The sequence below is a fragment of the Teredinibacter sp. KSP-S5-2 genome (assembly GCF_032773895.1).
GTDB lineage: Bacteria > Pseudomonadota > Gammaproteobacteria > Pseudomonadales > Cellvibrionaceae.
Genome location: NZ_CP120416.1, coordinates 3,718,701 through 4,180,073, shown reverse-complemented (window position 1 = coordinate 4,180,073; position 461,373 = coordinate 3,718,701). Strand labels below are relative to the sequence as shown.

Below are 461,373 nucleotides of genomic sequence, written 5' to 3'. Positions count from 1 at the left end.
ATCCATGTAATCCGGGGCTTGTTCTAAAGCCCCGTTCTTTGTGTTTCCGCTAAATAAAAATCTCTTTCACGTTACTTCTGGACAAGCTCATATCAAACGTTATGTTGTTGAGCCCAGGATTGGTATATGCCTGTTCGATAATTTTCCTGTTGAGTGGTGAGTTTATTTCGTCCTGAATAAAATCATCCATAGATACCCACTTGGCTTCAAGTACTTCTTCTGTATCTTGTATGGCAATTTCATTGGTTAGAGCGGAAAGCTTGCATACGACATATATATTAGCGTTGTTGAATTTGTAGGGGTAGCCCGCGAGGAAGCCTGAGACTGATCGAAATTCACTGTCTACGCCGGTTTCTTCTTTAATTTCACGTATGACTCCTTGACGAATGGTTTCTCCTGCTTCAAGTATTCCGCCTGGTAATTTATACCCTTTATAAACGGAGTTTCTTTCTCGTATTACCAGGATTTCCTTGTTTGCATTGATTACCATGCCGCCGACGCCAACCGTGTGAGTGGGGGCAAAAGGTGCATAAGCATTTGGAGTAAGACGTTTGATCAGGGTGATTTCTGTTTCATGGCAGTTGTGAAAAACAAACCCGAGCGCTGTCGCGCAATGTATATATTTTGATTGATTTATTGGTAGGGTTAGCCAGATGAGTTTTTTATCTTTTTTCTCCCATAGGTTTATTTCCTCTATGAGATTTTTAGAAAATGATTCAAGGGTTATTTCTTTTTCGATATTGCATATCTCGATACCGTGAAATTCATTTTCAATAATTTTCATATTTTTTATCCGGATGGGAATTTTTTTTAATTTGCGCTTTTATTCGGAATTTTGCCTGTTTAATTAAACAAAAGTACGGTTAACGAAATGTGAAACTTCTATTGGAATAATTTTATTTTATAGTTCGTCAAGGGAGTGTAGTTTCACCCAGAGGAATACTTTATGACAATAAAAAATCTAATAGTGGTTTCGTTTTTTGTACTTTCCGCTAGTTTATTAGCAAGCCCATCCTTTTCGCAAGATGATATTGATGTAATCCGTAATGCGGAAGAAGATGCGGTTGCAGAATTGGATTCTGATGATGTCGACGACGATCTAGATGATGATGACGAAGCGGAAGACGAAGCGGAAGACGAAGCGGAAGACGAAGCGGAAGACGAAGCGGAAGACGAAGCAGAAGACGAAGCAGAAGACGAAGCAGAAGACGAAGCAGAAGACGAAGCAGAAGACGAAGCAGAAGACGAAGTAGAAGATGACGTTGAAGACGAAGTAGAAGATGACGTTGAAGACGAAGTAGAGGATGACGTTGAAGACGAAGTAGAGGATGACGTTGAAGACGAAGTAGAAGATGACGTTGAAGACGATGTGGAAGATGAGGTTGAAGAAGAAGTAGAGGAATCTACTATCTAGCGGTTGACAGCTGAGATTGTAAAATTTGTGCTCAAATAACTTGTGACCTTGGAGGGAGACTAATTACAATGATTGGTCTCTCTCGTTTTTTGTATATGATGTAATGAATAGATTTATTGTTCGGGCGTTATCCCTGTTTGCACTTGTGAGTGTTTACTCTTTTGCCGAGGAGGAAGAAACAGGTTATTTTTTCGATTTAGAGTTAGGGGCAAAGTACTATTCGGATATCGTTATAGACGACACTGGTGAGCGCTCAAATGAGGCTGATTATGCGACGTGGAGCGCATTCGCAGTTGAATATAAGAATGAAATGGAGCATCGCAATGTTAGTCTGAAATATCGTGTTTCGGACAAGCGTTTTGATACACAAACCCAGTACGATACCCAAATGCATATTGCTACAATTCAGGGTGATTATCGGCTGGCTGATATTCGTTTTGGTCTATCCTATCGAGAGATTTATACTCTTACCGATGGGACGGAATTCCTAAAAGCTTCCCAGATTTCTCCCTTCGCTTCCTCCTTTGTTTCAAAGCATAATTTTCTGCGTGGAGCCTTTATTTACGAAGATAAAAGGCTGGATAACTATAAAGCCAAAAGCGGAAATAAGACGGCACTAACCATGGACTGGTATTATTTTTTCGGTGGTTTCAAAAGTTACTTGGTCACAGGTTATAAATACCGTGATTTTAGTGCGAATGACCCAGTAAATTCCTATGTGTCGCAACGGGGAAAGCTGCGTTATAGTAAGCGGTTGGGAAAGCACAAGCTTTCAGCGGGTGTGAAAGCGGAAAATCGCAGTTACTCCGAAGTTTCCGGTAATTCAGAAGACCGTTACGATTATGAGATGGAGTGGGAGTATCGAATTACATCTCATATAAAGTGGGCGACCGAAGTTCAGTACGAAGAGCGCAGTTACTCTGATGGCAGCCCCGGTGAAACAGAATATATAGCTTCAAGTATTGTTAAACTTAATTTTTAGGTTTGTTCCCCTGAATCAGGCCAGAGCCGTACACGTGATCTCTGCCTGGTTCGCCGAGATCGATAACCTGTTCCTGTAATATTTTTTCTTTCTGATTGGGGTTGCTGGCTAGAAGGGCGCTGACAAAGGGTGTTGCAAAGGAAGTTCCTGAAGAGCTGGTGTAGCCTCCGCCTACTTGTGCGTGGGCGATATCCATTCCTGGCGCAGCAATATCCACATGCTTGCCTCTTCCTGCCAGTCGATATACCTTGTTTGTTTTGGGTGAAACGCCTGTAACGCCAATAACATCTTCATAGGCAGCAGGGTACACAGGTGCGGATGTTGGACCGTTATTTCCAACAGCGGCCACTATGGTTGTGCCTTGCCGTATAGCCTTTTTAACCGCAGTTTCAAGTAGCGAGTTTGCTGGCCCGCATAGGCTTAAATTGATGATTGGGACTTTATTGCTAACCAGCCAGTCAATTGCCTGAATAATTGCCAGCGTTGAGGTGGTTTCCCCTTTTTTCGGATGATTAAAGAACACCGATGCCGAATATATTTTTGCCTTTTTTAAAAGACCTTGATAGTTGTTCGACTGGCCGCAAAGAATGGATGTGACTGCGGTTCCGTGTTCCATGGGTTGTTTGCCGCGAATAAAACTTTTTTGAATGATTTCGCAGTTAGTAAATGCGGCGTGCTGTGCGTCGACGGCGGTATCGATGATGCCAATCGGGTTGTTTGTATTTTCTGTAATATGCAATAACTGATTGGGATGATAGCTGGCAGGCAATATCTCGGTCGTTTTTGTTGCGGAGTTATTGCTATAAAGATGGTTTCTATCAATCACAAGTGATTCGATTTCTTTTTCGCTGGTGAGCTGGATTTTCCCTTCGGAGAGCTTGAGAGCATCTGAAGTGGATAGCTTTCCCAGTACCATATCCAGTCCGCTCAAGCGTCTATGCTCGATGAAACGAAAGCCGCTTTTTTCGAGTTTTTCAATGCTTTCTTCTTCGACCAGAATTAACCATTCTCCCTTTATGCTTTCCTCTCCGTCTTCATCTAGAATCAGGTCAATATCAGTTATTGGCTGGTCATAAATGAAATGATCGAGGTCTTCGCTGTCTTGCTCGTCAAGGTCGGAATCATCGTCTAGATCCTGTTGGTTATTGTCTCCGTCCAGATCTGATTCTATATCTTCGACTTCATCTTCCAGTAGATCGTCGTCGCTGACTTCGTTATCCACGGAATCTTCTGTTTCCTCTTCGATATCATCGTCGAGTTCCTCCGCCAGATCCCCTTCGAGTTCCTGCTCAAGATCGTCTTCCAGAGTTTCTTCCGTTTCCTGATCAACGGATTTTTCGATATCGTTCTCTAATTCCTCTTCTAATTCGGCTTCAATAGAATCTTCTATGTCGGATTCGGCTTCTTGTTCCACCGCCGCTTCTATTTCATCATCAAGCTCTTCTTCTACCTGAGCCTCAATATTGTCTTCCACCTCCTGTTCCGTGGCTTCATCTATTGCCTGGTCCAGCTCGCCACTAATCTCGTCCTCTACGGTCTGTTCTACCTGGTTTTCAATGGTTTGTTCTATCTCCCGCTCAATATCGTCGTCCAGGTCATCCGCCTCATCGTCGTCGTCATCATCTTGAGCATAGGCAGGCATTACGGGACTTACCGCGAGTATGAGCGAGGTTGTACCGAGGAATAGCACGGATAAAAGCAGTGCCCGCAGGAGGATTGTTTGGTATTTCACAGTGTTTTTGTACCGCTTGAATCTGATAATTGTGTGCCAGTATAGATATTTCTTGGTCGTCTATAAATAGAATACGATCACAAGACTTTATATATTCCCAGGAATAAAAGAAGTAAGTCGGTCGTTTAAATAATAAGAACAATGAGGAGTTATTCATGGGAATAGGAGACGATGTTCCGCGCGAGGACATTGTTAAGGTATTACCTAGATTGCGCAGATTTGCTTATTCACTTACATCGGACTATGACGACGCCGATGACCTTGTACAGCGAGTTGTTGAAAAAGTACTGAAGCGCCGGGTTCCAGAAAACGCAGATTTACTGCGTTGGTGCTACCGTGTGTGCAAAAACCTATGGGTGGATGAGATTCGCTTTAGAGATGTGAGACGTCGTGCCATTGATGAAAAATGGTTGGATGTACCTGAAGCGGTCAATGGTGAAGCCGAAATGATTGGCTGGCTGGATGCAAAAAAAATACGGGCGGTCATGGACAAGCTGCCAGAACGTCAGCGGTTAACAGTAAGTCTGATCACCATTGAAGGAATGAGCTATGCTGAAGCGGCAGAGTTTTTAGAAGTGCCAGTGGGGACGATAATGAGTCGATTAAGTCGAGCCCGGCAGGAATTACATAGAAGGCTGGTCGAGCATCGATTAGCCGCAGGAGAATAAGCATGATAGATGATGAATTGCTATCGGCGTATCTTGATGGGGAGCTTTCTGAGCATGAAGAGGCGCAATTACAAAAGCGTCTGGTAGCAGATCAGTTGCTTCGTGAACGTTTGCAAGAGCTCAGTATTATTGATGTTTATGTGAATCGAGCCTTTGATGACATCAATGATCAACCGGTACCTGATAGCTTAACCCAACTGATGACTACCCCGTTCATCTCTGAGCGTTTGGTTCGGTTTGTGCCCACTATTATTGCCCAGCAGCCTGTGCGTGCACTTGCTGCCAGTGTTTTGGTTGGTCTTATGGTTGGCATATCGTATTTAAATATTTTTTCATCCGTGGATTCTCCGTCCGATCAGATCGCAGATATTCGTAGCTGGATTGAGGGTGATACTTTAGGTGGCTTACTTGAGCAAACAAGCTCAAATCAGACTGTCTCATTCGAGCAGGGTGCCAGTTTTCATGCGGTATTAAGTTACATCTCTAAAGATGGCCGCCCTTGTCGAGAGTTTAAACTGTCCAAACAAGGCAAGACGGGGCATGGTGTGGCCTGTCGTTTCGAGCAAGAACAGTGGCAGGATGAACTCTTTATTGTTGAGGCCGTTGCAGTACCTACGGATGGCTATACTCCAGCTTCTGGGCAGGCTGTGTCCATTGTTGATGCATATATTGATAATGATATTAGAAGCATCGCCTTAAACGCTGCTGAAGAAAAAACGCTTATAGATAATCAGTGGCAAATGAACTGATTTACTTTACCGCCATTCATATGAAAAGCCATTTGCATGCAAATGGCTTTTTTATTTAATCCTTATATTTCATTCTGCTCGCTGAATGATTACTTTCATCTTGCCGGGTTGTTTTAGCAAGTCTATGCCGGATTCTATCCTGCCTAAGCGAATGAGTCCCTTTGCATGGCCAAAATGACGATAAAAAATAGCCAGGTTCCCCCAGGGGGCGTAATAGGTAATATCCCCTGCTTGGGGGGTAATCCCTTCCGGTGCGCCGTCGACAGGTAAGCGCTGTGGTAAGTCGCTTATTTTTTCGGTCTGATTGTAGTCATTTAAGGTTAGCGTTAAAGGCAGTAAAGAGATAAACGATTTTGAGGTTGCGTTATCGTAGAGGTCTGCCGTGACCTGTGTGTTATTAATCAGGATGAATACTTTCGTCATCGATTCCTTCTTCTCCTCTGCCGGCTTAGGTGGTGTCTCTCCCGATAGGCTGGTCAAACTAAAAAACAACAACACGCTAGTGAGGCCATGTATCAATAACGCTCTGTATTTAGTCTTTCTCGGGCAAACTATACGGGTCGAAAACATGGGCTTATTCCAGGTACTGTGCGTTTGTAACAGGTTCTAGCCAATCTACATTTTTGCCATTTAGTTTTTCCTGTACAGCAATATGGCTCATGCCTGTGTTACTGGTCGCGCCGTGCCAATGCTTGTGTCCTGGTGGGCACCATATTGTATCGCCAGCATTGACGACCACTTTGGTTTCTCCCTCGCATTGCGTCCAGCCCTGTCCGGCAGTCACAATCAGTAGTTGTCCAAGAGGATGTGTATGCCAGTTGGTGCGGGCTCCGGGTTCGAAAGTAACGAGTGCGGATGTAATTCGTGATGGCTCCTGAGCCTGTAAAAGAATGGGGTCTATACGTACATCACCGACAAACCAGTCTTCAGGGCCTTTAATAGAGGCTTGTGAGCCATTTTTTATTAGTATCATCTTTTTCTCCTGAGTTTCGTTTTTTGTTTCTGCGATAACTGGGCCGGATACAATGCTCAGGCCATATAGAACACAAATAATTGCGAAATGAATTACCGATTTTGATGGACGCACAAAAGGGAAAATTGAGTAATGGGTCATCGTTCTTTTTCCTTTCAGTAAAATAAAACATAGCCATGAAAAAATGTTGTTTAATTTTTCTCGTTCAGGTGTTGGTTGAAAAAAGATTCCAACTTACTCCACGGAATAACGTTTATTCCGTCATATAAATCTACGTGTCCAACACCGGAAACCAAAAACAGCTCTTTGGGTTCGGCCGCACGTTGGTAGGCGTCTTCGCTAAATTCCAGAGAGTGTGCTTTCTCTCCGGCAATAAACAACAAGGGGCGAGGTGAAATCGTCTCAATATCATTAAAGGGGTAAAAATTCATAAACTTGGTATTACTGGTTAATGTCGGGTGTGTAGTGAGTTCGGGGGAGGAATTCTCCGGTGTAAATTTGCCCCTCGCTGTGCGATAAAAATCGTAAAACTCTTTGGCGATGGGGTGTGAGTTTTCGTCAATTTCATGGGGAGAACCGCCGGTGTATTGTATTTTTCCCCCGGAAAATTCCACATATCGTTGTTCGGCGGCCTCAGCGATGATGTGCTTGCGCTGATCAAGGGATAATGACTTGCCGTACATGTGTCGGCTAAATGTGCCCATATCGTACATACTCACGGTGGCAATGGCTTTTATACGCGGGTCGATTTTGGCTGCACTAATGAGGAATCCGCCGCTGCCGCATATTCCGATACCACCGATTCGATTTCGGTCTACTGCACTGTGACTGCCCAGATAGTCGACAGCAGCACTGAAGTCTTCGGCATAAATATCTGGAGATACCGCATTGCGGGGCTCGCCTTCGCTTTCGCCCCAGAAAGATAAATCCAGGGATAGCGTGATAAATCCGTGCTCCGCCATTTTTGTCGCGTATAAATTAGCGCTTTGCTCTTTTACTGCTCCCATTGGGTGGCCGACGACAAGTGCGGGTTGTTGACTATTGGGGACAATATTTTTAGGGATGAATAGATTACCCACTACATTCATTTTGTATTGGTTTTTAAAAGAAACTTTCTGCTTGATAACCTGATTACTGGTATAGAAATTATCTGATCCGATTGACATATCAGTCTCCGCAAAAGTGAATGCACTAATAAAGATCCCAAGTAACGTGATGAGTTGTTTCATGAGGTTGTCCTTGGCGTATGATTGATACAGTTATTCTCCTGCGTTGCTGCAGAATATCGTTAGAGTAATCCACTTGAATTCTTGCCTAATCCTCTTGGTGTCCATCTTTTTGGTAGCGAACTCCAATATCTGCATATAGAGTTTCCTTTGAGGAGGTATAGAAAGCCTATGGTTAAAAAACGGGACTACAGTGAACAGCTCTGCCCATTGCAGCAGGCGATGTCCAGAGTTATCTCTAATTGGGTCGAAGGGCCTGATGACTGGGCTACGCCAGTTCCGAACTTGGGTTTTTTCAGACGGGAAGAGCTCACGGAGCCATGTTTTTGCCTTATTGAACCAAGCGTGGTGTTAGTTGTGCAGGGGACAAAGCAAATTCTGGCGGGCAATGAAGTATTTCCTTATGACACATCTAATTTTCTGATTACATCGTTAGATTTACCGGCTAAATCGCAAGTGTTGGATGCGAGCCCTCATAACCCTTGCCTGGGGTTAGTCTTAAAGTTGGATATTCGCATTTTGGCGGAGTTGATCGCGCAGAGCGGTTTACTGCATCAGCGAGAGCAGGCATCCGGAATGAGCATCGGATTAGGAGCGATGACGCCGGCGATTATGGAGCCGTTAAAACGTCTGCTTGACCTGATGGATGAACCTGAGGCGATTGATGTGTTATCTCCCATTATCCAGCGGGAAATACACTACCGATTACTGTTGAGTGACCAAGGTTCCTTGTTGCGGCATATTGCCTCGGTGGATAGCCAGGGACATCGAATCGCCAAGGCTGTCGATTGGTTGAAAGGAAATTTTGCTTTGCCACTTCGTGTTCAGGAACTGGCTGCTAGAGTTCAGATGAGTACACCAACGTTCCATCATCATTTTCGACAACTTACTGCTATGAGCCCATTACAGTATCAAAAATGGTTGAGATTGAATGAAGCAAAACGACTGATGATTAACGAGCATATGGATGCGTCCAGTGCTGCCTTTAACGTGGGATATGAAAGTCCTTCGCAATTTAGTCGAGAGTACAGTCGGTTGTTTGGCATGCCGCCAAAGAGAGATATACAGGAAATGCGCCGCCGTGCAGATGGTATCGGATAGAGATCAAAGCGTATGGTGTTCTGGTTTTTGGCAGTGGAAAGTTGACGTGCATACAGGATTTGTCTGGGTGCATTAGTTCAATATTATTCGGGAATAAATCGTGTTGCCTCTACAGGTTAATGCCCAATTAAATGAGCACCTTATACGGGTGCTCTGGACGAAAATGTATCTGAACTCATGCTATTTAATATGGTTTTTCACGTATTAATGAGTTGCTAAGTTCTGTTCTTGAAAAATGGTTGTACTAACCTGGGTTAGTTTGACTATTTCCACTTTGATTTTATTGGGTCCGACTATCTTGTCTACGAGATATTGCGAGAACGGCCAATAATATAAATCGGCAGTGATTGTTAGAGGGAAAGAAATGTCGTTGTGTTCTATTTCGCTGACGTATTCAACATCCATATGTCCCATCGGTAAAATACGTGTGTCGGATAGAATACGGTCTGCTTCCCATACGTTAATATCCACTTCCTGATTGTTTTTGTCCCCCAATACCGCTTTGAAATTTTTCGTTCCTTTTTCTGTGTGGCCGTCTTTAACTTGACCAAGGCGATAAATAGTTTTTCCGTTGGCATCCTTAACTTGATAATCAATCCATATTTCTCGGCCTTCTGGAAACCCTGTTGGTAGTTTGTGCCCGGCACCAATATTGGTGACACGTATTTTTGTACGCAGCGAGTAATTACCAAGTTGTGTCTCTGTGATTTCCATCTTGGCCGAACTTCTTAGCATCTCTCTGGCTTTTTCTGCCATCCCTTCATTGCCGAAGTGGGTATGTAATGTGGAGTTACCGCCGGAAAAATAATGCGAAGCTACGCTTTCTCTTTCTTTTCCCATAATCGCTGATTTCACCATTTTAGCTTCCGGTTTCATATGGCAATCCTGGCATTCAATACCTTGAGCGTTGTAAATACTGTCTCGCCACTCATCGTAAGTACGCTCAACTGCAAGCTGATTAAAAGGATGGGTGACGTTATGACAGGTTGCGCAAAATTCCGATTTAGTATGCAGCTCGGAATACGCTGTGTCGTGGTAAGGTGATTGAGCATCACTGCGGGGGCCGAATTTAAGCGGCCTACCGTATTTTTTTGGCGTGAGAACATAGGCCCCGTTGCCGTTGCCGTTTGATGCAGACATGTTGTGGCAGCTTTCGCAATCCACACCTGGGCTATGGGCTTTGTCTTGACCTACTGCGACAGCGTTGCCTGTCGTGAGTCCGATAGGGGTATGGCAGCCTATGCAGAAGTTATCGATAGCGCCATTTGTCGCTTTGCTCGCCATCTCTAATAAGGATCGGTAAATCGGGTCTTCCCAGGATTTTGCCATAACGGAATTTTGCCATTGGGAATAGATTTCCTGATGGCAGCCGGCGCATGTTTCAGTTTTTTCAAAAGCATGTTCTGGCATTGGGTTAGCAGACGCCTTGGCTCTGGAAGGGAAAAAAGGCGCTTTTTCGTCTTTTTCTATCAATTGTGTATCCAGGCCATTAATGTTTAAAGGAATCTCAACAATTCCTGGTGTGGATGAAGAGTGTTGCGCGTCGGAAGCTTTGTTTTCTGCCCAGGTTTTGTTGCATAAGACAATGCATAAAAAAATAATGACAGTCACCCGTATAGAAAGTAGTTGTTTCATTTTATCTCTCCAGATTTTTTTAATTATTATTTCTCTCGATGGATGAGCTTGGATTTAGCCATCCTGAACTGTGGTTTGAGATGTCGTTTTTTATAGTTGTTAAATTAGTTTTTTCTTATTTTTATTTCTGGTGCGTTGTCAATAGTAATGGATTTTAATGAAGATTAGACAAATCTTTTTTGTTGATTATGGATATGGTAAAAAATAATTTATGATGGATTTGTGAGGCGTGATAAAGATAAGAGCCATGATCTGGGACTCTTATCTTTATAGAGGGGATTATTTTGCGTCTTTTAATATTTTTTTCGCGTTATTTCTCTCCAGAATCCTATTCCGGTATTGTTTTATTGCTTGATATTGTTCAGGTATTTTAAATTCCCCAGGGAGGCGGAACATATAGTCAACTATTGGCGCGAGAAGTGCGTCTGCAATTGTGAAATGATCAGATGTGACAAATTTGTTTTTTGATATTTGTTCTTCGATAAGTGATAAGCAGTAATTCCGGTTTGGGATGGCACCTTTAATCTTCTCGATTTGTGTCTTTTGGTTGTTCTCATTAATTTTAATAAACTCGACAAGATAATCCCGGATAAGCGCCTTATCGATATACGTGGCAATATAAGAACACCATTGTAAATGTCTGGCTTTTTCTTTTGGTGTATCCGGTGTCAGCGAGGGACCTTCCCCGATGTCGTTTAGGTAATGACAAATCGCGATGCTTTCTGTTAGTTGGAATTCACCATGGATTAGCACAGGCACTTTGGCAAAAGGATGGATTGATTTTAATTTATCGGATGGGAATTCGATTTGCTGACCATCGATATTGAGTCCAAATTCATAGTCCACCTGTTTCTCTTCGCAGGTTAACAGGACACTTCGCAGAAAAGTGCTGAACTGTGGCCCAACAATATAGATGTTTTGTTTCATGTAAATTCTCCCAAGAAATTGTTTGCTAAACGGCGAGGGTCAATTTACGCTTTGTCAGAATATGATCAAGAACATATTTTGATGTTGTACAAGGGGAATGGGTTATGGCCTGGAAAGAGACACATAAGCAGGCGACGAGAGAGAAAATACTGGCGTCGGCGGCCAAGCTTTTTGCGGTCAAAGGCTTTGAGGGGGTTGGTATCGACGAAGTGATGCAGGATGCAGGTCTGACCAGGGGAGCGTTTTATGCTCACTTCTCATCCAAATCCAAGCTGTATGAGGAGTCTATACTCAATTCAGCCAAACGGGTTCGTTCGAGATTATTGCCCGATGAGGGATATTGCTTTTCTCTGAGTGATATTGCCAACAGCTATTTGGGGCAGGAGCATTTCAGGTCTTTGGATATGCGTTGTCCATTGTCGTCTCTGATTACCGATGTTACTCAGCAGGATGAGGTTGTTCGCGAGGTCTATACCCGGGTTTTTAACGGCTTTGTAGGGCGTCTGGTTAATGAGACGGGGATCTCCCGTGAGGATGCGTTGCAGAAAGCGGTATTGATGGTTGGCGGAATGGCTATTGCGCGGGCGCTGACAGACGAGAGCTTGAGTGAGGAGTTGCTGGAAGTATGCAGTGCTTCTGTCGCGACGTCTGGTACATTTGCCTGATCTATACCAATGCATAGTTAGTATTATTGACCGATAATGGATTAACTTTATGTGGCCTTTGTATTGAGTGATGGGTGGCTTGTTTAAGCGCCTGCTCTGGTGGGCTGAGGTTTATATCGAAGATAAGGCGGTATTTTTATGACAGATATGGTGGTTAAGCTTTACGATAATCCACTTAAAAGCGACCCTAAAGTCAGTGGGGAGCACGGTATTTCCATACGTAGAGGTATGGCGCTGGATAAGCAGGTAATCTGCGATTTTGTTGACCAGCATTTTCGCGATGTCAGCCCTGGCTGGGTGGATGAGTGTGCAGCGGCATTGTTACGCCAGCCTTCTTCTTGCATGATTGCGGTTCATGAGCAAAAGGTTGTGGGTTTCTGTTGTTATGATGCGACAGCGAAGGGCATGATTGGACCTCTGGGTGTGGATAGTAGTTACCGTGGTAAAGGGATTGCAACTGAATTGCTATACGAATGCATTCAGGCAATGAAAGCGGACGGTTATGCCTATGCGGTGATTGGTTGGGTCAGTTCAGAAGACTTTTATGCCAGAGCCTGTGGTGCAGTGTCCATTCCCGATTCCCACCCCGGCGTGTATTCGCGTAAAGTGGTCATCTGATTTTTTGTACAGAAACAATTCAGTCTATAAATACTGGCGCAAATTTATTTTTGCGCCATTTTTTTTGTTAACATTCGTTGACTGGCCTGTAAAAAAAACAGCTAAAAACTGGAGCCGGGTTGTTGCAGAAACTCAATTTCTTCGGCTGTAGATTGTCGTCCCAGAATTTTATTCCGATGTGGATAGCGTCCAAAACGTTCGATTATTGCTTTGTGTTTTAATTCAAAATCCAAGTTATTTTTTTCGCCATTTTTTTCAAACAATTCAACAGCCTGTTCGTGAATGATTAGAGACTCACTGTGCATATATGGCATGTACAGGAAACTGCGTTCAGCGGGGTTTAGCGCTTTGTCTGCGCCAAGGTGTACGGCTTCCTGGGCTAACGCAAGGGCCAGGGAATCTGTCGTGAAGGCCTGAGCTTTATCGCGATAGATATTTCTCGAAAACTGATCGAGTACGATGACTTCCGCCAGCCGTCCATGTGGGGAGTGTCGCCAGGAGAAAAGCTCGCATGCACTCGCTTGATTGTGTATCAATTGAAAGCGGTCGCGAATGTCCTGATCCAGAGTGGTGTCTTTCTTCCACCAGTGTTTTGGGGTTAGTTTACTAAACCAGAAATCAATCACTTTCGTGTGCATGCTCACAGCTCCGTTACAAGGCTGAAGGTTTATACAAGGTTTCCTTGATTGTAATCGTAGATGGCCTGCTCAATCTCTTCCGATGTGTTCATCACAAATGGCCCCCAATTCACTATGGGTTCTTTTATGGGTTTTCCCGAAAGAATCAGGGCGCGGCCGCCAACTTCTTCGGCATGCAGAATGACATGGTCTCCCTGGCTGAGTTTGGCCATCGAGTGGGGAAGAAGCTGAGCGGTACGCACGGTTTCTCTAATTTGTAATCTACCTTCGAACGTGTAAATCAGTGCGGTGTTCTCTTCTTTGAGTGGCAGTGTGACGGTTTCTCCGGCAGCAACATGAACATCATAAAAATCCGGTTGTGTCGATTTACCTTGTATTGGGCCTGATACGGCATCCTGTTCCAGGGAAAGCGTTCCAGCAATAATTTTAACCGTACTATGTGTGCCTAAATTTACAATTGGAATCTCCGATGCGGAAAATTCTTTATATGCCGCCGGCTGCATTTTTTCTTTGGCTGGCAGATTTAGCCACAGTTGAAAGCCGTGCATTTTACCTTCGGTTTGCTCGGGCATTTCGGAGTGAATAACGCCACGTCCGGCGGTCATCCATTGCACTGCTCCCGGTTCAAGAACACGCTCGTTCCCCATATGGTCCCGATGTCTCATCCGTCCTTCCTGCATATAAGTGACAGTCTCAAAGCCTCTGTGTGGGTGCTCAGGGAAGCCGGCCATATAGTCGTCGGCATCATCGGACACGATTTCGTCTAACAACAAAAACGGGTCGAAAGCTTGTAGGTTGCTTTGTATTGCTGTGCGCAAGATTTTAACGCCCGCACCATCTTTTGTTGGGTGTGCCTGGTAAAGGGTTTGTAGATTGCGCTGTTTCATGAGAATTGCCCTCGGTTGTGGGGTCGGTTGAAATCAAGTTCTGGCCCGGCTGGAATAATATGCGTCGGGTTGATGGTTGTGTGGCTGCCGTAATAGTGTGCTTTGATTTGCTGCATATCCACCGTGCCCGCGATACCGGGTATCTGGTATAGCTCCCTCAGATAATTTGACAGATTCGGGTAATTTTCGATCTGGCGCAGGTTGGTTTTAAAGTGACCGTGGTACACCGCATCAAATCGAATTAATGTGGTAAATAATCGCCAGTCGGCTTCCGTCAGTCTGTTACCTGTCAAATAACGTTGTTTACCGAGCTTTGCGTCCAAATTATCCAGTGTGTTAAACAGCGTGCGAAACGCTTTTTCGTAGGCTTGCTGCGTGGTGGCAAAGCCGCACTTATACACACCATTGTTCACTGTGTGATAGACCAGATCATTTATGCAGTCGATTTCCTCGCGAAGGTCAGCAGGGTAATAATCCTCTGTGTTTCCGGTAAGCGTGTTGAAGGCGGAGTTAAACATCCGAATGATCTCTGCTGATTCGTTGCTGACAATGGTGCTGTTGAGCTTATCCCACAACACCGGAACGGTGACTCGCCCGCTATAGTCTGCTTGGGCTGCCTGGTATATCTGATACAGATACTGTGCATTTGGTAGAGGGCTTTCTTCTTGGTTGCCAGCCAACTCCCATCCATGTTCAAGCATCAGTGGGGCGACAACCGTGACATTGATATGCTCTTCCAATTGCTTTAGTTTGCGAAAAATAAGAGTGCGGTGTGCCCAGGGGCAAGCGTAGGAAACGAACAGGTGGTAGCGCCCACTTTCCGCAGGAAAATCGCTGGTGCCTATCCAATTACGAAACTGGGAATCTTGACGGACAAATTCTCCTTGTGTCGATTGGGTGTCGTACCATTTGTCTTGCCACTCGCCATTGACTAATAAACCCATGATTCTCTATCTCCTGACTATTCAGCCTTTTTCTAAACTTTGTTCATAAATATTGTTTGTTTTTTGCATATTAAATCGAGAGATTGAGAGAAAAAATCAATGATATTTGATAGATTTATTCAAATAATTTGAATGATTGAACGTTGTTGACGAGGTGCTCTGTGTCCAGTCCGATTACGATAGATGCTTTAGAGGTGGTTGATGCTATTGCCAGCAAGGGCAGTTTTGCGGCGGCGGCGAGTGCGTTGTACCGGGTGCCCTCGTCTGTGACCTATACCGTGAGTAAGTTGGAGGAGCAATTGGGGGTTGTGTTGTTCCGTAAAGAAGGGCGTCGCTCGGTGTTAACACCGGCTGGTATGGTTTTACTGGAGCAGGGGCGTGAAATTCTTCAGGCGACGCAGCGCTTGGCGGAGATGACCCGACAAGTCGAGAAGGGATGGGAGTCGCAACTCACTGTCGTAGTGGACACCATACTGGATCCACAGCCCATCTATACGTTACTTAGAGAGTTTTATCACGAAGTTGGCCAGCAGGTTGAGGTTCAGATTCAGGAAGGCGTGTTGGGTGGCAGCTGGGAGCTTTTACTGGAGGGGCAGGCTGATTTGGTGGTGGGGGCCTCTGATCCGGTACCGGCTTCTTCAAATGTCTGTGTGAAAGAGATTGACCGGGTTCAGTTTGTGTTTGTTGTATCGCCTGATCATCCTTTGGTTGAGTTGCATAAGCAAACAGGTCTGTTAACAAAAGAGGATATTGAATCCTATCGGGCGGTGGTGGTACGCGATTCCTCCGTCAGTTATGCACCGGTCAGCAAGCGGGTGTTTGCTCGGGAGAGTGTGCTGTCGGTGCCTTCCCTCAAGCATAAAATCGATGCGCAGATTAATGGGTTGGGAGTGGGTTTCTTACCCCATCACCGTATAACGGCAGAGTTAGCGGAGGGGCTGCTTGTGCCGCTTAATATTGACCTTGATCTCGATCCCACGCCTATTTACGGAGCGTGGAAAAAGGGGAATACCGGGAAGGCTCTACGTTGGTTTGTTGATGGTTTGGAGCGACACGAAAAGCAGTTTGTTGAAAGGAGACTATAATTTCAAAGTAATGATACTTCCAGTCAGTTGTCTAATTGTTAGTTGGAGGTGTTAGACGAGCCTCGTTCTCTTGTACTTTACATATTCTGATGCGATTTAATGTACCAGCGTGTCCTTATTAGACTATTCACCCTCTTATTGGGTGGTTTACTGAGTGTGAATCTGGCTTTTGCGGGTTCTAATCAAGTTGTTTCTGTAAACGCACTTCATGCTTTTTCCAGAGGGGCTCCAGATACTCATCCTCTCACGGTGATGGCTCCCAGTGGGGTAATAAACTTATTTAATACATTTCGGGCTGGACGAGATCCACTTGCTATCAACTACTTTGGCGGTCAGGGGGCTTTTCGGGAAAGTGCTGAGCTGACATTGGTGGTCCAGGCTTTGCACTTTGGGGGGCTGGATAACGCCATTGATTATGTTCCCTATGTCAATTCAGGGCATCAGCGGTATATCGATTCCATGGTCAAAGGGCGCTACGTCATGATGGGCGAGAGTATTTGGCTGTCGGATGTAAAAGACCGGGAAGATGAGTTGTACGTTACCCAACCTCTGGTTCGGCCAGGAGAGTTTTATGTTGGCCTTTACACGCATCCTGATAACAAAAAAGCACTTAAGGCCCGGACAATTGAGCAGATTCGTAAGCTTTCCATCGTCACCAACCCGAATTGGCAAAGTGATGTCGATGTAATTCATGCAATTGGTTTTGACAAGGTGTATTACGCTGAAGCCTTTACTTCGATGTTGCGAATGGTAAAAAGGCAAAGGGCGGATGTGGTGTTATCGGCTTTTTCGTCCAACGAAAACTACGAGCATAGTTGGGATGGTGGTGTGCTGATTCCCATTCCCGGTATTAAAGTGATGTTTCCTGGAAGTCGGCATTGGATAGTCAGCAAAGCGCATAAGGATGGTGAGATGGTATATCAGGCTTTGGAAAAAGGGATTGAGGCTTTACGTGAGAAGGGGCAAATACGCAAGGCTTATATCGAATCGGGTTTCTTTAATCAAAAGGCCGCTAGCTGGAAATCTCTTGAATATCATATGAATATGACTACTAAAGCCAGTGTTCCATAACCATATTGCAGCGGGCATATATGGGGTGCTGTTCATAACTGATAACTTTAAAACCATTCTTTTTGTATAGGGCTATTGCAGTTTTTTGTTCGATGTTGGTCAGGAGAAATGTTCGATGCTCGCCAAGCTCCTTGAGTTTATGGAGAGCGTATGAAAGAAGCTCCTGCCCATAGCCACGGCTTTGGTGTTCTTCTGCAACTGTCATTCTTGCGATTTCGAATATTCCGTGGCTGTGCTTGATGAGTGCGCAGCAACCGATGACCGTATTATTAAGCGTCATAGTAATAACATAGCCCCCCCGGTTTATAATTTTTGCCGGGTTGGCCGCTAGCCTTCGGTCGACATCTTCTAGAGCATAATGCTTTTTTATCCAATCTTCATTGAGTTGAATGAAGTCTCTGAGATGTTCAGTATTGTTAATGTAGATTTGCTTCTGCATCAGTGGAACCAAATCTCGTTTTTCTCTATTGCCTGGTTATTTAAATAGCCTTTGTGCATCACCAATAATAGCTTGTGAATAGGCTTTTCGCCTGACTGGCGCTGGAAAAGACGGCTATTTCTTTTGTTTATTGAGCTCTGCTGGCGAGGCGATCTGTTCTTATTTCGCATCCCTACAAGATAAAGGCTCACCACCTATACTGGAGCTAGAGTAGCAAGTATTTAAAGTGAGAGACTTTTGTCTGATACATTAAAGCATAGCGAAAACAAAACGGAGGTCGCCATTGATGCGAGGTTTGAGATTGAACTGTTTTCGCGCAGAAGGCGGATTATTCGTTTTATCCTGTTAGTTGTGATGTTTATTCAGTGTCTTTTTTTTGCCAAGGCGATAGTTGATCAGATTTTTATTCGTCAATTAGTGATAGGTATTTCTCTAATGGCGGCGATTGCTACATTTTTGATGCTTCATCTTCGTTGGTTAGATTGGGCTGCATTTTTTTTGCTTTTTTCTGTTGTGACCAGTGTTTTATTAGCTATTACAACCAATGGCGGTATTTATCAGGTTTCCACTGGCTGGTTGCTAGTTATTTCCCCGATGGCGGGGCTTGTCGGTGGCGTTAGAGCGTGTAAGTTCTGGTCTTTGTTGACCGTGCTATTGGTAGTGATACTGGTAATTGCGGAGGCCAATGGCGTTCACTGGAAAGACTTAACACCAGTTTCATCCCGCATCACTCAAATGCAGTTTCATGTCATTGGTCAAGTGGTGATATTACCTACCCTTATTCTTGGTTTTTTAATGCAGTTTGCTCGATATGATCGGCGTATTGAAAAACAGTTGGTAACAATAAGTGAAGAAATAAAAGAACGGAAAACTGCAGAAGCGAAAGCTGTGCTGTCGAATTTAGCGAAATCTCGGTTCTTGGCGAATATGAGTCATGAGTTGCGTACGCCTTTGAATAGCATTATTGGCTTCTCAAAAAGACTGCTGCGAAAGTCTGATAGTTTGTCAGAGAAAGATCTGGCGGCAATTGAAGTTATATTCAACAATGGCAAAGCCCTTCATTTGTTGGTCAACGAATTATTGGAGCTCGCTGATGTGGAATCCAGTGATTTCGAATTACATAAACAGCAAGTAAATATTGCTGATGTTGTGCGTGAAGCGGTGGAGTTGTTTTGTGTTTCGGAGTTGCCTGACGGTGTGGATGTCGAGCTTGAATGTGATATGCCGTTTTTTATTGTTGGTGATGTGGGTAGAGTGTTGCAGGCGTTTCGAAATTTGCTCACGTATTGTGTTCACAAGGATTGTAGCAAGATGTTTGTTACTCTTTCTGTTATCGATGATGGTCATTGGGCAGAGTTGGAGATTGGCAATGATCATGATGTGATGCAGGTTGAAACCGTGCGGGGGATGCTTTCCGTTGACAGTCGCAGGATTGCAGAAGGTGACCCGGAACGGCCTGTTGCAGCGTTAGGCCTGGCTATCGCGAATAACCTTATCCAAAAGCATGGTGGACAGCTGAAGGTCGAATCCAATACGCCAGGTGGTCTTTCATTTCACGTTCTGTTTCCCTCCACGGTTCATTCTGGTTCAGCATAGATTCAGTCTCGGTCATTTAATCTACCTCTAAAAGTGAAACGCCGGGAGGTTGGAACCATGAGACTCAAAAGAAACCGTTTACTGATCGCTTCAGTTGCGCTCACTTCAGTGTTGATGGTGTGGGGAAGTGCTGAAGCTTCGGAAAAAACTCGACCAGATATTCGAGGATTTGATGGCAGTCGAAGTGAGCATCGAGGTGACAGACGGGTTGAGCGACGCAGGGACTCGGAGCATCGTTCGCATCGCCGTCAGGAAACACGTCGAGAACACCGAACGGAGCATCGGCGAGAAAGTCGTCGCCATGGTCATCATCATTATGATGGCCATGATTTGGCGAGGGATATCCTTATTGGTGCCACCGTTTCCAGTCACTGGGGACACAGCCACAACCAATATTGTGACCATAAGCGCCGAAGACCTGTAAAACGTGGTTACTACTATCAGGATCGTTGGGGAGATTGCTATTGGATTGAGCGCTATAACGGTCACGAGATCCGCAACTCTGTTGCGAGACGTTACTGCTGGTAATTGTCGCCTATAGCTGGATGAGCACCGAAAGGTGCTCGTTTGTCAGTGATCAGCTTTTATAGACTGGTTATGCCGTAATTTTCAGTTCTTTCAATTTTCTGGTGAGTGTATTTCTTCCCCAGCCCAGCAGTTCTGCTGCGTCACGTTTTCTGCCGCGTGTGTGCCGTAAAGCAACTTCGATGAGCGTTTTTTCAAATCGTGGTGAAGCTTGTTTTAGTATGTCTGTCTGGCCGTTTTCCAGTTCCTGTTTGGCCCATATTTCCAAAGCCTTAAACCACTCCGCACTGGTGTTGATATCGGCTTTTTCGTTTTGAATCAGTTCCGGTGGTAAATCAGAAATTTTTACTTCCCTGCCGGAGGCCATAACTGTGAGCCAGCGGCAGGCGTTTTCGAGCTGTCTTACATTGCCCGGCCAGGGTAATTGACGAATATAGGAGATGGTTTCTTCTGCAAGAACTTTGTGTTCAACCGCCAGCTCTGCGGCGGCCTTACGTAAAAAATGTTTTGCTAGTTGTGGAATGTCTTCGCGTCTTTCGCTCAGCGAGGGAATATGAATGCGAATAACATTGAGTCGGTGAAATAAGTCTTCGCGAAAACGCCCTTCGGCTACCAGTTTTTCCAGGTTTTGATGGGTCGCAGCTATGACTCTGACGTCCGCCCGGGTGGGGGTGTGGCCACCGACGCGATAAAATTCACCGTCGGCCAGAACCCGTAATAAACGAGTTTGCGCATCGGCGGGCATATCGCCGATTTCATCCAGAAAAAGAGTTCCTTTATCGGCTTGTAAAAAACGGCCTTGGCGTTGACTGGCGGCACCTGTAAACGCGCCTTTTTCGTGGCCGAATAATTCTGATTCAATCAAGTCTTTAGGGATGGCGGCCATGTTTAATGCAATAAAAGGCTCGTTTTTTCTCGGGCTGTGTCGGTGCAGGGCTTTGGCTACCAACTCTTTCCCGGTTCCTGAAGCGCCATTTATTAACACCGTAATGTTGGATTGGGACAGTCGACCGATTGCACGAAACACTTCCTGCATCGCTGGCGCTTCACCAATAATTTCAGCATTAATGGACGGTGCCGGTTCAATTGGGCTTTGACTGTTTTGTGCCGCTTGCGCCAGGGCTCGCTGGGTAACATCGACGGCTTCTTCTATATCAAAGGGTTTTGGTAGATATTCAAAAGCACCTCCCTGATAGGCCGAAACAGCGCTATCTAAATCAGAGTGGGCAGTCATAATAATAACGGGTAACTGTGGGTATGATTCCTGCATTTTGGCCAGCAGAGATAAGCCGTCTATACCTGGCATTCGGACATCGCACAGTACCGCTTGTGGAGGATTGCTCTCCAATTCATCGAGCGCATCTTCGCCATTTTCAAAACATCGGGTGGATATTTGTGCTTGAGAAAGCGCCTTGTCCAGTACCCAGCGAATGGATTTATCGTCATCTATGATCCAAACAAGATTAGAAGTCATCATGTGTCCTTAAGGGGATATAAATCACAAATTCAGTTGCGTGAGTTTTGTTTTGGTATTCGATGAGGCCGTTATGTTGACCTATTAAATTCTGTGCGATGGATAAGCCCAGACCGGTTCCTGACGCTCGCCCGCTGATCATGGGAAGAAATATGTCATCAATAATCGATTCGGGAATGCCGGGGCCGTTGTCTTCTATACCTATTCGTACAACCAGCGGGTAATAGGTTTTACCAATGGTGTATTGGCGTTGGATACGGGTACTCAGGGTTATACAGGGGGCTGTTTCGTCTTCTAGTTCCTGTAGTGCCTGCATGGCGTTGCGGGCAATATTTAAAACCGCTTGAATCAGTTGCTCCTGGTCACCCAGTAATTCTGGAATACTGGGGTCGTAATCCCGTTTTACTTCTATCTGATTTTTACTTTCTGCCCGAATAATTGTGGCGACATGTTCAAGCACCGAGTGAATATTCAGTAATGCTTTTTGACTGGGCTTGTTGGGTCCCAGCAGTCTGTCGACTAAGTTCCGCAGACGATCGGTTTCGTCGATGATGACTCTGGTGTATTCACAAAGCTCACTGTCATTGAATTCTTTACTGAGCAGTTGTGCTGCCCCCCGTATACCCCCGAGAGGGTTTTTGATTTCATGTGCCAGGCTGCGTGCGAGGTTGCGGGATGTCTCCCGGTAGGATAACAAGGCTTCCTCTCGGCTAATTTTCATGAGCCTGTCTTGAGGCTGAACCTCAATGATAATGTTGCCGGTTTCCGGGCTGGGGGAAACGGAGTAGTCGACTGTAATTTTTTGTTGATTATGCAGTGTCCATTGCGCCTTGCGCTTGGTGAAATTGAGGTTTTCGCGCAATGCGTGTTGCAATGAGTTGGGAGTGCCATCCTTAGCTGAAAAGCAGTCGTGTATGTGTCGACCCTGCATTTGGTCACAGCTTAAGCCAAATAGAAACTCTGCGGATGCATTCAGGTGATAGATGCGGAGGTTGTCGTCCACCACGATCACTGCGGTCATCAGAGAGTCCAGAACAAGTTTATAGTCCATTTGTGTTTTGGGTGTAGTTGAGGTTGTCATGGCTACAGCAATATCCGAACCAACATTGGTATTTGGATTGAGCTCCCATATACAGCGGGGTACAGCGAAGGGAGGAAAACCGGTGATTGATTATAATGCTAGCCCTCGCACCAAGTTGGTGCAAGGGCTTGTGGGTTAAGATTTGGGGGAGGCTCTGGGTTTTCGGTTCGGCCGAATTATGTGAATGGTAACGGGAGGGGATGTGATCACCGCTTCGCCCTGACGACCGATCATGGTTGCGATAATGGTTTTCTCCCCGCGATCGATCCGTTTTACCGGTATTTCAATTGCTCCCGCGCCTTTCGCCAGGGTGTATTCCTGTCCGGAAAAACTAATGGAGATGTGTGAGTAGCTTGGCATATCTCCCTTGATTTCCACCGCTACGGTAATGCTGTCCTGGGTCGGCCCAATTTGACTGCCGTTGGTAGGAGAGGTCAAAACCATGGTTGTTTCGGGAATGAATGCTTTACCCTGCTGAATTGTTCTGGGGCGGTACTGAACCGGAGGTTGAGTGTTTATCGGTGGTAAATCCACCTCCTTGGCTTGTTTATTGGCCCCGGGAGTATCGGTGTAAGTTACCCGGCCTTTATCGTCCACTGTTTTATATACTTCATCTGCCCAACTTAGATGGGCCATAATGAGAGCTACTGATATCAGTAGCATACGAGGGAATAATTGGTTGTTTTGCATGGTTCTCTCCCCGCAAGTGCATAGCACCGTCATATTAAGCTTTTAACACGATACTGGGAACGTCTACTCATGGAAACTGTAGAACTGCGAAACTTAGATGAGCAAATCAATCAGTTAGTTCGACAAAAGCCGGATTCACAAAAACAATTGCTGCTGATGCTGGCTGCTCGATCGATCTTCAGGTCATTGCCCTTGCTGCCTTTGCCTGGCGCTACGCAGGGAGTCTCCGAAAAGGTGGAAAAATTCAATAGAGAAGACGAGACAATCACCACTGGAGACTTGCTTTCGCTTTATTCCGTTTTGATTTGTGCCTACCAGGACGCGTTAGGCCAGGAGCATGAGTTGAAATTAGAGGAGTTTGGCCGCTCCTTGAGGGAAGCGCACTCCCGCTTTGAGAAAAGTGAAGCGTTTGCTCCGTTATTTTTATCCTTTGCTAACTTGGCTGAGTTGGGACTTGATCAGGGGATGGAATCAAACGCCGCACTCTGTGGGGAAATTCTTAGCTCGGAAATTGGATTGTGGCACAGGCAGGGAAGTGAGGTTGCAAGCTTAAGCGAGCAAGCGATTAGTTCTGATGTGAGCTACCTATCCGAGCATTCTGTGTCGGCACTTTCTGAACAGAAGCTTTGGCCTGCAACCTCTGATGAGTTAAAACAACTCTATGAGTCGGTGTTCCTTGAGGCTCTCGCACGGGTAATTAGTCAAGCTGGTTCAGTTGATGAAGAAAATGCGCTATCGACAATTTATGCCAGTTATCAAAAAATTATTGAACGAAACTTTGAAGATGAAAAACTGCGAGCAGATTTTCTGGTTGCACCCGAAACAGGAGGAAAAAAAGAAGATCATCTGGATCGAGAAGGGCTAGTGAGTTCGCTGGCGAATTTGTTGACGGATCGTCGCAATGGTGAGCATTTAACCATTGGTTTGTTGGGGCATTGGGGGTCGGGTAAAACCCGCGTTATAGATTTGTTAAAGCAACGTCTCAGGAAAAATCGAAAACAGCCTTTTCTGTTTGGTGAGTTTAATGCCTGGGCTTATGAGCATTCAAAAAATATTCAGGCGGGGCTGGCTCAGGAAATGATGGATGCGCTCACGAGTTGTCATTTGGGGTTTGAGTTGGAAGGTGCAAAGGGCGTTAAACGGTTTTTGTATGTGCTGACGAATCAATGTGTGCAAATTGGCTGGAACTTGACCATGCGAATTTGGTTGGCGTTGTGTTTTTCATATAAAAAATACACAACCAAAATGACAATTATCAGCATGTTTGTTTTGAGTGTCGTGCTGTTTCATGACTCTATATACCACTATCTTGTTAAGTGGAAGTTATATACCGCAGATAAGCATTGGCTCGGAGCGGGGTCTGTTTTAGTTTTGATGGCAACGTTGTTTACTTTTTATAAACAATTTCGTGTGTTACTTGCACAGCCCTTTACCAAAGAATTGCTGACTTACGTGCGTTTGCCTGATTATGCGGAGCATTTAGGGCAGGTTGCTGTTATGAAGGATGACATTCGGTTAATGTGTAATATTCGTCTACGTACACCGAGTGTTGATAAGTATGATTTTAATTTGAATATCGGTCCTAAACGACGAATGTTATTTGTTGTCGATGATCTGGATCGATGTGGTCCAGAAGGTATTGTCAAAACATTTGAGGCAATCCGTTTGGTTTTGGATATTCCTCAAGTAACGGTGTTGATTGCAGTTGATCAGCGAATTGCGTTAGCGGCGATGGCGCTGCACTACGAGTCTTTAGAAAAATATCATGCGTTAAATGATGCAAAGGCAATTGCTCGGGATTATTTGGGTAAGATGATTCATCTGCCTATTTTGTTACAGGAGCCTGAACCCAATACCGTTCGTCAGTTTTTGGGATATATCTGGGGTGATGACCAGCAAAAGCGAAGTCAATGGCAGGGAATACTCAGTCAGGTAGATAAAAATGGATATTTGATTGAAGTGGATTCCAAAAAGAAAGCTGTTTCCGGTGGGGCTGCTTCTGGAAGTTCTCTAGTTGGTAATATTTCTTCAGAGAAGATAATTAAAAGTATTATTTCGCACCCGCTATTCGGTGGGGACAAAGATACGGAATCTAACTTTCAGCATGGTTTGAGTGATCAACAAAAAGCAGCTTTTTCTTTTTGGGCAAATCGCTTTGAACTATCCAACCCAAGGCAGCTTAAACGTCTGCACAATAGCTATAATTTGGTTCGCCTGGTTTCTAATGATGAAGATACGCCTGTTCTTGATGACAAACCCTTAAGTTATGGCTTGATTGTCGCTCTGTTTTCAATTGAATACATCAATAGTATCGAAGACGCGGCGTACAGAGATAAACTAATGAATTGCCTTTACTATGATAAATGTGAAGATGAAGTTCATGAGTCGGATGTTGCTATTTTTGATGAGGCAAAAAGTGTCATTCAAACTGCCTCCGAACGCTTCTACTTAAAAACGGAAGATTATGATGATAGAGCAACCTTTTTAAATTTTGTTTCGTTGTTTGTCCTCCCTGCTATTGATTAACCGTGATATACCAAGTCATCCTTCTAGGATGACTTGGTATTGGTGGTTTAGCTCGTCGGAAGTCTATTCTCCTCGTTTTATCTTGTATGAGTCGATCATAGTATTGTGGTAAAACTTGCTTAAGCTTTTCTCCTTCGCGCGCTTTTCAGCAATCGAAATACTGTTGAACTCAGCCTCGTGAATCAGTTTTCGATAGTTTTCCAGCCTTCTTGCATCAATTTGTCCAGTTGCAACTTGCTCGAGTACCGCGCAACCAGGTTCGTTTTCATGTTTGCAATCACTGAACTTACACTTATTTGCGAGTTGGTGTATTTCAGTAAAGACTTCTTCTATATTTTCCTTGTCAGCCAGTATTTGGATTTCTCTCATGCCGGGTGTATCTAAAATGACTCCGCCTTGTGGTAATAAATGCAGGCTGCGAGCAGTAGTTGTATGCTTTCCTTTGCCATCGTTCTCACGGATTGCTTGTGTGGTTTGCACTCCGTTCCCGATCAGACTATTTACCAGGCTGGATTTACCAACACCTGAAGAGCCAACAACGGTTAGTGTTTGCCCGGCTTTGCACCAGGGGGTGAGCTGTTCAACATCGGTCGATAAAGTGTTTAACGCAAATACCGGTAAAAAAGGGTTGAGTTTTTCTACTGCATATCGTTTGTCTTCATAATCAGGACAAAGGTCGGCTTTAGAAAGAATTACCACTGCTTCTGCCCCGGATTGTTGGGTTAAAGCCAGGTAGCGTTCAATTCGGTTAAGATTAAAATCTTCGTTCAGTGAACAGACAATCATTACTGTATCGATATTCGCAGCGATTAATTGCTCTGACGATTGTTTGCCTGCAGATTTTCGAGAAAACAGAGATAAACGCTCTAGGCTTCGAATTGGTTTGTTTTCTTTATCTAGAACAAGCCAATCACCAACCGTTAATGTGTCCAGGTGTTTGGGGTAAGCAATCAGGCGCTTACCTTGTTCCATTAGCAAATCGAGATGGGATTTATGCACGCCGGAGACTCTACCAATGAAATGGTTTTCTAGCTCGGATAACGAAAGCTGTTGTTGGAAAAAGGTTTTCCAACCTAATTGAAAAAGGGAATATTGTGTAGACATGAGAAGCCCTAACGTAATTGACGTCAATAACTCAGGGGCTGTGTAAGTGCCCCGGCTTTAAACCGGGCCTGGAATAGTCAGTATATTGGTTAACTGAATGCCCGGAAGGTTCTTGCTACAATCATGTCTACCCTCCGCTAATATCTATGTGATCAGGCATGAGAAGCTATCAAAGTTTACGGTGATTGACAAGTTCATTATCCGCATAAATTGATGTGTTTTTATTCGAGCATTCTTTTTATGTATTCTAATATTGAAAGGTTTTTGGCGTGTAAATTCTTTATGTTGTGTGTTGGGTTGAATTGGAGCTTATGTTGCTTCACATTTAATTACTCCGTGATATTTTCGTGATGTATTTGCGATAGCCATGTGAATAATAGTTTCTATATTGAAGGCGCTTTAATTTTCTACCAATAAAAATAATTAAGTAGGAGTGCTTCCCATGTTTTATTTTCGATATCTGTTGTGCTTTCTTTGTTTGTCTTTTACTTGTTCTGTTTATGCCGAACATAAAGTTGGCGCCAGTTTGACTCTGGTTTCCGATCGATTGTTGCGAGGTTTTTCGCTTTCTAATGAGGAGCCATCTTTATATGGTGGTGTGCACTATGGTAATACCAATTTTGGTTTATATGCTGATGCTGTGGTGTTTACCAATATACAAATAAACGGTGAAGATGAGCTTCAGTTGGATGCGGTATTGGGGTACAAATTTGATTTAGATAAAGTCAAACTTGATGTTGGATTCGTGCAGCATGCTTTTTCAGAGTACAGTGAATCCGATTCGGGCGAAGCTTATGCGGGTGTGATTTTTCCCAATTTCAGTTTTCATTACTATGATAACGTGGATGTGGAAGAGGTGTATCTGGATGCGAATGGACATTATCAATTTGCAGAAAAATACAACCTGTTATTGCATCTTGGACAATTGAACTCGGACAACGATAGTGTGGATTTTGTCGATTACAGTGTGCAGGTGAACAGGGACATTGAATGGTTTACAACGTTCAATATCGGTTTAACCTACTCCTATAACGACAATGATGAAGCCTTAAAAGACTTAGCTGGTTCACGGGTGGTTTTGGGAGTGTCAAAACACTGGTAGTTAAATATTTTGTTCTAAACACTCTGCACGGGGTGTTTAATCTTCCATATGAATATTTGAGTGTGTTTTTAAACCGCCAATAAAAAAGGCCGCGTAGTGCGGCCTTTGTTTTAAATGCTTAATTCAGCAATTAAACACTGTAGTACATATCGAACTCAACTGGGTGAGTTGTATGCTCAACGCGGTAAACTTCTTCCATCTTCAAGTCGATGTAAGCGTCGATAGATTCATCAGTGAATACGCCACCTGCAGTCAAGAAGTCGCGATCTGCGTCTAATGCAGCAAGAGCTTCACGAAGTGAACCTGCAACTTGAGGAATCGCTAGTGCTTCTTCTGCTGGCAAGTCGTACAAGTCTTTGTCTGCTGCATCACCAGGGTGGATTTTGTTTTGAATACCGTCGATACCCGCCATCAATAGCGCCGCGAAGCACAAGTATGGGTTAGCGATTGGGTCTGGGAAACGTACTTCAACACGCTTCGCTTTCACGGAAGGTGTGTATGGAATACGGATTGACGCAGAACGGTTACGCGCAGAGTAAGCCAACATAACAGGTGCTTCGAAGCCTGGGATCAAACGCTTATAAGAGTTTGTACCTGGGTTACAGAACGCGTTAAGTGCTTTTGCGTGCTTGATGATACCGCCGATGTAGTAAATCGACATTTCGCTCAATCCTGCGTATGCGTCACCAGCGAATTGGTTTACGCCGTCTTTCCAGAAAGATTGGTGAACGTGCATACCAGAACCGTTGTCGCCAACGATTGGCTTAGGCATAAATGTTGCGGTTTTGCCGTAAGCGTGAGCAACGTTGTGTACACAGTACTTAAGGATTTGTACTTCGTCCGCTTTTTTCACAAGAGTGTTGAATTTAACACCGATCTCACATTGACCAGCAGTGGCCACTTCGTGGTGGTGAACTTCAACGTCAAGACCCATTTCTTCCATCGCAGCACACATAGCAGCACGAAGGTCGTGTAGAGAGTCAACAGGAGGAACTGGGAAGTAACCACCTTTAACTCGAGGGCGGTGACCCATGTTACCGTCTGAGAATTCGTGGCCAGTTGACCATGCGGCTTCTTCAGAGTTGATTTTTACAAATGAGCCTGACATGTCAGAGCCCCACTTGATGTCATCAAAGACGAAAAATTCAGGTTCTGGACCGAAGAAAGCAGTATCACCAAGACCAGTTGACTTCAAGTAGTCTTCAGCACGCTTGGCAACAGAACGTGGGTCACGCTCGTAACCTTGCATAGTGTTTGGCTCAACGATGTCACAACGAACGATAACAGTAGGCTCGTCAGTGAAAGGGTCAAGAATTGCAGTTGTGTCGTCTGGAAGAAGAATCATGTCAGACTCGTTAATACCCTTCCAGCCAGAGATAGAAGAGCCGTCGAACATTTGACCATTTTCGAAAAATTCTTCATCAACATATCGTGATGGAATGGTTACGTGTTGCTCTTTACCTTTAGTGTCGGTAAAACGCAGGTCAACCCAGCGCGCTTCGCTTTCTTTAATTAGATTCAGAGTCTTCTCTGACATGAGGATGCCTCCAGGGTCTCGGCCCAACAAATATATGGATTTTGAAGTTGTATCTGGGCAGCTTAAGGCTTCTTACTGTATTAATGAGTAAGGCGGTTATACTCAGATGAAGGCAAGTTACGGTAAACTTGCCTTCCTTCGAGGAAACCATCTCATTGGATACGTAGATCTATAAGATGCTCAGGGGAAATCTGCTTTTTCGCTCGTCTTTGCGAGCTGCAATCTTAATGCAATCTCGCGAATACGCAAGATAAGCTTGCCTCCAATAGGGCAATATATGTGCCAGATTAAAAATCTGGTTTTTTTTCTTGAAAAACAAGAGCTTATTCAGGAAGAGGTGGAAGAGGAGAAAAATGTCTGCACTAATTTGGTGCGGTTTTGATTGGTTTTGCACCTGTCTGGTGCGTAATGATTGTGTGTTCGTTTGTTTATGAATTTTATCGTACGTCTTTTCCCTGAAATTACCATTAAAAGTCCACCCGTTCGTAAGCGATGGACCAAGCACCTTACTGAAAACCTGAGAACGCTATCGCGTCGTATACACGAAAAAGCTTCGGTCATTCAGGATTGGGACAGGCTGGAAGTGCGTGTGCCATCCGAGGACGATTCAGTGAAGGAGCAGATGATTGATTTGCTTGCACGTACTCCTGGGATTGCCAACTTTTCCTATGTTCGCGCGCACCCTTTCTCCACTATGCATGATATTTATGAGTTGACCTTTGATGCATGGAAGGACGGGTTGAGTGGAAAAACTTTTTGTGTCCGTGTTAAGCGTAGCGGTAAACACGATTACACCTCGACGGAGATTGAGCAATATGTGGGTGGTGGTCTAAACCAGAATTGTGATACGGCTGGGGTGAAGTTAAAAGACCCGGATGTGACCGTCAATTTAGAGGTAAAAGATCAAACCTGTTACATCGTCGAACAGAAATACGAAGGTTTGGGTGGGTTCCCAGTTGGTACTCAGGATTCTGTTCTGTCTTTGGTTTCTGGTGGTTTCGACTCCACCGTCGCCAGTTATATGATGATTCGTCGTGGTCTTCGAACACACTATTGCTTTTTTAATCTTGGCGGGCGGGACCATGAGCTGGGGGTGAAGGAGATAGCCTTCTATTTGTGGAATCGTTATGGCTCTTCCCATCGAGTCCGTTTTATTACTGTGCCGTTTGAAGGTGTGGTAAGTGAAATTCTGCAAAAAATAAATCCGTCGAACATGGGGGTTGTGCTTAAACGCATGATGTTTCGTGCTGCGGACAAAATCGCAGAGAAAGGTGGAATTCAGGCGCTGGTAACAGGGGAAGCCATTGCTCAGGTTTCCAGTCAAACGATTACTAATTTGTCGGCTATTGATGCGGTAACGGATAAGCTGGTTCTGCGTCCGCTTATTGTGATGGATAAGCCCGATATTATTAAACTCTCCCGTAAAATAGGTGCTGAAGAGTTTTCCGCTAACATTCCTGAATATTGCGGTGTGATTTCTGTTAAGCCATCTTCTAAAGTTAAGTTGGAGCGGGTCGAAAAAGAGGAAGCTGGTTTCGATTTTGATAAGTTGGAAGACGCAATTGCTAATTCCCGTGTGCAGGCAATTGACGAGGTTATGGAAGATGTTGAGCAAAGGGTAGTTGTTCAGGAGGTGCAGGAGATTGGTGATAATCAGATAGTTATTGATATTCGACATCCTCATGAGAGAGAAATGCGTCCATTGTCTGAAGAATTGGAAGTTGTTGAAATTCCTTTTTATAGTTTATCGACAGAGTTTTCCGGGTTGGACCAGAATAAACAATACTGCCTATTCTGTGATAAAGGTGTAATGAGTAAGCTTCATGCGGCACACTTGATTGATGATGGATATCAGAACGTGTTGGTATTCCGACCAATGAAAAAGTAGGTTAAAGCAAATATGAAATTAACGACTAAGCAAAATCTGGGAGTGGTTATCGGTGGTGTTGCTGTAGTTGTATTGGCAAGTTTTTTAACGCTTTACTTTTCCGGTGTGATTTTTCCTGATGGATTTGGCGGTAAGAAAAAGGGATATCAAAATGTCACGTTTACTGATGCGGTCCTGACCTGTGAAAAAGAAACCAGAGACAGCTATGGTAATAAAATTAAGTTACTGACGGTAGATAATCACTCTAGCCGTTACGAGCAAAATGCATTTTTGTATAAGATTTTTTTAAAAATGAATTTGCGCAACAAGGAAAACAAACCTGCTCTTCATTATATAAGTTGTTTTGTTAAATCAAGTAATGGACGAATTGCAAAATATGATGTGTATGAAGAGAAGGAGTCGAAAACCGAAGCAAATAGAAAGGGAGATTCTAACGCTTTTGGTTGGCCAAGATAAGTCAATACTGCCTCCCTTTGATTTTTGTGGCCAAAGGACGAGTATAAATTACCCGCTGAGCGGATGATTTATACTCGTTAGTCGTCGATGTTGGCAGTGCTTTACTTGGGGGTTAGTGCTATTTCCCAGTTGTCTGGCAAAGAGAATAAAAACACTTCCCGATGGGGGAGACGCCCTCCCCAGTTGTTCGAAACATAAATTCTGTTACCAAATAGATTTATTGCAGCAGGTGCTTCGTCGCGGTAGTTGCCGTCATAACGATTGTAATTGTGTCCTATTCTCCACACTATAGGTCCTTCTACAGATGGTTTGTTTTGCACCATGAACAGTTGATCTGCTCCCCAGTCTATGTCATGGCTGGAGTGAGTGACATTTGAATAGGTGTTAACAAATATCCAGTTCGGTTTGGTTTCCGGCATCTTGCCGTAATGAAAACCATTGCTCCAACCAAAGTCTGCATGCGATGCAACTTCTATCCGGTTTTCATAGCCGGACATACTGCCCGACACAGCAATTGAATCCAGCCAATCTGTTCGATTGTTTTGGCTGACAAAATATTCCACGCCGTTTTCATCGAAAGTCCACCCGGAATGTGTTTCGCCAACAGATATTTTTTTCGGGGACGTAGTTGTAAAATTGAAATCCAGGGGCCAAAGGTGTGCTCCATCAAACCAGGTTCCAATGTCTTCAGGTCGGGAGCCGTAGCTAGCATCACCCCAGCTACGTCCATAGTGCAGCACGATTCCTGTGCCTTTGGGGGAAACTTCTACCATGTTAGGGCGGGGGAATGTACTTGCCGTGCTTCGATGATCTAGCGCTGTTCCTACGAGGTCTTGTGGTTTTAGAGTGTGAACTTGATTTGTCGATATCTGGTAGTGAATGAATGCATCGACTACATAGGTTTGTCCATTGTAATGGGCGGCCATCCAGGCCCAGTGATCACTGTCGTTGGAGCTGTCTCCTTCTACATCATTATAAAGGCGTGTTGAGTTTGGGCTGTGGTCAGAGAAATCACGAATCAGTGTGCGTGTTGAGTCCTGATTAGTCACATCGTCAATTTGATAAAACCCCATTTCATCGCGGTAATAAACACGTAGTGGATGGTTTCCGGTTAGGTCCCAACGAACTTCGTGAAATTCGCCAATAGAGGCGGTCGAGTTTTTTCGCAGTTGTGTAATTACATCTCCGTTTTCACGGTTTACCACCCAGCTTGAGGTTGAGTTAGCGCCAAAGACCAATAGATATTTCCCTGACGAATTCTCTGGGGAATATCTTGAATAAACAATCAATGCATCGTCTGTTCCGGTAAGCTCTGTTGCATCGGTAATGCGCGTAATTTTTGTCCCGGTGATCGGGTCGATAATTGATTCGCCTTTTGTTGGTACGTTTTCACCGAGCGCAGGAAGAATAATTTCCTTGTGGGTGATGTAATTTGAGGTTATCCCCGTATTGGGTGAACCCGAGCTTGTTGAAGAGCTACTGCTTGATGTTGATGATCCACTTGAAGAACTGGTGCTTGTTGATGAGCTTCCTGTCGAACTCGAACTCGAACTCGAACTCGAACTCGAACTCGAACTCGAACTCGAACTCGAACTCGAACTCGAACTCGAACTCGAACTACTTGAGTTCGATGTGATAGCGCCTCCAGAAGAGCTGCCTCCGCCGCCGCAGGAAGCCAAGCTTAATATGGTAAGAATAAATACAATAAGAAAATGTCCGTTTGTTTTCAATTCTGTGTTCCCCAAATAGTAATAGCAAAGCAATTCGCTAAATATCTCATAAAACAAAAATGGTTATATGAAAAAAATTATTTTTATTACATGAGTCACAAAATATGCTGGATTAAATCCGCAAGGGTTCACAGCGTGAGTTGTCTTGAGTGGCTGTATGACGGGATATATAGATGTGTTGTTAGGGGGCTGCTGAATCGTTGATTTGGTAAAGTAAAAAAGCCTGAATCCATATTTCTTGGATTCAGGCTTTTTAATTGATACCCCTGGTTTAGGAGGGAATCTTTTTAGAAGCGTAAATCGATACCGGCACCAATCGAAGTGTATTCGGCATCGTCTTCACTTAATAGTGAGCGGTACTCCATATTGAAGTTAAAGCGCTCATTTACGACAAAGCCAATACCTGCTCCCCAGGAGAAACCCACATCGTTTTGCGACTGAGAGCCTGAGCCGTTGGTGTAACCTGTGCCTTCACTGGCAACATTTGCTACGCCGAACAAGCCGTATAGTTTAGCAGTCTGGTTGGCTAATTCCGGGCGATAGTAGATGGCTTCGTAATGTTGAATTTTGTGTTTATATGAATAAGGTGTTGTGTCATCAACGTACACAACTTCATCGGATAGGCTTGTGCCAATACGAGTATCAAAGCCAAGCCAGGTATTGAGGCGCATGCCACCATAGAATTCAAAGGTTCGGAAGGTGACTCCGTCGGGTGCTACACCCGCTTCAGAATTTCCAGAATCAATAAAGTTTGCGTCAAGATGGGCGTAATTGACCCCAATAAACCATCCATCCTGATCGTCCGCGACCGCTGACCCAGCAAAAAGGATCAAAGCTGAAACGAGTAGTGCCCTCATGAGAATCATCTCCTATAGCAAATCGTAGTTATGCAAAGCATTTTAGACAATTGTTCCGTATAAGTCAGTGCCTTATATCATTTATTTTGAGTGGTTTGGGAGAAATAGTTGGTAAATTATTGGTTTTCTTGAAGTTCTGCGCATTTGATGCAGTAACGAGCAGTTGGATTTACCTCTAGTCTTGCTTCAGCAATTGGTTCCTCGCAGGCTTCGCAATAACCATAATCGCCCGTGTCAATTTTTACTAGCGCCCGTTTTAGTTCTTTAATCTGCAGCATGGCCCTGCGTTGCTGTTCCTGTGACATCGCTTGAGATTGAAGAGCATCCATTCGTGAAAGCCTGCCCACTTTGGATTGGTCTAATTCGACGGTTTGGGCGGCTTCTTCTTGTGTGTCGGCGGTTTCCTGGTACTGATCTAGCAGCGCAATAAGGGCTTGTTTACGAGTATTTCGGTTCATTTGGCCAGCTTTTATTGTATTTTTATGAATTTTTCAAAGTATGGAGGGTATATGTGTGGGTCTACAAGGCATATAGACGACAAAATCGATTAATTGCGCTATGTCTTGCCATTTTTGCAAGCTATAATGCGCGCCTTTTGAACTGCCACCCCCATACTACGGCCTCCTGCTGAAAGAGATATCCTGTGATTGAGAAACTCCGAAATATTGCCATTATCGCCCACGTTGACCATGGAAAAACCACTCTGGTCGATAAGCTTCTAAGCCAGTCCGGCACACTTGATCGCAAGGATCAGGGCGCTGAACGTATCATGGACTCGAATGATCAGGAGAAGGAGCGCGGGATTACTATTCTTGCCAAGAATACTGCTATTACCTGGGGAGGTTACCGCATCAATATCGTGGATACCCCAGGGCACGCCGATTTTGGTGGTGAGGTAGAGCGTGTCTTGTCGATGGTGGATTCCGTGCTTTTGCTGGTCGATGCGGTTGACGGGCCCATGCCACAAACACGTTTTGTGACTTCCAAAGCCTTCGAAAAAGGCCTGAAGCCAATTGTTGTAATTAACAAAATCGACCGTCCAGGTGCCCGTCCAGATTGGGTGATGGATCAGGTTTTTGACTTGTTTGATCGCCTGGGTGCAACGGAAGAACAACTCGACTTCCCGGTCATCTATGCATCAGCTTTAAATGGTATCGCCGGCGATGACCCTGAGGCGATGGCTGACGATATGACGCCACTGTTCCATATGATTACCACCGTGGTGCCTGCGCCCAATGTTGATTTGAATGGCTCGTTCCAGATGCAGATTTCCGCTTTGGATTACGATAGTTATGTGGGGGTTATTGGTATTGGTCGTATTACCCGTGGTGAATTAAAGCCTGGTCAACAGGTTGTGGTTAAGCAGCGGGAAGGCAAAGAGCGCAAAGGTAAGGTGTTGAACGTAAAAGGCTACCACGGCCTGGAGCGAGTCGATACGGAACTGGCAACGGCAGGTGATATCGTGTGTATCACGGGTATTGATGGTCTGGGCATTTCCGACACTCTTTGTGATCCGGCTAATGTTGAAGCTTTACCACCACTAAGTGTGGATGAGCCGACCGTCAGCATGACCTTCCAGGTGAACGATTCTCCTTTTGCGGGTCTGGAAGGTAAATTCGTAACCTCACGTAATATCAAAGAGCGTTTGGAGCAAGAGCTTATTCATAACGTGGCATTGCGTGTTGAGCCAGGTGATTCTGCTGATAAATTCAGAGTTTCTGGTCGTGGAGAGTTACACCTTTCAGTATTAATCGAAACCATGCGTCGTGAAGGTTTTGAGTTGGGTGTATCCCGTCCCGAAGTAATTCAGCGCGAAGTGGACGGCGTAATTGAAGAGCCCTTCGAAGCGGTGGTGATTGATGTAGAAGACCAGCATCAAGGTTCTGTGATGGAAGAGTTGGGTTTAAGAAAAGCCGAGCTAACCAATATGGAGCCTGACGGAAAAGGCCGGGTGAAGCTGGAATATATCGTACCGTCACGTGGCCTTATCGGTTTCCGCGGCCAGTTTCTTACCATGACCTCTGGTTCCGGGATTATGACCAGTATTTTCGATCACTACGGACCGGTAAAAGAAGGCGAAGTCACCAGCCGTCAAAATGGTGTACTGGTGTCGATAGTCAAAGGCAAAACCCTGGCTTATGCGCTTTATAATTTACAAGACCGTGGCCGTTTGTTCTTAGGGCATGGCGCGGACGTATATGAAGGCCAGATAATTGGTATTCACTCCCGTTCGAATGATTTGGTGGTCAACCCAACCAAAGCAAAACAACTTACCAATATTCGTGCAGCAGGAACTGATGAAGCCTTGATACTTAGTCCACCTATTCGACACACACTTGAGCAGGCTTTGGAGTTTATTGAGGACGATGAATTGGTCGAAGTGACTCCGACGTCTATTCGTCTGCGTAAAAAACTGCTGACAGAAAATGAACGTAAGCGTGCAAAAAACGCGAAAAGTTAATGATTACAAAACGGGCCTGAATGGCCCGTTTTTTTGCTCTATAATTTACGTCACAGTCGTCAGTGTTTGACGATAATAGATGCTAATCTTGTAAGAGATGAATGCTTTATATCGATGATACAATTCATGGTTGTTTGACTGTACGTTTTCTAGTGAAAATAAAACACAGCAGTCCTGCACTAAATAGAATTAGCGACGATGGCTCTGTTACAGAGACCGGTGATGTACGAAACGAACTCAAGTTAAAATGTATATTCATATTTGAGTTTGTAGCAATTCGGCCGCCATAGCTACTGATTTCACCATTCAAATTTAAAATCGAATCCATTGTGTCATCATCAAGCATTGTAGGATAGTTTCCATTTCTACTGAGTTCTCGGAAATCAAATTGAACAAAGTCTATAGTCGAAGATGCCAAACCACTCATGTCTTTCAATGTCAGAATTGAGCGATCACTGTAATAAGTGTATTCAGGATTATTTGTAAAAAACGCTTGATCGTTTAAAAGCTCTAGCCTGCTATCATAAGGGGCGGTATAACGATCATCCAATCCATCTGGGGTATAAATTAAAGAGAAACCACCGAAATCCATTTCAAAACTTACGACTGGATTCCTGAACTTGTTGGATGTGATCCAATCTCCACTTGAGTACTGTGTAGTACTCCGTACACCTTCAGTAGCTGTATCCAGAATATAGTAACCGGAAAAGGTGTCGCCAGAATTGAATTCACCGGATGTTGCAGTCATGCTTCCGGTAAAGTCATACCTGATTAGGCCTGCGTGTGCAGAGCTGAATATCATTGTTAGTGTCAGTACAATAAAAGCTCTATTTAACATATATCTCACTCCTTTATAAAAACAAGCTTAGTTTGCGAATCTTATTGAAGAACAGGTACCTTTTTCAGAGGTAATAGATAATAAATTTGGATTTAGTTGACGTCCGATTGGGAGTACTGCTTCCAATCGAAGTGCTGTCTTAATCAGAAGCTATGTAGATATGTTGACGCCAAAAGAAGTATCTTGTCGGTATTGTATTTTTTAATGTGAATATAGAAAAGTACACAAGGCGAAATATTTGTGTGTATATTGTTACAATACTTAACAGTATTGCTTACCTTTGGCCTGAATCAAAATTTGTAACCTTGTTGTTATAAGTGTTTTTCTCACTGTAGGTATTCTCTTAAATATGTCTTGACCTCTCAGGCTTTTTTAGGCACTAGAGAGTGCTAATAACCTAGCTTAGGATAAGTTGTTTACGATTAAGAGAAAAGTTTAAAAAAATGGGTGAGCAAATGATGCGCTGATAGTGCCGGGCCTGTTGAAGTTGCTGATATATTTGGCTGGGCGTACCGTTAGCCAGGTTCAAGTAACATGTAGCAAAGAGAGCAAAGGATGAATAGTGGCTGTTAACTCAGAGAGAGCAATACTTTTTTGTGAGGTTCGCCCCTTACCTATAAGCTTGTAGGTAAGGGGAAAGAGGTTTAGTAAGTCCAGCCTAGGGTGACCAGAGGTGTTCCACCAAGATCACCAGATAAATAATGCTGGTAACTTATTGAAAAGGTAAAGCCATCGGCAATTAATCGTAAGCGAGGCGAAACATAAATACCGCTGTCAACGTCGATATCTTCTTCATAGCAATCTGAGCAGTTGCCAATGCCTCTTTCTGATCGCCAAATCAGTTCCATGCCTGCGAGCATATCAATACCGACATATTTTGATGGCATAAAGGTGTAGCCACCTTCGCCAAAAAATGCGGATGCGCTGGCATCGGAGCTTTCTGTAGAGCGATCCCCCCAGTTACTTTCGACTTGCTGGTTAAAGCTTCTGTTATCTGAATAATCCAGATACGAAATACCGGCACCGTAAACAAAGTTTTTGTTTTGCCCCACCCAACCCACTTTTATGTAGGTGGCGCTATCGCCTATGCCTTGTTCTGAGGCTATCTGTGAATCAATGTCAACTCTTCCTCCGCCAATATACCAGGCGTTACTGCGTGCAGGAGCTTGCTCCTGTGGTTGCGGTGTTTCGGCGTAGACTCCCATGGTAAGGAAAGCGGTACTTACTCCGATGATTTTTTTTATTGTCTGCATAATTCTTCCTTAGTTTCCTTTTGCGTGAATGAGATTTTATCTGAATAGAGATAAAAGCTCAGTCGATGATTGTGTGTGTTTTGAGCTTGTGAGTGGTTGATGTAACACAAAAAGTAGACAAAACGACTGGCTACAGAAAGTCGGAATTAAATAAACCTGATTTCGGCCTTATCTCGTTGATTTAAATGAGATTTTTCCTGTGGTTGTCAATCCAAAATAAAGAAGCAATCAAAGGCTTTACAGCGCTGAATCTCTGGGATATAAGGCGAAATAAAAAACCGTATTGCGGTTGCTGCCATACATAGGATTTACTGTCGAACCCACACCTTTATGCCGTTTAAAGCCCACTTCTTAGCACTTACCGAGAGTTTACGTTTCCTTGAATCATTTTGGCGGGAGTCCTCATTTTATTGTTTTAACATGCAATGGCGGGAAGATTTTCCGAAACTGAATGACGCGCTTTTTTCTATGGATGATGCGACTTTTAGGAAGATGGATCAATTGCCTGAAGTCTTAGCCCCGTTCTTAAGTCAGCATATACCTGGGTATGATAATGTAATCCGATTAACTGAAGTGGCGGCGTTGAATCATCGAGTAACGATAAATCCCAGATTGCAGGTCGATGTTCCAGGGCGAAAGTGGTCGCAAATTGAATCCTTTATTGGTGCTTTACCTGTTGTCCCCTCAACAAAAAACAAAACGGTGGTGGATTGGTGTTCCGGTAAATCGTATCTGGGGCGTGCGGTGGCAAATTATTGGGGAAGTAAATTACATGCGGTCGAATGTCAACAGGCGCTATGTGAAAGCGGACGAGCATTGGCGTCACCCTGGGTCGAGTCGGTTCAGTTCAGCCAAAAAGATGTATTAAAAGATTACCATGATTTTCTGTCGTCTGATTTTGTCGTGGCGCTACATGCATGCGGTGATCTCCATCGATCGCTACTAAGGCAATGGCGACAAAGTAATGCTACTCACTTGGTCTTGGCGCCCTGTTGTTATCATCAATGGTTTAAGGGCAATTACGTTCCCCTATCTGAAACTGCACAAAGCAATAATTTGGTATTAACAAGAAACCAGGTTCGTCTTGCTGTGCAAGAAATGGTAACGTCTTCTTCCCGTGTGCGCAGTCAGGTTGCGTTATTGGGGCAATGGCGAATGGCATTTGATTTAGTGCAACGAGATATTCGAGGAGTGGATGAATATCTGTCTACGGTGTCTTTACCTTTTTCTAGTGTTAAAAAAGGTGCGGAATTTGTTATTCGTACTCTGGCTGAGCGTAAATCTATAATTATTCCGCCGAATTTTGATTTTCAACCATATTTAATTCGTGCAGAAAAACGCTATGCTGAGTTTCAGCGTTTGCAACTTGTTGCACACGGGTTTAGACGTGCATTGGAATTGTGGTTAGTTTTGGATTTGGTTTTATTTTTAGAAGAAGGTGGTTGTGAGGTTGAACTCGCGAGCTTCTGCTCGCGTGATATTACACCGAGAAACCTTCGTATTTGTGCAACGCGTAAGGCGATGTAATTCTTATCATGTACTCAAATAATTATACCCTCTTAAGGGAGCTGGAATTAAAAAAGTCGACCAAACCTTTTCTGGCAAAAGGGAAAAGTGTTAAACGTTGTGCAGCTTGTCAAATGGCGGAAAAAGTCTGCATTTGTGCATGGCGTCCGCAGGCGAGTTGTAATCTCGACTTTGTTTTACTTATGCACAGACTTGAGCTTTTTAAACCGACAAATACAGGGCGTCTAATTGCGGATGTTTTTCCCGAAAGTAAGGTGTATTTATGGAATCGATGTGAGCCAGAGTCAGGTTTACTCAAAATATTGAATGACCCGTTACGTGAATGTTTTATCGTTTTTCCATATCAGTCTTCAGTAGAGCGCAGTCGAAAGGTTGTTCAAAATATTCCAGTCTCAGATAAGAAAATCACACTGATCCTTTTGGATGGTTCCTGGAAACAATGTAGTCGAATGATAATGCTGAGCCGTTGGTTGGATAATGCTACCTGTTTGAGTTTGCCCGACACGTTGGTGAAGTCCTATTCGGTTCGAGATTCCGGGAAGTCTGATCGTTTTTCAACTGCTGAGGCCGCGGTCAGTTGTTTAACATTATCAGGAGAGATACAGGCTGCTGAGGTATTGCGGCACTATTTTAATGTGTTCAACCTGCACTATCTCGCCACCCGAGGTTGCTATCAACCCGTTTTAACGGAAAGTCATCAAGCTCTGCAACAATATATGGGGTAATTCATATGTTGCTGCCGATTCTGCCAAGTCCACAGCGGTAGGTTATTCTTTCGCATTCGGGGGTAAGTAAAATAAGAGAAAAAGTAGGCGGTGTAATTTAGAGAGAAACTAGGTGTAGGGGGGAGGAGAACGCGTCCTTGCGTATTCTGGTAAGAAGTTAAATCATTAAATTGGTAATCACTGGGGCGGAGTCTGCGCTATACAGGCTATTGCTGTCGTAGGCAACAATATAAAACTCATACTCACCTTGATCCAAGTCTGCAATCTCGTATTCGCTGATGGTTTGGTCGTTAACGGTAATTTCGGTGTAGTACATATCGCTGGTTTGTCGGTAGTAAATCACATAGCCACCGATCTCACCTAATCCTAAATCACTGCCATCTTCCCGGGTTGTTGGGATGTTCCAGCTAATAACAGCTGACACTTTAACTGGAGTTGGGTCAGTTGTTGTGGTGCTGTCGGTTGTAGTGGTGCTGTCGGTTGTTGTGGTGCCGCTATCAGTAGTTGTATCTCTATTGTGTCTGGAGTTGGAAGATGAGTTACCACCGCCACTTGCAGTGTCATTTTTGGGTTTGTAGTTAGTAGTCTCTGCAACCTTGCTGGTTTGGTCGCTAGCGGTGGCGCCTTCATCGCTTGAGCTGCCGCATGCGGCAAGAGAGAAGCTGATAATAAGAGCGGCGAGAAGCTTGAAGGATGTACTCATTTCTATAACCTCGAATAAATCTAGTACTTTCGTTGCATTATATTGATTGAATTTAGTAGTTCTTGAGTATTAGTTAACACTTTTCTGTATATTATTTGATCATTTTTAAAACTGTGAGTTAGATCTATGTGGGACTGTGACGCGTTTTTCCTCTTTTTGGGGGGAGAATTAGAAAATGCTTATAAGCAGAGAAAAAGTACTAGATTTGTGTGTTTTTATAACTTTAAGCTAATGGAAAGGCTGAGTATTCACCGCTATCAGTCGACCAGAGGGTGTTTTTGAATCTTGAGTTTCGTCCGCCCCAGTGTGGGCATGCCCAAAAGCTCGGAGAAGTGGAAAGAGGGATTTTTTGCCCTGGGAACATGGGCTTATTCTAAGAAGTAAGGGGCCTGTTGCGTGAAAGCTGGTATCTGTATTAGTTGCGGCACCAGATAAGACAATCGCTCATTATTTACCCCTGATTTTTATATTTAAGGATTTGCCGCTTTCCCGTTCTTGTGTTTTTGCTTTACCTAACACCTCTCTTGTTCACAAATCCACGTACTTTTTAAATCTCGAAGCCTGGCTTGTGTTGGCTAAATGTTTGTTATGTTTCTAAAGGAAAAATGGTAAGAATGTTAAGTGCTAAGGCTATCAGTAATGATTATTCTGAAATGTTGGTCTGTTACTTTTTTTAACAGTTTTCTTCTTTTCAATAATGCCTTTAGCTATAAGGTAGTATTTGATTTTTCTTTGATTGCAAAACTTTTAATGTGGCGTGAAACATCAACTGTTATTTTTTAATCTTTTTTGATCAAGATTTTTCTTCTTAAAAAATAATTGGTTCAATTTTTTGGTTTCCAAATAATTTTTATGGGGCAAAAAATTCCAATTTGGCGTAATAATTTTTTTAACAAAAAATTAATTTTCATTCCAGGTAGTGGAGCTTCAAACCTTGTCTACACTTTGCCTACTTTTAACCAATAAAGGGAAAGGTGATGGAAGTGTCTGTTAAAAAAATAAATCGTTTTACTGTGGTCGCTTGCTTGGCTGTGGGTGCATTGTTTGCAACGTCAGGTAGTTATGGTGGCGATACAATCAACGCCGGGTGTATGCAGGACCTGGCTGGCTTCACCACAAACTGTACTGCAAATGATGTAGCCATTTCTGGTGTGGCAACCAATCCCGATGGAACGCATCAGCTGACTATTCATGATGACGGCTGTGCTTATCAGGGCGATACTGTTACGTTTACTGCAACTTTCGATTTGGAAGTGACGGCAAAAGAGCGCCATGATATCGGCATATATTTCGCAACGGATGGCGACTTAAATGGTGACGGCGCAGTGTCGGGTAGTTGTAGTGTGTCGACTTTAGATTATCAGCCTGACCCTCCTTGGCTTGATTTGGACGGGACGACAGATCCATTTCCGGGCACAAATATTATTTCCAATGTACAAGATACCTGTGGCGACATTGATAAACCTGGACATAACCCATTACATCCAACAGTGACATTAACTGCGGTGTGTAAAGATGATGACAATGACGGTTTTTTGAATTTGCCTAATTGTACTAGCTGGCGACAAAGCGGCGCCAACGAATTGTGTACCAGCCCGTTAGACGCTTTCCCTGGTGCGCCATCAAAATGTCGATGTGACGAAGGGTTTAATGTTCCTATCTCTGTCCCACCTGCGCAGTTAAAAGTTGTAAAAACAGCGTCGCCGACTTCTCTCGTTGAACCCGGTGGTGTGGTGACATTTACAGTGAGTACAACGAATACTGGTGTTGACCCAAATAATGGTGTCACCATTAATGCCATAATGGACAGTATTTACGGTGATGTGACGACTTCCGGTCACGATAATATTATCAGTACGACATGTTCTGTTCCCCAGTTTGTTCCTGTTGATGACGGAAATGTCGGTGGCGTAGACACTTATACATGCAGCTTCCAGGTCAACCTTTCCGGTAACGCGGGTGACACCGAAACAAATATTGTTACCTCATCTGGTACGGATACGCACGGAAATGCCATTAGCGGGCAGGACGATGCAACAGTCACTATAACGGATGAGTTGCCCAGCATTTCGGTTACTAAAACGCCTTCGGTAAATGAAGTACTTGAGCCCGGTGGAAACGTGACCTTCTCGGTATCCGTTACCAATACCAGTCTGGCATCGAGTGATACGGTGATCATTTCTTTGTTAACCGATTCTATTTACGGTGATTTAAATGGTAAGGGAACCTGTAGCGCGCCCCAAACCATTGCTCCGGGGGCAACCTACAACTGTAGCTTTACTGAGTTTGTTGCCGGAAATGCCGGTTATACCGAAACGGATGTGGTCACCGCGTCGGGTGCGGATGATGAGGGAAATGCTGTTTCCGATTCGGATTCTGCCACCGTTGTTGTAAATGATGTGCCATCCAGTATTTCTGTTGTGAAAGTGGCAGATCCGATTGTGCTGCCTGAACCTGGCGGTAACGTTACCTTTAGCGTTTTGGTCAGCAATGGTTCGGCAGTGGATACCGTCATCATTAATTCATTGGTTGATGATATTCATGGTGATTTGAATGGTCAGGGTAATTGTCTCGTGCCGCAAACATTATTACCGGGTGAATCTTATTCCTGTAGTTTTATGGTGTTTGTCGCAGGCGATGCCAATACGTCTGAAACCGATGTGGTGACAGCAACAGGAACTGACGACGATAGCAATGTGTTAATGGCTGCAGACGATGCAACGGTAGATTTTGAAAACGTTGCGCCGGCAGCGACGGTCACCAAAACAGCAACGTCCGCAACGGTGACTTATCAAGTGTCAGTACGGAATGATTCTTCCGCAGAGTCTTTAAACCTGAATCAACTGATGGATAACATGTTTGGTGATATTACCCAGGTGCAGGGGGCTGTGGTGAGTACGACCTGTGTTGTTCCGCAAGTGTTAGCGATCAGTGGACAAGCAAACGATACCTATAGTTGTTCGTTTGATGCCTTGGTGGGGTCGAGTCCACATACTAATACTGTTACTGCAACGGTCGGCGACAATGATGGTTCGACCGCTGTGACGCCAAGCGATAGTGCAACAGTAACTTTGGAATAAAAGGGGTAAAGGGTTAGTCTGATGGCTTTCGGGCTAACCCTTTTTTATCACTTAAGTTCGACTCAATTTACTGTTTTAAATATTTTCTAAACGGCTCGTACTGCCATCTTCGAATCGCCACAACCATGGTGTTACCGTGTTTTTCGTGGGGTGGTAATGGGGCATCTTGTTGTAACAGGCCATTAAACTCTTTGGCCAATATTCGAATTTTCTTTTGCATCTCACTATTTGATGATTTGGAAAAAATCCCGTTTAATACCAATAGCATTTCCTCATCATTTTCAAAACGGGATTGAAAAAATTCCTGCTGGACTCGTTCGAGAAAAAAACGTTGAATGGGACCGTTGGGACGCCAGCGGAAGTTCGGTGCAATGAGTAGTTTAATTCGATTGCCGGGTAGGAGTTCGATGAGTTTGATTCTGTCCAGTTTTGCCAGCATTTGAATAAGCTCATGCTCGCTGAAGGTGAACTGGTCCATAAGTTCGTCGAAGTTATAGCCGTTGATGACCGACAGCGCCACCATAAGCAGCGGCAAGTCTTCTACAATATCTTTTTCCTGATGTTCTTCCAGTTGCCGTAGTTGAGGTTGCTCAACTTCCATGTGTGTCACTATATCGGCAACGGTTAAGTCGATCATCTCGCAAACGCTTTCGAAGCGCTGTAGGCTAAAGCTTTCATCTGCAAACAACCTCTTTACGGATGCCTCGCTTAGTTCGAGCCATTGGGCGACATCGCTATAGGTTTTGCCGTGTGCTTTAAGTTGCTTTTTGAGGGTGCTATGGAGAGAAGATGATTGTTTCATGGCAGGATCTCAATAGGCATAATGGCCTGATGGTATCAATATGTGGTACTTTGAGCAATGAAATCTAATTCTTTTGGTTTTTTGGTTGTTTATATTGCTGCCTTTGAGATGATGGCGCTATATGAAAAGAAATACAGGGATATGGAGCTATGCAAACATCACGATTTCAATCCGGGGCTATCGCATTTTTCGTTGCGGTCTTCCTGAATGCCTTTGTCGACCTTGGTCATAAAATCACCATACAAAACATTCTGTTTAAGGTCTATGACGGCCCAAATCAGGTAATTCTTACTGCCGTATTAAATGCCTTAATTTTGTTGCCCTTTATTTTGTTGTTCAGCCCGGCTGGGTTGCTGTCAGATAAAAAGCCTAAAACCGAAGTAATGAGGATCACGGCATGGGCTGGTGTCGGATTAACTATCGCCATTACCCTGTGTTATGCCGTCGGCTGGTTCTGGCTTGCCTTTGCCATGACATTCTTATTGGCTGTACAGTCGGCATTTTACTCACCAGCAAAATACGGCTTTATTAAATCCTTTTTTGGTAAAGAAAAGCTGGCCTCCGCAAACGGCAGTGTGCAAACCATATCGATTATCGCCATTTTGGCAGGCACGTTTATTTTCTCGATCTTATTTGAAGTGCTTTACCCGGAAGGAGTAACCGACAAACAGCAAATCATTCAGTTGCTTATCCCCATCGGTGCGCTGTTGGTAGTGAATGCAACACTTGAATTGATTATGGTTTATCTGTTGCCCACAGTGAGCGAGGAATTGTCGGATGAACCTTTTGACGCAAAACGGTTTTTGACAGGAAGAACCTTAAAGGCAGATTTAAAGCCGCTGTTTAGTCATCAGGTTATTTGGTTATCCGTGATTGGCTTATCTGTTTTTTGGGCGATAGGCCAAGTCATGCTCGCGGCATTTCCCAGTTTTGTTAAAGCTGAACTGCAAATCACCAACACCATTGTTATTCAGGCGATTCTCGCCGCGACAGGTATTGGTATTGCGTTAGGGGCTATGTTCGCCGGGCGGTTTTCTAAAGGGTACATCGAGACTGGACTGATTCCTCTCGGTGCCGTTGGTATTGCTATCGGTGTAGCGCTTATTCCCAGTATGTCCAGTGTGACAACCTTTGCCGGGTTGTTCTTTTTGGTTGGATTTATGGGGGGAATATTTATTGTTCCACTAAATGCGATTATTCAATTTCATGCCAAAGAATCTGAGTTAGGTCGCGTATTAGCCGGCAATAACTTATTCCAGAATATCTTCATGTTTAGCTTCCTGGTGTTAACCGCTGTGTTTTCTTTGGTTGGGCTGGAAAGTAAGCATCTGTTTTATATCACCGCTGTGGTTGCTGCTGTTGGGTGTTTTTATACCATTAAAAAACTGCCTCAGAGTTTGGTCCGTTTTGTTTTAACGTTAATTATGACTCGCCCGTACAAAGTTGTGGTTCAAGGAATGAAAGACATACCGGAAAAGGGTGGAGTATTGCTTCTGGGAAATCATATTAGTTGGGTTGATTGGGCCATAATTCAAATCGCTTACCCAAGGCAAGTCCATTTTGTGATGGCAAAAAGCATATACAGCAAATGGTACATAAAATGGTTTCTGGATTTCTTTGGTTGCATACCGATTGCGCCAGGTAAAAACAGTAAGAAATCGCTAGAACAGGTTGCTGAGTTGCTGAATGATGGAAAAGTGGTGTGCCTGTTTCCAGAAGGCATGATCAGTAAAAATGGTCACTTGGCGGAATTTAAACGCGGTTTTGAACAGGCGGCACAACAAGCTAACCCGGACGTTGTGATTCAACCTTTTTATCTGCGCGGTTTATGGGGGAGCCGTTTCTCGCGTGCTTCCGCCGGTTACAAGCGCAACCGTGTTTCGCCGCTACGTCGAGAGGTGATTGCTTCGTTCGGTAAACCTATGGATCGCTTATCAAATGCTTCTCAAGTTAAACAACGTGTATTCGATTTGTCGGTTCTGTCCTGGAATAACTTCGCTGAGCAGTTACCAACTATTACCCATGCCTGGGTAAATCAATGTAAATCCAGTAAATCATCCTTGTGTATGGCCGATGAAATAAGTGGCGAACTGTCTAACAGTAAGGCTTTAACTGGTGCGATTACGTTGGCGCAAAAAGTAAAAAGAATAAGTCATGAACAGAATGTTGGCGTTATGTTACCAACCAGTGTGCCAGGCATGCTAATGAATATGGCAGTGTTGCTGTGTGGTAAAACGGTGGTAAATCTAAATTACACCGCCAGTGCTCAAGCCGTTGAATCTGCCGTCGAGCAGGCTGAAATAAAAACAATTTATACGTCTAAACGTTTTGTTAATAAACTGGAGAAACGAGGGATTCAGCTAAACAGTGTGTTTGAAAAAGTAAACACGGTTTATCTGGAGGAGATGAGAGAGACAATATCGCCAGTTATGCGTATTGTGAATTTCTTGAGCGTTATTTTATTGCCAGGTTGGTTGTTGAAAATACTTTTCTGTCCTCGGCGAGATCCTGAATCTCTGGCGGCAATCCTTTTTTCCAGTGGGAGTGAAGGCGCCCCTAAAGGTGTTCAGCTCAGTCACAAAAATGTTATGGCAAATCTACGTCAGGTTGCCGATGTGCTTAATTCAGAAGGCGACGATGTCATTACCGCAAGCTTGCCGTTGTTCCATGCGTTTGGCATGACGGTCACGCAGTTTATGCCGCTGTTAGAGGGCATACCTGTGGTATGTCACCCTGACCCCACGGATGCATTAGGTTTGGGTAAATTGATTGCGAAATATGAAGCGACCGTGCTCTTTGGTACGTCAACCTTTTATCGAATCTATGCTAGAAATACCCGTTTGCATCCGTTGATGTTTAAGAGCCTGAAATTTATTGTATCCGGCGCTGAACGATTAGACCCGAAAGTCCGTCACGCATTTTCTGAAAAATTTAATAAATATATTCTGGAAGGCTATGGTGTGACTGAAACAACACCGGTTGCGGCGGTGAACCTGCCTGACCAGATGAATATGAGGGATTGGAGAGTGCAAAAAGGTGGTAAGCCCGGAACCGTAGGTATGCCTTTGCCGGGCACCAGTTTTAAAATTGTTGATCCAGAAACGTTTGAAGAGCTTCCTGCAGGAGAAGATGGCATGATCCTGATCGGGGGCGCACAGGTTATGAAGGGATATTTAAATAACCCGGAAAAGACAGAATCAGTGGTAAAAATAATTGATGGTATGCGTTGGTATGTTTCTGGAGATAAAGGAAACCTGGATGAAGATGGTTATTTAACGATTGTTGATCGCTACTCCCGTTTTGCCAAATTAGGTGGTGAAATGGTGAGTTTGAGTGAAGTGGAACGTTCAGCTCAAGACGCTTTCGATGAAGATGATTTGGAATTTGTGGCAGTGAACTTACCGGATGATAAAAAGGGAGAAAAAATTATTTTGCTTACGGATTCGGATAAAACTTTAGAGCAGGTGCGGGAAAAAATGTTACAGAATAAGTGTAATCCATTACATATTCCGTCCGCTATAGTGCGTGTTGAAGAAATGCCTAAGCTGGGCTCAGGCAAAACAGACTTTACAAAAGCCAAGGAACTGGCTGTCGGTTAAAATTAAGTGTTAATTAATGACAATGAGGTATATACCTGGACCGAAAAGCGAAAGCTTGGCGTTGCTGTTCAAAAACACTCAATTCATGGAAGAATTGAGTGAGCTACAGGGATGTATTTATGCGGTTTTTGAACAGCAACTGCGAGCTTTAATTGAGTACTTTTATCGGGTTGTAGTGAAGTAAAAACAGATACATAAAAAAGGCCACGTCTGTAATAGATCGTGGCCGAGTCGGGGTGTTATGCGTTCTTAATTAAGTAGTCAAATGCCGAGAGAGAAGCTTTCGCACCTTCACCCATCGCAATCACAATTTGCTTGTACGGCACTGTCGTGACATCACCGCAGGCAAAAATACCAGGCTCACTGGTCTCACCTTTCTCATTTACAATAACTTCACCATAGGGCGTGAGTTCCACTATGCCTTTGACAAATTGGCTATTGGGTACCAAACCAATCTGCACAAAGACGCCGGCTAAATGTTGTCTGTGAACTTCTTCCGTCTCTCTGTCCTGGTAATCAATCGCTGCCACCTTGCCGTTATCGGCAATAATTTCTTTAGTCGCAACATTCTTCAAAATTTTGATGTTGTCCCGAGCTTCCGCTTGGTTCACCAGAACTTTATCTGCTTTAAGCTCGGGCAAGAACTCAAATACGGTCACGGATTTTACGATCCCGGATAAATCCAATGCGGCTTCAATACCGGAGTTGCCGCCGCCAATTACTGCCACATCTTTACCTTTGAAGAACGGGCCGTCACAGTGTGGACAATAGGCAACACCATTGCCGATATTTTCTTTTTCTCCCGGCACACCAAGCTCACGCCATTTGGCTCCGGTAGCAATAATCAATGTTTTGGTTTCAATCACTTGGCCTGACGTTAAGGTTAATGTTTTTATATTACCTTTCTCAATGCTCTCCACCTGGAAGTGTTCGCGAACGGTAATATCGTATTCTCGTAAGTGCCCATGCAATGCGTTGGTTAACTGTGGGCCTGTTGTTTTGGGAACGGAAATCAGGTTTTCAATTCCCATGGTATCTTTTACCTGACCGCCGATTCGGTCTGCCACAACGGTGACTTTTAAACCTTTACGTGCGGCATAAATTGCAGCAGCAACACCAGCCGGACCACCACCCACCACAGTGACATCTTGCACAGGCAGTTTTTCCTGTTTAGTTGAACTGCTGGCAATTTCAGGGTACTTCTCTACCAGCTTTTCAATAATTTTTGCCGTGTCGATTTTACCATTGGCAAATACTTCGCCATTGAGGTAAACCGAAGGCACACCTTGAATATTTCTTTCTTCAATTAATTCAGGGAATACGCCACCATCAATCATCTCAGCAGAAATATTCGGGTTGATTACAGCAAACTGGTTGAGTGTTTGCACAACATCCGGGCAGTTGTGACAACTTAGGCTGACAAATATTTCAAAATTCAAGGGTGTCTCAATTTGAGATACCATTTGTTTAACGGTGTCGTCCAACTTGATTTCTGTTCCCGATAATTGCAGTACCGCCAACACCAGGGAATTAAATTCGTGACCGCTGGGGATACCTGAAAACGAAATGCCGGTTGCTTCGCCGTCCGCTTCCAATACGAAGGTCATCGGACTCTTTACTGTTTCCCCCAGGTAGCGTTCCTCAAATATGATTTTGTCGGATACTGACGCAAAACTGGTTAGGAAGCTGGCGAGTTCCGAACGTTTTTCATGGTCTCCCAATTGCAACACCAAATTAATCGTCCGTGTCATATTGGCGGTATAAGATTTAAGAGCATCAAGAATATCTTGCGTTAGCATGGTTTATTTCCTATTAGTAAGCTGTGCTAGGGGCAGCGAACTGCCCCGTTTTGTTATTTAGATTTTGCCGACAAGGTCCAGGCTGGGTTTCAATGTTTCCTGGCCTTGTTCCCATGCCGCAGGACATACTTCACCATCGTGGCTGGCTACGTATTGCGCGGCTTTGACTTTGCGTACCATGTCTTTTGCCGAGCGACCAATCCCCAAATCGTGGATTTCAGCTACCTTGATTACGCCTTCTGGGTCTGCCAGGAAGGTTCCGCGAAGAGCCAAAGCTTCTTCTTCAATCATCACGTCGAAGCCGCGTGTAATGGTGCCGGTTGGGTCGCCAATCATTGGGTACTTGATTTTACCAATGGCTTCGCTGGTGTCATGCCATGCTTTATGCACAAAGTGGGTATCTGTTGATACGGAGTAGACTTCCACGCCCAGAGATTGCAACTCGTCGTAGTACTTCGCCATGTCTTCCAATTCAGTTGGGCAGACAAAGGTAAAGTCGGCTGGGTAGAACAAAAAGATCGACCATTTGCCTTTCACGTCATCGGAAGTAATAGTTTTGAATTCGCCGTTGTGAAACGCTTCAGCCTTAAACTCTGGGATTGTCTGATTGATTTTTGCCATGTCTCATTTCCTCTTGGGTTCAGTTTTTGATTCATTTAGTTCGGTGCGTTGACTGCTTGATTGCACCTGTTGAAAACATGAGTGCATGGTAAAGAGCTTGAATGATCTTTAAAATCGAATAAAATTGATTATGTCGTTCGATAAAATTGAAGGTGGACTATGATTACCCTCAAACAGCTTCATTACGCCCTGGCTGTAGATAAGACCAAGCACTTTAAGAAGGCGGCAGAGGCTTGCTCTGTATCTCAGTCAGCACTGAGTTCGGCAATCTCCGAGCTGGAGTCCCAGTTGGGCATACAGCTATTTGAGCGGGACAATAAAAGTGTCATGACCACGCCTATCGGTCAGTTGGTGCTGGAGAAGGCCCAGTCCATTCGTATGCAAGTGGATGAGTTGGCCTTGTTGGCTCAAAGCGAAAAGCAGCCGCTCTCCTACCCGATTTCAATGGGGGTGATTCCCACTATTGCCCCTTTTTTATTACCTGTGGTGCTTCCGGCCTTACGTGAACAGTACCCACAACTGCGGCTGACGATCATCGAAGAGCAATCCCATGTTCTGGTGGATATGGTGCGGCGAGGGGAATTGGATACGGCTGTGTTGGCGCTACCTTATGCCTTAGATGGCTTACACGCTTTTGAATTCTGGCAAGAAGATTTTTATCTTATATGCCATCACGACTTGCCCTATGCCGAGGCAGATGAACTACGTAGCGATCAATTGGACCCTGGGTCATTATTGCTGCTTAAAGATGGCCACTGTTTAAAAGATCACGCCCTGGCAGCCTGTAAATTACAGCCGAGTACCAGTTCGGAAGCCTTGGCGGGTACCAGCTTGGGAACCCTGATTCATATGGTGGAAGGCAAAATGGGGAGTACGCTGGTGCCACATATGGCTTTGCCTCAAATATTAAAAGAGCACTCGGCCTTGCGAGCAGTTCATCTAAATGAGCCAGGCCCTCATCGAAAGATCGCATTTATTACGCGCTTGAATTATGCCGGTGTGAATAATATTCAGTTATTGATGAAGTTGTTCCGCGCCCAATTGGATGAACATCTAGGTGTGATTCGAGCGAAAGTTTAACAAAATCGATTTACTCATTCATTTTTTTTCAATTTACAGACATTTAACTGACTGACATTCTGTCGGCCAGCTGATGGAGGAAAGAATATGAAACGAGTAAATAAACCCAGACGACAAAGTAGCGCTAAGCAGAAGGCTCAAAGTCATTCCGTAAAAGGGATGCAGTGTAACTACAGTAATAACTACTACGGAGATTTGGCATGCGTCGTTAAAAGTCGATTGCCTGCTTGAAGTAATATTTTCTGATTGATTAAGTTATTGGGTCTGTGGGGCGTATTGCGCCCCATTATTTTTTGTATTTTATTAAGCGTTAGTTTTCACCAAGGAAACCACCTGATTGGTGTGCCCACAACTGTGCGTAGGTTCCTTTTTGTTTAATCAATTCCTGGTGAGAACCCTGCTCTATAATATTGCCCTTGTCCATCACAATTAACCTATCCAAAGCCGCGATGGTGGACAGTCGGTGGGCAATGGCAATGACTGTTTTGCCTTCCATTAATTTATACAGGTTTTCCTGAATCGCGGTTTCCACTTCTGAATCCAGTGCGGAGGTGGCTTCATCCAAAATAAGAATTGGCGCATTTTTCAGTAATACCCGGGCTATTGCTATTCGCTGGCGTTGACCGCCAGAAAGCGTGACGCCACGTTCGCCGACATGTGCGTCGTAACCAGTTCTGCCTGATGGGTCGCTAAGGCCTAAAATAAATTCATGGGCTTTAGCCTGTTTTGCAGCTTCAATCATTTCTTCATCGGTTGCGTCCGGCTTGCCATATAAAATATTTTCTCGAACCGAGCGATGCAGAAGCGAAGTGTCCTGAGTCACCATCGCAATTTGTGCTCTGAGGCTTTCCTGTTGCACATCACTGACATTTTGTCCGTCAATGGTAACTGTGCCCTGTTCGACATCATAAAAACGGAGAAGCAGGTTTACCAATGTGGATTTCCCGGCACCGGATCGGCCAACCAAACCAATTTTCTCTCCAGGTTTAATATCAATATTCAAGTCGTCGATTACGCCACTTCCCTTGCCGTAGTGAAAACAAGCGTGGGTAAAACTAATGGCTCCCTGAGTTAATTGGATCGGGTTGGATTGTGGTGTATCTTGCACCTCTTTCGGCTGGGAAAGCGTATTCATGCCGTCTGTAGTCGTACCTATGCTTTCGAACAGGCCGGATATCTCCCACATTACCCATTGCGATATGCTGTACAAACGCAGTACTAAAGCAATGGCTGCGGCGATAGCTCCGGTTGTGATACTACCTTCCATCCACCGCCACACCGAAATAAAAACGGTTGAAGCAATCAGTCCCGCATTAGATAACCAGACAATTACATCCAAACCCGTGGCTAAACGCATCTGAGGGTAGACAGTTGTGAGGAAATTTTTCATTCCTTCTTTTGCGTAATTTTCCTCTCTGCGTGAATGAGAGAACAGTTTTACCGTTGAAATATTGGTGTAAGTATCGACGATTCTTCCAGTCATTTCAGAACGGGCATCGGCTTGTCGTTGAGCAATATTTTTAAGTCGGGGCAAAAAATAATACAAAATAGTGCAATAGGCGATGAGCCAGCCAATCAATGGTAGGGCCAGACGAAGATCGAGACTGGCGGCAAGCACTACCACACTGGAAAAGTAAATTAATATATACAGCAATACATCCAATAACTTCATTACGCTTTCACGAACGGATAGCGATGTTTGCATCACCTTGGTTGCAACACGTCCCGCAAATTCATGTTGATAAAAGCTCATGCTTTGCCCAAGCAAGTGGCGATGAGCTTGCCAGCGAATTCGCATTGGGAAATTACCAAGTAGGGTTTGATGAACAACCAATGAGCGGATTAACACGGAAATAGGTAAAAGAACTAATACCACCGTGCCATAGGTGACAAATAGTGAGCTATGTTCGCTGAGTAGTGTTTCGGGCTTGCTGCTATTGAGGATATCAATCAACTCCCCGAGAAAATCAAATAGGGAGACTTCCAATATCGCAATAGCACCGGTTAACAGTGCCATTAAAAACAAATATCTACCGGAGCCTTTGCAGTAATGTAGGCAAAATGCCACCAGGGAACTGGGTGGTTGTTCTGGATCATTGGACGGAAATGGAGCAACAAGTTTTTCAAAAAAGCCAAACATTAAGCTTTTTCCTTTAATTCTGTTAAAAGTGGAGACGAAGAGGGTGAGTCTGGGAATGATAATTTTTCCGGGGTAATTGTAGAGTGATATAGTAAGAAGTCACGATAAATTAAGGAGAAAAGTGTGATAGCTGTTTTGTCGGTGCCTGTTCGTTCACAAGGGTTGTTTAGTTTTACCCATCTTATTACACCTAGAGTCGATGAGTGGGCGAGTTCAGAGGGGAGAGAAAGCCGGGGTGAAGGTTTGTGCACGCTGTTTGTTCAGCATACTTCTGCAAGCTTAATCATTCAGGAGAATTATGACCCGTCTGCGCAACGTGATTTGGAGGCCTGGTTAAACCGGCTGGTGCCGGAGAATGACCCACTTTACACCCATACTCTGGAGGGGGCGGATGATATGCCTGCGCATATTAAGGCGACACTTACGGCTACAAGCTTGTCTATTCCGGTTATGGACGGACGTCTCGCTCTTGGGACGTGGCAGGGTGTGTATCTATGGGAGCATCGTCGTCATCCTGGGGAGCGACGTGTAGTGCTGCATATTCGTTAAGGAGCCGACGAGGGATTGGAGCTTCCAGCCACTCTTCGGCATCCTCTAGGGTGTAGAAAATCTCGACATCCCAGGGAAGGTTTTCACAGAGTAATTTGTACCAAGCGGCTAAAGCATTTCCGCTTCTATCACGATTTACGACTGTGGCAAGTTTGGCGTAAGGGCAGGTCTTGGTCATGCCTTTGTGGTAGGCAACTAACTGCTTGATCTCTTCCGCAGAGACATAAGAAAGCAACGCTTCCGTCCAATCCCCGATGATGTATTTCACATCATCAAAGCGAGGGTCGCCACTTTTCTTTAATGCGGTCTCTAAAAGCTCTTCTCCCGTCACTATGCCTGTGTATAGGGTGTAAAGCATTTCCGGATGAGACCAGTCGTCTTGAATCGCCACAAAAATGTCTCAAGTAAAACTCATCTGTAGGTAAATAGTAGCATTTACCCTGTAGTATGTGTTTATTAGAAAGTTCCTATTTATATTTAATATAGTGACTCAGTTGTTCGCAAGTTAATTTCAGTGTCATTTTGGAATGGAAGGCGGCTCGCTTATGTGAAAACGCGAGGATATAGACGTCTGATTTTGCTGGCCTACTGAGAAATACCACAACAGAGGTACTCCAATTACCAATATTTTTACTTAACCCTGATTTTTTAGAACAAAATTTAAAAAAACTGAGAATTAATAGATTAATTAATCCAGGGTGATATTTTTTTAAATTTTTTGATGTTTATTGTGAAAAAGATCTTTTTATTCTTGTTTTCAGTCTTGATGGCGGGTAAATAAAAAGCCCCTCGTGGAGAGGGGCTTCGAATAATTCTAATCCGGGTTTTGGTGTTTAGCTTTCTTAGGTGTTGGCCTCTTTGCCGAACAGCTTGCTTAATGAAATTGTTTCGTTATTGATAAGAGGCTTAGCCCAGAAAGAGATACTTAGAATGAAGCCGAGTGGGATATAAAGCAATACCAAGGCAACTTTCAGGCCGTATAAATCACCAGCGATACCCACAATGAGGGGTAACAAGGCTCCGCCAAAAATACCTGAACATAAAATGCCTGAGAAGGCCCCGTGGTGGTCTTTACTGGAGTTCAGTGCGAGAGAGAATATCACAGAGAACATGACTGAGATGAAAAAGCCGGTTGCAGGGAAGGCCATTAGAGCGATCTCCTTGCTACCGAAAACTGCTGCCGCCAAGCAGCACATGGCAACTAGCGTGAAAAGTCGTAAAACAACCTTTGAGTCCAGTAGTTTCAGCAGGCCCAGGCCTAAGATACAACCTAGTGACATCAGTCCCCAAAAAAGTCCAACTGCTTGAGCACCTTCTTTAGTTGGGTCAACACCATGGTGCGTTGACAAATATTGTGACATCCAATTCGCTAATGCTTGTTCTGTGCCCACATATGCAGCGATACCGAGTGCAAACAGGATCACTTGTGGCTTTTTCAATAGCTGAATATAAACATCAGCTGGGCTGGAAAGCTCATCGCTGGCAACTTGAAGGCGAGGGATGTTCATTTGTGAAATTATTGCCAGTACGACAATAAAGATCACAGCAAACAGCCAGTAGAATGAAACCCAGCCAAGATTTTCAGGAGTCAGGCTAGCAACTGTTTGCGCAATTGCGCTGGCGTCACCTTTCGCAATTTCGGCCATAAGAGCAGAGAAAACAAACGGACTAACAAATGAGGCCAGACCAAATACCAACTGTCCCATAACAGAGAAGAAGGCGAAATGGGCTTCACCGCCAGCAGTACGCATTAGCGGATTGATGATTACCTGAAGCATCGCCATGCCCATTCCTATGAAGAATAGAGCGATTAGTGCTGCACCATAAACAGGGAAGATTGAAAAAATTGCCGTGCCTATCAAGTTGACGCTAAATGCTAGAAGCATGGCTTTTTTCGGGCCGATAGATTCTGTCATCGCACCTGCCGGGATCGACACCAAAAAGTAGGCTAGGAAGAAAGAAAACGGAAGAAAGCCCGCCATGGTGTTGTTGATTTCAAAGCCCTCAATAATTAGTGGCATCAAGGGCCCTAAAATATTGGTGACAAACGAAATGACAAACCACAGGCAGAGGATGAAGAGTACGATCATATTATTGTTTTTCATAGCCTTAGCCTCGTTGAAGAACGGATAATTTAAGCTGTAATTTTAGTTTCTGCCAGCACTGCCAGTTCACCGTCGCGAATATCGCCTCTTGGGCTTCGACTGATGACTGTGGAAGCCAGATTGCAACCGGTTTCCAATGATGTGTACAAGTCTAATCCGAGAATGCGTGCGTGAAGATAGCCTGCATTAAAGGAGTCTCCTGCACCGATCGAGTCTTGTACTTCAACGGGCTGAGCCTTGGCGGTAACTGTGTTGCCGTTTTGCCTTCCCATTGAACCTTCGGAGCCCAGTTTGACTACCAGGGTAGCGCCTTCAGGCATGCATTCATGGATCATATCCATTGCTGCGGATATGTCTTGTGTGTCGGCTAAGTTAAACGCTTCGATTTTATTTACCAGTAGGTGGTTAATGTAGGGTAGCCATTCCAGAACTTCACGTCGAACTTCAGCGTTCCATCCTCCCGTGGGCCAGCCAGTATCCAGCGCAACTTGATAACCCAGATCATGAAGATGCTTAAGGAGTTGGATATAGGTGGTTCGGAGTTTGGGGGTCAGGAATACGCCGGTAAGTAAAACAATATCCTTGTCTGACTGAGCAGGGGCCAATCTGGCGACCGCGTGCTCGTATTCCATATGCTCAAGGTGCCCCTTGGTTGTAAAAATAGTGCGTTCAGAGCAGGAGTGAGTTAAACAAACAGACATTGTTGTCGGTTGATTGCACTCGCTGAAATAGCTGTTGGTATTGGCAAAGTGAGATGAGAGCCATTTACCAAAGTGATTGTTGCCAACCAGGGAAAGCAAGGTGTACTCACCTCCCACATAGTTTAATGCTAGAGCGGTATTACATGCCGAACCACCAGGCCTGAGTTCATGTTTTTCAGTAATGGTTTCGGTACCGATTTCTGGCCAGTCGTTAATTGGCCCAAGGATAACATCGACGCCAACATCGCCAATGATGGTGAGTTTGGGAGAACTAGGACTCATTACTGCAAAAGCTCCTGAGATGATTTGCTAGTTTGTCTGTTGTTCGCAGAGAGAAGCTCGACAGCTGATAAAAGGGGTCGTTCTGCCTCTAGTGCAAAAAAACAGCCTGTGTTGATAGACATTTAAGCGATTTATAATGTTCTTGTCAATAAATACAATCATTAGATGTATTTATTTGATAGATATCTTATCGGCTTAGGTTGATTAAGTTATAATCCACTAATATTCCTTTCGAATACGGCTAGAACACACCGACACAGCCTTTGTTTCATTGATCGGAAACTCATCTAACAATAGAAGTGAATTTGCTGGAACGTGGTACGAAGATTTCCAGCACGGGCTTTAATAATTATCAAATCAGGATTTTGGGGGAGTTAATGGTATCAAGAGGCACAAGCCAGCAATCCAGTGCGCCATATAACCGACGAATTGTTTTGGATGTGATTCGGCGGGCAGGGGAAATATCCCGTAAGGAGATCGTTGATCTGGTTTCGTTGAGCCCGCAAACAGTTGCAAATATCACACAGGAACTGGAATCTATCGGGGTCATTATTTCCAAGCGGCGTAAAGTGGAGAAATCCCGTGGCCAACCTCCTATTGCTTTTGCCTTGAACCCCAAGGGGGGGATGTCTATTGGCATCTATCTTGAGTCTGGTCATGCCTCTGCAGCGATGGTGAATTTGGTGGGGGAAATTCTGGCGATGGAGAGGGCTGAAGTCGATACCAATGACCCACAACTGTGTTTGCAAACAATGTTGAGCATGATCGAGAAACTCAAATCCTCGGTCGAAATGGATGCGACGATATGGGGAATAGGCGTTTCTCTACCTGGCCCGTTCGATGCCAAGGAGCTGAGCTTTGTTGGTCCAACAGCATTTGAAGGTTGGAAGGATTTAAGTGTGTTGGATGAGTTGCACGAAAGGTCGGGCTATCACGTTTTCTATAGCGTGGACAGTGTGGCTGGTGCCTTGGGTGAATCACTGTTTGGTGCCGCCAAAAACTTACGCAGTTTCTTCTATATCCACTTTGGTATCGGTACCGGTGGTGTGTTGGTCACTGGTCATTCGGCTTATCAAGGGGCAAACGGCAACGCAACGGAGTTTGGCCATATTCCGATTTTTCCGGACGGCAAGCCGTGTTACTGCGGAAACCGGGGTTGTCTTGAGCGCTACGTTTCATTGCACGCTCTGAGTGAGTATTACGAATCTCAGGGGTTACTGGCTCCGAGAACCGATCAGTTGGAAGGACTGTTGGCTGAGTCTGATCCGGTGCTGGAATCATGGTGTCAGCAAGCTTGCTTGCATCTGCGCAATGCAGTGTGTGTGATTGAAAATATGCTCGACCCGGAAACCATTATTATTGGTGGGACGGCTCCGAAGGCCATCGTGGAAAAACTACTGAAAGACGCAAGGCCCTGGTTGAACTCTGTCAGGGGTGGGATTGCAGACCCTGAACACCGCGTGTTGCTCGCTCATCATCAGGAAGAGAGTTCCATACTGGGTGCGGCGGTTTTACCTATTTATGAAATGATGGCACCGCGCCTGGATGTTCTCCACAACGAAGACCATCGAGAAGCCGCTGCTGAAGGTCTGTTAAGGCGGAACAATCGCCCCAAAGTAGGACGCTTATAGTTGCCGAAATCTTTCCCCCTGCAAGTTTGTGCGGGGAGTGCATCATTCTCTATCAAGCCTCTCTTATGACTGAGAGGCTGTCTCAAACGCGTATCTTTGTATTCACGGACAAAATGGCTCTGGATTTTTAACTTGAATAGACTTTGGTCTATTTTTCACTGCATTTAATACTATCCTTGGCATAAGTTATTGGCTAATTGCGATTATTGATAGATTAATAAATAAATCCAATGGTTGTAAGTATTGACAGTGGTTCAATATGGCGCATATTATGGAGACAGCAAGGTGTGTGGTCTTGCTTGTCTTCAGGTGAGTGTTTTGTTTCTTACTTGTGGACTGAGAAGATGCTTTATCACTAGGAAGCGTCTTTTTGTCCTTTTTATTGCTTAGTCCTAACTGGCTAATGCTCGCAGCCAGTTAGGCGCTTTTTTCCAAGAGGGTCGTCATGAAACAACGATTTACAAGCTTCCTCTGCATTGGGCTTCTTTGCACTTTTCTGCTCTCGCTCGTATCTTGCGGGTCCAATCAGGATCATCCCCAGTCACAAACTCAATCATTGCGTCCAAGTGATGCTGCAGTAAGCATCCACGTTAATCAGGTAGCGTTTGATATTGACGGAGCCAAAAACGCCGTCGTGGTTACGGATGATGACCAACAATTGTCTTCTGTTTCTCTCGTTGATCAAAACGGGGAAACCATTGCTAACCTAGACGCGGTAGCAAGTCAGTCTTTTACCGAATGGGGAAAAGGCAAAAAACATTACACAGTGGATTTCTCTTCTGTTCAACAATCAGGCACATTTAAATTACAAGCTACCCTGGCAAACGGAAGCAAAACAACTTCCCCTGCCTTCAATGTGGCGAAGAACGCATTGTTTAACCTGACAATGACAGACGTCTTTAAATACTTTGTGATTAATCGCAATACCAGTGAGCGAGATAAAGCGATTCCAATTATTGATACTGGTGAGTTGATCAATGTGTATGGCGGCTGGAATGATGCTGGTGGTGAAACTGGTAAGTACCTCTCGCATCTTTCCTACTCAAATTATTTCACGCCTCAGCAAGGTTCATTTATTGCTTGGTCTATTATGTCTGCTTATGAAAATGCGGGAGAGCAATTTAAGCAATTGGGCCTAACGGATAAGGTACTCGAAGAAGCATTCTGGGGAACGGATTATTTACACCGTATCTTGAGTAAAGACGGATACTTTTATGCAACAGTATTCGATCGTTGGGGTATGGATCAAAATCGTTATATTACAGGTTATAAAGGTTTAGAGGGTGAGTACACGCCAAATTACCAGGCGGCTTTCCGTGAGGGTGGTGCCATCGCCATTGCCGCGTTGGCTCGTGGTTATCGCTTGAAGAAGGAAACCGGATTTGCCAGTGAATTTACTGCCGAGCAATATTTGGCGGACGCGGAAACTGCGTTTGCTCACTTAAAGGTTAACAACCTTAAATATTGCGATGATGGAAAAGAAAATATCATTGATGACTACACTGCGTTGATTGCAGCAATTGAGTTGTACAAATCAACACAGAAAGACGAATACTTTGCTTACGCGCGCCAGCGTGCCAGTTCGCTTCTTGGTCGAATGGGCGATGAGGGCTATTTCATCGCGGATGGTAAAGTTCGTCCTTATTATCATGCCGTAGAAGCGGGTATGCCAGTTGTTGCCCTTTTGCAATATCGAGAGGTAGAAACTGACGATGTAGCGCGTAAAAACGTCGAAGCCGTTGTTGAAAAAGCACTTCGTTACCAACTTGCTCTGGATAAAAAAGTGGCGAACCCCTTTAATTACCCCAGACAAAATTTCCAGACGTTTGATTTTGAAAAACAAACTTATACCAGCGGTGTCTTGGAAGGCTTTTTTGTTCCACATAACAACGAAACCGGTTATTGGTGGCAGGGTGAAAGTGCTCGTCTAGCCTCATTGGCTTCAGCTGCGACATTGGCAAAAGAACTGTTCGCGAAATCTGATCAGGCAGATCTGGTTGAGTTCGCGGGAGAGTTGGAAGTGTTTGCACAGTCCAGTATGGATTGGATCTTGGGCAAAAACCCTTATGACCTTTGCATGCTCTACGGTTTTGGAGTGAAAAACCCTGCTTATTCAGAAAGTGGCGGGGCTATGGTAAAAGGCGGTATATCAAATGGTATCACCGGTAAAATGGAAGACCCAGAGGGCCGGGGAATTGACTGGATGGCTGCCGAAGATTATGGAAACTGGCGTTGGGTCGAACAATGGACGCCACATGGTTCCTGGTATCTTTACGCTTCCAGTGTCATGGTTAAATAGTTAAAAAATCCCGCCTAAATCTGGTCGGGATATTCCTTCCTTGATAAAGCCACTCTCTATGGGTGGCTTTTTTCGTTTCAGACTTACAGGTCATCTGAATAAAAGCAGTAACTATTTAACTCGGGGTTCTTTTTAATAGAAATATACTCCAAAGCCATGTCTATATTTCTAAATCTATTTATCCCATTGTCATGCCGTATTTTGTTTCTAACGCTAAAAATGTCTCTTAAAAAAGGTGGTGACAAGCTTCTCTGTGTTGAGTGCTCTTGGATCGAACTATTTTTTATAGCAGACAAGGCGCAGCCATATATAACTTCAGTTGCGTATGAATTTAGAGCGCTCCTAACGTGCTTGCGAATTTTCTACCAGAATATTCTTAATTGATAAACATAATGGTTCTGCGAATTTGAAAGTGTTTGCAGGTAAGCGTTTGTGTTTTTGCAGGAGTGCCGGCTAGGTATATAAATGATTGGGGATAAATTTGAAACTTACAATCGCGCTAGTTTGCTAACTTCGAATGTTTCTTAAACTCATCAATATACTGATGATTGGTTTCTGCAGTTAAATAAGGGTTAGGCATAATAAAGAGTCTTGCCTCTTTCTTGCCCAGATTGATGTGCTGCTTGCCATAGTATCGATTATAGAGTTTATCAATTTTACCGGATGCGCTGAGACGATTAATGCCGTAGCGCATTCTCTGCAGTAGTAGCGGTTCTGTTTTGGGAATGGCGAGGTAAACTCTTAGCGGGTAAAAGAAATAAAAGTTGGGTGCAATCGTCAGGTTTGGAAACTCTTCCTTATAGTGGTTTAACACCGCGTCAATTTCCAGTACGCTCAGCGGAAAACAATCCACTCGATTTCGTTCAATCATATACAGCATGCTGCTAAAGCTATCGACAGTTGTAACTTGATAGCCCGCAGATTTATAGATATCCGTATCCAGCCAATCTTTACCTTGTATTAGAGAAATACCTTTTGCGGATTCCTCCGTTTTTATCTCATTAAATCTGCTGAGTTGGTTTTTATGAATGATACAGCTACGAAAACCTAACGATCCTTTTAAAAATGGGTGGTGTATTTTTTCAATTTTATCTGCTTCAACATGGGAGCCCTCCCATTCTGATGTAAACATCAAATTGATAGCATGCCCTTTCTCAGCTTCAACCTTTGATCGTTGTGAGCTAAATAAGCGAGTCTCGATAGAGAGAGAATAAGGGCCAAATTTATCCCGAGATAGATCCAGTGCCTTTTCAATAATTTCTGTCTGGTACGGCTGAATCCCAAGGCTGTGGCTTTCACTCCAGTACTTTACTTCGGAAGAGTGGACTGTTTGGGCAATAAGCAAGCAACCCAGCAATACCTGAGTTAAACACGAGGTTCTTTTGCCGAAAATGATCTTGGCTGCCATGCTTAAGTACTGAATTATTTATGATGTTTTAGTGAAATAGTTATAGTAATGCGCTTTAACGGTTCAGACTATTGTAAATGAATGTCGCTTAAATGTTTAGGATGGATAGGGTGTAAATTCGGCGAAGAATGAAAAATGAGATAAGCGTCAATAGTTTTGTCAACAATCGCCGGGACTGAACTATAGTTTATTAACAAATGTTATTTGAATAGAAGCTAGTTATGAATTTGCCGGCATATTCTGAGGCTTTATATTCGTTTGTATTATATCTGATTGCGCATTTTGACTATAGGTGAGCTTCGCGGGTCGATGTCTTTAGTAAACCATTTTAAAAAGGTTTTTGGGTACAAGAGTAAAGCTCAGAATCTCCAGCGTTTTTTGAGTATTGTGGTCTTTATCTCTGTTGTGCTTCCTGCTGCTGGGGCAGGTTGGCTGTTGATCGATGAAAATTACCAGAAGACGATAAACCTCGAAATAAAATCAAAAGCAGAAAACTATATTGATCTTTTACAAGCTGGCATGACTATGCCGTTGTGGACTATTTCCACGTCGGCAGGGGAACCCTTGCTGAACAGCGTCAAAATCGATCCGTCCGTTCTGAGAGTCATTGTGACGGACGTTGAGCATGGTATCTTTCTCGAGTACACCAGTCCGGACTTTGAAGAAAACGAAAACAGTATTCGGTTAAAGCGTGATATCGAGTTTGAAGGCGAGATCATAGGTTCAGTTGCCTTGGTTTACAGCCTTAAGTTGGCGCAACAAATAGCTAAGAACGAAACCAGCCGTCTGTTAACGATAATCGTTATTCAGTTGGTCTTTTCCTTAGGGTTAATCAGTTACTTCCTGCAGATTCGTGTGATTGCGCCATTGAGCAAATTGAAGACGGCTGCATCCGGGATTGCGGGTGGCGACTTAAAAACATCCATACCGGAAATGAATAACGATGAGTTCGGTGTGTTACGACACGAACTGGAAAAAATGAGAGAGTCGTTGCAGGAATCTTTTACCACTCTGGAAGATCGTGTACGTGAGCGCACGACGGAGTTGGTGGACTTAAATAAGGAGCTAAAAGATACTCTGGATCAATTACAAGTGACTCAGGGGAATCTGGTTCAGTCAGAGAAGCTTGCGGCATTGGGATCTTTGGTTGCCGGTGTCTCACATGAACTGAATACGCCTATTGGCAACGGTTTAACTGTCGCGTCTTCTCTTTCCGATGCTACCCGTTCTATTCGCCGAAAAATGAATGAGGGTATGACTCGCTCTGCTTTGGATAGATACATTCTGGAGATGGAAGAAGGTTCACACTTGGTGTGTGCGAGTCTGGAAAAAGCATCGGAACTCGTCAGCAGCTTCAAGCAGGTGGCGGTAGACCGTGCATCTGCGAACCGTAGGAAATTCCGTTTGGGCGAAATGCTGCGTGAAACACGTGTTACGCTTTCTCCGATGTTCAAGCATACACCCTACACCGTAGATCTTGAGATGGAAGGTGAGGTTGAGCTTGATAGTTACCCTGGCCCTCTGGGACAGATTATTACCAATTTATTAAACAACGCACTTATTCATGCATTTGAAGACCGGGAAGAGGGCAATATAAAACTCAAGGTTGTTCATACTGATAAAGTTGTGAACCTGGAAATCAGTGATGATGGCGTTGGCATACCGGAAGAAAATCTGAAGCGAATATTTGACCCCTTCTTCACCACTAAACTGGGGGAAGGGGGCAATGGTTTAGGTATGCACATTGTGCATAACATTGTTACCGGAGTATTGGGTGGCAGTATTGAAGTTATTTCCAAGGTTGGTGAGGGAACCCTGTTTAAAATCGAATTCCCGGTAAATGCTCCTGAAGAAGCTAACGATTCCGTAAAGGAAGGTACTGAATGACAGACAATCTAGGCGATGATGAATTGATGGTTTTCGCCGAAGAACCCGGTGGCGGAGACATGTCAGATGGTGAGTTTGATGGTCACTCTGTAAAGAGCTGGCGAATCCTGATCACTGACGATGAAAAAGATGTTCATTCTGCGACAGCATTTGCCTTACGTAATACCGAAATATTGGGTAGATCATTGGAATTTCATCACGCTTATTCCGGGCGCGAGTGTGTGGAAGTATTGAAAACGGTTAAGGATATCGCGGTTATTTTATTAGACGTGGTAATGGAAACTCCGAATTCGGGGTTAGATATGGTGCACGTCATTCGCAATGAATTAAATATTCATGATTCCCGAATTATCCTTCGCACAGGTCAGCCAAACCAGGCACCGGAAATCGAAGTGATTCGAGATTACGATATTAATGACTATAAACTTAAATCCGAACTGAATCAGACAAAACTGTATGCTGCGCTTACTACAGCAATTCGTTCGTATAACCAGATACGTGCCATTGAAGCCGGTAAAAAAAGCTTGGATATGTTGGTTCGGGCCAGCTCCGAGTTATTGACTCAAAAAGGCCTGCATGATTTTGCGCAGGGCGTCATTATTCATTTATCCGGTTTGCTGAGTATTCCACCTGAAGGGTTGATCTGTGTTAGGCGTCGTTTCCTTTCTGAGGGTGAAGAATCACCCCAGATTATTGCTGCCGCAGGTCACTATTGTTCTTTGATTGATCATCCTTTAAATGATCTAAATGAATCCGAAGCCAAATCCTTATTAGTGCAAAGCCTGGATAATCGCTGCAACGTGTTTCACAAGCGCGGACTCGCATTATATTTGGGTAGCGATTCCCGCGGAGATATGAGTTGCTTTGTCATGAGTTCGGGCAAAATCAATGCAGTGGATCAGCAGCTGCTTGAATTGTTTTGCAGTAATATCTCTGTTTGCGCAGATAATCTCACGTTGGTAGATCGTCTCAGTAGCTACGCCTACTACGACCCGCTTGTAGGATTGCCAAATCGAAATTCATTATCCGAAGAAATTGATCGGGTGATTAAACAGGATGATATGCCAGATTATTCATTAGTCATGGTTGGCTTGGATAATTTCTCGGAAGTGAATGCGGCACTCGGTCAGGAATATGGTGACAAGTTACTGAAAGCTGTCGGGCAGAGGCTCTCTAACAGGTTCCCTGTGCCGTGCACAGTTGCGCGCATAAGCGGTGATACATTTGGTATTTTTGGCCCGGATAAACATATACAGCAAAGTCAGATATTAAGTGCCTTTCACTTCCCTTTTGATATCGGGCGGGACCAACAAGCCATTTCTGCAACTGCTGGTATTGTCTCGCTTCAGGATATTGAAGGGGGCGGCTCTGAAGCGATCAAGGATGCAAGTATTGTCCTTAAGCTGGCAAAACAGCAAAACCGTGGTGAAGTGGTCAGCTTTAATAAAAACATGGTTGTGGAAGCTCGCGAGCGGTTGGAGTTGCTAAAAAATCTGAGAACCGCATTTGATGAAGACCGGTTGTTTTTGGCTTATCAACCCAAGTTTGATTTAAAAACATCGAAATTACGCGGTTTCGAAGCGCTACTGCGATGGCAAACCCCCGAAGGGGATTTGATTCCACCCCAGGATTTTATTCCTCTTGCTGAACAGTCGGGCTTGATTATTCGCATGGGTGAATGGGTTTTGCGTGAGGCCTGCAAAAAAATGGCTGAGTTAATAGATGCGGGCTGGGATGATATTCAGATGTCCGTTAATTACTCAGTGGCACAGCTGTTACACAAAGATGCAATCAAGACATTAAAGAAAATTACGGAAGATATTAACATCCATCCAAGCTTTATTGAGTTGGAGATTACTGAATCCATTGCGATGGATAACGTGGTAGGTGTTATTAAGCTTTTAAAAAGCATCAAAGAATTGGGCTACGCTTTAGCGATTGACGACTTTGGAACGGGATTCTCATCGTTAAGTTATTTACAAAGAATGCCCGTTGACAGGCTTAAGATCGATCAGTCATTCATTCATACCAGTAACACAGAGCATGGGCGTGAGATCGTGGAGATGATCATTCATCTTGGGCGAACCCTGGATTTAAAAGTAGTTGCAGAGGGTGTGGAAAAACCATCACAGCTGGAAATTTTAAAAGAACTGAAATGCGATGAAGTGCAAGGCTTCCTCTATGCAATGCCCATGCCGAGTGATGAGTTGGATATCTGGCTGGAAAACAGCGGCGGTAAAGCTCAGAGATAAAAACGTCGTGTTAAGTTCTTAGCGCAGAAAACGGTAGAGTTGTCGCAATTCTTCTTCTGCTTCAGATAGGTTGCCAAGTTGAAATGCCACTTTTTGTCCAGGCCTCCGTTGGCTTAACTGAAAAATATCTGTTTGATATATGCAGCCCAATTTCGGGTACCCTCCAATAGTTTGCCTGTCTTTCATTAAAATAATGGGGTTACCATCAGGTGGAATCTGTACACTTCCCAGCGGGGTTGCTTCGGATAAAATAGTTGAGTCAATATGGATCGGTTTTCCGCCTGTCAAGCGGTATCCCATTTTGTTACTGTTGGGATGAACGGTGTAGTGTGAGTCAAAAATATTTTGTATTTGGTCTTGCTGGCATTGTGAAAACTGAAAGCCAGGTATAAGGCGTAATGGTAAATTTTCGCTGTAATCAGGCCTAAACCGATACGGAACCGCATAAGGCAAGGTGCTTTTTCTGTGGATTATAAACTCAAGAGTTTGTCCCGTATTGAGCGGGTGTCCAGCGTTAAAGCCGGATTCTTCCCGCTCGACGGTACTGTAGCTATTAAGTATTTTATTTGCGCGAAGCTCGCCTTTAACGGCAATGTAGGTATAAATTCCGGAGCGTGGTGGATCTATAGTAACTCGACTCGGTCCATCTAAGGTGTGGCACTGCCAGGCCGGTTTTATTTGACCATTAATCTCTATATGGTTTGCTGCTCCGGTTACCGCGATGCTGCAGGAGGATGAAAATTCGAGTTCCATATTGCCAAGTGTACATTCGAATACGGGGTTACTCGCAGTGTTATTTAAGAGTTTATTTGCCCAAAGCATACTGTGCAGGTCTGCGGCCCCTCCTGGGGAAAAACCGTATGCTTGTACTTGCTCTCGGCCTTGATCTTGAAGTGTTATTTTTCCGCCGGTTTTAATGATTGTGACTTGCATGTTTATCCCCGACTGCCTTTGAGTTTTTTGAATTCGGTCAGGGTTATCGGAATAAACTGAACCTGATCACCCACTTCGAGTTTAGGTGCGAACTTGTCAACAACGGCTATTACCTCCGGTGTTTGGCCGATAATATTCCAGCCACCGGGAGACTGTTTGGGATACATGCCAGTTTGGTTATCGGCAATGCCGACAGAACCAGCTGGTATGGATGTACGCGGGCTGGTTAACCTTGGTGTTGCAATACGATCATCAACAAAGCCTAAGTAAGGAAAGCCCGGTAAAAAACCCAGCGCACATACGGTGTATGGTTTTTGTGTATGAATGTGGATGAATTCTTCTTCAGAAAGTTTATGGATTTTACATAATCGATCCAAATCGAGGGCGAATTCCGGCGCATAGCAGACAGGAATTGTTACCGTTTTTCCAGAAAAGCGTTGTTGAAGCGGGTTTTTTTCTAACACGTTTTGCAGGATGTTTGTAATATCCTTGATGATTTTGGGGGAGGAGATATGTATAAAATCAAAATAAACTGTCAGGCTGCGATAAGCCTGTACGGTGTCTGTGATAAAGCGTTTATTCGGTGTGTTGAAGGCTTGTACTACTCTTCTGTTGGTAAGAGAAAGCCAGTGGCAAACATTGAGTAAGTCACCTTCTGTTTCTGCATTAGGGAAAAGAATAAGTAACGTGTCTTCACTTACTTGGGTTATTGTATAAAGGCTTATCGTGTTATTCACAGGGTGTTTTTTTTAACTTCTGACGGATGCTTTTTATCATCTCCACTGCGCCAAGTGAATCACTGTGGACGCATAAAGACTCAGCATCCACTTCAATCCATTTCCCCGATTCTGTATATAAACCGTGGCGTTGACTTAAGTTACTCGCTTGCTCATATACCTGATTGATGTCTTGGTGAACGGCATGCGCATATTGTCTGCTTACTAATTCACCTTCGTCGGTATAGGCTCTGTCGGCGAATGCTTCAAATAGAATATTGCTGTTTTTCAAGGCATTAAGTTTTGGGTGCGCCATAAGCATAAGCTTTAATGAAAAACTGTCCGCGATTTCAATGAGCAGTTTCAGTAAATTCTGTTTATGAATTAAATCATTGTAGAGCGCACCATGGGGCTTTATATACGAAACCTGAGCGTTCACTTTTGTGCAAGCATTGTTTAAATCCGATATTTGTTTTATTAGTGAATCTGCTAGTTCACTTTCGGCGATATTTAGACTGTGGCGACCGAAATTTTCTCTATCCGGGTATGAGGGATGAGCACCAATAATAACCTTATATTTCTGTGCGAGCCTGGCGGTTTCTGTCATGGAGTCGAAGTCACCAGTGTGGCCACCACAGGCAATATTGGCCATGTCTATATACGGCATGACAGCAGTGTCGATGTCAGGTAGCCCTTCTCCTAAATCACAATTCAGTTTCATTGGTCGTCTATTCAGGCCCACCCCTGAGAGTGGGCCAAGTTGTTAGGCAAATAAAATAAATACCCAGCCGATTACCGCCATCCAAATAGAAGCCTTGGCTTTATCCCAGGAAAAGAATCCATAAAGGTATGCCAATGGTGGAACGAATAGGGCAGTTAATCCCCACGTATAATCATCTTCAAAAGAGGTAAAAAGTAGTTGAATCCAGCTAGCCAGTAACAAAACCACGCCAAACGTCGTAAAAGCGGCAGATATGGGTTCCATAGTTGTAGACTCCTGATAAGAACTGTCGTTACGTTTATTATGATTAATGTTAGAAGAACTAACGGATTTGTGCAGCCGAGTCTAGCAAACCTAATAGTAAAATCACATTTCCAGCCAGAAAGTTACCGGCCCATCATTTAACAAGCTGACTTTCATGTCTGCGGCAAACTCTCCTGTTTCAATTGTGTTGTGTTGGTCGCGCAACAGCTCGACAAATTCCAGATATTGCTGTTTTGCTTGCTCTGGTGGCGCAGCGGTGGAGAAGCCTGGTCTTAATCCTTTTTTGGTTTCTGCGGCCAGAGTGAATTGCGAAATTGCCAATACTCCGCCGTTAATATCGGAGACGCTCAGGTTCATTTTTCCCTCTGCGTCGCCAAACACCCGATAAGCCAACACTTTTTTGGCCATGCGTTGCAGGGTTTCCAGCGTGTCATGCTTTTCAATGCCAATAAAGAGTAACAATCCCTGATCGATTGCGCCGATGGTTTGGTCGTCAACAACCACAGAAGCGTGAGCGACACGCTGAATTAGTACTTTCATATATTTTTGTCGAAAGAAAAAAGCGCCATTATAAGAGGATTCACATGGCAGGTAAAAATAGCGGTCGATCAGAGTGAGGAGACGCGGGATATATGCCTTGTATCGATTCATTCTCGGGCTTAAATATGTACTATAGACCTGAGTTCTATTGGTTTGATGTAAGTACTTACTGCGCGTCAGGCATAGGTGTATAGGTAGGTAGACCAGTTTGCCCGTTAATATTAGAGTTTCGTGCTCGATTTGGTTGGCGCAGCCTTATTTATAAGATGGATCAGTATAAGACTGTTCCAGGTTACCTGCGGAGGCTTTACCCGCTGTAGCATCAACAGGGTGTAACGCTGTATTAGAAGCTCAGGTTACAAAAGATTACAGTTGTTTGGTGCAGTCTGGGTTACCTTTGGTGCCCAAACAGCTCGGTTTTCGAAGGTGTTTGATTCTTTCTGATATCTCAGTAACTCAAAATGGCTGGAGCCTTTAGGTGTATGACCCCTGATGTGAAAAAAATCGGGATTTGGATCGCTTTGGTTCTGATGGTTGTTTCCATCCGTTCTTATGCTTCCGATTCCTGCCAACCGGATAAGGAAAAGTGTGTTGAGGTTGGATCCTGGGAGTTTGCGCTGGCTATCGGTGTGGGTGAGCGAACTAATCCTCTGGTTGGTGGTGATGATATCCCCATATATTTATTGCCTGAGGTCAGTTATTACGGCAAAAGAATATTCCTGGATAACCTGGTGTTGGGGTATACCCTATTGGATTCTCCTCATCACATGCTTAACGGCGTGGCGACTATCGGCTACGAGCAAATCTATTTTGATCGCTGGAATATTGGTAACTTTGCGATTGAAGGTGGTAGTTCCTCTCCCAGCGGATTTGGAGGAGGGTTATCTGGAGGGAGTAGTGGTGACGGTTTAGAGCCAGATTCTGGTAGTGGAAGCACAGGGCAGATCCCCGAGCCCGATGGTGGTGAGTGGGTGGACGGCGGATATGTCGATGGTGGCAGTGTTGATTATGACCAGCTAAACGATCGGCGGACTGCTGGCTTGGCTGGTTTGGAATACAGCTATTATTACCGGAATTTCCATTTACAAACACAAGCATTGCAGGACTTCACTTCGGTACATGATGGCAATGAGTTCCGGCTTGCAGCGACATACTCCCTTCCTTATCGGCGTCATGAATTTAATTTTTCCGGAGGTTTTTCCTGGCAGAGCAGTGAGTTACTCGATTATTACTACGGCATTGAGCCGGGGGAGCTTATATCTTCGAATATTGTGTATACCGCAGAGGATGGTGTCACTCCCTTTGTAAAATTCAATGGCAAGATATCTTTGTCACCGCATTGGTCGTTGCAGGCGACATTGCATCACAAGTGGTTATCCCGCGAAATTTATCATAGTCCCATAGTCGAAGAGAAACAGGTCACCACCTATTTCTTTGGCTTGGTATACCATTTTTAAGGAGGAAGACATGAAATCGATCTTGCTCCTTATCCTGGTTTGCTTAAATATGGTGTTCTGTGCCCGAGGCTATGGCGCAGAAAGTATGCCGAGAATTGAGTTTTCCATTAAGCCGCGTATTTGTATCCTGTCGCAAGGCGATACAATTTGTAAGGATCTGATTGAAGTCCGTTGGGTTTCTCAGCAAGCACGCTCACTGTGTTTATTTCAAAGTGGTAAAAACCTTCCTCTGCGATGTTGGGAGGATGAGTTTGAGGGGAGTCATGAACTTGAGTTGACCACGAAAAACAACATTGATTTTTATTTAAAGGAAATTGATGCCGATACCTTACTGGTGAGTCAAGTTTTTGAGGTAGTACAAGGAGATAAGCAGCTTCGTCGACGAAGAAGAAATGCCTGGAGCTTCTATTAATGAGTTTGGTATTGCTGGTTGAAGATGATCTAAGACTTGCTAATCTTGTTAAGGATTATCTGGATAATAATGGTTTTCGAACCGTGATTGAGTCCAACGGGCAAAATGTTGCTCGTCGTGTAAAGTCCTATTGCCCGGAAATTATTATTTTGGATGTTATGCTGCCCGGTAAGGATGGTTTAACCGTTTGCAAAGAAATTCGCCCTGTTTACTCTGGGCCAATATTAATGTTAACCGCGCGCGATTCCGACATGGATCAGGTTTTGGGATTGGAGTTCGGGGCGGATGATTACGTTATCAAACCCGCTGAACCGAGAGTGTTATTAGCTCGGGTGAGGGCATTATTGAGGCGTTTTCAAAACGCTAAAGACTCTTTGGAGGATAAAATTCACTACGGAAGTTTGCAGATTAATACGCATACCCGAATGGTAATGTTGAACAATGAACCCGTAGAATTATCCAGTCATGAGTATGACTTGCTGCTAACCTTAGCTAAGAATGAAGGGAAGATATTAAGTCGGGATTTTCTCTATAATGAAATCTACTCCAGAGAATACGATGGCCTGGATCGAACTTTAGATGTCAGAATTTCGCAGTTGCGTAAGAAAATGGGCGATACGGGAAATGCCCCAGATAAAATCAAAACTGTTTGGGGTAGAGGTTATTTGTTCGTTAAAGACGCCTGGTAATTTAAACGAATAATGAATAGACCTTTTACTTATCTATATATCCTTATTGTTGCTTCAGTTATTTTCCTTGGTTTGCTTATCAATATGCTTTGGCGTTGGTATATTCCCGATCCTGTCGATACTTTTGAGTTTCCTTTCTTTTCCGCTGTGGAGCAGATATATAAAACTGAGACCGATAACGAGTTAGCCAAAGGTAATATCACAGCGCTAATCGCACAGTTAAATGCTGATTATGCCAGCGGTAAAATTGCTCATAGTTTTGAACTAGTGGCCGTTGACGATTTCGCTAATTCCAAAATATATAAAAGCCTGGCTGGTGGAGAGCCGGTTTATTTGGAAATGGATGATGGCAGTGTGACTAGTTACAAGCGTATTGCTCAAAGTCTGTATGTCTTGGCGGTAAAAACCGATTTTCCTGAAACCAGAAACCCCGTTGCTTATCGTTTGTCTATCGTTTTCTTTTATGTGGCTATTGCTCTTGTTGTGTATTTTTGGGTATGGCCTCTGTCTCGTGATCTACAGCGGTTACAGTTGCAGGCACATAACATAGGTAAAGATGGTGCCCCCAAAAAAATAGATATTGGAAAACGTTCTGCCGTGTATCCTCTTGCGCGGGCATTTAACAAAATGTCAAAGCGGATTAAAGAGCTGGTCTCGTCTTATAAAGATATGACCTACGCAGTTTCCCATGAACTGAGAACACCGCTGGCGAGGATGAAGTTCGCGCTGGAAATGTTGCAGGAAAGTAAAAAAGACGATCAAGAACAGTTTGTCAGTCAGGTTGGTGACATCAAAAAAGATGTTGCCGACATGGATAATCTAATTAATCAATTGCTAAATTATGCCGGTTTTGAAAAAGAAAGCGGCGATCTGGATATGCAGGAAGGCGATCTGGTTGAAATGGTGGCGGCCCATATTGACCTTTTTGAATCTCAATGTCCGGAGATTCAGTTCTCTTTTAATGCAGAAGTCTCTCCTTGTAATGTTTTTTGTGAATGGAATCTTATGGAGCGGGCGGTGCATAATCTTTTGCAAAATGCCACTCGGTATGCCCGCAAAAACATTGTGGTTCATATTCATATTGAAAAAACTTGTCCCAAGCAGCAGGTCTGTATTCAGGTTGAAGACGATGGCGTGGGTATTCCTGAAACTGAACGAAAACGTGTTTTTTCGGCGTTTGTTCGCCTGCGAAATGGCACCAATGTTGAAAAAAGTGGTTTTGGTTTGGGCTTGTCTATTGTTCAGCGAGTGATGCAATGGCACGAAGGGCGGGCGTCTGTCGATGTTTCCGCAATGGGGGGAGCTCGGTTTACACTGCGGTGGCCGGTTAAATAGCTGTTGCCCAAAATGCACTTTTATACCAGACTGAGAGAGTTGATTAATATCAAGCCGTCTGCCGGTAAATTGGTTTTTGATAGGCGGTTTCACCAAAATAAATAACTCACTACTCACAAGGTAAGAGAATGAAACTGGAATCTATTGCACTGCATCATGGTTATGAGTCTGAACAAACGACGAAATCTGCGGCTGTGCCTATTTATCAAACCACATCCTATACATTCGATAATACGCAGCATGGTGCAGATCTATTTAATTTAGCTGTTCCCGGAAATATCTATACCCGAATTATGAATCCAACAACGGGTGTTCTGGAACAGCGTGTTGCAGCTCTAGAGGGCGGCGTTGGTGCCCTGGCTGTTGCATCAGGTATGGCGGCAATCACATATGCTATTCAGTGCTTGTGTGAGGTCGGATCAAATATTGTTAGCACCAGCCAGCTATATGGTGGAACCTATAACCTCTTTGCTCACACTTTGCCAAAGCAGGGAATCGAAGTGCGTATGGTTTCCCACGATGATTTTCAGGCTTTTGAAAGTGCGATAGATGAGAATACTAAAGCCGTTTTTTGTGAGTCCATTGGTAATCCTGCCGGGAATATTGTTGATATTAAACAACTGGCGGAAGTTGCGCATAAAAAAGGCGTGCCGCTGATTGTCGACAATACCGTCGCAACGCCATTTCTTTGCCGTGCTTTTGATTTCGGTGCAGATATTGTCGTGCATTCTCTCACCAAGTATATGGGGGGCCACGGCACATCTATTGGTGGTGTGATTGTCGATTCTGGGAAATTTGATTGGGTTGCCAATAAAGATCGTTTTCCGATTCTAAATGAACCAGATCCTTCCTATCATGGTGTGGTGTATACCGAAGCTTTTGGTCCGGCTGCGTTTATCGGCCGGTGTCGGGTTGTGCCTTTGCGTAATACCGGCGCTGCGATATCACCATTAAATGCTTTTCAAATTCTACAAGGGTTGGAAACGCTGGGCATACGCATGGAGCGTCATTGTGAAAATGCGGAAAAACTGGCGGAGTTCCTAAAGAATCATGAAAAAGTGAATTGGGTGAATTATGCGGCGTTACCAACCAGCCCATACAATGACGTGTGTAAAAAAATTACCGGTGGTAAAGCTTCGGGCATTTTGAGTTTTGGTATCAAAGGCGGCATAGAAGCTGGAGCGCAGTTCATTGATGCGTTGCAAATGATTTTACGTTTGGTAAATATTGGTGATGCCAAGTCTTTGGCTTGCCATCCTGCTTCCACAACTCACCGACAATTAAATGAAGAAGAGTTGGCTACCGCTGGTGTGAGTTCTGATTTGGTACGTATCTCGGTGGGTATAGAGCATATCGACGATATTATTGCCGATGTCAGTCAGGCTTTGGATAAGGTTTCTGTGTAAAAAGACGACCCACTGCTGAGGCTCAGCAGTGGGTTTGTTGTTACTGCTTTTTCCATTCCGGTTTGTTTTTTTCAATAATATCAATCAGCTGTTTGGATGCAGCGAGGTGGTCGTTCAAAGAGTAGTGCCATTGACATCCGATTAATTCTGTAACTCCGACTTTCCAGTGGGCGATACGGTCTCCTTTTTTCTCCTGACTCTGTACGATTTCTGCGACTAAGTTATTGAAGTAATCTGAACCTGCTAAGGGTTGTGAGGCGAAAATAAACAGAGCTTTGGAGCCGTATTGCTGTCTTAGTTTTCTATAAAAATCGAGGTAAGCTTTTTTATAGGCTTTATGTAGTGTGACGTTGGTCCATTTTTCTTTTTCTTTTACTTCGACCGAAAAGTCGTTAGAGCCCAGGCCGATAAGGACGACCTCGGGTTTCCATTCTTTTGGCGGCGTATAAACACTCGCAGGGTCTTCGGTAAGTGTTCTCTGGTAGTGAATTCGATAATTTACGTCAGGTTGGTTGCCCCCCCAATTACGTACCATACCTTGTCCTGAATAGCCGTTTAGTTGATAGTCAGCATTAAAGTGCCTGGCTGTCAGAACACTAAATGTTTTATCGGCATTGGATTTTTGTCTGATTTCGTCTTCTGTACATTCTCGTTCGGTTGATTCGTTTCCGTAACCTGCAAAATTGGAATCACCAATAATTTCTATCATTCTGGTTCGTTGATTTTTTACAGGAAGTAACTTCTCTCCTTTAGCCGGAATAAAACCCTGGAAGCTCGCGAAGCTATAATGAGATTCTGTGCGTTTGCTTAATCGAATATCGTGTGTGCCTTTATCAAGGTTTTCAATCCACTGAGGTGAACCATTGTTGCCTTGTATTACAGAGTGAAATTGCTTATCGATTTCTACGTTAAAGTAATCTGCCTGGCCTTTAACTTTTATTCCAATTTTTGAACCGGTAAAACGGGCTTCGTAGTAAGTACCTGGCCAACTGGAAAGGAAACCTTCCTCGGTTTCTGTATGACGTCCACCAATAATGGTGTTGGATGATACGATCGTGGAAAGAGAGAGAATTAATAATGATAGAATCGGCTGTAATACCTTCATAAGATTGAAGCCTTTGTTATGAAAAAAATAAGTCTTACATAAAATGTATCATTATTAAGTAATTATTGAGTGCCACATAGGGACGGTGATCAAACTTATTAGAATTCCATAGCCGACAATTGCTGCTGACATCCGTGGGGCAAGCTGGTGGCTGGATGCCAAAGCGCCCGCTGTGATCATTGAGGACATACCTGCCTGTAATATGGTGACCTTGTCTGTCAGATCCAAATCGCCAAACAGTGATAGGGTAGCAAAGGTTAATGCGGGTAAAAGCATCAGTTTAATGAGCAAGGCAAAACTGATTGCCCCTATATGCGAATTATCAGTTTTAAACTGCCACTGTAATCCAACCGCAACAATAACGACTGGAACAAGTGTGTCTGCCAGACGACTGAGAATGGATTCCGCCCAACTAGGGTAATTTACCCCGGTCAGAGCTAACGCCAGAAAAATACAAATAAATGGTGGAAAGCTGAGAACTTTTTTTATCGCCTCTTTGGCTGATGCTTTTTCCCCTGAATAGGTCGCCAGTACCCACATGCCGTAAGTGCTTAGAGCGATAAAGCTACCAAACTGGTCGTAGAGCAGGCCGATGGGTAAGGCTTCCTTACCCAGGGTGGCATCAAGCAGTGGTAGCCCGAGAAACGATGTGTTTCCAAGAGGAATAAGCAGCATCAAACAGCCTTCTTCGGCTTTACTCCAGGAAAAAAAGCGTGCAGCAAAACGTGTTAACAGAGCGGATAGGATTAATAGAATCCAGGCCGCGGATGCCGGGATCAATGCTGACCAGCCCAACTGGATTTTGGGAATCTGTAAAAAAATTACGGCAGGAACTGAAACATAAATGATATATAAATTTAATGTTTGTGCCGCATTGTCCGGGAATTTTTTTGTTTTTTGCAGTAAGTAACCCAAACTCATGCAGACAACGATGATGAGCAAATTTTGCATGTGCAGTAAAACCCTGGTGAATAGCCGTAAAACGCATATTGTACGTCTTATGGCAGGGGCTTCGCGAACATTGTTTGGCGGGCCGGGTTATTTCGTTCGCTCTTATCATCAGGACAAACATGGGGGCGAACGAAATAGGGTCGATGTTAGTGCTCTTTCTTTAATAGTCTGACCAATAGAAAAACAAAAAGGCCAAAGAAACAGAACCAGCTAAGAGACAATATGATTTGTTCCGGGGCAATTGAGGACGATGAAATGCCTGCTGTTAGCACTGTGTTGGCCACTTGATTCGTCATTTCATTGTTTATGCTGTGTCTTATCTCATCTGCGCTGAGCTTGGATGAAGCGAACATGCTCAAGCTGATAAGCAGTAGTGCTGCCACCAACCAGCCAAAACCTATTTTGTTGGATGACTGTGGTGCTGGGTCGAGAATAAGGTGTTTGGGTATTCTCTTTCTGCCAAATGCCATGATGTACCTCCAATACGAAAATCTATAGAGGTATTCCACCACAACGGCCGGGTGTTCTTATGGCATGGTTGTGGTGAATTGGGATAGATTGTGGCGAATTATGGCACTGCAGGTTCTTCCGTTTTCTGGGGCTGATCCAGTTTCTCTTCCACGGTCTCGCTTTTGAGATCACTGTATTTCTTTATACGAAGAGAAGCTCGATAGAATTCGTCACTGGCAAACGCTTTGGCCATATTCTTAACCAGATTATTCATTACACCGCGTGCGGCGGCGTTGTAGCCATCCCAGAACTTGAGGTTGGAGCTTCGACCTATCACTTCCTGTTGCCAAATAGCGGCTCCGTCACGATCTTCCAGGCGCAGCTCAACTTTTGCTATCCCCCATGTTGGCACCAGGGGAATAGGAATTGGTAGGAATGGCGTGTAGTTGCTGAACCTTAGTTTGGTGACATGGACGCGAAGGTGGGCGGCATTGAGCACGGAGTATGCGCTGGTTTTATCCACATTGTACCCGGCAGCTTCCAGTGCGGCACGGACGCTGCCCATAATGTGTAAACTCTCATCACCATGAATACCGACGGGAACCACCGGGATAGCCAGCAGCGAGAAGCGACCCCAGCCAACCTTGTCGCCTGAAAGCCCGGTAGCTTTTCTGTCTACGGTGATTTTGCCTGACCGCTGATTTTCCAGAGGCTTGGCTTTTGAGTGCTGTAGTTTATTAATTGAGCACGCAGAAGCGAAAAGCACTAGCAGCATAAGGACGGAGATTTTTATTGTGCGTGCGGTCATTATTGTTACCCGTTACCTTCAGAGACAATTTTGGCAGCCAATATAGCAAATAATGTAAAAAAACAGCCAGTATTGAAGTTGGGGTCTGTTCACACTAATTGCATGAATTCAATATCCTCGGGTTATTGGGGATGAATGTTTTTTTCGTTATCTCCCCCCGAGTTAACATAAGTTAACTTTTACTTGTGCTTTTAGGGGGTAAAATGCGCGAACCCATTTCACTGTGTGGTTCGTATTCAGTTGTAGCAATAAAACTATTCTAAGGAGAAGCCTGTTTGGCCATTCGAGAGTTAGTTCGTCGACTTCCTTTGTGGATAAAAATCTTAATTCCTGGCGTGTTTATCATTGTGATGGTGGTGGTGTTGAGTCCCAAGCCAAAACCCGTCCCTAAACCACCAGAAACTCTGACGCAAGTTGCGGTTGTGCCCGTACAAATGCAGCAGGCCAGTGTGGATGTCATTACTCAGGGAACAGTATCGCCCAGGCGGGAGATTGATATTGTGGCCCGCGTGGCCGGTGAAGTTGTCTCTGTTGCACCAAACTTTGTTGATGGTGGCTTTTTTAACGAGGATGAAACACTGGTCAGTATTGATCGAGCGGACTATGAATATGCGCTGGCAGGTGCTAAATCAAAGCTGGCTAATGCCGAGCAGGCACTGGCTTCTGAACGGGGGCGGGCTCGTCAGGCAAAACGGGAATGGCAGGACTTGGGCAACCGTGATGCCAACGACTTATTCTTGCGTAAACCTCAACTGGCCGCTTCAGAAGAAGCGGTGAAAGCCGCCAAGGCGGATGTTAACAACGCGCAGTTGAATTTAGCTCGTACCGCTATAAGCGTGCCGTTTGCCGGACGAATAAGAACAACCTATGCCGATTTAGGGCAATACGTAACACCGGGAACACGTATTGCGCGGATATACGACACCAGTGTTGCAGAGGTTCGCTTGCCGCTAACAGACCGCCAGGTTGCTTTGGTGGATTTACCCTTAGGTGTCAATCAAGGGTTAAATGACAGTTTGGCTACGGTAAAGGTCAGTGCGGAGATTGGCGGAACACGTTACTACTGGGATGGAAAAATTAAGCGAACGGAAGCCAGTGTCGATACGCAATCCCGAATGTATTACGCCGTTGCTGAGATCGAAAATCCGTTTATCACCGATGAGTCATCTGGTCGGCCTCCCTTATTGGTGGGGTTGTTTGTTGATGTTGAAATCAAGGGTAAGCAGCTTGATCAAGTAGCAAAACTGCCGGAGAACGCCGTATTCCGGCGAAACCGTATTTACGCTCTGGATGAAAAAAATGTTGTCCAGGAAAAACAGGTTAATGTGATCAAGCATCAAGATGGGCATGTTTGGATTCGGGATGGTCTAACACAAAACACTAAAGTGATTGTCGGGCAGCAGGCTTTTCTTTCTCCAGGTCAGGAGGTTGAACCAAAACCGTATTTGTTAGCTGAGGAGAAGTAATCCATGGGACGTATGATTCAATGGTTTATTGAAAATCCTGTTGCTTCAAATTTAATGATGATTATCATTTTTTTGGGTGGTGCCGGTAGTCTTCTCGGTTTTAATAATCTAAATAAAGAAGTTTTCCCGACCATTGAAACACAAGTCGTTCAGATTTCAATGTCCTATCCTGGCGCCGGTCCAACCGAGGTTGAACAGCAAATTAATATACGGATAGAAGAAGCCATTGCTGACCTGGAAGGTATAGACGAAATTTCATCTGAGGCAAGGCAGGGGTATGGTATTGTTACCGCTGAAGTGATTGAAGGATACGATCCGGATGATGTCGTCAATGATATAAAAACCAGTGTCGACTCCATCATTACTTTCCCTCCCAATGCAGAAAGACCAATTACCCGCAAGTTCATCGCTCGCAGCCCGTTAATGAGTTTGGCAATACATGGTAATGTTTCAGAAAAAGCATTAAAGCAAACAGGAATTCGTGTTCGAGATGAGTTATCTCTGTTGCCCAAAATATCCTATGTCGAATTGCACGGCGCTCGTGATTATGAAATGGCCATTGAAATTTCTGAGCAGGATTTACGTCGATATAATTTAACCTTTGATCAAGTCTCTGCCGCGATTAAAGGTTCGTCTTTAAATTTGCCCGCAGGAATGATCAGAAGTGATCACGGTGATATTCAGGTTCAAACACGTAGTCAGGCTTATACTGCAGCGGATTTTGAAAATATTGTTGTGCGGGCGAATCCAGATGGTAGCAAAATATATGTTCGAGACGTGGCTTTGGTAAAAGATGATTTTACCGAGTTGGATAGCCGAACCCGCTTTAATGGCGAACGTGCTGTCTTTTTGGAAGTGTCTGTTTCGGATAAACCAGATGTACTGTCTTCGACAAAGGAAGTGAAAGCGTATCTGGCAAAGAGTAAAGATTTCTTGCCAGAAGGTGTGACGATTTCCGTTTGGCGAGATTGGTCAAAACTGTTTAAAGGCCGCTTAAACCTGTTAATGAGTAATGCCTTTAGTGGTTTGGTGCTTGTCTTTATTGTATTGATGTTGTTTTTACGTCCACTATTGGCCGCGTGGGTTTGTGTCGGGATTGGAATCTCCTTTATGGGCGCATTCTGGGTTCTTCCCTACGTTGGAGCCAGTATCAATATGATTTCGCTGTTCTCCTTTATTATGGTGTTGGGGATTGTTGTGGACGACGCCATTATTGTGGGGGAAAGCATTTATACCCGTCAGCAGGGTGGGATGAAAAATAATTCCGCTGCGGTAACCGGAGCGAAGTTGGTTGCTAAACCGGTTTTCTTTGCTGTTGTTAGTACTATTATTTTCTTTGCCCCTATGTTGTTTATTCCTGGGCCGATGGGGAAAATGAGTTACCCCATACCTATGGTCGTCATTCTTTGTTTATTGTTCTCACTCTTTGAGTGTATGTATATATTGCCAAACCACTTGGCCCATATGAAGCCTGAACAGGAAAGTCGATTTGAGCTGTTGAAGCAGTTTGCGCGTTTTCGAAAAATATTTTCGGATGGAATGAGTCGTTTTATTGAAAATGTCTACGCGCCTCGATTACACAATATATTGCATAACAGTTTTGCAACAGTTGTCGCTTTTTTACTGGCTTTTTTTCTATCGATTTCACTCTATGCAACAGGTTGGATGAAATCCAGCTTTATGCCCAACGTCGCCAGTGATTATGTGGCCGCCTCGGCTAAAATGCCGGAGGGAAGTGCTTTTGCTGAAACGCAAGAAATTGTTGATCGTTTCGAACAGGCCGCAGAAAAGCTAAGAACCGATGAGGTCATGCTGGGAATTAATGGTACCGGCGATTTTATTGAGCACGTTAGAACCTATGTGAGTGGTATTAGCATTAAAGTGGACTTGGCGCTAGTCGATGCAGAACTCCGTGAGGTATCAACACCTGAAGTTCAAAAACGTTGGCGGGAGTTAATTGGTGACGTGCCTGAGGCAGAAGAATATCGCCTGGATTACACCATTAATTCTCGTGGTGAAGCCTTTCGCCTTAATTTAACCATTGGCTCGAATAAGCGGGAAGAGCAAGAGCGGGCAGCGAAAATGGTGTCTGATGCTTTGGCCTCTTATCCCGGTGTGTTTGATGTAAAAGACAGCTTACAGGCCGCTCGTGATGAAGTGTCTTTATCTTTGAAACCCCATGCAGAAACACTTGGTGTTCGCTTATCGGATGTTGCCAGGCAGGTTCGGCAAGCTTTTTATGGCGACGAAGTTCAGCGTATTCCGTTAGGCGAAGAAGACGTCAAAGTTTTGGTGCGTTATCCGAAGGATGAGCGCAGCCGTTTGGACCAATTAAATGATATGCGGGTGAGAACGTCGGCTGGTGTCGAAGTTCCGTTGGAAGAGGTTGCCAATATTGAATTGGTTCCAGGTTATACCACGATCAAGCGCATGTACCGAAAACGAGTGATTATTATCACGGCAGACATGACGCCCGGGGAAGATCCGAATACGATTGTGTCCGATATGATGCATCGAAATATGGCAACTTGGAAAAAAGAATTTCCTGGTTTTAGCTTGGCTCCAGATGGCAATATGAAAAACCAAATGGAGTTTATGACGGCGATCCTGAAGAATTTTATTATTGCTTTATTGGTAATTTATATTCTTATGGCTATGGCGTTTGGCTCGTATGGCAAACCCATTCTTGTGTTAACTGCTGTGCCTTTTGGTTTTATGGGGGCAGTTATTGGTCACATCATTATGGGGCGAGAAGTGAGTATGTTATCGATACTCGGTTTTGTTGCCTGTGCCGGTGTTGTGGTGAATGATAATTTGGTTTTACTTGACCGAATTTTGCAGTTACGTCATCAGGGGAAGAGTGTTTACAACGCCGTTTTTCAGGCAGGGAAGGATCGATTCCGACCCATTATTCTCACCTCCATTACCACCTTTGTTGGCCTGATGCCGATTATGTTTGAGCAAAGTGTGCAGGCCAGATTCCTTGTCCCTATGGTTATTTCTTTATCCTTTGGGGTTATGTTTGCCACCGTAGTAACACTACTGTTGGTTCCCGCGTTATATCTGTTAGGGGCGAGAATGGTCGGACGAGAGTTGGGGCTTGAACCCGAGCCTAGGTCTTATTCCGTTACAGCGTCAGAAACCTGAACTTAGTCTTTTATATTATTCTTCTAAACTTTCACCACTTGGTCTTCAGGTGGTGAAAAGTTCGTTTTTTGTTTTTCTAAATGGTGTAAGGCAAGAGCTGTTTAGGAATCGATTAATTATCTGCGGTTGTTTTTTTCTTAACCATTATACGGCCAAATAAAAGACCGGATTCAAATAGCAGCCACATGGGAATGGCTAAAAGCAGTTGTGAAATAACATCTGGTGGCGTGAGTAGCATACCTAATACAAAGCAGGCGACGATAACATAAGGGCGCTTTGCTGCCAGATTGTCTGCGGACAAAATACCTGCCGAAATTAACAAGATGGTGGCTATTGGAATTTCAAACGCAATACCAAAGGCGAAGAATAGTTTTAACACGAAGTTCAGATAACTACTGATATCCGTCATTACCGAAACGCTTTCGGGACCAACCGAAGTGAAAAAACCAAACACCAAAGGGAAGACCACAAAGTAAGAAAACGCCATGCCCATGTAAAACAAAACAACACTGGAAATAAACAGTGGCAGCGCAATACGCTTTTCACTTTTGTACAAGGCTGGTGCAACAAATAGCCAGAGCTGATAAAAGATAAAGGGAACAGCAAGAATAACGGAAGCAAACAGACACAGCTTGAATGGCGTTAAAAAAGGAGACGCCACATCTGTTGCAATCATGCTGCTGCCTTCGGGAAGAAACTTTTGCAAAGGTGCAGCGACAAACTCATACACATCGTTGGCGTAGGTAAACAGCGGAATAAAAACGATGACCACAGAGATCAGTGAATAAATCAACCGTGAGCGAAGCTCAATAAGATGCTGAACCAATGGTTGGGCGTCCTGCGAGCCTGAGAAGGGAGGAGTCTTGTCGGTCATCATGTTTTGTTTGGCGTATCGCTGTGCTCGTTATTATCCTGAGCGTGCTGAGTATTATGCGATGGGTGAACAGCCTCGAATTCCTCTTCATCGTCGTCAATGGGGGAATGTCGAAGGGGGGGCTCGAACTGTTGTTCGATCTCCTGTTTGGTATCTTTTAATTCCTGAAGACGACGCAGTACTTCCTCGTTGTGTATTTCTCGCCGAATTTCATCTGCACCGATCTGTTGTTCAAATTCTTCGCGGGCATTACGCAAGACACGCTTGATGCGACCAACCCAGCGAGCGCAGGTTTTAACTGTGTCTGGTAAACGCTCCGGGCCGACCACAAGCAGGCCAACCACGGCAATAACCAGAAGTTCGAGGAAACCGATATCAAACACGGAGAATTAAGACTGAACGTTGTCTTTGTGTTCAGTTTTTTCCTGTTCAGTGGAAGCTGTGTCGGTTTCTTCCTGCTCCACCTTCTTCTGTTCTTCCGCAGCTTCATCTTCATTCATGGCTTGTTTGAAGCCCTTGATGGCTCCGCCAAGATCACTGCCCAGGCCTTTTAATCGTTTTGTGCCGAATAAAAGCAACACGATGACCAAAATAATTAAAAGTTGCCAAATACTAATACCGCCAAGACCCATGTCGAACCTACCTAATAATCTGCTGTTTATTTACCGCGCGATGCTTTTTCTTCCAGGCCTGACAGGTCAAACCGTCGAGCGAGTTCTTCCAGAACGGCTTCTGCACTTGTGCCCAAGTGGGAAAGCATCACCATTGAGTGAAACCAGAGGTCTGCAGTTTCACATATTAATAAATCCACTTTGCCTGATTGCTCGGCATCCTTGGCGGCAATAATGGTTTCAACGCTTTCTTCGCCTACCTTTTCCAGGATTTTGTTCATGCCTTTTTGGTGAAGTTGAGCAACATAGGATTTTTCCGGGTTGCCTTCGGCTTTGCGTTGTTCAAGTACCTCTGTCAGTTGTTCCAGAACTTCTTTCATGAATAAATCTCTTTAGGGTCTTTGAGTACCTTGTCGGTAGTGACCCACTTACCGTCGTGTAGTTCACGATAAAAACATGACTGCCGGCCCGTATGACAGGCAATCCCCCCAAGTTGTTCCACAGTCAAGAGTACGACGTCAGCGTCACAATCTAGCCGGATACTGTGTACTTTTTGCGTGTGACCCGAGCTTTCGCCTTTTCGCCAAAGCTGTTGACGCGAACGGGACCAGTAAACAGCGATATTTTCTTCCGCAGTCAGGCGTAAGGACTCCTTATTCATCCAGGCCATCATTAAAATTTTACCGGTTTTGACGTCTTGAGCGATAGCCGGAACCAGCCCATCTTCAGTCCATTTGATATCGTCTAAAAAAGAATCTTCTTGTGCCAATGTCTCGTTACTCAGTACTGAATGAATGTCAGGGTGTTATACCACAGGCGACTTAATGGGAATGTTAGTTAATTTGCGAATCTAGCATATATACCCGTTGACCGTGGGATTAGTAATTCCTGGCGATAATATAATCGGCAAGATCGTGCAAAACCCTCGCGTTATCCAGGGGGGCGAGCGCTTCGTGAGCGGCTTGAATTAATCCTGTCGCTTTATCTTTGGCTCCGTCCAGACCAAGCAGTGATACATAAGTCGGTTTATTGTTGGAGGCATCGGCACCCTGCTGTTTACCGAGCGTTTCTGTATCTGTGGTGACATCCAGAATATCGTCTTGTACCTGGAAAGCCAGTCCAATATTTTTCGCATAGCGGCTAAGTGCGTGAGTCTGTTCGCTATTTGCGTCGGCAGCTAAAGCACCGAGAAGCACCGCAGCTTCAATAAGAGCGCCGGTTTTATGTTCATGCATGTTTTGCAGGGCTTCTATCGAAATATCCTGATCTACCGCTTCAAGGTCTATCGCCTGTCCAAGTACCATGCCGTGAGCGCCCGCCGCTTTCGAAAGCAGGCGAATAGCCTGAATGGCTTTACCTGCAGGTATGTCGCTATCGTCTGCAATCAGTTCAAAGGCCATACACTGAAGGGCATCTCCGGCGAGGATTGCTGTTGCTTCATCAAAAGCAATATGGCAAGTGGCTTGACCTCGTCTGAGATCATCGTCATCCATGGCTGGCAAATCATCGTGAATCAGGCTGTAAGCGTGGATAGCTTCTATTGCGCAGGCGAAGGTATCGGCAATATGATTGATTGACCCCAGCGCGTTGGCTGCCGCATAAACTAATACTGGCCTTATACGCTTGCCGCCCATGAGAGCACCATACTTCATGGCCTCAGCAAGCTTTTTGTGTGAGTGCTTGATATAGCCTGCCAGATGGTTTTCGAGAAGTTGGTTGCTGCGGGTTTGGTAAGTTGTTAGAAAGTCTTGTAGTTCTGTGCTCATTGGTGAGGTATATGCTTATCCAGTAATGCTTGCCGGGTATTGTATCTTGCATTACCTAAGCTTGCTGTGGTTTTTCCTGCTACGCCTCTTCTGGCGGTTCAAAAGGCTCAAGCTTGCCGTTCTGATCGACTAGCTGTTGTACTTTTTGCTCTGCTTCCTGAAGGGCAGTTTGGCAGCCTCGTGTGAGTTGAATGCCTTTTTCAAAGACTTTCAAGGATTCTTCCAGGCTCAATTCACCAGATTCAAGTGATGTCACTATGGCCTCAAGTTCTTCGAGGGATTGTTCAAATTTTTGTGGTGATGTTGTTTTACGGCTCAAAAGAATTCCTCCACGACTTCGGTGGCTAAACTACCTAAGCCGTTCCGATAGGTCAACGTGTGAATTCATACTTCAAGAAAGATTCACATAGCCGATAACCCCTATACTTGAATTGTCATAACCTTTTTGCGGGTATCAATCATCCTTTTAGTCGATTTGTGTCTAGACTTAAGCTATGGGGCGGTATTTGCCATTCTGCTAGTTGTTTGAGGATTCTTTTGTGGATTTAGCAACCCTGGTTGGACTTATCGGTGCGATGGCACTGATCATTTTGTCTATGCTCATGAGCGGCGACTTGGGCATGTTCGTCAATGCGCCTTCGCTGGTTATCGTGGTGGGCGGAACAATGTTTGCGGTGATGGCCAAGTATGGTCTGGGGCAGTTCCTGGGCGCTGTGAAAGTGGCGGGGAAGAGCTTTAAATCCAAACTTCCAGATCCGAATGAATTGATTGATGAAATTGTTTCTCTCGCCGATGAGGCGCGTAAGGGAGGATTGCTTTCATTGGAAGGAAAAGAAGTCAGTAGCGACTTTTTACAAAAGGGCATTCAGCTGTTGGTGGATGGCCATGACCCGGATGTGGTCAAGGGAATACTCAACAAAGAGAAAAATCAGGCCATTGAAAGACATAGTGTCGGAGCCTCAATTTTTAAGGCCATGGCCGATGTTGCACCCGCAATGGGAATGATTGGTACGTTGATTGGTTTGGTGGCCATGTTGGCCAATATGGATGACCCAAAAGCAATTGGTCCGGCAATGGCTGTAGCTCTGTTAACCACGCTCTATGGGGCTGTGATCGCCAACGCCATGTGTAGCCCGATAGGTGACAAGCTGACATTACGGGCGGCGGAAGAGGCCATGATCAAGAGCCTGGTCATTGATGCCCTGTTAGCGATTCAAGGAGGGCAGAACCCCCGGGTAATCGATTCCATGCTGCGTAACTACCTGCCTGAAGGTAAGCGAGGGGTCGAGGATGCTTAAGGCTTTCAGATGGCCTAAGGTGAGAATGTCCAATCTATGAGTGACGAAGAAGAACAAAAATGCGACTGTCCCCCAGGGCTTCCTGCCTGGATGGCAACCTTCGCTGACTTAATGTCGTTGTTGATGTGTTTCTTTGTGCTCCTTCTTTCGTTTTCTGAAATGGATGCCATGAAATTCAAGCGTTTGGCTGGTTCTATGGCACAAGCGTTTGGCGTACAAAACCGTTTGAACGTGACGGATATTCCCAAGGGGACCAGCATCATTGCTCAGGAGTTCAGTCCGGGTCGGCCAGAGCCCACGCCCATAAATGAGATATGGCAGCATACTCAGGACATTACTGAAATGTCTCTCGATGTGGATTGCTCTGAGGAGTTTACCGTTGAGCAAGGGGATGAAGGCGCTACCGCTGGAGTAAAAATGCAGGTCGCGCAGAAGCTGCAGGAGTTGTTACAAAAAACAGAAAACGATGCCTACGAACTTGCGGAAACACTGAGTGAGCAGATTGAGGCGGGTCAGGTAGAGATCGAAACACGTGGTCGTATGATCATTATTCGCATTCGAGAGAAGGGCTCGTTCATTTCAGGGTCGGCTGAAATGTCGGAAGAATACAAAGATGTGATGCGTGAAGTTCGGGCAGTGCTGGCAATGAAAAAAGGTGCCATTGCTGTTCAGGGGCATACCGATGATATTCCTATTAGTAATTCACGTTTTCGCTCTAACTGGGACCTTTCCGCTATGCGAGCGTCTTCCGTTGCGCGTGAGCTGATGTTCGGTGGTGACGTGAGGCGGACTCGCTTTGAAGTGACCGGATATGCTGATACTCGTCCGTTGTTGCCCAACGACTCAGACAAAAACCGCGCAATCAACCGCCGGGTTGAAATACTGATCAAGCAGGGAGTGGAAAGTGAACTGGAAGAAGAAGATATCAAGTTGTTGAAAGAAGACGAGAAAGGCGCTGATATCTTAAGGGAGTTAAATTTGGAGCCTGAATACCTGTTTGACCTTGAGCCTGAAGAGATTTTCTAGCGCTATTTACGGTGAGCCACTCAATGAACCAGGAACGACGACGTTACTTTCGCATTACTGAAGCCATTGGCTTGAGCTATCAATACATTGATGGATCTGACCAGGAACCTCGGGAGTGTGGAACATCAGTACCCGCAGCTCTCATCGAAGTCTCTGATTTGGATGAGAAAATTGAGAAGGGGCTGGATGAACTGGCGGACAAACAGCCCGAGATCGCAGAGTTAATCATGCTGTTCAACCAGAAGCTTGAGCGGGTGGTCAACCATTTGTCACTGGATAAGGACTTGGTTGGTCGTATTGCGCAAAAAGTGAAAGAAGTGAACATCAGCGCTTGTGGCATGGGGTTTGAGAATGATGAGCCCGTTGAGCCGGGAACCCGGTTGCGCCTGGAGCTGACGCTTTTCCCTGCGGAAATTAAAATCGTCACCTTTGGCCGGGTGATTTCCTGTGTGGTTCAGGAAGATGAGAAAGAGAGCTATTACTGGCGAATTGATTTTTATGGGATGAACACCGGGGCTCAGGAAAAGCTTATCCAGCATATGGTTCAGGCACAGAACACACAACTTAAAGAGCGCCATAAAGAGTCTTAGAATCGACATATTGTCGTTAAAATCGTTATTTGTGTGCTGTTGTAGGAAATATCTCACACGCATTTCGGCCTATTCCCTCTGGCGGCTAAGTCTACCTGATATAAAATATGTCTTATCAGGGATGAGCATACGGACTGTGGGCAGGGAGTTGATGGAGTGATGCCACGAAATTCTTAATGGATGTAAGGTATATCCTGTGAGTTCGCCGTAACACTGGACGTGGTGCGGCGTTTTTTTTGCCTGTCTGAAAACTGCCATTAGATTGCAGTAATTTCCCTTTACACTAAAAATACACACCGCGTTTATGCTTTTGCAGTTTATAAAGCGCATTTTTTTTCGTTTTTATTTGACGCTGGTTATAAGAAATTAATTGGTGCTTGACAGTATTTGTTTTTGACTTAGTATAAAAATGTACCTGCTGCTTTTTTTGGAGGGTTTAGCTTTCAAGCATATAAGTGAGCAAGTGACGAGTGCTTTACGCGTATTACGCAGTGCTCATATTAGTCACAACAATATATACCAGTCGTATTTATCCGCGACTCCAAGGGTGAGTCACCCCTATAAAAATCAACTCTACCAAATTTCGAAACCCCGCATTGCGAATAGCTGCGGGGTTTTTCGTTATGGGTTTCGCGCTGAGCCAAGTGTGATTCAACATAACAAGAAGTGGTCGAACTGATTTAATTAGGTTGACAAACCGCGGTATTTTTCGTGTGCTGTATTTGAAGGTGCAGGAAGGTGTTTGCGACACTTTTAAAATAGGTCGGGTGATTGTGGAAGCAAGAATTCTTAGACTTAATATGGCTGGCCAACCAATTGAATGGATTAATTGGAAAGAGGCCACCTGCTTATTTGCCCGGGATTTAGTTGCCTGGACAATGGGCGGTGTTGTTAAAAAAGCACATGGTGGTTTTTCCCGTATAACAGGTCAGCGCACAATTATTGAGTTGCCCGCGATTATGGCATGCGATGGAGAAAAGCTGGCTCCTGTAAAAACAAATCCCCCGTTGTCCAATCCCGCACTTTTTTACCGAGATAATTGCCAGTGTTTATATTGTGGTAATCATTTTGATTTTTCCCAGCTGTCCCGCGATCATGTTCATCCGAGTAGTCGAGGTGGTGAAGATAAATGGGAAAATGTTGTTGCAGCCTGTAAGCGTTGCAATCAGCATAAAGGAAACTTTTTATTATCAGAAATTGGAATGGATCTTCTCGCTTTACCTTATCGGCCTAACCCTGCGGAATATTTAGCGTTGATTAATAATGCAAGAATTCGCGGTGATCAGATGGAGTACTTGCGTCCAGCATTCAAGCGCTACTCCGGTGTTCCGATATAAATCCCACAGATTCTCTTGCTTCAGCAATATGGTATGATCCGCGTTCTCTAAACCCCTTTCTTGTGTTATCAAATAATCTTACTGGAAAATAATATGCGTAAAGTCGAAGTTGCCTTAGACGTCAGAGCTAACCTTGGAGAGTGCCCGCGCTGGGATGAAAAAAAACAACTACTCTATTGGGTTGATATTAACGAAGGGCAATTACATTGTTTTAACCCCGCTACCGGGGCAGATGAGTTTCTCCAGTTTAATGAAGAAATTGGCTGTTTTAGTTTGCGTCCTGAGAATGGCTTCGTTCTTGGTATGCGTTCGGGTTTTCAGTTGCTGGATGGTTGGAACACAGAGCTAACGCCAATTGTCGATCCAGAAGCAGATTTATCCAGTAACCGCTTTAATGATGGGCGTTGTGATGCCAAAGGGCGTTTTATTGCAGGAAGCGTTTACCCTCCTAAAGATCGAGACGGGGCAAACCTGTGGAGTCTGGGTTTGGATATGGATGCGGTACAACTTGCTGAAGGGCTATTAACATCAAATGGTGCAGCGTTCAGCCCTGACAATACAGTTTTCTATTTCTCCGATACCCCCAAACACGTCATCTACCGTTATGACTACGATTTGGAAACTGGTGGCATATCTAATGGTGAGGTCTTTCATCAGTTTCCACATGGCAACGGCCGACCTGACGGTGCTGCTGTGGATAGCGAAGGTTGTTATTGGACGGCCCTGTATGAAGGTGGTCGTATTGCCCGCTTAAGCCCTGAAGGCGAAATTGTAGAAGAAATTACTATTCCCGCACGTTGCCCAACCATGGTGGCATTTGGAGGGGAAGATATGAAAACCTTATACATTACCACTGTGGGTAACCGTCCAGAGGAAGAATTGGAAGAATACCCACACTCCGGTGCAATCTTCCGTGTTGATGTTGATGTACCTGGTTTAGTGGAACATCGCTTTTGTAAATAATTTGTCCATATAATTGTATCCCCCCTCGAATTATTCAGGTTTGAGGGGAGATACAAGACAGTATTTGCCTTTCTTTATTCGGGCTGAGTTTGTATATACCAGTCCCGTTTTTGAACCTTGTTATACCACTCTGCTAATTCAGGGTTTTCTTCCCTCCACGCATAGTTGGTAAAACGCAAGTCCAAATATCCCAAGGCTGCGACCACTGAAACAGAACCGATATGAATATCGTCATCGATGTCCAATTTATCCGGGTCGAGCAAGCGGATAGTCGTGGAGATTGCCTGGTGCCATCGCTCTTCCCAAAAAATAGAAGGCTCTGAGTCCGGGGCTCGACGCTGCATCATAGTTGCTACAGCCGCTTCCATAATGCCATCTGCATACACGTGAATTAGCTGAACATCATAGTAGTCTGCTTCGCCTTTATGAAAAGTCCCTTTTTTTCCTTGTTTTACCGCCAGGTCATCAATATATTCACAGATTAAAGGGCTATCGACCAAGGTTAGAGCGTTATCAACAAGTGCTGGAACTTTAGCGAGAGGATTTACTTGTCGAAACTGTGGATCGCCCAAGGGGTTGGCAATAATTAATTCTGTTTCACGGAACATGTCGTGAAGGTGAAGTAATATTGTGGCCTTTCTCGCAAAAGGTGAAGCAGAGCTATAATAAAGCTGCATGTGTCTGTGTCTCCTTAGTCACTGTATCGCTAGTGGTCTGTTCAATTAATCAAAGAGGTATTTTACCGTGCGTTGGTTCGTCTTGTGTTTCTTGTTACTGATTAGCTTACCGAATTATGCGTTGGTCGTATTACAATATCATCATGTGAGTGAAGAAACACCGAAGTCCACAAGTATCTCACCCAAATTGTTTAAACAACATTTACAATACCTGGAAGAGAAAAAATTTCGTATTTTAAGTGCGAAAGAGTTTTACGACTTAGCCAAAAAGAATCAAGGATTCCCGAATCACAGTGTATTGATCACTTTTGATGACGGCTACCGATCCGTTTACGACGTCGCATTTCCCGAGCTGAAAAAAAGAAAATGGCCGTTTATTGTTTTTGTGAACAGTCAGGCGCATGATCAAAAAAACAGCCAATATATGAGTTGGGATGAACTAAGAAATATAAGTAAACGTGGTGGAACCATTGCCAATCACACTGACACCCATCCACATCTTATTCGCAACTGGCACAATGAGCCGTTATTAAAATGGAATGCGCAGCGTTTAAAAGAAGTTGAATACGCGGAAAAGAGAATCAAACAGGAGATAGGGACGTCAACAAAGTTATTTGCTTATCCATTTGGCGAGTATGATGTGAGTTTGCAAAAAGTGCTGGTTGAAAATGGGTATGTTGCCTTTGGCCAACAGTCCGGCCCTGTGGTCAAGTTAAACGCCGTTCGGCCGGTTCCCCGCTTTCCTTTTGGTGGTGCTTATGGCACGTTCAGTGATTTTGAAACCAAAGTAAATAGTCTTCCTTTTCCTTCTGTCGCCATTCAAACAACAGATGAGTCCGGCCGACCATTTAAAGACCCTGAATTACCTGCAAAGGTAAATATTCCTGTGCTCAAATTTTCATCCCCGATATTTCAGGTGATGAAGGGGGTGCAGTGTTTTGCTTCTGGTCAGGGCGAAATTAAAGTGGAAGAAAAAGGCAGTGCGGTGTATGTGCAAGCAAACTCACCTTTGCCTGTTGGACGAAGTCGATATAATTGCACGCTTTCTGCTGGCGGTGGACGATATTACTGGTACTCACAAATGTTCATTCGGCGAAACACCGACGGCAGTTGGTACAACGAAAGCCATTAATCGCAAACGTTGACGCATAACAACTATTATTTGATCGAAATTATATTTTTGAGCTGGTTTAAATCTAAAATCTGGTGAAATACATTTCGGAGCTACGTTTATGCCGAGGCCAACCACCAAACAAGCGTTGCTGGACCTGAGCCGGGAAAATTATAATAAACTGAATGCGTTGATTGACTCGTTGTCGCCTGCCGAACAGAAGGGCACGTATCCATTTGAGCATCGAGATAAAAATATTCGGGATACCATTGCACACTTACATGAATGGCATCTTATGTTTTTGGCATGGTATAAAGTGGGAATGAAAGGCGATAAGCCGGATATTCCCGCGAAAGGCTATACATGGAAAACCCTGCCCGATCTGAATCAGATTATTTGGCAGAAGTATCAGTCTGTTGGTTTGGCTGATATTCGCAAAGAGTTTAAATCCTCCTATGATAAGGTTCGACGTTGTATTCAAAAGCATTCTGACGAAGAGCTTTTTGAGAAGAAGCGTTACAAGTGGACGGGTACGACTTCCTTGGGGGCATATATGATTTCTGCAACTTCAAGTCATTATGATTGGGCGATGACTTGGCTAAAAAAATATCAAAAGTCGCTTGGTTAATTTTTGTATAAATCTTTTCGAAACTCGTAAATCTCTGGTAGAAGTTGTCATGGTCGTTTTCAAAAATGCTCAATTCAGGGATGAATTGAGCAAGCTACAGGGATGTATTTATGCGGTTTTTGAAAACGATTATGATGACTTCGAGGTTGCTATATTCTGCTTCTAAATAGCATTTTATTCTGTTTGATAGATTTTTACTGCTACCGATTTAAACGCCGGTGTCTTGGAACGAGGGTCTGCCTCCCGACCAATCAGAATATTTGCTTCAGGGTAATACGCCATCACATTATGGGTGGGTAAATCAAACTCATGAATCTGTACATCGGACATCTTTCCATGCTCCGATTCAATCATTACCGGTACACCCATTTTTAACCCATGTAATTGAGCTGTCTCCCGGCTCATCAACACAACCCAGCGATGTATCGTTCCCCGGTAACTGTCTTTTTCTTCGTAAATAATCGAATTAAACTGCCCTTCACTGCGAATGCTGGACAAACGAATTGGATAGCTTTCCGAACAAATATCCATGAATTGAATACTGTGAATAGCAAAATGCGCTTTATTGTTGGCGGTATCAAAAGTGGGTGCGTGTTTTATCCGGCCATTGATATGAAACTCATTGTGGTTCCGATCAATGTTTTGTAATTGCTCCATTCCTGGAATCGTTGCGGCTATTGCCTCACGTACATGCTTATGCTGTTTAAACGGTTTAAAACTGAATGTGTTTTCAGGAATTATTTTTTCCGCCAGGCTGCAAAGAATATCAGATTCAGGACGGGGGTTGGCTATGCGTTGAATACCACCGTCGCTCATACGAACAAAATTAAACATCGATTCCTGTGTGGTGCTTTGCCATTCCTCGTCCCGCGCCGTAACCGGAAGAATAATGGCTTCACTGTTTTCTATGCCGTGAATATGCCCGAGGTTAAATGTCGTGGTTAGATACACTTTAAAAGGAATACGATCAAGTGCTTGCTGTGTCCAACTGCTGTCGGGCGATGCCTGATACAGGTTGCCGCCCATAAACAATGCTGCTTGTATTTTTTCTTGATGTGCCGCCTCAAGGCAGGCCAGAGTGTCCATGCCCTTTTGTTTGGGCAGGTTTATATCCAGCGTTTCTTGCAGTTTATTCAACACGTCCTGAGGTAATACCGGTTTTACTCCAATGGTGCCAATACCCTGCACATTACTATGTCCTCGCAATGGAAGTAAGCCAGCGTAAGGTTTGCCAACCATGCCGCGCAATAGTGCAAGGTTGACGATCGCCTCCACATTTTCGACCCCGTTTCGATGATGAGTAATCCCCATTCCCCAGGCAAAAACAACATTGTTGGCCTGAGCATAGCGCGCGGCGGTTTGTTGAATGGTGTTTTTATCGATGCCTGTTGTACTGCAAATCCAATCCCAGCTTACTGTGTCCAGTAGGGTTTTATAGCTGGAAAAATCCTGACAGTATTGGTTAATAAAATCGACATCATGCTCGTTATTTTCTATTAACGCTTTGCTGATGCCTGTGAGTAATGCGAGGTCAGAACCAATATGCGGTTGAATATACTCAGAAGCAATCTCACTGCCTCCAGTTAGCATGGACTTTGCACTTTTCGGTACGGCAAATTTCACCAGGCCGGGTTCTTTTGCCGGGTTGATGACAATGACTTGTCCGCCCCGGTCCCGACAACCTTTTAGTTGATAAATAAATCGCGGGTGATTGGACGCCGGGTTTGCACCAATAACAAAAATAAGATCGCAGTGGGCTAAATCGTTTAACTCTACCGTAGCAGTTCCGGTACCAATGGTGTTGGTCATACCCACGCCGGTCGCCTGATGACAATAATATGAGCAGTTATTGACGTTATTGGTGCCGTAAATTCTGGCAAGAAGCTGAAGAATAAAACCCGCTTCGTTGGATGAACGACCGGATGAATAAAAAAAGGTATTGTCCGGTTCGGCGTTATTAAAATGTTGAGCGGTGTGTGATATTGCCCAATCCCAGTCAACCGGTGCGAAGGTATTGCTCTCTGCCGCTTTGTATAATGGTGTATTCAGTCTGCCCAGTTTTTCAATTTCCCTGCCGGATAATTCCTTCAGGTCTTCAATGGTGTGAGCAAATATTTCGTTGGGGATAGGCGGTTGAATATCGGTTGATTGCGCTTGAATGCTTTTATTGCAAACAGAAGGGTAGTCGCCAACTTCATTCGCCATGCCGCCTTTCTGACCGCCCATACCGAGACCGCAAGCTTTGCAGGTGTTGTTGCTGGTTAATGCTTTGCCGCTATTTATCAAACCCATGCGGCGAACCGTATTTAAGGTATAGAGAACCTTTTTGACTCCGCCGCCAACAATCTTGGGGGGCTGTTTGTTTTTGTTGTTATCCAAACCTCATTCCCCCCTTATTGGGTTTAGGCGTGTTTTAATTTTGCCGCTGCGGTTTTGGCAAAGTAGGTCAGTATGCCATCGGCACCAGCGCGCTTAATACCCATTAACGATTCAAGAATAATATCGTCGGAGAAAATACCGGCTTCGATGGCTTTCATTTGCATGGCGTATTCACCGCTGACTTGATAGGCAAAGGTTGGCATACCGAATGCTTCTTTTACACGGTAAATAATATCGAGGTAGGGCATGGCAGGTTTTACCATCACCATATCTGCACCTTCAGAAATATCCAACTGTACTTCATGTAAAGCTTCGTTGCTGTTGGCGGGGTCCATTTGGTAAGTAAACTTATTGCCTTTACCTAAATTGGCGGCGGAGCCCACTGCGTCGCGAAAGGGGCCGTAATAAGCAGACGCATATTTGGCAGAATAGGCCAGAATTTGTGTGTTAATAAATTGCTGTTGATCCAGTGCCTGGCGAATCGCGCCGACACGGCCGTCCATCATATCGGAAGGGGCAATAATATCGGCACCCGCATTGGCGCATACTAAAGCCTGTTTTTGCAACGCGATGATGGTTTCATCGTTTAGTACATAACCGTCTTCGTTGATGATGCCGTCCTGCCCGTGTGAAGTGTAGGGATCCAGCGCGCCATCACAAATAATGCCCAGTTCCGGGTATTCTTGCTTTAGCTTACGTACACAGCGGGCAACTAGACCTTCTTCATTGAATGCCGCTTCACCGCAGGGGGTTTTTAACTCAGGGTTGATATTGGGAAACAAGGCGATGGCTGGAATACCTAATTCAAGTAGCTGCTCGACATCTTTTAACAACTCATCGATGGAGAGGCGTTCCTGGCCGGGCATGGTGCTAATGGCTTGCCGTTGCTTTTGGCCATCGACCACAAATACCGGGTAGATAAAATCGTCTGCGCTGAGGCTGGTTTCTCTTACCAGGCGTCGGGAAAAGTCCGCGTAGCGGTTGCGGCGCATCCGGGTGTGTGGGTATTCACGAGCGGGTAAGTTGGGCTGATTGGCCATAGCGTGTTTTCCATTCGATAATTAATTGCAGACACTATTCTAAAACGAATAATAGCTCTGGGCGAACGGTAAACTCAAATGACCGGGGTTTGTGGCAGGAAAAGCTCCCGTCCCTGGGAGGTGGTTCACCAATTAGTGGTGATGATGGCCGCCGTCCATGGATTCGCCTTGCGCGTTATAAAAGCCAGAGGCGCCGTGTTTGACAAACCCAAGGTTGATCATCGATAGCAAGAATGGGTCTGACTCATTATCACCAATGTCGGCATAATCTGTCAGTTGGTATTGACTACGTTGAGCAAATTGTTGCTTGATCATCGTTTGATCGCTATGCAGCTTTTCCAGTTTCCACTCGGTAATCAGTGTTGGAGTCAGTATGGTAAAACTTTGAATAATTTTCTTATGGGGAAACCAGGTTAATTCAAATTTCGCATTCTGTTTGCTGCCCTGATATGAAACCAGCGTATCGCAACCTTTACCTACTGTATTTACGGGGGAGAGTGAAGCGATAAATTCTTCGGTAATAAACTGGTTGTATATAGACCAGTCGCTTTGCGCTTCACGTTCTTCTAAATCTTCCGGGTAATATTCAATACCACGTTTATTTGCATCGAAATAATCGGTTTTTCTGATTTTTTTGGTGCCAGCTTGCATCCATTCGATAAACCGCTTTTGTTCGACATGCTCATGGCCAACCCGTTTTGGGAGTCGCCAAAGATTCAGGTGTTCTTTGTTTTCTGTCTGTTTGGCGTGAGCCTTGCTGTGGGCGATGCTGTATTCTGCGCCCAAAGTGGAAAAATCTTTTTTACATTCTGCGGAGGCAGTGTGTACGAAGAATAATAAAGAAATAAAAAGGACTGTTTTCAACTTACATACTCCTGAAGTGGCTGGTGGAAAATTCCACCAGCCAAGGTCTTACATGCTCAGTGAATTATGGAAGGTTAACAGCTTGGTTAGCTGAATCGACCAAATTACCGGCGTAGTTCATGATATGAAAAATGGTGTTTTGCTCGTGAGTTCCTGATACCAGATGTGCTCCCGGCCCTTGGGCATAAACACCCACGTCTTCACCAGAGTGTGTTTCAGAGCTCAAAGGAACCAAAGTTTCCTGGTGGAACCCGGGAGTTTCTGTATCGACGCTGGTAAGGTCTTTTCGGCCAGCATCCGCAGAGGTAGCGTAAGAAGCATCGGAATCTGTTTCATTACCTAAGTCACGGAAACCAAGGCCGTTGGTATAGCCCAAAGTGGTGTAGGGCATATCGTCCGCAGCCATTGCTGGTTCTGTGCTGCCAACGTTAACCACTTTACCTAGGATCGGGTTGCCACGCTTTGGATAACCGGCAATGGTAAACACATGGCCATGGTCGGCTGTCACGATAATCAGTGTATCTTCCGCATCGGTAGCGTTGACGGCTGCTTGAACAGCGGAGGCAAATTCAACGGTATCGTTCAGCGCACCGAAAGCATTACCCGCGTGGTGAGCGTGATCGATACGACCTGATTCAACCATTAGGAAAAAGCCGTCATTGTTATTATCCAAAATATCAATGGCTTTCTCGGTCATTTCAGTCAGTGATGGTTCACCCGCAACATCATTGCCACGATCTGCTTCGTATTGCATGTGCGATTCGTTAAACAAACCAAATAGACGTTCCGTTGTTGCCGGATTAACTGCATCAAAACCTGCCTGGTCATAAACGTAAACACCGTTGGCATACATGCCTGTCCATTCTGCGGTTAAGTCGCGTCCATCGGTACGGTCACCTTCCGCGCTGGAGCCTGCATAGTCAGGGCTGTTATAGGCCGCATCTTTAGGTAGGAAATGGCGACGTCCACCACCCATCACAACTTCGATACCATCAACGTCTACACCCGCAATGCGTGCTTCAAGGTTAGGTTCGAAATTAATAAGCTGTGATGCGATGTCTTCACAGGTTGTGCCAGCAGGTTGGTCAGAATTATCTTCCCAGTTACGGTCTGCCGATTTGGCATAAGTTGCCGCTGGTGTGGCGTGAGTAATTCGCGCAGTTGAAATAATACCGGTAGATTTTCCGGCAATTTCTGCAAGCTCTAGAGCAGTAACCAATTCATTACCTGCTACTGTTGAACAATCACCACGAACAATATCTTCGTCAACGCCAATTACACCGACGTCCGTTTTTACGCCGGTCATAAGGGCTGTCATTGTGCCTGCGGAATCCGGTGTTTGTGCGTCCACGTTATACGTCTTGGCTAAACCGGCGTAAGGGAATTTACCAAAACTGAGTGAGTGTTCTTCACCCAACATTCCCATAGACTGGCCTTCGAATATTCGTGATGCTGTTACGGTAGAAACACCCATGCCATCGCCGACAAACAAAATAATATTTTTTGCCTGGCCAGCCATCTTGGCAATTTCTTCCATGTTGGCTTTTGACTGGGCAACTTTATTGGTTGCCGCTGAGTACCATGGGTTGTTTAAGTTGGTTAACAATTCACTGTTGTCCAATGTGGTACGCGCTGGTGTACATACATATTGCGTTGAAGCAACTTCGCTGTCATCCAGGGTGTTGTTGTCATTGGCATCAACACCGGTATTAATTTGAACGCCGCCGTTTGCACAGTTTGCATTGCCAACAGATAAACTTGTTTGGCTCACCAGACTGTTATGACCGTTGCTGCCATTACTACCATCGGCGCCGTTTTTACCGTCGTCGCCTGAACAAGCTGCGAGGCTCGCTACAGCAACCGCGACAGCCAATTTTGAAATTACGCTATTCATTTTATTTCTCTCCCGATTACTTAGCGGTTAAATCAAGTGCTTGGTTGATGTAGTGGAAAATTATGTTTTGCTCCACTACGCCCTGTATCAAGTGAGCACCAGGTCCAGTGGCATGAAGAGAAATATCTTCGCCCGCGTGGGTTTCTGAACTCATTGGCACTAATGTTTCTTGGTGGAAACCAGGAGTAGTTGTATCGATTGCTGTTAAATCTTGACGACCAGTAACGGGACCTTCGGCATAGGAAGCGTCTGAATCGGTTTCGTTGCCTAAATCACGGAAACCCAAGCCGTTGGTGTAGCCCAAAGTGGTATAAGGCATACCATCGTTAGCCAATGACGGCTCAGTACTACCCACGCCAACAACTTTGCCCAAAATTGGGTTTCCGCGTTTGGGATAACCAGCAATAGTAAATACATGGCCGTGGTCAGCGGTAACAAGAATAAGCGTGTCTTCTGGGTTCGTAGAGGCCACTGCGGCTTCAACAGCTTTAGCCAATTCAATAGTATCGCTAAGCGCGCCGAACGCATTACCTGCGTGGTGTGCGTGATCGATTCGACCGGATTCAACCATCAAGAAAAATCCGTTTTGATTGTTATCCAAAATCTTAATGGCTTTTTCTGTCATCTCTGAAAGTGAAGGCTCGCCGGCAACATCGTTATTGCGGTCGGCTTCATATTGCATGTGAGATTCGTTGAACAAACCTAATACATGGCTGGTGGTTTCTGTGTTAATTGCATCGAAACCGGCTTGGTCGATAATGTAAGAACCATTACCGTATTGAGTCATCCATTCTGCTGTTAAATCACGGTTGTCTGTGCGATCACCTTCCGCTTTGGTTGGTTCACCACCGAAATCTGCAGAGTTATATGCTGGGTCTTTAGGCAAGAAGTGACGACGTCCGCCGCCAAAGGCAACTTCCATTCCGTTCACGTCAACACCTGGAAAACGTGCTTCCAAATTGCTTTCGAAATTAATGAGCTGAGAAGCGATATCTTCACAGTCTACGCCGTCTGGTTGGTCGGAATTGTCTTCCCAGTTACGGTCAGCAGATTTGGCATAAGTGGCTGCTGGAGTTGCATGAGTAATACGTGCAGTTGAAATAATGCCCGTGGACAAGCCTTTAATTTCGGCCAGTTCCAGTGCAGTAACCAACTCATTGCCTTTAACCGTTGAGCAGTCGCCACGCACGATATCTTCGTCAACACCAATAACACCCACGTCGGTTTTGGCTCCGGTCATAATGGCGGTCATGGTGCCGGCGGAGTCAGGGGTTTGTGCGTCCACGTTATAGGTTTTTACTAGTGCTGTGTACGGGAATTTCTCAAAACTTAAATACCCTTCTTCACCGCTTTTGCCTGCGAGCTGCCCTTCGTAGATACGAGATGCGGTCAGGGTTGAGATACCCATACCATCGCCAACAAACAAAATAACATTTTTTGCTTTGCTGGAAACGGGTAGCGATTGTTTTTGTGCGATTGCATTCTGGCTGTCTGTATACCAGGCGCTATCGGTTTGATAGCTGGGAAGGACTTGCGCGCTAAGGCAAGTCGACAGCGTTAGCGACGCAACACCCGTGGCTGCGTACCATTTCTTCTTCATAGTTTTACCCCTAATGTAAAAATCAACGAGTTTTTCTATTTATGTGATAGAAAGTGTGAATAAACTAATGTGATTGGCGTTATTTACCTTGGGAGTTTATCCCGACGAAATGACAGAAATTTATAGTTTCTTTGACAAAAATGTGACATTAAAAATATGGCACTACATTTTTGTGTCAAAAATATTATGATTGGGGAATTTAGAAATTAATTTGGTAATACGTTAATAGTAATTAATTCAACAGGCTTTCATTCTTTGAGGCGACCTTGTTAGTAAGCTCATCGTTTTTTGCTAATTATTAGTGGGTTATAAATTCCAGTAAATTTTTGGTGCTGTTTGAACGCAGAGTCTAAAATGGAATATTGGTTGAATCGTATTTGGTTTTGTGGATTCTGACTTGGGGTTGGGATTGATGATTCCGGTTCATAGTCATTTTTCACTGCGTTAGTTTTGAATTGAAATGATCAGTCTTTTCTTGGGAAAACCTAGTGACAATTAATTTTGCAATCGAACCTATTTTTAGATGGCATTTTTACGTTGTTTTCCCATGCATTAATAGCTGATTCATAGCCTCAACAACACAATAATTAATTAGAGGATTTCAGTGTGGGTGGTGTTTTTAGTTCAATTATGGGTGGGGGGGGAGGTAACGAGCCTCCGGGTAAGCCTCCAGCTGGTTCGTCGCCAGGTCCAGGCAAAAATGCTAGAAAAAATGCCAGGAAAAAGGCAAAAAAACAGGAAGCAAAGGCTGCGGCTGCATTGACGCCGACTGCGCAGCATGGAAGCCCTGCAAGTGCAGGGAGGCGTGGATCGAGCGCTTCCTCAAGCCCGGTTGATATGGTGGATAGGTCGAGTCCTGCTTCATCAAAAAGAAGTACCATTCCTGATAGTGCTGCAGCCGCATCATCTGGAACCGGTAAGAAAAAGAAAGCGGTTGGAAAAGGTGGTGGGGCTGCCGCTGCACCATCTGGGGATACGGGGCGGAAAATGAAAGCAACGCCTTCGGCTGTCGTTGACGAAGATGATGGTGGTGAGTGGATGGTTCAACGCTCTAAAAAGAAAACCCCGGCACAGATCAAGGCCGCGCAGGCAGCCAGAGCAAGCGCACGAGCAGCCATATTGGCCAGTCATTCTCAACAGACACGAGACTGGTTACAGAAACCGGGGCAGGATGGTACGCGCAATGCCTGGGGCCAAGGTTCGGCAGGCGCACATCAAGAGGAAGAGCAGGCTAAAGCTCTACACCTAAGTGGAGACACTGACTCTGCAATTGATAGTTTAGACCGCGCATATGATGCACGTGTAGCGGAAAATCGTCGCATGAAAAGCGCCAACCCATCAACAGACCACGGTGCAGGGTTTGTTAGAAATCGCAGAAACTCACTTGATCGAGTTCGGCGTGCTGGCGGAGGTGGTGGCGGAGGCGGCAGCTCAAGCAGTACCTAGTTAGAGCTGGTTTTCCGCCGTAAGTGAAATGCCAACATTCAACTTATTTGGAGTATACCGTTGATGCATCCTTGCACATTTTTTATTGGTATTTTCCTTTTTAACGGTATTTAATTTGAATGAGTTTTTATTGGATTAATGTAATATCTTCACTTCTTCCAGATTATCCACTTCACCATTCAAACCTAACTGGTTGGTGTAAATATGCATTTTAATATCCTGCCAATTGGTGAAGCCTAAATGGTGCTCGTACAAGCTACCCCGCGTTTGCCCGAATGGATAAATATACAAACTGGTTCCGGTACTATGAGAAACCAGTTCCACTTGGTAATCGGTATTTAATTCTGCGGGGCCAAGGTCAGTGATTGATGCATAACCATACACTGTGCTGGCGCGAATATACCAACGGCCATTTTCCATAAAGGCAGTATGAAAGCGCATGTCTGAACGAACTTCCGTTGTATTGGTTGCGCCAAAGCCAATCTCCCCAGTTGAATGCCAGCTGTCCGTTGCTTTAATTTTTGCGCGGAATATGACTTCATCGGTAAAGGGGTATACTCGTTCGCCATAAATATCAAACGGAACGGTGTTCCACCCGCTCATACGTTGGATTTGCAACACGCCATTTTGCAGAGAGATGTGTTCGGGTAGTATGCCCAGGCCATTGGCATCTACACCAAAGTTTTGTGACCACAACGTGGTTTCTGTTGGTGTGCTGCTCTCGGATACGGTGATACTAATTTCGTGCGTGGTGGTATCCAGGTTTAAATCCGTCACTGCAAGTTTTATGGCATGAGTGCCCGGCGATAAATTACTGAGCGTTAGCGTTTCACCGGTTTCTGTGCGTTGTATTCCGTCCAGTGTCCATACGATGGTTAAATCTGCTACGGCATTTTCTACGTCGGAAATCTGTGCTAATACCTCAACCACTTCACCTAACAAAAATTTATCGCCATTAAATGGTGAAAGAATTTCTGCATGAGGTGGGTTATTGGGTGCCGGTTGAATGGTAATTTGAATGGGTAAACTCACCGTTTGCTGATTGTTGCTATCCGTGACCTGCGCATAAACCTGATACGTACCCACAGCCAGATTATTAATAATAATACTGTTGCCGGTTTCGGGTCTCACTTGACCACTAATTTTCCATTCAACGGCTGTTGCTAACAGCGTATCATCATCTTCTGCATCGGTAGCGTAGGCGGTAAAGGTGATGGGATCGCCGACAGTAAAGAACGCATTGTTTGCCGGCGCGGTAATGTTAATTTGCGGCGGCGTATTGGGTGCTGGAATTACCGTAATAGTGACCGCTGGAGTCTCGGTTGATTTACCACCTGAATCGGTAACTCTTGCGCTAATGCTATAGCTGCCCGGAGATAGATCCTGGATTGAAATCTGTGCGCCGGTTTCAGCTCTAGCAACACCATTAATTAACCATTTAACGGCACTGCCCAATACCACATTATCGTCTTCGTTGTCTGACACATTTGCGCTACAGGATATAATTTCCCCTGCAACATAGCTTAACCCATGAGTAGGCGACACCAGTTCAATACTGGGCGGACTATTGGGAATGCTATCCGGTACAAATTCTTTTACGTTATCAAAATACCCATCTAAACCGAGTTGATTGGAATACAAATACAATCGGGCATCCGTCCAATCAGTATCGTTTTTATGGTGTTCATACAAATCGCCGCGCTGTTGTCCAAGAGGGTAAACGTAAAGGCTTGATCCATTTGAATGAAGCTCGACCTCAATTTGATAGGTCACTCCTAAACTCGCGGGGCCAACGTAAATAACCGAATCGTAACCATACACATTATTGGTGCGAACATACCAACCGCCGTTTTCCATAAAGGCAGAATGAAAACGTTTATCGCCAACAACCTCAGTGCTGTTTTTTGCCCCAAAGCCTAATTCACCTGAGGAGTACCAAGCATTAGTTGCGGTAAGTTGTGCCGTGAAGGTCGCTTTCTCTTCAAAGAAATAACTTCTTTCGCCGATGGATTCATAAAAATAGGTTTGCCAGCCAGACATGCGTGAAGCAGACAATACGCCATTTTCCACGTTCATATTTTGCGGTAGCTGTGTTAACCCGGAGCTGTCGGAAGTAAATTCCTGTTGCCAGGCGGCAGATTGCAGCACGGTGATGGCAATGATTTGCGTGTTTTTTGTTTTACCGCCGGAATCGGTGATTGAGCCGTAAACCGTGTGTTCACCAACTGAAAGGTTTGAAAGAATAACATTGGAACCGGTCTCGGCGAGAAGCGTACCGTCGAGAAACCACTGGATTTGGGTGGAAAGCATGACATCGTCATCTTCCATATCCGAAGCGGTTGCCATAAGCGAAAGCTGCTCGTTATCAAGCATTTCAACCGTGGTGGGGGTGTCCAAAATAATTTCGGGTGGCAAGTTAAATAAACGCAATACATAAGCGTGTTGATTGCCTTCTACGTTTGTTAATTGCCCGGTTAGGCTACTGTAATCCACTACATCTTCCGGCTGATGCTGGATAAGATAATCTTTATCAGAAATATCTTTAACCGTATTTAATACGTAATCTGGAATATGAATAATATTTTCACTTGCCAGCCATTCCTGAAGAATTGTGCCAACCGTACGATCTTCCTCGTCACGAGGGATAAATTCGACACCTAAAGGTCGTTTCCAAAAAACAGCTTTTTTTCCTGCGCCTTTACCGAAATCCCCGTAACCAAAAAAGTAATTGTATGTATCGCCTGTACCGATGGCATGGAATGATAAAGTTGAAGGTGCCGGATCGGGACGCCAGTTCTCGTAGTCGCTCCAGATGTTCCAACTTTCTAAGGGGATATCAAGAAGGTGATAATAGTGTGGTGCACCATATGGGCGCAGTACAATATGGCCTCGGGTCATATCGCCATAGTCATGGGTTATTTCGCCAACGATAAATTCACCGCTATGGGAAATGGCGTGAATAAAACTTGGAAAGCCGCCTCCAATTCGTTGATAGTTTTCGCCGTATAGGTTTACACCGCCAAAAACAAAAGAGTGTGCATAATGAAGCTGGCCGACTCTATAAGTACAAGTGTATGACCGAGTATTGCTGTCTATCACCTTAATAGGAAGAATATCTGTATTATCAATGTAAGTAGGGTATAAGTTACGACAAACATTGCCTATCAGTTTGCCGGAAGTATCATAGGAATACGCAAAGCAGCTGCTATAGTTGTGACAAAGGGTTCCGTAGATCACCAGTTCTGACGGGTTTGGATTGTTTGATATATGGGTTGGAAAAAATGTATCTGGGCGGTCTGGGTTCATAATCGATGGAATAAATTCCTGAATTACTCTATCAATCCAAAGCACCGTTTTTTCACCGCTGGTGCCCAAAATATATCGCCCGTCTCCCGAAATCGAAATTGCCTTACTGGTTAATTCGCCGGGCAAATTCGGTAAAGGCTGCATGCCTTCTTCTTCAGTCCAGACAAAAGCGGTTAAACCTTCATAGGATGAACTCGTACCGATAACGGTTTTGCCGTCTGCGGAAATGGCCACAGCTTCGCTGTAATCCTCGCCGCCGGGTAAATCGCCTAAATCAATAAACTGGGCGGAGAAACTCAATGGAGAAAATAAAACGAGAATAAGCGTGATAAACGTAGGTAGTGTGTATTTCTGAGAAAACATACCCTGCTCCTTGGTAAGTGATCGTGCGATATCAATACGTAATGATGAAATGGGAATGCGTATTGTTTGCGTGTTTTTATTTGTTTTGATGCGCTACTGGAAGAGGTCGTTATACCATGAAATGGTATAGTTCAATAAGCTTTCATTTTTGTGCAATGATATTTGCGGGTTTAGGTTAACCCGCAAATTTTTTTCCATTCTTGTAGCCCTGCGCTCTGGTATTTTTCTTTATGTTGGACGAAATAGAATGTCCGATGAAAATCTCGACCCGGTGTTTTTAGTGGAACAAAGTCACCGCGATTAAAGGAGTCCTCCAGTGCAATTTTAGATAGACAGGAAATTCCTAAGCCTGATTTCACTGCGCGTTTAATGGCTTCGGTATGTTGCAGTTCCATTTCGATATCCAATTTGGGTAGCAGGTCGTGCATAGCCCAATCGAACGCCTGGCGAGTGCCGGAGCCGGATTCGCGTAGTATCCATTTTGCAGCCATCAGGTCTTCATCTGACAACTCTTTTTTATTGGCTAGTGGGTGTGAGCTGGAGGCAAAAATCATCATTTCATCCGGCTGCCAGGGGGTAATGTGTAAATCCGGGTGATGCAGGTCGCCTTCAATCATGCCTAAGTCCAGGTCGAAGTTGAGTACACCGGCGGCAATGGTTTGTGTGTTATTTACTTCGAGGCTGACCCGAGTATCTGGGAAGCGTTTTTTATATTGATGAATTAATTCTACGGCCAGGTAATTTCCGATGGTTAGGGTGGCGCCAACACGCAGGTCGCCGGGTTGATTGTGTTTTTGCAAAGCCAGCTGGAGTTCATTTGCCTGTTCCAATAGGGCTTCAGCTTTGGGGCGAAGTATCTGACCCAGCTCATTTAAATGGAGCCGCTTACCCACCCGGTCAAACAGCTTTACATCAAACTGTTCTTCCAGGTCACGGAGTGAGCCACTTGCGGCAGATTGGGACATAGCCAGGCTATCCGCCGCTTTGGTGACATTTTGGTAATGGGCGGTAGCAATAAAGACTTCGAGTTGGCGCAGTGTGTACTTCATAATCTGTAAATCCGATAAAAAATATCAAATCAAACTGTTTTGCAGAATAATAATGTTTGGCTAGTCTGTGTGCAACGTTTGATTTGAGGGAGGCTACCCATATGGCCGAATTAATCCGCGAGACTGTCACAGAGGTTCATCACTGGACCGATTCACTGTTTAGTTTTAAAACCACCCGTAATCCGGGTTTTCGATTTGATAACGGGCATTTCACTATGATGGGCTTGGAACAGCCGGGTGGTAAGCCCTTACTTCGTGCCTACAGCTTAACCAGTGCGAATTACGAGGAGCATCTGGAGTTCTTTAGCATTAAGGTGCCCGATGGTCCGTTAACCTCCCAGCTCCAGCATGTAAAACCGGGTGACCAGATTCTGATTAGCAGCAAATCAACCGGGACTCTGGTGGTAGACGCATTGCTTCCCGGTAAGCATTTGTATTTGATTTCCACGGGAACCGGTTTAGCGCCATTCATGAGCATTATCAAAGACCCTGAAGTGTATGAGCGCTTTGATAAGGTTGTGCTGGTTCACGGTGTGCGTTATGTGGACGAGTTGGCCTATAGAAAGGTGATTCTGGAGGAGTTGCCTAAAAATGAGTTTTTTGGTGAGGAGGTCAGTAACAAGCTTCTTTACTACCCGACTGTGACTCGTGAACCTCATGAAAACCAGGGCCGGGTAACGGATGCGATGGTCTCCGGTGAGGTGGCTCGTAAGTTGGGGCTGCCGGTGTTAAACCCGGAGCAGGACCGTTTTATGATCTGTGGTAGCCCGAGCATGCTTAAGGATACCTGTATGATTTTGGACAATATGGGTTTTCGGGAGTCGCGCAATGGTTACATGGGGGAGTACGTGATAGAACGTGCTTTTGTGGAGCAGTAATAAAGCGTGGCTCTTTAGTATATAAGCAGGCGGTTTTGGTCAAATCTTGGTATGAATAGGCTTGTTGCAAAGCCCGGTTACTTGCTAGTATCGACCGACTAAATCGGGCCTTGGCTCTGTCTATGGATTACTATTACAAGATTTCGTTATGTCTATTACTGCTTTATACAAAGAACCCGCTGCACTTGACACTAAAAAGCATGTAAACCTGAAGCTTAAGCTTGAAGGTGATTTTGCTTTTGCCAGCCATATGAACTCTGTCCCGGTTACTGGCACAGAGTTTTTTGAGGCTAGCCGTCATTACCCTATTTTGTTCGTAAAAAACGATGCTGGAGAAGTGCTATCTCTTGCGTTGTTGTCATTAAAAAAAGAAGGGCATGATCTCGGCAATGAATGGAAAAACGTTTATGTTCCTGCGGTACTGCGTCGTTATCCGTTTGCCATCACCAAAGAAGGTGGTGTGGTTTTTGATCAGCAATGTCCGATGTTGAATGAAGAAGACGGTGAACTTTTGTTCAATGAAGAAGGCGAACCAACGGATACTATGAAGCGCGTGGTCGATTTTCTTCGTGCTTGTGAGCAGAATTTTGCTTATACCGAGCAATTCTTAAAAGCTGTTCAGGAAGCGGATCTTTTAACTGAGTTCAAACCTTCGGTGAAAGTGGGTAAAGGCACTGTAACCTTGACCGATTTCTTCTTTATCGATGAAAAGAAATTCCTGGAATTACCAGCTGAGACTGTTCAGGACTGGTTCAAAAAAGGTTGGATTGGTTGGGTTTATGCTCATTTGCACTCTATCCGTTCTTTGGGATTGCTGATTCAGCGTCACCAAGCAGAATAAAAAAAATGCCGGGATTTCCCGGCGTTTTTTTTATTAGAGGCCACTTGCATAGTAGGTGGCTTTTATTTTAATGCTTCTATTTTTTAGTACTTTGGATCGTACATTTTTTCTTGTATTACCTGATCAAAATCCTGCGGCAACTGAGTCTGTATTAACCCACATTCGTCTGCTGTTTTTGCAACTGCAACAGCGATCTTTGCTGAAACCTTACGAATTTCTTTGAGTGGTGGGTACAAGCAACCATGATCAATTTGTGTTTGAGAAACACTCGTGGCCAGGGCTTCTGCAGCACTAATTAACATTTCGTCATTTACGCGTGTTGCACCGGAATTTAAAACACCGAGACCTAAACCTGGGAATATATAGGCGTTATTTCCCTGACCAGGAATTTTGATCTCGTTATTTATGTGAACAACATTAAATGGGCTGCCGCTGGCAAAAATGGCTCGCCCATTTGTCCATTGATAGGCTTGTTCAGCCGTACATTCTGCATTTGCCGTGGGGTTGGATAACGCAAAAATAATTGGCGACTCGTGGTTTTGCCCCATAGTTTCAATAATATCTTGGGTAAACACACCTGCAGTGCCGGTTGCGCCAATGAGTGCGTCCGGTTTTAGTTGGTTGACCGCTTCCTCAAAGGACATCGGCGGTAAGTCTGCTGCAAATGGTTTTTTATGTTCAGCGATGTAGTCCCGGTCTTGTGTGACTAGCCCCTGAGAGTCAATAAAAAACAGTTTTGCGTTTGCTTCTTGTTCTGACAAGCCCTCTCTTTGCATTGCTTTTGACAAAAGATCCCCAATTCCGGTGGCTGCTGAACCCGCGCCGGAAAATAAATAGGTCATCTCGGAAAGCTTTTTATTGTTGATTCGTGTCGCCGCGTAGAGTCCTGCAAGTGCTACAGAGGCTGTACCCTGGATATCGTCGTTAAAGCAAAGCAATTCGTCTCGGTATTTCTCTAACAGACTGACAGCATTCGGTGTGGCAAAGTCTTCAAATTGCAACAGGGCATTTGGAAAGCGTTTTTTCACGGCCTGAATAAATTCGTCGATAAATTCCAGGTATTCCTCGCCGCGAATACGGTTTTGTCTTAAGCCCAAATAGAGGGGATCTTCCCGAAGCCCTTCATTCTCGGTGCCGACATCAATCATAATCGGCATGCACTGGGATGGGTCAATACCTGCGCAAGCGCAATAGAGAGCGAGTTTCCCAATCGGGATACCCATACCATTGGTTCCAAGATCGCCAAGTCCCAGAATCCGCTCGCCATCGGTTGCGACAATCAGTCGTACATCCTGATCTGGCCAGTGACTCAACAGTTCTTCAACTCTGCCTTTATCGCGTAGTGATAAGTAGTAACCGCTTGTTTCGCGGTAGATGCTGGAATACTCCTGACATGCCTGACCAACTGTGGGTGTGTAAACAATCGGCATAAGCTCGGTAATATGATCAATGAGCATGCGAAAAAACAGGCGTTCATTGCGTTTTTGTAACGCGGCTAAAAACATGTATTTACTTATGTTGGTTGGCTTTGCGCGCATATTGGCAAGTGATCGCTCAACCTGTTGTTGCATTGTGCTGACTCGTGGAGGTAAGAGTCCGGTAAGGCCTAGTTCCAGCCGCTCTTCGGGTGTGAAGGCGGTGCCTTTATTTAGTCTCGGGTTATGAAGGTATTCAATTCCGGGTTTTTTCATGAAGTGATCTCTGTTTGGTTAAAACCGATAGTACGATTATACCGGCCATTAGCCATTTTTTGGTTATATGTCATTCGCTTAGCTATAAAAAAAATACTAATACTTTTATTAAGTCTTTCAATTTAGGCTTGACGCTCAATGTCGGCAGCTATACTAATGAGGTTAAATGCGGTTTTTGGATGTTCTTTTGTATAGGGTGGTCATAGGATGCCTCTGGATATGAACGAAAATCCGGCAGAAGCTGGAATATCCGTTTTGATTGTTGATGATTCGCTTGCGATATGCCAGCTTCTTTCGGCGATGTTAAAAGATTTCGGCGTGACGTTGGTCGATTACTGCCATAGTGGGGAAGATGCTTTTCGTATGGTAGAGAGGGATCCCGCACTCTACGATGCTCTGTTTGTTGATTTACATATGGAAGGCATGGACGGCTTGGAGTTAATGGCCAAACTGAACGAGATTCGCTACCGAGGCGGTGTGGTAGTGATGTCGGCGTTAGATAGAAAAATTCTCGATTTCACTCTGGAGGTTATAAGCAGCTACAACCTCCGTGTTCTTGGTTCCGCAGAAAAACCCTTTGATAAGTCGCTTATCGCGTTCATGATTAAGCGTATCCGTAACTATCGCCCACATTTTCCTCGCAGAGAAAAAGTACTCAAGCGCCGCGAAGTGTATGATGCGATTAAGCAAAGTCGGATCCTGACTTATTTTCAACCGAAAGTATCTGGCGGAGATAATCGTTTAATTGGCATTGAATGTTTGGTTCGACTGGAAATGGAAGGAGAGGGCATTATTGCTCCAGACCGTTTTATCCCTGTGGTGGAAAAATTTGATCTGGTGGATGCGTTACTTGACTCGACGCTTTCTGTTGCCTTACCGCAATATAAAGAATTTGTGGAAACCTCCGGTGCCAACGTGCCTCTGGCTATCAATATTTCGCCGATGCAATTGCATAATGATGTGCTGCCCGAAACATTAATGGAATACCTGGAAAAAAATGACGTAGATAAGTCGCAAGTGGTGCTGGAAATTACCGAAAATCATGCCATTCGTGAAGAAATACAACTTAAGAACTTAAATCGTTTACGTATTCATGGGTTTAAACTTTCACTTGATGATTATGGTGCAGGTTTTACCAATATTCGTCAGCTGAAAAGCCTTCCTTTTAATGAAATAAAACTGGATGCCAAGTTAATTGATGGTATTCGGCAGGATCGGGTGCTCCAGGTAATTGTGCGTTCAGTTAAAAACGTGTGCGACGAATTGAACCTGACATTAATTGCCGAAGGCATTAACGACCCGGATGATTTGGCGATGCTCAACTCAATTGGTGTTGATGGTTATCAGGGGTATTTGTTTTGTCGGCCGAAACCTTTGAATGAATTGCTGCGTTGGTACAAAGTGTGGGTTCACACGATTCATGAATCCAGAGCGAAAGGTGTTGCCAATCCAAGTGTTTAGCAGGCGACCTGAGCTAGCCAAAGGTGAGACAGATTTTGTGAAGCCTTGGGCGTTTCCCTTTTTTCCAATCTTTCCAGTGTGAGAGTAATGATCTTACCCGCTTCCGTATTGGGGTGAAGAATAGAATAGCTGCGAAGTTGCCGTTTAAAACGGGATATGTGGTAGCAGACTTCTCCCATCATCAAAAATACGTCTTCAACTTCTCTATATGCTTGAATGATTTTTTTCTCTTTAACCTGGTCAAGCCAGCGTAAATAGGCTTCGTTAGCAATGCCGGATTGTGCCAATGTAATATTGATATGCAGAAAGCTATTTTGCAGAGCAAATAGTTTTGCATTTTCGTGTCTTAAACCAAGCTGACTAATAAAATCTTTGGTTGCTTCGACAAAAAAAACAATAAAATTATTTCGATTTTTTACGTTGTCAATTAACTCTGGAATCAGATTTTCAGGAATACTACAGGCGTCGGATTTTCGTGTTTTTTTCAATAAGCATATTAATGATCTGGCAGATTTGCCATACATGGCCTGCTCATTCATTTGAATAATAGGGACAAGGTCGTGCAAAGACGAACTGCGTGGTTTGAAATGCTTGGAGTATACCGCATTAACGCTGTCCAGCATGTTGAGTAGGCGGCCGGTGTAACACAGTTGTTTGCCAACCTTTCCTTTGGGGTAACCGGAGCCGTCAAGGTTCTCGTGGTGTTCCGCTATGGCTCTGGCCACGTCTTTGGATATCCCTGGTAAAGACTCAACGATCTTTTCTCCTACCAGCGGGTGGGAATGCAATTGTTTGTATTCTGCTTCGCTAAGAGGTTCTTCCTTATTTAACAGTTCCGGCGATATATGCAAAAAACCTAAATCATGAGTCATGGACGCAATAAAGCCATCTTCAAGTACTTTATCATCGACGCCTTCCTGTTTATTTATTGCCATTGAAAACCAGGCACAGAACATGGCTTGATTAAATACTTTAGGAAGTTGTAATGCTAATACGGTGATTTTTTGCCGAAGAATATCGTGTTGACATAATTTTTCGCAGCAATATTCCAGCTCTTTTGTTAAATCAACATATTGTTGAATGGCGACAAAATCCGGGTTAGTAGAAAGGAAACTGGTGAAGCGAGATTTTAATCGATCGTGGTTGAGTTCTTTATCAATTGCTACGGTGTTTTCGATAGGTTTAAGTAATTTAAATTTTATGACTTTTTCTGCAGCTTTCGCATCGATTTTAGAGCCCTTCGGAATAATTAATTGACCTTGAGCGTTACAGATATTCTCCAACGCTATAACGTCTTGAACTTCGTTAACCTCCGCTAAGTGGGTCGCGTAGGCGTCCATCTAACCTCCGGCAGAAATCGATTGGATCAACAACAAAAAGGGCTAAGTGTTCAGTTTATCAGTATAGTCTAAGAAAATATGGGTATAGCTTGCTTAAATACATTATGCGAAGGAAAATAGTGTTTTGTATGTAACTATCTAGTTTTATTGGGGAAATGTAATGCCGTCATTCGATATTGTTTCTGAAATCGATTCTCAAGAAGTGCTAAATGCTGTCGAAAATTCTAAACGCGAACTCACTGGACGCTACGATTTTCGGGGGGTAGAGGCCGATTTTGAATGGGCAAATGATGAGGTGACAGTTAAAGCTGAATCGGATTTTCAGTGCCAACAATTAATAGACATTTTCCGCAATAAATTGATTAAGCGTAATCTTGAAGCTGGAATTATGGATATCGGCAGGCCAATTCATTCCGGTAAGACGTTCAGCCAAAAGATTGGTTTTAAGCAGGGTATTGATTCCGCAACTGCCAAGAAGTTGATCAAATTGATTAAAGATTCCAAAATCAAAGTTCAAGCGGCTATTCAAGGTGAGCAATTGCGGATCACCGGGAAAAAACGCGACGATCTACAGCAGGTTATTTCATTAATTAAAGAGCAGGACTTAGGTCAGCCGTTCCAGTATACGAACTTTCGCGATTAACTATTTTATCCGATCCTCGCTGAACCAATTTTTAAAGGCGGTGTGGATAGTTCTGCGTACTGCTCGCGCAAAGAGAGAATGTGTTCTGCCCAATATCTCTCGGTATTAAACCAGGGGAAGGCCTGGGGGAACGCCGGATCATTCCATCGTTGCGCCAGCCAGTAAGCGTAATGCATAAGTCGCAAAGCCCGAAGGGACTCGATCAGGGCTAATTCCTGTGTGTTAAAAGGAAAAAACTCTTCATACCCTTCAATAACCGCTTCGAGTTGGGCTTCTCGCTCATGACGCTCGCCGGAGAGCAGCATCCACAAATCCTGTACCGCAGGCCCCATTCTGGAATCATCCAGATCCACCAGATAAATAGAGTCCGGTCGAGTTAGGATATTTCCGGGATGACAGTCACCGTGAAGGCGAATTGAAGAGTAACTTACACTCGACATAATCTGAGTGATTTGATCAAGTATATGCTGACTGAGTGTGGCATAGGCTTCGATTAAATTGGCCGGGATAAAATTATTCGCCAACAGGTATTCACGACTGTTGATGCCAAAATTGGTAATGGAAAGTTCAGGACGATATTGAAACGGAGTGGTGCTGCCAATAGCGTGAATTCTGCCAAGGTGTTGGCCAAGTCGATAGAGTACATCGAGATCATCCAGATTCGGTGCGTGACCGCCTCTTCTTGGGTAGAGCGCAAACCAATAATTTCCATATTCAAATAATGTACCCACATCCTCCCGGAATATGGGCGAGATAACAGGAATTTCGGCTTCGGTTAAACTCAATGAGAATTGATGTTCTTCAAGAATCTGTTCCTTTGTCCATCTTTCCGGCCGATAAAATTTGGCGATCAGTGGCTCACTGTCTTCTATTCCAACTTGATAAACACGGTTTTCATAACTGTTAAGTGCGAATACTCTAAGGTCGGACATATAGCCGAGGCTTTCGATGGCATCGATCACCAAGTCTTGGGAAAGGTTGGAAAAAGGTGTGGGATTCAAACAGCGCCTCTCGATATCGTTATCTTACAAAGGCGCCAGTATATCAGTTATCGCTAAAAAATATGGCTCTGTCTCGGCCTTGTTCTTTTGCTGAGTACAACGCTTTGTCCGCTTTCCTAACGGATTCGGTAATACTTTCCTGAGGCAATTTTGCCATGTAAACGCCAATGCTTACCGTTATGCCAATTAACAGATTATCCAGAAGGGTATTCTTGGTTTTTACTGTGAGCAAAATTCTCTCCGCAACATTGGAGGCACTTTTTTTATCCAGCCCGGGCATGATGGCGACAAATTCTTCTCCGCCGTAACGAAACAGTTTGTCAGAAGAGCGCAGGCAGGACTGCACCGACTCGGTAAAGTCTCTAAGTACGATATCGCCGGCGTCGTGGCCATAGGTATCGTTTACAGCCTTAAAATGATCAATATCGAGCATCATTATGGTGTAATTACTGGTTCCGTTCTGCTCGTCTTGTTTGTCGAGTCTATGCGTGAACTTTTCGAATTCACTGCGGTTAAAGGTTCGCGTTAGCGGGTCAGTCGATACCTGCGCTCTAAGTGTTTTATTTTCCTGTTCGATAACACTAAGGTCGCGCAATACCATGACAAAGAAATGCTTGTCCGTTTGCGTTTTTTTATTAATGCTAATAGCAACGGATGTTGCTTTTCCATTTTTCTTTCTGATGGTTAGAATATCTTCAACATTGCATATTTTTTTATTGGATTGGTATTGATCAATTACTTCAATCAGCGAATTCAGTTTGTATTTAGATGTCTCCGCTATTAACCCGTGAAAAGGCTGTTGAAGTAAATCCCTGGCTTCCCAGCCAAATATCGTTCTGGCACCTCTATTTACGTGAATAATCGTTAACTTATCATCCAGCAACAAAATAGCATTGTCCGAGGCTTCTAACACCTCAAGTACCTGCGTTTCCAGTTGATCGGCTATGGCTTTCTGAGACGACCAACGAATCTGCCAGCGAACTTCGGCTAAGGTAACCCGGTACAATAAAAGCAGTATTGAAATAATACTTAGTGAGGTAAACAGCGCAAAAACCAGATTGGATTCAAATGTTCGATACCACTCCCGAGAGTACACCAGAATACCCAGAAAAATTGGCAGCATGGCGACATAGAAAGCAATACGCCTAAATGTTTTATGCACGTGCTTATGGCCACTTAGTAGTGTGGCAAGTTTTGTGTTGTTGGTAGATAGAATCAGGCCGGGGATCAAAAATAAAAAAGCAAGGGAAGAGCAAAGAGGAGTAGACGTTACAAAAGGTATTATGTCCGCACCAAATGGCATGTACACGTATAAACAATATGCGCTTAGAGAAATAAAACCGATAACAAAATACATCAGGTAAAAGTGACCTCGCATCGGCATATTTTTAACGTACTGTTCCAATAGCAAAAACGAGGAAAGTAAAAAGCAACAAGCCTCTGCTGGAGACATTAGCCCTGGCATTTTGGGTGAGCGGAGGTCGTACACGAAAAGTTCATTAAGCCCAGAGTTGATTCCCAATAAGTGTTGTGCAAAAAGGGCTTCACTTGAGAAAAAGGCAACCAGACTGGCGAATAGGTAACATATTAGTGTCTGCTGTCTTTCGTTGGCGATCATCGCGATGCCCAAAAACAAAAAGCACAGGGCAGCGTTAAACTTCATTGTAGGGAAGTCGTTTCGACTACCGAGCAAAAAGTCGGCATTTGTTACCCAGCTCCAGCAGACAACCAGGGATAATAAGACCAGTATTAGCCCTACAACCTTAACGCTGACCGCTCGGTTTAAGGAGATGGCGAGGTTCATATAGAATGCTTGGAAAAGGCCTACATCTAGTATCGCTATTGATTAGAGTTTGATCAAACAAAAAACGACAGACTTGCCCAAATTGTGCGCTGGTGTTACTTCGTTATCTTTATTTGGGCTTGGGAGTCCTGGCGATTGTCCATATTTCGATTCTGCCAGCGCCGGCAGTGCGCAGCAGTTTTGCGGTGGTTTCCGCTGTGGCACAGGTGGTCATCACATCATCGACGAACACAATATGCTTATCTTTTATTAACACAGTATTGGAAAGAATAACGCTGTTTTTTAAATTCTTGAGCCGTTCTTTGCGAGTCATGTTTTGTTGTGCGGCTGTTGATTTTACTTTCTTGAATAGGGGCTCAACTTTGACATCCAGCCTGTTACCAATAGTGTTCGCCAGTCGTTCAGCCTGATTCATTCCACGGCTAAACTGTCTGCGCCAATAAAGCGGTGCAAAAGTAATGACGTCTGGTCTGGTTCGACTAGATAGCAGGCGGTCGACAAAAAGCTGGGACAAAAAAGCCCCAATATTGTGTTTACGCTGATGTTTGAATTGGTTGATCAGGTAAGGTACGGGACCCTGATAGCTGGTCAAGCTGATACTTGCATCAAAGCTGGGTTTACTCGCCAGACACTGGCCGCATAACTCTGTATCAGAACTGGTGATCGGTAACGCACATTGAAGGCAAGCATTTTTCATGTAGGGCAGAGAATCCAGGCATGCAGGGCATAGTAAGCGTTTACTTGGTGTGGTGCATAACAGGCATAGATTGGGGAGGGCAAACTGACCCAGTTTGAGGACTGAATCGAGCAAGTTTTGTACGAAATTTTGATGTGAGTGCATAGTTGTAAACCTTTAAGTCCTTTTTAGGTTGACAGCTCCTGGCGAGCCTGATTATTGTGCGCCTTTTCCCTCTATTCGCCAATACCAGATTCGGAGCACATATGACCGCCAGTGCCAGCCTTGTTCGCCATGACTGGACTCGAGAAGAAGTCCAGCAGTTGTTTACTTTACCATTTAACGACTTATTGTTTCGTGCCCAAACTGTGCACAGACAGTACTTTGATCCTAACCAGGTTCAAGTGAGCACGCTGTGTTCGATTAAAACCGGTGCGTGTCCGGAAGACTGTGCATACTGCCCTCAAAGTGCCCGTTACGATACTGGCCTGGAGCGCGAAAGATTAATGGCGGTTGAAAAGGTGGTTGAGGAAGCCAAGGCGGCGAAGGCCTCTGGCGCAACACGTTTTTGTATGGGGGCAGCTTGGCGTTCGCCCAAAAACAAGGACATGTGTTACGTCATCGATATGGTTAAGCAGGTGAAAGAGCTGGGCATGGAAACCTGTATGACCTTGGGCATGTTAGACGAAGTCCAGGCTCAAAAGCTGGCGGATGCGGGGCTGGACTATTACAACCATAACCTGGACACCTCTCCCGAATTTTATGGCGATATCATTACCACTCGAACCTACCAGGACCGTTTGGAAACCATCGCCAATGTTCGTGCTGCAGGTATGAAAGTCTGTTGTGGCGGTATTGTTGGCATGGGTGAAGAAGAGTCTGATCGGATAGGGCTGCTTATCCAGTTGGCGAATATGGCAGAACACCCAGAGTCTGTGCCCATTAATATGCTGGTACGGGTTGAAGGTACACCCTTGGCGGAACAAACGGATCTCGATCCAATCGATTTTATTCGTACTATCGCTGTGGCTCGAATTCTGATGCCGGAATCCCATGTGCGTCTTTCTGCTGGCCGGGAAGAAATGAGCGATGAAATGCAGGCGATGGCGTTTTTTGCTGGTGCAAACTCCATCTTTTACGGTGAGAAACTGCTGACCACGGCTAACCCCGAATCGAATAAAGATATGCAACTCTTTGCCCGTCTTGGAATTTCTCCCGAGCAGCGGGAAATTAAGCATACCGAGGAAGAACAGGAAGCTGCTGTTGTCGCGCAATTGGAGAAATCCAAAAACGACCAGTTTTTCTACGAAGCCTAACGGTAGTTTGCTGTAATGAATTTGGATGATTTTCTTCAACCCGCACTGACTGAAAGAGAGCTGGCTGACCGCTATCGAACACTATTGTGTGCAGACTCTCCCCAGCAGGTTGAGCGCACAGTTGGAGATGCCAAACTCGTCTCTTTTTGTTCTAACGATTATCTTGGGTTGGCAAATCATCCGAGTGTGATTGAAGCCTTTCAAAAAGCGGCAAAAATCTACGGTTTGGGTAGTGGAGCTTCCCACTTAGTGTCTGGTCACAGTCGGCCCCATCACGAATTGGAAGAAGCCCTGGCTCGCTTTACCGGGAGGGAGAGAGCCTTACTCTTTTCGACCGGCTATATGGCCAATATGGGTGTTATTAACGCATTGCTTGGTCGCAACGACGCCGTATTTCAAGACAAGTTAAATCATGCATCGTTATTGGATGGTGGTTTATTGTCTGCCGCGAAATTTGAACGCTATCGCCATGGCGATCTGAATCACTTACAGCAAAAACTTGAGAAAAGCACCGCTGAAAAAAAACTGATTGTTACCGACGGTGTATTCAGTATGGATGGCGATATTGCGCCTTTGCCCGAGATGGCAAAGTTAGCCAGGGAAAATAATGCATGGCTAATGGTTGATGATGCACATGGTTTTGGTTGCCTGGGAAATAATGGCGGAGGGGTGGCAGAGCATTTTTCGTTGGACGTGGATGACTTGCCTATTTTGATCGGAACCTTAGGCAAGGCGTTTGGCACTTTTGGGGCGTTTGTCGCAGGTAGCCAAACGTTGATCGAATACCTTATTCAGTTTGCTCGAACTTATATTTACACCACGGCATTGCCGCCGGCTGTTGCTGCTGCAACATCGGAAGCATTAAATATTTTGCAGGAAGAATCCTGGCGGCGGGATAGACTCAATTCGCTGGTTGCCCAGTTTCGAACGGGCTGTGAGGCATTAGGTTTAACACTATGGGATTCTCCTTCACCCATTCAGCCTGTGTTACTGGGGACAGAAAAAGACGCGCTGTCTTTATCCAAGCGCTTGGCAGAAAAGGGCTTTTGGGTAACCGCAATACGTCCACCCACAGTACCTGAAGGTTCCTCAAGATTGCGTGTGACGTTTACCGCAAATCATACTCCCCGCCAAGTGGATGACTTATTGAACGCAATAAGCGAGGCACTGTAATGGTGCTGGCGGCAGAACAATTATCTCGCATGGAATTATTACCACTGAATCAAATAAAAGACAGTCGTCATGTGCCAATTGTTTTTTTACACGGTTGGGCATCGCAAAGTATTGTCTGGCAGGATTTGGTAACCGCTTTTGAAGCTCAAGGTATAACAGATAGAGCCATCTATGCTTTGGACTTACCTGGTTTTGGGCTCCATTGTGAGCAACCTATGGGATCGTTGGAGGATTTTGTTTCCTCAATCGAGAATGCCTTGCCGAGCCGTTGTCTGTTGATCGGCTGGTCGTTAGGCGGGATGGTTGCAAGCAAGATTGCTGCACGGAAAAATATCCATGTAACCGGGCTTATTACCATCGCAACCAATGTTTCTTATGTGCAATCAGATAGCTGGTCGTCAGCTATGCCAGTTTCCACTTTTGACGAATTCTATCAATCCTTCCAAACCAACGCACAAACAACATTAAAACGGTTTGCGGGTTTACAAGCGTTAGGGGATGTTGAACGAAAAAAAGTGTCTACCAAATTGGTAAGTCTGTCGGCATACACTGATTCGCAAAAAGCTCTCTGGCTAAAAGGTTTGGATTATCTTAAGCAGCTGAATAATTTTTCAGACTTAAAGAGTATTTCCATACCTGTACTTCATATTTTGGGTGAGCAGGATAAACTGGTACCGGTATCCGCCGCTGAGCTAATAAAAGAGCATTACGCAGGGCATCGTATTTGTGTTTTGCCTGGCTCCGGTCATGCTCCTCATATTTCCCAGCCTGAAAATGTGGCACAGACTGTTGTTCGGTTTATACATTCTGAGTTGTCTGCAAAGCCTAAGAAAGAAAAGAAAAAAATAGCAGATTCGTTTTCCAAGGCAGCAAAAACTTACGATAAAGCGGCCAAACTACAAAAAAATGTCGCCGATAAAATGCTACATTTGCTTCCAGGTTATCAGGGCCTAATCGTTGATCTGGGATGTGGTACCGGTTATTGCACGAAGTATCTGTCAAGCAAAAGTGGCAATAGTGTTGTTGGGATGGATATTGCCGCGGGAATGATTGATCAGGCAAAAACACAGTGCCATGCACAGTGGACACTCGGTGATATTGAAAACCTGCCATTTGCTTTTTCATCCATTAACGGGTTTGTTTCCAGTCTGAGTGTTCAGTGGTGTGAATCCATTGAGCAGGTTTTTGTTCAGATTTATGATTCGTTAAAAAATAACGGCTTCTTCCTGTTTTCCACCCTTGGGCCAAAAACGTTGTATGAGTTAGATGCTGCCTGGCAAACTGCCGACAGCGGTAATCATGTGCATGTCAACCAGTTTGTAAATTCGGATTATCTTACCGATGCAATTGTTCGGGCAGGGCTATCTGTTGATGTCTTTATGCGCGAAGAGCAGGTTTTGCAGTATCAGACGGTTGTCGATTTAATGAGAGATTTAAAAAATATAGGTGCGCATAATATTAACTCCGGTCGTAATCCCGGGTTGACCGGGCGAAAGAAGCTTGCTGCATTAACTGAGTCTTATGAACGTTTTCGACGTGAAGACAATAAAATGCTGCCGGCCACCTACGAAGTTTATTATTATTTGTTGAAAAAATAATTCCGAGGCTGTTTTCTACAGAATTACATTATGGGCAAAAAGTTTTTTATTGCTGGTACTGATACTGATGTTGGTAAATCATTAGTTGCGGCTGCACTACTTCATGCAGGACAAAAACAAGGACTAAAAACCTTGGGCCTAAAACCTGTGGCAGCAGGATGTGAACAGAAAGAAGTGGATGGTGCGCTGACCTGGGTGAATGATGATGCGTTGTTATTACAACAGTATTCCTCAGTAAATCTGGCCTATGAACAGGTTAATCCTGTGGCATTGCAGCAAGCTATCGCTCCTCATATCGCTGCACAAAAAGAAAACAGATCGCTTAGTCTGGATCGAATTGCCGGCTTTCTACGCGGTTCGATGATGACGCCTTCAGATTTATGTGTGGTCGAGGGGGCGGGGGGCTGGAAAGTGCCGCTAAACACTCGCGAATATATGTCTGATCTTGCTCACGCATTGAATTTACCAGTTATTTTGGTCGTGGGAATGCGTTTAGGCTGCCTAAATCACGCATTATTAACTGTTGATGCGATCAAAAAAGAAGGGCTTTCTTTGGCTGGGTGGGTTGCGAATACGCTGGATTCCGATATGCCAGTATTTGCTGAAAATTTTGATACTCTAAGTTCCCTTATCCCCGCACCTTGTTTGGGGACTCTGCCTTATTTGTCCTCACTTTCACCGGAAGCGGCTGCCGAATACCTGGATATAAACAAACTATACAGTTAGTGTGTTTTTTGCGACAAAACAGTATTAAAGTTCACTGCACACTCCTTGCTTTAGCCTGTTTTTTAAGCAGTTGATGCATTAAAATTATAGGTGAGAAGCTCTATTCTGTAGCTTTAGACGAATAGAGGGGTATGTGGTTGAATTTAAGGTGATCGTATGATCAATTCGGTTTTCAACGAAGGTGTAAGAGGCATGCAGGCCTCCAGCCGCGAGATGCAAAAGTCAGCGCAAGAAATCGCGGAGGCCAATATTCGGGATAATCCCAACACTCTGGCGCAGGGTCCACAAACGGCAGAAGATACCGAAGTGGTGCCCGTCAATGAAACTGTCGAGCCTGGGCGTACTGGTGATATAGCAGAACCGTTGATTGAGCTTCGGCGTCAAGAGCAGCTGTTCACCGCAAATGCTAAGGTCATTGATGCTGCAGACGAAGCGCTCGGCACTTTGATTGATACGCGAACGTAAACACGCGAACAGGGGAGCATAACGAGCCGATCGTTCAAATTGGTTTCTCTGCCGCTTCGGCGGTAGAAAAAGCGGGCCTTCTTACCCCGGCCCGCGATTAGGTGGAGTGCAGCCCACCTAATGGCGCTGCATGGCAGCGCCAATCGCTCTCCTGGAATAGCCACCAGACGGGTGGTGACCGGGAGAGCGTTAGTTATTTGGATGTGTAAGGCCCATGTATGAATGTTAGTTATTTATCATCCAACATAGCGAGTCACATCGCTTCGGCCAGCCCGTTGGACTTTGTCGCCACTGGGGCAAAGCATCTCTCATCTTCTGATACTGTCATCCCGCCCATAGAACAAGCCCCAGAAGTTGCCAAGGTGGAAAATTCCCTTCCCTCTCCCTCTGAAATCAATCTAAGCGCAGGGTACGGTGACAATAAAGAGGTTGAGCAAACGGCAGGTCAAGCAAGCAAAGATACAGAAAAGGACGATGTTGAAAGTAAAAAAGAACGGGCCGAGTTAAAGCTTGAGCAGGAAGAAATCCGTGATTTGGCTTCCCGGGATAGAGAAGTGAGAGCGCATGAGCAGGCGCATATGGCAATCGGCGGACAATATGCCGGTGCAGCTCAATATCAATTTAAACGTGGCCCGGATGGTGTGAGTTATGCCATTTCTGGCGAGGTTCCGATTGATGTCAGCAAAGCCAGTTCTCCGGAAGAAACAATTCGCAAAGCAGAAATTGTTCGGCGGGCCGCTCTCGCTCCTGCTGAACCATCGCCACAAGACCGGCGTGTCGCGGCCATGGCAACGCGAATGGAGTCGGATGCTCGTCAGGAGCTTAATACACAACGTGTCGACGAAGCCAATAACGAAGAGCAAAATTCGTCAGAGGAGCAGGATTCTCAAACAACCGCTACGGCAAGCGCAAACGACGCCGAAGCAAAGCCTAACTACGGTGCTACTTCTAATTTCTCGTCAGGCGAGCCTCCGTTTTTTATTAACTCCCGTTTGCAACGTGGCATTGAAAACGCCAGCTTGTCTTCTCATTCTCCTGGCGAGTTATTAGATCAAATCGCTTAATATTTCTTTAAGCAAAAAATATTTTTCTTTCTGCGATTCTCGTAAATATAGTGGGTAAAGTGTCATCTTTTTAATAAGTGGCAATTGCTTGATATGCTTTCTATGTTTAAAAATAAGTAGTTCTAAAACTGTTGTTTGTTTAAAAACGTATACTTAAAGTCCATGCAAGTTGTCACAGTATAAAAGAGACTGACTATGGCTGATTATCGTGCTCCTGTAGAAGATATCGTTTTCCTGTTAAGAGATGTGTTTCGTGCTCCAGAAATGTGGCAGGAATTATTGCCTGATTCTGAACTGGATATGGACACAGCAGAAGCCATATTAAGTGAGGCAGGGAAAATATGTGAAGGTGTGATTGCGCCGCTTAATCGAGAAGCCGATGAACAGGGTTGTCAGTGGCAAGAGGGGGAGGTGATCCCGCCTTCCGGTTTTCCGCAGGCCTACCAAACATATTGCGACGGAGGTTGGGGAGCCTTGGGTGGTAACCCTGAGTTTGGTGGTATGGGAATGCCCAAAACATTGATGTCTGGTGTGGAGGAAATGCTACAGGGCGCGTGTATGTCTTTTGGTTTGCTGCCCATGTTGACTTCCGGCGCGACCCTGGCGCTTGATGCTCACGCTTCCGAAGAAATTAAGCAAACCTACTTACCCAAAATGTATTCGGGCGAATGGTCTGGCGTGATGGATTTAACCGAGCCGCATGCGGGGACAGATTTGGGGTTAATCCGTACTCGGGCAGAACCCGATGACGATGGGAGCTATCGAATAACCGGCACAAAAATTTTCATCACCTGGGGCGAACAAAATATTACTTCCAATATTATTCACCTGGTACTGGCAAAGCTACCGGATGCACCGGAGGGTACAAAAGGCATATCACTGTTTCTGGTGCCGAAACGACTTTTAAATGAACAGGGTGAACCAAGCGAAAAAAATTCTCTGTCCTGTGGTTCTCTGGAAAAGAAAATGGGGATCAAGGCGTCCGCTACTTGTGTGATGAATTTTGATGGGGCAAAAGGCTGGTTAATCGGCGCACCAAATAAAGGCTTGGCCTGTATGTTTACCATGATGAACTACGAGCGCTTGGTAGTTGGGGTGCAGGGATTGGCAAACGGTGAAGCGGCATACCAGGGGGCATTGGCATACGCGAAAGAGCGCGTTCAAGGTCGAAGTGCGGAAGGGGCGAAACAACCGGATAAACCAGCTGACTCCATTATGGTGCATCCCGATGTGCGCAGAATGCTTTTGAATGCGAAATCGATGAATGAAGCCGGGAGAGCTTTTTATCTTTATGTTGCATACTGGTTAGACGTTGCCAAATTTTCCCGCAGTGCTGAGCAAAAACAAAAAGCAGATAACATGGTGGCGTTTTTGACGCCGGTTGCCAAAGCATTTTTGACGGACACTGCATTCTTATCGACATTGGATAGCCAAATGGTATTTGGTGGTCACGGTTACATTCGAGAGTGGGGACAGGAACAATACGTAAGGGATACCCGCATCACGCAAATCTATGAGGGTACTAACGGTGTTCAGGCGATGGATTTGATCGGTCGTAAAACCCTTTCTGCTAAAGGTGTATTACTTGGTGAGTTTGTTGAAGATATTCAAGATTTTATCGACACTTGTGAAGAGCCTCAGCAAATCAAAAAATACGAAGACCTGCTTTTATCTGCAACCAAACGTTTGCAAAAAGTCACCGATGAGCTGCTCGCATCTGCAAATGATAACCCTAATCTTGCAGGTGCTGTGGGGGTGGATTACCTGCACTTTGTTGGTTATGTTTGCTTTGCTTACATGTGGGTAAGGATGATTGTGCCGTTAGCCTCCAATGTGGATCAGAGTCGTTTCGCGCAAAGTAAAATAAAAACGGCGGATTACTTTTTTGCAAAGGTATTACCTGTGATCGATAGTTTGGAGAAGAAAATTCTTGCCGGGCCTGATACCATTATGGCCATTAATGATGAACTATTTTAGAAAACGAGCGCTATGCCTGAACTTTATCCTGATGACCAAAAGAAAGTAGATGAGTATGTTCAATCGAATGTTAACGCCACCGAGCGCTCCGAATTCAAACCTTTTCGACTACTCGCTATTATTTTTGTTGTCCTCGGTTTGTTGACGTTAGTCAGCTTTCTTGTAGCAATGGATCAGGGACTGGTATAACCGGTCCTTTCACTTCGTATTTCTCTCCTTTTGTGTATTTCCCTGCGGGCTAGTTAAAGTCTCTTTGCTTTCTCCGGTGTGGCTTGAACCATTCTTCTTTTCCTTTTTAATGCGTATTTCCTTTTCTATCCGCTCCAGCATCTGGTTTTTAGATTTTTTTGTTATATTAAGTGTTGCCTTAAAAATTCATTTACAAGGGAATTTTTGATTAATATTTAGTGGCGTACAAAAAGTGAGCGAAAATGCGTAAAAAGATGCAATTTTTAGCTGAAAATTAACAGTTTTGTTACATTGGTGTCATAAAACGGTCATGGTTGCGTGATCTAGCTGGTGATAGTCTTATAACAAGAGCAAAGGTAATGAGATCTCTTTGCTTGCCTCGGCGGGGTAAGAAAAAGCTGTAGGTGGAGGATCTCCATATTTTTAAGAAGTAGATAGTAGGAGGCGGGTTATGAGCATTCAAACTGTTAAAAAAATCGCTGCAACTTTAGCATTGTCCGCAATGATTCTTCCAATGGCTTCTGTAGCGGAAACCTATAAATCGGCAGGTTTTGGTTTCGCGGGAAAAGAAGTCGTCGACCTTGTTGATGTTTCATCTTTAAAAGTTGAAGGCGAGTCTGCAGTGCTATATTGCAAGGCGGACATTAATACACAGGGTCAAGCTACCTCGGCGAGTTGTTTTGATAAGCAAGGTAATACCGAGCTGGAGTCGCAAGCCAATTCTGCATTAGCAAAGCTGGCATTTACGCCTGCTGAAGTGGATGGCACAGCCGTTCCGGTTCGTATGGTGTTTAGAATTTCTTTTGCCAAAACGGCTGATGATGTTTCTGCCAGTTTGATTCCAAACTTAGGCAGTATGCAAGCTCGATATGGTCGGGATTACGTTGCCCCTCAAGAGCGTCTGGATGTTTCCGACTGGTATCAAAAATACAATGAAAGCAGTTGGGTAAACGGGGCAGAGTTCCTCGATGAAGGGCCTCTCTCTCGAGTTGCTGCAACAGTAAGCGAAGATGGTAAGCCATCAATGGTACGTACTTTGGATACCGAACGGGCCTTTAAACGAGATGCGAATGTAGTAAAAGCTGCGTTAAAACGCTCACGTTTTATTCCTGGCTTTGTGGATGGTAAACCGGTTCCAATGGGTTACCTTGCTGTTGTGAATTACAGCAACAGCGATGAGATGGTGGGGTCAAGATAAAACATCTCTCCTCATCATGCCCGCCCAAAGCCACCTTAATAGGTGGCTTTTTTATTGCTGCTCTGTGGAATCCATATTTATTGATGCGTTAACGGTGGGGTAATTTCTACTTTTTATTTATACGTACTCCACCTTTATAAAAGACAGAGCCTTAAAAGAAAAACTAGATATGTTCCGTCCATTCCGGATGAGATTGTTTTAAAACGGGGATATACGTTCGGCTGACGGGAACTTTGGCCTCATCGAGCGTGAGTTCATACTTCATCTTACCAAGTCGTTCCAGTTTTATTACGCGTTTGGGGTTAACCAGGTATGAACGATGAACCTGTACCAGATAATCGTCACCAAAATATTGTTTAATGTTTCTCAAGCGCATGGTGATATAACTTGGGTCTTTCTTCCCTTGTAAATATATTGCGGTATAGCCTCCATCCGCTTTTAAATACTGAATTTTATCTTTATTGGTTGACAGCTCGATTAATTCAGAGAGTAACGTGGGTTCTTTGGCCAGGGTTTTCAGCGCGCGGCGAACCATTTGCACCTGTCCAACCAGTACTTGAAAAAAGATTCGGTCGTTATCTTCTAACGGCGTTTCACTTTCTATGATGAACTTATATTCTCCGATCCTGAAATCCGACGATGATAGGGTGGCTATGTTGGGATCACCGATTTTTGCAATAAGCTGTTCTTCCTGGAAAACGGATACTTTTAATTCTTGGTCTTGCGTGATACAGAAAAAATCACACGCCTGCTCAATCAGGCTCGCGGCGTCTTTCGCAGAAAAATTTGCCTCGCTAAATTTCATCAAATTCGCCAGTGGGTCAGCCTGAGAATAGTCTGGAGTTACAGATTCAGTGCTTAATACTGGCGCAGTGGCAGGGTACGGTTGTTCTTCTATTGCATCTCCTTTCACTTTTTCTGTTTGAGGGTGCCACTCAAGTTCGGCTAATGGTTTATGTGATGTATGAGAAATGTTCGCCCGGACTTCAAAGCCAATTTCGTTATTTGTTGTGGGTGTGATTGAACAATTAAAGCGCCTGGCTGCGGAGTACAGTTCTTTTAGTCGATAGAAGGCGCGTGGTAAATACTGAATGCTGGAAAGCTGTGGCGAAGAAATTTTGATAACAAAGGAAAAGTTGCTTTCCTGCCAGGTTCGAATAGTTATTTCCGGTTGCTGGTGCAGGGCTATTGCATCCACGATGAAGGTGCAGAGTTCGTAACATGATTGGGTTAGGAACAGGCTGTCTGCATGCAATGTCTGCTCGGTTTGTTCATCAGTTGTCAGCTTAACCTGATGACCGAAATCTGCTTCGACCAAGTGTTTGGCACATTCCACTATGTAAGTGGAACTGCAGGGCTCAATAATTGGCTGTCGGGCGTGTTTGTTGATCTGTGTTTCTGATACCAGCCGGGTAGTAACTTTCAGTAGTCCGGCGGATATTCTCGATAGTTGAAGCAGTTGATCTGATGATATTTTACCTGCAAGCGCACGGGTATTACTTTCAAGCTGATACAAGCGAATAAGCGGATCATTCAACGCGTGTAAGTTATTACTGAGTGCCAGATAATCATTTTTTTCGCGTTGAATACGCTTCTTCTTTCTTACACTGTGAATAAAAAATACCAAGCCCACGAGCAGAAATATCAATGATAGGTGCACTAGGGCTAGAATTCGCTCCTTGTAGTTTTCGAAAAACGATAGCCAATATCGGTACAAGGAATAAAGTGGGTATACACCCTGATAGACTTCATTCACTACCGATTCACTACTTCCCAAATCATTATGCAGTTGTCGAATAGCTATGCCGCCTAATCGATATTGTAATGCATATTGAATTTTGGTTTTTAGTGCCTGTTCATTTTCGTAGCTAATAAAATGGCCACCAAATCGGGAGGGGTTGAATAGATAGCTGGATTTCGTGTCGTCATCCCAGTACTCGACGTACCCCTTTTTGTTTTTTAGGTTGATAAGGTGCTCGCGACTATATAAGCCGGTTGCTCCACGTAGTGTTGTGTCCCAGCTACCCCAACTGACACTCATTGCTTGATTGTTCAAACCGTTGTTATCAGGTGCCACGCCTTGCCAGCCGACAGCAAACGGGGCGAGGGTGAGAATAATTTTTTGACTTGGGATCTTGGCCTGTTCAAGCTGTTCTACCATGTTTGCCGCCGATTGCCCTGTCTCACTATAAAGAGGGGCGACATGGGTGGCCACTTTTTGCCAGTAGCCATTGATATAATCTGTGCGCAGGCTTAACTTATCCGCATACTGATGAATTTCATGTAACGGGAAGTCGACCATTAACCATTGTTGTGACAAATTAATGAAAATTGTAGGTGGGTTAGCTTGTTTCTGGAATTCAGAATGAATGATCTTGGCCAGTTGCAAAAAATGTGTTTTGTACTTCTCTGCCATTGCAGTTTGTTCAGTAGAAGACGTATTTTCGATTTGCCAATCTATTTCAATTCCGTCAAATTGATAAAGGGCAATAAAATCAAGTATCTTTTTTGCAAAATCATGCATTCTTTTATCAGACGAAGTAATTGCAGGATATGTTTCTCTGTCTTCCCAGCCGCCAATAGAGATAATGGTTTTTAAGTGTGGAAATTTCTTTTTAAAATTAACCAGCTCTCCATAACTGCCGTGAAAACTCATATCCTCTATATCGGAATCAGGATAAAGCCGATCAACGTCCGCAAAATCGTCAAAAGGAAATATGTCTCCATTTTCTGTTACGTTCGCACTGCGATAAACCAGATAATTTAATTTATCCAAAGGAAGATGGCGGATATGCACGTTGGGGCTGTATATACTCCAATAAGAATAGTAACCAACAATGGCTGGTTTTTCGTTTATTGAGGATTTACAACTTCCAATCAAAGCGACACAACACAGTAGTGCGAGCTTTATCAGGCGTGATCTCAGGTGGTTGTTCATAACTGCGGCTTGCGAAGAGGAGCGATTATCATAGGCTAACTCAGTCGAATTTTACATACAGATTAGGCATTAAACGACGGATTATCTCTCATCGTTGATCAGAAAGGTTACTCTGATTCTTTCTGTGTGGATAGGAATTCATGAATAGTCCCGTTCGATAAAAAAAGCATTATATATCAATAGCTTGTCTGTAAATGGTGAAATCTCCAGAATCACTAAACGATACGGCTCTGCTGGATTGCCGGCCATTCCCCCCTTTCTTCCAATATACCGCTGAAATTCTATCCGCTTTTTTCTTATTAGGTTTTTGGAAGTTCGTTTCAGCAAACAAAATTAATCGAAATAAGCGCGTGTGTGAGCGATATAGTATTTCTTTCAGGTTGGCTCGAATGAGATTGGATTTGGTGGTTGAGCTTCAAATTTCTCAAAATTCATGAAGGATCAGATCTCATTTCCGGATGCTAAGTGTTTGATTCATCAGGAAAAAGCAATACTGTTGGTGAAGGGTACACGGAGGACATATAGATTTGTCTTCCCCAATATGGAAGGATTTTGATCTGGGAAACTGGGTTCTTGTGGTGTGGGTATTGCCGAATGTGGAAGCGGCTTCTGGAGGATTAGGTTGCCGCAAAAATTTAAACACTTATTTAAATTTATGAGAGATGAAGCTTTGTCTAGATGTCGTGTTCCTTACATGGTGGTTCTGCTTTTTGCATTCTGGAGTACAACGCTGTGGGCGGCAAAAAGCACGAGTGATACAGAGCTCGAGTCGGGAAAATTACTTGTTGGCTATTTTCCTCAGTGGAACGCCTATAGCGAGCGTTATGCACTAAAGGAGCTGCATGAATCCGGTGTGGCGAAGCGTTTAACACATCTGGTGTATGCATTTGGCAATGTGGTTAATGGCCGTTGTGTCCTGGGGGATGAATATGCTGATTACCAGTTGTTATTTCCGGCGGGAAAAAGTCTGAGTGGTACTGCTGATTTGGACTCCGACAAACAACTTCATGGTAACTTCGGTCAGTTACGTCGCTTTAAAGAGTTATACCCGGATATAAAGGTTTTATATTCCTTTGGTGGTTGGTCATGGTCCAGTGGTTTTGGTGAGGCTGCTGCATCGCCGGAAACATTTGCGGACTCCTGTTACAAGCTGATTAATGATTCCCGCTGGCGGGGTGTATTTGATGGAATTGATATTGACTGGGAATACCCAAATACCTGCGGGCAAAGTTGCGATAAAAGTGGTTTTAGTGGTTACCCAAAATTAATGAAGGCTCTGCGTGAGCGATTCCCGCAGCAATTGGTGACCGCTGCATTGGGAGCCAGCGAAGAAAAGCTGAAGGCGGCCGACTACGCCAAGGCTGCGGAATTTATCGACTTTTATATGTTGATGACCTACGACTATGTTGGTGATTGGATGAAGAAAGGGCCGGTAGCGCCACACTCTGCTCTTTGGTCTCATCCGTCAATCGGCAAAAAACATGGTGATCACAGCATTCAACTGCTTACCCAGCTGGGTATAGATAAAAATAAAATTCTCCTTGGTGTTGGTTTTTACGGCCGAGGTTGGGATGGCGTCAACTCGTTCAAAGCGGGGAGCCGGGCTAAGTCTCCGGCAGCGCCAAAAGGTATGGCTCAATACCACGAGCTGACTAAAAAGAATTGTCAGAACTCGGGTTTGATTGCTGGCGTTGCTTATGCTTACTGCGATAAAGAATGGTGGAGTTTTGATTCTCCCGCCAGTCTTCCCGAAAAAGTGGCCTATGTAAAAGAAAAAGATTTAGCCGGTATGTTTGTGTGGGAGATATCTGGCGATACATCGGATGCGAAGTTAATGAAATCCATTGTGAAAGCCCTCAACGAGTAACCCCTTGTCGGTTTGTTTGCTGCCCCCGCAATTGCGGGGTTTTTTTTAGGTATATTCTGAGGGTTAACTATTTCTGCGGAGGCGAGTGATATTCTGTGTGCGTGGATTCTGAAGTGTTAAAAAACTTTGTCTTAAAGGTTGGCTATATCAGCCTTCTTTGTTTGTGCATTTTTATATGTGTGTACGGTTTGTACTTTGGAGTGTTCTATCTGTGCGATTTCATGGGGGATGGCTGGTGTGATTTGTCGCAATTAAACTCCTTTGATATATCCGTTTATGAATGGTGAGTAATTTTTGGTTTTTTCTTATTATTATTTTATTGTTACTTTATATTTGTTTTTGACGTTTTAGTTGATATAAAAAATTATTTTTCTACAGCATGGTTGCAAATAAAAATAGTGTAGTGCAAGGATCGGCATAATCTCTGTTTTGGACGTTTGTTCGATATAGTGTCGTTAATGAATTGTTCGGTTTCGACCTCTTTTTATCTGTCTATAAATTATTGAATATGGTTTTGCGTAAGCGATGTTGATCAGTGTTTACGTAATTTAACTGTATGAAATAAATTCTCACGTATGTTGTTTGATTTTGCGTATGCGCTAAGCAATGTGTTCGTGAGTATTCTGATGATGAGAGGAAAATATGAAAAATAATCCAATAAAGCGGTACTCTCCCACGCACCTGCATCGGTGTGTTTATCTCTGTGCGTTGCTGTTCTTAAGTATCTTTGCAACGCACTCATTGGCTGCAACTAAGGTGGTAGGGTATATGCCATCCTGGAGTGGTGACGCCGCCAGTATTCAATATGAAAAGCTAACCCATATTAACTATTCATTTTCGCTGCCAGATAATAATGGAAATATTAGTGCGGTACCTAATGAGGCAAAACTTCGCGATATTATTGCGCGAGCAAAGAGTCATAACGTTAAAGTGTTGTTGGCTGTCGGTGGTTGGAACGATGGAAACGACAGTGCTTGGGAAAACTTCACTAATTCCGATTGGGCAATTAATAATTTCGTGAACGATGCATTATCTCTCGTTGAAAGCTATGGATTGGATGGTATTGATTTGGATTGGGAATACCCTAGTGCTCAATGGAAATGGAATGCTCTGGTAAATAAACTGGCACCCGCGTTAAAAAGTCGAGGCAAATTATTGACCGCTGCTGTTGCGGCAAATGGTGTAAATGCCGATGGCGTAGGTGATACATCGCAGTTAGATTTTTTGAACTTGATGGTATACGACTGTAATTGTCCAACCAATGCGCCGATGTCCTATGCCCATGATTCTCTCAGCTACTGGACTGCTCGAGGCGTGCCATTAGAAAAACGCATTTTGGGCGTTCCCTTTTACAGCACCGATAGTGACGAAGCCAGCTTACGGCAAAAAGCGGTTCTTGCTCGTGAGCAGGCCGGTGGCGTTATGATTTGGGAGATTTCCACCGACCCTGGTTATTTACTGGCAGCAATCGTGAGTGAATTGGGTGGTGATGGGACGTCTGCTGGCACATGTTCCGAGTGGTCAGCGGGAACAGCCTACTCTCAGGGCGATGTCGTCTCCTATAACGGCGGTTACTATCTCGCCGAATACGATAACCCTGGCTACATCCCTGATGTCAGCACGTGGTTCTGGGAGCCTACAGATGGAGCACAGTGCAGCGGTTCTGGAAGCGGTGGTTCTGGTTCCAGTACATGCCCCGACTGGGCTGAAGGTGCTTGGTATAACGCTGGTGATATTGTGCTGTTTGACGGTGCATACTATCTGGCCGAGCATGAGAACCCCGGGTATATCCCCACCGTAAGCACTTGGTTTTGGCAACCTGATTCGGGTACATCCTGTACCAGCGGCGGTGGCAGCAGCAGTGGTGGTGGGCAAGAGAGTTGCCCCGGTTGGTCTGAAGGCAGCTGGTACAACGCCGGTGATACCGTCGAGTATATGGGGCAGTATTATGTGGCTGAACATGAAAACCCTGGCTATATCCCAACCGTCAGTACCTGGTTTTGGCAGCCTACAAACTCATGCTCAGGTGGTGGAACAGGCAGTAGCTCCAGTGGTGGTGTGAGTGATTGTGGAAGCCAGTGGTACACCGCGCGCTTAACCAACTATACCTCCTACCCGGATCCGGGCAGTGAAGAGTGCTTGGAATACAATGGCTGTACCTGGGCAGGACAGTTCTACGGTTTACCTGGGCAACAATCCGAATCCTGGGTGGCGGACAATAACATTATTGCGGTGCACATGAAGGACTGGGAATGGATGGGGCTGAAAAATGTGCATCTCCGTCAGGGTAGTAACGAGATTGTGGCCAAGGTTTATGATGCCTGCTCTGACTCGGACTGCGACGGCTGTTGTACCAATAATCTGGGCGGGGATGGCTTCTTGATTGATATTGAAAGCTACACCATGAATCGGTTTGGTTCCGGCTCTGGAGAAGTTGAGTTTCAGGTCTGCCCTTAATCTGCAGGTGTGATTGCTATGGCGGCAGGGGTGTCGCCATACATTATTTAGTCATTGTGTATTTTTGATTGTCAAAAAATACGTATGTCACAGCTCTTTCTGCGAGCTATTGTTTAGTCTTCCCATACCCAGCGAACGGGTTCGCCAAAATCGTCGGTTATCAGCTTTTTCTTTGGCTTTCTGTTTCTGGTGGTTATCGGTTTGGCGTGTTTGCTTTTTTTCCGTGCTTCCAGTGCCTTGACCACTTCGGTCACGGGTGTGCGTGTTTGCGGAGCGGAATCCGATGTGGTTTTGGCGAAGAGATTCTCGTTGGCCAGGTTGCCGCTTGTTCCTCGGGGAACCTCATTCACTTCGCCCCCGGAATTGATAAAATCATCAATCTGTCGATTGATTTCATTTCTTATCTGCGCTTTGGTTTTTGGCGGTTTCATAAATGCTGTTCTGGCTGTCGAGAGTTTGGCCCTTTGCACTGTCATTATAAGCGCAAAAGGCCAGAAGTTTACTCTCTAGCCAAGCTTACCGGGGACTGAATTAATTCTTGCAGGAAATGGGCGTACAACACCGCATTACGCGTGAGGGAGGAAACGGGCATCCGCTCGTTGACGCTATGAAAGTGCACGCCATCCGTCGATGCTTCCACCGGCCCATATGCAATCAGGTTCGGTGCCGATTTGACTTGGGTTGTTGCGGCTATTGGAATCAAGGGTGCGTCTACACCGGTAACGGTTTTAAAGCTTTGCTGTGCTGCTTTTAACAGAGGGTCGTCCGCCTGATAGTAGTAGGCATCGAACATGGGTTGAGCTGCGCTGACACTGCCGCCAAATTGCGCAACTGCGTTACCAGATTTCTGCAAAATCTCCTGATTAGTGTTAGCTATGCCGGTTCTGTAATTGATGTTAAAGGCAATGCCGTTAGTGTTTTGCTCGATCACGCTTAAGCATGCGGTGGTATCTGCGGCTTCGGCAATCGACTTTTCAGTGTTCAATTGGAAGTTTGAGCCATCCGTGTTCATTGCAATGTTGCCTGCAACAAACTCAGCCGCTTTGGCATAGTGGTTTTTTGTCAAAGTTAAGCGGTTCAGTACCAGAGCCAAATCAACAATCGCATTGCGGCCTTTTTCTGGCGTGCTGCTGTGTCCTGCAATACCGTGTGCGACAATAACAAGATTACCGTTTAACGGTGGTGTGGTGATTTGGTTTGGAAATTCCTGGTTAAATGCATTGAGATCGTACACCTTGATATCTGCAGAGCATTCATTGCCAGAAGCTTCTGTACAGTCTTTGCTTTTGGGTGGAAAATTTTGTTGTACATATTGCGCAGCGTCGAGGATTTGTTGTCGAGCGGTGTCAACGGAGGAGGCATATAAAACTGCAATCGATCTATCCGGAATGGAGTTGACTGCGTTGCCACCCTGCCAGTGTGTGATGGTGTTTTCAGACTCTTCTGCGGTGAGTGTTTCAAAAAGGTATTTCGCATCCAGGTATCCGTTTTCCGCGCGAATAATATAAATTGCATCAGGGACGATGCCGTAGGTTGGAGGTTCCTCTTCCGCAAAATATTTTGTTGCTGCACCGAAACCGGTTTCTTCCTTTGTGGTGAGGATGATGCGTAATTTTCTGGAGAAGGTGGAGTCGTTATCAATCAGGATTTTTGCAGCCCACATCGTACCAACAACACCTGCTCTGTCATCCTGAGCGCCACGCCCCCAAATTACATCGTCGACAATTTTTCCTTCATATGGTGGATGTTGCCACTGGCTTTCATCTCCTGCTGCAACGATATCCAAATGCGCAACTACGCCGACAACTTCCTCGCCCTGACCATACTCTAAAATGCCGACCAATCCATCAGCGGCTGTGCGAGTTGTGAAGCCCATGCTTTCCGCTTTACGAAATATTTTTTCCATCAGCGCTTTAGTTTCAGGCAGCAGAGGTTGGTTGGCTTGTTCAATTGATTTGTAGGTGATCAACTCTGAGAGAAAGCTTGCCATTTCCGGTGTGTGTTTTTGCGCTTCGTTTTTTATTGTTTCGAGGTCTACTGTGTGAAGCGTTTTCTCCTGGCAACCACTAAGTAAAGTAAATGTGACGAGCAAACACAAGATATTTACTATGGGGTTGAAGGAAATTTTATTTGAATTTTGCATATCAAATCCCTGCTGTTATAAAACTGTAACCATGAAATGGGTGTTTAGATGCGTAAATGTATACCTTGCTAACTTCTGAATCTAGAACAAATGCACGATGTATATTCGGATAAGTTTTAGAGTGCATGTTTTAGTGGATAAAACTGATGTATTTTGCTCTAAATGAGCACAATAATTTTTCAAACTGGTACTTAAGTCTGTATGGTATTCAGCTAATTTTTAAGAAATGTCGAAGTGTTCAAAAAAACCAGTCATCTTGAGACTGATTTTTAGTCAAATATCCACAAAATGAGATACGCATCGAATATTTATTCTTGAAAGAAAATGTTACAATAAACGACAGCTTAGTTATTTGAGATGGATCTTGATAAGCCGTGCATTTTTGGCACATAACTTCATACAACTATAGACATAATAAAAACAGCATGAATAATTCAGTCGCAGATCACGACACCGGTATCTCTCTCGTCGAGCAAGTTTACCGGAAAATAAAAAATAGCATCCTTTCCAATGAATATTCTCCAGGTTACCAAGCACTAGAACCCGAAATCGCCAAAGACTTAGGGGTGAGCCGTACTCCCGTCAGGGAAGCCCTTATCCGTTTGGAAGCGGAGAAGCTTATTGAACTTATTCCCCGTCGAGGGATGCGAGTTCTTCCACTTTTGCCTACAGATATTATCGAAATTAATAATGTTCTGACTGGCTTGGAGTTAACCGCTGTGGAAGCCCTTGCAAGTAGAAAGCCGAGCAAAGATGTATTGCAACCCATGCTTTCTGCCCTGGACGAAATGGATGCTGCAATTGTTGAAGGCAACTTGTCTGTATGGGCCGATGCCGATGAAACCTTCCACCGTTTGCTGGTTGCGCTGTCTGGCAATCGTCGTCTGGCAGGTTTGTTGGATACAGTTCGTGCGCAAGTGAGCCGTGCTCGTAAGATTACATTAAAGTTACGTAATAATTTACGCAATTCAAATGTTGCCCACCGAGCTTTGTATGAACAACTTCTTGCCGGTGATGTAGAAGAAGCGAAAGCTGTTCATTACGCACACAGAAAGAATGTTACCGAAGAAATTACCAAGATTTTGGAAACCTACCAATTTCCTCATCTTTAAGGTAGTTCACCCTTCTCTAATTTACTTAAAGAAGGGTGAATTCTGCTCCCCCTAACATAACGCCATTTACCAATACCGATAAAGCGTGTTTGCCAGGATAGTATTTACGCGTGGTAATGGGTTTGAATGAATGCTGTTTGGAAATTGTGATCTGCTCACCTGCGCCAAGGGTGATTTCCCGCAGCTTGAAAACTTTTGCCGATGTTGTGCCATTTGCCTTCATAAAGTGAATGGCGTAGTCGACGACCAGTTTTTGCTTTTTGTTTTCCGCTGTCAGTGAGAGATCAAACTCGAGCGTGTCCCCAACTCGTATGTTACGTTTTTTGATAGTGCATTTTGCCAACGATATCTGTGGCGAAGCTTCGAAACCAAGAAGCGGAAAGACTCGATTGTCTCCAGCTTTAATCAACGTACGCAGTGCGTGTTTGACAATCCATTGCGTATTCGGATGATTATTTTTTTGCCACCGTTTACACAACTTAATCACTTGATCAGGATGATCTTTACTAATGTCATTCAAATTGTTGGCAACGGATTTTCTTACGTATTCACTCTCGTCATTTTTTAGTTTTTCCAATAAAGGAAATATGGGAGCCGGGTCAGCAACCAGTTTTTTTAAACGAATTCCCCAGGGCAAGCGTGGACGACAACCTTCCGACGCGAGTCGGCGCAAATGATAGTTTTTCGATTCCGCCCACTGTTGGGCAACGGCAAACGTTTTCTCCGGGTTTTGTTGATAGAACGGGCGAACAGCAAATTCTGCAGAGAATAAATGCGTTAATCGAGCGAGCAGATCAAGCGAGAGATCTTCGTCTTCAAGACCGTGTTCGCCAATGTAGTCAATCACCGGCCAGGCGGCAAATCCTCTAAGGGGATCATCTTGCTCGCCAAAATCCCAGACGTTTGGCAGTTGCTTAAGCACTCGATAGGTTTTGCTAAAAGGTTGGGGAAGGAATGTATACAGATGGGCAATGACATGATTCACCCGTTCCTTTAATTCGAGAGTGTCCAGTTCCTTACATACCTGTTGGCGAAAATCATTTGCTGCAAAAGGTTTATGAACTTTGCTGAGGCTGGCGGCAATTCGTTGTATTGCAACACTATTCAAGCCGTCCTTCATAAGTCTGTTTTCGGTCATTTGCACATCCTTCTATTGACCGAAAAGAGTAGCGGAGTTGTGGCTTAAAGAAAATCGTTTACGCTGATTCCATACTCATCTGGTGACACCGCACTGACAATTTTTACGTCTGGGGTAAGTTTTGCCAGGTTTAATACCTTACTTTGTTCGAAGTGCTTGTGGCGTTTATTGTATATGGACTTTACCACGGGGGTTGTTGAGTCGTTTGGATTGGTGGTTATAACCACCGCCAGGCGCCCGGTGTTCAGTTCAACCAAACTGCCCACAGGGTAAACACTCATACAGCGGATAAACTGATAGACCAGACTACTGTCCAATTCACTTTGGCTGAGCTTCAATAATAACTTCATGGCTTCTGCCGGAGGCATACCATCGTGGTAAACCCGTTTGGCTGTTACTGCATCATAGACATCGACAATTGATGCAAGGCGACCATATATCGTGATCTCTTCGTCGGAAAGTCGGTTCGGGTAACCATTGCCATCCAGGCGTTCGTGATGCTGACCACATATGGCAAGTGCGATTGGATGAATGCCCTTGGATTTCTCCAGAGTTTCCACACCATAATTGACGTGACGTTTCATCTCCTCCCACTCTTCTCCAGTGAGTTTACCTGGTTTGTGTAACACGTGATTGGGAACGCGAATTTTACCAATATCGTGCAGCAGGGCGCCGGTTACCAGCTGATGTATCTCATCTTTGGCGTAGCTGAGATGCCGTGCAAAAACGCCCATTAAAATGCCGACGTTAACCGAGTGTTCCAGCAGGTACTTATCCTTCTCGCGAATTTGGCTTAAGCAGAGCAGCGCATTGGGGTTATTCAATACAGAGTTGTTAATTTCGTCTGCCAAACCTTCAACTGGGCCTACGTCAATGGCTTTGCCCATTTTGACGTCGTTGAGTAGATTCGACACCAACGAGGTGGCTTCGTTATATACCCGTTTGGAGTTTTCCCTTTCTTCACTGAGGCTTTTGCTTCCGCTCGGTGGGGTATGGCTGACAACGGGTCTGGCGTAAGGGGAATCCTGTCCTTTATCCGTATCGATAAGCACTTCTTGGGTTTGCTTTTGCTTGAGTTTGTCTATGGTGTCCTGTCGGTAGATAAACCCCTTGGCCTGGAGTTGTCCATCAGCGATCCCTTCTGTTTGCTCGGTAACATACATACCGACTTCAAGGTGCTGTATTGATATGCGTTTTATTCCAGTCATTGATGGCTAATTCATTACCATGTTGCATAAGCGTGTGAATCCTTAATCAGTATAGCAATGGAGGCAGACACGATAAGTAACTCTGCGGTATAACCGATCGCATTTACTGTGGTTAAGCGAATAGATAGAAGGTGCGTTACTCTCGCGGAGTTGGCTTTGATTGGTAAATCGAAGGCAGTCCAAGCTCAGATTGGCCTCCTGTGTTTCTGTGTCTAAACTGATAATAGACGCCAATTGCTTTGGAGCCGGGTGAGTGCATGACTGAACATAGTCTATTGGAATCCGTTGTTCATATTACCGAAGAGCGCGATAAACGCTCATTGGGGCGAGTGCTTATCGAAGTGCTTGCAGATTTTATCGACTTTGACGATGTGATTCTTTTTATCTTGCCCGACCAGATCGAGCCTGAGTATATCGAGCAGGTTGCCTCCATCCCCAAAGATGCACGCATGAATAGGTTAAGCCCGATCACGTCGGACTATGGCGAAAAGCGTGTCTACCTTGATAGTTCGATGCGTCATTGCATTGCTGCCTGTGCGGTTATTCATGGTGACGCAGGAGGCGCTTCGCGGGTGTTGTTTCCGCTGGTGGTTAACCAAAAAGTTGCCGGAGTGCTCGACCTTTATGGTGCTGAGTTGGATCACGCCGCCGAGAAAATGATCCAGGGTTTTATTCGTATATATTGCAACTTCGTGGATGTTCTTGATGACAGTGAACGGGATGCTCTGACTGGTTTGTATAACCGCAAAACCTTTGATGCGAAATTCTCGGACCTGGTTGTTACTGCCGGGGCTGAAACTAGTAAACCATTTCGAGATGGGGAAGAGCGTCGATTAGGCATCACGGCAGAAAGCTATTGGTTGGGCATTCTGGATATTGACCGGTTCAAGCAAATAAATGATTCCTTTGGTCATCTTTACGGTGATGAAGTCCTTCTGCTGTTTTCTGACATTATGCGCGAATCCTTCAGAACCAACGACCTGCTGTTCCGCTACGGTGGAGAAGAGTTTCTCGTCGTGTTATCGCTTTGTTCCGATGCGGATGCGATTCTGGTCTTTGAACGTTTTCGCAACGCCATCGAGAATCGAATTTTTCCCCAGGTTGGAGAAATAACCGTCAGTGTCGGTATGACCAAAATTGCTCCAGAAAAACATCCATCATCCATTATTGAAAAAGCAGACAAAGCGCTTTATTTTGCCAAGGAGCACGGGCGGAATCGGGTGTGTGCCTATGAGAAACTGGTTGCCGATGGTTTGATCAAAGAGCGTGGTGTTGCGGACGATATAGAACTTTTCTAAGCGTCGCTTACGCTCTCCAACTACTGCCTGTTCAAAAAATAACATTTATTCTTCTATTTGGAGTGCGTATGACCCCCAGGCCTTTTGCTCCGGCTTTGCCTCACGGCGAAATTCGTCAGGTGATGGAAAATACTTATTTTGTCACCGGTACCTTTAGTATGTCTGGCCCGGTAACATTTCGTTTCAGCCGCAATATGGTGGTTCTTCGCAACGGCGAAGAGCTAACACTTGTTAACACTGTCCGGCTGAACGACGAAGGTTTACAGCAGTTGGATACATTGGGACAAGTCAAACACATTATCCGCTTGGCGGGTTTTCATGGTATGGATGACCCCTTTTATAAAGAACGCTATGGGGCAAAGGTGTGGTCTGTTAACGCGCCCTACGCCAAAGGCACATCTACCCGTCCGAAAGAGGATGATATTTATTTTTCTCCTGACGAGTACCTCACCGCGGAAACGGAGTTGCCTGTTGCCAATGCAAAAATTATTGAGTTGAACAGTCAGCCTCCAGAGCTATTGTTATACCTGGATTCTGCGGGTGGAACCATCGTGGCCGGTGATTGTTTACAGCATTGGCATAAAACAGATGAGTATTTTAATTTTGCAGCCAAAGCGTTTATGCATTTGATGGGGTTTATCAAGCCATACAATATTGGTCCAGGTTGGTTGAAGTTTGCCAAACCAGACCGAGAGCAACTTAAGGCGGCGTTGTCGGTAAAATTTAATAATGTCTTGCCTGCTCATGGAGACCCGGTACTGGGTAATGCGGATAAACTTTATCAACCAGTAATTCATGGTCTTTAGCGGCTATCGTGATTTGATTTGGATACCTTTTCTTACTGATGTGCTGTAATAGAATCATAAACATTGTCTGGGCATGGCACACGGGGCACACACTCTTATGACTTTAACTCATATTCGACAGCTACTCGCGCCTTCCTCTGTTGCCGTTATCGGCGCTTCCAACAGGCGGGATCGTGCCGGGCACGCCGTAATGAGAAATCTGTTACAGGGCGGTTTTGCCGGGCCAATTATGCCCGTTACCCCAAAATACGAAGCGGTAAACGGGGTGTTTGCCTACAAAACCATAGATAGCCTGCCCATCGCGCCCGATCTGGCCATTATCTGCAACCGGGCTGAACGTGTTCCCATGTTAGTCGAAGAGTTGGGAAGAAAAGGGTGCAAAAGCGCCATTGTGATTGCCGCGGGTTTAACCGGCATCGTGAATGAAAAAGGACAAAGCCTGCAGCAGGAAACCAAGGAAATTGCCAAGCGTTGGGGGGTAAGCCTGTTTGGTCCGCACTCGCTGGGAATCATGGTGCCCGAAATTGGTTTAAACGCCAGCTATGCGCATACCACAGCACTGCCTGGCAAGCTGGCGTTTGTGTCTCAATCCGCAGCTGTCTGCGCAACAATTCTGGATTGGGCTCAACCCCGAGGTATTGGCTTCTCCAAGTTCCTATCGGTGGGGGATGCAGCGGATATCGATTTTGACGAACTGATTGATTACCTCGGGCAAGATCCACGAACCCGCGCGATTCTTTTATACATTGATGTTATCCGGGATGGTCGGCGTTTTATGTCTGCGGCACGTGCTGCATCGTTTCATAAACCCATCATCGTTATTAAGGGCGGACAAACGGCAACGGGAACCGAAATTGTTACCCACGGCAGTGAAGACATAACCTGTTTGGATGCCGTCTATGACACGGCGTTTCGACGAGCCGGTATGCTGCGGGTAAGCGATTTTCGCGACCTGTTCACCGCCGTTGAAATTCTGGCTCACTCCAAACCATTAAACAGTGAAAAGTTGACATTGGTTGCAAACGGTATCGGCCCGGTAGCGCTGGCGACCGATACGTTGGTGCAAAAAGGTGGACGTTTAACCACGTTAAAAAAACAGACCATCGAAAAGCTGAAAGAGGTCATTCCCCAAGGTGGTCGGTATGAAAACCCGGTCAATTTATTGGGGGACGCATCGCCCGAACGCTATGCCGAAGTCATCGAAATTCTGATGCAGGCTGAAGAGGTGGAAAACCTGGTTATTCTGCATTCCCCTTCTGCCCTTCGAGCCAGTGAATCCTACGCGGAAAAAGTGATCGCCACGATTAAAAAAGTCCCTGAGATCCGACGCCCCAGTGTGCTAGTGAACTGGGCGGGTGAACTGGCGGCACAGAACGCCAGGAAAAAATTTAATGCTGCCAACATTCCTTCATTTCGAACACCGGAAGCGGTGGTGACTGCGTTTATGCATATGGTGCAATACCGCCGTAACCAAAAACAATTGCTGGAAACACCGGAATCGACCGAACTGAACAGTCAGGAAGATACCGGCTTGGCAAAAGACATTGTCAGCGTTGCTCTGGATCAGGGACGCACATTCCTGGAACCGAGCGCCTGCAGTGAATTGTTACATGCATACGGTATTCATTCGGAAATCACCCGTATTGCCGAAACAGCAGAGGAGGCCGCGGACGAAGCTGATGCGATGGGCTATCCGGTTGCGCTAAAAATTCTATTTAAAGATATGTCTTCCAATGCAAACCTTGGCGATGTGGCGCTGAACCTTAGTGACCGGAATGATGTGTTGAATAATGCAAAGGGAATGCTGGAGCGTGCGCGAAAAGTTTATCCCGATGTTGAGATCGATGGATTTTCGTTGCAGTCCATGGCGCGGCGACCAGGAGCGCACCACTTGCGTATCTGTGTGAAAAATACACCAGTGTTTGGACCTGCGATTTTTCTTGGGGAAAGCAGTCGAGGCTGGGACTTGGCTCGCAGTGCAGTTGTAGCGCTTCCGCCCCTAAACATGGCGCTGGCACGCTATTTGGTCATTCAGGCCTTGGCGGAAGGCAAAATTCGCGAGCGACATCTTAGTGAACCTTTGGATCGGCAGGCTTTATGTTACCTGTTAACTCAGGTTAGTCAGCTTATGGTGGACAACCCGAATATCTCCGAGCTGGACATCAACCCCATTCTGGCAACCAAAAATGACTTGATCGTGATGAATTGTCACATTCAGATTTCGCACGAAAAAAATGAGTGTGCTATTCGACCGTACCCGAAAGAGTTTGAAGAAAAGTACATCATGCGTAACGGGGAAGAAATTCTTTTACGGCCGATTCGACCGGAAGATGAAAAACCCCATGAAAAATTTGACCAATCCCTGACGAAAGAAGATCGCTATCAACGATATTTTGGGGAAGTCCCCTTGCTGGATCATGAAAAGCTGGCGTTGATGACGCAAATCGATTACGACCGGGAAATTGCCTTTATTGCGACCAGTCATGACTTTGACGGCCATCCGCAAACGCTCGGTGTTGTGAGAGCGAAAATGGACCCGGATAATATTGAAGCCGAGTTTGCCATTATTACGCGCTCGGATATGAAAGGTTTGGGTATTGGCAAAAAGTTGATGGAAAAAATAATCGACTACTGTCGTCAACAAGGAACCCGGATTTTAATGGGCGTCACCCAAACTCAAAACACCGGTATGGCAGGTTTGGCCAGACGTTTAGGCTTCACCGTTAAGCACGATTTTGAAGAAGGTGTGATCAGCATGCGGTTGGATTTGCAAAAGCAGCTGGAAAATAATTCCCCAGAAGAAAAATAATCTATTTTTCTATACAGTTTTTATTCTTGGTATCAGTCCACCTGTATAGCAGGTGGATATGTGTCAATGGCTTATCTTTTAACGAGCGATTCGTTACGAATATCGATCGAGTCCGCCACATCCTGTTTTCTGTGACAGTAACTCTTAAGCTTACGAATTGGAATTGTCTTCGTTACTGCCTTTATGGGCTGTAAGAACCAGGCTATTTTCTATGACTTCCACGGTGAAGTAGGTGCCTACAGTAAAGCCTGCTTGTTCGAGCCAATATCCCTGAAGATAAACCACGGGAACCTGACGCTGGCGGGTAATCGTTTTAATGGGGGGATATTGGGTATAGATAACTTTTTCAGTTTTGGGGGAGCCGCTTTCTTTCTGTTTGGTTCGGTATTCGTCTTTGGGTTCAGAAATTTTGCGCTGTGTGGTTGTTTGCCAGTAGAACAACACGGTTTGCTGTTGGGGGTTGTCCTGGTTGCTATCCCTGGGTAAAAGCAATGGAATAAAGGGTTCGGTCGTTTCACTCTTTATGCAGGATAGGAGTGGTTGAAACTGCAGATTACTTTGGTCGAGCCTGGTGTATTGAACGTTTGAGTTGGAGGAATATCGAGTGTTGTTCTGTTCCAATAACATATACATGCTTCCTTTCTGGCTGATGCCATTCTAACGCTAAGTGGTGTAATTTTTGTTTGAGTGCTCGTTTTCTATTGTAGTTTTATCTTTTGAGTTTTTCAATAAAATACTGTATTAATTTACAGTATTTGTGTTGGTGTTTATATCACCTTACTCGGTGTCCGGTTGTCTCTTGGTTAAAGGTGATGGGTTGCTCGGTTTTGATTGTTTTCGTTCTGCTTGTCTTATTCGTGATCTGATGTTCTTGTTTTTATTGTTCCTGGTTGGGCTTTTTGTTTTTCTGGTGACCTATTTCATGAAGGCTTTATATATTTCGATATGACATAAAATACAGGCTTATAAATGATGCTTTCGAATTTTATGCGAACATTATTTTTAAATGGATTCTTTAAACCGTAAAAAATAAACTATTTTTTACATTTTTTTCCGATTTGTTATTGCTTAATTTGTGCAGGGTTGCACAATTTTTTGACGTACTATTTTTTAAATTTTCGCGAAAAACTGATTTTTAACATTATTTATAGAAATATGAATATTTCGTTATAAATAAGTGATTTTTTCACGCGCTTTCCTAACCATTATGAATCCTCCGTAACAAGGAGTGACTCATATGGCTACTTTAGTACAGTCTTTGCCAGTGCAAGGTAAAGAATCATTATTTTTTCAATTGGGTTTCGCTCAACAACAAGCATTACCGATTGAACACTTAGAGCATGCGTTCTCAAATTTTGTCCGACTTCAACCAGAACGAATAGCAATTCGGCATTTAAACCAAAGCATTTCATATCGTGACCTGGATGAGAAAGCAACCAGGCTGGCGGTGTATTTACAGCAGCAAGGTGTGAGCGCTGGTGAAAGGGTAGGTGTTTTCCTGCATCGGGGCATCCCTATGGTGATTGCCATGCTGGCCTGCTTTAAGCTCGGTGCAACCTATGTCCCGCAACACGCAAAAGTTGCTCCGCTTTCTCAGCTGGATTATGTCATTAAAACATCGGGTATACGTTGGGTTGTCACCATTGATGAGTACATGGACAAACTTGCGGAGCTGGATGTTAACAGGCTTAATTTATCGGAATTTAATTATCAAACACTTGTGGGAGAGGTCCTGGTCAAGCCCCTGGTACATGGTGGTGATACCGCATTTATTTTATTTACCTCTGGCACAACCGGTGACCCCAATGGCGTGGCGGTATCCCATAAAAATGTAGCGAATATTATTTTACTTGCACCGGGAAACCTCGCGATTAAACCTGGGGTGAAGGTCAGTCAGATATTATCTATTGCCTTTGATATGGCGGCCTGGGAAATCTGGGGGTGTTTGTGTAATGGGGGCGAACTCATTATTCGTGGCGCCTCGATTCAGGAAGCCTGCGAGCAGGCTAATGTGATTATTGCCACACCGTCTATTTTGTCATCGCTCAATACCAGCAAGTTAACCCAGGTAAAACGCGCGATCGTGGCAGGGGAACCTTGTCCAAGATCGTTAGCTGAACGCTGGCATAGCTTCTGTGATTTTTATAATTCCTGCGGGCCAACCGAAACCACCATCGTCAACACCGTTGCGAAATTTGATCCGAAAAAACCGTTAAGCATTGGCAAGCCCACACCCAATAATACCGTTTATATTCTTGATGACGAGTTATCTCCTTTGCCAATTGGCGAGGTAGGTATTATGTGGGCCGGCGGTGACTGCGTAACACAGGGCTATATAAATAACCCGGAACTCAATGCCTTTCGCTATCGCGATGACCCTTATCACCCCGGCAAAAAAATGTTTCGTACCGGTGATCTCGGACGCTGGAATGAATACGGTGAACTGGAACATTTAGGACGGGTTGACGATCAGGTAAAAGTGAAAGGGTTCCGGATTGAACTCGATGCAGTAGCAAAACAAATCGAATCCTTAAACGGCGTAAAACGCGCCGTAGTGATTAAATATAACTCGCAGCATATGGTGGGGTTCTATTTAGGCGAACAGCAGCAAGCTAATACCATTAAATGCGTGATAGAAACCAAATTACCCTATTACTGTGTACCGACGGTCACGGTTCAATTAGAAGCCTTTCCCTACACCAATCGCGGCAAAATCGACAAGCGTGCATTACTTGCTTTCGCCAAAGAACATTACAGCAAGAAACTGGAGGTGGAGCATGAATAGTTCTGCCCTGGTTCTTCCCTCCTCGGTTTCCTGGCGTAAGTTAGGTAGCCATCACCGGTTTGAACATTATTATCGCCTGGCGTTATTGGTTGTTATTACCAATGTCATGTTTTTTTTAAAGCAAACACATATAACTTCCGACTGGTTAAATTTCCTGGCAATAGTGAATATCAGTATTGCCATACTGGTTCGACAGCAATATGTGATCAACCTGTTTTTTAATCTTGCTACTTGCACAAAAACCTATTTGCCTTTGGTAATCCGGTGGCGCTTGGGCAAGGTGTATCATTTTGGTGGGCTGCATGTTGGTGCTGCAATTTCAGGTACGGCATTTTTTCTGCTCTTTACGCTTAGTCTAAGTCAAACTGCCTGGCAGGAAGGGGAAGTATCGCGGCAACTGATATTGTGTTGGATGGCAATCATGTTATTACTTTCCATGATTGTAACAGCTACGCCTTACATTCGCGGTCGCTACCATAATGTATTTGAACGCACCCATCGCTTTGCGGGCTGGACATTGTTGGGTATTTTTATTGCTCTACAAATAGTTAAACAAATACATAGTCCAACGGTTTGGTATTTGGATGTCAGTAACTGGCTGGTTGCCTGCGTTGCATTCTCTATTCTTTTACCCTGGTTACGACTTAAAAAAGTGCCGGTCGATATAGAAAAACATTCGAACCATGCGGTAATTGCCAAATTCGATTACGGCATGACGCCTTTCCCCGGTTCGTCCATGGCAATCTCCCATAACCCGCTTTGGGAGTGGCACAGTTTCGCAACCATTCCCTCACCGAATAAAACCGGTTTTCGTTTGGCCATCTCCCGCGCCGGTGACTGGACCGGTGATTTTGTCGATAACCCTCCCAAGCATGTTTGGGTGAAAGGTATCGCTACGGCCGGTGTGGCGAATATTGAAGTGTTATTTAAACGGGTTATCTATGTAGCAACAGGTTCAGGTATTGGCCCGGTATTGCCGCATCTGTTAGCCAAGCAAGTGGATATGCATTTAATCTGGACGACTCGTTCTCCCAGAGCCACCTACGGTGACAATCTGGTGGATGAAATTCTTCAGGCCGAACCCAGTGCATTAATTTATAACACCGATGAACTGGGTAAACCCGATATGGTAAGTCTGGCTCTAGATGCTTACCAAAACTACAACGCAGAAGCGGTGATTGTGATTAGCAACCAAAAACTCACCCGCAAAGTGGTGTACGAACTGGAATGCATGGGCATCCCTTCCTTCGGCGCAATATGGGATTCGTAATGATGATTGAGATAGAAATTATTGAACGCGTGGTGGTGGTGCGTTTGGCAAGGCCGAATGCGCTAAATGCTTTATCACAGGATATGCTCGAACATATTCTGGCAAGCCTGGTGCCTCTGGACAGTAATCCCAATATTGGTTGCTTTTTAATAACCGGAGATCAACGAGCGTTTGCAGCGGGTGCGGATATTAAAGAAATGCATCAAAAAAGTTACGACGATATGTTGCACACCGATTATTTTTCCCGTTGGGAACAATTCAGCCAATTACGCACACCGAAAATTGCTGCGGTACAAGGTTTTGCCTTGGGTGGCGGCTGCGAATTGGCGATGATGTGCGATTTAATTTATGCCGCCGAAGACGCGACCTTTGCTCAGCCGGAAATTACTTTAGGGGTTATGCCGGGAATTGGAGGCACGCAACGGCTCACTCGTTTGGTGGGCAAAAGCAAAGCTATGGAGTTAATTCTTACCGGCCGGCGCATCGACGCCTACGAAGCTGAACGTATTGGCCTGGTCAGTCGAGTGTTTGCTAACGAACAACTCTGGCAACAAAGCCTGAGTATCGCGCAAACCATTGCCAGCTATTCCAAGTCTGCCACCATGATGGCCAAGGAAGCCGTGAATCACGCAGAAGATATGTCTCTGGGGGAAGGCCTGCGTTTTGAGCGGCGACTCTTTCACGCACTATTTGCCACCGCCAATCAAAAGGAAGGCATGTCGGCATTTATTGAGAAACGTCCGGCCAATTTTGTTAATGGAGATCGACATGTTGAATCACACTAAATATCAACGACCACAACACTTTTCATTTTCGCAACGAACCTGGCCTGGAGAAATTGCGCGCCAGGCGCCTCGTTGGTGCTCTGTGGATTTGCGGGATGGTAATCAGGCATTGGTTGAACCGATGACGGTTGAACAGAAGTTTGATTTGTTTTTTCTGCTCGTGGACATTGGCTTTAAAGACATCGAAATCGGTTTTCCCTCTGCATCGCAAATTGATTACGATTTTGCCCGACAATTAATTGAAGGCAATCATATACCTGACGATGTTTGTGTTCAGGTGTTGGTGCAGGCGCGGGAAGAGTTAATTGCTAAAACCTTTGCCGCACTTGAGGGGGCGAAGCAAGCCATTGTGCATGTGTATAACTCCACTTCGCCTTTGCAGCGGCAACGCGTGTTCAATAAAACCGAAGAAGAAATAACGCAATTGGCGGTGCAGGGGGCGCAATGGTTGGTGGACTACGCCAATATCTATCCCAATACCCAATGGCATTTTCAATACAGCCCGGAAAGTTTTTCCCAAACGGAAATGCCCTTTGCATTGTCTGTGTGCAATGCGGTACTTGATGTTTTTCAACCGAATAAAAAGCGGCGAGTCATTATTAATTTACCGGCTACGGTGGAAGCCACTGGCCCTCACGAATTTGCTGATCAAGTGGAATATATTTCCAGCGGGTTAAATCATCGTAATACAGTGGAGCTGTGCGTGCACACCCATAATGATCGCGGTTGTGCCGTTGCCGCAGCAGAACTGGCGTGCCTCGCCGGAGCCGACCGGGTGGAAGGAACCTTATTTGGGAATGGCGAACGTACCGGCAATATGGATGTGATTAGTCTGGCCATGAATTATTACAGTCATGGTATTGATCCACTGTTAGATCTGAGTCAGGTCGAACGAATGGCAGAGGTGTATCAACGTTGCTGCAATATGCCGATATCGCCACGGCACCCCTGGGTAGGTGAATTGGTCTACACCGCATTTTCCGGCAGTCATCAGGATGCCATCAAAAAGACAATGTCCCTACAACAACAGGACGAACCCTGGCAAGTGGCGTATTTACCGATAGATCCAAAAGACTTGGGGCGAGACTACCAAGCCATTATTCAAGTCAACTCACAATCTGGTAAAGGTGGCATCAGTTGGTTATTACAAAAACACTTTGGTATCGAATTGCCGCGCAATATGTTGATTGAATTCAGTCAAAAAGTACAAGCCTATACGGATGCTAATCAGGGCGTAGTGGATAAAGACATACTGTGGTATTTGCTCAATCAACACTACTTTGCGCAAGACTGGGTCATTGAGCATCTCAACCTGCAAAATATTAATGGTAAAGAACAACTTACTGTTCACGGTTCCCATAATAACCAGGCGTTTGTTATTAGCCAGCAGGGCGAAGGGGTATTAAATACTTGGCTAGATGCATTGCAGAGGAAGTGGCAGCGAGAGGTGGAAGTCATTCTGTTAAAACAATATTCGCAAAATCGAGGTAATCAAAGCCAGGCCGTAGCGGTAATAGAGGCGTTGGTAAACGGAGAACCCCGCTATGCATTGGGCATGGATAAAGATACCGCAAAAGCACCGTTATTGGCGGCTTGTGCGTTGGTGTAGATATTACCTAAAGCCTAGACGGGCGGGCTTATCATATCCTTGATACCCACTTTTGTTCCACAGTAGATACATTTTATATGTCTGGGTGAAATTTTCCGTGAGCAACCCGGACATGTATCTACTTTGGCCAGCTTGCCGTCCTTGCGGCCATCTCTTAGATCAATTTCTTCGATTTTCTTTAGCAACATGGATTTGTTAAATCCGATTTCTTCCATTAATTCACACATTGCCAGACAAACCAGTGAAAGCTGATCGATCTGTTCCTGCAGATCGTTGATACTGGCGCGGTTGGTGGTTGATATGGCGTTAGCTTTGTCGGCTTCTTTATGAACTTTTTTAACATAGAAGTTTTGAAAAAAATCGTAGATATCCATGCTTTCTCCATTCGAATTTATATCGTATAGCAGTATACGGTTTGGGGACCGTATTTTGCTAATACGGCATATTTTTTCATAGCCTGGGTGGCTACCCAGAATGATTAACTTGTGTATATGCTTCTTCGAAAGCCATTCTTCTGGAATAGCAACCAAAAACAAAAATAGAGTTCTGCCGCAAGCGCAATAATATAAAAAGGCTGAAATGTTTCGCTGTAGCCAGGCGTTAAAAAGCGAATGCTTGAGCCCATAAAATAGGTTATCGCTGCGGCGATTAATGCCCAGCCAAGAAGTTTGGCCGATGAAGTATAACGGATAAAAATCCGCCCTAACGCCATATTGGTTATGGCAAAAAACAGTAAACCGAAATCATAACCGTAGCTGTGCATGTTTAGTAAAAACAGTGCGTAGTTATTGCGCTGATCTGTCTCTAGTGCTTGCAGTTCAACTGTTTGTGTGATTAGAAGATAGGCACCATAAAAACACAGTAAACTAACAGCGATAATGCCTGCCTGAATTAAGCGAAATAAGGTTGCGATTAAAGTTAGGGTTTTTGCTTTAGAACCGAGTAGTTGATACAGTACGACGGCAAGCGCAATATCACATAGAAGCATAATGGTGTCAGTGGCAAACCCCAGTCGAAATAATCCGGTATGCTGCAAAATATTCTGAGCTGTGAGATTGGCATCATTATAGGCAATCAGGTTCAGACGAGCGCCTACCTCTGCAAATAAACCACATAGAATAATAATCAGGTATAAGCTGCCGGCTAGCCTACTGTGTACTTGTGTGTTCATGTTTATTTGGGACTGATCCAGTTTGTTGTATGGATATTATAGTGGGTAAAACTGTTCTTCACGCTTGAACGCTATTCAGTATGGGTGAATATGAAAGAGACGTTGTCAATATATTACGCCGAAGATCTGTAGCTGACATTTACATAGGTAAATGCGTATTGTAAATACGGGTTTCGCTGGGGTGGAGGGGGTGTGATGTGGAAGCAGACTTTAGCCCGTGAGGCCAAAGTCTGTAAGCGTTATTTATTTGTTAATCTTTCTTCTGATGCCTAGACCAAGCAGTCCCAGAGATAGCAATATGAGTGAAGAGGGTTCCGGCACAGTTACTTCAGCAATGGAAATATTTGTCGTCCACCAAAGTCCATCATCTTCAAGGGTGGTATACCCAAAGCTGAACCCATGTAGAGTTTGTGGATCAAAATAGAACCAGAAATCATCCGTTCCCTGGGCTTGGATTGACCAAGCATTCCCGTCCCCCCCAATCATTGCATCCAGTGTAGGATCGATAATAAAGCTGACATCTACGTCCTCCAATCGATATTCCTTATTTTTAATCGTCAGATCGAAAGAATGTAAATTGAAGTAGGTATAGAAATCCGTCTCATAGCTCATTGACCCACTTATGCCGGATATTGGGGCATCGATATCAAAATCTATGGCTTCAAATAAAATGGCGGTTGCATAACTGCTGCTGGCAATAAAACTGAGTGATATCAGTGTGCATGCCAGTATTCCTTTAAAAAACTTATTCATCTCAATTCTCCTTTAGAGTCCTTGTTCCGTGTTTGAGTGAAACACAGCGTTATATTACCAATTAACTTCTCGGCTTAGAAAAGAATTTTTAGTTTATATTGCAATGTGTCTTTCTTTTTTCTTCAGATTAACGGATTGGGTGATTGTCCTATTTTGCAAATTAAATGCTGTTTGGTTGTTATAGGCGACAGATATCGCCTAAAAAATGGCGATTTACTTGGGATCGTATTGCACAACTTTACAATAGTTGCCAGTCGCATTAATGTCGACATAAACAGTTGCGTTAGTCTTCCCTTGCAAGTACATGGCGAGAGCCACGGCTATCATGGTTTTGTTTTCTTCTGGAATAAGCATCCAGTTAGTGGTTTGAGTGCAACCTGAGGGTTTGCCTGTGTCCATAATAATGAGGAGACCTTGCCCAATACTGGTGATATTAATAATTTTCCCTGTGTTATTTGTGACATCCGAGTAGGTGTTTAGTGATAGTAAAAATAAAAAAGTTGCTAGGAGAGTTTTCATATCTGTTCCCTGTGATTTTGGATTAAATTTCATCTTTTAGGTAAATCGCTTTGGCCTTTAATGCTTCGATAAATTTCTTATCGCCTTCCTTTTCCACAGAAAGCGCAATCTGAATCCAGGCATCGGGTTCATAAGAGTGGATTTTGTAGACACTGTCCGTGATGGAGTCTCCAGCCTGAATGAGTTCAATATCTGTCACATCGGTATGGTATATCTGATAAACAGCCAGTTCATCGTTTTCGTCGGGCAGGTAGAGTATGACTCTGTCATCAGTGAGAATCGTACCGCCTTCCAGAACGGAGAAAAGCCCGTCGGAGTAAAAGTAGGAAACATTATCGTTCCAGCCAACGACATTCTTTTCTATTAATTCGACTTTTTGGTGTTGTGGCGTCTCTTCCCAGGTTTTCACCTCGTCATGTGGGAACACGCCCATCATCGCGAGCATACCAATTGTGGCGAAGATAAGAAATATCGAGGCAATGGGAGTGGCGATAAAATAAATCCATCGAAACGATGGCTTTTTATCCGGGTGTTCGAGCAGCTCAAGCTTGTGGTAAACGAAAGCACCGTATATCGCCTTGCCGTAAAAATAGAGGAATATCAGAGAAAATAAGATTCCTGGGGCGCGTTGTAGCTCCAGGGCGATAATGATCTTGGCGAGGATAAAATAGATGAAGAGAATAATTCCTGCGGCGCGGGACTTCTTATACATGCCGAAAGCGCAGGAAAAAATAAGGAAAATATCCAGCAATATCCAAGGGTCGCCAAACATACTTAGTTCGCTTTCCACTTGGGTGAAGTAAAAAAATAGAAAGAAAGTTGTTGTGATACAGCCACTAATACAGGCGGCAATAGCGCCCTGGCGGGTGGCTTTAATGGCTTCTTCTTTATCCACGGCGGTGTCCTGTCTGAATGTTCCCTGATCACTACAATGCTGCTTTAACTTCGGATAATAATACAAACCTCCACCCAGAGTAAGGTCTATCTCTTTCTGAAGGTTTATGTATGCGCCTCTCCGTCCCTTGACGGGTTAGGATTGCTGTCCTAATATTGGCTTTCTAGGGCGACTGTCCTAGTGGTTGTGTCAGTTAATGAGGTTGTTATGTTGAAATTAACCACGCGGGAGAGAATTGTTCAGGCTGCGGATGCGTTGTTTTATGAGCGGGGTTTTGAGTATACCTCTTTTTCGCATATTGCGGATAAGGTAAATATTTCCCGTGGTAACTTTTACCATCACTTTAAAACTAAAGATGAGATCTTGACGGCGGTTATTGAGTACCGGATGGATAAAACCGAACGTATGCTGGAGGAATGGGAATCTGAAGGTGATACTCCGCTTGATCGAATCCGTTGCTTTATCGAAATTCTGATTCGTAATCAGGCAAAAATAAAACTGCACGGTTGTCCGGTGGGAACATTGTCTTCGGAGTTGGCTAAACTAAGCCACTCTGCTCAAGAGCAGGCAAATGAAATTTTTACTCTTTTTCGCGTCTGGTTACGCAAACAGTTTACTTTGCTGGGGCATAAGAAAAAAGCGGATGCATTGGCCATGCATGTGTTGGCTCGCAGTCAAGGTGTGGCGACCTTAGCGAATGCATTTCATGATGAAAAATTTATTCGTTATGAAGTGGATGAGCTATTGGATTGGTTGCAGGCATATGTCTGAAACCACAATTATTCTTTACAGGAGGGCATATGTTTATTGTATTACTGAAATTTTCGACCAATAAAAGCCAGGCGAAAGAGGCGATGGAGGCACATAATGCCTGGATAAAACAGGGCATGGATGATGGGGTATTTATTTCTGTCGGCAGTTTGTTGCCTGGTTTGGGCGGCGGTATTCTGGCCATCAATACCAGTTTGGTAGATTTACAGGCGCGGGTAAATCAGGACCCGTTTGTGGAGCAGGATATTGTCAGTGCGGAAATCATTGACTATCAGCCGGTTAAAGTTGACCCCAGGTTGGAATTCCTTCTGCATGATCAGGTGATTTATGAGTAATATCGTTTCTGGCCCAGATGGAAAACCCCGGTGCGCCTGGTGTCAGACTGTCGATGCCTTTTTTCCCTATCATGATTGTGAGTGGGGCTTTCCGGTTGAGGATGATATTCGTTTGTTTGAGAAAATCTGCCTGGAAGGATTTCAGTCCGGTTTAAGCTGGCGAACGATTTTGGATAAACGGGAAAATTTTCGTCAGGCATTTCATCATTTTGATTTTCATCGGGTCGCCAAATTTACTCAGCGGGATGTGAATCGTTTATTAAAAAACGAAGGCATTATTCGCCATCGAGGAAAAATAGAAGCCACCATTAATAACGCAAAATGTGCGATACAGATGGTGGAAAATGAAGGGTCTTTAGCGGCGTTTTTCTGGTCTTACGAGCCAAACGAAAAAAAACTGCCTCCGCCGCAAAGTCAGACGACCTCCGTGGAATCCGTTGCGTTATCGAAAGAATTAAAAAAACGCGGCTGGAAGTTTGTTGGGCCGACGACCGTATATTCGTTTATGCAGGCTATGGGTTTGATCAATGATCATGTGGAAGGTTGCGTAACACGGAAACAGGTGGCCAAGGCGCGTAAGCAATTCTCGCGTCCAGCATGATTAAGCGTAGGAAGAAAGCATTTGGCCCTTTTCTGGTAATTTTTTCTCCCAATTTTGAGGTTGGAATCGTTATATAGGCGATAGTATGAATTTTTTGAGACCCGTCAGCCTATGTTTTATTCGAGATTCAAATTCCGTTACCTTCTTTTCGCTGCACTTTGTCTGCAATTCTCCGCTGTTAACAGCTTTTCGACACCTGTCGATGACCTGGGATTAATCCCTCAGCCCCAATCGATTGTTGTTAAAGACGGGGAGTTTAGGCTGACTCGTCACAGTCAGTTGTTCGCTGACAGTACAAAAAGCGCAGAAGTTGCCGAGCAATTTGCCCAGCGCATACGCCGGGTAACGGGTTATCTACTTCCCGTTCATATAGGCAAAAAGCCGGCTGAAAGCGGAATTACGTTTACCTTAAGTGCAAAAGCAGCAAAAGGGGACGGTTACCGAATCGATTCTAAAGCGCAGGGCATTCATTTAAGCGCGGCGACAGAAACCGGCCTGTTTTATGCCGGGCAAAGCTTGCGACAAATGTTCGATAGTGAAATAGAGCACCAGGCACCAATTAATAAAGCCTATTGGGCGTTACCCTTGGTGGATATTCAGGATCAACCGCGTTTTGAATACCGTGGTATGCATTTGGATGTCGCCCGTCATTTTTTTACCGTGGACGAAGTAAAAAAATACATCGATTTAATTGCTCTGCATAAGATGAATTATTTGCATCTGCACCTCACTGATGATCAGGGCTGGCGCATCGAAATTAAACAATACCCCCTGCTAACCGAAGTCGGCGGAACGCGGGCAAAAACCATATCCGGTCATACTTATGATTACCAACCTTTATATGACAATAAACCGGTTTCTGGTTTTTATACCCAGCAAGAGCTAAAAGACTTAATCCAGTATGCGGCACAACGCCATATTACTATCGTGCCCGAGATTGATGTGCCGGGTCATGCTACGGCGATTTTGGCCGCGTACCCGGAACTGGGGTGCCACGATAAAACCTACGAAGTGGAATCTCACTTTGGCATTTTCACACCCATACTTTGTCCGAAGGAAGAAACCTTTGCCTTTCTCGAAAATGTATTTGCGGAAGTGGCTGTGCTTTTCCCTGGGCCATATATTCATTTAGGTGGTGATGAGGCGGTTAAGGATGACTGGAAAAACTGTGCTTTTTGTCAGCAGTTAATGCAGGAACAGGGTATTAAAACCTATGAGGAACTGCAGGCATATTTTATTGGTCGAGTGGATCGCATGATCACTAAGCTGGGTAAGCAGTCCATCGGTTGGGATGAAATTCTGCAAGGTAACGAACGCTCCCAGGCCATTGTCATGTCCTGGACTGGCATCGAAGGCGGAGTGAAAGCGGCCAAGCAAAAACGCAAAGTTATTATGTCGCCCTACGCATGGGTGTATTTCGATCATTATCAGTCACGCAATTTGAATGAGCCTAAAGCGATTCATGGACTCACGCCCCTGAAAAAAGTCTATGACTATGAACCGGTGCCGCAGGAGTTATCCGCCCGCGAAGCCAAGTGGGTTATCGGTGCTTCCGGCGCGCTGTGGACGGAGTATGTGAAACAGTATTCGCAAGCCGAATATATGGTGGTGCCACGTATTTCTGCATTGGCCGAAGTGCTGTGGACACCGAAAAAATTAAAACGCTGGAGCAGCTTTAATCACCGGTTGGTTAAGCACTTCAAGCGTTTGGATGAGCTGGGCGTAAACGCTTCGCGCAGTGGCTATAATGTGTATAGCAGTAGCCGCGTGCTGGACGACGGTCAAATAGAAGTGGTGTTAGCCACAGACAGCCAATTTCATGATATTCGTTACACCCTTGATGGCAAAGCGCCCTCAGTGCTTTCCAGTGTGTATCAGAAACCGATTGTATTGAGCAAGCCGGTCGAGATTCGAGCGATAGCGCAAGACAAAATGACCGGGCACAGTTTTGGCGATTTTCGCTTAACCGTTACCCCGCATAAAGCCTTAGGGAAAACGCTGACCTTTGTATCCGAACCGGAGGCCGGAGGTATCTCTGCATTGCAAGATGGCCTTATGGCATATGACCAGCATTACAATGTGTTGGATTGGGGTGTTTTTTACGGCGTCGATATGGTGGCGAATATCGACTTGGAAAAAGTGACGGATATTAATCGTATCCAGTTTGGTTTGGATGCAGGCCGCCATCGTCAATTGCATCCACCCAAAGCGATCACTATTGAAGTGTCCGGGGATAATCAAACGTGGCAAACCATTACCCGAGTGGATAACAGTGATGATCATATAGGGCCGTTATTTGATGCATCCTATCGGGAGGTTAAAGCGCGTTATCTGCGTATTCATGTGCAGAACAGAAATAATTCAACCGACCCACAAATACCAAAATTACCGCTGTATATCGATGAAATCGTAGTGCAATAAATGAGTAAAAAAAATCTATATCAACAGCCGGCAGCGAACGAGGAAGCGCAATATTCCTCTTCTGTTGTTCGCTCGCAAATTAATATTTCGCAACTCTATACAGACTTTCATCAAAAGCTGTTGTCCCATGTTGTGAAAAAGGGGCTGACTTACGCCGAGGCGGAAGAAGTGGTGCAGGAAGCATTTGTGCGTTTGTTGAAGCTGGATAACAAAGATGTGACCAGCTATATCCAGGCGTACCTATATCGCATCGCCACCAACCTGACCATCGATCGTTTGCGTCGTCATGCGATCAGCCCGGAAGTACAAGCCAATGCGGATGTATCGGAAGACTATATGGATTTCTCCTCGTCGCCGGAAACCAAAGTCAAATACCGGAAGCTACTGGAAAAAATGTCCGATGTGATCGAGACATTGCCAGAGAAATGTCAGCTTGCCTTTTTACTCTACAAAGTAAAAGGCATGGAATACAAAGAGATAGCCGCACATATGAACCTCACCGAAAGTATGGTGAGAAAACATGTACTGCGTGTTGTGCGACATTGTTATGACCGAATGAAAGATGACCTGTAAAGACTAATCGTCGTAGGTGTAGTAAAGAAAAAATGAACGTATCAAAGAATTCTCCCGAAGTGGAAGAACAACAAATTATTGATGAAGCCTCCGAATGGTTGCTGCGTCTGGATGAAGATGCCACAAATCATTGGGATGCGTGGCAGCTTTGGATGGAAAAAGACGACCGCCACCCGGTTGTATTCCACAAGATGATGAAAATGTGGGGTATGGCATCGGATCTGGACGAGGCCTTAATTCAGCGTTTGGAAAGTAAAAATGAACGCAACAATGTGGTCAATCTGACCGACGTAGAAACACCACCGCGTTTTTCCGGGCGTTGGTTTGCTTTGGCTGCGAGCGTGTTGCTGGCAGTGGCCATTCCGCTTGTCTGGTTACAGCAAAAACCCGAGCCGAAATTGGTCAAAAACGACCCTGTAATCCAAAGCTACCATACTCAGGTTGCCGAGCATTCCCGTATTCAATTGGACGATGGTTCGGTGGTGCAACTGGGGGCGAACTCGGTGATGGAGGTGATGTTTTCCGCGCTGGAGCGACACATCTTTTTACACAGTGGTGAAGCGCTGTTTACCGTGGCGAAAGACCCAAAACGTCCTTTTATTGTTGAATCCGAGCAGCGTGCCGTGCGTGCCATAGGCACTATTTTTAATATCAACTTAAACCAAAATGAGATGGAAGTGGTGGTGGTTGAAGGAATTGTTCGGGTGGAGTCGGAAAAAGTGAAGGAAGAACTCAGTGGTTTGCCGCAGGTAAAGCGCCTGTATCAGGGTGACTCTATCGTTATTGATGTAACTGGAAAACTCGGGGATGTAGCAAAAGTGGACCCCATAGAAAAAATTCGTTGGCAGGATGGCTATTTCTCCTACCTGGATCAACCTCTGGGTAAAGTGGTTGGTGATTTAAACCGTTATTCAGAAGAAAAAATCATTTTGGATAGTGGTGCCTCTGCGTTTCTCTATACCGGCAGTGTTTATAATGATCGCATTCAAGACTGGTTAAATGCGTTAACCGAAATATACCCTATTCGCGTGACGCATATTGGCAATAAGTTCATCGTGAAGATACAAGAGAATAAAGGTTAAAGGTGGACTCGTATTTAATGACTTAAACGAGTTGTACCCGCCCCTTACAGGTAGCATGCGTCAGAGTGTTCCGATTACAACAAAAATAAAAATGATCTTGCATACCGGGGTCATGCTGTATGCATCTTGCGCCCTGAATTTGAGTGTTGTCCGCCCTGCACAAGCAGAAGAAAAACCGGAGCAGCGGGTTGAGGCAAAATATTATTTTTCCTTAGCACCGCAGGGAATCGATTCGGCATTGATCGAAGTCGCCAATCAATTAAAGCTTCAGTTGGTGATGGAAGGCGGGCGTTATGCTCGCCATCAGATTGATGTAATTGAAGGTCATTACACATCGGAAGAAATTCTGCAAAAAATCCTGCAAGGCAGTGGCTATCGTTTTCGTATCCTGAAACAAAGCACACTTATTGTGACGCCCGAGAATGACAAAACAACCGCCCGCAACGATTTACGCCTGGAAGAGTTAATTGTTACTGGAACCGGGAACTACAACACGTCCAAACTGGATTCGGCAATCTCCATTACCTCGGTAAACCGCCACACCCTGGCTCAGGAATCGATAGTGGGGCTGGCGGGAACGTTACAGTTAATTCCCGGTATTTGGGTTGAGGACTCTGGTGGCGAAGCCAATAACAATGTTTCTCCCAGAGGGCTGCGAGGGGGCGATGGTTTTCGTTCGATAGGGGTGCAGGAGGATGGTTTACCGGTAGTCTACGATGGTGTGTGGGTAGACTATTTTTATCGGGAAGATTTATCGTTAGAAAAAATTGAAGCCGTGCGCGGCGGTACCAGTGGCATATTTACCGTGAATGGCCCTGCGGCATTAATCAATTACATCAGCCGTACACCGGAAGATGAATTTTCCGGTGATATCCGTATTCGTTTGGCGACATACAATTATCAGCGCTTGGATGCCTTTCTCACTGGGCCGGTAAATACTTCCCTTCTCAATGGTTGGAACTATTCACTGTCAACATTCTATCGACTTTCCGATGGCATACGCGAAACGGGTTTTACTGCGGATAAAGGTGGACAGGTGAACCTCAAATTAATGAGGGAGTTTGATAGTTCCGCGATAACCCTGAGTGCGAGATATTTAAACGATATCACCAGCTTTTATACGCCTATCCCTTTAACCAATCCCAACAACCCCACCTCGGTAGCATCGTTCGATGCAAACTACGATACCTTACTCAGTCAGGATCTGGAGCATCTACATTTTTTGTCTTCCGATGGTGAATACCGAGAGCGAAGTTTACAAGAGGGAACCCGAACCAAGTTTGGGTCTGTTGCCGCTTTTATACAAACTTCGCTGAATGATCAGGTTACCTTGAGTAATCACTACCGCTATTCCAATTTATATAATCGCCTTTATACCACGGCACTTAATGGCGGTAATGAAACCATCATGGAAGCCGAAGAACGTTTACATCAATCGGATGTGTTGGCTATGTTAACCGAGTACTCAGACTTGGGCGCGACAAGAGCGGAATATCGCTATGCCTCCTCCGGTGAGCGAGTGGTTAACCCGGCAAAAATCAATGGCAACGGCTTGGTCACTGAGTCGCACACGTTATATTCCAAATATCAGCAGCAACAACACATTAATGATTTTCGGATTATTTTTGACTCTTCCCCGCTGCATATTACCGGGGGAGTGTTATACGTTGAAAACCAGTATGACGACTTGCCACTGGACCAATGGGAAGGGCGCTTACTGATTGATGTGCAAAACAATCCTAATCGGTTAGACATTGTTGCTGTGGATGATGCGGGCAACAAGGTGGGCTCACTGACGGATAATGGCTTTTTAAGTTACACCGGGTTTTCCAATTCAACCGGTAAAGGGCAGTCTCGTTCTATTTCCACCTACCTCAGTACGGAATATCAATTGAATGACCGCTGGCGAATTGATATGGGGTTACGTTACGAATATTTAACACTGACCTCGGACGCAGAGACCGATAGCTTAATAACGGTGGCGAACGCGTATGATGAAAATGGCAATGACCGGGATACTGTTCTTGCCAATAATCAGGTCTTAGAAGGCAGTGGCTTTTTCTTTCACAGGAAAAACAGTTACGACGATGTGAGTGCGACATTGGGTATGAACTATCGGGTAAGCGACAGTTTTTCTTTCTTTTCCCGTTATGCGGACTCGTTTGAAATGCCCAGGTTAATGGATTTTGGTCGTACTATTTCCGGGGCGGACTATGTGGATACCGTACCCGAAAATATCAGCTTTGGTGAGGTGGTGGATTTTCGTTTTGCTGAACTCGGTGGTCGATACAACATAAACGGTTTTGGTTTAAGTACCATTTTATTTCACACCTATTATTCCTCACAACAGTTTAGCCTATACGAAAATACCCGTCGTGAAGTGGAAATGGATACCGAAGCCAAAGGGGTGGAGCTGGAAGCAACCTGGCGACCTAAGCCTTCAATTTCCTTTGACCTTATTGGCGTGTGGCAGGACGCGATTTTTTCCGGGATTTCTTCCGACGCACCGGAATCGGTTTTTAATGGCAATACCATTACCAGAACGCCCAAGTTTCAATTACGGCTGGCTCCGAGAGTACATTTCAATGACGGAAGTATCTACTTCAATTTCCATTATGTCGGTACGCGCTATTCGGATATCGCCAATGAATTTAAATTGCCGGATTACCATACGCTGGATTTGGGAATGGACTTGCACCTAACCGGTAAAACAACCTTGACCTTAAAAGGCAACAATATATTTAATACTGTTGGCTTGACGGAAGGGAATCATCGTTCAAGTGGTGCCGAAACCGAACGGGATGTCTATTACGCACGGCCAATTTATGGTCGTTACTTCAGCGCAACGCTGCAGGTTTCTTTCTAGTTTATTTTCTAACCCTGAGTAAGAAACTGCATTTAGTGGTTCTTGCTATAGCAAATTCTTTCAAGCTTCCTTTAAAAAACACATTGGCTTTTTTATTATTATCGATAAAGTAAATCGAAAATAAAACATACGTATGAAATAAGGCTAGGTTTTACATTTTAAGAAGATGTAAAAATATATCGTTTTATTTGCCGTTGCTAATGGTAAGTTTGGCGGGCTGGTATTTCTGTGGTGTATCTTGTAATAATTCTCATTAAGCTTCTCGGTGTTTTTTGCCTCAAACGTTTTTCAATGGTCAAATATTCCAAATAAATTTTCATTTTTCCGTTTATTTAATTGTTTTTTGTTTGATCTCATAAAGTGAGTGTTTGTCATTTTTTGGTAACTTTTGCTAAAGAATTTGCGTGATTTTTCTTTTTTAAAAAAATAGACGGAAACAAAAACTGTTTCACTTTATGTACATTTTTCGGTTGATTGTTTCAGGTCGAATCCAGTTAAATTAGCGCGCCGCTACTGGGGCGGTTCTGTGTGAGTGAAAACCTTGTCGCTCATATATCGTGTGGAAATTCAGACGGCCTTTGATTGTATTGGGAAATGAAGAAGTTCAACTCTTTATTTATATCCGGGTTTCCTACATCTACATCTTGCTACACTCAAGGAAAAAATAATGAATATAAAATATCTAATCGGCACGCTAGCACTGTCTGCTTTTGCGTTTAACGCCAATGCAGCAACAAACTGGGGATACGATGGCCAAGCAAATGTCATCACACCAGAAAACTGGGCGTTAGTAGACTCAAATTGTGGATTGAGCGCGCAATCGCCTATCAATATTGAAACGGCATCCGTTGTTGCTGGCGATGCTTATGTGGTTCCTTTTTACAAAGCTGATGATGTAAGCGCAGACAATAATGGTCACACCGTAAACGTCAACACCAAGCGTTATGTTGATTATAATCACGGCATATACCGTCTTGAGCAATTTCACTTTCATACCAAAAGTGAACATACCGTGGACGGTATTCGCTACGATATGGAAATGCATTTCGTAAACAAGAAGTACGACCACGGAGTTTTGGTCGATGCGACCGTAATTGGTTTGCTTATACAAGAAGGTACTGAAAACGCTCAGTTGGCGAATATCTTCAGTCATCTGCCTGATGCACACGAAGCGGGTGCGATTCTAAATGCAAACCTGGAAAACCTTCTTCCTTTAGACAGAACGGCTTACCACTACCGTGGATCGCTAACAACTCCAGGTTGTAACGAAATCGTGAATTGGTTTGTTCTAACCACGCCAATCGAAATGTCTGCAGCACAAATTGACGCGTTCAGAGATTTGTTCCAGGAAAATGGTGTTCGTTATGACACATACCGACCTGTTCAACCTTTGAATGGTCGTACTGTCAGTTACGGTTTGGTTGAAAAGCCAAGTTCTTCCAGCTCTTCAAGCAGCAGCTCATCCAGCTCCTCTTCTAGTAGCTCATCTTCTTCCAGCAGCTCATCTAGTTCGAGTGGTGGTGCGAGCACTTGTGCCGACGCGGGTGTGAACCCGGCTTCTGTAAATGCCTACCCTAACTGGCCACAAGGCGATTGGCAGGGTAACCCAAGCCACGCAACAAGCGGTGATTTGATGTCCTACAACAATGCGGTTTATAAAGCGCTTTGGTGGACTCAGTCTATCCCTGGAAGCGATCAATCCTGGAGCTTCGTCTGTAACTTCTAATTGATTCTCTGTGAGGCAGCGCCTGCTGCCTCATGTCCTTCCTTCGAAAGATCCGTTGAATGCTCAAGTGTTCAGCGGGTCAATTAAGCAGAATCCCTCCTTTATATCGCTGTCTTCAGTCAGTTCATAATTCCTGCTAAAAAATTCTGAATTTACCAGTGACATTTTTTTTGTGGAATGCATTTGTTTGCATACCGTTTAATAATTACATATGGACAAAACACGAAAAATAAAATGTGTAATTATGCGCCAGATCTATTTAACTGGTTGAAATTCAAGAAAAAGTTAATGTCCAGTTTTGATGAATTTACCCATTTAATGAACATCAATATTGTTATTGGACAAAAGGGGCAAAGTTTGGATAATGAAATAGCAAGCTGGACAGTGAAGATAGCAAAAAATACATGGATGAAGAAGGTTAACGCTTTGAAAATAAAAGATTTTCACCTTTTCCGTCCTTTGTCCTATACAGCATGTTATTGGACAAGCTGTCCATTATTAGATAATTAAATTCAAAAGGAGTAGTTTGTGATCAAAGTTGTTTTAGTAGCATGTTTTTCTGTCTTAATCTCAATGAACGCGATTTCGGCGGATGTTTGGACAGGCAATAAGAAGATCAAGCGAGTTCAAATTGTTCAGAATGGAGGATTTCTTCTTACTTTTGATTCGGTAATACAGCCTTCTTGTTCAATTGCTGGGACATCCGCATTATATATATACCCGGATAAAGGTGGAATAACTCAGGAGGGTATTAAGTCTTTTCTATCCACCGCTTTAATGGCTTTTTCCACAGACTTAAATGTGGACGTAATGTATGACGACTCAACAGGTTATTGTTGGGGTAAATACTTGTTGGTAAGCAAGTAATAATTTAACGCCTATATGACCGAACCTGTCAAAGACCAATAGGAACCAAAAATGCTCGCCCAGATAGCAAGGGTGAATAAAAGTAATTCGACCACTAGCAATCATTTCCCATTTAGCTTGATGGCTGTATCAAACACCTATTGAGAGTCTACGCCTAAGTTTTCTTAGGCGTGCTTTGGCTTTTCCAAAGCGCGACAAGACAAATTAGATGAACCAACTTGGATTGATTAGTTGTCAGTAATGTTAGCTACACATAATACGGACGACTTTCTCGGAATCCTTCTTGTCGTTCTTGGCTTTGTCGCCGGGTATGCACCGTATATACCGAGCGTGATCCAGAATAAACTCAATACCGTCTTTGGTACATAAATCAGCTAACCCGTACTAGGAGAGCATACACTCAGCCCTGACAACGATATCGTTTCAATATAGGAATAAAAGCTGAAAAACGTGCTGCCGTGAACTGGTATGTTCTTATGAGTCAATATGTTAGCATCGAAATCAAGAATACCGGCATACATGGTTTTGGTATGCAAATTGATTCCACAGTAATATTGGTGGGATTTGGTATAAAATCATCATGTAATCGACTCCTTCTTTTTACTTTGGTTTGGCGATTAAAGTTTGGAAGATACCCCCTGTTGGTATCTTTAGGAGGAGGTTATCAGGAAGTATCAAATCAATTCAGCAGACCGCAACGCGTCGGCTGATTAAACCGAGTAAAGGAGTTACAAATGTATTTCAATGATGATCTGTTTGGGGCAAGGGGCTTTGATTTGGTTGCTGCAGCCTATGATCGTTCTAGGCCCGCCTATCCAAAGTTTTTGTTCGAAGGTATAGAATCAGAAGCGGCCTTGGAAATCGGAAGCGGTTCAGGGCAGGCTACTGCTGACTTGCTGCGCATTTCAGGGCATGTTGACTGCCTAGAGCCAGGGGCGAACTTCTGTCGTCTACTAGAAGCTAAATTCGCTCTCCACGATAATTTCAAAGTTCATAACGTTAAATTCGAAGAGTTCTCACCTAGTGTGAAGTATGACCTCATATTCGCCGCTAGCGCTCTTCACTGGGTTGAAAAGCGATTAGCGTACCTAAAGATCAGTGAATGCTTAAAGAGTGGTGGGAAACTCATCGCAGTTTGGAATCAGCCAAGATTCTCAGACGCCGTCTACGCCGTCATCAATGACTCGATTGGTCAGTTAGTACCAGATTTTTACATACCTCGGTGTGGCCGGGAGGAAGTTTCTCTCTTTGAAAATGGATTTCGCGAATTTGCAGAACTAGGTACCTTTGAAAGCTGCGAGATGAAGATTTCCACTTCGGAGAGAGAGGGGGACGCAAGCGTTCTTTTGAATTTGATTTGGAGCTATGTAAACGTCGAAGAAGTTAGTGAGCCGCAATCGTTACTCTCGGAGCTTAAAGACAATCTTGCAAAGCTACAGGCATCCGATTACCGTATCGTTGACAACTACTTAATCAGCACCGGGATAGCTGTGTGAAAGTCTTCTTTATAGCTTAACGAAGTGACCATCACCAACTGCGGTGGCTACCTGCGAGCTATAGATGTCTGGGAGAATGAGATAACAATCAAACGCAGGTGACGCCTAGTTGTCGCATCTACTTTGGGCGTTTTGAATTAGGGGAAATCATGAATAAATTACTTTTAGCTTCACTCTTTATAGGCTTAGTCGGTTGCAATGTTACAACTCAGACTAAAGATGAAGATGTATCAATAGAAAATGCGAACCAGCATATTGCGATGGCAGCAACAGTTGCTTATTTCTACTGTGAAAATCAACGGTGGCCAACAGATGTAGACGAGTTGGAAAAATACAGCGATGCTAAATCTCTTCCGCTCCTAGCTAACCTAGATTTTTCGTATATACGAAATGAACAATCCGTGTTCAAAATTACGGATGTTGTGTATCTTCGTATTCCTGAAAACATCGTAGAGCCAGGGGATATTGCTGTCAGCTCAACTAGCAAGCCTCCGAAATGCGAAGGTAACAATGTAACAACGGATTTTCATATGAATCTCGGTGGCTAAATTGTAAAAATATCAATAATGGCGCGTATCACGCGCTGAACTCGCAACAAGTTGCTCGGCTGTATGGCGGGCATTATGCGCAATAGATATCGAGACTAATGATGGTGTATTACTACTATGAGTGAAGAGCAACTGAATAATCCATTGCATGGTGTTACGCTTGAGACGGTTGTAACAAGGTTAGTGGAACATTACGGATGGGATGGGTTAGCTCAGAGAATCAATACTAATTGTTTTAAGAGCGATCCATCAATTAAGTCCTCTTTGAAGTTTTTACGCAAGACTCAATGGGCAAGAGATAAAGTTGAGAAATTGTATATATCAACATTTACAAAAAATTCCCCTTGGGGTAATTCTAAATAATCAGTAAGAACTGTCGTAATGAAATTTGTTGTAACTAACAAGTATTTGGTGCTTAACAAGGATAGCCTTGCGATATTTTTTCTATTTTACTTTGGGTGCATTAAAAACACGCAAGTTACAGGCGATAAATTTTTTGCGGATTGTTGTCTGCGTAGTGAGGAAAGCTGAGTAACGATTAAATTAAGGTATGGTTAGTATAAATAGCCGAGGCGACTGCCTGTCGATCCGCGCCAAAAGTTCACCTCCGTGGTGTGACATTGAAAGAAGATCTTTTTGTGTTTTAAAGGAGGGTGCCGTGACATGGGCCAGTAAATGTTCGGCAAACGTTTTTCCTCTGAGTAAAAATAATAATGGTCTAAGAAAAGCTCTAAATGAGTGGATATATGACGGTGATATGTATGATCTGGAAGAGCCAAAAGAGACCTGCGAACTCTGTAATCGACCGAATATTCGTTATCAATTCAAAATGAGTCTATTTGGTCGAGCCCTGATTTCTGTTGAAAACGGAAAAGCGTTGATATTTATGGGGGTTGGGTCGGTCGGCTGGTATAGGCGATTCGATTGGAAGTCGATAGATAGAGTTGCTGAAAATACCTCCGGTCAATATAAATATATTTCACTTGAGGGGGAGGCTGAACTTTGGCTGGGATTCAAGTGCGAAAAAGTAGTATTTCATTGTAAATTTTCTGCGAACAAGACAAAAAAATAATTTAAAATTGATGATAATTGAATGCGTATCTGTTTAGGAGGTTATATGTCGATATCGAGGATCTTTATGAATAAAAAGATACTTTGTGCTCTATCTGCGTTGTGTTTTTCTCATTCTACATATTCTGTTACAGCGAATGGGTTCTATTGTTCGGGGAGAATTGCAGAGGTAATTAAGTGGAGTCAGCACACCAATGCTTCTGTACTTCTTGAAGGCTCAAAAAGATATTTTTCATTGCCTTCGAAAGTTGAAGAGTCGATGGTTTTGCTAGCCTATGCTTCTGGAAAAGAAGTTACAATTACTTGGAATAGCTCGAGTGGTGTTGCTGTGACCAACTGTATTGAGGATTGGCCGCATTACAAGACACTGGACGGTTTTATCGTATTAAAATAAACGTATAACTAGCTTTATGATTAGGACTGTCACTACGTGGCTTTCGGGTGAGGTCACAAGTGAAACTCTTTAGTTTATTGGTTTGATTGCTTTTTTTGACGGCGCTGTTGGGGTGTAATAATATACCTAAGAAAGATGTTTGTTATGAGCGTGATATAGAGTTAATCAGCGTGTTTTTTTGAGTCTGCTAATAGCAAGATTTTGCTGTTTACTGTGCGACTCTAAAATCCAACCCGAGATTTTATGGGGAACTTGATGTTGGCTTAGTTATTTAGTCAAATTGTTCTGTCGTAAACATAGTGCGAACTAAGTATGGTATTGGGTCAAAGATTTTTGGTGAAAAGGTTCTAGATTTTATCTCTAGTTTAGATTTTAGAGAGCGCAATGAAAAACCAAAAAAGGTGAGATATAACTTTGAGTTCATCCCTCCTCCCATAGGGAGTGGCATGTAGCAATACATAAAAACGTTAGCCACTTCTTGATCTCTGCCTTGCTGATGTTCGGCTCATCGTAAAGGTGTTATATTTAGTAATCAACAAAAGGAAAATGTTTTGAAAAAATCAATTATGATCGTTGTATTATCTGTTCTTGGAATATCTGGTTTTTCTCATGCAGAGGGACCTGGATGGCAGTCAACCACTAAGATAAAACGTATCGTTGTAGTATCAAATGGTGGTGTAAATGTGAGCTTTGAAAATGAGCTTAAAAATTGCACATCGCTAAGTGGTTATGGAAAAAAATATGCATCTCTTTACACAGATCATCCGGGTATAGATCGCATATATTCTTTGTTAATGGCTGCTTATGTCTCTCAAAAAGACATTCAAATCTATCTTTCCGATAATACGTGTAGAATTGGAGAGGCGGTTATAGGAGGTAATTTTAGTTCTTGATTGTAAATTATTACATGGCGGGTCAAAACAGCAAGAAACGCACGCCCTTGACTCGCTATGTTATTTTGCTCTCTGTAGAAAACGACGTTAGCATAAAGGGATAATGCTGAAGCTCAGTACTTTATATTGGTTGTGTTTTCAGGTTAGGTGTTAGCTTATAAAGAATGTGAAGTGACTATTTAAAAGTCTTGCTGTGGAGACACTAAATGGTATCTTTATGGGTAGCTTTAATGAATAAAGCAAAGTTGTAATGAATTCTACCCATACAATTTTACAGATACATATTCCATCGAGCTTAAATCGAAGATGTCGAGTATCCCATTAATTTTTCGCTCGCTGATGTTTCCATATTACAACGCAGTGAAAGCTTCTCAGCTGGACATCCAAAGTGTTGCCTTATTATCCTGCGTTCAAGGCTTTATACTTAATCATGAAAATTTACATCGTACTTATAACTCTAATACTTGCAGGCTGTACTGATAAGAATGTACTTGTAGGTAGTTGGGAGTACTCTTCCGAAAAGATAGTGTCAGAGCTTAGAGCTAACCCGAATACGCCAGACAATGTGCTTATGTGTTTCGATATGAAATTGTGCGGTCATAACATGATACTCCAGTATACAGACACGCAATGGCGGCAGATAACTGAATTTGAAAATGGGAATATTTTTACATCTGAATTCGTCGACTACGAAATTGCCAATACTTCAGAGTCCAAAGTTTTATTTAAAACTGAGGTTGACGGTGTGCTTAGAGAAACAACTTATACAATCCTCGATCAAGACAATATTTCGTACTATGTCGAACTAGATGGATTTAGGTGGAAAGAGTATTTACATCGAAAACATTAACTGCGAAACCAAAAGGATTTGGGTTAAGCGGTGGTTCTTCCTTAACTACTGAAGCTTTAAACCTTCTAAAAAAGCGACAAAAAGAGTTGTATTTTTATCCCATCTAAGCGGGTTTTTGTTTTGCGTGCTTGGGCTAGTGAATGAAGGCGCGTTAGCCGGGGGTTTAATTATGTTGCTCTTGGCGTATTTCTTCTATTTTTTATCTTTGCAAGGCGATCACTATGGAGTTTGGTATGATGTAGACGAAGAGGAAAGTATGTAAAGAAAGGTTTGGTGTCAATTTCAAGCTAAAAATTTGACTCTCTTAATCCGTGCGGTTTTACTTCCTGATAATTGATTTGCATTGCCTTTTATTTATAAAAAAAAGCCCCACTCAGAGGGTGGGGCATGTGTAAGTCAGAATGAACTCAACGAGCTAAATAGATCAATAACTTGGCTTACTGCAGGTGGTTGAACCGGGTTCACAAATTGCCCAAGCTGTTTTGCCATACGAACCATATTGCCAGGCAAATTTTCTATTTGGACTGACTCTGTACATCTCGCGTCCTTGTGTGTCTCTTGTCCAGTGTAATATTCCTCTTTTATGAGACGCGATTAATTCGTAGATCCTGTTTGTGAAATTACTTTTTTGTGTGGCGTCTTGAGTAAAATATGCACCAAGAACTAAAGGTCTCCCTCCGTCAAGGTTGTGTTCAACGTGGTCTTCGGGGGTACTTAATACCTGACCGTTAGATTTTACAACCGGACCTGGGGTCCCATAGCTAACCGCTGTATAGAGTGTGTGATATATTTCATAGCCACCGTCAACGCCATCCCATTTCATATAATCATCATCCGCGCCGACAACTATTGCTCTGTCGTACTGACATTGCGCTGCAGTAACAAGCGAAGGTGGTATTGCTGCATTACCCGTCTCTTGATACGTGGCAAGTAACTCGTCGGTGAGTAACGAGGTCATCCAGGGTGAAAAATGTGGCTCGGGAATAAAGTCTTCGGGCTTATAGTTATAGCATCCGTTGGTACCAAAACCCTCAACACCATTGGCTTGAAATTGAATAATAGAGTTTACATATTGTTCAACGTTACTCGTTTGATAGGCATTATTGGTTAGCAATGAGTCATATAACGCAGCTGCAAGCGAATAGGCGGCAACCCTGGCTGTTGACGTTGTATTCAGGATAGAAGCTTTAGAGAAGCGTTCCGCAGCCCATGAAACGTAGCCAATTTTATCTAAATAGCGTTCATCTCCCAGTAGCAAATACTGGTTGAAGAGCGTCTCGTTATAGCTATACATCGTTTTTTGATATGAATTAGCAGGGTCAGGGTTTCGCAAGCTAAAACTACCTACACAGTTTGTGGTTTCCAGGGCTGCGCAATCCTCGGGTGTGTAGATGAGTTGCGCATAATGGTCCATTGCTCGGTAGGCTTCTTTCAGCATTTCTGCGTCGCCGGTTATACGATAACTTGCAAACAGTGCCATAGGGCGTTGATAAAGCCATGCTGCTGATCGTTCATCAGCGGGTACGGTTGGCCCTTCATACCAGCCGCCTATGTCGCGAGTATCAGTTGTTACCCAGCCTTGTTTTTCTTCAGCTCGATCGACAATTGAATAGGCAAAATTGTTAACGGCTTGGTCTAATTCACTTAAAAATGCGCGAGTACCACCCGGTGCGCCCATTGGTTCAATGCCCGTGCAAGCGAGGTGATTGATGTCCAGTGCGGCTACCACCATAGGTTCCGAAATAGTTAAACCAATTGCCGCTCTAATCTGAGCATTGTAGGTACCTTCAACGGCTTGACGATAAGTGGATTCCACGGGCACTTTCGTTGGGATATTTAATGTTCTTGCTCCGGAATTTATTTTTACGAACACACGCTTAGCATTGCTGTTTTCAAATGCCATGCTGGTTTGAATTAATACGGAACGAATACCGGGGTTGCCGCTGGAAATTAATCCATCACATAACATGGGTTGTGGTGGCATATTTTTCCAGTTTAATAAACCACTTACATGGGCTGGAATCTCTATGCCATTTTCGTCCGTCAGTTTGACATCATCGGTTCGTATTAGCGTTCCGGGTGCCAACGGGAAACCAAAAGATACGGTTACAGGCGTGGTACCAATTGCATCGGTTGAGGGGTGTAAGTCAACCGCAATGGACTTTGCCGCATTATTAACAACTGGCCCATTAGATGACGTGTCTTCGCTTTTGAAAATTTCAGCGTGAATATCTCGCCAGTTTGTTGGGTTACTGGCATAACCGATTTCAGACAAATCACCGGACGTAGCACCACCAGTACCTCCGCCACCTCCTGTGGTGGGCACTGTTCCTCGAACAAGATAGATGTGAATATTATCCAGAACCGCAACTAATTGCCCTTGACCGCCAGAAGATGGTTTACGCAATTCGAAATACACGCGCTGAACCTGTTCGTTGTTTAGCGCAAGTGTGGTATCGATTTGATACTGGCCGACGATGCCTTCGATAGATTGACAGTTTTCTCTTCTGGAACCGTCTGCCATATAGGCAACGGCGCACGCATCTATGTTGCCAGCTAACGCGGTATCTATACGAACATCGGCTCTAACAGTTAATGAGTATGCAAGCGGGCCGCTGTTATAGCCATAGTCAAACCCGGATGTAATTCTGTTGTAGTCCGGAAAATCAAACTGACAGCTTTGTGTTCCGTCAATGGCATTGGTAGTTTGCGTTACGGCCGAAATGCCTTCTGGATTGGTAAAACCAGCGGTGGAGGATTCGCAGCCAGTATCACTAATCATGTCATCAAGGGATAAGCCTTCTGGCACATAGGGTAGTCCTGAGGGGCCGGTTGGGTCAGTTGGATCGGTCGGATCAGTCGGATCAGTCGGGCCGGAACCTTGTGGCTGTACCAAATAAACTCTTGTGTTATCGAAACTTGCGCTGAAGTTTCCACCCGTGTTTCTGAATTCTGCATAGACGCTAGATAAAATTTCGTTTCGATCCGTGCCTTCGAATAGGTATTCGGTAAACACTTCTGTGAGTGAATCTGCCAACAGCACTTTTTTACACTGTTGCTTGCGTGGGCCGGATTGAAGGTAAGCAACGATACAAATATCAATGTCGTTGCCAACGGAATCGTTTTCCACTCTTACCTTGGTAAACAAGCTAACCGAATGTGCCGTTGGGCCCTGGTTCCAGCCCCACTGAGACATTTGCGACGTGTAGCGTTGATAAATCTGCATCGGCGAGATGGTCAGGCTTGAGGTTCCATCAATTGGGGTAACGCTATTTAAGCTGACGTTCGGGTGTGCATCAAAACCGGCTGCGTCTATTTCATAGTCTGTAGAAAGCAGAGTGTTCAATTCATAGCCGGATGGAACTACTGGCAATAAGTCTTCGCCTTCATACCTGTCTCGAATAAATTCCAGGTTTGCATTGTCGATGACGACTTCAAGTTGCCCTGTGTTGGGTTTTCGTAATTCAAAATAGACATTTAATACAGGGTCTGTCGCGCCGGGTAACGCGGTGGAAACATCAATATTGAATGTCGTTTGACTGGGTAGATAGTCTTGACAGCTATCGACACGCGCGCCACTTTGCGTATAGGCCACGACACAGGCACTAAAGCTTGTGTTTGTTGGCAAGGCATTTAATGTTTTTGCACTAGCGGTAAAACGTAGGTTGTGGCCTATATCGCCGTTATTCCAACCCAATTGTTTGCCGGTACTGGTGCATCGCTTCCAATCGGGAAAATTAATTAACAGGCTTTGGTTGTCAAAGAGTACATCCTGATTATTGATCAGGCTGACGCCGCGATTCGATGCATCTAATGCACAATTCACATCTAGCCCGTTGAATGCGTTATTTGCCTCAAAACCGGGGTCTGCGGTCAGGTTTTCAGAAAGCCCGCCAACGGGTACATCGCTATTGGAAAAGGCTGAAATTGGCGATAGCGCTACGGATATAGTCGCAATGCTAATTAGGTGTTTTAGTCGAATAAATCTTTTACTCATAAAATGCTCCTTATTTTTTTACTGAATTCAAAGGCGGGTTATAAATTTTTTACGCCTTTGTTTATAGAGAAAAGTCAAATGTATTTGTTTGAAATATATTGCATATATAAATCAGAAACGGATTAAGTGACGTAATGTAATTAGCTCTAACATCTACCACGTTTTTAGTTATTACGCGCCAATTTGTATGCTTTTCCTGCAACATGGCTGACGACCTCAAACCCGACCGACTCCTGTATTGAATTCATGAATGAGCAGGCTTTGAGGTTACCAACATAAGTGGTAACACCGTAATCGTGCTCTCCCTCCATTTTTTTTTTAATAATTTGGTTGAATTTTAGGCTGCGATACCCTGGTCCGTATTTCATTTATGAAATCCGATGCAAAATAATCAAAAGATATGATTGGGTGTAAGCTGGGAGCAACCTGAACAATAGATGGACTCTAGCAGAGAATGGTTCAATGAGTGTGAACAAGCTCTGGTTTTCGAAAAAAGGTTGTCTTCTTGATAAACCAAATCACACTAATATTTTTAACGCTGACGGGGAGGCATTAAATTCCCGTGGGTTTCCGTCAAAAGCGTATATCTCCTGCTTCAATAGGTTTGATGATTCTGTGTGGAAACCCGCCGAAAACAAAATCGAAAAAATGTTTATTTTTGCATTCTCAAATCGCATATCTCCTTCGTTAACCAGATAACAGCAATTCACAACTTGCCTGAGATCACTCTCAGGGGGCTCCGTGTTGCGCTGAAAATAATTACTAGCCAGGAGTAGGGTATGTCTGTGCCACGTCATAAATTAACAAAAAAAATACTGAGTTCGGCGATTTCCACAATTGTTGCCTGTAGTGTGATGAATGCATTCGCGCAAGAGGAAGAGAAAAAAAATCAAGGTTTGATGGGGTTGGAAGAAGTGATTGTGACCGGAACCGCCGGTACGTCCACAGTCACCAAGCTGGAGTCTTCCATATCCGTGACGACTTTGGATGCTAAATCTCTGGAGCGTGAGGCGCCCTTGGGTACCGCAGACTTATTGGAAGTTGTGCCAGGGTTCTGGGTAGAAGACTCCGGTGGTGAAACCAACAATAACGTTGCGCCTCGTGGTCTGCGTGGTGGTGAAGGTTTTCGATACATTGGTATTCAGGAAGATGGTTTGCCCGTTATTTATGATGGTGTGTGGGTGGATTTTTATCAGCGAACTGATTTAACAACCGAACGAATGGAAGCTATCCGGGGTGGTACTTCCGGTATTTTTACTCCCAATGGCCCGGCTGCGTTAATTAACTTTATTACACGACGTCCTGTTGCTGAGCATACCGGTAAATTTAAAGTGTCCGGTGCCGATTACGGTTTGTTGCGTGGTGATTTTTATTACAGTGGCGCGGTTACTGATAACTGGAATTTAGGTGTTGGTGGGTTCTATCGTAAGTCAGATGGTGTGCGTGATACACAATTTACCGCGGACGATGGCGGACAAATTCGTTTGGACTTGCTGCGTGAATTTGATGATGGCGATTTAACGCTATCGTTTAAGCATTTGGATGATCACACGACCTTTTTTTCGCCGATTCCAATCTCAAACCAACAAGACCCAACGGGCTTGCCTGGGGTAGACCCTCATTCGGGTACATTATTGGGTAACGATCTAAAAGAAATTGGTTATCTGAAAGCCGATGGCAATTATGTAGTGCGGGATTTTGAAGACGGTCAGCACACAACGGTTTCCACCGCTGGTGCAAAACTAAATTGGCATTTCGAATCCGGTTGGCATATCACTGATACCTTCCGCTACTCCAAATTTAAAAACGACATGTATATTTTGCTGAACTGGGATAACTCCTTTTTGAGTACCTCTGCGGCGGAACGACTTGGCCAACAAGATGTGCAGGATATGCTGACGCAGTTTGCTGCTGACGGTGCGGTTGAAGCCCGTTATCAGGTTGTGGGCACGGGTGAATTCCTGACTGATCTGGATAATTTAAACGGCAATGGTTTGGTCACCATGAACTACCCGTTGTTCTCCCAATATGAAGCCAGTCAGATTGCTAATAATTTAGTATTCAGTTACGAAACCGAGCGTAATACGCTAACGATGGGCTGGTTAATGGCTTCCGTTGATGCAGATACCTTGCCGGTTGACCAGTGGGAAGGGCAGTTTTTAACGGATGTGCGTGACAATGCTCGCCGATTGGATATCGTTGCTGTTAACGAGGCCGGTGATGTAGTCGGGCAACTGACTGACGACGGTATGCTGACCCATGCTCCTGGTTGGAGTGCGGCGGATGCTTACGGTACGTCTATGTCTAACTCACTTTATATTAATGACGAATTCCAAGTAACAGATAAACTGCGTATTGACGGTGGTCTTCGTATTGAGCGTCTTGAACTGGATTCTACCGCTGCCGGCACCATTGCTGGTGTTGAAGTAGCCGGTGCGTTTGATGAAAACGGTAATGATGTCGATAATAATCTGGCAAACAACTACGCGGATATCACCTCCGATACCTATTACAGCCACAGCAAAAGTTTTACCGAAACCGCCTGGTCAATCGGTTTTAATTACACTTTCAATGATGACCTTGCCATGTTCGGCCGCTACGCCGACGCATTTGAAATGCCACGCTTGATGGAGCATGGATTTAATATTGGTGCTGGTGAAGAGGCGACCTTTAATAAAGTGGGTAAGCTCAAGTTCTACGAACTGGGTGCACGTTATTCCGGTGATAATTTTGGTGCGTCTGCAACGTTATTCCAAACAGTCTTTGAAGATCTGACTGAGCGGGGGATTACCGATATTAATAATGTCGCGTCGAATGTGAACATGGATACGGAAACCACGGGGGTTGAATTTGAGGCCGTGTGGCAACCAAATTCAGTATTCTCTCTTGAGCTTAGTGGTGTTGTGCAAGATCCAAAAATGGTTAACCTGCCTGACCAATACAGCAACCGGGAAAATAATCAAATTAAACGTACACCCAAAACCCAGGTACGTTTAATTCCGACGGTGGATTTTGATTGGGGCGACGCTTTTATTATTGTTCACCATGTTGGTGACCGATACGCGGATGGTAATAACGAATTCAGTTTGCCGGATTACACCACGTTTGATGCGGGTGTGAACTACAACATTACCGAAAACTTCCAGTTCACTTTGAAGGGAACCAACCTGACCAATGAGGTGGGGTTAACGGAGGGTAACCCCAGATCGGTAAATGATGTTCAGGCGGGCTACACCAATTTCTTTGCCCGACCCGTGTTAGGAAGAACCTACACTTTCTCTCTGACGTACAATTTTTAGCTAAGGTATCAGTGTCGTCCAGGGATGGGCCCCCTTTTTTTCCTAATTGATCCTCTTTACTGCCGCCTTTATGGCGGCTTTTTTATCTAGGTCTTGTTTATTCAGTTGATGTGAATAACGTCTAGGGTAAGATATTCTGCCACTCTTTCATTAACGTGGTTAATTTTGTTGAAATAGTGGAGAAATCACCACCTAAACGCATTAATGCGTTGGCCTTTTCTTTCTGCCCGGTTAGTGCAAGCTCCAGTATTTTTCCCGCTTCTTTATGAAAGTCTGCGTGTATTGAGACTACGGCTTCGTAGTATTCGGAATGCTTTTGGTTTTCGTCGATACGTTGGTGCAACCATTTGCCAAATGAGCAGTTGTAATCTTGCTTGACTCTGTCTGGAGTCGATTCGCATTCTCCTGTGTCGATCGCCTGGCGCAGCTTTTGCTTCCAGTGATCATGGGCAGTTATGGCTTTGCCGATTTCTTCTTTTACTTCCATCATTATTTTCCTCAACCAGATTATGAAAAAAGTCTAGTACAGGAAGGAAACCTGGCCGTTTTATTATGTTGAAACAGACGACTAATTTTTATGGAAAATTCATCAAACGGATGATGGTGAATAAAATCCATCATATTTGTTTGAGATTTATGTAAAAAATATTACATGGTAAAAAGTTAAACAAATGATAGATAAAAGAGGCATTAGCTTATATCCAAAAATGTGTTTAAATAAGGAAAGAGAATCAATCTTATTTTTGTTTGATGGGTGTTATTTTCTGAAGAGTGTTTTTTGTGCAACTTTTCGGTTGAAGTCTGGATACAACGAATAGACTGGGTACCTTCGTTGAATACCTCTGTTACATCAGATAACGGGATTGCTCTGTTGTATAAACAGTCAATGCTCTGCAAATACCAAGGAGATAAAAGTGAAGCTATGGTCGTTGTTGGTGGTGTTTGCACTATTGTCTGTCAATGTCTGCGCCCAAACAGATTTTTCTCAGCACAGTGTCAGCTCAAAAAATTTGAGCCAAGATATTACTATTCAAGTTTCTCTACCGGAGAGCTACCTGGATTCTGATACATTTCGTTATCCAGTTATGATTGTTTTGGATGGTTCAACCCAACTCAATCATATTGCTGGAAATATTCATTTCCTCAGTACCTACGCCATAGTTCCGGAAATGATTCTGGTTGGCGTCAGTGCCAATAATCGTGCAAAAAACTTTACGCCCACCAGTGTAGATGATGATAAGGAAAACACCGGTGGAGCAACGCAGTATAAGCGCTTTTTGGAAAAGGAGCTGCTTCCCTTCTTAAGGCAGCATTATCGTATTGCGCCCTACGAAATTATTACCGGGCATAGCTTGTCCGGTTTGTTTTCCTGTTTTATCGCTCTTCAACCAGACACAGTCTTCGACGGTGCCATCGCCATTAGCCCAAGTTTATGGTGGGATAACAACTGGTTAGTTAAGGAATCTAAAGTTGTCTTTAAACAGACTCGTTCGTCACCGTTTCGGTGGTATTTGAGTTTGGCTAGTGAGCCGGATGAGATGAAAACCGCCTTTGATCAGCAGGTTTCCCTGCTCGATACTCAAAGACAGAAGAACTTATTCTGGCATGCGGATAGATTCCCGCAGGAAACACATGATAGTACTCCGGCTATTGGAAACCTGACCGCCATTCGCTGGTTATTTCATAACTGGAATGCTGTGCCTGAAATGGATGTGATGCCGTTGAAGGAAATCGAAGCCTTTTATAAAACACTAGCCAAACAATATGGGTATCAGTTTCCATTATCCGCAGACCAATATAATGTTTATGGTTTAAAAGCTGCTTATGAAGGGAAAACCTCGTGGGGAGTGGAAATTTTGGAGGAAGGTGTAAAGCAGTTTCCTTATTCGGAAGTTTTATGGGACAGTTTGGCCACGGCGCAGAGTTTGGATGGCAATACAGAAATGGCCATTAAGGCTTCAGATAAAGCGGTTGCGCTGGCAAGCAAAAAACAATCAAAATGGTTAAACGAAATTCTTGCTCAGTCTAGTAGATTAAAGATGATTGATGAACCGAACTAAAAGAAGGTTTGGTGAAGTATTACGGTTTAGAACTATTTATTAATAGATGTTGATTGTCTATCGAATATAACGCTTGATTCAGTTTTTAAAAAACATATAAAAAGTTAGCTCAGAATACTTTCTGATGATCTGATCATAATGGACGTCAGTAGTGTTCAAAATAGTTTTGTCGTTTTGCGCGGGTTATAAAAATGGTTGGTGCTTTTGGATTGTTTTGAAACCTTTGGAGGCAGGACGCCGACAAAGAGCTCACAGGGATGTGTTTACAGCGTGTTTCATAACAATCCTAAAGTGCCTTACCGAATAAGTTTAGATTTTAGTTCCAATAACCACTCGTCTTCATACAAAAAAGCCGGGAAAATCCCGGCTTTTTAACATCAACTGAATACCTATTAATTGGCATCAATATGGGTACGCATACCTTCTGAGAAAACAAAGTTATTAAATGCATCCCAGTTTACAGACCAAGTCATAAACCCGCGAAGTGTTGGGTAAGTTCGGCCTGGGTTGTAAGCAGGGCAGGAAGTACCTTTGGTTAAGCACGTCCAGGCTTGCTGCAAGCCACCGTTATCCACGAAACCACCACCCGCGTTTACATTGGCAGGTACGCCAATTAGTACTTGGCTAGGGTCAAGTGCAGGGAAGAAGTGGTTAGGATCGCCCATAATTGGGAAGCCTTTAAGTAGCATATCGATCATGGCTACGTGGAAATCTGCACCGCCCATGGTGTGGTACTGATCATCCAAACCGGTGATTGGTCCAGAGTTGTAGTTCTGAACTTGTAAGAAACTCAATCTGTCTCTTAGCGCGTGAATCACTGGAAGATAGGCACCTGTACGTGGGTCTGCCGCAGTTGCAATACCGCCGTAGAAGCTGTAACCCATTTGCACGAAGAAAGTTTCAGGAGCCATGGTCAACATACAGTCTGCACCACAGTTTGTGAGAATTTGTCGAGTTGCATCGATTAAATTCACAATCACAGGTGTGGTTGGATTACGGAAATCGCTGTCACCTGGGTCAAGAGATAGCGAGTGACCTTCGAAGTCGATATCCAAACCGTCAAAACCGTATTCGTTGATGATTGCAGTCATAGTGCTAACAAACGCATCTCTCGCACCTGCAGTTTCCAAACGAACCTGACCGTTTGCACCACCAATAGAGATCAGAACTTTTTGTCCGCGAGCCTGAGCTGTTTTTACATCCGCTTTGAATTGTGCATCGGTAGTAAATGCAGCATCTGGTGCAAACTCCATAACACCACTGGTAGGTGAAGTGGGTTCCGCAAACGAGATGTTAATAATGTTGAAGGCTGGCGAAACATCACTTGGACGAATGTAACCTGCCCCATTGGTGAAGCTTGCATGGAGGTAGCCATTCAAGATGCGAGAAGGTAATCCGCCACCAGAAGATGAACTGCTGGATGATGAACTGCTGGAGCTACTGCTTGATGAACTACTTGAGCTAGAGCTACTGGAGCTGCTGCTGGATGAGCTGGAGCTGGTAGTGCATGGTCCAACATCTTCCCAAGCATAGGTGTGTGCCCAGCCAACCCCTGGCACATATGCGGAGTTACCGGATGAACACCAGCCGCCAACAAGGCATTGCCAGATGCGTCCAACATTCGATGCCTGGTCGCCAGTGTTGTATTGACCGTTTATATCAAATGCATTCGGACAGCTGCCACCTGAAGAGCTGGAAGAAGAGCTGCTGGATGAAGATGAGCTGCTTGAGCTGGAGCTGCTGCTGGATGAAGAGCTACTGCTAGAGCTGGAAGAACTGCTGGATGAAGATGACGAGCTAGACGATGAAGAGCCCGTACAATCGTCGACAAATTTCCATTCCTGCCATGAGCCTGAATGGGTTTCCGGGTCTGCACCCTGGGTCCACCAGGAAGCGGAATACACTTTGAGGTTTTGTTGAACCTGCGCACCGCCGTTATAGGCTGTGCTGCTGTTCCACACCTGGATATTACTGCAATCCATCGCGGCGAAGCTCTGTGACGCGAACAGGCTTGCTGCGGAAAGCGATGCGACTGCAACTGCTTTTTTCAACATAGTAATCACCTTTATTAAATTTATTATTGTGTTTTTATTGGGACTTCAGTCAGACCTGAAGCGGGGTAAAGACTACATAAGGAGGGGATACGGCAAAATTCCAACCGCCTTAACTTTGATAAAAACATCTGACTTTTATTGTTATTTTTAATCAGATTGTTACCAAACTAGCACCAGTCTGATAATAAGTCAGCTTTTAAATACACATTTTGCGGTACAACAAACTATAAAAAAGGCGCCGATTATTTTCATAACGGGCGCCTAGTCAATGGAGCTTAGGGAGTGAAACCTTTTACTGACACACTGGCGTTTGTGTTAAGCCGTTAACCGCTTCATACATTGCAGTTAATAGAGACATCTCGCCAGTTACATCTTGAGACAGTTCCCAAGTCATAATGCCGCCCGCCTGTGTTCTGGCTAGCTGTGCTTTTTGACGAATAGTTGGGATACCGTTCCAGTAATCTGAACCATCAGTGTCGCGACATGCATTAAGTGTGGTTTGAGCAACTTTGCTGCTGTATGCCGACCAGCTTGGACGTGCGTAGTAAGGCACACCAACCACTGCTTTTGCAGCTGGTAAGCCGCGACCTAACCAATAGTTTAATGAGTCTACTGCGTAGGAGTATGGTGAGTGAGTTGCACCGTTACCGCCGTCGTAGGCCATGATGTTCAAGAAGTCGATGTCTGCGAATACTTCGTTTTTGATACCGTCACCGGTATAACCCAAAGCAACAACTGCCGCAGTAAGGATTTTACCTTGAGCGTGAAGAGCGGTCGCCAACTCATTCATCATCAATGCATAGTTGTCAGCAGATGTGCCGGGATCTGGGTATTCCCAATCCATATCCACACCGTCAAGGTTGTACTGATTGACGAAAGCCATCAAGTTGTTAACGAAGTTTGTACGAGTTGTTGGGTTAGCTGCTAACACTTCGAACGCACTGTCATTACCGTTGTTCCAGCCACCCACAGCGATGGATACTTTCACGCCGTTTGCATGGGCCAGTGAAACAAGGCTTTGTAATTTAGATGCGCCGTCAATTGCTTGCAGGCTACCGTCAGAGTTAGGCAACAAAAATGAGTAATTAATGTGCGTTAACTTACTGTATTGGATGCTGTTTACATCGCCAGACCAGGAAGGCATGTAACCTACTACATAAGGCGCACCACCGCTGGAACTGGAAGAGCTTGAAGACGAGCTACTGGATGAGCTGGAGCTGGAAGACGAGCTTGAGCTGCTGGATGAAGAGCTGCTTGAGCTGGACGACGAGCTTGAGCTGGAAGAAGTGCCTCCAGTACATTGGTCTGCGGTAACAGCTGACCAAGCATATTGATTCGCCCAACCGACACCAGGTTCATAGGCTGAATTACCAGAAGAGCACCAGCCTGCTACGTCACATCGGTAGTAACCGCCTGCATTGGCTACAACATCGCCATAAGCATAAGATGCACCAGCAACATAGCTGTCACAGCTTGCGCCACCACTGGAAGAGCTGGACGAAGAGCTTGAGCTACTTGATGAGGAACTGGAACTGCTGGATGAACTGGATGATGAGCTTGAACTGCTGGATGAAGAGCTACTGCTGGAGCTGGACGAGGAAGAACCGTCACATGCGCCGTTGTTTGTCCACTCTTGCCAGGGGCCTGAATGCGTTTCAGGGTCTGCACCTTGGCTCCACCAATTATTGGTGTATGCATTCATATTGTGTTGAACTTGCGTCCCGCCGGAGTACGCAGTGCTGTTATCCCATACGGGTAAACCACTACAATCCACTGCATGTACATGACTTACTACTGAACCACAACTGAGTGCGGCTAATAGCGCAACTGCCGTTTTATTCATAATTTTTCCTCGCAGTATTGATTTTATTATTTGTGGCCAACTTGCAAGCAAGGCTGGCAACCAGGTGTTTTTTGTTTGCTGCTAAGAGTTTTGTTTTGCCTTGTGAGCGCGTGAATGAATCACGTATTTATTATTTTTATAATTCTTAAGTCTTAGGTTGTTATTTTTATCACTATCGACTTAATTTACGCAGTGGAGTTTTGCCGTTTTTTTTTTTAATTGCAAGAAAATAGATCAAAACTCTGTAAATTTTGGCCAGGATTTCTACTTCTGTGACATATCTTTCAACTCTATTAGTACTTGTTTCTTACCGGTATGAGTTGCAGGTGGGTAAAAGTGTTAATAAATACGTATGATTTATTATTAAGATTAATGTATGCAAACGATGAAAAAGGATGAGCTTATAGCTTCGCCAGAGCTTTAATGTGTGCGCAGGCTGATCGAGATAGAGAGCCCAGGTCGTATCCACCCTCCAGTACTGAAACAATACCCTGACATTCTTCACTGCTGTCAACAAATTCTCGCAGTTGTTCGCTTACCCATAAATAGTCATTATCCATTAAACAAATGGAAGACATGTCATCCAGAACGTGGGCGTCAAACCCGGCAGAAATAATTAATAACTCCGGCGCGAACTCTTTTAGTGCAGGGATACACTTTTGTAATATTACTTCACGAAATTGTTCGCTTTCGCAGGTTGCAGGCAAAGGCGCGTTAACAATATTTTGTTTGCCGGGGTTTATTTCTGTATTCGGGTAAAAAGGGTATTGGAAGCTGGAGAAATACAGCACCCGATTTTCATCAAGAAAAATATCCTGCGTTCCATTGCCGTGGTGAACATCAAAGTCCACTATAGCGACGCGTTTAAGTCGATAATGATGGAGCGCATAGGCGGCACCGACAGCGGCATTATTATATAAACAAAATCCCATTGCGCGATTATGTTCTGCGTGATGTCCGGGTGGACGAACATTACAAAATACCGTGTCAGTTTCGTTGCGCATCACATAATCCACACCTTGCACCACGGCACCTGCTGCCAGCTTTGCCGCGCGCAGCGTGTAGGGCCCGAGCCAGATATCTTCATCAAAGTTGACGAGCTCTTCTCCCTCTTTTGGGGCATAAAATTCTACGCGATCAAGATATTGAGGTGAGTGAACTAACTGCAAATGGTTTCGGGAAGCTTCCACCGCTTCTTTATGAATAAGACAAAAATCCAGACCGGTACTGACCAGTTGATTGGAAATGGCACTAATGCGCTCCGGGCACTCAGGATGTCCGTCGGGCATTACGTGCTTAAGACAATCTTCATGGCTAATCAAAAAGGCAGTCATTTAAGTCCTTGGTACTGTGGGCAGGTGGAGTGGGAGTGCAAAGACGCAAAATACTAAAGGTTTTATTCTGGCATGCCTAGGGTCTATAAGGGCTTGTTGGTGTCTGTTATACCTAAAATGTAGCAGGTATAAATGAAACGGCATAGATAACTCTTTATTAATAACTAATTCTTTAAATTCCCATTTTTTCTTTATGGTTATTTGTCGGCTGATATTTTTTGTGTTTTTTCTGTCAATGCGCTTCCCATATTCTCTTATTTACTGGCAGCATTTATAAGAGCTTCGTTGGCGTGTATGGAAAAACGTTTGTTTGGTGCGACAATTTGTCACTTTTGACCCTTTTCGCCTTTCGTTAATGTTGCGCTCCTGAATATCAGGAGATGCTAAATGAATAATAAAAATATAATAGCGGCCACTCTGTGCCTGTTAAGTGTGCAGGCAGTGGCTAACGAAGCTATGCAGATTGCCATATCCCCGGTGAACATATTGGAAGAGATGGTGGTTACCGGAACGCGAGAAGAAAAATCAAAACGAGAAACTGCCGAATCTGTCGCGGCTTTTTCGCAAGATGAAATCGCCAATATTGCGCCTTCTCATCCCGCCGAAATACTGAATCGAGTAGCCGGGGTGCACATCAATAATTTGGGGGGGGAAGGACATATGTCTTCTATTCGCCAACCCATTTCAACCGGTCCGGATTACCTGTTTCTGGAAGATGGCGTGCCCACTCGGCCAACCGGTTTTTTTAACCACAATGGTCTGTACGAAATTAATATTCCGCAAAGTGGCCAGTTGGAAATAATAAAAGGCCCTGGCTCGGCTTTGTACGGTAGTGGTGCGTTTGGTGGCATTATCAATGCGATTACCCTGGCTCCGCCGGAAGAAAAATCCGGCCGTGTTGACTTGGAAGTGGGAGAGTACGGATGGAAACGTCTATTGGTCGGCGGTGGTACACCCCTAAGCAGTGACAGTGGTATTCGTGCGGATATCAACGTGACCGATAACGACGGTTATCGAGAGTATGGCGATTACAGTCGAACGTCGGCCAGTATTCGTCACGATGGCAAACTGGGAAAACAGTGGGATATTAAAAGCGTACTGTCCTATACCGATGTGGATCAGAGCGGTATTTCTTCTCTGGAAGAAGAGGATTATAAAAATAATCCGACCAAAAATATTTTTCATGGTGATGTTGGCTATCGAGAGGTTGCGGCGCTGCGTTTTTCGTCCGAACTCAATCGAGTAATTGGTTCCGAAGGGTTGTTCACCTCGACATTTTTCTACCGCGATAATGAAATGAAGATGATGCCCAGTTGGATGGTGACTTACGATCCGAATATTCGGGATTATCAATTTCAATCCTATGGCGTCATGCTTAAGCAGCGGCAAAATATTTTCTCCGGGCGTGGACAAATTATTGTCGGTGTCGATACTGATTTTACGCCGTCATCCTATAAAGAAAACGCAATTACCATGTTGCCCGAATTGGGGCAGGGAGAATCGCGGGAGTACTATGAAAATTATGCCCTCGGCGAGCTAAATTACGATTTTGATGCTGACCAGTTTTCTGTTTCCCCTTATATACACAGTGAATGGCGTTTGGGATCGGATTGGATTATGAATATCGGCGCTCGTTACGATCATTTCGAGGTGGATTATCAGGATAATCTGGATACGGAAATACAACGTTCCTATCAACGACCAGAATCGCAAACCATTACGTACAACGAGTTCAGCCCGAAATGGAGTTTGATTTATCAGTTTTCGAAAAATCATATGGGCTATGTCAATTATCGCCATGCCTTTGTCTCACCGGGTGTGGGTTCGTTGTTTCGCCCTGGCAGCAGTCAGGATTCGGATAAACTAAAACCCACGACAGCGGACAGTTATGAGCTGGGTTTACGCGGTGTGATCAGTGAAAAACTGAATTATGAAATCGCCTATTACGAAATGGATAAACAAGATGCGATTGTCAGTTATGTTGAAGATCGCACCCGAAAAATGACCAACGCCGGTGAGACTAAACATAAAGGTGTTGAGGTTGCACTCATCGGGCAAGTCACCGAACAATTGGGTTTTAACTTTGCCTGGACCTATCGCGAGCAGGAGTACAAGGAATATCAATATATTTATGCCTGCTATCCGCCTGCGTGCATTCCCCCTGTGGTTGAAACACGGGATTTTGCCGGGAACCAGATTGGTAAAGCGCCCAGACAGATGGGGAGCTTTAGCATTAATTATTCGCCGCTGGACGCACTCAGTTTTGAATTGGAAACCGAATATATGGGTGACTATTTCACCGACGAAACCAATCAAAACACGTATGAAGGGCATACGCTGTATAACCTGCGTGCGCAATACAAAATGACGGATGCTATCAGCCTGCAGCTGCGTGTGATGAATCTGAGTGATGAGTTGTACTCTACTTACACTCAGAACCAGGTAACAAGCTCTGATATTGATTATCGTCCGGGTTTACCGAGAACGGCGTATTTAAGTTTGAAAGCCGCCTTTTAATGTGAGAGTAGAGCAATGAAAAAATTAGCCAAACCCTCAATGCAATGGCATAACAAACTTAAATGGTTTGCTGGTGCTTGCTTGTTTATTTGGGCGCTTTCCGGTGCCTTGCATCCACTTATGACCTGGACCGGGCCTAAAGCGGTAAAGTTTTATCCACCAAAGTTTGGGCTTTCTGTGGAACAAGCCACGAATATAAAACAACCGCTACAGGATGCATTGGCAACCTTTCCAAAATCGGTGGTGGTTAAAGTGCTGGCCAGTGAAAACGGCGCAGTGATTCAGGCAACACAAAGTAAGTATGCTGCGCGTAATTATTTTTCATTTGATGGCAATGTCATGCCGAAAAATTTCGATGTACAGCATGCGGCATGGTTGGCCAGTTATTACACTGGGCACCCGCAAACGGATATTGGTGAAATTCAGTTTATTACGGAGTTTTCCAATGAGTATCCGCCGGTAAATCGTTTGTTACCGGTTTATCGGGTATCTTTTCCTGAGCAGGGGAATCTGGTTGCGTTTGTGTATACCGAAACCAACGCGCTTGCCGGGTTAACCAATGGAGTAAAAACTAAAATCCAAACGGTGTTTCGTGCATTGCATACGTGGAGTTGGTTAGATGTGTGGGGCTTTGGTCGCGTCCTGCTTGTCGGGCTATTTATGTTGTCATTAATCGCCATGTGTGTCATGGGTATGGCCTTGATTCTTGCCATTCCCCATCGAAAAATAAAAGACACAAAACGTCGCTGGCATCGGATTATTGCCTATGTGCTCTGGCTACCTTTATTGGGTTGGTCGGCAAGTGGTTTTTATCATCTACTCAAAGCCGAATATGCAGACAATGTTAGCGGTATACGCTTGAGCCATTTAGCGGAACTAAAACGTTTTGGTTCATTCCCGAACGAAAATTATTTTTCCGAATATGCGAATCAACCGCTGAATAGTATTTCGTTAGTGCCTGGAGCGGAGAGCCAGACGTTATTGCGATTAAGTTATGCCAATCAGGATAAAGGGCAAGTCAGTCGTGTAGAAAAGTACCAGGGGCGGCCGTCGGAAAGTGGTTCCCGGTATTTGGATTTTTATTCGGGGAATCCCGTTGCTACGTCCGATAAAGAGCAAGTGCAATGGCTGGCAAACGGTTACACCGGATACACCAGTGAACAAATTGAGCATGTGCAGATAGTGACCCGTTTTGGCCCTGAGTATGATTTTCGCAACAAGCGCTTACCTGTGTGGATGGTGCAGTATGGGGATGAGTTCGGTACTCGGGTATTTGTTGACCCTGTGACTGGTGTCCTGGTGGATCAGTCACGAAACGTGGACCGAATGGAATCCTGGTCGTTTTCCGTTTTACATAAATGGAACTTCCTCAATGGCATTACCGGCAGGCAGTGGCGCGATATCTTAATCGTCAGCACTATTTTCCTGAGCTGTTTCCTGGCTGCGGTAGGCCTGTTAATTGGAAGAAGAAAACAGCGAAAGCAAGAAGCGGTGATAGTCGCGGAAGAGCTGGCTTCCTGATGCAGCAGAAAGCAATGGAATGCTTTTTTGCTTTACCCTATCTGTAGCCCTTATCCAAGTCAAAAAGCCGAAAAGGTACTTCCGTCAAATTGGGGCTTTTCACCAGAAGAATAATAGATTAAACTTTCAGAAATTACTGAAAATTTGATATGGATCAAACTCTATGCAAATGACACCAATGGTACAGTCCTTCGTTATGCACTTCGGCGAGATGGGTAGCCGTTGGGGCGTGAATCGCACAGTAGGCCAGATATTCGCATTGCTGGTGGTGAATGAGCAGCCCCTGAATGCCGAAGACCTCGGGTCGGCGCTGAGTATATCACGGGGTAACGTGAGCATGGGGGTGAAAGAACTCCAGTCCTGGCGCTTGGTTAAGCCCGTCCACTTACCCGGCGAGCGTAAGGAATATTACATTGCCGATGGCTCTTTATGGGATATGGCCACTAAAGTATTGGAAGAACGCAGAAAGCGCGAGGTGGATCCCACGCTTTCTGTGCTTCGCGATTTAATGATGGATAGCCCGGGTAATGAAGCTGAAGAGTATGCTCAGGGAAAAATGCGCGAGCTGCACGATATGCTTGAAGTATTTACCAAGTGGAGTCACGACCTGCAAAACATGAGTCAGGAAAACCTAATGACATTAATGAAGTTGGGGGCAGGTGTTGGCAAGGTCTTGGATATGAAAGACAGAATCTTAAACAATTAGGGTGAAAGCCCGAACATCACATCACTCTCTTCAAAATAACAATAACGAGAGGAGACCGGTATGACTTAGTGAGGTAATTATGCTCGATGAATTGGCTTTAGCTGGCCAAGTGGTCAGTGCGTCTGTAGAAAGTACGTTGATGTATTCTCGCATACAGTTTGCGCTTAATATCAGTTTTCATATTTTGTTCCCCACCATTACCATCGCCTTAGGCTGGTTTCTTTTTTATTTTAAATTACGCTATCAAATTTCCCATGCGCCAGTGTGGATGCGTGCCTATCGATTTTGGGTAAAAATCTTTGCATTAACCTTCGCTCTGGGTGTGGTCAGCGGCATCACCATGTCGTTTCAGTTTGGCACCAACTGGCCAGGCTTTATGGCTCGGGTTGGAAATATTGCCGGGCCCCTTCTCGGTTACGAAGTGCTTACCGCATTCTTTTTAGAAGCCACCTTTTTGGGCATTATGCTATTTGGTATAAAACGCGTTCCGCCCTGGCTTCATACCACTGCAACACTGGTTGTGGCTGTCGGCACAACTCTCTCGGCATTTTGGATAATTGCTTTAAATTCCTGGATGCACACTCCGGTAGGTTTTGAACTGCGCGATGGCGTGGCATTTCCAACGGACTGGTGGCAAATTATTTTTAATCCTTCAATGCCATATCGGTTAACCCACGTGCTTCTATCCTCGGGTTTAACTGCTGCCTTTTTAGTCGCCGGCATTTCGGCATACCGAATACTGAAAGGGGATACCAAACACGGGCCTTCTAAAGCGCTTAAAACCGCGGTTGTGGCGGCAGCAGTCATGATTCCGTTACAGGTTTTAGTCGGAGATATGCATGGTTTGAATTCTTTAGAGCATCAACCGCAAAAAATTGCCGCCATCGAAGGTGTATGGCATACGGAAAAGTCTGCCCCCTTATTATTGTTCGCTTGGCCGAATGAAGAAGAAAAAACCAATGATTTTGCTGTTGGTGTTCCCGGCTTGGCTAGCCTTATATTGACCCATGATTTTAACGGAGAAATTAAGGGGCTGAATGAATTTGAAGGTGAACATCCGCCCGTTAAACCTCTGTTTTTTGGTTTTCGTTTAATGGTGGCAGTTGGCATGTTGATGTGGGCCGTAGCCTGGCTAAGTACCTATTTTATTCTGCGTAAAAAGTCGCAACCCGGTTGGTTAATGAAGGCGTTAGTATGGATGACCTTTTCCGGTTGGCTGGCCACGTTGGCAGGTTGGTATGTAACGGAAATTGGCAGGCAGCCATACCTTGTACAAGGTGTGCTCACCACACAGGAAGCTGTGACCAGTCTGCCTCCAGGCAATGTTTTATTCTCGTTAATTGTTTACGCCGTTATATATGCAGGCTTGTTAACCGCCTATGTGCATACACTTTTTGGTATGGCGAAAAAGGCCATCAACGTAGAGGAATACGAATCCGCGGATGTTGAAGCGCCTGTGGTTCCTGAATTAGTCACGCAAGAGGTAAACCGATAATGTTTGATCACGATGTTTTGGCAATTATCTTTTTGCTTCTATTGGGCGTAGCGGTTTTGGCTTACGCTATTTTGGATGGATACGACTTGGGGGTGGGAATATTGTTACCACTCAAGGCCGAAAAAGAAAAAGAGCGGGATACCTATATTTCCTCTATTGGCCCTTTCTGGGATGCTAATGAAACCTGGTTGGTGTTGGCGGTGGGAATATTGCTGATAGCTTTTCCTGCTGCACACAACATTATTCTGCACCAACTTTATATTCCGGTGTTGTTTATGCTTTGCGGTTTGATTTTACGTGGAGTGTCATTTGATTTTCGAGCCAAAGCCCGGGTTTCTCACAAAACAACATGGGACAAATTATTTAAACTGGGTTCAATCATGGCATCCGTTGCCCAGGGATATATGTTGGGCCGCTATGTGTTGGGTTTTGAAAACAGTACTGCCGCTTATGCCTTTGCTGTATTAAGTAGTTTATGTGTGACTGCTGCATACGCGTATATTGGTGGAGCTTGGTTAGTGATGAAAACCGAAGGGGGTATGCAGAAGAAAATTGCCGGCACCACGCGCCGTGCCGGTTGGTTGGCTGCGTTGGGTATTTTTGCTGTGTGCTTGATTAACCCGCTCACCAGTGATTACGTTTGGCTGCGCTGGTTTAGTCTGCCGGAAGCATTTTTGCTGTTTCCTATACCACTCACCTGCTTTGCTATGTTTATATTGGCTGACCGTTTTCTGCGAAAAATTCCTCTGGCAAATGACTTTGGTTGCTGGATCCCCTTTGTGGCTGCACTGACTATCTTCTTCCTGTGTTTTCAGGGGCTCGCTTATAGCTTCTACCCCTATGTTGTACCGGGAGAAATGACGGTTTTTGAAGCGGTTGCGGCACCAGAATCGTTACAGTTCGTATTGATTGGTGCTTTGATCGTGGTGCCGATGATATTAATTTACACCGCATTTTCCTATCGCGTGTTTTGGGGGAAAACGACGGAGTTGAACTATTATTAAATGATCTATCAGTTGGGTTGAGCCACCTTCTAAACAGGTGGCTCATTTGTTTACATGATTAAAACATAAGTGTTAATGAAGAACTATTGCGCGTTGGCCTGTTTTTATATCTACCGCGAGCGTGTTTTCATAGCCGGCCATAAGTAATCGATTTAAATTTTCATCAATATATAATTTGCTATAAAAGTAGTCCACTTGATATAAATAACCTGTTCCCGGCTTGGGTAATATCTCAGCCGTTTTAGTGGTTACATTAATTTTGATGAAATCCAGTTTTCTACTTGGATTTGAATACGTCGATAAGTAGATGTTTGTAAAGTCGTCGTTTATGGTGGTCTTGAACGTGTTCAGTTTATAAGTCGCACTGTCTCGGTAGCTCTCAGGTATTGTTCTGCTTAAATTCAGCACACTAGTTACCGAGCCTGTTTTACCGTCAACAAAAAATAATTCATGCTCTTCATTGACTTGAGCCACAATTGCCAACTGGTCATTTTTTTTGTTGCAGCCAATAATTTCCATTGTTAACGGCCCTCCTGGAAGGGAGACGGAATCCATTATGAGATTCACTTCCTTTGTCTCCATGTCTGCATGTACTAGTAATGGGCCGTTATTGAGTACCATATAAAGGTTTTGTTCGTTAATACAGCTACTTAGAAGTCGCTGATTCGTTAAAATGTCTGGGTTGCTGCTTTCTTCAATTAGGGGTAGGTACTGTCTGGATTCTATATTTTGTATACCGATGTGTGTTCGGCTGAAGGACAAAGAGTAAATTATGTTCGTATTCCATATCCCTAACATCGCGTCGACAGATTGTCTGTAGGTTGTTTCGGTATCCTCTCGTAAATCCAGACGATTCAATGTCGTTATGCGTTGGGCATTTAAAAATGTTTGAGTTGTATTGTGGAAGATCGCATCGTTTAGTTCGTCGTAATAGAGGGTATTTAGTGGATGCAGTTTAGGCATGTTTGGGTTTTCAATGACGCTAGTCTCAAGCGTTGTTATATTTATTTTATGAATGCTTGCAGCGTTATTACCAAGAATGAAAAGCGATTGCGACGGTTTATCGAAATATGAAAGTGAATACATATTGCCCAAATCCAGGAGCCCATAATTTGGTGATATGACGCTAACCGCTTTACTTTCACCGGTAAAGGTATTAAATACGGAGAGAATACCGTTTCTGTCAATCCAATAAGCTTTTTCGTCGATTGGGTTGTAGTGTAGTCCCCCTGTAACTGCTGAAGAATAATCATTCCAGTAAGGGGAAGACAAATTATCAAGATGAGTTCGATCTCCGGTGTTGATGTCTATAACCACTAGATGAAGGTTTACATCACTTGTACCAGTAAGAGTATAGAGTTTCATATTGGTAGCATCGTAAACGATATTGCTAATACTCGTCAGACTTGCTCCTGTCCCTTTTTCGTCGGATGATATTAAAGACCATTCGCCTGTTGTCAGGTTAACTTTATGAATTTGATTATTGTTTGTTGATGCTTTTCTTGAGCTGACAAATGCAAAATTACCTGTATCGTCGATAACAGTCGATTGCAGGTCATCATAGTTCGAGCCTGGCCTTTGAATGTTGAGCGTGTCACCTATATAGTTGGTGATAATTGTACTGGTGGTTTGAGTAGCGATTTCATAGCTTTTTATCTCCCCGCCAATGGATATTATGCGGTTATTAAAAGCGTCGTACGCCCAAAGCCCACCAGCGAATTCTGGGCTAGCTGTCATAATCTTCTTTTCGCCCGTTTCAGCAGAAATCGCATAATGTTTTTCTTGTACGAAGTCATAAAAACTGAATTGTTTTCTAATTGAATCCCAAAACAGTTTTGATGAACTGGAAGATAACGGTTGTGTATGTATGCTTACTGTCGTGCTTATTTGGCTCCCGGAAGGTAAAGTCGCTGTTGCCACTATGTTGGCTGCCTTGTTACTTTCTGATGGTAATACCACGTTGCTCGCTCGCCAAAAACCAGCTTCATTCACCGTTGCCTCTACTGAACCGAGTCCACCAGATACTGCTACTGTTGTTCCAGTAGGTGCGTGGCGTAAGTAACCCGTTGCTTCCAAATTTTTGCTCTCGAATGCTGATCGCTTGGTTGGGAATACGAAATGTATTTCTGGGTGAGCCTTAATCAGTATTGAAACCGTTTCTGTGGCAGTCGAACCGTCATTATCAGTAGCCACAACAGTGAATTCTATAGATGTGTTATCCGTCACTTCAGGTGCTTGGAATATAATCGAAATATCGTTGAATGACGTAGTATCAATCTGAGGTCCTGCTGTTTGCTGCCAATTGATATCAGTAATCACTCCATCTCTATCTGTCGCTGTACCAGTTATTTGAACTTGTTCGGCTTCAAAAACTTCCTGACTATGTTGTAGCGTAATCTGAGGAGGGTTGTTGGGGATTGCTCCCCCCGAGGAGGAGCTTGTTGATCCGGAATTGCTAGACGAGCCGCCACCGCCACAAGCAAATAGAGCTACTGTTACAGTGCAAATAAGGGATATTTTGCTAAATAGTCGCATAGGAATTTTTCCGTAATGTGGCTGTATATGATAACTAATGCAGTCAGATTATTAGATGCGAAAACGTACAGCTGTCCTGGCTATAATACGCCATGTTTTCGGTTTAATGTTGTTTGATGTCCTTCGTCTGGTTTGGAATTTCGAATTTATCAATAGGCCTTCAGAGCTATTCATTTATTGAGTGTTATTTTTCATGTGCTTTCTTGATAGCAATGTTCGGCGTTACGTTTGTCGCGGATAAAGCATTTTTTATATCATAAGAGCATTCTTGAATATATGTTTTCCTGGCTCTCACTCATCCGCCTGCCAATGCTCTTCTTTATCCAATGCTTTCGCACACAATACCGTTGACGAGATATTACCAAGAATATTGGGAGATAGGGCTTTGACCATCCAGGCGTCGGTGTATTTAGGCAAGATAGGGTAGGGTGCTTGTAAGTTGTAGTGTGCGGCAACTTCGAAACCGGCTTTTGGGTAGTACTCCGGATGGCCAAGGACGAATACCAAATCGATGCCATCGGATTCCAATGTTTCCAGGCCTAGCTGGATAAGTGACTGACCTATGCCACGCCTTTGATAATTGGGGTGCACCGCGAGGGGGGCCAGTATTTGAGCCTGAATGGCGTGACTTTTGTCACTGGCCAACCGTGCCTGGGTAAATAGAATGTGTCCTACTACCTGGTCGTCTTGTTCGGCGATGAAACTGTACAGGGGTAATGCGCTGGGGTCGTGTAAAAGATCATCTGTCAGCTGCGCAACTTCTGGCCCTTGTTTATCTCTGCCAAAAGCAAGTGTGTGTAAGGCGAGAATGGATTCAATATTAGGATCTTGTGAAGTTTGAATACGCATTAGGGTTTGTGTTCCAGACAGGCTGACCAAAGTTAAACTTATACGTTGTAAATATGCGGCATTCCATAATCTGGATCATAATTTGAGCGAAAGCTGAGTAACATTCTGTGACACACGCCGTTGGGGGCATGTGCTATTATCGGCTCCAATAATATGGTGAGTTGGGGTAGGTTAATGTGCTTGAAGCATAAGCCATTTATAAATCTGATTCCTTGGGTCATTAGCGCGTGCTTGTTTTTTCCGCTCTCTATGAGCTGGGCCGCAGACATTTCCCGAGAATTACGCCAAGGGGCTACAGGGGCTACAACGGAAGGATATCTGGAATTAGGACTGTCTTTGGGCGCGGTATTTGCGCTGGAGAATGACGGGGCCTGGGCCGGATCAGAATTCTCAGGTCCTGTTCATGCCGAGTGGCGTTTTCAGAAAGGCCGGTTTTTCGTTGAGGATGCGCAACTGGGGTTCGAAGCCTGGGGGAATGAGAGCTTTAATATTGAGGCAATCCCTGTCATGGTGATTCTCGCTCGCGAAGAGGAGAAGAATAAATATGAAGGTCGTGATCCGGTTGTATTAACGGGCTTTCGCGCAACTCATTACAGTGGTTCATATATTAGTCAGTTTCAGTTTGGGGGGGACATTACCTCCGGTGATAATAATGGTTGGGCAGCGCTATTTCGCACCGGTCGCCATTATCAATACCGCAACTGGAATTTATATGCTTCCCTGGGGTTTGCTTATCTGGATCACCGTTTTAATAATTACGTGGTTGGTATCGATGAATCGATTAACCCTGATTATCCCGAATACCACCCGGGTTCCGGTTGGGATTTCTTTGCTGAATTTGGTGCAAAATATCCTTTATCTGAGAATTGGGTTTTTTCTGCTGCGGCGACGAGCATGATTATGGATGACAACCAATCAAGAAGCCCGATTTTGGAAGGTGCAAAATTTGTAAATACAACGGAGTTTGTTTTTGCATATGTATTTTAATTGGACAACGTTGTTAAAACGACTATCAGGTAAGATGGTGTGGCTGGCAGCCACATATATGTGCCTTGCTGTTGATGCGTTTGCGCTAGACACTTCCACTGATGTGGTATCGGCACAGCTTATGCCGAAACCCAAGCGTTGTATTGCGCTGCATAGAGGTCAGGTTTGTTATCAAAAAATTGATATGCAATGGCACTATCCCGATGCGCAAACAACAAAAATCTGTTTGTACGAAGTGAGTGAAGCCCAGCCAATTGAATGCTGGATAAAGCTTTCCAAGGGCAAAATCCGCATAAATTTTGAATCCGCACACGATAAAGTATACCAGCTACGTGAGGGGCAAAAGGTTTTGGCTGAGTCTCTCGTTAGTGTTGCCTGGGTATACGGTGGTAATCAAAATAAGAAAATCGACAAACGGCGTCGTTCCTGGAGAATATTCTAGTGTGCGCTTCTGCCCGGTTATAGATCCTCCATGCAACGCCTAGCCGCCTCACTCGTCATTCTTGTTACTGCCACGGTTATTGGTTTGGGCTGGTTGTTTGATTTCTTGTATACCAAAGTCTCACCAAATACAGAAGGGCAAGACGATGTAACCTTCTATCGGCACCTGATTTCGGATGCTTCTGCAGGTCTGGTAAACGAACATCAGCTCGAACATTTTATGGCGCACTGGAAAGACAATAAGCATTTTATTTTTGAAATAAATGAGCTAGATGTTTTTCCCGTTCCCGCAGAAGTAAAAAGTGATTTCTTGTCTGGTGAACCATTAATTCTGGAAACGGAAAGTGGTGTCACTGTTCATGCATATTTACCTGAACTGAATAAAGTACTCAGTTTAAGTCACGACGCATTGCGTTATTCCGGTGGGCAGGGGCAAACTTCTTTTTTACCTTTACTCTTCACGCTCTTTTTCTATATCGCTATTACGGCTTTGATACTCATCTGGCTGTACCCGTTGATTACTCGATTACTATTACTGCGCAAAGCGGCAAAAGATTTCGGTGATGGTGATCTGGATCGTCGTATTCAGGTTGGGCGTATGTCGTATATAAGCGATATCGAGCGTGAGTTTAATCGCATGGCTTCACGTATACAGGAGTTGATTAGCGATAATAAACTATTGAGTCGAGCAGTTTCCCATGAACTTAAAACGCCTATCGCCCGTTTGCGTTTTGGTTTGGATATGTTGGCCGATGCAGAAAGCATTGAGCAGCAGCGTCGGCACTTTGAAGGTTTGCAGGAAGATCTGGATGAGATGCAATCCCTCGTGGAAGAATTATTAGGTTTTGCCAGGTTAGACAGCGCGCGGGTGAATGTGGAGTATGAATATGTCTCCCTTGACCCGATGTTGCAGGAACTGTTGAAGCCATACAAAAAATCAACGCTTGAACTGAATTACTCCTGTCAGTATGACGATGCAGTTGTTCGAGGGGATAAGTTTTATTTAAGCATGTTGGTCAATAACATTGTCAAGAATGCTGTGAAATACGCAGAGCAGCAGGTATTGGTTAGTCTGTTTTTACATAACGGCAAACCGGTAATCAGTGTTGAAGACGACGGACCCGGAATCCCTGTTAATGAAAGGGACGATGTGATGCAGCCGTTTTACCGGGGGATAAAAAGTAAAAAAGCTGGCAGTCATGGTATGGGTTTGGCGATAGTGAAACGAATCGCAGAATGGCATGAACTCAAAGTGGTAATCGCAGAATCCCAACTTGGTGGAGCAAAGTTGATCGTCGAGTTTTAGCGCGCGTAGTCACCTAGTGTTGATACGGTGTTTTGATAGCAGGTGACAAAGGCCGTGTATGCTTGTTGCATGGCGGCTTCGTCGTAGTCCTCTCTTACGTTTTGTTCGATGTCTTCCAATAAATGATGTAATTGTTCTGCGCCAAGGTTTCCTGCGCTGCCTTTTAGTGAATGAGCCGCAGTAATAATTCCCTCTGCATCGTTTTGATCTACGGCTTCTTTTAATGCGATAAAACGTTCTTCAACGGAGTCGAGAAACATATTAACAAGCTTTATTGCTCGCTCTTCTTTTTGATTTACACGTTTTAGTAAAGCTTGTTGGTTCCATATTGGAAATTCATTGCCCTCTGGCTCTATGACTTTGTGTTCATTATTTTGGTTGTTTTCAATAGTCACGGATGTAGTTTCCACTGTGTTTTGTTGTTTATTAATATTTAGCCAATTGTTTACTTTTCGATAAAGAAGGTCGACATCAAGAGGCTTGGTAATGTAGTCGTCCATGCCCGCTTCAAAGCATTTTATATCATCACCTTTCATCGCATTAGCGGTCATCGCGATAATGGGTATTTTTGCATTGGGCACGCCTTCACCAAGGCGAATGGCTTTGGCAGCTTCGTAACCATCCATTATGGGCATTTGGCAGTCCATTAAAATCAGGTCGTAGGGAGCTGACCTTGGTGCGCTTGCCAAAGCGTTCAATGCTTCGGCACCATTGCCAACCGCGTCTGCACTATAACCCATGTCCTCCAGGTTACTTAAAGCGACTTCCTGGTTGATTGGATTATCCTCGACCAGCAGAATACGTTGATCCTGATTACTGTGTTTCTCCGATGGTTGATCCGGGTTTGTTAGCAGATGCTCTTTTAAATCTGTACCGCCTTGTAAAACAATCTTTAACGTTTTGCACATGGCTCGTGGTTTTATCGGTTTGGAAATATATCCGGTAAACCCAAGGTAAGCGTAACCCTGTGCAGCATGTTGTTCCATAATAGAGGTGATCATAACCAATTTCATCTTTTTCATGGTTGGATCGCCCTGAATCAACTCGGCGAGTGTTGCGCCATCAATCATTGGCATTTGCATATCGATAAGCGCTAAATCAAAGAGCTTGTTACTGCGACTGAGAGTTATTTGCTTTAACGCATCGTGGCCGTCAGCGGCGATAACAACTTCAGCACCGTGATGTTCCAATTCTGTTTTTAAATGGTTGCGATAAGCCCGGTTATCGTCCACCACTAATACTTTTTGTCCGCTTAGATCGACGCTGGGTTGTTGGCCGGGTTGTTCGCTATTTTCTGGCAGGTAGACGGTAAAACTAAATGTACTGCCGTTGCCTTTTTTACTTTGCACCGACATGTTGCCCTGCATGAGTTGGCAAAGCTGTTTACTAATGGCCAAGCCCAATCCGGTGCCGCCATACTTTCTGGTTGTCGACGCATCTTCCTGGGAGAAGGCATCAAACAGTTGATTAATACGGTTGGCGGCAATACCTATTCCGGTATCGGAGATAGAAAATAACAAATTGGCTTTGTCACCTACCACATGCTCGGGGTTGGGGATGACAGAAATCGTAATTTCTCCAACGTCGGTAAATTTAATGGCGTTACCAACCAGGTTCGTTAGTATTTGTCTTAGCCTGCCGGGGTCGCCTTTTACATTCACTGGAACACTGGGGTCGATGTGTAAAATCAGTTCGAGATTCTTGTCCTGTGCTCTCACCGCCATTGAATCCGAAAAATCTTCCAGAGTGGATAACAAGTTAAACTCCAGCTCTTCAAGTTCTAACTTGTTGGCTTCAATTTTAGAAAAGTCGAGAATGTCGTTAATGATAGTTAATAAACTTTCTGCGCTGGATTGAGCCAACCTTGCATAATGCCGTTGTTGTCTGTCCAGTCTGCCGCGACTCAGCAATCCCAACATTCCCAGAACACCGTTCATGGGAGTGCGAATCTCGTGGCTCATATTGGCGAGAAAATCTGACTTGGCTTGTGCCGAAGCCTTGGCTTGATCAATGGCATCGTGTAATGCCAGTTGCTGAAGTTCCAGATCAGAAGCGTATTGGTGAAGCTTGTCTTCCGAGCGCTTGTCTTTGGTAATGTCTTCGATTGTTAAATAAATACCGCGTACGTTGCCTTCGTTATCTGTATCTGGGTAGCAAGTGCCGCGAGCGTAACGGTACTCTTCATTATCATCGACAAGCTCATATTCAAAATGAACAACTTCTCCCTGTAAAGATCGATTTAAGTGTTCAGAGACATGATTAAATATGTCACTGCCTAAAACGTCAGAGACTAAATGCCCAAGTATTTTTTCCTCCGGTAAGTCAAACCATAGAAGGTAAGACTTATTCACAAACCGGTAGCGAAGTTCGCAATCTACGTAGGCTAAAAGGTATGGAACTGCGTTGGTTATACCGACGATGCGGCTGCGAGCTTCCTGTAATTCTTTATTACGTTGCTCTTTACTGTAAAACAGATTGTAAAAACTTCGAGCGAGTTGTCCGACTTCATCTTTTGAATCCAATGGCAGTTCGCCAATAAATTCCGATTCCGGGCGAGTGTCGATACTGCGAACCAATTGTGAAAGTGGTTTTAATAATACTTTGACAACGATATAAGATATGCATAACACAATAATTGATAAGGCTATACCCAATAGCAAAGTATGATGTCTGATTGTATTGAGCGATCGAAAATACTGTTCGTTTTCAAATATCACTAGCATGCCAAAGCGGTTATCAAGGCCAATATTACGCAACGAAAGATGAGAGAAATAGCCAATATGAGAAGTGCCTAGACTATCGACAAGTTGTGCGGATTTTAAGGTTTGTTGTTCATCGCCGATAAGTGTTTGGAGTTTGGGATAGTCTTTCTGAATTTGGAATATTTGTCCTTTATCAAAACCAAAGGTCTTTTGGGGGAAAGGGTGGATCAGGTAGTCTCCGGTTGAATTTGTCAGAAAAAACTGAATATTTTCTGGGATAGATAAAGCCACTTTTTTGGAGACAGCATTGAAATTTATGGCAATACTGATTATTCCTTCCGCACGTCCGTTGTCCATATTGAAAACCGGTGTGGCGACCTGGATGACAGGAACTTCTGGGATTTCTATTACCCCTTGACGCTGTTTGAGAGCAACTGGAGAAAGAATGATTTCTCCGTTGGATAACAATAGTGCTTTTTGATAAAAGCGCGATTCTGCATGTTGCTGCAATCTCGATTCGGCAGTGAAATACAAGCCAGTAATGCCCCGGTTTAGGCTAAACAACTCTTGTTTGTTCTTTGCATCAATATATTTGATTTCGACGTAATGCTGTTTTGTTTGCATCAGCTGAAACGTAAAAGCCTTGAGTTGATCCATCGCTCGTTTTTTACTTTGAGCATCCGTTGTTGGCGTCTGTACATTATCCAGAGCATGGTGAATTTCCGGAACCTTGGTAACAAAGCTAATATCCTGAACGGCTTCCACAAATAGGTCTTTTAACAGAGGTTTTATCAGGTTGGATTCATCTTCCAATGTGGTAAGAGTTCTGCTCACCAGTTGTTGTTCGTTCTCGGTGTAATAGGCAAAGCCAACTAGAAGAGACGTGAGAATCGTGAGCGAAAAAGTGGTAAAGGGTAACGTCAGGCTGAGCGGGCGTTTAGCGGGAGTGTTGGCGATTTGTGAAGAAAACTGTTCGTTGTCTTCATTGGTTTCGGCGATTGGGCTCTGTTCAGTATTCCATCTGTCTGAGGGAATAAATAATCCTAATAATAAAATGCAATTGCTCAATGCCATCAATAGATGGGCACAAAATAGATAAAAACGCAGTTGTTCGGTTTCACCGAAGGTAAGGTTAAGTTGAGCAAGGATTTGAGGAATGAGGCTCAGCAGTAGAAACAGTTTAAAGGGGCTTGGTTTTTGTTGATGCCAAATACCAATAGCGGTTGCCGTTAAACAATAGAATGCCAGGGAGAGTGCGTTGTAAGGCTGGCTGGACATGCCAAGAAATTGCAGTGCGTTGATATTGTTTTCATACCAATCCACCAGATACATACAAAACAGACTGATACCGAGCAGCGAAATCCCGGCGGTCAGTTGTATGATCTGCCAGGTGCCATGATTAAGTGGTCTACGACGAGACTGTATCGCTATGGAAATTAAAACCGGTACCAGCAATACCAATGGCTGAACTATCCGGCCGGTCACCCAGGCAATAGCGTGCAAAAAAGTAGAGTCACTTATTAACCTCTGCACAATCTCAAAGCCTTCAAACAAGGTAATGGCTAGAAAGGTAATTGCCAGCAGAGTGTAGGAAGAGTTCGGTGATGCTCGTTTGCGAAACAACAGGGCGATACATGCCACCGCAAGCAGTAAGGGGTTGGTCCATCCGGCGAGAATAAACCCCATATTTCCCAACACTGAGTAGTATGAGTGGTGGGGTGTCGTAAAAAATGGCTGACTATTAATATCTGGCCCGACTAGAAAGAAAACTACGTTGGGCACGATTGAAAGGGTAAGCACAACAAGCCCCAACACAATACAGTGAGGGGGTTTTAACAACGTAAAGCCAGACTTGACAGCTTTCATCAATGGCGAGCCTGTTGTGGTGGGGTCTCTGGAAGTCTATTTAGAAAAAAACCTTTCTTTAAATCTATGTCATTCTCGCTCAGGTGCAAGTACCGGCTGAAATAAGCAGGATTAATTCGCAGTTGATATACCACAATGGAATATTAATTAGGGATCGCTTGGTTTTCGTTATAATTATTGACAAAATCAGGCTATGCTGTGGTATACCCATTAATAATACATGGTTTATCGCGCCATTATTCCGATGAGCCACAGAGGATTCAAACGCGGCAATAGGCTTGATAGAGTTAAGTCAATAAGGGGGAGTGTTGGATGCTTGGGCTACGAATAAATATAAGATATAGCCTACTTCTGTTGGTGTGGATATTGGTTCAGTCCTGTTCGAACCTCAATGCACCAGAACAACAAGCCGAAGTGGCAAGCCTGGATAACGCCCGTTTTCTGCCGGAGCCGGATTCTGTGGTTGAGGTGGATCAGGTCAGCTCCTGTGTTAACCCGGATCAAGGCAAGTTGATGCTTAAATCGGGTGACCCCCTTGTTCTGATTGTTCATGGTTGCCACGCTTCTGCAGGGCGTTTCAAAGCGCTGGCCGAGGTATTTGCTTTTCATGGTCAGCAGGCTGTCTGCTTTAATTACGACGATCGGGTCAGTTTGGAAGAAAGTGCGTCACAGCTTTACCGGGCGGTTGAGTCTCTTAGCAAAAGCCTGAATTCACCGAAAGTTTCCATACTTGGTCACAGTCAGGGTGGTTTGATCAGCCGGCGTGCATTTACCAATGAACTTGGAACTGGTGACTTGGCCACCAATGTTTCCTTAACCACGGTATCTGCACCTTTTAACGGCATATCCGCGTCTTCTCATTGTGGTTCGAAGACTCTTGCCTGGTTGTCATTGGGTTTAACCCAGCCGTTGTGTTATATGATCACCGGAGCCAAATATAAACAGATTCCACCGAACTCGGATTTCATTCGTCATCCCGGGAAACTCATTGACCAGGTATCGACTCATTTGCGTATTGCGACAGATGAGAAAGAAAGCTGCAGGGAGTATAAAAGTGGCGTCTGCGTGAAAGACGATTATGTCTTCAGTCTTAATGAACAATTTCAAACCCGTGTGGATCAGCACCAGAACCTTGTCCCGGTTACGGTAAAAGCCGGGCATGTGGAAATTGTGGGTGACGCCAATACCACACCAGACAAACTGATCGCTGTGTTACAACAAAATCAGATACTGCGTGACACGCCTGAAGCGCGTCAGAATGCGTTAACCGAGTTGTTGAATAAATTGTATCTGACATCGACTGATAGCGTATCTGCCAGTAAAAAGTTGATCTCTTCCATAGAGTAGCGTTGCTTTTTTTATGCGATATACCGGCCTTGGTCGTGGAGTATACCTCTCCGCGGTCCAGGCTATTATTTCAACTGATATGCGAGCGTCTTACTGATTGCGCAATTGGTATTTTAAATCCGACATATTTCGCCATATTCTTACCATCTGATTGTCAGGGTTAACCTGTAATCTTATCCGAAATGCCTATCCATACCCGGGAGATTTGTTATGAAGTCAGGCAATTTACTTCGCTTGTTTCTATTTATATGGAGCTTAACAATACTTGTTGGCTGCGACCCTAAGCCAGATGTGAGTGTTGAGCCCACTCAGAATCAAAGCGCGGATGTTCAGGTTGACAATCCGTTAGATGAAAGCGAAGTAGTAGCGCCGTTAGACTGGGACCCCTACATTGAGAGCTTTGATCAAGGCTGGATCTCCTCAACCCAGCCAATCAGTATTCGTTTCCAGCATGCGGTCGTTGCATCCAACAAGGTAAATACGCCGTTGACCGGTGTAGTCAAGGTCACGCCAGATATTACCTTTGATCAACGGTTCATTGCTGACAATGAACTGCTTATTACGCCGGAAACAAAGTTACCGGCCGGACAAAAATACCAAATCTCCCTGTCCGCCAAGCATCTGGATAATGTGGCCAAACAATTACCGCCTTTGGTGTTTCAAGTTCAGGTTCTGGAGCAGGATCTTGAGTTAAATGTGTCTGGACTGGAGCAGGGAAGGCATAAATCGGTAATGGATTTAAGCGGTACGTTGCGTACTCAGGATACGGTAGATAACTCTGCGGTAGAAAAAGTTTTACAGGGAACACAGGGTGGTCAACCACTTGATATTACCTGGCAGCATCAAACTGACCAGCGTTTGCATCGTTTTTCAATCAAGAATATTGCTCGCGCGGAAGAAGTCGGGAAAATTATGTTGCAATGGAATGGGCAGCCGATTGGTGTGAATAAGCAGGGTATCCATGAAGTCGAGGTTCCCGGACTGAATCAGTTTGCGGTTACGGCTGTTCGAAGCCACAATAAACCGCGACAATCTTTGGAAATCAGTTTTTCGGAGCCTTTGAAATCCGGGCAAAATACACGGGGGCTGGTGAGACTGAACGGCGAAAACGTTAACGCGCGGATAGACGGCAGTAAATTAAAAATTTATCCGTCGAACCAGCTTTCTGGTGAGTATACGCTGGATGTGGAAGACACTATTCGCAGTGTCAATAATTTAACCCTGGCTCAAACTCATACCGCACAAGTGGTTTTTATTTCTGAGCTACCGGGCGTGCGTTATATTGGAAAGGGCTCAATATTACCGCCGAATAAAACCATAACCGTTCCATTTGAAGCAATTAATGTGGATGCGGTTTGGGTCACAGCATTTAAAGTGTTTGACAATAATATTGGGCAGTTCCTGCAAGGTAATGATATCGCCAGTTCGTCCACCAATGTTTACACGGGACGATATTTGTGGCGAAAAAAAATAACGCTACCTTCTGTTCCTCAGGATAAATGGCAAAATTATTCTCTTGATCTTGCCAAACTGATGGCAAACCACTCCGATGGCATCGTCAATATAAAATTATCCATTGATCCCAGTGTCAGTCGTTACCCCTGTGAGAAAAAAATTCGTGGGCCGGTAAATCAGGATAAAAACTACGATGGTCCAGGAAACGAAGAAGAGGATTTACGACCTGAGTGGATTGAAAAATATTATGGTACAGAAAACGGCTACATCAGTTGGCGGAAGCGTAACGACCCATGTGATGAGGCCTTTTACCATTACAACGATCAAACCCATGCCAGTCGAAACTTTTTCCTTTCCGATTTTGGTTTGATTGCCAAAAAAGGCGCTGACTCGGATTTACATGTTATTGTTACCTCTATTACTACCGGGTTACCACAAAAAAACGTCACTCTCACTGCCTATAACTTCCAGCAACAAGCCATTGCGTCGGGAAAAACCGATGATAATGGTCAGGCAAAATTGGCGTTAAAAGGTAAGCCATTTTATCTGGAGGCGACAAACCAAAGTGGACGAGGTTATTTGAAACTGGCCACTAATGAAGCCTTGCCAACCAGCCAGTTCGATGTTGGTGGCGTGATGTTAAATAAAGGCATAAAAGGCTTTATTTATGGTGAGCGGGATGTGTGGCGTCCTGGCGACGATATCTATCTAAACTTTATTTTGCAGGACAAAAAAGATCAGATTCCTGCCGGTCACCCGGTGTCTATGGATCTGTTTGATGCTAAAGGCACCCTGATTGCCAGTTTGACCAATGGCCAGCCAGTGGGAAATATTTATACTTTCCATTTCGCCACTCAGGAGGATGCGCCTACAGGTAGTTGGCGGGCCATCGTTAAAGTCGGTGGCAGTTATTTTGACAAAGTTATCAAGGTAGAAACAATTCAACCGAATCGCCTGAAAATTGATTTTAAAATGGCGGATTCACCGATCCAGCTGGGTAATGAACAGCTTCAGGCGGAAATTTATGCGCAGTGGTTGAGTGGTGCGACGGCTAAGGCATTACAAGCCGATACCGAATTGAGTATTACATCGAAGAAAACAGTTTTTGATGGTTTTAGCCAATATATCTTTGATGATCCGGCGAGTCGCTTTGAAAAATCGAAAAAGCAAATTTTCTCCGGCAGCTTAAATGAGGAAGGAAAAAAACAGTTCCAGTTTAATCTTGGTCTCAATCAATCCGCACCGGGAAAACTAAGAGCAACCTTTATTTCTCGTGTTTTTGAAAAGAGCGGTAACTTCAGTACATCCATTCATCAGGATGAAATTCTGCCGTTTGCTAACTGGGTGGGTTTATATATTCCAGAAGGCAGCGGTTACCGCAATGCCATTGATAAACATGCAGACCACCCAGTGCGCCTGGTCTCCATTAATTCTGAGTCTCAGCCCGTAGCGAATCGTCAACTTCGAATCAAGGTGTATAAACTTAATTGGTATTGGTGGTGGGATAAACCCGAGGAGAACCTGGCTAACTATATTCGCGGGCGACATGCCAGCACGGAAAGCGATGTCACCGTTACTACCGATGAAAATGGAACGGCGAACTGGATACTGAAAAAAGACAGTTATTCCTGGGGAAGATATTTAATTCGTGTTTGTGATGTTGAAGGCAATCATTGCAGTGGCAAGCAGGTATACATGGGGTGGAGTTGGAATAATCAAGTCAGCCCGGATGCGGCAACCCAGTTAATGCTTTCAACGGATAAAGCAAAATATGAAGTGGGTGATCAAGCCCGAATTCAGTTGCCCGATATTAATCAGGGCAAAGTGTTTTACAGTATAGAGAATGGCTCGGAAGTGATTGATCAACAGTGGGTGCAAGTCTCCGAGGAAACCTCAGCATTTACTTTGCCAATTACCGCAGCCATGGCACCGAATGTTTATCTCAATGTGTCTCTCATTCTGCCCCATCAAAACAAAACATCAGATGCGCCGATCAGACTTTACGGTGTGGTTCCACTGTTGGTAGAAAACGCACAAAATCGTGTGAAGCCCGAAATAGTATCGCCAGAAAGTGTTCGGCCGGAAAGCCAGTTTACTGTCGAGGTGAAAGAGGCAGATGGCAAGGCGATGGCCTATACCCTGGCTGTAGTAGACGAAGGTTTATTGGGCATTACCAATTACTCCGCGCCGGACCCCTATGATTATTTTTATCAGAAAGAAGCCTTGGGTGTTCGCACCTGGGATATTTTTGATGGTGTAATTGGAGCTTACGGCGCTAATTTGGAACGAACGCTACGCATCGGTGGTGGTAAATCACAGGACGATAAAAAAGAAAGCAAGCAACGACGTTTCCCGCCGGTTGTGCGTTTTCTCGGTGCCTTTAAATTACAAAAGGGTGAAGTGAATCGTCATCAAATCGATTTGCCACAGTATATGGGCGCAGTGAGAGTGATGGTGGTGGCTGCCACGGATACGGCGTTTGGTGTACAGGAAAAAACGGTAAAAGTTACGCAACCGCTTACTTTACTCACTACGCTTCCGCGAGTGCTCGGTCCGGGTGAAAAAGTTGCAATGCCGGTAAATGTTTTTGTCAGTGATAAAAGCATTCAACAGGTTGATGTAACAGCGAAAACCGATTCGCCGTTATCACTGACAACTTCGACAGCCCAATTATTATTTAACGAACCGGGTGATCAAATTGCACTGTTAAATCTGCAGGTAGATGACAGTCTTGGTCAGGGGCAAGTTAATGTCGTAGCTAGGTCTGGGCAGGAAACGGCAGAACAAACCATTGCCATAGAGTCTCGCAGTGCCAACCTGGCACAAACTCAAAGCGTGACCAAGCTGTTGCCGCCAGGCGAAACATGGCAGCCAGCGCTAATACCAAACGGTATGGTGGGGACCAACCAAGCATCTTTGACGGCATCGTCGTTACCGGCAATGAATTTACGCGATCGTCTGGATTATCTTATCCGTTACCCACACGGTTGTGTTGAGCAAACTACGTCAGCGGTTTTCCCGCAAATCTGGCTGCATCAATTAACAACCTTGTCTGATGATAAACGCGGAGACATTCAATATAACGTCGAAGAGGCATTAAAAAAATATAAACGTTTCCAGCATGATAACGGTGGCTTCAGTTATTGGCCTTCGGCGACTTACGTGAACGACTGGGCTTCAAGCTACGTGACACACTTTTTGGTCGAGGCAAAAAATCAGGGGTATCCCGTAGAAATTACCATGCTAAATTCAGCGCTGAGTTACCTGAAACAAAAAAGTGATGAGAGTGGTGATAGTCGTAACTTATACAGCGTCATGGCATACCGCTTGTATGTGTTGGCGGAAGCCGGTAAGCCAAATTTGCCAGCAATGAACCGTTTGCGCGAGCGATTGTTGAAAAATGCCAAGCAAAATACCCTAAACCATGAACACAATTTGGCGAGTTGGTTATTGGCTATCGGTTATAACTCCCTCGGTTTGGCGGATGTGGCAGAGGAATTAATGTCCATCAGTGATACCAATATTCAGGATTATCGTTACTCCGAATATACCTATGGTTCCAGTTTGCGAGATCTGGCAGTGTTAAATCTGGCCTATTCCCGCTTGAAAAAACAGGACTCCGCCTGGTTGACGGCCAAGTCGATCGCCAAGCAATTATCTTCGGATAATTGGTACAGCACACAAACCACCTCATGGGCACTGTTGGCTTTGGCGCATTTTTCCGACATTCGGACAGGCGATTCCAGCCGTTTCTCTATTCATGATCAACCCAGTAATCGTAGCGATTGGAAAGAGATGGAATTTAGTTCCAGTTTTTATCAGCAAGCGATCACGCAGGACAGCTTGAATAATCAACGTCTACAAATTCGCAACGATAGTGAGCACCCAATTTATTTTTCTTTAAGTAATACGGGTATTCCAAAAACGGAACAGGAAGAAGCTGTTGAACAAGGGTTGAAACTGGATGTTCAGTTCTTCGATTTGAATCAGCAGCCTATTGATATTGCAAGCTTACCCCAAGGGCAGGATTTTATCGCCGAGGTCACTGTATCGGCTATAACAAAAATGAATAGCTTCCAGTATCAGGATATTGCACTCACTATGGTTATGCCCAGTGGTTGGCAAATTCGCAATCAACGCCTTGAAGGTGAAAGTTTACCGCAGGGGTTGGATTATCAGGATATTCGTGACGATAGAATCAGCAGTTATTTCAGTTTATGGCGCAATCACTACTGGCGTTATCGTTACAACAACAACAGCCAACCCAAGGTTTCCATTAAAGTACAACTTAACGCGACTTACGCCGGAAGATTTTATTTGCCTTCCTGGCAAGTGGAATCCATGTACGATAATGAGTTACAAGCCCGTTCTATGGGCAAGTGGGTTGAAGTAAAACAGCAGTAAACAAGTTGCTATTGCGTCGCCCCTTCTCTTGGAAATTGTCGCAGGGGAAGGGCTGTTATGCGATAAGGCGAGGTGAATGAGTCGTTCGGGAAGTAAAAACAATAAAGTGGTAACGTCTTCTCAAGCGCACAGGGATGGGATTTTATGGAGAAGATTAGCCATTTTCTTACGGCTAGGGATCTTTAAACCTTTTTCCAGGCTTCGACTCGCCCAATTGGCGAAAAAAAAATGGCTGGTTGCGATTGTTTTTACGCTTGCGGTGTTATGTATTTATTTCGCCGTGCCGCCGGCTATTCCCGTTAAGTCATATTCAAAGGTGTTATATGCTCAAAACGGTGAATTATTAGGGGCAAAAATTTCGAACGATGAGCAATGGCGTTTTCCGCCTGTCGACGTGGTGCCGGAAAAATACCAACGGGCATTAATTGAGTTTGAAGACCGACGTTTTTACCAGCACAGCGGAATCAGCCTGCTCGCAATAGCTCGGGCAATGCGGGACAACTTTGAACAGGGAAGAGTTGTTAGTGGTGGCAGTACGATTACCATGCAGCTTGCCCGAATGTTGAGGTCAAATCCGCCTCGAACCTATTTGAATAAAGCCATTGAAGCATTAATTGCGGTTAAGCTTGAGTTGCATTTTTCCAAGCAGGAAATTTTAAAACTGTATTCAGCCAGAGCCCCGTTTGGTGGCAATATCGTAGGTTTAAATGCGGCCAGCTGGCGTTACTTCAATCGTTATCCCAAGCAGCTTTCCTGGGCGGAGGCAGCGCTACTTGCTGTTTTGCCCAACAGCCCTGCGCTGATCAACATTCATCGGTCCAGAGATAAACTGTTGGAAAAACGCAATCGGTTGCTAGACCACTTGTACCAACAAAAACTGTTGGACAAAAATACCTATGAAATCAGTCTGCGTGAACCGATTCCAGAACAACCGAAACCCTTACCGCAGATTGCATCACATTTACTGAGTAGTCTGGTCATTGAAGATAAAAAAAACGACCAGTTCGAAACCACCATTGATCTGTCGCTGCAACAGAAAGTTGATCAACTAACCAAAAAAAATGTAGCCGCATTGGGCGTGGCAGGCATAAACAATTTGTCTTTGGTGGTAATCAACCACCAAACCATGGCGGTAGAAGCGTATATTGGCAATGCTACCTTTGAAAAAGCCGTGGATCAGGGGCCGCATGTGGATATCGCCCGCAGGCCCAGATCCACGGGCTCCATTCTCAAACCCTTCTTATATGCGAGTATGTTGGAGCAGGGTGAGATTCTTCCTAACCAGTTGGTCGCCGATATTCCTTCCAATTTTGCAGGCTTTACGCCGGAAAATTTTGATCGTCGATACCGAGGCGCAGTACGGGTTAAAGATGCGATTATTCAGTCTTTAAATATTCCGACCGTGCGTTTATTGCAGCAATACGGTGTTGCACGTTTTTATGATGATTTGCAATCTTTGGGCTTGAGTTCCCTTTTCCGCGCGCCGGAGGAATATGGCTTAAGCTTGATTCTCGGTGGTGCGGAAGCCTCGTTATGGGAAGTGACTCGCGCATATGCATGGTTAACCGCTCAAGTCGAGGGCGAAACAAGAGCATTAAGCTTCACGCAAGGCGGTGAGCCGGAACTGGCACGGGCGTTGTATTCTCCGGGAACGGCTTGGGTTACGTTGAATACCCTACTCGCCGTTTCCCGTCCCGATGTAAACGGCTATTGGCAGCAGTTTTCCAGCAGCCAAAAGATCGCCTGGAAAACCGGAACCAGCTATGGTCTCAGGGATGCTTGGGCCGTGGGCAGCAATGGCATGTATACGGTTGGCGTATGGGCGGGAAACGCAAATGGCGAAGGTGTGGCTGGTTTGAGCGGTCTGAAATCGGCAGCGCCCACGATGTTTCAGGTTTTTGATTTGCTGGGTGCGAGTCGCTGGATTGAAAAGCCTGAGTACGATCTGAAAAAAATGTACATTTGTCGCAATGATGGCTTTCTGCAAGCACAAAATTGCGTAGTGAATGAATCGGTTGTACCTCGAGTGAGTCATTTTCAAAAAATATCTCGCTTCAATAAAAAAATTATGCTCGATAAGCTCAGTGGGTTAAGAGTTCACGGTGGTTGCGAAAAGGTGACAAATATAGAACAGAAAACGTTTTTCGTTTTACCGCCCATTCAGGAGTTTTACTGGAAAAGCGTGAATGCGGATTACTTTCCTTTACCTCCTTGGCGAAGCGACTGTTTACCAACGCTTGCTGCATACACAGACGATAATCCTATGGATATTGTTTACCCCTACGAAGGAACAAATATCTATGTGCCTTTAACGTTAAGTGGTGAACGTGGGAGAACTGTTTTTAAAGCATATCATCGTGATGAAAAAGCAAAAATCTATTGGCATGTGGATGATCAGTTAGTTTCCGAGACAGAGTTTTTTCACGAAATAGAACTGAATTTGGAAGAAGGCTGGCATAAATTGGTTTTGATCGATCACTTTGGTTTTCGAAAAGAGCGTTGGTTCAAAATAATTAATAAAAGCTCAAACAATTTGTAAAATTTTTTTAAATTTATTTAATATAAATTACCTTTAGTCGAAAATATTATTAGTTTTGTTAATCTGGTATTTGTGAACGAAGTGCCATTACTGCTATTCTTAAGCGGTAGCTCAAAAAATATTCGACTAGGATAAATCTGCCAATGGCCGTAGAACAAAGTTGGAGTGAGTTTGGTGATACACTCAACAACGCTACTGATAATTTTTCTGTCGCCTGGTATCCAGGTTACGCCATTATAAAAATAAATGGTGTTATCGAACTGCCAAACATGGTTGATGCAAATAACGTTTTAACTTCTGATGCACGTTTTGATGATATTCAGGGGTTTTTGGTTGATATGAGTGCCGCAGAGACGATTAATATGTCAGATATGGATTTAAGAGTCGTTGCAGCATTGGGAAAAGCTGCACCGAAATACAATCCAAGAAAATTAAAAGTGGCATACGTTATTCGTTCTCCCCAAATTCGCAACACGATTGCCCGAGCAGTTGATCAATATTTTCATAAGGAATGGGATCGAATGCTGTTTATTGACCCACATGCTGCATTGCAATGGGTTAGGCGTTAATTTTTATTTTCTTTGTCCATATTTTTACTTTCCTGATTTTTCTTGCTTGTTTCGTACATTTGTCTGAATACTTCTATCCATTATTTTTTTTGTTCTGTTTTTCGTGGTTCTTTTCACGTTTTGTCGTGAGTAAGTTTTTTCAGTCGTGGATCGTATAACGCAGTTGTCTTGTCTATTTTGTTTTTTATAGTTTAAGCAATTAGGTTTCTAGGTGTATGTTTCGTCGATGTGCTGACGGGATGTTTCATGAAAGATAGTAGAAGTTCACATTTGGGTGAAAATGAACTTCTACCGAATATCACATTGTTTTACCTCGTCGTCACTTTTTTGATATTCCTGTAACAGCTGGTATAGAGCGCGGGAAGAACAAACAGCGTTAACAGTGTTGATGAGATGATGCCACCGATTACCACTGTGGCTATTGGTCGTTGAACTTCCGCTCCGGTACCTGTGTTTAACGCCATCGGTAAAAAGCCTAAACTGGCCACGAGCGCTGTCATCATTATGGGGCGCAAACGGATTTGTGCTCCTTGAATAACCGACTCAATGATCGAGTGATTTTCCCGTCGTAAGTCTTGAATAAACGCAATGAGAACCAGTCCGTTTAACACGGCAACCCCGGAAAGCGCGATAAAACCCACTCCGGCCGAAATTGAAAAGGGCATATCCCTTAACCATAACGCGATTATGCCTCCTGTTAATGCGAGGGGAACGCCGCTAAACACAATTAATGCGTCTTTTAGCGAGGACAAGGCCAGTATGAGCAGGGCCATGATTACCAGAAGTGTGACCGGTACTATCACCCCCAGGCGTTGACTGGCAGATTCAAACTGTTCAAAGGTGCCGCCATAGTTTATCCAATAGCCTGGTGGAAGCTGAACCTGATTCTGGATTTGCTGTTTTACTTCATCGACAAAACCACCCAGATCGCGCCCCCTGACGTTGGCACTGACCACAATGCGACGTTTACCGTTTTCCCGACTGATTTTATTGGGCGCTGGCAAAAGTTCGATTTGAGCCACCTCGCTGAGTGGAACATAGTGTCCGGAATCCAAATACAGTGGCAAATGCTTTATTTGTTCTATGTCTGTACGCAAGGGTTCAGGTAGTCGGACAACAATTTTAAATTGACGATCCCCTTCATATAAGCTGCTGGCTTCGTAGCCACCGAAGTAAATTGCCGCCGTGGAATTTAAATCTTCAACGCTAACACCGTATCTCGCTAACGCATCGCGTTTCGGTAAGATGGTTAAGGTAGGTAGCTTGGTGATTTGCTCCACTTTCGCATCTGCAGCACCTTCAATATCTTGAATAACGTTCAGTACCTGTTGGCCAAGATTAATTAATGTATCCAAATCTTCGCCAAATATTTTTATCCCCAGGTCTGATCGCACACCGGAAATTAGCTCATTAAAACGCATTTGAATGGGCTGGGTAAATTCATAATTATTGCCAGGAACGGTCTTTAGTTTCTCTTCCATTTCTTTTAGTAGTGTGGCTTTATTTTTGTTTTTATCCTGCCAATCCTTTTTGTTTTTGAGAATCACAAACGTGTCCGCAACATTTGGTGGCATAGGGTCGGTGGCCACCTCGGGTGTACCGACTTTGGAAAATACTTTATCGACTTCCTGAAATTCAAGCAGCGCTTGTTCCAGAGATTGTTGCATTGCTGTTGCCTGTTCCAAACCTGTTCCCGAAATTCGCATAGCGTGCAATGCAATATCTCCTTCATCTAACTGAGGAATAAATTCTGAACCCAGTTTGGTTGCGAGCCATAGACAAAGCACCACCAGCGAGCCGGCGGAAAACAACGTAATAGTTTTATAGCGTAATGCGAATTTTAATGCCGGTAGGTAGATGCTTTTGGTTTTTCGTATAATCAGGTTTTCATTTTCCTGAATATTACCGCGAATAAATAATGCAACCGCTGCGGGGACAATAGTGATGGAAAAAATCATCGCGGCAAGCAAAGCGATGATGACGGTCATGGCCATAGGTTGAAACATTTTTCCTTCTACGCCACTCAAACTGAATATGGGAATATAAACCAGAGTGATAATAAATACACCGAACAGGCTAGGCCGAATCACTTCGTTGCTGGCTTCAAATACAAGCTGTAAACGTTCCTTTAATTCAAGTCGGCCTGTAGATGTAGCTTGAGCTTGCGACAGCCGACGGATGGTGTTTTCAACCACAATGACGGAACCGTCGACGATCAGGCCAAAATCCAGCGCACCTAAACTCATTAAGTTGGCGGAAACTCCCAGCTTCTCCATACCGAAAATTGTGGTCAACATCGATAGGGGAATCACTGCTGCGGTAATGATGGCTGCACGAATATTACCGAGTAAGAGAAATAAAATAACAATAACTAACAGCGCACCTTCAAGCAGGTTTTTCTGCACCGTGACTAGTGTTTTTTCCACAAGCCCGGTTCGGTTATAGACAATATTTACCTTTACGCCTTGAGGAAGCGTATTTTCAATCTCCGCCATTTTTTTTGTGAGCGCCTGAGAAACGGTTCGTGCGTTTTCTCCCATAAGCATCATGGCTGTGCCCATAACGGTTTCCTCTCCGTTATAGGTGGCGGAGCCGCTTCTTAGTTCTTTGCCTATGCCAATGTCGGCGACCTCTTGGAGAGTAATTGGAATATTATCGATCTCCTTAATGGCAATATTTTTCAATTGCTCATAGTGGGTAAGCTGACCCACTGCACGGATCAATAATTGTTGTCCGTTCTTCTCGATAAATCCGGCACCGGTGTTCAGGTTATTATTTTGAATGGCGGTCGTAATGTCCTCCAGTGAAATCCCGTAGGTGAGCATTTTCGTTGGCCAGGGGTAAACGTGGTACTGTTTGTCAAAACCACCGATGGTATTGATTTCGACCACACCTTTTGTTTGGGCCAGTTGCGGTTTGATGACCCAGTCCTGGATCTCCCGTAGCGAAGTGGTGGTGTAATCCGAGCCGTCACTGTCTTTTGCTCCAGGTTCCGCATAGACCACGTAGGTGAATATTTCTCCCAGCCCGGTTGCGATTGGCCCCAGTTGTGGTTCAAGACCTGAAGGAATCTGATTTTTTATGGCCGACAGCTTTTCATCTATCAGGTTGCGAGCAAAATAAATGTCGGTCCCATCCTTAAAAATAACCGTGACCTGGGATAAACCATAGCGGGACAGAGAGCGGGTATGATCCAGTCCGGGTAACCCCGCCAGCGCATTTTCTATCGGGTAGGTAATACGCTGTTCGCTTTCCAAAGGGGAATAACCTGGCGCTTCAGTATTAATTTGTACCTGAACGTTGGTAATGTCTGGTACCGCATCAATGGGTAAACGTTGCAGGCTGAATAGCCCTAAACCAATTACGATGAGTGCCAGAGAGAGGGTGAAAGCACGCCGATGTATGGCGAAATTGAGTAGTGCTGTAATCATCTCGTCATTCTCCTAGTGCGCGTGATCATTTCCGGCGGAAGACTTTTCCAGTTCAGACTTGATGAGATAGCTGTTGCGGTTTGCGTAGCGCTCATCGGCGGTTAAACCTGAAATGACTTCTGTCTTTTGGCCATCGGAGATGCCGGTTTCTATGGGCCGGACTTCGAAGTGATCGCCATCCACAACGAACACGCTTGTGGTGTTGTCGACGATATGAATTGCGCTGTTTTCAACGCTTACGGGAACGGATCTCTCCTGCGTAATCAATTGGCCCTGAATAAACCTTCCTGGAGAAAAGCTTCCCTCGGTATTGTCGATATTGGCGCGCACGATAAGAAAAGGCTGGTTGTTATTGCTGGGGAGAATGTGGTTAACGCGGATACTCACTGGTGACTCCTGAGTCGCAAGGAGGATGCGCATACCGGGTGTCAGCGTATTTGCCTGACTGTGGAAGACTTTAAACTCCGCCCAGAGTGTTTGCAGGTTGGCGATCGAAAAGAGTATCTGGTCTTCGGTAGATTCTCCCGCATTAGCATGTCTCTCGGTGACGATCCCCTGAATGGGGGAACGGATGGTGTAGTTGCTTAAACTGATGTTGGATTCCACTTCTGCCAGGGCTTGGCCTTGAGCCACCTGCTGCCCGATGTCTACAAAAACCCGAACGATTTCACCGTCAAAGCGGGCCTGAATGTGGCTGAGACCGGAGGAGGGAACCGTTACCTTGCCGAAGATATCAATGCTTTGAGCAATATTTGCCGGCCCAGCCTGATTTAAGGTAATGCCAAGTTGTTGGGCTCGTTCGATATTCAAAGAAGATTCCTGGTGTTCCTCGTTATTTGACGCATCCATGTCGTATTCATGGTCGTTATCTTCCGTGGGGGAGTGTTGCTTCTCCTGTTCATGTTGATCTGTTGGTTGATGATCGTGGTCGTGATCATCCGAATTTGCATTGCAAGCCGCTAAAAAAATCAGGCCAGCAACAGCGAATGGGCGTAAAAAGGACATAATTGTTCCACCATAAAACTACATCCGAGCGAATCGGATACGACTAATCTGGAGTGTTGTTAAGAGGCCGTAGTTAGCTTCTTGGAGGGCGGAACAGGTCGACCAGAAACACCGAATCGGGGTCGGCAAGTGTTGCGGAGGGTTGTCGATGTGGTGAAAATGAATAGGGGGGATCAATAGAGGAAATCATCAACGGCCCAGTCGTGCCGTGACAGTGGCAGCAATGTTCGCAGTCGACTTCAGACAGGTTCGCGATAGTGTCCCCGTCGTCAATGTGGTCTTTGTGATTTTCCATGTATTCCGCAAAAAGGCTTTCCTGCTCATGTGCCTGATGCGTGTCTGCCAGTGCAGTAATAGACTGCAGCAGCTGTAACGCAAGGACTATGATGATAAAAGCTTTATTCAATGTCGGAAACTTTGGGTTATTGAATGGATGGTAGAAAATACACCATTTTTTGGCAAAAGCCCAGGCTGTGTTCCATCTGGAATGCGATAGTGATTTTTCTCGGTCGGTTCGTTTGACAGGCTGCTGGTAAAAAAGTTTGATGCGATTTGTTATCAGATTACTGTTCTTTTCTTTATATTCAGAACAAAGTCCATACCTAAGATGAGTTTTTTGTTATCGATAAATACGGGATAATGCTCGCCCTCCTAACTTCCTGAGTGTTGTTCTTTCGGCTTCTGGTAGGAGATGGATTCAACTCTTAGTACAAAAAAACTGTTTTTACAGTCGTACTATTCTGTTTGTGCTGCTTTATCGTATGTTTGGTACTGCACTTGTGGACGTGTTGGCGAGATGCCAGTATGACTGTAGTTCGGTTTATCTATAGGTTAAAAACACTAGTGTGATGTAATGAGACGCTTTTTTTCGACTGGAAATAACAACAGAACGCAGGAAATCATCGTAGCCGGGGTAAATGTAAAAATAACTCGGAAAAAAATTAAAAACCTGAATTTGTCCGTCCGCCCACCGGAGGGAAATGTCAGTTTGTCTATTCCCTATCACTGTTCTAATGCCGAAGCGATTCAGTTTATTCAAAATAACTTACCCTGGATATGCAGTAAGCAGGATGAAGTTCGCCAAAAATTCCAAAAAAATAATAACTTTGAGGATGGTGGTTCCGTCAGATATCTTGGGCAGGATATCGCAGTAAAAATCGAATATAAAATGGGACGGAATAAAATTGATTTAACCCAGGGAGGATTTGTTATTCGAATTTCTCCCGGAACGACCGAACAGGAAAAAATAAAATTACTGGATAATTGGTATCGTTCAGAATTAAAGAAAATTATTCCTCGGCTATTGGCAAAGTGGCAACCTATTGTAGGTAAAGAGGTTGATGAATGGGGTATTCGAAAAATGCGAACCCGCTGGGGAACCTGCAATATTGCAGCAAAACGGATTTGGCTAAATCTGGAGTTGGCAAAAAAAAATCCGGACGCTCTGGAATATGTCGTGGTTCATGAGTTAACTCACTTACACGAACGCTACCACAATGCCCACTTTAAACAGCTTATGACCCAGTTTCTGCCCGATTGGAAGGAAAGAAAAATCAGGCTTAACCTGGAGTAATTTATTTTTGAACTAACCTGTATCATACGTTTGCTTTTCTTCTCTTTTGTTTGTGCTTCTCTCGCCCATTCCAATCACCTGAATAGTTGTAAAAATGGTCCTTAGCGTAAGGCTTGAGCTCGTTTTTTAAGCAGTTGTTCTGAACCCCGTCTTTGCTTGTGGTTAGTTCTTACTCATTGCAGTGGAAAGTGATCCGATCACTGCACGTGGTGAAGGGTTATGTTATAAACTCTGAGATAGTTCGCTATAGATATCATTTCAGCAGTGGTGATTATGCTGTTCGCGTGTCTACAGGTCATAGTGAGAACCCAACAATAATTTGGAGAAAAAATGTCCAGAGTAACCATGAGTACCGGTGGAATAACGTTTACCTCCGGCGACAAGCAGCGCCCTGCCCCGGTTAGTGAAGGGGAAAGTATGAAGGTTGTGGTACTTGGCGATTTTAGCGGTAGGGAAAGTTGCGATCAGTTGGATGCCGCGACTCTGGCGCAGAGAAAAATAATTGAAGTTGACCGGGATAACTTTGAAGAGGTGTTTGCCGGTTTAAAGGTAACACTCAAATTACCTGTATCTGATGATGCGATTCATTTTAATGAGTTTGATGATCTACATCCGGACTACCTCTACGAACGTGTATCATTGTTTGATGATTTGCGCAAACTCAATCGGCAAATAAACAACCCCGATTTATTCGAGCGGGCAGCGGAAGAGATCGAAAGCTGGGACGGTTATCAGCCGCCAGTACAAGAACAGTCGGAACCCGTTGCATCTGATGAAGTGCAGCAGGTTCTGGATTCGGGAAATATGCTCGATGCCATTCTTTCTTCCAGTCAAACACAAGCGCTTTATAAACAAACTCCACAGGGTATTGTAAATAGCATTATCAAAGATGTCGTTGCGCCTTATGTGGAGAAAAAAGCAGATTCGCGAAAAGGGGCTTTCTTAAATGCGGTTGCTGAAGCAACCAGCGAGATCATGAGAAAGATATGCCATGCAAGCGCATTTCAAAACCTGGAAGCTAGCTGGCGCAGTTTGTATATGTTAGTCAGGCAACTGGAAACAGGGAAAAAGCTGAAACTGTACATTGTTGATGTGACTAAGCAAGAGCTTCTACAGGATATTGAAAACTGCTCCGGTGATATCGAGCAAAGCGGGCTGTATAAATTATTAGTTGAAAAGCAACAAGTTGCTGGCGGCAAAGTATTTAATCTTATTACTGGCGACTTTTATGTTCAGGACAAAATAGAAGACATTAATCTTGCTGCAACGCTTGCTGTGATCGCCGATGAGTTGGGGGCGGCGGCAATATGCGGTGGCAGTGAAAAATTTGCCGGCTGTGAATCTTTGGCATTAACTCCCGATGTGGATGATTGGCAGTACGAATGTACACAGGAAGTTGCTGCTCATTGGGGGGCGTTGCAACAAATGGATGTGGCCAAACGGTTAGCCTTGGCGGCTCCCCGTTTTATGCTGCGTTTACCCTACGGTAAAAAGACTTCCCCTCTGGAACGTTTCCCTTATGAGGAGTTACCTCAAAATGGTCAGCACAAATACTATCTCTGGGGAAATTCGGCTTATATCGTGACGCTTATGATTGCTCAGGCGTATTCATACTCTGGCCGGGACATAAACTTTGCGCACATCGGGCCTTTGCAGGGATTACCGCTTCATGTCTACGATGATGATGGAGAAAGCGCGATAAAGCCCTGTGCAGAAATACTTATAACGGATAAAGGTGTCGAGCGTTTCACCGCTGCGGGTTTATTGTGCGTGCGTTCAATGAAGGATAAAGATTCCGTACTCGTTCCCGCCTTTTATTCCGTTTATCCTAATACCTCATTGCACGGGCCCTGGTAAGGGCTCGTCTTACTCCTCTTATGGCAATAACGCTGGTAATTCAGAGTATTTTTCTTGGTTATTTCCGTTAGTTATTTTCGATAGAGTATGTTGGTCTAAAAGTGATCTTTTCGCTTGTCACAGGCTATTACATAATGACCTAAGATTTAAATAGAGTCCTGTGGGTTTTCCGGGAGGTTATTATGTTCCTCAAAGATAGAAAAACTGGCCATTTAATCGAAGTTGTAAATATTAATGCGCTGTTCAACCTGTATGAGCACGACATAATGGGCAGAGATCAGGTTGGTGAAGAGCTGCAAGAGCCAGAGCATTACGAAAAAGCCGACTTAGTGTTTTTGTCCGGTGAAGAGTTACCTCAATGCTGGGTTAACCCGGATTATCGAAAAGTGAGAATTCCCAACTATTCCTATTAGTTTGAGTCACTAGTGTTACGGTAGGTTCTTGATCAGGCCATGCGAGGTCTTTTCGGTTTGAGCCTACCTGATATCCTTTTTATCAGGATATCTTAATGTATCCGAAGGCGGTTCGCTCTTGTGGCGGGGCTGCGCTTACCTCTAGTTTAACCGCGTTTTTTTCGTTACCCTTCACGGATATTTTTTACATAGAGCCAGTTTCTCACCTTAGTTTGATGGTGATCATGCGCAAATATAATTTTGCAAAATCAGGGTGAGGTTATCTCTCTTGAGATACGTCACTTAACCGTATCTACTTTACATTTTGAAATTCAGGTTGTGTAAAAACGTGAATGAGTGCTCACACAAACAATTATTGCGATGCCAAAAAAAGTACATTGGCTGTCCGTTTTTATTTTGTTGAAATGGTGCAGTAATTGTTTTTTGCGATTCTGCTACTGTTTGAGTAAGTCAAGAATGCTAGACGTCTTTCTCAGTTGAAAATTTATTTCCTTCATTAGTGGTTATAACACTCATATTTGGATTGGTTATGCTTAAAAGAATATTCGCCATTTTGTTTTTGGTTTTTTCGGTAAGCTTGCCGGTATATGGGAGTACTGTCGATGAAAGGGTCTCCGATGCGGTTGATGTTATTGTTCAAAACCACAATAAGGGGTACGAAGAAATTGTTGATGAGTTGGAGCGAAAAGGTGTACCCAAAAGTCGTGCATTCATAATAGTCTTCTTTTCGGAGCTGGCGTTTGGTCGGGTGTATATTGAAGACCTGTTTGATGTTGATGAAGGAAAGTTTTCCGATTCCTACTTTTTAAAAAAACGCGATGGCAGCGAGATTGAGCAGTCTCTGGAAAATAATGCGATTTACCAGTCTCTCTATGCTTTGGCCAAACAATTGGATAGAGAAGATAAAACTACCGTTCAGAAAATTGGTTCGCGCAGTGGCGAACTGGATATGCTTAGAGTCAAGATAAACCTGGGTAAAGAGGCAAAAGACGTGACATTCTTTCCTCCTCGATTTCCCTATGAACTCTTAAATTAATCATTGGTTAGATTTTACAGGCTTCTTTCTCTATCAAAGAAAAGGTGTACTAACTTTATGGATTTGTTATTCCATTTCTTTAAAATCAAATTGCTATATGTTTTTGCGGTTAACTATTCTAATAAAAACTATAAAAGCTCTTGTTATTTTTTGAAGGTTGAATTCTTTCCTGTTTGACGCCGTTTTCCCTTGGAACAATAGATCGATTTGCCTATACTCGCCCTCGCCGCAGGATTTTCCATTTTGGGATCCCGGTGTAGTGAGCAAGAAATGTTTGTAAAGCGGTATTCATATAAACAAATAATCATAATTGGATATACAGCGCTTCTCCCGTTCGTTCTGGCTGTCACAAAAATAATAATTTGTAGTCTGGCGAACTAAATACATCTAATCACGTAGTGGGTTTCGTGTTTCTGTATCGACCCGTGATGAAATGGATAAATATTTATCTATAGGCTTCTGTGTGTCCTTAACTATCGTTTAAGGAGTTTTCTTTATGAAAAAACCGGCAGTGAGAAACAGTTGGCATAGCCTGCTTACTCTCGTTTTTTTAACTTTTTCCGGTGCAGCTTCAGCCTATGACTGCACTAACTTACCTGAGTATCAGGATGGCATGACTCTACCGGCAGACGGTAAAGTGCAGGCCATTGGTAACGCCTATCAGTGTGATGTTAACGGTTGGTGTAGCCTTGGTGGGGCGTATGCGCCTGGTACTGGTTGGGCATGGCAATATGCATGGACTGACTTGGGTGTTTGTGATGGCACTTCAAGTTCTTCATCCAGTTCCAGCTCTTCCTCTAGCAGCTCAAGTTCGTCTTCAAGTTCCTCTAGCTCTTCAAGTAGCTCTACCAGTTCCAGCTCGTCAGGTGGTGAACTACCTGCTTGTCCAAGCCAGTCTTGGCAGCAAGGTTCCGTTTATACTGGTAACAGCGACCCAGTTTTTGTACCACCCGATTGGATGTGTACCGCAAAATGGTGGACTCAAGGCGAGCCTAATCCAAACGATCCCTGGGGTGCTTGGGAGTGCGTGAAGTGTAATCCAAGTAGCTCAAGCAGCTCTTCTTCAAGTTCTAGCAGCTCAAGCTCATCGTCCAGCTCTTCAAGCTCTTCATCATCCAGTAGTTCTTCTTCAAGTTCTTCTGGCGGTACGGGTGGCAAGCTTCTAGCCGGTTACTTCACCGAGTGGGGTATCTACGACCGTAACTATCATCCTAAAAACTTGGTCACCAGCGGTTCTGCTGAGAAGTTAACGCACATTGTTTTCGCATTTGGTAACGTGACTAACGGCCAGTGTGTACTTGGCGATTCCTATGCCGATTACGATCGTTTCTACTCTGCTGCAGAATCTGTAGACGGCACCAGCGATGACTGGAACAGCACTGAAGTTCGTGGTCTGTTTGGTCAGTTCAAGAAATTGAAAGCCATGTACCCACACTTGAAGATCGTATGGTCTTTCGGTGGTTGGACCTGGTCTGGTGGTTTCGGTCAAGCAGCAGCAAACGCAACCGCATTCGCTGATCAATGTTATGGTTTGGTCAATGATCCACGTTGGGCCGGTGTATTCGACGGTATCGACATCGATTGGGAATATCCAAACGAGTGTGGTCTAACCTGTGACACGTCTGGCTTCGACAGCTACCGCGTATTGATGCAAGCACTGCGTGCTCGATTCGGCAACCAGCTTGTAACTTCTGCAATTGGTGCGGGTGAATCCAAACTATTGGCAGCAGACTACGGCGGTGCAGCTCAGTACCTGGATTTCTACATGATCATGACCTATGACTTTTTCGGTGCATGGGCGAAGAACGGTCCTACCGCGCCGCACTCACCATTGAACGATTGGGCTGGCATGCCAATTCAAGGCTTCAGCACAGACCATGGTATCGACACACTACTTAGCCTGGGCGTACCAGCGAACAAAGTATTGTTAGGTATTGGTTTCTACGGTCGTGGTTGGACGGGTGTTACGCAAGCCGCGCCTGGTGGAACGGCAACCGGTGCAGCAGCGGGTACTTACGAAGCGGGTATTGAAGACTACAAAGTGTTGAAAGGTAGTTGTCCAATCACCGGTCAAATTGCGGGTACCAACTACGCATACTGTGGCAACAACTGGTGGTCCTATGACGATCCAGCGACCATCCGTGCGAAGATGCAATATGCTAACGGTCGTGGCCTGGGCGGTGCATTCTTCTGGGAGACCAACGGTGATACTGCCAATGGTGAACTGATCAGTGCGATGAAATCTGGCCTGTAAGTTAATACCAAAAAGTAAGACCTCTAAAAACCCGCCTATGGCGGGTTTTTTTGTTTTCAGTATTTGAATTATTTTCTGAGGTATAAATGATTATTTAAAAATACACGCCTTTGTTTTTTCCGCTTCCACCCATCATTAACAAATGAAATTGTTCATAGTCGTGTTGAATCCAGAGTGCACTGCCTGTGGCTTCAAGAAACTGATCAATTTTGGTAAATGATTTTTGGCTTTCTTCAACGTTGTTAAATATTGGTACTGCCTTTTCTAAACGATTGCGTTCAAAGTGATAAAGGTCACCACTAAGTAATACGGGGCCGTAGTGTTTTAAATCGAGGAACAGTGACTGATGTCCGGGGCTGTGACCGGGAGTGCTGATAATTTTCACGCGCCCATCGCCGAACACATCATAATCGCCTGCTAAAAGCTTTACCTGTTTCAGATTTTGGTAATCCTGAGGCGTAAAGCCATAATTGGCTGCTTGTTTACTAACTGCAATTTGGTGTTCGGTAGATTGCACAAGCCATTTCGCATTTGCAAAAAGGTTGGCATTACCCGTGTGGTCCATATGCAGATGGGACATTGCGATATAAGCAACATCATCAGGTGTGATTTCTGCATTGGCCAGTTGGATTTGTAGCGGCGTATTCAAGGTTAAATGGATGGCGCCATCAAACGCTTCAATTCCATCTACCTGGTTCGCGATCTGGTCATTCAGCCCGGTATCCCACAATAAAACGCCTTTCGGATGCTTCACTAGGTAGCAGGTGTTTGCCATGAGTTTGGGGGTATTTTTCTTCATGTTCGGGTTAAAAATCGACGCATCTCTGGCGAGAATCGTGCCGCAGTCAAATAGCTGGACACTGAGTGCTGGTTCATTGGCAAAGCTCGCGTGACTGATAAGTACGAGCAACATGGTTGCTAATAGGGTGTGAATTTGTCGGAATAGGGTAAAGCGAGCCATTGTTGCTCCTTGGTTGCTGAAAGAGAAATGGCAGTTTATCTTGTTACATTTGCTTTAATTAGCCTAAAATTTGGCAATCATTTTTCTAAAATTGGGAAAATATGGAGAGTCTGGACGATTTAGCCTTGTTTGTTGCCGTGGCGCAGAGTGGCAGTTTTTCGGCTGCGGCGGAAAAGCTGGGTATGTCTGTCAGTACATTGAGCCGACGTGTTGCGCAGCTTGAGCAGCGTTTGGATGTTCAACTGTTGAAACGGAATACACGCAATCTGCGTTTAACTGATATGGGCGAACAGTATGCTGGCCAGTGTGCGCCTCTGTTGGCTGAGCTTAAGCAACGTGCGCAGCAGCTGCAAAATCAAAATGACGAATTGGCTGGAACCATACGGATTACTATGCCTCACTTTCTCGGATTGGAAGTGGTCTCTGAATGGCTGATCCAGTTTTCAGCGGAATACCCGGATATTCATTTACATGTTTCGTTTGATAATGACATTGTGGATTTGCTGCAAAAGCAGATTGATATCGCGTTACGTATTGGCCCATTATCAGATTCACAGTTTATTGCACAACATCTGATTAAATCGGATATGGGATTGTACGCTTCACCGGCGTGGCTGAAAGCCAACCCCTGTATTACCCATCCCGAAGATTTGTCGTCGTTGCCCGGTTTGTTTTTTCGCACACAGCCGACCAACTGGGAGCTTCAACATTTTGTCACCGGTGCCGTTGAATATACACATCCCAAAATACGAATGAGCGAAGGTGAGGGAGTGTTTGTGGCAAAAGCTGCCGTTAACGGGTTGGGGGTTGTTGGTTTACCTAATTTTTATGCTCATCAATATGTTCAGTCTGGCGGGTTAAGAAGGGTCCTCTCCGATTATCAATTACTCCCGGTTCGAGACGTGTATATGGTTTACCCGAGTCGTCAGTTCGTTAACGCCAGAACACGCTTACTAATGCAATTCATCAAACAGCAGTTTAAGCAGCTATCCATCGTGCAGTCAGTGAATTAGAAAACTGCGTTATTCTTTTCGTTTGACCCACCTCAAATAAAAAACAGTTTCAGTTCGGCTGTAAACAAAAAAGTTTATGTGAGTTAACTCTCAATTTACAAACGCTGATTTATACTCCGTTTCGTTTTTATTGCCTAAAAACTAATGGGTCTATTCTTGCTTCATGCCCCTAATTACCAAGGATAACGTGACCGATGAATATTCGAATCGCCGATGAAAACGATCTTGAAGGCGTATTGGCTTTATATAAAGAACTTCGTTCCGCAGATCCGGAATTGGAAAAAGAATACGCAAAGGAAAAATGGCGGGAACTGGTCGATAGCGCTCAAATGGATGTGATCGTTGCCGATGTGGATGGCGTACTGGCCGCAACCTGTGCGCTGGGAGTAAACCTCAGTATCGCTAATGGTGCCCGTCCGTTTGGCATTATTGAACATGTTGTGACTGCCCAAAGTCACCGTCGCCAAGGCTTGGCCAAAAAAGTATTGGAGTTTGCCATAAATCTGGCATGGGAGAAAAATTGTTACACTGTTCTATTGTTGTCCGGTGAGCAATTGCATTCGGCGCACGAGCTGTATAAATCCGTTGGCTTTAAAGATGGGATTGAGAGAGGGTTTGTTATTACGCCAGAGTAGTTTGTGTAGGAATCTAATTTAAAAGTATGTGTAACTGAAAAGGGCATCTTATAACTATGCCCTTTTCAGTATTATAAGTATACGATTTATCTATCTGCATAAACCATAATGTCTTTTTCCCTTAAATTGCTTCTGGTTAATATGGAATGTTTGATTGTTGTGCAATTGATTAGGGCAATGTTTTCTCTGTCAGTATCCTTTATTTCTATATTTAACTTGTTTATTGAAATGTTGTGGTTGTTTAAACTGTCCATTATCTCAGGTTGTGCCAGCATGAACTGATTGAGTGTTTGGTAGGTTTTTAATATGTCTCTCGGAGCGTAGAACTTTATATTTATCGTTGATGCGCTGTAAGCTGGTTGTAATAGTGTGTCTGAGATAGGAGTGGATAACGCGGTTTGCCAACCAGTTTTGCTATCCGGGTATTGATATTGAAAAGCCCGTGCCAGTTCCGAAGATGTAAGTTCTTCGGTATCCGAATAAATTGAATATTCTTCTGAATAGAAGCGGTCAACAAAATTATTGTTCAGGTCATAGAAAAAATGTATCCGCATGTTCGGAGATCTAACGCTAACAGATCCATCAATACTGTTAAATAATTGGGCAATTTTTTTCAGGTGTGCCTGTTGCTTGCCAAATGAGCATCCCCAAAAGGTGATTAGGCTTTCGGAGTTTAAATGTCGCACAATGGATGGAAAGCCATCGAATGCAGATTGAGTTATCTCGTCCAATTGTTTTGTCGTTATTTGTTTTCCGTCTTCAGTCAGGTTCATATTTAATCCGTATTCTGAACTATGGCTAACGATGTTGATAGTTTTCCAGAAATTACCACCGGCTGGTGGGGTGTTGTGTAAATAATTTACAATTCCTTCAATGCTTGATAGTGATTTCACCATATGCTCTGTTTTGTACGTTGGGTTCAGGCTGAAGAAGAGTTCAGCGGTTTGATAAAATGCGTTTTTTGTGTCTGAATCTTGCCCAACAATAAATGTGATGCTATGAGGTGTTGTATTATTGTTATTCATAGTTTTTGCCTGTACTGGGTTAATCGTTAAAAGTAAAATTACTGATACTAAATATGAGATGACAGATCTATTCATAACTGGCGAGCTTAAGATTGATTTTTTCAATCATTTCTTCACTAATAGGTTTTGATTTTTGCGTTATTTTCAGAGTGATATTGGTCAGGTTGATATAAAAAATATCCTTCTTGTCGAAGTTGGATAACTCGGGAAATAAAGCAATGATTTTTTTGTAGATAGGGCTGTCGTATGAAATATCGATAACCGGGATACTTGCAGAATGATTTTCATCTACCCACTCATTGTTGATACGTTGAAACTTGAATAATCCGCGTTGCAATGCTGTCTCTTGACTTGATTGTTTGGCTGCGGGTATATGCGACGAGATTTCCAGAGATAGGGTTGGTATGGCGAAACCATTACCGGATAGGTATTGAGGTTCTGGAGATGAGGCTCTAATCTGATTGTCGACCGCAACAAACGAGGTGAAATTGGTCAGTAGGTTATGCTTAATTCCCAGATGGGTAATATAGGACTGAAATGAATCCTGTTTGTATCCAAGGTGGTGCAAGTCCTGAAGTTGCTCAATTTCTTTCCTAGCCCAGATATATTCCAGCGCTCTGGAATCCGCTTTGCTGGCAGAAGTTAGTGGAATATTTTTTTTCCAGAGACCAAATCCGTTTAAGCCGGAAACCTTTACTGACCCCTTGGCTTTTCCTCGCCACTTGCCTGCAACTGTAATGGGCTTGTTGCTAAATAAATCTGGCAATACTATTGGTTGGACGTCGTAGGCTTCGAACTCGTCAAAATCGATATCAATTTGACTTAGTACGGGGTAGCGAATGGCGTTAATCATTCTTCTCCCGTGTTTCTTTGCTTCTTTTTTGTTCAGTGCGACATAGGCTTCTCCGTACCCCGCTCGGGCGATGATATCGATAAGCTGGTGGTTCACTCCTCCACCTATTCCAAAAGCAAAGTAATTACTGTTTTCAAGATGGGCATTAATAAACTTGTATGTTTCGGCTTCAACGCTGACATAGCCGTCTGTAATTGCAATCACATTTCTTGAGTAACCTGGAGATAAAGGAATTTTCGCCACGCTTTTCAGCGCGCTTAATAGGTCTGTGCCGCCATAGCCATCTATATTCTCAAGCATGGAAACAACGTTATTAATATTTTCTGCTGATGCTTCCAATGAGGTGGGCGATAAGGTTTTGGTGTTGCCGGCAAAGAACACCACATTAAATTTCTCCCAGCTTCGCAGGCTCTGTAATAGTTCTACGATCAGCGTCTTACTCACATCAATGGGGAAACCATTCATTGAACCACTCGTGTCTATAACAAAAATATATTCGCGATTGGGCACCATGGATTCTTCCACTCGTGCTGGTGGTTCAATTTGCAGTAAAAAGTAGTTTTCCTGTTCTCCTTTTAATAGTTGAAGGCCGGTTTGAATCGTTGGCCCTGACACTTGGTAGCGCAATACAAACTCGTTACTTCGATTTACGTCCTCGGCTTTAACGAAAATATTGGCTGATGTTGAAGAAGAGGGAATTACTTCGATGGGGTGTGTGGGGCTGATAATGGAATGAACGGGTACTGCTGTATTCAGATGAACATTTATCTTGGATGAGCCTGGCGGTAATCGGCGGCCATTTGGATTGTGCGCGTCGAAGTTTAGTGGGTAGGTGAGTTGATATATATTGTCGTTTATATCGAGCAGCTCGGTGTAACGCAGCTCAACCTCTATGGTTTCCCCCGGTAGAATATTTGCCACATTCGTGGTGAACACGTTGGGCTTATGTTGCTCAAGCAGTGCTGCACTTTTCCCCTGGTGCTTTGCCTCTTCATAGATAGCTCTGGCTTTCCCTTTTTCTTCGACTTTGGCCTCGATTATCCTATCTTCAATCTTGATGGTTAAGCCGTATACAGCGGCTTTAGTCGAACCGGGGAATGTGTACACGGCCTCCAGAGGCGAAGAGCCGTCGTTTTGATAGGCTTGTTTTATACGGATATCAGCGATGACACTATCGATTGATATCTCGGTCGTGGTTTTTAGCAGAGATAATGTAGTGTCGTTATCTCCCGTATCAAAATACGGTGCTTCAGTTTTGGCCGCGCTCCTGCCAGTTTGGGTTTGTGCATAGTACGGTTGTGCTACTGCGTAATGGCATGTCACAAGTAATAGAATAAGGATGATTCTCATATTGCTCCCCTGTATTTTTTATTCGATGGATACAGGGCTTGATCCTAGGGAAGCGTCGGTTGATTTCCTTTACCAGAGCTACACGATTTTTTTACTTTTTGTTTACCTGTCAAAATAGGTATAAAAATCAATGAGTTAAGGTCTTATAAAAATGGATTGGGAAAACTCCATGCTTGCAGTTTGGTTTTTCGCCAGTGGTTAAATTGGCTTGTGAGCTGGTAACATTGCCGTGCATGACTGCGAAAAAAACAATAATTGAGTGAATTTTATACTGAGATATGGACGACAAAACCTCTTTCTTTATTGACGACGTTCATGTGCTCCCGTCAAAAAATCAGTTTGTCAGGGGGGATGCGTGCGTCACAGTTCAACCCAAGGTGATGGGGGTTTTGCAGTATCTTGCCAAACATCAGGATCGTGTCGTAAGTGCCGAAGAGCTTATTAGCGAATTGTGGTCTGGCAGGGTGGTTTCATACGGAACTGTACCTAAGTGTATTACCTCCCTGCGTAAAGGTTTGGGACAGTTATTGGGCGATGTGGAGATAGTGGCTAACTACTCCAAAAAAGGCTATCAGCTTCTCATTCCGCCGAAATATTCCAGAGATGAGGTTTCACTCGAGGTAAAACTCTCTCAGCCCTCGGCTGAGAAGAGCGGGGCTGTCGTTACAAACTGGACTCTGTTGGGGGCGGCTTTATGCCTGCTGCTCTGTGTGGGAGTTGTGGTGTGGTGGTGGACTAGCCCTTCCTATCATTTGGAAAAGAAACACAAAACCGTGTTTGCCGAACGACGCGGATATACCAATGAAACCGGTTTGGAAAGAGTTGCCGAGCCCCATCCGGATAATCAGCATGTTGCCTATATTCGGGATAATGTTGATCTCACCAATTTAGAGCAGATTAGCAGCCGTCTTGTTGTTCGAAACAAAGAGGGGAGAGAATGGGATGTCGATGAGATTCCAGGAATGTGGTTCCTGTTGGAATGGGCTCCAGATCAGTCCCAGCTGTTAGCGGCCGAGGTGCGAAGAAGTCGAAATAAGCTTCTCACCAAAAACTTTTACGAAGCCGCAGATTACTACTATGCGATTTATGTGTATGACCTGGATCTGGCTAAAGGGTCGATGCGTAATAAAAAGCTGGTTAGCCGCTGGCAGGGGAGACTGTTTAGCGCAAGCTGGTGGAATGATTCTGTGATTGAGGTGGTTGCACGGCAGGGGGTGAATGGAACCAACAAGCGCTATCGTATTGATCTCGCCAATAACAATGCCGCAGTAGAAATCCGTTCACCCAGCTCCACCCTTACACCTCTGGCATCCGCCGTCAATAACGGAATGACAGCTGTTGCTTACGACAACGAGCATAAAGCCTTAATTGAAATATATGATTCGGATGCGAAGTTAGTGACTCGGAGTAAAGTCGAGGCCGATCAGGTTAATCTCAGTTGGATTCCTGATGGGACCGGTGTGCTCGTGTTTGCCGACTATGAAGCGCTGTTTGCTATATATCTTGATGGCGAGATCCAGAAAATTGATTTTCTGAAGTACAAAGATCATGTCGCTTATCGGCCTCGGTTCTCTCCTGACGGGCAGTCCATTTACATGACGGAGAAAAAGCTCAAATCGAATATTTGGAACTATGGACTGGAAGGAGAAAACAAACAGATTACGGAAAACGATACTTATAACTTTAAACCCCAATACTCCGCCAATGGAGAGAAGATACTTTACGCGTCTGTACGCAACAACCAGATTCAAATATGGCTCATCGTTGACGGTAAAGAAAAACAAATTGTTGAAGTTGAGGCAGAAAAAATACGCGATATCGTGTGGTTGGAAGGCGACGAGCAGTTTCTGTATCGGGCGGATGACGAGATCTTTATATATGATTTCGTTAAAAATATCTCTCGTAAACTGTTGGGCGGGGCAAAATACATTCAGCCTGTAGATTGGCGCGATACTGATAAACAACTTGTTGTTATTAAGCGTAGTGATAACCAAGCCAATATCTGGCACCTTTGGCCAGAGAGTAAAAAAGAGATTCAAATCACCTTTGGTTCTGTTGGTGCGGCAATAGCGTTAGATGATTCAGTGTATTTTCAGTATGAAAACAAACCCGGGCTTTGGGTTAGTCGGCCAGATCAAGAAGAGCCTGTAATGCTATCTGACAGTTTTCCGAAAAATGCCAAGATACTACAGGTGACGGCTGAGGGTGTTTTTTATATTGTTGGTGGTGGTTGTCGTGAGTCAGACGTGTTTCTGTTTGAATTCGCCACAAAAACGATAACGCCATATCAAGAGAGAAATATTCCGTTTATTGCAACGGGAGATTTTCACAATCTAAAAGGTAGTTTGGGGCGTCAGTGTTACGTTGCGGAGACCAATATAATTGAATACAAATAGGTTGGGGTCTAATCGGTTGATACTATGCCAGAACTTTTCTTAGTTCAGTTACTAATGCAATACAGCCTTTTATAAAAAGCATGTCCATATCGCTGGAATCGAACATAGGCCTAAATCTAAAAAATGCACGCCACGTCATAAGTCGAGAGAAATACTCTTGTCATGGCATTTTATATCAGAGAGCGGTGCGACAGATATGCAGCTGAGATATACCGTTGGAGTGTCCCTTTTTGGATGTTGCTTAAACATGTAGACTTATTTACGGGTTAATTTAATATAGTTATCGTATTAGTTGATCTTATTACGCACGAATACGTTCTCTTCGTCCTGGTACGCCATTTCTAACCGTAGTCCATTTACCATCTTTGTGTATTTCATAGGATATAAATGAACAAGGAATTCCGTTTGCACGTAAAAGATCAGGATTGTCCATTAGCTGAAAATGTAAATGTGGAGCTGTTGAATTGCCGGAATGGCCAACTTCCGCCAATTTCTGGCTTGTATGAATCTTATCGCCAGTGCTGACCTTTATAGAACCACATTTCGCATGAGCTATTAGGCAATAGGTATGATGGTTTTTAAGAATAATATAATTTCCTAGCGCCGGTATTAAGTCTGCATTGCAAGAAGCATTAAGGGTTAGTCCATTTTTCAATACAGAAAATAAGTCCCTTAAGAAATGAACTGGATCTCTCTCTTTTAAGCCGTCGTAGGTTTCTACCACCTCCGCATCAAAAGGAGAATAAATTGGTTGTGAATAGCATATAGAATCTATAAGTGGGACGCCAAACAATCTGCTACGCCACTTGGGTGAGCGGTACCATTTATAACCACTTTCCTGGCTCCAGTCTATTTGGAAAAAATCGTAAGCAAAGCGCTGACCTAACATATCCGTTCCGTGGCTGGGTATGCAATGACCCGGTGTATTTATCGCGCACCACTCACCCAATAATGGGAATTTAACTGGTATGAGTGGTGTTTTATACATAACTTTTTTTATTCACAAAAACCTCCGTTTTTACAGCGTATGGCATTACCGATACTTACATCTGGTATTTTCATTACTATGTTGAATTGTCGTTCTAGTTTGCTAATATTCCAAAAGTGGCAGGGTGTTGATATCCAGTATATCCTGTGTCCTTTTTGTACAATGTAGTCCTGACACTTTGAGATCAAAAATATACCTTTGGTCTTTTCTCTAAGATCCTCAAATGCACCTTTTGCTTCTTCTGCATCTTTGTATTGGATGATGTCTAAGGAAAACCGCATAAACCATTTTCCAGATGAATCTTCGGCGAATGGTTTGGTAGATTTGTATTTAATACGTTCTATATTATTCGGTTTGATTATTTGGCTGTTTGTTGCGACTTTTTCGACGGTATACTCAAATTCTACCTTAAACCCTTTTGTAAACTCCAATAAACTATCAGCTTTGTTTGCGGAACTATTTGCGTAGCTGTATGAACAGTAGAGAAGGAATAGTATTAAATATAATAAACGCATCTTTTTCCTTGTCCTCATGGTTAAAATTCTCGCTTGTGAAGGCTTTTTCCCATTGTTCGTATCTACTCTTGATTTAACCCCAATTCTTTCTGTATCTTTTTCGCGAGCCCAAGCGAAACAAGATGATGAGATTCTTTAATATAATATCGTAGTTTTTCGTCACTATCCTGCTGTGATTGATATAGCTGAATCCATTTCATTCCACGTGATGCCATGTATGGGGCTGGCCTAAAACCTTCTTCGTCTTGCAAAAGATTGAAATTTAAGTCTGAGGTTTTAAAGGTAAAAGCAGGTTCGTTCGTTTTCTCCCAACCGCCAATAGCAAATACTTTTCCTCCCACTTTCCACACATGGGCATTACCCCATTGGGCAATGTAGGTTGTTGCCGGAAGTGATTGACAGTAATTATTGAACTCTTCGTAGGTCATGAGGGCTACTATTTATTTGTCAGATGGAAAGTTTCTACTTAATACATTGTAATCCCAATATTTTATGTATTGAGCCCTTTGTAATGTGTGATTTGATCAATGTATCCGAGTTGTGAGCTTACATCTTCGTCAACGGCCAGCCCAAAAGCAATACCGCCAAAGTGACAGCGCCAATAAATATATTCATCGGCAATCCAATTTTTACAAAGTCACTAAAACGGTAGCCCCCTGGCCCATACACCATCAGGTTGGTTTGGTAGCCCAGGGGAGTGGCAAAGCTGGCGGATGCGGCCATCATAATCGCAAAAATAAAGGGCTCGTTATTCAGGCTGGCTTTTTCCGTCATTTCCAAAATAATAGGCAGCATAAGTACCGCAGCAGCATTATTGGTAATGGTTTCGGTTAATAGGGATACGGTAAAGTAGGTGAGTAATAGCATTGCCCAGGCCTGGCCGAAACTAAGGCTGACAATATTTTCGGCAAGCATGGCGGCCACACCGGTTTTTTGTAATGCCGTACCGAGGGCGAATGAGGCCGCAATGGTAAGAATAACGCTGATATCCAGGCTTTTTTCTGCCTGGTTAACTGAGCAGCATCCGGTGAGAATCATTAAACCCGCACCAATTAATGCGGCGTTGAGCATACTGATTATTCCCACGCTTGCTGAGGCAACAAGGCCGATAAGAATTGTCCACGAGAGATACGCTTTTTCATGTCGTGGTGGTTCTTCGTCAAGGTCGTTGATTAATAAGAAATCCTTGTTGTAGCGCTGGCGGGTAATAAATGCGGGCCGTGCTTCCAGAAGTAAAGTGTCACCGGCTTCCAGTTTAATGGTGCCGAGGTTGCCTTTAACTCGTTCTCCGCCCCTGGCAACAGCCAGTACTGCAGCGCCGTACCGGTTGCGAAAACGGGCATCGCGAATGGCTTGGCCGACTGCGCCGCAGTGGGGCGATACCACGGCCTCTACTAAGCATCGATCTGTACGCTTTTCTGTGAGTGGCGTGGCATGTCCATTTTCTGCAGAGGGAATAATGCCGTTAATGCGCAGTAAATCCGATATCGCTTGAGTGTCACCGGCGAAAACCAAGCGGTCATTCCCCTGGAGAATTTCGTCGGGTGGAACCACGGTGACGATGTTGCCTTGACGCTCAATTTCAATCAGGAATATACGTTCCAAATGGCGAAGGCCTGCTTTGGCGACGGTTTTTCCAACTAATGGGCCGTCAGGTGCAACAGTGACTTCCAGCGTAAATTCCCGCAAATTGGCAAATGCCTGTTTATCGCTGCGGTCAGGTAGCCAGCGAGGAAAAAATACCAGCATGAAGACAACACCTGCCAGTGCAACCGGTAAGCCAACCGCTGTAATTGAAAACATTGAAAAACCGCTTTCCCCGGTTAAGCTTTGATATTGCCCGTTAACGACCAGGTTGGTACTGGTGCCTATTAGTGTCAGTGTGCCCCCTAAAATTGCAGCGTAACTCAGGGGAATCATAAGTTTTGATGCGGGGATTTTTATTTTGCGCGACCAGGCATTTATTGCCGGAATCATGGTGGCCACCACAGGCGTGTTATTCAGAAAACCGCTGAATAAAACCACCGGGATAAAGATACGGCTTATTGCCGAGCGTACAGTACGGGGGCGGCGAAGTAGTTTATTGACTAATAAATCTATGCCACCGGAATGATGGACGCCAGCTGCAACAATAAACATGGCTGCGACCGTGATTAATCCGGAGTTGCTAAAGCCTGCTAAAGCTTCTTTGCTATTTAAAATGCCTATGCCGCTTAATACGGTGAGCGCAGAGATCATCACCAGATGAGGTGCGATTCTGGTGAGTGCGAGTAGGAGGAGCACGCCTACTGTTAGAGAAAGAGTTATCCAGCCTTGCCAGTCCATACGGTTGCTTTCGCCAAAAGTAAAATGCGGATATTACGAAACTAAGCAAATTCCATAAAGGAATATATTTTTATATTTATATGTCTTTTTTGGGTATATAAAAAGTTCGTTTTGCGCAAAGGTTGAGTGAGGTGCATAGAGCATTATCTATGATTAATTAGAGTGACCTTAAGCGACAAATGCGTCTTGTTTCAATCAATTTGGCAAACTAATTCCTGTTAATGGCTTTGGGTTGCTGGCAATATGCGGTAAAAGTGGTTGGTTCATCTATGATGTTGTTGGTTGGTATATAAATTAAAACGTACCAGCAGTACCACTTTTTTAGGCAGGTGTTTATAGAAAAATAGGTATAGGATGGCTGAAGATGAGTGTTAGGTGCTCATCTATAATGACACTCTTCTTTGGTCTAAGCTGCTTGTATTTTGATCTGATAATTTGATTATTGCCGAGGTTAAATATTGTGATAAAAATAATTTTCTCGACCGTATTTGCTGTTTTTCTTATTTCATGTAGCTCAAATAAAGTTGCGGTTAATTCAGACTTTGATCGCGATTACGATTTTAATTCCTTGCGAACCTTTAGTTGGCATACGCCAAACGTTTTCAATGAAAAAAGTGAGAAGTACCTAAATAACGATATTTTAGATGACCGAATTCGGGGCAATGTTAACGAACAGCTCAGCACTAAGCAAATGCGTTTGGTGGATGATGGGCAGGCGGATTTCTGGGTTAACTACTCGATTACTACCGAGCCCAGAATCGATGTAAAAACCTATAATACCTATCAGGGGTACTACTCGAGTTGGCGTTACTATGGGGCAGGTACGTTCCGCTATGCGACTATAGGCATGCCGTATACCGATAGCGTTGTCGAAAACAAACTTCAATACTATGAGCTGGGTACTTTTGTTTTGGATGTGATTGACCCCAAAACGGGTAAATTGATTTGGCGTGGAACGGCGTCGGGCAAAGTGCCTCGTGATCTCTCAGCAGATGAGAAAGAGCGAGTGGTCAAAAATGTTGTCAGTCGAATATTGGAAGATTTTCCACCAAAATAATTTTTATTCCATAAATAATACGTTTATATTTTGTGGCATGGCTGGTTTATACAACCAGCCAGTTCAATAGTTCACTTATATTGCTTGCTAAATATAATTCTATTACCTATTCTCCAGACGATTGTAATCCAGCAGGCCGTATGAAATCGGATCGATCTTTCTAAACTCTTTATGCACTCTATCGCTAAATTGCCAAAACTCTGGGTGTGTTCTACGAACGCCGTATTGGGTCATTAGGTATTCGTACTCACTTGGATCACTGCTTTTTTCCACCTGTGCAATAAATTTACCCACTTCATCTTCTGCTACTTTGAAAAACGCATTAGGGTAACTGCCTGAAATACCCCGAATAAGCGATAGGGTATCCTCCTCGGGAATGAGATTTTTACTTTCTTTGAACATAGAGGTGATATTGAGATGTGCACTATTTTTCAATAGCGTAAAATATTCATCGCCTTTACTTGTTTCAATAATCACAACGGCGCTTTCGGGCATATTGCTGATTTGTATTCCTGTAAGCTTTGCAAGTGGTTCAAGTGCTTGTGCAAGGCTTTTATTTTTCAGTGTTTTCAGATGTTTCTGGCTTGGATAGGCTGCTTCATATTTGTTCTCCAGCATCCCATAGAGCTCAAGCTTCTTATTGTCCGAGTAGTATTGTATGTTTGGCTCCTGATTTGCTTTTTCTATAGCAGGACTTGTTAAGTAGTCGAGTACGTCCTTACTGGCGTTTCGATACCAATTGTTGCGCTCCTCAACGCGGTCTTTTTGTGGTAGAAGAAGCAAAAAGTTGGATTCGCCCTGCATTCTGAGAAAATCCATATAGAGACGGGAAAGCAATTGATGCCCAACATTGCCATAGACATCGTATCCAGCAACCAGGAGGTAATGGATTCGTTCCAGGTCTACATACGTGAGTACCCACGCGGTTTTGGGATAACCTCCAAGCATGCCTTTTTCCACGGTTGCACTGTCGAAGTGCCTGAATATCGTTAGTGCCGAATTATCATTGGTCTTATCTCCGTCCCAAAGGCCATCCAAATCCAGAGGTATTTCGCTGCCAATTTTTTGAGCGAGATATTCATCTCTGTTTTTTAAATACTGACGTTGTTTCTTGGCATACTTCAGCCAGGAAATTAGCGGATGTAAAGTGCTTCCTTGTTCTGAGGGTAAGCTTAATAAATCGCTATTTTTTTCGATAAATTCATTTATCGCAGTATCTTGCTCTATATTGGGTTTGACAAAAAATACCCAGAAGTGATCGTTAATTACATTTAAGGCAACTTGTCCTCGGCAAACGGGGCCTTTAATAAATCCCATCACGGTATACTGCGCTTCATCGAGCAGAAACTGATAGCGCGAGGCTACGGGTATTGCGCTAAAAGTTGAAAATGGATTTGCGGATTCAGCCGGGTCATAATCAGGCAGTTCACTCACCTCATAATCCGCATTAAAAAATAAATTTTGCCATCGTTCCATTCGAGCAGGGGTTAATGCATAAGGCATATGGGTTTTGGCAACAATTGCAGCAGGGTACTCCATTAAGCGATAAAACACACGAGAGGTCCCTGGAGCATCATAAGGTCTTCTGGTCGAAATTATGTTAATGGGTTCGCCGGGGGCTGTACTGGACCTTACCATTTTAAAAAATGTGTTGTTATCTTGCCCTTCGAAGTACAGGTGTGCCAAAAACAAGTGCTCATAAAGGTAGCGGCTAATTAATTGTGCTTTTAGTGAGTCTTGATTGAGAAAATTTTCCCAACTGGAGACTGTCGACTTCAGTGTTTTTGATAGCTCCGTTCTTTTGGTGTGTAGTGCACCTTCTTCAAGCCATTGCTTTATTACTTGAGATTCCCTTGAAGTCAGACCGGGCAGAGCATAGGGCATACCCCAGAGAGGGTGTTTTTTTTCAAAGTCGTCAACGTTGTCCGGTGTGGGGCAAGTTAGTTTTCGGTCAATATCGAATAGAAACTCCTCGCTTAGTACTTCACCTTCCGGTAGGGGGTTGGTTTCTTTTAGTTCAAGCAAACGATGAATCACGCCCGCTTGTTTGTTCGCTGCTATTGATTGAGTGTGTTCATTCAACATTGGGTAGAATTTTTTCTCGCGCCATTCGGATACGGAATGTGCATCTTCAAATAAGCGGGTCGGATCCGCTTCGAATAAGCGGGAGGCATCATAAACCTGACTATTTGTTGCGCCTCTCTCAATCCCTTCAAATGAGCTGAGCTTAAGTTGGCATGGCGCATCGTAGCAGCTATGGCAGACAACGCACCGGTTTTCCAGCACCGGTTTTACTTCTGTCCAGTAGTCAACCATCCCAGCATCCAGCTGGGTAACTTCTCTATTTCGGGGTTCGGCCAATCCAAATAAATTAGATAGACTCTGTTTGCCGATGTGCGTACAGCCAATAAAGAAAATGACGATAAAAAATAAGAATAGAATTTTTATTGTTCTTGAGGAAAACATAATTTTTGACTCTTCTAATGAGCAATTAATAGTGTGTTGATAACATCACTAAAAACAAATTAAACGCTGGCCTTGTATACGTGCAATATTTCAAACGTTTTTGCCAAAAATCTGATCTTTCCGGAAGTATAAGCGTTCCGGCGTTCTTTTATCTTGGTAGGGTTAGTAATGGGAAATTTGGATACCCGATGAAACATGGATACAAATGGCAGAGGAAGATGTCGGGTACGACATATCTCTGAAATAAAATGTGTAAATGGCAAGGCAATCGTTAACACTCGTAACGTCTCTTAAGTTGAGTTCCCTGACTAAATGCAGTTTGTTATGTATACAACCTTTATCAATATAAAACCAGCTGAGACCAGAAAACTCTTGCTGAAATCTTGCGCTGGTTGGCAAATCTGAATGGCGTCTAAATTTTTTATGAATTGATTGTCGTTTGCGATTTGTGAGTAAGGCTATTTTATTGCAGGTGAATATAATCAGTGGTTTTGAGACTGTCGACTATCCCATTGTTCCCAATAGAATGATGACGTTGGGCATGTTTAAGGCATTATTAAAGCAGCTCTTGATCAAAACAAATATCCAAAAGGTAAGCGAAAGAATGGCTGAAATTGATAACAGAGCGCTTTTATACCTACGAATGCATCAATAGGTATGAGGCGTTGCTAGATTCAAGAAAATATTGAAGAGATCTTGATGCTTTCCTATGAAGCTTTTCGGGTGTTGAAAACCGTCTATAAAGAGCAGCTAGACAAAGGGGAAAACCTTCCGTCGCTTGAGCCGGTGCTGCTTGGGAAATCTAGGGTGGGTTGACTATATAAATTACTTCCCCGAAATGCTTAGTTGTTAGCCATTAGATGAAAGTAAACATCGAGAATAAAAAAACCGCAGCTTTTGGCTGCGGTCTCTTAATATGGTGGGCCCAGCTGGACTTGAACCAGCGACCTGCCGATTATGAGTCGGATGCTCTAACCAACTGAGCTATAGGCCCGTAAAGTGAAGCGGCGCATTATAGTGCGCCGCAAAGCTCTTGAAAAGCTTCTTTGTTTTTTTGGTGAAAACTTACTCAGTGTCGTCCAAAAATCCGCGTAAATGGTCGGATCGTGAAGGGTGACGGAGTTTGCGTAACGCTTTGGCTTCGATCTGACGAATACGCTCACGGGTAACGTCAAATTGTTTACCTACTTCTTCCAGAGTGTGGTCGGTATTCATGTCGATACCGAATCGCATACGGAGAACTTTTGCTTCTCTTGCGGTCAGCCCAGACAATACAGAACGGGTTGTTTCCTGTAAGCCTTGGGTGGTTGCGGAGTCCACTGGCGAAGTAATCGCGGTATCTTCAATAAAGTCGCCAAGATGCGAGTCTTCATCATCACCAATAGGTGTTTCCATTGAGATGGGCTCTTTGGCGATTTTCAAGACTTTACGCACTTTGTCTTCAGGCATATCCATACGCTCGCCAAGCTCTTCCGGTGTAGGTTCACGACCCATTTCCTGTAGCATTTGACGGGAAATACGGTTGAGCTTGTTGATGGTTTCGATCATGTGCACCGGAATACGGATGGTGCGTGCCTGGTCCGCAATGGAGCGGGTGATGGCCTGTCGAATCCACCACGTGGCGTAGGTCGAAAATTTATAGCCGCGACGGTATTCAAACTTGTCTACTGCTTTCATCAAGCCGATGTTGCCTTCCTGAATTAGGTCGAGAAATTGCAAGCCACGGTTGGTGTACTTTTTGGCGATGGAGATAACCAGACGTAAGTTGGCTTCAACCATTTCCTTTTTGGCTCGACGTGCACGGGCTTCACCGATGGACATGCGACGGTTGATTTCCTTAATAGTCACCAGGTCGAGTCCGGTTTCTTGCTCTAATTGCTGTAGTTTGCGTTGAGAGCGGAAGATTTCTTCCTGTAAGCCGCGCAGGGCATCGGAGTAATCACGCTTTTTCTTAATGATTTCCGGTACCCAGTTTTCGTCGGTTTCGTTGCCGGGGAATTCCTTGGTGAAGGTTTTTCTCGGCATGCCAGCTGTGCGGATGCACAGATTCATGATGCTTTTTTCTTCGGCACGAATTCGCTCAAGTACGTCCCTAACGTAGTTATAGATAGGGTCGAACTGACGTGGCGGTAGTTTGAAGTATTTGAAGACCTCGCCCAATGCTTCCATAGCTGCGTTAGCTTCTTTGCTCTCGCGTCCATTTTTAGCAATGGCCTTATCGGTTTCTTCTAACGCTTTTCGAAGTTCGTCGAAACGCTCTTTGGCGTACTCAGGGTCAATACCTGAGCTGCCTTCATCGTCGTCGTCAGTCGAACTATCGTCGTCGTTATCGTCGTCATCGTCCGAATCGTCGTCATTGTCTTTAAGGTCGCTGTCATCGGTACTGCTTGATGAGATAGGCGTTGCTGCCTCTACCTCTTCCGCTGGGTCTAGCCAGCCACTGATAACATCGCTTAAACGACGCTCGTCTTTTTCCACCAAGTCATATTCGTCCATGACTTTTTTCACCGCGTCGGGCCAGAAAGCCAATGCGTGCATCAGCTCCCGAAGCCCTTCTTCAATACGCTTGGCAATCGCAATTTCGCCTTCGCGGGTAAGAAGTTCTACGGTACCCATTTCACGCATGTACATGCGCACGGGGTCGGTGGTTCTGCCTGCTTCTGTTTCAACTGCGGCAAGTGCCGCGGCGGCTTCAGCGGCCGCTATTTCATCTGGCGAAGCTTCGCCATCGGTCATGAGAAGTTCGTCGGCATCTGGCGCAACTTCGTATACACGGATACCCATGTCGTTGATCATCTGGATGATGTCTTCGACCTGATCCGGATCCGAAATATCGTCAGGTAAGTGATCGTTTACTTCGTCGTATGTTAGGTAGCCTTGTTCTCGGCCACGGTTTATTAATTCTTTAATACGAGACTGCTGTTGGGCCTGTTCGCTCATTCAGGTTCCTGTCGCATGGAGATGTGTTCAAAGGGCCTGCTCCTTGGAAGAAATCTTCCGATTTAGCACCTATTGAGACTAGCTCAAAAATTAGGCCCGCCAAGGAAGCCGGCAATTATAGCGATATATGGGGGCAGTAGCCATAGAATCAATTGTTAGATTCCGTCTTTTTCATGGCTTGAAGCTGTGAAATGAGCTCTTTTAAGCGATTTTTTTGTTCATTGGAAAGTTGAGTCAGTCCAATTGCTTTTAATGCGTTGATTTCTGATTCGGCTTTATCCCGCTGAATTCGACGTTCTATTTTCAATAATGCGTAGCGAAGTTCCTTTGCTGAATCGTATTGAGCAATGCTTCTGGCTGAATTAAGCAGTTGGTTGGCGACCAGCTTGGCCAGCTGTTGTTGCTCTTCTATGCCATAAACTCCACCCCAATAGCCGAGAATTTTATTGAAGCTGGTGTCCGGTCGGGATGTGAGGTAATTCATGAGTTTCGCCAGACGATCGTAGTCATCGATGGATTTATATTGACCGAGGTCTGGCGGTGGTGGCATTTGCTGTAATAATTCTGGGCTTTCCAGCAACAGAATGGTGGCCATTCTCGCTGGATTCAATTCGATTTGAGATCTTAGCGAGTTAGGTTCGTGATTCGAGGAAGGAGAGGGTGTGTACGACTCTTCCGGTGGGGGTGCTGATTCCTGGCTTTGTTCTTCTTGTGAAGGGGGTTCTTCCGTTACCAGGTGAAACTCTTCTTTGGTGAGCGCGCGCAGGGTTTCTGTACTTAGGCCAGTGCGCTTAGCCAGGTTTTCAAACATAAGCTCCCTGAAAATACCTTGTGGGAGCTTATTAATGAGTGGCGCAGCAATCTTACTGAACTTGGCTCGGCCATCCATCTGTTGGATATCAATGCCTTCGGCTGCAGCTTCAAACAGAAACTCTTCCAGAGGAATGGCCGCTTTTATTTGTGCCTTGAAACGGTCGGCACCAATTTGTCGAACCAGGCTGTCTGGATCTTGCCCTTCTGGTAAGAACAGGAATTTGATTTGGCGGCCATCTTCCATACTGGATAGGCTGTTGGTAAGTGCTCGCTTTGCTGCGGTCCGGCCAGCTTCGTCGCCATCAAAGCAAAACACCACTTCGCTAACATAGCGGAAGGAAAGTCGCAGGTGCTCCTCTCCGCAGGCGGTACCCAGTGTGGCTACCGCGTTGGTGATGCCGTATTGAGTGAGGGCAATCACGTCCATATAGCCTTCGACAACAATCAGGTTTTCCAATTGGCGGCTGCTTTTTCTGGCTTCGTAGAGTCCGTATAGTTCTTTGCCTTTGTGGAAGACTTCGGTTTCCGGTGAGTTGAGGTATTTGGGTTTATCGTTACCGAGTACGCGCCCACCAAAACCAATTGTTCTGCCACGGGTATCGCGGATTGGGAACATGATTCTGTGACGAAAGCGGTCGTATATGCTTTGTTTGTCTTCCCTTTCTATTGCCAGGCCAGAGTCGATCAGGAGTTGGATGTCCTCTTCGTTTAGTCCGAGTGCGTTAAGCAGATTGTCCCAGCCGGGTGGGGCGTAGCCGAGCCCAAAATCTCGGGCAATGACGCCGGTTAAGCCACGATTTTTTAAGTAATTTACCGGTTGGTTTCTGGCTGGATGCTGTTTAAGTTGTCGCTGAAAGTAGAGGGCGGCCTTATCGAGGGTCTCGTATATACGCTTATTTCGCCCATGCTGTGCATTCTCTTCCGGGCGAGCTTGTTCTTTTGGAACCTCTACTCCGGCGATTTTGGCCAGGTTTTCAACCGCTTCGACAAAGCCGCTGCGGTCATATTCCATGACAAAGCCGATGGCGTTACCTGTTGCCCCGCAGCCGAAGCAGTAATAAAACTGTTTATCTGGGCTGACGGTGAATGATGGGGTTTTTTCTTCGTGAAAAGGACAGCAGGCTGCGTAGTTTTTGCCTGTTTTTTTGAGCTTCACCCTGTGGTCGACCACATCGACGATGTCGATACGGTTTAAAAGGTCGTCAATAAAGCTTTGTGGTATTCGGCTCATGGGGCGAAAGTGTATGACGCAATTAGCCTGGGGGAAAGCGTTATCCGGGGGATAGTCTTGCGAGTTATGCTAAAAGGCTTTTGACTTGTTTGCTTACCGCGCCCATATCTGCACGACCCTGGACTTGTGGCTTAACAATTGCCATGACTTTGCCCATGTCCTGCATGCCTTGTGCGCCGCTTTCTTCGATTGCCGCTTGAACAAGTTGGGCAATTTCTGTATCGGATAGCGCTTCAGGAAGGAATACTTGAATAACGGCAATTTCGGCGTTTTCAATTTCAGCCAGTTCGGGCCTGCCAGCATCGGTGTACTGGGTAGCAGAGTCTTTACGCTGTTTTACCAGTTTGTCCAGTATGGCAAGAACGCGCGCATCGTCTAGCTCGATGCGCTCATCTACTTCAACCTTTTTGAATTCGGACATGACCGTCCGCAGAACGCCGAGGCGTTGCTTGTCTTTGGCGCGCATCGCATCTTTAACTGCGGCTGCGACTTGAGCTTTTATTTCGCTAGACATAGGAAGCTCGTTTGGTTGAAAAACCGGCTAATTAGTAAAGGCGTTGGAACTTTTTCGTTTCGCGAGCAACTTTCTTAGCGTGGCGTTTTACCGCTGCAGCAGCTTTACGCTTACGTACAGAAGTGGGTTTTTCATAAAATTCACGACGACGAACTTCTGCAAGAACACCTGCTTTTTCACATGAACGCTTAAAACGACGTAGCGCGATATCAAATGGTTCGTTTTCTTTCAGTTTTACTGAAGGCATATTCCTACCTTATTTATACTCGGTCATAATGCTTGGGCAATAGAGGTGCGCCCAAGGTCGAAATTCAAGGGTGCGCAATTCTATACGTAATTCTTTTTGACCGCAACCGCTTTGCTTCAATCATTTTTAACCATTCTCAAAGGCTTGGTTGAAGGCTTTGAGAAGGTCTCTGGAATGGGGTGTTTTGGCAAAACAGCTGAGGGTTCGGCCATATTCAACCAGCGGTTTACTGGTATCGACAGAAACCTGTTGGAGCAGGCTGTCTTTATAGTCGCTGTCCAGAATTGCTGCATCCAAACGAATGTTGCTGCCAAAAGTTAGCATGCGTATGAGGCTGGAACGGGTGGCAAAAACGAAGTTATATGCTTCGTAATCCCTGAAATGATGCTTTGGGTTGACGCCCTTGGGAATGCCAATTGTTTTGCCTTTAAGCTTATTGATGTCGGTGATTATCTTGTCGTTCTTGGCTGTAGCTATGAACCACTTAAGTTTTGCTTTGGGTGGGCTTTCTATTAATGCGGCAGTGACATAGGGGGTTAGAAGCTTGGATGTTCCGCCGTAATAGCAGTAGGACTCCTCTCGGGCAAATGTTCTCATTGCGCGAGCAGTGGGTAAGTATTTAACTCTAACTCCCTGTTTTTTCAGGTTTTGTTCTACTTTTTTCGGGATAATCCGAATACCTTTTGATATGTTCAGGTATTCCTCATCGGGAACGATGGGAACAATGATGTCGTACTGAAGGGGGTGAATGCTCCCATCTTCAACCGCATCCGCCGCGATTGCGAGGCCGATTAGGCAGTAAACAACCGCTTGTTGTATCAGGTATTTCCTTGTCTTCATTGTATCCGGGTGCTTGTTTTTATTTGTTTAGTCAGTTTAGCGACGTTTACTGTATTTTTGGCGGGTGATTCTAAAAGAATAGTCGCTAATTAAGTAAGGGATAAATGATTTCGTTTGACCTGATTAGACCTGGGGGGAATCCGAACCGTGGTCGGCGGGTTTCCTATGATAGAATCGCGCTGTTTTTTGGGGATGAGGCAATACATGCGAGTTTTGGGTATCGAAACCTCCTGTGATGAAACGGGCGTTGCTGTGTATGACAGTGAGCGAGGTTTGTTGGGGCATCATTTATACAGTCAGATTCAGCTACATAGTGAATATGGTGGTGTCGTTCCTGAGTTGGCGTCACGGGACCATGTGCGCAAATTGCTGCCGTTGGTTGATCAGCTACTTGATGAAACCGATTCGAAAGGAAAGATTGATGGAATTGCCTACACTTCTGGGCCGGGTCTTATCGGTGCCTTACTGGTTGGCTCCTGTGTAGGGCGCGCTATAGCTTTTGGTTGGGGTGTGCCGGCAATCGGTGTTCATCATATGGAAGGGCATTTGTTGGCACCTATGCTGGAAGATAATCCGCCTGCTTTTCCGTTTGTGGCTTTGTTGGTGTCCGGAGGGCACACGCAACTTGTTCGAGTAGATGGCATTGGGCAGTACCAGCTTATGGGCGAGTCTCTGGATGATGCGGCGGGTGAGGCCTTTGATAAGGCGGCAAAAATGATGGACCTGGACTATCCGGGTGGGCCGCATATTGCGAAGTTGGCTGAACGGGGAACGGCAGGTCGTTTTACTTTTCCGCGTCCGATGGTTGATCGACCTGGATTGGATTTCAGTTTCAGTGGTTTAAAAACCTATACCTTAAATACCGTAACCGAACACGCTTTGGAAAACGGTTTGCCGGATGATCAAACCTGTGCCGATATTGCCTATGCTTTTCAGGAAGCTGTTGTCGATACGCTCGCCATTAAATGCCGTCGGGCTTTAAAAGAGGCGGGCATGACAACCTTGATTATTGCCGGAGGGGTGTCGGCTAACAAACGGTTGAGAGAAAAGCTTGAGAAAGACCTGCAAAAAATCAACAGCAGGGTTTTTTATGCGCGTAATGAATTTTGCACCGATAATGGTGCAATGATCGCTTATGCCGGGTGCCAGCGCTTATTGGCTGGGCAGGCGGAGGGCTTGGCGGTGAAAGTAAAACCAAGATGGCCGCTGGCGGATTTGCCTGCTGTGGTTAAGTGAACCTGGAGCGTGTCGGCATAGATGGACATTGTTTTTATTAAAGATTTAAAAGTGGACACCACTATTGGTGTGTACGACTGGGAACGAAGTATCAAGCAGCAGGTGCATATTGATCTGGAAATGGGTTATGGCATTAGTCAGGCTGCAGCAACCGATGAGTTGCAATATACGTTGAATTACCAGGCTGTGTCTGAGCGAATAATTGAATTTGTTCAGCAATCTGAATTTAAGTTAATCGAAACCATGGCTGAGCAAATTGCAGAAATTATTCTGCGGGAATTTACCGTGCCTTGGTTGGCACTTACTGTGAGTAAGCCTGGTGCTGTTCCGCAGGCGTCAAGTGTTGGCGTGCGTATTGAGCGCGGGTGCCGCTGATTAAATGTTACAAAACGCTGTGTGCGTAGGTTGTCCGAGACCGGAGTGTAATAAATGGCTCGAGTGTATTTGAGTTTAGGAAGCAATATTAATAAGGAAGACAATATTAAAAGCGGTGTGGTAGCGCTGAAAAAAGAATTTGGTTTGGTTGCCTTATCCAGTGTGTATGAAAGCGAGGCCGTTGGGTTTGATGGCGACAATTTTCATAATCTGGTGGCGATGATCGATACCGATATGGATATTAAGTCCTTATCTCAATATCTTCGCTCTTTAGAGCAGGCTCACGGCCGGGATCGAAATGCGCCAAAGTTTAGTGCGCGCACTTTGGATATCGACATTTTGACTTATGATTCGCTGATTGGCGTGCATTCCGGTGTGGAGCTGCCGCGCAGCGAAATTCTAAAAAATGCCTTTGTACTTTGGCCGTTGGCAGAAATCGCCCCGAACGAATGTCACCCCGTTCAGGGAAAAACCTATGCATCCTTATGGACGAGTTTCCATTTAAATGGACAAAAAATCTGGAAAGCCGAATCTGATCGGTTAATGTAAAAGTGTGAGTTCATTTTTTCTTGTCGAAAACAATCCTGTTAAAAAAAATTTATTGAGAAAAGTTAACGATAGGATTCCAATCTTCGGCCCAGGTACTATTGGCGTCTTCTCCTGTTGCCGCCAGAGATGCGGTTAAAAATTCAATGAACACTCTGACCTTGGCCGGTAAATAATCCCGTTTGGGATAAATGGCAAACACGCCACTATCGGGTTGTGGTGGCCTGAAGTAAGGGTAGAGGGAAACCAGTGCGCCGCTGTTTAACCCCTTTTTAGCAAGAAAGTGAGGAAGTTGCGCAAAGCCCAAACCATCGGCACACATATGCGCCATTGCTTCGCCATCATCGGTGATATGACTTCGTTCTAATTCATAAGGGATATATTCCCCTTTTTCGTTGGGCAAAAAAATCGGCTGTAGTTGCTGTGTCTCTTTTATCCGAAAGCCAATCCATTGATGCTGTTTAAAGTCGTCACAGTTCCGCGGTGTGCCGTGTGCTTCGAGGTATTGCGGTGATACACAAACGAGAAAATCCATCGGACTTAGGCGCCGAGCAACCAAGCGGCTGTCTTTTACATAGCCTGTACGCAGAGCCAGATCAATATCGTTCTCAATAATGTCCACATGTAGATCATTTATTTCGAGTTCCAGCTTTATGGCTGGGTAGCGCTGGCAGAACGCCCTGAATAAGGGGCGAAGGTATAAGTGGCCGTAGCAGACTGCGGAACTGATACGCAATGTGCCGCTGGGAGAGTCATTCAAATATTTCAGTTCATTCTCGCAGGAAGAAAGGTCTTGAATGATCTTGCGTACCGTGCGGGCATAACGTTTACCTGCTGTGGTAATGCGCAGCTGTCGGGTGGAGCGCTGAAAGAGGGTTAGGCCCAATTGCGCTTCCAGTCGTCCGATTGCCTTGCTGACGGTGGACGGATCGCTGTTACAGATCCTTGCCGCACCCGCGAAGCTACCGCTATCGCAGGTGGCGAGAAATATTTCCAATGAGCGGAGTTTATCCATCGAGTATTTCTATCGGTCTCAATTTTATGTTCTTTGAGTGTAGCAAGAATAAGTCGTGAATAATATTCACGACTATTAGGGATCTAGGCCGATTTTTAAATGTGTTCAAAAGCTTAAAATTCCACTGGCCACGATAATGATTTATACAGCGAGAAATTATGCCAAACCTTTTTGTGTTAAAGAAAATCTCTGAAGGTAGCCCCCTGGCCTACATATTCCTGGCTTTTATTGCCATGGCTGGTCTTTCTTATGTCAACTTCCTGCCGGGTGTGGTTAACGCATTAGCGGGGGGGATAGGTTTCAGTGATGTTGAGGCCGGACAGATTGTCGCATCAAATACATACGGCGGCTTACTGGGTAGCGTTATCGCTATTTTTTTAGTTCGGCGAGTTAACTGGCAAAGAGCGCTGTTTGTTTTTTTTATTGGTTTAATTCTCTTCGATGTAACCACTATGTGGATTAATAGTTACGCTGGCATGCTGGGTTGGCGCTTTTCTGCGGGAATTTTTGGTGGTTTATGTGTCGGTGTTGCTTTTTCTGTACTTGCCAGGTTGAGTAACCCAGACAGAGCCTTTGGTGCTTTACTGTTCATACAATTTTGTATTGGTTCATTGGTCATTTATTTATTGCCCGTTTTCGAAACCACATATAGTGAACATGCTGTGTTCTTGGTAATGGCTGGTTTTTCGCTGTTAAGTGTGATTTTTCTGATATTTCTTCCTCGGCTTCAGCATAAGCCTAAGGCCGCTCTGCCTGGAACTTCATTCTCTACAATGTTTGCTTACGCACTGTTATTGTTATTATCTATTGCTTTTTATCAAGTTGGTGCCAGTGCAATTTGGGCTTATGTTGGGCTTATTGGTCTTGGTGCCGGTATCGCTGATGAAAGTGTCAGTGTGTATATCGCATTGACCGGGTTACTGGGTTTGCTTGGTGCGGCCTTGCCAGTGATTAGCGGTAATCGTTTTGGTCGTTTGCATTGGGTTGTTGCGGGTGTCGTTCTGTCGATGCTTTCGGCAGCGCTTTTGCGTTTTTCAACACAGGCTTCTGTCTATGTTGTTGCTATGGCGCTGCTGTTTTTCTCCTGGCCGGCAGTTCTGTCTTTTTTGTTAGCGGTAACGTCCGAGTTGGACAGTAGCGGGCGGCTTTCAACGATTGCCAATGTGGTGTCTTTTATCGGTTTGGCATCGGGACCTTTGTTGGGGGCCAGTCTGTTGGATAACGGGAATTTTTCCATGATGCTGAATGCGTGCGTTATAACTTTCTTGTTGAGTCTTTTCCTGTTGTTTAAGCCTGTCAGAGTTCAGGAACAAGGCCTCGGGGTGTCTTTGTCATCACAATTTCAATATTGATGTCTGGATTTTTCATTTGAGCGTGAACCTCATTGTGTAAGGTTGGAATAATGATTCGATATATATTCGGTAAAATGCTTCTGAATATGAAGCGGCGTTACGATTACGATGTGCAGTATATGCAGGATATTCTCGAAGCGGATCTGGGAGCATTTTTAAAGTTTATGGGGTTTCAGACCATGTCATCTCACTCGGGTAATTTACCCGTTGAATCGTTATTTGCAGCCAGAATACGGGCGATTATTTGGGACGATTGTGGACCGTGCACGCAGTTAGTGGTGAATATGGCCTTGGAAGCAAAGGTGGATGTAGAAATTGTGCGTGCAATTGTAAATAGAGATTTGAATAAATTGCCGGAAGATGTTGCATTGGTTGTGCGTTTTACCGAGCTTGTGTTGGCACATAACCCCGAAGCAGATGAATTACGTGAAAGAATACGGGCTTTATGGGGAAGCTCGGGGCTTATTACGCTGGGTTATTGTATTAGTTCCGCTCGGGTTTATCCTGCGCTGAAATATACGTTGGGGTATGGTAAGGCATGTAATCGAATCGAGATAAATGATATGTCTTTGATGCCTAACTGATATTTAGGTGTGTTGATAGAGTGCATGGTTAAACCGGCGGGGAGAATCTTTATCTTAAATAGATGAAAATGAATAGAAGAGGTAAACGGCAACGTCCCTGTCGCTATGGTCACAATCGTTATTTAATTTCGATGCGTTTTACGGCTTGTTCTTTGGGCTCTGTTTTAGGAGCGGAAAGTTTCAATACGCCATCATCGAAACTGGCAGTAATATCGCCCTCATGGACTTGGGGGCCCAAGTCAAAACTGCGGAAGAATTTTCCATAACGCCTTTCCTGACGAATAATTTGTCCGTCTTTTTCTTCTTTGTTTTCTGAGCGAGTTTCGGCCTCAATCGATAACACACCATCCTGCAAGGATACGTGGACGTCTTCTTTTTTAATGCCGGGTAATTCGGCGGAGATTTCGTAGCTATCACCAGTATCTTTGATGTCTACGCGAGGAGAGAAAACGCCGTGCTCTGCAGAGTGGGCTCGGAAAGGAATCCATGTGTTATCAAAAAAAGAATCAAGGTCAAAGATGGAATGACGAGGAACTAAGCTCATGACACACCTCCAACTCTCAATTTAGGCTTCCGGCCTGCTGGATTTCAGGGAGTAAAACCACACTCCCCACCAGTTAAATTGTGGTACATATTCAGGTAAAAATCTTGATTTTTATCAACTACTGACTCAAAGAACGACCACCGTCAACGTTAATAATCTGCCCGGTTATATAAGAGGATTCCATTAGTAGAAAACGAATTGAAGAGGTGATGCTTTGTGTGTTGCCTAATTCTTTCAGAGGGATCTGATTCAGTATCTCAGTGTTATCGACGCTGTTCTCCCCATCATTTTCTGGCCACAGTATTGCGCCCGGTGCGATACCATTGACTTTTATTTCTGGAGCCAGTTCTTTGGCCAGGGTTTTGGTCATCATAATGTTGCCCGCTTTGGCCATGCAGTACATGCTGTGTTTTGCCAGAGGGCGTTGCCCGTGAATATCGGCAATGTTAATTATGTGTCCGCGAGTTTTCTTTAATGCTTCTACACAGGCTTGAGCCAAAAAAAACGGTGCTTTGAGATTGCTGGAAAATAAATCCTGCCATTGCTCCGGGGTGCACTCTCCTATAGGAGTGGAATAATAGGTAGAAGCATTATTAATTAGTCCATCGAGTCGTCCCCAATATGCAATGGCTTGTTCGGCTAAAGAAAGGGTTTGATCCAGGTTGCGTAAGTCTGCCTGAATCATTGTTGCTGTGTCAGCCCGTCGATTATTTAATGACTCCATAAGTGAGCGGGCAGATGACTCTGACTGGTTATAGTGAATAATGATTTTGTAGTTATTTGAGTGCAGGTCTTTTGCCAGGGAGGCGCCAATACGTTTAGCTGCACCAGTGATAAGAATGACTTTCTGTTGATTATTCTGTGTGTGCATTCGGTTTGTTCTCAGCTTGCTTCAATATTTTTAACTGCCGTAGTCGCTCTCTTCTGATGGCTTCGCCAAGGTCTTTGCCTGTAATACCTTGTTCCAGCAACGCCTTAACGTTGATATTCGAAGTGACTTGATAAGCGCGATGTAGAAATTCTGCCTGGGGATACGCAGTATTCTCCTTTCCGGTTCTTCCCTGAGCGTCAGCCTGGCAACAAATGAGAAATTCTTCAAATCGATCCGGTTTGCGGTAAGCATCGGTTTGTTCCAGAACTTTAAGTAGCGTACTTGGTTTTAACTCGAAAGCCTTATGGCAGTGAGTGTGAAAACGGGTACAGATTCTGGCTAGATCGCGGTACTCATTTGGCGCGGACAGCCTGTTACACAGATGGTCGACAAGTGCCACCCCTTCTTCTTCGTGACCGTAGTGATGAGGTAGGGTTTCTTCGGGTGTCGTACCTTTACCGAGGTCGTGTATTAATGCTGCAAATCGGATTCTAGTAGAGTCTGATAGAGATGCCGCCCTTTTAAGCGATAGTAAAGCGTGCACCCCGGTATCAATTTCCGGGTGGTGTTGCTCCGGTTGGGGAACTCCGAAAAGCGCATCCAGTTCTGGCATGATTTTTTTCAGCGCATGGCAGGAACGAAGGGTTTCAATAAACTGAGTGGGCGTTGGTTCTGACAGCGCACGGTAGAGTTCCTTCCATATACGTTCTGAGACTAAGTGGTCGACTTCTCCATTTAAAACCATTTGTTCCATTAATAGACGGGTTTCCTCTGCGAGGGTAAAACCTAAATGGGCGTAGCGAGCAGCGAATCGTGCAACACGAAGTATGCGCACTGGATCCTCAGTAAATGCGTGAGAAACATGTCGCAGTATTTTGTTTTGTATGTCTCTTTGGCCGTTGTATGGGTCGACGATGTCTCCCGTCTCTGTTTCGGCAATTGCGTTAATGGTGAGGTCGCGTCTGGCCAGGTCCTCTTCCAGTGTAATGGTTGGGTCAGAATTAAATTGAAATCCGGTATAGCCATTCCCCGTTTTTCGTTCGGTGCGGGCCAGGGCGTATTCATCTTTGGTTTGGGGGTGCAAATATACCGGGAAATCTTTGCCGACTTGGGTGAAGCCTTGTTCAATCATCTCTTGATGGGTTGCGCCCACTACAACCCAATCCTTTTCTGAATAGGGGTAGCCGAGAAGTTTATCTCGAACTGCTCCACCGACTAAAAATATTTGCATAATTCTCTTGACCGATTTTGATCTTTAACGCACACTTTAAACCACTTACCGTTAATTATTAAGAATTATTGTTTACGTTACAAATATATGAATTTCTCAATGTTTGCCAAGCATGTTGTCGTCGCCCGCTGTGCCATTTGGTGGTTCCGCGTCGTCGCTTGCTGTGTGCCAGACTAGAAAATTCATATCAACAACAGAATTTCAAAAGGCCGCAGCGTAAAACCTGCGGCCTTTTTTGTTTTCAAGGGTTTTACAGCGTAATTTTTAAATGGGTAGTATTCGCCACAAGTAAGGGGGTGGAACATGAGAGTGGCATTAGCGTATGCAGGCGTTGTATTAATATGGTCGACAACTCCATTAGCAATTCAATGGAGTAATAGCAGTTTGAGTTTTGTTACCGCAATTAGTGTGAGAATGGTGATTGCACTGGCTGTGTGTTTAGCAATTTTGATTGCTATGCGCAAACCCTTAGTAAAATCTTCAAAAGATTGGCTGGCTTTTTTTGCTGGAGCAATTGGTTTGTTTCCCAATATGCTTATTGTTTATTGGTCCGCTCAGTTTATACCCTCCGGTGTGATGGCTGTGGTGTTGGGTATGTTCCCGTTTACTGTCGGCACATTTTCGTATTTTATCCTCAAGGAAAATGTATTTACCGTTGGTAAGGTGTTGGCGTTGATTATTGCCATAATGGGGCTCACGTTAATTCATATTGAGCAAATGGAGATAGGAGGGCACGCCATATATGGCGTGCTCGGCATGTTAACGTCCGCGATATTGTGGGGGTTCAGTTCGGTGTGCATGAAGGCGGTCGGTGGACAGGTCGATGCATTTCGTTTGTCGACGGGAGTGCTTTTGGTGGCCACGCCGGGTTTTGTCATCAGTTGGTTTTTTATGGATGGCCGAATTCCCGAGTTTGTGGATACGCATTCAATGCTTGGAGTGATTTACCTTGTTATCGCCGGCTCTGTTTTGGGTGGAACCTTGTTTTTCTATGTGTTAAGGCATTGTCCGGTTGACACCGTTTCGTTGATCACCTTGATTACTCCGGTGATTGCTATTGTTATTGGTATGATGGTGCAAGACGAATCGCTTTCGGCTATGTCTATATTGGGCTGTGCAATGATAGTGTCTTCCCTTGCCATATATCAGAATTTACCTGGTTTCCTTCGACGTAGAGTCAGAGTGAAAGCCTAAGCAAAAAAGCCACCGACAGTAGCGGTGGCTTTTTATTGGATGATCTGATCCCCTTTTAGTATTGGTATTTAATGGGAAGAATTATCCTTTGCTTCGTCCTCGACAGGCTCAGGAATAGGGGGGCAGTGAAAACTTTGTTTAATTTTATCGTTTTCAAGTGAATGAATATGCACATCAAATCCCCATAGGCGATGAACATGTTTGAGCACTTCTTCTGTCGATTTGTCTAGTGGTTTTCGGTTAAATCGATAGTGGTGCAAGGTAAGAGATCTGTCGCCGCGGACATCCACATCGTACACTTGAATGTTGGGTTCCCGATTACCGAGGTTGTATTGTGCGGACAATGCTTCACGAATTTCACGATAACCCAGTTCATCATGAATGTGGGTAACTTCAATATTCTTCTTCGTGTCGTCATCAAGAATAAGGAATAGTTTTAACTCGCGCATGAGTTTGGGTGAGAGAAACTGAAGAATAAAGCTTTCGTCCTTAAAATTACGCATGGCGAAATCCAGAGTTTTAATCCAGTCGCTGCCAGCAATATCCGGGAACCAATGCTTGTCTTCGTCGGTTGGGTTCTCACATATGCGTTTGATGTCCTGCATCATATGAAAGCCCAAGGTATAAGGGTTGATACCAGAAAAATACTGACTATTGTATGGAGGCTGATAAATGACGCCGGAATGGGATTGCATAAACTCCATCATAAATCCATCTGTAACATAACCCCGGTCGTACATGGTGTTGAGCAAAAAGTGATGCCAGAAGCATGCCCAGCCTTCATTCATTACTTGGGTTTGCTTTTGAGGATAAAAATATTGCGCAATTTTGCGCACTATACGCACTACTTCTCTTTGCCAGGGTTCTAATAACGGTGCATTTTTCTCAATAAAATAGAGTAGGTTTTCCTGGGGTTCAGATGGAAAACGTAGTTTATTTTTTTCCGATGCCTGCTGTTGCGACTCGGGAATCGTTCGCCATAAGTCGTTGACCTGTTTCTGTAAGTATTCTTCCCGTTCTTTTTGTCTTTCCTGCTCCTCGTGATTGGATATGGGATAGGGGCGTTTGTATCGATCAACACCATGACTCATGAGTGCGTGGCAGGAATCGAGAATGTTTTCAACGGATTCCACACCGTATTTTTCTTCACATTTGGCGATATAGTTTTTAGCGAAGACTAAATAATCGATAATCGATCCGGCGTCTGTCCAGCTGCGGAACAAATAGTTGCCTTTGAAAAATGAATTGTGGCCATAACATGCGTGGGCGATCACCAATGCCTGCATGGTGATGCTGTTTTCTTCCATTAAATAAGCTATGCAAGGGTTGGAGTTAATGACGATTTCGTAAGCTAACCCCATTTGTCCGCGAGTATAAGACTGTTCAACACTGAGAAACTGTTTGCCGTAAGACCAATGGTTGTATCCGAGAGGCATGCCAACAGAGGCATAAGCGTCCATCATCTGTTCAGAATTGATGACTTCTATTTGGTTTGGGTAAGTGTCCAGACCAAATTCTTTGGCGATGCTCCCGATAACGCGATCATATTCTTCAATCAGTTCGAAGGTCCACTCAGACCCTGTTGAAATGGGTTTGTTTGTCATGGTGTTTTCTTCTGAAATAGCTCTCGAAATACCGGGAATATATCTTTTGCATCGACCAGCTGACGCATAGAAAATGCTTCAGGAAAATCATTCTGAATTTGCGCGTAAGCATGCCACAGAGCCTGGTGATCCCGGTTGGTGATTTCCAGATAAGAGAAATACTGTAGTTTGGGTAGAATTTTTTCCGTTAACAGTCGGTAGCAAATAGTGGAGTCATCATTCCAGTTATCACCGTCAGATGCTTGTGCTGCGTAAATATTCCATTCTGAGATCGGATATCGTTCCTGAAGAACTTCATCCATGAGCTTTAATGCACTGGAAACAATGGTGCCGCCTGTTTCTCTGGAATAGAAAAATTCCTGTTCATCCACCTCTTTTGCGCTAGTGTGATGGCGAATAAACACCACTTCTGTTTTTTCATAGTTCCTGTTCAGGAACATGTACAGCAGCAGGAAAAATCGTTTGGCGATATCTTTGGTCGCCTGATCCATCGAACCCGATACATCCATGATGCAAAACATGACGGCTCTGGAGTGGGGGATGGGCTGCTTAACGTGCAAGTTGTACTTAAGGTCAAAATCGTCCAGCCAGGGTATTTTATGGATCTGGGCTTTCAGCTTTTTTATTTTTTGTTCCAGTTCTGCCCGTTTTTCGGTTGGATCTTTTTCATCATCCTCAAGGGCTGATAGCTCTTCCTCAAGTTGACGGATCTGTTTCTTTTTGGGGCCGGTTAACGCTATCCGACGTGATTTGGCAGAACGCATTGAACGAATAACGTTTATTTTTCCCGGCGAGCCCTGATTACTGAAGCCCGCCCGTCGAAATTCAAAATCCTCTGTTCCTGACAACTGCCTTTTTACCAGGTTGGGGAGTTCAAGGTCTTCGAACATGAAATCGAGGAACTCTTCCTGAGTTATTTGAAAGATAAAATCGTCTTCGCCTTCTCCGCTGTCACTGGCATTTTGGCCGGAACCACCACCTTGTCCGCCACCTCCTTGGGGGCGTTGGATTTGATCGCCGGCGATAAACTGATCGTTGCCTGGCAAAACCCGAGTATTGGTTCCGCCATCGCCGTGGTGAAAAATGGGCTCGTTAATGTCTTTGGACGGGATGCTGATTTTCTCGCCTTTCTCCATATCCATTATGGAGCGTTTATCCACGGCTTTGGCGACGGCTTTTTTAATGTGGTTGCGATAGCGCCTCAAAAATCGCTGGCGGTTGACCATGCTTTTCTTTTTGGAGTTGAGGCGCCGATCAATGATGTAGCTCATAGTTAACCTACGTAGACTGCATTGCAATTTATACCTATTGGGATTTCCTTACACGCAGATACCATTCGGACAGTAAGCGAACCTGTTTCTCCGTATAACCCCTGGCCACCATTCGGGCAACAAAGTCTTCGTGTTTTTTCTTGTCATCAGCAGAAGATTTGGTGTTAAAGGAAATAACAGGTAATAGGTCTTCCGTATTGGAGAACATTTTCTTCTCAATTACTGTGCGCAGTTTTTCGTAGCTGTTCCAAACTGGGTTATTGCCATTGTTGTTGGCGCGTGCGCGAAGAACAAAGTTAACAATCTCGTTACGGAAATCTTTGGGGTTACTAATGCCAGCTGGCTTTTCTATTTTTTCCAGCTCTTCATTTAATGATGCCCTATCCAGTATCTCACCAGTTTCAGGGTCGCGGTATTCCTGATCCTGAATCCAGAAGTCGGCATAGATAACGTAGCGGTCAAAAATATTTTGCCCATATTCGGCATAGGATTCCAGATACGCGGTTTGAATTTCCTTGCCGATAAATTCAACATATCTGGGTGCCATATACTCTTTGATAAATCCGAGGTATTTATCGCGAATCTCATCTTGAAATTGTTCTTGCTCAATTTGCTTTTCCAGAACATAAAGAAGGTGGACCGGGTTAGCTGCAATTTCTATCGGGTCGAAATTAAATACCTTGGATAAAATTTTGAACGCAAATCGGGTTGATAAACCATCCATGCCTTCGTCGACACCTGCTGCGTCCTCATATTCCTGATGGGATTTCGCTTTGGGGTCGGTATCTTTTAAGTTTTCACCATCGTAAATACGCATCTTGGAATAGATACTGGAGTTCTCCGGTTCTTTAATACGTGAAAGTACGCTGAATTGTGCCAGCATGCGCAATGTGTCGGGCGCGCATGGGCATTTGGATAGAGAACTGTTTTGGAGGAGTTTTTCGTAAATATGAATTTCTTCTGAAACTCTCAAACAATAAGGCACTTTAACGATATAGACACGATCAATAAATGCCTCATTGTTTTTGTTGTTTTTAAAAGTTTGCCATTCCGCTTCGTTGGAGTGTGCAAGCACAATGCCTTCAAAGGGAATTGCACCCAAACCTTCTGTTGAATTGTAATTACCTTCTTGCGTTGCGGTAAGGAGAGGGTGTAAGACCTTTATGGGCGCCTTAAACATTTCCACAAATTCCATCATGCCCTGATTGGAGCGGCATAGCCCTCCAGAAAAGCTATAGGCATCCGGGTCGTTTTGTGGGAAATCTTCAAGCTTTCGAATATCCACTTTACCAACCAGAGAGGAAATATCCTGATTGTTTTCGTCTCCAGGCTCTGTTTTTGAAACAGCAATTTGATCTAGCACGGAGGGATAAAGTTTGACCACTTTAAATTTACTTATATCACCACCGAATTCGTGCAAACGCTTTACTGCCCAGGGAGACATAATGGTTTTGATGTAACGTCTTGGAATACCGTAGTCTTCTTCCAGAATTTCGGCGTCCTCTTCCGGGTCAAATAACCCTAATGGGGATTCGTATACGGGAGAGTCTTTAATGCAGTATATGGGTTCTTTTTCTATTAAGGATTTTAATCGTTCAGCCAGGGATGATTTACCACCGCCAACCGGGCCGAGTAAGTAAAGTATTTGTTTCTTCTCTTCAAGCCCCTGAGCAGCGTGACGGAAAAAGGAGACTATCTGTTGGATAGCTTCTTCCATGCCATAAAATTCTTCAAAGGCTTTATAACGTTTTATTACTTTATTAGAGAAGATTCGACTGAGTCGAGAGTCTTTTGATGTGTCGACAAGCTCAGGTTCGCCAATCGCTTTCAGCATTCGTTCTGACGCTGTAGCGTATACACTGGGGTCTTTTTTACACAGATCCAAATATTCTTGAATTGTGAGTTCTTCTTGCTGGGTTTTCTCGTAGCGTTTTTGGTAATGACTAAAAATTGTCATGCAGCAGGCCTCCTCGCGTACCCCCTCGCTCACTAGCGGGATAAAACAGTTATCTTTACTTTTGAACCTAACTCCTTCTTTTAAGGATAGAACCTTAGAGTCCTAATAGTGTGAATAATTCTCAAAAAGCGACAAAACGTTGTCGTTGGGTACTTTATGGTTATTTATATTCAAACTTCAGGCCAGCCGACCAATCAATTCGACTCATCGCTTAATCAATCATTTTTGCGCATTATTTTTTAGTTACGTGGGTTTTAAAAAAATAGATTTCAATAAAAAGCTTTTACTATGTGATAATTAACAGCCTGTGCGTAGCTAACGTATTGATATTGAACGCAGTTTAACCAACAAAGGGTTTTAAGTTATGACAGTATTAGTGACAGGAGGAGCAGGTTATATCGGGAGTCATACCTGCATTGAGCTTATTGAATCGGGGTTTGATATTGTTGTTGTGGATAATCTTTACAACAGCAAGCTTGAGTCACTAAAACGTGTTGAAGAAATTGTTGGCAAACAAATCCCTTTTTATCAAGTGGATATCTGTGACAAGCCGGCTATGCGTGAAGTCTTTCAACAATATGATATCGATTCGGTGATTCATTTTGCCGGCTTAAAGGCTGTGGGTGAGTCCAATGACATCCCACTAACTTATTATCACAATAATGTGGGCGGAACGATTGCGCTTTGCCAGGTAATGGATGAGTTTGGTGTAGAGCGATTGTTGTTCAGTTCTTCTGCAACTGTCTACGGCGACCCGGCTTCTGTCCCCATTTTGGAAGATTTCCCTACCAGTGCGACCAACCCTTATGGTCGTAGCAAGTTAATGGTCGAAGAGATTCTGCGTGATGTGTGTAAATCACAATCAAGCAAGCATAAGGTGTGTTTACTGCGTTACTTTAACCCGATTGGGGCACACGAAAGTGGTCGTATTGGTGAAGATCCTCAGGGAATTCCCAACAACTTGTTGCCTTTTGTCGCTCAGGTTGCGGTTGGTAAACTAGAGAAGCTGCGAGTTTTTGGTGATGATTATCCCACTCGGGATGGCACTGGGGTTCGTGACTACATTCATGTGGTGGATTTGGCCAAAGGACATGTAAAGGCCATTCAGAAGCTGCAACAGGCTGATGCCGGTTGCTATACCTATAACTTGGGAACGGGTAACGGTTACAGTGTATTAGAAGTGGTTAAGGCCTTTGAGGAAACCAGTGGTAAGACGGTGGCTTTTGACATCGTTGAACGTCGAGCTGGTGATATTGCCGAGTGCTATGCAGACCCAGGTCTGGCGGCTAGAGAGTTAAGCTGGCGAGCGGAATATGGTATTCAGAGAATGGTCGAAGACGCCTGGCGCTGGCAGTCCAATAACCCGAATGGTTACGAATAGCAGTAAGGGGCACCGTAGTTTATGAGTAAGGGATTACTTACTTTGTTAAAAACTCTGATGATTCTAATCAGTGGTCTGGCTGGGTTTGCCCATGGCGAAATTTACCGCTGGGTAGACGAAAACGGTAAGGTGCATTTTGGTGATAAACGCAATGTGGTCACCAGCTCGGCGCAAGATGCCGAGCAAGTGCAAGTCCGCACCACTGTGAGTCAGTGGCAACCATTTGATATATCCGTTAAGGCGGTCAATGTTGAACTCAGCGAGGAAGAGTTAAAGGGGATTCGTCAGGGGGTTATTGATGTGTATCGCTTTTTTGACAAGGTAATGCACTTTGATTTCCATAAAACAGTACCAGTAAAGGTTCATCTGTTTGGCAGTGAAGCCGAGTACCTTCGTGAAGTTGATCGTATTTCTGGATACAACGCGAGGAATACTTTGGGCGTGTATTTGCCTGATCAACATAGTATTTACGCGTTTTTGCAGGACGAAAGACACAAAACCTTCGCCACTATCCGGCATGAAGTCAGTCATGCGATTACCCATACACTGTCCGATTATGCACCTGCCTGGTTGAACGAAGGCCTGGCGGAGCAGATGGAAACCATTACGGGGTCGGATTCTGGTTTGGTGATTGGTCGACATGCTGATAATCACCGATATTTTAGTGAATCTTCGCAGAAGATCACGCTTGATCAGTTTCTGGAGATGCAAAGCAGAGATTGGCGTCACCAAAACAAGCGCAATTACATATACCAGTGCATGGCAGGCGAGTTGGTGTACTTTTTACTGTCCAGTGCCAATGGTCGTGCGTTTTTGACGCGTTTGCTACACGAATATAAGCGTGGCAGCCAGGTGTTGAGTCGTTATTTGGTAAATAAACACTATATTGGCAGCAACACGGGTTTACAGGTGGGGTGGAATGCTTGGTTGCGACAGGGCGGCCTGGGGCAAATCACACTCGATATCTAAGCGGTATTAGCGATAACCCACGCTGAATTTTTGCTTGTCATCCAGTCGCATCATGGTCAGGGTGCCTCCCCAGACACAGCCTGTGTCCAGCCCAATAAAATTGTCATGGCCGGTTTTTCCCATCAGCGCTGCCCAGTGGCCGAAAATAATGTTTTCGCCTTTGCATTTGTGATTGCTGTGGCTGAACCAGGGAGCGTAGCCCTCGGGGGCTGCTTCTGGGCCGGTCTTGGTTGTGAGTTCCAATTCGCCATCGGCCTTGCAAAAGCGCATGCGCGTGAAGTAGTTAGTGATGACTCGCCAACGTTCCGGGCCTTGAAGATCCCTAGACCATTTGCTGGGAAGATTGCCATACATATTGGCAAAGAAGCGAACACATTGCTCAGACTGTAATACCTGTTCGATTTCTTTCGATCGCTTCAACGCTTTTTTAATTGACCAGATGGGTGGAATACCAGCGTGAACCATGCAGTAATTCAACTCCGGGTCATAGTGAACCAGCGGTTGTTGGTGCAGCCAGTGGAGAAGCTCGTCGCTGTCTTTTGCCTTGAGTATCGGATTTAGTGTGTCCTTTGGCCCGAGCCTTTTATACCCCAGTGCCGAAGCCATCAGATGGAGATCATGGTTGCCGAGTACGACTTTCGCGCTGTCGCCCAGGCTTTTAACAAATCTCAGGGTTTCAAGGCTATCTGGGCCGCGATTCACCAAGTCACCTGCGAGCCAGAGCGTATCGCGCTGATCGTCGAACTCTACGTGATTAAGGAGTTTAAGCAGGGGTGCCAAGCAACCTTGTATATCCCCTACAGCATAGGTAGCCACAGGCTCTCCCTTTTAATGCAATGCGTGTGGTTGAACCAGGGCGAAAGTGGGAATTTCTGCCTGAAACTCCTCACCATCCTCTTTGCGCATGGTATAGCTGCCTTCCATTGTGCCGGAGCTGGTTTCCAGCACCACGCCGCTGGTATAGGTGTAGACCTCGCCGGGAGCGAGAACGGGCTGTTCGCCAATCACGCCTTCACCTTTAACTTCCTGCACACGGCTGTTGGCATCAGTAATGATCCAATGGCGGCTGATGAGTTGGGCGGTTTCATCCCCTTTGTTTTCAATCCTGATGGTGTAGGCGTATACATATTGATGCTTGGATGCATCGGATTGTTCTTCTAGGTATGTGGTTTTTACGTCAACGTGGATCATAGTGTTGTGCTTTGCTGCGTCATGGCGTTACTGGCTTGTACGTATTCTTCGAGGCTGACAGATTCCGCTCGGCGGGATAAATCCAGCGGAATGTCACCATCAAAGTTTTCCAATAGAGGCTTCAACGCGTTTCTCAATGTTTTTCGTCGTTGTGAGAACGCGGCGGTCACCAACTGTTTTAAGTGATCTATGTTATCGGCGATATATGGCAGTTGCTGGTGCGGTGTGAGTCGTACTATCGCGGAATTGACTTTCGGCATAGGGCGAAAGCTTTCGGGGGGAACATCAAATAGCCACTCCACTTGGCAATAGTATTGTGTCATCACACTTAGGCGGCCGTAGTTTTTGTCCCCAGGAGCCGCGGCCAAACGGTCTACCACTTCTTTTTGCAGCATAAAATGCATATCACGAATCTGCTGTTGGAAGCTCAGCAGATGAAATATCAGTGGTGTGGATATGTTGTAGGGCAGGTTACCGACTACACGTAACGGTTGCTCTGTTGCCAGCTGGCCGAAATCGAATTTCAACGCATCGGTTTGATGGATTTTGAAATTTGGGTAGGTGGCAAATTGAGCCAGGAGAATTGGCACAAGGTCCCGATCCAGTTCGACAACCTGCAGGTTGGGGCATTCGTCGATTAACAGGCTGGTGATGGCGCCCTTGCCGGGGCCGATTTCGATAATGTTATCCGTTTCTTTTGGACGGATTGAGCGCACGATATGTTGAATAATGCCCTGATCGATCAGAAAGTTCTGACCGAAACGTTTACGGGCTTTATGGATAAGCGTTGGTTTTGACAAGATATGCCTCAGTATATGTAACGAATTAGGCTGACATGCGAGCCATAGTGTAGGCATAGCGGATGGCGTGTTTCAGGCTGCCCACATCAGCAATACCCTTGCCGGCTAAATCCAGTGCAGTGCCGTGATCAACCGAGGTGCGGATAAAAGGTAGCCCTAATGTAATATTCACGGCTTTGCCGAAGCCTTTGTGCTTTAACACAGGTAAGCCCTGGTCGTGGTACATGGCCAGAACGGCATCGGCTTCATGTAGGTTGTGTTCTGTAAACAGCGTATCCGCGGGTAAGGCGCTGGATAAATTCATTCCGGTTTCGCGTAAGGTATTTAGAATCGGGTTGATAACTTCAATTTCTTCCATGCCCAAATGGCCACCTTCTCCTGCGTGGGGGTTAAGGCCACAGACTAGAATTCGGGGGGATTCGATACCGAATTTGGTTTTAAGGTCGTGGTGGAGAATTTGAATTACCTCAGTTAAGGATTCTGAAGTAATGGCGGCAGGTACATCTTTCAGTGGTAAGTGTGTGGTCGCCAATGCCACTCTTAAGCCCTCTGTGGCGAGCATCATCACCACTTTCGGGGTATTACTGCGTTCGGCAAAAAATTCGGTGTGACCGGAAAAAGGCATACCGGAATCGTTAATCACACTCTTTTGTACTGGGCCGGTAACTATGGCGGCCAGTTTGTTTTCCATGCAGTACTGAGCAGCAGCTCCTAGCGTCTCAACGACATATTTGGCGTTGGAGACAGATAGGTGGCCAAAGCGGTTGGCTGTGGCCATCGGAATGGCTGCAACAGATATTTCCCCTGCTGCGGATGGTGATGGCGCCGCCTGCCAGTCGACATCCCTGATGTGAATGTCCATATTGATTGCCAAGGCGGCCTGTTTAAGGAGTTCCGGGTCGCATATCGCTACCAACTCACATTCTTGGGGCTCTTGAGCAATTTTTACTAACAATTCGGGGCCGATTCCGGCCGGTTCGCCAGGAGTAATTCCAATTCGAACAACGTCTGACACTGTGATTCGCCCCTTTTTGTTTAGGTATAGAGATTAGATTTTAATCTGGATAAATGCTTCGTCACGCATTTCCTGTAGCCAAAGCTGGACTTCATCTTCATAGCGTCGGCTCATCAGAATATTGCGTGCTTTCATGCGGCGTGCTTCTTCGGTCATGTCTTCGGTACGACGTTCTTGAACTTGCAGAATGTGCCAGCCAAAACGGCTTTTGAAAGGCTGGCTGATATCACCGATTTTCGCTCCTTGCATGGTTTTTTCAAATGCTGGTACAAACATGCCTGGTCTGGCCCATCCCAAGTCACCACCGGAAAGCTTGGAGCCAATATCGTCCGAATGCTCTTTTGCCATCTTGGCGAAATCCTCACCACCTATGATGGCTTGACGAATTTCTGTCAGCTTGGCTTTAGCCTGCTCGCTGTTGCGGATTTCAGTCTCTTTTATCAGGATATGTCTGGCTTTGGTTTCGATAATTTCCTGTTTTTCCACACCGCGTATTTGGTAAACCTTTAATATGTGAAAACCTGCAGGGCTGCGGATAGGACTGGAGACTTCTCCTTCATTAAGTTTAGGTATCACTTCGGCAAAGAGTGTTGGCAGGTCGGTTGTCTTACGCCAACCCAGGTCACCACCTTCCAATGCTGCGGGGCCACCGGATTCAGCGATCGCCATTTCCGCGAAGTTCGCGCCTTTTTTTAGTTTCTGGAATATCTGGTGGGCCCTGTCTTCCGCTTCGGAAGATTCCTTCGCTGAGGCTGAGCGGGAAAGCGGGATTAATATGTGGCCGATTTTGTAGTCGGGGGAAGCCCAGAACTGTGCATCAGCGGAGCCTAAGAAGTTATCGATATCCTGTTCGGAAATCTTGATTCGCGATGGAACGACGCCTTGTGCCACGGAGCGAAGTGTTAGTTCTCGTCGAACCGATTCTCTTAGTTCGTGCAGTGTTTTGCCTTCCGCTTTCAGGTTGTTAATCAGATCCTGCTCAGTCCATTGATTCTTTTGCATCATGCCGCTTATGGCATTGAGCACTTCCTGGTCAGAGATTTCAAACCCGTAGCGTCTGGCCAAGCCCAGTTGCAGGGTTTCTCCTATCAATTGATCCAGTACCTGGCTTTGAAGTACGTCCCGTGGCGGAAGTCGGACTCCCTGGCCGGCAACGCGAGCTTCGATGGATTGAATTCGTTCGTCCAATTCTGTTTGAGTCACTACATCCTGATCGACTACTGCGACAATTCGGTCCAGCATTTGGGGTGCGGCTAAAACAATTGAGCTGGCGAGGGAAAGAAAGGCGCAGCCTAATGCGGGTAGGAGTGTGTGCGTAAAACGGTTTAGTGACATGATAACTTCTTTATGTTGTTCCAGAGTTGTAGGTCTAGCGTTTTTGTTTAAGGTGTTGTTCACGAGCACGATAGCCAAAGATGCTTTCATTGAGTATCGAGTTCACCTTGGCGCCAGAGCCCCCCAAGCCTTTTAGTTGGATTTCAAAAAAGATGCCCTGATCGTATTTGGCATCGTCGATGTTCAGCGAATCGAGGGAGGCTATATTACTGTCCAGCCAGCGTCGAGCCAAGAGACGAATTCGGTAGCAACAATCGTTGTATTCGAGTCCGACGAAGGTTTCAAGTTCCTGCTCGTTGGTAAAATCGTAATTATACCTGGCGGTAAGCAACCATTGTTTACTCAGCGGCGTTGCCCAGGAAACATCCACCTGGTCGATATCCTGAACCTGTTTACCGGTGGATTCCTGGAAGTCTTTGGCATAGGAATAAGCCAGATTAAACAGGTACTTGTAGTCTTTACTGGCGTAGTGAATGCCTGCACTGCCTCGTGCTATTTGGTCGCTGCCAGTGTCGTAGAGGCCATTGATATAGGCTTGTGATAATGCGCCAAGATATATTTGTACTTCACCGGCAATTTCGGAGAAGTTGTCTTTGTTGGTGGTGGAGTCGAGGCCAACTCGACGGTCATCAAAATGAAAGGTCTGGCCAATACTGGTCGAAAATAACGGTGTACCGTTGTTTTTACTCCAGTTGGATGTCACGCCGATACTGAGTTGATTGGCATCATCCAGGCGGTCTTGGCCACTGAACCGGGAATCACGAAACAGCTGTGAGTAGGTGAAGGTTCGGGCTGAAGTATCGAAGTTCAGGTTTTGCCCATCTTCCGTAATATCCAGTAAGTCTTCGTGGCTGGTGTAATCTCGATAAAGGTAAAACAGCCTAGGCTCGATTGTTTGTAATAAGTCGCCGCCTGGATGTTCCAGCACAATGCCCGTGTCGAGGCTGGCTTGAGGTGTTACTAGATGAATTTCTTCATCGGCTTCAGCTCTTAATGCATCGGTTTCAAGGGTGTAGTTTAGACTTTTTACCCCGATTTCAGGTTTGATGTAGCCCCAGGCGTTTTCTTTTGACCAGGAAGCACGGTAATCCGTGGCAAACCTCTGGCCTTTGATAATTGGTGTTCCATTCAGCCATTGGTCTTCTTCGTGAGTGAAGTAGGTGTAGTCGTGATCCAGAGTGAAACGGGTACCATATGTATCGTAGTTACCAACAAACGCGAACTCTGGCAGCTTTCTGTAAGGGTGGTCAATATCGCGCAGCAGAACTTGCTGGTTTTGAACTAGCCCATGCCAGTACCAGTTCGACCCGTAGCGTCCCACTTCGGCTGACTGGTCCAAATGTGTGGTGTTGGCTACGCTGAGCGAGGCGGTACCAAAATCGCGGAAGTAGTTACTGTCGCTAACCTTGGTAAAGTCAATATTGGAGTACCAGCCATCCCGTGCCCCACCTGTCTGAGCAAAGCTCGCTAACCAGCGATCTTCCCCTTTGTATGGGCGTATTGTGGCTTCGCTTTCCCCTTCTTGTATGAGTCTGTCCGCATCACTATCTTCTCCTCCGTCATCATTGGGGAGAAAAGCCAGGTCCATTTCGGAGTTGAAAAAGCGAGAAAGGTGACGAGCCTCCCCTTCCAGCATTAGCCCTCTGCCGGAGATAAAGCGGGGCACCAGCGTTGCGTCATAATTGGGGGCCAGATTCAAATAATAGGGCAGTGCGATATCCAGGCCGCCATCGTCACTACTGCTAATTGAAGGAAACAACAGGCCTGTTTTTCGTTCGTCACCAATCGGAAATTCAATATAGGGCAAATAAAATACTGGTATGGAGGAAATTTTTAATGTGACATTTTTACCCGAGCCGGTTTGCTCCTCCTGGTCGATTTTCAATTCTTGACCTTCCAGTTGCCAGGTATTGCTCCCGGGCTCACAACTGGTATAGGTGCCTTCTTTTAATACGATGACACCATCCTGTTTCTGTTCAATGCTTTTGGCTGAGCCCCGTATATGTTGCTCATGAATCACAAAGCGGGAGCCGGACATCTTTGAGGTGTTTTCCGCTGCATTAATGGTGGCATCTTCACTGCGAATTAGCATTCCGGGCTGTCGAACAGCAATATTGCCTTTGAGTTGCCCGGTATTTTTTTCCTGGTCGTACTCCAGAGTGTCCGCTTCGATGGACTTATCGCCCATTTGTACTTTGACATTGCCCTGTAGAGAGGCCGTTTGACCTTGTTTGACAACAGAGTGGTCAGCTTCCAGTACCAACGGTGCAGATTCATCTGTTTGTGCGGGCGCTGTTCCGTCTTTCGGTTCCAAGGGGTCGACATACTTGCCGTGACAACCCGCTGGCAGGTTCTTCTGTTCTTCCTCGGACAATTGATTTTCGTGAACCCAATCCATATCGTGAAAATCTGTGCTCGTATGCTGGGGTTCTACAGCATATGCTTGCATTGGTAGCAGTAGAGCTAACGATGAGTAGGTAAGCAAAGAGAGTTTTAAACAACGCTCTGAAGGGGTTTTGCTAAAGATTTTTGTTGGTCTTATCAAGGTAAAAACACACCCAACCGCTAAAATTAGTAACGTTGGCCTGACTAATGGGGTTCATTGCCGATTGTACAAGGCTTTATGCTTCGGCATACTCATTTTTTTGGGGCCACATAATAACAGTGAAAAAATAGTACAGGCCAGCAATTCGGCTGGAATATGTACGGATAAAAAGAAAACAACAATATTAGGTGTAGTAAATGACCAAGGGATGCAGTAGTTCCGCTGAGATTGAATCGCTTAAAGAATGGGCTGAGTCTCAGCTCGACTCTCTTGAATACCATTGCGAGGGGAATTTTAATTGGTCTCCGTTAAACGGTGACGCAGGGTTCAGACGGTATTTTCGTACCCAGACAACACCGCCCTTCATGGTGGCGCTGTCTCCTCCGGAAACGGAGGATAATCCGGCATTCGTTAATATTGCTGCTTTTTTGCGCGAAAACGGCATTCATGTACCCAAAGTGTTGGCGCATGATTACGAACGAGGTTTTTTGTTAGAAGAGGACCTTGGTGAAACGCTGTTTTTCGATTGCCTGACGACAGAAAATGTCGAGGTTCTCTATGGCGAAGCGCTATTTACTTTGCTTCGTATCCAGCAGTGCAAAACCACTTCGTTATTTTCCTCATACAATCAAGCGTTTCTTCTGACTGAAATGCGTTTATTGCAGGAGTGGATGGTTGATAAATTGTTGGGCATGACGCTTTCCGATGATGAAACTGCCATGTTGGATGGCTTTTATTCTCTCATCGTTGACAGTGCCTTGGAGCAACCACAGGTCATTGTGCATCGCGATTTTCATTCGAAAAATATGGTGTATTGCGAAGATGGCTCCACTGGTGTTATCGATTTCCAGGGCGCGTTATCTGGTCCGTTTACCTATGATTTAGCCTCGCTGTTAAAAGATTGCTATCTACGTTGGGAGCCCGAGCAAGTCAGGCGTTGGGCAATTGCCTACGCGAATATGGCGATTGATGTCGGTATTCTAAAACCTGTATCGGAAGAACAGTTCCTGCGCTGGTTTGATTGGATGGGGCTGCAGCGTCACATCAAAGTCCTCGGGCTATTTGCCCGTTTAGCATTGCGTGATGGCAAAGAGGGGTATTTACGCGAGTTGCCGAGAGTTGTGCGCTATGTGGAGGAGGTTGTTGAGCGCTATCCGCAATTGGATGACTTTGCGAGCTGGTTTAAACAACAATTATTACCGGCGTTAAAAAAACAGCCGTGGTTTAGCCAGGCATGAAGGCAATGATTCTTGCGGCGGGTGAAGGCAGAAGAATGCGGCCGCTCACCCTCTCGACACCTAAGCCCTTACTTAAAATCGGCCCCAAAGTATTAATCGAATATCAGATAGAAAAAATTCGGCATGCCGGTATTTCCGAGATTGTTATTAACGTCTCTTATCTCGGCGAGCAGATTGAACATTTTCTGGGGGATGGTTCAAGGCTCGGTGTTCGAATTGATTATTCGAAGGAGAGTGAACCTCTGGAAACGGCCGGGGCGTTAAATCGGGCCCTACCGTTACTTGGGTCAGATCCGTTTCTACTGGTGAACGGCGATGTTTGGCACGATTTCCCTTTGGCAAAACTATTGGAAGGCTCTTTGCCGGAAAACAGTTTTGGTCGGCTTATTTTGGTGGATAATCCGGCACACAACAGCCTGGGTGATTTTTCTTTAGATGACGATAAAGTGATTGCCCGTGAAGGAGAAAACATCGGTTACACCTTTAGCGGGATAAGTGTCCTTCGTCCCCAGCTTATTGCCGATTACCCCAATCTTCGAGAGAAGTTTCCATTGAAAGAAGTGTTCGACTGGGCGATCGAACGGGGACAACTGCACGGTGAATATTATTCTGGAGTGTGGATGGATATTGGTACCCCGGAGCGTTTGCAAGAACTAAGAAATCAGTGCCTGTAGCGATTACTTAATCTCTACCCCTTTGGCATGTTTATTAAGAAAACCACGAATTCTTCGTGTTAAACGGTTTTCTCCATCGAATATTTCTGCGCTGGGCTCCAATACCTTGACCTGAAAATAGTTTCCTTTGTGTCTGTTTGTTGCTGACTCCAGGCGTTCCCGAGCTTCTTTTTGATCCAGATAGTGCGTGTCGAAATAAATATCCAGAATAGGGATATCTGGCAGGTCGAGAATTTCTGGCAGTGGCTGGGAGTATTGTTCTGAGTTGGGTATGTTATTGCGGGCATTAATCAGCACCACTGCACGAATAGGCCGTTCAATCAGCGCTTTTGCCCGACGTATATTTCTTTTTTGTTTTTTCGGTGCTTGGTCTGTTAATTGTTTTGTGAAATATACGATACGTGTTGCGCTGATGCCGTTACCGACAACAACGATGTTGTATTGACCTTGGGCTTGCAGGTATTCCATCCCTGCTTTGATTCGTGCCTGGGCGGCCTGTTCGGGTGGAGTTTGTTTGGTTTTTTGCGGCGGTTCTTGAGTTGCAGTGTTTTCCTCTGCTTGGGATGTTTGACCGGAAGTAGACGGTGGCTGTTTATCGACAGTCGTTGCGTTAGTGGGTTTTGTCTCTCTGGCAGGAATTGACGATACTTTCGGGTTGGGTAGGCTGATGGATAGAGTTGCCCAGCCGTGTTTGACAACTTCTGTTCGAAGGGGGTGCAGAGTATGTGGCCAGTCAACCGTCTGACCCTCTCCGTGGGCAATGAGAATCGCCCCCAACGGTGTGCCACTTCTGTCTGGTTCCCAGAGGGCAATAAATTTTTCCCCTTCTGCTGACAGCTCTACAACGGTGAACTTTTCCAGTTCTTGCGAAATGAGTTGTTGCTGTTTTGCATTCGCTGCGGATTCGCTGGCGTATGTACTGATGGGGAGAAAGACTGATGCGAACAGACCCACTGTCAGGGTGAATCGAATCCATCTTCTGTTTGATGCTGATTTTGGGTTTAGTGCCAAATGCATATTCTGTACAATGCCTCTTCATTTTTCAGCTTGGTATCCAGGACACAAAGATGCAAGTTAATCTCAAGCCAAAAGGCGATTATAAAATTGCCCCATCTATCTTATCGGCAGATTTCGCCAGATTAGGAGAGGATGTCGAGGCTGTCCTGCAAGCTGGGGCAGATATCGTGCATTTTGATGTAATGGATAACCATTACGTGCCTAATCTCAGCTTCGGGCCAATGGTCTGTAAAGCCTTGCGCCAGTACGGAATTACGGCACCAATAGACGTGCATCTGATGGTTGAGCCTGTCGATGAGCTCATTGTTAAGTTTGCGGAGGCTGGTGCCACATACATCACGTTTCATCCTGATGCCTCTCGACATGTGGATAGATCGATAAAACTCATTCGCGATCACGGCTGCCAACCCGGCTTGGTATTAAACCCTGCTACACCGTTGAGTGTTGTGGACTGTGTGTTGGATCAGCTGGATATGTTGCTGCTGATGTCAGTAAACCCGGGTTTTGGTGGGCAGGCATTTTTGCCTTATGTCTTAGGCAAGGTAGAAGAGGCGAGAAAACTCATTGAAAGCCGGGGGTTGGATACCTTGCTTGAAATCGATGGTGGTGTCGGTGTGAATAATATCCAGCAAATTGCTGAAGCGGGGGCGAATGTTTTTGTTGCCGGGTCGGCGATATTTGGGCAAGAATCCTATTCACATGCAATTGCGGCAATGCGTGATAAACTTGCTGCGCTTTAGTTTTGGATAATTGAGTCTGATCATGTTTTTTTGTTGTGTCAAAGTTGGATTGAGAGAGAGATTCTCCTTTAAGGGGCGTCGTTGGCGTCGTACGTGAAAACACGTTCACCTGAAAACTGTCAACGAACAAAGAGCACAACCATGAAAAAAGAAGAATTTGAACAATTAGCCCAGCAGGGCTATGCCAGGATCCCCGTAACGCGTGAAGTTCTGGCGGATACTGAAACCCCTTTATCCAGTTATATCAAACTTGCTAAAGGTCACTATTCCTATTTATTTGAATCTGTACAGGGCGGCGAAAAGTGGGGGCGATACTCCATTATTGGCCTGCCTGCTCGTGAACGTCTTGAAGTCCGTGGAGATAATATCCGTATTATCAAAGACGGTGCGGTAATCGAAGAGCTTGAGTCAGAAGACCCCCTCACATTTATCGAAGGTTTTAAAAAGGAATTTAATGTTCCGGTCGTTGCTGGTCTGCCTAAGTTCTCCGGTGGTTTGGTGGGGTATTTTGGCTATGACTGTGTGCGATATGTCGAACCAAAGCTTAAGCCTTTAGTCAACCAAGATACTATCGGCACCCCCGATATCTTATTAGTGATTTCTGATGAGGTTTTGGTGTTCGATAACTTGCAGGGCAAGTTGCATTTGATTGTTCATCAGTCTCCCGCCGAAGGCGGTAGCTATGAGCAGGCTGTTAGCCGTCTGGATGAGTTGGAAAACCAGCTTCGTCAGGCTTTACCTGAGATTCCTCATTTGAATGGTCAGTATGTTCCTGCTGCGAATGGTAAAAGTCACTGCGAAAAAGATGTGGTCTCCTCATTCGGTGAGGAGAACTTTAAGCAAGGCGTCGATACCATTAAAGAGTATGTCCTTGCTGGCGATACCATGCAGGTGGTTCTGTCCCAGCGTTTGAGTTTGCCATTCTCCTCTGAGCCGATAAACCTCTATCGAGCTTTGCGTTGCTTGAACCCTTCTCCCTACATGTACTTTCTGGATATGAGCGATCACCATGTGGTTGGCTCAAGCCCGGAAATCCTGGCTCGGCTTGAAGATGGTGAAATGACTGTGCGTCCTATTGCGGGTACGCGCCGCAGGGGTCATACCGAAGAGGAAGACCTGGCATTAGAGCAGGATCTGGTTAACGATCCCAAGGAAATTGCTGAGCACTTAATGCTGATTGATTTGGGCCGCAATGATGTGGGTCGTGTTGCTCAGTCGGGTTCTGTGAAACTGACAGAGAAAATGGTGGTCGAACGTTTTTCCCATGTGATGCACATTACGTCGAACGTGACAGGTCAGCTTAAAGAAGGTATGTCGGCGATGGATGTGCTACGCGCAGCCCTGCCAGCTGGCACACTTTCCGGAGCCCCCAAAATTCGGGCAATGGAAATCATCGATGAGTTGGAACCGGAAAAACGCGGTATCTATGGTGGCGCGGTTGGTTATATGTCATGGGATGGGAATATGGATACGGCCATTGCGATTCGTACCGCTGTTATTAAAGATGGTAAGGTCTTTGTTCAGGCTGGAGCGGGTGTGGTTGCGGATTCTCAGCCTCGTCTGGAATGGAAAGAAACCATGAATAAGGCTCGGGCTCTGTTTTCTGCGATTGACTGGGCAAATCAGTCTGAAGGCTAATCTGACGCGATTGTTTTCATTCATTCGCTTGAAACTTTGCCTATATATAGTACTAAGTTATTGTTATATTGTTCGTTTTTACGGAAGAGGCGTGTATTCTACGCCCAATAAATGAGGTTAACCTCGAGAGGAGTGGTTTTTGGAACGTAAAGTCGCAAGTATTGAAAGTGCAAAAATCAACACTGACGCACGTATTGAGCGCATGTCGGAGATCCATCGGTTTTCGCAGGCTGAGCTCGATAAATATAAAATCCTCTATCAGGGCACTTCTAACGAGCAGTTGCTGAAAGTTTTTCGTGACCTCCGGACTCGGGTTTATGCCAAGTCCAACGGCCAAAACTTTGTATGCATGGTGACCTCCGTGGTACCTGATGGCGGTTGTTCGTATGTGGTGAATAACCTGGCTGCTGCGATCGCATTGGATAAAACCCGCACGTCTTTGGTGGTCGATTGTAACTTCTACTCTCCTTCTGTGGATTCGTTGATTGTTACAGACGCCGAGGTGGGGTTAACGGATTATCTGGATCGTGGCGACATGGGCATCGAGTCCATTGTTTATGCTTCGGGTATTCCGCGGGTTCGGGTGATTCCGGCTGGCGGCAATACGGAAGGCGCAACCGAGCGACTTTCGTCCAAGCGTATGCAGGCTTTCCTGGAAGAGCTTAAGTCTCGTTATTCCGACCGCTATATTCTGATTGATGCCCCGTCCGTTGGTGAGTACTCCGCTGATACGCGTATCATGGCCAGTTTGTGCGATTTTGTTATTCTGGTTGTGCCTTATGGTAAGGTGACTGAAGCGAAGATCCAGGCTTCAATTGATGCGATTGGTCCCAAACGCCTGGCCGGTATGGTGTTTAACCACCTTTAGGATTTTATTGGATAGTGTAAGAAAAGAGCGCCTTTATTGGCGCTTTTTTTTGTCTCTGAGATAGTGCTTGCCAATTTCCTTTCTTTCTAGCGGTCATTTCTAATAAGCAAATGATTGGCCTGCAAGCGAGGAGAAGCTTTCGCCTCAATTTATATAGAAGGCTATTTTTCGGTGGATAATAAAACACCGCCATTGGGGCGGTGTTTTATTTACGTGTTTTAACAATGGGCTGCCTTAATCATTTGGTAGCTGAATATTGTATTTCTTGATGAGATCGTAAAGGGTGGGGCGAGTAACGCCCAGCAGCTTGGCGGTAGCAGAGATATTACCTTCGACCATGCTCATGGCTCTTAGTATCGCTGCTCGCTCGGCGTTTTGTCTCACTTGGCGAAGGTTTAAGTTCAAGCTTTCTTCCGAGATCAGCCCGAGATCTTCCGAAGATATCTGTTTGTTTTCGCACATTACCACGCCGCGCTTGACTCTGTTCTCCATTTCACGAATGTTGCCAGGCCAACTGTATGCCTCAATGGCTTCGGTTGCTTCAGAAGTAAAGCCGGTAATGGTTTGATTATTTTGCTCCGCATATTTTTTCAGGAAATGCCGGGCAAGCAGCAGTTTATCTCCCTGGCGATCGCGAAGTGGTGGAATGCGGATTTCCATCTCGCATATCCGGTAATACAAGTCTTCCCGAAAGGTATTTTCTGCCACCATCTGCTGCAGGTTTTTATTGGTCGCACAGACAACACGTACATCGACTGGAATCTCTTCTCGTCCACCAACGCGCTCAATGACACGTTCTTGTAAAAACCGTAACAGCTTTGCTTGCAGGGGGAGGGGCATATCACCAATTTCGTCGAGAAATAGTGTGCCGCCGTTAGCTGTTTCGACTTTACCTAGAGTGCGTTTGTTGGCCCCGGTGAAAGCGCCTTTTTCGTAGCCGAAAAGTTCACTTTCCATGAGGTTTTCGGGTACTGCTGCACAGTTAATCGCAACCATTCGGTTGTCTTTTCTTGGGCTTAGGCGATGTAAGGCTTTGGCGAGTACTTCTTTCCCTGTGCCACTTTCACCTGTCAGGGTGCAGGTGACCTCGCTGGGAGCCAGTTTTTCGATGGTCCTGCAGATCTTCAGCATGGATGGATCACAAGCAATTACACCATTTAACGGAGTAATATCTTGTTCCTGCTGAATGCGATTCTCCTCCTCAAGCGAATGCATGTGATAGGCGCGTTGCAATATCAGGTCGAGAGTTTCCTCTTCCACCGGCTTTTGGTAAAAGTCGTAGGCACCCATTGCTACCGCTCGGACTGCATTTTCATAATCGGCGTTGCCGGTCATGACAATGATTTTCGATGTCGGTGAGAGTGTTGAGATTTCCCGAATACAACGAAACCCTTCATCAACACCTTCGTCATCGGGAGGTAAGCCCAAATCCTGAAGAATAATGGGTGGCTCGTGAAGACGTACCGCTGCTATGGCCTCTTCTCTTGTGCCTGCAACGACTACTTCGTATTGGTCAAAATGCCAGCGTAATTGGCTCTGTAGTCCCGGATCGTCTTCAACAATTAGTAGTTTAGGTTTGTTGTTACTCACGTTGTTATTGTCTGCCTAGTCTTCGGTAGTTTGGTGAGAGGTTTTTAATATTGGGAGGGTAATTATAAAGGTCGTTCCCTCTCCAGGCGAACTTTCTACTGAAATCGTGCCCCCAAGGTTTTGAGTGTATTCTTTTGCTTGGTATACTCCGATGCCCATACCTTTCCCACTTTTCGTGGTTTCAAACGGTTTGAATAAGCGCTCATTAATAAATTCGTCATCCATGCCTATACCGTTGTCTTCAATGCTGATGACTACGTTGTCTTTCTCGTTTCGAGTATCGATGTCAACATAGCCTTCAGCGGGGGTGGCGTCTTGCGCGTTTTGTATTATGTGGGTGAATACCATCGTCAAGCTATCAAAGTCCGCTTTAATTTTTATACCCGGGTCAACGGGCCCCAGCTTGGCGGCGGGGGAGGATTTCTGGCAGCGACTGACGGCTTCAATCAATACGTCCTGAAGAGTCAGGGTTTTAACCGATTCCGGTTCGTTGTGTTGCAACTTGCGCAGTAGGTTGCTCATGCGCGCAACCGAGTTGCTTACTGTCTGAATAGCATCTTCAACGAAAGCAGGGTTGTCTTTGTGTTTTTCTGCATTTTTTACAACCAGTGATTGCTGAGCTATCAGATTCTTAAGGTCGTGCATAACAAAAGCGGAGAGCTTGTTAAACGCATCAAATTGCCTGGACTCGGTTAATTGCTCTGATTGTTCGTGTCGTTTTAAAAACGCAGCAACTTGTCTGCCCACGGTTTTTAATAAATCTAGGTCTTCCCAATTAAGCGATGCGCCAGTTTTGGGTTCGGCCAGCGCCATGAATCCAACCAAGTGGGTTTCGCTTAATAGTGGCAGTATCAGCCAGAGATTTTCTATATCTAAAATCCAGTCCGGGAGGTATTCGTTTCTCTGGGAGAGTTCCGGGTCGCTGGATTTTGGGCAAAACACCCATTCCTCTTCGCGCAAAGCTTTGGTGAATCGGCTGTCATCCGGTTCAAAAGCATTGGCGATGTTAATTCCCATATGTACTTGCTTTACTGGAACCAGAACTTTGCCGCGCATTAGCCAAAGTGCTCCTCCATGGCATTTAAATACGTCGGAGACTACATTGATGGCCAGGGATGGAACTTCTTCTGGTTCCGTTGGCTGAGAAAGCTGGTTGATCAGTTTTAACCATTCTGCGCGGTAATCGTATTTATGGCTAAATAAGTGTTTATTGATCCATACGTTCAGGTTTTCACGCAAGGTTCTGGAAATAAAGGTAAAGGCGATGATTAACAGGCCTCCAACCAGAATAAGGGTGTAAATAATTGTGCCCCAGTTCCCACCCTTTATTTGTACGTAATAACCGCCGATAGCTAATACGCACAGCATCATGCCTGCAATAGAGAGTGAGGTTGTGTAAAACGCAACAGGGCGGGATAGCGACAGTCGGACTGACTGTTGTTCTTCATGATTGAACGTCAGGGCGCCGAGGGCGAGAAGTACGCTGGTGGCCATGGATACGGCAGCACGGATCTGCCAGAAATCTGGGCCGAGCTTAGTAAAAACCAGGTTTTGGGAAAAGAGGTATGCATCGAAAGCGAAGCATACGCCCAATCCAATGCAGAGTAGTTTAATAAACCGAAGGTTAAGCACGTTGCGATAAAGCTGCTCAACCGCTAAGAGTCCTGCGATAGAGAGAAATATACCTTGCCAGAGCACCAGAGTCGCAGGTGTTGAACCGAGTATATCGATTTGCGTGTTGGTGCCGGTTAACAGTATGGCGATAAAGCAAATACTCATAACCGAATATTTGTAGGAGCCCGGCAGTATTTTGGGGCTGAATTGCTGTGTCACCTGTATAAGTGCAAGTAGCCAGAGAGAATAGTGTAATGCTTCTGCGAACAGTAATATTTTCAGGTTTATCTGGAACCACTGGTTAACGCCTGCGAGGGTAACTAACCAGAGTGTTTGTACAAATGCGGCCAGAGGAAGAGACCAGTGATACTTTGAGCGGAATGTCAGTAGTAATAGCGCCAGGGTTAAGGCAAACGAGAGGCCTGCGGCGCTTAGAAAAGCATTTTGTGTAACAACACTAAATTCCATGGGGTACTACCAGTCAAAAAAAGGAAGCATATCAAAAAAGTGGGGGGGACTATATCGAGGAACGCACTTTATTGTTTTGCTGTTCCCCGACATTTGAGGCTTGTTAATTAGGCTGCCTGAGTAAGATGAGAAACAATTTTATCCATTAGGCGTTCAAACACTGGGGTGGAGTCCAAAATACGTGCGCGCTTAAATTGCATATCGTAGGCAAACTGTCTGCGAGTCTTTTCTAGTACCTTGAGTCCCAAACGATTCACAAACAGATAGGTATCTGAATTTATCTTTGCACTGAGCTTACAGCGGGTGATGGTGCCGGTCTGTTCGTCAGTGTATTCGATCCAGACTCCTTCTGGCATGTCCTTAGCCTTGAGGTAAAACTGACTGGATAGCTCTTCGTATTTAGACTGCTGACGCTCAAGTGCAGTCATTTCTTCCCAGGATTTTTGGTCGCTTTCTGAGCGGCCTAGAGTTTGTTTCTGGTTTTCATCCAACTGGCGATATTCGATGGACTCTCTGTTGTTGTTTAGGTTAGAGAGAACTTCTTCAATCTGAGAAACTTTCGAAGAACGGGTTTCCGGATTATCGATTGCGGCTTCCAAACCAGTCTCGATACGGTCTAATACTTCTGGGGTCAGACGCTGAGCGCGGGCAATTGAGCGGTCACTTTCATGTTTTTGGCATAGCCAAATTAAATCCGAGGCCAATTGGTCTGCTTCAATCCACTCGGGGCTTTTGTCGCCACTTTTTAGATAAGTGATTACTAGTACCTGCAACCAAGTATTAGTCAGAAAGCTGCTGATTGCGTCTGGTAGCTCAGTGTTACGCATTTTCTCGTAAAGAGAGGTTTGTGCGTAATCACGGGCATTTTTGATTTTCGATTTGCCTTCTTCCGCTTGTTGGATACGTTGCTCAACCACCACGGACTTACGAGATTCTTTGTCCCATTGCTGTTTAAGGTCGTCATAAACAGTAGAGAAAACTTGCTCGTTGGTTTTGTACTGTCTGTTGATGGTTTGCACACCTTCAACCATGTTCAAGTACAACTGGTCGCGCTCAAGTGGTTTGGTGTCATCAAAACTGATACCGATATGGGTGATCACGTTGATGAGTTTGCGAGCAGGGTGCTCCTCATTAGTAAGGAAGGTTTTATCCTTCAGGGCAACGCGCAGTATGGGAATCTGTAAACGACATACCAGGGATTGAACCGCGATTGGCAGGTTCTCATCTTCCAGTATGGTATCAAAGAACATGGCAACCAGATTGATAATGTCTTCGTCTGGTTGTTCAAGAGCTTGTGGTGTAGCTGGATCGCGTCGGGCCAATAGTTGTCTTACGATTTCCCCAACCAGGTTTTTCGGGTCGTTAGCGGCGAGCTGTTTATCGACAATTGGCTGTGTCTTGGATAAAAGTGCGGCCAGCTCCGGTGAGGCCATAAGTGGGCCGGGGTTGTTGGCATAGGTGTAATACTGAAACCTGCCATTACCGGATTCCGCTCTGCTTGCTGCAAAGATGTTCGTATTGGAAGAGCGGGCGCTTGCCATTAAAGCGCTTAGAGAGCCTATATCCAGACGAAAATTAATTTGCTGTTGGCTTGGGTCTGGGCTCGGAGTAACGATCGCAGCATCACTCGAAACGCTATGGGGCTCTGCTTTATCCGCACCACGGTTGTCGAGATTTTTAGGGACTTTAGGTAGGATGCCGGCATCAATTAGCAATTGGTTGGCATCAGAGTAGATATGGCCTAATTGTTTGAGAACGTGCTTCTCGAATAGTTTAAACAGGATCAGCCTGGTCTTGATGTTAATGCTGAGTTGCTCTTCGCAGGCATCAACAAAGGCATTGGCCAGTTGCTGAGGATCCAGAGGGTTGTTTTCCTCGGTCACTTCATACTGCATTAACAGGTGATCCAGGCGTATTGTCAGTTCATACAATTCCTCTTTGTATGTGTCACGCGTTCTGGCTTTCATGTTATTCAAAGCCAGATCTATCTCGAGTTCGTCTCCCTCTACCAGGGATAAACTGCTGCTGGAAGGCTCTTCTTCAGCAGAACGGTGTTCTTCTGTGCCTTGATCGCTAAGCAGGCTGGTAAAGTAATTATCAAACTCGTGCAGGAATGCGTTACTTACCCCTTGTTTCTTGATGCGAATTTCTCGCATAGATTCAAAATAGAGGTTTTCCTCGTTGTTGCTGGACGCTCTTTTTGATAAGTCGTAGAAAAGGTCGTCTGTTGCGGCAAACATATGCTCAATTAAGCGAACGAATCCTTCGCTGGCATGTTGTTGTATGTGCTTGAGAAGTTTTGGTGGGCGCACAGTATGACCGTCCCGTGAAGGGACTACTTCCAAGTGGTCTGGTTTTTTATATCTAGGTGCCATAGCTGAGATTCGTTTTTTTCGTCTAGAAAGACAGCATTAAGTCCAATTTTGTCTATACTCATGCACATTTCATTCCTACTCAATATGTAGAAACTGGTTAACTTTATATGCGAGAACCGTGTCACATTTCTGTGTCGTTAGAAACAGAGGTATTAAACGCCTGAAATTCACAGTTTTTTGTATGGATATACTATTTGTTGCGAAATAACACTGAAAATCAGTAAATGTCTACCCAAAAAAGCCGAAAAATAGGTTAGTTTACTTATGCTTAGGTTGGCATAGAAAACAACATTCTTAACCCTATTATAACTAAGTCTTATAAATTATTAGAGGCAAGCTCGCTCAGAATATAAAAAAATAACTACAAGTGTAAAGTAAGTCGACGTTTTTGGCGTTTTTTACACAAAAATTTAGATGACAATTCGTTTTTTTGTGGGTGAGCGGGGTGGACGAGTTTATGCTATTCGCTGAATTTTTTCCTTCGACAACCTATAATGCCCAGCTTCGTTTTTGACTATGGTGAGTATATCCATGCTGTTAATGATAGATAATTATGATTCGTTTACTTACAACGTGGTTCAGTATCTCACCGAGCTTGATGCCGAAGTGGTAGTGGTCCGTAATGATGAATGTTCGGTGGACGAAATTGAAGCTATGTCGCCAGAACGAATCGTTATTTCTCCTGGTCCATGTACACCTAATGAGGCTGGAGTCTCCATTGAGGTGATTCAGCGTTTCGCAGGCCGTTTGCCGATATTGGGTATTTGCCTTGGGCACCAAAGCATTGGTCAGGCTTTTGGTGGGAAAATTGTGAGGGCAAGGCAGGTGATGCATGGTAAAACCTCACCCATCCATCACAAAAATACCGGCGTATTTTCCTCTTTGGCGAACCCGTTCACGGCCACACGCTATCACTCTCTGGTGATCGAAAAAGAAACTTTGCCAAATGAGCTAGAGATTACTGCGTGGACTGAAGATGAAAATGGTGAGATTGACGAAATTATGGGGGTTCGTCACAAGACAATGCCTATCGAGGGGGTGCAGTTCCATCCCGAGTCAATCTTGAGTGATCACGGTCATTTGCTATTACAGAATTTTTTAAGCGCGTAACTTTTTCAGATTCGCGTATTTTTATTGAATGGAAGAAGAATAATGAGCATTCGAGAAGCTATTGCGGCGGTAATCAATCGCCAGGACTTATCTGAAGAAGATATGATTTCGGTTATGCGTGCAATCATGTCTGGAGAGGCAACCGATGCCCAAATAGGCGGATTTCTGGTTGCTTTACGAATGAAAGGGGAGACGATCGACGAGGTCGTGGGGGCTGCGCGAGTAATGCGGGAATTAGCCGCTAAGGTAAACGTGTCCGCGGATAATCTTATCGATACCTGTGGGACGGGAGGAGATGGCGCCAGCTTGTTTAATGTTTCCACCGCGTCTGCGTTTGTGGTGGCAGCAGCGGGGGGGAAGGTTGCCAAACATGGTAATCGTTCTGTTTCCAGTTCCACGGGAAGTGCTGATGTACTTGAGGCGGCGGGTGTAAATCTTTCAGTCTCGTCTGATGTGGTTGCCAGGGCTATTGAGACTTTGGGAGTCGGCTTTATGTTTGCGCCGGCCCATCATGGGGCGATGAAGTACGCAATTGGTCCGCGTAAGGAGCTTGGTCAGCGTACAATTTTTAATATGTTAGGCCCGCTTACGAACCCTGCTGGCGTTAAGCGTCAAGTATTGGGTGTCTTTGACAAAAAATTGTGTAAGCCATTGGCGGAGGTTTTGGGGCGGTTAGGTAGTGAGCATGTTATGGTGGTGCATTCAGAAGATGGTCTGGATGAATTATCTGTCGCTGCCCCTGCCTGTATCGCTGAGCTTAAAGACGGTGTGGTCAGTGAATATTCGATTGAGCCGGCAGAGTTTGGTCATGGATATGATGATCTTAGTGGTTTGGCTGTTTCAACTGCGGAGGAATCTCTGAATTTAATACGGGACGCTCTATCTGGAAAAGGTGACGAGACGACCAGAAAAGCGGCTTCAATTATCGCTCTTAATGCGGGTGCTGCTATTTATGTTAGTGGCATTGCCTCTGATTTTAAAGAAGGTGTGGCTTTGGCTGAGGATGCAATTGCCTCAGGTCTGGCAAAAGAAAAAATAAAAGAACTGGTTGAATTCACTAATATATAAATTCAATTACTCGTAGAGAATTACTTTAGGTATTTATTGTGTCTGACACTCCTACTATATTAAAAAAAATAATTGCTCGTAAGTACGATGAGGTTGTTGAGCGGCGCTCGCGAATTAGTTTTTCCGATTTGGAGGGCATGGTAAGCGAACAGTCTGGATGCCGCGGATTTGTTCATGCAATAGAAGCAAAAATTCAAAGAAATAAATCTGCTGTTATTGCTGAAATAAAGAAAGCGTCGCCAAGTAAAGGTGTTATTAGGGAAGATTTTGATCCGGAGGCAATTGCCAAAAGCTATGAGCATGGTGGTGCGGCGTGTCTTTCTATTTTAACTGATGTGGATTTTTTTCAGGGAGCTGATCGTTTTTTAATGCAGGCGCGGGCTGCGACTCAGTTGCCTGTTATACGTAAAGACTTTCTGGTTGATCCTTACCAAGTGGTCGAGGCGAGGGCTATTGGTGCCGATTGTATTTTGTTGATCGTTTCTGCATTGGAAAAAACGCAGTTAGAAGAGCTAAATGCACAGGCTCTGGAGTTGGGTATGGATGTCTTGGTTGAGGTTCACGATCGTCAAGAGTTGGAGTTGGCTCTGGATTTGCCCAATAAGTTGGTTGGAATTAATAATAGAAATTTACATACATTCGATGTTTCTTTGCAGACGACTTTTGATTTGCTTGCAGATATTCCACAGGACAAAATTGTGGTGACTGAAAGCGGAATTTTAGTTCGTGATGATGTTAATGTGATGCATGAAAGGGGCGTAAATGCCTTTCTTGTTGGTGAATCATTTATGCGAGCAGAAAACCCTGGAGAAAAACTGAATGAGCTGTTTGAAACAGCTTAAAGATGTTTGTTTGAGTGTTAGAGGTTGAACTAAAAAGCCCGGCAGAGCCGGGCTTTTTTATGTTAACGAGTGTTAAATACCACCATGGTTTTGCCTTTGACAGAGACCAGGCCTTGATCTTCAAGAGTTTTTAAAACTCTCCCAACCATTTCCCGTGAGCAGCCAACAATTCTGCCTATCTCTTGGCGGGTAATTTTGATTTGCATTCCATCTGGGTGAGTCATTGCATCCGGTTCTTTACACAAATCCAGCAAGGTTCGTGCTACCCGGCCGGTTACGTCTAAAAATGCAAGGTCGCCAACTTTGCGTGTGGTGTTGCGCAGGCGGCGAGCCATTTGTGTGCCGACGGCAAATAAAAATTCAGGATGTTCTTCGGAAAGCTCCTGAAATTTTGCGTAGGATATTTCAGCAATTTCACATTCAGATTTAGCTCGAACCCAGGCGCTTCTGGATTCCTCTTCCTCTTCGTTGAAGAGGCCCATTTCCCCAAAGAAGTCGCCATCATTAAGGTAAGCTACAATCATTTCCCGGCCTTCTTCATCTTCAATGAGAACGGTTACCGAGCCTTTAATGATGTAATACAAAGAGTCGCTTTTATCTCCCGCATAAATAAGCGTGCTTTTTGCTGGATAACGTCTTCTATGGCAGTGGCTTAAAAACTCATCCACGTTTTGAATATGGGGCGTTAATGACACAGCAACCAAGATAGTACCCTCTACATTTTATCCAGTGTATTTTTGTTCAATTGAAAGCCTGATTTGCATAGGTTTCAGACCCTCATAAGCTTCGGAGTATAACGCTTTCCTGTAAAAAAACCGAACACTTTATGTTGTCGCGTTTTTCAGTAAGTGATCCAGTTAGATTATTACGCCACCTTTATCAGCAAAAAATGCGTTACTCATCTGTCAGCTTAGTTTTTACGTCTCATGATGTGGTAGTCTTTCGGCCAAAATTCCGCAAATATCGTTTAACTTAGGGTGATTTTCATGCAGGCAGTTGTTAAATGGGCTGGCGAAGCCATGTTTTTGGGTGAATCCGGGAGTGGGCATAGCGTTGTTATGGATGGTCCCCCCGATCACGGTGGTCGAAACATGGGGGTTCGGCCAATGGAAATGATATTGATTGGCCTCGGTGGTTGTGCCTCCTTTGATGTGATGAGCATTTTGAAAAAAACGAGGCAAAAGGTGGTTGATTGCCGTTGTGAGCTATCGGCAGAGAGAGCCGAAGGAGTGCCTTCCCCGTTTACTAAAATTCACATGAACTTTATCGTGACTGGGCAGGGTATCAAAGAGGTACAAGTTAAGAAGGCGGTCGAGCTTTCTGCGGAAAAGTATTGCTCTGCTTCGATTATGATGGAAGCCGCGGGCGTAGAGGTTACCCACGGCTATGAAGTTCGGGAGTTTGAATAAGGCTGGCTAGACTCTATAGCTGGTTTTGGTCATGGCCTTGGATATCAAGGTCATTCCACTTTTTATCAAGCCGGGAAAGCGCACTCCGCCGGCTTCGAGTGCCGTGTGGGCGTGTTTGGCTTCATCTTCCAGCATTTGACTGACAATCGCGCGAGATTTCTCATCTTGAGCAGGTAAGTTTTGCAGATGGCTTTCAAGATGTTTACAGACCTGTTCTTCTGTTGCGGCTACAAAGCCCAGGCTGATTTTGTCACTGATTAAGCCGGCAGTTGCTCCGATACCAAAAGATAAACCGTACCACAGCGGGTTCAGCAAGCTAGTGTGGCTGCCCAGTTCACTTATTCTTTCTTCACACCAAGCTAAGTGGTCTACTTCTTCGTCTGCTGCCTGCTCCATTTCTTTGCGTACTTCTGGCAACTTGGCTGTGAGCGCTTGTCCCTGGTATAAGGCTTGAGCGCACACCTCCCCGGAATGGTTTACTCGCATTAGCCCTGCTGCGTGTTTTCTCTCGTGATCCGTCAGTTCTAGCTCATCCATGCTATTGCTGGGCGTCTCTCTGGTGAGTGGTTGGGTTCCATCTGAAAGGGTGCGTAACGCGTTATCAAACTGACCAATAAGTAGGTCGATAACGGTGAGTTTTGTTGGTGAGGACATATATCGGTTGCTCAAAGATTGAGGTCTGCTTGTGTTGGTGATAATACCGTTCTGGTTCGACTATGCAAATAGTGTGTTGTTTGCCTGTATTTGTCTGTCAGCTAATTTTACATCTTAGTGCGAGGGTGGATATAAGTAATTGATTTTACTGCATAAAAAAGTTGGCCCGTATGTTGCTAATACGGGAGTGCAGTCAGGTGTGACTGTTATTTGGATACTCAAACATAGGAGATGACATATGAAATTATCTAAAGTACTTATCACTGCGTTTTTAGTGGTTATGTCAACGGTGCTAATTGCGGCTCCTTTTGAATATTCAATGATTATGAATTCTGCTGCTTCAGCTGGTTCCCCTGATTATGGAAGTTTGTTCCTGGTTATGATTGGAATGGTTGGACTGGTCATTTCTCGTAGAAAGTTTAAAAGCTAGCCTTTGTTGTGAAGGTGCCAGCCCCGACTCGTCGGGGCTTTTTTTTGTCTGCGTGTACGCTCATACTAAAGACAAATAAAAAGACAGGGGCATTAAGCGGCTTTATGAACAATAATGACTTACGTTTAATTTTAAAAACCAATATTTCACTAATTGTTGTTGAAACATACGACGAGCAACGTGCAATAGAATTAATGAAAAGTCAGTTCAGGCAGGCGAATATTCCCGCTATGCGTTGGTCTGTATCTGAAGGGATAGGGCCCCTTGGTTTTGGTATCGAATCCAAAGAGGATGAGAATTATTCAGAACCGGAAAAACTACTGCAATTTATCAAAAAACAACCAACCAGTGCGTTTATTCTTTGCGACTTTCACCCCTTTTTGGATGAGCCCAAAATTGTTCGACATTTAAAGGACATTGCTCTTGGCTATAAAAGCAATCCACACAAAATTATTCTGCTTAGCTATCGCTTGAAACTCCCGCCTGAGTTAACCCGCTTTGCTGTTTCTGTCAGCTTATCTATGCCTAATGACGAAGAGATATTAAATATTATTCGAGAAGAGGCGAAAAAGTGGGCAAGTAGAAATGGTAAACACAAAATACGTACCGATAATGCAACGCTACAGAAGTTGGTCAATAACTTACGTGGCTTGCCCCACCAAGATGTTCGCCGTCTTGCTCATGGTGCGATAACGGATGACGGCGCGATTACCGAAACCGACTTGCCGGAAATTACCCGTGCGAAATTTGAATTGATGGATATGGATGGCGTATTGCATTTTGAATACAGCACTGAGCATCTAAAAAATGTTGCGGGACTGTTTAACCTGAAAAAATGGTTAGAAGATCGTCGGCATGCTATGCAAAAAGACGGAGATAGCCAATTAGATCCTCCGAAGGGGGTGTTGTTATTTGGTGTGCAAGGTGGTGGTAAAAGCTTGGCTGCAAAGGCGATTGCCGGTGTATGGGGTATGCCATTACTGAGGCTGGATATGGGGGCTTTGTACAATAAATATGTCGGGGAAACGGAAAAAAACTTAAGGGAGGCATTGAAGCTCGCTGATTTAATGTCGCCCTGTATCTTATGGATGGACGAAATTGAAAAAGGTATGTCCACAGAAGGCTCAGACAATGCCACGTCTAAAAGACTGTTGGGGTCGTTGTTAACCTGGATGTCTGAACGAAGTAGCCAGGTTTTTGTGGTGGCAACAAGTAACGATATCAGTCAGCTTCCTCCAGAGTTAATGCGTAAAGGTCGATTTGACGAAATCTTCTTTGTTGATTTACCTGATCTTAAAATGCGTTCGGCAATTTTCTTAATTCATTTACAAAAACGTGGTTTGGATCCAGAGCATTACGATATCGGCACTTTAGCTGAAGCCGCTGAAGGATTTACCGGTGCGGAAATCGAGCAGGCAATTGTTAGTGCAACCTACGCCGCTGCGGCTAGAAACACCAACGTTAATACAGACCGAATAATGGATGCGATATGTAAAACTCAACCTTTATCCGTTGTTATGGCTGAAAACATTGCTAAGTTACGTCACTGGGCAAGTGAAAGAGCGGTGTATGCGAATTAGTGTCGTTTCTGGCAGGATGAATTGAAAATGTACTCTTTTCGCAAAAATATTTTTATAGAGCTACTAAAGATGATACTTTAGTAGCTCAAATTGGAAATTAAACAGAATTAAAACTCATATTCTACTTATTGCTGAATACTTCTTATTTCTAGCTATTAGAATCAGAGTCCTGCGATCATTCTGCAGTATTCTTCAGTATACATTCCCGATGCCATGCATTGCTGATATATCCACTCAGGAGGAGGGGGTTGAGCTACAGCTGAACCAATTGACGCTGCTATACCTACGACTATTAACGCGATTATAGTAATTTTTTTACTCATTGATTAACTCCCTTGTTAATGATTGATACCTCAATTTTGCGTTAACGCAGTCTTGAGGTGGTTTTTAACAAACAACTATAGTTGTTTTATTAAAATCTAATATCTGTTTCAGTCATATCCTGCGAGTAGGGATAAAGATGCTTGCCTTCTCGATTTCTTTGCTTTGTCAAAAGGTATATCAGTTGATATTATTTTTGTAGAACTACGTCATATTTATTGTTTTTTTTGTTTGTGTGTCGGATATGTTGTCGCGGTATTTTCTTTTTAGGTTTTTGTTTTTTCTTTGATCTCTAGATGTTAATGAATTTTTTAATGGAGAATGGAGATGTTTTTTATGTTGGTTTTCATTTGAGAATATTTTCATATCGCTCTTATGGTATGTTTTCTTTTCGTTTATGCTCTTTAGATTTATTTTAAGTACTTATTGTTTTGGTAAACTCTTTACAAATAAGCCTAATATCTTCACTGCTCAGTGATTCCCGGGTTAGCTCGCAGAAGAACCCATCTTTTCTGCGTTGATTAAATTTGCATTGTTTGCAGACCCCAAATCCCTCTCTGCCTTGCAAGGTTTGATACGCTTTTAGCAACTCGCAGAGTAATTCATTTAACACCGTTACTTTTTCCTGTCCTAGTCTCTCAACAGCTTTAAGAAAGTCTCCTGGTGGTGTGGTGGATGTCAGGTAGCTACTTCCCGCGGCTGTGATTTGCAAGTGCGTGATGCGTTTGTCTGCGCTGTCTTTTTTCTTCTCTATCAGGCCTCGGGACTCTAATACTTTCAAAGTCTGAGAGACTGTACCTTTGGTGAGTCCAAGGTATTCGGTTACGCCTTGGGGGGTGTCTGAATATCGGTTACATCGTGATATGTAATGCAATGCCTCGTGCTGCACTGGCTGAAGCCCGAGGTCTTGTCCTTGAGATCGGGATTCCGAGCGCAGTAAGTTGGATAGTCGTTCAATGATCGAGTATAGGTTGGAAGTCATACCGAAATGGTATCGAGTCAAAACCTTGTTGACAAGGGGTAATTTTGCTGAGAGTATGGTCGTATCGACTCGATACTATATTGCGCAATATAACCACTATTCGATTTTTATCTTAGGAGAGTAATTATGAAAACAGCTTATTTCTATCATGCCGGTTGTCCCGTCTGTGTTTCCGCTGAACAGCAATTTCTAAGCGCCTTAAATCCGGCTGAGTATGAGGTGAAAGTCGTTCATCTTGGCGATTCACCGGAACTTATTGCAGAGGCTGAAAAGAGCGGCGTTATTTCTGTTCCTGCATTGGTCATTGAGGGAAATGTCTTTCATATTAATTTTGGTGCATCTATTGAAGATGTAAAAGCAGCTTGATTTAGTTCGATTCGTGCCAGGCAGGTTGCTTGGCACCTATTAGCAGGTGGTGTATATGCAACCTCTTATTCATACTTATGCGCCTGAGCTTCAGGTGAGTAATTGGGTTAACACTGAAAAGGAGCTGAGTATTCAAGAGCATAGGGGGAAAGTGATTGTCATTTATGCTTTCCAGATGTTGTGCCCAGGATGTATCAGCTATTGCATTCCGCAAGCCAAAAAAATGTCTCAACTTTTTTCTTCGGAAGAAATACTTCTTATTGGGCTGCATTCCGTGTTTGAACATCATGATGTGATGGGCATTGACGCATTAAATGTGTTTATTCACGAATATAAGTTGGCTTTCCCGGTGGCGGTAGATCAAGCATCAACTGATTCTACGATTCCCCAAACAATGTCCGCATATCGATTAAACGGCACTCCGAGCTTAATCATTATTGATAAACAAGGTTTAATTCGCGTTAACCAGCTGGGGCATGTAGACGATATGTTGGTTGGAAAAATACTGGGGCAGTTGATGTCTGAATAGTTTGTGTCGGTATGGCGAGTTTTGCCCAAAATAAGAACGGGGGTATATAGGGCGTTTTGCCCTATATACATAGAATACCTTAATAATTGTAATCCACAGGTGTTATTTGCGGGAAAATAAACACGCCGTCCCAGTAGTCGGGTGCATCCCGAAGTGGCATTTTGGTTTTGTATTCATGAGACCACACTTTTATTTTATTCAGTTCTGGTGCATTGAGATCTGTAGTAGAAGTGTCCACGAATACAGCTGTATCGCTATTTTCCGGTTTGATTATATTTTCCAGAAGCGCTTTATCGCGGGTTGAAAAATGGCCGGTGTTCATGTCTCTGAATTCGATGTAACTGCCGTGGCTTCCAGTAAAGTGCGCGACATAGATTTCGTCTTTCCATTTTTTTGCCAGTGCAGAAGTCAAGTTATCAACGCGAGTATATTCTGAAGCGGGTTTATCCGGGTTGGTTAATGACTCTGCGTAATTGCCGTATTTATTGAGATGAATGTAGTGTCCCCAGAGAATAATTTTTTTGTTCGGGTAAGCCTTGGTTAGCATCCAATCAATATTGTCCGCCATTACCAGATCATGTTCGTGGAATTCCTTGATTCCCCAATAGACTTCAGCCATTTTGGCTAAACTATCGGTTATTTGTCGCCAGTAGGAATCAGAATTATACGGGTCACTGGAAGGGACTCTGTCATCAGCGAGGACGTCACGTAATTGACTTACACCCTGAAAAAAACGGTCTTGCACTTCGGGTGTTGCATCATTGAGTTTACCGTTTAGCAAGTCGCTTGCCATGGTAGAAAATCCTTCCCAGGTTGATCGTTGTTCGTCTGAGAGGCTTTTGGATTTTAGATATTCGGCAAACTTTGCTGTGAGCATATTTTTGGAAAGCTCACCGCTGAGTCGTCCATCAAAACCGGCGAGTTCTAGCGGTCGATCACTACTTCGGGTGGAGTCGATATAGTTGAATAAGGGAATGACTTCTTTGCTGTTGGCATACATGTAAAAAATATTGCCAGGAGCTTGTTGTGCGATGGGTGTTTTCTCATTTTGCCAAATGTTATGCACATCGAAAATACCGCTTTCTATAGCAAAAACATCAAAGCCTTTTTCTTTATGTAGATATTCGATTAGGCGGGATTTTAAAGCAAAGATATTGCCTTCACCGTGGGTGAGTTCGTCGAGCATAACAATGCGTTTATCGCCGATAGCATCACCGAATGCCCGTAAATCCGTGAAATCATCGTTAACTGTTTTTAGTGTTTTGACTTCGCTTGTGCTCCAACCAGAAAAAACATCTTTACTTATTTGTGTTTGGCAGGAGGCTAATCCAAACAGGGAAAGTAACAGAATAAGGGTAGGAATAAATTTGTTCATGACCGACCTTTTATTACAACAATAATGTGGTCATTAAAAATTAGCATGGCTAAGGTGAGTGAAAAATAAAACAAGTATGTCTTATATAGGTGGTATTTTGATCAGTTTCGTAATGAGTGCTGTGAGTGAAAGGGGCTATTACTATGGTATAGATTTGGCTTATACGGGTTGTATTTTTCTGTGTCGGACATAAAAAAACCCGGCGCTAGGCCGGGCTTCTATTTGAATAAAATGGCAGATTACACTTCGGCTTTAGCCATTTTTCTGCGCATGTAAGCGATTTGTTGAGCCAAAGGCAATTCCTTCGGACACATATCGTCACAACCAAGCAGTGTCATACAACCAAATACACCCTCGTCAGTTCCAAGTACTTCATAGAACTTGGCATCGTCCCGGTCGTCTCTTGGGTCGATACTGAAGCGTGCAAGCTGGTTGATGCCGACAGCGCCAACAAAGTCATTACGCATTTGAGCTGTTCCGCATGCCGCAATACAGCAGCCACATTCAACACAACGCTCAAGCTCGTAGATTTCCTCTGCCTTATCTGGATCCATTCGCTCTTCAATTACGTTGAAGTTCTCTTTTTCCTTATTGTGAATCCAGGTTTCTAGATGCTCGGACATGTTACGCATCCATTTACCGGTGTTCACAGAAAGGTCCCCAATTAGCTCAAAGCCGGGTAGAGGAGCAAGAGTCACTTCTGAAGGGAGGTCTTTGGTTAGTGTACGACAAGCCAGTTTTGGACGGCCATTCACTAGCATTGCACAGCTACCACAAATACCCGCGCGACATACAAAGTCAAACTGTACTGTTGGATCCAGGTTTTCGCGAATTTCGCTTAACGCGATGAATAACGTCATGGAATCCGCTTCGTCAATTTCGTAAGTCTGAAAAAAGGGCTTACTGTTCTCATCCTTAGGGTTATGGCGATAAATATTGAATTTTAACTTTCTTGCGACTTCAACATTTTTTGCAGGAATTGTATTACTCATTAACGGACTCCTCTTATTGCCCTTCTTTTTCGCCTAAACGCTCATTTCGGCTACGTAAAAGTTCGGGTAGCTTGTGCTCGTAGGGCATAAGTTCATTTTGGATTGCAAAACGGTCGCTGAGTTTTTCTTTGACCGCGTCCACTTCGGCTTGACGTGCTGCTGTCTCTGGATGCTCTTTCCATTCTTTTGCACCGTAGCCACGCCATGCGGGTGGGTACTCCATGGTTTTCACATCTAGCTGTTCATACTCAAGGCTTGGAAGTTCGTCGCCTTCTTTCCAGGAAGCAAGAGTACGGTTTAACCAGTTAGCATCGTCACGTAGAGGGTAATCCTCACGGAAGTGCGCGCCACGGCTTTCAGTACGTTGTAGCGCACCTTGGGCAACACATAGAGCCAGTTTTAACATCTTAGGCGCACGATATGCCGCCATAAGTTCAGGGTTCGCACCTTTTGCAGAGCTGTTTACTTTGATATCTGCAACCTGACGTTGAAGTTCAGTCAGTTTTTCGATTGCAGCGTTCAAACGGTCTTCGCTACGGAAAATCGCCACGTCTTTTGACATGGTCTCCTGCATTTCACGGATAACGTGGAATGGGTTGCGATTACCTTTAGAGTTAGCGTATCCGGCCAGCTCTTTTTCCTGCTTGGTTAAGAAATCTTTAACCAATGCTGTTGATACTTTAATGTCACCAGCGTCGGACTCAAGGTATTCAGACATGGTTTCACCCACGATCATACCTGCAACCGCTGTTTCTGCCACAGAGTTACCACCCAGGCGGTTAAAGCCGTGCATATCCCAGCATGCGGATTCACCAGCGGAAAACAGACCTTTCAATGTTGGAGACTGGCCAGTGTAGTCGGTTCTTACGCCACCCATTGAATAGTGCTGAGCAGGACGAACAGGAATTAACTGTTTAATTGGGTCGACACCAAGGAAGTATTCACAAATTTCTTTTACTTCACGTAGCTTGCCTTCGATGTGTTTTTTACCCAGAAGACGGATATCCAACCACAAATGCTCACCAAAGCGAGACTGAACGCCATTACCGCGTGCGATATGGGTTTCCATACAGCGAGATACAACGTCACGGGAAGCCAGTTCTTTTTTCTCTGGCTCGTAGTCGGGCATAAAGCGATGTTCTTTATTGTCGAGCAATAGACCACCGTCACCACGACAACCTTCAGTTACTAGGATACCTGCTGGGAAAATACCGGTTGGGTGGAATTGCACTGCTTCCATGTTACCGAGTTTTGCAATCCCGGTTTCGAGGGCAATTGCAGCGCCAATACCTTCGTTAATTACGGCGTTGGTACTGGTTCGGTAAATTCGACCAAAACCACCAGTCGCAATACAGGTTGCTTTGGCTACATAGGCTGTGAGTTCGCCGGTAATCAAGCAGCGGACGATGGCACCGTGGCAACGCTCGCCGTCGTGAATTAATGAAATTGCTTCTGCGCGTTCAACGACGGGAATATTTTCTGCGATGGCTTGGTTGCTCATGGTATAGAGCATGGAGTGACCAGTACCATCTGATACATAACAGGTACGCCATTTTTGGGTGCCACCGAAGTTACGTGCAGCGATTAAGCCGTGCGCTTCTTTCTTTTCGGTCAGAGTTACTTTTTTTCCATCGATAACACTTTCGTGGTCACCGCCGCGAACACGACCCCAGGGCACACCCCAGGCGGCAAGTTCACGAATCGCTTTTGGTGCAGTGTTAACAAACATTCTTGCTACGTCTTGGTCGGCACCCCAGTCAGAACCGCGTACAGTATCTTGGAAGTGGACATCTTCGTTATCCCCTTCCCCTTTGATGGTGTTACCTAAACTTGCTTGCATGCCCCCTTGCGCGGCTGCGGAGTGAGAACGCTTAGGTGGTACAAGGCTTAAAACAATTGGATCATGACCGCGACGCTTCATACCGATGGCGGCACGCAGACCTGCCAGACCACCGCCGATAACAAGAGCATCAGAATAAATTACTTGCATTGTATTTCGCTCCTAGTGAGTGGCTTCTGCTGGGTTAATGTCAGTGCTGTGATAGGTGGGAACATATCTTTCACCGGCTCTATCCGCGTGTTCCATACCAATCTTCATGTATGCGCCTAAAGTCAGTAGGCCCAATGTCAAAAAGAACACTGTGAGCGTCCACTTCATAACAGACAATCGTTTACGGTTTGCCTTGGGGTTTTTACCCATAAATAGACCCCACTTGATGGCAACCCGGTACAAACCGATACCTGCATGGAGTTCTACTACGAATAGCAAAATTAAATACAGTGGCCACATGCCGCCCCAAACACGGTCTGATGAGGCATAAGGGCCGATGTCGGCTGGGTGCATAATCAACTGATAAAGGTGCACTGACGCCATAAAAAACAGTAAGAACCCAGTGATAACCTGAACATACCAAAGCGTTGTGTCGCTGTGCTTTAAGTCACCGATGTGCTTATGAAGCGTTTGGTATTGGTGGTAGCTACCTGGGAATTTGCGAAGGGCACAAATAGCGTGGATCGCAATAAGCGCAAGAATAAAACAGGCAAAACCACTAACAAGCGCTGGAATTGGCTTGCCGAACAAAGGTTCACCTTCAAACATTCTAGCGACAAAGAACATGGCATCTTTACCCAGTAAGATGCTGGATACCATGAACATATGCGCCCACATAAATAGACCGAGAATAAGGCCGGTAACACTCTGCGCCACATCCATCCTGGCTGGCCAGCGGTTGGACTTGGCAGTAGCGGCTTGAGACATTCGTTTTCCTCCGCAGAAAAAAGGGGTTAGTTGCAACTTGAGAAGCTACCCTCAAGGTTAGGGTAAATGTAGACGTTTTGGGGTAGGACCTCCATGTTGTAGATCAAAGGGCTTTGACTTGATTTGCCGATAAAGAAGGAAACCAAAAGTCTTGATTTTCTTAAGGTTTTTTCTTGTTGCGGGGTAATGATAATTGTTCTTGTTTGTGCGCAAAACCCTTCATATTTACGTTATAACACCAAGCGAAAAACCCAATAATTGTTTTATGAATTCGTTGATTTGTATAACGTAATTTCTAATTATGCCAAAAGGACTTTTTTTGAGCCCTAATAATTGATGGTTTAGACAATTGTTTGTTTTTTGTTATCTCTGACTACAAAAACGTCATCCAGAATTGCATTTAAAACGGAGTGGGTGTGATAAATTTAATCAGCCATTTCGAGGTAAGAATTGGAAAATAAAAATAATGTTTAAATAAAGGATTTTACTATGAAAAAAAAATTGAGGTTGAATACCTTAAATGCATTCCAGGCTGGTATTGCACTCCTTGTTCTCTCTCACGTTAACATGGCTGGCGCCTATGATTGCTCATCACTTGAAGAATGGCAGAGCTCTGATGTGTACGTTAGTGGTGATAAAGTTATTCGTGAGTTCAGCGCATATCAGGCTAAATGGTGGAACCAAAGTCAGGATCCACTTACCAATTCGAAAGAATGGGACGTTTGGCAGTTAGTGGATACGTGTAGCGGAATCTCTTCCAGCTCCAGTTCGTCCTCCACGACCACAACATCTTCCACTTCGAGTACCGGGGGGGCGTCGTCTACCTCAAGTACTGGAAGTACGTCCTCTTCGGGGACAGCTTCTTCTACCAGCAGCACATCATCGACAAGTGGTTCTTCGACAGGTGGATCTTCTACAGGTGGATCTTCGAGTGGTGGATCTTCGGGAGGGTTTAGCCATTCCTTTTCAAATGACTTCAATGGTAATGATTTATGTGGTTGGAGTGATGCAACAAATACGGCTGGGGTATTAACTTTCCCAGAAGGTGTTTCTTCTTCAGCTTATTTTGGCGATGCCCATGTAGTTGGTATGTGCCCTGGTTTGAGTATGAGTGCAGGCCTGAGTATTACCTATACCAATAACAGTGGTGTAGAAAAACATCTCAAAGTGTTTGATAGCGGTTCTGAGTTGCATAACGTGAAATTCCCTCATACTGCAGGATTGTCACAAACTTTGTATTTCTCGATGCCCACGGGAAGCGTTGATTTGCGTCTTGTTAGTGATGGGACGTCAACTGGTTTAGAAATTCAGCAGATGCGTTATTCTGGATCGGTAAGCTGTTCAGACATGAATGGCGGTGGCGGTGGCGGTGGTCCTTCCTGCCCAACTGATGCTAAACCCATTGTATCCTTCAACTCTGTTGATGTTGGCTATATTAATCAACCGATAGTCTTTGACAGTGTCGGAAGCTTTGATCCTGATGGAACTATTCAAACCTTCGAATGGTTATTCCCTGGCGGTATTTCAGTAATGGGGCAGCAAGTTACTCACGTATTCGATACAGTGGGAGACTACTGGGTAACGTTGAAGGTTACAGATGATTCAGGAAATAGCGTTTCGAGATTTAAGAGGATTCCTGTGATGGAATCTAATCCATGTTTGGGATATCCGGTTTACTCGCCTGGCTTGGCTATTGCGCAGGATGAGCTAGTTGTCTGTGATGGTAAAATTTACCGTTGTAAAATTGCAGGGTGGTGTTCATCCGATGCCGCTTGGGCATACTCACCATGTTCCGGTATATATTGGGATATGGCTTGGGATGAAATCGGAGTTTGCCCGGTTACAGCACAATAAAATTAAAAAAACAAAAAAAGGCTCCTTTATGGAGCCTTTACTTAATTATTTTTCTCTGGCTATAGCCCGATAAGCAATATCATTGCGTTTATACACACCATCCCAGGTTATTTTATTGGCTTGGTCATATGCGTTCTTTTGCGCTTCCGTCACCGTGTTACCCAAAGCGGTTGCGCATAATACTCGACCACCATTGGTAACGACTTGGCCGTCTACTATTTTTGTTCCTGCATGAAAAACTTTGGCGATATCAGAGTCCGCATTTTCTAAACCGGATATCACTTTTCCTTTTTCATAATCACCTGGGTAGCCGCCAGCCGCGAGTACAACGCCGACAGATTTTCTTTCGTCCCATTCGGTTGATTTACCTTCGAGGGAGCCGTTGAGTGCTGCCTGACAGAGTTCAACCAAATCAGATTTTAAACGCATCATAATCGGTTGTGTTTCAGGGTCACCAAAACGGCAATTGTATTCGATGACTTTTGGTGTGCCGTCTTCGGTAATCATCAAGCCGGCATACAAAAAGCCGGTATAGGTATTCCCTTCCGCTTCCATACCTCGAATGGTTGGCATGATCACTTCATCCATAACTCGCGCGTAAACTTCGTCGGTAACAACGGGGGCTGGTGAGTATGCGCCCATGCCGCCTGTGTTGAGGCCGGTATCACCATCGCCTGCACGTTTATGATCCTGACTGGTTGCCATTGGTAAAACATTTTTTCCATCGGCAATCACAATAAAGCTGGCTTCTTCACCTGTTAAAAATTCTTCGATGACCACACGACAACCGGCTTCGCCGAAAGCGTTACCGGAAAGCATATCTTTGACTGCGTCTTCAGCTGTTTTTAAATCTTCAGCCACAATAACGCCTTTACCTGCTGCAAGTCCGTCGGCTTTTACAACAATTGGTGCACCTTTTTCTTTGAGGTAGGCAAGGGCTTCATCTTCTTCGGTAAATGTTTGGTATTCAGCCGTGGGAATATTGTGGCGGGCAAGGAAATCTTTAGTGAAAGATTTAGATCCTTCTAATTGAGCTGCGCCTTTGCTTGGGCCAAAGCATGCCAGGCCGTTTGTTTGGAATAAATCAACAACGCCATCGACTAGTGGTGCTTCCGGGCCAACAATAGTAAGTTCAATTTTTTTTTCTTTGGCGAATTCGACAAGTTTATCGAATTCCATTACGTCGATGTCGACGTTTTCCAGCTTTGCATCACGTGCAGTGCCCGCGTTGCCGGGTGCAACATAGACTTTTTCTACATTGCTGTTTTGAGCTGCTTTCCAGGCTAGGGCGTGTTCTCTTCCGCCGCCGCCGATTATAAGTATGTTCATATTTCTCTCCTAGCGGGAGGGAAATTGTTATTTTGTCCAACTGCGGCGTTAGCGCTGTACTCGAATCCTCACGTACTGTGTGTACGTTGCGGTTCTCCGTGCAGTGCTGCCTTGCATTCGGAAAAAATTCCTAATTTCCAAGAAAGCTAATGTTGATGGCAAAAAATGACCTTCAACCTAAATACTATTTTTATCGGAAGGTGAGAATTTTTTATCTGGTAAATCGGAAAATTCAGCACCTAACATTTATTAATGTTTTTTGATAATTTGTATTTTTGCCCCTGGTTAGGCGCTTGGAAAATCCGGCGCGCAGTTTGCTTGAGGCAAATGAGCACCGGAAGTTGATAAGCAACGCCAGCAGGGGCAATAAAGACAATTATCTAGTGACGGAAATGGCGCATAGAAGTAAAGACCATCGCAATCCCATGCTCATCCGCCGCTGCAATCGTTTCCTCATCACGCATCGAACCGCCAGGTTGAATGATCGCTTTAATGCCTACCGCTGCTGCGTTATCAATACCATCACGGAATGGGAAAAATGCATCGGAAGCCATAACGGCGCCTTCAACTTGCAGTCCGGCATGTTCCGCTTTAATGGCTGCGATACGAGCGGAGTTCACTCGACTCATCTGTCCAGCACCAACACCAATTGTTTGGCTGTTTTTTGCGTAAACAATGGCATTGGATTTAACCATTTTGGCTACTTTCCAAGAGAAGAGTAAATCGCGGATTTCGTCTTCAGAAGGTTTTCGCTTGGTGACAACTTTTAAGTCTGCTTCGGTGATGACACCAATGTCTCGGTCTTGAACAAGCAAGCCGCCGGTTACACGTTTAAAGTCCCATGCCGAGGTCGGTTCCGGTGACCAGTCGCCGCATTCCAACAAGCGAACATTTTTCTTCGCTTTAACTGCTTCGGATGCTTGTGGGCTAACTCGGGGAGCAATAATCACTTCAACAAATTGTTTTTCGATTATTGCTGAAGCCGTAGCTTCATCCAATTCGCCATTAAAAGCAATAATGCCTCCGAATGCTGATTCAGGGTCAGTTGCAAATGCTTTTTCGTAAGCTTCGAGGAGCGAGTCAGCAACAGCAACGCCACAGGGGTTGGCATGTTTGACAATGACGCAAGCCGGACGAGTAAATTGTTTTACCGTTTCTAATGCAGCATCCGTATCGGCAACGTTGTTATACGAAAGCTCTTTGCCTTGTAACTGCAACGCCGTTGCAATACTGGCTTCTTTGGTGTTTTTTTCAACGTAGAATGCTGCGTCCTGATGCGGATTTTCACCATAGCGCATGGTCTGTGCTTTGACGAATTGGGTGTTGAATGTGCGAGGAAACTTTTTGTCCGTTTCTTTGGTTTTACTGCCCAGGTAGTTGGCAATGGCACCATCGTATGCTGCGGTGTGTTCAAACGCTTTTACTGATAAATCGAAACGAGTGCTTAATGACAGCGCGCATTTATTCATTTGCAATTCAGCAATAATATCAGCGTAGCTTGTGGTGTTCACCACGATGGCGACATCTTTATAATTTTTTGCCGCGGCACGAACCATTGTTGGGCCGCCGATATCAATATTTTCTATCGCTGTTGGCAGGTCGCAATCAGGGTTGGCAACGGTCTGCTCAAATGGATACAGGTTTACAACTACCATGTCGATATCAAGAATGCCGTGTTCTGCCATTACCTCATTATCGATACCACGACGTCCCAATATGCCGCCGTGAACTTTGGGGTGAAGTGTTTTTACCCGGCCACTCATCATTTCTGGAAATTCGGTGTACTCAGAAATTTCGGTGGCTTTGATATTGTTTTCTGTTAGCAGGCGATAGGTGCCGCCAGTTGATAATATTTCAATGCCTTCTTGTTGAAGGGCCTGAGCAAATTCCACAATACCGGTTTTGTCGGATACGCTAATGAGAGCTCGCTTAACTTTGACGAAATCCGTCGAGGTTGTCATGGGGAGTTAATTCCTGTGGTGTATAACAAAACAAAAAAGGGAACCTTGCAGTTCCCCCGTTAATTCTTAGCCGCGGAACAATATGTATGTTGGCGACGAATAGATTAAAGTAGGCCGTATTGCTTTAGCTTTTTGCGCAATGTGCCACGATTTAAACCAAGCACCTGTGCGGCTTTAGTTTGGTTGTGACGGGTATACTTCATAACTACTTCCAAAAGCGGTGTTTCAACTTCTGCGAGAACCATGTCGTAAACATCCGTTACTTCTTGGCCATCAAGGTGTTGGAAATAGTTGTTTACAGCCGTTTCTACGCTGTCTCGCAGTGACGGCTGCGAGCTTTGTGCCTCTTCAGCAGGTTGTTGCTGTTGGCTTGAGAATCCGTGAGAGTTATCCTTGATAAGCGTATCCGCTGTGTTCATGCTGCTTTTTCCTCGTAAATATGAAACCGTTCAAAAAATTCGTAAACGGCATTAGTTTGTGATTTAGATGTTTCTAAAGTGTTAAATTCCTTCACTAGGGGTTTGGTATTCGGGATGTTTTCGCAATACCAGCCAAAGTGTTTTCTCGCAATTCTTACGCCTTGATACTCACCGTAAAAAGCGTGAAGGCCGCGTAAATGTTGCAAAATAATTTTTTTCTTTTCTGCTACTGTGGGCATGGCGGGCAATTCGCCTGAGTTTAAAAAGGCGTTTATCTGCTGAAAAATCCAGGGATTTCCCAATGATTTTCTGCCGACCATTATTGCCGAGGCTTTGGTGTAATCAAGAACGTCTCTGGCTTTTGCGGGGGAGTCTATATCGCCGTTTGCGATAACCGGGATTGATACTTCTCTGACTACGGCGGCAATAGTATCGTATTCTGCTTCGCCTTTAAAACGACAGGAGCGGGTTCTTCCGTGCAGTGCGATTGCCTGAATGCCCGCATTTTCTGCAATAGCAGCAATTCGCGTTGCATTTTTGTGTTCTTGCGAAGTTCCTGTGCGTGTTTTCAGTGTCACGGGAACATTAACGCTTTTGACTACGGTCGACAATATATCTTCCACTAAGCTTTCATTTGCAAGTAATGCTGAACCTGCGAGTTTTTTACACACTTTTTTCGCCGGGCAACCCATATTGATATCGATGATATCTGCCCCCTGTTCAACGCTTTGTTGTGCAGCATCGGCCATCATGGAAGGGTCACTTCCGGCGATTTGCACGCTAAAAGGGGTTTTATCACTGCCTGGTATACGGCTTAAGCGCGTACGACTTTTGTCGCTTTGCCAAAGCTGGGTGTTGCTTGTAACCATCTCCGATGTGGTTAGCCCAGCTCCAAAATTTTGACAAATCTTGCGAAAAGGCGCGTCAGTTACTCCGGCCATGGGGGCCAGAAGTACGCGACTAGCAATTTTGTACGGTCCTATGGAAAACAAACGACTCTCCCCCAAAAGAATTGCCTGCTTGATTTGTCTGCAGTTAGGCTGCGCTTCGTGAGCGGCGCGCATCATAACAAATTGATGCGTGATTTTGTCGCGGAAAAGTGACTTTTCGATCCCTCACGAAGGGTTGGGAATGATACTCCTCTTCGGATCGAATGAAAACACATAATTTGACCAGTTTGGTTAAAAATGCGTCTTGATGGTGAGGAATCGCAAAGTGCTGCAATCTGGATCAAAAACCCGAACGGTTGGCGCTGAAAGTGTTTTGCCTACCCGTTGGGTATAGCGTTATCAGTGGGCAACTGTGAGGCGGTAGCTAACTGCGGATTGTCCAGGATCCGCAATTTCAATGGCAATATGGACAGGTTGTTTGCTTGGCATAAGCTTTTTGCCTGCCATCTCGCCGCCGAGATACTCTTCGGGGGCAAAGCGCCTGGCTGCAACAGTCTGGTTGTTTAAATCTGTGAAGATTAAGTCCAGAGTGGGGAAGGGTTGGGGAAAGTCGGCAGTGTTTTGCAGAACGGTATCGACGATCAAGGCACCGGGTACCGAGGGATGACTTCTGACTACTAGGTTTGCCGTTCTGATACGCGATAAATCAATAAGTTCGGGTAACTGGCAGCCGATAACAGAGCAGACGGTTTGGTAATAGGCTCGATAGGGGGATACACGACTTAGGGTATCGAACTTTAGCCAGGCTATCTGGGTCAGGATGATAAGTCCTGCAAGTAGAGAAAGGCTTCCCCAAAGTGCTTTCGAATCCCATAGTGGGTTGTGGGTTTTCCATGCCATCTCCACCGGCTCGGGTTCGAAGTCCAGATACACTGTATTTTTACTCGGGGGCATTCTGTCCCCTGGGTTGCTTGGATAGGTGATCTCTGAAATGTCGTTTTGCTGCCTGGACGTAAAGTCCGGGTCGTCGTCCCCAAACAACACTTTGCGAATCTCTTCGTCGGTCTCTTCCTGCTCTTCTATTATTTGGAAGGCGGAAGTGATGTGTTGTCTCTGGTAGTGTTGAGGCTCTTCTTCTATTTCCTCGTGCTCTTCATAAGCATCTTCATCATCGAAATGGTCTGCTTCTTCTTCAGCGTCAACTTGTTGTTTCCTTAATTGCGTCTCGTCTTTGTCTGGATTGTTCAATAAATCCAGCGCCCAAGACTCATCGGATTGCAGTTCGTCATCATCATCATTGTCTTTGAATTCTCGTTCAAACAGATTTGTTTCCTGCTTGCTGATATTGCTGCTGTAGAGAATGTTATCGTTGAAGTCTGTGTTGAACTTTTCTCCAAGGCCGTCTCCCTCTTGAGTATCCGAGATTTCCATGTCATCACTGATTAGCAGATCGTCATCAGGATCTGCTGCATTCGAGGGTTGAGGTTCTGGTTGAGCTGTTTTGGATTTGACCAGGTGTTCTTTTGCGTTAAATACATGTAAGCAGGATCCGCAACGCACCGACCCCTTAGCAAGATTCAGGTGGGAATCGCTAATTCGGAAACAGGTAGAGCATTTCGGGCAGCGAGTAATTGAGCTTGACATTGTGTCTGTAAAATACTTCCTAGGACAGTTAAAACGCAAATTCTGTTATTGTTAACCAGCTATTTTAGCGGTTATCTATCGGTCTGTGACAGCGTGCTACGTCACGCTTCTTATGTCATTGTAACCAAATTATGGTGCATTCTTATTTTTTTGTTGCCAGAACGCAAATCCAGCCATCTTTCTCGCGTGTTTCGTCTATAACAAATGCTTCGTTATAGGCTTCAACAATAGCCTCTTTTTGTGTTGTCAGTATGCCTGACAAGCACAGCTTTCCGCCTGCTTTCAGGTGGCTGGCGAATGTTGGAGCGAGTTCAACGAGAGGGCCGGCGAGAATGTTGGCCAATAAGATATCTGCTAATGGACTATTGAACTTGTTGGGCAGGAAAACGGGAAAGTGTTCCTGTTCAATATTGTTCCGCTTTACATTTTCCCGTGTTGCGATGAGTGCTTGCGGATCAATGTCGACGCCTGAAACCAATGGTGCTCCGAGTAACAGGGTGGCAATACCTAGAATGCCCGAGCCACATCCGTAATCAATGATTACCTTTTGTTGGTAGTAGTCAGGGTTTTGCTCTGCTTGCTCTGCAATCCACTGTAAGCACAAAAAAGTAGTGGGATGTGTGCCTGTGCCAAATGCCAAGCCTGGGTCGAGTAATAAATTGCAGGCGTTAGGGTCTGGAGGTGCAGTCCAGCTGGGGCATATCCAAAATTGGTTGCTGCATTGAATGGGGTGATAGTGTTGCATCCATTCCCGTTCCCAGTCTTTGTCTTCCAGGATATGCCAGTGCAGATTATCAATAGGCAGTTTTAGTTCATCCGCTACTTTTTTTAATAGCGCATCGGTGTCCATGTCTGCATGAAATAGCCCTGTGACACGAGTCTCCTGCCAAAGTGGTGTTTCGCCTAATTCGGGTTCGAATATGGGCTGGTTCGCGTTGTCTTCCAGAGTAACGGCTAGCGCGTTACAGGTCTCTAGGACTTTTTCGCAATTTGGGGCGGATTCGCGTGAGCAATTAACTCGTAGTTGTAGCCATGCCATAAAAACAACACTGCGCCTTAAACAGGCGCAGTTTCCGGGGGATAGTGAACAAAGAGCCTTCTAATTTATGAAAGGCCAAGTTTTTTCTCAAGGTAATGAATGTTGACACCGCCTTCAGCAAACGCCTTGTCACGAACCAATTCTTTTTGTAGCGGCGTGTTGGTTTTAATTCCCGTTACCACTAGTTCGTCCAATGCAATTTCCATACGCTTTAATGCTGTAGTGCGATCTTCACCGTGAGTAATGATTTTGGCAATCATGGAGTCGTAGTAGGGCGGTACGCTGTAGCCACCATATAAATGTGAATCGACGCGTACACCCAAGCCACCAGGAGCATGGAATTTCTCAACCTTTCCTGGAGAGGGCAGGAATGACTTTGGATCTTCTGCGTTGATACGGCATTCGAAAGCGTGGCCGTTACATTTGATTTCTTCCTGTTTAAGGCTGAGTTTTTGACCTGCACAAACGCGGATTTGCTCTCGAATTAAATCCACGCCAGTAATCATTTCGCTCACTGGGTGTTCAACCTGAATACGGGTATTCATTTCGATAAAGAAGAATTTTCCGTCTTCATACAAGAACTCGAATGTTCCTGCGCCCTTATAGCCAATTTCGTTACAGGCGTTCACACAAGATTGGAATACTTGCTCGCGAGCTTCCGGGTCGATGTGAGGTGCTGGAGCTTCTTCCAGAACCTTTTGATGTCGACGTTGCAATGAGCAGTCTCGATCGAACAGGTGCACGGTGTTTCCCTGGCCATCAGAGATAATTTGCACCTCCACGTGACGCGGGTTTTGCAAATACTTCTCCATGTATACGGTGTCGTCACCAAAAGCGGCTTTTGCTTCCGATTTAGTCACCTGAATGGAACTCCAAAGAGCAGACTCTGTATGAACAACACGCATACCGCGGCCGCCACCGCCTGCGGCAGCTTTAATGATGACAGGGTAGCCAATTTCGTTACCCATTTTATGGCAGTATTCTCTGTCATCCGGTAACGGGCCATCTGAGCCTGGTACGGTGGGCACGCCAGCTTTTTTCATTGCATCAATTGCGGCAACTTTATCCCCCATCATACGAATGACGTTGGGGTCTGGGCCGATAAAGTGAAAGCCACTTTTTTGAACTTGCTCAGCAAAGTCAGCGTTTTCTGCCAGAAAACCATAACCCGGGTGAACAGCGACAGAATCTGTTACTTCCATCGCTGCGATAATCGCAGGGATGTTGAGGTAGCTTTCCAGCGATGAATTTGGACCGATGCAAACTGACTCGTCTGCGAGTAATACGTGTTTGAGATCGCGGTCGGCCGTGGAGTAAACGGCGACGGTTCTGATATCAAGTTCTTTACAGGCTCGGAGAACTCGAAGGGCGATCTCACCTCGGTTGGCGATGAGAACTTTTTCGAACATAGTGCGTTCCTCTTCTGGGGTTAGGCGATAACAACCAATGGTTGGTCAAACTCTACGGGTTCACCGTCTTCCAGAAGGATCGCTTCAACGATACCGGATTTGTCAGCTTCGATTTGGTTCATCATTTTCATTGCTTCCACGATGCAGATAACATCGCCAGCTTTTACCTTGGAGCCGACTTCAATAAATGCGGGCGAGCCAGGATTAGGTGAGCGGTAGAATGTTCCCACCATGGGTGACTTAACCTGATGGCCCGTTGGTTCTGCCGGGGCAGGGGCTTCTGGTGCAGCAACGGGTGCGGCAACAGGAGCGGGTGCAGGGGCTGCAGCAGGTTGAACAAGAGTTTGGACGGCTTGAGCCGAACCTTTAGATCCCCGGCTAATGCGAACAGATTCTTCGCCTTCTTTTATCTCAAGCTCTTCGACATTGGATTCTTCTAACAACTCTATCAGTTTTTTAATTTTACGAATGTCCATTAGATCCTCTCGATTACAGTATTCTTAAACGATATGACTCGATTTAATTGTGTAGCGCTGGGTTGCATGTTGCTTTTCTTTGCAAACTCAGCCGTTTTGTTTGTCTATAAAATGAATGGCTGCTTGTAAAGCCAGGGTGTAACTTTGCGCTCCGAAGCCACAGATCACGCCTTGAGCAAGGTCTGAAAAGTAGGAATGCTTCCTGAACTCTTCACGTGCGTGAACGTTAGATAAGTGACATTCGATAAATGGAATTTCAGTTGCAGCTAAGGCATCCCGAATCGCAACACTGGTGTGTGTAAACGCGGCGGGGTTGATGATAATGAAATTAACCGCTTCCAGTTTTGCATCATGAATTCGATCAATGAGTTCATACTCGGCATTGCTCTGCAAGGCCATAAGATGATGGCCAGCGTCCTTTGCTTGAATGGTTAATGCCTGATTGATGCCGCTCAGAGTATCTGAGCCGTATATTTCTGGTTCGCGGGTACCTAAAAGGTTTAGGTTCGGCCCATGTAAAACTAGGATCGTCGCCATTGCCAACCGCCTTGCTGATTTAATGATTCGCATTTATCAGTGAAATTCGGCGAACTTCCACAAACTGCATGAAAATTGCCAGATGAGGCCGATTGTGCCTCTTTTAAATGGCGCTGTCTATGTAAATTGGATGGCTTTGCGAAATTTAGCGAAGATCCGAACTCAATTGCCGAAGTTCGGATCAGCTTGGTGCTAAATTACACGGCATATGCTGCTTTTCTGCTCATTTTTCCTGAAAATGCTTTGCGGAACTGGCTTGGGGTACATTTTTTGAACTGTAGGAACCTGCGGTTGAAGTTCGACGTGTTATTGAAGCCGCTCAAATCACTGATTGTTGAAATGGGAAGGTCACTGTTAATTAGCAGTGAACAGGCTTTACCTACTCTAAGTTGGTTTACTAGTTCGGTGAAGGTTTGTTCCGTTCTTTGCTTAATAAACCTGTGAAAGTGGTTTGTGCTCATGTGAGCAACGTCTGCGAGCTGATCGGCCGTTAGGTTCTCTGTGTAATGGTCGTGGATGTATTGAATAACCTTTTCGATCTTGTCGTTAGCTATGTCGTTTTTCAGGGTGAAGCTGAAGCTACTGCTTGATAGGGTGACTGGGTTCTCTTCCTCAAGCATGCATTTAAGCACTTCCATGAGGCCGATAAATCGTTTCATGGGGTCGGCGGTATGCATGCTGTCAAAGATATTGAGGACTTCCTTGGCTTTGCCGTAGCTGAATTTTACACCGCGTTTGGATAGTGCCAATAGATGCCGGACGCCCTCAAACTCTGGCATGGTATCAGTCATTGACTCAAGCCAGCTGGCTGGAATTTGGGCAACATAGACTGGTTGGGTTTGCCCATCAAGAGAATGATGGCTACACCAAGTGTGCGGTAGGTTAGGTCCCACAAACACCAGATCAAGCTCTTCATATTGCTCTATACAGTCGCCAACATATCTGTGGCCATGGCTGTTGAGCGTTAATGTTATTTCGTATTCCGGGTGGTAATGCCAGTTAAATGGGATGGATGTGCCTTCATAACGCCAGAAGCGCCAAGAAGAATTGGTCGATGGAAGCACCTTTTCCCGGAAGGGTTTACTCGCCGCTGTCATGTTGATCACCACTCGTCTGAAGTTCGTAGGCTCAAATATACTGGAGCTTTTGGTTGTTTGGGTGTAGTCTTTATATATACACAATGGATGTATTTATTTCAACACTTAAGATTTTATTGGCGGATAAACGGTGCACTTGAGGTTTCGCTGGCTCTCGTTTCCCTTCATCAGTATGAAATAAGTGGACTAGGTTGAAACGTTACATGAAGTGATGGGATGCAAACAAAATCTATTCGAACTGTTGTTTGGATATAGCGGAAATGTACTACTCTTAGTGGGTATAGAAGAGATTGCTGTAAAAAAATGGTTTTTAAATAAGAACAAATACCATCGCAACTCGTGAAATAGGTCACGCAAACTATTGATGTTGTAGCAGTACTCATGGTACTGATTTAAAAGTGGTTACTTTAGGTAATGCTGGTGGATACGTACATATATGTGCCTGAAAAGTACTACTTAATAATAAGATATTTTTTATACACTGAACTTTCAAAAACAAAAAAGCTACTATATAGGGGGCTGTAAAATGTCTGTTCAATTCAAACGAAGGTTGCTCGGCCTGGCAGTTAGTGCCGCAGCAGCAAGTATGGCGACTTCATTTGCCTACGCTCAAGAAGAAGCCGTAAATAATGGCGTGATAGATGAAGAGGTAATCGTCTATGGCCTGAGGGGCAGTATCATGTCCTCTCAGGATTTAAAAAGAGAGGCGAGCACGGTTAAGGACGTGATTACGGCCTCAGATATTGGAGCATTACCTGATAAATCGGTGACAGAGGCATTGCAGCGGATCCCTGGTGTAACAATGGATCGCTTTTCAAGTGCGGAAGATCCAAACCATTTTTCCTCGGAGGGTTCCGGTGTAATCGTTCGTGGTTTGCAGCGTGTCAGAAGTGAAATTAACGGACGAGACGCATTTAGTGCAGGGGCATATGGCGGCGGTCTAGGATACTCTGATATTCCTGCAGAACTACTAGGTAGTGTAGAGGTTGTTAAGAATCAGACCGCGGATTTAATTGCAGGTGGTGTAGCGGGTACAGTAAACCTTGTCACGCGAAAGCCTTTTGATAGTGACGAGCAAGTTATATTTGCAAGCTTGAAAGGAACCTATGGGGATCATCGTGAAGAATGGACTCCAGTCATAACAGGTATGTTTAGCAATGTTTGGGAGGGGGATGCCGGGAAAATCGGATTCCTGTTCGGAGCGACTGATTCGGAATTTAAAGATCGTGGTGATGGTGCTGGTATTGATAATTACTACGAGCGTAGTGCCGAGGCTAACGAGACTGATTATTTTGCGCCAGGTGGGACTGAAATTCCCGGTTACGAAGGGCAAAAGCTCTATGCTCCTTCTGGTACTACAATTCGTTCATCTGATTCCATTCGAGAACGAAAAGGTATTGTAACTTCATTACAGTGGGCAGACCCGAGTGAAAAAGTCGAATTAACTCTTGAGCATATTTATTCTGATGCAAGCCTTGAGTGGGATGAGAGGGTAATTTGGGCTGGTACACGTGGTTATGAGGTTGATCCAGCAGAAGTTATAGTTGTCGATTCTCAGTTCGATAGCGATGGCTTTATGACGGGCGGAGAACTGTACACAACGTGGTTGAACGCGCAGACTCGTTGGAGAAAGACTGACACTGATATTAAAGATACTAGTCTTCATATCAAAATTAAGCCTGAGGACGCTCTGACACTTGATTTCGATGTTCAAAGAATTGAATCGAAAAACAATGTTGTTGACTACTCGTTATCGAGTCAAATGCGCCCTGTAAATAGCTGGCATGCAAATGGTACGTATGCGCCAACCAATGTTGAGTATGATCGTTCGGTATTTAATGCTGTTACTTCAACCACATTTCAATTGTCTGGGAGTGATATCTCCAGCATCGGTTATCCCGATGCCACAGTTAATCCAGCATTTCCAGAGCAAGCTTTCATTTATTCTTCCATGGATAAAGAGGAGAATATTGAAGCAAATTCAACTGCCTTTACGTTTGATTTAACGTATGAGTTTGAGGGTTCTTGGTTCTCTGAGTTTAAAACCGGCGTTTATTTGTCAGATAAAACCCAGACGGCAAAAGATTCCGACTGGAACTGGGGTGAAGTGAGTGCGCCTTGGGCCGGTTGGTGGGATCCCGATACAACGGATGCGGATAACCCATGGGGAACTTGGTGGGAGCTTCCATTTGAAGGTAGTTATCTATACCACCCTGAATATTTCGAAGCTTACACGTTCAGTGCTAACGATTTTCATGGCGGTGGATTGTTAAATGGTGATCAGTCATTCCTGTTTCCTAGAATGGATATGGTTCGCGGTTTCTCGGATACCTTAAGACAGTTCGAGCAAGATATGCCATACAGTAATACTGCTACTGATCTTTCTGGGCGTGATAACGTTGTGGATGGTAAGTATCTCCAATCGGAAATTACTGAAACAAATGAAGATCGTATGGAGTTGTATTTGCAGGGTAGTTTCTCCTTTGATGATGTGCGCTTCCCTGTTAAAGGTAATTTTGGTGCTAGATATATTTCATGGCAGGTAAGCTCTACAGGCGCAATTTTATTTCCAGTCGCGTTCGGTTGGGATGAGGCATCTAATCAAAGTATTGGGGATTATGTCGCGGCAAACTTCCCAGATGAAAATGCTTTCGCCAATAGTGCGGAGACTGAGCCAGCAACGGTTAAGGGCGATAAGTACACTAAAGTGCTGCCTAGCTTTAACTTAAGTGTTTCTTGGACTGATGACTTTATAACCCGTTTGGCAATATCTGAAAATGTCTATATGCCAATCTTTAGGAATTTCCGCAACTATCAGAAACTATCTAAGAGTGTGGAATATGATAATTCGCAGTCCGGGCCAGGTGTTGTTAATAGCATTTCATTCTCTGGTGAGGCTGGGAATCCATATATCGAGCCTGAAGAGGCCTTGAGCATGGATGTCACTGCGGAGTGGTATTTTGCTGATGCGGGTTCGTTAACTGTAAGTTTGTTCCGTAAAGAGCTAGACAATATTATTCGACAACGACTTTACAATCAAAAAGTGGTTAACCCTGAAAGTGGTGTTGAGCAAACTGTTGCGTTTCAGCAGGATATTAATACTGATGGAGGGGATATTAGCGGGATCGAAATGGCCTATAGCCAGTTCTTTGATTTCCTCCCGGGAGCACTTAGCGGTTTAGGTGTGTCGGCAAACTATACTTATATTGACCAATCTGGGATTAATGATAAGCAAGGGTTTGGTGAAGGTTCTGGTGGTGAAGGTGGCCGAAATAGCTTTAGAACCTTTACTGATCTGGGGCTACCTGGATATTCAGATGACAACTTTAACTTTGCGTTAATGTACGAGAAATATGATATCTCTGCTCGTCTAGCATACAGTTGGCGTTCTGAGTACTTGCTAACTCGTAGAGATGCGGATCACTTTGCTCCTGTGTATGCAACTGATACTGGACAACTTGATGCCTCCCTAGCTTATAACATTAATGATAATTTCAAAGTTGGTTTGGAAGCTTCAAACATTACCGATGAAGTTATTACTACTGAGCTCCAGCTTAACCAGGAAGGCCATAGAACCATCCGAAACCAGTTTAAAACTGACCGACGTTTTGGTGTATATGTCCAAGCTAAGTTTTAATTAACTTAGTTAGATGAAAATATAAAGCCCCGTTTTAACGGGGCTTTTTTTATGCCTGTAGTTTTGTGAAGGGTTGCTAAAGGAATTACCAAAAATAAATAAAATATTCCTCTCTTTAATTTCTGACTGTTTCGTATGTCTGATGAGAGAGGATTTCTGTTAATTTTTTACCTGATAAAGTCAATGTTGTTGTTGCTGCTCGGTGAAGGCTGTGGTTTTTGGGTGTGATATTTAAGAGCGGTTTTTACTTGCGAGGGCTTTAAGTATTACGTAGCCGTGGAGCATGTTTCTAGAGTTGACAGTTGCACGACTAATTTTAATTATGAAGTTGGGGGGAGTTGGTAGTTTTCTGGAAAAGAATGAATTCGACGTGTTTGGTTTTGTTTGGGCCGCCTCAAGAAAGAGGCGGCGAGAGCGTTATTATTTTTGACTCGCTCTATTCATAGCCTCTAGTAATAGGCTTTTAGTGAGTATTTGTGGCAGCACTTCAGCTTCTGCGTTCGCCTTTGCCGGGTACATTAAATAGAGTGGAACACCGTTTCGACCATGACGTTTTAATAGTGCAGTGATTTTCGGATCGGGGTTAGTCCAGTCTCCTTTTAATAATATAATACTATTGGCCTTGGCTTTTTCTTTAAAGTCGTCAGTCATGGCCAGTCGTTCATTCATTTTGCAGGTAATGCACCAGTCGGCGGTTAAATTAACAAATACGGCTGTTCCCTGATTACGCAGTGTTTCCAGTTTTTCTTCGTTATAGGTCTGCCAATGACTTTCGTCTTTCACTGTGGCAAATGGCATCGTCATTATGGCTGCTGCCAAGCTGAGTAGGATGAAAATTCGCTTGATCAGCGTGCGACTGGTTGTGCTAGTGGGGATGTTGGAAAGCCAAGCGGCAAATGCCAGTGCGACGCCACCTGCCATAAGTAATGCCGCTGAATACATTCCCGCTTGGTTACCCAAAACATACAGTAGCCATATGCTGGTCAAGTACAGAGGGAATGCCAGGCACTGTTTTAGGTTGTCCATCCATGCCCCAGGCTTAGGTAAAAATCGGGCGAGCGCAGGGCTATAGCTTAGTAGTAAAAAGGGAAGGGCCATGCCGAACCCCAATGCAGCGAACACTGTAAGCGAAATTCCAGCAGGTTGTGTTAATGCAAAACCCAACGCGGTGGCCATAAAAGGCGCGGTGCAGGGGCTGGCAACCAAAGCAGCCAACACACCTGTAAAAAATGATGCTTTATAATTGTGGCCAGCGGTCAACGAGTCGCCGGCACCCATAAAGCGAGTGCCGATATTCAATAAGCCGGAAAGGCTCAAGCCCATAATTAAAAACAGGTACACCATAACAGCAACAAAATTCGGTTGTTGCAACTGAAAGCCCCAGCCGAGTGCCTGGCCGGCATTGCGAGCAACTAAAATAAATGCCGCTGCTAGCATGAAGGAGCCTACAACGCCCAGTGTGTATGCCCAGCCATGAATATGTTGTTTGCTTTCATTTAGGTTGGAAGACGCAAAACTAAGCGCCTTTAAGGATAGCACCGGGAACACACAGGGCATTAAATTTAAGATAACGCCGCCCAGTAGTGCACCGAGCAAAACAACAATTAATAGTGGTTGTTCTTCCGTGGGGGTGGGGTTAAGGTTTTGCGTTGTTTTTTTTTCTGTTAGTGCAAAGCTGGCATTATCTTGTTCGGAAAAATCCCCGGTCGTATTGATTTTAAAATATTGATTTCTGGGTGGGTAACATAAACCCGCATCGGCGCACCCTTGAGAGCGCACAACAATTTCGTAAGGTTTTGTTAGTTGCGGTACATCGGCAGTCAATAAAAGGTTTTGATAGTGTACTTCCAGTTCTTTGCCAAAATACTCATCAAATTTCTTTTTGCCGGGTGTGGATGTGAATGAAATCTCTTCTGATGTCTCACCGTTTTGTGCAACAAGTTTAAATTGGTGTTGGTACAGGTAGTAGCCGGGGTGAATTGTCCAGTCGACAAGAATACCACTGGGTGTTTCTGTGACCTTGGCTTGGTAGGCTTGGTCAACACGTAAAAATTCCGGTTCCTCGGAAACGTGAAATAGATCGAGTGTTGCGTCGTCGGTAGGTGGCAACGGTTTGGTTGCTAGGGCATTGTTTGAAAGTGCCAATACCGTGCATACGATTAAAAATACAGAAAAAAAACGTTTCATCACCGTTTGGGGGCTGAGGGCGGGTAATTTCATGTGACCGACGTACCTAATCCAAGTTGTTATCATTGTGTTCTTCTAGTGGGTCAGACACCCACACCTAGGGAGGAGTTTCACAGTTTTTCCAAAACTGTGCCAGTAAAAAGCCGGGTAATCTACTTATTTGCTCGTGAGTATAGAATAATGCTTGGTCTCAAGGTCTACGAAAAGGTGAGATTAGTGCTTGTCCGTCATTTGTCCATTTTTCTGGTGTTTTTTCTTTGTGTCCTCACTCAGTCGTGCGGGGGCATAAGCACTCAAAAGAATGAACCCAGAGTTGCTCCGGTAATGTTGGCGCCACCGCCACCAAAAGAATCTGTCGAAGTGAAGATGCTCAAGCGCGCAGAACTGGCTTTTCGTAACGGTAATCTTACGTCGCCGGAGCATGATAATGCCTATGACCTGTTCCAGTCGGTGTTGATGTTGAACCCAAACAGCCAGCAGGCTCGATCCGGTGTTCAAGCGATATTGATTCGCTATGCGGAGTTAATTCGCCAGGCGACAGAGGCAAACCAGTTTTCAAAAAGTAAACGCTTACTATCTCAGGCTGAACTCTATTACCCCGCTAACGAGTTATTGATGCGACTCAAGCGTGAAAACAATCACAGGCAGAATGCGTATGTTGCGCAGCAAAAGAAAATCCCCGATGCTCACCCCGGTGACTTAACCGTAAGTGAGTTTGCTTTACCGGCATATGCATTGAGTAAGCGCACTCCCGCAATGCAAGAGTACCTGGCGGATGTGGCTTCCAGACTAAGAGAGTCACAAGAGTCGGTTATGATCTTTGCTCGAACGGATGCTGAAGGTCGGTGGATATATAGTCAAATGAAAGAGGCTGTTCCTGGGTATCGGGTTCGTGGTGATATCAAGCTTGATCGAAAGCCACGTTTGAAGCTTCTGCCTCCTCTACAATAAAGAGTGTATTAATACATTCAACAAGGTTGCTCGATGGCTCTTATTCGCCGTTTAATTCTTGCTATCAGTATTATTTTCTCAGTGTTGTTGGCTGCGAACATGATAGTAAGTACCTACAACGCCAAAGACTATTTTGCTGAGCAAATGCAGGCGCTTTCAGAGGATACGGCCACATCGTTAGGGTTCAGTATGTCTAAAGCCGCTGAAGCCGGGGATACTGCCCAGATGGAGGCGATGGTTAATGCGATTTTTGATCGTGGTTATTATCTCAGCATCCGCTATACGCGTATGGATGGAGCGGCGGTCGTTTCCCGTGAACGTGGTATCGAGATCGAAGGTGTTCCGAGCTGGTTTGTCTCTCTGATTGAATTACCTGCCTATTCCGGTACAACCGATATTATGTCTGGCTGGATGAGGTTGGGAGTGCTGCAGGTGGTTTCTCATCCGGGTTATGCCTACCGGGATCTGTGGCGCATGTTTATTGAGCAGTTATGGCTCTTCATATTTGTCGCAGTTGCTTGCTACGGTGGTGTGGGTGTCGGTTTACAGTATCTCCTACGTCCATTGCATAAAGTGGAGCTGCAGGCGGATGCAATCTGTAAGAAGGATTTTTCTCTGCAGCAGGATATTCCCAAGGTGCCGGAATTAAAGCGGGTTGTTGAGGCAATGAATAAGCTTTCGCAAAAAGTCAGCGAAATGTTTCAGCAGCAAGTGGAAATCGCTCAAAACCTACGTGAAGAAACGGCAACGGATTACCTGAGTGGTTTGCCAAGTCGTAAAGAGTTTGACGATCGGCTAAATGCCTGGATTCAGGAAGATAACGGTGGAGGTCCGGGTTTATTGCTGCTTACCGAACTCAGCGGCATGGCAGATTTTAACGCTGCGTATGGCATGGAGGCGGGCGACAAGCTGGTTCGCGATATCGCCAATGTAATTCGAAAGTTCGCCGAATCCTGGTCGGGAGCCCTTACAGGTCGTCGAGGTGGCGTGAGTTTTTGTGTGTTTATTCCAGGAGTGCTGCAGGACGAGGCCGAAACCCTCTTGGAGAATTTCAAAGCGCAACTGAATGAGTTAGATGACCTGATGTCTGAAGCCGCATCCGAGCCGCTGGGTAAAGAAGGCGAAACCCGTTTAAGCATATGGCTTGGTGCCGCATTTGCGGAAAACGTCAGCTCCGTACCGGATATGCTGAGTGCGGCAGATACTGCGATTCGCAGTGTGAAATCCTCGTCAGACAAAGAATATGAACTCTACGTGTTGGGTGACAGGAAGGCTCTTACTCGTCCTGCAGGAGAATGGCTCGAGCATTTGCGAAGAGTTATTTCCCAAGCGTCGTTGAGTTTTCAATATCTGCCACTGTATGACCAGTTGGGGCGAAGGATAAATCAGTACGAAGCCCTGGCTCGTGTACAGGAAGGCGGGGATATGCTTAATGCGGCGTTATTTTGGCCTTTGGTGGAGCGCTACCACCTGACAGAAGCGATGGATAAGCTTGCGTTAACGCGGGCAGTGGCATTGCTTGATCAATATCCCGATGTAAGAATTACCATCAATATTTCACCGCAATCTGTAGTTCGGCAGGGGTTTAATCGCTGGATGTGTGAACAGTTACCCAGTGGGAAAAATATTGCCCAGCGTATTATTTTGGAATTGCCAGAGCGCGCCTTGCGTTGGCCAAAAGAAACCCTATACGGTTTTGCGTGCGGTGCCGAAGCGGCGGGCTATGCCATTGCTCTGGATCACTTTGGCAATATGCCGGCGGCATTGGGTTGCCTGCTGAGTTTACCGCTTGAATACGTTAAAGTAGACCGACGGTTTGTGGCTAATATTCAGCACGATAAAGAGATTCAGCACTATATTAAAAACTTAATAAGAATTGCGCAGAGCAGCGATGTTAAAATCTACGCAGACGGAGTTGAAACAGAATCTCAATGGCAAACCATGTTGGCGCTCGGTGTCAATGGTGGTCAGGGGTTCTGGTTTGGTCTGCCGAGCGATGAATTATTAAACACATAATCACTTGGGGGAAAAGTGGCAAAAGAGCTTGTTGTCTATCGCCATAAAAGCAGTTTTTTACTACGATTGGTCGTTTACGCTTTAATCGCTGCGGCAATTGTTGCCTGTGATGCGAAAAATGTTGAAAAAGAGCCGGAGCAACAATTGGTTGTCACCAATGCTTTTATGTATGCTCTGCCGCCGGGGAAAACGGTGGGTGCAGTATATTTAACGCTGGAAAATAAAACAGGTAGAACTCATATACTGAATTACGTGCATTCTCCCATTGCCAGCAAAGTGGAAGTTCATAGAAATATATATGAAAACGGGATGATGCAAATGCGCCATGTGCCGCATCTCACCCTTGACCCCAAAGCCAAGCTGGTTTTTGAACCGGGTGGATACCATTTGATGGTTTTTGATATAGAAAAGCCGTTAAAAGAAAATGATCAATTTGAATTAAATTTGGAATTTGAAGGTGGTCATTACCTAATGACACAAGTCGACGTTCGTTCACATAAATAAAATTAAACAGGGTGTTGTAATGCTAAAAAAAGTATCTGGCTCAGTGGATGGGATAAAAAAATTTGCCGAGACCCGGTGGTTGGATTTTCGTGGTGACATAAATGAATCCAATCGATGGGTAAAAATCGGTTTAACTGCTCTGGTTGTGTATTTTGTTATTGCTGTTGCAGTGGGTTTTTACTGGAACTTCGAACCGGATCAATTTGCAGTGCGAGAATATGCGCTAACACAAGTGAGTCAGGACGAAACACAGTTGGTAACCGGTGTTATTACGACCTCTTCTCTTGTGGGGGTGGTCGACACTATGCTGCATAAGCGTGGTGGTTATCTGTCTAATGATATAGCCCCGCCGGGAGTCTGGATGGATAACGTACCCAACTGGGAATATGGTGTGTTAATTCAGGTGCGTGATCTAACTAAAGCCATGCGGGAAGCATTCAGCCGCTCTCAATCGCAATCCACCGAAGATAAAGATCTTGCGTTAGCCGAATCGCGTTTTAATTTTGATAATAAAAGTTGGTTGCTCCCCCAAACCGAAGGCGAATACCGGGAAGGTATGGTCTTTATTCAAAAATATATTCAACGCTTAGCTGACAAAGAAGAACATAATGCCCAATTTTATGCGCGGGCAGACAATTTAAACTATTGGCTGCGTACTGTTGAAACGCGTTTAGGGAGTTTGTCCCAGCGCTTAAGTGCCAGTGTTGGGCAGCGTCGACTAAATACAGATTTAGCTGGAGATACCGCTGCACAACAAGCCACACGAGCACCAAAAGAAATGGACATCAAAACACCCTGGTCAAAAATCGACGATGTGTTTTATGAGGCAAGAGGCAGTGCCTGGGCATTAATTCATTTTCTCAAAGCAATAGAAAAAGATTTTGCAGACGTACTTGAAAAGAAAAATGCACGAGTGAGCTTGCAGCAAATAATTCGTGAATTAGAAGCGACGCAGCAACCTGTGTACAGCCCTATGATATTAAATGGCAGCGGCTTCGGTATGCTGGCTAACCATTCCCTTGTTATGGCTTCTTATATTTCACGAGCCAATGCGGCGATTATTGATTTAAGGGAGTTGTTGCAGCAGGGGTAAAACTTTAGTTTAATATAAGTTTAATCTAATAAATTTCAGTGCACTTGTTGACTTAAGTAAAATGTTAGGGATAGTATCTTGCCTGCAGTTTAAGCAAACGATATAAAGCCTGATTTTTTTTGTGGAATAAAGAGGAGAAAGTTTCTCTTCTATAGTGGGAAGGAGCCTGCATTTCAGGCATGTCTGGTATCTGTTCAGATAAAACCTCACTCATTCATAGCGCTTGGCCTTATTTACGATTGCTGTCTAATAAATATATAGATGGAGTTTGGCCATGTCTTACCGTTCCGTGTTGTTTTTGTTGCTGTCACTCATTGCTTTGTTAAGCACAAATGTTGTTGCCGTTGAGTTTGACCAAAATAAATTTGATGTATACCACGGTGATATTGATGGAGACGGTGACCAAGATATTTATCTTAAAGGGAAGCAACAGGTTATTTTACTTCATGGCGATATTATTACACCGGTAGTTTTACCTTCTCCTAAAAGTTTTGTTATTTATAAGGATTCTTCTACAGCCTACTCTTCTCCTGTGTTAGTAGAGTTAACGGAAGCTCAATTGGTTAGTTTGATATTGTTTGCTCCCGATATGGATTACGTTTTTGAGGATGTTGATGCTGATGGGTTGACTGACTTTAGATTGCTTTCATCTGGCTCGAATCCATCTTTGGTTGTGATTGCTAGTTCTGATTCAGATCTCCCTTCACAAGTTAATGTTATTGCCCCTCGTGGACTTGTGAATACGCCCATACTTCCTATGCTGGCTGATGCTTCGAGTATTGTTAGTCAAGCAGAAGTTGATGCAACGGATCAGACGAGTGTTGCTGCGGGAGTGTTTAAAGTGAACGAATCCGGTGCGGCTACTTATTCCTTCCCTATTATGTCTGCAGTAGGTACTGCCGGTGTAACTCCGCAAGTTTCTTTGAATTATATCAGTTCTGGACCAAATGGAACCGCTGGCTTGGGGTGGCATTTGGCCAGTGGTGGGGCGATTACTCGCTGTGGACAAACTCTTTCTCTGGATAGAAACCCTGGGTCAATAAGTTGGGGTTCGGATGACCGATTCTGTATTAATGGGCAGCGATTGTTGGTGGTAAGCGGTAGTTATGGATCTATAGGAAGTACATATAAAACAGAAGTCGATGGTGGACTATTTGTTACCGCAGTTGGTGGGGCTATAGGAAATCCCGATTATTTTAAAGTTGAAGGAAAAGATGGATCTCATGCGTATTATGGTGGGGAAGGGATACATAATTCGGAGCAAACTGCATACGATGAAGCTGGTAATGTATTGGGAGACAAAGTTCTAACTTGGGCTGAGTCGCACTTTGAGGATAGTGTCGGGAATCCTATTTCATATACTTATATTAATGACCAAACTTTGTTTGCTTTGGATCGGATTAACTTCGCGTACGGTCAATCACCTAATCCGGGTGCTCATATTAAAATTAATTACCAAGAGAGGGAAGACTACCTTCACGGTTATGTGTCTGGGTATAGGTTTAATACTAGAAAACGAATAGTTTCTATAGATTCATTCAGTAACGGTAACTTACTCAGGAAATATAAACTAAATTATGATCAACGAGGTGCGAATATATCCACCGATAAACTTAGCCGTTTATCGGGAATCGAAGAGTGTGTTTCTACAACTAACTGCCTTCCTGAAACCAAATTTGAATGGAAAACACCGAATATAGGTATTCCTTCTAACTACACTAAGTCAATTAGTCTATCCAATTCCAACTATCAAGTTGGTGCTACAACATATCTAGATATAAATGGCGATGGGCGAAGAGACTTGGCTTGGGTTGGTACTACTTACGCGAATAATCAATATACCCAAAGAATTTATTACGCTTTTACTCAAGATGGCTCTAGTCAGTTTACAGAAATGTCTATAGGTAATGCCAGCTTCACTTCTTCCTCTTTTGTTCCTGCGGAGTTAGTGCCTATTGATTATAACGGCGATGGTCGTCAAGATCTGTTAGTTAAAAATACGGAGGATCCGAACAATCAATACTGGAAGTTATATTTGTCAGAACCTCGCAGCGGAGGTGAATGGCGGTTGGTTTATAGGCGTGATCTAAGTCTTCCTTCTGAAGTTCAGTTCGCAGATTTTAATTCTGATGGTCTTTCCGATGCTATTACAGGAGTGCAGGATAACAACCAAATATCGGTTTATTACCTTCAAAGAGATTCCTTGCAACCTGTGACGAGCGATGAATATTACAAGTTCTCTACGACGCCGGAGATTTTTTCTATAACTGGAAAATCGATAGTTGGCAACGGGGCAAGTTTACCAACACTGGTTGATCTTAATGGTGACGGGAAATCAGATATCGTTGTAAAAATTACTGGAAATATTATTGTATGCTCCGCGCCAAATTGTCCTGATCCACGATCTTCTTCGATAGAAAGACCGTCAAGTTTTTTAGCGTTATTTACTCAAAATGACGGGGTCTTTGAATACGTTGAGAGTATTTATGGCTTGCCTTCAAATTATGATGTCACTCAGGGGATGTCAAGTCCAGGCTCGTATTTCTCCTCTATACCTAAAGTAAAATTTGCAGACTTTAATACGGATGGGCTACCTGATCTGGCTTACTTCGCAAATGTGCAAAAGTATAATGCAAATACAAAATTGTTCGAACAGCATGGTAATGGCTGGCGTTTCTTGATAAATACGGGGAATGGATTTTCGAATCCAACTGAGTATTTTTCCTGGGGGGATGATAGGAAAATAGCTGTTGAATTTGCTGATTATAATCAGGATAAACATCCAGATATACTCGCTTTTAATACGGATAGAAGTCGTGTTATGTATTTTCCCTGGAACCCGGCTTTGGATGTCTTTGACCCGACAGGTATTGATATATTCGTAGCAAATTATCTGGAGGAGAATCAGTATAGTTTTAATGATATTAACGCGGATGGTGCTGTTGATTTTATTCGTACAGATTTTGCTGATAAAAGTACATATATCCACAATGGTTTGCATGATCTTAAAAATAGTGGAGCATACATTTATTCGATTGAGGATGGCATAGGAAACAAAACAAATATTAGTTATGCCTCTCTCATTCACTCTGGTCACTACACGTCAAATGAAGGCTTGGCGGGTGTAAGTGAGACGCAGTATGAGTCTTGTTATAATACTTTAGTCAATAGGGAACGATTCGAAGTTAAACAAATATGTGAAACTCAAACAATGTACTCACTTAATAAGGATGACTTCTACCGGAGTGTGAATGATCCTTTCGCTGATCTCGCCACTGAAGATAATCGATTGATTTCTTCTTATTATGCGCCGGTCATAGAATATGCTGGAGCTATTCCAGTGGTTACCTCTGTTTCTTCTCGAGCTCCGAGTAGTTCTGATAACAACGCTACAAATAGAGTGGACTATCACTATCATCAACTTCGCGTGCAACCCGGAGGTGTGGGGTTCTTGGGGTATCAGGCATTAACCACTTTGGATGTTCAGCGCGGTGTTACTACAACTACAACCTACAGGCAGGATTGGCCGTATGTCGGTCGACCAAAATCAACTATTGTAAGTTCAAATGCAGGGGTTACTCTAAGAAAATCAAAAAATGCCTATAGTGTATATAACTACGATGCGTTGAAAAACGTTGATGTTTCAACACAGGGGTTCAAAGCTCTTGGCTCATTACAGATCTTTGACAATTTATCAGAGGAAACTCAATACGAACTCGTAGATAACGGCCAAACGCAGGGGGGGGCACTGTCTACTACCCAAGTTGCTAAAGATATTGATAGTTATGGTAATGTAATTTCATTAGTTGAAAAAATACGCGCGGGCAGCAATGATACAAATGAAATTGATACGGATTTTTTTGTTGAGACTTCAACTGTCAGTGAGTTCGGTTCGACTGTTGAAGAAAAGAGGCTTGGTCGTTTGTCATCAGCAACGGTTACAGTAACTCGTCCAAGTACTTCGCCAGCAACGTCTACAAAGTCTAGTGAATTTACGTACTATGACGTGACTGGAACTTGCTCTAGTGGTGATTTCGCGCATGGCGGAGTGTTAACTGGAATGCTCTGTGAAGAAAAACTTGTTATTGATAACACAAATATTATCACTACTCGTCACTTTTATGATCAGTTTGGTAATGAAACCTTTACCTCAACTTTAGATCATGGTGCCCAAAAAACACGTTTATCAGCTTATTCAGAATTTGATGTTTCAGGGCGTTATATTGAATCTACATATGATGTTTTTAGTAATGCTCTAACTGGAGAAACTCCATCTCCAGATGCTAACTACAATGATCTGGCGAATAATACCTTTTCTACTGTTAGGAAGGTGCGCTATGTTCAATCGCGAGATATTTATGGCGCCCCTATCTCTGTTAATAACAATAATGGTAATTCGATCACCGTAAGTGTGTCCGCGACGACGCCGTTTGGTACACCGTATTTCAGTGCAGATTCGTCTGGAGGCTATATGGTAACGACGGCATCGAAATCCAACTTGATTCAGTGTCCAGTCGGCGCTGTTATAAAGCAAAATGTGAAGAAGGCCGGCGGTGGTGAAGCTTTTAAGTGTAGTGATATCTTGGGGCGCACCATAAGAACTGCCGCGAAAGGCTTTGATGGGAGCTGGGTTTTTACTGACTCAGAGTATGACAGCCTTAACCATTTGCTTAGAAAAAGTGAACCATATAGGTCTGGTGATGCTATTTATTGGACTTCAATAAATGCTTCAGATTACGATATCTTTGATCGAGCAAACAAAGTTACCCTGCCTTTTTACGAAACTGATAACTTGGGGATGCCATCTATGACATTGGCAACTACTCGTATATCACATAGCGGCTTTTCGACCACAGAAATAAATACTCAGGGACATCAAAAAATAACAACAAAAAATGTTTTGGGTGAAGTCGTATCTGTACAAGACAATATGTTAAGCATTTCTACTTACGTATACGACGTAAACGGTAATTTAAAAAATGTAACGGATCCAAATTCAAATGTTATCTCAATGAATTATGATGTCTTAGGGAATAAGACGTATATGAATGATCCAGACAAAGGTGAGTGGTACTACAAATATAACAATCTAGGTGAGCTAACCTGCCAAATGGATTCGCTGGGAAATATTGTCGAATCAAAATATGATTTCAAAGGTAGGCTGGTTGAACGTATTGATTATGCCGCGTCTGCGGGTAGCTCCTGTGATGCTCCTATAGGAACGATTGTTGCCCATGCATTTTGGGTGTATGACGTAATCAGTGAAAATGGGACTACTCAGGTTAGTCTGGGCAACCTACAACAAGAGTTCGATAGTGTTTCTGGTTATTCTGCTAGGTATGGCTACGATATCTTGGGGCGAATGAACCAAAAAGCAACAACGATCCCTGGCAGTCCTGCTGAAACTCAGACTCATTACCAAAAAACGACATATGACCAGTATGGGCGTACGTTTCAGATATTTGATTCTGCAAGAAATGGGGCGGTTTTTGATAGCGCCGGGGTGCAGCATTTCTACAATAATTATGGCTTCTTATCTAAAGTGAGCGATGCAGAGTTTATAAGTGGAGCAAGTGTTCAGGACTACTATGAAATTCTCAGCATGGATACGCGTGGAAATATTACTGAATATGATCTTGGCGGAGGAGTTACATCAACATCGGCATTTTATAACGCACGTTCAGGTCTAATAGAGCGTTTACAAGCGCATACTGGTTTGGCGATTTTACAAGATATGGAAATGCGTTGGGATCATGGTGGTAATCTTGCTCACCGACATGATACTGGCGTTAAAAAATCTGGGGCAGATCGTAATTTGAAGGAAGCGTTTACTTACGACAGCCTAAATCGATTAACCAATTATAACGTTACAGGGGATGTGACTCATTCCTCCAGCGTCGACTATGATGAGATTGGTAATATTACCTATAAATCGGACGTAGGGAGTTATAGTTACCTAGGTTATGGTCCTCATGCCGTTTCAAGCGCTGGGAACGTAAGTTATGCCTATGATGCTGCCGGAAATATGACGAATGACGGCCGGGGTAGGACGCTTGCGTACACCACATTTAATAAAATTCAGCAGCTAGAAAAAGCCGGCCGTAAAACCAATTTTTATTATAGTACTGGTCGAAACCGCTATAAGAGAGTGGATACAGATACGGATAATAAACAGACAACCAGGCTGTATATCGGTTCGGTTGAAAAAGTCTATTACCCGGATGGATCTGTGCATTGGAAACGCAATATTGGAGGTATTGCACAGGTTACCCATAAATTTAATGCGTCTGATATTGAAACAGAGCGAGAGCTTTTGTTTATGCACAAGGATCACCTCGGTTCGATAAACTTAATGACTAATGCCGTCGGGGATATCGTTCAAGAAATGGCATTTGACCCATGGGGAGAAAGAAGAAACACCGATACATGGCAGGATTTAGTTAGTGCGGAAATTAATAGTAATTTCTTTGTGTCACAAAAACCTTTCACCATAAGAGGGTTTACTGGTCATGAAATGGTGGATGAAATGGAAATCATTCACATGAATGGTCGTATATATGATGCCAAGCTAGGTCGTTTTCTTCAGGCCGATCCCCATATTCAAGAACCGACGAATATTGCAAGCCTAAACCGCTACAGCTATGTATTGAATAACCCATTGAATGCAACAGACCCTAGTGGGTTCTTCTTTAAGCAGTTGTCCGGCTTTAAAGCATTTGTATTGGCTGGCGGGCGGCATGGGCCGACTCATGCTAGGCATATTATGTTAGGTTATCTTGGTTCTGAGATATCTACAGAGTTGCATCGGCCTGTATTTAATTGGTTGGCGAAAAACCCAGATATTGCGATGGTGGTGCAGATCGTAGTAACAGTTGTAGTAGGGTATTTTTGTCCCCCATGTGTCATCGGTGTTGCAGCTTTCTTTGCTAAAAATATGACATATGCTCAAACGGGCGATAAAACCATGGCATATAGAGCCGGTGCTCGCGCGGGGGCAGTGGCTGCAGCAACCTATGCAATTGGTGTTGCCGACCACTCTGGAGGTTTGGGTACTGGTGCTACAAGAGTTGCAAATAAAGTCATTCTGCATGGTATGGTTGGTGGAATAAATGCTGAGTTAAGTGGTGGGGACTTTGGAAGTGGTTTTGCGGCAGCGGGGTTTACTGCTGCGGTAAACTCTCAAATGGGAAGCGAGTGGTCATGGGGCGATGCGGCGAAATCGGCAATAGCGGGAGGAACCAGCTCAGCCCTCACTGGCGGTAAGTTTGCCAATGGCGCAGCAACAGGTGTCTTTGTGTATGTGCTGAATAGTGCGAGTCAGAGCCAGCATCGGAAGAGCGCAGATGCGAAAAAGGGGGTGCCTGTAACCGATGAAGAGCGAGCTTATGCAGCAGATGGAAACCGTAAGGCTTTTTGGACATCAAGAGCAAAGAGAGGTGATCCAATGGGGCAAACCGCTTTGGATATCGTTAATGATGATGGCCTGATTACCGGTAAGGCAGCAAATTTCTTTGCAAAGTTGGGGGGGCAGATAAACGGAGTGGATGTTGATTTGGAAGCTTTAGGTGTTGATCTGATGCGAGCTCATGTTCGGGCTGTTGATCTAGATAAGCATTCAATTCCTCATTACTTAAATGCTGAGCAAGTACAGAGGTACCACCTTTCTGTTTTTGAGGATCATAGTATTCCAACAAGATTTTATGGAGGGAATATACCGTTTAATTACTCAGCGGATAATCCGATTTATTTTGTTCATCGTGCTATTTATTGTCCTGACTGCGATAAAGCTTTTTAACTATGAAACGTTTAATTTTTTTGTTGGGTGCTTTATTTTTAATTTCTTGTTCTAAGAGCAATGGCGAGAATGAAATGTACTTTAATGGTAAGAGAGTTTGTCTAGATGAGAGATCGGTTCAATTGTTATCATCCGGTGTGGGTACGTCAGGCTTTGATAAAAGCGCTGGTATGTTGAAAGTTACATATCGCTCTGGCGACACGCTGTTTGATGATTTGGTAAGTAAATTAGGCGTGCCAATGGGTAATATGGATTATTTATCATACTCACTTATGGTTTTGAATGAGTCCGAGATTAGTAAATACAATAAGCATGAACTGATCCAAGAAGCATTTGAGCGTACTGGTAGTTTTAACGCAGCTGTGATTGAGGATGTCAATTCAGGGTTTATTAAAGTGCAGCGTCGAATGGAGACCTATGCTTGGCAAATTTTTCGAAAACCCACTAGCCCTGAAGATGGTGCCTATGATTTGTGGGTTGGTGACTGTATGAAGTTAAGTAATAGTTTGAAGTGCTCATTCTTTTATGTTTATGAGAATTATTTGATAGAGGTTGATTTGGCCGAGAATTTTTTATTAAAAAAAACTTATGTGAAAAAGGAAATTGAGTCAGATATAAAAAATAACCTCTTCTGTGAGTTTAATCATTGAAGCCAAAAAGTTATTTAATTTCTATGGTTTTTGGTTTCAAATAGTCGAGGCAGGAAAGGCCTATTAAATAAATAATTCAAAACTACCAGTTGCGTTGGTTGATACAAAATCTATTCAGGAGATTAAGAAGTGAAAGTTGATTAGGTATGTTAGTTTTATTAAAGGTTTGGGTAGGGGCTAATTAAATAGGTCAAGGTGCGAGCTAACCTTAAGGTTTTTAGTCGCTTTCATTCCTTCTTCTTAAGCAAAGTAATAATGAGTTTATTAGTTTTTCGTTCGATGAGGTGCTGACTGTCGATGGCAAAGCCAATCTCCTGTAACCACCGGCCTTGTAAATAAATCACCGGCACTTCGTGTTTTTTATTCATCCGCGCGAGCGGCGGGTAGGAGAATTTGATCCGGCGTTCCTGAATGTGAGTATTTTGCTTCCAGGTAAATTACTCAATCAAGGTTTGTCTTAACAGTTTTTTCATGCCATCGACATATTGGGTGTTTGACCAACCACACTCATAAATAAACTGTTCCCAATTGGTAATCGAGAGCATTGCCCAAAGCAACTCAGTGGCTTCATCTTTGGACCACTGTGAAGCGAGAGCGCCTTCCTCTTCAAGCATGTCTATTATTTTTTCGCACACTTCTCGTAGACAGCTCATATTCGTATCCCACGCAGCGGCCATAGCCTCGTCTGTATCGCGGGTTCTTAGTAAGGCTTTAGCTAAGCCGTAGATTTCAGGGATGTAGTTTCCCCAGACGTCGACAAAAATATCGATAAGTTCAATGCCGGTACTGGCTTCCTCTAAACGTTCGAGACGAGCGTTGAGCCCCTTCACGTCATCAACGTATTTCATTGTCTCGATCATTAACTCGGTGCGAGAGGAGTAGTGCAAATACACGGCTTGGCGGGAGATCCCCACTGATTTGGCAATGGCATTCATGCTGATATCTTGACCCCGATGGGCTTCCATTAGCTCCCATGCGGCCTGAAGAATCCGCTTTTTTGTTTCATTGGTTTCGCTTGACATGGTGTAAAGTCTAATCTAGGCTTTACAAATCGTCAATTGACACCCTGTAAAGCTGAAGAAAGAGAGGAGAAACGCTATGTCTGCATATTTAATTGCGAGTTACGATATTGAGGATGCTCAAGCACACGATGACTACGCCAGTGCGGCAGATTTTTTGTTAACCAAACACGGAGGAAAGCTTCTGGTTGCCGATGATCGTGGGTATGTGCTGGAAGGAAAAGGCAGCATGATCAACGTGATTGTCCAGTTTGAATCTGAAATAGCCGCGATGGATTTCTATAACGACCCTGAATACAACCTGGTAAAACAGATTCGTCTGAATGCGACCCAAAATGGGTCTCTGGTGTTAGTAAAAGATCTGAATGGTTTATCAGTTTAGGGCTGTTTCAGCCCTAATAAATAACATGGTTCGGCATTGGTTAATTCAACGATAGGTGAATAGCCGTGTCCTTGTTCACCGTTCGTGCGAACAAATAGCGGGAAGTGCTGAATATAGTAAATACAACCCCAATTCATTGCTGTTTTTTATTGAGGGGATGTATGATTTTATCAGTCTGGTTTGTGCGAAATTAACCTTATGCATTTTCTCTATGTTTCTCTGAAGTTCATTTTTCTTTGCTAATCATCTTTTTAGTTCTCGTTTTCCTTCTTCTTTTCTAGGTCTATTTTTAGTTTGTCGTCACAATTTCTTGACTTTCTCGGTGTCGGCACTTTTTTCCTTGTTTGTGTATTTATTGTTTTATGCGTTTTGTTTTTAAACGGGGCGTGTGTAATCGTTGCTTTTTATTAATGTCGATTAAATGAAGTGAATTTCTTTTTTTGGCGAAAAACAACTATTTTTTTATTGCAGAAAGACGAAGTAAAATGAAAATTACAGGAGTATGATTCGCATCAGCAAAGGGGTGTTGCGAGGTCCGTCTCATAAGTTGGCGGGTTATATAGAAAGGGAGTTTGTTTTCTTTTCTCTCCTCTCCTCATATTCAAACAATATATAAACTGGTTTGTTAGTTTATTTTTGGTTGCACGTCTTTGCTTTGAGTTTTCGTCGTTAATTAAAAGGATTGCTGTGTTATGAAAACGTTAAAGTTTGCTTCTTATTTGTCTTTAGTTATGTTTGGGTTCTCTGGTTATTCTGTGGCGCAAACATCCACCGCGGATGAGGCTTCTGTTTATTATGCTTGTGAGAATGATTTCTGTGAGCAGAAAAAACCGGAGTCTAAAGTGTTGCGTAAGTCCAGCGTTGTGCAAAAGGTTAATCTTGAACAGCGCAATGTGGTTTTACAAAAAGCCAATTTGGGTAAGTTAAAGAAAGAAACTGACAAGGTTTTGAGTCGTGCAGAAAGGCATATTATTGCAGGTGAAAGTAAAAAAACTATTCGCGTTGTTATTCATTTAGAAGAACAGCCTTTTGACTTCTCCCGTTTGCGTGATTTGCGTGATGACAAACAAAAAGATGCGTATAAAACTGTGGTTCAGGAGCGTCGTGCCCAACTTTCTATAGGGCAAAAGCGTGTGGAGAATCAAATCCAAAACCTGGGTGGTAAGGTCAGTGGTCGTTTTTTCTTATCCAATAGTCTGGTGGCGAATATTCCCGCGGAATCCGTCGAAGCACTTACCAAAATTCAGTCTGTTGTGGCGGTAGAGGAAGACCTTCCTGCCAAATCCGATGCGGATGGTATTGAGCGCCGTAACGCGATGGGTATTCCTTCTGGTGGTATGTCCGGGTTAAATGGTGGTCAGGGTTCCACTGAGTCCAGCGATACAGAAGTGCTGTTCGGTGTTATTGAGGCAAATAATGCTTTGAATACGTCGCACGTAAGCTTCTTGGACTGGGTTGGTGGACCGAGTAATATTTTGGATACCGATACCTGTAATTCCACCAGTTGTAGTGGTTCTTCCACCACTACGGTGAATACTCATGGTACTAATGTGACATCAGTTATATTGGGCAGTATTGAACAGGGGCAGAATGCCAGTATTACCGATACTGATGCTCGTCGTCGTCGCAGCGGAATTGCGATCGAAGCACATGCCAATTACTACAACGCCGGTGGTTTTATGTCCGGTGTGGCGCAAGCCATAGAGTCGGCGGTGGCTGACGGTGTGGATGTGATTAACATGTCGTTGTCGCCTACCAATAATTACTGTAGCAATGAATCTCTCAGTGGCACACAGGGCGCTGTACGGGCAGCTAATGATGCCGGTGTGGTGATTGTTGTCTCAGCGGGTAATGATGCGGATGATCTTCCTGCTGGAACCTGCAGTGTCAGTAGCCTTGGTGCGTTACCAGAAACCATTACTATTGGCGCTACCAACGATGTAAGTAATCTAGGCTCAATGGATTCTGTTGCCTTGTCGGGTTACTCGGGTAGAGGAACGGTGAGTATTTCGCTTAATGGTGGACGTTCGGTGTCGTCACGGATGGTGGATTTAATTGTTACTGGTGACGCGGATTTAGTCGCAGGTTCTGGTACTACAGGCACTGCGAATAATATTGGTACCAGCTTTTCTGCACCTCAGGTCGCCGGTGTTGCCGGTTTGCTTAAGGACTGGGTGAACGACCGTGGTGGACTTGGCGGCATGGAAAACGACCCTTATGCACTCAGAACTCTCTTGGCGGTTATGGGCGACGGTGTTAGCAGCACAGCTGGCGGCGGCTCTGGCTTCGGTTTTAGTGTGAGTGATCACAGTGGTTTTGGTCATTTACGTTTTATTAATCTGGATACCGAAATCGGCAGCGGTGGCGGTTGGGGCTTGCAGCGTCGTTATCTTAGTCAGGGCAGTGTGGTGGAATGGCCGGTTGGAAGTTCTGGTGCCGAGTCTTCAAGTGTCCTGGGTTGGAAGTTTGCTGCGAATTGGGAGTGGTCCAGCTACGGTGGGTCACCGGATATTCGTTTTGATTTAGTCGATAAATGCCCAAGTGGTGGTGGCGAAACGATTGTTCGTACCGCCGCTCGTCATCCATTAAAAGCAAGAATGCGTATGCGCGCCTCCGAGTTGAGTAGCCAGTTCCATGGTCGTTGTTTGTACCTCCGTGCGACGGTGGAGCATGCTTCTGGAACGGTTCCGCTTTACACCGCTGATTACTACTATACGTCCCCTCGTATAAATCACGATATGCCACTTTAATGTGGTGAGGGAAGCGGAGGTTTTCTCTGCTTCCCTTTTTTTCTTCGTTCTTTTCCCGCGTTGTTCGCGTGTTATACTTCCCTTTTATGCTTGTAGGGATTGGTTTTGATGCGTGTTCTGTATGTCTTCCAGAGTTTTGTTTCTAGTCTTCTCTTTTCTTTCTATAACTCTATTCGAGTTTTTTTGATTCAGGTTTCTTGTCGACCCGTTTTTCTTATGTTGCGGTGTTTGTTTACAGCTTTATTTGTGTTATCCATTACGTCTCCTTCTGCAACTTCTGATGAGTTGGATTTAAAAAAACTGGAGAAAATAAAATGGCGGATAGCGGAAAGCCAAAACTTTACCGTGATTACGGATGCTTCTGAAAAGGAAGCTCTTGGTTATATTCAGGAGCTAGAAAACTTTCGTTATTTTGTTCATTTCTACCTGCAGCAGAATGAAGTCGAGCGCTTGCCTCGTGCAAATTTTTTACTTGTAAAGCGCGATAAGGCCTTTAAATACTTGTCTTTGGATCAAGAAAGTGTAGGAGGTATGTTTTTTTTACGAGGTGATAAAGTATTTTCCATTGCTAGATCTGGCGACTTTCGTAAGGGAGCAATGGTTCCTTCTTATGAGCGTAATATTGTTTTACATGAGTTGGTTCATTATTTAACAAGCGAGTCGAGGAGAAAACACAAGCAGCCTTATTGGTATTACGAAGGGATTGCAGATTACCTTTCCACCTTTAAAGAAGATGGAAAGAAAATGTCGATTGGGGAAATAGGTGCGCTAAAGTATCGTTTTTACAGTCTTGAAAAGAGAGGAGGAGATGGTTACGAATCTGTTGATTTGGAATCATTATTCAAAGTTGAAAGGAATGAACATCCTGTTGAAAACCGAAATAAAGAGTTAGATAAGGAAGTGAGTAAGTTCTATGCTCGCTCTTTTGTTGCAGTCCATTATTTTGCCAGTAATCCAGAACGGGATAAGCAATTAACCCAATATCTAAGGTTAATTGCTATGGGTGAAGAAGTGGATAAAGCTTTTTCTATGGCCTTTAATACGTCGTATGAGGTGCTTACCAAAGAGGTGGATACGTATTTAAGTGGTAATTACCTGTATGGGTACAGTTTTCCTAAATCGGCAATCCAATTTCCTCAGGTCTCAATTGAAACTGATCCGTTGGAAAAGAGATTGGCAATGGAGTGGATTCTATACTTTGTAGAAAGTCGTCCAGGCCTGGAGTCTGATGACCCTCAGCTTGTTCGAGCGCGAGCGTATTTGGAGAGTATGAAAGAGTAGATTGGTTATTTTGCTCTTTAAAGTGTTAATAGCCTAGAAGGGTTCTTAACAGTTGACATCGATTGCAACTAAAGGGATTATTGACGAAATTTTATTCTCTATATAGGAAGTATGTGTGACTAAACGGATGAGCCCTTTCACCAAAGCCATGCTCTATTCGGGGCTGGTGTTTCCCGGTGCTGGTTATTTTATTCTCGGGCACAAAATACGTGGCACTCTTGCCATGTTGTTAATCATTCTCATTTTGGCTGTGGTATTTGTTGAAGCTAAATATCGGGCCGACATCATTTCTCATGAAATCCTCAGTGGCAAAATTGATCTAGACTTGTTATTGATTCGAGAGCGCATCAAAACTGTTCAGGGTTTTTTGAGCCCTGAGGTAATTGCCTGGCTAACCTATGGCTTTATAGGTATATGGGCTGGAGCTTTGCTGGATACCTATTTACTGGGGCGAAAAAAACATCGGCAGAACAACAACGATTGATTGCGTACCTTGGTGAAATATTTTCTTTTGGCTAAATATAGGGCTATTTAGCTTATATCTATAAATAAAACGCTGTGTGTCGGAGGTGGTTTAATGGAATCTCAAAATAGTAACCTGGATGTGGTGGAGAGCAGTGCTGCTATACCTAAAACATTGAAGTTTGAATTTAAAGGAGATGGAACGGAATATTTTAAAATATGGATAGTGAATGTACTGCTGACAATTATCACTTTTGGTATTTACTCGGCTTGGGCGAAAGTGAGAAACAACCGATATTTTTATTCAAATCTTTATTTGGATGGTTCTAATTTTCGTTATCTGGCTGAGCCGTTAACGATCTTGAAAGGTCGTATTATTGCTGTTGTCGCCTTCATTATATATTCTTTTGTTTCAACTGCAGCGCCAATGCTTGGTATGGCTTTCGCTGTGGCATTAATTTTCGCTATTCCCTATTTTGTTAATCAGTCTCTGGCGTTTAATCACCGTATGTCGGCTTATAGAAATATACAGTTCCGCTTTAAGGCAAGCTATGGAGAAGCCTTTATGGTGTTGTATGTCTGGCCTTTGCTGGGCATGTTGACACTGGGGATTCTTTACCCGATGGCTTTCCTAAAACTTAACCAGTATATTGTGCGTAATAGTTCATACGGCACAACAAATTTTGATTTTCATGCAACTTACAAAGATTATGGCATGATCTTTCTAGTTCTACTGGGTGTTGGCGTAATGGCTGCTTTGTTAGTCGCGGTCATTGTTCAATTTGTTCCGGTTGCTTCGGGGCTGGTGCCTCTGTTGACAATGGCGGTGTACTTGGGCTTGATTCTTTACTTTATTGTATCAACAACAAACCTGTACTACCGGAGCTTAACCATCAAGGATCATCAGTTTGATGCAACATTGGATATCTCAAGCCTCGGCCTGGTAATCCTTAAGAACGCATTGTTGGTCGCGGTTACGTTTGGTTTGTATCTGCCTGCTGCAAAAGTGCGCATGACCAAGTACATGGCCGAGAATATTGTTATGGAAGCTCAAGGCAGTCTCGATGACTTCGCCGCAGCCGAGCAGGAAAATATCAGTGCTCTGGGTGAAGAGTTCGGTCAAGTCTTTGATTTTGGGCTTTCATAATGCACGTTGTTCATGGGCATTACCATAATGGTCAAACCTCCGGGCATGTGTCTGCACGCCTGGAGGTGAGTGCTGCATCTACCTTAATAAAACTTATTTGTTCCGCTCCTGATGGGGCTGAACAAATATCTCACCTACCTTTGGATTCCATAAAAATAGAATCGCGCTTGGGTAATACGCCTAGAGAAATTCAATTGGAAGATGGCGGACTATTTATCTCCGAAGATTTTGACGCGGTCGATCAGCTCAGTGAGTTGGTACGCGGGGATAAATCCCGAGATTCTTTTCTACATAAGCTTGAATCCAGTTTGCCGCTTATTCTGGCTTCGGTTGTTTTGACGGTTGCATTCAGCTGGTTTGTAGTGGTGGTCGGTGTGCCGCAGTTTGCAAAATTTGTTGCATTTAATCTGCCCGAATTTGCTTCTGAAGAGCTGGCGGGTGGGCTTGATATTCTGGATAAAACTGTTTTCGATCCGAGTGAGCTGGCTTCGGATCGTGAAGAAGAAATTCGTCAGCTGCTTGCGCCCTATATTCAGGATCACACGGAGTTGAACCCGACTTTGGCGTTTCGCTCGGGAATGGGAGCAAATGCGTTTGCTTTGCCGGGTGGTCAGATTGTTTTTACTGATGACTTTGTTGGTACAGTCGATGATGACCGCGAATTGGTTGCTGTTTTTTTGCATGAACTTGGCCACTTAAAATATAAACATCTGCTTCGCCGAACAATACAGGATTCGATCTCAACAATTGTGGTTTTAATGTTGACTGGCGATCTGGAAACAATGGAAATGATGTTGGCGCTGCCAACAGTTGTGTTGGATTTGTCCTATTCGCGGGATTTTGAGCGGGAGGCAGATGAGTACGCCGTTTCCCAGCTTGATCACTATGGCATATCGGTAGATTACTTTGCTCAAGCGATGAAAAACCTGCAAGACTATTATCAGGAAAAAGAGGGCAAGCCTGTCGAGGCTAATGATGAGCAAAATAAAGGCTCGTTTGTGCTTGATTATCTATCAACTCACCCGCCAACTCAGGAAAGGTTGGAAATGGTTGAGCATTATAAAAATTCACAAAAGTAGGGCATGCGACGAGGTATTATTGTTCGTCGCATTGACTCCTTCATCGTCTATTGGTGATACTTCTTATTGAGCGGGCGACATTATCGCGAGTGTTTTTGTTGCCGCTCAACTCCTCTCCGGGATTCCTTGGTTTTCTGCGTTTTATGTACGCAAAACGGTATTTCTTAGTCTAGTCTGATATTGAATACCGTTGTTCATTATTGGCAAACGAATGGGCTTTGCCAGCGTTTTCTACCGAGGTACTTTCATGATTTTCCGTTTCTGGCCTATTGCCAAGCAAATAGGGGCGTTGGCACTTGTCTTAACCGTTATTGTATTTTCTATTCTTGGGGTAATTACCTATACCCAGGCCTCGAAGATCTTGGAAGATAAGGGGGTGGGCGCTGTAAAGGACCAAATTGATCGTGTTTCTGAGCTGCTCACTTTGCAATACAACTCTCTGGTTGATCTGGCTGAGAATAATGCTGATCTGTTCGAGGAAATGTTCCCCAATCGACTGACCTTGACTGGACGTAGCCAGTTGGTTGGAGGGGTGAATGCACCAGTTTTGGAACATAACGGACAGGTTATTAACAACCATGAAGATGAAGTTGACCGTTATGCCCAGTTAACGGGAGGAAATGCTACGGTGTTTGTTCGCGACGGCGATGATTTCTTACGTATAGCCACATCGTTGAAGAAAGAAAACGGCCAGCGGGCATTAGGAACCTATTTGGGTAAGTCCCATCCGGGTTACAAAAAGCTTGTTTCCGGGGAGCCATTCGAAGGTTATGCGCATCTTTTCGGGCGCGACTATATGACAGTCTACCGCCCTGTAAAGGACAGCCAGAACCGGGTTATCGCGATTCTGTACATCGGTTTTGATATCACCAAGACCCTATCCAAGCTACAGGAGTCTGTGAATAGTTTGAGTCTGGAAGAGTCCGGCCAGTTTTTGATTTTTAGAAAAGTGGATCAGAGAATTATTGCCCACCGGAATCATAGTAAAGGGCAGGTTTTGACGGACTCCATGTTAGATGGTTTTACTGTCAGCCAGGCAATGGAGGACCAGCGATCCTGGTTCTACAACAACCGACAAAATCATGCCATGTACACCTATAGCATTAATGTATCAGGTTGGGAGTGGAAGCTACTTGGCATGGTTAAGATTGATGAGCTGAAAGAGGAAAGCTTCCAGCTGTTACGTCTCAGTATATTTGTCACCATTGCGGGGGTTTTGCTGGTGACAGGGTTATTGTATTGGGTGTTATTACGTTCTTTGAAACCCATGATAAATTTACAGGCACATATCCAGGCGTTGGGTGAAGGCGATTTAACTGTGGAGTTTTACGCGGCGAATCCTGAAAGCCGGAATGAAGTGGATCGAATTACGCTCAGTACCCGGGCGATGGCAGAAAACCTGAGACAGCTGATTCTGTCGTTACAGCATTCGGTGATCAGTTTAGAGCAACAGGCTTCCAATGCAAAAGAAGTTGCACGCTTGAATGGTGAAGAAGCTCAGGCGTTATTAGGTGAAACCGATCAAATTGCCACCGCGATTGAGGAAATGTCTACCTCAATTCGCGATGTAGCCAATCATGCGAGCGAAGGGGCTAGTCGCAGTCATGATGTGGATGAAGCTTCTCGGTCTGGGCAAAAACAATTAATTTCTACCGTAGAGGGTTTAACTTTATTGAGTGAGCATCTCAGTGAAAGCTTTGATGCTGTGCAAAGTGTTAGCAAGGAAAGTGAGGCCATCAGTCAGGTGACAGAGGTGATCAACAGTATTGCTGAGCAAACTAATTTATTGGCGCTCAACGCGGCGATTGAGGCGGCTCGAGCCGGAGAGCAAGGTCGGGGCTTTGCGGTAGTGGCTGATGAAGTGAGAACCCTTGCGCAGCGCACTCAAAATTCGATTACAGAAATTAGTCAGACAATTTCTCAACTGCAATCTGTGGTCAAAACCACCTCTGAAAAAATGACGCAAAGCCATGAGTTGGGAATTCGCTCTGTCGAGCAGGGGCAGGAAGTGAGTCAGCAACTTAATCACATCAGTCATCGAATTGGTGAGCTGGCAATTGCGGCCACAAGTATTGCCAGTGCGGCAGAGGAGCAAAGTACCGTCGCGACAGAAGTGTCGAAGAACTTGCATCATATTACGGAGTTGGCCAGTGAAGGAGAATCCAGGTCGACGGAAACCTTGAGTGCAGCGCAATCATTAGCGGACTTAGCTACTGAGCTGAAAGAAAAAATCAGCGTTTTTCGTGCTTAATAACACAAACTGTTGTTGCTTTGTCTATCCTTTCCTCACTTTTGACGCGTATCGAAAAAGTGAGGGAGCAGCGTCGTTTTATTGAGATAAAAATAAAAGCCTTAGCTAAATTCTAGCAATATCAGGAAAAAATAATTCCATCCTTTTTTAAATAAACTTTTGCCAAAAATGTGCCGAGCCGGCTTTGGGGGCGAGTTCGTATCCTGAGAAACCAAAGCTTTTATAGGTCGCTTTGGCGGCGTGATTATTTTCTAATACTTCCAGCGTGAGCTTACAGCAACCAAGTTGCTTGGCTTTGTCTTCCGCTTTATTCAGCATGATTTTACATAGCCCTTGACCGCGTTCTGTTTCCAATACGTAGACATCATGGATATTGACTAATGGCGCGCACTTAAAAGTGGAAAAGCCAATAAAACAATTAATAAAACCACATGCGACAGAGTCTTTGTAGCATAAAATACTAAAGGCTCGGCTGTTGGCTTTGAGTTCCGATATCAGGTTTTGCTTGGCGTGTTGAGATAATGGTTCGCCTCCACCCATTGGGTCTTGGGAGTATAAATCCAGAAGTTTGATTAAATCTCGACTGTGTTGCTCATTATTATAATCAGCGAAAACAATGCTGTGAGTCATGGAGCTTACTTATCCAATTTTTATGCGTGTCTATCTGTGGGTGAAAGCTTGCCTTTTTAGATGGTGCCAGCTTTGGGTGGCCTTAACTTTCTAGCGGGCGCGTGCCCAAAATCGCCGTCATTTGCACTGGTTGCCCTTTGCGGATGACTTCAATCTCAATTTTATCTCCGGGACGGGATTCTGCGACTTCCTGCATGGCCCAGCGTCCTGAGCCAATCAGTTGATTGTTCACTCGGACTATCACGTCACCGGGCAGTATGCCGGCTTTCTCCGCAGGGCTGTTGCGGTCCACGGCGGTAACCAGAACGCCGCGGGTGGAAGGCAGCTCAAATGCATTGGCGAGCTGTGGCGTTAACGGACTGGCTTGAACGCCCAGCCAGCCTCTGACTACTCGGCCAAACTCTATAATATCAGTGAGTGTGCGCATAGCGACGTCGGCTGGTATGGCAAAACCAATACCTCCGCTGTAGCCCTCACCTGAGGATTGATCCAGATTAGCGGTATTGATGCCTAGCAGTCGGCCGCTGGTATCAATTAGGGCTCCGCCTGAGTTGCCAGGGTTGATGGCGGCATCCGTTTGGATAAAGTTTTCAAAGAGGGAGATATTCAGGCCGCGTCGACGTGTCGCACTAACAATGCCCTGAGTCACCGTTTGTCCCATGCCATAAGGGTTACCAATGGCTAAAACTACGTCCCCGATACGGATTTCATCGGGTTTGCCAATCGGGATGGGGGTGAGGTTGGGTAGCTCAATCTTTAGTACTGCCAAGTCGTTTTCGCGGTTGATGCCAACAATTTCTGCAAGGGCTTCCCGGCCATCTTGCAGGGCAACAATGATTTCATTTACGCCGTTTATCACATGGAAGTTGGTGAGCAGGTAGCCATCTTCGTGGACAATAACGCCCGACCCTCGGGTTGCCTGCATACGTTCCTGCTGCGGTATATCTGAGTTGTTAAAAAAGTGACGAAATACCGGATCGTTGAAGAGCGGGTGGCGCCTTTGGCGAACTTGTTTTCGGGCATAGAGATTGACCACCGATGGTGATGCATTATCGACTGCATCGGCGTATGAACTTGGGTTGTTTGCTGCAAAGTTAAATGGGGAAAGAACTTTATTGAGCAGGCTTTTGCCCTGCCCTGCATGGGGCAGGTACTGAGGAAAGAACAGCATAAAAACAAGCGCAGACAGCAGGCCGACCGTCACTGGCCAGCGAATATATACTAAGAAAGCATAGAGCCTGCTGTTTGTTTTCATGTGTTGTATAGCGATTAGTCTTTATGCAGCTGAATTTTCTTTTCTTTCCGCTGCCCTTGGGGCGCCAGTCGCGGTAACGGTTTCAATGGAGCTTTCTTCCTCATCATCGTTCAGGCCAAACTCTTCACTTAACGTGCCGACCTGTCCTGGTGTTTTGGGAGCATAGTCCTTAGGCGGTTCGAAATTGACGTTCTCGATGGCGTCTTTTGCTTCGATACCCAATGATGGGTCACCTGATTGCAGAATTTGCTGACCAATTTCCGCATTGCTCAACTGAATTGCCCCTTTGGTCAGGTGTTCATGCACCTCTTTATAACTTTGGGTTAAGTTATTCACCAGCTTGGATGTCTCAGCGAAGTGTTTAGTCACTTCCTGCTGATAGCGCTCCAGCTCTTCTCTGGACTCCTGAAGCTTGGTCTCCAGGCCTTTCTGGTTTTCGGGGGGAAGCAGTGTGCGACTGATAACAGCGCCAACTAGTCCGCCAATACAAAATGCGATACTGCTGATCATAATCAGCGTTTCTAAAGAAAACACGTAGTTCCTCCAAAGCAGCTCAATAGGTTTGAAATATAAGGCGATGCTGCAGATTAATAACCTCTTATTCCTATAATACATAAAATATAGGTAAGCTGATGGAAAAATCCTGCAGTTTTCCCTACTCTACCCCGTTCTGGGAGCGGTGGATACTCATAGAAGCACATTGTTACCTTCAGAATAGGAGTGTTTCTTCGCCAGGGACATATTTTGTTCGCCCTAACATATTGGCGAGAGCCCCAGGGCTATGTTTCTGATGAGTTCAAATTCCCTCAGGTTATGTCGGGAAAATGCTGCCCGTCAGGAAATTATTCATTGGCTAGTTAACGCGCTTTAACGGTAAATTACGCCAGTATTAAGACAGAAATAGAGTTATGACCGATTTGCCCCTTGTTCGATATCAGGCTGACCTAGCTCGTTCCGGGTTTGTTGAGGATGACGCCCAGCGTGCTGCCATTGAAAAGCTGAATGCGCTGTGCCAAGAGATCATTCGTGAGCACTCAGTGGCCCTGAATAAAAACAGTTTGCAAAAACTGGTTGGCAAACTTTTTGGGGGGCAGAAAAAAACACCGGTAAAAGGGCTATACCTCTGGGGAGGGGTTGGGCGTGGTAAAACCTATGTCATGGATATATTTTTTGATGCGCTGCCTTTTGAACAAAAAATGCGCACGCACTTTCATCGGTTTATGCGTCGTGTACATGGTGAGTTAAAAAAGCTTAAAGACCAGCAAGACCCACTTAAGTTAGTGGCAAATACCATCGCTGATGAAGCGCGTATTATATGCTTCGATGAATTCTTTGTTTCAGACATTACCGACGCCATGATTTTGGCCAATCTCCTCGAGGCACTTTTTGAACGTGGTGTGACTCTGGTTGCAACATCTAACATTGAACCTTCTGGTTTGTATAAGGATGGTTTGCAAAGAGCGCGTTTTTTGCCCGCAATTGCCTTGCTTGAAAAACACACTGAGGTGTTTAATCTGGACGGGGGTGTGGACTACAGATTGAGAACCCTGGAAAAAGCGAGCCTTTATCATTGCCCTCTTGGCGATAATTCCCACAAGCAAATGGATAAATGCTTTACAAGTTTGATTCCCGATATTGATTCTGTGCAAGAAAATATTGACCTTGATGTGGAAGGGCGCTGCATCCGAGCATTAAAGGAAGCAGATGATGTTGTCTGGTTTGACTTTGCTGCGGTTTGCGATGGCCCACGGTCACAAAATGATTACATTGAACTGGCTCGTGAATATCACGCAGTTCTGGTCAGTAATGTACCGCAAATGGGCGCGGCAAACGATGACCAGGCCAAGCGTTTTATTTACTTGGTTGATGAGTTTTATGATCGGCGAGTAAAGCTGATTTTATCCGCTGAAAAACCGATTTTGGAGCTTTACGGCGAAGGGCGGTTGAGCTTTGAATTTCAGCGAACTGTTAGCCGTTTGCAGGAAATGCAAAGCCACGAGTATTTGTCGTCGGAGCATAAAGCGTAATTAATATGTAGAGAATAAATTCTGCTCCACAATATTTTTTACGCGATTTTTTTCTAATTGTGTACGCAGGTAATGAATGTCCGTTTTTTGTAATTGTTCAGCTTTGGTAATACGGACTTGATATTCGATATTTGACGTGTTTAATAGCTCTAAGCTTTGCCAGACATTGTTGCTGCTATTTTTTCTTCCAGTTATTTTGTCGTAAAGATATTGCGGTGCTTTTATATCCAATCCCACCCAGTCCACCATCGGTAAGATTTCTTTCAGTTTATGCGGATACATGCCTGCGGTATGTATCCCGATTTTAAACCCCATTTCTTTGACTGCTTTTATTGCTGAAGGTAGTTCTTTTTGTGCAGTGGGTTCACCACCGGAAAATACAACTGCATCAAGAAGGTCTTTGCGTTTTTCCAGCCAGCTAATAATTTGTGTCCATGTCAAAGTGCCTTCTTTTTTAAATGATTGCAGTTCCGGGTTGTGGCAGTAACGGCATCGCCAGGGGCACCCCTGGCAAAAAATGACAGCAGCTAGATGCCCTGGATAATCAATCGTGGTCAGGGGGGTGAGCCCTGCCACTTTTAATGCCGTCATGCGACTGTACTCTGAGAGAAAAATTGCCGTTCTTGGTGTTCTGATTGCTTACCCAGATTCCATGACGATATTGGCCTGTGATAGCCCATCACCCTTGTCCAAACTTCGCAACGGGAACGTTGAGCATCATCAATTATTTTTGACTTGGCTTTTAATTCTTCGTCACACGATGGGCAGTATTCATGTTCTCCGGCAAGGTAACCGTGATGAGGGCAGACGGAAAACGTGGGTGTGACTGTGATATAGGGTAAGCGAAAATGGGTTAGTGCGCGTTGCACCAGTTTTTGGCATGTGGTTGCATCGGAAATTCTTTCTCCCATGTATAAATGCAGTACGGTGCCGCCGGTATATTTTGATTGCAATCCTTCCTGTTTTTGCAGGGCTTCAAATGGGTCGTCAGTATAACCAACGGGAAGTTGTGATGAATTGGTGTAGTACGGTTTGTCCTGAGTGCCTGCTTGAATAATATCGGTGTAACGTTTTTTATCTTCTTTGGCAAAACGGTACGTTGTGCCTTCAGCGGGCGTTGCTTCCAGGTTGTACATGTGTCCGGTATTTTCCTGAAACTCAGTCATGCGTTGGCGAATATGATCAAGCAGTTTGGCCGCGAACTGGTGGCCATAGTCTCCGGTGATGTCTTCCTTGCCGTGGGTATAGTTTCGGATCATTTCATTTATGCCGTTTACACCGATAGTGGAAAAATGATTGCGCAGGGTGCCAAGGTATCGTTTTGTATAAGGGAAAAGGCCGGCATCCATATGTCGCTGAATCACTTTGCGTTTTAATTCCAGGCTGTCTTTGGCGTATTCCAGTAATTGGTCAGCAGCATGGAAAAGTTTGCTCTCGTTTCCCGCGTGTAAATATCCCAATCGGGCACAGTTTAGTGTGACGACGCCGATAGAGCCGGTTTGTTCTGCTGAGCCGAATAATCCATTTCCGCGTTTCAACAACTCACGTAGGTCAAGTTGTAATCGGCAGCACATGGAACGCACCATGTTGGGTTTAAGTTCAGAGTTAATAAAATTCTGGAAATAGGGCAGGCCGTATTTGGCGGTCATGGCAAATAACCGTTGTGCGTTTTCGCTGTGCCAGGGGAAGTCTTCCGTAATGTTGTATGTGGGAATAGGAAAGGTAAACACCCGGCCTTTGGCATCACCTTTGGTCATGACTTCAATATACGCGCGGTTGATCATATCCATTTCGGTTTGCAAGTCGCCATAACTGAATGGCATTTCTTTGCCACCGATAACAGGCACTTGTGTCGCAAGATCCTCTGGGCAAACCCAGTCAAAGGTTAAATTGGTGAATGGTGTTTGTGTGCCCCAGCGGGAAGGGACATTTAAGTTGTAAACCAGTTCTTGAATGGATTGGTATACCTCGTTGTAAGTTAGGTTGTCTTTGCGAATAAATGGTGCAAGATAGGTATCGAAAGAGCTGAATGCCTGAGCGCCGGCCCATTCGTTTTGCAGCGTGCCGAGAAAGTTAACGATTTGACCAACGGCGCTGGAAAGGTGTTTGGGTGGTTCGGATTCGACCTGTCCGGGCACGCCGTTTAACCCCTCGTTGAGCAATGTTCGCAAGGACCATCCCGCGCAATAGCCGCTGAGCATATCCAGATCGTGAATATGCAGGTCGGCGTTTCGGTGAGCTTCCCCAATATGAGGTGGATAGACGTGACTGAGCCAGTAGTTGGCGATGATTTTCCCGGCGCTGTTTAATATGAGTCCGCCGAGGGAGTAGCCTTGGTTGGCATTTGCGTTGACTCGCCAGTCGGCTCGTTCCAAGTACTCATTCACTGCTTGGGATACGTCCACCAGCGTTTTTTTATCCTGGCGCAGTCGTTGATGCTGGTCGCGGTAGGCAATATATGCACGCGCAGTTTTTAGATGGTTGGCACTAATCAATGTTTGTTCAACAACATCTTGTATGCGTTCGATGCTAATTGATTGGTGCTGCATATGGGTCAGGACTTTGGTGACTTGGCGACAGAGTAAATGAGCTTCGTCGTCATCGAACTCGCCAGTTGCAATACCCGCTTTGGCGATGGCTGATTCGATTTTGCCTGCATTAAACGATGTTTTGGCGCCGTCCCGCTTAATAACGGATTGCGGCAGCGTATATAAAGTGGGTTCTGTGGTTAGTGGTTTTGTCAGTTGTGTCATGCTATCTCCCAAATTGAATGGCAGGAGACGCGAAAGGCGAAAACGATTGAGTTGAAAGTGGTTGATATCACTTATAACCCGGCCTTGGCGCGAGACCTGGAGTTAAAAGGTAACCGGGCTTAGAAGTTTGATGCTTCAATACCGTTGCGCGACAGCTCCGGATTCTCACCGGATTCCCCTTTTTATATAAACACTATATATCTGTTTTTGTGTCGGAAAAAATACTATATATAGTGGTTGGTCAAGTATTGATGGATATCAATGGATCATGGAATTGTCCCGTATCTTTGCGTGCAGGGGATGAAGTGAGTTGGTTCGATAGCCGGTTGCCTGTTTGTCTGGCCATAACCGTTGAAACTGCTTGAATTCTGCTCAGTACTTCTATAGAATCCGCGCTCCTTTTATTGGGCCGTCTATTTCGGCACCGGTAGCTCTCGTCAACGAAAGAAAGAGGCCGGCAGTAAAAGAGATTGGAACCGGATGGGTTCCTTCATTTTATCGAATTTATCAATATCCGTACCTTCGTAAGGCAAATAACATGAAGACTATTAGTGCCAAACCAGAAACCGTTAAGCGCGACTGGTACGTTGTGGATGCTGACGGCAAGACTCTCGGTCGTATGGCCGCTGAGATTGCTCACCGTTTACGCGGTAAGCACAAGCCCGAGTACACTCCACACGTAGATACCGGTGACTACATTGTTGTGATCAACGCGGAAAAAGTCCGTGTTACTGGCAACAAGGCAAGTGCCAAAATGTACCATAGCCATACTGGTTACCCAGGCGGTTTGAAATCAATCAGCTTCGAGAAGCTAATTGAGAAAGCTCCAGAGCGTACTATCCAAAGCGCAGTTAAAGGCATGTTGCCTAAAGGTCCTTTGGGTCGTGCAATGTTTAAAAAATTAAAGGTTTATGCTGGTGCTGAGCATCCTCACACTGCGCAACAGCCTCAAGAACTGAATATTTAATTGGAGCGGCAACATGGCAGAACAATACTATGGTACAGGGCGCCGTAAGACATCTACCGCGCGTGTATTTATCCAACAAGGTACGGGTGTTATCACTGTAAATGATCGTCCGCTTGACGAGTACTTTGGTCGTGAAGTGGCTCGCATGATCGTGCGTCAGCCTCTTGAGTGTACCGAAAACACTGATAAGTTTGACATTAAAGTCACTGTTAAAGGTGGCGGTAGCTTCGGTCAGGCTGGTGCAATTCGCCACGGTTTGACTCGTGCGTTGATGGCGTATGATGAAAGCACGCGCCCAGATCTTCGTGCAGCGGGCTATGTAACTCGTGACGCTCGTGCAGTTGAACGTAAGAAAGTTGGTCTGCGTAAAGCACGTAAGAAGCCACAATTCTCAAAACGTTAATTATTATTTATTCCTTTGTGGAATATCCAAAAAACGCCCGAGACAGCGACTCAGGGCGTTTTTTTTTACCGCTACACCCCGTGTATTCCTGGCTATCACCTTGTCAGATTTGGGGAATTTCTTTAACATGTTGCGGTTTTTCCGTAGGCCTATATTGGTAATTTTTAGCTTGTTTTTTGATCAAGCTAAAAAGGAGAAAGCGAAAGAGTTAATCGCTCGCGATAATAATCACTAATTAAATGGGGAGCTGGTTGTTCTCAATATGCCTGGAACAACTCTTCGATGCTTCTTTTGTTCTTTTAAGCTACTGACCTGTAATGTTGTTAGGGGAGAAACGTCATGAGTAATGACGGTATAAATGAAGGCCGCCGCAGGGTATTGACTGCCTTGACGTCTGTGGTCGGCGCAGCCGGTGTAGTCGGGGCTGCGGTTCCTTTTGTAGGGTCCTGGAACCCAAGTGCCAAAGCAAAAGCTGCTGGTGCGCCAGTAGAAATTAATATTTCCAAGATCGAACCCGGTCAAATGGTAACCGTTGAATGGCGGGGTAAGCCTGTCTATGTGGTTCGTCGTACGCCAGAAGCCATTGCGAATCTGGATAAAATGAAAGATGGGCTTCGTGACCCTTCTTCAGAAAAGTCTGTGCAGCCTGAATACACCAAAAACCCAACTCGTGCGATTAAAGACGAAGTGGCTGTGTTGCTGGGTTTGTGTACCCATCTTGGTTGTGCTCCAACATATCGTCCTGAAGTTGGCGCAGAAGATCTTGGTGGCGCTGCCTGGTTGGGTGGGTTTTTCTGTAAATGTCATGGTTCCAAGTTTGATCTGGCTGGCCGAGTGCTTAAAGGCGTTCCTGCTCCAATCAATCTGGAAGTTCCTCCACACAAATACATCAGCGATGACATCATCCTGATTGGCGAAGATCAGGGGGCATAATCATGACTAATTGGCTAGTAGGTCTTTGGAATTGGATTGATGCTCGTATGCCAGTGCAACGCACTTGGGATACACACATGGGCAAATACTACACACCTAAGAACTTTAACTTCTGGTACTTCTTTGGTGTACTTTCTATTTTGGTCTTGGTTAACCAGTTGCTTACTGGTATTTGGTTGACCATGAACTATGTACCTTCGGCGGAGGAGGCTTTTGCTTCTGTCGAATTCATTATGCGTGATGTGCCTTACGGATGGATCATTCGTTACTTGCACTCCACCGGCGCATCTGCGTTTTTCATTGTCGTTTACCTCCATATGTTCCGTGGCTTGATGTACGGTTCATACAAGAATCCACGTGAGTTAGTGTGGATCTTCGGGATGTTCATTTACATCGCCTTAATGGGTGAAGCATTCCTGGGTTACGTATTGCCATGGGGACAAATGTCATACTGGGGTGCCCAGGTTATCGTTAACCTTGCTGGTGCGATTCCCTACGTTGGTGATGCACTGGTTGAGTGGGTACGTGGTGACTACTTAATTTCCGGTGCGACTTTGAACCGATTCTTTGCTTTGCATGTGGTGGCTTTGCCAATCGTTCTATTGGCATTGGTTGTGCTGCACATTATTGCGTTGCATGAAGTGGGTTCGAATAATCCCGATGGTGTTGAAATTAAGAAAAACAAAGATGAGAACGGTGTTCCTTTGGATGGGATTCCTTTCCACCCTTACTACACAGTGCATGACTTGGTTGGCATCTCTGTTTTCCTATTTGTGTTCTTGGGCGTGGTTTTCTTTGCGCCAGAAGTGAATGGTTTCTTCCTTGAGCACGCTAACTTTGAAGAAGCAAACAACCTGAAAACGCCAGCGCATATCGCACCGGTTTGGTACTTCACTCCTTTCTACGCGATCCTACGTGCTATTACCTTCGATCTAGGTGGTGTGTTTACCTCTAAATTCCTGGGTGTTATCGCGATGGGGGCTTCGCTTATTCTGCTGTTCTTCCTTCCCTGGTTAGATCGAAGCCCAGTGAAGTCTATTCGTTATAAAGGTTTGTTCAGTCAGGTCGCCTTGATTGTATTTGCTGCGGCGTTTGTGATTCTTGGTTACTTGGGACTGCAGTCACCGACTCCAGGTCGTACAGCACTTTCGCAAATCTGTACCTTTATTTATTTTGCTTACTTCATTGGTCTGCCTTTCTGGACCAAAATGGAGCAGACCAAGCCTGAACCAACCCGTGTACAGAAAAAAGGTTTGAGCAAAGTATTAGTGTTTGGTGGCTTGGCGTTATTCCTTGTGCTGGTCATTGTTCCTCTGAAAGCCGTTGGTGCTTCTGGTGGCGCGTGTGGCGAAGTGCCTTGCGATCATTTTGAAGCAAACCTGGAAGATAAAGAGTCTTTACAGCGTGGTGCCAAGTATTTCGTGAACTATTGCATGGGGTGCCACTCCGCACGCTTTTCCCGTTATGAGCGTGTAGCAACGGATTTGGATATTCCTGTCGACGTCGCCATGGAGAACTTTATCTTCTCTGATCAGAAAATTGGTGACTTGATGACCATTGCTATGGCATCTGAAAAGTCGAAAGTCTGGTTTGGTGCTACACCGCCAGATTTAACTCTGGTTGCCCGTGCACGTTCATCAGATTGGCTCTACACTTTCTTGCGTAATTTCTACAGTGACGACTCTCGCCCTACTGGGGTGAATAACAAGGTTTTCCCTAATGTGGGTATGCCTCACGTTCTTATGGAATTGCAAGGCCTGGCTGAATGTGCCGCTGGTGAAAAGCTGGATAGTCATGGTCATGTTGTGCGTAACGAGTTAGGCGAGTCCGTGATGACCTCATGTGGTTCTCTAAAAGTTGGCGATACCAAAGGGAGTATGACTGCTGAAGAGTTCGACTCGGCTATCTATGACTTGGTGAACTTTATGACTTATGTCTCTGAGCCTGTTGCAATGAGTCGTGGTCGTATCGGTATTTATGTTTTCTTGTTCTTGTCAGTATTGTTGGTTTTCACTTGGTTGTTAAACCGCGAGTACTGGAAAGACGTTCATTAATGTGTTTGGGGGAGAGGCCGCCTCTCCCTTTGTTGTTCAATAGGTAAATTAAGGATACGTAATGGGAGTTGTGACCAAACGTTCGTCAATGACATATTTTTCGGATCCCAAAGATCACTATAGCCATAGAGTACGTATAGTCCTGGCCGAAAAAGGTGTGACGGTAGACTTGGTTGATGCTGACTCTGCGAATGTTCCCGCAGAAGTAAGTGAGATAAATCCTTACAGTACTCTTCCCACTCTTGTTGATCGAGAGTTAACCTTATTCGAAACCAGCGTTATGATGGAGTATCTGGACGAGCGTTTTCCGCATCCTCCATTACTGCCTGTGTATCCTGTCGCCCGTGCCGAGAGCCGTCAGTTTATTTGTCGTATTGAGCGAGACTGGTGTCCTCTGGTTCGAACGATTACCGGTGGAAAAAATAAGGAAGCTGTTGCGACTGCTGCAAAGGATTTGAAAGATAGTTTGGTATCTATTGCCCCAATATTTGCAGAGAAGCCATTTTTTATGAGTGACGAGTTCACTTTGGTTGACTGCTGTCTGGCACCGATTCTATGGCGTCTGGAGTACTACGATATCAAGTTGCCCAGAACGCGCCAGGTAATGCCTTTGCTTGAATATATGGATAGAATGTTTAATCGGGAGTCTTTCAAGGAAAGCTTAACCGAGCTGGAGCGCGAAATGCGCCCTGGTTATTTTTCCAAGTAGGTATTTTGTTCACTTACCACTAACGTTGCGAGCGGGTTATTTTTATGGCAATGACATCCAGTCGGCCTTATATGATTAGAGCCTTATACGAATGGATTGTTGATAATGCCTACACCCCGCATATCGTCGTCAATGCACTTGCTGAGGGAGTCGAAGTCCCTCAGCAATACGTAAACAACGATGGTCAAATTGTCTTAAATATTGCTCCTCGAGCCGTCGAATCTCTTGAGCTGGGGAATAAAGCCATTGCTTTCAACGCTCGTTTTGGTGGTATTCCCACAGATATTTATGTGCCTACCTATGCCGTAATGGGTATCTATGCCCGAGAAAATGGTCAGGGCATGATGTTTGATGCCGAGCCTCAGCCAGAACCAGATCCCACCCCTCCGAAAAAAATCAGCAAGGCAGAACCTCAAACTGCTAAACGTCCGTCATTGCGCGTTGTTAAGTAGTACCAACGTTCTTCATTGGTTGGCTGGCGTCATTTTTAAAATACAAACAACTGTTTGTTACGGTCCTACACGAATAGTGTGATAAGCGTTTCTTCTGTAACGTTTTTTGCTTTTTTATTCTTTTATCGACTAAGTTGCTGATTTTTATATATTTATTGCGTCTTAAACGGCGCAAATTTATGTCTTCTAAGTTTTCGGGCATCCCATAAAATAGCTTTTATAATTAAAAAATAACAATTTCTACAAGAATCTTTCAGGAGCTAATTTATGGCAATGTTACAACATACTTTGGGGATCTTTTTAAATCCGGATAGTGAGTGGAAAGCTATTCGTGAAGACAAAAGCTCCTTTAAGCAAGTGTTTCTGAGCCACATCCCGTTTTTAGCATTAATTCCCGCCTTGGCATCGTTTTATGGTGTAACACAGGTTGGTTGGTCCGTTGGTAGTGGTGAAGCGGTCAAGTTAACAGTGGAAAGTGCATTGTCACTCAGTGCATTAACTTATGTTGCTTTGATTGCGGGCATTTTTGTGTTGGGGGAGTTTATCAATTGGATGGCTAAAACATATGGTGTTGCCGAGTCCGAAGAGCAGCGCCATTACGAAGGTACCGCCTTGGCAGTGTTTGCATCCACCCCGCTTTTTCTGGTCGGTGTATTTAATGCGTATCCTTCCATATGGCTGAATGCGACAGCGATGTTGATAGCCGGTGCCTACTCTGTCTATTTGATTTATGAAGGTCTCCCTATTGTGATGAATATCGATAAGGATCGTGCCTTTATGTATGCCTCCTCGGTCGTGACCGTGGGGCTGGTGTTAATGGTAACCGCTATGATCTCTACAGTATTACTTTGGGGAATGGGTATTGGTCCGATATATGTAGATTGACCGATGTATTGAAAGAAAAAAAACCGCCTAATGGCGGTTTTTTTGTTTATTGAAACGAAATGCCCTTAGTCGGTTACCAGTGGTGGGATTGGACAGTCAAGAGTATCTGCTATTGCTCTAAATAGTTCGGTTTCTTCTGGTGTTACCTTCTTATCAAACGCTATGGTGTGGCCGATTGCTTTCAGCAGTGCAGGTTTTTCCAAAGGTTTTATTGCGCTGAGCTTTTGTAAGGCTTTGTCTATCTCGGGGAAGGAGAGGCCTTTATTGCTGTAGCTGAGCTTTCCTGTATAGCTTTTCAGTATCTCTGCTCCGGCGTTAAATGCAGCAGTTGGAGCACTGTTTTGGCCTGCCAGAACAATTAAACTGAGCAGTGTGGAAACTTCCTTACCGAGGCCTTTTAGTGACTCTCCTGTCTCTGTTGGTGTTTCTTCCAGTGTCTGAGTAATAACTCGGAATAGGCACCACTCAAACAGGGATACGGATTTGTCCGCTTTTATCAGCGCAATCAGATTTTTTTTGAAAACCTCATATTGGGGTTTGGACTGTTGCTTCAATGCCGGAATGCTTAGGTCGAGAACACTTAGATAATGTTGCCTCTCAACTTGCTGTAACGCTTGGTAAAGCTTGGGCATTTCGCGAAATGTAGCGGGGTGCGCGCCATCCTTGAGTTGGGCAAGTTGTTGTTGGCGAATACGTTTATCAGAGTCGAGAAGTAGGCAGTAAATCAGGGCTCTGGCTGAAAAAGCATTGTGTGCGGCTTGCCTAATGTCTGGTGACAGCTGCTTAAGGAAGCGGTCAGCATGCTCAAAATGCTTTGTTTGCGGTGAGCCGATTGTGTCTATAGCTTGTTCTGGTTCAAGAGATGCCGTTTGCTGCCCGGTTGTCGAAGAGAATCCTGCTACGGATTCTTGCCCGGAAGATGCTGAAGAAGACTCCGTTTGTGGTGCGATATTTCCGTCCCAGTTGGGCTCTATTCGTCGAATACGTGTATCCAGAGGCGGGTGGGTGGCCATAAGCCCGCTGAATGCCGTTTTTACCCCTTGTCCAAAATACATATGGCTAAATTCTGCGGCGGCGGATGCCTGTATTGTTGAGCCTTGGCTGATACCGCCAATTTTTTTCAAAGCACCGCTTATGCCTTTGGGGTTGCGTGTAAATTGTACCGCGGAGGCGTCGGCAAGAAATTCGCGTTGTCGACTCACTGCTGCTTTGATGATGTTGCCAAAAAACGTACCGCTGTAGCCAATAACAACCAATGCCAGACCTAAAATGGCCTGTTGTGAAGCGCCTTTATTGTTGTTGCGGCCATGTGATCTAAATGCTGAGCCTCGAAGAATAAATGAGCCTATCAGACCGATAACCAGAATTCCGTGGAGAATGGCGATCAGGCGCATGTTTAGCTTCATGTCACCGTTATGTATATGACTGAACTCATGAGCAATGACGCCCTGTAGCTCGTCCCGGTTTAACTGTCGAATACACCCTCTAGTAACGCCGATGACGGCGTCTCGGCGTGTCTGGCCGGCAGCAAACGCGTTAATACCAGGCTCTTCCAGTAGGTATACGCTCGGAACAGGGTTGCCTGAGGCAATAGCCATTTCCTCAATGACATTAAGCAGGCGCTTTTCATCTTTGTCTGTGGTGTCGGGGTTAATAAGTTTGCCGCCTAGGGATTCGGCAATGGCTTTGCCCCCCGCTCTAAGTTGCAGGCTTTTGAATAAGGAACCTATGGCCACTACTGCAACCACTCCGAGAGCAACCCAAAGCGTAAGCTCAGACGTCAAGAGACGTAAAAGGTGGCTTCCGATATCTGTCTGGTAGGCGTTGGCTGCGGTGATGCTATCCGTGTGGTTCTGGAAGAAATAAAAGAGAACGGCGAGGAGTAATGTCGCGACGATAATCAGTGTAATTACGGCGGCGAACATTAAAAAAACGAGTTGAGCGGTTTTCTTTTTGGCTTGGTCTTGATGTTGGAAAAAATTCATAGGAGAGGACATACAGTTAAAAAAAAGCTAGGAAACCCTAGCTTTAATTTTAAAATGAAATTTTTGGTGCTTCTTGTATTTGTGCGGAGTCAGCAAACTCGAGTAATTCGGCATCTTTACTGTGACCGAACATGCCGGCAAATACTACGGGAGGAAAGCTTTGTCGATAGGTGTTGTACTCAGTAACAGAGTCATTGAAGCTTTGCCGAGCAAACGCCACTTTATTTTCGGTGCTGGTTAATTCTTCGCTTAGTTGCGACATATTTTCACTGGCTTTTAAATCCGGATAGGCTTCCATTACCACATTTAACCTGCCTAGGGCGCTGGTTAATAAACCTTCAGCTCCAGCTAGCTCTTGCATTGCTGCGCCTCCAGGAGCCGCTGCCGCTGCTTTTAAGCCGGCTACGGCGCTATTTCTTGCGCTGATAACCGCTTCCAACGTTTCCCGTTCGTGGGATAGGTAACCTTTGGCTGTTTCAACCAGGTTCGGAATCAGATCATAACGTCTCTTCAGTTGAACTTCGATTTGAGAAAAACCATTCTCGTAACGGTTTTTAAGGCTGACCAGTTTGTTGTATATCGATGTGACGTAGAAAAACAGAATAACGAGTGTAACAAGAATCACTATAGTGGTGACGGACATCGGATTTTTTCCCCCAAATGGAAACTCATGTGGAGTCTAATGTCCCTGGCAATAAATGCCAAGTACGAAACCCTTGCAAAGTGGCGCTTATCTCACTTTTCACCGAATTGTCATGGCGTATTTTCCGGTTTGTCTCCGACCAAGATAAAGAATAAACGCAACCCATTGGCACTGAATCGCCTATCTTTAATCTGGTAAAACCATTGATAATTTAAGCCAGAGTAAATCACTGATATGCACAGTATCTTGTAAGGAGTTATCAGTATGTCTGAGTCTATCGTTGTTGTGGGGTTGGCCCGAACACCTATGGGGGGAATGCAAGGTGCTTTGGGGGCGGTTACGGTGACAGAGCTGGGAGCCGTGGCGATTAAAGGTGCTCTGCATCGTGCACAGCTTTCGCCAGATAGCGTCGATGAGGTTATGATGGGCTGTGTGTTGCCTGCGGGAGTTGGTCAGGCACCGGCGCGACAAGCTGCGATAGCGGCGGAAATTCCTTCAAGTGTGCCGGCCTGTACGGTCAACAAAGTCTGTGGTTCGGGAATGAAAACGGTTATGCAAGCGTGCAATTCTCTGCTTTTGGGAGAAAATCATGTTGTTGTTGCCGGTGGAATGGAATCCATGAGCAATGCGCCATATTTGTTATCCAAAGCTCGGCAGGGTTATCGGTTAGGTCATGGTGAATTACTGGATCATATGTTCATCGATGGTTTACAAGATGCCTACGAAAATGAGTTGATGGGAGTGTATGCGGAAAATACGGCAGATAAATATAACTTTAGCCGACAAGAGCAGGATGCCTTTGCCATCGATTCGTTAAACAAAGCTAATGCAGCAATTTTGGATGGCGCTTTCGAGAGTGAAATAGCTCCGGTGACAATAAAAAATAGAAAAGAAACGATAGTGGTATCAACCGATGAGCAACCGGGCAATGCCCGTCCAGAAAAAATACCGGGGTTAAAACCGGCATTTCGTGAAAATGGCACAGTGACCGCCGCAAACTCCAGTTCTATTTCTGACGGCGCTGCTGCATTAGTTCTGATGCGTAAAAACGATGCGAGCGAAAAAAAAATAACGCCACTGGCAGAGGTAAAAGGGTTTGCCCAATATGCGCAAGCTCCCGAATGGTTTACCACCGCACCGGTTGGGGCCATGCAAAAGCTGTTAGCCAAAATTGGCTGGTCTGTTGATGATGTTGATCTTTTTGAAATTAATGAAGCATTTGCTGTTGTGACTATGGCGGCGATGAAAGAATTACATATCCCAAAAGAGAAGGTCAATGTTCATGGCGGAGCCTGTGCCTTAGGGCATCCTTTGGGGGCGTCCGGTGCTCGAATATTGGTGACGCTCATATCGGCCTTGCAGCGTTATGGTAAAAAGAAAGGTATTGCCAGTCTTTGTATTGGTGGGGGCGAAGCTGTGGCTATGGCGGTTGAGGTTAACGACTAAATTTTTCTAAAGTCTGAAGTTGTTCTTTATGACTGCGAAAACGGTTGCAGTTATTCGAACAAATAGCATCTGCATTTTCTGCCAGAGAGTATGCGTGCTCTTGAGTAGGGGGATGCAGGTGTTCTGGAAATTGCCCTGTACCAGCAAGTAAGCAATACCAGCTTGGGCGGAAATAAAATGTTTCTCTGGCAAATTCGGTTAATGTTGCTTCAAAGTCTGTTCCCTGATGCCATGAATCAATAATGGCATGCAATCGTGAAGAAATGGGGGTGTTGTCCCGGTTTTCCCGCCAGTATACAGAATCCGATCGGGAGTTTGTTTTGTAGTGACAAACAATATAATCACGTATCCCTTCAAAAAATGCATTGATCGATTGATTAAAATTATCCTGTTGTTTGGATAATGCTTCTGGTTTTTCTTTTACCTGCTCGTAATGCTGAATGAATTTTTCTACGGTAAGTTGAATTAACGCCAGTGCAGTGGCTTCGAGCGGCTCGATAAAACCTTGCGATAATCCAACAGCCAAACAATTTTTTTGCCAATGCTTTGTTCGGCGGCCGACCCGCATTTTGATGAATCGGGCTTCATTGTTATTTGCACTTGTGCCAATACTTGTTCTAAGTTCCTGCTCGGCTTGCTCGTCAGAAATACTTGAAGAACAATATACGTAACCATTTCCGTAGCGATTCGTTAACGGAATTTTCCATCGCCAGCCATTGGATAAGGCTTCCGATTGTGTGTGAGATGGGATGGGCGCTTCGTTGTTTATGTCGGATGCGATCGCCACAGCTCGGTCATTAAAGAGGTTATCTGCAAAAGAAATAAAGTCGGTAGACAGTGTCTTTTCAATCAGCAGTGCCTGGAACCCGCTGCAATCAATAAAAAAATCTGCCACTAAAGGGCCGGATTGGTTGCTGTGAATTTTTCCTATATTGCCGTGTGCGTCTGTTTCCACTCGAGTGACAGTATCAACAATATGTTGAACTCCCAGCTTGATTGCCCGTTGTTTTAAAAAGCTCCCTAGAAGCCCTGAGTCAAAGTGGTAACCGTAGTCAACGTCAAAGGGTAAGGCTTTTTCTGCAATAGGCGATCTACACAGTTTTGCAAGATGAGTTGACGTCCAATAGTGATCCGGGTGAGCATCGACATCGATGCCTCGTCGGCGTAAGCAAGCGTTTTGCATAAAGGCTTCGCCGGTTTGTATATCCAGTTGCGAAAAAAATGGATGGAAATAGCTGTCGTAGCCTGGTTTGGTAGACCAGTTTGGAAAGGCTATGCCGGTTTTATATGTGGCGTTACATTGTGGCATCCACTCGTGTTCGGGGATGCCCAATTTTTTAAAAAAATGTTTCAGGTAGGGGGTTGAACCTTCGCCAACACCGATGGTGCCTATGTCGCTGGATTCGATGAGGCTAATGTTAACGTTCTTTGCTTTTTCACCTTGCGCCCAGGCGTGTTGTAGCAGGCTGGCGGTCATCCACCCCGCGGTTCCTCCGCCAACAATTAATATGCGTTTCATTTCAGCAACGCTTATTGGTCTTCAACGTACTCAATGGCTCGGACGACTTTTTTCACGCCGCCTGTTCTACGTACAACCTGCGTAATTTTTTCCGCCTGTACTTTGGTGAGCAAGCCCATTAGGTAAACAATATCGTCTTCGACAATTACTTTTACTCTATCTGAGTCGATATCTTTATAGGCTAATAGTTTTACGTTTATTTTTGTGGTTAAAAAATTATCGCTTGTGCGAGAGAAAAAGCTGGATTTAGGTCGCACCTGCAACTCGTTATACACTTGGCGAACCAAGTGAACATCTTTAGTTGTTTGGGAAGCAAGGTCACGTAATTTATGGGATGGTACTTCGCCGGTCAGGAGAACAACGCCCCGGAAGCTGTGCACATTAATGTGGGATTGTTTTAGACCGGGACTGGCTTTTTTCAGGTTGACAGCAACAATCGTTTTGATTTGTTTATCGTCCCAGTATTCGCCAAAAGTTCGTTTGCCTGGGTCTGTCTGTATTGGACCTTCGCTTGTGGCGTCCACAATGGTTACACAACCACTAAATAACAAAACCGAAGACATTGTCACCATTATTTTGAGTAGTGTTTTGAACATCTTATTCTATTCCAAAAAGTTGGTTATCAATTAAATCGCACAGACAAAATAGCGTAAGCAGGTGGATTTCATGGATTCGTCCTCTGGAGTCCACCGACGCACATATTTCGATATCTGATTCGCTCAACATGGCGGAAATACTTCCCCCGTCCCGGCCGGTTAGCGCTATTACTCGAATTCCCCGATCCTGCGCAGCGGTAATGGCTTGCACTAAATTTAAGGAATTGCCGCTGGAGCTGATGACGACCAGGCAGTCCCCTGGTTGTCCAAGGGCTTTGAGCGGCTTGGCGTATACGTCTGCTCTGCTGACGTCGGCTGAAATAGATGTGTAGGTAGCAATGTTGCTGCCAAGCCATATTGCAGGTAATCCTGGCCGTTCTTTTTCATACCGATCCAAAAGGCTTGAGGTAAATATCTGCGCAAGTGCAGCGGATGCCCCGTTACCACAGACCAGAATTTTATTTTCTGATAGCAAACTTTCAACGAGGAGGTTGCTAGCATTGGTAATTCTAGGTGCTAGCTCTTCACCAACCTGCATCTTGGCTTCTACGCTTTTTTGAAATAGGGTATAAACTCTTTGCGACATAATTAAAAAGCGGCTTTTATCCATTCGGTATTGCCGGGAGAAATACCTAGAATGTCAAACCTGCAATCTGTGTTGTAAAAGTGGGTGTGTTTTTGCAAGAAAAGTTGTGCAGTTTTTCGTATTTTTTCTTGCTTGCGATAGGTGACGCTTTCGACCGGAGAGCCAAAAGCGTCAGAATTCCGATAGCGAACCTCAACAAAAACCAGTGTTTGCTTGTCTTGCATAATTAAATCTATTTCACCAAGTTTGCACCGATAGTTTTTATCGACAGTTTTTAAGCCGTGTTGTTGCAAATATTTTTCTGCCAGGCTTTCAGCTTGCTCGCCAATGGACTGTGCTTTTTTGCGTCTGCTGGAGAACAAGTGTATGCATCCTGTGGCTATTCGTCTACCACGGATACTGTCGGTACTAACACCGCTTTACCGCGAACAAACTGAGCCCAGGATTGCGTGCGCTGGATTTGTCGGGTGTTGCTCATGCTCAGGCTACCTGTTGCACCATAAAAATGGGCTTTGGTGACTTGTTCAAGTTGTTTCAGGCGTGGGTAGAGGCTGTATGCATCAACACCCATAGCGTAAAGGCGGTCAAATGTTGCAGGTTGATGAGTGTATTTGTCTATTTCCTTTTTCTCTTCGCGGGTATTGTCAAAGTACCAGGGAAGCGAGGTAAATCGAATACCATTCATGTCGGAGTTTGCTTTGCTGTCTTCGCTGCCATCGTATACATGACTAGACGAGTATACGGGTAAATCACCGCCATAGTGGAAGGCGAGCGTGGGTTTGATTTGTCGCGCTTGTGATGGGTGCGCAATCAAAATAATAACGTCAATGTCTTTTCTGCGGCGTGGTTCGAACTCCACACTTTTTCCGATCAACTGACGGATCTGTCTGGCGCGGGTTTGACTGTCTGCCACCTTGAGCGCGTCTTTGATTAAACGGGAATAGTCTTTTTGTGCATTAAATTGATGAGTACTGACAATTTCTCCATTCTGTGCCTGCCAGGCTTTCGAAAATGTGGCAATGGCTTTGTCCCCCCATGAGCTTGTTGGGGCCAGTACCAATGCGCGTCGGTATCCGTCACGCCAAGCGCGATTGGCTATTTGCTGTACTTCATCGTCGATACGTAAGCCGAATTGGTATAGATTACTGGCGGTCGGTATGCTCTCATTATCGACATAGTTGAGGGCCAGGGTTGGGACGGGCAGTTCAGGCAATAAGGCCAACTCGTCAATTTTATCTTTGTTCAACGGCCCGATAACGACTTCCACTCCTTCTGCAACTGCACGTTCATACAAGTCAATGATGTTGTATTGTTCCGTGTCGTAAATTCGAATAACGGGTTGAGTGGTGGCGTTGATCGATGCTTGATAATGGGCGGCCATAAATCCATCTCGCAAGGCCGAAGCGGCATTGCTCAACTTACCGGATAGCGGTAAGAACAATGCGATTTTTTTGGGGTGATTTTCCACCAGTTGTTTTAGTAGTTGCAGGTCGCTGGGCAGTCGAAGGCTGGCTGGGTGTTCGGGCCAGAGCATGGCCCAGTTTTCTACCGCGTTTAATTGGGCTGACAGGTCGGTTTGGCTGCTTTTACTCAGTGCTGCGAGAGTGTACCAGCCTGAAGTCTCGGACGATTGAGCGGCTTTGGCCTCCAGTTCAAGGTCACTGACAGAGATTTCCATCAAGGTCTGCCACAAATTGTCCTGATTTAGTTCGCGCGCTTCTGTATTATTCGCCAGCAAGGCGTCAAGCTTGATGCGTTCTGTAACAGCTTCTGAGTATTCTCCAATATCGAAAAGAAGATTTGCCCGGGCTTCTCTGGCCTGTATTTGAGTTTCAATACTGCTCGAAGTCAGGGATGATTCAAAGCGAGGGTTAAACAAGCTGTGTTTGGCGGAGAAAGGCTCAGCCGCTTCAAGAGAGAGGTTCGCTGAGAGCAATGAATATTGAATGAAGCCATCAGCATCCTGAAAACTGCGTGGGTCGATACTGCTGAGTACGTTGCGCGACCAGTCAATTTTGCCGTAAACGTAGAGACTTTGCGCAGCGGTAGTCAAGCGCCTGGATCGCTCTTCCCCTTCTAGGGCATTGGCTGTTTCAATATACTGTGCGATGTCGTCAAGGGCGACCTGGGCACTTGTAGAAGACTGTTGTTGTACGTTGCCTGGGCCACAACCGACCAGGGTGGAAAACAATAACGCTGCAAGTAAGCCTTTTTTTAACATAGTTTTGTGTCTATATATTTGTTTAATTTGTGCTCAGTTTCGAGGTGGCGACCGATCATTTCATTGCTGGAGTCTGGGAATATACCAAATGCAAGAAAGAAGCTCCTTATATATTGTCTCAACTCCCATAGGAAATCTCGACGACATCACTGTTAGAGCGATAAACATCCTTAAAAGTGCCGACTTGATTGCGGCTGAGGATACCCGGCATAGCGCAAAACTTATGCAGCATTATGACATTGACACACCGCTCGTTGCATATCATGACCACAGTTCTGCCAGTCAGACCGAGCGAATCCTGGAGAAAATGCGTGCCGGTGCGACCGTTGCCCTTATCTCTGATGCAGGCACTCCCTTAATTTCTGATCCTGGGTACCGGTTGGTGAGTATTGCAAGAAGCGAAGGGCATCATGTTATTCCCGTGCCTGGAGCTTGTGCTGCGATTGCAGCGCTTTCGGCTGCAGGTTTACCTTCAGATGCGTTTAGTTTTCGCGGTTTTCCGCCTGCCAAATCCGGTCAAAGGCAAAGCTGGTTAACATCTCTCGCGGAAAATACTGAGACACTGGTTTTTTATGAATCGCCCCACCGTATTGAAGATTCTCTGAGGGATATGCAGGTTGCTTTTGGTTCTACACGACAGGCCGTTTTGGCTAGAGAGCTGACGAAGACTTTTGAGACGTTCTTATCGGGGACGCTAGAGCAATTAATTACTCAGGTTGAAGAGGATGCCAATCAGCGAAAAGGAGAAATGGTGATCCTTGTTTCTGGTATGGAAGCATCGTCTTTGTCGGAAGATGTGTCCGCGGAGGCAATGAAAATAATGGGGATTTTGTTATCTGAGTTGCCAGTGAAAAAAGCGGCATCACTGTGCGCCCAGATTACTGGGGAAAAGAAAAACCGCCTGTATCAATGGGCCCTCACACAAAAATGATACTTAAGCCTACAAAACAACAGTTTTAATAGTAAAATCACCTCGCTTAACTTAACAGACTAAAACGGAGAGAAGATGTACCGAGTAGAATGGGCACATGGCGTTACAGGCCTTGAATCGCTGAAAAATCAATGGAACGACCTGCTCGGGGCATGTTTAGACCAATCCTTCAATAATTGTTTCGATTGGCACTACGCTTTAAATTGTTATCTGCTTCAATCGGGTGTTTCATATGCCTGTGTCAAAAAAGGTGATCAACTGGTTGCTGTGTTTCCTTTCATGCAAGAAGACATGCGTCGATTTGGTATGAAATGGAAAATCTTAAAATATTTCGACCATAGTCATTTACCGCTTTTTGACATTCTTTACGATCACAGAGAAAACACCTTGCATATTTATGAGAGCGTGCTTGAGTTTTTACAAAAACAAATGGAAATACGTTGGCATAAGATCGTGTTTGCCCGCTTTCGTGAACGTTCAAATTTGAATAATTTGGCGAAAGAAATAAATTTACCGCGGAAAAAATTAAAAGAAAGCTTATATACTCCGGTTAACTCAGAGCCAAATTGGGACAAGGTGTTGTCCAAGAAAAGACTGAAAACCGTGCGTTATGAAGCAAGAAGTGCGGAAAAGGCCTATTCTAGTTTGAGTTTTGAAAGCTGTTCCGACCCTGACTTGCTTGAAGATGCTTTTCAGCGTTTTATGCAAATGGAGGCTTCCGGCTGGAAAGGTTCCGAGGGCGAAGCGACCAGTATCAATATGGATGAAAACTATAAAGCTTTTTACCGGTCACTCATGAACGCGGAGACGCCCAACTTTGTAAGCATTAATTTTTTGTATTTTGGTGATATTGCCGTCGCGTCTCAGTTCTGTGTGCGAAAGTCAAATTGTTGGAACCTGGTGAAAATTGCCTATAACGAGGAATACAGAAAGTTTGGCCCGGGTAATGCACTTATTTTAAAGCTTATTGAACATCTTATTGCTGATGGTGCTCCAGCAGAAATTAACGTGGTGACTGGTCCAGAGTGGGCAAGGAAATGGCATTTTATTGAGGAAACTACCTACGCAGCAGAAATATTTAATCATTCATTGAAGGGGCGCTTGATCAAATTGCTGCAAAATTTAAAACGTTAGTCCCACTGCTTGCTCATGCTAATCGAAAGCAACCACTTTTTTACATAGAGTGTGTTTTACTTTTGATAAAAGCTGCGGGTTGAAACTACCGCGTATTTTGTATCGATTTTTTTGTGTTTTTCCAAACTGCTCTTTAAATGTATTACTGTCCTGGCCGTAACTGAGTGTCGAAATCCCACCTTCATTGCCTGCGTTTTCCAGAATGGCAAGGACGAGTATTTTCAGTGGGGAGTATTTTGCCAGATTGGTGTTGAAAGACATAAGTATTGCGTTAATTCCACCGCGTGATTTACTACTAATAATAAACGCTTCCGGCTGGTTGTTTATCTCTAGTGTGTCGACTTGCAGCATGTCTTGTTGAGCAAGGTCTTTGACAAACTCGGTAAAAATAATTCGGGTGTTTTCCTGTTCAAAAATACTGGTACGCTCATTTCTGCCATTACTTCGCATGAGCGTTTGCCGTTGCACATGTATTGCTATCAATCTTTTCAGCATCGCTTCATCAAGGGTGGAATAGGTCTTTATTTCGTATTCCTGTATGGCTTTGAGCGATTTGGCAAACTTTCTAACCTTTGTCCTACTCTTACTCGACATTTGCGTCATGAAGAATGACTCAAAACCATTGGATAGATCAGATGAATAGGCGGTAGCTATTTCTGCCGAGTCACTACTGTCCAATAATTCGGAAAGCTGTGCCTTTTCGTTGGCGAACATGCCCGAGAGCATGAACTGGTCCCACTGGGTTACAAGAACTGTATTGAGGTAGTCTTTCAGGGCGTTGAGGTAAATGTTCAAATCCGTTTGAGACGAAATTAAAAATCGCGAGTGGGGATAAACCAGCGGGTTAGATTGAGAGTTAAAGAACTCCAATTGTTTGCAGTAGAGTGTTTTGGGACCCATGACAAAAATTTGTAAAGGTGCTACTGCTACCAGCAAGTTATTTTCGTAGCTTAAGACAAACATTGGCTTTCGAGCCTTGGTTTGTGCCAGATTCCATGCTGCCTTGATATGTGCCTTTGTATACAGTGCGTGTTCTTCAGGTTGGCGCTCAGCCGCAATTGCGGCAATCTCGTCACAGAGAGGCAGTAACTCATTAATATTTGTGACCAGTTTATGTTCCATAATACGGTTTTATCCCAACTACGATATACGGGCGCCAGATTGTCGCATATTTCACTGCATATTGGACTGTCTTCGTGAGTATTTTCTTCCTTGAGAGCGCTAAGGGGTGTATGTACAGAAAGCGATGGATAATCGTGAGTGTTGGTCTTGATAGGATTTTTTGATGGGGAAAATTCGTAAGGACAAAAAGCAGTGTATTACTCTGTTCCAAGGGACTTAAATAACACAAGCTCCTGCTTTGCCAATAAAAAAAGGCGACCTATGGCCGCCTTTTCTCAATATGGTGAGTTCACCACTTAGATATTACAAACAAATGTCCATGCACCGTCGCTACCTGGAACAGATTGTGTCCACCAGTTAGCTCGGTAAACCGCACCGTTATCAGACATCAGGTCACCGCCTGTGGCATGGCTTGGATTGCCTGCCCAGTCACTTTGAGTCCAGTTCGGGTAGGCATTTACAGTTGCTGTATCAACGCCTTGCGCTGCACAGTCACCCGTTCCACCAGAAGAAGAATTGCTTGAGCTGCTGCTGGATGAAGAGCTTGATGATGAACTGCTGCTTGAGCTAGAGCTGCTGGAAGAGCTTGATGATGAGCTGGAAGAAGATGTCCCGCAGGCATCTGCCGCGGCAAGATCCCATGCGTAAGTCCACGCCCAACCGGTTCCTGGTGCGTATGCGCCACCAGAAGAACACCAGCCTGCTTGCTTACATACGTAGTTTTGACCACCGTTAGTGACAACATCACCGTTGTTGTAGGTTGCACCGTCTACGTATGCTGTACAGCTGCTACCGCCAGAAGAAGAACTGCTGGAAGAGCTTGAGCTGCTAGAGCTAGAAGAACTGCTTGAACTTGAGGAGCTGCTCGAAGAGGAGCTTGATGATGAGCTGCTGCCTGCTTTCAAGTCCAACTGATACGTGTTGGTCGCGTCCAGAGTGTAAACACGGTTAGCGTAAATATCAGAGGCATTGTAGGAAACCGTATCAGCATTAAGCACACCTACACGGACTGAAGATTCAGTAGTATTGATGTCGTTAGCCAGTTCTGATGTCCAAACCGCTTTCGCTTCGTTGGCTGCAGTAATGTCTTTTTGTTTGAAAACGATTTCGCTACCGTTGCTGTTAAATACACGGAACCAAATCTGGTCGCCGGCAACAGGGTTGGTTGCTGTGTCAACGTAAGCGCCTTCGTCAGCCCAAACAGGAGGAGGAGCATCACCAAGGACAATGTCACTACAGTTGTAGAAACCTTCACCTGCTGGATCAATACGCTGCCAGCGAGTATATAAGATCGCTCTACCGGTTCTGTTGGTTGGTAGGCTAACGTTCATGACATAGTACTTTTTGCCATTAATGTCAGTGGTTGGTACGTTGCCAATTTCGTCAACCAATTCCAAGTCAGCCCAGGTTAGTGTATCTGTTGCTGGGTTGAATGATGGCTTGGAAATGTAAAACTTCCAGAAGCTTGGGTTATGTGGGGTTGCTGCGTAAAAACGGTATTCAAATTGTCCGTTAGCATCCAGGGTAATTTGTTGTGTTTGCCAATCCGGGTGCGGAGTGTCCATACCAGCCTTAGCATTGTCGCCAGCGGCACATAACTTGCCATTGGGGACGGCAGCTTCAACTGCTGCTTGGTTGTTGTAATCAGACGTTAGGCGGGCATGTTCGATAGACTGAACAAATGGGAAAGAGCCTGAAACCTGAAATGCGGCTCGACATGCTGCATTTGGAATACCGGAACCATCTTGTGGATACCAGTAACCGCCATCATCTTCACAGAATGCCTGACGGGCTTTAGGAAAGTCCGCATAGCCGTGGGCGTATAGTTGTTGGGAAGCCATAGCCAGAAATGTTCCGCCAGCTACAACTCCGGCTTTTAAAAAGCTTGGGAGTAGATTCTTATATTTCATTGTTAAAGCCTCAAAGAAATACTTGTTGTTATTATGTTTTTTTGTGGCAAGACGACAGACTTTGCCAAAGGTGTTTGTTTGAACAAGTGCGAATTTATAGTTGTTGTTTCGCGGTTGTACGCCGAATCCTAACCAATAGAAAATTGATAGGCAAAGAATCAACTTGAATAGAATTCGAGCGTATTTATTTCTAATAGAAATAAATACGCGTGTCTGCCAAATATATTAAGCATAAAACCCCGAATGTTCATCAAAATTGGATTGAAAATGCGAACTGTTTTTGTTTTTAACTAACTTTCAGTTTTGACTGAATTTTCTATAAAAAATGGATTCGAAAAAAAAGCTTATACATAATCCGCAATATGTTTTCAGGATGTGAATCAGAGTTGTTTTTGGAGTTCGACTTTAGTCGAAAGTTAGATAAAAGAGTCTCACAAAAGAGGGCGAAGTTGATTATTAATCCTGATCCGCAGTAGTGATAAAAACACTGCGCGCAAAGTTGATCAGCGCGTTTTCTGGTGAGGATGAGCTTGCATAGCAGTAGACAGGTTTACTTTCTCGCGGATGCATGCGTAGAGCACTGAGAGTATCTTTTATTTCACTGTTGCCGGAGAAAACAAAGGAGACGGTTTTTATTTTTTTTCCGTAGGCATAAAGTAGAAAGGCGACGAGCATGGACTTAAGCTGTTTTGCTCCGTTTCGGCAAAGAATATCATCAATATCGATATGCCCTTGAGCGTCGGTTTCAAAGATGACATAACTTTGAATAGTGTTGTCGCATTGCTTTCTGATGATTGCCAGTTGGGTATTGTTCTTTGTGTGGTTGGCTAATCGCCATTTTATAAATGCGGCGTCACGTTTTCCTATCATTGAGTAGTGCATATTTGCATCGACCCATAGATCGTTTAACTCGTCTTCATTTGGCTGTTGAATGTCTACATTGTAATTCGGCGTAAAAAAGCCACGCAGATGTAATTCTATAAACAGGCAAAAATCAATCAGCCTGGAAAAAGGTGTAAGCATTTTCAACTTTTGGTGTGACTGAAGAATCTCTTTACAGCGAAGAGGTCGCGAGTAGCGTGTTAAATCGTTAACTTTTTTATAACCTATACGTTTGAATACCGGTTCCGCATTTTTATTGGGAAAGGAGTAGATAATATCCGTGTCTTGACAGGCTTGGTCTGTCACGTGACGCAGTAGTTTCAACGCCGGCCCAAGTGTTCGGTGTGCTTTGGCAACATACATATCTCCGATAACACTGATTTTGGATATACCGAAATCGGTTTTCCAGTTACGTGTAAATAACCCTTGTGTTCCAATCAAGGGGGAAGCTTGTTGCTCCAATCGCAAAGTGAATATTCGTTTTGACGGGTAAGGTGAATTTAAATAAAACCAGTTGTAGTGGTTGGTATATTCACCCTGCCAGCGCTCTTCGCCTTGACGAAGAGTAATCACTTCCTCTGTTAGAGTCTGGTACTCTTCCTCTTCCACAACATAAGTCGAAGAAGCATCGCTCACTGTCATTCTCCTAATGGAATGGATGTCACGGGGCCCTCGATTTTTTCCAGGGTTATCCCTTGCCAATGCAGTACGGCAGTGGTTTTACGTTTTGTCTCAATATCTTTGTATATATAGACGGCTTGCTCCTCAGATATCGCAAGTTTTTCTGCAAGGAAACTCGCTGGCTTACCATTATTTAAACTCCATAGCGCAATATCCATCTCCTTATAGGGGAGGGCGTAATAAAATTCATCTTGCCCCTGAGACAAACTATAGGTATCAGTGGTAGGGACTGCATTGCAGATTTCTTCTGGTAACCCCAGGTGCTTTGCCAAAGCGTATACCTGTGTTTTATACAGGTGGGCGATTGGTTTTATATCAGCAGAGCCGTCTCCATTCTTAACAAAGAAACCCTGGTCATACTCTACACGGTTCGGTGTGCCGACCACGGCGTAATTCAATCTGTCTGCATGAAAGAATTCAACAGTTTTTCGAATTCGCTGTTTATAGTTGGTTGCTGCAACAATTTGTAAGTATTCCCTTAAGCCTAAACGTTTTTCAAACTGTTGACCTTCCGGGTTTTGTACAACGAGTTTAAATCGATTGATTTGGCCTGATGTGCCGCCTTCAATCGCAATTTTATTTTTCCAGCCTTTGGTGTACTCGGGGAAAGTGGTTTGAATCGCCTCATCCCGCCATTGGTAGCAGCCAATGGCTTCCAATGCCGGTGCGATATTATGCTTTAAGTATTCTATTCCCAAATGCTCTGCGAGCATTTGCCCTCGATCGCTGCTGAAAGATGAGGAGTCCTGTTCAGGTAAAAGCAAACCAAACACTTTGTCTTTGCCTATTGCCTCTACCGCCAAAGCAGCACTGCAAGAGCTGTCGATTCCACCAGATATAGCCACTATCAGGCCACGACGTCGCAGTCGTGTACGTAAAAGCTGTCGCATTTGACTGGTGATAGATTCAATCATTGCGTCTTTATCAAAATGTAAAAGTTCGTCCACTACGGCATCAATGTTGGTCGTCACGTTTGTCCCTCTGTGTGTTACATAAGCAAATGTTTTTGAACTTTGCCTGAAGCAGTTTTTGGCAAAGCGGATACAAATTCAATTTTTTTCGGTATTTTATAGCTGGCAAGTTTCTCTTTACAGTGTCTCATTATCTCGCGAGGTTCTAGGGTTTCTGGTGACTCCGTGCTTTTTACGATATATGCCTTTATAACCTGCCCCATAATTCTATCTGGTATGCCCGCGACAGCGACTTCCAATACGCCAGGTAATTCTCCGATTTTCTCTTCGATTTCTCTTGGCGCAATTCTGTGCGCCCCGGTTTTAATCATTTCTTTATTACGGCCAATAATATAAATATAGCCGTCTTCATCCTGATAACCTAAATCACCGGTATATAGCCAGTTTTGCTGGACGGCTTTTTCCGTTTCGGCCTGATCATTCCAATAACCTTGCATAATATTCGGGCCTCGCGCGGTAATTTCCCCTTGTGTACCGGCGGGGCATGGGTTGCCCTGTTCATCGCGGACAATAATTTCCACTCCGGGAATCGCTTTACCTGCTGAGCCCATTTTTTTTAAAAGCATACTCGCCGGCAAGTAAGTTAGTCTGGCGCTGGCTTCGGTTTGCCCATACATTACGATAAAGTCCATGTTATGCCAGGCTGAGGTGAAGTGTTCTATATCGGTTGCCGACATGCCGCCACCGGCTTGTGTTACATAACGCAAGCTGGGAATTTGAGTCGCGTGTAATTTGCTTCGGTCCAATAGCATGGTAAATGTTGACGGTACACCAGAAAAACCTGTTGCCTGGGTTGCCTGCATTTTTTCCAGTACCTTTTGTGGGTACATAAACGAATTCTCCAGAACCAGGGAGCCTCCGACGGCGAGGTGGGTATGCAAAAGTGAATTACCGTATGAATAGAAAAAAGGCAGTATGCACATTACCCTGTCAGCAGCGGTAAGCTTGAGATACTGAATGATCGAGTTTGTATTGGAGGCCAGGTTTTTGTGGCTGAGAGTGACCCCTTTGGGGTGTCCGGTTGTGCCAGAGGTATAAATAATTGAGGCGGTGTCTTCAAGTTTAGGTAGTTTAAGTATTTCATGTGAAGAATTTATTTCGGAGATCTCGCTGGATTCAAATACTGAAATACTATCTGAGGCAAATACATGTCTGGAGTCGTGGATCAGGATTTTGCTTCCACAGTGCGTGCATAGGTTTTGAATATCTTCATCCATCAACCCGGTGTTCAGCGCAACAGCAACGGCTCCTGTTGCCCAAATTGCATAATACAGAGCTACATAATCCGCACTATTTTCCATAAGCAGGCAAACTCTATCTCCTGGTTGAATACCTTTTGTTGATAGAAAGTGCGTTGCAGATAGAATTTTTTGCTTTAATTGTCGATAGCTGGTTGTCTGTTCGCCTTGGATTATTGCGGTATTATTCTCGCAAGAAGAGACGATTTCCAGAAATTGATCGACTAATGTTTTCATGGTTTTATGCTGTTTTCTTGTTGATAAAGTTAACCAGGTTATTTACTGAATCCAGGTTTTCCGGAATCATTTCTTCATCGGCCACTTGAACACCAAATTCCTCTTCGATGAAGAAGATAACTTCCATGATGCCCGTCGAATCTAAAATACCTTTCTCCATAAACGAATCTGTGTTGTCGAGTTGAGATTGATCGTCGGTAAAAAGATAATTCTCCAGAATATAGTGACGAAGTTTTGCTTCTGTTGACATTAATATAGCCCCCAATGGATTAGTTAATTCGTTTAACCTGAGTAAATTGTTGTTTTTCTGATAATACAGTTCTGGTGTTATCAATAAATAAGTGATGCCAGGCTTGAGTAGATAATATTGCGACTAAAGCCATGTTATCTTTTTGACCAATACTTCTTCCCGATTTTATCTTCTTAACCAGCATGGCGACTTTCTTGCCATCAAAGTATCCATAACCATCTACTTTACTCTGGTCGAGCAATTCATCAACAAATTCTGGACTGTGCTCGCCAAAGAAGGAGGGGATGTTTGGTGCTCGATAGGGTTGTTTATAGCGATTGGTTATAGCGTCAGGAAGGTATTTGCCCATCGCGCGCTTCAAAATATACTTTTCGTTAAGTACCTTCATTTTTAAACGAGGGTCGAGCTGGTTGGTAAATTCAATTAACCTGTGATCTAAAAACGGGAATCGCCCTTCAATAGAGTTCTTCATTAGCATTCTGTCGCCTTGAGAACTGAGCAGGTAGCCACCCATAAGCGTTTTTACTTCCAGATATTGCGCTTTATTAAATGATGGCCAGCTTTCAAATTTCGTTGGAAGGCGGTTAATTAATTGTTTTTCAGCTTGTTCGGATAAGTTTTCTTTTGTTCGGGGCGAATAGAACTGTTTGATTTTGCTTGTTGATAACCAGCGAGGCATATGGGAAAAAAGTGGGTGATCAGGCTGCTCTACGCCACCACCAAAAAAATTCTGTAAATAAATATTGGCTTTTCCCTGGGCAAGGTTGAGGTAAGGGTACAAACGTTGTATGAGTCTTGGCCTCCAGGTGGAATCTGGTTGCCTGGACCAAAACTGACGTAATTTGGTTTCCTTAAACAAATCGTAACCACCAAATATCTCATCGGCACCTTCTCCGGTTAATACCACTTTATAGTGGTTTTCCTTAACCAGACTGGAAAGCATCCCCATAGGAATTGGGGCTGTACGAATTATAGGGCTTTCGATATGTTGAATGCTGGATAAAAAGTGTTTAGCAATGTCTGGTTCGTGACAGGCAATGCTGCGATGGTCGGTATTAAGCTGCTCCACCAGTTGTTGTTGGTATTGACTTTCGTCCATATTTTTATCGGCAAAAGTCAACGAGAAAGTAGTCAGTTTTGTATCGCTAAATTTATTTATACATGAAGCGAGAATAGAGGAGTCCAAGCCGCCGGAAAGGTAGGTGGCTACAGGGACATCCGAGCGCAATCGAATTTGTGTGGCGTCTACGAGTAAATCGTGAATTTTTTCGCAGGCTTCTTTTTCACTAATGTTTGTGTGTTGGCCCTTTTCTGGGAAATCCATATCCCAGTATGTGTTTTTTTCTAAGCGACCATTCTGATAAACGGCCATCTCTCCGGGAGGTAATTCGTAAATATCATTAAATATTGTGTTTGGTGATACCGGAGCCCAGAATGTTAGCAGTTGATCGAGTGCATTAACGTTTAAACTGGGGGGAGTGTTCCCGGTACTGAGGATCGCCTTTATTTCCGATGCGAATATTAGGTGATCCTGTTTTAATGTGAAATAAAGAGGAGCAATACCGACTCTGTCTCTGGCTAATATTGCTTTGCGTTTGTTCTTATCCCATAAGCAAATAGCAAATTGACCATTTAAATAGTGAATGAAATCCGTTCCATATTCGTCATATAAATGGACAATAACTTCAGTATCAGACTTTGTATAAAAGCGGTGGCCTTTATGAATTAGTGCTTCGCGTAATTCAATATAGTTATATATTTCTCCATTGAAGACGATCCAAACCGATTTGTCTTCATTGTGAATTGGCTGGTCACCACTGTGTAAATCGATAATACTTAGGCGGGTATGAACCAGTAGAGCTGATTCATCTGAGTAGTAGCCGGCTCCGTCGGGGCCTCGGTGATAAAGGCTGTTCGCCATTGAGATCGCGGTTGCTTCGCACTCAATGTCTAATTTTGAATTGGCGATAACCCCAGCGATACCACACATCTTTTCGCTTCTCTAAATACCCTATGGATTCTGTATTTATTACTTTTTATCTTTCCCTTCTCTGTGCACTTTAGCACTGCACGAAGCAAAAAGCTGTTTAATTCTACTGGATTTTCAGAGATATTCACCTGTCGACAAATTTGACATTCAGGCGCGTATTACAGGAAAGTTGATTTGATTGTGGAAGGAATGAATATGCATTATTCATAAATCAATATTGGATTAATAATGCGAAGTAAATGGTAGTTTGGTATGGTGGATTTTCAAGTTTATTTCATGCTCCTGGTTTGAATTTTGAGGTGAAAAGTGAACGAGCTAACAGTTAATGGTAAGTCGGTTGTTGTTGACGTGGCATTGGATATGCCGCTCTTATGGTTTTTACGAGATACGCTCGGTTTGACTGGAACAAAATACGGTTGTGGTATCGGTCAGTGTGGTAGTTGCTCGGTACTTATTGACGGCCAGTCAATGCGTTCGTGTGCGTTATCCATTGCTGCTGTATTGAATAAATCTGTTACAACGATCGAAGGTGTTGCCGAGTCTTCTTCCCCAGTCAAAGCCGTTGCTGAAAATGTCCAGGCCGTATGGAAGGAGGAGAGCGTACCTCAATGTGGGTATTGTCAGCCGGGGCAAATTATTACTGCAACTGCCTTGTTATCTTCATTTCCTGATGCTTCCGGCGAGCAGATCGATGATGCGATGTCGGGTAATTTATGTCGTTGCGGTACTTATCCAAGAATTAAAAAAGGAATCCAGCAAGTGCAGGAGGTTCTGCGTCGTGGCTAATTTGACCAAGTTAAGTCGAAGAGCATTTATTGGGGCTATTGGTTTGAGCGGTGTTGCTGTTGGGGGCTTAATGCTTTCTGGCCGATCGATAAAAATCAGAAATAAATTGCATGATGTACTGAATAAGCCTGAGAAAAAAGCTCGGCTTTTTGTCCAGGTTGGTTCGGATAATATTGTCACAATATGGGCTCACCGTTGTGAAATGGGGCAGGGGGTGAAAACCAGTTTGCCAATGGTGGTTGCTGATGAAATGGAGGCAGATTGGGACAACGTCAGGGTTATGCAGGCTCCGGGCCATCCGGATTTTGGTAACCAAACCACCGCAGGTTCGTTAAGTGTGCAAACCAGTTATATGCAAATGCGCGAGGTGGGTGCCTCTGTTCGACTAATGTTGGAAAAAGCTGCGGCCCAAATCTGGGAGGTTGAGCTTTCGCAATGTCGGGCTGAATTACACCGTGTTGTTAATCTTCAAACCGGAAGCTTTTTGACGTTCGGTGACTTGGCTGAAGCGGCATCGACGATTGATGTTCCTCTGGTGAGTGAGTTGCAGTTTAAGTCGGACAATGACTTTCGTTATATAGGCAAAGGGGTTGCCGCTGTTGACCTTGAACCCATGGTGACCGGGCAGGCGGAATACGCGGTGGATATTCAGTTGCCCAATATGGCCATTGCTGTTGTTGAGCATCCCCCTGCTATTGGTGCGAAGCTGGTTACTCTGGATGATACCGCCGCGAGAAAGGTTCCGGGCGTCATTGATATCGTAACCTTGCCGCATACAGTTTTTCCCGCTCGATATAATCCCTTACATGGTGTGGCGGTGGTCGCGGAAAACACCTGGGCAGCGATACAAGGGAGGAAAGCATTAAAGTGTTCTTGGTCCGAGGGGCGGTATACAGAGAGCCATTCGGAGGCAAACCGAGAACGTTTTCGTCAGCGTTTGCAAGAGACAGGTGAATCCGTGAGAGTTAATGGTGACCCGGATGCTGCCTTTGAGCTGGCACACAGTGTCGTGGAGGCGAACTACAGTATTCCTTACCTTGCCCATGCACCAATGGAACCCCCCGCGACAGTTGCTTTGGTAGAGGGCAATAAATGCACCTTATGGGCGAGTACTCAGAACCCTCAATTTGTGCGAGCGAATGTCGCTCAGTTGCTGGATACCGTTTTGCACAATGTTACGGTGAATGTGGCATTGATGGGCGGTGGCTTTGGTAGAAAATCCAAAGGAGACTTCTGTGCCGAGGCGGCATTAATCGCGAAAGCAGTTGGTCGCCCGGTTAAACTAATCTGGTTAAGAGAAGATGACATTCGGTTTGATTATTATCATGCCCAAAGTGAGCAAAAGTATCTCGCTGCTCTGGATGAGAATAAAAACATCATCGGCTGGATTCAGCGCGCAGCTTATCCTTCCATCCGTTCCACGTTTGATTCGTCGGTAGATCGTGCTTCGCCCGGTGAGTTGGTTCAAGGGTTTACCAGTTCGCTTTATGACGTAGAGAACTTCCGTGCTGAAGTGCATAAAGCTGAAGAAGCTGTGCGTATTGGCTGGTTGCGCTCTGTCTGTCATATACAGCACGCGTTTGCCAATAACTGCTTCGCGGATGAACTGGCTTATGCCCGTGGCATGGAGCCCGCTGGTCATTTATTGGCGTTAATTGGTGCGGATCGAATTGTTGATCCTGAATACCTGCAAATAACTGGCATGCACGATAACCACTACCCGATTAACACTGCACGATTGAAGCGGGTGATTCGTGAGGTAGTCGGCTTAAGTGGTTCTGGTTCAGTGAATGCCAGACAAGGGTGGGGTGTAGCTGCGCATTATTGTGTCTATAGTTATTGTGCTGTGGCGACTCAGGTATTAATTAACGACGGAAAGCTCAGCATTGAAAAAGTGTGCGTTGTTGCCGACTGCGGCAAGATTGTCCACCCCGATAATGCTCGGGCACAAATTGAAGGTGCTGTGATCTTTGGTTTGTCTTTTGCTTTGTTAGGTAAAATTGATGTTGAAAAAGGTATGGTCGTACAAAGCAATTTTCATGACTATCCTCTGCTTAAAATGAATCAGTGTCCGGACATTGAGGTGCGGTTTATTGATAGCAATGAACCTCCAACGGGATTGGGGGAAGTAGCAGTACCGCCGGTTGCCCCTAGTGTTGCCAATGCTATATATGCTGCGAGTGGGCAGCGGATACGCGAGCTGCCGTTTAAGCTGCACTTTGATATTTAGATTCTCCGAATTCACCTAAACAAGAGAGGCTGGCTCGTGCAGTATCGAGATTTTGGTAAAACTGGAATAAAGGTTTCTGCGGTGGGGTTTGGTGCCTGGCCTATTGGTGGTGAGGCTTACGGTGCGGTTGATGGCAAAGAAGCATTACGAGCACTTGCAGTTGCAGAAGAGCTGGGTTGCAACCTCGTCGACACCGCAAGTGTCTACGGTGTTTCTCAGGAAATATTGGGTGAATTTCTTCAGGGGAGACGACAAAAGTGGATTCTTGCCAGTAAGTATTCGGGACAGAAAGATGGCTTGTTAGCTACATTGCAACAGCAGTTAAGTATCTTAAAGACAGACTATATCGATTTTTATCAACTTCACTGGGTGCCTCTACAGCATCAGCGTCACCTTTATGATGAACTGTATGCAGTAAAGAAATCTGGTTTGGTTCGGTTTGTTGGTGTTTCCTTAAAAAATAGTCTGGATATAAAATATGTATTAAATAATACCGAGTTAGACGGCTTTCAAATGCCCATGAGCTTGCTTGATCCGGCGGCCTTTTCCGAGTCGATTTCACTAATACAGCGCAAAAAACCGGCCGTATTGGTTAAATCGAGTTTGAGGCAAGGTTTTTTAACCGGAAAATACAATGCGAATTCTCGTTTTACCGACCCCTGTGATCAACGATCAAAAATGTCCGAGCAGGCTATACAAAAAATACTTCGACAAGTTGAAGCGTTTCGTTTTTTAGAAAACGACCGTGAGCCCATGACGTTATCGGCGGCACGCTACCTTTTGTCGTTTCCAGAAATTTCCAGTGTGCTTATGGGGTGTAAAAGCCGGCAGCAAGCGAACATGAATTTTGCTCAGGTGTTGGAACGTGTTTTATCGAATGCAGAGTTGGCAAAAATAAAAAAACAACAGCAAAAGCTAAATCTATTTCCCAATATTTTTTTACGGTTAGCGCGAAATATAAAAGCACATTTACGCGGTTAATGCCTGTTTTGCAGTTAATTTAATATTCGCCAGTCTCGCGTTTTTGGGGAAGAAAAGCCCGATGCAATATGGGCTTGTTCTAACACGCCGTTTTCCCTGAGTTTTTTTAATCCGATTTGTAAATACTGAAATACCTGGTGAGCTTGAGGGTGATCGCGGTTGATATACCAGTGTCGACTATCGGGGAAAATAACTTTGACATTGGGAATAGGGGTAAGTATGAGGTTGCCTTCGCGATAGCTTAAGTCCGAATGAATATTTTTAAATGACGAAAGCATAAAATCGGCTCGGCCAAAGGCCACCATTTTTACCATAATGGTGTGGGAATGGACGAGATGAAGGTCTTTGATACCGATTGAGCGAAGAACTTGAATGTCCTGATGCCAGTCTTTGTTGCAGACAGCGCTTAGGCTGCGAACAAATTCATCTGAAATATTTCCCGGGAAGGGGTAGTTCACCCGTGTATAGAGGCCAACTTCGTATTCTCCTGCGGACACATAGGGGGCGCTGATTAATTGTGACGCGGTATTTTTAGTGTGTTGTAGTGTTGACAGCCAGTAGCCGCCGCTTGGCATAAGGTATTCCTTTTGTTTGAGGATCATTCCTGCACGGGAATCATCATCTGAGCTGAGCGGAATCAGTATAGGAGGAGAGGCTAACCCTCCGGCTTTTAAAGCTTTTAATAACACAACCACTTCAATCACACTGCGCCTTGGCTCTTGTGTTGAAAAGTCGTGTATATCGTCCACGTCTCTACCTTGTAAATAATGTGTGAGGTTTTTTAGCACGTCTTCGGGAGTAAGAATGGTCAGGCTCTTCGCGTGCGTCAGTGAAGTAAAAAATAGGACGGTGAGGAAAAACAGGGCTCGATAGCCTGACGTTTTTATGTTCATTCTATGGCGCACTTCTCTTCCAAAACCCAATACAAAGTCAGTAAATAACAACAAATATATAACTTGTGACACATAAATCAACCTGTGAGTATTAATTGTGCATCAGGTTGCGATATTCGGGGATTTTAGCGCTGTAATGGAAGTGTTATTATCGCCGGTGGCGCATTCACCGGTATGGATTGGTGAATTAATATTGGATGGTGTCACTGATGGGAATATCAGTGTCATATCTGATTCTGGTAAAAATAATAATGAATTCTCAATTTGAAGGGCTGGTCACTCCTGACTACTATCCCGTGGATGTTCATGAGGAGCCTGACTTCTCTGGTGCACGTATTACCAATGTGTCTCTTTCTATCGAAGACGAACTGGCAATGCGCGTGAAAGTGGGACAAGTTATTGATGCGGGTAATAATTTGTCTGGTTATTCCCGAGCCGACCTTGCTCGTTTATGTGGCATAAAAAGTTCCCAGTTTTCTAAAATCGTAAAAGGCGAAGCCTGGTTAAATATCGGTAACCTCGGTCTATGGGGATTTGCCACCGGTATTACACCAACCGACGTGGTGCAACTCGCGCCGCTTCACGCTAATCCGCTTACTTGCATATGCTGGTTTGTAAATGGCCGTTTAAACCACCTTGATCACGATGAATTTGAGTTGACCACCAAATTGATTTGTCGTCGTCTGGGGATTCGTCATGAGCAAGCGAACGTTGCGGGTAATGAGCCCATCACCAAGCTACTCGATCTTAATTGGCAGGATATGTACCTGACTGATTTGGCTCGTACTGTATCCATCAGACTTGGCCAGCTACGACGTCAGTTGGAACTTTCACAAAAAGCGTTTGGGGATATTCTTGGTGTAACACCAGACACTGTTAAACGTTACGAGTCCGCCGACAATGCCCGCTTTCATCGTGGTGTCTTTTCAACTTACCGATTGTTTGTGACTTTTAACGTTAATCCCATCGAAATAACCAAAGGTTCAATTCACCACAAGCTGCGTTATGTGCAAGAACAACGCTATCGGGCCTTAAGGTCAATGTTGGGTCAATTGAGCTACGATCAGTTTAAATCTTTGAAAGAATTGGCTTTATCTATTAGTGGTCTCTAATATGGATTTTGGTGTAAAAAAAGGGATTTTTCTTTGCCAAAGTCGACCCCAGTTTTAATTCCGGTTTAATAAGTTGGCGCACAAATCAACGGAAATGTAATATTTCTGTAAAATAACTCGTCAGTTTTCGCCAGTAAACGCCTTTTTCAAGAAAATTTGCCCTTTATTTCGTTGCCAAAGTCGACAAGACTTAGTGCGGCCATATCCCTAATATTACACCTGCGCCAAGCAATTGTTCTCTAACTTAAGAGATACGTCTCTTAACTGTTGACAAGGTAGTTTCAGCTAAGAGAGAGACAGGGACGTCCACCATGTTAAAAAAACAGTTGTAAGGATTCACTGTTTAAGGACGCAAAGGTTTGCCTCGAGCTGCCACGGAATAAGGTGCAAGAGAAGGATTTCTTAAGGATGAATACGGAATACTGTTGTCGCATTGGAAGGCACTCTACCGCGAAGGACTCTCGCAATTGATGCCCACACGGAGGTGGGCTAATCTTCATTTTCTAAAGTAAAAAATAAATGGAGATGTCTATGTTTGATTGGAGCTTTCTGAATTTACTTCTCGCAAGTGAAACCTCTCCTGATAATTTATCATCGGAATATAGCGTCTTCTCTGATGATCCAGACCTTTGCTTTTCGGGTTTTCTTTTTTTCGGCTGATTTCTAAGCGCCTAAAGTTTCTGCTTCTACGGCATTTCTTTTCGGCTGTATTCCTGCGTGTACTAAAAATAGCACTGCAAGTGTGATCATCACCGGTGAATAGAGCGCCGTAGGTACCGCCATTTCCGTCGAGTTAAGAAAATTACCTGCAATGACAATCGCCAAAGCGCCATTTTGAATACCTAATTCGATGGCAAAGGTTTTTTGTATTGCCGAATTGAAGTTCAGTAGTTTTGCCACACCAAAACCAAAGAGTACAGTGACGATAGCCAGCAATATAACAGGCAATCCAGATTGCCCAATCAGCAACGGTAAGTTAGCCCGCTCTTTATAAAAGGTGGAGCCGACCAGTAGCAGTAGAAATAAAATGGAACCTATTTTTACCGGTTTTTCAGCAAGCTCTGCGATTTTCGAACTTTTGTGTCGAATCAATATGCCGATTAGGATGGGGATTAGGGTGATGCACAGTACTGCGAAACTAAATTTGCTCACAGAAAATTGCGCAAGATCTGCGCCCATAAAATATCGATAACTTAATGAGGTAACCAGTGGAATGGTGACAATTGCCAGAACGCTGCTGATGGCGGTTAAGCTAATGGACAGTGCTGTGTCGCCGCGGCATAGAAATGAAACCAGATTTGAGCCAGGGCCACCCGGGCAGGCAACCAAAACCATTAACCCAACGGCGAGCTCTGCGGGCATATTAAATAATTGTGTCAGGGAAAAGCCGATGATCGGCAGTCCGATAATTTGCAGTAGCGTGCCGGTTATCACTGCTTTGGGGGATTGAGATAGCTGTTGAAAGTCTTTGAAGGTCAGTGATAGACCCAGTCCGAGCATCATCAAGGCCAAAATCAGCGGTGCAATTGCGCTTAAAATAGAGGTAGATTCCATAATTTTTGTCGTTAGTTTTTGTTAGCCAGTATATGTAAGTAGCGCCCCATATGTTTATAGGGCGTTTGGTTGGAAAAAAGTAATTCCATTTTTAATACTTCTTCCGATATTTGGTGGCCCCCACGTTTTTCTCTCACATAGTCATGAAAAACGCGAATGCCGGATTCCTGTTGAATTGAAAAATGATTATCCAACAACCACTCTTTGACTTGTTCTGGCGCACACGGGTTGTTGGGGGTCAGGCTACCTTTGTCCGAAGGGCGTTTATCCATATTATTAATAAAATTGAAATTACCGCAGATTAAGTTGCGGTAAATTTTTCCTGCCGGGTTGTAAAAACAAAGTGATAAAACCCCTTTGGGTTTTAACAGATTGCTTATTGCTGGAATAATCTGGTCCGGTTCCTGTAGCCACTCCAATACTGCGTGACATAACACAATATCATAGGGTGCTAATGGCTCTTTTATCAGTTCTTGGTAAGGGCCGGAGAACCATTGAATGACATCGTTAACTTTAGCCTGTGCGGCAAACTCCTGCGCTTTTTTGGTCATCTCAATGGAGATATCGTTGTAGGTAACGTGATGGCCAAGCTCCGCCATTTTTATGGCAAATTGGCCCAATCCACCACCGATATCCAGTACTCTGAGTGGGGAAGAGGATATCTCTGGCGTGTGTTGGGCGAGATCCCGCCATATGACTTGTTGGCGGATTTGTCCTTTCAGGCTGCCGTAAATACGCTTGGAAAACCGTTCGGCAAGGTCATCAAAATTTCGATCGCTGCTCATGAATTGTCTGGATATTCGTTATATTTTTTTGCGCTGCCCTTCACTTGGTCTGCCGGGTATTTTTGCCGGTTAATAACCATCTTCTCATTCACTGCTTCAATCAGGTCAACATCCAGTTTGTCTGCGATGCGAATCAGGTAAACAAAAATATCCGCCAGTTCGTGCTTGGCCTGTTGTTGTTTTTCTGAAGTAAGTTGTTGCGATTCTTCTGCGGTAAGCCACTGAAAAATCTCCAGCAACTCAGACGCTTCTACACTTAATGCCATCGCCAGATTTTTGGGCGTGTGAAACTGGTTCCAATCCCGTTCAGTGGCGTAGTCATCAATGGCTTGGCGAATATCATCTATTGAGTTCATATTAAAAACAGGTATCGATTACCGATATCACATTGTGGTTGTCATCCAATACGCAGACTTTACGCCACTTATCAAACGTCAGGCAGGGGTGAGAAGTGGAAAAACCTAGCATATCTCCAACCTGAAGATTGAGTTTTGGATCATATTGAATATAGGCATGTTGATCCATGATGTGGGTGGTGTTTACTTCGGTTAGTCGCTCTATCGTGTTGTCTTCGGAGTTAGGTTGGCAGCGGACAATTTTTTCTGCTGTGGGTAAACCCGCATCGAAAGCTACATCTCTCTTGCCCATGCCGACAACGGCTTTACCTGGTTCAGGGATGGACTGAATGTAGGCCCATATTTCCAAACTGGATGTGAGCTCAGGGCCTAGTTCACAGGCAACGCGGTTGCGTGCAACCACACTATTCTGGGCTTCCTGGTAGATCCCTGTGTCGTGGATCGCATAGCAGCCCGGTCTTAATAAGGGAATGCAGTTTTCCGGTAAATCCGCTTGAGCGAACTCTTCCGCTACCAGGTCGTACCAGGCTGAACCGGCGCCGGTAATTAGCCAGGAGTTTGGTGTGCCTTTGCTGGCGAGGCCATTCAGCTTAGTGACTGCACTTTGTATAAAGTTTCGAATTTGGGTTTCTGCATTGATGCCGTGAATTACCCCTTCGTAGAACTCGATTCCGCACAGTGTCAAGTTGGTGCAGTTGTGAATGGTGTTTACCAGGTTATCGAAATCGTCATCGTTGCGTACCCCGCATCGTCCGCCGGGTACCCCCAGTTCAATCAGCACACGCAGAGTCTGCTGTCTACCGGAAAAGAATTGGTTAAGTTGATTGGCGTTGGTTACTGAGTCGACCACACAATAAAATTCAAATTCTGAGTCCTTTTGGCATTCAGCAATTAACTCCATTGCCTGTCGGCCAACAAGTTGGTTGGCCATCAGTATTCTGGATATGCCGTGGCGGTGAGCGGCAACCACTTGCGGAGCGGTTGCCAGTGTCATACCCCAGGCGCCAGCGTCAATCTGCCGTTTAAACAGCTCGGGCGCCATAGTGGTTTTACCGTGGGGGGCGAGCTGGACGCCGTAGAGTTTGGCAAATGCCTGCATCCATTGAATGTTTTGTTCTACTGCCGAATTGCGTAATACCGCTGTGGGTAAGCAGAGATCTTCCCGTAGAAGATTCCAGTCTGAATGTTGCTCCGGGCCTAAGCCCTTGTTAAATGAGTTTGCCATATACACAGGAAATGTTATTAAATACCGGAAAGTGTTGTTTGTTGTTGGTACTTTGTACCAGAAAATTATACCTGTCTTCGTTGTTTGCGCATAGCACAACCACGACAGGTGCTGAAGTTGAGAACAGTATGATCGATATTGCCACCAAAATCCGCCATCAGTATCCCCAGCTCAACGAATCGGAAAAACAGATCGCTACGTGCATTTTGGAGGATATTGAATCGTCGGCGCAGATGAGTATTGCTGAGCTGGCAGAGCAGTCGGGGGTGAGTCAGGCGAGCGTTACCCGCTTTGCCAAGTCGATTGGCTGCAAAAATGTGCGAGAGTTGAAGTTGAATCTGGCCCAGTCTGCGGCGGTGGGCAGTCGGTTTTTGCGCGATGATTCTACTCATAACCTTGGCAGTATCCATTCCGTATTTGAGTCCATCACCCTAGCGCTGCGGGATAACATGCAGCTATTGAACGAAGAAAGTGTTAACCGTGCTGTGGCTATGCTTTCCTCGGCCAACCGGGTTTATGCTTTGGGTACCGGTGGTGGCTCCAGTGTACTGGCTCAGGAATGTCAGCACCGCTTGTTTCGCCTGGGGGTCAATATCACCGCTTACACCGACCATTTGTTAATGCGTATGGCGGTGGCAACTCTGGAATCGAACGATGCGCTTATTGTGTTATCGCTTACCGGGCAAAACCCGGATCTGGAAAAGGTGGTCATGATTGCCCAGGAGTATGGCGTGCCCTGCGTGGTGATCAGCGTGCAAGGGTCGCCAATCAGTCAGCTTGCGGATGTGCTGTTGCCAATTCAACTGAACGAGTCTGATTACATATATAGCCCGTCAACAGCACGCTACGTCATGATGGCCAATATCGATGTTCTGGCCACGGAGCTTGCGGTCAAGCATAAACGAACAAGCCGTGAAAACCTGCGCCGGATTAAGCAGCAGTTGGATAGCTATCGCGGTACCCATGATCGGCTGCCGCTGGGGGATTAACACATACTATGTACGATCTAATCATTGAAAATGCCCGAGTAATAGACGGTTCCGGTGCGCCGGAAACACGTCAGAATGTGGCGATTAGAGACAACAAAATCGTGGCTGTGGGCACTTCTGAACCGGCCAGGCAGACAATGGATGCCTCCGGTTTGGTTTTGTGCCCAGGTTTTATTGATGTGCACACTCATGATGATTTACATGTAATCCGTCAACCCGAGGCCATAGAGAAAATCAGTCAGGGTATTACCACGGTGATTGTTGGTAACTGTGGTATATGCGCTGCTCCGGCGTTTTTTGGCGAAGACAGTCTGCGCCAGGAGCTGCCAGACCCGATGAACCTGTTAGGCAAGGTGGAAGAGTTTCGTTACCGCTCTTTGCCTGAGTACATGCAGGCCGTGCAGGCGGCAATGCCCTTCGTTAATGTTGGTGCATTGATTGGTCACACCGCATTGCGTAGTAACAGTGTGCAAAAATTAGGGCGGACGGCAAATAACCTCGAACTGGAGGATATGAAACAACAATTGCGCGAGGCAATGGAAGCCGGAGCCTTGGGGCTAAGTACAGGTCTGGCGTATTACAATGCGTTCAACGCGACACCGGCTGAAGTTGAAGCCTTGGTCGAGGTGGTGGCGGAATATAACGGTGTGTACACCACGCATTTAAGAACCGAGTTCGAAGGTATTCTGGATGCAATGGACGAGGCGTTTTCTGCCGCGGGTAAGCATTCTGTTCCTTTGGTTATCTCCCATCTTAAGTGTGCTGGCAAAGCCAACTGGGGGCGGGGACCGCAACTTACCCAGCATATTGAGCAGGCCGGTAAGCAGCAAAAAATCTCCTGTGATTGTTACCCGTATAGTGCCAGTTCCAGCACGCTTGATTTGGGGCAGGTGACAGAGGAAACAGAAATTTTTATTACCTGGTCTGACGCCAGGCCGGAAGCGGCAGGCAAAACGCTGAAGCAAATTGCCCAGGAGTGGAACCTTTCTCTTTTGAATGCGGCCAAGCAACTTATGCCTGCCGGAGCGGTGTATTACTGCATGGATGAGCAGGATGTTGAACATATATTGCAATATGAAAAAACCATGCTTGGCTCGGATGGTTTACCGTGTGACCCACATCCTCACCCCAGGTTATGGGGTAGCTTCCCAAGAATGATTGCCCACTACAGCCAAGCCAGAGGGCTTTTTAGCCTTGAGCAGGCGATCCATAAAATGACTGGGCTTTCGGCGAAAAATTTCAATTTACATCAGCGTGGATTCATTCAGCCGGGTTATTACGCCGACCTTTTACTGTTTGACCCCGACAAAATTAAAGATACCGCCACCTTTGCGCAACCCATTAATAAAGCCGCTGGCATCGAATGTGTTTGGGTAAACGGTAGTTGCAGTTATTTATCAGAAAAATTTGAACCCTCTCTTTCGGTCGTTCCTCGCGGGGCAGGCCAATTTTTAACACGAAATAATGATTTAACCTCTTAAGGAGATAAATATGTCGATTAAACGTTATGGTGCAGAAGGTGGTGTAGGAACTGGTGGCCAACACTTACCCTTTTCCAAAGCGGTGGAAGCGGATGGCTGGTTTTACGTGTCTGGTCAGACACCCATGAAAGATGGTGAGGTGGTTGAAGGTGGTGTCATCGAACAGTCACGACTCGCGATCCAGAATTGTCTGGATATTATGGCCAGTGCAGGTTACGGACTGGAAGATGTTTTTCGTGTGACCGTTATTTTAACCGACGCAAGATACTTTCAATCGTTCAATAAAGTATTTAAAGAAGTGTTTGGCGCTAATCCGCCTGCGCGAGTGTGTATGGTTGCGGACCTGGTTGTCGATTGTAAAGTGGAAGTCGATGTAACTTGTTACAAATCACCAAAAAAATAAGAAAAAGATAGAATTATGAATACAGGGCTTTTTCTCTCGGCGTTTGCCTTTTATGTTTTTGCCATGATTGTTTTGAGTTGGTTCGTTTCGCGCAACCATAAATCGGGGGAAGACTTTTTATTAGGTGGGCGCAGCTTACCTTTTCTACTTACCTTGGGAACCACCGTTGCAACAATGGTTGGTACCGGCTCTTCAATGGGGGCTGTGGGTTTTGGTTATGAAAATGGTTGGGCCGGTACGCTTTATGGAATTGGTGGCGCAGTAGGCATTTTATTGCTGGCCGTCTGGTTTGCTCCTGTACGTGAAATGCGATTCATGACGATGAGTGAAGAGCTTTCATACTATGCCGGTGCCGACGCCGGGGTAAAAAGCCTGGTAGGTATTCTTATTTTTGTTGCCAGTATTGGCTGGTTGGGTGCGCATATATTGGGGGGCGGAATGTACCTTGCCTGGTTAACAGGTATTGATACTTCCACAGCGAAAATCTATGTGGCCTTGGGCTTTGCAATATATGTCATTATTGGTGGTTACACTGCGGTTGTTTGGACTGACTCGATACAGGCCATTATTTTATTTGTCGGCTTCTTATTGATGGCGGCGTTATCTATCCAGGTTGTGGGTGGCTGGGATGCGTTGATGCAGGCCCAACCCCAGGAAAATATCAGCTTTCTTTCCGTTGATAAGATTGGTGCGCTACACGCATTGTCTCTGTCGTTGGTGATTTTTGTTGGCGTAATGGCGACCCCATCTTTCCGGCAGCGAATATATTCCGGAAAAAATGTGTCGACGATTAGAAAATCGTTTATTACTTCTGGAGTTTTGTACTTGGGATTCTCCTTTATTCCCGCATTAATTGGTATGTCTGCTTTTGCATTAAACCCTGAACTGGATAATCGTAACTATGCGTTTCCGTTTTTGGCGCTGGAAGTCCTACCCGCGGTTGTTGGGATGGTGGTCTTGATCGCCGGGCTTTCTGCAACCATGTCGAGTGCCAGCTCAGATGCAATCGCTGCCGTGACAATTTTAATGCGTGACGTCAGTGTAACAATTACAGGTTCGGTGCCAGAGAAACGCCATATGGTTCTCTTTTCCAGAGTTTCGTTAGTGGTGGTTATCGGTCTGGCATTGATCTTCGCGCTTTTTTCTGATGACATTATCGGATACATTACCAAGATGATAGCGACTGTAATGTCGGGAATGTTTGTATGCGGCCTATTGGGTAGGTTCTGGGGCAGGTTTAACGCATATGGTGCTTATGCGGCGCTGGCCACCGGCTCAATCGTTTCCTTTTCTATCATCCTGAATGAAAACTGGAATAGTTATTGGGGCAACCCGGTTATTCCATCGGTATTAATAGCCTGTACGACAAGTATTTTGGTTTCTCTGTTAACCCCGCAGTCCAGGCTGTCGCCTAAAGAAGCGCAGCAAAAACTCAGTGACGAACGGGCTGCAATGGAGGAGGCAAATGGAGAGTTATCTTGAGCGGAAAATTACGCATTGGTTTTTTAGGTGAATGCATGTTGGAGCTGTCGGACGGCCGCTCCGATATTCAATATGGTGGAGACACGCTTAATGCTGCGGTGTATTTTTCTCGACTAAATAAAAAATCTATTTTTAATTGTTATTACCTGACGGCGCTGGGGGATGACGATTTAAGTGTGCAGATGATTGCCGCCTGGGAAAAGGAAAATATCTCCACCCAATATGTGGACCGCTTACCAGGTAAACTGCCGGGTTTGTACATGATCAAAACCAATGATCAAGGTGAGCGCAGTTTTTATTTTTGGCGAAATGACAGTGCTGCCAAAGCCTACCTTTCCACCGATACCTTTTCCAATGTCATTATAAATAAACAGCTGGATGTGCTGTATTTGAGTGGCATCAGTTTGGGAATCTTGCCGACGGGTGATAAGAAAAAACTACTCAAACTGTTAAAAGAATTTAAAAATAATGGCGGTATTATCGCTTTCGATAATAACTACCGGCCCCAATTATGGAAAGCGGAAGAGGCCGAACTCTATTACTCACAAATATTGGGGATGGTTGATATTGCCCTATTAACGGAAGAGGATGAACTGGCGGTTCACGGATTTCATGATTCTGAAGAGTTAATGAGTTTTTACCAAAAGTCTGCCGTCCCGGAAGTGGTGATAAAACGGGGCGCGGAAGCCTGCGTCATTATCTGTAACAAAACCATCGAAGTTGTCGATGGGGTTGCAGTGCCTCAAGAAAATGTTGTGGATACTACTGCTGCTGGAGATTCCTTCGGTGCCGCCTATTTGTACTACCGCTTACATGGTAAAAATACCGAGGAAGCGGCCAAGACAGCTCACCTGCTTGCTTCCACCGTTATTCAAGAACATGGAGCTGTTATACCAGTAGAAAAAATGCCTGTGTTTTTACCATAGGAGTTAGCCGGGTTTATCGTGTATATATTGTAGGGATGCTATATACATATCGACCGATATTGCTTTTAAGATATGAATATTGTTCAAGCAAAAATAAGCGATGCAACGATTGTCTCATCTGTTATTTGTTCTGCGCATAAAGATGTTGCAGTAATGTTTGCGCTGAATTCTGATAATTGTCCAAAGCATCCTTCATTTTGTGAGGCGAGTTGGGTTGAGTCCGATATCGAAAGAGGCGTAGAGTATTTTCTATATCAAGAGAATGGAGAAATAGCTGGTTGTGTCTCGGTGGAAACCGCGTCTAACGGTCAGGTAGTTTATCTCAATCGCCTGTCTGTGCTTCCTGTCTACAGAAGTATGGGAATCGGTGGTGCATTGGTTCGTTTTGTCTTGGGTTATGCAAAAAGCCAAAGCAGGAATGCAGTAAGTATCGGTATTATCTCCAGGCATACAAAACTTAAAAACTGGTATCGTGGGTTAGGGTTTGTTGATGGTGACGTGAAAACGTTTCCTCATCTTCCGTTTGATGTTTTGTTTATGAGCTATGTTATCTAGCTCTTTCCTTTTTGAATCTCTTGCTCCAGGCCGCTAAAGTGTTTCAACCGCTATCTGAGAATGGGGCGTAAATAAACGATGAGAATTTCGTGACAGGAAAAGGGCTCCCTCAACGAGAGCCTTGTCACCAACACATTCTAATTTTGCATTAAATTGCAGTAACTCAGATTCCTGCGTCTAGATCGATGCTCGCTGATACAGATGTTTTCTTCTATGTTTTTCGGCGTCGATACTAATTTTTTCTACCAACAATTTTGCATCTGTCTTCGCCTTTTGCCTTTGTTGCGTATTCAATAGTTTTTCAACAAAAAATCGTGTATTTGCAGGGATATCATCGTTCCAGCCTGGTAAGTCGTCTTCCATGCTGCGCTTATCCAGCTCACTGACCATTAACCAAGTATATGCCATGGCGTAATCTTTCTTTTTCGCAAAGCCCTTGTAGGAATACCAAAACATTCTGTACTGGGCAATATTGCTCCCTAACCGTGCGGCTCTGCTGTAATAGTCCTCTGCTCGCTTCTTATCGACAGGAACCCCAAAACCCTGTTCGCTCAAATACCCCAAGTTGTAGAGTGCCAATGTACTGCCTAACTGTGCACTCTTTTCAAAAGCCCCTTCCGCCTCTTTATACATATTTTGTTCAAGATAGGAAATACCCAAGGAGTTACAACCCATCGAATATTGTTTTTCACAGGATTCCTTGTATAAATCATCTGAAAGCGATATGTTGCGCTCGACTAAATCACCATACTTATGCATTGCGCCCAAGGAATGAAGCGCTTCTGCGTAACCGGCTTTGGAAGACTGTTTTATGAGTTTAATTGCTTTCTGTCGGCTTATTCTGTCTCCTTTTCCAAACAGCATCTGTGCCCATAAAAACTGCGCTTGAGGGTCGTCTTTTTTGGCAGCAAATTTACACTCTGGTAACGCTGCCCCCCATTCTTCGTTATCATACTCAAGCACACACTTTCGTACGGCGGCTTTCAGCTCCTCACTGTCCTTCTTATCGTTTTGCTCAGGTTTATGGCTTTTGACTCCCTGTTCCCATTGTCTAAATTCTTCACTTTGTACCGCAAGTGACATCTCTCGGGTCAGCGCTTGCATATCCGATACAACTTCCTTTGCGGGTAAGGCAAAACCAATACCTTCTGTACCTTCCAAAATCATTGTGTTTACGCCAACAAACTGTCCATCACGATCGATTAACGGCCCTCCACTATTGCCGGGGTTAATCGCTGCATCAGTTTGAATGTAGCTAATGTCCTCGTACTCTTGCATACCGGAAATAATTCCAGAAGTAACGCTGTATTTCAGCCCCACGGGATTTCCAATGGTGTATACCTTATGTCCAAGGGGAAGGTCTTCCAGTAGAGGTATGAGTGGATCGCACCCGTGCTCTTTGATGTGGAGATAGGCCAAGTCAAATTGTGTACTTATACCCTTTGTCTTAGCTTGGATAACTCTTCCGTTCACCAGGGTAATTTTTATTTCTTTTGGCGTACCATCTGGATAATAAGATTGCACTGCTTTGTCCAGCGCATCCATTCGTTCTGTCAGCCTATGACGATCTTCTCGATTGGCTATTCCTCTTAGAAGATAATCTGCCAGCTCTCGTTGGTTCTCTTCAAGCTCGCGGATATCCTTCTTCTCCAACATCACAACATGTTTGTTGGTTACAACGGTACACTGCTTGTCGATAAAAAAGCCTGAACCTGTTCCAAACCCTGTATCAATAAAAACGGTGGCATTTCTTGCTGATTCAATTGCGTTGCGTGGTTTATGCGTTTTGTTTAATTCCGTGGTTAATGCCGATGCCTTCTGGGGTTCTGCACTGAGAGATGAGTGAGAATTGTTTTTGTTTGTTGAATCGGCAACGCTGGTATCAGGTGATTTGATAGTTTGAACAACTGGCGTAATTGAACCTGAAGAATCTGCTGAAATCTCTTCTTCTGAACCCGACTTATTGCAGCCGGTTAAAGCCGTCGCACTTATCACAAGTAAACACAAAACTATTCGCATATGAATCTCCCTTTTTTTATTTTAAGCAATACGCAAGAAGCGACTTCTGAAAGGTTAGCATAACTACACTTTTATTGGCGCGTCATTGGGCTATAAAAGACTCAATATAGATCGGGTAGTGTGTTTTTTATTCAATTTTATTTCGAAAAGCAATTCTTTAGCGTGTTAAGTACCTTTATTGACCTAAGTCCAGCCTTCTAACTAACAGGTAATTTAGGTATATTGAATGCCTTTTAAATGCTACTGATTGCCATTTCCATTATTGATGCCGGGTTTGTGGGCTCTCTAATTGATACAGTTAAGTCCTAGCTATATTCCGCTGATCTTGCGTTTATTCCGGCAATCAAGGACATATAAAAAAGAGGTTGTTGAATTACAGGAAAGTACGCTACCCGAGGTTAAAAAACTAATAATAAGCGTTTGCTTACAACATTATAAAATATAGTTTACGTTGAAAGTATGCTTATCCAAAATTGATAGTATGCTTTTCGTTTGATGAAAGTTTAGACTGCTAGGGGAAATATCAATCGCTTGTTTTGTTGGTGAATTTAAAAATATTCTATTTTATGGGTAAATTATTATTCATATGTTTTTAGATTTTTCTTTTTGCTTACTTTGTTTTTTGTAATCTGATATTTTCTTGGGGTAGGTCTGGTTTTTATGCTGATATAGCTTTAACAGGATTTGCTTGTTTTTTAAAAAATGTAGTAATGAATAAATATCTATCTGGGGGGGTGTTGGATCATGTTGGGGAATAATTGGAGATGAGTGATTTGCTTGAAATGACTGCGCTAATTACCGCAGAAAAAGGAAAGGGGAGTGAGTTAAAAGAAGCAATACAGCTCCTTATCGAAAAGACACTTGAGGAGCCAGGTTGTATCGAGTTTCAGGTTTTTCAAGAGCTGGATAATGACGATTTTTTTGTTTTGTGGGAAAAGTTTGAAAGCCGGGAAGCGTTGAGTTTTCATATGGAGCAGGAATACACCAAAGAGTATTTTTCCCTTGGTTTGGTGGCGTCGACTAAAGTCATCAAACATAAGCATGTGTAACATTATTTTAATAGTTTGTTTCAGAGTGAATATTCATGTTCCTTAATATTCACTCGGTTTATGATTAAAACTTAATTTCAGGATCTGTCCTTGTAGATCTGTAGTTCACTTACTTCCGATACGTGTACTTTATTCGAATGAAGTCGGTTTAATTATCCTGCACTCCTTTTGCCCGTTTTCAGTACGGGCATGTCACCAATCTTTCATAAAACTGTCAGGCATCTGTCAAATCCAGGTTTTAAGTTGACGCTTAAATATTTATAAATTCGTTTGGGGTGTATGATGAATAAACGAGGATTTAAGGGCAGAAAAACCGCCGGTTTTTTGCTCTCCTGCGCATTGTTTGCAGGAGCGGGTAACGCGGTAGCAGATGCATATATTAGCGAAATTCACTACGATAATGATGGCACCGACGTGGGTGAATCCATCGAAATCTCCGGTACGCCAGGGCAAAGTATCGCCGGCTGGAGTCTGGTTCTTTATAACGGTTCCAGCAGTCAGCGGTCCCCGTATAATACCATTGATTTGTCAGGCACCTTGGTGGCGCCACAGGGGTGTGAGCAAGGGCTTTATGTGCATGAGTTTCCATCAAACGGCATTCAAAACGGTGCGCCTGATGCCGTGGCGCTGGTAGATGATGCGGGTAATGTCGTTCAGTTCATTAGCTACGAAGGGTTTTTCGAAGCGGCAACGGGTCCAGCCGTTGAATTAATCAGTCAGGATATTGGTGTAAGCGAAACAAGCAGTACGCCGGTGGGCTATTCATTACAGTTTGTTGACGGTGCCTGGGTAGAGCCACAGCCCAATACGTTTGGCCAATGTTCGGGCGGGACTACTGGGCCGACAGAGCCAGAAGTGGTAAAAATTCACGAAATACAAGGTTCTGGCGATGCGGTAACAAGTGAATCCGTATTCACTGTGGAAGCGGTTGTGGTTGGGGATTTTCAATCCAGCAGTCAATTACGTGGTTTTTTTATTCAGGAAGAAGATGCTGATGCGGATGACAGTGTACAAACTTCGGAAGGGATTTTTGTCTATTGTTCCAGTTGCGATGTGGATGTCAATGTCGGTGACAAAGTTCAAGTGACTGGCCTGGCCAAAGAATTTTATGGTATGAGCCAGTTGAATGCGACACAAGCCGGCGACATAAAAGTTCTTAGTACGCAAAATACGCTACCTTCCCCTGCGGTCATTGATTTGCCTGTGCAAGTCACTGGTACAGATTTGGCAAGTGCCACATCAGAAATCAATAATTTCTACGAAAAATACGAAGGTATGTTGGTCAGCTATTCGGACACACTTTCCGTTTCCGAGTACTATCAACTTAGTCGCTTTGGACAAGTGACTTTAGCAGAAGGTGGTCGTTTCCGTCAGTTTACGGATAAAGCTTATCCGAGTGTAGATGGTTTGATTGCCCATCAAATTGACCTTGCGTCTCGAACAATTATTTTAGACGACGACAACAATACGCAAAATGCGGCGTTAGTAAATAACTCGCCTGTTTATTTTCCTCAGTCAGGTTTTTCCATCGATAATTTCTTCCGCGGCGGCGATACCATTACGAATCTAACCGGTGTATTACATTGGTCTTATCCTGGTAGCGGCGCGAATACATGGCGTATTCGTCCAGTGACGGAAGCGTTTTCTTATTCTTTTAATGCTGAAAATATTCGTTCAGCTTCTCCCTCTGATGTGGGCGGACACATAAAAGTTGCCAGCTTCAATGTGTTGAATTATTTCACTACTTTGGATGACGGAAGTAATGCGTGTGGTCCAAACGCGGATATGGGCTGTCGAGGTGCTAACTCCCCCGAAGAGTTAATCCGACAAACAAATAAAATCGTTTCCGCTATTTGTCAAATGGATGCCGATGTCGTTGGTTTAATGGAAATTGAAAACCCGTCGATTAATTCTGAAGTCAGTCCTGTTGCAACATTGGTAGAACACTTAAACAGTGCTTGTGGTGGGTATTCAGCCATAGACACAGGAACAACGGGTACGGATGCGATTACGGTCGCGATGATTTATAAGCCAGCTTCATTGGATAAAGTAGGCACAACAGCGGTTCTCGATTCCACTGAATTTTTAGACCCCAACCAAACCGGTCAATCAAAAAATAGAGCAGCACTGGCTCAAAGTTTCCGTGATAACGCCAGTGGTGAAGTATTTACGGTTTCGGTTAACCATCTAAAATCCAAAGGTTCCAGTTGTGGTGATGGCGACGACGATACAACAACCGGGCAGGGAAATTGTAACCAGACTCGTACGCTTGCGGCACAAATGGAAGCAGCTTGGTTAGCTTCAAATCCTACGGGTGTTGAGACCTCTAAAACATTGGTAATTGGTGACTTAAACGCATACCGTAACGAAGACCCTATCTCCACATTTAAAAATTCAGGCTATATCGATCTGATCGATACCTTGAATGGTGAAACGGCTTACGGTTATGTATTTGATGCACAATTAGGTTATCTGGATCATGCTCTGGCATCGAACGATTTATTTGCATATGTTACAGGTGTAACGGATTGGCACATTAACGCGGACGAAGTAAATTTACTGGACTACAACGACGAAATTCGCGATGCCGGTGAAGCTTCATACGATGCGAAACCCTCAGCTCTGCCATTGTATAACTCTGACCCTTATCGTTCATCGGATCACGACCCCGTTGTTATTGGTATTGCCTTCCCAACTATTCCAACCTGTAACGGCAAGCAAGCCACGGTTTATGTGAAAGATGGAATGATTGTTGGCGGGGCAAAAGATGGTCGCCCATATTACGGAATTTTGGTCGGAACCATGGAAGATGATGTGATTGTTGGAACCGACAATAACGATGTTATCCGAGGAAAAAAAGGTAACGACCTTATCTGTGCCCGCGGTGGTGACGATTATATTCGTGCAGGACAAGGCGATGATGTTGTCTTGGCTGGTGATGGTATGGACCTTGTTTATGGCGGTTCAGGAAAAGACAAGTTGTTCGGCGAAAAAGGTCATGATTTTTTGAACGGCAATCGCGATGACGATTTTCTTGATGGTGGCGAAGACTCCAACTTCTTGGATGGCGCGAAGGGAATGGATAGTTGTCGGAACGGAAATGCGTTTCGGTGTGAAACTAAACTGTAAATAATAGATATCTTCGAAAAAATATAAAAATTCATTCTCAACACCCCTTAAATACCTTTGTGTATTTCCAGTTCCCCGTCAGTTCAATGTGATCTGACGGGTTTTTTCTTTTTATACAATCTTTTTCTTTGTCGATTAACAAACATGTCGGTCATGATTTTTTCATCGCTTTGAAAAAAAATATTCACGCCTCTGCCATATTTAAGCGTCAGCATGGCGCGGATATACACAAAGAGGTGAACAGAATGAATCAAATAACGAAATATGGCGTTGTGTCATTGCTTTGCACAAGCTTAATCGCGTGTAGTGGTGATGATGGTAAAGATGGCGCTGCGGGTGCTCAAGGGCCAATTGGTAATCGTGGTGAAAATGGCGTAAATGCTTTGACAATGCACACCGATTTACAGAATGGTAATGCACACTGTGCAAGTGGCGGAGTGAGAATTGATACCGGTTTGGATATCAACGAAAATGATGCGCTGGATACCGCAGAAATCAGTCAAACTTCCTATGTTTGTTCGCCCAATGTAAACAAAAATTTTATTCGTATTGCTTCTTTTGCTGTGTGTTCTCAGCTTGATGCAAACTGCAATACGGATACTGAAACCTCTGCAGAAATAGCCGCTGTTTCTGAAGACGGTTTAACCGTTATTTATACGGATAGTCCCGCTGAACAAATTGGCTTTGTTGATATTACGCAGCCCGAAGAGCCAAAAGCGGCTGGGGTATTGGCCTTGGCCGGTGAGCCAACATCTGTTGCTGTGAAAGACGGATACGCATTGGTCGCGGTAAATACCTCTGCGAACTATGTCGATGTTTCCGGGCAGTTGGATGTCGTGGACATTAAAACTCAATCCATTGTGCAAACGATTGATCTTGGTGGGCAGCCGGATTCCATCGCAGTAAGTAAGGACGGGCAATACGCTGCCGTGGTTATTGAGAATGAGCGTGATGAAGATCTTGGTGATGGTGCTCCGCCACAGGCTCCGGCTGGAGAACTCATTATCGTTTCTCTTATGGGGGCTCCTTCAACGTGGGCAACGACGGCTGTCGACTTAACCGGTCTTGCTGATTTGTATGCCGGCGACCCTGAGCCTGAATATGTTGATATTAACGAAGACAATATTGCAGTGGTGTCGTTGCAGGAAAACAATCACATTGTTCTCGTCGATTTAGCAACAGCCTCGGTTATCCAACATTTTTCTGCCGGTAGCATCGACCTGGAAAATATCGATGTAGCTGAAGAAGACCCCGCTATTATTTCTTTAACGGGAAATTTAGATTCCGTACTGCGTGAACCGGATGGTGTTTCCTGGATCAACTCCGAATTATTTGCCACCGCAGATGAAGGCGATTTGGACGGGGGTAGTCGCAGCTTTTCCATATTTAATAAAAATGGTGATGTGGTTTGGCATTCCGGAGCGACACTGGATCATATGACGGTTAAATATGGCCATTACCCTGACAGTCGTTCAAAAAATAAAGGCAATGAACCGGAAAATGTTGAATTCGGTTCATATATGGGGGATGACTATTTATTTGTTAACTCTGAACGCTCAAGCCTGGTTTTTGTGTATAACGTAAACGACCCCGCCAATCCGGTGTTTAAGCAAGTCCTTCCTGCTGCTGCGGCCCCGGAAGGTGTTGTGGCTGTACCTTCGCGTAATTTATTGATCGCTGCGAGTGAGGCAGATAGTCGCGGTGATAAAATGCGTTCGGCATTGAATATCTACCGTTATCAGGTGGCAGAAATTGCCTATCCAAGTATTCTATCTGCTAACCGCATCGATGGCACACCGATTCCCTGGGGAGCCATGTCTGGTTTAGCTGCGCATACAACGGATAGCAATACCTTATATGCGATTGAAGATAGCTTTTACGGTAGTAATCGCATATTCACTCTGAATGTTGAAACCAAACCTGCAACGTTGTCTTCCGAGTTGGTGATTAAAGACAGCAACGATGTGTTTGCTTCTTTAAATGTTGCTGCCTTGGCTGATACAAGTGTTGCTGAAAATCATGTAACGCGTATTGATGTTTTTGATGAGGCGGATTTAGCGGCGATGATCAATGCCGATAAAACGGTTAACCTTGACCCGGAAGGAATTGCGGTTGCATCTTCAGGCGGCTTCTGGCTGGCATCAGAAGGCTCTGGCACGGTGGGTGATGCCGGTCGTCCGGTGAATAGTGCAAACCTGCTATTTAAAATAGATGCGACAGGCGTGATCGAAAATGTTGTGATGTTGCCCGCTGATGTGAACGAAAAACAATTGCGTTTTGGTTTTGAAGGAGTAACGGAATACAACGGTGTGGTGTATGTTGCTTTCCAGCGCGCCTGGGGTGACGAAAATAATGTTCGTATTGGTGCTTATGATATTGCGAACCAAAACTGGAGTTTCTATTTCTACCCATTAGACGCTGTTGCATCACAAAATGGTGGTTGGATTGGTTTATCGGATATTGTTTCCGCTGGCGAAGGGAAGTTGTTAGTACTTGAGCGTGATAATCAAGGCGGCCCCGATGCTGCGGTGAAGCGTATCTATTCTGTGGATGTGAGTAGTTCAACTGCAGGTCATACGTTAACTAAAACCCTGGTGCGTGATCTTATGTCGGATTTAAAAGCCTCTGGCGGCTTGGTACCTGAAAAAGTAGAAGGGTTAACCATTGCTGCTAATGGTGATGCTTATATCGTGAACGATAACGATGGTGTTGACGATAACAGTGGTGAAACTCAACTGATAAACCTTGGCCAACTGACATATTAGGTATTTAGTTGTGGCAAAAAACGTTTCATATTTTTGTCATAGAAACATCATTTGAATGCCATCAGTTTTTTGCAAGATAGTTCTGCCGGCTTGAGTTTGCGCCAAGTAGTAGCTTCAGGGTAAGGAATACCCCTTGCTGGCGATACAGGCTTCAGGGAGTAAAAGGATTTGTTATAAGGATAAAAGACGAGGCAGGACGCTTCGTCTTTTCTTATCAGCCCTATTTTGCTTAAGTAGTCGACATTTATCTGTCGACTACTCGTTTAATTGTTTTCGGGGCAAGCGTTGCCAAGAATTTTCCGAATTGCAGGTTCTGGAATATAACCACGCAAATGGCCAAGCACAGTGCCTTGTGGATCTGTGACCAGTGTCCAGGGGGTGGCCGGAATTTCTCCTATCTGATTCAGCAACTCACTGGTGGCCCGCAAAGCCGGGTACTGAATTTTTGCCTTGCGAATTTCTTTTTGAAGCCGCTGTGGTTTACCGTTTATGCCAACTGCAATTGGTTGTACCGAATGATCACAGTGTTCCTGTATGCGATTAAAGGCTTTCATTTGTCGATAGCACCAAGTGCATTCCGGTTCAAAAAAACTCAGTAAGACAATTTTCCCCTGGTAATCCTGCAGAGCAATTCTTTCACCGCTTTGCAGGCTTTCCATATTCAGGTCATATAAATTTTTGCTATGAGCGGTTGTCGCGCACATTAGTACAACTATCCAGACCAAAGGAATGAGAAATTGTGATTTCATAAAGACACCCTATTGAAATACATATTTCACTCCCAGGTAAGCTTCTCTTCCGCGTAACGGGCCATATATATGTGCAACGTCGAAGCCGCCATCTTCATAAAACAGTGGTGTTTCCATATCGTTTACTTGTGTGTAATCGAGTAAGTTTGAAACCCCAAAATATATTTGCAGTTGTGAAGTGAATTCTTTTGCAACCTTTAAGTCCAGTATCCAATAGGACGGTGCTGTATTCGATTTTGCGTACCTCCCCTGAGCATCGAATGTTGGGTTTTGTGGTACACCGTATTCTGCTAGATCGCGGCTAGCGACCCAAGTGGCCGAGCCATAAAAATCCCAACCCCGATAATCCCAGTCGCCACTGATCACAGCTCTTTGTTCAATTGGTACGACACCAAAAGCTTGTTTGAACTCATCGTTATAGTGAAAACTTTCCAGGGTTACGCCCGCGGAGAGGTTGTCTTTTATTTGATAGGTCATTGCGATATCGGTAGCAAACACACTGGCGGTTTCTTCATGTTGTTCCATAACCACCAAGCCATCTTCTGTTTGCTCCAGCGTGGCCATATTGTCTAACGCGGTATAGGCCAATGACCAGGTAAGAGAAAGTCGATTACCTTCGTAAGACAAGGCGTAGGTTGCCGAGTCAGACTTTTCCAATTCATCAATAGCAATTTCAAATCCCAGCTCGCTGTCCAGAATTCCGTGGTCACTTTCAAAAAACGACAGCGGAGCGCGATAACCTTTACCCATTGCCAGACGTGAAGTGAGCGTATCTGTGTGACTGTATCGGGCATCAAGTCGTGGCGATACCATAGTTTCATCAATTTCCGTTCCGTCTTTATTGGGATCAACAAAATCTGCCATAACCTGATCAATGCGCACTGCGAGGGCAATTTCCAAATTCTCGGTTGCGGTCCAGGTATCTTGTAAATACACACCATGGGTATCGTAGTCAAAACTGTCGGAAACGTAAGTTTCACTGGTACTGTTGGTTTCCGAACGCATTTCCTCTATGCGGGCATCTGCACCAAACGTAAATAAATGGTCCTCATTTAAGGCGTAATTAACACGCAAATCGTAATATTGCATTTCGTCATCTGCGTGATAGATAAAACCTTCGTAAAATGAATCTTGTTGGTGATCATTCAGACTTGTGGTCAATGTGAAGTTTAAATTGGGGGAGATCTCACTAAGCCAGGTTAAATAAAATTCCTGTCGATCGCTGGTAATCCATTCAGTGGTTTCCCATTCTTTGCCGATATAACGGTTTCTGACATCGTCATTTTCAAAAAGGGAGTCGGATTCATAATTGGGGTCGGCAAAGTACTCTGCTTTTACCCTGTTGATATTTGAGTTCATGGGGCCACCAAAAACTTCAGACTCGGTGTAGTTATAACGGGTGGAGATATTGTTGCTGCGGCCAATGTCTTGAGATAGTTTTATGGTGATGGATTGGTTCTCCAGTAACGGGTTTTCGCCAACGCCGTTGTTGTCTCCATCATAGGCATCGCGATGATCATATTGTGCGATTGCTGTGATTCTGGTGGTATCGTTGTTAGCGATGCCTGTCGCCACCAGGCTACCTTTTTTGTAGTTGTTTTCTCCCGCTGCAACATCCAGCTCAATTTCATTACTACTGGCTTCTTTGGTTACGATATTCACCGTTCCGCCCACTGCTTCCGGGGCAATAAGTGATGCTCCGGCACCGCGAGCGATTTCCACTGCCTGAATTCCCGCTGCCGTGGCGGCATCGAGCCCGTAAAAACCAGAGAGCATGGTATGGGTTGGAATTCCGTCAATAAGAACATTGGTGTGCTCGCCTCGCATGCCGTTGACCATGACCCGTTTCACACCGCACATGGAGCACTCATTGTTCACTCGCACGCCAGGTGCATCTTCAATGGCCTCGGTGATACTGGATGCTTGCTTCTGTTCGATGGTGAGCGTCGAAATGACCTCTGTTTTTTGAATGCTGTCTTTCAGCATTCCTGCCTGGTAAAGGCGTTGTTTTACGCCGATTACCAGGGTTTCTTCGATAATTTCTTCTGTTTGCGCGGGCAGAGTGTGAGTAAGTATTGCAACAGTAAGGGTTGATAAGGCAAATCGGTTGGCAAATGTGGCCATGGGTTTATGTGTTCCCCCTTTTTTGGATATAAATAATAATGCGAATGATTCGTAACAATGTTTAAGATTATACCCATGAACGGTAAGGGCAATATGACCGGTATCAATAAGCTCGTCGGTTTGAAAAGTACAGTGATCAATAATTGTTCTAGGCTTAGGTAAGGTGTCTCTATTAACGGAGCAGGTTTTTCTATGTCCTTTCTCTTTGGAAGTATTCGTAATCAAATCTTGCTGGTGATTTTGGGAGCGGTGTTTGTTTTAGGTGGCTCTTTTGTGGTGTCCATGGGGGTTTTGTCTTCCGCGATCCATGAAATGGAGATGGAAAGCACGCTCCAGCAGAAATATGTGAGCTCGACACTTCAGGCAAATGTTGAATTTAAACGTCAGGTTCAGGAGTGGAAAAATGTGTTGTTGCGCGGTCATGACTCAGCCAAGCGCGAGAAATACTGGAGCAAGTTCGTATCTCAACACGAAAAAGTGCAAAAGCTGCTTGTGGAGTTGGGGGCCGACCTGAAGTCAATGCCCCAGTATCAGACGCGTATCGCCAGTTTGGCAAAGGAACACAATGCGTTGTTTGCCAAGTACCAGAATGGCAAATCTGCTTTCGATAGCTCCGGTTATGATCATCTGTCCGGCGATAAAGCTGTATCCGGCATTGATCGCAAAGTGTCGACAGACCTTGAAGTGCTTGCGGACGAAATGTCTGAACTGGCTAAGTCTGATTTTCAGGCTTTGGCGGACTCAACGGATACGACAATCACTTCGGCTTATACCTCCGGTTTTTTTATCTGCCTGATTATTGCCTTGGGGTCCTACTTTATGCTCAACCTGCGCATTATCCACCCTTTGCAAGGGGTGATGGGTAAGGTACAGCAGCTTGCGAATGGCGATTGTCGAGGCAAGCTGGATATTCACCGGGAGGATGAAATAGGCGTGCTTGCTAACAATGTCGAATCATTACGCGCTTTTATTGCCGGATTGGTGAATGATTTGCAAAGCTCAGTACATGCGTTAGTCGATGCGGCCAACACGATTCAGGAACGTTCTCATGCGATTCATCATGGCGCGGAAAGGCAGAGAGAAAGGGCTGACCAAATGGCGACGGCGATTCAGCAATTGTCATACAGCGCAGATGAGGTTTCTAAAAATGCGTCCATGACGGCGGAACATACCGATTCTACCAACGACATCGCACAAGCCAGTTCTGTCGCAATGCAAAAAGCCCGTAGTTCAATCAGCACTTTGGTCGATGAAATTGGTAATGCCTCGTCAGTTATTCAGCAGTTGGCAGATGAAACCAGTAATGTCGGTGCAGTACTGGATGTGATTAAAGGGATTGCTGAACAAACAAACTTACTTGCACTCAACGCGGCAATCGAAGCTGCAAGAGCGGGAGAACAGGGGCGCGGCTTTGCGGTCGTGGCGGACGAGGTGCGTAACCTGGCCCAAAAAACCCAGCACTCCACAGAAGAAATTCACAATATTTTACAGAGTGTTCAAGTTGGTGCTCAGAATGCGGTGCACGCAATGGAAACAGGACAAAGCCGTACCCAGGATGGAATGCATCAAGTGGAAGATGCCGGAGGTCATATCGATCAGATGGTCGCGGCAATCGGACGTATTGCCGATATGAATACTCAGGTTGCAGCAGCGGCTGAAGAGCAGGGCAGTGTCACCAATGATATTGCGAAAAATGTAGTGGAGATTTCTGAAGTGGCCCATGAGTCGGCAAAAATGATGGGCGATGCAGTAAGAACAACGGAAGATTTAAAAGCACTGGCCGGAGAGTTTGAGCACAAGTTGGCAAGGTTTCAGGTTTAGTATCGGTTATATGAAAAGCCCGCCAAAACTTATGGCGGGCTAGCTGTATTTTTTACTTACAGTGAAAGGTGTTTTTGTAAGAATTTTTCAACGTGTTGATAGAATTTAATCCGAGACTCTTCCGTTGAAAAACCATGCCCTTCACTTTTTACAAAAAATGTTTCATGAGGGTGATTGCGTTCTTTTAGGGTCTTTACCATGTTATGGTAATGCTCTTCGTCTGCGCGCCAGTCTTTACCACCATGAGCCAGTAAGACGGGAATTTGTAGCTTGTCGACCTGGTAAATTGGAGAGTTCTTTCGCATAACCTCTTCGTCTTTTCCGATTTCTGTCTCAAGGTAGTTACGTCCTGAACGTTTTTCATGAATATCTGCTGTTTTCCACATTAACGATTGGTCGTACACCCCTACTGCTCCAATTGCGCATTTAAACAATCCTTGCTCTATAGTGGGTGCCATTAACGCTGAATAGCCACCAAAAGAATAGCCCATAATACAGATATTATTTTTGTCCGCATGACCGTTTTTTATTGCCCATTTAGTTCCATCGATAATATCGTACTGCACATCGCTTCCCCAATTTAGCTCTGATCGGGTTGCAAAGTCATAACCGTAACCGCTAGAACCGCGATAGTTTATTTGTAGTACTGCATATCCTCGCGAGGCAAGAAACTGTACATCATCACTGTATTCCCAAAAGTCTCGAGCATGCGGTCCTCCATGAGGCAGAACGACCATTGCGGGTGGTGTTTTTTGTTCTGTCTTCGGTAAGGTTAAGTAACCTCGAATTTTTAACCCGTCTCTTGCTTCAAAAATAATGGGTTTTGTAGGAGATAGTTGCTCATCCGTTAACCATTTTTTTGCGTTTAATAAATATCTAATTTGTTTGGTTTTAGTATTAAATAAATGAAATTGACCGGGGGCTGTGTCACCTGTGACATGCACAATTATTAACGAGTTATCGTTAGAAGCACTGGTGAAGCTTACTCGCTTACCTCCAAAAATCGGATATATGGCCGGATACCATGAGGTTAAGGGATGTTTTGGATTAATTAATGCAATATCAGGATAATCAGGTTCGAAGCTGATTGCTAATACTTCATTATTTTTTGGGTTAACGTCATATGAATGTGGATCTACAACGGGATGATTAAATACTATTTTTTTTTCCTGCGTCTCTACATTGTATTTATATATTTTGCTCGTTCCCGTTTTATGGAACTCTTTGATCAGTATTTCTGAGCCGTCTCCTATGGAAAACAGGGGTTTGTACTCGTTATCGGAGGGGTAGTCTGATATTTTTTCCCATTTCCCTTTATTAAATTTATGGGTGACATATCTATTATTGTCTTCTAAATCTATTCCGACTGAATATGTAATCTCCCCTTCTGGTGATGTAAGAAAAAATGCTTCTTTAGACGGCGATATTGCAATTTTTCGCGCTTTTGCAGTATTTGTTCGTATTTTGTATACATCTATATTACGGTTCTTCTCTGTAAATCCTGTCCATGGACGAACCTGAATAAGAATATGTTTTGGATCTTCTGGTAATGTATGCAAAACTTCAGCATAACCACGAATTTTATTTGGAAACGTGTCTACACCATTATTAACTGTACTTTGCAACTGAACAAGCATCTTCATGTTCTTTCCATTTGCATCGACTGCAACAAGCTCGCCGTTTGGATACAAAATATTTTCACCCGGGTAATATTCGCCAATCTGAAAGGTGTAACGGTCATCCGATATCCAAACAGGGTTCATAGGTTCTGTTGTGGCATAGGGGGGAATATGGCTGACTAAAGACATATCTTCCGTTTTGAGAATAGCGATCATATGACGATCGTCTTTTGATTTCATTTCCACCGCAAGGTATTCACCTGTCGGGGAAATAACGACATCAAGATACTGTTCAGATTTAGCAAAGTGCTCAATGGGAATCTTTGCCAGGGCTATATTGGTGAAAAGCAATATGAAAAAGGTGAAAAAGAGAGACTTCATTTCAGCTCCTTGGTTTTTATGTTTTTATCCACTTACTATCGTTGTTTGATTATTAGACGCTGGTATTGAGTAATATCAAAACTTGATGTGTTTAAAGTCTAACAACCGGTATCAAATCGGTTAAACGCGCATTTTGTATAAAATAACGGCGCACTAAGCGCCGTATTTGAGTTACTGCTGAAGCTCTTTATCCGTGAACATATCTGCAAACAGAATGCTGGACAGGTATCGTTCGCCGGAATCGGGAAGTATTGCGACAATGGTTTTACCTGCGTTTTCTGGTTTTTCTGCCTGGCGTAAGGCTGCAGTTAAAGCCGCGCCGCTGGAAATACCGGCCAATATGCCTTCTTCTTTCATTAAGCGATGTGCATTTTTAATGGCGTCTTCATTGCTGACCAGCTCCACTTCGTCAATTAATGACAGGTCTAAATTGCCAGGTACAAAGCCTGCACCTATGCCTTGAATTTTGTGCGGCGCGGGTGTGACCTCTTGACCAGCACGTGTTTGGCTGATGACCGGTGAATCTTCTGGCTCAACTGCTACAGTGGTGATTGCTTTGCCTTCGGTTTGTTTTATGTAACGGCTGATGCCGGTGATGGTGCCACCTGTACCGACGCCTGAAATAAGAATATCAATTTCGCCGTCCGTGTCCTGCCAGATTTCGGGGCCGGTGGTTTGTTCGTGAATTTCAGGGTTGGCGGGGTTATCAAACTGGCTGGGCATAAAAGTATTGTCTGGATCCTGGGCACAAATTTCCTGAGCCTTTTCGATCGCGCCTTTCATCCCTTTTTCCCCGGGAGTAAGTTCCAGCTCAGCACCAAGAGCTTTGATCAGCTTTCTTCTTTCCAGGCTCATGGTGTTCGGCATGGTCAAAACCAGTTTGTAGCCTCGTGCGGCACAGACGTAGGCAAGGGCAATACCTGTGTTACCCGAGGTCGGTTCGACCACAGTCATACCGGGCTTCAGTACGCCGCGTTTTTCAGCATCCCATACCATGTTGGAGCCAATTCGACACTTCACTGAAGTGGCGGGATTACGGGATTCGATTTTTACCAAAATGTTTTTATCTGTTATTCGACTTATTTTTACCAGAGGGGTATGGCCTATGGTGTGTGAGTTGTCAGCGTAGATTTTGCTCATAAGAATCCTTATCCAAGTGTTGTGCGTGGGCCAATTGAAAAGCAAAGCTTAGGCAGAAGCAAGCTTATGTTGGAGGCGAAAAATATAAAGGGAATATTTTATATATTAGAAAAATCTAAATTAGAGTTGTGGCCGGTTTTAGTTAGTGGTATTGTATCGGTTCGTGTCGCCTAAAATAAGGGGGGATTCCCTTGAGTACTTGTGAAGAGTTTGATGTTCTGCAATTGCGTGCTCACGCAAATAATGCGAGTCGCCTGTTAAAGGCGTTAGCAAATGAAAATAGGCTTTTGATTCTGTGCATACTGAGTCAAGGGGAGCTTTCAGTATCACAACTTAATGAGCAATTGGATTTAAGTCAGTCCGCATTGTCACAACACCTCGCAGTGTTGAGGAAAGATGGTTTGGTGAACACCCGTCGGGACTCCCAGACAATCTATTACTCCATTGTGGAAGGTCCTGCGGCCAGAGTGATTGAAACCCTACATGGTATCTACTGTTCAGTGTCTACTGAGCTGGTGGATGGGGGAGAAGTCCAGGCTTAATACTGCATCCGTTATAAATCCCCCTCTGGAAATCACCAAAGGGGGAATCGTCCATTCTATTTTTCTAATGCCAGCTCTCTTTCTGTTTTCAAGCCAAACACTTTTCTCATAATCATTGTTGCCGGGCAGAAGCGGGTAAATGATTGTTGAAACAGGTTCGCACCGATGAATACGGTGAACCAAACAAAATAGGGGTGAACAAAATAGGTGAGGGCGACTGAAATCAGTACCATCATTCCGGCAAACGCAGTTAATGCTCTTTCTAGTGACATGGTTTGTACCTCCAAAAATTCTTTTGTGGATGATTAATAGGAATACCTGATTCGCATCCACAGGTTGTCGTTTTCGTCTAATTGCCCCCAAAAGGTGTAATCCTTCTCACCAAAAAATACGTTGGAGCCAGCGGCAATTTTCCAGTTATCGTTAATTCTGTACTCGGCTTTCAGGCGCAGGTGCCCATCTTCTTCATCGGGAGAGTAAAAGATGAAAAGGGAGGACGTCAGGTTTTGCCGCATGGCCAAATGGGTTAAGCGTAGCGTTAGCATTTCATAATATTCACTACGTTCTTGTACGGGGGCGTAGGAATGTTGCTGTTGCTGCTGGTAGTCCTGGGTTTTTTCCAGATAGAACTGAGCGGCGGCGGTCAGATTCTTCACAATTTCCATTTCGTAACCAGTAAGAAGCCGGATCTCGTCGTTGGGCACTCGCGGATTATCACCATTCTCGTCCTCAACACTCTGGTAATACCCGGTTTCGATATTCCATAACCCTTTGCCAAGTGGCATGCGTAAACTGGCTCCCAAGGCGTTCATGCGAGAATGCATGGGGGTGTTTGCTTCGCTTACTGAGTCGGGTGTTTTGTAGAACCCTCGATAGCCATATATCGCCCATTCTTTGGAACCCTTAATGCCAAAGATACGTGTGGACACTTCATAATCATTGTCGGTGGACGTATCTGAACTAAAAGGGGATTCTGGTTGCGCAATACTCTGGGTTTGGGGGGAATATGAGCTAAACCTTTCGCCAGAGAGGAAGTTGTCTTTATCGAACTCAGGGGTGACGATCCAGTCCCAGTTAAAGCCGGGGGAATAAAAGGATACCTTGGCCGCGTCGGAAGGCGCTTTCAGGTATTCATCATCCCGTCCATTAAAAAAGGATTGCCAGTCTTTGGGAAACAAGTCGTTAATAAAAATAAGATCCCCGGTTCCCCATGTCAGAATCTGTCTGCCTAATTTGGTGTCGATGGAGTCCGTTAGCGAAAACTGCAAGTTAAACTCGCGGAGTTTTATTTCGGTTTTATCGGTTACCCCATCGTAGGTGATATCAGAGTATACGGTGGTTTTAAAACCGTTGAAGTTATCGGCTCTTTCCAGGCGCCAGCGGATTTCCTCCAGTGGCCGATCGCTGTGGTTGACGGAATCATTTATCCAGCCGCTATACCCGGCTTCAACGAAGCCGGTAAATAGCGGTGTGGAACTGCTCTCGTTCCAGGATTCCTCTCCCCATTTCTCGTTACCCCAGTCGCTGCCGCCTTCTGAGTCTGACCACTGGTCATCCTCGGCCTGAGTGGCCAGGGAGAAGAGTAATAGGGGAAGTATGAATAACTGTTTTTTGTTCATATCGTAGGATTACTCAAGCCATTTCTGGGGCGGATTACGTAAAGACCGTTCGGAGAAAATGCTTTCTTCAATGCCCAGATCGTAGTCCATAAAACGGAACTGCATTAGCGTGTAGCCACCGGATTTGTGATCAGTAATTTTCGACTGAGTCACGGTTGGATAGCCTTTCACCGTTTCTACGGTATCGACTTCAACGCTGCGTATTGGCTTTTTGTTTTCATCGAAATAATCGATCTTCATCGGTAAAAAGGTACTTTTGTCGATCGCGGTTTCGTAATAACTAAACTCCACCGAATTTTTATCTTTTGGTGTATGTTTTAAGTAGTAATGAGAGTCATCCTGACGAACCAGTTCATGGTTGTCTTGGATGGGCGCGCGCCCTGATACATCTTCATAGAAGTAGTGGGAGCCAACAAAGCTGGTGCGTTTGTCTCCGGCGGAAATACGTTTCACTAAATCCAGGCCGGGAAGGTACAGCCAACGGTTGTCATCATCCGCCGGGTTCTTTTTCACTAAAAATACCGTGCCTCTAACGTCTGCCGGGCGGGAAAAGACAACCAGAAAATCCTGCTTGCCGGCGTCCTCGATATCTTTACGCAGAATGGTGAATTGTCGTAATTGGCTTCTTCCCTGTGAGTCGACAATTTTCATCCGTGCCTGGCTTCGTCCATCTGCGCCGGCATAGTATGAAGCCAGGTTGGCTTTTTCCACGATTTGATCTGCTGTGAGTTCTGCCGCAGTGGTTTTATTGGAGAGCAGAAACACGAGGAATAGTGCTACCCCAACAAAGGCAAATGCGGCGATATTGCATGATGCTTTTTTACAAGAAAACATAAGGCCTCCTAAATTAATTGGCTGTCTTCACGACAAAGCGTTTTATCTGATTTAACACGGCCGGTAGTACCATCAGGGTAACCAAACCGGATGCCGCCATAATGGACGCCAGGAATACGCCAACCGTGATGTAAGGGACAAGAGGCGCAAACAGTAACGGGGTAAAGCCCAATGCAATCACCAGTGCGTTACGGCTAATGGCGTTAGCGGGTTCGTCGAACATAATCGCCATGGCTTCATGGAAGTTGCCGGTTTGTTTGAAGGTTTCCCGTGCGCGTTCCAAAAAGTGGATTGCGAAGTCAACGGACAGGCCGAGTGTTAATGCTGACAGTACCGCGATAGGCATATCGTAATCTTTTCCAATCCAGCCAATTAACCCATAAATAAAGGTAATGGTGAGTGTGAGTGGCAGCATGGCAAGTGTGCCGAACAATACGGAGCGGAAAAGCACCACCATCATAATAAACACGACGACGAAAGCGCTGATCAGGCTTTCCAGCATGCCGGTTACCATCGCTTCCTGCCAGACGACATTAATGAAGGTTTTGCCTGCCCAACGGTATTCCATGCCTTCTGGCAGTGGATGACTGGCAACATAGTCTTTAACCGAATCGATCACACGATTCATATCCTGATTATCACCGCTGGTAAGCTGTAACCAGATCAGCGCACGACTGTAATCCGGGTTCACCATATGCCATAAATCTTGAGGCCGGTGAGAAGACTGAAATTGGAGTAGTGCTTGGGCAACACCCGCTTGAGTCGGTGGAATTTTGTAATCACCGTCCTCGCCTGAATAGAGTTCACGGTTAACGGTTTTGACCAAATCTGTTATGGCATTGGATTTACCGACTAAACCGGTGGAGTCCATATGCTTCTGTAGCTGTTCCATATACGCAAGAACATCTGGACGGGTGAAGTATTTAGCCTCGGTCGCGTAGGTTTCCAATTGGCTAATAAGTTCTTCAACAGCCGTTAATGCGTTGCCATCCAGGTCGAAGGATAAGTCATCCAGGCGGCTTATCAATTCATTGGTGTCGATAGCGTTATTCAGAAACTGCTTGGCAACGGTTTCAATTTGCTTGTTATCCACCTGACTCAGCAGCACATTCACTTTGGCTTGCTGTTGTTGGATAAGCATGTCTTTTCCGGTAAAGCTCAAAGTTAAAAATGCATCGTAAGTACCAGCGAAATGATGATTCAACACTTCATCGGCAATACGAATTCTGTGGTCGGCTTTAAACCAGCGAACAGGGTTATCATTAATCTGAATTTTTTGGATGCCCACCACACTTACGCCGAACAGTGCGATGAATACAATGAGAATCAGTTTGGAGTAGTTCACGGTTGCCACGCCCATATATTTCAATACTCGGGCCAGAAAACTGTCGCCATCATGGGCGTGCAGGGCGGCTTGCATATCCGCCAGTTTCTTCTCTGACATGCGGCTGATATAGGCGGGCATAAAGAGCACGGTAAAAATAAACGCGAGCAGAATACCAAAGGCAACAAAGAAGCCAAAAATTTGAACCGGTGGAATTGGGGTTATCAGGAGAGATAAGAAACCCACCGCAGACGTAATTGATGTGAACAGCATCGGTTTAAATAGATGCTGAAGCACTTCTCTGGCGACATCTCTCGGGGTTCTGCCTGGCTTATAGCGGTCGGCGAACTCGGACATGATATGGACCGAATCCACAACGGCAATGGGCATGAGGAAGATGGCGATCATGGAACTCATGATGTGTACCGTATAACCACACGCAATTAGCAGCCCCATAGTAGATAACACGGTTGCCATGGCCACGATCATGGGCGCGATAACCAAATTAAAGGAGCGGAAGAACAGCAACATAATGATGAAGATCATGACCGCAGCTAATGGAGCGGAGATCCCCATTTGGACAAACATTTCAAAACCAAAGGTGTCTTCCGCAACCGGCAAGCCTGTAATGTGGTATTCGTCATCACTATTGAGTTGATCGATATAGGCCAGGATTTCTTTTGAAATGCGGTGGCTCTCATCCTTGCTTTTAATTGGGACGTAGATCGCCGCGGATTTACCATCACCGGACACCAGAGTTTCCAGCGCAAGAGGCAGGCGGTTAACCTTTTTCTGTATTGCCTGGGCAGTCTGTTCATTTTCCGGTGCTTGGGGCATTAACCACTCAAACCGGATGGTGCCTGGGCCGGCTTGTTCTATATTGTCAGAAGTGCTGAGTGACATCAGATCCTGTTCGATTACACCGTCTATAGTCAGTATGTGTTGAGTTAGACTATGCAATGCAGAGAGGGATTCTGCGTTGAAGATTCCATTTGGATGGTAAGTATTTACTGCGCCTACAACAATGGAGTCGTAAAGCGAGAACTCCTGTTTGACCTGATTGTGAAACACCCTGTCAGGTTGATCTACTGGCAGCATGTTCTCCGGGTCGGTATCAATCTGTATTAACGGAATGAATGCGGTTAAGACTAGCGTAAGCACACCCATAGCCCAATACACAGCCTTTGGGTGATTGAGAGCGGTGTTAATCGTCCAGTTTTTCATTGAGATCATCAAACCTTTAGCGAAATTGGTGTATATTAGGTTGTCCTAATGTTTGTCGAAAGGTTATATTAGTATATTCTAAATTACAAGCTTTTTGTGTTATTGTTGCTTGTTAAGTCCATTTGTAAATCGTTAGTAGGAGTTATTATGTCGAAAACCGCTATGCAGCTCGTCCAAGAAGCAAAACAGTGTATCGATGAAGTTGAAGCCGAAACCCTAAAACAGAAACTGGGTGACGCCCCCATAATCATAGACGTTCGGGAGCCCGCTGAGTATAACGCAGGGCACATTTTTGGTGCGATAAATATTCCAAGAGGGTTGTTAGAGTTTGAAGTTGAAGGCCACCCTGCGGTTGAACAAAAAATCGCCCCTTCATTGCAATTAAAAGAAGCTGAAATCTATCTCTACTGTCGAACGGGTGGTCGCTCGGCCTTGGCTGCAAAATCATTGCAGGATATGGGCTTTCAACAGCTTAAGTCCCTGGCGGGTGGTTATCTCGCATGGGAAGCTGCGGAGTATCCCATTCAGTCTGTCTAGTTTGACTCAAGTATCACGTGATCAATGGCGCAAAAAATTAAATCGTAATGTTTGGGGTTATGTATTTTTTGGCGTCATTATCACGTACTTTTGTCGCAAAAAATTTTTGAAATTCCGGGAATAAGCCGAACTTGGAAATAAATTTGCCTAGTCATTTTTTTAGCGTTAAAAATAACTTCCTGACAGAAGTACATTATAAAAAAATACAGGCAAGGGTTATGAATACTCGTCTCTTCATTGTTGTAAGCGTTACGTTTTTTCTCGTCAGTTGCGGTGGAGGTTCGAGCTCTAACGGACAAGCTAGTTCTGTTCCTGTTTCCAACACATTTCAGTGTCTCCACTCTCCCATTGCTAAAGGAGAACGCTTATTGGGTATGGATTACCTGAATGAGAATGAGCAAGGTAGCTTCGAAGAGAACGTACAACGTTTTAAGCAAATAGGCGGTGACTTCACTCAGCTACACATAACCTGGAGTCAAATTGAAAGTGCGCCCAACCAGTTTGTTGACCCGGATAATATTCTCGCCAGTATTAAACACCATTTGGAAACCGACCAGTTAAAATTAGTTCTTGTGGTCCGCCCTATCGATGTCACCGGTAAGACTGTGCCTGATGATCTAACCTCTACCCGTTTTAACGCGCCAGTTATGGCAGAACGTTTCACCACATTGCTGGACTATGTTTTGTCTCAGGTTGGTGCCGAAAATATATTGAGTCTGCACGTCGGTAATGAAATTGATGGCTACGATACACGAGATGAACATCAGGATTTTTGGTCCGATTACGGTGCTTTCTTGTTTGCGATTAAGTTGCACATGCAAAATCAGTATCCCGAGATCAAATTGGGCTTTACCGCAACTTGGGGAGGCATTGTCAACCAAGACAAATCGGTCGAAGATATATTTACAGCCTTATTGTCAGCGGTTGATATTCTTGGCGTGACGTATTATCCCATCGATGAAAACTTCATGGTCAGAGATGCCGCCAGTGTTCATTCCGATATTGACGCGTTAGTACAAACTTATCCCGATAAACCTATTTTTCTAACAGAAGTGGGAATGCCCTCGAGTGGTGAAAATCAAAGTAGCGAACGAGCGCAGGCGCGCTTTTTCTGCGAAGTGTTCAAAATGTGGGATGACAATCAGAATCGGATTCCGGTCATGGATATTACTCGAATGAATGACTTATCCCTTGAGGGGGCGGAAGCCGCGGCGGGACCGTATGGTCTTACTTCTGTAGCTGCGATTGAGTATTTGAGAACACTTGGCTTTAGGACATTCTCAGGTAAAGGGCAAGCCAAGGAGGTTTGGGCTGTCATTACCGAGGAAACTAACGAGCGAGGTTGGTAAATAGTGCAGCAGCGTGACACTGCAGCACTACCGTTTACTTAGTTTGCTTGCTCCAGGCTTAAGGTAACTTTTTCCCCTTCCTTCAGGTCTTCTATTCGATCAGTTTCTTTACTGCTTGTATCGAATCTGTAACCCACCAGATTTTTACTTTGCTTCTCGATGATGTAAATGATGTTCTTCTGAGAATCGATTCCTGCAAATTCTCCCGATACACTTTTTGTTTCGCTGCTGCTTTGTTTTTGTTTGGTGTGCAGTTGCAGCGTAATATCTTCGCCTTTTTCAAATCCGCCTTGTTTTTGAAATGCATTGAATGCGTCGGAAGATAATTTGTACTGAATCAGGTCTCCTGTTTTTTTCTCAATAATAAAAACGGTTTCTGATTCCGGGTTTATGGCAGAGAACTTTCCTTCAACGTATTTGGTTTTTGCTAATGAGAGTGATGAAGCAAAAAGTAGTGAAATAATTAATAGACTGGATAAGTTTTTCATTTTTTATCTCCGGGATGCAAAGTTTAAAATGTAGTGGAGTGCAGGCGAGGCAATGTTAGAAATCAACTATTTCATTTGTGTTAATTTTGGGGTTATTGGATAGTGTGATTTTCTGTTTTTGACGTGTTTTTTAGTTGGTTTTTTTGTGATGTTTAATTGGAAGACTTAGGGTTTTTTTGTGCGTCAATTCTTGCTTTGTTTATGGCGTTTTTTGTTTTGTTGGTGACTGTGTGACGAGAATGCTTTTTTTGATTTTTGCACCTAATGTTTAAGTGAGGTTGCATCTTATGGGGGTCGCTTGCTATATGGCCTCTAATTTTGTGTTGTGTATGTAATATTGTGTGCATAAAAGCGTCATGATTACTTTATGCCAAGTGTGTGTATTTGGGCGTTTTAGGGAGGTTTGAGAGTGGTCGGATTAAATGTGCGGTAGTGCAAATTGTGGAATAAATACATTGTTTTTTTAAAACCTTAATAAAAGCAAAACGCGACAGCAATACTCTCCTTATATCTTTTAGTAAAAACCAATAATCTATCTGGAGTAGATAATGCGAACACTGTTGTACGTCGCTTTTGCGTCACTGTTATTCAACGCTTCTCTGGCTTTTGCCGGTAAAGCCCATTCTGACCATGACAACGATAGGCATCATAAGCATGGTAAGTATCACAAAGGAAAAAAAACCACAGTTGAACTGGGCCCGCGTCCTTTTTTTCTCGTTGACGATATGGAAGAAGGCGAGTTGAAGGATCGCCTTAAATCCTGTGAGAAGGGGCCTTTTTATAAAACGGATTTTTCCATTGGTCACCGCGGTGCGGCTATGCAGTTTCCTGAGCATACAGAAGAGTCCTACCGCGCTGCTGCTCGTATGGGAGCAGGAATCGTAGAGTGTGATGTCACCTTTACCAAAGACCGTCAGTTGGTTTGCCGGCATTCTCAATGTGATTTGCATACCACAACCAATATTCTGGCAACGGATTTGGCAAATAAATGCTCTGTACCTTTTTCGCCTGCAAACCCGGAAGCGGGAACCAAGGCTCAGGCCAGATGCTGTACCAGCGATATCACTCTGGAAGAATTTAAATCTCTTTGCGGCAAAATGGATGCGGCCAATGCCAACGCCACCACAGTCGAGCAATATATGAATGCCACTGCCAGCTGGCGTACAGACTTGTATGCAAGTTGTGGCACATTGCTTTCACATAAGGAAAGTATCCAGCTTTTCAAAGAGTTGGGCGTGAAATACACGCCAGAGCTTAAATCTCCTAGTGTTGAAATGCCGTTTCAAGGAGATTACACGCAGGAAGCCTATGCACAGCAGATGATTAATGAGTACAAGGAAGCAGGTGTTTCGCCACGTAAGGTCTGGGCGCAATCGTTTAATCTGGATGACGTGAAATACTGGATTGAAAACGAACCTCGATTTGGTCGTCAGGCGGTGTATCTGGATGGTCGATACGATAATGCAAACTTTGATCATACCAACCCGGAAACTTGGGAACCGAATATGGAAGAGCTGGTAGCGCAAGGTGTGGAAATTATCGCTCCGCCGATGTGGATGCTGCTGGATGTGAATGCGGATGGCGACATCGTACCTTCAACCTATGCTTACCAAGCTAAAGCTGCGGGCTTGGAGATTATTACCTGGACTTTCGAGCGCTCAGGTTTGCTTAAAGACGGTGGTGGCTGGTATCACCAAACCACAACGGAAGTGATTGATAACGATGGTGATAAATACCGGACGCTCGACGTGTTGGCGAAAGAGGTAGGTATTAAAGGTATTTTCAGTGACTGGCCAGCATCGGTAACCTACTACGCGAATTGTATGGGTTTATAGTCTTCCTCCCTTCTTTATCGTTGCTGGCTGTGCATGGCAGTCAGCAACATTTCAGGCGATAAATATTTCTCATCTTGCCGATTGGCGGCTTCCTTCACAGTGTTTTCACGCACCTGTCAGCAGAATATCTGCTATATACACTGAGAATAATAATTCCCTCTAATGCTTCTATCGCGAAGGAGAGCTGTCTATGCAGAAATTCACACTCACTATAAACAATAACAAGGTGGAGGTGTCTGCAGAGCCTGATACACCGCTGCTATGGGTACTGCGGGATTTTGCCGGATTAAAAGGCACAAAATATGGCTGCGGTGTTGGTTTGTGTGGTGCGTGTACTGTGCATATCGATGGCAACCCGATTCGTTCCTGTTCTTATCCTGTTGTTGCTGTTGGAAACCAAAAGATTACCACCATCGAAGCCACAGATAACGAAGTCACACAGGCATTAAAACATGCCTGGATTGAGCATAATGTCCCCCAATGCGGTTATTGCCAGCCAGGGCAGATTATGTCTGCCACAGCCTTGCTCGAAAGTAACCACTCACCTTCAGAAAAAGAAATCGAAGATTATATGTCAGGCAATATCTGTCGCTGCGGCACCTACCCGCGAATCAAAGCGGCCATTCAAAACGTATCGACAGACCTGTTTAAAGAAGCTTAAGGGGGAGTGTAATGATTTCACGAAGAGAATTATTTAAGCGCTCCTCTGTGGGAGCAGGCTTACTGTGTTTGGGGGTAGTACCTGGTGTTGGTGTGGTGAACCTTCATGCAGCCGAAAAAGAAAATCTACAGTTACATACTCTCATTGCGATCGGAGAGGATAGTCGAATCCACTTTAGTTCGATCAAGCACGAAATGGGGCAAGGGATCAGTACTGGCTTGTCAACCGTGATCGCCGATGAGATTGGTACTCAGCTAAATAATGTGGAACTGCATTACATGGAATATTTTGTCGGTCGGTTGCCGGCAGATCGGCGTTGGAGTTGGGTTACCGGCGGGAGCTTCTCTATACGTTCCATGTGGCCGGAAGTGCGCAATGCCGCCGCCGCAGTGAGAGAAATGCTGCTTACGGCTGCCGCAAAAGTCTTTGCTGTACAAGTGTTGGACTGTGCCATTGAAGGGGATACGATTCTAAATCGCGTCAACGCAAAGACCATGACATTGGCGCAAGCGGCAAAATTGGCGGTAAATGCCAAGGTGCCGGAAAAACCACAACTTAAAGCCAACTCTCAATTTAAATTAATCGGCAAGTCTGATGCGGATAATGACTTTGAAGGAATTGTGGAGGGGAAACAAGTTTACGGCATAGATTTCGCGTCGGATGGAATGCTGTATGCCAATGTTTCGCGATCTCCCACTCTTGGTGGCAAGCTTAAGAGTTTTGATGACTCCCTCGCAAAAAAAATTCCCGGTGTTGTCAAAGTGTTTGCGGTGAAAGGCAAAAAGTTATCCGATAGAACCACATTGCAAGACGGTGTTATTGTTTTAGCTGAAAATACCTGGGCTGCAATTCAAGGTAAAAAGGCGCTAAAGCTTGAATGGCAAAAAGGCGAGTATGGTGACTACCATCAAAACAAACTTTTTGACTATTTAGATCAGGCGCTGCTGGGAGAAAAACAAGCGGTTATTGAAAACGGAAAAACCAATGCGTTAACTGACGCACCGGTAAAAATCAAAGCCTTATATCAGATCCCTTATCAGTCGCATGTGCCAATGGAGCCACTATGTGCCAACGTTAAAATAGAAAATAATCGTTGTGACGTGTGGGCAGCTAATCAAGATGGTTATCAAATAACACTGGATATAGCCGAGGCAACGGGAATTCCTGAAAAAAATATTGTGATTCATAATATGCGTTCAGGTGGTGCTTTCGGTCGCCGTTTTATCGGCGATTACTTTGCAGAAGCCGCGCTTGCAGCCAAAGAAGCTAACGGTTTACCTGTGCAACTGTTGTTCACTCGTGAAGATGATATTCAAAATGATGCGTTTCATCCTGCATATGCCGCAGTCGAAGAGGCCGGGATTGAAAACGGTCAATGCATCGCATGGCGTTCCGTTAAAACATCCGGAGATACGGTTGCTCGCGATTGGAATATCTACCAGGTTCCTAATTTATTTTCCTACGGCGTGAAAAATAAGCAACCCTTGGCAACCGGCCCTTGGCGATCTGTTGAAGCTCATCTTTGGGCGTTTAGTCAGGAAAGTTTTATTGATGAAGTCGCGAATGCTTCAGGAAAAGACCCAGCAGAATTTCGTTTGGCTCTGTTGAAACAAGATGAAGTCACCGATATTAAGCACTGGTCCGGTGATAAAACAGATAGTCGTCGTTATCGCAACGTATTTAAATTAGCAATGGAAAAAGCTAACTGGGGCAAAGCCAAGCAGGGTATTTATCAAGGTATTGCCGGTTACCCATTTATGCACGGTAATAGCTATTGCGCGATGGTGGTGGAGGTCTCCAAAACAGGTTCTGGAATTAAACTGGAGCGCGTAGTGGTTGCCGCGGACTGTGGCTTAATTGTTAACCCGGAAAAAGTTGCCGGCCAAATCGAAGGTGGTGTGATATGGGGGCTTTCTGCTGCCTTATATGGAGCAATTGAAGTCGAAGAGGGTGCTGTTAAACAAAGCAACTTCCACGATTACCCCGTTGCACGTATGAATCAAGTTCCGCCTATTGAAGTACATTTTATTCAAGAGCGGGATACTCCAGACGGCGTTGGCGAGCTGGCAGTGCCTCCTGTTGCACCGGCATTAATGAATGCGGTTTATGCGGCGACGAAACAACGTGTACGATCTTTCCCGCTATCAAAAACTGGATTGGTTTAAAAGTTAAAGTAGAGATTGTAAACCCTATATACCTTGGTAGGTATATGGGGTTTTTGTTCGTCATTATCGATGATGAAATGTGTTATCTAAAGTTTTTCAATCTAACCAGAGTAAGTGGACATAAAATATATCAGTGCGCCAAGGATAATTACTCCGCCAATTGTGAGTGCCACTGGATTAAACACAAGCCCTCGGCAGGTATTACTTACTCCATGTAGTATTGCTAGACAACCCGTGGCGCCTGCTAGCAGGCTATTTGCTCTGTGTTCTTTTACTTTCTCTTCTACTTCCGCGGTTTTCTTCTCTTCTGCTTCCCTCTCTCGGTATTTTCTATTTTTCGCCTTCACTTCCTCCTGGCTATATACCTCGCGATTAACCTTTGAGTATGCGCGCTCACAACCAGGACATTGCCATAGCGGATTTGTGTCGGAATCCTTTCGTTGGTAACCGCAAGCTTGGCAGGTTGTCTCGTCCTTTTTCTTTGGCGGATTTTTGGGCTTATGTTTTGTTTTCTTTTTAAGCAATAGTTTCATTTTTACAACGAGTTCAGGCAGGTTGTGTGCCGAGATGGTGAGAGCATTTTGTAAGTGTCCACTTCATGTATTCCTTAAGCTCTGCTCGTTATTTTTTGCCGAATAGCTTTCGCCCGGATTTACTGTAATAGGGCATCATAAAAATCCGCAGTTAACTCAATTGAAGATGTGTACTCTATTTTCTGGTTTGGGAGATCGTAGACTTCCATTATTGGGTTATGTGGATAATTTTCATTGTTAATGTATGCCAGTAATTTAGGGTAGACTTTGAAAATGCCGAGAATTATCGATGCCTTACCTTTGTATGGGAATTCAGCTACCACACTGTTTGAACCGGGATGCTCCTGGACACCATATTTTCCGGTAATGTGCTCTAACTCTTCCTTGCTTCTACCTTCAACTATACAGCCAACAATACTTCTCAATTTATCCCGGTTAACTTCCTTAGGGTTGTCGTAGTAGAGGCCAAACCCTTTTGTCGTATCAATCGAATGGTTGTTTTTTAAGTCGTAATAGATTTTATCCATTACAGGGCCAACATTTTTATATTCACCAATATGCTTTTTGTAAACAATTAGCAGTGGTCCCGTATTTTTCTCCGAGATTCTTACCGATGAAAATAACCCATGCCGAGAAAGATAGGCGATAAGTGATAGAATTAAAAGAATGATAATTATGCTAATGGTTTTCATTTGTGCCACCCGTATTACGTTTGATGTACGTATCACTATTTAGTTGTGCAGGTAGTAAGTGGTTTCTTTAGTGTTTTATTTGACTAATGTTTGATATGCCGAGTTAGCAACCTCTAGCATGTTTTTCTTGGGGGCCTTCTCACACATCTCTCTATGTGCTCGTTTGAATTGGGAGAAAGTTCGGAAGTCCATATTGGCAGACCCATTCTTTCCAGATACATGCCCGTATATGAAAAACATATGATCCCGGGCGCGATTGGATTGATTTTCAGCAATCATGCTGTCAATTGCCGCAAAAAACAATCTGCATGAGGTTTTCGATAGGTCGATAGCGTTAGTGTTTTGTGTTGAAATCAAAAGCAGCAATGTGATGATAAGGTTCTTCATATGTGTGGTCTTACATTTGAATTGTGTTTAATTTTTAATTGTGGTTTTGGTGATGAAAATATTTTTTAGTCTTTTTGCATAAATTACTATCATGATTGCTGGCGTTGAAGTTAGAGCTATGTTGACTAACAGGATTAGATTGGATCGATTGTCTTTTTGGTAGTACATATATAATTTATTTCGGTATGTGAAAATAAATATGGCTAGGAATATGTTTGGTGTGATGAATAAAAATATTCCAGAGCGGTGCTCTTTTCTAAGTAAAACTAAAGTATATACGTAAAGTATGGATGCGGTAAGGAATGGTAGAGAGCTAAGCGAGGTCTTGTTGAAAAATTTTAGTAAGCCAAAAGGAATTATTGCCAAGTAAAAAACAATTAGTGTGTCGAATACCACTATCCATGCTCCCGAAGTATTACACTCCTGTTTGCCTGTTTGCCTGTTTGCCTGTTTGCCTGTTTGCCTGTTTGCCTGTTTGCCTGTTTGCCTGTTTGCCTGTTTGCCTGTTTGCCTGTTTGCCTGTTTGCCTGTTTGCCTGTTTGCCTGTTTGCCTGTTTGCCTGTTTGCCTGTTTAGTGAAGGAATTGGGGATGGTCTTGTGCCAAAGAATAATCCGCTTAAATACGAAATTGTAGAGGCTAGTATAAGCGATATGATTATAGTGATTGTTGCATTAATTTGAAATCCGTTGAGGTAGAGTGGCAGGGCAATTATTGATATAGGAAAAGATGTGCACAATAGTCCATAGATTGGTTTGTTTTTCCTGAAAAGCACGCCTCCAATAAAGAATTGTGTAAGCAGAGATACTAATATAAGAGTAGTGGGTAGGTATATTAGAGAAATCTTTCCATATTTTTTGTATAAACTGATTTCGGTAGGTTTGGTAATATTCATTATAAAATCTGATGAAAGCATCATAACTAAAGCGCTGAACCAGCATACTGCTATGCAGCATAGAAGCGTCTCTAACCTTTTTACATTTTCTCTTTTCATGCTTGATTTTATCCCTAGAATTTTTTCTGCAACAAACCTAAATACATTATTTTTCAAATAATGAGGATATAGTATACGTGATGTGATTTAATTTTTGTGCAGTTCCTTACGGCCATTCATTGATTGAATAGACTAGTGCAGAAAATCGATACATATCTCTGTCAATATAAACTGATCGATGTATAAAATATTTGGTTTATGAGGAATCCAATGAATTGGCTCTCATCGCGCACTGCTTGATCGATAATACGCTGTATATGTTAAAACGAGATAGAGGGAAAATGTACAGAAACCGGTGAATTAGGTGTTGTAGGGCATACCCCTATTGTTGTGCTTTGAGTCCGTTTGCTAGGTGATTATAACTTTTCTTCTTTTATTGTTCATATTGGTGGCCGATATCCATTTTTAATAGGTGGTGTGTGGATTGATTTAATTTTTCTAAGTAAAATTTGGTATGGCATGTTTTAATTCCGGTTGTTAGAGTTAGTGAGCTACTGTGAATACGAAAATATTAGGCTGTGCCATCTTTAGTTGAAAAAACTTAAATGCTTATATTTTTGTTGGGTGGTAGAAATAATTGATTAAGTTTGGAGGGGTAATGAATCGGTTGTTAATGATTCTTATTTTTATTTTTGGTTTTCTTAATGTAAGTGGATGTGCGACACATAGTCAAACGCCTTATGGAAGTTCATCTTTTTCAGAAGATAAGGCATATTTCATGCTGTTTAATGATTCCAGTTTGAAGTTGGATGAAGCTCGTAATTGTAAGCCGGTGTGCTCCGCTTGGTATTCCATGGGCGGGCGGAAAGATGTTGGTATTTACGAGGTTGAGATAGGTTCTGAGGTGAATATTAATTGGTTAGCTGATCAGAGACATATATATATTCCTCCGGAAGAGAAAATAATAAAAATCAATGCGCCTGGGATGTATTTTTATAGCACTATAGTTAATGGCGAGTCTGGGTTGGCCTATTCCTATGTTCCATCAAACGAAATGCTTGTTCGGGCCATCCTTAAGTATGGTAATGATCTTCGGTCTCTGAATGCCATAAACTTTGACTGGCCGGATGATGATATGGTTAATTCTCAAAGAGAAAGCATGGAGATAGAGTACCGTGCTTCAAAATCAAATCGGGAGATACTACAGAAGTTAACACCATTTAACCTGCGTGTTGCAGATCTTCAGCCTCCGGAAAAATTTGATCGTAGCTGTCGAGCATTGAAAGTTACGATCCCCGGGTATTTACCTATTCAGGAATATATTCGTCTTGGCTTTAATAAGGAATTAAAGTATGCGGGGGTTTATGGTTCAGATGTGGAACTCACTGGAAAAGTGAATTATGCAAGATTTTCGAGTACAAGTGGATATTGGGAAATAAGTGTCAGCTTATTATCTGATAATGGGGTGGCCTTCAATAAAGCTGTCAAGTATGAATTTAGTACTACTTGGAATGCAAATTCAGCCTGCGGCAGAGTTTCATGGAAATTTAATGATGCGGTTGAATATCTGGTGTCTGAGATTGTTAGGGATGAGTTGTTTGCTAGGTTTTTAAACGATATATCTACCCAGAAGAAGGGATGATGTACCCTGGGGTGAGTCTAATTTCTTCGAAGTTGATCTTATAACATTGGATAAAATCCCCGCGTGTGCGGGGATTGTTGTGTTAAACCGAAGTTTAGAAATAGTAGTTCACATAGAGCTTTAAATTACTATACGCGGTGTCGGCATAGACGCCAATATACCATTCTCCCGGAGGAGGGTTTCCGATGCCGAGGTATTCTGTACTATCAGGTTCGTTAGTAAGGAAGTGATAATTTAGCAGGTCTGGAAGTGATCCATATCGCATAAATAAATCTGCGTTACCTTGCGTTCCTTCAATGTCAACAAAGAATGAGGTTACACCTTCAGGAATGACCACTTTGAAATAGACCCAGTTATCTACATTCGCTGAAGGAATGGTGACTTGAACATGATTGGGTAAAGTGTACGCAGGGTTGGGTTCAATACTGGTGTAGCGTCGAGTAAACACATCCCAATTATTGGTCGAGTCGTATCGTCTCCAGCTAATGGAATATTCTCCGTTAGCGTTTATGCTAACCCAGCTTACTTCTGAAAACTCTCCTGTTGGACTAACAACAAACTCGTTTCCTTTTGGTGTTAGATTTGCGTTAAATTCTCTCGCACGGATTTCTGGGATGTGGCTGGAATCCCAAGAGCGGTTGTCGACTTCCCATGTGGCAGCAAAAACTCCGGAATCTGACATCGAAACACGGACTCCCGGTTGGCCAGAAACCAGAGTTTGGGTTAAACGAAATGGTGAGCCAATACGACTTCCGCTGTTATTGAATAGTTGAGCGTATGACGACCAGCCTTGACCATCCTGACTGTAGCTATCCCAATACACTAGATACTGGTCTTGTCCGTTGTGGGTAATCCCTGTACCGATCTGGGGGCCAGAACGGTATTGATTGACGCGCGTTGCACTACCTAAAGATGCTCCGCTATTGCTATATCGTCTTACCCAGGTATCTGCATCATTGTTAATAATTAGATAATAGCTGACAACAATCACTCCATTATCCAGTACATCTAAACCGGATGCCCCTAGGTTTCCTGAGTTTGAGATGACTTGAACATAAGAACCCAGTTTTTGACCGCTACTATTGAACCGTTGAAAACGGATGCTTCTGTTGCTTGGTGTTCCGTCAGTCCATGTCACTACAAAATTACCCGAATCTTCCATGGCAATGTCGCCGGGGAATTGATCGAGAGACGAATTAGGGTGAACTTTTATTTTATTGAACTTAACTGTACCGTCACGATTAAAGCCTTTGACGTAAACATCTCGCTGGCTACCATCATGTTCGGAATAGATAACTGCAAAGTTTCCAAACAGATCTGCCGAAATGCCTGAGGCATTCATCCCAACATAGAAATCGCTACTAAATTTTGCGTTTCCATCGCCATCGTATAATTGAATGAACGATGCTCCACCCCGATCGTTGTCTTGCCATAAAATGATTTTTTCTCCGTTCCCTGCCTCGGCTACAGCAACAATGTTTTGTGTTCCCGCTGTGTATTGATTGACAAGTGTCGGGGTGCCTATAGGTGCAGCTAAAGCTGAAGCTGGAAGCAGAGCATGTATTAACATGTAGCTTAATCCCAGTCCTAAAAGACGTTTTATGATCTTCATATTTTTCTCCGTAAAATAGAAATACTTCGCCATAAATTTTTGATGCTTTAAGTCAGTACAAAAAGTACCAGTTATTATTCCCAATAATGATGTCATTCTTATTATGGAAAAATGGTGTCTTATTGGGATTAATAGAATAAATGATCAACGTCTCAAATAATGAGACTGCCTTTTGGTATTTTCTGTAAGTTGTCACGCAATACATTGAGCGTCATTTTTTGCTAATCAAATTGTGGCGTTAAAAGTTGAAAAAAATAGTTGTGTCTTCGTCGATATGATTTGCCGAGCCTTGAAGCATTTGATTTTCAAATTAAATCGAGAAAAAGTAGGTTTGACCTATTTCATTGGGAAGGGATATAAACCAGAAGTAATGAGTCATGTTTCTTGGTTTCGGAGGGGAGATGATATTTGTGAGTTATAAAAAAGGCGAGCCTAGACTCGCCTTTGGCTGAAGTTTTGTCGCTTCTAGCGAAGTGGCAAAATAAGTGCTTCACATTCCGCAGCAGTGAGGTTGGCACCACAAACAGGAATTTGATTCGCAGGGTTACCATCTGAAGAGTTGGTGACCAGTGGATTGCCTAGCACATGGTTCACAGTATTCAGGTTGTAACCATTATCTTGTTCTGCCATCCAGAAGAAGATACCACCCAAGCCATTGTCTTTTGCATATTGTGTTTTCAAGGCCACGGTACGTGGTGTTTCAACAGAAATATACGAGCCAATAGCGTCATTCACTAAGTAGTCAGCATTTGCCACTTTGTCCGTGTATAGGGTGTAACCGTTACGGGCTTTGATGTCTCTATCGAGGAAATTCTGATAGAGGTCGTAGCCTTCAATTACGCCTGCTTCCCATGAGCCTACACCCGCGATACCAAGAATCAGGTCTGCACCCGTCCAGGTCGCGGTTCCATATGTGGATGACCCGGTAAGTCCGTTAGTGAACTCGGTAATATCTCCTGGCATGGTGGCTTTGGAGCGGTGGTAGTTGGCTGCACCAATCATCAGTTTGTTTGCGGGTACGCCCAAACTTTTCATATGGTTGACCGTCCAGTTTGCTGAGGTACCAGCAGAAGAGCCTACGGCATTAGGGTTGATGTAGAGTGGTGTATGGTGAGAGATTTCTCTTTCCCAGGCGCCAGTCATGTCGTAGGTCATGAGGTAGAGTCGATCCATATAAGGATGAACTTGCGCCCAATCGATTTTTTCCAAACGACCTAAGCCAGCAGGAATGGCCGAAGATAGACGGTAACTCTTGCCTGTTTTACGAGACAACCAATCCATACCTGCACGCATTTCTCTAATTAATGCAATGTAGTTGGCGTTATCTTCTGGTGTTGCCACGCCGGCTACCGCACCATCGGTGCCAGGGTATTCCCAGTCAACGTCGATACCGTCAAAGTCAAAACGCTCAAGGAAGTGAACGATTGAGTCGACAAACACTTTACGTTTTACCGGGTCTTTTGCCATCCAGTAGAAGCCTTCGGATAGTGTCCAGCCACCAACAGAAAGATCCAATTTAAGCTGAGGGTTTTGTTGGCGCAGTTGGTAAAGTACGCCAAACACACCACCGACTTTATCTGGTTCAAGTTCGTATTGGCTTTCAGTACCGACAACACCTTGTGGTGCGACACCGACATCGCGAACGAAAGCGGCTTCGAAGTCTGCAACCGCCATGGCACCATCAGGCAGGTTACTTTGATTACAGTTGCGCAACACGGCTGCAGGGGCTGTGGTTGGGAAACCGCCGTCCTGAGTATTTTGTGCGTCTGGGTAACAAATACCTGCGAAGCCGTAAACAATACGATTCAGGTTGGATGCGGCAAGTTTGGTGAAGTCGTATTGACGACCGTAAATTGCCCAGTCACCAATGTAGGTAACAATTTCCGTTCCTGCGGTCACATTGTAGGTGTTGTGTTGTAGCGGCAGGCTACCAGGAACCAATTTAGAACCTTTTGCACCGTTGTCCACATCTAGGCCACCGTGGTCACCGCCGTTTTCCGTTGCGGGGTCAATGCCGCCTTTTGTTCCGGTAAGTGTCGAAGGTGTGTTTGATATGCTCGCCGCTGCAATAGACCCGGTTGGGTTGATGACACCTGCGTTAGTATTGCCATCGACAGGAGTCGGCGTGCCGTAGTCGATCGTATTGGGGATCGGTACAGGGCAGAGATCCTGATCTGGATAGCCCACTGGGTCAGACCATTGTCCTGGATAAGTGGTATTTCCTGGTTCGATGGAATGCGTATCGACCAAGGCTTCGTATACTGCGCCGTTATAAGCTGCGATAGAACCTTTGGTGTACAGCTTACCGGTTACCCAGTCTGGTGCGCAGAAGGGAACATCAGGTATTACTGGACCGCCACCGCCGGAGCTGGAAGAGCTCGAACCAGCGCTACATGCTGCCGCTGTGGTGTCCGCCCAGGCGTAGTTGTATGCCCAGCCCACACCGGGTTCGTATGCTGCGCTACCAGCAGAACACCAGCCAGCAACCGTACATTCATAGTAGCCGCCGGCATTGGTGACGACATCACCGTTTGTATAGGCTGAACCGGAGACATAACTTGGGCAAGTGCCGCCGCTACTGGAGCTGCTGCTTGAACTGCTCGATGAGGTGCTGCTTGTGCTTGAAGATGATGAGCTACTGGAACTAGACGAAGAGCTTGATGAGCTGCTCGAACTGGATGAGGAGCTGGAAGAAGAACTGCTCGACGAGCTTGAACTGCTGGAGCTTGATGAAGAGCTGGAACTTGATGTTGTACACTGGCCTAAATCCTGCCAGGCATACTGCCATGCCCAGCCTGTACCTGGTGCGTAGGGGCCACCTACACTACACCAACCGCCAACGGTACATTGATAACCTGTGGAACCAACTAAAACCTGGGAGCCTGTAGAGTAGCTGCTGCCTTCGACATAGGCAGGGGTTGTATTACAATCAACCGCATATGCTTCTACAGAAAAAAGCCCAAGTAGCGAAAGTGCTGCAAGAGGTTTTTTCATGGTATTTTCCTATCATTATTATGTTTATTAAAAGGCTCAAAGCATCGACAGAGCCTAATGCTGTCTCAATCAATCCATAGCAGGAATAAAAAACGGATAACGCTGTTGTGTGTTGATTATCCCAGTTTGAATTTATTATTTTCATTTTTACTGCTGAGACAAACAGTAAAATTATCATATCTACCAGTTTTTCCTGGCTCAACAAGTATAGGCGCTAACCCGTCTGTTTTTTTTGAACAAATTAATAAATTTATTCCATTTTTTTCTTTTTTAATTAGAAAAAGAAATACAGTTTTATGCCGTTTATTTGAAAACGAAATAGTGGCATGTAATTGCGTTTTTAGTATTCTTTTTTTGTGTAATAGCCGTGGAGAAATTAGGCTTTTGGTTCGGTGGAATAACACGGTTTTATGCTTTGTTTCTCTGCGAAGAATAAAAAAGGAGTTTAATTCGTTATGTGAACTCTATTTTTAATAAAGCATAAATGTATGGGCGGTTTTTGTCGGTGAGTGTGAATTTTTGTGGGCTGGATTGAGTGTTTAATCCGTTGTTTGTCGGTTTTTATGACGGATAAAAAATGCGAAATAGTATGCGTAGCTTTTTGGGGTGTGTGATTTGTGTCGCCAAAATCAACTGCAGGTGTGGTCGAGTTGTAAAAAATCGATTTTCGACAACCGAGGTTATGCAAATAAAAGAAGCCATCTTGGCGCGAGATGGCTTCGGAGTGAGTGCATTACCAGTTTCGTTGTTTGGCTCTGGTTTGCGCTTTTTGGCGTAACTCTTTTAGAGTCGCTTGTTGCTCAGGCGTGAGGATTGCGTACATCTCAGCATGATACTGTGCTTGACGTTGCATTCTCTCTTTCATTCTCTCGGCTTTTTGTTCCGCCAGTTGATTCACCTCATCATTGTATGTGGGGGAAGTCGGATCAAGGTCCATAATTCGGACTTGTCTTTGTTGGCCGCGAAAATCTTGTCGCTCTTCAAACATGCGCGTCTTGATTTGTCTGATGGCTTCGGTTTGTTCGGCAGTTAAATTTAACGCCTCTTCCATCATCACAAAGCCCATTTCTCCGCGTGGGCCACCACCTCCACCGCAACCTTTATGTGGTCCTGGGCCAAAAGCAAAACTGGCACTGGCTACCGATAACGCAAGGACTGCTAACATGGTTTTGCCTGTCGTTTTCATATTTCATCTCCTGTGATGTTCTTGAGTACAGGGTCAGTATGCGCCTTGTCTTCGATAAGTTGGGTTAATAGACTGTAAAGAAGAGTAAAGTTCTATTCACTGGGAATGGGCTGGGAGTAAAGTAGACCTATGACGATAACACCCCACCAAATACTGCTGGTCGATGACGATCGCGAATTATGCTCCTTATTGAGAGAGTATCTCGAATCTGAGGGTTACCAGATATCCTTGGCCCATGATGGGGTTGAAGGTGTATCGATGATACTGGCGGACCCCTCTATTGATGTGGTGGTGTTGGATATCATGATGCCAGGGTTAACTGGGCTTGATGTGTTGCAGCAGGTGAGAAAAGCGCAATGTGATACAGCCATTATTATGCTGACCGGTCGCGGTGATGATGTGGATCGTATCGTTGGTTTGGAAATGGGGGCGGATGATTACCTGGCCAAGCCCTGCAACCCGCGAGAATTAGTCGCCAGAATTCGGGCGGTGTTACGCAGAACGAAGCAGGCTAATAGTGAGCCGGAAAAAACAGCAGAAGTGTTGTCTTTACACGGGGTTCAAATTAATACCGCTTCGTTATCTGCTACGGTGAATGCCGAGCCGCTTGAGCTAACGGGGGCGGAGTTCAGCTTGTTGTCTTTGTTGATGGCTTCCTGTGGTACAACGCTTTCAAAGGAATGGTTAACGGAGCAGGTATTACATCGTAAGCTCTCTGCCTATGATCGAAGTATCGATGTGCATGTGAGCCGGGTCAGGCAGAAGCTTGGTGCGCAAGGAGTTGACCCGGGTATTATTAAAGCCATTCGTGGTGTGGGTTATCAGATGATTAAAGAAGCCGAGTCGGAGGCATAGTTATCTATGTTGAAGCGAGAATGTGTCAGTAGTACCAAGTGATGAGAGGTGCTATGAATTATTTAACTCGAGTTATCAGGCTCTAGTATGCGTTTGTTCTGGAAATTCTTTTTTGCTTTTTTTCTTGCGCAGTTTTCAATATTTTTGATCACTGCCAGTATTGTAATTACTGGCCTTGAAAATAATCGGCTGTCGCCACCTCATCAACGTGTGTTAACGCACTTTGCTTACCGGAAAATTCAGGAGTATGAGAACTTCGGCATTACCGGAGGGGAAAATCTCACGCAGCCTGGTTTTCGTCCTCGTTTTGAACGGGGGAGACGTTTCCTGGAAGGTAACGGTATTCGAATCCTGTCGGGTGATGAAATCATATACGAAATTAACCCGGAAATGTTGAATGAGGGCGGGCTCATTTCGTTTCCGTTGGAAGGGGCGAATGGACATGAATATATTGTGCAAACACGCAGGCCTCCCCCTCCGCGAATTATTGTTGATGGTCTAAAACGCATAACTTTTTTGCAGTTTTTTTTGATTCTTGCTGTCTCCGTTTTGTTGAGCGTCATTTTCAGTTTCAGTATATCCAGGCCGTTAACCCGTCTTGGACAGGCGAGTCGAAAGTATGCTGAAGAAGGGGGTGAGGTTGAGTTTGAGCGTTCGGTGTTAAAGCGAGGGGATGAGATTGGTGAGCTCGCAAAAGATTTGCAATTTATGATTGCCCAGGTTGAAAAACATTCCCAATCACAACAACAACTATTACATGATGTTTCCCACGAACTACGAGCCCCACTGGCCAGGTTGCAAACTTGTGCCGGGTTGATGGAAAAGCAGTTTGGAGAAAGTGCTCACTTGAATCGTGTTCATACTGAGTGTGAAAAAATAAATGCACTTATTCAGAAAATCCTGGATTTCTCCCGCCTGAATCAGAGGACGTATTCTGCGGAAGAGTTTTCCCCTGCGGATTTGTTAGTCGAGCAAGTTGAAAATATAGGGTTTACCTGTCCCGGTAGGAAAATTAATTTAAGTATAACGGAGCAAGATGGTAGCCTAAAACTACATGGCTACCCCGAACTTTTAGCCACGGCGCTGGAAAATATTGTCGGTAATTGTTGTAAGCATACCCCTTCCGATAAAGCTATTGATATTGCATTAAGCAGTTCTGACACCTCGGTGGTTATTCGTGTTCGGGATTACGGCCCAGGTGTGGATGAAAAAGATTTAACCCAGCTAGCACAACCTTTTTATCGTGCGCAGGCCAGTGAGTCTGTTGATGGATTTGGGTTGGGATTAAGTATCGCAGGTCGAGCCGTAGAAAAGCATGGTGGCAAGCTACAATTTGCCAATGCTCAAGAGGGTGGTTTAGTGGTCACCATTGAGCTACCGAGATCTAGCCTAAATGCTAATTAAGTAGTTGCCAGCTTTCTGTGTCTTTCGATAAAAAGTGTGATTCTCTAAATGCTTTTAGACGAACGCCAGAGTCGTCCAGAATTTTTATGCCTTTTTCCAATGCGCTATACACTTCTGGACCAAATTTGTCTTTCTTGCTGACCACCCAGTGCCGTGTTCCATCAAGCCTGACTTTTAACCCTGGGATGGGGACCAGTGTAATTAATCGCGCCCCATTGCTTTCATTAAGCGTATGCTTCATGGCAAGTTCTTCCATATAAGGCGCCGCGCGAAAAGAATACAGCATAAAGTCAGCCCGTAACTGATCGACGAGTAATACGCCTCTGTCCCAATCTGTGGTGTGAAAGATATGTTTGAGGGGTAAGGATTTAAGTGTGACCCAATCTACTTGCCAAGTTTTATTGGAGACGGCCGTTAACTGACTGATGTCTTCACGATTTTGGGCTTTGAGGGCTTTCTGGTTTCTGGGAGAGGTGTACAGGCCAGCGTGATATTCATAAGCCTTAATAATTGGGGAGCTTATCCAAATATTGTCATAGGATTCGCTGCTGTATTTCCAGACGCTACTGCCCAGCACGGAAAACTTGCCTTCGCTGACCTGAGCGATTCCTCTTAGATAGGGCAGGTTCTTGGCTACAATGGTGATTTTGTATGGATAGCCGCCTGCCTTAAGGGCCAGATGCAGTAAAACAACTTCGACAACTTCTCTGCGTGCAGCGGGGCGATCAAAGTTGTCGATGGACTCAATACTTTCCCCACCGAGAAACAGCCCGAGATCTTCATTCACCTTATCGGAAATAAACACGGTGGCGGAGGAGGCTTCAAACGTAACCAAAAGGCAGAATAAAGCACTGGCTAGGCAATAAATTTTACGCATCCAAAGGCTCAGAAATCGCAGAATGGTATCGCAACACTATTAAAGAATAGCCGTTGTGCGTGTGGCATCAAGAATTTATTTCTTGCTGCGTTGCAGCGGGGAACAAAAGAAAACAGAATAAAAAAAGCGGCCTGTGGCCGCTTTTCTAGAAGTACAACAAGATTAAATGTTACATACAAAGGTCCAGGAGCCATCGTTACCTGGAACCGCTTGGGTCCACCAGTTTGCACGATATACCGCACCTTCGTTAGACATCATGTCTCCACCAGTGGCGTAGCTTGGATTACCTGCCCAGTCTGTTTGTGTCCAGTTGGGGTAGGCGTTGATCGCAGTTGGGTCAATGCCTTGAGCGGCACAGTCACCAGTACCACCGGATGATGATGATGATGAGCTACTGGAAGACGAGCTGCTGCTGGAGCTTGATGATGAGCTTGAACTGCTGCTGGAAGAGCTGGAGCTGCTAGAACTTGAAGATGAGCTAGAGCTGGAAGAGCTTCCACCAGTACATACAGTATTAGGTGGTTCAAGATCCCAAGCGTAACTCCACGCCCAGCCGATACCTGGCTCGTAAGCTGAGTTGCCGCTGGAACACCAACCGCTTACTTTACAGCTGTAGACTGCGCCAGCACTGGTTACCATGTCGCCCACGGCGTAGGAGCCGGACGTTGCATATGCTGGGCAGCTTACACCACCACTGGAGCTACTGCTGGAAGAGCTTGAGCTACTTGAGCTGGAAGAACTGCTGCTGGATGAGCTCGAGCTTGAAGACGAGCTGGATGATGATCCACCGCTTGAGCTAGAAGATGAGCTGCTGCTAGAGCTTGAGCTACTGCTGCTAGAGCTGGAAGACGACGACGAGCTGCTTGACGATGATGAGCTGGTGGAGCTGCCGCTGGCTGTGTGGCCAAGACCAACATGCATAGCGTTAAGTATATCGCCGTTATCCGCATCGATTTCCCAAGAGAACAGGCCGCCCAAATCTTTCGCGTTTACGTAAGCGCCTTTAGCGTGTACTGAACGAGGGTTGTCGTAAGTGACCAAATCACCTGAAGTTGGATTCCAGGAGTAAGGTGCTTCCGCCACTTCATCGTAGCCCACTTGCCAGGCACCGCTGGTCATATTGGTCACGATCTGTTTGTAATCAACCACACCGTCTTCCCAGGTGCCTTTTACTTTGCCTGTTGCTGTGCCTGTGAATGGGTTGTTGTCGACATACCCGTTAACACCTGTCCAGCCTCGGCCGTACATCGCCGCACCGACAACGATTTTGCCTGGTTGAACGCCTTGAGCGAGTAGTGTGTTCACACCGATATTGGTAGAGAACTTCTCAGTGGGTTCCCAGGATGGAACGTATAGATTTGTTTGATGACCCAAATCTTCGTTGCTCCAGCCACCGTGGAAGTCGTAGGACATCAAGAAGATGTGATCCATATATTGTTGGGTTGTTGCGTAATCGATGACAGCAATTTTCGCTGGGTCCAGACCAATCGCAGACGTTAACTCATAAGTCCGGCCAGTTTCTGCTTCCAGCTTATCAAGCATTGCACGAAGTTCTTGCATCAATAGCTTGTAAGTTTCGCCATCTTTGGTTTTATCACCAAGGTTTACGTTCGCGCCGTTACCGCCCGGGTATTCCCAATCGATATCTATACCGTCGAAGAATTTCCAGGTGCGCAGGTATTCTTCACAGGAATCTACGAAGGTTTTACGCTTGGTTGGATCATCGAAGAAATAGAAGGGATCAGAAAGCGTCCAGCCACCTACAGAAGGAAGAATTTTGATGTGTGGGTATTGGTTTTTTACTGCCATTAATTGGCCGAAGTTTCCTTTATAAGTAGAAAACTGAGATTGACCTGGAAGCGGCTTTTGAATGGCTGCCCAAGGATCGTGCATGGCAATTTTAAAATCTGCACGGCCAGCACAAGCACGTTGTAAAGCTTCAAAAGAGCCTTCAATTTCTTTGACCGAATCATTGATGCCGTCGCCGCCACAAATAGGGGCAAAGCCATAAAGAATGTGGGTCAGGTTATACGCAGGTACTTTATCAACGGTAAAGTTTCTACCATACACACCCCATTCCACGTAGTAAGTACCTACCACTTTACCTGTTGTGTTTGCATACGGTGTATTGGTCGCTGCCGAGTTGTCTGGAAGTGGGTCGAGATGGCTGCCATCTGTGTCGGCAACAACAATGGATTTTGCTGGGGATTCAGTACAGCCGTCAGCATTACACAAAGCAACAGTAACGTCGTATTGGCCGCCCTGATCGATTTGCAGTACAACTTTTTCGCCTTGGTTCGCTACGCCGGTTACATTGTTTTGTAACACAACATTACCGTTCAGCTTATATTGAACGTAGGTGCCATCGTCGCCGGCCCATTTGGCCCAGCCGACAGGAACTTCAGCGTAGGGTTTGACGGTTGCTAAATCTTGGTAAGCGGATGCGGTTTCATTGATTTCGACAATGGCGTAATTGGTGTCCATCCAGTCCACGTTGGGCGCACCAGGAGCTGCCAAGGCTTGCGTACTTGCTAATGCTGCAGGAATAGCAGAGGCAAGCATCAATTGCTTCAGTTTTTTCATTGTTGCCACCAGGTAAGTTTTATTATTAACGTTATTGGTTTTGTGTGGCTTTTCAGTGCTATGCGCTGTTTAGGAAAGAAGCGTGCTGTGCACAAATATGTTTAAAGATTCTGCCTATTCAGGAATAAGTACTAAAAATGCCGAACTCTTTTTGTGAAATTTAATTGTTATTGTTGTTTTTCATCTGCAATTACTGAGCATTTTTTATTAGGTTTTATTCTTTGCTCGCAAAGCAGGTGTGCGAGCTAATCTAGCCTAGAACCCAGGCAAAAACAAGGGGGCTTTTCAGCTCACGTGACAGAGATTCAATAACCTCGAATTACAGCAAAATATCTGTGATTGTTATCCGCTCTGATATCGTTGGTGGTCAAGTTAAAAGAACTGAATATCAGCATAAGAAAAGGGTTTTTTTGATGGGTCAACCGTTTTGAAATAACTGAGTTGTTTGTTGTACTGGTTTACCTGGCAATAAACCATCACCTCTTTATAGTCGCGTAAGGTTCCCACGTCTGCTTTTAAATAGATACGGTAAATACCGGATACGTTATCGAGCCGTGAAGAATGATTGTCAACATGTGAGCGCAAAAGTGTATCACCAATATTTTCTCTCATCTGATTCTGGCAGAGCACTTCCGCTTCATATTGGTTGTAGGGGATGGTGTGGCCAGGATTGCCTGTGTGGAAGATCAAGTCCCTTGTTGCTCGCCAAGCAGAAGTAAGTGATAACAATAATAAGCTGAACCCTGCGAGTATAAATACAATATTCCTCTGGCCTTTTCGTGTTGTTGGAGAAAGAAATCGCAACGTGTGTTCTAGGTATTGATATCTCGACATTAATAACCTTCCGTGACATACCGGGTTATGTTTTAGATCCGCACAATCTGACTAATCAATTACGGCAGTAAAAAATACTACTCTCGTTCTGACTCGGGGACGTGTTGCCTGGAGAATCAAATAAACGACAAGTTACAGTCAGCGTGTTTTATGCCATACCCATTTGAGTTGGAAGTTTTTTCACTCTGTGTCGTTATTGTACGTTCTTATATTCTATGCCTGGCGCTTCATTCTCGTGATCAGAAAAGCAGACGATTCGGTTATTCATAAATCAGTGTGTGAGCAGACCCCAATAATTCATAAAATCATAGTTGGTTTTTTTTCGCGACACCACGAGTTTTTGGCTATAGAAAATCACATATCTATAATGGCTTGTTCTGCTTGCCAATGATTAAGTGGATATGGTTGGCGCATGAAACCTTCTCGTCGTTTGTTTTTTTGTTTCTACATGAATGATGGTGGCGTGAAGGCTATGTTTCTGGTTAAGTCTGGTTATTATAAAAAGAATTTTTGTTGGTTTATTTTGTTTCATACTTGTGTGTTTTGGTTGATTGAAACTATAGGTGTGGTCAAATTTGTGTTTGATTTTTAATGTGGTAGCCGAATTATTTAATACATTTTTGTGTGTTTTCTAAATTAAATTCCGTGTTTTTCGCGGAAAAAACACTTTAAAAGATTTTACGAGGTAAATAGCGACATTTTTTTTGAGGTAATTGCTTGCGTTTGTAGACGTCTGGAGGGGAGTGTCTAAACTTAGTTTATCTTTGCGTATGGCTAAGGTATAGAGATGGAAACCTACAGTAATAGTAGCTCGATTCGAGTGTTGCATGTTGAAGATAATTTGGCTTATGCAAGATTGGTAAAAGAATCAATTAAGGATTTTTCTACTTCCAGGATACTTCTGTGGCACTGTACCAAGTTAGCCGATGCCTATACCTTACTTGAAAAGGAGAGAATGGATGTTGTTCTTCTTGATTTATCTTTACCTGACTCGCTAGGCTTAAGCAGCGTTGAAACCTTACACAATCGTTTTCCTGAAGTGGCGCTTATTGTTCTTACCGGCACCCGACATGAAGAATTGGGTATCCAGGCTTTGCAACTTGGCGCACAGGATTATCTGGTCAAAGATAACTGTGGCGGCGATATGCTGGTTAAATCAATTTTTTACGCCTGTGAACGTCAAAGAATTGATACTAAAATTCGCGATCAGGCATTAACGGATGGTTTAACTGGTTTGCCAAATCGTGCCCATTTTATGGGGTATTTAAAAAATGCACTTTCCAGAGCCAGTCGACTGCATAGTAATATCACCTTGTTATATCTGGATTTCGACGGTTTTAAACAAATAAACGACACCTTTGGGCATCTGGAAGGCGATACGTTTTTAATTGAAGCGGCCAACAGGATTAAGTCCTGTATTCGTCAGTCAGACTTCTGTGCTCGTCTGGGTGGAGATGAATTTGCCATTGTTGCCGATGCTTCAGAATTTGATTTTGAATTTTCGATACCGCTGGCCGATAAAGTTCTCGCTGCTATGAGAGAAACTTTCTATACCCGTGGTGGAATAGAGCTTGCCGTAAGTTGCAGTGTTGGTTGTGCGATATATCAAGGGCGAAATAATCACATCGGCATTGATCGTTTTATTCAAAGTGCTGATGAAGCCATGTATCGAGCTAAATACGATGGTGGTGACTGTTATTGTTTATACGATGAGCACTTTGCCAAAGAATCGTTGCGCAGTTCGAAAATGCTTATACAGTTGCGTTCAGCATTAAAGAAAACCCAGTTTCATCTTGAGTTTCAACCCATTATTAATACACAAACGGGCGTAATTTCCGCAGTGGAAACATTACTCCGTTGGACCGATAACGAAGGCAATATCGTGCCACCAACAGAATTTATACCGTATCTGGAAAAGAATCAGATGATTCGTACCGTTGGTGAATGGGTGTTGAAAGAGGCATGCACGCAATTTAAAGCACAATTTGGCAACCTGAAACGGATTCCGCAATTAACCATTAATGTTTCCCCCTTGCAATTAAAAGACCCAACGTTTATTCGTTGTGTGGCGGATTGCCTTGAAGATGCGGGTTTTGATTCTTCCTGGTTAGTGCTGGAAATTACAGAAAATGTTTTGCTGAACGACATAGACCAAATGATGTCGGCGTTGAATGAGTTGGTTGATATGGGGGTTCTTATTGCAATCGATGACTTTGGCACCGGCTATAGCAGTATGAAGTACCTAATGGATATTCCTGCGGAAATATTGAAAATTGATCGAACGTTTGTTGAGGATCTGTCTTCCAGTAAATCTCACCAGTTGATAACCAAAGGCATGATCCGCCTGGCTCATGCTTTGGGTAAAAGTGTGGTTGTGGAAGGGGTTGAAACAAAAGATGTTGCTCGTGCCCTGACGTTAATGGGGGCCGATTTTCTACAAGGTTTTTATTTTTCCCACCCAGTCTCTCTCGATGGTCTGAAAGACACCCTAACTATTAACCATGCTGTGGGGTAAACGAACCACCGAAAACCAGAAATCTTCAATACTGCTGACGACTTCAATGAAGCTGGAAAAATCAACTGGTTTGGATACGTAGCAGTTCGCGTGTAGATTATACGATTTGATTACATCTTCTTCCGAGCGCGATGTGGTAAGCATGACCACGGGGATACCGCTTAAATTCGGAGTCGAACGTATTTTTTTAAGCACTTCAATCCCATTTAATTTGGGCATGTTAATGTCGAGCAGTATTAAATCTGGGCGAATGGCATCGGTGAAGGGTTCTTCATTGAATAAATACTGCAGGGCCTGTTCGCCATCGGTAACATGATGCAGTTGCTTGTAGTTGGAAAGTTTGCCATCCTTTAACGCTTCAATGGTTAACCTGGCATCGGCCGGATTATCTTCGACCAATAGAATATCAATACACGACTTATTAACTAAATTCACTGTTGATCCCTATTTGTTATTAGACAATGGAAGGTTGGTTTTTTTTGGGAAGTGTAAATGTGAATGTTGTGCCTTCTCCCGGTGCGGAGTCCACCCAGATCTCTCCTCCATGAGAATCCACAATCCGCTTACAGACGGCCAGCCCCACACCTGTGCCGCTGTATTCGTCTATGGCATGTAATCGTTGGAAAATCACAAATATTTTGTCGAAGTACTTGGGATCGATACCGATACCATTGTCATTAATAAATATTTGCCAGCTTTGAGCTGTTTCTTCAACGCCTATGCGCACTTCTGGTGGAACGCCTTCTTTGACATACTTCAGGCTGTTTCCTATCAAATTCTGAAATAGTCTCTCCATTTGGCTTGGACTGGCTATCACAGTTGGCAAGGCGTCAACTTTAATTACCGCATGGGTTTCTTCAATTTTATTTGCCAGAAATGATTGAATGTTGGTGACAATTTCATTCAGGTTAACCTGTTTCTTCTCAGGCGTACCACGTCCCAACCGGGAAAAATCCAACAAGTCATTAATGAGGGTTTGCATGCGTTTACAGGCATCGACGATAAAGGCAAGAAACTCTTCACCATCACTATCAAAGGTATTGCGGTAGCGTCGGTTTATTAATTGCACATAACTTGAAATAACCCGAATCGGTTCCTGAAGGTCATGGGAGGCGACATAGGCAAATTGTTCAAGGTCATTGTTCGAGCTTTTTAACTGGGTGATGGCTTTTTCCAGTTTATCCTGATTCAGTTTTAAATCATTAATATCCTGAATGGTGCCGACCATGCGTCGTGGTGAACCAACGGCGTCAAGCGAAGATGCTGCGGATGCGCGAAACCATTTGTATTTCCCTGATTTTGTTTTTAGTCGGTATTTTATGTCATAAGGAATACCGGTTTTTATATGCTCATTAACGGCTTTCATTACCTCTTCATGGTCTTCCGGGTGGAGTAACGATAAAAAACCGGAGAGACTGGCATGTAGCTCATTATTTTCGTAACCAAGGAGTTCATAAAACTTGGGTGTCCAATAAGCATCATCGGAACTGGAGTCATACCAGTCCCATATACCAACACTGGCTCCTTGCGCTACAAGCTCAAATCGCTCAGCCACATTGTCGTGTTCGGCTTTGAGCTGTTTTAGTTTAGTAATATTGTTATAAATTGTGAGCAGTCGGTGAGGTTGATTGTCGTCGTCGGAAACAAGAAAGTCATTACACTCCAGCCAACATGTACTGCCATCAAAGTGTTTACACCGAACGATATAGGGATCCTCAAGGCAAGGTAGCTGGTTGAGGTTACAATTTTTTTGGTAATTGGATAGATCTTCTGCGTAGATTACGTTGTTGCGTTCTGCAGTACTGGGCTGTTTGGTTTTATCGCTGTAGCCCAGTGATTGCCAAAATTGCTCACTGATCCACATTTGCTCGGGCGATTTCAGATCCTGATAGGTAAAACCGCCGTTCATCCCGTTCTGTAGGATTTTTAAAATAGGCAGTTTGGATTTTGAATCCAGAATTTCATTCTTCAGGTAGTTATCGTCTGATGTGTCCATGTTGTACTCCAGCAACATCCACGCGTGTAGCATAGTATAGCAATGGCGATGCTCGCCGCTGATTAAGTGGGGAATAAATCAGAAAAAAGTGGCGTGAAAAATAATTAATCGTCGAGAGTATTTGGGTTGCGATACGGCTCTGGTACTAAGGTACTATTTTTGAGTGCGAGTAATTGTTTTTGTAAATTTGCTTGCGCGGTTTTAGATGTGTGATGAAAACAGTTTTTATAAAAATAAAATAAGGCGGAGTCGCCGCCTTATTTCCTGTTGCTCAATATTCTCTTACTGGATATTGATAATTTTTCGGACGAACTATTAATTCGAGTGCCATTTTGGTTTGGCATACAAAAACTGCCCGGTGCCTATCACGCGTTCGAGAAAGCCACCTTGACAGTAATTTAAGTAGTAATCCCACATGCGTATAAATGTGTCATCAAAACCTAACGCTTTTACCTCTGTAATGTGGTTGATAAATTTCTGACGCCAGATGCCAAGTGTTTTGGCGTAATCCAGGCCGATTTCTTCCATGTGAATCAAAGACATATCGGTATATTGCTGAATGCTTTCCGCCAAGGCCGAATGGCTGGGCAGGCAACCACCGGGAAATATATAGCGTTTAATGAAATCCACGTTATTCTTTGCCTGCTGGTAGCGGTTGTCTGGAACGGTAATGGCTTGAATAAGCGCTAACCCATTATCTCGTAACAGACGATTGCATACAGAGAAATACGCTTTGTAGTATTCGTGGCCCACAGCCTCAATCATTTCAATAGAAACAAGCTTGTCATACTTTCCGGTGAGTTGCCGGTAATCCTGCTTAACAACCTGGATTTGTTTTTCCAGCCCTTCCTCCGTTACCCGTTGCTTAGCATAACGGTACTGCTTGTCAGAAATCGTTGTGGTCGTTACTTTGCAACCGTAGTTTTTTGCCGCGTGAATGGCCATGCCACCCCAGCCTGTACCTATCTCAACTAAGTGATCTTCATCTGAGAGTTGTAATTTTTGACAGATTACGTCCAGTTTGTGCACCGCAGCTTCTTCTAAGGGCTGCTTGTTTTCCGTAAATATGGCAGACGAGTACATCATGCTTGGATCGAGAAACAAACTGAAGAACTCATTGCTTAAGTCATAGTGGGCAGTAATATTTTCTTTCGCTCGAACAGTTGAGTTTCGAGTGTAAAGGCGGTAGAGCGTATCGGTTACCTTTTGTTTAATCGACCGCGAGCCATCAAGTTGGTTTAGTACGTCTATGTTTCGGCTCATCAAGCGAACCACATCGAGAAGATTTGGGGTTGACCAATGGCCTGTGATATAGGCCTCTGCGCCTCCTACTGAGCCGCCGAGTAGAAAATCCCTGTACGCGGTGTCGTGATTGACATAAATATGTGCACAGAGCTCACCTTCGTGATGGGGGTTGCCAAAAGTATATACGTTACCCTTTTCCTCGATGGTTAGTTTGCCGTAACGAAGCTTGCTTAGATGCTGGAAAAGTTTTTCTTTAAATAGCCCTGTCATTTTGCTGCCAGGGCGATCTTGTTCCAGCTTTTTATTTAATGTTGAAATCACTGTCATTGGAAAAACTCTTTACTATGTGTTTTTACTGCGCAATGGGTGTGGATATATTGGCACCTTTTTAAAGTAAAGCTTCATTGCCTGCCAGTATATGGCCGCAATCACTTTACTGGTCATCAACGGATACTTGGTTAAGGTTCTGTTTAATGATGTGGGAGAGATTTCCTCCCGAGCTAAACAGAGAGTCGCATCCATTTCTGTCATCCGATTTCTTTGGGTTTCAATATGAATGTTCAACCATTTCCCCGGGGTATTGCTCTGCCAGAAATATGTCATGTCCATCGGGTTAAATGGCGATACATGCATTTGTTTGTCAAATTGAATACGCTGCTTTTTATCTTCTGGATTACAGTTAAGAACATAACATTGTTTTTCATTCCAGGGGGTGTTGTGCACTTCTGCAACAATGTGCTGGAGTTTGTCGTTACTATCAAAAACATAATAGCTGGTAATCGGGTTCATATTGATACCAAAGTATCGAAAATTGGCCAGCATGCATATTCGTCCATCGGGATAGCAGCCGGTGGTGTCTTCAATTTTTTGTCTGATCGCGGTATCTATATTTAAATTCGGATCGCCAAAAAAATCCGTTCTGCAAAAACGGGCTGGTCGCCATTTTTTAGCAGACCAAAACGGGGACAGCGACAGTACTTGATCCAGTTCTTGCAGATCGATATACATCATAAACACGTCGTATTGAAATTCATGTTTCCTGGGGTGGTAACGCCTATGTCTGAGCCATCCGTTATAAATTGCACTGTGCATTTTCAATTTCCTGGCTGAATTTGATTGACTACCCGAAGGGCGCTGACAACTCCATCCTCATGAAAACCGTTGCCCCAGTAAGCACCGCAAAACCAAGTATTATTCATGCCATTAATCGTTTCCCATTGGTTAGCTGCTGCAACGGATTCCTGTGTAAATACAGGGTGGGCGTAATTGTATTGGCCTAATATTGTATCCGGGTTGATTTCGTCAGTTGCGTTTAAGGTAACGCAAAATGTGTGTTTAGAATTTAACTGCTGCAGAATATTCATGTTGTAGGTGAGTACTGCTTGCTTTTGATCTTTTACCGTCAGCCAGTAATTCCAGCTGGACCAGGCGCTTTTTCTCTGTGGCAATAAGCGAGTATCTGTGTGCAGTACCACCTCGTTATCCTGATAGAGCATTGCGCCGAGTATTTCTTTTTCTTTTTTCGTTGGATTATCGAGTAATGCCAGAGCCTGGTCGCTATGGCAGGCAAGTATGACTTGATCAAACTTTTCGGTTAACGCATTTTTTCTATGTATTAGCACTCCGCCTTCAACGCGTTGTATTCCAGAAATTTGTGCGTTGACCTGTATCTTGTCTTGGAAAGCTTGTGTAAGTGGCCCTAAGTATGCGTGTGACCCGCCCTTCAATACTCGCCATTGCGGACGGTTTTTAATGCTAAGTAATCCGTGATTGCGGAAAAATCGAACGAAAAACAGTAACGGAAATTCCAGCATGGTTTTCTCGGATGCCGACCAGATTGCACAGCCCATGGGGATTAAATAGTGACTAATGAATAAATCACTGTAGCGATTTTGAGTCAAATACTCTCCCAGAGTGAGACCTTCTTTTAATGTGCCGCTCTCCAGCTCCGAAGTTGCTTCTTTATTAAAACGTGCAATGTCTTTCAGCATACGTAAAAAGCCTGGGCGAAACAGGTTGCGTTTTTGACTGAATATACCTTTAAAACCGCTGCCACTGTACTCAATACCGGTGAGGGCACTTTTTACGCTAAAGCCCATACTTGTCGGTTGTGATTGCACCCCGATCTCGTTTAGCAACTGTATAAAGTTGGGGTAAGTCCAATCATTAAACACAATAAACCCGGTGTCGATGTTGTGTGTTTCCCCCTGGTAACGTATTTTTTTTGTTGCCGTATGCCCGCCTATTTGTTCTGCCGCTTCAAATAATGTTATGTCGTGTTTTTGGTTTAAATAATATGCAGCGGTGAGCCCGGAGATACCTGCACCGACAATTGCTATTTTCATTTATGGTCTTTCCTCTTTATTACGAGTTGAATCACCGATGACTTGTTTTCGCCACATATTTGGAAACAGGTGAGTGAGTTTTAGCAATAGAGCTAATCTTTTGGGAAATATGTATGTGTCTGGTCGGCTAAACGTATGTTGAATAATGCGTTTAGCTGCGGTATTTGCGTCCATTAAAAATGGCATGGAGAAATTATTTCTTTGTGTCAGCGGCGTATCAATAAACCCTGGATACACTTCGGTCACATCGATGCCTTCCTGATATAGATCGAGCCGTAAACTACGTAAGAAATAGTGCAGCGCTGCTTTCGAGGCTCCATAGGCTTCGCTTTTGGGAAAGTCAGCGGCTGTTACCAGAGAACCTATACCAATGATATGCCCTCGGTTAGGCCGATTTTTGAGTAAAGGCAAGGCAGCTTCGACAGTGTTCACCGCACCGAAAAAATTGGTTTCCATAACTTTGCGTATTGAACGCCAGTTGGGGGATGGAAAATCCATGTACTCGCAGGTGCCTGCGTTAAGAATGACGCGATCAAGAGCTGGCGACAGCTTTTTAATCTCTGCTGTGATTGCGTGCATTTCGTCATCCTTTGTTACGTCCACTGGCAGTGGGTATATGCCGGAGTGGTTATTCGATAATTCAAACAAGGTGGATGCGTTTCTCGCGCTGGCAATAACACTATAGCCTTGTTCAGCCAGGGCAATGCTCAATGCTTTGCCCAGACCGGAGCTTGCGCCTGTAATCCAGATAGTTTCCATGATTAATTCGCCAGACGTTGGCGAAGCCAACGAATAATTCTACCGAGCAAGGGGAGCTGTTCGTAAATCATCGCGCCCATATCGTACACATCTTCGTGGAAAACGATTTTTTCCTGAAACTGGATATGAGACATGCCGCGCAAGCTAATAAGTCGGTTCCCCAGCTTGGGGTGACGGAAGTGCATAATCCATTTGATATAGGCACAATCCTGGCCTTCGAGAATATCCAGGTATTCAAAACGACATTCCGTCAAGTTTGTACATAGGTTATGCATATAATCCTGGAGAGGCACCAGTCCCTCAATTTTATGTATTGGGTCTTTAAAAATGATATGCCGCTCGTACAGGTCTTCCAGTTGACTGAGGTCGGATTTCCTCAGATCCTGAAAATAGGCTTTAAATTGTTCAACGAGAGGTGAGTGCATAGCGTGTTACTGTCCGTCAAAGGTCTACCAAGTCGATGTGCTAATTACGGTATATCTCTCTACTTGGATTTATCTGCGATAAAACTTGCCCCGATTAGTGTTGTGGGTATGGGGCGGGCAGAGCACTGGGAATGAATGATCTTGAAACCAGAGATTGCTTGCCTTTAAGGGGCGAATCACATTGCCGGCGGGATAACCGAGAGATCTGTTCCTTAAAGTGATCTGTCATCGCATTCCGAGCGTAATCGAGTATATTCATTTATCAAGATTGGACTTATACCCCTTGGTTTTCAATATGACCTCAGTTGAAAGTAAAAAGAAACAGATAGAGACCTTGAAGGCGTGTCTGTTAAGTGTTGCCCGAGACCGGGACAAGCAGGCTTTTGCCCAGCTTTTTGAACACTATGTGCCTTTATTACGTGCTTATAGCCTTGCCAGGGAACCCGGAGCTGACCTGCTTGCCGATGAGCTGGCTCAGGACGTCATGCTCAAGATCTGGACTAAGGCACATACTTACAGACCGGAAATATCCAACGTTAATACCTGGATTTATACCCTGGCAAGGAACTGTCGTATCGACTACTTGCGTCGAAATGGCCGTTTTTCCACGGAAATAGATCCAACAGAAATTTTTGAGACCATTGAAGATGAGGGGCCAGACCCATTTATGCTGGCCCAACAGCAGCGGCTGGAGACTACAGTCCAGGAAAGCTTGTCCCAATTACCCCCGGAACAGGCTGAAGTCTTAAGAAAAGTGTATGTCGAGGGCAAAAGCCATACCGAGGCATCGCAAGACCTGGACTTGCCGCTTGGTACGGTGAAGTCGAGAGTTCGACTTGCACTTAAGAAACTTGAAGTGATGGTGCGGAGGTAGTGAGTATGAAGAAAATGCAACATCATCCCGATTCTGACACGCTCGCCAGCTTTGCCGCGGGAACACTAACGCTTAGTCAGGCGATGTGCGTGTCTGCACATGTGGAACACTGCCCGGAATGCCGAGCCAACCTGGCCGCACTTGAAAGGCTGGGAGGACAGCTAATGGATCGACTTAGCCCCCGTCAGGGAAGTGAAAGCCTGAAGGAGAAAGTCTTTGCTCAGTTAGACGATCTACCTCAATCCACTGTGACCGTAAGCAAAAAGCAGAATGTTGAGGGTGTTCCTCGATGTTTGAAGCAGTTTGTCTCAGAAGACTATTCAACGCTGGCTTGGAAACGTATATCGCCTAGTATTCATTCCGTGGAGTTATGCCGGGATGTAAACGGTGCAAAAGTGGAGTTGCTGCGCATAAAGCCCGGTGGTTCAGCCGCAACACATACACATATCGGTGAAGAAATGACGGTGATTCTGCAGGGTAGCTTTTCCGATGAAGAAGGCATTTACCGTGAGGGCGATTTTATTAGCCGCGATGCCCGGCATAAGCATACGCCGGTAGCGACCAAAGATAAGGTTTGTCTTTGTCTGGTGGTTACCGAGGGGCCGGTTCAGTTTACGGGCTTCTTTAGTCGACTGCTGAACCCCATTCTAAGAAAAAGCTACGCCCCCGCCTGATCTCGGTTTTGCACAGGGCCTCTGCTGAGGCCCGTGTAATTCTTGGCCGCAAGACACCACTCTTACTTTTATCTCTTGTTATTTTTTGATCGAACTGACGGCTTTTTTGCCGTTCGGGCTTTTATCTCATTATGGAAAAGCGTGCCTTGGATTGGTACGTGAATATTGCGTGTTGCACTGCGTCATGTTTGCTAGAATTGCGTTAGAGATTTTACGGTCTTTGGACTATAAAGTAATTATCAAATAATTCGCTTACCCTGAATAATCATTTGGAGTGGAGGTTAGCATGTCGATTAAGAAACAATTCCTCAAGAGTCGCCCTGTGTGCAAAGTAAAGTTCACCGTTCCCAAGGATCAAGTATCCGAAGCGAACAAAGTATGCATCGTGGGGGAGTTTAATGACTGGGATACCTCTGCCACAGAGATGACCCGTCTAAAAAGTGGCGCCTTCACTGCAACGCTCGAGCTGGATAAGGACAAAGATCACCAGTTCCGTTACTTGGTTGATGAAAACTACTGGATCAATGAAGAAGACGCGGATGGGTTTGTGCCATCCAATATTGGTAGCGAACAAAACTGCGTAATTTCTTTATAGCGTGGTCGTACGGGCCGAGTTGGTTCGTACGATTACTTTAAGGGGGATCTTATTGCCTTCTTTTGGACACTGGTGTGCCTAAAGGGGGCATGTTTGCTTTTGCGGTATCTGATCGATGCGTCGCTTGTAGAAAAAAGCGATGAGTGACAGTTTCTCACCCCCAAGCCCATTCTCTTTCGAGCCAGTATAAATACCTATGCGTCGTCAATATGGGCACCATAATAACTAAAAGGTCTTCGGCGTGAATACAAGGAATCGGCTGGCTCTATCTCTATACCTACAACCCCGATTTTAATCTATCTTCACCCAAGCAACTGTCGGAAAAAAAGATAACTGTCGCTTATTTTGAAAGTAGTTTGGCTATCCAGCAGTATCTGGATAGAAATAATATTTCCGGCAGAGAGCTTCGTCATACGACCAGTTTAAAAATGTTAAAAGCTGAACGTATCGACGCGTTAATTGCATTGCCGGAAGAGGTGTCGTTTGCCATGTCACAGCTGGGTTGGCAAGAGCCTCCAAGAAGGTTAAATGCGATTTTTCCGCTAGAGGGATACCTGTATTTACATGAAAAACATCGAGAATTGGCTGGCCCTTTAGGCGCAGTTATACAAAAATCTATAACAAAAAGTAATACAATCTTTACCAATCCTTCCGCTATTACCCATTAGTCTGGGTTCTTTACTATTCTTTTACTTGGGTTACTAAATAATCATTGTCAGTTTACGAAAACGGGTAATATCTGTCTTTTGAGTTGTAGACTATTCTCTTACGCTTTGTTGCTCTCACTTTTTGTACGTGAGAAAAGTATAAGTAACCATTACAAAATATACCTGGAAAAGGTAATCATATTGTTCGGGTCGATTTTTCGGAGCCTTTAATGAATAAAATAAAAATTATTATATCGTCGCTATGTGTGACGGCTAGCTTATGGGGTTGGGCGCATACCAGTCTGGCCGAGGTGCAGGAGGTAACAGTAAAAGAAGTTGCAGAGCAACTTAACGTTGAATACACCGTTGTTGAAAACCTCATCGGTGAGCAGCAATGTCCAATTGAATCACCATGTTTTAATATAGAAATTCGATTAACGCTTCCATTTGATTATAAGGAAAAAGACTGGACGCTATACTACAGTCAATTGCGTAAGGTTCTAAAAGTAAATAGTCAGGATTTCAATGTTGAAATGTTGACAGGAAACTTAAAAAAGATCACGCCAACCGAAACCTTTTCAGGCTTTGAGGCAAATAAAGCACAGGTTCTTCGTATTCAAATGCGTGGCGAGCATATGAATGAATTTAAGCCTATGCCGAATTATTATCTTACCGATAAAAATAATCAGGCTTATATTATTGCTTCAACTGTTCCCGTTTTCGATTCCGAAACAGGCTTGGAAATTCAGCCACACGTTCAGTCATTTACCAGTGAAAAACAATTTCGCAGTAAACCGGAAGATCAAAGCAAGTGGGCTACAGCGGAACGGTTGTATCAAGTTAATCAGGTGAGTGTACTGCCGGTTACTGATCAGCTGGCGCGTATCATCCCGAAACCAGAACGAACAGAAGTAAAAGGCGGTGAGCTTGATCTTGCTCGCGGTGTGAAAGTGAAATTTGATGGCTTCAAACGCAAAGACGTAGCTGAAGCATTAAACCGTTTAAAACTAATTGGTGTATCCGAAAATACCAAAGGCATTGATCTTCGTATTGTCAGAAATTCGGAAAAATACGGCGACGAAGGTTACTCCCTTGATGTTCAGGATAATCAAATAATCATTGAAGCAAGCCAAGAGAGTGGTGCGTTTTACGGGCTTCAGTCTTTCGCCGCGTTGGTGAATGTGGGCTCAACCTCTATTCCCAAAGTTGTGGTAACCGATCAGCCTCGCTACCCATTTAGGGGTTTGCATATTGATGTATCGAGAAACTTTCGGGATAAGCAGTTTGTTCTCGATATGCTAGAGCAAATGGCGGCGTATAAAATGAATAAGCTACACCTGCATCTATCCGATGATGAAGGTTGGCGAGTTGAAATTCCTGGGTTGCCTGAGCTGACCGAAGTGGGCGCATATCGCTGTCATGACCCAGACGAAAATAAATGTATTTTCCCTCAATTTGGCAGTGGCCCTTATCGCGATTCACACGCGAACGGATATTATTCCACGCAAGACTATATCGACATTTTAAAAGAAGCGAAAAAGCGTTATATCGAAGTGATCCCTTCTTTTGATATGCCTGGTCATTCCCGTGCTGCGGTTCGTTCAATGGATGCACGTTACCGTAAATATATGGCCAAGGGTGACGAGAAAAAAGCCTTGCAATATTTACTTGTCGACCCAGACGATAAAACCAAATACATGAGTATTCAGGGGTATACCGACAATACCATGAATGTGTGTGTGGATTCGTCTTACGCTTTTGTGGACAAAGTTCTACACGAACTGCAAGTCATGCATGAAAAAGCCAAGCACCCACTGAACATCTATCATATCGGTGCCGATGAAACGCCAGGAGCATGGCTTGATTCCCCTGCATGTAAAGCCTACATGGCAGAACATGGTATTGATAAAGCGTCCAATCTGGGTAATCACTTTGTTGAACGGGTTTCAAACTCATTGGCCGAAAAAGGTATTTTACCTGCCGGTTGGAGTGATGGATTAAGCCATACCCATTTTGACAAAATGCCCAAGCGGGTTCAGTCAAATATGTGGGACATGTTGCAATGGGGGCAAATATCCAAAACCCATGATCAAATCAATCACGGTTGGGACGTGGTACTTTCGCTACCTGATATCGCATACCTGGATATGCCCTACGAAGCAGACCCCAAAGAGCGAGGATATGACTGGGCGGCGCGTGAGTTAAACAGCCAAAAAATATTCCAGTTTATGCCGGGCAACCTGCCTGTACATGCCGAAATTTGGAAAGGCAATGTTCAACAACCTATCGAACTCAAAGATGAGATTCCAATCGAGCCGGGTAAAGGCGTAAAAGGTGTGCAAGGGCAATTGTGGTCTGAGACCGTTCGCTCAAATGAACAAGCTGAGTACATGCTATTTCCTCGCATCATTACCCTGGCGGAACGCATGTGGCACAAACCGGAATGGGAAGTACCATACTCCCATAAAAAACAAACCTATAACTCCGAGACAAATAATATCTCAGCCAAAAACAAGGCAGATATGAAACAGGATTGGTCTGAGTTTACGGAAGTGCTCGGTCGCAGAGAATTAGCCAAACTGGATTTACATGGTATCGCGTATCGTGTGCCGACCGTTGGTGCAGTAATTGACGACGGAATATTACGAGCAAACTTAATCTACCCAGGCTTACTCATTGAGTATCAACAAGATGGTGGACAATGGAAACCACTGATTGGTGATCAAGCTGTGAATGAAAACGCCGTGATTAAAATAAGAGCCCGTTCAGCGGATGGAAAACGTGCTGGCCGAGCGCTGGAAGTAAAATAGTTTTTCAACTCCTCTCCTTTCTCCCTCCGATAGCTAGCTGTCGGAGGGCCTTCCTATTTGAAACAAGCTCCAAGGGAAGTTGTATTCGTCTAATATAGCTCTGGTATACAGCGAGAAGCTTGGTAGCAAGGTTTAAACCGCTGCAGCGAAAAACTTGCTGGCTTCTAATCAATACTCCTTGTGCATCTATCACAATTAGTTGGTTATGTGATTACATTGTCGTAACTTAGGGTGCTTTGTGCGCCAAAATTTAGCAAGCTGTGCGCATTGTGTGCGCTTTTTAACTGTGTGATATAGTTAATTTATTGATTTTAAAGAAAAAAGATAAACTCAAAAACGAAATATGCGCACCAAGAGATATACGCACTTGGTGCGCAGAATAAACTGTTAGGCGTACTCACAATGGAATACGTGCAAATACAAAACAATTCAGCACTCCCCGATATATCTAGGTTTAAACCATTTAAGTGTGTGGTAGTAATCGATCAAGAGGTAGCACCTGAATGGCAGGCGAAAGTCAGTGATTGGCTTTGCGAGTCGGGATGCCTGTACATGATGGCTTGGGGAATAAACTGCAACTCTTGGGATGATTCAGTTGATTCTTCAAATATTTTACAGTTTGAGGGTAAGGAAATACCGGATGAATCGTTTGTAGCTACTACTTGGCATGCAGAAGAACTCCTTTCTGAGGTGTTATGGTTTTCAAAGCACTCGGCTTTTCATTTGTCGTGCGATCTACAAAATACGGTTATTTTGCATATCTCAGTAGAGAGTAAAAGAGACGAAATTTCTCAAGAATACGAAAATGCTTAACAAGGCCAGGCAGCATCGCCCACTGAGTGGGCTGGACAGTTTACACTCCGCACCTTTTGTGTTTCGCTTCGCTCATTTTTAAACAAAAGGTGTTCCATGCAAGCTGTCGCTGTTGGCGGCGTTAGAGGTCATTAGGCTAAGATGATGAGATTTAATCCCAAATCTCCGAAGAAAGTAAATGGATCGGTGAAAAATATCATCCGGCATCTCGATTTAAACGAGAATGAAGTGGTACTTTTAAAATATTTTCGTCCTAGTGAGTTCTCTCCGGAAATACATAATTGTTTTTTTAACACTTGGGTGAAAATGAAATGTGCAGGTGGAGATATGCAACATGGTTGGATGATTTCTCAGGATTCAACAAAAGAATTTATAGAAGCTCAATTTCATGCAGTTTGGATTAATTCTGAAGGCGCTTTTATTGATGTTACTCCACGTCCAGATAATGAAAAAAGGGTAATGTTCGTTCCCGACCACAATAGGAAAATAGAGTTGTCGCAATCGAATGGGCAGCCTGCAATACTAAGTTATGATAATTTTCGTATGCTTAATGGCCAAGCTTTGGCAAAGCTTGAGCGTATCAGAGTGGTAATGCATGATACTAATTTTATAAAAGAGCACGCGCTCTCTTGGCTATAGATATGAAACCTCTAACAAGGCGCCTAAGCAAGGACAAATACTTCGTGGCTTCGCCACACCGTACTTTCCGCCTGGCTTGGCGTTAAATGGCACAAGGTATGTGGCAAAGAATTGAAATTACGAGTTTATCTCTTGGCTTACTTAGTGTAGTAGTGCTACTTATAGAGATATTCTTTTGGAAACATATACCTGATTCAGTCCATCAATATTTCTACGGTGGAGAGCCGGCTGCATTTGTGACTGGGTTATTTATAATAGTTGGCTTGGTTGGTTCATTACTTTTCTTAGTCAACCTATGTTTCAAGCGGTTCTACCTATGGTGGCTAAGGCTGTTAGGTGTAATCGCGTTGTTTTTGGGTGTTGCAGTCATTGGTGCATCAGGCATTTAACATCTATATGACCGAACCTGTTAACGACCTATAGGACATTAAAACGCTACGCGTTTTTCTGCCGCCTGATGTAAAACGATACACTGCCTCGCTCGCTGAGAGACCTCGGCCATGTCTCGGGTCGGTCTGTTCAGAGCTGTAACACAAGTCGTCTGGGCAGAGTTATTAATTGAGTAAGAGTTAAATTTGAGTTATGAATTGGTTGGGAAGTACGAGCGAGCGCGGCCGCCTATCAACGCCTTACAGCAGGTCGCTGAGCAGCCCGACCCGTAAACGTCTGTGGAGAGATAAGTGGATATTCAGATAGTACAGAATTTGTGTAGGGTGCTATCCCAATACAGCAGTAAAGAGAAAGCTTACCCATTGATCAGTAAAGAATTACCCCCCAGGCCATTGAAGGATTTTCACCAATGGGTAAATTCGAAGGATTTCGAAGGAGGTTTTTTAATTGAAAATCCGAAAGGAATAAATCTGTGGCTACTTTTAATAAAATGGAACGAAGTGAATGGTTACTACGTCGTTCTTTTTCCTGAAGATAGAGCTGGACCAATAGCTGAAATTCATGACTTTTCTTCAAACGAGGACGGAGATTGTCTCGATTGGCGTTATAGACCATCGAAGAGAGACGGAAGAAATGATGAGCGCAAAGAGTATTTTGAGAAATATTTCTTTAGCCTTGATGTCGTTATCTCTCTACCAAGGACACTAGACGAAGTATCGGAATTTCTAATTGAATTGATCTCTCTTGCTGAAAATCGAGCAAAAGCAGATGAACTTGACCCAGATAAGCCCTCCTTTCGAGACGGATTCCCTGAGGGGAAGGTAAAAGAAAGATTGCACAGGTCGAGGGAAAGAAATTCAAAGCTGATATCGCAAGTTAAAGCAGAAGCACTGGATAGATACGGAAAATTACAATGTGAATGTTGTGGCTTTGATTTTGAAGCTTTTTATGGAGACCTGGGTGCTGAGTTTATCGAGGCGCACCATACTAAGCCGATAAGTGAGCTCAAGGACGATGGAGAGGAAACAAAAAGGGAAGACATAGCTTTGGTATGCTCGAATTGCCATCGAATGCTACATAGGCGTAGACCGTGGTTAAAAATGAACGATTTAAAAAAGTTAACAAGTCAAAGCCGGGAAAGCATTAAACACGCCGGTGTTTGAGGCGTTATGTGTAATGGAGAACACAATAGAAATTCAGTCAAAAATCTATAAGCATATTGCGTGGTGGCCCATTGCGGTGCTTTCCGTAATTGGGGTAGTAGCTGATCCAGATGCAGGTCGTAGTGTAGTATTAATGCTTATTTTGTTTACTCTGCTAGCCTTCGGAATAGTCGGGTCGGGCAAGCTGGCTTTTGGTGCCCCAAAACGTGCTAAGCAAATAGGGTACGTAGGGTACGGAGGCTTGTGTCTTCTCTATGTTAGTGGTTTAGTCTTTATTGTGAGTTATCATATTCTAAGGTTAAGCACTACTTTATGAGTGCTGTCGTAAAGCACATAACAAAAAGGTGAATGATCGCCTTCGGCTGAACCTCCGTTCCGGCGCTTCGCGCCTATACCGCGGTCCATGCTAAAGGCGTTAGCTCTCTAGGAGTACCAAGTGAATACTAATGAAGGAAGAGTTTACTTTGCTCTAGATGGAGATGACTTTGAGCCTGACGAAGTAACTAAATTTCTCGGAATTGAACCAACTTCGATAAGGCGAAAAGGCTCAAAGATTGCTGGAAAAATCCCGAAAATGAGTTCTTGGGAGCTTTCAACCAACAATATTGTTAATGACCATATTGACATATTTGAAATGTCTACGAAGATCATTGATAAACTCAAAGCTAAGAAAGATCTCATTCTTCAGGCAAAAGAGCGTTTCAATGTTTTACCAAGATTTGAAGTGGTTTTGCGGTTCTCGATGAATAAAGAGCATTCAACTCCAGCGATAGGTTTCGAAGTTGAAACAATAGGATTTTTAGGTGAAATTGGTGCGTTGGTTGATATCGATACATATAAGCACTAAAGCAAAAAAGTTAACAAGCAAAGACAGCAAATGCAAGCAAAACTTTTTTGGATATTAAGGTGTAAAGTATAGTGAATGCTATTCTAAGTATACTTCTAGTTTTTTTGGTTTCTGGGTGTGTAGCCAAGTACACTAGCTATGAATTATCTGAAATGGAGCGTATTGGCAACATTTATAAAGGGAAAATGTATTCCGGTAGGAAAGACTCTCTAAAGAAAAGGTCAATTCAAGTAGATCGTTGTCCTACACAAGTTGGCGGAAACTTTTCATATTACTGTGTACGAGATTCGGGTGATGTGTGTTTTAACGAATATCACGTTATACAAGAGTGTAATGAAGAAACTGATTGTGAGTATAAGTTTGTTCTTGGTTTCAGTGTGTGTGGTTAGCTCTAACAAACTGCTCAAACCGATGTTAAACCCCCGAACCTTTTGTGTTTTGCTTTGCTCATTATTACACAAAAAGTGCTCCGTGTTTGTCACTGTTTGGCAGGGTGATACACGGTCTCGCTCGCTGCGCGACCTTGGCCATGTATCGGGTCGGTGCTCAATTTTTGGTCGTGGATAGTCGTCCGCGCAGAGTTATAAACATAGTAAGAATTAAATTTAAAATATGAAGTGGTTGAGAAGTATAGGCGAGCGATGCAGCCTATTAACGTTACAGTCGGCTCGATATGTTTTAATTGGGGTAATGTGAAATATCTTGTAGTAATACCAATTGTCGGGTTATCTCCATATGTGAATGCAAATTCTCTTGCTCCTATATTGCCGATTATGTCGGCATGGGGCTGGTTAGCAATGCCCGTTATAATCTTTATAGAGTTTATTTACTTTAAAAGAAGAGGTTATTACCGCTCTTTAGCTCTTTCAGCATACGGTAATCTGTTTTCTGGTGTTGTTGGAATTGGTCCGGCACTTATCACTGCGCCTTCAATGCTTGGCCCGTCCATTGAAGCGGATAGGCCCTCGATAATTATTGGTGTTATTGCTTGTACTCTTGGTGTTTTATTTAACTGGTGGTTATCGTCAAAAATTGAATTTTTCTTTGTGCGAAGGCATAGGTGGTGGCGACAGTCAGGTTTAACTATTAAGCAGTTTTATCAGGCGAATATGCTTACCTATAGTATATTCGCTTCTGTACTATATTTATGGCAAGGCGTATTATTCTATGGCACATTTAGTTAATCATAACAAGGTCAGCAATAACGACCTGACTTCGTTTGGCTTATTCTGGCAAGGTTAAGACTGTATGAATATATTATTTTCGGTCGTATTGGGTGTTTTAGGTCAAATCCTTCCAATAGGAGTAGGTGCAATTTTTCTGCCTGGTGAGATGGCTTTGGTTGTCACCATAGTACTGTCTTGTGCGGTTTATAGTTGGGCGCTAAATGAAGTTGTTCGGTTAGAATTTAAGAAATATGAGCTGCCATTTTCTGGAGATATAACATTGGCCATAGTTATGTTTGTTTTATTCAATGCATTTGCTCTCATGTTTTTCTTCTATTCTTGGTTGCTGATAAAGCAAGGAAGAGCCTTATTGAAGTCCGAGATGCCTGTGGTGGAGGCGAACAAAAAGGGCAGAGATCCATGGAGAGAGTAGAGTGTTTTAATAAGAAAAATATCGTGACAAGCGCGTGTTTACGGCGTCATATTTCACGCGGATCAAGAAGTATATTTTATGGCTAAGAATTATAAATTTGAAAGGTTGAATGCGGGTAGGGATTATATTGCTGATAATTATCAAGCACATCTGAACTTATCCTGCATAGCAAAGCACTCATATATGTCTCCTTATCATTTTTTGCGTGTTTTCAAGGATGCTTATGGAGAAACGCCTAACGAATTCTTGATTCGGATTAGAGTCGAGCAAGCTAAGAAAATGCTTATCACGGAAAATTATAGTGTCTCAGAAATTTGTGAGAAAGTGGGCTATACCAGTCTTGGTAGCTTTTCTTCATTGTTTTTAAAACATGTAGGTACGGCACCTACTTTATACCGTCGTAAGCTTTGGGCTTTGTCTTCTGAAGCATACCGTTTTCCCTCGCAGTCTATACCGGCATGTTATGCCTACCATTTTTTGGGTAAATTGGCTAACTGAGCAATATTGGAGAAATATCATTTTGATAATTTCTATAAGATAAAGATGAATTAACAACAGGGAATATATCGATGATCACATCCATAGCGCATACAACAATATACGTACTTAATCAGGACGAAGCTCTTGATTTTTACAAAAACAAGCTCGGTTTCGAGGTTGGTGATGACATGAAGGTCGAAGGAGGTTTCCGATGGTTAACCGTATATCCGAAATCTAACTCACAACTTCAGCTGGTATTGGCCGAGCCAAAAGAGGGGCCGATGTTTACCAAAGACTCCGCCGAAAAAATACGAAGTTTAATCGAAGAGGGTGCATTTGGAGCCGGCGTTTTCGAAACTGAAAATTGCCAAAAAACATACGAAGAGCTTGTGGCTAAAGGCGTGGAATTTATCCAGCCACCTACAGAACAGCTTTATGGCGTCGAAGCTATGGGCGTGGACAACTCTGGGAACTGGTTTAGTTTGGTTCAACGGAAAAATACAATATGACAAGTAAAGCGAACAGGATGCCGCTTGCGGCGTCCTGCTTTAGGGGTTATATCCCACCCAATTTTACACCTGCTTCTCGTCTGCAAGCTGCTAGTAAACTCTCAATCGAATCTTGATTCTGAAGCGTTCTGGCTATAGCGACAGTACCAATCATCATTGCTGTAACTGATAAAATATCGTGTTCGTCACAGTCGGTATAGCTACTTGCATACTCCATAATTGCTGTATTCATACCATGGTAAGTGTCAGCATAAGCTGTTTTTAGTGCTTTATTCTGCATATTGATGTCTGTGGCGAGGAACGCTAACGGACAAGACAAAGAGTTCTCTCCTTTCACATGCTCCATGCTTAGGTATTTGTCTAGCAGCAAAGACAACCATTGTTTATTTGATATGCCCCCTGGCTTAAGGCTGGCAAGTTTAGTGCTGCTGGCTCTAAATTTTAATGCCTCACGGTAAAGTTCTGCTTTACTCGTGAAATGTGCATAAAATGCGCCTCGAGTAAGCCCGCAGTTATTCATCAAATCATCGATTGTAACGCCTTTAAAACCTTTTATTGCGAATAGTCTGAAAGAGCTATCAAGAATTCTCTCTCGGGTTTTGTTTTTGTGCGTCTTTGTGTATGGCATAGGGCTAAGCCTTCCATGGTTATATATGTTCTTTATCATATATAAAGTCTGCTCTAAGATGAAGTCCCATCATTGGGAAGAAGTTTAAATATGAATGATTTTTACAATATCGCCATTGGACATCGACCAGATCGGAGGTAATATGGAAAGGCATGTGGGAAATTGTAGTTGCGGCGACACTGAGTTTTACTTTGATAACGATCCGATAAGTTCTGTTTTTTGCTATTGCAAAGAGTGTCAAACGCTCACTGGTTCAGACAAATGGTTTGGGCTTTGGGTGCCAAGAGAAAATTTTAAATTTACAAAGGGCACACCATTATCGTATACGCGTCTTGGTAATTCAGGCAAAGAGGTAAATTACCACTTCTGTGGGACTTGTAGCACTGTTTTATGCGCCGAAGTAACTGCCGGTAATTTTTATTCCGTATCGGCAACTTCACTAAAAAGCAACAAGTTCACTCCTAAAATGTCAATTTACGCATCTTCAGCGCCATCATGGGCAACCTTCCCTAGCGATGTACCAAAATTTGACATTCTGCCACCAGGGATGGGAGGCTAAATACCTGACAATGCGCTCAAACACCGTTAACCTTAGGTCTTTGCTGGACAGTCAAAGCTGCGTAGCCATGTATAAACATGTTACAACTAGCTCTAATGGGCCAGAGAACAGTCTGCCCCATTATATGTTTTTATAAAGAAGTCTATGTTAAAAAGAATATTGATCGGAACATTATTGCCTCCTCTAATTGTTAGTGGGGCTATTCATTTGATGATGTGTTTGTCAGCACCAGCTAGCGTTCCATCAGATATTCTACTTATAGCTCTATTTGGTTTTGCAATTGCAGTTGTTGTCGGCTTGGTTCCGTGTTTAATCTATAGTTTGGTGTTAGAATTTTTGGCTCGGAAAGTAATATCGGTGAAGTATGGAAATTACCTATTTATTTGCATATCGGTTCTTATTGGTATTTTGTGGGCATTAGTTTTCCATAAAATAGCGGAGCACAACGGTGTATTTGATTTATTTCAGGACTACGGGGGACTTTTTGCTCTCGCAGGTCTTATCACCGGCTGGCTAATATTAAGGGAAAGTCTCAAAGAAACAGTGCGCAACTTATAACAAAGAGGTTAATTTCCCCCCCATTACTTTGTTCCGTTTTGGGGTGATTTACCCAAAAGCTTCACCCCCGCAATGCGGGGAAATTATCACGGCGTCACATCTCAAATTGAGTATGAATATGTATCCACTGATTTTGAGCGCTTTAATAGCAAGCTCTTCTTATGCCACTAAAATGGTATGTCCAACTGATACACACGAAGCGTTTCAGATCGGCTTGGAAGAAGCCAGCGAAGAGGGATTTGCAGTTAAACTCTATGATATTGAAAAGGTTGATTCTGGTCTATGTAGAGTGGTAAATATCGTAGTGCCGGCAACAAAAAACGAAAAACCGTTTTCCGGAACAACCTTAATACTCCAAAAAGACGGATCATACGCTGGACAGTATGATATCGTTCCCTCAGAGTACGAAGGTGGTTCAAAATATGGAGTTACATTTGAAGCATGCAACAATTCAAGTAGTACAGTTATTGTTGCTATTTTTTACGGTGAAAATTGCAATACGAGTTCTTACGCAGTTAGTATTCAGCCATGGAGCATGTAACAAATCTATCAAAAATTGCTCTTTCAATGCTGACGCGCAACAAGTTTCTCGCCTTTTTATCGCGGTGTTAGGTATTCAATGAAGAATCCAATTTTCCTAATCATATTTGCAACCTTACAAGCGGGTTGCTCGGTGATAAATGCAGGCATTCAGATACCGGCCACAATAGTGGCGATTGTGTCTAACCCTAAGCCTACTGGTTGGTGGCGAGACTATTGTCAAGATGGAATTCTTGTTCCGCACCAGCCTGAGTGTGTTCAAACTGGAGGTATAATTAATCGTGCGAGGCTATCCAATATCAGAACGCTGGAAGGCAAGTCGATACCGGGGACATTAATAATTGGTTTTCCTGGTCACCTGTATGAACAGGGGTATAAGCAAGAAATAGAAATCCAGCTAAAGGCGGCACCGTTGGAATTTCGTAGGGCAACTGGAATAGAGTTTTTGGCAAGTGATTGGAAGAACTCCAAACAAGTTGTATTACATTCACCGCTATGAGATCGGATGTCCCAACCGTAGGTACGTTCGTCTGTGTGCAAGGCTTTAATCTATGAAGTGTTGTGAAAGATACTACTGGCCGAGGGTAAAGCTCCGAGCCAGTCCTGTTGATCTAATCGGTTTGGGTGTATTTTTGATACTATTTTTCAGCGTTCTAGCGGGAATATCATATCTGATTGTGAGTATTATATGGGCAAGTATTGAGGAGGGTACATTTCTGCAAAGACGTTGGGTGTATGGCATAGGGGTTAGAGAGGGGGTAACCCCAATAGTAATATTATTTTGTATGTATTGCTCTCTGCCAAAGTTTTTACATGTCTGCTCATTTTTCGTGAATTACAAAATTAGAGTCTCCACCTTGTGCAAGGAGTGTGGAAAAGAAAAAGTAAAATTTATAGCTCCGTCAGAAAATGAACCGTTTTAGCCGGAAAACCACTCGACATTAAATGCATATGAAACCGAAGTTAAAATGTCCTGATTGCGGCATAAATACAGTATCAAAAATTGAAAAGCTAAAGATCGCATCCTTTGGCTCGAAAGTGCAATGTAAAGGTTGTGGTGCTCAATTGACAGTGGGCGGGCAATGGTTAGGCGTTTTTTTAGGGGCGGTCTTGGGAAGCGGCTTTTTCGCTATCCTTGCTTATTCGGTAAGTGCTAAAAGTTGGTGGCCGTTGGTAGTTGCGTTCTCAGTTGTTTTTTTAACCCCAACTCTAGTTTGTTTCTTTATC

The 461,373-nt window shown here is 44.5% G+C and carries 378 protein-coding genes, 1 tRNA gene and 1 riboswitch; of the genes, 195 read left to right on the top strand and 184 right to left on the bottom strand.

The window, feature by feature from the left end; all coding sequences use genetic code 11:
- Positions 1-49 precede the first annotated feature (49 nt).
- A complete protein-coding gene (locus tag P5V12_RS17715; protein ID WP_316954430.1) occupies positions 50-784 on the bottom strand; it encodes an NUDIX hydrolase in 735 nt (244 codons plus the stop codon).
- Between the two features lie 162 nt (positions 785-946).
- Here P5V12_RS17715 and P5V12_RS17710 point away from each other — a divergent pair, with 162 nt between their 5' ends.
- The gene (locus P5V12_RS17710; protein ID WP_316954429.1) at positions 947-1,414 is read left to right on the top strand and encodes a hypothetical protein; all 468 of its coding nucleotides are present in this window, start codon (positions 947-949) and stop codon (positions 1,412-1,414) included.
- Positions 1,415-1,517: 103 nt separating this feature from the next.
- Entirely contained in the window at positions 1,518-2,396 is an 879-nt protein-coding gene (locus P5V12_RS17705; RefSeq protein ID WP_316954428.1) for a hypothetical protein, read from the top strand.
- On the opposite strand, the gene P5V12_RS17700 is transcribed toward P5V12_RS17705, so the two are convergent.
- A complete protein-coding gene (locus P5V12_RS17700) occupies positions 2,386-4,038 on the bottom strand; it encodes a S8 family serine peptidase (RefSeq protein ID WP_316954427.1) in 1,653 nt (550 codons plus the stop codon). The genes P5V12_RS17705 and P5V12_RS17700 overlap by 11 nt on opposite strands.
- A 245-nt stretch (positions 4,039-4,283) precedes the next feature.
- Between P5V12_RS17700 and P5V12_RS17695 the strand changes: the two genes are divergently transcribed.
- Together P5V12_RS17695 and P5V12_RS17690 are read left to right on the top strand one after the other, a co-directional pair.
- Positions 4,284-4,796: an RNA polymerase sigma factor gene (locus P5V12_RS17695; RefSeq protein WP_316954426.1), complete on the top strand. Its 513-nt coding sequence runs from the start codon at positions 4,284-4,286 to the stop codon at positions 4,794-4,796.
- Positions 4,797-4,798: 2 nt separating this feature from the next.
- Entirely contained in the window at positions 4,799-5,545 is a 747-nt protein-coding gene (locus tag P5V12_RS17690; RefSeq protein ID WP_316954425.1) for a hypothetical protein, read from the top strand.
- A 69-nt stretch (positions 5,546-5,614) separates the two neighbouring features.
- Here P5V12_RS17690 and P5V12_RS17685 read toward each other — a convergent pair whose 3' ends face one another.
- The 3 genes from P5V12_RS17685 to P5V12_RS17675 form a co-directional block, all read right to left on the bottom strand.
- Positions 5,615-5,968 (bottom strand): cyclophilin-like fold protein, encoded by a 354-nt coding sequence (locus P5V12_RS17685; RefSeq protein WP_316954424.1) that lies wholly within the window; start codon positions 5,966-5,968, stop codon positions 5,615-5,617.
- Positions 5,969-6,119: 151 nt separating this feature from the next.
- Positions 6,120-6,659, bottom strand: coding sequence for a cupin domain-containing protein (locus P5V12_RS17680; RefSeq protein WP_316954423.1), 540 nt, complete (start codon positions 6,657-6,659; stop codon positions 6,120-6,122).
- 50 nt (positions 6,660-6,709) lie between these two features.
- Positions 6,710-7,747: an alpha/beta hydrolase gene (locus tag P5V12_RS17675; RefSeq protein WP_316954422.1), complete on the bottom strand. Its 1,038-nt coding sequence runs from the start codon at positions 7,745-7,747 to the stop codon at positions 6,710-6,712.
- A gap of 168 nt (positions 7,748-7,915) precedes the next feature.
- Here P5V12_RS17675 and P5V12_RS17670 point away from each other — a divergent pair, with 168 nt between their 5' ends.
- Entirely contained in the window at positions 7,916-8,845 is a 930-nt protein-coding gene (locus P5V12_RS17670; RefSeq protein WP_316954421.1) for an AraC family transcriptional regulator, read from the top strand.
- Positions 8,846-9,049: 204 nt separating this feature from the next.
- Here P5V12_RS17670 and P5V12_RS17665 read toward each other — a convergent pair whose 3' ends face one another.
- Both P5V12_RS17665 and P5V12_RS17660 read right to left on the bottom strand, forming a co-directional pair.
- Positions 9,050-10,480: a multiheme c-type cytochrome gene (locus P5V12_RS17665; protein ID WP_316954420.1), complete on the bottom strand. Its 1,431-nt coding sequence runs from the start codon at positions 10,478-10,480 to the stop codon at positions 9,050-9,052.
- A gap of 279 nt (positions 10,481-10,759) precedes the next feature.
- Entirely contained in the window at positions 10,760-11,407 is a 648-nt protein-coding gene (locus P5V12_RS17660; RefSeq protein ID WP_316954419.1) for a glutathione S-transferase family protein, read from the bottom strand.
- Between the two features lie 104 nt (positions 11,408-11,511).
- Between P5V12_RS17660 and P5V12_RS17655 the strand changes: the two genes are divergently transcribed.
- Positions 11,512-12,072, top strand: a complete 561-nt coding sequence (locus tag P5V12_RS17655) for a TetR/AcrR family transcriptional regulator (RefSeq protein ID WP_316954418.1) — start codon at positions 11,512-11,514, stop codon at positions 12,070-12,072.
- Between the two features lie 138 nt (positions 12,073-12,210).
- The gene (locus P5V12_RS17650; RefSeq protein ID WP_316954417.1) at positions 12,211-12,690 is read left to right on the top strand and encodes a GNAT family N-acetyltransferase; all 480 of its coding nucleotides are present in this window, start codon (positions 12,211-12,213) and stop codon (positions 12,688-12,690) included.
- A 101-nt stretch (positions 12,691-12,791) separates the two neighbouring features.
- Here the strand turns inward: P5V12_RS17650 and P5V12_RS17645 are convergent, their stop codons facing one another.
- Genes P5V12_RS17645 through P5V12_RS17635 form a run of 3 tightly spaced genes read right to left on the bottom strand, consistent with a single transcriptional unit; the run spans position 12,792 to position 15,159 of the window.
- Positions 12,792-13,328, bottom strand: coding sequence for a DUF924 family protein (locus P5V12_RS17645; protein ID WP_316954416.1), 537 nt, complete (start codon positions 13,326-13,328; stop codon positions 12,792-12,794).
- A 29-nt stretch (positions 13,329-13,357) separates the two neighbouring features.
- Positions 13,358-14,215 (bottom strand): pirin family protein, encoded by an 858-nt coding sequence (locus tag P5V12_RS17640; protein WP_316954415.1) that lies wholly within the window; start codon positions 14,213-14,215, stop codon positions 13,358-13,360.
- The gene (locus tag P5V12_RS17635; RefSeq protein ID WP_316954414.1) at positions 14,212-15,159 is read right to left on the bottom strand and encodes a glutathione S-transferase family protein; all 948 of its coding nucleotides are present in this window, start codon (positions 15,157-15,159) and stop codon (positions 14,212-14,214) included. Before P5V12_RS17635 ends, P5V12_RS17640 begins: the two co-directional genes overlap by 4 nt.
- 161 nt (positions 15,160-15,320) lie before the next feature.
- Between P5V12_RS17635 and P5V12_RS17630 the strand changes: the two genes are divergently transcribed.
- Together P5V12_RS17630 and P5V12_RS17625 are read left to right on the top strand one after the other, a co-directional pair.
- Positions 15,321-16,244 (top strand): LysR substrate-binding domain-containing protein, encoded by a 924-nt coding sequence (locus P5V12_RS17630; protein ID WP_316954413.1) that lies wholly within the window; start codon positions 15,321-15,323, stop codon positions 16,242-16,244.
- A 99-nt stretch (positions 16,245-16,343) separates the two neighbouring features.
- A complete protein-coding gene (locus tag P5V12_RS17625; protein ID WP_316954412.1) occupies positions 16,344-17,315 on the top strand; it encodes a hypothetical protein in 972 nt (323 codons plus the stop codon).
- Here the strand turns inward: P5V12_RS17625 and P5V12_RS17620 are convergent.
- On the bottom strand, positions 17,296-17,754 hold the full coding sequence (locus P5V12_RS17620; protein WP_316954411.1) for a GNAT family N-acetyltransferase: 459 nt from the start codon (positions 17,752-17,754) through the stop codon (positions 17,296-17,298). The genes P5V12_RS17625 and P5V12_RS17620 overlap by 20 nt on opposite strands.
- 237 nt (positions 17,755-17,991) lie before the next feature.
- On the opposite strand from P5V12_RS17620, the gene P5V12_RS17615 reads away from it, so the two are divergent.
- Positions 17,992-19,350, top strand: coding sequence for a HAMP domain-containing sensor histidine kinase (locus P5V12_RS17615; protein WP_316954410.1), 1,359 nt, complete (start codon positions 17,992-17,994; stop codon positions 19,348-19,350).
- Between the two features lie 57 nt (positions 19,351-19,407).
- Positions 19,408-19,878, top strand: a complete 471-nt coding sequence (locus P5V12_RS17610; RefSeq protein WP_316954409.1) for a hypothetical protein — start codon at positions 19,408-19,410, stop codon at positions 19,876-19,878.
- 67 nt (positions 19,879-19,945) lie between these two features.
- On the opposite strand, the gene ntrC is transcribed toward P5V12_RS17610, so the two are convergent.
- From ntrC to P5V12_RS17595, 3 genes are all read right to left on the bottom strand, one after another.
- Positions 19,946-21,352, bottom strand: a complete 1,407-nt coding sequence (gene ntrC / locus P5V12_RS17605) for a nitrogen regulation protein NR(I) (protein WP_316954408.1) — start codon at positions 21,350-21,352, stop codon at positions 19,946-19,948.
- Positions 21,339-22,430, bottom strand: coding sequence for a nitrogen regulation protein NR(II) (gene glnL, locus P5V12_RS17600; protein ID WP_316954407.1), 1,092 nt, complete (start codon positions 22,428-22,430; stop codon positions 21,339-21,341). The genes ntrC and glnL overlap by 14 nt, the downstream gene beginning before the upstream one ends.
- A 135-nt stretch (positions 22,431-22,565) precedes the next feature.
- Positions 22,566-23,120 (bottom strand): DUF4124 domain-containing protein, encoded by a 555-nt coding sequence (locus P5V12_RS17595; RefSeq protein ID WP_316954406.1) that lies wholly within the window; start codon positions 23,118-23,120, stop codon positions 22,566-22,568.
- 69 nt (positions 23,121-23,189) lie between these two features.
- Between P5V12_RS17595 and P5V12_RS17590 the strand changes: the two genes are divergently transcribed.
- The gene (locus tag P5V12_RS17590) at positions 23,190-25,646 is read left to right on the top strand and encodes a P-loop NTPase fold protein (RefSeq protein ID WP_316954405.1); all 2,457 of its coding nucleotides are present in this window, start codon (positions 23,190-23,192) and stop codon (positions 25,644-25,646) included.
- Positions 25,647-25,709: 63 nt separating this feature from the next.
- Here the strand turns inward: P5V12_RS17590 and rsgA are convergent, their stop codons facing one another.
- On the bottom strand, positions 25,710-26,750 hold the full coding sequence (rsgA, locus tag P5V12_RS17585) for a ribosome small subunit-dependent GTPase A (protein WP_316954404.1): 1,041 nt from the start codon (positions 26,748-26,750) through the stop codon (positions 25,710-25,712).
- Between the two features lie 442 nt (positions 26,751-27,192).
- Here rsgA and P5V12_RS17580 point away from each other — a divergent pair, with 442 nt between their 5' ends.
- The gene (locus P5V12_RS17580; protein ID WP_316954403.1) at positions 27,193-27,852 is read left to right on the top strand and encodes a TorF family putative porin; all 660 of its coding nucleotides are present in this window, start codon (positions 27,193-27,195) and stop codon (positions 27,850-27,852) included.
- Between the two features lie 130 nt (positions 27,853-27,982).
- On the opposite strand, the gene glnA is transcribed toward P5V12_RS17580, so the two are convergent.
- A complete protein-coding gene (glnA, locus tag P5V12_RS17575; protein WP_316954402.1) occupies positions 27,983-29,389 on the bottom strand; it encodes a glutamate--ammonia ligase in 1,407 nt (468 codons plus the stop codon).
- Positions 29,390-29,819: 430 nt separating this feature from the next.
- Here glnA and thiI point away from each other — a divergent pair, with 430 nt between their 5' ends.
- Together thiI and P5V12_RS17565 are read left to right on the top strand one after the other, a co-directional pair.
- Positions 29,820-31,277 carry a tRNA uracil 4-sulfurtransferase ThiI gene (thiI, locus tag P5V12_RS17570; RefSeq protein ID WP_316954401.1) on the top strand — a complete coding sequence of 486 codons (1,458 nt, stop codon included), beginning with the start codon at positions 29,820-29,822 and terminating at the stop codon, positions 31,275-31,277.
- 12 nt (positions 31,278-31,289) lie between these two features.
- A complete protein-coding gene (locus P5V12_RS17565; RefSeq protein ID WP_316954400.1) occupies positions 31,290-31,733 on the top strand; it encodes a hypothetical protein in 444 nt (147 codons plus the stop codon).
- A 101-nt stretch (positions 31,734-31,834) separates the two neighbouring features.
- On the opposite strand, the gene P5V12_RS17560 is transcribed toward P5V12_RS17565, so the two are convergent.
- The 3 genes from P5V12_RS17560 to P5V12_RS17550 all read right to left on the bottom strand — a co-directional run bounded on the left by P5V12_RS17560 (position 31,835) and on the right by P5V12_RS17550 (position 34,778).
- Entirely contained in the window at positions 31,835-33,463 is a 1,629-nt protein-coding gene (locus P5V12_RS17560; protein ID WP_316954399.1) for a hypothetical protein, read from the bottom strand.
- A 287-nt stretch (positions 33,464-33,750) separates the two neighbouring features.
- Positions 33,751-34,320, bottom strand: a complete 570-nt coding sequence (locus P5V12_RS17555; protein WP_316954398.1) for a porin family protein — start codon at positions 34,318-34,320, stop codon at positions 33,751-33,753.
- Between the two features lie 116 nt (positions 34,321-34,436).
- Positions 34,437-34,778, bottom strand: coding sequence for a TraR/DksA family transcriptional regulator (locus P5V12_RS17550; RefSeq protein WP_316954397.1), 342 nt, complete (start codon positions 34,776-34,778; stop codon positions 34,437-34,439).
- 185 nt (positions 34,779-34,963) lie between these two features.
- Here P5V12_RS17550 and typA point away from each other — a divergent pair, with 185 nt between their 5' ends.
- On the top strand, positions 34,964-36,781 hold the full coding sequence (typA, locus tag P5V12_RS17545) for a translational GTPase TypA (RefSeq protein ID WP_316954396.1): 1,818 nt from the start codon (positions 34,964-34,966) through the stop codon (positions 36,779-36,781).
- A gap of 124 nt (positions 36,782-36,905) precedes the next feature.
- Here typA and P5V12_RS17540 read toward each other — a convergent pair whose 3' ends face one another.
- Together P5V12_RS17540 and P5V12_RS17535 are read right to left on the bottom strand one after the other, a co-directional pair.
- Complete coding sequence (locus P5V12_RS17540; protein WP_316954395.1) at positions 36,906-37,619, bottom strand: PEP-CTERM sorting domain-containing protein; 714 nt, start codon at positions 37,617-37,619, stop codon at positions 36,906-36,908.
- A gap of 644 nt (positions 37,620-38,263) precedes the next feature.
- Complete coding sequence (locus P5V12_RS17535; RefSeq protein ID WP_316954394.1) at positions 38,264-38,872, bottom strand: porin family protein; 609 nt, start codon at positions 38,870-38,872, stop codon at positions 38,264-38,266.
- Between the two features lie 330 nt (positions 38,873-39,202).
- Here P5V12_RS17535 and P5V12_RS17530 point away from each other — a divergent pair, with 330 nt between their 5' ends.
- Both P5V12_RS17530 and P5V12_RS17525 read left to right on the top strand, forming a co-directional pair.
- Positions 39,203-40,399, top strand: coding sequence for a methyltransferase (locus P5V12_RS17530; RefSeq protein WP_316954393.1), 1,197 nt, complete (start codon positions 39,203-39,205; stop codon positions 40,397-40,399).
- 8 nt (positions 40,400-40,407) lie between these two features.
- On the top strand, positions 40,408-41,124 hold the full coding sequence (locus tag P5V12_RS17525) for a tRNA-uridine aminocarboxypropyltransferase (protein ID WP_316954392.1): 717 nt from the start codon (positions 40,408-40,410) through the stop codon (positions 41,122-41,124).
- Between the two features lie 157 nt (positions 41,125-41,281).
- Here P5V12_RS17525 and P5V12_RS17520 read toward each other — a convergent pair whose 3' ends face one another.
- A complete protein-coding gene (locus P5V12_RS17520; RefSeq protein ID WP_316954391.1) occupies positions 41,282-41,827 on the bottom strand; it encodes a fibronectin type III domain-containing protein in 546 nt (181 codons plus the stop codon).
- 983 nt (positions 41,828-42,810) lie between these two features.
- Here P5V12_RS17520 and P5V12_RS17515 point away from each other — a divergent pair.
- Positions 42,811-44,907 (top strand): hypothetical protein, encoded by a 2,097-nt coding sequence (locus P5V12_RS17515; protein WP_316954390.1) that lies wholly within the window; start codon positions 42,811-42,813, stop codon positions 44,905-44,907.
- Positions 44,908-44,974: 67 nt separating this feature from the next.
- Here P5V12_RS17515 and P5V12_RS17510 read toward each other — a convergent pair whose 3' ends face one another.
- Positions 44,975-45,709 (bottom strand): helix-turn-helix transcriptional regulator, encoded by a 735-nt coding sequence (locus tag P5V12_RS17510; RefSeq protein WP_316954389.1) that lies wholly within the window; start codon positions 45,707-45,709, stop codon positions 44,975-44,977.
- A 149-nt stretch (positions 45,710-45,858) separates the two neighbouring features.
- Here P5V12_RS17510 and P5V12_RS17505 point away from each other — a divergent pair, with 149 nt between their 5' ends.
- Complete coding sequence (locus P5V12_RS17505; protein WP_316954388.1) at positions 45,859-49,308, top strand: acyl-[ACP]--phospholipid O-acyltransferase; 3,450 nt, start codon at positions 45,859-45,861, stop codon at positions 49,306-49,308.
- Between the two features lie 239 nt (positions 49,309-49,547).
- On the opposite strand, the gene ahpF is transcribed toward P5V12_RS17505, so the two are convergent.
- On the bottom strand, positions 49,548-51,107 hold the full coding sequence (ahpF, locus tag P5V12_RS17500) for an alkyl hydroperoxide reductase subunit F (protein WP_316954387.1): 1,560 nt from the start codon (positions 51,105-51,107) through the stop codon (positions 49,548-49,550).
- 57 nt (positions 51,108-51,164) lie between these two features.
- Positions 51,165-51,728 (bottom strand): alkyl hydroperoxide reductase subunit C, encoded by a 564-nt coding sequence (gene ahpC, locus P5V12_RS17495; RefSeq protein ID WP_316954386.1) that lies wholly within the window; start codon positions 51,726-51,728, stop codon positions 51,165-51,167.
- A 159-nt stretch (positions 51,729-51,887) separates the two neighbouring features.
- On the opposite strand from ahpC, the gene P5V12_RS17490 reads away from it, so the two are divergent.
- Both P5V12_RS17490 and P5V12_RS17485 read left to right on the top strand, forming a co-directional pair.
- A complete protein-coding gene (locus P5V12_RS17490; protein WP_316954385.1) occupies positions 51,888-52,808 on the top strand; it encodes a hydrogen peroxide-inducible genes activator in 921 nt (306 codons plus the stop codon).
- Between the two features lie 87 nt (positions 52,809-52,895).
- Complete coding sequence (locus tag P5V12_RS17485; RefSeq protein ID WP_316954384.1) at positions 52,896-53,039, top strand: hypothetical protein; 144 nt, start codon at positions 52,896-52,898, stop codon at positions 53,037-53,039.
- A gap of 79 nt (positions 53,040-53,118) precedes the next feature.
- Here the strand turns inward: P5V12_RS17485 and P5V12_RS17480 are convergent, their stop codons facing one another.
- Positions 53,119-54,948 (bottom strand): ABC transporter ATP-binding protein, encoded by a 1,830-nt coding sequence (locus tag P5V12_RS17480; RefSeq protein WP_316954383.1) that lies wholly within the window; start codon positions 54,946-54,948, stop codon positions 53,119-53,121.
- 123 nt (positions 54,949-55,071) lie between these two features.
- Between P5V12_RS17480 and P5V12_RS17475 the strand changes: the two genes are divergently transcribed.
- Positions 55,072-55,497: a secondary thiamine-phosphate synthase enzyme YjbQ gene (locus tag P5V12_RS17475; RefSeq protein WP_316954382.1), complete on the top strand. Its 426-nt coding sequence runs from the start codon at positions 55,072-55,074 to the stop codon at positions 55,495-55,497.
- Here the strand turns inward: P5V12_RS17475 and P5V12_RS17470 are convergent.
- The 3 genes from P5V12_RS17470 to P5V12_RS17460 form a co-directional block, all read right to left on the bottom strand.
- Entirely contained in the window at positions 55,397-55,888 is a 492-nt protein-coding gene (locus P5V12_RS17470) for a hypothetical protein (protein WP_316954381.1), read from the bottom strand. The two genes, P5V12_RS17475 and P5V12_RS17470, sit on opposite strands and share 101 nt — an antisense overlap.
- A gap of 451 nt (positions 55,889-56,339) precedes the next feature.
- On the bottom strand, positions 56,340-57,602 hold the full coding sequence (locus P5V12_RS17465; RefSeq protein WP_316954380.1) for an MFS transporter: 1,263 nt from the start codon (positions 57,600-57,602) through the stop codon (positions 56,340-56,342).
- Positions 57,603-57,631: 29 nt separating this feature from the next.
- The gene (locus P5V12_RS17460) at positions 57,632-58,585 is read right to left on the bottom strand and encodes a carbohydrate kinase family protein (protein WP_316954379.1); all 954 of its coding nucleotides are present in this window, start codon (positions 58,583-58,585) and stop codon (positions 57,632-57,634) included.
- A 377-nt stretch (positions 58,586-58,962) separates the two neighbouring features.
- On the opposite strand from P5V12_RS17460, the gene P5V12_RS17455 reads away from it, so the two are divergent.
- Together P5V12_RS17455 and P5V12_RS17450 are read left to right on the top strand one after the other, a co-directional pair.
- Positions 58,963-60,216 carry an ROK family transcriptional regulator gene (locus P5V12_RS17455; RefSeq protein ID WP_316954378.1) on the top strand — a complete coding sequence of 418 codons (1,254 nt, stop codon included), beginning with the start codon at positions 58,963-58,965 and terminating at the stop codon, positions 60,214-60,216.
- A 445-nt stretch (positions 60,217-60,661) separates the two neighbouring features.
- On the top strand, positions 60,662-62,515 hold the full coding sequence (locus P5V12_RS17450; protein WP_316954377.1) for a glycoside hydrolase family 9 protein: 1,854 nt from the start codon (positions 60,662-60,664) through the stop codon (positions 62,513-62,515).
- A gap of 499 nt (positions 62,516-63,014) precedes the next feature.
- Here P5V12_RS17450 and P5V12_RS17445 read toward each other — a convergent pair whose 3' ends face one another.
- Entirely contained in the window at positions 63,015-63,923 is a 909-nt protein-coding gene (locus P5V12_RS17445; RefSeq protein ID WP_316954376.1) for a transporter substrate-binding domain-containing protein, read from the bottom strand.
- A gap of 309 nt (positions 63,924-64,232) precedes the next feature.
- Between P5V12_RS17445 and P5V12_RS17440 the strand changes: the two genes are divergently transcribed.
- A complete protein-coding gene (locus P5V12_RS17440; protein ID WP_316954375.1) occupies positions 64,233-65,810 on the top strand; it encodes a sensor histidine kinase in 1,578 nt (525 codons plus the stop codon).
- Positions 65,807-68,062, top strand: a complete 2,256-nt coding sequence (locus P5V12_RS17435; RefSeq protein ID WP_316954374.1) for an EAL domain-containing protein — start codon at positions 65,807-65,809, stop codon at positions 68,060-68,062. The genes P5V12_RS17440 and P5V12_RS17435 overlap by 4 nt, the downstream gene beginning before the upstream one ends.
- A gap of 18 nt (positions 68,063-68,080) precedes the next feature.
- On the opposite strand, the gene P5V12_RS17430 is transcribed toward P5V12_RS17435, so the two are convergent.
- From P5V12_RS17430 to dtd, 5 genes are all read right to left on the bottom strand, one after another.
- Entirely contained in the window at positions 68,081-68,995 is a 915-nt protein-coding gene (locus P5V12_RS17430) for a biotin-dependent carboxyltransferase family protein (protein WP_316954373.1), read from the bottom strand.
- A 2-nt stretch (positions 68,996-68,997) separates the two neighbouring features.
- The gene (gene pxpB, locus P5V12_RS17425) at positions 68,998-69,732 is read right to left on the bottom strand and encodes a 5-oxoprolinase subunit PxpB (protein WP_316954372.1); all 735 of its coding nucleotides are present in this window, start codon (positions 69,730-69,732) and stop codon (positions 68,998-69,000) included.
- Positions 69,725-70,432 carry a 5-oxoprolinase subunit PxpA gene (gene pxpA, locus P5V12_RS17420; RefSeq protein WP_316954371.1) on the bottom strand — a complete coding sequence of 236 codons (708 nt, stop codon included), beginning with the start codon at positions 70,430-70,432 and terminating at the stop codon, positions 69,725-69,727. Before pxpA ends, pxpB begins: the two co-directional genes overlap by 8 nt.
- Before the next feature lie 42 nt (positions 70,433-70,474).
- A complete protein-coding gene (locus P5V12_RS17415) occupies positions 70,475-70,696 on the bottom strand; it encodes a hypothetical protein (RefSeq protein ID WP_316954370.1) in 222 nt (73 codons plus the stop codon).
- 102 nt (positions 70,697-70,798) lie between these two features.
- The gene (gene dtd / locus P5V12_RS17410; protein ID WP_316954369.1) at positions 70,799-71,236 is read right to left on the bottom strand and encodes a D-aminoacyl-tRNA deacylase; all 438 of its coding nucleotides are present in this window, start codon (positions 71,234-71,236) and stop codon (positions 70,799-70,801) included.
- A 482-nt stretch (positions 71,237-71,718) separates the two neighbouring features.
- Between dtd and P5V12_RS17405 the strand changes: the two genes are divergently transcribed.
- From P5V12_RS17405 to P5V12_RS17385, 5 genes are all read left to right on the top strand, one after another.
- Positions 71,719-72,693, top strand: a complete 975-nt coding sequence (locus P5V12_RS17405) for a MipA/OmpV family protein (protein WP_316954368.1) — start codon at positions 71,719-71,721, stop codon at positions 72,691-72,693.
- A gap of 10 nt (positions 72,694-72,703) precedes the next feature.
- On the top strand, positions 72,704-73,105 hold the full coding sequence (locus P5V12_RS17400; RefSeq protein ID WP_316954367.1) for a DUF3019 domain-containing protein: 402 nt from the start codon (positions 72,704-72,706) through the stop codon (positions 73,103-73,105).
- Entirely contained in the window at positions 73,105-73,794 is a 690-nt protein-coding gene (locus P5V12_RS17395; protein ID WP_316954366.1) for a response regulator transcription factor, read from the top strand. Before P5V12_RS17400 ends, P5V12_RS17395 begins: the two co-directional genes overlap by 1 nt.
- 12 nt (positions 73,795-73,806) lie before the next feature.
- Positions 73,807-75,129, top strand: coding sequence for an ATP-binding protein (locus tag P5V12_RS17390; RefSeq protein WP_316954365.1), 1,323 nt, complete (start codon positions 73,807-73,809; stop codon positions 75,127-75,129).
- Positions 75,130-75,257: 128 nt separating this feature from the next.
- Positions 75,258-76,535 carry an O-acetylhomoserine aminocarboxypropyltransferase/cysteine synthase family protein gene (locus P5V12_RS17385; protein WP_316954364.1) on the top strand — a complete coding sequence of 426 codons (1,278 nt, stop codon included), beginning with the start codon at positions 75,258-75,260 and terminating at the stop codon, positions 76,533-76,535.
- 40 nt (positions 76,536-76,575) lie between these two features.
- On the opposite strand, the gene P5V12_RS17380 is transcribed toward P5V12_RS17385, so the two are convergent.
- The 4 genes from P5V12_RS17380 to P5V12_RS17365 all read right to left on the bottom strand — a co-directional run bounded on the left by P5V12_RS17380 (position 76,576) and on the right by P5V12_RS17365 (position 79,849).
- On the bottom strand, positions 76,576-77,640 hold the full coding sequence (locus P5V12_RS17380; RefSeq protein ID WP_316954363.1) for an SGNH/GDSL hydrolase family protein: 1,065 nt from the start codon (positions 77,638-77,640) through the stop codon (positions 76,576-76,578).
- A 54-nt stretch (positions 77,641-77,694) separates the two neighbouring features.
- Positions 77,695-78,591 (bottom strand): AEC family transporter, encoded by an 897-nt coding sequence (locus P5V12_RS17375; protein ID WP_316954362.1) that lies wholly within the window; start codon positions 78,589-78,591, stop codon positions 77,695-77,697.
- 146 nt (positions 78,592-78,737) lie between these two features.
- On the bottom strand, positions 78,738-79,061 hold the full coding sequence (locus P5V12_RS17370; RefSeq protein ID WP_316954361.1) for a hypothetical protein: 324 nt from the start codon (positions 79,059-79,061) through the stop codon (positions 78,738-78,740).
- Between the two features lie 98 nt (positions 79,062-79,159).
- Positions 79,160-79,849: a hypothetical protein gene (locus P5V12_RS17365; protein ID WP_316954360.1), complete on the bottom strand. Its 690-nt coding sequence runs from the start codon at positions 79,847-79,849 to the stop codon at positions 79,160-79,162.
- A gap of 275 nt (positions 79,850-80,124) precedes the next feature.
- On the opposite strand from P5V12_RS17365, the gene P5V12_RS17360 reads away from it, so the two are divergent.
- Positions 80,125-81,315, top strand: coding sequence for an efflux RND transporter periplasmic adaptor subunit (locus P5V12_RS17360; RefSeq protein WP_316954359.1), 1,191 nt, complete (start codon positions 80,125-80,127; stop codon positions 81,313-81,315).
- 3 nt (positions 81,316-81,318) lie between these two features.
- Complete coding sequence (locus tag P5V12_RS17355; RefSeq protein ID WP_316954358.1) at positions 81,319-84,462, top strand: efflux RND transporter permease subunit; 3,144 nt, start codon at positions 81,319-81,321, stop codon at positions 84,460-84,462.
- Positions 84,463-84,574: 112 nt separating this feature from the next.
- On the opposite strand, the gene tatC is transcribed toward P5V12_RS17355, so the two are convergent.
- From tatC to P5V12_RS17320, 7 genes are all read right to left on the bottom strand, one after another.
- Positions 84,575-85,336: a twin-arginine translocase subunit TatC gene (gene tatC, locus P5V12_RS17350; RefSeq protein ID WP_410483343.1), complete on the bottom strand. Its 762-nt coding sequence runs from the start codon at positions 85,334-85,336 to the stop codon at positions 84,575-84,577.
- Positions 85,336-85,719, bottom strand: a complete 384-nt coding sequence (gene tatB / locus P5V12_RS17345; RefSeq protein WP_316954356.1) for a Sec-independent protein translocase protein TatB — start codon at positions 85,717-85,719, stop codon at positions 85,336-85,338. Before tatB ends, tatC begins: the two co-directional genes overlap by 1 nt.
- 6 nt (positions 85,720-85,725) lie before the next feature.
- Positions 85,726-85,968 carry a Sec-independent protein translocase subunit TatA gene (tatA, locus tag P5V12_RS17340; protein WP_316954355.1) on the bottom strand — a complete coding sequence of 81 codons (243 nt, stop codon included), beginning with the start codon at positions 85,966-85,968 and terminating at the stop codon, positions 85,726-85,728.
- A gap of 26 nt (positions 85,969-85,994) precedes the next feature.
- Entirely contained in the window at positions 85,995-86,327 is a 333-nt protein-coding gene (locus P5V12_RS17335; protein WP_316954354.1) for a phosphoribosyl-ATP diphosphatase, read from the bottom strand.
- The gene (gene hisI / locus P5V12_RS17330) at positions 86,324-86,716 is read right to left on the bottom strand and encodes a phosphoribosyl-AMP cyclohydrolase (protein ID WP_316954353.1); all 393 of its coding nucleotides are present in this window, start codon (positions 86,714-86,716) and stop codon (positions 86,324-86,326) included. Before hisI ends, P5V12_RS17335 begins: the two co-directional genes overlap by 4 nt.
- Positions 86,717-86,825: 109 nt before the next feature.
- Positions 86,826-87,713 carry a farnesyl diphosphate synthase gene (locus P5V12_RS17325; RefSeq protein ID WP_316954352.1) on the bottom strand — a complete coding sequence of 296 codons (888 nt, stop codon included), beginning with the start codon at positions 87,711-87,713 and terminating at the stop codon, positions 86,826-86,828.
- Positions 87,714-87,792: 79 nt separating this feature from the next.
- Positions 87,793-88,032, bottom strand: a complete 240-nt coding sequence (locus P5V12_RS17320) for an exodeoxyribonuclease VII small subunit (protein WP_316954351.1) — start codon at positions 88,030-88,032, stop codon at positions 87,793-87,795.
- 220 nt (positions 88,033-88,252) lie between these two features.
- Between P5V12_RS17320 and pomA the strand changes: the two genes are divergently transcribed.
- The 5 genes from pomA to P5V12_RS17295 all read left to right on the top strand — a co-directional run bounded on the left by pomA (position 88,253) and on the right by P5V12_RS17295 (position 92,927).
- Positions 88,253-89,011, top strand: coding sequence for a flagellar motor protein PomA (pomA, locus tag P5V12_RS17315; RefSeq protein ID WP_316954350.1), 759 nt, complete (start codon positions 88,253-88,255; stop codon positions 89,009-89,011).
- A gap of 36 nt (positions 89,012-89,047) precedes the next feature.
- On the top strand, positions 89,048-90,037 hold the full coding sequence (locus P5V12_RS17310) for a flagellar motor protein MotB (RefSeq protein WP_316954349.1): 990 nt from the start codon (positions 89,048-89,050) through the stop codon (positions 90,035-90,037).
- Positions 90,038-90,060: 23 nt separating this feature from the next.
- Positions 90,061-90,627 carry a PilZ domain-containing protein gene (locus P5V12_RS17305; protein WP_316954348.1) on the top strand — a complete coding sequence of 189 codons (567 nt, stop codon included), beginning with the start codon at positions 90,061-90,063 and terminating at the stop codon, positions 90,625-90,627.
- 773 nt (positions 90,628-91,400) lie between these two features.
- On the top strand, positions 91,401-91,964 hold the full coding sequence (locus P5V12_RS17300; RefSeq protein ID WP_316957445.1) for an HNH endonuclease: 564 nt from the start codon (positions 91,401-91,403) through the stop codon (positions 91,962-91,964).
- A 93-nt stretch (positions 91,965-92,057) separates the two neighbouring features.
- Positions 92,058-92,927, top strand: coding sequence for an SMP-30/gluconolactonase/LRE family protein (locus tag P5V12_RS17295; RefSeq protein ID WP_316954347.1), 870 nt, complete (start codon positions 92,058-92,060; stop codon positions 92,925-92,927).
- Between the two features lie 74 nt (positions 92,928-93,001).
- Here the strand turns inward: P5V12_RS17295 and P5V12_RS17290 are convergent, their stop codons facing one another.
- Positions 93,002-93,604, bottom strand: coding sequence for a glutathione S-transferase family protein (locus P5V12_RS17290; protein ID WP_316954346.1), 603 nt, complete (start codon positions 93,602-93,604; stop codon positions 93,002-93,004).
- 67 nt (positions 93,605-93,671) lie between these two features.
- On the opposite strand from P5V12_RS17290, the gene P5V12_RS17285 reads away from it, so the two are divergent.
- Positions 93,672-94,736 carry a polysaccharide deacetylase family protein gene (locus P5V12_RS17285; protein ID WP_316954345.1) on the top strand — a complete coding sequence of 355 codons (1,065 nt, stop codon included), beginning with the start codon at positions 93,672-93,674 and terminating at the stop codon, positions 94,734-94,736.
- A 100-nt stretch (positions 94,737-94,836) separates the two neighbouring features.
- The gene (locus tag P5V12_RS17280; RefSeq protein ID WP_316954344.1) at positions 94,837-95,343 is read left to right on the top strand and encodes a ClbS/DfsB family four-helix bundle protein; all 507 of its coding nucleotides are present in this window, start codon (positions 94,837-94,839) and stop codon (positions 95,341-95,343) included.
- A 174-nt stretch (positions 95,344-95,517) separates the two neighbouring features.
- On the opposite strand, the gene P5V12_RS17275 is transcribed toward P5V12_RS17280, so the two are convergent.
- From P5V12_RS17275 to P5V12_RS17255, 5 genes are all read right to left on the bottom strand, one after another.
- The gene (locus P5V12_RS17275) at positions 95,518-97,722 is read right to left on the bottom strand and encodes an FdhF/YdeP family oxidoreductase (protein WP_316954343.1); all 2,205 of its coding nucleotides are present in this window, start codon (positions 97,720-97,722) and stop codon (positions 95,518-95,520) included.
- 23 nt (positions 97,723-97,745) lie between these two features.
- On the bottom strand, positions 97,746-98,762 hold the full coding sequence (gene hemB, locus P5V12_RS17270; protein ID WP_316954342.1) for a porphobilinogen synthase: 1,017 nt from the start codon (positions 98,760-98,762) through the stop codon (positions 97,746-97,748).
- Positions 98,763-98,894: 132 nt separating this feature from the next.
- Positions 98,895-99,626: a hypothetical protein gene (locus tag P5V12_RS17265; protein WP_316954341.1), complete on the bottom strand. Its 732-nt coding sequence runs from the start codon at positions 99,624-99,626 to the stop codon at positions 98,895-98,897.
- Between the two features lie 64 nt (positions 99,627-99,690).
- A complete protein-coding gene (locus P5V12_RS17260) occupies positions 99,691-101,520 on the bottom strand; it encodes an alkaline phosphatase (RefSeq protein ID WP_316954340.1) in 1,830 nt (609 codons plus the stop codon).
- Between the two features lie 16 nt (positions 101,521-101,536).
- Complete coding sequence (locus P5V12_RS17255) at positions 101,537-103,120, bottom strand: alkaline phosphatase (RefSeq protein WP_316954339.1); 1,584 nt, start codon at positions 103,118-103,120, stop codon at positions 101,537-101,539.
- A 606-nt stretch (positions 103,121-103,726) separates the two neighbouring features.
- Between P5V12_RS17255 and P5V12_RS17250 the strand changes: the two genes are divergently transcribed.
- The gene (locus P5V12_RS17250; RefSeq protein ID WP_316954338.1) at positions 103,727-104,566 is read left to right on the top strand and encodes a hypothetical protein; all 840 of its coding nucleotides are present in this window, start codon (positions 103,727-103,729) and stop codon (positions 104,564-104,566) included.
- A 135-nt stretch (positions 104,567-104,701) separates the two neighbouring features.
- Here the strand turns inward: P5V12_RS17250 and P5V12_RS17245 are convergent, their stop codons facing one another.
- Positions 104,702-108,235 carry an Ig-like domain-containing protein gene (locus P5V12_RS17245; RefSeq protein WP_316954337.1) on the bottom strand — a complete coding sequence of 1,178 codons (3,534 nt, stop codon included), beginning with the start codon at positions 108,233-108,235 and terminating at the stop codon, positions 104,702-104,704.
- A gap of 170 nt (positions 108,236-108,405) precedes the next feature.
- A complete protein-coding gene (locus P5V12_RS17240; RefSeq protein ID WP_316954336.1) occupies positions 108,406-109,284 on the bottom strand; it encodes a LysR family transcriptional regulator in 879 nt (292 codons plus the stop codon).
- Between the two features lie 101 nt (positions 109,285-109,385).
- On the opposite strand from P5V12_RS17240, the gene P5V12_RS17235 reads away from it, so the two are divergent.
- Both P5V12_RS17235 and P5V12_RS17230 read left to right on the top strand, forming a co-directional pair.
- Positions 109,386-110,162, top strand: coding sequence for a ferredoxin--NADP reductase (locus P5V12_RS17235; RefSeq protein ID WP_316954335.1), 777 nt, complete (start codon positions 109,386-109,388; stop codon positions 110,160-110,162).
- Positions 110,163-110,310: 148 nt separating this feature from the next.
- Positions 110,311-111,003, top strand: a complete 693-nt coding sequence (locus P5V12_RS17230) for a SapC family protein (protein ID WP_316954334.1) — start codon at positions 110,311-110,313, stop codon at positions 111,001-111,003.
- Between the two features lie 83 nt (positions 111,004-111,086).
- Here the strand turns inward: P5V12_RS17230 and P5V12_RS17225 are convergent, their stop codons facing one another.
- Positions 111,087-112,694 carry an NAD-dependent malic enzyme gene (locus tag P5V12_RS17225; RefSeq protein WP_316954333.1) on the bottom strand — a complete coding sequence of 536 codons (1,608 nt, stop codon included), beginning with the start codon at positions 112,692-112,694 and terminating at the stop codon, positions 111,087-111,089.
- A gap of 219 nt (positions 112,695-112,913) precedes the next feature.
- On the opposite strand from P5V12_RS17225, the gene P5V12_RS17220 reads away from it, so the two are divergent.
- Complete coding sequence (locus P5V12_RS17220; protein ID WP_316954332.1) at positions 112,914-114,155, top strand: EAL domain-containing response regulator; 1,242 nt, start codon at positions 112,914-112,916, stop codon at positions 114,153-114,155.
- On the opposite strand, the gene P5V12_RS17215 is transcribed toward P5V12_RS17220, so the two are convergent.
- A complete protein-coding gene (locus P5V12_RS17215; protein WP_316954331.1) occupies positions 114,152-115,495 on the bottom strand; it encodes an HD-GYP domain-containing protein in 1,344 nt (447 codons plus the stop codon). The genes P5V12_RS17220 and P5V12_RS17215 overlap by 4 nt on opposite strands.
- 160 nt (positions 115,496-115,655) lie before the next feature.
- On the opposite strand from P5V12_RS17215, the gene P5V12_RS17210 reads away from it, so the two are divergent.
- Complete coding sequence (locus tag P5V12_RS17210; protein ID WP_316954330.1) at positions 115,656-116,138, top strand: YajQ family cyclic di-GMP-binding protein; 483 nt, start codon at positions 115,656-115,658, stop codon at positions 116,136-116,138.
- A gap of 5 nt (positions 116,139-116,143) precedes the next feature.
- Here P5V12_RS17210 and P5V12_RS17205 read toward each other — a convergent pair whose 3' ends face one another.
- The 3 genes from P5V12_RS17205 to P5V12_RS17195 all read right to left on the bottom strand — a co-directional run bounded on the left by P5V12_RS17205 (position 116,144) and on the right by P5V12_RS17195 (position 119,784).
- Positions 116,144-117,139: a serine/threonine protein kinase gene (locus tag P5V12_RS17205; RefSeq protein WP_316954329.1), complete on the bottom strand. Its 996-nt coding sequence runs from the start codon at positions 117,137-117,139 to the stop codon at positions 116,144-116,146.
- A 43-nt stretch (positions 117,140-117,182) separates the two neighbouring features.
- Positions 117,183-118,943, bottom strand: coding sequence for a diguanylate cyclase (locus P5V12_RS17200; RefSeq protein WP_316954328.1), 1,761 nt, complete (start codon positions 118,941-118,943; stop codon positions 117,183-117,185).
- 109 nt (positions 118,944-119,052) lie between these two features.
- Positions 119,053-119,784 (bottom strand): ComF family protein, encoded by a 732-nt coding sequence (locus P5V12_RS17195; protein ID WP_316954327.1) that lies wholly within the window; start codon positions 119,782-119,784, stop codon positions 119,053-119,055.
- 101 nt (positions 119,785-119,885) lie between these two features.
- Between P5V12_RS17195 and bioB the strand changes: the two genes are divergently transcribed.
- The 9 genes from bioB to P5V12_RS17150 all read left to right on the top strand — a co-directional run bounded on the left by bioB (position 119,886) and on the right by P5V12_RS17150 (position 129,325).
- Positions 119,886-120,935, top strand: coding sequence for a biotin synthase BioB (bioB, locus tag P5V12_RS17190; RefSeq protein ID WP_316954326.1), 1,050 nt, complete (start codon positions 119,886-119,888; stop codon positions 120,933-120,935).
- A gap of 15 nt (positions 120,936-120,950) precedes the next feature.
- Positions 120,951-122,108, top strand: a complete 1,158-nt coding sequence (gene bioF, locus P5V12_RS17185; RefSeq protein ID WP_316954325.1) for an 8-amino-7-oxononanoate synthase — start codon at positions 120,951-120,953, stop codon at positions 122,106-122,108.
- Complete coding sequence (gene bioC / locus P5V12_RS17180; RefSeq protein ID WP_316954324.1) at positions 122,108-123,706, top strand: malonyl-ACP O-methyltransferase BioC; 1,599 nt, start codon at positions 122,108-122,110, stop codon at positions 123,704-123,706. Before bioF ends, bioC begins: the two co-directional genes overlap by 1 nt.
- 30 nt (positions 123,707-123,736) lie before the next feature.
- Complete coding sequence (gene bioD / locus P5V12_RS17175; protein WP_316954323.1) at positions 123,737-124,432, top strand: dethiobiotin synthase; 696 nt, start codon at positions 123,737-123,739, stop codon at positions 124,430-124,432.
- Positions 124,433-124,588: 156 nt separating this feature from the next.
- Entirely contained in the window at positions 124,589-124,897 is a 309-nt protein-coding gene (locus tag P5V12_RS17170; RefSeq protein ID WP_316954322.1) for a hypothetical protein, read from the top strand.
- A 218-nt stretch (positions 124,898-125,115) separates the two neighbouring features.
- A complete protein-coding gene (locus P5V12_RS17165; RefSeq protein WP_316954321.1) occupies positions 125,116-125,961 on the top strand; it encodes a putative metalloprotease CJM1_0395 family protein in 846 nt (281 codons plus the stop codon).
- A 195-nt stretch (positions 125,962-126,156) separates the two neighbouring features.
- Positions 126,157-127,938: an acyl-CoA dehydrogenase C-terminal domain-containing protein gene (locus P5V12_RS17160; RefSeq protein WP_316954320.1), complete on the top strand. Its 1,782-nt coding sequence runs from the start codon at positions 126,157-126,159 to the stop codon at positions 127,936-127,938.
- Between the two features lie 12 nt (positions 127,939-127,950).
- The gene (locus tag P5V12_RS17155) at positions 127,951-128,127 is read left to right on the top strand and encodes a DUF3094 family protein (RefSeq protein ID WP_316954319.1); all 177 of its coding nucleotides are present in this window, start codon (positions 127,951-127,953) and stop codon (positions 128,125-128,127) included.
- A gap of 451 nt (positions 128,128-128,578) precedes the next feature.
- Positions 128,579-129,325 (top strand): hypothetical protein, encoded by a 747-nt coding sequence (locus tag P5V12_RS17150; protein ID WP_316954318.1) that lies wholly within the window; start codon positions 128,579-128,581, stop codon positions 129,323-129,325.
- Positions 129,326-129,488: 163 nt separating this feature from the next.
- Here P5V12_RS17150 and P5V12_RS17145 read toward each other — a convergent pair whose 3' ends face one another.
- The gene (locus tag P5V12_RS17145) at positions 129,489-132,263 is read right to left on the bottom strand and encodes a glycosyl hydrolase family 18 protein (RefSeq protein ID WP_316954317.1); all 2,775 of its coding nucleotides are present in this window, start codon (positions 132,261-132,263) and stop codon (positions 129,489-129,491) included.
- Between the two features lie 670 nt (positions 132,264-132,933).
- Here P5V12_RS17145 and P5V12_RS17140 point away from each other — a divergent pair.
- Together P5V12_RS17140 and P5V12_RS17135 are read left to right on the top strand one after the other, a co-directional pair.
- Positions 132,934-134,130, top strand: coding sequence for a glycoside hydrolase family 18 protein (locus tag P5V12_RS17140; protein ID WP_316954316.1), 1,197 nt, complete (start codon positions 132,934-132,936; stop codon positions 134,128-134,130).
- 642 nt (positions 134,131-134,772) lie between these two features.
- On the top strand, positions 134,773-136,587 hold the full coding sequence (locus P5V12_RS17135) for a glycosyl hydrolase family 18 protein (RefSeq protein ID WP_316954315.1): 1,815 nt from the start codon (positions 134,773-134,775) through the stop codon (positions 136,585-136,587).
- A 113-nt stretch (positions 136,588-136,700) separates the two neighbouring features.
- Here P5V12_RS17135 and P5V12_RS17130 read toward each other — a convergent pair whose 3' ends face one another.
- A complete protein-coding gene (locus P5V12_RS17130; protein WP_316954314.1) occupies positions 136,701-137,018 on the bottom strand; it encodes a hypothetical protein in 318 nt (105 codons plus the stop codon).
- 68 nt (positions 137,019-137,086) lie between these two features.
- Positions 137,087-138,730 carry a M20/M25/M40 family metallo-hydrolase gene (locus P5V12_RS17125; protein WP_316954313.1) on the bottom strand — a complete coding sequence of 548 codons (1,644 nt, stop codon included), beginning with the start codon at positions 138,728-138,730 and terminating at the stop codon, positions 137,087-137,089.
- A 425-nt stretch (positions 138,731-139,155) separates the two neighbouring features.
- Here P5V12_RS17125 and P5V12_RS17120 point away from each other — a divergent pair, with 425 nt between their 5' ends.
- Positions 139,156-139,842: a GntR family transcriptional regulator gene (locus P5V12_RS17120; RefSeq protein ID WP_316954312.1), complete on the top strand. Its 687-nt coding sequence runs from the start codon at positions 139,156-139,158 to the stop codon at positions 139,840-139,842.
- A 25-nt stretch (positions 139,843-139,867) separates the two neighbouring features.
- Here P5V12_RS17120 and P5V12_RS17115 read toward each other — a convergent pair whose 3' ends face one another.
- Together P5V12_RS17115 and P5V12_RS17110 are read right to left on the bottom strand one after the other, a co-directional pair.
- Entirely contained in the window at positions 139,868-140,980 is a 1,113-nt protein-coding gene (locus tag P5V12_RS17115; RefSeq protein ID WP_316954311.1) for a DNA alkylation repair protein, read from the bottom strand.
- Between the two features lie 44 nt (positions 140,981-141,024).
- The gene (locus P5V12_RS17110; RefSeq protein WP_316954310.1) at positions 141,025-142,188 is read right to left on the bottom strand and encodes an HD-GYP domain-containing protein; all 1,164 of its coding nucleotides are present in this window, start codon (positions 142,186-142,188) and stop codon (positions 141,025-141,027) included.
- Between the two features lie 257 nt (positions 142,189-142,445).
- On the opposite strand from P5V12_RS17110, the gene P5V12_RS17105 reads away from it, so the two are divergent.
- From P5V12_RS17105 to P5V12_RS17095, 3 genes are all read left to right on the top strand, one after another.
- On the top strand, positions 142,446-143,486 hold the full coding sequence (locus P5V12_RS17105; protein ID WP_316954309.1) for a GGDEF domain-containing protein: 1,041 nt from the start codon (positions 142,446-142,448) through the stop codon (positions 143,484-143,486).
- Positions 143,487-143,554: 68 nt separating this feature from the next.
- Positions 143,555-144,292, top strand: a complete 738-nt coding sequence (locus P5V12_RS17100; RefSeq protein WP_316954308.1) for a hypothetical protein — start codon at positions 143,555-143,557, stop codon at positions 144,290-144,292.
- 97 nt (positions 144,293-144,389) lie between these two features.
- Positions 144,390-147,101, top strand: coding sequence for a bifunctional acetate--CoA ligase family protein/GNAT family N-acetyltransferase (locus tag P5V12_RS17095; protein WP_316954307.1), 2,712 nt, complete (start codon positions 144,390-144,392; stop codon positions 147,099-147,101).
- A gap of 150 nt (positions 147,102-147,251) precedes the next feature.
- Here the strand turns inward: P5V12_RS17095 and P5V12_RS17090 are convergent, their stop codons facing one another.
- The gene (locus P5V12_RS17090) at positions 147,252-147,728 is read right to left on the bottom strand and encodes a SymE family type I addiction module toxin (RefSeq protein WP_316954306.1); all 477 of its coding nucleotides are present in this window, start codon (positions 147,726-147,728) and stop codon (positions 147,252-147,254) included.
- Positions 147,729-148,338: 610 nt separating this feature from the next.
- Between P5V12_RS17090 and P5V12_RS17085 the strand changes: the two genes are divergently transcribed.
- Genes P5V12_RS17085 through P5V12_RS17070 form a run of 4 tightly spaced genes read left to right on the top strand, consistent with a single transcriptional unit; the run spans position 148,339 to position 153,550 of the window.
- The gene (locus P5V12_RS17085; RefSeq protein ID WP_316954305.1) at positions 148,339-149,886 is read left to right on the top strand and encodes an amino acid adenylation domain-containing protein; all 1,548 of its coding nucleotides are present in this window, start codon (positions 148,339-148,341) and stop codon (positions 149,884-149,886) included.
- Positions 149,879-151,156, top strand: a complete 1,278-nt coding sequence (locus P5V12_RS17080; RefSeq protein ID WP_316954304.1) for a hypothetical protein — start codon at positions 149,879-149,881, stop codon at positions 151,154-151,156. The genes P5V12_RS17085 and P5V12_RS17080 overlap by 8 nt, the downstream gene beginning before the upstream one ends.
- Positions 151,156-151,941, top strand: a complete 786-nt coding sequence (locus P5V12_RS17075) for an enoyl-CoA hydratase-related protein (protein ID WP_316954303.1) — start codon at positions 151,156-151,158, stop codon at positions 151,939-151,941. The genes P5V12_RS17080 and P5V12_RS17075 overlap by 1 nt, the downstream gene beginning before the upstream one ends.
- A complete protein-coding gene (locus tag P5V12_RS17070; protein WP_316954302.1) occupies positions 151,925-153,550 on the top strand; it encodes a 2-isopropylmalate synthase in 1,626 nt (541 codons plus the stop codon). Before P5V12_RS17075 ends, P5V12_RS17070 begins: the two co-directional genes overlap by 17 nt.
- Positions 153,551-153,564: 14 nt before the next feature.
- Here P5V12_RS17070 and P5V12_RS17065 read toward each other — a convergent pair whose 3' ends face one another.
- The 5 genes from P5V12_RS17065 to P5V12_RS17045 form a co-directional block, all read right to left on the bottom strand.
- The gene (locus P5V12_RS17065; RefSeq protein WP_316954301.1) at positions 153,565-153,924 is read right to left on the bottom strand and encodes a hypothetical protein; all 360 of its coding nucleotides are present in this window, start codon (positions 153,922-153,924) and stop codon (positions 153,565-153,567) included.
- A gap of 104 nt (positions 153,925-154,028) precedes the next feature.
- On the bottom strand, positions 154,029-154,721 hold the full coding sequence (locus P5V12_RS17060; RefSeq protein WP_316954300.1) for a DUF4386 domain-containing protein: 693 nt from the start codon (positions 154,719-154,721) through the stop codon (positions 154,029-154,031).
- A gap of 243 nt (positions 154,722-154,964) precedes the next feature.
- On the bottom strand, positions 154,965-155,474 hold the full coding sequence (locus P5V12_RS17055; RefSeq protein ID WP_316954299.1) for a PEP-CTERM sorting domain-containing protein: 510 nt from the start codon (positions 155,472-155,474) through the stop codon (positions 154,965-154,967).
- 213 nt (positions 155,475-155,687) lie between these two features.
- Positions 155,688-155,993: a hypothetical protein gene (locus P5V12_RS17050; RefSeq protein ID WP_316954298.1), complete on the bottom strand. Its 306-nt coding sequence runs from the start codon at positions 155,991-155,993 to the stop codon at positions 155,688-155,690.
- A gap of 22 nt (positions 155,994-156,015) precedes the next feature.
- Complete coding sequence (locus P5V12_RS17045) at positions 156,016-156,888, bottom strand: hypothetical protein (RefSeq protein ID WP_316954297.1); 873 nt, start codon at positions 156,886-156,888, stop codon at positions 156,016-156,018.
- Between the two features lie 207 nt (positions 156,889-157,095).
- Between P5V12_RS17045 and P5V12_RS17040 the strand changes: the two genes are divergently transcribed.
- The 17 genes from P5V12_RS17040 to P5V12_RS16960 all read left to right on the top strand — a co-directional run bounded on the left by P5V12_RS17040 (position 157,096) and on the right by P5V12_RS16960 (position 173,382).
- Positions 157,096-157,659, top strand: a complete 564-nt coding sequence (locus P5V12_RS17040) for a TetR/AcrR family transcriptional regulator (protein WP_316954296.1) — start codon at positions 157,096-157,098, stop codon at positions 157,657-157,659.
- A 29-nt stretch (positions 157,660-157,688) separates the two neighbouring features.
- On the top strand, positions 157,689-157,994 hold the full coding sequence (locus tag P5V12_RS17035; RefSeq protein WP_316954295.1) for a hypothetical protein: 306 nt from the start codon (positions 157,689-157,691) through the stop codon (positions 157,992-157,994).
- Positions 157,987-158,595 (top strand): DNA-3-methyladenine glycosylase I, encoded by a 609-nt coding sequence (locus P5V12_RS17030; protein ID WP_316954294.1) that lies wholly within the window; start codon positions 157,987-157,989, stop codon positions 158,593-158,595. Before P5V12_RS17035 ends, P5V12_RS17030 begins: the two co-directional genes overlap by 8 nt.
- A 111-nt stretch (positions 158,596-158,706) precedes the next feature.
- Positions 158,707-161,016 carry a glycoside hydrolase family 20 protein gene (locus tag P5V12_RS17025; RefSeq protein ID WP_316954293.1) on the top strand — a complete coding sequence of 770 codons (2,310 nt, stop codon included), beginning with the start codon at positions 158,707-158,709 and terminating at the stop codon, positions 161,014-161,016.
- The gene (locus P5V12_RS17020; protein WP_316954292.1) at positions 161,017-161,589 is read left to right on the top strand and encodes an RNA polymerase sigma factor; all 573 of its coding nucleotides are present in this window, start codon (positions 161,017-161,019) and stop codon (positions 161,587-161,589) included.
- 32 nt (positions 161,590-161,621) lie between these two features.
- Complete coding sequence (locus tag P5V12_RS17015) at positions 161,622-162,671, top strand: FecR family protein (protein WP_316954291.1); 1,050 nt, start codon at positions 161,622-161,624, stop codon at positions 162,669-162,671.
- Between the two features lie 55 nt (positions 162,672-162,726).
- A complete protein-coding gene (locus P5V12_RS17010) occupies positions 162,727-165,537 on the top strand; it encodes a TonB-dependent receptor (protein ID WP_316954290.1) in 2,811 nt (936 codons plus the stop codon).
- Between the two features lie 667 nt (positions 165,538-166,204).
- Positions 166,205-167,263 (top strand): carbonic anhydrase family protein, encoded by a 1,059-nt coding sequence (locus P5V12_RS17005; RefSeq protein WP_316954289.1) that lies wholly within the window; start codon positions 166,205-166,207, stop codon positions 167,261-167,263.
- Positions 167,264-167,551: 288 nt separating this feature from the next.
- Positions 167,552-167,773 carry a hypothetical protein gene (locus tag P5V12_RS17000; protein WP_316954288.1) on the top strand — a complete coding sequence of 74 codons (222 nt, stop codon included), beginning with the start codon at positions 167,552-167,554 and terminating at the stop codon, positions 167,771-167,773.
- An 18-nt stretch (positions 167,774-167,791) separates the two neighbouring features.
- On the top strand, positions 167,792-168,130 hold the full coding sequence (locus P5V12_RS16995; RefSeq protein WP_316954287.1) for a hypothetical protein: 339 nt from the start codon (positions 167,792-167,794) through the stop codon (positions 168,128-168,130).
- A 734-nt stretch (positions 168,131-168,864) separates the two neighbouring features.
- Complete coding sequence (locus P5V12_RS16990; RefSeq protein WP_316954286.1) at positions 168,865-169,626, top strand: class I SAM-dependent methyltransferase; 762 nt, start codon at positions 168,865-168,867, stop codon at positions 169,624-169,626.
- 149 nt (positions 169,627-169,775) lie between these two features.
- Positions 169,776-170,174 carry a hypothetical protein gene (locus P5V12_RS16985; protein WP_316954285.1) on the top strand — a complete coding sequence of 133 codons (399 nt, stop codon included), beginning with the start codon at positions 169,776-169,778 and terminating at the stop codon, positions 170,172-170,174.
- Positions 170,175-170,291: 117 nt separating this feature from the next.
- Complete coding sequence (locus tag P5V12_RS16980) at positions 170,292-170,537, top strand: VF530 family DNA-binding protein (RefSeq protein ID WP_316954284.1); 246 nt, start codon at positions 170,292-170,294, stop codon at positions 170,535-170,537.
- 295 nt (positions 170,538-170,832) lie between these two features.
- Positions 170,833-171,246: a hypothetical protein gene (locus P5V12_RS16975; RefSeq protein ID WP_316954283.1), complete on the top strand. Its 414-nt coding sequence runs from the start codon at positions 170,833-170,835 to the stop codon at positions 171,244-171,246.
- Positions 171,247-171,312: 66 nt separating this feature from the next.
- Positions 171,313-171,639 (top strand): hypothetical protein, encoded by a 327-nt coding sequence (locus P5V12_RS16970; RefSeq protein ID WP_316954282.1) that lies wholly within the window; start codon positions 171,313-171,315, stop codon positions 171,637-171,639.
- A gap of 551 nt (positions 171,640-172,190) precedes the next feature.
- Positions 172,191-172,532, top strand: coding sequence for a hypothetical protein (locus tag P5V12_RS16965; protein ID WP_316954281.1), 342 nt, complete (start codon positions 172,191-172,193; stop codon positions 172,530-172,532).
- Positions 172,533-173,058: 526 nt separating this feature from the next.
- Positions 173,059-173,382, top strand: coding sequence for a hypothetical protein (locus P5V12_RS16960; protein ID WP_316954280.1), 324 nt, complete (start codon positions 173,059-173,061; stop codon positions 173,380-173,382).
- 424 nt (positions 173,383-173,806) lie between these two features.
- Here the strand turns inward: P5V12_RS16960 and P5V12_RS16955 are convergent, their stop codons facing one another.
- On the bottom strand, positions 173,807-177,379 hold the full coding sequence (locus tag P5V12_RS16955; RefSeq protein ID WP_316954279.1) for a hypothetical protein: 3,573 nt from the start codon (positions 177,377-177,379) through the stop codon (positions 173,807-173,809).
- 164 nt (positions 177,380-177,543) lie between these two features.
- Positions 177,544-177,747: a hypothetical protein gene (locus tag P5V12_RS16950; protein ID WP_316954278.1), complete on the bottom strand. Its 204-nt coding sequence runs from the start codon at positions 177,745-177,747 to the stop codon at positions 177,544-177,546.
- A 411-nt stretch (positions 177,748-178,158) separates the two neighbouring features.
- Between P5V12_RS16950 and P5V12_RS16945 the strand changes: the two genes are divergently transcribed.
- Positions 178,159-180,678, top strand: a complete 2,520-nt coding sequence (locus tag P5V12_RS16945; protein ID WP_316954277.1) for a TonB-dependent receptor — start codon at positions 178,159-178,161, stop codon at positions 180,676-180,678.
- Positions 180,679-180,799: 121 nt separating this feature from the next.
- On the opposite strand, the gene P5V12_RS16940 is transcribed toward P5V12_RS16945, so the two are convergent.
- Complete coding sequence (locus tag P5V12_RS16940) at positions 180,800-181,168, bottom strand: CZB domain-containing protein (protein ID WP_316954276.1); 369 nt, start codon at positions 181,166-181,168, stop codon at positions 180,800-180,802.
- A 424-nt stretch (positions 181,169-181,592) separates the two neighbouring features.
- On the opposite strand from P5V12_RS16940, the gene P5V12_RS16935 reads away from it, so the two are divergent.
- On the top strand, positions 181,593-182,738 hold the full coding sequence (locus P5V12_RS16935) for an alpha/beta hydrolase (RefSeq protein WP_316954275.1): 1,146 nt from the start codon (positions 181,593-181,595) through the stop codon (positions 182,736-182,738).
- Between the two features lie 392 nt (positions 182,739-183,130).
- Here the strand turns inward: P5V12_RS16935 and P5V12_RS16930 are convergent, their stop codons facing one another.
- The 3 genes from P5V12_RS16930 to P5V12_RS16920 all read right to left on the bottom strand — a co-directional run bounded on the left by P5V12_RS16930 (position 183,131) and on the right by P5V12_RS16920 (position 187,969).
- Entirely contained in the window at positions 183,131-184,792 is a 1,662-nt protein-coding gene (locus tag P5V12_RS16930) for a chitinase (protein WP_316954274.1), read from the bottom strand.
- A gap of 292 nt (positions 184,793-185,084) precedes the next feature.
- Positions 185,085-186,635, bottom strand: coding sequence for a glycosyl hydrolase family 18 protein (locus P5V12_RS16925; RefSeq protein ID WP_316954273.1), 1,551 nt, complete (start codon positions 186,633-186,635; stop codon positions 185,085-185,087).
- Positions 186,636-187,036: 401 nt separating this feature from the next.
- Positions 187,037-187,969 (bottom strand): histone deacetylase family protein, encoded by a 933-nt coding sequence (locus P5V12_RS16920; RefSeq protein ID WP_316954272.1) that lies wholly within the window; start codon positions 187,967-187,969, stop codon positions 187,037-187,039.
- Positions 187,970-188,356: 387 nt separating this feature from the next.
- On the opposite strand from P5V12_RS16920, the gene P5V12_RS16915 reads away from it, so the two are divergent.
- From P5V12_RS16915 to cydB, 5 genes are all read left to right on the top strand, one after another.
- Positions 188,357-190,486, top strand: a complete 2,130-nt coding sequence (locus P5V12_RS16915; protein WP_316954271.1) for a TonB-dependent receptor — start codon at positions 188,357-188,359, stop codon at positions 190,484-190,486.
- Positions 190,487-190,501: 15 nt separating this feature from the next.
- Entirely contained in the window at positions 190,502-192,007 is a 1,506-nt protein-coding gene (locus tag P5V12_RS16910) for a PepSY domain-containing protein (RefSeq protein WP_316954270.1), read from the top strand.
- A gap of 163 nt (positions 192,008-192,170) precedes the next feature.
- Positions 192,171-192,713, top strand: coding sequence for a GbsR/MarR family transcriptional regulator (locus tag P5V12_RS16905; RefSeq protein WP_316954269.1), 543 nt, complete (start codon positions 192,171-192,173; stop codon positions 192,711-192,713).
- A gap of 79 nt (positions 192,714-192,792) precedes the next feature.
- Positions 192,793-194,208, top strand: coding sequence for a cytochrome ubiquinol oxidase subunit I (locus tag P5V12_RS16900; RefSeq protein ID WP_316954268.1), 1,416 nt, complete (start codon positions 192,793-192,795; stop codon positions 194,206-194,208).
- Positions 194,208-195,212 carry a cytochrome d ubiquinol oxidase subunit II gene (gene cydB / locus P5V12_RS16895; RefSeq protein ID WP_316954267.1) on the top strand — a complete coding sequence of 335 codons (1,005 nt, stop codon included), beginning with the start codon at positions 194,208-194,210 and terminating at the stop codon, positions 195,210-195,212. The genes P5V12_RS16900 and cydB overlap by 1 nt, the downstream gene beginning before the upstream one ends.
- Before the next feature lie 72 nt (positions 195,213-195,284).
- On the opposite strand, the gene P5V12_RS16890 is transcribed toward cydB, so the two are convergent.
- Together P5V12_RS16890 and P5V12_RS16885 are read right to left on the bottom strand one after the other, a co-directional pair.
- A complete protein-coding gene (locus tag P5V12_RS16890) occupies positions 195,285-197,747 on the bottom strand; it encodes a PKD domain-containing protein (protein WP_316954266.1) in 2,463 nt (820 codons plus the stop codon).
- Between the two features lie 291 nt (positions 197,748-198,038).
- Positions 198,039-198,596 carry an N-acetyltransferase gene (locus tag P5V12_RS16885; RefSeq protein WP_316954265.1) on the bottom strand — a complete coding sequence of 186 codons (558 nt, stop codon included), beginning with the start codon at positions 198,594-198,596 and terminating at the stop codon, positions 198,039-198,041.
- A gap of 174 nt (positions 198,597-198,770) precedes the next feature.
- On the opposite strand from P5V12_RS16885, the gene P5V12_RS16880 reads away from it, so the two are divergent.
- From P5V12_RS16880 to P5V12_RS16870, 3 genes are read left to right on the top strand one after another with little or no spacing between them, the layout of a single operon-like run.
- Positions 198,771-199,583 carry a MipA/OmpV family protein gene (locus P5V12_RS16880; protein ID WP_316954264.1) on the top strand — a complete coding sequence of 271 codons (813 nt, stop codon included), beginning with the start codon at positions 198,771-198,773 and terminating at the stop codon, positions 199,581-199,583.
- On the top strand, positions 199,573-200,025 hold the full coding sequence (locus P5V12_RS16875) for a DUF3019 domain-containing protein (protein ID WP_316954263.1): 453 nt from the start codon (positions 199,573-199,575) through the stop codon (positions 200,023-200,025). Before P5V12_RS16880 ends, P5V12_RS16875 begins: the two co-directional genes overlap by 11 nt.
- A 30-nt stretch (positions 200,026-200,055) precedes the next feature.
- Positions 200,056-201,330 carry an ATP-binding protein gene (locus tag P5V12_RS16870; protein WP_316954262.1) on the top strand — a complete coding sequence of 425 codons (1,275 nt, stop codon included), beginning with the start codon at positions 200,056-200,058 and terminating at the stop codon, positions 201,328-201,330.
- Here the strand turns inward: P5V12_RS16870 and P5V12_RS16865 are convergent.
- Positions 201,327-205,898 (bottom strand): response regulator, encoded by a 4,572-nt coding sequence (locus tag P5V12_RS16865; RefSeq protein WP_316954261.1) that lies wholly within the window; start codon positions 205,896-205,898, stop codon positions 201,327-201,329. The genes P5V12_RS16870 and P5V12_RS16865 overlap by 4 nt on opposite strands.
- Before the next feature lie 312 nt (positions 205,899-206,210).
- Here P5V12_RS16865 and P5V12_RS16860 point away from each other — a divergent pair, with 312 nt between their 5' ends.
- From P5V12_RS16860 to P5V12_RS16845, 4 genes are all read left to right on the top strand, one after another.
- Complete coding sequence (locus P5V12_RS16860; RefSeq protein ID WP_316954260.1) at positions 206,211-207,245, top strand: hypothetical protein; 1,035 nt, start codon at positions 206,211-206,213, stop codon at positions 207,243-207,245.
- 210 nt (positions 207,246-207,455) lie between these two features.
- A complete protein-coding gene (locus P5V12_RS16855; protein WP_316954259.1) occupies positions 207,456-213,104 on the top strand; it encodes an MG2 domain-containing protein in 5,649 nt (1,882 codons plus the stop codon).
- Between the two features lie 76 nt (positions 213,105-213,180).
- Positions 213,181-215,643, top strand: coding sequence for a penicillin-binding protein 1C (gene pbpC / locus P5V12_RS16850; RefSeq protein WP_316954258.1), 2,463 nt, complete (start codon positions 213,181-213,183; stop codon positions 215,641-215,643).
- A 143-nt stretch (positions 215,644-215,786) separates the two neighbouring features.
- Entirely contained in the window at positions 215,787-216,212 is a 426-nt protein-coding gene (locus tag P5V12_RS16845; protein ID WP_316954257.1) for a hypothetical protein, read from the top strand.
- Between the two features lie 308 nt (positions 216,213-216,520).
- Here P5V12_RS16845 and P5V12_RS16840 read toward each other — a convergent pair whose 3' ends face one another.
- The 3 genes from P5V12_RS16840 to P5V12_RS16830 form a co-directional block, all read right to left on the bottom strand.
- Positions 216,521-219,643: a CusA/CzcA family heavy metal efflux RND transporter gene (locus P5V12_RS16840; RefSeq protein WP_316954256.1), complete on the bottom strand. Its 3,123-nt coding sequence runs from the start codon at positions 219,641-219,643 to the stop codon at positions 216,521-216,523.
- 12 nt (positions 219,644-219,655) lie between these two features.
- Positions 219,656-220,648: an efflux RND transporter periplasmic adaptor subunit gene (locus P5V12_RS16835; RefSeq protein ID WP_316954255.1), complete on the bottom strand. Its 993-nt coding sequence runs from the start codon at positions 220,646-220,648 to the stop codon at positions 219,656-219,658.
- A gap of 73 nt (positions 220,649-220,721) precedes the next feature.
- On the bottom strand, positions 220,722-221,054 hold the full coding sequence (locus P5V12_RS16830) for a hypothetical protein (protein WP_316954254.1): 333 nt from the start codon (positions 221,052-221,054) through the stop codon (positions 220,722-220,724).
- A gap of 447 nt (positions 221,055-221,501) precedes the next feature.
- Here P5V12_RS16830 and P5V12_RS16825 point away from each other — a divergent pair, with 447 nt between their 5' ends.
- From P5V12_RS16825 to P5V12_RS16805, 5 genes are all read left to right on the top strand, one after another.
- Positions 221,502-222,221, top strand: coding sequence for a SprT family zinc-dependent metalloprotease (locus tag P5V12_RS16825; RefSeq protein ID WP_316954253.1), 720 nt, complete (start codon positions 221,502-221,504; stop codon positions 222,219-222,221).
- 330 nt (positions 222,222-222,551) lie between these two features.
- Entirely contained in the window at positions 222,552-224,078 is a 1,527-nt protein-coding gene (locus P5V12_RS16820) for a type VI secretion system contractile sheath domain-containing protein (protein WP_316954252.1), read from the top strand.
- Between the two features lie 182 nt (positions 224,079-224,260).
- Positions 224,261-224,491: an acetyltransferase gene (locus tag P5V12_RS16815; protein ID WP_316954251.1), complete on the top strand. Its 231-nt coding sequence runs from the start codon at positions 224,261-224,263 to the stop codon at positions 224,489-224,491.
- A 529-nt stretch (positions 224,492-225,020) separates the two neighbouring features.
- Positions 225,021-225,527, top strand: coding sequence for a hypothetical protein (locus P5V12_RS16810; protein WP_316954250.1), 507 nt, complete (start codon positions 225,021-225,023; stop codon positions 225,525-225,527).
- Between the two features lie 496 nt (positions 225,528-226,023).
- On the top strand, positions 226,024-227,781 hold the full coding sequence (locus P5V12_RS16805; RefSeq protein ID WP_316954249.1) for a glycosyl hydrolase family 18 protein: 1,758 nt from the start codon (positions 226,024-226,026) through the stop codon (positions 227,779-227,781).
- A 94-nt stretch (positions 227,782-227,875) separates the two neighbouring features.
- Here P5V12_RS16805 and P5V12_RS16800 read toward each other — a convergent pair whose 3' ends face one another.
- Positions 227,876-228,742 carry an N-acyl homoserine lactonase family protein gene (locus P5V12_RS16800; protein WP_316954248.1) on the bottom strand — a complete coding sequence of 289 codons (867 nt, stop codon included), beginning with the start codon at positions 228,740-228,742 and terminating at the stop codon, positions 227,876-227,878.
- A gap of 101 nt (positions 228,743-228,843) precedes the next feature.
- On the opposite strand from P5V12_RS16800, the gene P5V12_RS16795 reads away from it, so the two are divergent.
- Positions 228,844-229,755: a LysR family transcriptional regulator gene (locus tag P5V12_RS16795; protein ID WP_316954247.1), complete on the top strand. Its 912-nt coding sequence runs from the start codon at positions 228,844-228,846 to the stop codon at positions 229,753-229,755.
- A 194-nt stretch (positions 229,756-229,949) separates the two neighbouring features.
- A complete protein-coding gene (locus P5V12_RS16790; RefSeq protein WP_316954246.1) occupies positions 229,950-230,390 on the top strand; it encodes a GNAT family N-acetyltransferase in 441 nt (146 codons plus the stop codon).
- 86 nt (positions 230,391-230,476) lie between these two features.
- Here P5V12_RS16790 and P5V12_RS16785 read toward each other — a convergent pair whose 3' ends face one another.
- Both P5V12_RS16785 and P5V12_RS16780 read right to left on the bottom strand, forming a co-directional pair.
- The gene (locus P5V12_RS16785; RefSeq protein ID WP_316954245.1) at positions 230,477-231,415 is read right to left on the bottom strand and encodes a hypothetical protein; all 939 of its coding nucleotides are present in this window, start codon (positions 231,413-231,415) and stop codon (positions 230,477-230,479) included.
- 67 nt (positions 231,416-231,482) lie between these two features.
- Positions 231,483-233,618, bottom strand: coding sequence for a VIT and VWA domain-containing protein (locus P5V12_RS16780; RefSeq protein WP_316954244.1), 2,136 nt, complete (start codon positions 233,616-233,618; stop codon positions 231,483-231,485).
- Between the two features lie 278 nt (positions 233,619-233,896).
- Between P5V12_RS16780 and P5V12_RS16775 the strand changes: the two genes are divergently transcribed.
- Complete coding sequence (locus P5V12_RS16775; RefSeq protein WP_316954243.1) at positions 233,897-236,014, top strand: winged helix-turn-helix domain-containing protein; 2,118 nt, start codon at positions 233,897-233,899, stop codon at positions 236,012-236,014.
- Positions 236,015-236,315: 301 nt separating this feature from the next.
- On the opposite strand, the gene P5V12_RS16770 is transcribed toward P5V12_RS16775, so the two are convergent.
- The 4 genes from P5V12_RS16770 to P5V12_RS16755 form a co-directional block, all read right to left on the bottom strand.
- Positions 236,316-236,903, bottom strand: a complete 588-nt coding sequence (locus P5V12_RS16770; RefSeq protein ID WP_316954242.1) for a M23 family metallopeptidase — start codon at positions 236,901-236,903, stop codon at positions 236,316-236,318.
- Positions 236,904-237,010: 107 nt separating this feature from the next.
- Positions 237,011-237,517, bottom strand: coding sequence for a hypothetical protein (locus P5V12_RS16765; RefSeq protein WP_316954241.1), 507 nt, complete (start codon positions 237,515-237,517; stop codon positions 237,011-237,013).
- A 62-nt stretch (positions 237,518-237,579) separates the two neighbouring features.
- Entirely contained in the window at positions 237,580-237,945 is a 366-nt protein-coding gene (locus tag P5V12_RS16760; protein ID WP_316954240.1) for an MmcQ/YjbR family DNA-binding protein, read from the bottom strand.
- A gap of 118 nt (positions 237,946-238,063) precedes the next feature.
- Entirely contained in the window at positions 238,064-239,842 is a 1,779-nt protein-coding gene (locus tag P5V12_RS16755) for an SLC13 family permease (protein ID WP_316954239.1), read from the bottom strand.
- 460 nt (positions 239,843-240,302) lie between these two features.
- On the opposite strand from P5V12_RS16755, the gene P5V12_RS16750 reads away from it, so the two are divergent.
- Positions 240,303-240,899, top strand: coding sequence for a DUF4136 domain-containing protein (locus tag P5V12_RS16750; RefSeq protein WP_316954238.1), 597 nt, complete (start codon positions 240,303-240,305; stop codon positions 240,897-240,899).
- Positions 240,900-241,001: 102 nt separating this feature from the next.
- On the opposite strand, the gene P5V12_RS16745 is transcribed toward P5V12_RS16750, so the two are convergent.
- From P5V12_RS16745 to P5V12_RS16715, 7 genes are all read right to left on the bottom strand, one after another.
- On the bottom strand, positions 241,002-243,365 hold the full coding sequence (locus P5V12_RS16745) for a fatty acid cis/trans isomerase (protein WP_316954237.1): 2,364 nt from the start codon (positions 243,363-243,365) through the stop codon (positions 241,002-241,004).
- Between the two features lie 917 nt (positions 243,366-244,282).
- Positions 244,283-244,359: transfer RNA gene (locus tag P5V12_RS16740), tRNA-Ile, on the bottom strand.
- Between the two features lie 71 nt (positions 244,360-244,430).
- Complete coding sequence (gene rpoD, locus P5V12_RS16735) at positions 244,431-246,305, bottom strand: RNA polymerase sigma factor RpoD (RefSeq protein WP_316954236.1); 1,875 nt, start codon at positions 246,303-246,305, stop codon at positions 244,431-244,433.
- A 148-nt stretch (positions 246,306-246,453) separates the two neighbouring features.
- Entirely contained in the window at positions 246,454-248,349 is a 1,896-nt protein-coding gene (dnaG, locus tag P5V12_RS16730; protein ID WP_316954235.1) for a DNA primase, read from the bottom strand.
- Positions 248,350-248,413: 64 nt separating this feature from the next.
- Positions 248,414-248,863 carry a GatB/YqeY domain-containing protein gene (locus P5V12_RS16725; protein WP_316954234.1) on the bottom strand — a complete coding sequence of 150 codons (450 nt, stop codon included), beginning with the start codon at positions 248,861-248,863 and terminating at the stop codon, positions 248,414-248,416.
- A 31-nt stretch (positions 248,864-248,894) separates the two neighbouring features.
- Positions 248,895-249,110, bottom strand: coding sequence for a 30S ribosomal protein S21 (gene rpsU / locus P5V12_RS16720; protein WP_316954233.1), 216 nt, complete (start codon positions 249,108-249,110; stop codon positions 248,895-248,897).
- A gap of 126 nt (positions 249,111-249,236) precedes the next feature.
- The gene (locus P5V12_RS16715; RefSeq protein ID WP_316954232.1) at positions 249,237-249,950 is read right to left on the bottom strand and encodes a hypothetical protein; all 714 of its coding nucleotides are present in this window, start codon (positions 249,948-249,950) and stop codon (positions 249,237-249,239) included.
- Between the two features lie 204 nt (positions 249,951-250,154).
- On the opposite strand from P5V12_RS16715, the gene tsaD reads away from it, so the two are divergent.
- Genes tsaD through folK form a run of 3 tightly spaced genes read left to right on the top strand, consistent with a single transcriptional unit; the run spans position 250,155 to position 252,110 of the window.
- A complete protein-coding gene (gene tsaD, locus P5V12_RS16710; protein WP_316954231.1) occupies positions 250,155-251,186 on the top strand; it encodes a tRNA (adenosine(37)-N6)-threonylcarbamoyltransferase complex transferase subunit TsaD in 1,032 nt (343 codons plus the stop codon).
- 21 nt (positions 251,187-251,207) lie between these two features.
- Complete coding sequence (folB, locus tag P5V12_RS16705; protein ID WP_316954230.1) at positions 251,208-251,561, top strand: dihydroneopterin aldolase; 354 nt, start codon at positions 251,208-251,210, stop codon at positions 251,559-251,561.
- Positions 251,562-251,615: 54 nt separating this feature from the next.
- Entirely contained in the window at positions 251,616-252,110 is a 495-nt protein-coding gene (gene folK / locus P5V12_RS16700) for a 2-amino-4-hydroxy-6-hydroxymethyldihydropteridine diphosphokinase (RefSeq protein WP_316954229.1), read from the top strand.
- Between the two features lie 49 nt (positions 252,111-252,159).
- Here folK and P5V12_RS16695 read toward each other — a convergent pair whose 3' ends face one another.
- Positions 252,160-253,122, bottom strand: coding sequence for a LysR family transcriptional regulator (locus P5V12_RS16695; protein ID WP_316954228.1), 963 nt, complete (start codon positions 253,120-253,122; stop codon positions 252,160-252,162).
- Between the two features lie 158 nt (positions 253,123-253,280).
- Here P5V12_RS16695 and P5V12_RS16690 point away from each other — a divergent pair, with 158 nt between their 5' ends.
- Complete coding sequence (locus P5V12_RS16690; RefSeq protein WP_316954227.1) at positions 253,281-254,474, top strand: MFS transporter; 1,194 nt, start codon at positions 253,281-253,283, stop codon at positions 254,472-254,474.
- Positions 254,475-254,524: 50 nt separating this feature from the next.
- Entirely contained in the window at positions 254,525-255,058 is a 534-nt protein-coding gene (locus P5V12_RS16685) for a hypothetical protein (protein WP_316954226.1), read from the top strand.
- Between the two features lie 118 nt (positions 255,059-255,176).
- Here the strand turns inward: P5V12_RS16685 and P5V12_RS16680 are convergent, their stop codons facing one another.
- From P5V12_RS16680 to P5V12_RS16670, 3 genes are all read right to left on the bottom strand, one after another.
- Complete coding sequence (locus P5V12_RS16680) at positions 255,177-255,602, bottom strand: Hsp20/alpha crystallin family protein (RefSeq protein WP_316954225.1); 426 nt, start codon at positions 255,600-255,602, stop codon at positions 255,177-255,179.
- A 118-nt stretch (positions 255,603-255,720) separates the two neighbouring features.
- On the bottom strand, positions 255,721-256,473 hold the full coding sequence (locus tag P5V12_RS16675; RefSeq protein WP_316954224.1) for a pteridine reductase: 753 nt from the start codon (positions 256,471-256,473) through the stop codon (positions 255,721-255,723).
- Positions 256,457-257,704 (bottom strand): multifunctional CCA addition/repair protein, encoded by a 1,248-nt coding sequence (locus P5V12_RS16670; protein ID WP_316954223.1) that lies wholly within the window; start codon positions 257,702-257,704, stop codon positions 256,457-256,459. The genes P5V12_RS16675 and P5V12_RS16670 overlap by 17 nt, the downstream gene beginning before the upstream one ends.
- A 303-nt stretch (positions 257,705-258,007) precedes the next feature.
- Here P5V12_RS16670 and P5V12_RS16665 point away from each other — a divergent pair, with 303 nt between their 5' ends.
- Entirely contained in the window at positions 258,008-258,898 is an 891-nt protein-coding gene (locus P5V12_RS16665) for a DMT family transporter (protein ID WP_316954222.1), read from the top strand.
- Between the two features lie 68 nt (positions 258,899-258,966).
- On the opposite strand, the gene P5V12_RS16660 is transcribed toward P5V12_RS16665, so the two are convergent.
- The 3 genes from P5V12_RS16660 to P5V12_RS16650 are packed head-to-tail and all read right to left on the bottom strand — an operon-like array spanning position 258,967 to position 263,730.
- Positions 258,967-260,502 carry a SpoVR family protein gene (locus P5V12_RS16660; RefSeq protein ID WP_316954221.1) on the bottom strand — a complete coding sequence of 512 codons (1,536 nt, stop codon included), beginning with the start codon at positions 260,500-260,502 and terminating at the stop codon, positions 258,967-258,969.
- Entirely contained in the window at positions 260,499-261,773 is a 1,275-nt protein-coding gene (locus P5V12_RS16655) for a YeaH/YhbH family protein (protein WP_316954220.1), read from the bottom strand. The genes P5V12_RS16660 and P5V12_RS16655 overlap by 4 nt, the downstream gene beginning before the upstream one ends.
- 34 nt (positions 261,774-261,807) lie before the next feature.
- Positions 261,808-263,730 (bottom strand): PrkA family serine protein kinase, encoded by a 1,923-nt coding sequence (locus P5V12_RS16650; protein ID WP_316954219.1) that lies wholly within the window; start codon positions 263,728-263,730, stop codon positions 261,808-261,810.
- A gap of 364 nt (positions 263,731-264,094) precedes the next feature.
- Between P5V12_RS16650 and galE the strand changes: the two genes are divergently transcribed.
- Both galE and P5V12_RS16640 read left to right on the top strand, forming a co-directional pair.
- The gene (gene galE / locus P5V12_RS16645; protein WP_316954218.1) at positions 264,095-265,111 is read left to right on the top strand and encodes a UDP-glucose 4-epimerase GalE; all 1,017 of its coding nucleotides are present in this window, start codon (positions 264,095-264,097) and stop codon (positions 265,109-265,111) included.
- A gap of 21 nt (positions 265,112-265,132) precedes the next feature.
- The gene (locus P5V12_RS16640) at positions 265,133-266,080 is read left to right on the top strand and encodes a DUF4124 domain-containing protein (RefSeq protein ID WP_316954217.1); all 948 of its coding nucleotides are present in this window, start codon (positions 265,133-265,135) and stop codon (positions 266,078-266,080) included.
- A gap of 6 nt (positions 266,081-266,086) precedes the next feature.
- Here P5V12_RS16640 and P5V12_RS16635 read toward each other — a convergent pair whose 3' ends face one another.
- From P5V12_RS16635 to P5V12_RS16610, 6 genes are read right to left on the bottom strand one after another with little or no spacing between them, the layout of a single operon-like run.
- The gene (locus tag P5V12_RS16635) at positions 266,087-266,896 is read right to left on the bottom strand and encodes a symmetrical bis(5'-nucleosyl)-tetraphosphatase (RefSeq protein WP_316954216.1); all 810 of its coding nucleotides are present in this window, start codon (positions 266,894-266,896) and stop codon (positions 266,087-266,089) included.
- Positions 266,897-266,908: 12 nt separating this feature from the next.
- The gene (apaG, locus tag P5V12_RS16630) at positions 266,909-267,271 is read right to left on the bottom strand and encodes a Co2+/Mg2+ efflux protein ApaG (protein ID WP_316954215.1); all 363 of its coding nucleotides are present in this window, start codon (positions 267,269-267,271) and stop codon (positions 266,909-266,911) included.
- Positions 267,268-268,071 (bottom strand): 16S rRNA (adenine(1518)-N(6)/adenine(1519)-N(6))-dimethyltransferase RsmA, encoded by an 804-nt coding sequence (gene rsmA / locus P5V12_RS16625; RefSeq protein WP_410483300.1) that lies wholly within the window; start codon positions 268,069-268,071, stop codon positions 267,268-267,270. Before rsmA ends, apaG begins: the two co-directional genes overlap by 4 nt.
- Positions 268,072-268,096: 25 nt before the next feature.
- On the bottom strand, positions 268,097-269,086 hold the full coding sequence (gene pdxA, locus P5V12_RS16620) for a 4-hydroxythreonine-4-phosphate dehydrogenase PdxA (RefSeq protein WP_316954214.1): 990 nt from the start codon (positions 269,084-269,086) through the stop codon (positions 268,097-268,099).
- A gap of 33 nt (positions 269,087-269,119) precedes the next feature.
- A complete protein-coding gene (locus P5V12_RS16615) occupies positions 269,120-270,421 on the bottom strand; it encodes a peptidylprolyl isomerase (RefSeq protein WP_316954213.1) in 1,302 nt (433 codons plus the stop codon).
- 34 nt (positions 270,422-270,455) lie between these two features.
- Positions 270,456-272,819: an LPS-assembly protein LptD gene (locus tag P5V12_RS16610; protein ID WP_316954212.1), complete on the bottom strand. Its 2,364-nt coding sequence runs from the start codon at positions 272,817-272,819 to the stop codon at positions 270,456-270,458.
- A 344-nt stretch (positions 272,820-273,163) separates the two neighbouring features.
- On the opposite strand from P5V12_RS16610, the gene P5V12_RS16605 reads away from it, so the two are divergent.
- Together P5V12_RS16605 and murU are read left to right on the top strand one after the other, a co-directional pair.
- The gene (locus P5V12_RS16605; RefSeq protein ID WP_316954211.1) at positions 273,164-274,204 is read left to right on the top strand and encodes an aminoglycoside phosphotransferase family protein; all 1,041 of its coding nucleotides are present in this window, start codon (positions 273,164-273,166) and stop codon (positions 274,202-274,204) included.
- Entirely contained in the window at positions 274,201-274,878 is a 678-nt protein-coding gene (gene murU / locus P5V12_RS16600; RefSeq protein ID WP_316954210.1) for an N-acetylmuramate alpha-1-phosphate uridylyltransferase MurU, read from the top strand. The genes P5V12_RS16605 and murU overlap by 4 nt, the downstream gene beginning before the upstream one ends.
- A gap of 3 nt (positions 274,879-274,881) precedes the next feature.
- On the opposite strand, the gene P5V12_RS16595 is transcribed toward murU, so the two are convergent.
- Positions 274,882-275,895, bottom strand: a complete 1,014-nt coding sequence (locus P5V12_RS16595; protein ID WP_316954209.1) for a DUF3530 family protein — start codon at positions 275,893-275,895, stop codon at positions 274,882-274,884.
- 50 nt (positions 275,896-275,945) lie between these two features.
- On the opposite strand from P5V12_RS16595, the gene rpe reads away from it, so the two are divergent.
- The 3 genes from rpe to P5V12_RS16580 all read left to right on the top strand — a co-directional run bounded on the left by rpe (position 275,946) and on the right by P5V12_RS16580 (position 279,141).
- Entirely contained in the window at positions 275,946-276,635 is a 690-nt protein-coding gene (gene rpe / locus P5V12_RS16590) for a ribulose-phosphate 3-epimerase (protein WP_316954208.1), read from the top strand.
- A 141-nt stretch (positions 276,636-276,776) separates the two neighbouring features.
- A complete protein-coding gene (gene trpE, locus P5V12_RS16585; protein WP_316954207.1) occupies positions 276,777-278,273 on the top strand; it encodes an anthranilate synthase component I in 1,497 nt (498 codons plus the stop codon).
- A gap of 139 nt (positions 278,274-278,412) precedes the next feature.
- The gene (locus P5V12_RS16580; protein ID WP_316954206.1) at positions 278,413-279,141 is read left to right on the top strand and encodes an XRE family transcriptional regulator; all 729 of its coding nucleotides are present in this window, start codon (positions 278,413-278,415) and stop codon (positions 279,139-279,141) included.
- Between the two features lie 234 nt (positions 279,142-279,375).
- Here P5V12_RS16580 and prsR read toward each other — a convergent pair whose 3' ends face one another.
- The 3 genes from prsR to P5V12_RS16565 form a co-directional block, all read right to left on the bottom strand.
- Positions 279,376-280,731 carry a PEP-CTERM-box response regulator transcription factor gene (gene prsR, locus P5V12_RS16575; RefSeq protein ID WP_316954205.1) on the bottom strand — a complete coding sequence of 452 codons (1,356 nt, stop codon included), beginning with the start codon at positions 280,729-280,731 and terminating at the stop codon, positions 279,376-279,378.
- 15 nt (positions 280,732-280,746) lie between these two features.
- Positions 280,747-282,813 (bottom strand): XrtA/PEP-CTERM system histidine kinase PrsK, encoded by a 2,067-nt coding sequence (gene prsK / locus P5V12_RS16570; RefSeq protein WP_316954204.1) that lies wholly within the window; start codon positions 282,811-282,813, stop codon positions 280,747-280,749.
- Positions 282,814-282,920: 107 nt separating this feature from the next.
- On the bottom strand, positions 282,921-285,188 hold the full coding sequence (locus P5V12_RS16565) for a DUF1631 domain-containing protein (RefSeq protein WP_316954203.1): 2,268 nt from the start codon (positions 285,186-285,188) through the stop codon (positions 282,921-282,923).
- A 531-nt stretch (positions 285,189-285,719) separates the two neighbouring features.
- On the opposite strand from P5V12_RS16565, the gene P5V12_RS16560 reads away from it, so the two are divergent.
- Genes P5V12_RS16560 through trpC form a run of 3 tightly spaced genes read left to right on the top strand, consistent with a single transcriptional unit; the run spans position 285,720 to position 288,208 of the window.
- Complete coding sequence (locus tag P5V12_RS16560; RefSeq protein WP_316954202.1) at positions 285,720-286,298, top strand: aminodeoxychorismate/anthranilate synthase component II; 579 nt, start codon at positions 285,720-285,722, stop codon at positions 286,296-286,298.
- A 42-nt stretch (positions 286,299-286,340) separates the two neighbouring features.
- Positions 286,341-287,366, top strand: coding sequence for an anthranilate phosphoribosyltransferase (trpD, locus tag P5V12_RS16555; protein WP_316954201.1), 1,026 nt, complete (start codon positions 286,341-286,343; stop codon positions 287,364-287,366).
- 38 nt (positions 287,367-287,404) lie between these two features.
- Entirely contained in the window at positions 287,405-288,208 is an 804-nt protein-coding gene (gene trpC / locus P5V12_RS16550; RefSeq protein ID WP_316954200.1) for an indole-3-glycerol phosphate synthase TrpC, read from the top strand.
- A gap of 62 nt (positions 288,209-288,270) precedes the next feature.
- On the opposite strand, the gene crp is transcribed toward trpC, so the two are convergent.
- The gene (crp, locus tag P5V12_RS16545) at positions 288,271-288,912 is read right to left on the bottom strand and encodes a cAMP-activated global transcriptional regulator CRP (RefSeq protein ID WP_316954199.1); all 642 of its coding nucleotides are present in this window, start codon (positions 288,910-288,912) and stop codon (positions 288,271-288,273) included.
- Positions 288,913-289,194: 282 nt separating this feature from the next.
- On the opposite strand from crp, the gene P5V12_RS16540 reads away from it, so the two are divergent.
- Positions 289,195-289,617 carry an OsmC family protein gene (locus tag P5V12_RS16540; RefSeq protein WP_316954198.1) on the top strand — a complete coding sequence of 141 codons (423 nt, stop codon included), beginning with the start codon at positions 289,195-289,197 and terminating at the stop codon, positions 289,615-289,617.
- A gap of 6 nt (positions 289,618-289,623) precedes the next feature.
- On the opposite strand, the gene coq7 is transcribed toward P5V12_RS16540, so the two are convergent.
- A complete protein-coding gene (coq7, locus tag P5V12_RS16535; RefSeq protein ID WP_316954197.1) occupies positions 289,624-290,271 on the bottom strand; it encodes a 2-polyprenyl-3-methyl-6-methoxy-1,4-benzoquinone monooxygenase in 648 nt (215 codons plus the stop codon).
- A 238-nt stretch (positions 290,272-290,509) separates the two neighbouring features.
- Here coq7 and P5V12_RS16530 point away from each other — a divergent pair, with 238 nt between their 5' ends.
- Both P5V12_RS16530 and P5V12_RS16525 read left to right on the top strand, forming a co-directional pair.
- Positions 290,510-290,701 carry a hypothetical protein gene (locus P5V12_RS16530; RefSeq protein WP_316954196.1) on the top strand — a complete coding sequence of 64 codons (192 nt, stop codon included), beginning with the start codon at positions 290,510-290,512 and terminating at the stop codon, positions 290,699-290,701.
- A 104-nt stretch (positions 290,702-290,805) separates the two neighbouring features.
- Positions 290,806-292,281 carry an AAA family ATPase gene (locus P5V12_RS16525; protein WP_316954195.1) on the top strand — a complete coding sequence of 492 codons (1,476 nt, stop codon included), beginning with the start codon at positions 290,806-290,808 and terminating at the stop codon, positions 292,279-292,281.
- A 736-nt stretch (positions 292,282-293,017) separates the two neighbouring features.
- Here P5V12_RS16525 and P5V12_RS16520 read toward each other — a convergent pair.
- The gene (locus tag P5V12_RS16520; RefSeq protein WP_316954194.1) at positions 293,018-293,584 is read right to left on the bottom strand and encodes a helix-turn-helix domain-containing protein; all 567 of its coding nucleotides are present in this window, start codon (positions 293,582-293,584) and stop codon (positions 293,018-293,020) included.
- A gap of 126 nt (positions 293,585-293,710) precedes the next feature.
- Here P5V12_RS16520 and P5V12_RS16515 point away from each other — a divergent pair, with 126 nt between their 5' ends.
- Together P5V12_RS16515 and P5V12_RS16510 are read left to right on the top strand one after the other, a co-directional pair.
- Complete coding sequence (locus P5V12_RS16515) at positions 293,711-293,950, top strand: thioredoxin family protein (protein ID WP_316954193.1); 240 nt, start codon at positions 293,711-293,713, stop codon at positions 293,948-293,950.
- 55 nt (positions 293,951-294,005) lie between these two features.
- On the top strand, positions 294,006-294,479 hold the full coding sequence (locus P5V12_RS16510; protein ID WP_316954192.1) for a redoxin domain-containing protein: 474 nt from the start codon (positions 294,006-294,008) through the stop codon (positions 294,477-294,479).
- A 79-nt stretch (positions 294,480-294,558) separates the two neighbouring features.
- On the opposite strand, the gene P5V12_RS16505 is transcribed toward P5V12_RS16510, so the two are convergent.
- From P5V12_RS16505 to P5V12_RS16490, 4 genes are all read right to left on the bottom strand, one after another.
- Positions 294,559-295,854 carry an erythromycin esterase family protein gene (locus P5V12_RS16505; RefSeq protein ID WP_316954191.1) on the bottom strand — a complete coding sequence of 432 codons (1,296 nt, stop codon included), beginning with the start codon at positions 295,852-295,854 and terminating at the stop codon, positions 294,559-294,561.
- Positions 295,855-296,093: 239 nt separating this feature from the next.
- Positions 296,094-296,846, bottom strand: a complete 753-nt coding sequence (locus P5V12_RS16500) for a fumarate reductase iron-sulfur subunit (protein ID WP_316954190.1) — start codon at positions 296,844-296,846, stop codon at positions 296,094-296,096.
- A gap of 13 nt (positions 296,847-296,859) precedes the next feature.
- Entirely contained in the window at positions 296,860-298,836 is a 1,977-nt protein-coding gene (locus P5V12_RS16495) for a fumarate reductase flavoprotein subunit (RefSeq protein ID WP_316954189.1), read from the bottom strand.
- 12 nt (positions 298,837-298,848) lie between these two features.
- The gene (locus P5V12_RS16490) at positions 298,849-299,604 is read right to left on the bottom strand and encodes a fumarate reductase cytochrome b subunit (RefSeq protein WP_316954188.1); all 756 of its coding nucleotides are present in this window, start codon (positions 299,602-299,604) and stop codon (positions 298,849-298,851) included.
- A gap of 489 nt (positions 299,605-300,093) precedes the next feature.
- On the opposite strand from P5V12_RS16490, the gene P5V12_RS16485 reads away from it, so the two are divergent.
- On the top strand, positions 300,094-301,458 hold the full coding sequence (locus P5V12_RS16485) for a PKD domain-containing protein (RefSeq protein WP_316954187.1): 1,365 nt from the start codon (positions 300,094-300,096) through the stop codon (positions 301,456-301,458).
- Positions 301,459-301,503: 45 nt separating this feature from the next.
- Here P5V12_RS16485 and purD read toward each other — a convergent pair whose 3' ends face one another.
- From purD to P5V12_RS16435, 10 genes are all read right to left on the bottom strand, one after another.
- Positions 301,504-302,787, bottom strand: a complete 1,284-nt coding sequence (gene purD, locus P5V12_RS16480; protein ID WP_316954186.1) for a phosphoribosylamine--glycine ligase — start codon at positions 302,785-302,787, stop codon at positions 301,504-301,506.
- 380 nt (positions 302,788-303,167) lie between these two features.
- On the bottom strand, positions 303,168-304,748 hold the full coding sequence (gene purH, locus P5V12_RS16475) for a bifunctional phosphoribosylaminoimidazolecarboxamide formyltransferase/IMP cyclohydrolase (protein ID WP_316954185.1): 1,581 nt from the start codon (positions 304,746-304,748) through the stop codon (positions 303,168-303,170).
- A gap of 104 nt (positions 304,749-304,852) precedes the next feature.
- Positions 304,853-305,167 (bottom strand): DNA-binding transcriptional regulator Fis, encoded by a 315-nt coding sequence (fis, locus tag P5V12_RS16470; protein WP_410483299.1) that lies wholly within the window; start codon positions 305,165-305,167, stop codon positions 304,853-304,855.
- On the bottom strand, positions 305,164-306,159 hold the full coding sequence (dusB, locus tag P5V12_RS16465) for a tRNA dihydrouridine synthase DusB (protein WP_316954184.1): 996 nt from the start codon (positions 306,157-306,159) through the stop codon (positions 305,164-305,166). Before dusB ends, fis begins: the two co-directional genes overlap by 4 nt.
- A gap of 297 nt (positions 306,160-306,456) precedes the next feature.
- On the bottom strand, positions 306,457-307,701 hold the full coding sequence (locus P5V12_RS16460; RefSeq protein ID WP_316954183.1) for a DUF3426 domain-containing protein: 1,245 nt from the start codon (positions 307,699-307,701) through the stop codon (positions 306,457-306,459).
- 142 nt (positions 307,702-307,843) lie between these two features.
- Positions 307,844-308,740, bottom strand: coding sequence for a 50S ribosomal protein L11 methyltransferase (prmA, locus tag P5V12_RS16455; RefSeq protein WP_316954182.1), 897 nt, complete (start codon positions 308,738-308,740; stop codon positions 307,844-307,846).
- 65 nt (positions 308,741-308,805) lie between these two features.
- Complete coding sequence (gene accC / locus P5V12_RS16450; protein WP_316954181.1) at positions 308,806-310,149, bottom strand: acetyl-CoA carboxylase biotin carboxylase subunit; 1,344 nt, start codon at positions 310,147-310,149, stop codon at positions 308,806-308,808.
- 20 nt (positions 310,150-310,169) lie between these two features.
- Entirely contained in the window at positions 310,170-310,625 is a 456-nt protein-coding gene (gene accB / locus P5V12_RS16445; protein ID WP_316954180.1) for an acetyl-CoA carboxylase biotin carboxyl carrier protein, read from the bottom strand.
- An 87-nt stretch (positions 310,626-310,712) separates the two neighbouring features.
- Entirely contained in the window at positions 310,713-311,162 is a 450-nt protein-coding gene (gene aroQ, locus P5V12_RS16440) for a type II 3-dehydroquinate dehydratase (RefSeq protein WP_316954179.1), read from the bottom strand.
- A gap of 197 nt (positions 311,163-311,359) precedes the next feature.
- Positions 311,360-312,259, bottom strand: coding sequence for an AraC family transcriptional regulator (locus P5V12_RS16435; protein WP_316954178.1), 900 nt, complete (start codon positions 312,257-312,259; stop codon positions 311,360-311,362).
- 526 nt (positions 312,260-312,785) lie between these two features.
- Between P5V12_RS16435 and P5V12_RS16430 the strand changes: the two genes are divergently transcribed.
- Positions 312,786-315,896 (top strand): TonB-dependent receptor, encoded by a 3,111-nt coding sequence (locus P5V12_RS16430; protein WP_316954177.1) that lies wholly within the window; start codon positions 312,786-312,788, stop codon positions 315,894-315,896.
- Between the two features lie 420 nt (positions 315,897-316,316).
- Here the strand turns inward: P5V12_RS16430 and P5V12_RS16425 are convergent, their stop codons facing one another.
- Positions 316,317-318,116: a protein-disulfide reductase DsbD gene (locus tag P5V12_RS16425; RefSeq protein WP_316954176.1), complete on the bottom strand. Its 1,800-nt coding sequence runs from the start codon at positions 318,114-318,116 to the stop codon at positions 316,317-316,319.
- Between the two features lie 291 nt (positions 318,117-318,407).
- On the opposite strand from P5V12_RS16425, the gene P5V12_RS16420 reads away from it, so the two are divergent.
- From P5V12_RS16420 to P5V12_RS16395, 6 genes are all read left to right on the top strand, one after another.
- The gene (locus P5V12_RS16420; RefSeq protein ID WP_316954175.1) at positions 318,408-319,034 is read left to right on the top strand and encodes an N-acetylglucosaminyltransferase; all 627 of its coding nucleotides are present in this window, start codon (positions 318,408-318,410) and stop codon (positions 319,032-319,034) included.
- 33 nt (positions 319,035-319,067) lie between these two features.
- Positions 319,068-321,050, top strand: coding sequence for an EAL domain-containing protein (locus P5V12_RS16415; protein ID WP_316954174.1), 1,983 nt, complete (start codon positions 319,068-319,070; stop codon positions 321,048-321,050).
- Positions 321,051-321,065: 15 nt separating this feature from the next.
- Positions 321,066-321,554: a copper chaperone PCu(A)C gene (locus P5V12_RS16410; RefSeq protein ID WP_316954173.1), complete on the top strand. Its 489-nt coding sequence runs from the start codon at positions 321,066-321,068 to the stop codon at positions 321,552-321,554.
- A gap of 19 nt (positions 321,555-321,573) precedes the next feature.
- The gene (locus P5V12_RS16405) at positions 321,574-322,647 is read left to right on the top strand and encodes a DUF2333 family protein (RefSeq protein WP_316954172.1); all 1,074 of its coding nucleotides are present in this window, start codon (positions 321,574-321,576) and stop codon (positions 322,645-322,647) included.
- A 274-nt stretch (positions 322,648-322,921) separates the two neighbouring features.
- Positions 322,922-330,442: an FG-GAP-like repeat-containing protein gene (locus P5V12_RS16400; RefSeq protein ID WP_316954171.1), complete on the top strand. Its 7,521-nt coding sequence runs from the start codon at positions 322,922-322,924 to the stop codon at positions 330,440-330,442.
- 2 nt (positions 330,443-330,444) lie between these two features.
- A complete protein-coding gene (locus P5V12_RS16395; protein ID WP_316954170.1) occupies positions 330,445-331,092 on the top strand; it encodes a hypothetical protein in 648 nt (215 codons plus the stop codon).
- Between the two features lie 227 nt (positions 331,093-331,319).
- On the opposite strand, the gene P5V12_RS21805 is transcribed toward P5V12_RS16395, so the two are convergent.
- Both P5V12_RS21805 and P5V12_RS16390 read right to left on the bottom strand, forming a co-directional pair.
- Positions 331,320-331,460, bottom strand: coding sequence for a SymE family type I addiction module toxin (locus tag P5V12_RS21805; protein ID WP_410483298.1), 141 nt, complete (start codon positions 331,458-331,460; stop codon positions 331,320-331,322).
- A gap of 69 nt (positions 331,461-331,529) precedes the next feature.
- Positions 331,530-332,114, bottom strand: a complete 585-nt coding sequence (locus P5V12_RS16390) for a TetR/AcrR family transcriptional regulator (RefSeq protein ID WP_316954169.1) — start codon at positions 332,112-332,114, stop codon at positions 331,530-331,532.
- Positions 332,115-332,190: 76 nt separating this feature from the next.
- Here P5V12_RS16390 and P5V12_RS16385 point away from each other — a divergent pair, with 76 nt between their 5' ends.
- The 7 genes from P5V12_RS16385 (at position 332,191) to P5V12_RS16355 (ending at position 341,463) form a co-directional block, all read left to right on the top strand.
- A complete protein-coding gene (locus P5V12_RS16385; RefSeq protein ID WP_316954168.1) occupies positions 332,191-332,493 on the top strand; it encodes a DUF1330 domain-containing protein in 303 nt (100 codons plus the stop codon).
- A gap of 692 nt (positions 332,494-333,185) precedes the next feature.
- Positions 333,186-335,243 carry a S8 family peptidase gene (locus tag P5V12_RS16380; protein WP_316954167.1) on the top strand — a complete coding sequence of 686 codons (2,058 nt, stop codon included), beginning with the start codon at positions 333,186-333,188 and terminating at the stop codon, positions 335,241-335,243.
- A 228-nt stretch (positions 335,244-335,471) separates the two neighbouring features.
- A complete protein-coding gene (locus P5V12_RS16375; RefSeq protein ID WP_316954166.1) occupies positions 335,472-336,524 on the top strand; it encodes a hypothetical protein in 1,053 nt (350 codons plus the stop codon).
- 115 nt (positions 336,525-336,639) lie between these two features.
- A complete protein-coding gene (locus tag P5V12_RS16370) occupies positions 336,640-337,008 on the top strand; it encodes a hypothetical protein (RefSeq protein WP_316954165.1) in 369 nt (122 codons plus the stop codon).
- A 93-nt stretch (positions 337,009-337,101) separates the two neighbouring features.
- Entirely contained in the window at positions 337,102-338,133 is a 1,032-nt protein-coding gene (locus P5V12_RS16365; protein WP_316954164.1) for a YjgN family protein, read from the top strand.
- Positions 338,133-339,212 carry a M48 family metallopeptidase gene (locus P5V12_RS16360; RefSeq protein ID WP_316954163.1) on the top strand — a complete coding sequence of 360 codons (1,080 nt, stop codon included), beginning with the start codon at positions 338,133-338,135 and terminating at the stop codon, positions 339,210-339,212. The genes P5V12_RS16365 and P5V12_RS16360 overlap by 1 nt, the downstream gene beginning before the upstream one ends.
- Positions 339,213-339,459: 247 nt before the next feature.
- Complete coding sequence (locus P5V12_RS16355; RefSeq protein ID WP_316954162.1) at positions 339,460-341,463, top strand: methyl-accepting chemotaxis protein; 2,004 nt, start codon at positions 339,460-339,462, stop codon at positions 341,461-341,463.
- Positions 341,464-341,610: 147 nt separating this feature from the next.
- On the opposite strand, the gene P5V12_RS16350 is transcribed toward P5V12_RS16355, so the two are convergent.
- The 3 genes from P5V12_RS16350 to P5V12_RS16340 form a co-directional block, all read right to left on the bottom strand.
- Entirely contained in the window at positions 341,611-342,093 is a 483-nt protein-coding gene (locus P5V12_RS16350) for a GNAT family N-acetyltransferase (RefSeq protein WP_316954161.1), read from the bottom strand.
- A gap of 82 nt (positions 342,094-342,175) precedes the next feature.
- On the bottom strand, positions 342,176-343,264 hold the full coding sequence (locus P5V12_RS16345) for a trypsin-like peptidase domain-containing protein (protein WP_316954160.1): 1,089 nt from the start codon (positions 343,262-343,264) through the stop codon (positions 342,176-342,178).
- Between the two features lie 105 nt (positions 343,265-343,369).
- Positions 343,370-343,882, bottom strand: a complete 513-nt coding sequence (locus tag P5V12_RS16340; RefSeq protein ID WP_316954159.1) for a YhcB family protein — start codon at positions 343,880-343,882, stop codon at positions 343,370-343,372.
- A gap of 374 nt (positions 343,883-344,256) precedes the next feature.
- Between P5V12_RS16340 and zapE the strand changes: the two genes are divergently transcribed.
- Positions 344,257-345,375, top strand: a complete 1,119-nt coding sequence (gene zapE, locus P5V12_RS16335) for a cell division protein ZapE (RefSeq protein WP_316954158.1) — start codon at positions 344,257-344,259, stop codon at positions 345,373-345,375.
- Here the strand turns inward: zapE and P5V12_RS16330 are convergent, their stop codons facing one another.
- Both P5V12_RS16330 and P5V12_RS16325 read right to left on the bottom strand, forming a co-directional pair.
- Complete coding sequence (locus tag P5V12_RS16330) at positions 345,376-345,966, bottom strand: anaerobic ribonucleoside-triphosphate reductase activating protein (RefSeq protein ID WP_316954157.1); 591 nt, start codon at positions 345,964-345,966, stop codon at positions 345,376-345,378.
- On the bottom strand, positions 345,963-348,128 hold the full coding sequence (locus P5V12_RS16325; RefSeq protein ID WP_316954156.1) for a ribonucleoside triphosphate reductase: 2,166 nt from the start codon (positions 348,126-348,128) through the stop codon (positions 345,963-345,965). The genes P5V12_RS16330 and P5V12_RS16325 overlap by 4 nt, the downstream gene beginning before the upstream one ends.
- 86 nt (positions 348,129-348,214) lie before the next feature.
- Positions 348,215-348,349, bottom strand: a riboswitch (cobalamin riboswitch).
- 317 nt (positions 348,350-348,666) lie between these two features.
- On the opposite strand from P5V12_RS16325, the gene rplM reads away from it, so the two are divergent.
- The 7 genes from rplM to P5V12_RS16290 all read left to right on the top strand — a co-directional run bounded on the left by rplM (position 348,667) and on the right by P5V12_RS16290 (position 354,531).
- The gene (gene rplM, locus P5V12_RS16320) at positions 348,667-349,095 is read left to right on the top strand and encodes a 50S ribosomal protein L13 (protein ID WP_316954155.1); all 429 of its coding nucleotides are present in this window, start codon (positions 348,667-348,669) and stop codon (positions 349,093-349,095) included.
- 13 nt (positions 349,096-349,108) lie between these two features.
- Positions 349,109-349,498, top strand: coding sequence for a 30S ribosomal protein S9 (gene rpsI / locus P5V12_RS16315; protein ID WP_316954154.1), 390 nt, complete (start codon positions 349,109-349,111; stop codon positions 349,496-349,498).
- Positions 349,499-349,837: 339 nt separating this feature from the next.
- Positions 349,838-350,431, top strand: coding sequence for a ubiquinol-cytochrome c reductase iron-sulfur subunit (gene petA / locus P5V12_RS16310; protein ID WP_316954153.1), 594 nt, complete (start codon positions 349,838-349,840; stop codon positions 350,429-350,431).
- A 2-nt stretch (positions 350,432-350,433) separates the two neighbouring features.
- Entirely contained in the window at positions 350,434-352,485 is a 2,052-nt protein-coding gene (locus tag P5V12_RS16305; protein ID WP_316954152.1) for a ubiquinol-cytochrome c reductase, read from the top strand.
- A 61-nt stretch (positions 352,486-352,546) separates the two neighbouring features.
- Entirely contained in the window at positions 352,547-353,194 is a 648-nt protein-coding gene (locus P5V12_RS16300) for a glutathione S-transferase N-terminal domain-containing protein (RefSeq protein WP_316954151.1), read from the top strand.
- A gap of 44 nt (positions 353,195-353,238) precedes the next feature.
- A complete protein-coding gene (locus P5V12_RS16295) occupies positions 353,239-353,646 on the top strand; it encodes a ClpXP protease specificity-enhancing factor (RefSeq protein WP_316954150.1) in 408 nt (135 codons plus the stop codon).
- A gap of 267 nt (positions 353,647-353,913) precedes the next feature.
- A complete protein-coding gene (locus P5V12_RS16290; protein ID WP_316954149.1) occupies positions 353,914-354,531 on the top strand; it encodes a Yip1 family protein in 618 nt (205 codons plus the stop codon).
- 65 nt (positions 354,532-354,596) lie between these two features.
- Here the strand turns inward: P5V12_RS16290 and P5V12_RS16285 are convergent, their stop codons facing one another.
- Positions 354,597-356,516: a M48 family metallopeptidase gene (locus P5V12_RS16285; protein WP_316954148.1), complete on the bottom strand. Its 1,920-nt coding sequence runs from the start codon at positions 356,514-356,516 to the stop codon at positions 354,597-354,599.
- A 49-nt stretch (positions 356,517-356,565) separates the two neighbouring features.
- Positions 356,566-357,159, bottom strand: coding sequence for a LemA family protein (locus P5V12_RS16280; RefSeq protein ID WP_316954147.1), 594 nt, complete (start codon positions 357,157-357,159; stop codon positions 356,566-356,568).
- Positions 357,160-357,423: 264 nt separating this feature from the next.
- Between P5V12_RS16280 and P5V12_RS16275 the strand changes: the two genes are divergently transcribed.
- Positions 357,424-358,605, top strand: a complete 1,182-nt coding sequence (locus P5V12_RS16275) for an acetyl-CoA C-acyltransferase (protein WP_316954146.1) — start codon at positions 357,424-357,426, stop codon at positions 358,603-358,605.
- On the opposite strand, the gene P5V12_RS16270 is transcribed toward P5V12_RS16275, so the two are convergent.
- Genes P5V12_RS16270 through P5V12_RS16250 form a run of 5 tightly spaced genes read right to left on the bottom strand, consistent with a single transcriptional unit; the run spans position 358,595 to position 363,527 of the window.
- The gene (locus P5V12_RS16270) at positions 358,595-360,124 is read right to left on the bottom strand and encodes a tryptophan halogenase family protein (RefSeq protein WP_316954145.1); all 1,530 of its coding nucleotides are present in this window, start codon (positions 360,122-360,124) and stop codon (positions 358,595-358,597) included. The genes P5V12_RS16275 and P5V12_RS16270 overlap by 11 nt on opposite strands.
- 11 nt (positions 360,125-360,135) lie before the next feature.
- Positions 360,136-360,720 (bottom strand): BON domain-containing protein, encoded by a 585-nt coding sequence (locus P5V12_RS16265; protein WP_316954144.1) that lies wholly within the window; start codon positions 360,718-360,720, stop codon positions 360,136-360,138.
- Between the two features lies 1 nt (position 360,721).
- Complete coding sequence (locus P5V12_RS16260) at positions 360,722-361,306, bottom strand: SIS domain-containing protein (protein ID WP_410483342.1); 585 nt, start codon at positions 361,304-361,306, stop codon at positions 360,722-360,724.
- Positions 361,307-361,308: 2 nt separating this feature from the next.
- Positions 361,309-361,668, bottom strand: coding sequence for a YraN family protein (locus tag P5V12_RS16255; protein ID WP_316954142.1), 360 nt, complete (start codon positions 361,666-361,668; stop codon positions 361,309-361,311).
- 17 nt (positions 361,669-361,685) lie between these two features.
- A complete protein-coding gene (locus P5V12_RS16250) occupies positions 361,686-363,527 on the bottom strand; it encodes a penicillin-binding protein activator (protein ID WP_316954141.1) in 1,842 nt (613 codons plus the stop codon).
- A gap of 88 nt (positions 363,528-363,615) precedes the next feature.
- Between P5V12_RS16250 and rsmI the strand changes: the two genes are divergently transcribed.
- Positions 363,616-364,458: a 16S rRNA (cytidine(1402)-2'-O)-methyltransferase gene (gene rsmI / locus P5V12_RS16245; RefSeq protein WP_316954140.1), complete on the top strand. Its 843-nt coding sequence runs from the start codon at positions 363,616-363,618 to the stop codon at positions 364,456-364,458.
- 75 nt (positions 364,459-364,533) lie between these two features.
- The gene (locus P5V12_RS16240; RefSeq protein ID WP_316954139.1) at positions 364,534-365,592 is read left to right on the top strand and encodes a GNAT family N-acetyltransferase; all 1,059 of its coding nucleotides are present in this window, start codon (positions 364,534-364,536) and stop codon (positions 365,590-365,592) included.
- Between the two features lie 18 nt (positions 365,593-365,610).
- Here the strand turns inward: P5V12_RS16240 and P5V12_RS16235 are convergent, their stop codons facing one another.
- The 7 genes from P5V12_RS16235 to asnB all read right to left on the bottom strand — a co-directional run bounded on the left by P5V12_RS16235 (position 365,611) and on the right by asnB (position 374,873).
- On the bottom strand, positions 365,611-366,714 hold the full coding sequence (locus P5V12_RS16235) for a GNAT family N-acetyltransferase (RefSeq protein ID WP_316954138.1): 1,104 nt from the start codon (positions 366,712-366,714) through the stop codon (positions 365,611-365,613).
- A gap of 296 nt (positions 366,715-367,010) precedes the next feature.
- Positions 367,011-368,624 (bottom strand): lytic polysaccharide monooxygenase, encoded by a 1,614-nt coding sequence (locus P5V12_RS16230; RefSeq protein WP_316954137.1) that lies wholly within the window; start codon positions 368,622-368,624, stop codon positions 367,011-367,013.
- Between the two features lie 456 nt (positions 368,625-369,080).
- Positions 369,081-370,142, bottom strand: coding sequence for a hypothetical protein (locus tag P5V12_RS16225; protein WP_316954136.1), 1,062 nt, complete (start codon positions 370,140-370,142; stop codon positions 369,081-369,083).
- Between the two features lie 2 nt (positions 370,143-370,144).
- Positions 370,145-371,158, bottom strand: coding sequence for an NAD(+) synthase (gene nadE / locus P5V12_RS16220; RefSeq protein ID WP_316954135.1), 1,014 nt, complete (start codon positions 371,156-371,158; stop codon positions 370,145-370,147).
- A gap of 17 nt (positions 371,159-371,175) precedes the next feature.
- Positions 371,176-372,633, bottom strand: a complete 1,458-nt coding sequence (locus tag P5V12_RS16215) for a class I adenylate-forming enzyme family protein (protein ID WP_316954134.1) — start codon at positions 372,631-372,633, stop codon at positions 371,176-371,178.
- A gap of 4 nt (positions 372,634-372,637) precedes the next feature.
- Positions 372,638-372,883, bottom strand: coding sequence for an acyl carrier protein (locus P5V12_RS16210; protein ID WP_316954133.1), 246 nt, complete (start codon positions 372,881-372,883; stop codon positions 372,638-372,640).
- Between the two features lie 19 nt (positions 372,884-372,902).
- Positions 372,903-374,873, bottom strand: coding sequence for an asparagine synthase (glutamine-hydrolyzing) (asnB, locus tag P5V12_RS16205; RefSeq protein ID WP_316954132.1), 1,971 nt, complete (start codon positions 374,871-374,873; stop codon positions 372,903-372,905).
- 306 nt (positions 374,874-375,179) lie between these two features.
- On the opposite strand from asnB, the gene P5V12_RS16200 reads away from it, so the two are divergent.
- From P5V12_RS16200 to P5V12_RS16190, 3 genes are read left to right on the top strand one after another with little or no spacing between them, the layout of a single operon-like run.
- The gene (locus P5V12_RS16200) at positions 375,180-375,659 is read left to right on the top strand and encodes a (2Fe-2S)-binding protein (protein WP_316954131.1); all 480 of its coding nucleotides are present in this window, start codon (positions 375,180-375,182) and stop codon (positions 375,657-375,659) included.
- The gene (locus P5V12_RS16195) at positions 375,652-377,889 is read left to right on the top strand and encodes a xanthine dehydrogenase family protein molybdopterin-binding subunit (protein WP_316954130.1); all 2,238 of its coding nucleotides are present in this window, start codon (positions 375,652-375,654) and stop codon (positions 377,887-377,889) included. Before P5V12_RS16200 ends, P5V12_RS16195 begins: the two co-directional genes overlap by 8 nt.
- Before the next feature lie 36 nt (positions 377,890-377,925).
- Positions 377,926-378,870 (top strand): aldo/keto reductase, encoded by a 945-nt coding sequence (locus P5V12_RS16190; RefSeq protein ID WP_316954129.1) that lies wholly within the window; start codon positions 377,926-377,928, stop codon positions 378,868-378,870.
- Between the two features lie 14 nt (positions 378,871-378,884).
- On the opposite strand, the gene P5V12_RS16185 is transcribed toward P5V12_RS16190, so the two are convergent.
- Positions 378,885-379,835, bottom strand: coding sequence for a hypothetical protein (locus tag P5V12_RS16185; protein WP_316954128.1), 951 nt, complete (start codon positions 379,833-379,835; stop codon positions 378,885-378,887).
- 179 nt (positions 379,836-380,014) lie between these two features.
- Here P5V12_RS16185 and P5V12_RS16180 point away from each other — a divergent pair, with 179 nt between their 5' ends.
- A complete protein-coding gene (locus tag P5V12_RS16180) occupies positions 380,015-380,875 on the top strand; it encodes a hypothetical protein (protein ID WP_316954127.1) in 861 nt (286 codons plus the stop codon).
- 663 nt (positions 380,876-381,538) lie between these two features.
- On the opposite strand, the gene P5V12_RS16175 is transcribed toward P5V12_RS16180, so the two are convergent.
- From P5V12_RS16175 to P5V12_RS16160, 4 genes are read right to left on the bottom strand one after another with little or no spacing between them, the layout of a single operon-like run.
- The gene (locus P5V12_RS16175; RefSeq protein WP_316954126.1) at positions 381,539-382,429 is read right to left on the bottom strand and encodes a bile acid:sodium symporter family protein; all 891 of its coding nucleotides are present in this window, start codon (positions 382,427-382,429) and stop codon (positions 381,539-381,541) included.
- An 11-nt stretch (positions 382,430-382,440) separates the two neighbouring features.
- On the bottom strand, positions 382,441-383,214 hold the full coding sequence (locus tag P5V12_RS16170) for a methyltransferase domain-containing protein (RefSeq protein ID WP_316954125.1): 774 nt from the start codon (positions 383,212-383,214) through the stop codon (positions 382,441-382,443).
- Complete coding sequence (locus P5V12_RS16165; protein ID WP_316954124.1) at positions 383,211-383,570, bottom strand: nucleotide pyrophosphohydrolase; 360 nt, start codon at positions 383,568-383,570, stop codon at positions 383,211-383,213. Before P5V12_RS16165 ends, P5V12_RS16170 begins: the two co-directional genes overlap by 4 nt.
- Position 383,571: 1 nt before the next feature.
- On the bottom strand, positions 383,572-384,795 hold the full coding sequence (locus P5V12_RS16160) for an amino acid deaminase (RefSeq protein WP_316954123.1): 1,224 nt from the start codon (positions 384,793-384,795) through the stop codon (positions 383,572-383,574).
- Positions 384,796-384,923: 128 nt separating this feature from the next.
- Here P5V12_RS16160 and P5V12_RS16155 point away from each other — a divergent pair, with 128 nt between their 5' ends.
- The 6 genes from P5V12_RS16155 to P5V12_RS16130 all read left to right on the top strand — a co-directional run bounded on the left by P5V12_RS16155 (position 384,924) and on the right by P5V12_RS16130 (position 390,631).
- Positions 384,924-385,784: a MurR/RpiR family transcriptional regulator gene (locus tag P5V12_RS16155; protein ID WP_316954122.1), complete on the top strand. Its 861-nt coding sequence runs from the start codon at positions 384,924-384,926 to the stop codon at positions 385,782-385,784.
- Positions 385,785-385,792: 8 nt separating this feature from the next.
- A complete protein-coding gene (locus tag P5V12_RS16150; protein ID WP_316954121.1) occupies positions 385,793-387,265 on the top strand; it encodes a D-aminoacylase in 1,473 nt (490 codons plus the stop codon).
- A 10-nt stretch (positions 387,266-387,275) separates the two neighbouring features.
- Entirely contained in the window at positions 387,276-387,668 is a 393-nt protein-coding gene (locus P5V12_RS16145) for a RidA family protein (RefSeq protein ID WP_316954120.1), read from the top strand.
- 15 nt (positions 387,669-387,683) lie between these two features.
- Entirely contained in the window at positions 387,684-389,150 is a 1,467-nt protein-coding gene (locus tag P5V12_RS16140) for a sodium:solute symporter family protein (RefSeq protein WP_316954119.1), read from the top strand.
- Entirely contained in the window at positions 389,147-390,076 is a 930-nt protein-coding gene (locus P5V12_RS16135; RefSeq protein WP_316954118.1) for a sugar kinase, read from the top strand. Before P5V12_RS16140 ends, P5V12_RS16135 begins: the two co-directional genes overlap by 4 nt.
- A 72-nt stretch (positions 390,077-390,148) precedes the next feature.
- On the top strand, positions 390,149-390,631 hold the full coding sequence (locus P5V12_RS16130) for a GNAT family N-acetyltransferase (protein ID WP_316954117.1): 483 nt from the start codon (positions 390,149-390,151) through the stop codon (positions 390,629-390,631).
- A 177-nt stretch (positions 390,632-390,808) separates the two neighbouring features.
- Here the strand turns inward: P5V12_RS16130 and P5V12_RS16125 are convergent, their stop codons facing one another.
- Positions 390,809-392,650 carry a trypsin-like peptidase domain-containing protein gene (locus tag P5V12_RS16125; protein ID WP_316954116.1) on the bottom strand — a complete coding sequence of 614 codons (1,842 nt, stop codon included), beginning with the start codon at positions 392,648-392,650 and terminating at the stop codon, positions 390,809-390,811.
- A 764-nt stretch (positions 392,651-393,414) separates the two neighbouring features.
- Here P5V12_RS16125 and P5V12_RS16120 point away from each other — a divergent pair.
- From P5V12_RS16120 to P5V12_RS16110, 3 genes are all read left to right on the top strand, one after another.
- Entirely contained in the window at positions 393,415-393,699 is a 285-nt protein-coding gene (locus P5V12_RS16120) for a putative quinol monooxygenase (RefSeq protein WP_316954115.1), read from the top strand.
- A gap of 279 nt (positions 393,700-393,978) precedes the next feature.
- Positions 393,979-396,828: an ExeM/NucH family extracellular endonuclease gene (locus tag P5V12_RS16115; RefSeq protein ID WP_316954114.1), complete on the top strand. Its 2,850-nt coding sequence runs from the start codon at positions 393,979-393,981 to the stop codon at positions 396,826-396,828.
- A gap of 245 nt (positions 396,829-397,073) precedes the next feature.
- Complete coding sequence (locus P5V12_RS16110; RefSeq protein ID WP_316954113.1) at positions 397,074-399,593, top strand: esterase-like activity of phytase family protein; 2,520 nt, start codon at positions 397,074-397,076, stop codon at positions 399,591-399,593.
- Between the two features lie 263 nt (positions 399,594-399,856).
- On the opposite strand, the gene P5V12_RS16105 is transcribed toward P5V12_RS16110, so the two are convergent.
- Both P5V12_RS16105 and P5V12_RS16100 read right to left on the bottom strand, forming a co-directional pair.
- Entirely contained in the window at positions 399,857-400,342 is a 486-nt protein-coding gene (locus tag P5V12_RS16105) for a TlpA disulfide reductase family protein (RefSeq protein ID WP_316954112.1), read from the bottom strand.
- A gap of 9 nt (positions 400,343-400,351) precedes the next feature.
- Positions 400,352-402,466, bottom strand: coding sequence for a TonB-dependent receptor plug domain-containing protein (locus tag P5V12_RS16100; protein WP_316954111.1), 2,115 nt, complete (start codon positions 402,464-402,466; stop codon positions 400,352-400,354).
- Between the two features lie 192 nt (positions 402,467-402,658).
- Here P5V12_RS16100 and P5V12_RS16095 point away from each other — a divergent pair, with 192 nt between their 5' ends.
- Positions 402,659-404,287, top strand: coding sequence for a methyl-accepting chemotaxis protein (locus P5V12_RS16095; protein WP_316954110.1), 1,629 nt, complete (start codon positions 402,659-402,661; stop codon positions 404,285-404,287).
- Between the two features lie 56 nt (positions 404,288-404,343).
- Here P5V12_RS16095 and P5V12_RS16090 read toward each other — a convergent pair whose 3' ends face one another.
- Complete coding sequence (locus P5V12_RS16090; protein WP_316954109.1) at positions 404,344-406,287, bottom strand: alpha/beta hydrolase family protein; 1,944 nt, start codon at positions 406,285-406,287, stop codon at positions 404,344-404,346.
- 171 nt (positions 406,288-406,458) lie between these two features.
- On the bottom strand, positions 406,459-407,427 hold the full coding sequence (gene cysK, locus P5V12_RS16085) for a cysteine synthase A (RefSeq protein WP_316954108.1): 969 nt from the start codon (positions 407,425-407,427) through the stop codon (positions 406,459-406,461).
- A gap of 191 nt (positions 407,428-407,618) precedes the next feature.
- On the opposite strand from cysK, the gene P5V12_RS16080 reads away from it, so the two are divergent.
- Positions 407,619-407,969 carry a metalloregulator ArsR/SmtB family transcription factor gene (locus P5V12_RS16080; protein ID WP_316954107.1) on the top strand — a complete coding sequence of 117 codons (351 nt, stop codon included), beginning with the start codon at positions 407,619-407,621 and terminating at the stop codon, positions 407,967-407,969.
- Positions 407,970-408,025: 56 nt separating this feature from the next.
- Here the strand turns inward: P5V12_RS16080 and P5V12_RS16075 are convergent, their stop codons facing one another.
- From P5V12_RS16075 to P5V12_RS16060, 4 genes are read right to left on the bottom strand one after another with little or no spacing between them, the layout of a single operon-like run.
- Positions 408,026-408,241 carry a DUF2892 domain-containing protein gene (locus tag P5V12_RS16075; protein WP_316954106.1) on the bottom strand — a complete coding sequence of 72 codons (216 nt, stop codon included), beginning with the start codon at positions 408,239-408,241 and terminating at the stop codon, positions 408,026-408,028.
- Between the two features lie 33 nt (positions 408,242-408,274).
- Positions 408,275-409,588, bottom strand: a complete 1,314-nt coding sequence (locus P5V12_RS16070) for a hypothetical protein (RefSeq protein ID WP_316954105.1) — start codon at positions 409,586-409,588, stop codon at positions 408,275-408,277.
- 9 nt (positions 409,589-409,597) lie between these two features.
- Positions 409,598-410,422, bottom strand: coding sequence for an outer membrane lipoprotein-sorting protein (locus P5V12_RS16065; RefSeq protein WP_316954104.1), 825 nt, complete (start codon positions 410,420-410,422; stop codon positions 409,598-409,600).
- A gap of 13 nt (positions 410,423-410,435) precedes the next feature.
- Positions 410,436-412,970, bottom strand: coding sequence for an efflux RND transporter permease subunit (locus tag P5V12_RS16060; RefSeq protein WP_316954103.1), 2,535 nt, complete (start codon positions 412,968-412,970; stop codon positions 410,436-410,438).
- Positions 412,971-413,117: 147 nt separating this feature from the next.
- Between P5V12_RS16060 and P5V12_RS16055 the strand changes: the two genes are divergently transcribed.
- Complete coding sequence (locus tag P5V12_RS16055) at positions 413,118-413,507, top strand: rhodanese-like domain-containing protein (protein ID WP_316954102.1); 390 nt, start codon at positions 413,118-413,120, stop codon at positions 413,505-413,507.
- Between the two features lie 218 nt (positions 413,508-413,725).
- Positions 413,726-414,856 carry a hypothetical protein gene (locus tag P5V12_RS16050; protein ID WP_316954101.1) on the top strand — a complete coding sequence of 377 codons (1,131 nt, stop codon included), beginning with the start codon at positions 413,726-413,728 and terminating at the stop codon, positions 414,854-414,856.
- Positions 414,857-414,894: 38 nt separating this feature from the next.
- Here P5V12_RS16050 and P5V12_RS16045 read toward each other — a convergent pair whose 3' ends face one another.
- Positions 414,895-415,344: a hypothetical protein gene (locus tag P5V12_RS16045; protein ID WP_316954100.1), complete on the bottom strand. Its 450-nt coding sequence runs from the start codon at positions 415,342-415,344 to the stop codon at positions 414,895-414,897.
- A gap of 548 nt (positions 415,345-415,892) precedes the next feature.
- Here P5V12_RS16045 and P5V12_RS16040 point away from each other — a divergent pair.
- The 3 genes from P5V12_RS16040 to P5V12_RS16030 all read left to right on the top strand — a co-directional run bounded on the left by P5V12_RS16040 (position 415,893) and on the right by P5V12_RS16030 (position 420,005).
- Positions 415,893-417,179, top strand: a complete 1,287-nt coding sequence (locus P5V12_RS16040) for a glycerophosphodiester phosphodiesterase family protein (RefSeq protein ID WP_316954099.1) — start codon at positions 415,893-415,895, stop codon at positions 417,177-417,179.
- 190 nt (positions 417,180-417,369) lie between these two features.
- Positions 417,370-417,840, top strand: coding sequence for a (2Fe-2S)-binding protein (locus P5V12_RS16035; protein ID WP_316954098.1), 471 nt, complete (start codon positions 417,370-417,372; stop codon positions 417,838-417,840).
- Between the two features lie 11 nt (positions 417,841-417,851).
- Positions 417,852-420,005 (top strand): xanthine dehydrogenase family protein molybdopterin-binding subunit, encoded by a 2,154-nt coding sequence (locus P5V12_RS16030; RefSeq protein ID WP_316954097.1) that lies wholly within the window; start codon positions 417,852-417,854, stop codon positions 420,003-420,005.
- Between the two features lie 101 nt (positions 420,006-420,106).
- Here P5V12_RS16030 and P5V12_RS16025 read toward each other — a convergent pair whose 3' ends face one another.
- From P5V12_RS16025 to P5V12_RS16015, 3 genes are all read right to left on the bottom strand, one after another.
- Complete coding sequence (locus P5V12_RS16025) at positions 420,107-420,538, bottom strand: hypothetical protein (protein ID WP_316954096.1); 432 nt, start codon at positions 420,536-420,538, stop codon at positions 420,107-420,109.
- Between the two features lie 119 nt (positions 420,539-420,657).
- A complete protein-coding gene (locus P5V12_RS16020; protein ID WP_316954095.1) occupies positions 420,658-421,230 on the bottom strand; it encodes a GyrI-like domain-containing protein in 573 nt (190 codons plus the stop codon).
- A gap of 782 nt (positions 421,231-422,012) precedes the next feature.
- Positions 422,013-422,609: a hypothetical protein gene (locus P5V12_RS16015; RefSeq protein WP_316954094.1), complete on the bottom strand. Its 597-nt coding sequence runs from the start codon at positions 422,607-422,609 to the stop codon at positions 422,013-422,015.
- 598 nt (positions 422,610-423,207) lie between these two features.
- On the opposite strand from P5V12_RS16015, the gene P5V12_RS16010 reads away from it, so the two are divergent.
- Positions 423,208-424,191: a hypothetical protein gene (locus P5V12_RS16010; RefSeq protein ID WP_316954093.1), complete on the top strand. Its 984-nt coding sequence runs from the start codon at positions 423,208-423,210 to the stop codon at positions 424,189-424,191.
- Between the two features lie 94 nt (positions 424,192-424,285).
- Here P5V12_RS16010 and P5V12_RS16005 read toward each other — a convergent pair whose 3' ends face one another.
- The 3 genes from P5V12_RS16005 to P5V12_RS15995 form a co-directional block, all read right to left on the bottom strand.
- Positions 424,286-425,803: a PPC domain-containing protein gene (locus P5V12_RS16005; RefSeq protein WP_316954092.1), complete on the bottom strand. Its 1,518-nt coding sequence runs from the start codon at positions 425,801-425,803 to the stop codon at positions 424,286-424,288.
- 465 nt (positions 425,804-426,268) lie between these two features.
- Positions 426,269-428,797 (bottom strand): glycosyl hydrolase family 18 protein, encoded by a 2,529-nt coding sequence (locus tag P5V12_RS16000; RefSeq protein WP_316954091.1) that lies wholly within the window; start codon positions 428,795-428,797, stop codon positions 426,269-426,271.
- 733 nt (positions 428,798-429,530) lie between these two features.
- Positions 429,531-429,983, bottom strand: a complete 453-nt coding sequence (locus P5V12_RS15995) for a Spy/CpxP family protein refolding chaperone (RefSeq protein WP_316954090.1) — start codon at positions 429,981-429,983, stop codon at positions 429,531-429,533.
- Between the two features lie 129 nt (positions 429,984-430,112).
- On the opposite strand from P5V12_RS15995, the gene P5V12_RS15990 reads away from it, so the two are divergent.
- Both P5V12_RS15990 and P5V12_RS15985 read left to right on the top strand, forming a co-directional pair.
- Positions 430,113-430,838 carry a response regulator transcription factor gene (locus P5V12_RS15990; RefSeq protein ID WP_316954089.1) on the top strand — a complete coding sequence of 242 codons (726 nt, stop codon included), beginning with the start codon at positions 430,113-430,115 and terminating at the stop codon, positions 430,836-430,838.
- Positions 430,839-430,925: 87 nt separating this feature from the next.
- Positions 430,926-432,242, top strand: a complete 1,317-nt coding sequence (locus P5V12_RS15985; RefSeq protein ID WP_316954088.1) for a sensor histidine kinase — start codon at positions 430,926-430,928, stop codon at positions 432,240-432,242.
- Here the strand turns inward: P5V12_RS15985 and P5V12_RS15980 are convergent.
- The 3 genes from P5V12_RS15980 to P5V12_RS15970 form a co-directional block, all read right to left on the bottom strand.
- Positions 432,235-433,119: a hypothetical protein gene (locus tag P5V12_RS15980; RefSeq protein ID WP_316954087.1), complete on the bottom strand. Its 885-nt coding sequence runs from the start codon at positions 433,117-433,119 to the stop codon at positions 432,235-432,237. The two genes, P5V12_RS15985 and P5V12_RS15980, sit on opposite strands and share 8 nt — an antisense overlap.
- A 162-nt stretch (positions 433,120-433,281) precedes the next feature.
- The gene (locus tag P5V12_RS15975; RefSeq protein WP_316954086.1) at positions 433,282-435,702 is read right to left on the bottom strand and encodes a glycosyl hydrolase family 18 protein; all 2,421 of its coding nucleotides are present in this window, start codon (positions 435,700-435,702) and stop codon (positions 433,282-433,284) included.
- Positions 435,703-436,074: 372 nt separating this feature from the next.
- Positions 436,075-436,536: a hypothetical protein gene (locus tag P5V12_RS15970; RefSeq protein WP_316954085.1), complete on the bottom strand. Its 462-nt coding sequence runs from the start codon at positions 436,534-436,536 to the stop codon at positions 436,075-436,077.
- Positions 436,537-437,323: 787 nt separating this feature from the next.
- Between P5V12_RS15970 and P5V12_RS15965 the strand changes: the two genes are divergently transcribed.
- Positions 437,324-439,051 carry a GGDEF domain-containing response regulator gene (locus P5V12_RS15965; protein WP_316954084.1) on the top strand — a complete coding sequence of 576 codons (1,728 nt, stop codon included), beginning with the start codon at positions 437,324-437,326 and terminating at the stop codon, positions 439,049-439,051.
- Here the strand turns inward: P5V12_RS15965 and P5V12_RS15960 are convergent.
- The 7 genes from P5V12_RS15960 to P5V12_RS15930 form a co-directional block, all read right to left on the bottom strand.
- A complete protein-coding gene (locus P5V12_RS15960; RefSeq protein WP_316954083.1) occupies positions 439,025-439,486 on the bottom strand; it encodes a response regulator in 462 nt (153 codons plus the stop codon). The two genes, P5V12_RS15965 and P5V12_RS15960, sit on opposite strands and share 27 nt — an antisense overlap.
- A 19-nt stretch (positions 439,487-439,505) precedes the next feature.
- The gene (locus P5V12_RS15955) at positions 439,506-441,047 is read right to left on the bottom strand and encodes a PAS domain-containing protein (protein ID WP_316954082.1); all 1,542 of its coding nucleotides are present in this window, start codon (positions 441,045-441,047) and stop codon (positions 439,506-439,508) included.
- Between the two features lie 315 nt (positions 441,048-441,362).
- Positions 441,363-442,619, bottom strand: coding sequence for a cyclopropane-fatty-acyl-phospholipid synthase family protein (locus tag P5V12_RS15950; RefSeq protein ID WP_316954081.1), 1,257 nt, complete (start codon positions 442,617-442,619; stop codon positions 441,363-441,365).
- A 15-nt stretch (positions 442,620-442,634) separates the two neighbouring features.
- Positions 442,635-443,384 carry a DUF1365 domain-containing protein gene (locus P5V12_RS15945; RefSeq protein ID WP_316954080.1) on the bottom strand — a complete coding sequence of 250 codons (750 nt, stop codon included), beginning with the start codon at positions 443,382-443,384 and terminating at the stop codon, positions 442,635-442,637.
- 2 nt (positions 443,385-443,386) lie between these two features.
- Positions 443,387-444,637, bottom strand: a complete 1,251-nt coding sequence (locus tag P5V12_RS15940) for an NAD(P)/FAD-dependent oxidoreductase (RefSeq protein ID WP_316954079.1) — start codon at positions 444,635-444,637, stop codon at positions 443,387-443,389.
- A complete protein-coding gene (locus P5V12_RS15935) occupies positions 444,638-445,396 on the bottom strand; it encodes an SDR family NAD(P)-dependent oxidoreductase (protein WP_316954078.1) in 759 nt (252 codons plus the stop codon).
- Between the two features lie 2 nt (positions 445,397-445,398).
- Entirely contained in the window at positions 445,399-445,821 is a 423-nt protein-coding gene (locus tag P5V12_RS15930) for a nuclear transport factor 2 family protein (protein ID WP_316954077.1), read from the bottom strand.
- Here P5V12_RS15930 and P5V12_RS15925 point away from each other — a divergent pair.
- The 15 genes from P5V12_RS15925 (at position 445,816) to P5V12_RS15855 (ending at position 457,861) form a co-directional block, all read left to right on the top strand.
- Complete coding sequence (locus P5V12_RS15925; RefSeq protein WP_316954076.1) at positions 445,816-445,956, top strand: hypothetical protein; 141 nt, start codon at positions 445,816-445,818, stop codon at positions 445,954-445,956. The two genes, P5V12_RS15930 and P5V12_RS15925, sit on opposite strands and share 6 nt — an antisense overlap.
- Before the next feature lie 160 nt (positions 445,957-446,116).
- Complete coding sequence (locus P5V12_RS15920; RefSeq protein ID WP_316954075.1) at positions 446,117-446,695, top strand: sigma-70 family RNA polymerase sigma factor; 579 nt, start codon at positions 446,117-446,119, stop codon at positions 446,693-446,695.
- 5 nt (positions 446,696-446,700) lie between these two features.
- On the top strand, positions 446,701-447,369 hold the full coding sequence (locus P5V12_RS15915; protein ID WP_316954074.1) for a ChrR family anti-sigma-E factor: 669 nt from the start codon (positions 446,701-446,703) through the stop codon (positions 447,367-447,369).
- A 286-nt stretch (positions 447,370-447,655) separates the two neighbouring features.
- Positions 447,656-447,964, top strand: coding sequence for an isoamylase early set domain-containing protein (locus P5V12_RS15910; RefSeq protein WP_316954073.1), 309 nt, complete (start codon positions 447,656-447,658; stop codon positions 447,962-447,964).
- 356 nt (positions 447,965-448,320) lie between these two features.
- Entirely contained in the window at positions 448,321-448,632 is a 312-nt protein-coding gene (locus tag P5V12_RS15905; protein WP_316954072.1) for a hypothetical protein, read from the top strand.
- 209 nt (positions 448,633-448,841) lie between these two features.
- Positions 448,842-451,421 (top strand): family 20 glycosylhydrolase, encoded by a 2,580-nt coding sequence (locus P5V12_RS15900; RefSeq protein WP_316954071.1) that lies wholly within the window; start codon positions 448,842-448,844, stop codon positions 451,419-451,421.
- 402 nt (positions 451,422-451,823) lie between these two features.
- The gene (locus tag P5V12_RS15895; protein ID WP_316954070.1) at positions 451,824-452,234 is read left to right on the top strand and encodes a hypothetical protein; all 411 of its coding nucleotides are present in this window, start codon (positions 451,824-451,826) and stop codon (positions 452,232-452,234) included.
- A gap of 141 nt (positions 452,235-452,375) precedes the next feature.
- Positions 452,376-452,873, top strand: a complete 498-nt coding sequence (locus tag P5V12_RS15890) for a hypothetical protein (protein ID WP_316954069.1) — start codon at positions 452,376-452,378, stop codon at positions 452,871-452,873.
- 680 nt (positions 452,874-453,553) lie between these two features.
- Positions 453,554-454,426 (top strand): HNH endonuclease, encoded by an 873-nt coding sequence (locus P5V12_RS15885; protein WP_316954068.1) that lies wholly within the window; start codon positions 453,554-453,556, stop codon positions 454,424-454,426.
- Positions 454,427-454,439: 13 nt separating this feature from the next.
- A complete protein-coding gene (locus P5V12_RS15880) occupies positions 454,440-454,742 on the top strand; it encodes a hypothetical protein (RefSeq protein ID WP_316954067.1) in 303 nt (100 codons plus the stop codon).
- Positions 454,743-454,862: 120 nt separating this feature from the next.
- Positions 454,863-455,273, top strand: coding sequence for a DUF4279 domain-containing protein (locus P5V12_RS15875; protein ID WP_316954066.1), 411 nt, complete (start codon positions 454,863-454,865; stop codon positions 455,271-455,273).
- 692 nt (positions 455,274-455,965) lie between these two features.
- On the top strand, positions 455,966-456,457 hold the full coding sequence (locus P5V12_RS15870) for a hypothetical protein (protein ID WP_316954065.1): 492 nt from the start codon (positions 455,966-455,968) through the stop codon (positions 456,455-456,457).
- A 64-nt stretch (positions 456,458-456,521) separates the two neighbouring features.
- Complete coding sequence (locus P5V12_RS15865; protein ID WP_316954064.1) at positions 456,522-456,872, top strand: hypothetical protein; 351 nt, start codon at positions 456,522-456,524, stop codon at positions 456,870-456,872.
- A gap of 78 nt (positions 456,873-456,950) precedes the next feature.
- Positions 456,951-457,370 (top strand): helix-turn-helix transcriptional regulator, encoded by a 420-nt coding sequence (locus tag P5V12_RS15860; RefSeq protein ID WP_316954063.1) that lies wholly within the window; start codon positions 456,951-456,953, stop codon positions 457,368-457,370.
- A 71-nt stretch (positions 457,371-457,441) separates the two neighbouring features.
- Positions 457,442-457,861, top strand: a complete 420-nt coding sequence (locus tag P5V12_RS15855) for a VOC family protein (RefSeq protein WP_316954062.1) — start codon at positions 457,442-457,444, stop codon at positions 457,859-457,861.
- Between the two features lie 46 nt (positions 457,862-457,907).
- On the opposite strand, the gene P5V12_RS15850 is transcribed toward P5V12_RS15855, so the two are convergent.
- A complete protein-coding gene (locus P5V12_RS15850) occupies positions 457,908-458,489 on the bottom strand; it encodes a TetR/AcrR family transcriptional regulator (protein WP_316954061.1) in 582 nt (193 codons plus the stop codon).
- 94 nt (positions 458,490-458,583) lie between these two features.
- Here P5V12_RS15850 and P5V12_RS15845 point away from each other — a divergent pair, with 94 nt between their 5' ends.
- The 4 genes from P5V12_RS15845 (at position 458,584) to P5V12_RS15830 (ending at position 460,645) form a co-directional block, all read left to right on the top strand.
- Complete coding sequence (locus P5V12_RS15845; protein WP_316954060.1) at positions 458,584-459,048, top strand: GFA family protein; 465 nt, start codon at positions 458,584-458,586, stop codon at positions 459,046-459,048.
- Between the two features lie 144 nt (positions 459,049-459,192).
- Positions 459,193-459,606 carry a hypothetical protein gene (locus P5V12_RS15840; protein WP_316954059.1) on the top strand — a complete coding sequence of 138 codons (414 nt, stop codon included), beginning with the start codon at positions 459,193-459,195 and terminating at the stop codon, positions 459,604-459,606.
- A 118-nt stretch (positions 459,607-459,724) separates the two neighbouring features.
- Positions 459,725-460,147 (top strand): hypothetical protein, encoded by a 423-nt coding sequence (locus tag P5V12_RS15835; protein WP_316954058.1) that lies wholly within the window; start codon positions 459,725-459,727, stop codon positions 460,145-460,147.
- Positions 460,148-460,225: 78 nt separating this feature from the next.
- Entirely contained in the window at positions 460,226-460,645 is a 420-nt protein-coding gene (locus tag P5V12_RS15830; RefSeq protein WP_316954057.1) for a hypothetical protein, read from the top strand.
- Positions 460,646-461,373 lie beyond the last annotated feature (728 nt).

What these genes read in the sequence shown, in the direction of transcription:
- P5V12_RS17680 (WP_316954423.1), bottom strand. Translation starts at nt 6,659, where the DNA reads ATGACCCATTACTCAATTTTCCCTTTTGTGCGTCCATCAAAATCGGTA.
- trpD (WP_316954201.1), top strand. Translation starts at nt 286,341, where the DNA reads ATGAGCATTCGAGAAGCTATTGCGGCGGTAATCAATCGCCAGGACTTA.
- P5V12_RS16785 (WP_316954245.1), bottom strand. Translation starts at nt 231,415, where the DNA reads ATGAATAACAATAATACAACACCTCATAGCATCACATTTATTGTTGGG.
- P5V12_RS17395 (WP_316954366.1), top strand. Translation starts at nt 73,105, where the DNA reads ATGAGTTTGGTATTGCTGGTTGAAGATGATCTAAGACTTGCTAATCTT.
- P5V12_RS16870 (WP_316954262.1), top strand. Translation starts at nt 200,056, where the DNA reads ATGCAACGCCTAGCCGCCTCACTCGTCATTCTTGTTACTGCCACGGTT.
- P5V12_RS16485 (WP_316954187.1), top strand. Translation starts at nt 300,094, where the DNA reads ATGAAAAAAAAATTGAGGTTGAATACCTTAAATGCATTCCAGGCTGGT.
- P5V12_RS17520 (WP_316954391.1), bottom strand. Translation starts at nt 41,827, where the DNA reads ATGAGTACATCCTTCAAGCTTCTCGCCGCTCTTATTATCAGCTTCTCT.
- P5V12_RS17445 (WP_316954376.1), bottom strand. Translation starts at nt 63,923, where the DNA reads ATGGCAGCCAAGATCATTTTCGGCAAAAGAACCTCGTGTTTAACTCAG.
- P5V12_RS17675 (WP_316954422.1), bottom strand. Translation starts at nt 7,747, where the DNA reads ATGAAACAACTCATCACGTTACTTGGGATCTTTATTAGTGCATTCACT.
- P5V12_RS16165 (WP_316954124.1), bottom strand. Translation starts at nt 383,570, where the DNA reads ATGAACTCAATAGATGATATTCGCCAAGCCATTGATGACTACGCCACT.
- P5V12_RS16655 (WP_316954220.1), bottom strand. Translation starts at nt 261,773, where the DNA reads ATGAGCTACATCATTGATCGGCGCCTCAACTCCAAAAAGAAAAGCATG.
- P5V12_RS16900 (WP_316954268.1), top strand. Translation starts at nt 192,793, where the DNA reads ATGCTCGATGAATTGGCTTTAGCTGGCCAAGTGGTCAGTGCGTCTGTA.
- trpE (WP_316954207.1), top strand. Translation starts at nt 276,777, where the DNA reads ATGAAAAAAGAAGAATTTGAACAATTAGCCCAGCAGGGCTATGCCAGG.
- cysK (WP_316954108.1), bottom strand. Translation starts at nt 407,427, where the DNA reads ATGAGCAAAATCTACGCTGACAACTCACACACCATAGGCCATACCCCT.
- P5V12_RS17055 (WP_316954299.1), bottom strand. Translation starts at nt 155,474, where the DNA reads ATGAATAAGTTTTTTAAAGGAATACTGGCATGCACACTGATATCACTC.
- P5V12_RS17195 (WP_316954327.1), bottom strand. Translation starts at nt 119,784, where the DNA reads ATGCACTCACATCAAAATTTCGTACAAAACTTGCTCGATTCAGTCCTC.
- P5V12_RS16685 (WP_316954226.1), top strand. Translation starts at nt 254,525, where the DNA reads ATGATTCGATATATATTCGGTAAAATGCTTCTGAATATGAAGCGGCGT.
- P5V12_RS17625 (WP_316954412.1), top strand. Translation starts at nt 16,344, where the DNA reads ATGTACCAGCGTGTCCTTATTAGACTATTCACCCTCTTATTGGGTGGT.
- P5V12_RS17170 (WP_316954322.1), top strand. Translation starts at nt 124,589, where the DNA reads ATGATCAATTCGGTTTTCAACGAAGGTGTAAGAGGCATGCAGGCCTCC.
- glnA (WP_316954402.1), bottom strand. Translation starts at nt 29,389, where the DNA reads ATGTCAGAGAAGACTCTGAATCTAATTAAAGAAAGCGAAGCGCGCTGG.
- P5V12_RS16285 (WP_316954148.1), bottom strand. Translation starts at nt 356,516, where the DNA reads ATGAATTTTTTCCAACATCAAGACCAAGCCAAAAAGAAAACCGCTCAA.
- P5V12_RS17235 (WP_316954335.1), top strand. Translation starts at nt 109,386, where the DNA reads ATGGCCGAATTAATCCGCGAGACTGTCACAGAGGTTCATCACTGGACC.
- P5V12_RS16075 (WP_316954106.1), bottom strand. Translation starts at nt 408,241, where the DNA reads ATGTCACTAGAAAGAGCATTAACTGCGTTTGCCGGAATGATGGTACTG.
- P5V12_RS16330 (WP_316954157.1), bottom strand. Translation starts at nt 345,966, where the DNA reads ATGACGGCATTAAAAGTGGCAGGGCTCACCCCCCTGACCACGATTGAT.
- P5V12_RS17635 (WP_316954414.1), bottom strand. Translation starts at nt 15,159, where the DNA reads ATGGGTTTATTAGTCAATGGCGAGTGGCAAGACAAATGGTACGACACC.
- P5V12_RS16800 (WP_316954248.1), bottom strand. Translation starts at nt 228,742, where the DNA reads ATGGCTCGCTTTACCCTATTCCGACAAATTCACACCCTATTAGCAACC.
- P5V12_RS15915 (WP_316954074.1), top strand. Translation starts at nt 446,701, where the DNA reads ATGAAGAAAATGCAACATCATCCCGATTCTGACACGCTCGCCAGCTTT.
- P5V12_RS16955 (WP_316954279.1), bottom strand. Translation starts at nt 177,379, where the DNA reads ATGAGTAAAAGATTTATTCGACTAAAACACCTAATTAGCATTGCGACT.
- P5V12_RS16355 (WP_316954162.1), top strand. Translation starts at nt 339,460, where the DNA reads ATGATTTTCCGTTTCTGGCCTATTGCCAAGCAAATAGGGGCGTTGGCA.
- P5V12_RS17660 (WP_316954419.1), bottom strand. Translation starts at nt 11,407, where the DNA reads ATGAAACAAAACATCTATATTGTTGGGCCACAGTTCAGCACTTTTCTG.
- P5V12_RS17705 (WP_316954428.1), top strand. Translation starts at nt 1,518, where the DNA reads ATGAATAGATTTATTGTTCGGGCGTTATCCCTGTTTGCACTTGTGAGT.
- P5V12_RS17325 (WP_316954352.1), bottom strand. Translation starts at nt 87,713, where the DNA reads ATGAGCACAGAACTACAAGACTTTCTAACAACTTACCAAACCCGCAGC.
- P5V12_RS16640 (WP_316954217.1), top strand. Translation starts at nt 265,133, where the DNA reads ATGAGTAAGGGATTACTTACTTTGTTAAAAACTCTGATGATTCTAATC.
- P5V12_RS17120 (WP_316954312.1), top strand. Translation starts at nt 139,156, where the DNA reads ATGAATAATTCAGTCGCAGATCACGACACCGGTATCTCTCTCGTCGAG.
- P5V12_RS16930 (WP_316954274.1), bottom strand. Translation starts at nt 184,792, where the DNA reads ATGTTGAAAAAAGCAGTTGCAGTCGCATCGCTTTCCGCAGCAAGCCTG.
- P5V12_RS16910 (WP_316954270.1), top strand. Translation starts at nt 190,502, where the DNA reads ATGAAAAAATTAGCCAAACCCTCAATGCAATGGCATAACAAACTTAAA.
- P5V12_RS17670 (WP_316954421.1), top strand. Translation starts at nt 7,916, where the DNA reads ATGGTTAAAAAACGGGACTACAGTGAACAGCTCTGCCCATTGCAGCAG.
- P5V12_RS16815 (WP_316954251.1), top strand. Translation starts at nt 224,261, where the DNA reads ATGTTCCTCAAAGATAGAAAAACTGGCCATTTAATCGAAGTTGTAAAT.
- prmA (WP_316954182.1), bottom strand. Translation starts at nt 308,740, where the DNA reads ATGGCATGGCTACAACTACGAGTTAATTGCTCACGCGAATCCGCCCCA.
- P5V12_RS17715 (WP_316954430.1), bottom strand. Translation starts at nt 784, where the DNA reads ATGAAAATTATTGAAAATGAATTTCACGGTATCGAGATATGCAATATC.
- P5V12_RS16425 (WP_316954176.1), bottom strand. Translation starts at nt 318,116, where the DNA reads ATGAAATTACCCGCCCTCAGCCCCCAAACGGTGATGAAACGTTTTTTT.
- P5V12_RS16180 (WP_316954127.1), top strand. Translation starts at nt 380,015, where the DNA reads ATGAATTCTCAATTTGAAGGGCTGGTCACTCCTGACTACTATCCCGTG.
- P5V12_RS17075 (WP_316954303.1), top strand. Translation starts at nt 151,156, where the DNA reads ATGATGATTGAGATAGAAATTATTGAACGCGTGGTGGTGGTGCGTTTG.
- P5V12_RS16260 (WP_410483342.1), bottom strand. Translation starts at nt 361,306, where the DNA reads ATGTCGCAAAGAGTTTATACCCTATTTCAAAAAAGCGTAGAAGCCAAG.
- P5V12_RS16805 (WP_316954249.1), top strand. Translation starts at nt 226,024, where the DNA reads ATGAAAAAACCGGCAGTGAGAAACAGTTGGCATAGCCTGCTTACTCTC.
- P5V12_RS16495 (WP_316954189.1), bottom strand. Translation starts at nt 298,836, where the DNA reads ATGCAAGTAATTTATTCTGATGCTCTTGTTATCGGCGGTGGTCTGGCA.
- prsK (WP_316954204.1), bottom strand. Translation starts at nt 282,813, where the DNA reads ATGGAATTTAGTGTTGTTACACAAAATGCTTTTCTAAGCGCCGCAGGC.
- folB (WP_316954230.1), top strand. Translation starts at nt 251,208, where the DNA reads ATGGACATTGTTTTTATTAAAGATTTAAAAGTGGACACCACTATTGGT.
- galE (WP_316954218.1), top strand. Translation starts at nt 264,095, where the DNA reads ATGACAGTATTAGTGACAGGAGGAGCAGGTTATATCGGGAGTCATACC.
- P5V12_RS17400 (WP_316954367.1), top strand. Translation starts at nt 72,704, where the DNA reads ATGAAATCGATCTTGCTCCTTATCCTGGTTTGCTTAAATATGGTGTTC.
- P5V12_RS17030 (WP_316954294.1), top strand. Translation starts at nt 157,987, where the DNA reads ATGAGTAATATCGTTTCTGGCCCAGATGGAAAACCCCGGTGCGCCTGG.
- P5V12_RS16915 (WP_316954271.1), top strand. Translation starts at nt 188,357, where the DNA reads ATGAATAATAAAAATATAATAGCGGCCACTCTGTGCCTGTTAAGTGTG.
- P5V12_RS16890 (WP_316954266.1), bottom strand. Translation starts at nt 197,747, where the DNA reads ATGCGACTATTTAGCAAAATATCCCTTATTTGCACTGTAACAGTAGCT.
- P5V12_RS16775 (WP_316954243.1), top strand. Translation starts at nt 233,897, where the DNA reads ATGGACGACAAAACCTCTTTCTTTATTGACGACGTTCATGTGCTCCCG.
- P5V12_RS17415 (WP_316954370.1), bottom strand. Translation starts at nt 70,696, where the DNA reads ATGGAACCCATATCTGCCGCTTTTACGACGTTTGGCGTGGTTTTGTTA.
- P5V12_RS15865 (WP_316954064.1), top strand. Translation starts at nt 456,522, where the DNA reads ATGAATATATTATTTTCGGTCGTATTGGGTGTTTTAGGTCAAATCCTT.
- P5V12_RS17580 (WP_316954403.1), top strand. Translation starts at nt 27,193, where the DNA reads ATGTTTTATTTTCGATATCTGTTGTGCTTTCTTTGTTTGTCTTTTACT.
- P5V12_RS16150 (WP_316954121.1), top strand. Translation starts at nt 385,793, where the DNA reads ATGTACGATCTAATCATTGAAAATGCCCGAGTAATAGACGGTTCCGGT.
- P5V12_RS16725 (WP_316954234.1), bottom strand. Translation starts at nt 248,863, where the DNA reads ATGTCTAGCGAAATAAAAGCTCAAGTCGCAGCCGCAGTTAAAGATGCG.
- P5V12_RS16980 (WP_316954284.1), top strand. Translation starts at nt 170,292, where the DNA reads ATGAGTGAAGAGCAACTGAATAATCCATTGCATGGTGTTACGCTTGAG.
- P5V12_RS16050 (WP_316954101.1), top strand. Translation starts at nt 413,726, where the DNA reads ATGAATACTCGTCTCTTCATTGTTGTAAGCGTTACGTTTTTTCTCGTC.
- P5V12_RS17240 (WP_316954336.1), bottom strand. Translation starts at nt 109,284, where the DNA reads ATGAAGTACACACTGCGCCAACTCGAAGTCTTTATTGCTACCGCCCAT.
- P5V12_RS17700 (WP_316954427.1), bottom strand. Translation starts at nt 4,038, where the DNA reads ATGCCTGCCTATGCTCAAGATGATGACGACGACGATGAGGCGGATGAC.
- P5V12_RS21805 (WP_410483298.1), bottom strand. Translation starts at nt 331,460, where the DNA reads ATGAATAAAAAACACGAAGTGCCGGTGATTTATTTACAAGGCCGGTGG.
- P5V12_RS17595 (WP_316954406.1), bottom strand. Translation starts at nt 23,120, where the DNA reads ATGCAAAACAACCAATTATTCCCTCGTATGCTACTGATATCAGTAGCT.
- P5V12_RS16010 (WP_316954093.1), top strand. Translation starts at nt 423,208, where the DNA reads ATGAATCGGTTGTTAATGATTCTTATTTTTATTTTTGGTTTTCTTAAT.
- P5V12_RS16115 (WP_316954114.1), top strand. Translation starts at nt 393,979, where the DNA reads ATGATGAATAAACGAGGATTTAAGGGCAGAAAAACCGCCGGTTTTTTG.
- P5V12_RS16265 (WP_316954144.1), bottom strand. Translation starts at nt 360,720, where the DNA reads ATGTTCAAAACACTACTCAAAATAATGGTGACAATGTCTTCGGTTTTG.
- P5V12_RS16660 (WP_316954221.1), bottom strand. Translation starts at nt 260,502, where the DNA reads ATGACAAACAAACCCATTTCAACAGGGTCTGAGTGGACCTTCGAACTG.
- P5V12_RS16885 (WP_316954265.1), bottom strand. Translation starts at nt 198,596, where the DNA reads ATGCGTATTCAAACTTCACAAGATCCTAATATTGAATCCATTCTCGCC.
- P5V12_RS16120 (WP_316954115.1), top strand. Translation starts at nt 393,415, where the DNA reads ATGAGTGATTTGCTTGAAATGACTGCGCTAATTACCGCAGAAAAAGGA.
- P5V12_RS17085 (WP_316954305.1), top strand. Translation starts at nt 148,339, where the DNA reads ATGGCTACTTTAGTACAGTCTTTGCCAGTGCAAGGTAAAGAATCATTA.
- P5V12_RS16325 (WP_316954156.1), bottom strand. Translation starts at nt 348,128, where the DNA reads ATGACACAACTGACAAAACCACTAACCACAGAACCCACTTTATATACG.
- P5V12_RS16000 (WP_316954091.1), bottom strand. Translation starts at nt 428,797, where the DNA reads ATGAAAAAACCTCTTGCAGCACTTTCGCTACTTGGGCTTTTTTCTGTA.
- P5V12_RS17550 (WP_316954397.1), bottom strand. Translation starts at nt 34,778, where the DNA reads ATGAACCGAAATACTCGTAAACAAGCCCTTATTGCGCTGCTAGATCAG.
- P5V12_RS16595 (WP_316954209.1), bottom strand. Translation starts at nt 275,895, where the DNA reads ATGCATTTGGCACTAAACCCAAAATCAGCATCAAACAGAAGATGGATT.
- P5V12_RS16530 (WP_316954196.1), top strand. Translation starts at nt 290,510, where the DNA reads ATGAAATTATCTAAAGTACTTATCACTGCGTTTTTAGTGGTTATGTCA.
- P5V12_RS15945 (WP_316954080.1), bottom strand. Translation starts at nt 443,384, where the DNA reads ATGCACAGTGCAATTTATAACGGATGGCTCAGACATAGGCGTTACCAC.
- P5V12_RS16380 (WP_316954167.1), top strand. Translation starts at nt 333,186, where the DNA reads ATGAAAACGTTAAAGTTTGCTTCTTATTTGTCTTTAGTTATGTTTGGG.
- P5V12_RS17165 (WP_316954321.1), top strand. Translation starts at nt 125,116, where the DNA reads ATGAATGTTAGTTATTTATCATCCAACATAGCGAGTCACATCGCTTCG.
- P5V12_RS17005 (WP_316954289.1), top strand. Translation starts at nt 166,205, where the DNA reads ATGAATATAAAATATCTAATCGGCACGCTAGCACTGTCTGCTTTTGCG.
- P5V12_RS16240 (WP_316954139.1), top strand. Translation starts at nt 364,534, where the DNA reads ATGTACCGAGTAGAATGGGCACATGGCGTTACAGGCCTTGAATCGCTG.
- fis (WP_410483299.1), bottom strand. Translation starts at nt 305,167, where the DNA reads ATGAACACAGCGGATACGCTTATCAAGGATAACTCTCACGGATTCTCA.
- P5V12_RS17565 (WP_316954400.1), top strand. Translation starts at nt 31,290, where the DNA reads ATGAAATTAACGACTAAGCAAAATCTGGGAGTGGTTATCGGTGGTGTT.
- P5V12_RS17060 (WP_316954300.1), bottom strand. Translation starts at nt 154,721, where the DNA reads ATGAACACACAAGTACACAGTAGGCTAGCCGGCAGCTTATACCTGATT.
- P5V12_RS15900 (WP_316954071.1), top strand. Translation starts at nt 448,842, where the DNA reads ATGAATAAAATAAAAATTATTATATCGTCGCTATGTGTGACGGCTAGC.
- P5V12_RS17095 (WP_316954307.1), top strand. Translation starts at nt 144,390, where the DNA reads ATGACTTTAACTCATATTCGACAGCTACTCGCGCCTTCCTCTGTTGCC.
- P5V12_RS17530 (WP_316954393.1), top strand. Translation starts at nt 39,203, where the DNA reads ATGCCGTTTAAAGCCCACTTCTTAGCACTTACCGAGAGTTTACGTTTC.
- rpsI (WP_316954154.1), top strand. Translation starts at nt 349,109, where the DNA reads ATGGCAGAACAATACTATGGTACAGGGCGCCGTAAGACATCTACCGCG.
- P5V12_RS16420 (WP_316954175.1), top strand. Translation starts at nt 318,408, where the DNA reads ATGTTGGCGCCACCGCCACCAAAAGAATCTGTCGAAGTGAAGATGCTC.
- P5V12_RS17440 (WP_316954375.1), top strand. Translation starts at nt 64,233, where the DNA reads ATGTCTTTAGTAAACCATTTTAAAAAGGTTTTTGGGTACAAGAGTAAA.
- P5V12_RS15850 (WP_316954061.1), bottom strand. Translation starts at nt 458,489, where the DNA reads ATGCCATACACAAAGACGCACAAAAACAAAACCCGAGAGAGAATTCTT.
- P5V12_RS16090 (WP_316954109.1), bottom strand. Translation starts at nt 406,287, where the DNA reads ATGAAGTCTCTCTTTTTCACCTTTTTCATATTGCTTTTCACCAATATA.
- P5V12_RS17105 (WP_316954309.1), top strand. Translation starts at nt 142,446, where the DNA reads ATGACTGAACATAGTCTATTGGAATCCGTTGTTCATATTACCGAAGAG.
- P5V12_RS17155 (WP_316954319.1), top strand. Translation starts at nt 127,951, where the DNA reads ATGCCTGAACTTTATCCTGATGACCAAAAGAAAGTAGATGAGTATGTT.
- P5V12_RS16940 (WP_316954276.1), bottom strand. Translation starts at nt 181,168, where the DNA reads ATGATGGAAGTAAAAGAAGAAATCGGCAAAGCCATAACTGCCCATGAT.
- P5V12_RS16400 (WP_316954171.1), top strand. Translation starts at nt 322,922, where the DNA reads ATGTCTTACCGTTCCGTGTTGTTTTTGTTGCTGTCACTCATTGCTTTG.
- P5V12_RS16070 (WP_316954105.1), bottom strand. Translation starts at nt 409,588, where the DNA reads ATGAACAAAAAACAGTTATTCATACTTCCCCTATTACTCTTCTCCCTG.
- P5V12_RS15835 (WP_316954058.1), top strand. Translation starts at nt 459,725, where the DNA reads ATGTATCCACTGATTTTGAGCGCTTTAATAGCAAGCTCTTCTTATGCC.
- P5V12_RS15920 (WP_316954075.1), top strand. Translation starts at nt 446,117, where the DNA reads ATGACCTCAGTTGAAAGTAAAAAGAAACAGATAGAGACCTTGAAGGCG.
- P5V12_RS17125 (WP_316954313.1), bottom strand. Translation starts at nt 138,730, where the DNA reads ATGCAAAATTCAAATAAAATTTCCTTCAACCCCATAGTAAATATCTTG.
- P5V12_RS16840 (WP_316954256.1), bottom strand. Translation starts at nt 219,643, where the DNA reads ATGATTACAGCACTACTCAATTTCGCCATACATCGGCGTGCTTTCACC.
- P5V12_RS17380 (WP_316954363.1), bottom strand. Translation starts at nt 77,640, where the DNA reads ATGAAGGTATTACAGCCGATTCTATCATTATTAATTCTCTCTCTTTCC.
- P5V12_RS16490 (WP_316954188.1), bottom strand. Translation starts at nt 299,604, where the DNA reads ATGTCTCAAGCCGCTACTGCCAAGTCCAACCGCTGGCCAGCCAGGATG.
- P5V12_RS15990 (WP_316954089.1), top strand. Translation starts at nt 430,113, where the DNA reads ATGACGATAACACCCCACCAAATACTGCTGGTCGATGACGATCGCGAA.
- P5V12_RS15840 (WP_316954059.1), top strand. Translation starts at nt 459,193, where the DNA reads ATGTTAAAAAGAATATTGATCGGAACATTATTGCCTCCTCTAATTGTT.
- P5V12_RS17590 (WP_316954405.1), top strand. Translation starts at nt 23,190, where the DNA reads ATGGAAACTGTAGAACTGCGAAACTTAGATGAGCAAATCAATCAGTTA.
- P5V12_RS16435 (WP_316954178.1), bottom strand. Translation starts at nt 312,259, where the DNA reads ATGACAGCGGCGAGTAAACCCTTCCGGGAAAAGGTGCTTCCATCGACC.
- P5V12_RS16650 (WP_316954219.1), bottom strand. Translation starts at nt 263,730, where the DNA reads ATGACAATTTTTAGTCATTACCAAAAACGCTACGAGAAAACCCAGCAA.
- P5V12_RS16460 (WP_316954183.1), bottom strand. Translation starts at nt 307,701, where the DNA reads ATGTCAAGCTCAATTACTCGCTGCCCGAAATGCTCTACCTGTTTCCGA.
- P5V12_RS16790 (WP_316954246.1), top strand. Translation starts at nt 229,950, where the DNA reads ATGAATATTCGAATCGCCGATGAAAACGATCTTGAAGGCGTATTGGCT.
- P5V12_RS16275 (WP_316954146.1), top strand. Translation starts at nt 357,424, where the DNA reads ATGTCTGAGTCTATCGTTGTTGTGGGGTTGGCCCGAACACCTATGGGG.
- dtd (WP_316954369.1), bottom strand. Translation starts at nt 71,236, where the DNA reads ATGAAAGTACTAATTCAGCGTGTCGCTCACGCTTCTGTGGTTGTTGAC.
- P5V12_RS15955 (WP_316954082.1), bottom strand. Translation starts at nt 441,047, where the DNA reads ATGGACACATCAGACGATAACTACCTGAAGAATGAAATTCTGGATTCA.
- P5V12_RS16905 (WP_316954269.1), top strand. Translation starts at nt 192,171, where the DNA reads ATGCAAATGACACCAATGGTACAGTCCTTCGTTATGCACTTCGGCGAG.
- P5V12_RS17260 (WP_316954340.1), bottom strand. Translation starts at nt 101,520, where the DNA reads ATGAATAGCGTAATTTCAAAATTGGCTGTCGCGGTTGCTGTAGCGAGC.
- P5V12_RS17035 (WP_316954295.1), top strand. Translation starts at nt 157,689, where the DNA reads ATGTTTATTGTATTACTGAAATTTTCGACCAATAAAAGCCAGGCGAAA.
- P5V12_RS16760 (WP_316954240.1), bottom strand. Translation starts at nt 237,945, where the DNA reads ATGACCTACGAAGAGTTCAATAATTACTGTCAATCACTTCCGGCAACA.
- P5V12_RS15930 (WP_316954077.1), bottom strand. Translation starts at nt 445,821, where the DNA reads ATGCACTCACCTCTCGTTGAACAATTTAAAGCCTATTTTCAGGATCTG.
- asnB (WP_316954132.1), bottom strand. Translation starts at nt 374,873, where the DNA reads ATGTGTGGTATCGCTGGGGTTATCGCCAATTCAAAATTAGACATTGAG.
- P5V12_RS16510 (WP_316954192.1), top strand. Translation starts at nt 294,006, where the DNA reads ATGCAACCTCTTATTCATACTTATGCGCCTGAGCTTCAGGTGAGTAAT.
- P5V12_RS16690 (WP_316954227.1), top strand. Translation starts at nt 253,281, where the DNA reads ATGCCAAACCTTTTTGTGTTAAAGAAAATCTCTGAAGGTAGCCCCCTG.
- pbpC (WP_316954258.1), top strand. Translation starts at nt 213,181, where the DNA reads ATGAGTCGTTCGGGAAGTAAAAACAATAAAGTGGTAACGTCTTCTCAA.
- P5V12_RS17080 (WP_316954304.1), top strand. Translation starts at nt 149,879, where the DNA reads ATGAATAGTTCTGCCCTGGTTCTTCCCTCCTCGGTTTCCTGGCGTAAG.
- P5V12_RS17365 (WP_316954360.1), bottom strand. Translation starts at nt 79,849, where the DNA reads ATGACCGCACGCACAATAAAAATCTCCGTCCTTATGCTGCTAGTGCTT.
- P5V12_RS16030 (WP_316954097.1), top strand. Translation starts at nt 417,852, where the DNA reads ATGATTTCACGAAGAGAATTATTTAAGCGCTCCTCTGTGGGAGCAGGC.
- P5V12_RS16170 (WP_316954125.1), bottom strand. Translation starts at nt 383,214, where the DNA reads ATGAGCAGCGATCGAAATTTTGATGACCTTGCCGAACGGTTTTCCAAG.
- P5V12_RS16365 (WP_316954164.1), top strand. Translation starts at nt 337,102, where the DNA reads ATGGAATCTCAAAATAGTAACCTGGATGTGGTGGAGAGCAGTGCTGCT.
- ahpC (WP_316954386.1), bottom strand. Translation starts at nt 51,728, where the DNA reads ATGGCAAAAATCAATCAGACAATCCCAGAGTTTAAGGCTGAAGCGTTT.
- apaG (WP_316954215.1), bottom strand. Translation starts at nt 267,271, where the DNA reads ATGATCCACGTTGACGTAAAAACCACATACCTAGAAGAACAATCCGAT.
- P5V12_RS17435 (WP_316954374.1), top strand. Translation starts at nt 65,807, where the DNA reads ATGACAGACAATCTAGGCGATGATGAATTGATGGTTTTCGCCGAAGAA.
- P5V12_RS16920 (WP_316954272.1), bottom strand. Translation starts at nt 187,969, where the DNA reads ATGACTGCCTTTTTGATTAGCCATGAAGATTGTCTTAAGCACGTAATG.
- P5V12_RS15890 (WP_316954069.1), top strand. Translation starts at nt 452,376, where the DNA reads ATGATGAGATTTAATCCCAAATCTCCGAAGAAAGTAAATGGATCGGTG.
- P5V12_RS17000 (WP_316954288.1), top strand. Translation starts at nt 167,552, where the DNA reads ATGTCCAGTTTTGATGAATTTACCCATTTAATGAACATCAATATTGTT.
- P5V12_RS17370 (WP_316954361.1), bottom strand. Translation starts at nt 79,061, where the DNA reads ATGGCATTTGGCAGAAAGAGAATACCCAAACACCTTATTCTCGACCCA.
- P5V12_RS15935 (WP_316954078.1), bottom strand. Translation starts at nt 445,396, where the DNA reads ATGGAAACTATCTGGATTACAGGCGCAAGCTCCGGTCTGGGCAAAGCA.
- P5V12_RS16045 (WP_316954100.1), bottom strand. Translation starts at nt 415,344, where the DNA reads ATGAAAAACTTATCCAGTCTATTAATTATTTCACTACTTTTTGCTTCA.
- P5V12_RS17480 (WP_316954383.1), bottom strand. Translation starts at nt 54,948, where the DNA reads ATGTTTGGCTTTTTTGAAAAACTTGTTGCTCCATTTCCGTCCAATGAT.
- P5V12_RS16130 (WP_316954117.1), top strand. Translation starts at nt 390,149, where the DNA reads ATGAATATTGTTCAAGCAAAAATAAGCGATGCAACGATTGTCTCATCT.
- P5V12_RS16950 (WP_316954278.1), bottom strand. Translation starts at nt 177,747, where the DNA reads ATGAAATACGGACCAGGGTATCGCAGCCTAAAATTCAACCAAATTATT.
- P5V12_RS16780 (WP_316954244.1), bottom strand. Translation starts at nt 233,618, where the DNA reads ATGAGAATCATCCTTATTCTATTACTTGTGACATGCCATTACGCAGTA.
- P5V12_RS17010 (WP_316954290.1), top strand. Translation starts at nt 162,727, where the DNA reads ATGCGTCAGAGTGTTCCGATTACAACAAAAATAAAAATGATCTTGCAT.
- P5V12_RS16145 (WP_316954120.1), top strand. Translation starts at nt 387,276, where the DNA reads ATGTCGATTAAACGTTATGGTGCAGAAGGTGGTGTAGGAACTGGTGGC.
- rpoD (WP_316954236.1), bottom strand. Translation starts at nt 246,305, where the DNA reads ATGAGCGAACAGGCCCAACAGCAGTCTCGTATTAAAGAATTAATAAAC.
- P5V12_RS15985 (WP_316954088.1), top strand. Translation starts at nt 430,926, where the DNA reads ATGCGTTTGTTCTGGAAATTCTTTTTTGCTTTTTTTCTTGCGCAGTTT.
- P5V12_RS16745 (WP_316954237.1), bottom strand. Translation starts at nt 243,365, where the DNA reads ATGTTTTCCTCAAGAACAATAAAAATTCTATTCTTATTTTTTATCGTC.
- P5V12_RS17655 (WP_316954418.1), top strand. Translation starts at nt 11,512, where the DNA reads ATGGCCTGGAAAGAGACACATAAGCAGGCGACGAGAGAGAAAATACTG.
- P5V12_RS17070 (WP_316954302.1), top strand. Translation starts at nt 151,925, where the DNA reads ATGTTGAATCACACTAAATATCAACGACCACAACACTTTTCATTTTCG.
- P5V12_RS16880 (WP_316954264.1), top strand. Translation starts at nt 198,771, where the DNA reads ATGTGCTTGAAGCATAAGCCATTTATAAATCTGATTCCTTGGGTCATT.
- P5V12_RS16755 (WP_316954239.1), bottom strand. Translation starts at nt 239,842, where the DNA reads ATGGACTGGCAAGGCTGGATAACTCTTTCTCTAACAGTAGGCGTGCTC.
- P5V12_RS15880 (WP_316954067.1), top strand. Translation starts at nt 454,440, where the DNA reads ATGGAGAACACAATAGAAATTCAGTCAAAAATCTATAAGCATATTGCG.
- P5V12_RS17100 (WP_316954308.1), top strand. Translation starts at nt 143,555, where the DNA reads ATGACCCCCAGGCCTTTTGCTCCGGCTTTGCCTCACGGCGAAATTCGT.
- P5V12_RS16540 (WP_316954198.1), top strand. Translation starts at nt 289,195, where the DNA reads ATGCAGGCAGTTGTTAAATGGGCTGGCGAAGCCATGTTTTTGGGTGAA.
- P5V12_RS17465 (WP_316954380.1), bottom strand. Translation starts at nt 57,602, where the DNA reads ATGAAAAACAATAATATGATCGTACTCTTCATCCTCTGCCTGTGGTTT.
- purD (WP_316954186.1), bottom strand. Translation starts at nt 302,787, where the DNA reads ATGAACATACTTATAATCGGCGGCGGCGGAAGAGAACACGCCCTAGCC.
- ahpF (WP_316954387.1), bottom strand. Translation starts at nt 51,107, where the DNA reads ATGCTAACGCAAGATATTCTTGATGCTCTTAAATCTTATACCGCCAAT.
- P5V12_RS16970 (WP_316954282.1), top strand. Translation starts at nt 171,313, where the DNA reads ATGAATAAAAAGATACTTTGTGCTCTATCTGCGTTGTGTTTTTCTCAT.
- P5V12_RS16565 (WP_316954203.1), bottom strand. Translation starts at nt 285,188, where the DNA reads ATGGCACCTAGATATAAAAAACCAGACCACTTGGAAGTAGTCCCTTCA.
- petA (WP_316954153.1), top strand. Translation starts at nt 349,838, where the DNA reads ATGAGTAATGACGGTATAAATGAAGGCCGCCGCAGGGTATTGACTGCC.
- rsgA (WP_316954404.1), bottom strand. Translation starts at nt 26,750, where the DNA reads ATGTCTACACAATATTCCCTTTTTCAATTAGGTTGGAAAACCTTTTTC.
- P5V12_RS16270 (WP_316954145.1), bottom strand. Translation starts at nt 360,124, where the DNA reads ATGAAACGCATATTAATTGTTGGCGGAGGAACCGCGGGGTGGATGACC.
- P5V12_RS16020 (WP_316954095.1), bottom strand. Translation starts at nt 421,230, where the DNA reads ATGAAAACCATTAGCATAATTATCATTCTTTTAATTCTATCACTTATC.
- P5V12_RS15950 (WP_316954081.1), bottom strand. Translation starts at nt 442,619, where the DNA reads ATGACAGTGATTTCAACATTAAATAAAAAGCTGGAACAAGATCGCCCT.
- P5V12_RS16300 (WP_316954151.1), top strand. Translation starts at nt 352,547, where the DNA reads ATGGGAGTTGTGACCAAACGTTCGTCAATGACATATTTTTCGGATCCC.
- P5V12_RS15830 (WP_316954057.1), top strand. Translation starts at nt 460,226, where the DNA reads ATGAAGAATCCAATTTTCCTAATCATATTTGCAACCTTACAAGCGGGT.
- P5V12_RS16290 (WP_316954149.1), top strand. Translation starts at nt 353,914, where the DNA reads ATGGCAATGTTACAACATACTTTGGGGATCTTTTTAAATCCGGATAGT.
- P5V12_RS17335 (WP_316954354.1), bottom strand. Translation starts at nt 86,327, where the DNA reads ATGAAAGAAGTTCTGGAACAACTGACAGAGGTACTTGAACAACGCAAA.
- P5V12_RS16835 (WP_316954255.1), bottom strand. Translation starts at nt 220,648, where the DNA reads ATGTCCTTTTTACGCCCATTCGCTGTTGCTGGCCTGATTTTTTTAGCG.
- ntrC (WP_316954408.1), bottom strand. Translation starts at nt 21,352, where the DNA reads ATGATGACTTCTAATCTTGTTTGGATCATAGATGACGATAAATCCATT.
- P5V12_RS16715 (WP_316954232.1), bottom strand. Translation starts at nt 249,950, where the DNA reads ATGAAGACAAGGAAATACCTGATACAACAAGCGGTTGTTTACTGCCTA.
- P5V12_RS15940 (WP_316954079.1), bottom strand. Translation starts at nt 444,637, where the DNA reads ATGAAAATAGCAATTGTCGGTGCAGGTATCTCCGGGCTCACCGCTGCA.
- P5V12_RS15980 (WP_316954087.1), bottom strand. Translation starts at nt 433,119, where the DNA reads ATGCGTAAAATTTATTGCCTAGCCAGTGCTTTATTCTGCCTTTTGGTT.
- P5V12_RS16520 (WP_316954194.1), bottom strand. Translation starts at nt 293,584, where the DNA reads ATGACTTCCAACCTATACTCGATCATTGAACGACTATCCAACTTACTG.
- P5V12_RS16110 (WP_316954113.1), top strand. Translation starts at nt 397,074, where the DNA reads ATGAATCAAATAACGAAATATGGCGTTGTGTCATTGCTTTGCACAAGC.
- P5V12_RS16360 (WP_316954163.1), top strand. Translation starts at nt 338,133, where the DNA reads ATGCACGTTGTTCATGGGCATTACCATAATGGTCAAACCTCCGGGCAT.
- bioD (WP_316954323.1), top strand. Translation starts at nt 123,737, where the DNA reads ATGGGCAAAAAGTTTTTTATTGCTGGTACTGATACTGATGTTGGTAAA.
- purH (WP_316954185.1), bottom strand. Translation starts at nt 304,748, where the DNA reads ATGACAACCTCGACGGATTTCGTCAAAGTTAAGCGAGCTCTCATTAGC.
- P5V12_RS16770 (WP_316954242.1), bottom strand. Translation starts at nt 236,903, where the DNA reads ATGTTAGGTCAGCGCTTTGCTTACGATTTTTTCCAAATAGACTGGAGC.
- hemB (WP_316954342.1), bottom strand. Translation starts at nt 98,762, where the DNA reads ATGGCCAATCAGCCCAACTTACCCGCTCGTGAATACCCACACACCCGG.
- P5V12_RS16405 (WP_316954172.1), top strand. Translation starts at nt 321,574, where the DNA reads ATGCTAAAAAAAGTATCTGGCTCAGTGGATGGGATAAAAAAATTTGCC.
- P5V12_RS17020 (WP_316954292.1), top strand. Translation starts at nt 161,017, where the DNA reads ATGAGTAAAAAAAATCTATATCAACAGCCGGCAGCGAACGAGGAAGCG.
- P5V12_RS17375 (WP_316954362.1), bottom strand. Translation starts at nt 78,591, where the DNA reads ATGCAAAATTTGCTCATCATCGTTGTCTGCATGAGTTTGGGTTACTTA.
- aroQ (WP_316954179.1), bottom strand. Translation starts at nt 311,162, where the DNA reads ATGGCGACGATCCTAGTTTTACATGGGCCGAACCTAAACCTTTTAGGT.
- P5V12_RS16350 (WP_316954161.1), bottom strand. Translation starts at nt 342,093, where the DNA reads ATGACTCACAGCATTGTTTTCGCTGATTATAATAATGAGCAACACAGT.
- bioB (WP_316954326.1), top strand. Translation starts at nt 119,886, where the DNA reads ATGACCGCCAGTGCCAGCCTTGTTCGCCATGACTGGACTCGAGAAGAA.
- P5V12_RS16385 (WP_316954168.1), top strand. Translation starts at nt 332,191, where the DNA reads ATGTCTGCATATTTAATTGCGAGTTACGATATTGAGGATGCTCAAGCA.
- rpe (WP_316954208.1), top strand. Translation starts at nt 275,946, where the DNA reads ATGCAAGTTAATCTCAAGCCAAAAGGCGATTATAAAATTGCCCCATCT.
- P5V12_RS15975 (WP_316954086.1), bottom strand. Translation starts at nt 435,702, where the DNA reads ATGAAAAAACTGAAGCAATTGATGCTTGCCTCTGCTATTCCTGCAGCA.
- P5V12_RS17405 (WP_316954368.1), top strand. Translation starts at nt 71,719, where the DNA reads ATGACCCCTGATGTGAAAAAAATCGGGATTTGGATCGCTTTGGTTCTG.
- P5V12_RS16820 (WP_316954252.1), top strand. Translation starts at nt 222,552, where the DNA reads ATGTCCAGAGTAACCATGAGTACCGGTGGAATAACGTTTACCTCCGGC.
- P5V12_RS16055 (WP_316954102.1), top strand. Translation starts at nt 413,118, where the DNA reads ATGTCGAAAACCGCTATGCAGCTCGTCCAAGAAGCAAAACAGTGTATC.
- P5V12_RS16515 (WP_316954193.1), top strand. Translation starts at nt 293,711, where the DNA reads ATGAAAACAGCTTATTTCTATCATGCCGGTTGTCCCGTCTGTGTTTCC.
- P5V12_RS17025 (WP_316954293.1), top strand. Translation starts at nt 158,707, where the DNA reads ATGTTTTATTCGAGATTCAAATTCCGTTACCTTCTTTTCGCTGCACTT.
- coq7 (WP_316954197.1), bottom strand. Translation starts at nt 290,271, where the DNA reads ATGTCCTCACCAACAAAACTCACCGTTATCGACCTACTTATTGGTCAG.
- P5V12_RS15860 (WP_316954063.1), top strand. Translation starts at nt 456,951, where the DNA reads ATGGCTAAGAATTATAAATTTGAAAGGTTGAATGCGGGTAGGGATTAT.
- P5V12_RS16035 (WP_316954098.1), top strand. Translation starts at nt 417,370, where the DNA reads ATGCAGAAATTCACACTCACTATAAACAATAACAAGGTGGAGGTGTCT.
- P5V12_RS17090 (WP_316954306.1), bottom strand. Translation starts at nt 147,728, where the DNA reads ATGTTATTGGAACAGAACAACACTCGATATTCCTCCAACTCAAACGTT.
- P5V12_RS16235 (WP_316954138.1), bottom strand. Translation starts at nt 366,714, where the DNA reads ATGGAACATAAACTGGTCACAAATATTAATGAGTTACTGCCTCTCTGT.
- P5V12_RS16060 (WP_316954103.1), bottom strand. Translation starts at nt 412,970, where the DNA reads ATGAAAAACTGGACGATTAACACCGCTCTCAATCACCCAAAGGCTGTG.
- P5V12_RS16990 (WP_316954286.1), top strand. Translation starts at nt 168,865, where the DNA reads ATGTATTTCAATGATGATCTGTTTGGGGCAAGGGGCTTTGATTTGGTT.
- P5V12_RS16610 (WP_316954212.1), bottom strand. Translation starts at nt 272,819, where the DNA reads ATGGATTGGGTTCACGAAAATCAATTGTCCGAGGAAGAACAGAAGAAC.
- P5V12_RS17200 (WP_316954328.1), bottom strand. Translation starts at nt 118,943, where the DNA reads ATGAACCTCGCCATCTCCTTAAACCGAGCGGTCAGCGTTAAGGTTGTA.
- P5V12_RS16560 (WP_316954202.1), top strand. Translation starts at nt 285,720, where the DNA reads ATGCTGTTAATGATAGATAATTATGATTCGTTTACTTACAACGTGGTT.
- P5V12_RS17460 (WP_316954379.1), bottom strand. Translation starts at nt 58,585, where the DNA reads ATGAGTCCTAGTTCTCCCAAACTCACCATCATTGGCGATGTTGGCGTC.
- P5V12_RS17225 (WP_316954333.1), bottom strand. Translation starts at nt 112,694, where the DNA reads ATGAAAAAACCCGGAATTGAATACCTTCATAACCCGAGACTAAATAAA.
- P5V12_RS15895 (WP_316954070.1), top strand. Translation starts at nt 451,824, where the DNA reads ATGGAATACGTGCAAATACAAAACAATTCAGCACTCCCCGATATATCT.
- P5V12_RS16390 (WP_316954169.1), bottom strand. Translation starts at nt 332,114, where the DNA reads ATGTCAAGCGAAACCAATGAAACAAAAAAGCGGATTCTTCAGGCCGCA.
- P5V12_RS17135 (WP_316954315.1), top strand. Translation starts at nt 134,773, where the DNA reads ATGAAAAATAATCCAATAAAGCGGTACTCTCCCACGCACCTGCATCGG.
- P5V12_RS17665 (WP_316954420.1), bottom strand. Translation starts at nt 10,480, where the DNA reads ATGAAACAACTACTTTCTATACGGGTGACTGTCATTATTTTTTTATGC.
- accC (WP_316954181.1), bottom strand. Translation starts at nt 310,149, where the DNA reads ATGTTCGAAAAAGTTCTCATCGCCAACCGAGGTGAGATCGCCCTTCGA.
- P5V12_RS16175 (WP_316954126.1), bottom strand. Translation starts at nt 382,429, where the DNA reads ATGGAATCTACCTCTATTTTAAGCGCAATTGCACCGCTGATTTTGGCC.
- P5V12_RS16765 (WP_316954241.1), bottom strand. Translation starts at nt 237,517, where the DNA reads ATGCGTTTATTATATTTAATACTATTCCTTCTCTACTGTTCATACAGC.
- rplM (WP_316954155.1), top strand. Translation starts at nt 348,667, where the DNA reads ATGAAGACTATTAGTGCCAAACCAGAAACCGTTAAGCGCGACTGGTAC.
- P5V12_RS16305 (WP_316954152.1), top strand. Translation starts at nt 350,434, where the DNA reads ATGACTAATTGGCTAGTAGGTCTTTGGAATTGGATTGATGCTCGTATG.
- P5V12_RS16005 (WP_316954092.1), bottom strand. Translation starts at nt 425,803, where the DNA reads ATGAAGATCATAAAACGTCTTTTAGGACTGGGATTAAGCTACATGTTA.
- P5V12_RS17645 (WP_316954416.1), bottom strand. Translation starts at nt 13,328, where the DNA reads ATGCACACGAAAGTGATTGATTTCTGGTTTAGTAAACTAACCCCAAAA.
- P5V12_RS16210 (WP_316954133.1), bottom strand. Translation starts at nt 372,883, where the DNA reads ATGTCAACAGAAGCAAAACTTCGTCACTATATTCTGGAGAATTATCTT.
- P5V12_RS17290 (WP_316954346.1), bottom strand. Translation starts at nt 93,604, where the DNA reads ATGCAGCTTTATTATAGCTCTGCTTCACCTTTTGCGAGAAAGGCCACA.
- P5V12_RS16025 (WP_316954096.1), bottom strand. Translation starts at nt 420,538, where the DNA reads ATGAAACTATTGCTTAAAAAGAAAACAAAACATAAGCCCAAAAATCCG.
- P5V12_RS17505 (WP_316954388.1), top strand. Translation starts at nt 45,859, where the DNA reads ATGCAAACATCACGATTTCAATCCGGGGCTATCGCATTTTTCGTTGCG.
- P5V12_RS17455 (WP_316954378.1), top strand. Translation starts at nt 58,963, where the DNA reads ATGGTATCAAGAGGCACAAGCCAGCAATCCAGTGCGCCATATAACCGA.
- P5V12_RS17130 (WP_316954314.1), bottom strand. Translation starts at nt 137,018, where the DNA reads ATGAAACCGCCAAAAACCAAAGCGCAGATAAGAAATGAAATCAATCGA.
- P5V12_RS17230 (WP_316954334.1), top strand. Translation starts at nt 110,311, where the DNA reads ATGTCTATTACTGCTTTATACAAAGAACCCGCTGCACTTGACACTAAA.
- P5V12_RS16525 (WP_316954195.1), top strand. Translation starts at nt 290,806, where the DNA reads ATGAACAATAATGACTTACGTTTAATTTTAAAAACCAATATTTCACTA.
- P5V12_RS17555 (WP_316954398.1), bottom strand. Translation starts at nt 34,320, where the DNA reads ATGAGGGCACTACTCGTTTCAGCTTTGATCCTTTTTGCTGGGTCAGCG.
- P5V12_RS17310 (WP_316954349.1), top strand. Translation starts at nt 89,048, where the DNA reads ATGAGTGACGAAGAAGAACAAAAATGCGACTGTCCCCCAGGGCTTCCT.
- P5V12_RS17610 (WP_316954409.1), top strand. Translation starts at nt 19,408, where the DNA reads ATGAGACTCAAAAGAAACCGTTTACTGATCGCTTCAGTTGCGCTCACT.
- P5V12_RS17295 (WP_316954347.1), top strand. Translation starts at nt 92,058, where the DNA reads ATGCGTAAAGTCGAAGTTGCCTTAGACGTCAGAGCTAACCTTGGAGAG.
- P5V12_RS16015 (WP_316954094.1), bottom strand. Translation starts at nt 422,609, where the DNA reads ATGAAAAGAGAAAATGTAAAAAGGTTAGAGACGCTTCTATGCTGCATA.
- P5V12_RS16945 (WP_316954277.1), top strand. Translation starts at nt 178,159, where the DNA reads ATGTCTGTGCCACGTCATAAATTAACAAAAAAAATACTGAGTTCGGCG.
- P5V12_RS16675 (WP_316954224.1), bottom strand. Translation starts at nt 256,473, where the DNA reads ATGCACACACAGAATAATCAACAGAAAGTCATTCTTATCACTGGTGCA.
- P5V12_RS17150 (WP_316954318.1), top strand. Translation starts at nt 128,579, where the DNA reads ATGAGCATTCAAACTGTTAAAAAAATCGCTGCAACTTTAGCATTGTCC.
- P5V12_RS16430 (WP_316954177.1), top strand. Translation starts at nt 312,786, where the DNA reads ATGTCTGTTCAATTCAAACGAAGGTTGCTCGGCCTGGCAGTTAGTGCC.
- P5V12_RS16875 (WP_316954263.1), top strand. Translation starts at nt 199,573, where the DNA reads ATGTATTTTAATTGGACAACGTTGTTAAAACGACTATCAGGTAAGATG.
- P5V12_RS16500 (WP_316954190.1), bottom strand. Translation starts at nt 296,846, where the DNA reads ATGAGTAATACAATTCCTGCAAAAAATGTTGAAGTCGCAAGAAAGTTA.
- rsmI (WP_316954140.1), top strand. Translation starts at nt 363,616, where the DNA reads ATGCAAGAAAGAAGCTCCTTATATATTGTCTCAACTCCCATAGGAAAT.
- P5V12_RS16250 (WP_316954141.1), bottom strand. Translation starts at nt 363,527, where the DNA reads ATGTTAAAAAAAGGCTTACTTGCAGCGTTATTGTTTTCCACCCTGGTC.
- P5V12_RS17050 (WP_316954298.1), bottom strand. Translation starts at nt 155,993, where the DNA reads ATGAAAACTCTCCTAGCAACTTTTTTATTTTTACTATCACTAAACACC.
- P5V12_RS16985 (WP_316954285.1), top strand. Translation starts at nt 169,776, where the DNA reads ATGAATAAATTACTTTTAGCTTCACTCTTTATAGGCTTAGTCGGTTGC.
- folK (WP_316954229.1), top strand. Translation starts at nt 251,616, where the DNA reads ATGGCTCGAGTGTATTTGAGTTTAGGAAGCAATATTAATAAGGAAGAC.
- P5V12_RS17355 (WP_316954358.1), top strand. Translation starts at nt 81,319, where the DNA reads ATGGGACGTATGATTCAATGGTTTATTGAAAATCCTGTTGCTTCAAAT.
- P5V12_RS16140 (WP_316954119.1), top strand. Translation starts at nt 387,684, where the DNA reads ATGAATACAGGGCTTTTTCTCTCGGCGTTTGCCTTTTATGTTTTTGCC.
- P5V12_RS16345 (WP_316954160.1), bottom strand. Translation starts at nt 343,264, where the DNA reads ATGCTGTTCTTTCCTCAGTACCTGCCCCATGCAGGGCAGGGCAAAAGC.
- P5V12_RS15995 (WP_316954090.1), bottom strand. Translation starts at nt 429,983, where the DNA reads ATGAAAACGACAGGCAAAACCATGTTAGCAGTCCTTGCGTTATCGGTA.
- P5V12_RS17110 (WP_316954310.1), bottom strand. Translation starts at nt 142,188, where the DNA reads ATGACTGGAATAAAACGCATATCAATACAGCACCTTGAAGTCGGTATG.
- P5V12_RS17710 (WP_316954429.1), top strand. Translation starts at nt 947, where the DNA reads ATGACAATAAAAAATCTAATAGTGGTTTCGTTTTTTGTACTTTCCGCT.
- P5V12_RS16865 (WP_316954261.1), bottom strand. Translation starts at nt 205,898, where the DNA reads ATGAAAGCTGTCAAGTCTGGCTTTACGTTGTTAAAACCCCCTCACTGT.
- P5V12_RS17620 (WP_316954411.1), bottom strand. Translation starts at nt 17,754, where the DNA reads ATGCAGAAGCAAATCTACATTAACAATACTGAACATCTCAGAGACTTC.
- P5V12_RS17220 (WP_316954332.1), top strand. Translation starts at nt 112,914, where the DNA reads ATGAACGAAAATCCGGCAGAAGCTGGAATATCCGTTTTGATTGTTGAT.
- P5V12_RS16505 (WP_316954191.1), bottom strand. Translation starts at nt 295,854, where the DNA reads ATGAACAAATTTATTCCTACCCTTATTCTGTTACTTTCCCTGTTTGGA.
- tatA (WP_316954355.1), bottom strand. Translation starts at nt 85,968, where the DNA reads ATGGGTCTTGGCGGTATTAGTATTTGGCAACTTTTAATTATTTTGGTC.
- P5V12_RS16125 (WP_316954116.1), bottom strand. Translation starts at nt 392,650, where the DNA reads ATGCGAATAGTTTTGTGTTTACTTGTGATAAGTGCGACGGCTTTAACC.
- pxpA (WP_316954371.1), bottom strand. Translation starts at nt 70,432, where the DNA reads ATGAAACTGAATTGTGATTTAGGAGAAGGGCTACCTGACATCGACACT.
- P5V12_RS15910 (WP_316954073.1), top strand. Translation starts at nt 447,656, where the DNA reads ATGTCGATTAAGAAACAATTCCTCAAGAGTCGCCCTGTGTGCAAAGTA.
- P5V12_RS17695 (WP_316954426.1), top strand. Translation starts at nt 4,284, where the DNA reads ATGGGAATAGGAGACGATGTTCCGCGCGAGGACATTGTTAAGGTATTA.
- P5V12_RS16795 (WP_316954247.1), top strand. Translation starts at nt 228,844, where the DNA reads ATGGAGAGTCTGGACGATTTAGCCTTGTTTGTTGCCGTGGCGCAGAGT.
- P5V12_RS16230 (WP_316954137.1), bottom strand. Translation starts at nt 368,624, where the DNA reads ATGAAATATAAGAATCTACTCCCAAGCTTTTTAAAAGCCGGAGTTGTA.
- P5V12_RS17650 (WP_316954417.1), top strand. Translation starts at nt 12,211, where the DNA reads ATGACAGATATGGTGGTTAAGCTTTACGATAATCCACTTAAAAGCGAC.
- thiI (WP_316954401.1), top strand. Translation starts at nt 29,820, where the DNA reads ATGAATTTTATCGTACGTCTTTTCCCTGAAATTACCATTAAAAGTCCA.
- P5V12_RS16415 (WP_316954174.1), top strand. Translation starts at nt 319,068, where the DNA reads ATGGCTCTTATTCGCCGTTTAATTCTTGCTATCAGTATTATTTTCTCA.
- P5V12_RS17390 (WP_316954365.1), top strand. Translation starts at nt 73,807, where the DNA reads ATGAATAGACCTTTTACTTATCTATATATCCTTATTGTTGCTTCAGTT.
- P5V12_RS17385 (WP_316954364.1), top strand. Translation starts at nt 75,258, where the DNA reads ATGAAACTGGAATCTATTGCACTGCATCATGGTTATGAGTCTGAACAA.
- tsaD (WP_316954231.1), top strand. Translation starts at nt 250,155, where the DNA reads ATGCGAGTTTTGGGTATCGAAACCTCCTGTGATGAAACGGGCGTTGCT.
- P5V12_RS16155 (WP_316954122.1), top strand. Translation starts at nt 384,924, where the DNA reads ATGATCGATATTGCCACCAAAATCCGCCATCAGTATCCCCAGCTCAAC.
- P5V12_RS15970 (WP_316954085.1), bottom strand. Translation starts at nt 436,536, where the DNA reads ATGTCGAGATATCAATACCTAGAACACACGTTGCGATTTCTTTCTCCA.
- P5V12_RS16845 (WP_316954257.1), top strand. Translation starts at nt 215,787, where the DNA reads ATGGCCGTAGAACAAAGTTGGAGTGAGTTTGGTGATACACTCAACAAC.
- P5V12_RS16100 (WP_316954111.1), bottom strand. Translation starts at nt 402,466, where the DNA reads ATGGCCACATTTGCCAACCGATTTGCCTTATCAACCCTTACTGTTGCA.
- P5V12_RS15855 (WP_316954062.1), top strand. Translation starts at nt 457,442, where the DNA reads ATGATCACATCCATAGCGCATACAACAATATACGTACTTAATCAGGAC.
- P5V12_RS16680 (WP_316954225.1), bottom strand. Translation starts at nt 255,602, where the DNA reads ATGAGCTTAGTTCCTCGTCATTCCATCTTTGACCTTGATTCTTTTTTT.
- zapE (WP_316954158.1), top strand. Translation starts at nt 344,257, where the DNA reads ATGACCGATTTGCCCCTTGTTCGATATCAGGCTGACCTAGCTCGTTCC.
- P5V12_RS16695 (WP_316954228.1), bottom strand. Translation starts at nt 253,122, where the DNA reads ATGGATAAACTCCGCTCATTGGAAATATTTCTCGCCACCTGCGATAGC.
- tatC (WP_410483343.1), bottom strand. Translation starts at nt 85,336, where the DNA reads ATGACCGACAAGACTCCTCCCTTCTCAGGCTCGCAGGACGCCCAACCA.
- P5V12_RS17640 (WP_316954415.1), bottom strand. Translation starts at nt 14,215, where the DNA reads ATGAAACAGCGCAATCTACAAACCCTTTACCAGGCACACCCAACAAAA.
- cydB (WP_316954267.1), top strand. Translation starts at nt 194,208, where the DNA reads ATGTTTGATCACGATGTTTTGGCAATTATCTTTTTGCTTCTATTGGGC.
- P5V12_RS17305 (WP_316954348.1), top strand. Translation starts at nt 90,061, where the DNA reads ATGAACCAGGAACGACGACGTTACTTTCGCATTACTGAAGCCATTGGC.
- P5V12_RS16105 (WP_316954112.1), bottom strand. Translation starts at nt 400,342, where the DNA reads ATGAAATCACAATTTCTCATTCCTTTGGTCTGGATAGTTGTACTAATG.
- bioF (WP_316954325.1), top strand. Translation starts at nt 120,951, where the DNA reads ATGAATTTGGATGATTTTCTTCAACCCGCACTGACTGAAAGAGAGCTG.
- bioC (WP_316954324.1), top strand. Translation starts at nt 122,108, where the DNA reads ATGGTGCTGGCGGCAGAACAATTATCTCGCATGGAATTATTACCACTG.
- P5V12_RS16095 (WP_316954110.1), top strand. Translation starts at nt 402,659, where the DNA reads ATGTCCTTTCTCTTTGGAAGTATTCGTAATCAAATCTTGCTGGTGATT.
- P5V12_RS17255 (WP_316954339.1), bottom strand. Translation starts at nt 103,120, where the DNA reads ATGAAGAAGAAATGGTACGCAGCCACGGGTGTTGCGTCGCTAACGCTG.
- glnL (WP_316954407.1), bottom strand. Translation starts at nt 22,430, where the DNA reads ATGACAACCTCAACTACACCCAAAACACAAATGGACTATAAACTTGTT.
- P5V12_RS17430 (WP_316954373.1), bottom strand. Translation starts at nt 68,995, where the DNA reads ATGCAAGTCACAATCATTAAAACCGGCGGAAAAATAACACTTCAAGAT.
- P5V12_RS17245 (WP_316954337.1), bottom strand. Translation starts at nt 108,235, where the DNA reads ATGTTTTCTCAGAAATACACACTACCTACGTTTATCACGCTTATTCTC.
- P5V12_RS17065 (WP_316954301.1), bottom strand. Translation starts at nt 153,924, where the DNA reads ATGGATATCTACGATTTTTTTCAAAACTTCTATGTTAAAAAAGTTCAT.
- P5V12_RS16280 (WP_316954147.1), bottom strand. Translation starts at nt 357,159, where the DNA reads ATGTCCGTCACCACTATAGTGATTCTTGTTACACTCGTTATTCTGTTT.
- P5V12_RS16040 (WP_316954099.1), top strand. Translation starts at nt 415,893, where the DNA reads ATGCGAACACTGTTGTACGTCGCTTTTGCGTCACTGTTATTCAACGCT.
- dnaG (WP_316954235.1), bottom strand. Translation starts at nt 248,349, where the DNA reads ATGAGCCGAATACCACAAAGCTTTATTGACGACCTTTTAAACCGTATC.
- P5V12_RS17015 (WP_316954291.1), top strand. Translation starts at nt 161,622, where the DNA reads ATGAACGTATCAAAGAATTCTCCCGAAGTGGAAGAACAACAAATTATT.
- P5V12_RS17510 (WP_316954389.1), bottom strand. Translation starts at nt 45,709, where the DNA reads ATGAAACAATCATCTTCTCTCCATAGCACCCTCAAAAAGCAACTTAAA.
- P5V12_RS17685 (WP_316954424.1), bottom strand. Translation starts at nt 5,968, where the DNA reads ATGACGAAAGTATTCATCCTGATTAATAACACACAGGTCACGGCAGAC.
- P5V12_RS16295 (WP_316954150.1), top strand. Translation starts at nt 353,239, where the DNA reads ATGGCAATGACATCCAGTCGGCCTTATATGATTAGAGCCTTATACGAA.
- P5V12_RS17490 (WP_316954385.1), top strand. Translation starts at nt 51,888, where the DNA reads ATGATTACCCTCAAACAGCTTCATTACGCCCTGGCTGTAGATAAGACC.
- P5V12_RS16810 (WP_316954250.1), top strand. Translation starts at nt 225,021, where the DNA reads ATGCTTAAAAGAATATTCGCCATTTTGTTTTTGGTTTTTTCGGTAAGC.
- P5V12_RS15965 (WP_316954084.1), top strand. Translation starts at nt 437,324, where the DNA reads ATGGAAACCTACAGTAATAGTAGCTCGATTCGAGTGTTGCATGTTGAA.
- P5V12_RS17540 (WP_316954395.1), bottom strand. Translation starts at nt 37,619, where the DNA reads ATGTTAAATAGAGCTTTTATTGTACTGACACTAACAATGATATTCAGC.
- murU (WP_316954210.1), top strand. Translation starts at nt 274,201, where the DNA reads ATGAAGGCAATGATTCTTGCGGCGGGTGAAGGCAGAAGAATGCGGCCG.
- P5V12_RS17450 (WP_316954377.1), top strand. Translation starts at nt 60,662, where the DNA reads ATGAAACAACGATTTACAAGCTTCCTCTGCATTGGGCTTCTTTGCACT.
- P5V12_RS17280 (WP_316954344.1), top strand. Translation starts at nt 94,837, where the DNA reads ATGCCGAGGCCAACCACCAAACAAGCGTTGCTGGACCTGAGCCGGGAA.
- P5V12_RS17525 (WP_316954392.1), top strand. Translation starts at nt 40,408, where the DNA reads ATGTACTCAAATAATTATACCCTCTTAAGGGAGCTGGAATTAAAAAAG.
- rpsU (WP_316954233.1), bottom strand. Translation starts at nt 249,110, where the DNA reads ATGCCTTCAGTAAAACTGAAAGAAAACGAACCATTTGATATCGCGCTA.
- P5V12_RS16395 (WP_316954170.1), top strand. Translation starts at nt 330,445, where the DNA reads ATGAAACGTTTAATTTTTTTGTTGGGTGCTTTATTTTTAATTTCTTGT.
- P5V12_RS17215 (WP_316954331.1), bottom strand. Translation starts at nt 115,495, where the DNA reads ATGGACGCCTACGCGACCCACTTAGCGGAGGTTAACGAAGTTCAAGAC.
- P5V12_RS17535 (WP_316954394.1), bottom strand. Translation starts at nt 38,872, where the DNA reads ATGCAGACAATAAAAAAAATCATCGGAGTAAGTACCGCTTTCCTTACC.
- P5V12_RS16825 (WP_316954253.1), top strand. Translation starts at nt 221,502, where the DNA reads ATGAGACGCTTTTTTTCGACTGGAAATAACAACAGAACGCAGGAAATC.
- P5V12_RS16065 (WP_316954104.1), bottom strand. Translation starts at nt 410,422, where the DNA reads ATGTTTTCTTGTAAAAAAGCATCATGCAATATCGCCGCATTTGCCTTT.
- P5V12_RS16605 (WP_316954211.1), top strand. Translation starts at nt 273,164, where the DNA reads ATGACCAAGGGATGCAGTAGTTCCGCTGAGATTGAATCGCTTAAAGAA.
- P5V12_RS15845 (WP_316954060.1), top strand. Translation starts at nt 458,584, where the DNA reads ATGATTTTTACAATATCGCCATTGGACATCGACCAGATCGGAGGTAAT.
- P5V12_RS16665 (WP_316954222.1), top strand. Translation starts at nt 258,008, where the DNA reads ATGAGAGTGGCATTAGCGTATGCAGGCGTTGTATTAATATGGTCGACA.
- P5V12_RS17210 (WP_316954330.1), top strand. Translation starts at nt 115,656, where the DNA reads ATGCCGTCATTCGATATTGTTTCTGAAATCGATTCTCAAGAAGTGCTA.
- P5V12_RS17040 (WP_316954296.1), top strand. Translation starts at nt 157,096, where the DNA reads ATGTTGAAATTAACCACGCGGGAGAGAATTGTTCAGGCTGCGGATGCG.
- P5V12_RS17690 (WP_316954425.1), top strand. Translation starts at nt 4,799, where the DNA reads ATGATAGATGATGAATTGCTATCGGCGTATCTTGATGGGGAGCTTTCT.
- P5V12_RS16860 (WP_316954260.1), top strand. Translation starts at nt 206,211, where the DNA reads ATGCTTGGGCTACGAATAAATATAAGATATAGCCTACTTCTGTTGGTG.
- accB (WP_316954180.1), bottom strand. Translation starts at nt 310,625, where the DNA reads ATGGACATTCGTAAAATTAAAAAACTGATAGAGTTGTTAGAAGAATCC.
- P5V12_RS16160 (WP_316954123.1), bottom strand. Translation starts at nt 384,795, where the DNA reads ATGGCAAACTCATTTAACAAGGGCTTAGGCCCGGAGCAACATTCAGAC.
- P5V12_RS16215 (WP_316954134.1), bottom strand. Translation starts at nt 372,633, where the DNA reads ATGAAAACATTAGTCGATCAATTTCTGGAAATCGTCTCTTCTTGCGAG.
- P5V12_RS17145 (WP_316954317.1), bottom strand. Translation starts at nt 132,263, where the DNA reads ATGAACAACCACCTGAGATCACGCCTGATAAAGCTCGCACTACTGTGT.
- P5V12_RS16855 (WP_316954259.1), top strand. Translation starts at nt 207,456, where the DNA reads ATGAAGTCAGGCAATTTACTTCGCTTGTTTCTATTTATATGGAGCTTA.
- P5V12_RS16670 (WP_316954223.1), bottom strand. Translation starts at nt 257,704, where the DNA reads ATGCAAATATTTTTAGTCGGTGGAGCAGTTCGAGATAAACTTCTCGGC.
- P5V12_RS16925 (WP_316954273.1), bottom strand. Translation starts at nt 186,635, where the DNA reads ATGAATAAAACGGCAGTTGCGCTATTAGCCGCACTCAGTTGTGGTTCA.
- P5V12_RS17115 (WP_316954311.1), bottom strand. Translation starts at nt 140,980, where the DNA reads ATGACCGAAAACAGACTTATGAAGGACGGCTTGAATAGTGTTGCAATA.
- P5V12_RS16615 (WP_316954213.1), bottom strand. Translation starts at nt 270,421, where the DNA reads ATGTCACTAAACCGTTTTACGCACACACTCCTACCCGCATTAGGCTGC.
- P5V12_RS17160 (WP_316954320.1), top strand. Translation starts at nt 126,157, where the DNA reads ATGGCTGATTATCGTGCTCCTGTAGAAGATATCGTTTTCCTGTTAAGA.
- P5V12_RS17485 (WP_316954384.1), top strand. Translation starts at nt 52,896, where the DNA reads ATGAAACGAGTAAATAAACCCAGACGACAAAGTAGCGCTAAGCAGAAG.